This window comes from Roseibium sp. LAB1 (genome assembly GCF_054658235.1).
Map to the genome: position 1 here is coordinate 287,163 of NZ_BAAGIB010000004.1, position 423,473 is coordinate 710,635.

Genomic DNA, 423,473 nt, shown 5'->3' on the forward strand with positions numbered 1-423,473 from the left:
CTGGCCACTCCCGCGTGCGAGGTTGAGTGTTGCGGCAACCTCTTCTTCGAAACCGTTCCGGTTGAACAGTCCGGTGCCTGGATCGAACCGCGCAAGATAAGCAAGACGTTCCGCGGATTCCTTTTCCTCCGTCACGTCTCTGCATGTCAGGCAGGCTACGGCCTCCGTTTCCATATCCCGCAGTTTCTTCGTTTTCGCGACGGTGCGTTCCGAGCGCGTGACAACATATTCGATAAAGCGTCTTTTTCCATCGTCCCGGCGCATGTCCAGGATCCTGGTCACCGGCTGGCGGTTTCCCGGGTCGGCAAGTACCGACAGGGCTTCTTCTACCAGTTCCAGCGGCAGCACGTTCCTCGCTGCCTTGCCGACCAAGTTGTCGCTCTGGAACAACGTGCGGGCCATCTGGCTTGCAGCAGACACTCGGCCGTCACTCTGCAGAACGACGATGGCATCAAAGCTGTCATCGAAGACCAAGCCTAGCATTCGCTCACTGTTGCGGCGTCTGACAGTGGCGATGTGAGAGAGAAATTTGTGAAAGCCCAGTTCTCGCAACACGATGCTGGCGGCACCCAGCAGAAGGACAAGGTGCGCACTTGCCGTCGGCAACAGGATAGGTGCCGACTTCTGAATGGCCACAGCACCGATTTCGAACATGATTGCGCAGAGCGAAAGAATGCTGATCTTCAGCGCCCAACCTTCGATTTTGGTCAACAGAAGAACGAAGAAAACGAAGAGCGCGAGCAGGACCGCAAACCCCTCGCCCCTGATTTCCATGGCCCTGTTCTGCAAAAGCGTTTCAGCCCCAAGGGCCTGGATGACACTGCCAGGCAACACATCGTAGACAGGGACGGGAAAGAGGTCGCGAAGCTCTTGCGCGCTTGCGCCGACGATCACCTTCTTGTCCAGAAACAGGCCCGGTGCCGCGGCTTTATTCAGGACGTCGACAAGCGACACCCGCTCCACCTGTTCCAGGGCGATGCTGTAATCCAGGCCGAAACTGCCGGCCGTATTTCCTGTGTACTCACCCAGAAGAGCTGCTACGGAAATTTCCGAATTCCCGTTGATCTCGAAACCGTAAAGGTTTCGCCAGATACGGCTGTCGGTTTCCATCGGCACCATCACGACAACGGGCCAGGCAACATTCAGCAGCTGATTGATGGGCCGATTTACAACCTCACCGGAATTCTGTTCTGCCGAAGCGGCTTGCCGGAACATGGCAAGGCTGACGTTGCCGGCACGCTCGATGGCGGCCGCGAACAACGTGTCATCTTCGGAGGTTGAGGCAGAGCTGAAATCGATATCGAACACGATATCGCTTGCGCCCGCTTCCGCCAGTTGATCCGTGAGGTCGGCATAAAGGCGGCGGGGCAACGGCCATACGCCGAGTTCGGCCAGACTTCTGGCGTCGATATCAACAATGACGATATCACCGGTTACCGGTCTTTCGATGGTCTGAAAGCGAGATTCCCAGAGGAAGCGGTCAAAGGCCGTCGTCAGTGCAACCGCACGCAGAGCGGCAACGGCAGCAACCACGCCGATCACGATAAAGACCGCGCTCGCTATTCGTTTCCGCTGCTCCGAGCTCCCGATCAGCACACCCACCGCCCACTTTCTTATTCAGCACAACGGGCGCCTGCAGAACTGCGTCGCCTTCGTGTGTACTGAATACCGTCAGTTTCTGTTTTTTCCGTTTCCGTTTCCGGAATTCCCTTTGCCGTTCCCGCCAGCATTGTTGTTGCCATTACCCGAGTTGCCGTTTCCATTGCCACTCGAGTTGCCGCTACCGTTACCACCGGAACTTCCGTTGCCACCAGAGTTGCCGTTACCGTTACCACCGGAATTTCCGTTACCACCGGAATTTCCGTTGCCACCGGAATTTCCGTTGCCACCGGAATTCCCGTTGCCATTGCCACCCGAGCTGTCATTCCCGTTGCCACCGGAATTGCCGTTACCATTGCCGCCGGAATTGTTGTTTCCCTTGCCGGCATTGTGGTTGGCATTGCTGGATTTCGCTTCAGCTGCGCTGGACGGTACGTTTTTGACGGCCGGTGTATCAAAGGCTGGCGCGCGCCTTACACCGGTTTTCACGGTCGGCTTGGTACGGCCTTCAACAGCAAGGCCGACACGGTTCGACGGTGCGCTGGCAGCTGCCTGGCCTGCAGTCAGATCCACTCTGTCGCCCGAGGCGAAATCCTCGACCGCGACGACACCGCGTTGAACGGAAACGCGCGCCTGTTTCGCCTGGACATTGATTTCAAATCGAGTGCCTTTGACAACGGCAGCAAAGAAAGGGGTTTCTACAGTAAAATGCGGCTGCTGCCGTTTTTCAACGTCGACCTCGATCGTGCCTTTACGCTGCAGCAATGTGGTCTTTGCCCCTGCACTGCGGAACTTTGACATTGCAAAGGTCGTGTTCGGTCCGACAGTGATGGTTTCTCCACCTCTTGCAATCAAGGCGCGGGCACCGGCCCGCGTGCCGAGGGTATAACCCTTTTCAAAGACCATTCCCTTTTTGACACGAAAGGCTTCCACACCGGGTGCAACGAAGTAAACGATGCCGGAAACGCGTTTGACGACCCAGTCCGAAGCCATTGCAGATGCCGGGTGCAAGATCAGAACTGCGAGCAAAAGAGTGCGCAGCAATGAAACCGCACCTTCCTTCACCAAACACGTACCGTCTTTTTTCATCTCGCTCTTCATCACGCTACAACCGTCATTCAACGACGTACGCCGCCCCATGGACAGACGAACAAATCCCCTGGTTTTTGTTTAACACTGCAGCGCTTAACCCAAAGTGAAGACAGTCGGTTAATATTATCAACGCTCGTTGTTATTTGCGATAAACCTAATTGACCAAGCAGAATCCATCTACGTAATCTTGCTAGATTCTGGCAACTACGTAGCTCGCACTTGTGCGCCATTCATCCAGCCGGAAGGATTGCTTGTCGTCTCTGTGTCTGGAGCCCCTGCAGCGGCGCTCCAGGCAATAATCTGAATACGAAATCTCACGTCTGAGGCCGATCGACTCCGGGATGGACCGTTACCGGCCTTTCCCTTTCCCGTTGCCACCGGAATTACCGTTACCATTCCCGCCGGAATTGCCGTTCCCATTTCCATTACCACCGGCATTCCCGTTGCCATTGCCACCGGAATTGCCGTTACCGCCGGAATTGTCATTACCACCCGAATTGCCGTTTCCGTTTCCGCCGGAATTTCCGTTGCCACCGGCATTGTTGTTGCCATTACCGGAATTGCCATTGCCTGAGTTGCCGTTGCCACGGGAATTGCCCTTGCCTTCGGATCGGGAATTAAAAGAATTCCCACGGCTTTTGTTATTGGCAGTTCTAGCTTCGTCCCTGGTTGCAGGCACGTTCTTCACGACACGCGTTTCAAATGCGGGCGCCCTTTTCGGTCCGGACCGAACTTCGGGCTTGGTCTTGCCGCTGACAGACAGTCCAACTCGGCGGGAAGGGCTGGTTGCCGCCGCCTGACCTGCACCAACATCGGCGCGGTCACCGGAGGCGAAGTCGTGAACACCGACGACGCCGCGGCCTACCTTGATGGACGCGGCCCTGTTACCCACGCGGACGCTGAACCGGGTGCCTTTGACAACAGCGGCCAGAAACGGGGTTTCCACCTTGAAGTGCCGATACCACCGGCGCTTAACGTCAACATCCACCTGACCACGATCCTGGTAAATTACCATCCGTTTGATCAGAACACCCTTGGGTTCAAGCGTGACGACAGAATTCGGTGAAACGACAAAAGTTTCTTCGCCCCGATTGATAACCACACGGCCACCACCGGTCTTCAGCTTCCAGCCCTTGCGGACCGTCATGCCGCGTTTGACAGCGAACGTTTCACCCGTCCGCGTTTGCACCATGACCCGCCCGCTGACCCGCTCGACAGACCAGTTCCACGGCGTAGCACCTGTTTCAACGCTTTGAGAAACGGCTTGTTGCGAAAACCAGAAGATCAGGAGAGCAGCAAGCAATAGTGATGCTGCCAGGCGGACCTGAACGTCCCGGAAGTGTCCAGCGTAGCCAGACTTTGCAGTAATACAAATGGCCTGACTGGAGCGATTTACGATCATTTTGCTGGACATAACAGCCCCCTCATGGCCCGATTTCGAACCTCGGCAAGCTATTCCGCCCCCGTTAACAAGACTTGAATTATATTTCGAAATCTTGCTGCTTCATACTTTTAGTAAAAATTGTTCTATTTTCTAACGTTTCTGAACTTTTCAAATATTAGATAAAATTTTAATATTAAAACTATTCAAGATTGTGTTTGTGAGCATTTGTGGAAACCCCTCAATCATAGATACCTGTGCTGCTGCGTCAAAACGACGGCACCTGTTTGAAAAATTTATTTTCAGACACTGCAATAAACTTGGTCTGGCGCCCGAAGGCGTCGGGCGATGTCAGGCTCTGCCCGAGATCATTTGCCTTACTTCAAGCAGGCGCCAACAGTTCCTTTTCCACCGCCTTGAAGATTTCGACCTGGTCGATGTTCATCTGCTCGACCCCGCACCGAACGGCTTTTTCGAATATCTCTCGCTCAGAGCCAGCATAGAACATTTGGGTAATCAACCCGGCCTGCTTCGCCTCGTTGATCAACTTTTCTTCAAGATCGTCTTCATGGAATTCCAGAATATGCGCACCCTGGGCGACAGCGCGTTCCACCGACCCAACATGGGCGAAGAGAACCATGCGTCTAAGGTCAGGTACCTTTGCGCGTGCTTCGGCGCGGATTGCCTGGTCGAAAGAAAAGGTCCAGGCATCGTTCAGCATGCCGCGGATAGCCAGCATATCCCGAATTTCAGCGGGATCGCCTTCCTTGATTTCAACATAAGTGCCGATACGGCCCTTACAGGTATCCAGAAATACGTCGAGCCTTGGGACACCTTCGCCCTTGAAAGCCTCCTTGAACCAGCTCCCGGCATCAAGACGGTCGATTTCATCGGACGTCATATCGGAAATACGTCCGGTACCATCGGTCGTCCGCTCAACAGTCGCGTCATGCATCACGTATAGGATGCCATCCTTCGACGGTCGCACATCCAACTCGACAACCTCTGCTCCCAGTGCAATGGCTCCTTCGAGAGAGGCGATCGTGTTTTCCGGAGCATGAAGACTGGCTCCGCGGTGGCACACAACGACGGCTTGTTTCACGTTTATGTCTCCTGTGTCTCCAGACTGTTGTCCGGAGCTTCGATGGGGCTAGCAGAACACCATTTGAAAGGGAAGTGCTGCAAACATGTGCCTGAATTTCTTGATGAAACGATGACACTGCAACTTCCATCGCAAATTCATGCACTTGCCCGTTTCAGCAACCGGTAATTGAAAGAACTCATCATTCGCCTCTGATCTGGAATTCTATCCCGATTCTCAATGGGTGCGGCATGACGGCCGGGCTACGTGTTTCACCTATTGAAATTTTATACAAGATCACGAAATCAACGAGGGACGGATCGAGCCCGTCATTGTTCAACATTTACGAACAGTCAGTCAAATTGCACCGCACAATTTTGTTCCTATGTTCCAGCCTGCAGCGTTCATGAGCGAACGCTTCTGGTAACATCTATGAGGTTTGATCATGATCCGTCTCGCAGCTTCTGCGCTTGCCCTTTCCCTCGTCGCGGGCACAGCCCTCGCCGAACCGGTTGCCTACGACTTCGACAAGTCCCACGCCAACCTGGCTTTCTCCTATAACCACCTTGGCTATTCCACGACCGAAGGCCGCTTTGGTGATTGGGAAGGCACGCTGCTGATCGACAAGGATACGCCTGCCAATTCCTCCATCGAATTCACGATCGACGTTGGCAGCCTCGACACCTTCTGGGCAGAGCGGAACGCACACTTCCTGAGCGCGGACTTCTTTGACGCCGAAAAGTTCCCGAAGGCGACCTTCAAGAGCACCAAGGTCGAAAAGACCGGTGACAACCAGCTTGAAGTGACAGGCGACCTGACCATCAAGGACATCACCAAGCCGGTGACCCTGACCGTTGACGTAACCGCACTTGGTGAGCATCCGATGGCCAAGAAAGAAGCAGCTGGCTTCGCCGTTTCCACCGTTCTGAAGCGGTCCGACTATGGAATGGACATGTATGCTCCCTATGTAGGAGACGAAGTCACCGTCACCTTCCATTCCGAAGCTCTCAAGGCTGACGCGACCAACTGATCTGACACCCGCGGAGGCCGGGTCGCCCGGCCTCCGTTTTGCAGGAGCTGCCATGCTGCGCAACACTTCAACCGGGTACGGACGGATCGCCATCGCATTTCACTGGACGATGGCCGTGCTGATCATCGGCATGCTTGGCCTCGGCCTTTACATGCACCAGCTTCCCCAGACCGACCAGGCAACCTTTGAATTGTACCAGTTGCACAAGTCGTTTGGCTTTGTCGTGCTGACCCTTGCGGTCCTGCGTCTTGCCTGGCGCCTTCTCAATCCTTCGCCGAAACTGCCCGAGAACATGCACCCGCTGGAAAAGGCTGGGGCGCATCTGGGTCATGTCGGGCTCTACGCCCTCCTGTTCGCGCTGCCCCTGACCGGCTGGTTCATGGTGTCAGCATCGCCTTGGGGCATTCCGACAATTCTGTTCAACACCTGGCCGGTTCCACATCTTCCGGTACCGGGGATGCTGGGCACCCAGGAACAGGCCGAAAGCTTCTTCAAGCTGCTGCATGAATATGGCGCTTATCTGCTGATCGCGCTGATTGTGGTTCATGTCGCCGCAGCTTTGAAACACCATTTCATCGCCCGCGACGCCACCTTGAAACGCATGATTTCAACGTCTCCGGCCAAGGCCGACAGCTGACAACACGAACTGGAAATCCGCAGATGACATTGAAGCATTTCACCTATGCCGTGGCAGTCCTGTCGGCAACCACATTCACTGCGCCGGCCTTTGCCGACACCTGGAAGGTCGATCCGGACAAGAGCAAGCTCGGTTTCGAGGTCAAACAGGGCGGGAGTACACTGACGGGTGTCTTCGCGTCCTGGGAAGCAGACATCGAATTCGACCCGGCCTCTCCCGAGACCGCAAAGATCAGCGCCGACATCAAACCGATGAGCGCCACGACCGGCAATGCGCAGTTCGATGGAACCCTGCCGGGCAAGGACTGGTTCAACGCAGGCGACTTTCCGACTGCTGAATTCAAGTCCGACTCGGTCGAACTTGTCGAAGGCAACAGCTACCGGGCTGAAGGAACGCTCTCCATCAAAGGCATTTCCCAGCCGGTCGAGATGGATTTCACGCTCGACATCGCCGGCGACACAGCAACTGCCAAGGGCACGGCAATCGTCAACCGGCTGGATTATCAGCTCGGTAGCGGCGTTGGCACCGACACTGTCGGAGACATTGTCACGGTGACCCTGGACCTCACGGCGATCCGCTGACAGCCTACCGGCATTCAGGACTTCCGGCTCCGACCATTTGATCAGGCTGCGGTACTTGGCGTCCGCAGCCTTTTTGCCGTATGAGAACAGCACTCAACGTTCCAGCGCTTCCGGATGAAAAGGGAAGCAGCCAGATCAGGAAAGCCTCCTATGAACGCTCCGCTCACACCTCCTGCCTATCAGCACAGCGCTCTTTTTCCCCAGGGAGAAGACAAGACACCGTACCGGAAACTGACTTCGGACCACGTCAAGACAGCCGAGTTCAACGGCGAAGAGGTGCTGGTCGTAGAAGCTGAAGGCCTTCGGCTGCTTGCCGAAGAGGCTTTCAAGGACATCAACCATTTCCTGCGACCCGGTCACCTGGAACAGCTGAAGAAGATCCTCGACGATCCGGAAGCTACGGAGAACGACAAATTCGTCGCATTCGATCTTCTCAAGAATGCGAACATCGCCTCGCATGGCGTTCTGCCGATGTGCCAGGACACGGGCACCGCGATCATCATGGGCAAGAAGGGTCGCAGGGTCTGGACCGACGGTTCCGACGAGGCCGCGCTCGGCGAAGGCTCCCGTGACGCCTACTTCAAGAAGAACCTGCGTTATTCTCAGCTCGCGCCGATTTCCATGTTCGAGGAAAAGAACACCAGCAACAACATGCCGGCACAGATCGAGCTCTATGCCGAAGGTGAAGATGCCTACAAGTTCCTGTTCATGGCAAAGGGCGGCGGTTCGGCAAACAAGACCTTCCTGTTCCAGGGCACGCCCTCGCTGCTGACCCACGATCGGCTGGTGGAATTCCTGAAGGAAAAGATCCTCACGCTTGGCACCGCGGCCTGCCCACCCTATCACCTTGCGATCGTTATCGGCGGCACGTCCGCGGAAATGAACCTGAAGACGGCAAAGCTGGCGTCCGCACGTTATCTCGACGGTTTGCCGACGCATGGGTCGGAACTCGGCCATGCCTTCCGCGATCTTGAACTGGAAGCCGAGATCCACAAACTGACCCAGGCAACCGGTGTCGGCGCCCAGTTCGGCGGCAAGTATTTCTGCCACGACGTGCGCGTCATCCGCCTGCCCCGCCACGGTGCCTCTCTGCCGATTGGCCTCGCCGTCTCCTGCTCTGCGGACAGGCAAGCCGTCGGCAAGATCACCAAGGACGGGATTTTCCTGGAACAGCTCGAGATGCATCCGGAAAAATACCTTCCGGAGGTAACCGACGACCATCTGTCCGACAATGTGGTCAAGATCGACCTCACACGGCCGATGCCGGAAATTCTGGGTGAACTTTCCAAACACCCGATCAAGACAAGGCTTTCCCTGTCCGGCCCGTTGATTGTTGCCCGTGACCTTGCCCATTCCAAGCTGCGTGACCGGCTGGAAAGCGGCGAGCCTCTGCCTGACTATTTCAAGAACCACCCGATCTATTACGCAGGTCCTGCCAAAACACCGGAAGGGATGCCATCGGGTTCCTTCGGTCCGACCACGGCCGGGCGCATGGACGCCTATGTCGACCAGTTCCAGGCAGCCGGTGGCTCCATGGTCATGCTGGCCAAGGGCAACCGGTCCGCGCAGGTGCGCCGCGCCTGCCAGGCCCATGGTGGTTTCTATCTCGGTTCCATCGGCGGCCCGGCCGCACGTCTGGCGCAGGATTGCATCAAGAAGGTGGAAGTGGTCGAGTTCGAGGAACTCGGCATGGAAGCTGTCTGGCGGATCGAAGTCGAAGATTTTCCGGCCTTCATCGTCATCGACGACAAGGGCAACGACTTCTTCAAGGAACTGAACCTCGGCTGAGTGACGTCTCACACCGAGCGACGCAGACCCGCGACCACCGGCCGCGGGTTTCTTTTTGTTCACACCGTCCTGCCGCGCGTACCGCCAAGCACCGTCCGGGAACCCGGTGCACCGCAGTGAGCACCGGATCAAAATGATTCGTGTAATGGCGGGAAAGGCGTAAACACCGGCCTAGATGGCCATCGTTTTTTGCCAAATCCGGGAAATTCGGCAACTACAGCGAGTAGGCGTGCAGCCATCGCGTTTTTCACGAAAAATTCGTTGCAATTTCAGCACAGATGCCAGTCTTGGATCGCACTCACATCAACGTGAGATTTTCCCCAAGCCCGTTTTGAGACATACTTATTAAGAGAGCAGCAAGGACATTTTCGTAACGTAACTTTGATTGAGAATCGCATCGTTGAGGCACGAGCCCGGTGCTGATGGGGGATCGGAATGAAGAAACTACTTTTTGTAATGGTTGCGGTTCTGGCGGGCGCATTCGCGCTGACAGCCCAGGCTGCGCCGCGATATGGCTATTTTGACCATAGCACGAACACCTGGGTCACACCGAAATACCACCCGGGCGGACCGTCTCCGGTCAAGCGCAAGCGCGTTAAATACGATGGTCCCTACCCTGCGGGCACGATCATCATCGATACGTCCGAGCGCCGTCTGTATCATGTTTTGCCGGGTGGCAAGGCAATGAAATACGGCGTCGGCGTCGGCAAGGAAGGCTTCCAGTGGGCCGGTACGCACCGGATCACCCGCAAGGCGGAATGGCCGAGCTGGACTCCGCCCTCGCAGATGCGTGCTCGTGAGCGTGCGAAGGGCCGCATCCTTCCGGCTTACATGCCGGGCGGACCAAACAATCCAATGGGTGCACGGGCGATGTACATCGGCTCGACCCTTTACCGCATTCACGGCACAACCGAACCGTGGACCATCGGCTCCGCTGTTTCCTCGGGCTGCATCCGTCTGGCAAACGAAGACGTGATCCACCTTTACAACAGCGTCACGGTTGGTTCGAAGGTTATCGTGAAGCGCTAAACCCGCTTTACGATCTATCGACAGGAAAAGCCGGGCTCTGCCCGGCTTTTTTCGTTTTCAGCGTCATGACTTTAGCCGCTCAGGTGTCGGGGCAATGGGAGCTGATCAGCAGGGCTGCCGCATCCTTGGCCGCCATGGAAGGATCAGGATCAAACCCCATCTGTGCGGCAACAATCGCCCCCTCCTTCAGCAGAAGGAGCTGACGTGCGAGCAGTTCAGGCTGGCGCGCGTGCGCCCTCTCCGCAAGGTTCTTGAACGCCGCCAGAAGCATGCGTTTGTGCTCGGTAGACTGGCAATAGGCCGGATGACCAGGGTCCTGGAATTCTGCCGACGCCTTGATGAACATGCAGCCTCTGAAATCGGGTTCCTCGAACCATTCCTTCAGAATGTCGAACACTGCCAGCAGTTTGTCCTTCGGAGGCAGATCACATTCGTCCAGCTTGCGCAAAAACCAGTTCCGGAACGTTTCGTCCCGATACCTCAACACCGCCAGGATCAGATCATCCTTGGTCCTGAAGTGCTTGAACATCGTTGTCTTGGATATGCCCGTTTCGGCAACAAGTGCATCCATGCCAGTCGCATGAAAACCATCTCTATAAAAGACAGCCAGCGACTTGCGCACCAATTCATCGCGTTTGCTCGGTCGCATCAACTTCCTTTCTGTACTGAACAGTAAATAGACAAATTCAGGTCCACATTCAAGAGCGGGTCAAAAACTCCCTGTCTTTCGTCAGTTCATCCTTCCGATCACGGATTGATGATGCCATTTGAGAAAAATACGCCTTGCTTTTGTGAACAGATCAGTACACATAAGAAATCATAACTGAACAGATCGGTACACAAACATCTGTTTTCACACTGCGAGGCAGACCCCATGTTCTCTCCAAGACCTGCATATCCGCGTGGCACTTATCTCTTTGGTGCGTTCGTCGCCGGAGCTCTTCTGATCACCTCGGCCATGCGGCCGGCACCCCAGCTGGAAGATGCACGCCTTCATGCCGGGTTGGCCTCATCCCCTCAGATCCATACCCTGGAGCTTGCACGATGACCGAACAGCGCCCCCCGCTGCCCCCTTTTACGCTCGATACCGCCCGCCAGAAGGTTCGTGCCGCGGAAGACGGCTGGAACAGCCGGAACCCGGAAAAGGTCTCCCTTGCCTACACGCCGGACACCATCTGGCGGAACCGGTCCGACTTTCCGGTCGGACGGCAACAAGTGGTGGATTTTTTGACAAGCAAGTGGCAGCGAGAGCTTGAATACAGGTTGATCAAGGAACTCTGGACCTTTGCCGGCAACCGGATCGCCGTGCGTTTTGCCTATGAATGGCATAATGCCGAAGGACAATGGCATCGGTCCTACGGCAACGAGAATTGGGAATTTGCTCCCAATGGTCTGATGCATCGCCGCTTTGCCAGCATCAATGATCTCGCCATTTCGGCAAACGAACGAAAGATGCACTGGCCCCAGGGCCCGCGTCCGGCGGACCACCCCGGTCTCAGTGAACTCGGTCTCTAAACGTTCGCCGCTCAATTGAAGACATATGCCGCACCCAGTGACATCAGGGGCGATTAGAGCACCGGTTCCCGGCCAAAAGCCGGGCACCGGCTGCCAACTTCGGACTGACTTCAGTGTGCCGTCAGGACAATTTCGCCGTCATGCAGGAAACAGCCCTTGTTGAAGAGCGATAGATCGACAGGATTTGTTGACCGCACATCGGCAAATCCAGGCACGGCTTTGGTCTGGGGATCGAAGCTTCTGTGTACCTGCGACAGGAAGACGAGGGTCGCGCACTGCATGGTGGCGAACCGCCTCAAATCGTCGATCTGGTCACCAAGCGGAGGTTGCGAACGTTGCTGGTCCATGACCTGCAGATAGTCGATCACGGCGATGGTGCCAGGCGTCGCATTTGCGAGAGCTTCCCGGATGGTTCGTGCACATACGCTGTCGGTTAGTTCTATCCGGAACTTTCCCGTTTGTTCCAGCTCGTGATAGCCGCTGTCTGACAGTTTGGACCGGACGTCGCGATAAGAACATTCGGATGAAAAGAAGACGGAATACCGTCCGGTCCTTGCCGCTTCGGCAAGCAGTTCAAGCCCAAGTACGGTTTTGCCGTGACCGGGCCTTGCTCCGAGGATCACCATGTCGCCGGGCGCAAGCGCGGACAGCAGGCTGACCGACGGACCGGTCTCGCGACCGGCCGATGAAAGATGGCTCCAGCTTCTGAAGCCTTCCCGCGCAGCAATTTCGTCCAGCGACTGGCTCAGAGTGATGGACTTGCGCCTTGCCATCACTCGGGCTTCTCGCTTCAGACGGAAAATGGGTGCAGAGAATTTCATGGTGCGACCTCCAGATCGCGTGCAACTGCCGCAGTCCCTCCTTATGCGAATGCACGATCACCTGGTTGCCAACCTGAAGTGACCCTGCAGTTCGGCTGCTGCTCCAGTGGAGGGGGATGGCGCGGGTCGAGCCATGTTCTTTCTAGCAGATTCTATCAGGCTCAAGCCATCCCGGCCCTGCCTGCCCTCATCAACGATCCCGGCTCAAACCCTTGTCTGCAAGTTCCTGCAGGTAGACACCCCAATGCGCGTCCGGGTCTCTGCCAAGGTCGAGAAAATACGTCCAGGTGAATATCCCGGAATTATGCATGTCGTCGAAATGGATACGGACCGCATAGTTGCCGACGGGTTCGATCTTCATGATCTCCACATTGCGCTTGCCCGGCACAGTCTGCTTCTGAGACGGGTTGTGCCCCTTCACTTCCGCCGAAGGGGAACACACACGCAGATACTCGGCAGACAGGTCGTGCCGTTCGCCGGTGTTGAAGGCGACGGTCAGGCTCTTCCTGTCTTTGGCTACACGCAGTTCCGTCGGCCAGGGCGCGGTCGGGTCGGTCATGTCCGGGTCCTTTGATTCCACCCGGCCTCCTGTGCCGGGACTTGTGCGCGGACGATACCGGTGGCATGCCAGCCGTCAAGCGGCGTCTTGTCCCGCCTGCTTCACGGCCTCGTAGCCTTCCAGAGCCGCCTTGCGGGCATTGGCATGATCGACCAACGGCTTCGGATAGGTCTTGCCGAGCGTGATCCCGGCCTTTTTCAAGGCTTCGGCAGGCGCATCGAACGGCGCGAACAGATAATGCGTGTCCAGTTCGCGCAGTTCGGGAACCCACATGCGGATATAGGCGCCCTCGGGATCGAATTTCTCGCCCTGAGTGATCGGATTGAACACCCTGAAATAGGGAGCGGCATCGGCACCGGATCCTGCGACCCACTGCCAGCTTGCAGAATTGTTGGCAAGATCCGCGTCCACCAGCGTATCCCGAAACCAGGCTTCACCATGGTGCCAGTGGATGCGCAGATGCTTGATCAGGAAACTCGCCACGATCATGCGCACCCTGTTGTGCATGTAGCCCGTCTGCCAGAGTTCACGCATGCCGGCGTCGACAATCGGATAGCCTGTCTGTCCCTGCTGCCACTTCTCCAGGTCCTCCCCCGGTTCCTGCCAGGGATAGGCATCAAACGTGGGGCGCCAATTGTCGGATGGCAGTTTCGGGAAATGGTATAACAGGTGATAGGCAAACTCCCGCCAGGCTATCTCGGACAGGAATTTCATTCCGTCACCGGCAACCGACGACTTCCCGTCAATTGCTTTCTGCGTTGCATGCCAGATCTGACGTGGTGAAATTTCGCCGAAGTGGAGATGCGGCGACAGGCGTGACACGTTGGGCAGATCCGGTCTGTTGCGCAACGTGCCGTATCCCTTCAACCCTTCTTCGAAAAAATTGACGAGCCGCTCAGAAGCACCTTTTTCACCCGGCTGCCAGCAATCGCCCCAACCGGCTGCCCAGTTCGGCTTTTTGGGCAAAAGGTCAAAGCTGTCCAATTCCTCACCACCGTTGTAATCGGCAAATTCCAGTTCCTCCGGCGCCGGCAGAGCCGCAGCGATATCAAGCTGCTGCGCTGCCTTCCAGAACGGCGAATACACCTTGAACGGACCACCGGATTTCGTCTGCAATTCCCAGGGCTCGAACAGCAGCGACGCCTTGAAGCTTTTGACGTCTCGTCCGTCGTCTTTCAGCGCCGCCTTCAAATCGGTGTCTCTTTCGATCGCGTGCGGTTCGTAGCAGCGATTCCAGTAGACCGCATCGACGTCACACTCCTGCGCGAGCTTCGGAATCAGATGCCTCGCGCTGCCTCGCAGGAAAACCAGACCTGGCAGATCCCGTTTCAATGCCGCCAGGCTGTGATGAAGCCACCATCGGCTCGCTCCGCCCAGCGGGTGTGTTTCTCCAGTCTGGTCCGCCGCCTCGAGAATGAACACAGGAAGGACCGAACCGTTGCGAGCCGCCAAGTAAAGGGCCGGATTGTCCGTGACACGTAAGTCCTGTCGAAACCAAACAAGTGTTGTCATGCTGCTCCTGCCAATTGCTACAGCCCAGATACGCGGCATATCGCAATCGGATCAATGGCGTGAGAGATTTGGTGGCTCTATTGCGGCCGAAAGCGGCAACACGGCCCTGCTCTCCTGATTGTGACGGACCCTCACGCCCCGCAGGTCCAGACCGGCTGTGGAATTTCCTTCGACAGTTAGGCACCATGCAGCACTTTCCAAGGGAATTGACAAAAGTACACCGGTAAGTTTACCTGATGCCGTAAACCGGACATTTGCAGTCCGGTTTCAATTGATCTTGCCCGTATCAACGCCATATGATCTGGATAAGATAAAATCGAGGGAGAGCGAAACGTGACAGACGGCAAGATTGTGGTCCCGGCACAAGCGGCAACCGGACAGGCTGGTCCGCACGCACCGATGATTGATCCCTTCGGCCGCGCCGTCACCTATCTGCGCGTCTCCGTGACCGACCGTTGCGATTTCCGCTGTGTCTATTGCATGGCGGAAGACATGACCTTCCTGCCAAAACGTGAAGTGCTGAGCCTGGAAGAGCTCGACCGCCTGTGCACGGCCTTTATTGAAAAAGGCGTCCGGAAACTTCGCCTGACCGGCGGTGAACCGCTGGTGCGCAAGAATATCATGAGCCTGATCCGCAGCCTTGGGCGGCATCTGGACAGCGGTGCCCTGGAAGAACTGACACTCACCACCAACGGTTCGCAGCTCGCCCGTTACGCGCAGGAACTGTACGATTGCGGTGTGCGCCGGATCAATGTGTCGATCGATACGCTCGATCCGCAGAAATTCAAGACCGTCACCCGATGGGGGGACCTCGGCAAGGTCATGGACGGGATCCGCGCGGCAACTGCAGCGGGCCTCCAGATCAAGATCAACATGGTTGCGCTGAAGGACGTCAACGAGCACGAGATCGAAACCATGCTGAAGTGGTGTCACGATCACGGCCATGACCTGACACTGATCGAGACCATGCCCTTGGGCGAGATCGATGGCGACCGCACCGACCAGTATCTGCCGCTGTCCACCGTTCGAGCGCGTCTGTCCGAACAATTCACGCTCACGGACATCCCCTACAAGACCGGTGGTCCGGCCCGGTATGTGACGATCGAGGAGACCGGTGGCCGCCTCGGGTTCATTACGCCCATGACGCATAACTTCTGCGAAAGCTGCAATCGGGTGCGCGTCACCTGCACGGGCCAGCTTTACATGTGCCTTGGTCAGGAAGACATGTCGGATCTTCGCGCGCCGCTGCGTGCCTCGGAAGGCAACGACCTGCTGAACGATGCGATCGACGAAGCCATTGGCCGCAAGCCAAAAGGGCATGATTTCGTAATCGACCGGGACCGCAAGCAGCCTGCCGTTTCCCGGCACATGAGTGTTACCGGCGGTTAGACCTCCCGAGCCTTGGAATGCCGGGCAACAGCAAACTGGCGATTTTGAAAACCGGCGGCGCTTATTCTGCCGGAACGAGGTCGGAGCGTGTCGTGTAGAACCTGATGAAAACGGTTGCAATCAGGCTGCAACCGATGCCGAGCCCCATCATCAGGATCATGCCCCAGGGTGATGCTGCCAGTATGCCATCGGCGTAGAGTGAGGCGACGATGGATCCGGCCAGTGCGCCCATGGCGACCTGAAGAGAAGCGGTCAAACCGGAAGCGGCACCGGTCAACTCCGGCCGCACGCTGACCGCGCCGGACAATGCGCTTGGAAGGCAGATACCGTTGCCGAGCCCAAGCAGGAACATCGGCAGGAACAGGCTGGGCGCGCTCAACGCCCCGAAATAGGCAAACCCCGAAATAACCGCCACGCAAACGACGCCGATAAGGGTTCCGGTCAGTATCATCGGAAACAGGCCAACTCGTTCGGCGAACCTGCCGGAAATGAAGTTTCCGGCAATATAGCCAAGCGCTACGAACATGAAGTAGAACCCCATTTCCCGAGCGCTCAGGGACAGCAGATCGGCGGCAATAAAAGGCGCGCCTCCAAGGTAAGCAAAATAGGCAAGCGCGTTGGCCGCCGCAGTCAGGCTGTAGCTCCAGTAGAGCGGCTCACGGCACAGGGTTGCGTAGGATTTCAGGATCTGCCGCCCACCAACTGCATTCCTGTCTCGGTGCGTTTCCGGCAGCAGGGCGTAGCTTGCCCATAGAACGGCAATCCCGAACACCAGCAATAGCACGAACCCACCCTGCCAGCCGTAATATTGATCCAGCATCCCGCCGATTGCCGGTGCCACGGTTGGCATCACCGCCATGCCCATGGTGACATAACCGATCATGCTGGCTGCCTGCTTGGGGCTGTAGAGATCCCTGAGGATCGCGCGGCCAAGAACCATTCCAGTGCAACCACCGGCGGCCTGAAGCACCCGGGCTGCGATCAAGGCTTCGATAGTTTGTGCGAAAAGACACAACACACTGCCGATCACGAAAAGGACCATGCCGAGTATTATTACCGGGCGTCGGCCGAACTGGTCCGACAATGGGCCCCAGAACAGCTGGGATACCGCAACAGCGATGAAATAAGCGGACATCGATAACTGGATTTCACCCGCGGTTGCGGAAAAGACCAGCATCATTCCTGCCAGGGACGGCAGGTAGATCTGCATGGCGAGCGGACTGACCGATGAAATCGCGACGAGCACCGCCAAGGAAGGTTTGGCTTCAGTGCTGGAAATCTGAGTGCGGCTGGAGAGCATGCCCGGGCAGGAACCTTATGTATCTTCAACCCAAGCGGGCTATATATTCAGGATCGAATATATATTAGCTGCGTGATCCGGACGTGAAAATCTCAATTGTTACAGAAACTCACCCCTCGCCGAGTAAAATACCGCCCGTTTCCGGGAGCCGTGCATAGAATTGTACCACCTGGCCCCTCCTGCAAAGAACATCAGGTCGCGCGCTGTTCAGACGGTGTTTCACGCCCAGGTCATTCGCGTTCACGGTCTGTGAAGTGTGTCGGTGCCTGAGCCTGAACCTGAAAAAAAGGCCACGGCAAAAGCCGTGGCCTGAAATTGTTTTGCCTGAATGCTTTCTCCAGATCAGTCGAAGACGATCTTCGGAGCAGCCCTTGCAGGTTCGGCGCTCTCACGCTCGATGCTGGCGAGCACTTTGGCGGCGATGTCCTTGTAGACGCCGGCAACTGCCCCTTCCGGGTCGGACACGACGACTGGAGTACCGGCATCCGACGTCTCGCGGATCTTCATGGTCAACGGGACTTCGCCCAGGAAGGGAACACCCAGCCGGTCCGCTTCCGCTCGCGCGCCGCCGTGGCCGAAAATGTCATGACGACCGCCGCAATCCGGACACAGGAAATAGCTCATGTTCTCGACAATTCCCAGTACGGGAACGTCGACACGTTTGAACATGTTGAGCCCTTTGCGGGCATCGATCAGTGCAAGATCCTGCGGTGTCGACACGATAACCGCGCCTGCCAGCGGAACCTGCTGTGCCATCGTAAGCTGAGCGTCCCCCGTTCCCGGAGGCATGTCGACCACCAGAACATCAAGTTCGCCCCAGGCGACTTCGCGCAGCATCTGGGTGAGCGCGGAAATCACCATCGGCCCGCGCCAGATCATCGGGGTTTCCTCTTCCACCATGAAGCCCATGGACATCACCTTGATGCCATAACCTTCCAACGGCTTCAGCATTCTGCCCGAGAGAGCTTCCGGCCGGCCGGACACATTGAAAAGCCGCGGCACGGAGGGACCGTAGATATCGGCATCCAGAACGCCGACCTTTTTGCCGAGGGCTGCCATCGCAAGAGCGAGGTTCGCCGTCGTCGTGGACTTGCCAACGCCGCCCTTGCCTGATGCAACAGCAACAATGTGCTTGATGCCCGGCACACCGGGCTTTGCAGGAGCATGTTCTTCAGCAGACCGCCGGGGTTGCTGCGGTGCCGGTTTGGGGGCTGATTGAGGCGCTGTGTTTCGGGCGCTGCCTGCCGCACGTTCGGCCGTCAGAGCCACCATCGCGGTCTCCACGCCTTCCACTTCCTTGACCACCTTTTCCGCGGCCTGACGTAGAGGCTCAAGCTCCTGCGCGCGCTCTGCGGGAACGGTGATGGAGAAGACAACACGGCCATCGGACACGAAAACATCCGAAACGAGGCCTAACGAAACGATATCGCCTTCAAGGTCCGGTCCCTTGATCTGCCTCAGTCGTTCCATGACTGCGCTTTTTATGGTGTCGGTCATTCTTCGGTCCTGTTTCGTGCACCGGCCACTGCGCGCAACCGGTTCTTTCCCGGTGCGAACTCTAGTTCGCCGCATCATTCAGGCAACCTGCCAAAATGAAGCACGGCGCTTTCCGGCTTCTGACCGCAAGTCATAGAAGGGGTGAATTTCCGACACAAGCCCACCCGCTCACCTGAAGACAAACGTTTCGCATCAGATTCTGCCTCGCACCCCGAAAACCACCTTGAAGCGACCAGATCAGCCCTGCGGAGTTGGGGGCCACTGGCCCCAACGGCTTCATCGCACCACTTTGGCATCGAGCCGCGACCGGGACACGCGATTGTTACCTTGCTCCGATGGAGACAATGTTTTCGTTGAACCGGCCAACTGCCCGGTTAATTTGTACCCACCCTTCCCTTCGTCCTTTCCCAGGATATTCCAGCTTCAGGATACCGACATGCCAACCTGCCTCATCACCGCAGCCAACCGCGGGATCGGTTACGAACTGGCACGCGCCGCACTGGACGCCGGCTGGACCGTGTACGGGTCTGTTCGAACACGGCAGGCAGCTGACGCAACAGCGGACCGGCTCGGCAAGGAATTTCACCCGCTGTTTTTTGATGTAACCGATCATGCCGCTGTTCATTCTGCAGCCGACGGTCTCAACGGCCAGCTCGACCTCTTGATCAACAATGCGGGTATCATCACTCCGGAACGTCAAAGCGCTCTGGACATGGATTTCGAGGGCTTCGCTGAAACCCTCGCAGTCAACACTCTTGCCCCTCTGGCAGTGTCGCAAGCCTTCCTGCCACATTTGCGCCGATCTGGCTCGGGCCGGATCCTGACTATCTCCAGCCAGATGGCCTGGATGGGATACCGAAAGTCGGACACCCTCGCCTACCGTGCCTCCAAGGCGGCGGTGAACAAGGTGATGCAGGGACTTGCGACCGATCTGGAACCGGAAGGCATCCCGGTCGCATTGATCGATCCGGGCTGGGTGCGCACCGACATGGGCGGGATTCATGCAGATAATGACGCCGCGGATGTTGCCCGGGGTATTCTGAAGATCGCCAGTTCCCTGACCGTTGCCGACACTGGAAAGTTCTTCAAATGGAGCGGTGAAGAACGCCCGTTCTAACCCGACAAATCGACCGGAGACATATGATGGCCTGGCCACTTCCCGTATCCTTGAGAGGAACCACTGCCACGCTGGCGCCACTGAACGAGTCCCATGCTGCCGATCTGGCAGAATCAGCCGCTGACGGCGATTTATGGAAACTCTGGTACACGAGCGTGCCGAAGCCGGATGCGATACCGGCGGAAATTGCAAGACGGCTGTCCCTTCAGGAGGCTGGATCAATGCTTCCGTTCGCAGTGCTGACCCCGTCCGGCAAGGCCGTCGGCATGACCACCTACATGAATATCGATGCTGCCAACAAGCGTGTTGAAATCGGTTCCACCTGGTATCGCAAGGCAGTCCAGCGCACGCGTCTCAATACGGAATGCAAGCGCATGCTGCTGGCGCATGCGTTTGAAGAGCTGGACTGTATTGCGGTTGAATTCCGCACCCATTTCATGAACCGTCAGAGCCGCACCGCCATCGAACGGCTTGGCGCCAAACTGGACGGTGTGCTTCGGTCCCATCAAAGGTCGCCCAACGGCGCGCTCAGGGATACAGCGGTGTATTCGATTCTTCCTCATGAATGGCCGGCGGTGAAGGCCAGCCTCGATTTCAAGCTTGAAGAGGGAAGCTAACCTCCTTTTCCACACAAAGATAAGATCACGTTGTTTTGCACAGTTTTCTTGTTCTGTTCACCCCGCTGCAAAGCACACGTTTGCGCAGGACTTGGCGACGCTCCGTTAACACGAAGAGCTCTTCTTTCGAATTGATTCAAATTTTAAGCAAATGTGAGGAATTGAAGCGCAGGCTGGTTTCATCGGCAAAAGGATGGATACGCCATGGAACTTTATCGTGCCTGCTACCGAAGCAAGATCAACTGGGGCAACATGCGTTTGCCTCTGCCCGATGAAATCGACAAGACGCTGTTGCGCATTCGCCGGATCAACAGAAAGGCCGGTGTAACCGGAGCTCTTCTGCTGGTAGACCAGCACATCATTCAGGTACTGGAAGGCCTGACCGGCCCGGTGCTTGATACCGTCTATTGCGTGATGAACGATCCGCGTCTCGAGGCAATCGAGGGAATCATTCACGAACCGGCAGATTTCCGGCTGTTCCCGAATTCGCTGATGTTCTTCCGAGATCTGACCGACGGACTTGCCGCATCCAAACACGAAGTTCTGCGCCCGCTTCTCGACCATCCGGCGGATGTTACGCGGGAAGAAGCCTACCGGGCTTTCGGCCATTTCGCGCAAGAACTCCAGGAAGGCCGCCTGACCAACGACATGCTGATGATCTGAGCCGCTCCGGTTTGCTTGCCGAAGCGCCTCAACTCATCGCCGGTTCCGCAAAATAAATCTGTCCGCGGCCGAAAGGCCTTGGCGTTATTCGAGAATACCGATTTTGTACGCCTCTGTTCACGGGGGATTGTACATGTCAGGCAGTTTCTCCGATCGAAGCAACCAGCGGCCACGTAGCGCTGTCCAGTTCGACGGACCGAAGTGCAATTGCGGCCTCCCTGGCCACAAAAATACTGTCAGACCCGACTGATCGACACCGGAAGCCGCGCTTCTCGCGACTGCAGGTCCGTTCGACGGATGTTTCGCCGCGGCAACACCGACACGACTGACCGAAGCCGTCGAAGGCCTCGCCCCCGCCAGTGTGTTCGCCCTTTCCACCACAAGAGCTATCAAGGCTTTCGAAAACCGGGACAACGCCATTATCGCGTTCACGGTAACGGCCTTCAACGTCAGTTACCCAGGTGTCTCGCGGGCGTTCCGGGGGCATTGGGCCGGTGGAGCTGTCCTCGCACTTTCCCGAACCAGAGCGGCGAAGTAACACCTTGCCCACCGGCAATCGCGTCCCATAGTGTTGGGACAATCGAACCAAGTGGAGTCGTTTGCCTGTGTCAGGCCCTTATCTGCTGCAACCCGACCCGGAAGATGCGCGCCTGTCGACATCGGTTACCGGAATTGATCAGGACGGACAGCCCGTCGAAACGCGTGTCGTCACGGAAAAACCGCTGACGCTCTATCTGAATTCTCAGGAAGTGGTCACCATGATGACCATTGGAGACCATCCGGACCTTCTGGCTGTCGGCTATCTGAAAAACCAGAACATGCTGGCCGAAGACGATGTCATCACCGGCATCGACCATGACGACGATCTGGACGTTGTCGTGGTGCGCACCGAACGCGAAACCAACTTCGAGGAAAAACTCAAGAAGAAGGTTCGCACCTCCGGTTGCGCCCAGGGGACGGTTTTCGGTGACGTCATGGACGGCTTTGAAACTGTTCAACTTGCCAAAGATGCCCGCCTGAACACCTCCTGGCTCTACTCACTGACGAAGACAATAAACACAACGCCCTCGCTCTATCTCGAGGCCGGGGCAATCCACGGCTGCGTTCTGTGCCTGGAAGACCGGCCGCTGGTCTATATGGAAGACGTCGGTCGCCACAATGCGGTCGACAAGATCGCAGGCTGGATGGTCCTGAACGATATCCCCGCACACGACAAGATCTTCTACACCACCGGCCGGCTAACCTCCGAGATGGTCATCAAGACCGTGATGATGGGCATTCCTATCCTGGTGTCACGATCGGGTTTTACTGCCTGGGGTGTGGAGCTGGCGCGTCAGGCCGGCCTGACCCTGATCGGGCGCGCGCGCGGCAAGCGGTTCGTTGCGCTGTCCGGACACGACAGAATCGTGTTCGACATGTCCGCGAACGACATGGAAGACGAACCGGAAACAGCCCGCCGAAAAGGGAGCGTGCCGGCAGGATGACCAGACACCAGACTACACTCGGCATCAACAAGGTTCTCGGCTGTGTCCTGGCCGGCGGTCAGTCGCGCAGGATGGGTGGCGGCGACAAGAGCCTGATGGATCTGGGCGGAAAGACCATGCTCGACCTGATCCTTGCCAGGCTGAAACCACAACTTCACGATATTATCCTGAACGCCAATGGTGACCCGAACCGGTTTGCGCGCTTCCAGTTGCCCGTTGCAGCCGATCCCGTCGGTGACTTTGCCGGTCCGCTCGCAGGCGTTCTGGCCGGTATGACTTTCGCCCAGAGCGAAAGACCGGACATCAGCCATATCGTGTCGGTTGCCGGGGACACACCGTTCTTTCCCGCCAGCCTTGTGAGCCGCTTCTGCGCCGCCGTACCCGGCGACAGGCCGGTGATTGCGCTGGCCTCCTCCGCGGACAAGCTGCACCCTGTCTTTGGACTTTGGCCGGTCAGCCTCAAGGCGGATCTCGAAGACTGGCTGCGGTCCGGCAAAACCGGCAAGGTGCTTGCCTTCGTCGACTGTTACGACAGCGTCGAAGTCGCCTTCGATGCGGATCCGGCCAGCGGTCTGGATCCCTTTTTCAATGCCAACAAACCGGACGACCTGGCGACCGTCAGAGATGCGCTGAGCTCACCTTCCAGATGACCACCACACCCGTATTCGGCATTACCGGCTGGAAAAACTCCGGCAAGACACAACTTGTGGCCAGTCTCGTGGCCGAGTTTACCGCGCGAGGCCTAAAGGTCTCGACCGTGAAGCATGCCCATCATGGCTTCGATATCGACAAGCCCGGCACAGACAGCTTCCGGCACCGCGAAGCCGGTGCGGTGGAAGTCGCCCTGGTGTCTGGACGACGATGGGCGCTGATGCACGAATTGAAACAGGAAGATGAACCGCCGCTGGAAGATGTTCTGGATCGGCTCGCACCGTGCGACCTGATCCTGATCGAGGGTTACAAGAAGGAACCCCATCCAAAGATCGAGGCGCGCAGAACGGAGGCGAGCGAACGCGGCCCGCTGGCTGTCTCCGATCCCAACATCCTCGCCATCGCGACGGATCACGATTTGCCGGACGAGGTGTTGCCGGTGTTTCATCTGGATGACATTTCCGCCATGGCGGATTTCATCGGGACCCATCTCGGGCTGAAGAGGCCAACCGCATGACAGGCAAACAGCTTCTGGACGATTGCTTCCTGCACGACAAGGACCGATTGCGTCACCACGAAGCATTGGCAATCCTGAAAGAGCGGTTGCATTGCGTGGCAGAGAGCGAAACGGTGCGCCTGGAAGATGCCACCGAACGTATTCTGGCGGACACGGTGACGGCGCCGCGCAACGTGCCGCTGGCCGACAATTCGGCCGTCGACGGCTATGCCTTCCGCAATGCTGATTTTGAGGAAGCCGGTGGCTTTTTCCGTTTGGAACAGAGGATCGCCGCGGGACACGCAAGCAATGCAGAGATTGGTCCCTGGGCCGCTGCCCGGATCTTTACCGGTGCGGTGATGCCGCCGGGGGCGGATACGGTCGCCATGCAGGAAGATTGCGAAACTCACCTGCAGGACGGTCAGGACTTCGTGATTGTACCGCAGGGCCTGAAAACGGGAGCCAATCGGCGCAAGGCCGGAGAAGACGTCGCGGAGGGAACAACGCTTCTGACCCCGGGTCAAAGGCTACGCCCGCAGGATATTGCAGCCATTGCCTCCACAGGCCAGGCTGATGTTTCCGTGTATCGGAAGCTGAAGGTTGCCCTTGTGTCGACAGGCGACGAGTTGCGGCGTCCCGGTGACCTGATAAGCCTCGGCGACGTCTATGATTCCAACCACTTTCTTCTGCGCAGCCTGTGCGCGACATTGCCTGTTGAAATCGACGATCTGGGCATCTTGAAGGATGATGCCGGCACGCTGGAAGCAACACTGGAAACAGCTGCGGCCAGCCATGACGTGATCCTGACCACCGGCGGGGCAAGCCGCGGCGAGGAAGATCACATGCTCAATGTGCTGGACAAGCTCGGCAAACGCCACATGTGGCAGCTTGCAATCAAGCCTGGCCGGCCGATGATGTTTGGCAACATCGGTTCTTGCGTGGTTCTCGGACTGCCCGGAAATCCGGTCGCGGCCATGGTGTGTTTTCTGCTTTATGCGCGACCGGTCTTCAGCCTTCTGGGCGGAGGCCCGTTTCTGGAACCTCAGGCCTTTCAGGTTCCGGCGGCCTTTGAAGTGCCCAAGAAAAAACCCGACCGGCGAGAATTCTACCGCGCCTATCTGAAACCTCGCCCCGACGGTTCACTTGCCGCGCATAAATTCCTGCGCGACGGTTCCGGTCTCATCACGGGACTGCGCGAGGCGGACGGTCTTGTCGAAATACCCGAAGACGTCACCTCCATCCGGAAGGGAGAAATGGTGTCATTCCTGCCCTTCTCCGGCTTCGGATTGCGCTGACCCGACGCTATTACCGGGCCAGCATGACGGAGTTCCTCAGTAGGCGTAAGGCCAGTTGGCCGGGACAAAGCGGTAGCCCTCACCATCCTTGGCGACGCGGCCCATGCCCGGAAAGGGAATGTGGGCGCCTGCAAAGAACAGTTTGTCTGCCGAGGCTTGATCCAGGAATTTCTTGCGCGTCGCGACCGCCTGCGCCGGATCGATGTCGAACCCGATGCCCCAGTCCGGCCGGTTGAACTGATAGACAGCCATGTGGACGATATCACCCGCGATTACGAGGGTTTCGCCGTTGCTGTCGAACAGGTAGCCGGTGTGTCCCGGGGTATGTCCCGGCAGAGCCATCGGCCGGATGCCAGGCAGGACTTCCTTGTCGCCGGAAATCAGCGTCTGTCTGTCCTTGTAGGCATCGGCGGCCCTGCGTGCACCAATGAAGAACGGTTTGAACTGTTCAGGAGCGCCGTTCATTGCGGCATCGTCGAACCAGAAGGCCTTGTCGACTTCCGGCAAGATCAGTTCCGCATTCTTGAACACCTTGTTGCCATCACCATCGACGACGCCGAAGAGGTGGTCAGGGTGCATGTGGGTAATGAGCAGTGCATCGACCTGATCGGGCGTGACGCCTGCAGCAGCCAGGGCATCCGGTAGACGCCCCATGGTCGGCCCAAGAGCATCCGAAGTCCCCGCATCAACGAGGATGAGGCGATCTCCGGTGTTGACGAGATAGGCGTTGACGGGAATGCGCAACGCCTCGCCTTCCACCATGGCCGCATCCCTGAGACGTTTCCCCTCTGGTGCTTCGTAGCCGATAACCAGTTCCGGCGTGACGTCCAGATAGCCGTCGAGCAGTGCGGTGATTTCAAGATCGCCAACCTTGTAGCGAAGCGCTCCCGCCATCGGCTTTCCGGCCTGTGCAACAGCGGCTTCTGCAGGTGCTGACAAGAATGTGACACTCCCGGCAGCGGCAAGCGCCCCCGCCCCGGCAGTCGCGCCGAGCAATGTTCTTCTGGAAACGGAAATCTGTGAAGTGGTCATGTTGGGCCTCCCGGCTCGACCTGATGGAATACCTTATGTGCTCAAACCTGTGGGATTGGTTCGGCAGTCCTAAAAGTGTTTCATTCGTTTTCTTTTTGAAGCGGAGATTATCTTATATTACTCATAAATGATACTTATGTATAAGGCTCTTCAAGACCCTTCTCACCAGACCCGAGATCGACATGGACAAGCTTTCCTCTCTTTCCGGCTTCGTACAGGCCGTCAATCTCGGCAGTTTCTCCGCAGCTGCAAAGCACCTTGGTATTTCCCAGCCCGCCGTCAGCCAGCAGGTGAGAGGACTGGAGGACGAGTTGGGCATCAGATTGCTCAACCGGACAACGCGCCAACTCAGCCTGACGGAAGCCGGTGAGCGCTATTACGCCTACGCCCGGGATATTCTGGAAAGGCTCGATGAGGCGGACCGCTCGGTTCAAAGTGAAGACGCCCAGATGTCGGGGCCATTGTCGGTCGGCCTGCCACTCGGGTTCGCGGAAACCGTTCTTTCGGACTTCCTGATCCGCTTCAAGATGGATCACCCGGGTATTTTGCTGGATGTGTCGATGTCTGATCAGTTCGTCGATGTGATTCAGCAACGCCTCGATGTCGCGATCCGGATGGGCGAAATCGAAGATGACCGGCTGATCGTCCGACGGCTTGGTCTGGCGCAGCGTTGCCTGGTCGCCTCGCCAGATTATCTCGACAAACGCGGGCGGCCGGTTCATCCGGCAGAACTGCCCGATCACGACTATCTGCTCTACAAGAACATCTCGACCGGAGACCGGGTGCCATTTATCAGCACCATTGGCGAAAAACTGTCGATCAAGATCAAACCGACCATGCTGGTCAACAATTCCTCGACCCTGCGCCGGGCGGCGCTGGCAGGCCTCGGCATTGCGCTTTCCAACCGTTGGCTCATCGACCCCTATCTGCGCACGGGCGAACTGGAACTGGTGCTGCCACAATGGCAATACCCGCCGCATCCGGTGCATGCGGTCTATCCCTCCAACCGGTTCATACCGCTGAAAGTACGCCGCTTCGTCGACAGCCTCTTCACATTCTTCGAAAGCGAAGGTGCGTTCCAGCACGCAGGAGCGCCTGCCCCATCCGCACTCGATGTTCACCACAGAGACAACGCGGATCTGGTCAGGGTTTCAGCTGCGCCGTAGTTGCCGGCCTTGGTGGGCGAGCCGGTGAAAGGCTCACTCGGAGCCAACCACCCAGGTTTCTTGCAGCGCGGCTTCTTCCCATGCCTTCCAGGCCGGCGTCGCCGTCATCGCGTCGCTGTATTGCCGGACCACAGGGTCGCTGGAAAGCTGGTAGGTGTCGAACCGACTGACCACAGGCGCATACATGGCATCGGCAATCGTGAAGTCGCCAAACAGAAACGGACCGCCAGACACTTCCAGACATTCGTTCCAGATGGCCACGATCCGCGCCACATCCGCCTTCACTGCGTCACTGACTGCCTTTGACGCCACCGCACGTTTCATGTTCATCGAACATTCGGCGCGCAGAGCCGCAAATCCGGAATGCATCTCGGCCGAGATGGAGCGAGCCCACGCGCGTTGAGCTCTGTCCTGCGGCCACAGACCTTTGTCCGGAAAACACTCGGCGACATATTCCAGGATCGCAAGACTATCCCAAACGGTCAGGTTGCCGTCCTTGAGCACCGGCACTTTTCCACTTGGCGAGAAGGCATCGAATTCTGGATTGCCGTTCTCGAAATCGAAGGGAACCAGAGTTTCCCGAAAGGGAATAACCTTGTGTTCAAGAGCAATCCACGGCCTGAGCGACCAGGACGAATAGTTCTTGTTGCCGATGAAAAGTTCATAGTCCGACATTGCAGGGCCCTTTCCCGAAACCCGGCAGAAATGACCATATGTCACCGGGTCATCTTTACCTATGGACTTCGGCTTCCGGCTTCAAATTCAATAAGTTCATGAGATTCATCACTGTTTTTCATGCCTCCATCCGGCACAATTATTGCTTGCAAGTATCTTGATGTACTCACTTAAAAGAGGATCCGATGCCGTCTGCACCTGCTTCCGTGTCCCCCGCACCACCACTCTCTGCCAAGACGCCCCACAAACAGCAGAACGAGACAGAGAGCCAGTTCCTGCAATTCCGCAGCATTCTGGCCGAGCAATATGCAGATTGGAGGGAACTTCCCGAAGAGGAGCGAATTCGGCACAAATATCTTGAAGACCACGGCCTGACCGAACTCAGCCTGGACAACCTTTCACCCAGGAACCGGGCCGTCCACGAAGAAAAAATTGCCGAATTGACCAAGCAGCCAATGGTTTCGCCGACACCTTATCGAGGCGCTGATGCAGGGGACGCGCTTTCCCGCCCGGTCATCACCCTGCAATCAGTTCTCGATGTTCACGATGCTTCCCAGGAAGCTGAAACTGCTGATGCGACAGTCGACTCAAAAGCCTGATTGCCGCGCTTCACCCCGTATTCGCGAGTGGAACGGGCATCATTGAATACCGTCCAAATGGCCCACTGGCCTCGTCCGGTTTCCACATAGACTTGCCCCTTCCCCAACGACACGCGGAAAAAATTGAAAATTCGGCAAAATCACGCTGTGTTTTTTTCGTAGGCATGCTTGAAATTTGAACCGAAGTGTATGGAATAGAGCGTTCGGGCAAGAAGGCGGGAAGAACCCGTTTGCGCCGCGAAGAAGATATTAGGGGAACAAAATATGCGTGTTTTGCGTATGGCTGCGGCCGCAGTAGCAGTACTGGCTGCCGTGAGTGGCGCTGAGGCGAAAGACTGGTCCAAGGTGCGTATCGGTACCGAAGGCGCTTATCCTCCATTCAACTCCCTGACCGCAGACGGCCAGCTGGTTGGTTTCGACATCGATATTGCCAAGGCACTCTGCGAAGAAATGAAAGTCGAGTGCGAATTCGTCACTCAGGATTGGGACGGCATGATCCCTGCCCTGCAGGCCGGCAAATTCGATGCCGTGATCGCTTCCATGTCGATCACCGACGAGCGCAAGGAAAAGGTCGACTTCACCAACAAGTACTACAACACCCCGCCGGCAATCGCCGTGCCGAAGGATTCCGCTCTGACTGGTACGTCGGATGAAGATCTCAAGGGTGTGGCGCTTGGAGCCCAGTCCTCCACCACCCATTCCAACTATGCTGAAGAAAAGCTGCCGTCGGCAGACCTGAAGCTTTATCCGACCCCGGATGAATACAAGCTCGATGTTGCCAGCGGCCGCGTCGACGCCGTCATCGACGACGTTGTCGTTCTGTCCGATTGGCTGGCGACCGACGATGGCGCCTGCTGCAAGCTGCTCGGCACCCTGACGCCGGATCCGGTGATCAACGGCGAAGGCGCCGGCATTGCCATCCGCAAGGACGACGGCGACCTGAAGGAAATGTTCAACAAGGCCATCGAAGGCATCCTGGCGAACGGCAAGTACAAGGAAATCAACGACAAGTACTTCACGTTCGACGTCTACGGCGGCTGATTAGCTTCCAGTTGATCGACGATCGGTGCGGCGCGCCCTGCGCGCCGCTGCCACCTGCAGGGAAAAATCCCGCAGTACGGCCGGAGGGGCGGCCGGAATAACAACGACAAACAGAAAGAAGCGCCGGCTTATGAACGAAGCTTTGACGCTACTCTCCTTCGGACCAGAGGGTTGGGGAGATGAGATTGCTTGGGGCGTGGTTTTGACCGTTTCCCTTGCAATAGTAACCTTGCCGTTCGGGTTGTTTCTGGGATTTCTGATTGCACTTGCAAAAAAGTCGTCGGAACCCAGCCTGCGACTGGCAGCCAACATCTACACCACTCTTTTCCGGGGTTTGCCGGAACTGCTGACATTGTTCCTGGTCTATTTCGGCCTTCAAATCGCGATACAAGTCTTGCTCAAGACGGCCGGCTTCGACGTCTATTTCGAAGTCAATTCGTTTGTGGCCGGTGTCATCGCACTCTCGTTCGTGTTTTCTTCCTATGCGTCCGAGGCGTTTCTTTCCGCTTTTCGCGGAATCCCGCTGGGGCAGTACGAGGGCGGATATGCGCTTGGTCTGTCGAAGGGCAAAACGCTTCGGCTGGTGGTTCTGCCTCAATTGATCCGGCTCGCACTTCCCGCACTGGGGAACAGCTGGCTAGTGCTTTTAAAAGACACTTCCCTTGTTTCCGTGGTCGGGCTGTCGGACGTAATGAGACAGTCCGGGATCGCCGCGAGAGTGACCAAGGAACCATTCATGTTTTTTGGCATCGCCTGCCTGATCTATCTTGTGCTGGCAATGATATCGTCCACCGGCCTTGTGCGCATTGAGCGCTGGAGCAAACGTGGAGATTCCGCACGATGATTTCGGCGAACCCTGCCACCAGCCTGCAGCGCCCGCCTGCTCCGCCTCGCCGTTGGAACAAGACCAGGATCTTCGGGAACGTTCTGATGGCACTCTGGATCGTCTCGGGCGGTTCGTTGCTGTACTACCTGGCGATGAACATCGCCAGTCCGTTTGTGCTGAAGTATTGGCCTGCGTATCTCAGCGGTTTTTTCGTTACCCTTGAAATTGTCGGCCTGTCCTTGTTGATTGGCGCTCTTTTGAGCATTCCGATTGCAGCTGCCCGTGCTTCAAAATGGTGGGTCATATCAAAGCCTGCCTATTGCTTCGTCTACTTTTTCCGAGGCACGCCTTTGCTGGCACAGACCTTCCTCGTTTACTACGGTGCAGGTACGTTCCAGGAGCAGCTTGAGGCCATCGGCCTCTGGGGTCTTTTCCGGGAATCCTGGTTCTGCGTGATATTCGCGTTTTCACTGAACACCTCGGCCTATCAGGCTGAGATCCTACGAGGTGCTATCCAGAACGTATCGAGGGGTCAGTGGGAAGGTGCTGCGGCTCTGGGCCTCAGCAAGCAAGTTACCTTCTTCAAAATCATCCTGCCTCAGGCACTGATTGTTGCCCTGCGTCCTTACGGCAATGAGATCATCCTCATGCTCAAAGGGTCCGCTATTGCGGCAATCGTAACGGTGTTCGATCTGTTTGGCGAAACGAGACGAGCCTACTCGAGATCATACGATTTCCAGGCCTACATCTGGGCAGCCGTTATCTATCTGTTCCTTGTGGAGATGCTGCGCCGGCTTTGGGACAGGATCGAAGCCCGTCTGACGCGGCACTTGATACGCTGAACCGAGTAGACAAAATCACAGTCAATGGGCCGGGCATTTCAAGTTCCGGCCCGTTTTCTTGAAACCTGTTCGTCGTTTGCTTTTTCCATGTTCCGTCGTCAGAAAGAGGTGGCACCCGTCTTTTCCAAACGGTTTGAATTCATTTGATTATCCAGACGGACGGCGATAACTCGAAGGGAGACCCATTAACGGAGCCTTCCCATGCCGAAAACGCCCTCCATTGCCCATGGCCTACATCTCGATAGCCTGCTGGCCCATGGCGGCGGCGGGTTTGATGCGGCAACGGGCGCCATCGTGCCGCCCCTCCAGACAGCAACCACGTTCGTGCGTGACGAAGCCTATGAGCTGGTCAATCCGGGCCATATCTATAGCCGTGACGACAATGCGCTTTTCAAGAAGACCGAAAAACTGATTGCCGCCCTGGAAGGTGGTGAGGACAGCCGTCTGTTCGCGTCAGGCATGGCGGCAGTCGCTGCCGTCGCCCGCATTGTCAAACCGGGTGGTACACTGCTTGCCCAGTCAGGAATCTATTGGGGCACTACCTTGTTCCTTCGCAAGATGTGTGCGCGCAACAACATCGCCCTGGTGGAAGCCGATGCCAGTGATCTGCAAGCCTTTCAGGACGAGATATCCGTCACACGCCCTGACCTCGTCTGGCTGGAAGTCCCCAGCAATCCGTTCCTGAAAGTCGCTGACATCAAGAGCATCGCCAGCCAGTGCAAACACGCGGACGCACTGCTTGCCGTCGATGCCACGGCGGCGACACCGCTGATCCTCAAGCCGCTCTCGCTCGGCGCCGATCTGGTCATGCATTCGGCCACCAAGGCCCTGAACGGCCATTCCGACCTTCTGGGTGGCGTCGTAACAACCGACAATGCCGGCAGCGAAGCCTGGGCCTTTCTGACAGAAGAACGGAAACTGGCAGGTGCCGTACTCGGTTCCTTCGAAACCTGGCTGTTGCTCCGCGGGCTCAGAACACTTGCCCTGCGTGTTGAACGCATGAACAGGACGGCACAGGCCTTCGCGGAACACTTCGAAAAGCACCCGAAGGTGGAAGCAGTGCTCTATCCCGGCGTCAAAAGCCATCCGGATCACGACATTGCAAAGGCACAGATGACGGGCGGGTTCGGGTCACTGATGTCCATACTGGTCAAGGGCGGCAAGACGGAAGCGCTAAAGGTCACCGGCGCGCTCGACCTTTTCCAGCGGGCTACCTCCCTTGGTGGCACGGAAAGTCTCGTCGAGCATCGCTACACGATCGAGGGGGAAGGCTCCGGCATTCCGGAGAACCTGTTGCGGCTGTCCATAGGCATCGAGCATTGCGACGATGTGATTGCAGATATGGAGCAGGCCCTCACCGCGATCTGACCCGGTTCAATCTGCGACCTGTTCGGCACGCTTGGCCCGTAGCCAGCTCATGAAAGCCTTGAGAGGTGGACGGTTGACACCCGGACGGGTGACCAGATGATACCCCGTTCCGGGATAGACGCCGTCTTCGAACAGGACCTGCAGGTTGCCGGCCTCGATCTCCGGTTCGACAAAGGTTTTGGCGGTGGCTGAAATGCCATCGCCACGCCGGAGCCCTTCCAGCACCATGTAGCCAGGCAAGTGCGTGATGTTCAGCTTGCCTTTGGGCACGACACCCTGACGCTCAAGCCAGACGGTCAATTCGTTGGTGCCGTATTCCTGAAGCCATGGGAATTGCAGAAGGTCTTCGGGGCTTTCGATCTTCTTGTCACCAATCAGACAATTCGCACCGATAATCGCAAAATTCGTCGGGATAAAAAGTTCCGACTCAAAACCTGTCCAGTTGCCCTTGCCGAAGCGGATGGCAAGATCAACGCCGCCAGGTTTGAGGTCAACCACTTCAGCCGTCGGGTTGAGCATCAGCTCAATATCCGGATACCTGTGCCGGAAGTCGCTGATCCTCGGCATGAGCCAGCTTATGGCAAAGGACGGCGTCATGGTGATGTTGAGTGGGCGAACAAGGTCTTCCCGCGTCAGTTCATCGACCGTCTCGCGGATGATATCAAAGCCTTCGCTCAAGCCTTCGTACAGCTGCCTGCCTTCCGGCGTCAGCGCTATTCCCCTGCCCTCGCGGACTATCAGTTTCAACCCCAGGAACTGTTCCAGAGCCTTGACCTGCTGACTGACAGCCGCGTGCGTGACGTTCAACTCTCGTCCGGCGGCCGACAGGCTGCAGGTCTCGGCGACGGCAGTAAAGGTTCTCAGACTGTTCAGCGAAGGGAGTGACCGCCAATCCATATGTAACTTCACCTTACATTTCAGAAATCTTCCTGACTGGCACTTACCGCCTCAAACAGCCACATTACTCTCACACAACGCAGCGAGAGGATGTAAGCACATGTTTGATATTTATGCACGCAGCTTTCTGGAAGCAAGCCGGTTTACCAGCAACACCCGTCCCGATCCGCGCACCCAGCGGCACCTGGACGCCAAGTCGGAGAAGCGGGAACGTCATTTCTGGCTCTGGCAGCGTGCGCCTTACTGGATCTAGGCTGACAGCGCGCGGTAAATGACCTAAAACCATGAAGAACCATTTCAGTTAAAGGCCCGGCTCGTACCGGGCCTTCGCATGCGAAGGGAGCGTCGTCATGGCAAAGGTTGCATTCATCGGTCTGGGCGTCATGGGATATCCGATGGCGGGATACCTGAAAACCAAGGGTGGCCACGACGTCACGGTCTATAACCGGACAACCTCCAAGGCCGAAAAATGGGCTGCCGAATATGGCGGCACCTTCGCCAAGACCCCCAGGGAAGCAGCCGCAGGCTGTGATTTTGTCTTTGCCTGCGTCGGCAATGACGAAGATCTGCGCTCCGTCACCACCGGTACGGATGGCGCTTTTCATGGGCTGAAGGACGGTGCAATCTTCATCGACAACACCACCGCATCCGCTGAAGTTGCCCGCGAACTTTATGCCGCGGCCAAGGAAAAGGGATGTGGATTCATAGACGCGCCGGTTTCCGGCGGCCAGGCCGGCGCTGAGAATGGCGTTCTGACCGTGATGTGTGGCGGCGACCAGGATGTTTTCGACAAGGCCAAACCGGTCATTGAATGTTTCGCCAAATTCGCCGGCCTGATGGGCGAGAGTGGAGCAGGTCAGCTCACCAAGATGGTCAACCAAATCTGCATCGCCGGTCTGGTACAGGGCCTGTCCGAAGCCATTCACTTTGCCCAAAAAGCGGATCTCGACGTTGCTAAAGTCATCTCCGCAATCAAGGGCGGAGCAGCCCAGTCCTGGCAGATGGAAAACCGGTGGGAGACCATGAATGCCGGCAAGTTCGACTACGGCTTCGCGGTCGACTGGATGCGCAAGGATCTCGGCATCTGCCTGAAGACCGCCAATGAAACTGGCGCTCGCTTGCCCGTGACGGCGCTTGTAGACCAGTTCTATGCCGAAGTTCAGGCCATGGGTGGCAAGCGCTGGGATACGTCCAGCCTCATTGCCCGGCTGAACAACGCCGACAAGACGTAATCACGCTGACCGATGCCTCGCTGCGCGGACAAGACCTTCACGCTCGAGACAGTTCTGACCGAACTTCGTGAATCGGGAACGGAAGGGAATCGCGCCGGAATGGCGCGGTTCGGCATCGAGACCGACCAGGCCTTCGGCGTGCCTTTGTCCATTTTGCGCCCTCTCGCCCGATCAATCGGCCCCTCCCCGGAGCTTGCTCGGGACCTTTGGGCCAGCGGCTTTCACGAAGCACGCCTCTTGGCGATCCTGTTGACGCCACCCAAGCAGCTCGCGCCGGAACTGGCGCTCGAGTGGCTGAACGACATCGGCTCCTGGGACCTGTGCGATCAGCTCATGAACATTCTTGCCCGCCGGGCGGGATCGAATGAACTCGTGACTGCTCTGGCTGCCGATGAGCGCGAATTTGTCCGGCGGGCTGCCTTTGCGCTGATTGCCTGGCGCGCCGTCCATGCCAAGGCGGCTCCTGAAACGGAGTTTCTGGAATATCTGCCGTTGATCCGCACCGCAGCCACGGACGAGCGAAACTTCGTCTGGAAAGCGGTGCACTGGGCTCTCCGCCAGATCGGCAAGCGATCAATGCCCTTGCATAGCGCCGCCCTCGACCTTGCAAGGGATCTGGCAGCCTCCGGAGACCGGACAACGCGCAAGGTCGGCACTGCCGCAGTCCGGGAACTTGCGTCCGAAAAAGTGTTGATCCGGCTGAACAAGAGGCCGGAAGTCTGACCGGTTAGCGCCTTTGACGATATGGGCGCCTCAAATTACTGGCCGGCTGCTTCCTTGGCGATGGCATCCAGCAAAGCATTGACCTCGCCTATGGCCGCCTTGGAGGCGTCAGACCCGGTTTCGCCAAGATGACGATATCCGACGGTTACTGTACCGGGCTGGTCCGGGGTCTCGTAAACGAACACCGAATAGGGACAATAGGCGATATTTACAGCAGCGGCTTCCATCACCTTGCGGGACAGGTTGGCCGAGCAGAACAACATCGACTGCGCCTTGACGAAGATCTGCTTTTGACTGCCGACATCCTGCGCGGTGCGGTCCAGCATGTCGCCGATATGCGAGACGTAATCGATGACAAGGCCATGGTTGACGATGGCGTTTTCAAGATCGAAACGCACATCGTCAAAAGCTGCCGAAACCTGATAGGCGGTAACGCCTTCCGGCACGGTCTGCGCAGAGGTGGACACCGTGCCGCTGACCGCTATACCGGCTAAGGCGATTGCGACCAGAAACGGTTTCCTGAAATTCTCAAACATGCGACGTCCTCCCGAAAATGAAGGTCAGAATACTCTGGTCTTCACACTCGCGTCATTGATACATCGCAAATTTTGAATATTTCCTCGGCTACCTTCACCTCAAATGTCGACCTCGACCGTACCGATCGGATTTGAACAGCAAGCGAGAATGAAACCGGCCTCGATATCCTCGTCGCTGATGCCGCCCGAGTGGACCATGTGAACTTCGCCGGAGAGCTTCTTCACCTTGCAAGTGCCACAAACACCAAACGTGCAGCCAGAAGGAATGTTGAGCCCCGCATCCTTGGCAACCGCCAACACAGTGTCAGTTTCCGAACACCAGGAAGACACCTGGGAGTTGGCGAATACGATCTGAGCCTGCACATCATCCTGAGGCACAACGTCGTCAAACTCGGTGAGTTCCGCCTTGGTTTCGGCCGGCGCCTGGAAACTTTCCTGGAAATAGTTTTCCATGTTGAAGCCGAGTGAGTTCAGGATCTCGCGCACGGATTCCATGAAACCTTCCGGGCCGCAGCAATAGACTTCACGCTCCAGATAGTCGTTGCACATCAGGCCCAGCATCAGCTGGTTGAAGTGTCCGCGATAACCGGTCCACACGTCGTAGGGTTCGCTGTTGGTGACCACGAAATGCAGCTGCAGACCGTTGACGCGGCTCGCCATATATTCCAGCCGCTTGCGGAAGATCAGATCGACGGGCCGTTTTGCACACTGGATAAAGCAGATATCCGGGTCCTCGCCGCGTTCGAACAGCGTCGTCGCCATGGACATCATGGGCGTGACACCAGAACCGGCGGATATGAACAGGTACTTGCTGTCCGGATTGCGTGGCAAATGGAACAGACCGGCCGGTCCATAGGCCTTGATCTGCATCCCCGGAACCAGGTTTTCCAGCATCCACTTCGTGCCGATGCTGTCTTGCTGGACCTTTACGGTCACAGAGATATAGGCGTTGGTCACCGGCGAAGAGGAAATCGTGTAAGTGCGTTGAACGTTTCCGCCAGGCACCGGCAAATCCAGCGTGATGAACTGACCTGCCCGATAGAGGAAGGTTGCACCCGAAGGCGGACGGAAGGTGAAAGTCTTCACCCCCGGCGCTTCCGGCAGAACGCTGACGCATTCCAGAGCTTCACTGTCGGACCAGACCGGCGTATCGCGTCCGGGCATAGGGATCATGGTTCTACTCCGCCGCGACGCGGAAACGGCCCATCAGACCGTTTTCCAGGGTTCGGGCATACCAGTCGACGAACTGGATGACGCCGCTTTCCTGTGCCGGAGAATACGGTCCCGGTTCGTAGGCAGGAGACTTGATGCCGATCTGATTTTCCTCAACGATCTGCCGATCCTCGTCGTTTGTGTGCATCCAGACTTCGGTCAGACGCTTGAGGTCGTAGTCGACACCTTCCTGCGCATCCTTGTGCACCAACCAGGTGGTTGTCACTTCGGTTTCCATGGGGCTGATCGGCAGAACGCGGAACGTGAGCACCTGATCCGACAGGAAGTGGTTCCAGGTGTTCGGATAATGGAAGAACAGGCAGGAGCCGGCATTGTCGAAGGGCACAGACCCAATCCGCCTGGAAACGGCTGCCTTGCCGTCCATGGTATAGCTGACCGCATCGCCAAGGAACGGAATGCGCACGAAACGCCATTGCTCGGACGGCGAAATCAGGAACCTTGAGGGAAGCCCTGACCCTTCGCAGCGTTCCACATGGGCCTTGCCGACGTTTGACGAGGTCGAATCATCTCCGCCGACGAGGTTGGGATCGTCCGGGAACGTCCGGCACAGGGAGGGATGGGATCCCGAGCAGTGATAGCACTCGCGGTTGTTTTCCAGCACGAGCTTCCAGTTGCCCTGCTCGACGATAGTCGACTGATGGGCAACCTTGAGATTGGATAGATCGTGCGGACCGAGATAGCGTTCCGCCTGCTTTTCAAGCTCCGAGGTGTCGGGAGCAACCGCAGCGAGGCAGATGAACACCATTCCTGACACATTGACACAGTGCACGGTCTTCAGACCGTGGTTTTCCGGCTTGAATTCCGGCCCCATCTCGCGTGCCCACAGCAGCTTGCCGTCGAGCTCGTAGGTCCACTGGTGGTACGGGCAGACCAGCTTCGGAGCCGATCCCCTGGAGGCTGCGCAAATGCGGCTGCCACGGTGACGGCAGGAATTGTGGAATGCGCGAATGACGCCGTCGGCGCCACGTACGATGATGACGGAATAATCGCCGACCTGAAGCGTGACGTAGTTGCCGGATTTCGGCAACTCGGCTGACGGAATGGCGAAAATCCATTCCTTCTGCCAGATGTTCTTCAGGTCCGCCTGGTAGACGTCGGCATCGGTATAGAAGGCCTGGGGCAAAGAATACCCGGAACGGCGGCCCATCAAAAGTGACAGAATTTCTGCATCGCTGAACATGGTGACACATCCTTTATGGCCGAGTCTCCCGGCCTGTCGTTGCCCGGAACGTTAGGCCCTCCGCCCCCCACCGCCGTAGCGCAAAAGCGTCATTTGCTTATCCATGTAAGACGCTGCCCAAATTTTCCGCGTGCGGTGCAGCATCATATCAAATGTCCTTGACCAGGCGTAACGCATCGTAGATCGCCGCGTGGGTGTTGCGCGCTGACACCGCGTCACCAATGCGGAAGAGCGCGAAGGCGCCTTCCGGGTTGGCCTCGAGCGGTTGCGGACGGCCGAAAATCAACGCTTCCTGCTGAACGGCACCAAGGTTCTTCGACAACGGCTTCAGTTCGAAATAAAGTTCGTCCATCGGTATTGTACCGTGATTGACGACGATCTGGTCGAATTCCCGTTCTTCCGTGTGGCTTGAATAGTCCGTGCCGACGACCGCGGTGATCATGTTTCCGGATCGTTTTGCCGCCTTCAGACGGTAGGTCACGGTGAAGCGCACGTCCTTGTCCTGCAGGGACCGCATATACGGCACCAGATTCATGGCCATCACGTCCGGGGCAAAGGACCTGTCCGGCGTCATGATTTCCACGTGGGCCCCTGACTTTGCAATGATCTCGGCTGCCTGCAGGGCCGGATGGTCACCGGCATCGTCATACACGAGAACGCGTTTGCCCGGTTTGACATCGCCCGCAATGATATCCCAGGTGGAGACGACGAGGTCATTGCCTTCACTCAGAACATCGGTGTGCGGCAAGCCACCAGTTGCGATGATGACCACATCCGGATTTTCTTGCGTAACTTCTTCCACCTCTGCAAAAGTGTTGAAGTGAAACTTCACGTCTTTTGCGAGGCACTGATCCATGCGCCAGTCGATGATCGAAATCATTTCGCGCCTGCGTTCGGACTGCGCGGTCAGCCGGATCTGACCACCGGCGTCCGGCGCAGCTTCGAACACGGTCACATCGTGACCTCGTTCCCCGGCAACGCGCGCAGCTTCCATGCCGGCCGGCCCAGCTCCGACGACGACGACCTTCTTTTTTGTATCCGCAAGAGGGATCTCGTGGGGCATGGTCAGCTCCCGGCCAGTTGCCGGGTTGTGAATGCAGAGCGCATCGCCCGCCTGATAGATCCGGTCGAGGCAATAAGTTGCGCCCACACAGGGGCGAATATCCCCTTCCCGTTTCTCGGCAATTTTCCTGACGACCATCGGGTCGGCCATATGGGCTCGTGTCATGCCGACCATATCCAGCAGACCTTCGGCGATGGCATGACGCGCGGTGGCGACATCGGGGATCTTGGCAGCGTGGAAGGTCGGCATGTCGACCTCCTTCTTGATGCGGCCGGCAAAATCCAGATGCGGAGCGTTGCGCATGCCCTGAACCGGAATCACGTCCGTCAGGCCCGCATCGGTATCGATATGTCCGCGAATAACGTTCAGGAAGTCTATCTGCCCGGTTGCCTTGAGGCGCCGGGCGATTTCCAGGCCCTCGTCTTCCGAGATGCCACCATCAAGATCTTCGTCGGCCGTAAAACGGATGCCCAGAATGAAGTCGTCACCGACCCTGTGCCGAACGGCCTCGATCACTTCCAGCGAAAAGCGCATCCGGTTTTCCAGTGAACCGCCGTAAGGGCCATCCAGGCTGTTGGTGACTGGTGACCAGAACTGGTCCATCAGGTGACCGTAGGCCTGCAGCTCTATGCCATCCATACCGCCGGCTTTCATGCGCTCCGCCGCGTCGGCGTAGTCAGCGATGATCCGCGCGATGTCCCACTCTTCCACCTGCTTGGGAAAGGCCCGGTGCGCCGCTTCGCGTTCGTGGCTGGAAGATACAGCCGGCAACCAGTCGCCCTTGTTCCAGTGTGTGCGACGGCCAAGATGCGTCAGCTGGATCATCACCGCACAGTCGTGTTCGTGACAGGCATCCGTCAGACGCTTGATCCACGGCACCACCTCATCCTTGTAGGCAAGGATGTTGTTGAAGACGGGAGGAGAGTTGCGCGACACCGCTGCGGAGCCGGCTGTCATGGTCAGTGCGACACCGGCCTTCGCCCGAACCTCGTGATAGGCACGGTACCGATCCTTTGGCATACCGTCTTCGGGATAGGCAGGCTCGTGCGAGGTGATCATGATCCGGTTTTTCAGCGTCAAATGCTTCAGCTGATAGGGCTGCAACAACGGATCCTTCGACATCTCTTCCCTCTCCAGGCGTGCCACCGCATCGCGGGTTTCCTCAGGTTTGCAAAGAGTAATTCCCGCCGAACGTTTTTGAAAAGTCCGAAAAACGACATATGTGTCGTTTTTGTCGACATTGGTGTCAATTTCAATTGCCGCAAGCCTGGCGGTTTGTTATCGCAAGCATATGAGCGACCTTTTGATCGAAAAGACATCCGGTTGGCGCGGCACACGCGAGGTTTGGATCGAAGCTGCCTATCAGGCGCTGATCGAATACGGCATCGATGCCGTCAAGGTGATGCCTCTGGCAGACAGGCTGGGCCTGTCGCGCACCAGTTTTTATGGTCATTTTTCAGACCGGAAAGACCTGCTCGACGCTTTGATCACCCAGTGGCAAACGAAAAACACCGGCAATCTGGTCAAGCGAACCGAGGACTACGCGGAGACGATCACCGAAGCGATGCTGAACCTGTTCGATTTGTGGCTGTTGCCGGATCTGTTCGATTCCCGGCTGGAATTTGCCATGCGCAATTGGGCACATGCGGACACGGACCTCACGCCGATGCTGGAAGAGGCCGACCGGGTTCGGATCGAGGCCTTTACGGCGATGTTCGAACGTTTCGGCTATGAACATGCCTCGGCCGATGTGAGAGCCAACACCATGTATCTGACGCAGATCGGTTATATCTCGATCGTCAAGGATCGCCCGAGCGAACCGCTGGGCCCCAGGCTTCAACGTATGCCCCATTATATCGAGATCTTTACCGGGAAGACCGTTTCCGATGCCGAATTCGCCCGGTTCCGTGCGCGGCATCCGCTGTCACCCGGCCAATCTGATTGATTATGGGTGACCGCGGTAGAAGTTGACCCTATCCTGTCCTTACAAGGAAGGATCATGACAACCTCGCAAACCGCGGCACCAGCACCGCCTTCGTCCTCGGTTCCATCCGGCATTGATGCCGGGTTCTGGCGCCGTCTCGCACCGCCGGACTTGCGTAGCCTTTTCACCGACATCATCGGTTACGAGGAACGGCAACCGCAGACGAACAGGCAGATTGAAACCGCATCGCTGACCATTCCGCTTATCCTGAGTTTCGGCGATCCATTCGAAATCGCTCTTGGCCAGTTTCCAACTGCCGAAAATGCTCTTCCCAGCTTTCTCGCCGGGCTCAGCAGTGTGCCGGTCTATATTCAGTCCAACGGCCGTGCCAAATGCCTGCAAATCAATTTCACGCCTATCGGTGCGCGCCATTTTTTCCGGTTTCCCATGGACCTGCTGACTGACCAGATGCTGCCGTTTGCCGATATTGCCGAGGCCGATCTGGCCGTGTTTGTCCGGCAAATCGAAGACATGACAAACTGGGCAGCGCGGCTCGATCACGCCCTTGCCTTCGTTGCCAGACGTCTGCGTCAGGAACCTGTCCAGATGACACCCGCCGACCACGTTCTGGACCGGCTAGTCGAGACCGGCGGGCAAGCCCCGGTTCGGACATTGGCGGTTGAAATCGGCTGGAGCCGCAAACACCTGGCCCAAAAATTTCGCAAGGACATCGGCCTTCGACCCAAGACTGTCGCACGGGTCATTCGGTTCGGCCAGGTGCTGAACCATCTGAAAAGCGGCGATGAAATCGATTGGGCCGGCGTGGCTGTCGACTGCGGCTATGCAGACCAGGCGCATCTCATTCGGGATTTTTCCGAATTCTCCGGCAGGTCACCCGCAGCCTGGCGCGCGCGGGTTCTGAACGGTTCTGCCAGCGCCTGGTAGGTAACAAACCTTCAATCCAGCCTTATGGTGACGAGCTATCACCTTCTCCATCAAAGGAGGTGTGAAATGTCTCACGAAGCAAGCAGAGTTTACCCTGTTTTCCGATTTGGAAATGCGAATGCGATGATCACATGGCTTGGCGAAGCATTCGGGTTCGTCGAACATGAAGTGTACAGAGATGACCAGGGCGCAGTCGTGCATGCAGAACTGGCGTTCGGCTCGGCCATGATCATGATCGGTCAGGCCCGCGACGATGCCTTTGCAAAGATCATCGGGCATCCGAACGGCCCGTGTGGCAAGGCAATCTATCTGGCCGTGGAGAATGCCGACGCGCTGTTTAACCGTGCCAGAGCCGCGGGAGCAACAATCCTGGAAGGCCTGACGGAGCGGGACTACGGCAGCCGGGAGTTCATCTGTCAGGATCCCGAAGGAAACATCTGGAGCATCGGCACCTATTGGCCGAAGACAGAGACCTGAACCGGCAGAATTCACAGGCAGGAATGAATATCGTTGCCCGCCAGGTCACTTATCCCGGTCGGGCTTCGGTTTTTCCGGTGCCACATAACTGAGCGGCAAGGCCGTGGTGTTCTTGATCTGCTCCATTGCGAAGGTCGTCGACACATCGGAAATATCGATCTTGGCGATCAGCTTCTTGTAAAATGCGTCATAGGCTTCAATGTCCGGGACGGCGACACGCAAAAGATAGTCCACCTGCCCGGCCATCCGGTAGAATTCGACCACTTCCGGAAACTCACGGATGACATCGGCAAATTTCTTCAGCCAGTCTTCGGAGTGCTGACTTGTCGTAATGGCGACAAAGGCTGTCACCTTCGCGTTGACCTTTGCCGGATCCAGCAACGCAACACGGCCGGTGATGACACCGTCTTCTTCCATCTTCTGGATGCGACGCCAGCAAGGTGTGGTCGACAGGCCTACCCTGCGGCCGATTTCGGCCACCGGCACGGTGCAGTCTTCCTGAAGAATGGACAGGATGCGACGGTCGATACGATCAATCATGATTTCAAGATCCGGCCTGGAACGACAGACATTCCCGACCGCGCTGACTGCACAATGTTGGGAAATCATTTTCTTTGAAGATAAAAACTCGTAACGGAGTTTCAATGAAAATGTCAATTCTCACTGAAATGAGAATTATTTTCGAATTTCAGCAATTAAGCCCGCTTTACAAGACGCTGGACCTCGTCTCTGAGAACCGGCAACAGCTCGGTTTCAAACCAGGGGTTTTTCCGCAGCCAGGCATTGTTGCGCCAGGACGGGTGCGGCAACGGCAAGACTGCCGGTTTCCCATGCTCCTGCCTTTCGAAGTGCTGACGCCAGTTCGACACCGTCTCCGTCAGGGATTTCTGCCGGTTCGCACCCAGATGATAGGCCTGGGCGTATTGACCGATGACCAGAACCAGCTCGACCTGCGGCATGGCCGCAAACAGACGGTCATGCCAGGCCTTGCGGCATTCGGGGCGCGGCGGCAGGTCTCCACCTTTGGCATCCAGCCCCGGAAAGCAGAAACCCATCGGCACTATCGCCAGTCTGCCTGCGTCGTAGAAAATATCCTCGCCAATTCCCATCCAGCTCCGCAACCGGTCGCCTGACGGGTCGGTAAACGGCCTGCCGCTCTGATGAACCCTTGTTCCGGGCGCCTGTCCACACACGCAAAGTCTTGCTGTGCCAGACACTTGCAGGACGGGCCTGGGAGCATGCGGCAAAGCTGACTTTTCCGGTTTCTCGACACAGATCCGGCACGCCCGGACGTCAGTTGCAAGTATGTCGAGTGTTTCTGAATTCGTCTTTTCTGACAATGAGTTGCACCTTGGCACAGCCGGTTAACACTTCCCTTACCACGATCTTGAGGACGATCTTAAGGAATGGTGAGTCAGATTGAATAAACACGCGATAACGCGATTACAAAATCAAAACTTTGGGCGGCAAATGGGATCCGTTGCGTCAGAAACCGACGACGACAAAGTCACCATCAACGAACAGCGCGCCAAGCGCCGTCGGGAGATGGCGCGCTCGGTCAAGGATGTGCGCAGCCGTCTCGGTGCGCCCGACAACTGGTACACCACCTTCGATCTGGAACGGCAGCATCTGTTTGCCGACACGCGCATCAACGCCGCCTATGCGGTGCCGCTGCTGGCCCTAATCGTTGCGGCCATATCCGTTCTGTGGATCAATCCGGTCTTCATTGGTGCCTGGTTCACGGTCACTCTCTGCACCCACTTCATGATGGTTATCACCAGCCATTCCTATGAGAAGGCTCCATCCGACCAGAAGGCCCGGATCTACTGGCGGCGCAGGTTCACCTTTGGCGATTTCGTTTATGGCTGCAGCTGGGCGAGCTTTTTTCTGCTGCCCCAGACCAATGAATCCGGCGACGGTTTCGTGATCTTTCATTTCGCGACTCTGCTGATCGTGGTTGCCATGAACACCATGCAGTCAGCCACCTTGCCGAAATGTCTGCTTGCCAGCACCTTACCCATGACACTGATCGTCACTGTCAGCTTCCTGCAGCAGGTGAACCCGATCCATTACACGCTTGCCGCCATGGCAATCGGCGCGCAAGGCTTCTTCCTGATCCTGGGCAACCAGCTTCTGAAGAACGCGAACACGATGCTGGAGTACCGGGCGGACAAGGATCACCTGATCGCCGAGCTGGAAACCGCAAACGCGATGTCGGACGAAGCCCGCCGCCGCGCTGAAGCGGCCAACCTTGCCAAGTCCCGGTTCCTGGCCACGATGAGCCATGAACTGCGCACGCCGCTCAACGCCATCCTCGGGTTTTCCGAAATCATGAAGGATGAAGTGCTCGGCAAGATGCACAACAAGAACTATCAGTCTTACGCCGAGGACATTCACGGCTCCGGTCAGCACCTGCTCAACCTGATCAACGAAATCCTCGACTTGTCGCGGATCGAAGCCGGCCGGCACGAATTGCACGAGGAGCCGATCTTCCTGGACGATATTGTCGAGGAATGCGGAACCATGATGAAGGTTCGGGCAAAGGCCAAGACGATCTCGCTGCACCACACCCACGAGCCTGACCTGCCCCGTGTGTGGGCGGACGAGCGCGCCCTGCGTCAGGTGGTGCTCAACCTGTTGTCCAACGCGGTGAAGTTCACGCCGGTAAATGGCGAAGTCTGGATCAAGGTCGGACCGACGTCAGACGGCGGACAATATGTTTCGATCAAGGATACCGGTCCCGGCATTCCCGAAGACGAAATTCCGACCGTTCTGGAAGCTTTCGGCCAGGGGTCCCACGCCATCAAGACGGCGCAACCGGGCACAGGCCTTGGATTGTCCATCGTGCAAGCGCTCATCAACATGCACGACGGCAAGTTCTCGCTGAAGTCCAAACCCGGTGAAGGCACCGAAGTGATCGTGACCCTGCCGAGGGCGCGGATCATGAACTATTCACCCGATGTCATCTGGGTCGACCCCAACGACAAGGACAGCGGGACCCATTCCGGCAAGGCAAGATCGGCCTGATCCGCATATACAGTTTCAGGCCCCTCGGAACGATTTCAAGTCCTCAGTCGTCCTTTTCGGACACGCCAGCGTCGGCAAAGGTGGCCATGCCGGAATGCATTTCGGCAGCCGCCTTTGCAATGCCGGCGGCAAGCGCGGCACCGGAACCTTCGCCCAGACGCATGCCGAAATCGAACAGTGCGTCCTTGCCCATATGTTCGAGAACCTTTGCGTGCGCCTGTTCTGCCGAAACATGAGCGAACAGGCAGTGATCGAGACCTGCCGGATCCATTGCGTAGACAACCGCGGCAGCCGCCGTGGTGACGAAGCCATCGACAATCACGGGAACGCGCTGCAGGCGCGCAGCAATGATGAGCCCGGTCATTGCCGCAATCTCGCGGCCGCCGATGCGGCGCAGGATTTCCAGCGGATCGCGCTCGCCGTTAAGCCGGGCAACTGCCTTTTCGACCGCGTCCCGTTTGCGGGCAAGGCCTTCGTCATCGACACCGGTGCCACGGCCGATCCAGTCCTCGGCCTTGCCGCCGAAGAGCGCGTTGATGACCGCTGCTGCGACGGTGGTGTTGCCGATACCCATTTCGCCAAGGCAGATCAGGTCAATCCCGCCAGCAAGCGCTTCCATGCCGTAGGCCATGGTTGCGGCGCAATTGGCCTCGTCCATGGCGTCTTCCCGGGTAATGCTTGGGGTGGGCATGTCGACTGCCAGGTCAAAAACTTTCAGGCCGATGTCATAGGCCCGGCAAATCTGGTTGATCGCAGCGCCTCCGGCAGCGAAGTTCTCGACCATCTGCCGGTTGACCGCACTCGGAAACGCCGACACGCCTTCATCCGCCACGCCATGGGCGGTCGCGAAGATGCCAACCATCGGACGCGTGATTTTCGGCGGAGCCTTGCCGGACCAGGCAGCCAGCCATTCGGCGATTTCCTCAAGCCGTCCAAGAGAGCCAGCCGGTTTGGTAAGCTGCGCATCCCGCGTCTTCACCTTCGCGAGCGCCTCCTCATCCGGCCCCGGCATGGATTTCACCAGATTGCGGATATCGTCGAAAGGCAGCGCGGTCTCGGAGAGGGACATGTTCTTTTGGTTCCGGTTGTTCGCGGCCATTGAGCGGCCACTTGGTCTCGCTTAGCCGCTGTTCTATAACTTCGCCCGGTAAAAACTCAAGCACGGGACCGGCCTGATGAGCTCTGAAACCGACCAAGGGCCTGATTCACGGGTTGAATCGCGGTCCAAGAAAACCTGGGATCGAAACCAGGCCTGGCTGCGCGGGCTGACTTCGCTCACTGCCGACACGGCAGCCTGTGTGCGATTCTTCTCGCGGCTGTCTTTGCCGGCTGTGAACACCCGTGACGACCCGATGGCGCCTCCCGACTTTGTCCGGATTGCTCGGGCTGCGCCTCTGGCGGGCGCCGTCATCGCCCTGCCCGCAGCAGGCGTCGGCGTGGCGCTCGGTTTCACGCAACTGCCTTTTCTGGCTGTCGCGGTTCTCATTATCGCAGTCCTTGCCGCAACCACCGGCGCGCTTCACGAGGACGGTCTGAGCGACGTGGTCGACGGTTTCTTTGGCGGTGCAACGCGGGAAAGACGGCTGGACATCATGAAGGACAGCCGCATAGGGGCGTTCGGTGCCCTCGCCCTGATGGTCTCGGTTCTCCAGCGCGTCGTCCTGCTGGCGGCCCTGTGGCAGAAATTCGGGCCGGCCGATGCAGCGCTGCTGTTTCTGGCAGGAGAAGCCCTCAGCCGGATGCTGCTCGTCTGGCAGTGGCAATGCCTGCCGTCCGCCAGACCTGACGGCCTCGGAGCCCGCTTCGGCAAGCCGTCGCGCTCCACTGTGCAACAGGCGTTTCTGGTGACGCTGCCCCTGATGTTGCCAGCTGCGCTCCTGCTCTCTCTGCCCACCCTGCTGCTGGCGCTTTTGGTTGCTGTCGCGGCGGCCTACGGGACTGGCCGCCTTGCGCTTTTGAAGATTGGCGGAGCAACAGGCGATGTATTAGGTGCAGTTCAGCAACTCGCCGGACTTGGCTTTCTGACCGGGATGCTTATGGTGCCGTGAGAGACGGCTGAAAGCCGAAACGGCAGGAATGGCACACATGTCGGTATTGGGCAGTTCAAACAGACGCGACGGGTCAGGTCTGCGGGCAGCAGCCCTGCTGATCGTTCTTGCCATCCTGTCTGCCTGTTCAGGGCGGCCGGAGGTCGGAGCGCTTGCCCTCAACGAAGACCCCGCCGCAGGCGCGAAGGTGAGCGATATCCTGATCGTTACCACCCGTGCGCGGGACGACCGGCCCGACACCTATTTCAGCGGTGAGCGCTCAACTGCGATCAACTACGCGGAGGCCTCGATTTCCGTACCGCCGTCTCATCAACTTGGCCAGATCGAGTGGCCGGAAAGTCTGCCGGGCAACCCGAAGACCGATTTTGTGGCGCGCAAGGCCGACTACATTGCAGACAAGGCTGCCTTCCGGCGTTCCGTCAACGCCAGGCTCGCCGGCTTGCCGCGCGGCAAACGCGACATCATGCTGTTCATTCACGGCTACAACACGCGCTTTCCGGAAGGGCTTTACCGTTTCGCCCAGATCATCAACGACAGTCAGTTTCAAGGCGTGCCGGTTCTGTTTACCTGGGCGTCTCGCGGCAAACTTCAGGATTACGTCTACGATCTCAACAGCGCCGCCATTGCCCGCGGAGCTCTTGAAGAGACACTGGTCGAACTTGCCAAGACCAACGCCGACAACATCACAATTCTCGCCCACTCCATGGGCAACTGGCTGTTGATGGAAACCGCCGTACAGGCCCGTCCGGAAAACCGCCGCCTGGTCGCGAAACATGTCAACGACATCGTTCTGGCAGCGCCCGACATCGACATCGACCTTTTCAAGACCCAGCTCAAGCGGATCGGTCCGATGCCCCGGCCCTTTACCGTCATCGTTTCGCGTGACGACAAGGCCCTGCGCATTTCGCGGACCATTGCAGGCGGCAAGGAGCGTGTCGGGGCATATTCGAACGACCTGGAACTGGCGGAGCTCGGTGCGGTCGTGATCGATGTGACCGAGCTTGAATCGCTGGACAGCACGAACCACTCGAAGTTTGCGCAACTTGCACAGCTCAGACCGGAACTGCGCAAGGCACTTGGCAGCACTGCACTCGGCTCCGGTGCCGATCATAGCCGTGGCGCCAATCTCGGCGATGATCTGGGCTCCTTTGTCGGTACGACGGCGCAGGCAGCAGTCACCTTGCCGATCAAGGTCATCACCGCACCGTTCACCTATGCGTCAGGCGGATTCTGATCTGGTCACATTTCGCAGCTTTCCGCCTGTTTTAGTCTTGGCAACGCCACAATCTGCGGCCATATGCGCTTCATGAAGTCACCCTGCATCAACATCTGCCAGATCGACGCCAAATCAGGTCTTTGCACAGGTTGCCTGCGCAGCCTTGACGAGATCGCGTCCTGGGCGAGTTACAGCGACGCCAAGCGGAGCGAGATCCTTGCAGAGTTGGCGAGCCGGGTCCTGCCGACCGACCGGGCAGGAGAGCGCGGATGAACAATCCCAGACGCTACCGCGGCCTGATGGTCGTAATCCTGGTGCTGGTAATGGCTGCCGCAGCCTTCTATGCCTTTTTTGGTGATCCGACGGACCCGGCGAATGTCAATTTCGACGACAGCGGCCCGCGGATTGTTGCCCTGTCAGCACTTGCCTTCGTGTTTCTCGCCAGTTTCCTGTTCGGCCAACCGAAGGCGCGCGAAATTCTGCACGGCACTGTTTTCTGGGGCGGGTTCTGCGCCCTGCTTGTTGTCGGCTACGTCTACAAGGCAGAGCTGGTTCAGGCCGGTTACCGGGTCCTTGGCGCGCTTGCCCCGGGGCTTGCCGTAACCCAGCCTGACGGAACCATTCTGATCGTCCGGGATGCCGGCGGGCATTTCGTTCTGGATGGACGCGTAAACGGCTCGCGTGCAGAATTTCTGCTCGACACGGGGGCCAGCGCCGTTGTTCTGACCTATGAAGATGCGATCCGGGCGGGCTATCGCCCCCAGGACCTGACCTTTTCCGTGCCCGTTTCCACTGCCAACGGGCGCGCGCTCGTGGCACCGGTCAAGATCGACACGATCACCATTGGCGATCACACTCTACGCAATATCCGGGGTTTCGTCGGACGTGAGGGAACGCTCGATTCCAGTCTCTTCGGCATGACGGCCCTCGACCATCTGCGCAGTTGGCGCATCGAAGGCGACAAGCTGATCATGACCCCTTGAATGAATTGGAGCCACCGCTTCTTGCCAAGGCGGCAGGAGGTTGCCGCCCAATTCAACTCGCCAATCCGGGGGCGTCCTGCCCCCATGAGATCTGACAGTCGACGAGGCAGACGGCACTACTCGGCGGCAGCCAGTTCAGCGCCAGATGGACTGACAGCCGCAAGAGCCTTTTCAACCACTTCCAGTCCGGCTCCGGGCTTGATCGCCTCCACCGTCAGAATACGTCGCCACGACCTCGCGCCCGGGCGCCCGTGAAACAGGCCAAGCATGTGCCGTGTCATATGCGCCAGTTTCACACCCTTGGCCAGTTGTGCCTCCAGATATGCCATATGCGCCTTGACCGCATCCCAAGGCGAAACGTCCGGTCTGCTGTCACCATAGAGACGCCGGTCGACTTCGCCCATGATCTGCGGTGTGTGATAGGCCGCCCGGCCGAACATCAGGCCGTCCAGCGTTTCCAGAAACGGTTCCGCCTGATCCAGCGTCTGCAACCCACCGTTGAGGCCGATGAACCTGTCTGGCAAACGCTGTTTCAGCCGCAAGACCCGGTCATAGTCGAGTGGCGGAACGTCCCGGTTTTCCTTTGGGCTGAGGCCCTTCAGCCAGGCTTTGCGCGCATGCACCCACAAAGCGTCGGAGCCAGCAGCAAAAACGGCATCGGCCATGGCGTCAAGTGCCACTTCAGGGTCCTGATCGTCCACGCCGATCCGGCATTTCACGGTCACGGGAATATCGACAGCCGCCTTCATGGCCTCGACGCATGCAGCCACCAATGCCGGTTCTTCCATCAGGCATGCGCCAAAGCGGCCAGACTGTACCCGGTCGGATGGGCAGCCAACATTTATGTTGACCTCGTCATACCCAAAGTCGGCAACGATCCGTGCAGCTTCCGCCATATCCTCTGGATGGGATCCGCCCAACTGGCAGGCAACCGGGTGCTCAACATCGGAAAAGCCAAGCAGATGCGTCCGGTCGCCATGGATCACCGCGCCAGTTGTCACCATTTCCGTGTAGAGCAGTGCATGCCTCGTTAGTTGCCGGTGAAATGCGCGGCAATGACGATCGGTCCATTCCATCATGGGCGCGATTGCAAAGCGTGGCGCAATTGCATCGTTAGAAGCAGCCACATCAACGGAATAACTCAGCTTTTTCAATTCAGCCTTCTTGGTCATTACTTTGAAATTTGCCTGTCGGCCTCTTGTTCGCTCGCTACACCAAATGGTGCAACGGATTTATCGAGGGTGTAGCGGATTTCATCCCTCTCGCATATCCGTGAATTTTCGCGACCAAATTGCCTTTTGCGTCCCTGATACTCCGTGTTCGCAAGAATGCAAAGCCCGCTCCCATGCACAGTTTTCCGCAGACCTGATGTGCCAACATGTGAATGCGGACAATCAAGGGATTGGCCTGTCCCAGGAGACAGGACAGTGAAAGTTCACGTTTCCCTGATTGAGGTCAAAGGGCCCAACAGAGGTCAGCTGCTGACAGGCAAGCTCTGTGACGCAAATTCGCAAAAGCTCCAGTCTAGAAAAACAGTGCATCCAAACGTTCGAAGACCCAGAAAGTCGCCAGAGCACCAATAGCGTAAGACGCGATGATCGGTGCGCTATGTGGCAGCGGAGCAAGCCGGCGCAAAACCGCCTGGATGATCAAAATGACCACAATGAAAAGTAACTGCCCAAGTTCGACGCCGATGTTAAAAAACAGGAGCGCCAGCGGAATGTCGCCCTGCGGCAAACCGATCTCGCTCAGAGCACCGGCGAAGCCCATCCCGTGCAGCAGGCCAAAGGCAAACGCGATGCTCCACGGCCAACGGGTTGCAAGGCTCTGGTGGCCCCGGCGTAGGTGGATGGCCTCGGCTGCCACCAACACGATACTCAGCGCGATCAGAGTCTCCACGGGTGGCGGCGATAGCGTAATATAGCCGAAGGTTGCAAGTGTGAGCGTAAGCGAATGGGCCACCGTGAAAGCGGTCACGGTCTTTAGCAGCATTGGCCAGCCTCGGACGACCAGCATGAGCGCGGCGACGAAGGCCAAGTGATCCAGGCCTTCGAGGATGTGCTGAATACCGAGCCAGGTATATGTCTGCATCACGGTCCAGGGCGAGGCTATCTCGGGTATGGCGACACTGTTCTCACGCGGTCGCAGCAGAAAACTGTTCTGCGTTCCGTCAATGAGTGTGACATTGACCAGCGCGTCTATGGTGGTGCGGTCGAGATTGTCGATGCGCAGCGTGGTACCGGGCAGTCCGGTCGTACCGGTCAGGGAATAGCGGAAAATCACGAAGCCATCGATGATGGTTTCTCCAGGCCGCTGGGTAAGGGAAAAGCGCGGGTCGAAGGCCGGACGGATATCCTGAACCATGCCACTGCGGGTCGGTACCTTCCACAGCATCTCGTAGCGCTGCGGTGCAACCTCGTCGATCTGCAAGAAGGCCGGGCGAATTTCGTGGGCAGCCACCGGGCACAACGTCAACAGGCAGAGAGCGAGAGAGGCAAGCAGGCGCAGGATCATGGCCGGGTATATTCCTGCCGCACCTTCTCGGGTACGCCCTCGGCCTCAATCCGCACTTCGTAGCGGTCGAGAAGCTCGCGGAACATGTATTCCTGCGTATCGAGTACGGTGTAGTATTCGTACTGCCGTTCGACGAACTCGCGGACCTCCTCAAAGGGCGCGAGCTTTTCAGGCTGGCTTTCCGTAACCCTCACCAGGTGCAGGCCCAGCCCCGAGCGTACCGGTCCGGACCAGCTTCCGGCAGGCAGTTCGGACAGTGACGCAGCGAACCCTCCGCCGAAGGCGTTTTCCACCACCTGTGCCGGCGTCAGGTCCCAGTCCAGCGGAACAGACAGTTTGTTCAGCCTGTTCTCTGGCACAGCACCGCCATCGCGCAGCGAGGCAAGCGTGGCCTCCAGCACCGTGTCCTCCACCTCGGCCGGCAGATACAGAACCTGGCGGAAGGCGAAGGCCTGCGGCTGGGTGAAGAGGTCTGGTCGTTCGGCGTAGAAGGCACGCAGCTGGTCTTCGGTCGGCGGTCGCATGAGCGTGCCGAGATCACTGGCCACGGCCTCCATCTACTGGGCCAGTCGCGTACGTATTATCTGGTCGTCATGGTCGAGCCCTAGGCGCAGCGCCTCCCGGTAGAACACTTCCTGTCTCAGGTGCCGGTCAACAATTGCCGCGACGTCCAGCGGTGAGGGCTCACGCTTCCACTGAGCCTTCCAAAGCGTTTCCAGGTAGTCCATTTGCGTCTGGTCGAGGATAATCACCTCATCACCCGGCCCCGCCTTTTGCTGCGGGACCAACCACGACCATGCTGCAAAGAGTAGCCCGCCGAGCACCATGAAATGGACGAGCGGTTCCCTTGCGATCAGTCTCAGCATTCGCCCACTCAGTTTACCTCGTACCAGATCGGTGAGGCCCAGGCCCGTTCGACAATTTCGCGCTTCACATCCTCGGGGTAGCTGACCCCTTCACGCAATTCATCATAGAGTGTCCAGCGTGCCGTCGGTAATTGCAGGACGCGGGCGTAGTAGTAAGCCTCGATCTCCGGATTCCAGTCCGGGTCGATCCAGACCGCCATCAGTTCCGGATCACCCTTCGCGGTATTGAACTCCCCGGTTTCCATGTTGATCGGCGCATTGATCGGTACGACGCTTCCATCTGCCTGCAGCCGGTCGCCCGAAGCCACGACGTCGTAAACCGTGTCCTTCATCTCACCGTTTTCATACCAGCCCTTGATGATCTGGATGCGGTCAAGATTTGGCCCGATCGGATCCTTCATCGCCCAGACCAGGAATTGAGGAGCCTCTTTTCCGGTATAGTCGCCCCCCATCGGCACTCCCTTTTCATACCCGTCAGCGACCATCGCGTCATGGCTGTCGTAGTTCTCGGCAAAGCCTTGCCCGGCAAAGACGCGTACCTTCATGCGTGGCCCTGAGGTGGCGAAGGTCTCCTTGGCCATCATCGAATCCCAGATGGCGCTACGGGTGTTGGATTCCGCCCAGACGGCGGTCAGCGCACCGGGGTTCGAATCCGAAATCAGCATCTCGCCTTCCAGAACCGAGACTGCTCGCACATCAGCCGTCTTGTCGGCATAGCCGTGGCTACCCACCGTGTAATTGTCCTCCTCGACATTGCTGGGAGTACCGTTGTGGCTGTCGGTGCCACCAACGAAGCCGTACTTGAACGGGTTCTCACCGATATCAGCATTGTACTTGATGCCGCGCCCGAGCCCGTAGCGGACGAAATTCTCCTTCAGGAAACCGCGGCCGCTGAAGCGCTGGATCGAGACCGCGTTTTCGAAATCGGCGAACTCGTCACTGGGCCAGAAATTCGGCACCACCTCTGAATTGCCCTTGACCTGCATCATCTCGACCAGCGGCTCCATGCTGGCGCTGGTCGTGGCATAACCCGTGCCAATGGGCACACCCGAAAGCGTTGCCTCGGCGAAATGAAGTCCCTTGGATTCATTCGAGTTGTGTGGAATGGCGAAGACCCGCTTGCCGTCATCGCGCTGCGTCTGCATCCAGGCCCAGAGTTCCTCGGGATCGTCGCCCTCATTGGCCGAAAATGGAAGTTCCGGCACGTTGGCATCGCGGAAGAAGACGTTGCGGTGCTGGTTCGATCCACCCGGTGCCGAAGTCCATTCATAGGCGTGGATCGTGGTGAAGACACCCGGTTCGTAGTGCTTTTCGGTGGCTTCGAAATTCTTCTGCCAGGTTGACTTGATCGCCTCCTCGCCTTGGAAGAACTGCGGGTGAGGATCGCCGCCCCCAGCCAGCGGCACCAGAACGTATTGATTATAAAGCCCGAGCGCCGTCTTCAAATCTGGCGCCTCGCGAAAAGCCACCGCGACTTCGTGATCAAAGCCCGGTGCGCCATCGTTCCTCAAACTGAAGGCTTCTCCCATGAACTCGGAGTGGTCTGTGACTGCCACCCAGTCGAGCGGACGCTTGATCTTGTGCAAACTGCCATTGACCATCATCTCTTCGCCCTTGGCGAAACGATAGGCATCGTCTGGCGTCAGGCGGTTTCCGGCGATGAAGGCATCCATCGACACACCGGTATGAACGTGCTGTTCGCCAAAATAGGCCTCTTTCAGCGGATTGACCGGTGCGTCCGCTTCCGTTGACTGAGCCATGGCGCAAGGTGCGGTCACGGCCGAGGCAAGGCCGATGCAGAGAATACAGGCATGAGGCAAAGTTTTCATGGTCGGACATCCTGACTTGGCGAGTGAGACGGCCGGACGGTTCTGCGGGTGGCGGTCGTCGGAAACAACTCCAGCATGGTAGAAAGCGACCCCGCAATCCCTGTTATAGAACACCCATTACGCAGCGGTTTCAAGGGTTGCCTTTCGCTCGCGGCACAACGAACGGCTGCTTTGAGGGCAAGATCAAGCGCAGGCTAACGACCAAATCGGGGCAGCTTTACTGGCCGGCAGATAGCGCCAGGAACGGCCTCTAAGTTCCAGGCTCGAAAGCAACCATTCGAACCAAGTTCCAACTGTCAGATTTTCAGCACTTGCAAAAAGCAGTTTTGACGCGACCAGCACCAAAACTGCCAAGCCACAGCTACATCATTCGCCTTTTAACGGCAGAAAACCGAGTATTCATTCAGTCATCATTGAGACGGCGGCAGACGGATGACGAAAAGCTTTCGGGTGGTTTCCACGACTTCCCAGGTCCCGGAAAAGCCTGGTTGGAGGACAAAACTGTCGCCCGGTCCAATCTCGCGGGTTACACCGTCCTTGTCTGTCAGCAGGGACTTGCCGGACAGGATCGAGCAGAATTCCCATTCATCATAGGAGATCTTCCAGGCGCCTGGCGTTGCTTCCCACACTCCTGAAAACAGGGTTTCGTTGTCTGTCGTCTCAACCAGCCACGTGGTGAACTTGGGATCTCCTGCAATGACCTTTTCCGGCGCTGGTGCGTCTTGCTCAGGTACGATCTCGTCAAGATTGAAGGGAAGGAAGGCGTGCATTCGGGTCTCACTGTCGATGGAACGTCGGTACGGGAAGCCGGATGCTAGCGCCCACCGGGCAAGCTGACCAGAACGAGCTGACCGGATGTCAATGCTCCTCCCTTCCAGGATCACGCCCTAAGCAACCTGATGTTTCGCCGCATCTGTTCGATTTGCTCGAAACTCAACACGAAGGGAGTGGTCCGTGGCAGTGTCGCCAGGATATTCTGTTTGTGCCCTACATGCTCGCTGACACCACGCGGGCTGTCGATCAGATTGTGAGCGACCTCATGAGCCAGCGTGCTGGCATCCGCGTTCTTCTTGATACGGGTGACGGCCCCCGTGTGGTTGGCCTTGGAGAGCGCCAGATCGGTGTCGGGATTGAAGCGGCGGATATAGAACACCATGATTTCGTTCGGCCGCACCCTGACCGACGTGTGCGACTCCGCAAGTTCCTTCATCCGGGCAAACAAAAGACCATGCTGGGAAAATTCCGTCTCTTCGGCAGCAGTCAGTGCAAGTGACTGGATGGAAGCAATCTCGAAGTCGATACCGTAATGGCCGTAAAGCTCCTTGGCGGTGGACTCCGCTGTCGAGACCGGGGCATCCGGCGTCACTACAACAAAGATGTGCACGCGAACCTTGTGGGTGAAGGAGGCAAGCGCCCGGTCGAGCTTGGCCATGGTATCTCGACCGACGGCACCGTCGTCTTTGATCGCGGGACCGCCATGCGTGGAGCGCTGGAACTCTTTAACTTTCTGCACGGTTTCGCTGCCGTAAACCCCGTCCGGACTGAGCCCTGTTCCCCCTACGGACTTCGGCATCGGAAACCCCAGGTCTATCAACCCGAACTGGACCAAATGAACACCATGACCACTCGACCCGCTGCCGAGCCATGGACTGTTGGTGGATGCTGCGGTCAATTGAGGCACGTTTCGAAAATAGGGAGACGTCAATGCCATGTGACGGGGCCTCCGGCTGGTAGAGCGAGGAATGGCTCAAACAATCGATGATTGAAGTTTACCGCAAAACACACGCACGCCGAAAGGAATTACGTCACGGCATCAACCGATCCCGTATCTTGGCGCTTCGCGTCATCCGGACAGGTCGAATTTCGCTAAATCATGGCTTGTCGCCCTGCCCGCGCCGATGCTTCACTGCGCCAAAACAAGGGAGACGTTGGAATGGAAACGGCCATGGCCGGTGGTCGCAATCAGGTGACCACCGGAATAGTGATGATGTGCTCAGGTGTCGTGTGCCTTTGTCTCAACGACGCCATTGCCAAGACACTTACGGCTGAATACAGCCCCATCCAGATCCTGTTTCTGCGTAATTTGATCGCCCTGCCGATTGCAATCCTGATCGCGTTGAAAATGGGAGGGAGATCCGCATTGATCTCGCACCGCCCGGCAGCCCATCTCTTGCGCGGCGCGCTTTGGCTCGCCGCAGCCACGCTGTTTTTCACTGGTCTGAGCCTGTTGGGTCTGGCCGAAGCGACAGCATTGATCTTCGCCATGCCTGTTTTCGTCACGGCTCTATCCGCCCTGGTCTTGCGCGAACACGTTGGCTGGCGTCGATGGACGGCGGTGCTTGTGGGATTTCTCGGTGTTCTGGTGATTGTCCGCCCCGGGTCCGGCACTTTCCAGGCGGCTTCGCTTTTGCCTGTCGCAACAGCTTTCTTCTATGCGGCGTTGATGCTCAGCGCCCGACTGGTCGACCCGCGCGAGACCGTTTGGACCTTGATGCTTTATCTGGTGGGAGCTGGAGCCATCATGAGTGCCTTTGCAATGCCGTTCGTCTGGGTGCAGCCACGCGTGGAGGACGCCTGGCTGTTCCTTGGCATTGCCCTGTTCGGCACGGCTGGCATCACACTGATGACACAGGCTTTCCGCTTTGCACCTGCAGCTGTTGTCGCCCCGTTCGACTATACCGCTCTCTTGTGGGCGACCCTGCTCGGCTGGTTGCTATGGGATGAAATCCCTGACATCGCAACCTATGTCGGCGCGGCGATCATCATTGCAAGCGGCATCGCCATCGTGCTGCGCGAACGGCAACTTGAGACGTAGGAGATCAACCGGCAATCGTTCGACCGTCAACCCCGCCGGTCTGGCTCTGGCCTGTTGCCTGAGCCGCGGCATGGCCCAACGAACTACGCCGCCAACCCAAAGAAAACCGAGCATCCCACCAAGATAGACGTTCATCGCACCTCCGGGGGCGATGAAACCGCTGGTGCCGAACACGGTCACGGTCTCGATCAACTGCTCCAGTCCGAAAACGATGCTGAGGAAGGTCAGCCAGCGCGGAATGATCGGTTGCTTCGCCATTCCGAGCGCAACGAACGCTATGACCATCGTGGCCATCGACCCGTTGATCAATGGTCCCCAGAACGCAGGGATAAGGAAAAGCGTGCGTGCCGTGGAAGGATCAAGTCCCTCCGGATGGAACGCCAGGCCTGCCCAGAACCAGGCCTGAACCTGTGCCGTTATCAGGCAGCCGATCACACCGGAAAAGAAGATATAGCGATGTGGCTTCGGCATCACCCAGGCGACCAGCCCTGTAAAGATTGCCAGACCAAGGGATAGAAAGGCGGAAGTCCAAACGTAGATCCTGGCCTTGATACCGTTTTCGGTAAACCAGGCGATGATCTCTTCACCACTCATATCGACGGTTGGAAAGCCGCTGCCAAGCGCCACGAAGCCGCCGATGTAAAACACGGCCGTCAGGAGGATCGAAACCAGCAAAATTCTGGAAGCCATCATCGCGCGCGCCGGACCAAGCAACCTGCCTTGTCGCGGGTTCCGTCCCGCAGCAAGGCTTAAGGGTGTGGACTCATAAATGAAGTCGAAATGGCATGAGAAATGGCGAAACCACGTTAGGAAGAGCGCGCCGAACGGGCTTTATGCCTGGTCAAGCATGCTGACAACACGCGGTGAAGCCATTTTCACGTCCTTCGGATTTGTCCGGATTGGTCCTCCTAAAACCATTTCAGCTTCAAATATGGGTCCACACCCTAGTATCTCACGTCACATGCGCTGGGTGAAGGTTGTCGCCTTGACCAGTGCCGCGTAATCCTTGGCAAGTTCCAGGAACGCGTCGTAGCTCTTCTGCACTTCGGCAAATTTCGGATTGGCGGCTGCGTTTTCCGCCATCACTTCCGCTACAGCCGTCTTCAGTGCGGCCAGAACATCATCCGGGAAGGTGGTGAAGGTGACGCCGTCTTCCTTCAGCTTCTTCATAGCAACTGCGTTGTAATAGTCGAACTGCGCAGTCGTTTCGACGGAGGCAGCTTCGGCAGCGTAGGTGATGATCGCCTGAAGGTTCGCCGGCAGGCTGTCAAAGGCTTCCTTGTTGACGACGATTTCCAGGGCCGCGGACGGTTCATGGAAGGCAGGTACGTAGCAGTAACTGGCCACCTTTTGCAGACCGAAAGCCTGATCCAGCATCGGGCCGACCCACTCGGCCGCATCGATCGCGCCGGACTGGAACGCCGGGAAGATTTCCGGAGGCGGCAGCAGGACCGCGTTGACACCAAGCTTGCGCATGGCTTCACCGCCAAGGCCGGCTATACGCATATTGAGACCTGCAAGATCATTCAGGCTCTCCACCGGTTTCTTGAACCAGCCGGCGGCCTGAACTCCCGAGCTGCCCGAGTAGAACGGCTTGAGGCCACGCTCTGCATAAAGGCTGTCCCAAAGGTCCTGTCCACCACCATAACGCAACCAGGCGGTTGTCTCGACCGCCGTCATGCCGAAGGGAACGGCGGAGAAGAAGTGCAGGGCCGTGTTCTTGGACGCGGCATAATAAGGCGTCGAGTGGCCGATCTCGGCTGTGCCCTGTTCAACGGCATCCTCGACACCGAAAGGCGGTACGAGTTCGCCGCTGGAATAGACCTTGAAGGTAAGCTGGCCGTCCGACATGGCGGCGACACGGTCGGCAAATGCGGTCACGTTCGTGCCGACTCCCGGCGCCTTGGCAGGAAAGGACGTGGGCAACTTCCACTCGATCTTGCCCTGCGCAATTGCGGGTGCTGCCAGCAGGCTGGCAGGTGCAGCAACAGCGCCTGCCTTCAGAAAATCACGTCTTTTCATGCTTGTGTCTCCCTTGGTGTTCAAAACAGGACGTCCGGCAACAGTGTCGCCAGTACCGGAAAGGCGGCGACCAGACCGAGCGCCAGAAGCTGAATGGCGACAAACGGGATCACCGAAACATAAATGTCCGAGGTGCGGATGTCCGACGGCGCAACCGACCGGAAATAGAAAAGCGCAAACCCGAACGGCGGCGTCAAGAACGAAGTCTGCAGGTTGAGTGCAATCAGAACCGCGAACCAGACCGGGCTGATGTCGGATTGCAGGATGATCGGCCCGACAATGGGAACGACGATAAAGATGATCTCGACGAATTCGAGAATGAACCCGAGCAAAAAAATGACCAGCATGGTGAGCAGCAACATGCCATAGGCGCCACCCGGCAAGGCATGCAGCAATTCAGCGACATGCTCGTCGCCATTGAAGCCCCGGAACACAAGCGACAGGATGCTGGCGGCAATAACGATACCGAAAATCATGCCGGTGATGGTGACGGTTTCCCGCAGCGCGGGCCCAAGTACGCCTCTCCGGATCAGCGAGGCTGCGGAGATCGCCAGCATGACAAAGGCAGCGGCTGTCATCGCCACGGAGACAATCGTCAGCGCGGTCCAACTGATGCGCCCGCCTTCAAATTCCAGACCGAACAGGCCGAGCCGACGCAGGATCAATAGCACGATGGCAAAAGCCGCACAGGCCATGGCAACACGCGCCACCTTGCCGTCGTTTCCGGCTGCGGCTATCAGGATGGCACCTGCAACACCGACGCTTGCGGCCTCCGTGGGCGTTGCAATTCCTATCAGGATGCTGCCGAGCACGGCCACGATCAGACCAAGCGTGGGGGCGATATTCCGGAATAATTCGCGACCCGGCACACGCGGTTGGGATAACGGGGGTTCCCCCTCCTGCCCTTGCGGCGAAGCCCGGCGCAGGCGCAGCAGCACATAAGCTGCATAGAGAGCCACCAGCAACAGCCCCGGGATCAACGCCCCGGCGAACAAGTCGCCCACCGTGACCGGATCGGGTGCGAAATTTCCAGCTTCCTGCTGCGCCTCGAAGTAGGCATTGGACACCTGATCGCCCAGAAGAATGAGGACGATGGATGGCGGGATGATCTGGCCAAGGGTGCCGCTGGCGCAGATCAGTCCACTGCTCATGTGCTTGTTCACACCTGCCGCCAGAAGAGCAGGCAGTGTGATGGTGCCGAGCATGACGATGGTTGCACCAATAATCCCGGTTGAGGCGGCAATGAGGGCACTGACCAGAACGACGGAAAGCGCCAGTGCCGACTGCTGCCCCCCCATCGCGGCCGTCAGGCTCTGCAGCATGCGCTCCGCCTGGCGAGACTTTTCCAGCAGCAACCCCATGAGCACGAACAACGGCACCGCCAGAAGGAGCGGGTTGGTCATCACGCCATAAACGCGCTGGGGAACGGCCTGGAAGAACACGAGATCGAAATGCCCTGTTGCAGCTGCAACCAGCGCAACAAGCGTCGGTGCGCCGGCAATTGCCAGCAGGACAGGTACCCCGGAGAGGATGCAGGCAAAAACGGACAGTGCCAGGACGATGAGCCAGATGATATCGGCAGTCATGAGAATTTCCGCCGTATCGTGCCAAACAGCCTTTGAAGAAGGTAGATCACCACCAGTGCCGGGAGGATCACGAGACAGGTCTTCACCAGAAACAATCCCGGCAGACCACCGGTTTCAGGAGACCCCTCCAAAATCGCCCAGGAGCTGCGAACCAGGGGGAAAGCCGTCCACAGCATCAGAGCGAAGACCGGTAGCGCCAGAAGAAGATCTCCGAACCAATCGATGCGCCGGTTGGTCAGATCGCTCCAGTTCTGACGAAAGACATCGACACGCACGTGTTTGTCGGCGTCGAAGGAAACCGCGACCGACAAGGCGACAAGGGCTGCGAAGGCATAATTGACCGCGTCCTGGATCTCCAGAAATCCGAAGCCAAGCAGATAGCGCATCAGCACCATGGCCAATTGGCCCAGAAAGACGATTGCGGCAAACCCCATGCAAAGCATGTGCACCGCCTGAAAGACCCTACGCATTCAGTACTCTTGCAGCTGGAAGTCACATTTGCCCCGGCCACGGATGCAAGATCCGACCCTATGGAGCCCCACCTGAACCCCGCACCGAAGCAAAGGCGAACCATGCGGGACGATCCAACTTAATCACCGAAATTGAACGTGTATACAATGATTTGAGTGCTTTTTCCGGAAAACGCCCCCCGCCCACAAAAGCACCGCACCCACGGGTGGGGAAACGCCTACCCAGCGGCATATCGACCCGTCAGGCAGCTTCGCACAGGGTTCTAGCCTTTTGCAGGGCAAAATGGATTGCGGCAGCGCAGCAAATGCGTTAGGCCGAATTTCTCCTCCGCTTTCAGGGCGCCGGTGCCCTTCCCGATTCTCCTCCCTCGGGCAAGGTACGATTTTGACGCTCTGGGCAGTGTGCAACCATTCGATTTCTGGAGTTTGCGATGCTCGGCAAAAAAGTTCCGTTTGTTACCTTCCGCACTCGTGTCCGCGACGATTCCATCGAAGGACCGAATCCGTTCCGTTGGGAAGACAAGACGAGCGACGATTATTTCAAGGGCAAGAAGGTCGTTCTGTTTTCCCTTCCCGGTGCATTCACCCCGACATGCTCCACCTACCAGCTGCCGGACTTCGAAAAGCTGTTCGAAGAATTCAAGGCCGAAGGAGTGGATGAAATCTACTGCATCTCCGTGAACGATGCTTTCGTGATGAATGCCTGGGCAAAGGCTCAGGGCGTCGAGAACGTCAAGGTCATTCCGGATGGTTCCGGTGAGTTCACCCGCAAGATGGGCATGCTGGTCGCCAAGGACAATCTCGGCTTCGGCATGCGCTCCTGGCGCTACGGTGCTGTTGTCAACGACGGTATCGTCGAACAGTGGTTCGAAGAAGAAGGCTTCTCCGACAACTGCGAGAGCGACCCTTACGGCGTTTCCTCGCCGCAGAACATCCTGGAAAAACTGCGCGCCGCAAAGGTGCAGGCAGCCTGATCCGGCGATCAGGTCCAGCAAAAAGCCCCGGAGTGATCCGGGGCTTTTTTTATTGAACGGAATGCCTCTTCAAACGCCCGCCTACCTGCGACTTTCCAAGCGCCGGCGTTCGTCTTCCGACCTCAGTTCCAGCCACATCGCGTTCAGGATCGCCAAAGCGCAAGCCAATGGCATTCCGAGGACCCAGGCAAAATACCACATGAAGCAGTCTCCTCAGTAAGCGGTGTGGTTGTCGCGTTCGATGGTTTCTTCATCCACCTTGCCCCACAAGACCTTGTAGACCCAGGCGGTGTAGACAAGGATGAGCGGCAGGAAGATGAGTGTCGCCACCAGCATGTTGAACAGTGTCCGGTGGCTGGAGGATGCATCCCAAACGGTCAGGCTGGCATCGGGTTGAACCGATGACGGCAAAATGAATGGGAACATCGAAACACCGACCGTCGAAATAATCCCGAAAACCGCCAGCTTGGAAAAGATAAAGATCGGCATTTCCAGCCGTGTCTGCAACAGCACAAGGGTCCCGAACAGTCCCAAGAACCCAAGGCCTGGTGCCAGCCACAAAATGGGATGAACGGTGTAATTGTACATCCATGCACCGCCCTCTGCGATCGCCTGTTTCGCCAGCGGATTGGCCGCCATGTTCGGGTCGACTTCAGAGGTGATGCGGAACCCTTCCACATAGCCGCTGGCAACGAGATATCCACCAAGCGCGAACAGCGCGATGCTGAGACCGGCGGTCACGGTTCCGAACCGTCGTGCGCGCAGGGCGATTTCGCCTGACGCGCGCATCACCAGCCAGACAGAGCCGTGCGTGACCAGCATGGTAACGGACAACAGACCGCACAGCAGCGTGAACGGCGAGAACAGGCCGAAGAACGAACCTTCGTATGTCATGCGTAGATCGTTATCGAGCGAGAACGGCACCCCAAGCAACACGTTGCCAACGGCAACACCGAAGACCAGAGCCGGCACGAAAGACCCCGTGAACAGCGCCCAGTCCCAGGCGTTGCGCCAGGAAGGATCCGGTCGTTTGGACCGGTACTTGAAAGCGACCGGCCGCAGGATCATCGCGGCCAGCACCACGAACATCGCCAGGTAGAAACCTGAAAAGCTGATGGCATAGAGCGGTGGCCAGGCAGCGAAGATCGCCCCGCCCCCAAGGATGAACCAGACCTGGTTTCCTTCCCAGGTTGGTCCGATCGTGTTGATGACGACACGCCGTTCGATATCCGTTTCGGCAACGAAGGGCAGCATCGCGCCGACACCCATGTCGAAACCGTCCATGACCGCGAAGGCAATCAGCAAGACACCCAGCAGGAGCCACCAGATCATTTTCAGGACGGAGTAGTCGATCATTTCATAGAGGATCATTTCGCTTACTCCGCTGGAACAGTGGCTGCGGTCGGTGCCGGTTGCACTGGCGCAGCCGGAACTGCGTCCGGTTTCTCGCCATCTTCCGGACCGATCTTGATGTATTTGATCATCAGCATGATCTCGATCACCAGAAGCACACTGTAAAGCGCGACAAAACCGGCAAGCGTGAGCAGAACTTCGGTCACGCTCAGGTTCGAAACACCTGCGGCCGTCGGCAGCATACTTTCAATGATCCAGGGCTGACGCCCGTATTCCGCCACGAACCAGCCCATTTCGCAGGCAATCCACGGCAACGGAATAGACCAGACTGCGACGTGCAACAGCCACCGGCGTTTGTCCCTCAGACTGTCCAGTTTCCCGGACGAGGAATAGTAGAAGAATATCGCCGTCATAAGGATGAAGAAGAAGCCGCAAGCCACCATGATCCGGAAGGCATAGAACATCGGCATCACTTCAGGCACGGTCGACCAGGCCGCCGCATCCACCTGAGCGGTGGTCGCCTCCATGGGATTGTCCGTGAACGGCAGCAGCAGATAGGCGTAGCCGAGCGAGTTCTCGTTCTGCAGGAACGTCTCGCGGACATCCGGGCTGACATTGACCGGATCCTGGCGGATCTTCTGCAAAGCATCCCAGGCAATAGCGCCCTGCCGAATGCGGTCCTTGGTCCGCGACACCAGGTCCTTGATGCCGGGAATGACCGTATCGAGAGAGCGCGTTGCGATCAGCCCCATCACATAGGGCACTTCTATGGCAAAGACGTTTTCACGCTTTTCCATGTCTGCCCAAGCAACCACGTTGAACGAGGCCGGCGCGGGTTCGGTGTCCCACATGGCTTCGATCGTCGCCAGCTTCATCTTCTGGTTCAGGTTGGCCTCGTAGCCGCTTTCATCCCCCAGAACGACAACGGACAACGCAGAGGCAATACCGAAGGCAGACGCAATCGCCATGGAACGTTTGGCGATTGCAATATGACGTCCTTTCAGCATGTACCAGGCGGAAATGCCGAGCACGAACATGGACGCGGTCACATAACCGGCAGACACCGTGTGTACGAACTTGGCCTGCGCCACCGGATTGAACAACACTTCATAGAAACTAACGACTTCCATGCGCATGGTATCAGGATTGAATGCAGCCCCGACGGGGTGCTGCATCCAGCCGTTTGCGATCAGGATCCACAAGGCCGAAAAATTCGTTCCTATAGCAACGGCCCAGGTGGCCGCCAGGTGCTGACGTCTGGAAAGCTTATCCCAGCCGAAGAAGAACAACCCGACGAATGTTGCTTCCATGAAGAACGCCATCAGGCCTTCGATCGCCAGTGGCGCACCGAAGACGTCGCCGACATACTGACTGAAATAGGCCCAGTTCATGCCGAACTGGAATTCCATGGTCAGACCAGTGGCAACGCCGAGGACAAAGTTGATCCCGAACAGTGTGCCCCAGAATTTGACCATGCGCTTCCAGACCTCGCGGCCCGTCATCACATAGACCGTTTCCATGATCGCCAACAGGACGGACAGACCGATGGTCAAAGGCACAAACAGGAAATGGTAGAGCGCTGTCATGGCAAATTGCAGCCGGGACAGGTCAACGACGTTCAGTTCCATCGTATTCCCCCTTTACGGACCGGAGAGGCCCGAGCATTTTGGCCAAGGCATCCAACGTTCTGTCGAACGGCAAATGGCACTTCGGCACATCAGGACGATCGACGGTTGACTGCCCAGTCGGAGGAGACCGGGCCTGTGTCGATCTTGGTTGAAAACCCGATTTTCGTCCCGATCCGGCAACAGCAATCAGTTTCACAATGCTTGCAGATTGCAGCCGCCTATCCCGTCAAAGAACCGGCTTGGAAAACGAGTCTTCCTATGGGCTGATCGTGGCTCAGCGGCCTACCAAGGTCAATGCGACAGTTAGGACGCGACAACCTCAAGATGCGGAAAACCGCAGGAGAACTCATTGAAATTCGGAAAGAATTGTTTCCGGCGACCGATTGCCGCTGCCGCAGGGCGCTGTCAGGTCCAGCACATGGTCGGCCCGCTTCAGTTCCTGGCGTCGATGCGCAATCATCAATACGGCAGCGTCGCCGCGATAGGACAAAAAGCGGTCCAGAACGTCGCTGGCCGTCTCGGCATCCAGCCCCTCGGTCATTTCGTCCAGAATGAACAGGGCCGGCCGGGTCAGGAACGCCCGGGCCAGGGCCAGACGTCTCTGCTCACCGCCGGACAGGCCAAGGCCGCCTTCGCCAAGTATGGTTTGCAGTCCTTCCGGGTTTTCCGAAATACGCTCCGCAAGCGCGGCCTGTTCCAGCGCACGCCAGAGATCGGCATCACTCGCATCCGGATTTGCAACGCGAAGGTTCTCCGCGACCGTATCGTTGAAGAGATAGGCTCGCTGACCGATCACGGTGATCTTGTTGCGAAGCAGCTCCTCGGAAACTCGGCCGCTTTCCACTCCGCCCAGGAAAATCCGCCCCTGCCCCGGCTGTCGCAACCGTGCTGCCAACGCTGCCACTGTCGACTTGCCGCAACCGCTGCGCCCCGCCAGTGCGAGAATTTCCCCCCGCGCAATCTGAAAGGATAATCCCGCCAGAACCCGTCTCTCGGCGCCGGGATAGCCAAAACTGACATCTTCGAAGGCGAGCGCGGGTTGGTTGTCGGCCAGTTGAAGAGCGGTTCCGGTCTGATCATCAGACGATGTGGGCTCGCCGCTGGTCCCTATCAGACCCGTGATACGGGCTGCTGCCAAAGCAACGCGTGGCAGTCTGGCAAGGCCAGGAAGGCTCATCGAGAATATTTCCGGAAGGCCCATCACGACCAGGACGAGGCCAATACCGAAAGTTGCCGTCAGCGTGCCCTTGCCGACTTCATGGAGGCAGGCAAGAAGCATGGCGGCAAGAAAAATCTGCCCAACGAGTGTGGAGCCGGCCGTCAGCTTGGTGGTTCTACGGTCCTCGACCTCCTGAGCCTCTGCCAGCCTTTTGTCGGCTGCAAGCACAGTGTCTGCAGCAGCTTCCAGTCCGCCGTAGATCGCAAGATCCCGTCGCCCTGCAGCCAGATCAGCAGCCCGAAGCCGCATCGCGTCGAGTGCAGCATCCGAACGGCGGGCGTTTTTCGTGTCCGCCTTTGCGAAGGTCCACATCGCCAGACTGCCCCAGACGGACAGAAAAACAACACCGGTCGCCAGAAGAAGCGGAGAAACTGTGCTCCAGACCAGAAGCAGCGAGACCGCAACGACCAGTGCGAGCACGAGGGGAACAACGAGCCGCAGATAAACCGTGTCGAGCACCGCGACGTCGAGTGTCAGACGATTGAGCAGCAGACCCGATCTCTGACCGCTGGTGTCCTTCACCGCCATCGCGGCAAACAATCGGTTTCTGAACCCGGTCAGAAAACGGAATGTCGCATCATGTGTCAGAACCCGTTCCCCATACCGGCCTGCGGTACGGATGATCGCAAAGGCACGAATGAGCGCACTTGGTGCGAAAATGTTGAGGAATGCACCACTCAGGCCTGCAATGGCCGCTGCCGTGATGAACCAGCCGGAAACCCCGAGCAAAAGCAGCCCGGCTGCAGCAGGCAGCAGGGCTACAAAAATGCCGAGCCAGAAATGGAAGCAGTCGTACCGGTGCTGGGTGCGGATGATTTGCCAGACAGACCTCAAGCGAAGGCCTCCCCTTTGGCAACGGTGCCAGCGTTTTGCAAATCAATCCGCCTCGAAGCGATTTTTCGTAGCCCTGGGTCGTGGGTGGCAATGACGGCGGTTCGTCCAGTGCAAAGCTTCTCCAGACCATCGATGACATCGGCGGCGGTTTCTTCATCAAGCGAGGCTGTCGGTTCGTCTGCCAGCAACAGGATGGCATCCTTGCGCATCGCCGCCCGTGCCAGCGCCACCCGGCGGATCTCCCCTACCGACAAGCCAAACCCGTCTTCTCCCAGTGGCGTTTCCAGACCGCGCGGCAGGCGCTGGACGAGCGCTTCTGCCCCGGCAAGGCGAAGCGCTTGCCACAGATCGTCTTCGGTCACTGACGCAGGTGTTGCAACGGCCTTCAACAGATTTGCCCTGAGACTGCCGTGAAACAGTCTTGGCGACTGTCCAAGCCAGATAACCTTTCGGCGCAGGACCGATGAGAGCGACGTCGCAGGCACGCCATCTACCAGGATATCGCCGGAACTCGGCGCTTGAAATCCGAGTATCCCGTCGATCAGTGTCGTCTTTCCGCTGCCGCTAGGTCCCTCGATCAAAAGCGTTTCACCGGGAGCAATCGTCAGATTGAAATCCTTGAAGACGCTCCGCTCCTGATGGGAAATGCAGAAAGACTTGAACAGGAGTTCCGGAGGGCCGGAAAGCTTGTTGTCGCCGACTGTTTCCGACGGGCATTCGGTGTGATGGCCCGGCTGGGAGCTGTCTTGCGCCGGAAAGAGCGTTGCCAGCTTCTCACGTGCGGCAAGTCCGCCCGCCCGGTCATGGTAGGCTGCCGCGTAGGCGCGAAGCGGCGCGAAGAATTCTGGCGCCAGCAACAGAATGAACAGGCCCTGTGCAAAGGTCAGAGGCCCACCCCAGGTTCCAACCTCGATTTCCCCCAGAAGCGAGAAGCCGACATAGACCGCACAGAACGCTATGCCGAGCGCAGAAAAAAGCTCCAGAACGGTCGATGACAGGAACGCGATCTTCAGGACGCGCATGGTGCCGGTTCTGAAACGTTCGCCCGCTTCGCCGATTTGTCGTTGGGTTCTCTGGATTGCACCGAACAGGATCAGCGTTTCCAACCCCTTGATCCTGTCGAGCAGACGACCGCTCAACCGCACCAGTTCTTCCTGTTGCGTCTCGCTTGCAGCCTTGGCTCGCAGGCCGATGAGCGCCATGAAAACCGGTATGAGCGGCCCGCAGACGACCAGGATCAGCGCCCCAAGCCAACTGAACACGGCGGTGACGGCAACGATCCCGAGAGGCACAAGACGCAGCCGCAGCTTCTGCGGTTCGAAGTTCCTGTAATAAGGCCCGAGCAAATCCACCTGTTCGGTGACATGGGCCGCGAAGGCTCCGGAAGACGGAAATACCGTAGAGGGCGACAATGTAGCGGCAACTGCGAGCAATTCCGCGCGCGCCCGACTCTGGATCGCACGGGCCGTGCGGCGGGCGGCAGTTTCCGCCCGGTTCTGCAAAAACACCCTCAACACGGCAACCAGTGCAATTCCGGCCGCTGCCGGAATTGCCGGGCCAAGCAGATCCTGTCCGGCCAACTGACCGGCATCGGAATTCGAAAATACCGCGGGAAGCGATCCGAGCACCCAGGAAATCAGTCCCGCCTGGACGATCCACAACAGATCGGAAATGGCAAGCAGCCTGCCGGCCAGTTTCAAGCGGCGGCTTTCTGCTTCGTCCGGCCAGCCGAATGCAGTTGCAGTTCCGCTGCCCTGCCCCGCGTCCTCAGCCACCGTCCCGATCTTTTCCCTTTTCGTTGTCATCGGGCGTTTAGTGTCGCTCTCCCATTGCAAATGCAAGGGACAGATTGCCACGGCGCAGCCTGGTTTGCCATGACCGATCAACGCGTATGGTGATCGCTACACATCATTCCCGGGATTGAACCTGCTCTATCGCGGCAAACTCCGCCTCTATGGGCAAAAAGAATGAAGACGACGGCTTCCTCAAATCAAAGGACTTGCGTTTGGCGCCCCAAGGCAAGCAAGTTTCCCCTTCTTTTCGTTCGGCAGTCCTTGAGATGGGAACCGCGATGAGCAGCAAAGGCAACGGGCAGGCATTTCACCTCGTGCAGTCACCGCCAATTAGACAGGCTGGATTGGCTGGCCAATTGGTGCCGCAGTGTGCGCATTTCTTGTTCTTGCAGGCGCGTTTGTTCCAGCCCTGACAGCAGCGGCGCTTTCCCTGATTCTGGAAATGCCCGGGTTCTACCCTGGTCGTTGATCCGAAATTTCATCCGGCGAGCCCCACACACAAAAACGCTCCCGGCGGTGACCGGGAGCGCTTTGCCGAACATTCGTCCGTTTGTGTTTATTTCATCGTCGGAATGGAGAATTCAGCTCCATCCTTCAGGCCGGACGGCCAGCGGGACGTCACTGTCTTGGTGCGGGTGTAGAACTTGAACCCGTCCGGACCATGCTGATTGAGATCGCCGAAGCCGGACTTCTTCCAGCCACCGAATGTGTGGTAGGCGAGCGGCACGGGAATCGGCACGTTGATGCCGACCATGCCAATGTTGATGCGGGACGCAAAATCACGGGCCGTGTCGCCGTCACGGGTGAAGATGGCAGTTCCGTTGCCATATTCGTGGCTGAGCGGCAGGTCGAGGGCTTCTTCGTAGTTTTCGGCACGAACCACGGACAGGACCGGACCGAAGATCTCCGTCTTGTAGATATCCATGTCCTTGGTGACGTTGTCGAACAGGCAGCCCCCCATGAAGAAGCCATTCTCATAGCCCTGCATGGAGAAATTGCGGCCATCGACAACCAGCTTTGCGCCTTCCTTGACGCCATGGTCAACGAGACCCTTGACGCGGGCAAGTGCTTCCTTGGTCACCAGCGGACCGAAGTCGACGTCGTTACCGGCCGTGTACGGCCCGATCTTCAGTGCTTCCACCTTCGGTACAAGCTTCTCGATCAGCGCGTTTGCTGTGCTCTCGCCAACCGGCACAGCAACGGAAACGGCCATGCAACGCTCGCCGGCAGCTCCGTAACCGGCACCGATCAGAGCGTCGGCTGCCTGGTCGAGGTCAGCATCCGGCATGATGATCATGTGGTTCTTGGCACCGCCGAAGCACTGTGCACGTTTGCCGGACGCGGTTGCGCGGGAATATACATACTGGGCAATCGGCGTGGAACCGACGAAGCCGACTGCCTGAATGGTTTCATCGTCCAGGATCGCATCAACCGCGCCCTTGTCGCCGTTGACGACGTTCAGAACACCTGCCGGAAGACCGGCTTCGATCATCAGTTCGGCCAGCATGATCGGCACGGACGGATCACGTTCGGACGGCTTCAGGATGAAGGCATTGCCGCTGGCGATCGCCGGGCAGAACTTCCACATCGGGATCATGGCCGGGAAGTTGAACGGCGTGATGCCGGCAACAACACCGAGCGGCTGGCGCATGGAATACATGTCGATGCCCGGGCCGGCGCCTTCGGTGAATTCGCCCTTCAGGAGATGCGGTGCGCCGATGCAGAACTCGGCAACTTCAAGACCACGGATAACGTCGCCCTTGGCGTCCGGCAGCGTCTTGCCGTGTTCGCGGGAGAGAGCTTCAGCCAGCTTGTCCATGTCGCGGTTCAGAAGGTCGACGAACTTCATCATCACGCGGGCACGGCGCTGCGGGTTGGTGGCAGCCCAGGCCGGCTGTGCAGCGGCGGCGTTGGCGATTGCCGCGTCCATTTCGGCCTGGCTTGCAAGGGCGACCTGCGCCTCGACTTCACCGGTTGCCGGGTTAAAGACGTCTGCATAGCGGCCGGAGGTGCCCTCCACGTGTTTGCCGCCGATAAAATGACCGATCTTCCGCATGTCGCGTTTCTCCCAATATGTCCTGACACCAGCCAGAAAGGTTTTCTGGCCAGCGTCCGAGGTGAGTTCTTTCTGACTTTTATTTTTGCCACAAACAAGAACCAGAATTCCGGACCCGTTGTGCGTTTTTTAAAGTTATGACATTAAAACGCCCATGAGCGTTTGAGCCAAACGATAGGTCCAATACCCTTAAGTTGTCATCCCGGCCAAAGCGCGGCGAAGAACAGGGCTGAAGGAACACGCGGGCTCCCCATTAAAAATTCGGCGGGCTCGGTGCCTGGGATCCAAGCGTTGGCGGGGTGACAAACGGAGGAAGGTGGTCATTGCGGGAAGCAATCAACATGAACTGGGACGACATCCGCATTTTTCTCGCAATAGCGCGTACGGGTCAGATCCTGGCGGCGGCTCGCCGACTAGGCCTCAATCATGCAACAGTCGCCCGCAGGCTGACGAGCCTTGAGGACAGCGTGGGCACACGCCTGTTCGACAGGTCCACGTCCGGTTGCCTTCTGACGGAAGCAGGTAGCCGGTTCTTCGACAGAGCAGAACGGATCGAGGCGGAGGCGGTGGCAGCGGAAGCCGATCTGACAAACAACACGCCGGAAATAAACGGAACCGTGCGCATCGGCGCTCCCGATGGTTTCGGCGTCGCCTATCTTGCACCACGGCTTGGCAAACTGACTGAAAGGCATCCGGGTTTGACAGTGCAACTCGTTCCCGTGCCGCGGTCGTTTTCCCTGTCCCGCCGCGAAGCAGACATTGCCGTCACGATAGACAGGCCGGAAACTGGCCGGCTCGTCGCCGGCAAGCTTGTCGACTATTCCCTCGGCCTTTATGCGTCGAATACCTATCTGGAAAGCCGGGGAATGCCGGCGTCCGCGAACGATCTCGCCGCTCACGACCTGATTGGTTACGTGGAAGACCTGCTCTACTCGCCATCACTAAACTACGGAACGGAAATCCTGAAGGACTGGACCGCGCGTTTTGAGATTGCATCGGCACTCGGGCAGACCGAAGCAGTCCGGTCAGGCGCCGGCATCGGCATTCTGCACGACTTTATCGCGCGCGATGACAAAAACCTGATCGCCGTCCTTCCGGACATCAAGCTTCGCCGAGCCTACTGGATGGTCACGCATGAAAGCTCGCGCCCGCTTCGCCATGTCGCCGCGGCACAAGATTTTCTGCGCGATCAAGTCGCGCGCGACAAGGCAATGTTCGGGTAGCGGAAGCCATCAGAGACAGGTACTGCTACCGCCAGCGGGCAGTGGCCTTTATCCATTCCTGCGTGCGGGCTTCCGGATCGACATTGCGGGTGATGTCGGTGACGACGGCCGCGATATCTGCACCATTCTCGAACACACCCGGCAAGCGCTCCGGATTGAGACCGCCGATGGCCACCAGAGGCAGGCCACCGATTTGCTGCTTCCAGCGGCCAATCTTTTCGACACCTTGTGGCGCCCATTTCATCTCTTTCAGGATCGTCGGATAGACGGGACCAAGCGCGACATAGTCGGGCTCGACGGAAAGTGCTGTCTCCAGCTCTTCACCGTCATGTGTCGACACACCAAGCTTCAAATCCGCGTTGCGAATGGCCGCAACGTCGGCGTCGGCAAGGTCTTCCTGGCCAAGGTGGACAAAATCGCACCCCTGTTCGATCGCCAGTTGCCAATAGTCGTTTACGACAAGCTGGCAGCCGTATTTCTCGCAAACGATCTTTGATGCTGCGATTTCCTTGCGCAGGATGTCATCCGCCGCGTCCTTGATGCGCAACTGGACCAGTTTGACGCCGAGCGGTATCAACCGCGCGATCCAGTCTGAACTGTCAACAATGAGGTAAAAGGGATCAAGTTTCATTCGAAAACCGCCATTCCAAGAACCGGGGTAGAGGGAACCGCCATGTCGCGGGGTTCCAGGGGTTGTGCTTCATAGGCCAGCCGTCCGGCTTCAATTGCCTGGGCGAAAGCCCTTGCCATGGCGACAGGGTCTCCGGACTTTGCGACGGCCGTATTCAGCAGCACCGCATCGAACCCGAGTTCAAGAACCGTTGCGGCATGAGACGGACGGCCAAGGCCTGCATCCACCACCAGCGGAACTCCGCTGAAATGGCTGCGATAGGCTCTGAGGCCATCCGGATTGACCGGCCCCCTCGCCGAACCGATCGGGGCGCACCAGGGCATCAACACCTGGCAGCCCGCCTCAAGCAACCGTTCGCCGACGACAATATCGTCCGTCGTGTAGGGAAACACCTTGAAGCCGTCTTCAGTCAGAATACGGGCAGCTTCCACAAGGCCGAAGACATCCGGCTGAAGACTGTCGTGATGACCGATCACTTCCAGCTTGATCCAGTCTGTTGCGAAGAGATCCCGTGCCATCCTGGCCGTCGTCACGGCTTCTTTCACCGAGTGGCAACCAGCGGTGTTCGGCAACACCTTGACCTGAAGCTCTCGGATGAGGTCCCAGAACCGGCCACCGGCGCCGCTGCCAGCCGTCTCGCGCCGTAGGGACACTGTCAGAATTTGAGCGCCAGAGGCCTTCACAGCCTCGGCCAAAATCTGCGGAGACGGATATTGCGCTGTCCCGAGCAAGAACCTGGAGGCGACTGCTTCACCATAGAAATTCAGCAAGAGCGTTATCCTCCCTGCATCGGCGACAGGATCTCGATGCGGTCGCCAGCCTGCAGGACGCAATCGCCCCTCTCATCAGCGCTCACCAGATCGCCGTTGCGGGCTGTGGCAAGGAATTCATGGTCATAGGCCAGTTCCTCCAGAAGAGCTGCCAGCGTCGCACTGGCAACCTCCTGCGGTTCGCCGTTAATGGTTAGATTCAAGGCTCTTCTCCTGAAGATGTTGCATGATCCCGCTTGCTGCCTCGATGGCAAAATGCGGGGCAAGCAGAAAGCCGTGCCGGTAAAAGCCGTTCAAGGACAGCGTCTTGCCTGTCCAGGCGAGACGGGGAAGGTTGTCGGGATAGGCTGGGCGCAGGCCTGCACCGGTTTCGATGATCTTGGCTTCTGCAAAACCCGGATGCAGGCTATAGGCGGCGTTGAGAAGTTCCATGGTGGAGCGGACACTGACCGGGCCCCGGTCGCTGCTTTCGATCATCGTTGCTCCGACCATAAAAACCCCGTTGTCGCGAGGCACCACATAGACCGGGATACGGGGATGCAGAAAGCGCACGGGCCGCGAAAGTGTGACATCCGGTGCATGCAGGATCAGCATTTCACCTCGAACAGGACGAAGGTTCGGATCCGGAGAGGCCATTCCCGTACAATCGACGACAAGATCAGCTGCCGAGGTGAAATCCTGTGTCCCGAATCTGACCCGCGCGCCGCTTTCAGAGACCTTTGCCCGCAATGACTTGAGGGCCTGACGCGGATCGATATGGGCTTCTTCGGCGAAATAGAGCCCCTTCGCAAATCGACCTGCAAGATCCGGCTCAAGTGTGCCCAGCGCCTCACGGTCGAGCCAGGTAAAGCCACTGGTCCGGGAGGCAAATCGGCTCAGTTCGCCGGCATCACGCGGGGCAGCCACAACCAATGTTCCGTTACGCCGCACGTGCCCCGGCAGAACCTCACCCCACCAACTGATCGAGGACCGTCCGAACCGCAGGACATCTTCTTCGGCATTTTCCCTTTCACACCACGGGGCCAGCATGCCACCTGCGAGCCAGGACGCACTGGCTGACAGGTCCTGATGCTTTTCCAGCAGTTCGACCTGCGCACCGCGCGTGACAAGCTCATGCGCAAGCGCCAAACCAGCGACACCGGCCCCTTTGACGCCGATTTTCATTCCGCCCCCTCCCCCTGGGAGAACGTCAGTTGCTCGCTGCAGCGGGGGTTTGTGTGGACCGCCAGCATTCAACGCCTCTTCGCACGGACCGGTTCTGGTCCTGCTGTTCGGTCATTCAGTTCGGGAAGGTGGCCGTGGGTGACGCATTGCGGTAGCAACTGCACCTGGCCGAGAACACCTTCCCTTCGCCAGCATGACCTGGATCAGGTTCGTCGGGTCCCTGCACTGCGCGGTCGCGCCAGCAGTATCTCAGCCCCTTGTCGAGGCCCCCCGGGTGAGCCCCTGTTGTGCCGCTCGTCGGGTGCAACTGTCAAGAGACCGGACGGTCTTCAGCCCTGTTCCTGACAATCAGCCAGAAAGTCGTCGATCTCGGCAAGGGTCCGAAGACGATGGACTGTCAGATGGTGCGGAGGTTCGCGGTAGATGCGCTCCAGCTTGGCTCTGGCCGAGTGTCTGGTTCGCCATATGAAGCTCAGAAACTCGATGGTTTGCCAGTTGAACTGCTCGGGGCAACCTTCTGCCAGGTCCGGCCTGCTCTGTCCGTGGTATTTCACTGACCGCTTCAGCACCCGAAAAATGCGGCGCAGGACCGGAACGTCAAGCCAGATGAAGGTGTCGGCGCGTTCGACACGCTCCGCGTAAGTACTTGAATGGCCGCCTTCGAAGATCCAGGCATCCTTCAGATGGACCTCATGCGTCATCCGGTCTTTCTCTTCCCGCGTCCGTTCATTCCAACCGGAACGGTAGTGGATCTTATCCATATGATAGACCGGCAGTCCGGTTTTCTGGCCCAGGGCAACGGCAAGCGTGCTTTTGCCCGAGCCCGGGCCTCCAACAATCATCACGCGTTTCATGTCGCACCAAACAAAAACCAGGAAGGGCCGGTCGTTATACAGATTGCGCAGCGGATGAAAAACCGAAACAGACTGTTCAATGGACACCTCAGCTCCTCCAGCCCTATCTAGATTGCAAGACGGCATATTCTTTGATGGAGAGGCAGATGAGCTGGTTGAATACCCCTGATCCCGTGGCGGGAAATGCTGCAAGCTGTGACCCGATCGAGACGATCATCGTACCGCGAACTTCCGATCTCGGCGGTTTTTCCGTAAGGCGCGCCTTGCCATCCGCCAGGCGCCGGATGGTGGGTCCGTTCATTTTCTTCGACCAGATGGGTCCTGCCGAACTGCTGGTGGGTGGCGGCATTGATGTCCGCCCGCATCCTCACATCGGGTTGGCAACCGTGACCTATCTCTTCGAAGGAGAGATGTATCATCGTGACAGCCTCGGAACGGAGATTGCGATTGCCCCCGGTGCTCTGAACTGGATGAGCGCCGGCAAGGGCATCGTGCATTCCGAACGTGAGAGGCCGGAACGCCTGCAGGAAAAACGTCCCCTGTTCGGCCTGCAGAGCTGGGTGGCCTTGCCTAAACACCTGGAAGAGACCGACCCGACCTTCCAGCATCACGGCACCGAGGAACAGCCGGAGTTTTCCGACAAGGGCGCCACGGTCAAACTGATCGCCGGCGACCTCTACGGACACAAGGCCCCCGTCAAGACAGCCTCGGACATGTTCTATGCCGACATCTCGCTGGAACCGGGGGCGAAAATACCGCTGGATGCCGGATGGGAGGAACGCGGCCTTTATACGGTCGCGGGCCAGATCACCATCGCCGGCCAGACCTTCGATCCGGCCCAACTACTGGTGTTCAAACCGGGTGACCATCTGGTGATCGAAAACACCGCGCCTTTTCCAGCAAGGTTCGTTGTGCTTGGAGGTGAACCGATGGATGGCCGCCGCTATATCTGGTGGAACTTCGTGTCTTCATCAAAAGAGCGCATCGAGCAGGCCAAGGAAGACTGGCGGCTCGGCCGTTTTGACACCGTTCCCGGTGACGCGGAAGAGTTCATTCCCCTGCCTGAGCGTCCGGGGCCCTGACACTCCAGCCGCTTTCCAGAGGGGGCGCTTTTTCAAACCTGTCAGCGGGCCGGATCAGATCCGGCTCGCCAAAGTCCAGAATGATGTTGAGACGCTGGCTGGCCAGCGGATCACCCGTCAAATTGGGATCCTCCGGTGCAACCGATAGCCGTACACCTCGATGGGTTGTCTCAAGCTGCCTGAAACCGGAAACAGCCTCACGGAACACTTCCGGCACTGTCCAGCCATAGCGAACAGCCAGGGCGTCGATTACCAGCCAGACCGCATCCAGTCCGATCTGCATCTGGCGGGGATCTTCCACCACCAGCTTCAGTCGCAAATAGTCGATCCTGTTTTCCGAAGGTCCACGCAGCAGGAAGAAGAGAGTTGTCGAGCCATAGTCGACGCTCGGCGTGGTCAGGGGCACAAGATCGGAGGCACATTGCCAACGGTCCGCACTGAATGGTGCCCGGCGCCAACCGGGATTTCCCAATCCCAGTGATCTCAGCTCGTCACAGAGTTGGTCAGGCTGCCCCAAAAAGCTGCGCTTCAGCTCCGCGGACAGTTCCGGTTCCGGAGCCAGCAGCACTTCCTTGGCCGGAGCCTGCAGCGACGAAAGCGGGTCCGGCACCAATGGCGATGACTGGGCACTGTCTTCGTTACTCTGTTGGGCAACGTGCAGGATCAGCCCGCCACCAGCGAAACCGGCAGCCAGAAGCGCGAGAGTTCCCCAGATGTAGTACGGCGTCACGAACGGGCGGTTGCGAGACCTGGGGACATGTGGCGATTGGTCTGCCCTCTCGGTCTTGGCGCCTTCCGACAGCGTTTCCATGTCCGGTTCGGCCCAGCGCGGTCCCGTTGAACGACGCCCTGGCCTCGGCCTGGATTGCCTGCCCCTGCCCGTCCGGTCTGCCGACACTGCAGCCGATCCAAGCAAATGCCTGAGCTTGTCTGCTAAACCCGCCATTCAGTCCCTTAATACCGCGATCCTCGACCGTTTGGTCCAAGGCTCGGGTTTTATCAAACCAATACCTTGAAAAGGCAACCGGATACCTGTCATGTAAGCGCCGCTTCAACGGTCGCGCAGTGAAACGAAATACTCGCGCCCGAACCGAACCCGATGAGACCCTGAATGCCCACCTTTCCAGGCGACACACCCGACCTGCGCCGCGCGATTATAGAGACTGCCCGCGCCCTGCCCCGTCTCGGGTTGACGAAAGGCACATCCGGAAATGTCAGTGCACGCATCGAATCCGGTTTTTTGGTGACACCATCTGGAACGCCCTATGAAAATCTGACCGAAGACATGATCGTCGCGCTTGACATGAACGGCTGCTACCGCGGAGAGACGCTGCCGTCTTCCGAATGGCGGATGCATCTCGACTTCTATCTGGCGAAGCCGGACTGCGGTGCGGTGGTGCATTGCCACAGCCCCCGCGCAACCGCCCTGTCCTGCCATCGACGCGGCATACCCGCGTTTCACTATATGGTGGCGCTTGCCGGCGGTGACCGCATCGAATGCGCCCACTATGCCACCTTCGGAACCAAGGATTTGTCCGAAGCGATGATTGCCGCCCTGGGCGACAGGAACGCCTGCCTGCTTGCGAACCACGGACAGATTGCCGGCGGCGCAACCTTGCAAAAGGCACTTTCGACCGCGGAAGGCGTGGAAGATCTGGCGGACCAGTATCTATCGGCCCTTCTCCTTGGCGAGCCTGTGATACTGGACGGGGATGAAATGACCGCGATCTTGAAAAAATTCAAAACGTACGGAAAACAGACAAACGAACTTGAAGACGGCCAGACGGCTGCCTTCGAACTGCCAAGACGGATGGACTGAAAATGCGGCTGGGAATTGACTGGGGTGGAACCAAGATCGAAATCATCGCTCTTTCCAATGAGGGCGAGGAATTGTTCCGGCAACGGGTCGACACTCCCAGGAACGACTATGATGGCTGTCTGGAGGCCGTCCGTTTTCTGGTAGACGCCGCCGAGCAGGCAACCGGCCAGACGGGAACGCTTGGTCTCGGTATTCCAGGTTCGCTCTCCCCCAAGACAGGCCTCGTCAAGAACGCCAATTCCACCTGGATGAACGGCAAGCCCCTGGATCTGGATCTGCAAAAAGTGCTCGGCCGCCCGGTTCGCATCCAGAATGATGCCAACTGCCTGGCCGTATCGGAAGCGACCGACGGTGCTTGTGCGGGGGCACACATCGTTCACGCCATCATCATCGGCACGGGCAGCGGTTCAGGCATTGCCATTGACGCGAAAGCCCATCTGGGCGCCAACGGCATTGGCGGAGAATGGGGCGCCATCACCGTGCCGTGGCTGAAGCCGGAAGAGTATCCCGGTCCGGACAGCTGGATCGGCCACAAGGGCGCAATCGACCGCTGGTGTTCGGGAACCGGCTTTCAGCTTGATTACAAGGACCGGACCGGAACGCTGCTGAAAGGCCATGAGATCATGGCACTGAAACGCTCCGGAGATGACGTCGCGACTGCTGTCTACGAGGCCTACGTCAGCCGCCTCGCCCGTGCTCTTGCCATGTCCGCCAATTTGCTCGATCCGGATGTCTTCGTCCTGGGCGGCGGTATGTCGAATATCGACGAGCTTTATGCGGACCTTCCGCCTGCGATGGAGCCTTACATATTCTCCGATACGTTCGAAACACCGATCCGCAAGGCCATGCATGGCGACAGTTCGGGCGTGCGTGGAGCTGCCTGGCTCTGGGGTTAATGCGCCCTGGGGTTAATACGCTCTGGGGTCAATTTGCTCCGGCGCCAGTTCGACTTGGAGCTGAAAAGACACCGGGTGGCCTGCTTCCCGCGCGGTCATTCAGCGCACCCTGAAATCCGGAGCATCAGCACCTTTAGACTTCGAAAAACCGTCCAGGAACTTTCGACAAGACAAACCGGTCCTGCGAGCCGCAGGACCGGTTCTCATGAGCTGGCAAATCCTAGCTTGTCTTTTTGGTTCCTCCGGCACGCCCTTTGCTGACAAGCACAATCCCTGCCCCTACAGCGGCGACTGCTGCGAGCTTCGCTGCATTTGGCACTTCTCCGAAGGCGAGATACCCAAGGCCCAGGCCGATCACGGCGGCAACGGAACCGATCTGGCTGAGATAGACAGGCCCGGCCGTGTGTTGCAGGCGGAAATAGAGCCCATACTGAAATGCGAAGATTGCGATTTGCGCGGCAAGCAGTCCAGCTGCCTCCGGTGTCCAGACAGCTGGTGTCACGGGGACACCGGCAATTGCAGTAAACAGCCCGAGCGCCAGAAATCCGACCAGCATCATGCCCAGGGCAAGGTCGACCGGCCGCGCGCCTGATGGCCACTTCACCGTGCGGTAAATATTGCCCGAAGCCAGAAAAACCGGGATCGACAGCGCAAACATCGCCCACCACGAAGCATCAACGGAAAGCTGACGGCCAGATGCGGCAAGCAGAACGCCACCAGCAAGGCCGAAGAACACACCGGCCCCGCGCAGGATCTGGAATTTTTCCAGGCGCAGCAGAACGGCAAAAGCATAGGTGAGCACCAGCGGAAAAGCGAAGCTCAAGGAGACGAAGCCCGCGCCTACCTTCGGAGCGGCGACAACGGCAATCATGTTCGGTGCAATGAACAGGAGACCGCTGACCAGCAGATAGAAGGCGAACTGCCCCCGGCTGACACTTGTACCTCCAACCCCGGCCATGCTTGCCCCGGCCGCGATCCTGGTAATGGCAAACAGACCCGCGGCCCCGCCCAGGATGGACCATTGCAACAGTGCCAACGGGTGCCAGCCGACCATGGGTGCTGCCTTGGCGATCACGGTGGAGACGGCAAGAAAGCCGCCTACAATCATAAGCAGCACCAAAGGTTGATCCAGTGGGCTTCCGCGTCCGGAACCGGATAGTGATGCCTGTCGCTGCAGGGAGGCCGCACCGGCGGAGCCTCCTGATCTGGTCGTGTCCACCATGGGACTATCCTTCCTCACAAATTGGCGTCTGCTGGTTGCTGCGCCATTGCAGGAACAGATAACTCATTTTATCTCGATTTCAAGATACTTAATTTCAAGATTCTTGATACAAGTTGACACCCCACCCTAAAACCGACACTATCTCACAAGCAAAAATGTTCTAAATGTCAGCTATTTACGCAGCCTTGCGTGCGCTCACGCGACAGCGCTTCGTCTGGTTTCAAACCATCTGGAGTTTCCGGCGATGTCCACCCGCTCAAGTGCCCCCTTAAAACCTTCGGACCACCTGTTCGGAGATCCGGAGGACCTGCTCATCGACCGCGCCGAGCGCGCTCGCAGGCAGTGGCAAAGGGAAATTCCCGAAATTTCGGACCAGCTTTCACCGATGGTTCTGCTTGGGCGGTTGAATGAAGCCGCACAGGTGATGGGACGCGACTTTCTTGCGCCCGCTTATGCGAAAATCGGGCTGAAGACGGGTGAATTCGACGTTTTGGCCACACTCGTGCGGTCCGGCCCGCCCTACAAGCTCACCCCGACAGAACTTTACCGTACGACCATGATGAGTTCCGGCGGCATGACCGCGCGTGTGGACAAACTGGAAAAGGCCGGGCTTGTCGAACGTTGCCCCCATCCGGATGACCGGCGGGCGCTAACCGTTTGCCTGACCGAAAAGGGACTGAACCTGATCAAGACGCAGATGTCCGACTACATCGCAACCCAGCAACGGGCTGTCAGCGGATTGAGTGAAGAGGAACAAAAGCAACTGTCAGGCCTTCTGGAAAAGCTCATTCGCTCCGTCAACGATCCTCTCGGCAAGTCTTGACCGGACTGCGTGGCCGGGCCTGGCCGTTTTCCGGTCAGGCAGCCGCATGAGTATCGCCAGGCGTTGTGACTTTCCGTCACTGTGAACGAGACCTGGATTGTTTTCCTGACGCAGATGACCAATTCTTGTCCGTAACAACGCATCAGGGACCACACAACATGTTCAAATGGGTATCACGTATCCTCGCCATCATGCTTTTCGTCTTTCCGGCACATGCCCAGGAGGAACTGCAGATCCGGGATATCGAAAAAGGAACCGGCGAAGAGGCGAATGTCGGAGAGACGGTTGTGGTGCATTACACCGGCTGGCTGATGGATGGAACGAAGTTCGATTCCAGTGTCGACCGCGGTACACCGTTTTCGTTCACGCTTGGAGAACGCCGCGTTATTCCCGGCTGGGAAAAAGGTGTCGAGGGCATGCAGGTCGGCGGCAAGCGCGAGCTGATCATTCCGCCGGACATGGCTTACGGGTCTCAAGGGGCCGGCGGGATCATTCCGCCCGATGCAACCTTGAAATTCGAGATCGAACTGCTTGAGGTCAAGGGGAAGAAATTCTCCGATATCGACAACGGCACCCTGAAGGCGAAACTTGCGTCAGGCGTCACGGTCATCGACATCAGACGCCCAGACGAATGGCAGAAAACGGGCGTCATTCCCGGTAGCCACCTGGTGACGTTCTTCGACGGCAGCGGAAAAGTGAACCCCGCTTTCGGCAGCGAACTGCAGAAACTGGTTTCAGGCCCATCGGATGAAGTCGTTTTCCTCTGCCAGACAGGTCAGCGAAGCGAGGCCTTGTCGGAATATCTGGCCGGTCAGGCCGGCTTCACCAACGTGGTCAACGTCGAAAAAGGATTGGCTCACTGGATTGCGGACGGCGGTGAAGTCACCCAGGCAACCCTGCCGGAGAATTGCTGGCTCTGCTGACCCCGGCCCAAGTCTTTATACAGGCCAGTTCACTGGCCTCTCCTTTTGAACGGAACCGCCGCGCAGCCACTTGTTGGTACAAACTTTCGAGACTGATTCAGTGCTCAAGCGGCGGCATGCGGTTCCAGGCGTCGAGAGCAGCAATCTTGTAGGCTTCTGCCAGTGTCGGGTAATTGAACGTATTCTCCACGAAATACTCAAGCGTGCCGCGCAGGTTGAGCACGGCCTGACCGATGTGAACCAGTTCGGTCGCCCCTTCCCCGACAATATGACACCCCAGAAGCCGGCGGGTCTTGAGCGAGAAGATCATCTTCAGCATTCCGGTATCGAGACCCATGATGTGGCCACGCGAGGTTTCCCGGAAGCGTGCAACACCACATTCGTACGGAATGCCGCGTTCCTTGATCTCTTCCTCGGTCATGCCGACGGTGGAGATTTCCGGAACGGCATAGATGCCATAGGGAAAATACTCGGGCGGATCATAGGCCTTTTCCCCCAACGCCTGGCAGGCGGCGATGCGTCCCTGTTCCATGGACGTCGAGGCAAGGCTCGGAAAGCCGATGACATCGCCTGCCGCAAAGATATGCGGCACGTTGGTCTGAAAAGTCATCGGATCAACCTTCAGACGCCCGCGATGATCTACTTCCAGTCCGCAGCTTTGCAGATTCAGGTTAGGCGTTGCCCCCATGCGTCCGGCTGCAAACAGAATGACGTTCGACCGCACGCAGCGCCCGCCTTCCAGCGTGATTTCACAATCCGCCGGGCCGTGTTTTTCGATCTTCTCGACCTTTGCCCCGAAGCGCAGCGCAATCCCGCGGTCGCGCAACTGGTGCGTAAAATCCGCAACCAGTTCCTTGTCCAGGAAGTCGAGCATGGTGTCACGCGGCTCAACCAGGGTGACATGCACATCGAGGGCGGAAAAAATCGAGGCGTATTCAACCCCGATGACGCCTGCGCCGATGACGGAGATGGACCGAGGCAGTTCTGTCAGTTCGAGGATCTCGTCGCTATCGAGGACATATTGTCCGTCAAAAGGTACATAGTCCGGACGGAACGGCTTGGTGCCAACTGCGATGATGAATTTGTCCGACGTAACGTAGTGGACTTCTCCCGCATCGCCCTCCACTTCAATCTTGTGCGGCTCGACAAACTTCGCCTCGCCACGGATCGTATCGACCTTGTTTCTGGCGAACTGGTGCTCAAGAACCTCGACCTCGTGATTGAGGGTGATGTGGAGCCGCGCTCGCAGGTCAGCCGCGGTCAGGTCTTCCTTCACCCGGTAGGAGCGGCCATAAAAGCCTCTTTCGCGCCAGCCGGTCAGGTTGAGCACGGTTTCACGCAAGGTCTTGGAAGGGATGGTGCCGGTGTGGACCGAAACACCGCCGACCCGCCGACCGCGCTCCACCACCAGAACATTGTAGCCGAACTTTGCCGCCTGGATCGCCGCCCTGCGTCCGGCCGGCCCGCTGCCGATCACGATCAGATCGTAGTGTTCCATGTGCCCCTCACCGCCAGAATTCTGTCAGCCTGTCGGCACCCGTTTCTCCGGGTGCGCCTTTCAGGATCGCTGCACCGCAAAAACAGCATCTTGGCGGTAGGGTCAAGAAGGCAAGCGGAAATTGCAGGCATTCCGGGAGTGTTGGTGAAAAATTCGGCTCTTCTCACAACGTGTAAGCCGGTTGCAAGACAAACACGGCCCGTCCCGTGTATACTTGGCCGGAGGAGATTCTCAGTCCCCCACAGGGCCATTTTCCGTATGTCTTATGCGACCTGTTGCGAAGCTGAAGTCTGAGACCGGGACGTTTATTTGAAGCACCTGCGCGACAGCCAGGACTGAACTGGTTCCCAACACAGAAAGGGTCGACCACCGAGATGGGATTATCGGCTTCCCTCACGGCGCGCCGGGCGAAGGCATTGCTTGAGGGCACTACTACTGGGCTGACCCTTGCGCCTTTGTTCAGTGGCGTATTCCTGTTGCCAGCAACCGATTTCGCAATGGCAGAACAAACCGCTCAATGCCCGGTATCCGAAGAAATCGTCCTAGCAGCGGAAGATTCCTTCTTTCCCTATTCGGGCCTCCACCAGGGGGAGCTTCGTGGTTTTGCGGTGGACCTTGTCACCGCGGCTTTAAGCGCAGAGCACTGCTCCGTCACTCTCAATGTGATGCCATACAACAGGTGCATTCGAGAGGTAGCCCAAGGCCGACAGCTTGGATGCTTCGACACAACCGGGTCGGACGAAAACCGGCGTAACTACATCTTCCATGAGACGCCGCTGTTTTTCGGAAAAATCCTGATTTACAGCCATCCGGACAATACGGCGGCATTTCATCCCGGCTTCTTCAAGGACAAGACATTCTCGGTCGTCAGAGGCTTCACCTACACCGACGCATTTGATGCCGATGAAACGATCTCGAAGATTGAGGTGGATTCCGATCTGCAGACACTCACGCTGGTGGCGAAGAGGCGCTCCGACTATGCGGTCGTTTACGAAAGGGTTGCCGCGTATCACATCAGCAACAGCCAGAACCTCATTTCCCCTGCCCCCAAAGCCGTGCATGAACTTGCCCGGTTCGGTCTCTTTGTCTCGTTTTCAAAACAGACACCCGAGCGCTCAAATGCGGTGGCGGAACTTCTTGATCACGGGCTGAAGACGATACATGAAAACGGAACCTATGCTGAAATCGAAGCCACCTGGGACACATGGTTGACCAACGGCCTTAAAGAGGGACAGCCGGCGCCCCATTGGGAAAGCCTGAAAGACGCAAGGTAGTCTTTTTTCGTTGCCATCCAGATCCGTATAATCTATCCCTCATGCCATGAACATGAACCTGAAAGCAGCTTGGTGGTGGCGCGGCGCGATATAGGCGGCCAGCGATCAGTCATGCTCTGAAGGGATCGAGTATCAAACCAAGGCCGCCGCGGGACACCGCTGGCGGCCTTGGTTCTTTATAAGGCCGTCACGAAGGCAGCCACCAGAACGGGACCAGAAACATGCCGGTGCTGGCAGACCAGACCTATGAAACCGACTGCGGGATAACCATCCTGCGTACATCGCGCCCTTCCGACTATGAAACCGGAACGTCGGAATGGATCGACCGGCTGGATGCCGAAATGGGTGCGGTGCTTTCGTCCTCCTATGAATATCCCGGCAGGTACACACGCTGGGACATGGCTCTGGTGAACCCGCCCCTTGTGATGGAGGCCACTGGCAGAAACGTCGAAATACGCGCGTTGAACGACCGTGGCGGCTTGCTGCTGCCGGCAATTGCCGAGATGCTGAAAAAACATACCGATGTCGAAACCTTCGCGGAGGAAACCGGCAAGATCCAGCTCACGGTCAAGCGGCCTGACCGGCTGTTCAACGAGGAAGAGCGCTCCCGTCAGCCTTCGACGTTTTCGATCATCCGCGCCCTGAAAGACATGTTTGCGTGCGGCGACGACCAGCTCGGGCTTTATGGAGCCTTCGGATATGACGTTGCCTTCCAGTTCGAACCCATTGAGCAGAAGCTTGACCGGCCGGACGACCAGCGCGACGTCGTCCTGTTTCTGCCGGACGAAATCCTGATCGTCGACCACCACGGCAAACGCGCTTACGTGCTGGAGTATGATTTTGTCGTCGGTGGCCGAACCACCAAGGGCATGGAGCGAACGGGAACCAAGCAACAGTATACGCCGGCGAACCGCGATCCGGGCCGCGGCGATCACGAACCTGGCGAATATGCAAAGCTTGTCGAAAAGGCCAAGGACTACTTCCGCAGAGGCGATCTGTTCGAGACCGTGCCCGGCCAGACCTTCTACGAGCCCTGCGCCAATCCTCCATCGGCCGTTTCCCGTCGCCTCGCCCAGATCAACCCTTCCCCCTATTCGTTCTTCTTCAATCTCGGCAATCAGGAATATCTCGTCGGCGCATCGCCGGAGATGTATGTGCGGGTTACCGGTGGCCGTCGGGTCGAAACCTGCCCGATTTCCGGAACGATCCGGCGCGGCAAGAACGCCATTGAAGACGAAGCCCAAATCCGCAAGCTGCTGAACTCGGCCAAGGACGAAGCAGAACTGACCATGTGTTCCGACGTTGACCGGAACGACAAGAGCCGCGTGTGCGTGCCCGGATCCGTTCGAGTGATCGGACGGCGGCAGATCGAGATGTACTCCCGGCTGATCCATACCGTGGACCACATCGAGGGGATCCTGCGAGAGGACATGGATGCACTCGACGCATTCCTCTCCCACACATGGGCGGTGACCGTAACAGGTGCTCCCAAACGCTGGGCGATGCAATTCATCGAGGACCATGAAAAGTCCCCCCGCGCCTGGTATGGAGGCGCCATTGGTGCGGTTCTCTTCAATGGTGACATGAACACCGGCCTGACGTTGCGCACCGTGCGCATCAAGGACGGCATGGCACAGATCCGGGCCGGCGCGACCTTGTTGTATGACAGTGTTCCGGAAGACGAAGAAGCCGAAACCGAACTGAAAGCGGAGGCCATGCGAGCGGCTGTTCGCGAGGCTGGTCTTGCCATCAATGCCCAGGAGAAGAGCGAGGGCCGGAAACCCGGCAAGGGTCTGAAGATCCTGCTGGTCGACCACGAAGACAGTTTCGTGCACACCCTAGCCAATTATTTCCGGCAGACGGGAGCCGATGTCGTTACCTACCGGACCCCGGTTGCAGATCACGTCTTCCATGACGTCAATCCTGACCTGGTCGTGTTGTCTCCAGGCCCCGGTAATCCGCAGGACTTCGACTGTGCGGCAACCATTGGCCGTGCGCGCGCACGCGCCCTGCCGATCTTCGGTGTCTGCCTCGGGCTACAGGCTCTCTCTGAATATTTCGGAGCGGAACTCGGGCAGCTCGACGTTCCGATGCATGGCAAACCGTCACCGATTTCCGTTTCAGGTAATTCGTTGCTGTTTGACGGCCTCAACGCGCCGGTGGTCGTGGGCCGTTACCATTCGCTTTATGCCAAGCGGGAAACGGTACCAGCCGATATTCGGATCACCGCGGAAACCGAGGATGGTATTGTCATGGCGATCGAACACAAGAAAGAGGCTATTGCCGCGGTTCAGTTCCATCCGGAATCGATCATGTCCCTGGATCAGGATGCCGGCCACAAGATTATCGAAAACGTAGTCTCCCGCCTCGTTTCCTCAAAAGACCAACAGGTTGCAGCGGCCTCGTAACCGGTGAACTGCGGGGTAACCCCGCCCATTTCAAATCATTGAAATTCCGAACGGCGCCGTTGATGGCGCCGTTTCACTTTTTCCAATCAACATCTTGTTTTTCAACACGGTTCTTCCACGCACGCGCGAACAGAAACAATGCATTTTGTTCCTGAAACGAGTAGGCCCTGTGCTGAAAATTTCGTGACCAAAAAATCAGGAACGATTTCGGACGCGAATGCATTTTCTCCACGACAGCCACAACGGCACGGATCGCATATCCGGTCCTCGCCGATTGTAGAGGTCATAAAAGCAAAGGAGAAAACCAATGCTGACACTTAAGAAAACCATCATTCCCCTCATGAGCGCCTTCATTGCTTCCACGGCAATGGTCGGCTTCGCCCAGGCGGACGATCCCTGCGGCAGCGACGGCAGCGGTGACAAGCCGATTGTGGCATGCCCTGAAGCAAATGCCGCGGCTGCGGCTGATGCCCCTGTCGATGCGCCCAAGTCAATGGTTGGCGACCTCGATGGTGATGAGCCGCTGACCGCCGAACAGCAGGTTGAGGGACGGGTTGAGACCCACGCTTCAACCAAGATGGACCTGGACGGCAATCAGGCAACCAACCAGCCGCTTATGGACAAGACCGACGGCAACGATTCCTAAGCCGTTGAAAAACAGCCGCGCCATTTCGGCGCGGCTTTTTGCGCCGGTCTTCGGCGGAACGATATTTTTGTCACGATTTTTCCCGCAACCTGAGGTAAAGCTGACGCAGATATTTGAAGGAGATTTCCCTTGCACATTCTGCTTGCAGCGCTCGGCATTTTGGCCGCTGGTGCCTTCTGGATCTACCGAATTCGCAGGGTCGCCGACAACACCCGGGTGGTGCTAGATGCTGCTCAGGACGTCAAGGCCGCAGCGCGGCGCTTTGGTTTCAGGACGCGCGCCAATCAGCATCCGACCGAAGGCGTCGACGATCCCCGCGTCTCGGCCGCAGCCCTTCTGGTTCTTGTTGCGGAAACGGATGGAGGAATATCCAGAGCCGAGCAGGATGCAATTCTTGAACAGCTGCAGTTGGTCTTCGCGATGTCAGCCGCCGATGTGGAGGAACTGTTCCAATTCGCAAAATGGCTCGCCAACCAGAGCAGCAATCCGGACGACATGATCCGTCGCCTGATCAAGCGAACGGTAAATCTGGGAGGGCGTGACACCTTGCCGGACATGATCCGGATGGTGAGCGCTGTCGGCAAGGCCGACACCGGAACCTTGACGGACGACACATATCAGGTAATCGAGCGCCTAAAACAACTCAACGCCTGAAAACAAAACTTACCTAGCGTCATCTTATCATCAGACTCAGATTGGAAGCATCCTAGATTCATCAATGTCTAGGTGTGTTGAAGACTGCGTCACCAAAAGAAAGTTGATTAACAGATTACAACAGAGTTCTATAGATATACACAGTCAGGTTTATTCAGCCTTCACTGTTGAAAAGTATAAATACCAAAACAGGCTCAGGGAGACATGATGGCCAAAAGCGCACCAGGGACGAGGATGCACCGAGTCCGGTCGTGGGGTGCTGCACGTTGCCTCGTCGCGGCGGCCGGCTTTCTGACCTTGCCTTTTTATGCCAGCCCTTCGGCAGCCGACGACACCCCACCGCTAAGAAACAACATTCTCGCTCTTGGAACCTGCCCGCCCTGGAACCCGCAATCGGTCGAAATCTGCCGCCACAGCGTCGACAAGGTCATGACCTCGCTCGCCCCGAGGCTGGATGCCGGACCGGAGCGGCAACACCTGCTTGTCAATGAAGGTGCAAGTGCAGCGGCGCTCAAACTCAAGGCGACCGAACTTGCCAACCAACTGGGCCGCGAAGACAGGCTGATCATTTATGCCAATCTTCCGCTCGGCATTGTTGAAACAAGCGACGCCGGGGATGCAACATCATACGCCCTGGAACTTTGGGCAAATGCCAAACCCGAATCGACCCTTCAGGCAATCGGCGACGGCACCTGGATGTCTGCGTCCGCTTTTGCGGCCTTGATCCATGCCATTCCGGCAGGCGAAGTCATTCTCATTCTGGATACAAACATCCCTCAGTCGCTTGACCTCGCCCTTCTGGAACACCATTCGGTCGATGACAAGACCAGACCGGAAGCGCTGGTGATCTCGTCAGGGCCCGGCCAGTCGGCCAATTATTCCGCCGACCGCACGATTTCATTGTTCGGCAAGCATCTCGCAGTCGCGCTGCATTCCGGTGAAGGCTCGTTGCAGGACATCATGATCACTGCAGTGAACGGCACCCGTCAGGCCGCCATTCCCATCTGTGCGGAGCTGAAGGAAAAACGTGGCGAGACAACCGAACCGCATCCCGATTGCGTGCAGGTACCGGAGATTTTTGATCCGGACGCCTTGCTGAACAGGACCGTGCTGATGCCCCTGTCGGAATCCAGCGTGAACTGACCCCTGCTCAGCTCGCCAGGTTTTTCTGATTGGCTGCTTCAAACACCTGCAGCCCACCGAATTTCAGCCGGTCAAGCGCCTCACTCACGTCGCCCGGGATGGCGCGGACAAGCTTTGCCGTGGGCGCCGGCATGCCGATAAGATAGCCCTGCGCCTCATGACAACCGCGCTGTGCCAGCAGGCAAAGCTTCTCGGTATCTTCCACTCCTTCGGCGACGACACGCATCTTGAGCGCCTTGCCGAGCCGGACGACCGTTTCGATGATGGCAAGCGAGCCGTAGTTATGTTGCGCTTCGGAAACGAAAGACCGGTCGATCTTGATACAATCGAACGGGAAGCGGCTCAGGTAGCTGAGCGAGGAATAGCCGACGCCAAAATCATCCAGCGCTATCTTTACCCCGATTTCCTTCAGCCGCGTCAGTACGGCCAGTGCTCTGGTATCGTCCTCGATCAGCGTGTTTTCGGTGATCTCCAGTTCAATCCGCCCTGCCGGAACACCTGAAGTTTCGATGGCTCGCCGTACGTCGTCGACAAAATCCCGATCGCGAAACTGAACCGGACTGACGTTGATGCTGATGCTGGCGCTGGTGATCGTGGTGGCTGCGATCCTCAGGGCCTCGGCCAATACATACTTGCCGATCGGGACGATCTGGCCGGATGCCTCCGCAACCGGGATGAACTCGGCCGGGCTGACGAGCCCGCGTTCGGGATGGTTCCAGCGGATCAGAGCCTCGTAGCTGACAATCCGTGCGGTGGTTAGGCACATGCGCGGCTGGAAGAACAATTCAAACTCGCCCTCGGAGAGCGCCGTATTCATGTCCTTTTCCAACGCCCTGCGCTGACGAACCTCGTCCCCCATCCCAGGAAGGAAGACGCAGTAGGTGTGCCGCCCGCTATTCTTGGCGTTGTAAAGAGCAATGTCGGCGTTGGAGATGACCTGGTCCTCGGCGTCATAACCGGTCATCAACGCGACACCGATGCTGGCTCCCGGCTTCAGCACGAGCCCGTGTCCACAGTCGATCGGCTCGGACAGAGACTTGACCAGACGCATGGCCATGTCTTCTGCCTGGTTGGCGAACTGAATGCCATTCTGGATGATGGCGAATTCATCACCGCCAAGGCGCGAAACGGTATCCCCATGCCTGCACGACTGACGCAAGCGCTCGGCCGTGACCCGAATGACGATGTCTCCGACCGGATGACCGTGCAGATCGTTGATATCCTTGAAGCGGTCGAGATCTATGATCAGCAGGGCTGCGGACAGGCCATGCTGCTTGCATTTGCCGATCGCCTGTTTCAGTTCGGCGTTGAAGACGGCGCGGTTGGGCAAGTCCGTCAGAGGATCGTGCTGGGCCAGATGCAGGATCTGGGCTTCGGCCTTTTTCCGCTCCCTGAGGTCGACCAGAGCGGATACGCGAGTCGGAATGCCGCGGTAGGAGATCACGCGGGTACGGATCTCGACCGGCACCCGTTCGCCGGAGCGGCTGATCAGCGTCACCTCACGCGGTTCCTTTTCCGCCTTGACCAGATGCTCTTCCAGTGTGCCGGCCAGTTCGTTGTCGACGAACTCGTACAGGCCACGCATCTCAAGCTCGTCGATCGGGTAACCGATAAGGTCCTCGAAGGTCTTGTTGCCATCGAGTATCCGTCCGTCGACCGAGATCACGATGGCATCGAATGTGGCATTGGCCAGAGCGGACAAGCGCTCGGCTTCTTCGCGGGTACGCTTGGCGTCGGCAGCGCGGTTATGGGCCTGTTCCTCGTTCTGAACGGTATCCATGAGTGCATTGAACAGCCGTGTCAGGCGTTCTGAATCGTCGCCCTTGGCAACTTCAAGCCGCATGGAAAGGTCGGCCTTGCCGGCGATCAGACGGTCTAGAGCATCTTCCACATGTCCAATGCCGAGCCGTGTTCCGTGTTCCGCCTCGTTAAGACCGAGATCCTCGCTGGCGGGGTCTAGCCGGATCGCCTGGATCTTGTTCAGGACGGACAGCACAAGCCAGCCGGCCCCGAAACTCCAGACGAAACAGGCAAGCGCCCCTGTGAGCTGCACCAGAAATTGCGGCAGATGCGCCCCCAGTGGCAACTGGTCCGCAGGTGCCATAAGCGCCAGTCCCAGCGTGCCGGCCACGCCCGCAAAGCCATGAACGCTGATTGCACCGACAGGATCATCAATCTTCAGGGTGCGTTCCAGAAAGACCGCTCCCAGGATAGCGACAGCCCCACCGGCTGTCCCGATGGCAATGGCCCCAACCGGGGTCAGCACATGGCACCCGGCTGTAACGGCGACCAGACCGCCCAACAGGCCCGAGATCGAGTTTTCCGGCAGAATGACCTTGTCCTTGTGACGTCCCAGAAGATACCCCGCACCGGTTCCCGCCGCGGCGGCAAGAACTGTGTTGGCAAGGATCATCGGCACATGCCAGGACGCGGCCAGTGTGGAACCGCCATTGAAACCCATCCAGCCGACAAACAGGATAAGCGCGCCGGATGTTGCCAGAACGGAGCTGTGGCCCTGAATACGATAGGCGCGGCCGTCTGCTCCAAAGCGGCCGGATCGCGGCCCCAGGATCACGCAGGCGGCAAGTGCGATCCAGGCGCCTGTGCCGTGCACCACTGTCGACCCCGCGAAATCGACAAATCCGATGTCGGCAAGCATCGCCGTTGCGTCTGAAAACAGGGCCTCGCCCCACGCCCAATGCGCGAAGACCGGGTAAATCAGACCCGCAGTCAGCACGGAGCACCAGATGTAGGCCGACAGGCGCATGCGTTCGGCAACCGCACCGGAAATGATGGTTGCCGCCGTGCCGCAGAACATCACCTGGAATGCGAAGATGGTCAGCCCCCAGGGCTCGAGATCCGACAGACCGAACAACCGCAGATCGAACCCCGCAAACCAGTTGCCGTCTGCACCGAAGGCCAACGAGAAACCGAACACTGCAAAAATCAGAACGGAAACGGCCAGATCGAGGAGGTTTTTCTGGGCGACATTGATCGAGTTCTTGGACCGGACAAGGCCGGCCTCGAGCAACATGAAGCCAACCTGCATCAGAAGCACAAGTCCGGCTGCAAACAGCACCCAGACCATGTCGAGACTCTTCTGGAATGACGCCAGATCCAGTGCCTGTGCCGCCATTGCCGGCCCAGTCATCAGAATACCGGCGCCGCAGAAAACGGATCTGGTGTATGCCGCCCGGCTCATGATGTAATTGCCCCATCTCTTGAAAAGAGAGGCATGATTTCGCCGAGAAGTTAATTCTGTATTGCTAATTTTGTCAGGTCTTTTACTGAAAAATAAGTGCCCATTTCTTCATCACTTAAATCAAATACGCATGAAAAATCATCTTCACACCAACCCATTGAATTAACGCAGGTATTTTCTGAAAAATTTTCGAAACAGCCTTAAAATCCATCTCGTTTCCGATAGGAAACATGCTCAAAATTAGAGCAGCTAAAGAATTGTAAAAAAACAGAAATTCCGCCCTCAGGCCTGTCTGCCGGTTCCAATTCAGAACAGTTCGGCTCAAGCGCTGGCAACGCGGGAAATGACCTTTCCGACTCTACCTAGCCGGTCGCGCTCTCCAGGGCTGCGCAGGCCTGAGGTTCAAAGTCCTGAACGAGGCCTGAGATCCGGGTTTCCCGTGCGCGTGCCATCGGCAGCCCCTTAACCCGTGCGGCCAGCCAAGACCAGTCATCCGGGTCGATCCGGACAAGACCGATCGACCGTTCCGGCGAGATCGTCCTGACCAGTCCTTGCTGCGTGTCGGCGATTGCGAAACGGAAAGCATAATTCGGGGTCATCCCCATGCGCAAATCGGACAGAACGATCCTGCCGTCTTCAAGATCTGCCCGATAGTAGCCCCGGCTGAACCAGGCAAGTTTCTGAAAGGCGGCTGCACCTTCAAGACAGGAAAGCAGTTCCGGGTTGCGACGATGGCGATAAATCTCGTGCGTCCCTTTGCGGTCCAGCAGGGAGACATAGAGATTGGCGTACCGGTTTTCCTGCAGGCCGATAACCTTCCAGACGAGAATGTTGAAGGGGGCGGCGATCGCAAAAACCTTGTCCGGAAGAATGCCTTCCTGCCTGAAGATGCCTTGAGCCTGCTGCTCGACATGACGCTGAAGGACGACACTCAGACCAAGATATCCGGTCGAAACAACCAGGGCAGCCGTCATCCAGGCCTGGAGGCGCCGTGTCCAGTTTTTTCTGAACAGAGCCCAGATCACGACGGCCAGAAGAGGCAGGGTATAGAGCGGATCAATGATGAACACCGACCCGACACCGACAGGGTCCGGATAAAACGGCCAGAACAGCCGCGTGCCGTAGACCGTCATCGCGTCGATGCCCGCGTGGGTGGACAGGCACAGAAAGACAGTAAGCCAGGCTAGCCAGCGATGGTCTTTCAAGCCCTTGAACAGCCTTACCAATCCTTCACCCAGCAAGGGAGCTGCCAATGCATGCACAAAGACCGAATGCGTCCAGCCGCGGTGGTAGACGAAACTGTCGATCGGATCGTCATAGGGGATCAGGACATCAAGGTCCGGCAACGTCCCGAGCGCACCGCCGATAAGGGCGGCCTTTCTGGGACCAAGCTTTTTGCCAAGGAGTGCAGTGGAGACGGCAGCGCCGAGAACGAACTGGGTGAGAGAATCCATGGACTGCCTTGGACTGGAATAGACAAGTAAGCCGGTTATGTGCGGCGGCGGAGCCGGATTGGCAAGGGCAATGAACCAATTGACTTTCTTCGGGCCACAATTGGTCCTTCACTCGCGACAGCCCGGACAGCCCGCTGCCATTGTGAAATGACGAACGCCCTGCGGCCTTTCGGCCGCAGGGCGTCGCAGTTGTGTTTGTGTCTGAAGCGTCAAGCCGCCCCTTTGTCAGTCAACTACGCGGAAGGCTCCCTTGGAGGCGCTGGTGGTCAGCTTGGCGTAGGCGCGCAATGCGGTGGACACCTTGCGCTTGCGGACTTCAACCGGCTTCCAGGCCTTGTCGCCTTTTGCTTCCATCGCGGCTCGGCGCTCGGCAAAGACTGAATCCGGCAGATCCACCTTCAGAACGCGGTTCGGAATATCGATCACAATAGGATCGCCTTCCTCAACCAGCCCGATGGCGCCGCCTTCGGCAGCTTCCGGCGAGATGTGGCCGATGGAAAGGCCAGACGACCCACCCGAGAAACGGCCGTCGGTGATCAGCGCACAGGCCTTGCCGAGGCCCTTGGATTTCAGATAGCTGGTCGGATAGAGCATTTCCTGCATGCCCGGACCGCCACGCGGACCTTCGTACCGGATCAGCACCACATCGCCTTCCTTGACCTTGTTGGTCAGGATCGCGGAGACGGCGCTGTCCTGGCTTTCGAAAATGCGGGCCGGACCGGAGAACTTCAGGATGCTTTCGTCAACACCGGCGGTTTTCACCACGCAGCCGTCCTCGGCAATGTTGCCGTACAGCACGGCGAGACCGCCGTCCTTGCTGTAGGCATGCTCCGCCTCGCGGATGACACCGGTCTTGCGGTCAAGGTCCAGATCGTCCCAGCGGCGCTCCTGGCTGAAGGCAACCTGTGTCGGCACACCGCCCGGTGCTGCACTGAAGAACTTGTGCACGCTCTCCGAGTTCGTCTGGCGGATATCCCAACGCGAGAGTGCTTCCTTCATCGTGGCCGAATGAACTGTCGGAAGGTCGGTATGGAGCAGCCCTGCCCGGTCGAGTTCGCCGAGGATGCCCATGATGCCGCCTGCCCGGTGAACATCTTCCATGTGGATGTTCTCGACCGCAGGCGCAACCTTGCAGAGCACCGGCACCTGTTTCGACAGACGGTCGATGTCATCGATGGTGAAGCCGATTTCGCCTTCGTGAGAAGCCGCCAGAAGGTGCAGGATCGTGTTGGTGGATCCGCCCATCGAGATATCGAGGCTCATGGCGTTCTCGAACGCCTTGAAGTTTGCGATGTTGCGCGGCAGGACACTTTCGTCGTCCTGTTCGTAGTAGCGTTTGGCAAGATCGACGATCAGGTGTCCGGCTTCAACGAACAGCCGTTCGCGATCTGCATGGGTTGCCAGGGTCGAGCCGTTGCCCGGCAGAGCCAGTCCAAGGGCTTCCGTCAGACAGTTCATGGAGTTGGCAGTGAACATGCCCGAGCAGGACCCGCATGTCGGACAGGCGTTCTGTTCCATCGTCAGAACGTCGGCATCCGACATCCGGTCGTCGGCAGCGGCAATCATCGCGTCGATCAGATCAACCGACTTGGCAACGCCATTTTCCAGAACCACCTTGCCGGCTTCCATCGGCCCGCCGGACACGAACACGACCGGAATGTTGAGCCGCATGGCAGCGTTCAGCATGCCCGGGGTGATCTTGTCGCAGTTGGAAATGCAGACAAGCGCATCAGCGCAATGGCCGTTGACCATGTATTCGACCGCGTCGGAAATCACTTCGCGCGACGGCAGCGAATACAGCATGCCATCATGGCCCATGGCGATGCCGTCATCCACGGCGATGGTGTTGAATTCCTTCGCGACACCACCCGCCTTTTCCACTTCGCGAGCGACCAGCTGACCGAGGTCCTTCAGATGCACGTGCCCCGGCACGAACTGGGTGAAGGAGTTGGCAATGGCAATGATCGGCTTTCCGAAGTCATCGTCTTTCATGCCAGTCGCGCGCCAAAGGCCGCGTGCACCGGCCATGTTGCGGCCGTGGGTGGATGTTCTGGAACGATACGGGGGCATTTTCGTCTCTCCCTACATTTGCAGGCCGTTGTCCCTCCGGCGCGACGGCAGCCGGAGCGGATCAGGTTCCGCGCCCGATTTGGTTCTGACATGGGTTTGACAGGTTTTTTTGCCAAACGAAAGGCCGGATTGGGAAAAAAGTGTACGCTCCGGTACGGTTACGGGTCATGACCCGGGCCCACCCTCAATCGACCCCGTATTAGCGCCTGCGATAGGCCCCCGGAGGCGTTCCCACAATCCGCTTGAAGGCGCGCGCAAAAGCCGCCTCGGATTCGTATCCGAGCCCAATGGCGATCTCCGCCAATGTACGCTCGCCTTCCTGCAAATCCATTCTGGCCAGTTGCATGCGCCAGCGCAGGGCATATTGCATGACGCCTTCCCCGGTCAGTTGCTTGAAGCGCGCGGCAAAGGCGGACCGCGACATACCGGCCTTCACCGCAAGAGCAGCAATGGTCCAGCTTTCTTGCGGTGCCCGGTGAAAGGCTTGCAGCGCGCGGCCGATCCTGGGATCCCGCAAGGCTGCCAGCCAACCGGTTTCAAGCGCTTCGTCGGTCTGTAGCCAGGCGCGGATTGCCTGTACCACGAGAATGTCCGTCAGCCGTGTCAGCACCGTTTCGCCGCCCGGCTTCGGATTGCGTGCCTCCTCTGCCAGGTAATGCAGCGTGCTGTAGATCCATGGGCCTGCATGTTGACCGAAGGAGTCCAGCCGAATGACAGGTGGCAGCAGAGCCTGAAGACGTTCGGCCGCCGCATGATCGAGCTTCAACACGCCGCAGGTCATCCGCGTGATGGCCCCACCCCCGCCAAAAATCATGGTTTCATAGGACGGACTGTGCCGGATGGCAGGAATGTCGAAGAGCGGCGTTACCACGGCGTCGGCATCGCTTTTCAGGACAACCGGTTTGCCATGCGGCAAAAGCGCAAGCTGCCCGGCGGACAGGGAAAATTCCGCACCATCTTCCATCTGCAGGATACAACTTCCCTCGGTCACGACCAGCAGGACCATTTGTCCGCCCATGTCCGGCACATCAATGGCCCAGGGCGCGGAGAGCTCCGGATTGCAGTAGAACGTTCCGGTGAGACGCAATAGGTGCAGCACATCACCAAGCGGCTCAAACCCCCTTGAAGGAGCGGCTTGATCAAATGGCATGGTCTGGACAGGCAAGGTCATCCGTATCCCGATCTTGAAAACATAATCACAGATCCAGATTTTTGGACGATCTGCAATATTTTTTATTCATCATATCATAGACCATCCAACCCGTTTGATTGATTTTGACCTCAAGTTCAAACGCACCGGAGATAACCGATGACCAACCTGAGCAGAAAAACCGCTCTTGCCCTGTCCGCACTGACCTTTCTGGTGATCGGGACACTGATCGTCTTTGCACCCGCCGTTTTGTTTTCTTCAAGCGGCATCACACTCAGCCCCTCAGCTGCGATGATGAGCGAGGTACGCTCTCCCGGCGTGCTGATCCTGATGGCGTGTTTCGCCGCTTCGATGGGCCTGTTCTACCGTTCCTGGGAGGCGTTCGGTCTGCTTGTGTCGGCCGCGCTGCTGCTTGGCTATGGCGCAGGCCGGCTTGTCAGCCTGACCCTTGATGGTCTGCCGCCTGCCCCGCTCGTGGCAGCGGCCGCGGTCGAGCTGGGTCTCGGTTGCTGGTGTGCTGTCCACCTGCTTGCAGGCAAGAGAAAAGCCGTCTTGCAAGCGTGAGAAAAAAAGAAAGCCGGTGCGGGCCGAAACCCTGCACCGGCTATCCTTCAGACCGCCCCGGAGGGGGTGGATGTCGGGCGGCCTGAAATTCTGCGGACTACTCCGCCGCGACAGACGCTTCAGCCAGTGTCGGATAGTCCGTGTAGCCTTTTTCGGAGCCGCCATAGAGCGTATCGGTGTCCAGAGCGTTCAGCGGAGCATTCTTCTCCAGCCGTTCGACCAGATCCGGATTGGAAATGAACGGACGCCCAAACGCGACAAGATCGACCGCGCCGGTTTCCACAGCCTCGATCGCGGAGGCCCGGTCGTAACCGTTGTTGCCCATATGCGCCCCATCGAAGAGTGCATAGAGAGCTGCCAGGTCGCCGCCATTCGGGATATCGCGCGGACCGCCGGTCTGACCTTCCACCAGATGCAGATAGGCAAGGCCGTAACCGTTGAGCAATTTGATCGCGTGCGAGAAGGTCGCCTGCGGATTGCTGTCGGCAATGTCGTTGGCGTTGGAGAACGGGCTGAGCCTTACGCCGACCCGGTCACCACCCAACACACCAACAACTGCGTCCATCACTTCCTTCAGGAACCGGGTCCGGTTCTCGATGGATCCGCCATAGGCATCGTCACGCTTGTTGGCGCCATCGCGCAGGAACTGGTCGATCAGGTAACCGTTGGCCGCGTGAACCTCGACACCATCGAAGCCGGCTTTTTTCGCGTTTTCGGCGGCCTTTCGGTAATCCTCGATAATGCCCGGAATCTCGCTTGCATCCAGCGCACGCGGTGTCGGCGTATCGACGAACTGGGTGCCGTCGAAGGTCTTGGATTTGGCTGCAATTGCGGAAGGCGCGACGGGATCGGCTCCGCCCGGCTGAAGAACCGGATGCGAAATCCGGCCGACATGCCAGAGCTGGATGACAATCTTGCCACCCTTGGCGTGGACAGCGTCAGTGACTTTCTTCCAGCCAGCAACCTGGGCATCGGAATAGATGCCCGGTGTCCAGGCATAGCCCTTGCCCTGTGGGGAGATCTGGGAAGCTTCGGTGACGATCAGGCCCGCTCCAGCGCGCTGTTCGTAATATTTCACCGTCAGGTCATGCGGAGCGTCGTCTTCCGCCCGGGCCCGGTTCCGGGTCAACGGTGCCATCACGATACGGTTCTTGAGTTCGATTGCCCCTGCCTTGGCTGGCGAAAACAGTTTTGCATCCGACATGTTGAATGTTCCTTCCGAAGTTTGTTGCTTCACTATTTCTGGACTGAGCAGTCCAATATTATGCGCAAATCCATGTTTCTTCATGGATCTGCCGGAGTTGTCCGTCACTTGGGTATCAGGACGGACCGTGCCTGGTTGAGAGTTCTGGCAATCCGCTCGGCCGGCACACCGGCCTTGCGCAATGCCAGGGTGCCAATGGCAAGCGATGAATAGGCGCTCGCCCTGTCCCGGACCGCGTCCGGATTGACCGGGTCGATCGCCTTGGCGAAAAGATCTTCTATGTTTTCCAGATGGCGGCGGCCGATCTCGGCAACCTTTTCGTCGTGTGGTGCAAGTTCGGTGATGCAGTTGACCAGCAGACAGCCTCTTGGGCCGCCTTTCGGATCGGACAGAGCCTGCATCATGGCGTCCACCGCATCGCCTTCAGCGGTTTCGGCAACTTCCTTCAGGCCGCGGATTCCATTTCTGGAATAATGCTCCAGTGCCCGCAGGAACAGCGTCTGCTTGCAGTCGAATGTCGCATAGAAGCTGGACCGGCTGAGACCCATCGCCTTGGTAAGATCATCGAGAGAGGTTGCTTCGAAGCCCTTCTGCCAGAAGACATACATAGCCGCTTCCAGCGCCGCCGCTTCATCGAAGCTGCGCGGTCGTCCGGGACCTGCCGTACGTTTTTCCGAGCCGGAATTATGGACCTCTGCGTTTCTCATGCCCCTGATATGGACTACACAGTCCAGAATGCAAGAGGGGCCAGAATGATTTCTGGACCGATCGTTTCAGATCATCCGGACATCAGGCAAGCGAAGGTCCTGGCTACATTCGGCAAGAGCCTGCATAGGCATCGCCGACATCGTCGAAAACCCGGGCAACAGCTTCCATCTCATAGAGCTTGCTGGTCCGCCGGACCCCTTCCACGAGGTAGAAATCCTGAATGGGGAACTGATTGGAATTGAACCGGAAATCCCCCCGAACGCTTTCGAAGGGCGCCGCGCTGATGGCCGAGATCAACGCTTCCTGGTCCTTGATGCCGCCGGTCAGCTCCAGGGCAAAATGGATCAGCTTGGCTGCATCGTATCCCTGGGCCGCATAGACGGATGGCTCGTAGTTGAAGGCACGGCCGAATTCCCGCACGAACCGCTTGTTCGACGGGTTGTCGAGGTTGGGCGCCCAATGGGATGCGGAATAAAGCCCTTCGGCCATTTCTGCCGTGTAGGGAAGCGTGATTGCATTCACCGTGTCGGACGACAGGAACGGAACGATCCCCTTCAGCCCGGAGGTGTGAAACTGTTTCACCAGTTCCACCCCCATGCCCCCCGGCATGAAGGCGAAGATCGCGTCCGGCTCAATTTCCTCGATCTGCTTGAATTCGTCCGAAAAATTCGTCTGCCCCAGTTTCGGAAACAACTCGCGGGCGATCTGACCCTTGAAGTGGCGACGGAACGCTGCAACGGCATCGCGGGCAGCTTCATAGTCGGGCGCGATCGTGACGACGTTCTGGTACCCCTTCAGACTGGCATAACGCCCCATTGTCTCGTGCACCTGGTCGTCCTGCGATGCGGTGGAGAAGAAATAGCGGCTGCAGTTGCGACCGGCGATAGGTGCCGGACCGGAATGGGTGCCGATAAACAGGGTCTTGGACCGGACGATCGGATCGTGCACGGCAAGCATTATCTTGGAGAAGTTGACACCAACAATAAGATCGACGCCGTTTTCCTCGATCAGCTTTGTCGCCTGTTCTACCGCGTATTCCGGGTCCAGTTTGTCATCGACCACAATCACGTTGGTGGGCAAACCGCCCAGGGCACCATTGGATTGCTTGACTGCCAGCATGAAACCGTCACGCATATGTTCGCCGTATATGGCGGCCGGACCTGAAAGCGTCGCCATCAGGCCGATCTTCAGTTCCTGCACGTCCTGCGCTGCAACTGCCTGGCAGGCAAGTGCCAATCCGGCGGCCAAGCCTGTCGCCAGCCTGGCCGTGCGGGAGATGAGGTGTGAGATACAGCGCGTCATGATCATTGCCCGTTGTTTCTGGCCTTGCCTGCCGCCCTGCCCGGGCGAAAAGCCTGCGTTTCTTGCCTTTGGCAGGCTGTTTGCGGGAAGTGTCTCAGAGACAGGTTAGGCTTTTGCAAACGGAGCGATCAATCCGAACCGCAAGACCACAGACCCGTCACATTTCACGCAAAATTCCCCAGAGCCGCCGCAATCCGGCCCGCGTGAAGACGCATTAACAAAGATTAATGCTTGAGTACCCTGATCAGGCAACCGCTCCGAGCGTGCCCGAACCGCAAAACCAGGAGGGCCACATGTATTCTGTCACCGCGCCTGCCACCGCTTGCGACTTCCCAAAAGGCAACGATCCGGACAATGCATCCCAAAAGAACGAGCTGAAGCTCGTCGTTCCAGACACCCCTTCCCAGGATGATGAAGTTATCCTCGCCAGTCCGGAAGCAACCGCAAAGGCCTCAGACGACAGTTCTGACTCAGGCGACAGCTCCTCCCCTGGAAACAGTTCCGACCCCGACAAAAGTTCCAACCCAAGCACACTTGCAGCCAAGATCCTGCAGATGCACGCAACGGCCAACGACCTGAAACCGACAGCTTCCCGCCGCCCCACCCTGACAGATGCGCCGGAGGAAACCGCCTTCGACATGCCGGGCGTGTTGCGCGCACCGGTACGAGGTTCGCGGACAAACGGTCTCCCGCCCAAAGAGGTTCCTGCTCCCGCCGCGGTTTTGAAGGCCGCAGACAATTTCCGGCAGGGTCCGAGTTTCACAACGCTTCTGCTCAGTACCTTGCTGATTGTAGGCATCGGCACAGGCGCGGTCCTGTTGAGCCTGTCCGATCTGCTGGCAGGGAAGACCCCGGACAGCCGTTCGGTTCAGACCCAGCAAATCGATACCGAACCGACGATTGAGAGCCTCATTGCGGGTGCTGAACCCGAATTCCAGGGCAGAACCGACCTGACAGCAACACCGACTGCAAGCGCAGAACAGATGAAATCGGCCAAGGACCGTATCCGTGAGGTGTTTGCGTCGAGGTCGGTAGCTTCGCCAACGCCGGAAGATCACTCCAATCCGCTGGGACATGACACCAACCGGGTCGCCGACGACAAGATCCAGTCAAGGCTTGCTCCGGTTCAGCCTGCTCCCGACAAGATTGACGTTCAAGGGACGCGCGGTGCCGACACGATGGTTGCCAGCGCAGCTGACGGATTGACGGCAACGGACGCAAGTCCGGTTCCGGACCTGGCACCGTTGGAAGCCGACACAGCCGCCGCGACGACGTCAGCACCGGCCTCTGCTGCGGCACCAGCTCCGACACCAGCTCTGGCACCCGCAGAAGACAGTGCTGCCGGAACGGCCTTTCCGCTTGCTGGTACGATAAGGTCGTCCGTCAATCTGCGTGAAGCGCAGACCACGGATGCCACGGTCCTTGCCGTCATTCCGGCAGGTGCCAAAGTCCGTTTCAATGAGTGTGGCAATTGGTGGTGTGGCGTCGAATATGACGGCAAGACCGGTTATGTGGGTCAAAGTTACCTGGAACCGCTGCCGCAGCCATGACTAAAACCTGCACTTGCAAGGTAGAGCCTTGTTAAGCCTCGAGGCGTAACATCCCGTCGATTTGGAAATTGAACCTGCCGTGAGCAGGTGTGACCAGGTCGGCGGGCGCCGTTAATGACACCTGTTTCGACCGCTCTCGACACGTTGGAGCATTCAACCGGTAAATGCCGGCATGCGGAATGCTCCGGTTTCGCAGTGCATACGTCGCGCTGCCGACAGGAGACGGACCATGGCCAACCATGCAGCCACGAGCCTCAGCATTTCCATTCTCATCGGTTTTGGGGCGGTACTTTCACCGGCGTACGCGGATGGCACCAACTGCACGATCTATGCGACCGACTATGCAAATGCCCGCATGGGCAGCGGCGATCTAGTCGGTGATGCGGTTTCCGGCGGCATGGCCGGGGCGGTGGCAGGTGGTGCCTGGCGTGGCCCGTCAGGCGCCTATCGCGGTGCCCGCGCCGGCGCCGCGCTTGGCGTGCTTGACAACATGGGCTCGATGCCGGGCGGTTGGCAGGCGCTTTACGACATGGCCTACCAGATGTGCCAGCAGCAGACCTCGGGCGTCAACGCCCCCTATTACCAGTCACCGTCCGTCGGAACCTCGTCATCCGACTGCCGCTCGTCAGCCAGTGTCAACGCGCCGCTGAAAAGATCGCCGAACGGCGGCATCATGGTCGGCTCGGATTTCGGCAACTGCCGCTGAGACCTACGCTTTCCGCCAAAGACTTCGTGGAAGAGCCGTCACCCCGCCCTGGCAACGGGTTGACGTTACGGGCGAAGCACAGTCAACTGTGGCCGATTTTTCAAGGCTCCGGCCTGCCTTTGCGCTCAACAACAGGATTTTTCATGACACGCCGCCTTCGCTTCGCTCCGAAAATCGCCGCGACCGCTCTTGCCGGTTTATGGCTCGCCGCCGCACCCGCTCAGGCGCAGCAATGCGGCGGTGACTTCCGCCAGTTTCTGGCCGGAGTGAAGCAGGAAGCAGTTGCAAAGGGCCTTTCTGCGAACGCGGCAGACCAGACGCTGGCCGGTGCGCAGGTGGACAGCAAGGTGCTGTCGAGAGACCGTGCGCAAGGCGTCTTCAAGATGACCTTTCTGGATTTTTCCAAGCGGGTGATCTCCGGCTACCGGATGAAAAACGGCGCCGCCAACATGAAGAAATACGCGAGCATATTCCAGCGCACCGAATCCGAATATGGCGTTCCGGCACCTGTAATTACGGCCTTTTGGGCGCTTGAAACGGATTTCGGTGCGGTTCAGGGAGATTTCAACACAGTCAATGCACTGGCCACTCTTGCTCATGATTGCCGCCGTCCCGAATTGTTCCGGCCGCAGTTGATCGCCGCGATCGAGATGGTCCAGCACGGCGATCTTGACCCGCGCAACACCACCGGCGCCTGGGCGGGCGAGATCGGTATGGTTCAGATGCTGCCGGAAGACATCATCAAGTTCGGCCGTGACGGCAACGGCGACGGGCATGTGAAGCTGAAGGAAAGTGCAGCGGATGCCATTCTGACAGCTGGCGCCTTCATCCAGCATCTGGGCTGGCGCCGCGGCGAACCCTGGCTGCAGGAAGTCAAGGTTCCGCAAAATCTCAACTGGGCAGAGAGCGGCCTAGGCAAAACCAAGACAGGTGCCCAGTGGGCTGCTCTTGGCGTTCAGCCGCGCTGGGGCCAGATTTCCGGCAACCTGCCGGCGTCCCTGTTGCTGCCTCAGGGACGCAAGGGGCCGGCATTCCTGGCCTATCCGAACTACAACATCTATCTGGAATGGAACCAGTCGTTCGTTTACACGACGACCGCCGCCTATTTCGCGACCAGGCTTGCCGGAGCGCCCGTCTATACCCAGGGCAACCCGGACCCTGGACTGAACGATGCCCAGATGAAGCAACTCCAGACCAAGCTTTCCAGCATGGGATATGATGTCGGCAAGATCGACGGCATCCTCGGCTCAGGAACCCGCGATGCCGTGCAACAGGTGCAGCAGAAACTTGGCATGCCGGCCGACGCCTGGCCGACGCCTGAACTGCTGAGCCGTCTCTGAGGTCCAAAGTCAGAAGACCTCAAATTGCTGCGGTTCTGGACGACACATTGACAAATGAGCAAAAAGCCCGGGGCCTCGAAAAGCCCCGGGCTTTTTTTGATTGAGACGACCTTAACTCAGTTGCTGCCGCTCATGCCGGCTTTCAATTTTTCCTCGATCGCCGACAGATTGAAGGACCCTGGGGTCTGGCTCGGTGGATACTCCTGCATCGTCTGCAGGAATTGAGCCGCCAGGCTCTGGATCGGCACGATCACAAAAGCACGGTCGAGCAACCAGTCGAAATAGATGTTGGCATTGTGCTGCGCCTTCTCGAATGGATCCCGGCGCAGGTTGAAGATCGCAGGAACACGGAGTTCGGTGAACGGTTCCTGCCAGACACCAAACGCCTGTCCCCGGTTTTCCAGGAACACCACTTTCCAGTCGTCATACCGGGCTGCAACCACCTGCCCGTCATCGTTGACGTACCAGAACTCGTGACGCGGCGAAGTATCGGTCTCCCCCTTCAGATAGGCGTTCAGGTCATAGCCATCGATGTAGTTCCGGTATGTCCGGCCACCGATTTCAACCCCTTCCAGAAGCTGTTCCTTGATGTCAGGCGCCCCTGCAATGGCCGCGAATGTCGGCAGCCAGTCTTCATGGGCGACAATACCGTTCAAGGTCACGTTTTCCTGAAAGACACCAGGCCAGCGAACGAAGGTCGGCACACGGTAGGCCCCTTCCCAGTTGGAATTTTTTTCGCTGCGGAACGGCGTCGTGCCTGCATCCGGCCAGGTATTGAAGTGCGGTCCGTTGTCGGTTGAGTACATCACCACTGTGTTGTCAGCTATGCCAAGCTCGTCCAGGAGATCCAGAAGTTCGCCAACGTGCATGTCATGCTCGACCATGCCGTCGTGATAGGTATCTCCGCTCGGACCGGCAATCCCTGTGTGCTCCTCCTTCACATGTGTGCGGAAATGCATGCGGGTTCCGTTCCACCAGACAAAGAAGGGAACGCCCTCTTCCACCGCTTCGCGGATAAAACGCTTGGCTTCCGCAAGCGACTCATCATCGACGGTTTCCATGCGCTTCTTTGTAAGAGGACCGGTGTCCTCGATCTTCTGCGTTCCGTCTGAATTGGCCCAGGTATGGAGCACACCGCGCGGACCGAACTGTTCACGGAAGGTCTTGCCGTTCGCCAGAACCATGTCACCCGGGTAGTCCCGGTTTTCCGGCTCTTCTTCGGCGTTCAGATGATAGAGATTGCCGAAGAACTCATCGAAACCGTGGTTTGTCGGCAAATGTTCATCCAGGTCCCCCTGGTGATTCTTGCCGAACTGGCCGGTTTTGTAACCTTGCGACTTCAGGATAGTTGCCATGGTGACGTCGGTTTCCTGCCAGCCCTGTTCGGCACCCGGCAGCCCCACCTTTGTCATGCCAGTCCGAACAGGCACATTGCCGCCAATGAAGGCGGCGCGTCCGGCCGTACAGCTTTGCTGGGCGTAATAGTCGGTAAATGCGACGCCCTCTCGTGCAATCCGGTCGATGTTCGGAGTACGGTACCCCATCATGCCACGGTTGTTATGGCTGATATTCCAGGTTCCGATATCGTCGCCCCAGATCGCGAGGATGTTCGGCTTTTGCAGGTCTTGCGCAAAACTTGTTTGAGGCGCAACTGCGAACGCTGTTGCGAGACCCAAAACAACCGCGCTCATCCGCGGTAAAATGCGAAAGTAGGTCATGAAAACTCCCACCTGAATGGTTGTTTCGGCTGCTCTCTCTGATTGCGACCTCATTTTTGGCACCAGACCGACAGCCAAACATTACCCTAGGTAAGTTTTTCAGACAGGCAAGGAATTTTCGATATTTTTCAGAAAGTTCGCACTCTGGCGTCGTTGAAAATCAAAATCAATTTTAGCAATTAACGATTGTAATGTAACAAGAAACGGAAAATAGGCGCGAAGTTGCGCGCCTATTCCACCTTGTTCATGTTCGCGCCCGGATTGTCTTCGGCAACTGTTGCCACGCCGTCGTCACCCAGTAGAAACACGGCCAGGATCCTGGCTGGTCCATCACCTGTATTTTCCCCCCTGTGGGTGATGTCCATTGCTTCCAGAAGACCGTCGCCGGTACGGTAAACCTTCTTGCCCAGTTCCTCGTAGGTGACTGTGATCTCACCCTCGAGAATGTAGGCAAAGAGCGGTGCGTGATGTTGATGCCATTTGGTTTCCTCGCCCGGCTTCATGGTAATCTCGACGGCCTTTACCGAGGGATTGGTTTGCGGAAAGGCAACCTTTTCCCCCGCTACCGTCATGTCACCTGAAAAAACCTCTCGAACTGTGGCATAGGGCGTTTTGGAGGCAGCTTCTTCTTCTTGCGCCGCCTTGGACCCGGGCTTGGCATGCGGCTTGGAAGGTGCCGGCTTGCCATCCGGTGTAATGGACTTGTCGGCCGACAACGCTGGCGCACCTGCAAGAAGCGCCATCATGAATATGCCGACGGAAATTTTGGAAAGGGACATGCGTGTCATTTTCAGCTTCTGGTTCGAATAGTTGCGATCAGAGTTCAAGCACGGTGCCCGGCTTTATCTGCTGCACCTTGTCAGCACTGCTTCCCATTGCTTCGACAAACGTGTCCGCTGTCTGATCGATGATCGGGAACGAGCCGTAGTGGCAGGGGACGATTGTATCGAAGTTGAAGAAGCGGGTACAGGCAAGCGCTGCCGATTTACCGCCCATGGTGAAACGGTCGCCGATGGGAACGAGGCCGATCTTCGGCTTGTAGATCTCGTCGATGAGGGCCATGTCGGAGAAAATATCGGTATCGCCCAAATGATACAGGACCTTTTCTCCCGGTGCTTCGACAATGACCCCGTGAGGATTGCCGAGATAGATCGCTTCGCCTCCGGCCTGGAAGGACGACGAATGATCGGCGCGTGTCAGTGCGACGCTGAAGGGCCCCACATCCACCTTGCCGCCGGAATTCATGGGACTGATGTTCTCCACGCCCTGCCGGTTCGCCCACATGCAGATTTCGAAATTGGAAGTCAGCTGCGCGCCGGTCTTTTTCAGGATATCGACGGCGTCGCCGATGTGATCGTTGTGGCCGTGGGTCAGGATGACGTGCGTCACGCCTTCAGAAACCCGATCAACAGACAGGTTCTCTGGAAATGCCGGATTTCCGGTAAAAAACGGATCAAACAGGATCGACGCACCGGCAATCTCGATCTTGAAAGCGGAATGGCCATACCAGGTCAGTTTCATCGATGTCTCCCTATCGCAGATCAAGTTGGGCTGACCCTATCAGTCCCATGCTGCCTGCAACAAGCTGATTGCACTCACGACGCGTTGCAGGGCCTAGAACCGATATTGTGTATTTTACCAAGAGCATTGTGCAATTTTTGCAACGCCCACACAATTTTAACAACCGGAGCTAGCGCGCGCTTTTCCCTCCCTGCAAGATAACTTTGAAGATTCTGGGGACGCTGGAGCACTGCCTGTGCGGATTCAATTAAGACGCGCTCGTCTGGAAGTCATCTGCCCGGCCGTCCTGGTACTGGCCTGCTTCTCGACATCGGCATTTTCCGCCGATTGCAAGAACGATGGCGGGTTGCGTTTTCTGGGGACGAACAGGTCCGACGACCGTTCAATCTGGATTTCAGGAACTGTCGCCGGAGATTATCGTCTGGACGCAGCCCAGGGTAATCAGACTGTCGACACATGGTCCCGCAGCAGCACCGGTCTGCATTTGTCCACGTCTCCGGTTGTTTCGAACGGAAACGGCGGTACCCACAAGCTCTATGGCGTGGACGGCGGGTCTGACTGCCTGATCGACACGCAAAACCAGAAACGCGACTTCCAGCTTCCCGACAATATCAAGCCACCCAGCCTGGTGACGCCACCAATCGGCAGGCTGTTTCCAAACTTCGGACGTCCGGTTCCGCCGATAGCGGTCCTGCCACCGGGCGGGGTGTTGCCCGGCCTGCCCGGCCCAATCGGGCCGCCTGCAAGCGGGATCACGCCGCCGATAGGCACCTTGCCGCCATCGGGCGTCACTCCACCGATCGGCACACTGCCACCGGCAGGCTTGTCCCCCGGCCGTCCCGGCACGGACACACTGCCAGCGGTAACGTTACCGCCATCCGGTGTGTTGCCTGGAGGGCCTGGCACCGTGACGCCCCCAATTGGAACACTTCCTCCATCAGGCGGGCCGGGCACAATCACGCCTCCAATCGGAACCTTGCCCCCGGGAAGCCGCTCCCCCAATCAACCGGGACTGCCAGCCGGCTTCGTGCCAGTCAGACGGGCCGACGGTCTGGTAGTCAGCTATTGCATCGATCCCAGATCAGCGGACGAGACTCAGTCCGTCAACGAACAGGCATTCTGTACCCGAGACCAGCTTCTGGCAGCCGGACGCCTGCAACAGCAGGATGAGGTTCCGATCACGCCCGGCCGGGACCTGATCGAGCCGACACCCTGGAATGCCTGGAGCACGGTGACCGGTGTCTACAGCGACGACCGGCGTTTCGGCCGGGACTTTCAAACGCTCAGCGGAACGGCAGCGTTCGGCGCCGATCGCAAGCTGACCGAAGACATCGTCGGCGGCGTATCGGTGACCTTTGAAACCATCGACACCGACGGATTCAATTCCAACCTGACTATCGACACCCAGGGATTTGAAATAGGTCCCTATGTTGCTGCACGCCTTTCGCAGCATTGGGCGGTGGACGGGTCGCTCAGCTACGGGTTTTCAAACAGCCAGTCTGACATTTCGGTGTTGAGTGGCGAATACAATACCCACGAACTGGGCGCGACATTCAGTGTCCACGGACAATACGCCTTGAGCGATATCCAGGTGCGCCCCAAGGCAACCGTCACCTTCAACCGGGTGTTTTCGAACGGGTACGATCTGAACGGGACAATCCTCAACCGGCCTGTCAGCGTTCCAATCTCCGGCAATGCCGCCTCTCTCGGCACGGTCGAGCTTTCCACCGAATTCAGCCGGCAGTTCACGCTGCAGAACGGCCTTCTTATCCAACCCTATGTGGAGGCCGGGGCCGTCTACGAATACTTGCGGCCCAATGACGGCAAGATCCTTGATGACGAGTTGAATCTCGTCACTCCATCTGCCTGGAGCTTCACATTGCGTGGCGGTGCGACCGCTCTCCTTGCGGAAAACGTCACCCTCGACGCTAAAGGGGGATATCTCAGCCTCGGCCAGAACGGACTGGACGTTTGGGAAGGGCAACTTCGTGTTGCCATCGGGTTCTGAAACCGGGCTTTGCGGGTATAGTGGCAGCAACTTGTCGTGTCCGACGCCAACGAGCCCGGGGGCCCCATGTACCGAGATCTCAATTGCCGAATTTCCAACAGCCTTTGGCTTGAATTGCAGGCCGAAAGACAGCGGACCGGACACAGTCTCTCGCATGTCGTCCAGGAAAAACTCGCAAGCGCTTTCGACGTCGACCACCATACGGTGTTTCAGGTGTCTACCAGTACCGCAATCACCAAGGGTCTTTTCAAGGGATGTGCAACCATTGCGGAGATGAAGCGGCACGGAGATTTCGGGCTCGGCACCTTCGAGGATCTCGACGGTGAGATGATCCTGTTCGAAGGCCATGCCTATCAGGCGCGCGCTGGCGGCGTGGTGGTGGAAGCGCCCGACACGGCGCTGACGCCATTTGCGACAGTCACCAAGTTTACGCCGGAACACCAGGTCGAGCTGGACAATGTCCGCAGCCAGGCTGATCTGGAAGAGCGGTTGGACAGGTTGCGCCCGTCCGAGAATTTCTTCGTCGGCATCCGCATTGACGGTCGTTTCGACAGGATCGAATTGCGCGCTGCCTGCAAGGCTGCGCCCGGCGAAAATCTTGTCGCCGCGACAAGCCGCCAGAGCGAATTCGCCTTTGACGATATCGACGGTACCCTGGTCGGCTTCTGGTCACCCGGACATGCAAGGACAATGGCAATTTCCGGGTATCATCTTCATTTCATCTCGAAAGACCGGACGAAGGGTGGCCACCTGATCGATGTGGCTGCGCGGTGTCTCACCGCGCAGCTGCATCTGGAAACCGATTTCCACATCGCCGTGCCGGAAACGGCGCAGTTCCTGTCGGCGGATCTACGCGACGACCCGACCAGCGCGTTGGAGATTGCCGAACACGGTCATGCAGGCGAGCGTCATTAAAGGTGGTTACGGTTTTTCTGGCGAATTTTTGAAAGCCCTGCTAAAGCCGCACCATGGCAAACGATCCCGCGCTTTCTTTGGAAGACTTCATGGCTGCTGTGCCCGACCGCACGCGCCTGATCGGTCTTGATCTCGGCACCAAGACCATTGGTCTGGCTCTTTCCGATCTCGGTCGCGGCATCGCCTCTCCCATGGAAACGATCCGGCGCAAGAAGTTCACGCTGGATGCCGAACAGCTCCTTGCCATCTGCGCCAAGCAGGGCGTCGGTGGCATCGTGCTCGGTCTGCCGCTGAACATGGATGGCAGCGAGGGGCCGCGTGTCCAGGCGACCCGCGCCTTTGTCCGCAATCTTTCGCAGAAAACGGACCTGCCGATCACCTACTGGGACGAGCGCCTGTCGACTGCCGCGGTGACGCGAACCTTGCTGGAGGCCGATACCAGCCGGGCGAAACGGGCCGACGTGGTCGACAAGATGGCCGCTGCCTTTATCCTGCAGGGCTTTCTGGACCGACTCGGCTTTATGGGATTAGATAACGGCTAATCCCACCGCTGCCGGATATGGGCCATTTCCTCCAGGCCCGTCGAACGCGAAAGCCGAAAACATGCTCACCACGCTTGCCGCCCTGATGCCGGTCATCCTTGTGATTGCCTCCGGCTACCTGATCGCCCGAACCGGACTGATCACCGGCGAGCAATGGCGTGGCGTCGAACGACTTGCCTATTATGTTCTGTTCCCCGCGGTGCTGTTCCGCACCATATCGCAGGCGGATTTCGCCAGCTTTCCGACGCTCAACATGGGCGGTGCTCTGCTGGCTTGCATCCTGACCATGGCGCTGATTCTGCTGCTGGCGCGTACCACGCTGGAGCGATTCTGGGGAATTGCCGCACCACGTTTTACCTCCATCTTTCAGGGCACCTTGCGCTGGAATGCCATGATCGCACTTGCAATCGCCGATAATGTCGTCGGCGAAACCGGGCTGGCCATGCTGGCGGTCGCGATGGTGTTCATGATCCCCGTGCTCAATGTGGCCAGCATTCTGGTGCTGTCCCATTACGCCAGCGGGACAACCCCAAACGCTACTAAGATCCTGAAAGACCTTTTCACAAATCCTTTCATCCTGTCGATTGGCGCAGGCGGTATCATGAATGTAAGCGGGCTTGGCCTGCCCTTCGTGATCAACGATACACTGGAAATTTTTTCCAGAGCTGCTCTTCCTATCGGCATTATCTGCGTTGGTGCCGGGCTCGACCTCGGCTCGCTGCGCAGACCTGGACCAGCCCTCGCGCTCGGCACGTTTTTGAGGCCTGTGTTTATGCCTCTGATTGCCCTTGGCTTTGCCAGTCTCTTCGGCGTCACCGGCCCGGCACTGGTCGTGGTCATCATCGCAAGCTCGGTCCCCTGTGCAAGCAACTCGTATCTTCTGGCCCGCCAGATGGGCGGCGATGCCAAGCTGATGGCCGAAATCATTACGCTCCAGACCCTGGCTGCGACCTTGACGATTCCTCTGTCCCTGCTGATGGTCACCTGAGCGGAGTGCCCCGGCAGCAAAGGGCGATGCATGGTGTCAACACGCTAAAAACTGGCGACGACGTGCCCGCGCCGTGCGACGAATACGCCATAATTCCTGGAGGGTTCCGCTAGCAACCTCGCGCCGAATACGCTTGTTTCAACCTCCTTGAAGCGCTTTCGGAAGCCATTTTTGTCGGCCCTGCTGCCACCTGCCCTCCGAACGAGCAAATTTTGTCCAGCCGATCAAATATTTAGCTGGTATGTGGACAGCGGGCACGATGTGATTTCCTGTCTTGTCGAAGTCGGCGTTCACCCTTATAGGGATGGTCTCGATGACCGCGAGCAACACCCATCGAGACAGCCCTTTCCCCCATCGTCATTTGCTGGGCATAGAGGGACTTCACCCCCACGAAATTCTGGGCCTTCTGGACCGGGCGGAAGAAGCCGTCGAGGTTTCCCGCCAGATCAGCAAACGACGGCTGGTCCTGCAGGGTCGAACCCAGATCAATCTCTTTTTCGAAAATTCCACCCGCACCCAAAGTTCTTTCGAACTGGCCGGCAAACGGCTCGGGGCGGATGTGATGAACATGGCCGTGTCCCAGTCGTCGGTGAAAAAGGGCGAGACCCTGATCGACACCGCGGCAACGCTGAATGCAATGCATCCCGATCTGCTGGTGGTCCGACACCACGCCGCCGGCGCGGTGCATCTGCTGGCGCGCAAGGTCGGCTGTTCGGTGGTCAATGCCGGTGACGGTCCGCACGAGCATCCGACGCAGGCTCTGCTCGACGCACTGACCATCCGGCGGCACAAGGGCAAGATTGCACGATTGACCGTGGCGATCTGCGGCGACATCGCCCATTCGCGCGTGGCCCGGTCCAACATCATTCTGCTGAACGCGCTCGGTGCCCGCGTGCGTGTGGTTGCCCCCACCACCCTTCTGCCGTCCGGCATCGCCAAGATGGGAGTTGAGGTCTTCACCAGCATGAAGGAAGGCCTGGCAGGGGCCGACATCGTCATGATGCTGCGTCTGCAGCGTGAACGCATGAACGGCGCTTTCATCCCTTCGGTGCGCGAATATTATCGCTACTACGGCCTTGATGCGGAAAAGCTCGCCTTTGCAAAGGAAGATGCACTCGTCATGCACCCGGGGCCGATGAACCGCGGTGTCGAGATCGACGCTTCGATTGCCGACGGCCCGCAAAGCCTTATTCGCGAACAGGTGGAAATGGGCGTTGCCGTGCGCATGGCCGTCCTTGAGGCGCTTGCCGCCAATCTGCCGAACAACTGATCCAGGGGAATAGAAACGTGGCATACGACACACCCAAACCTCTGGTTCTCTCCAACGCCAGAGTGATCGACCCGGCACGCGGCCTGGACGCGCCCGGCTCGGTCATCATTGCGGACGGCACCATTCTCGCGGCCGGGCCGGAAGCTGCCAACCAGGGCTCGCCCTACGGGGCCGAGATCATCGACTGCAAGGGTGCAATCGCCTGCCCGGGCCTGATCGATTTCTGTGTCTCTGTCGGGGAACCGGGCGCCGAACACCGAGAAACGCTGGCAAGTGCGTCGCAGGCTGCCGCAAGTGGCGGCGTGACGACCATCTGTACCATGCCGGACACGGACCCGATCATCGACGATCCCGCGCTGGTCGACTTCATACTGCGCCGTGCACGCGACACCGCCATCGTCAACGTGCTGCCCCTGGCCGCCCTGACCAAGGGTTTGAAGGGTGAGGAAATGGCGGAGATCGGCCTGTTGCAGGAAGCCGGTGCGGTTGCTTTCACCAACGGCCACAAATCGGTCAAGAACGCCCAGGTCATGCGGCGGATGATGACCTATGCCCGCGATTTCGACGCGCTGGTGATCCACCATACTGAAGATCCGGATCTTGCCGGCGGGGTCATGAATGCTGGCCTCAATGCAAGCTGGAAAGGTCTTTCCGGGGTGCCACGCGAAGCGGAAATCATCATGCTGGAGCGGGATTTGCGCCTGGTTGCCATGTCGAAGGGCAAGTATCACGCAAACCTGATTTCCACCTCCGACAGCGCCGACGTCGTCCGGGCCGGCAAGGCAAGAGGTCTGGACATCACAGCCGGGGTGTCGATCAACCACCTGACCCACAATGAAAACGACATCGGTGCCTACCGGACCTTCTTCAAGATGGCGCCGCCGCTGCGCGACGAAGACGACCGGCAGGCGATGATCGCCGCTGTTGCCGATGGCACCATCGACATCATCTGTTCCAACCATGATCCGCAGGACGTGGAAACCAAGCGTCACCCCTGGGCCGAAGCGGAAGATGGCGCCATCGGCCTGGAAACCCTGCTGGCGGCCGCCCTGCGGCTCTATCATTCCGAACAGGTCGATCTTGTCACCCTGCTTGGCGCCATGACCTGCCGACCGGCAGACCGTTTGGGGCTGGAGACCGGCCGCCTTTCCAAAGGGGCCCCGGCCGATGTGACCGTGTTCGATCCCGAGCGCCCATGGGTTCTGGAGAAAAGCGCGATCAAATCACGCTCGAAGAATTCTCCCTTCGAAGACGCTCGTTTTTCCGGACGGGTGCTGCGGACGGTGGTCGGCGGCAAGACGGTTTTCAGTTACTCCTGAACAAATTCCTCGCCCCGTTCGCAAGATGATCCTGTTCGCGCCACAATTCTCCCTGAATCTGGCGCGAACGGAATGTCGAACGGATGAATTGTATGCGTCTGATTCCCCTCGTGTTTCTGATACAGGCGCTCTTCATTGGCAGCGCTTCGGCGTCAGATCTCTATCTGAAATACAAGCTCTATGCCCTGGGTCTGCCCATCGGCTCCGGCGTTTTGTCGCTGGATGTCGACAACAAGTCCTATTCGCTCAGCGCCAATGGACAGACCGCCGCGTTCGGACGACTGGTGTCCGACGGCAAGGGGAGCGTTGAAGCGGCCGGAGCCGCGCGCGACCTCGACCTTCAGCCTGCCCGCTACGAACTTGACCTGCAGAGCGAAGACGAAACCGGAACCGTTTCCATGCAGATGCGGAAAGGCAATGTCGACAAGGTCGATGTTCAACCGCCACAGGATCGGATGAAGGAACGGGTGAAGGTAACGGCAGAACACATGAAGAGTGTTCTCGACCCGCTGACTGCTGCCGTTCTGCCGGCGCCCCGGGGGCTTGCCGAGGAGAGCTGCAACAGGACCTTGCGCATTTTCGACGGCAAGGAACGCTATGACGTGCACTTGCGTTACAAGTCCCGCAAGGCCACCAGAACATCTGACGGCCGCTTCAAGGGCGATGTCATCGTCTGCAGTGTCCGCTATGAGCCGATTTCGGGTCACCGGCCGAAACGCAAGTCGATCCAGCAGCTGGCGTCGAACAAGTCCATGGAAGTCTGGCTCGCACCGGTTGGCAACAAGCCCTACCTTGTCCCGCTCAGGGCCAGTATCTCGCTTCCTTTCGGATCGCTGCTGGTGGAAGCGGAAAAATACAAGCTGTCGGAATAGGACCCGGTCTATTTCCCTGCAAAGACACTCTTTTCCCTGCCAGCGGACTTGATCCGGGCCGCCATGCCGCTACATTGCGGTGGCTATTTATTATGCACGTCATGGGAGTATCGCGTGCCTGAACCGATCAGCTGGGCCTTTGCCTGGCCCTACTATCTCGGCGCCCTCGCCTTCGGCTACCTACTCGGTTCGATCCCCTTCGGCCTGTTGTTCACGCGCATGGCCGGGCTTGGCGACATCCGCAATATTGGCTCGGGCAATATCGGCACCACCAACGTGCTGCGCACCGGCCGCAAGTCGCTGGCCGCCGCCACCCTGCTGGGGGACGGATTGAAGGGCACTGTTGCCGTTCTGATCGTCAATCATTTCTACGGCCAGGAAATGGCATTGATCGCCGGCCTCGGGGCATTTCTCGGGCACCTCTTCCCGGTCTGGCTGAAGTTCAAGGGTGGCAAGGGGGTTGCGACCTACCTTGGCATTCTCCTTGGCCTCTTCTGGCCGATGTTCCTGCTGGCAGCGGGCATCTGGATCGCCATGGCCTTTCTGTTCCGATATTCCTCCCTGTCCGCGCTGATGGCAACCTTGCTTACCCCGATCATTTTGTATTTCGTCTTCCATCAGGCCCAGATCGCGCAGATGTTCGTGCTGCTCTCGGTTCTGCTGTGGGCAAAGCATCATGAGAACATCGGGCGGCTTTTGCGCGGTGAGGAAAGCAGGATCGGCTCAAAATCCAAACCGGTGGCGGAGGCTTCCTCCGCGCCCGGTGACGGAAACGCGTGAACCGCGCTGCCGAAGATATTTCCGCCGACCTCTCCGAGGCGGAGCGTCTTGCGTGGCTGCGCCTAATACGGTCGGAAAACGTCGGCCCTGTCACGTTTGCGGAACTTCTGAAACACGCAGGCACTGCTCAAAGAGCGCTTGAGCTGCTTCCGGATCTTGCCCGGCGCGGCGGCAAGGCCAGCCGGATTTGTCCGATCGAAGACGCCGAGGCCGAGCTGGACGCCCACGCACGGCTCGGTGCCCGGCTGATTGGCCTTCATGAACCCGACTATCCTCAGCATCTTCGGCACATCGATGGACCACCGCCACTCCTGTCTGTCAGGGGCGGCACGTCCGCACTGACCCGCGAGCGCATGATTGCGATCGTCGGGGCCCGGAACGCGTCGCTCTCGGGCCGCAAACTGGCTACACGCTTTGCGCAGGGACTTGGAAACGAAGGGTTCACGGTTGTCTCCGGCCTAGCCCGCGGGATCGATGCGGCCGCCCACGAAGCCTCCCTGCAATCCGGCACCGTCGCGGTCTTTGCAGGAGGTATCAATGTGCTCTACCCGCCGGAACACGACCGGCTGCTTGCAGCCGTTCTCGAAACAGGTGGTGCAGTCATCAGCGAGATGCCTCTTGGCTGGAAGCCACGCAGCCGGGACTTTCCCCGGCGCAACCGTCTGATTTCCGGCCTGTCCCTCGGTGTCATCGTCATTGAAGCTGCCAAAGCCTCCGGCTCGCTTCATACTGCTCGTTATGCTCTTGAACAAAACAGAGACATTTTCGCAGTGCCCGGGTCTCCGCTCGATCCGCGCTCCGAAGGTGCCAACGGGCTGATCCGTCAGGGAGCAGCGCTTGTCGCAACCGTCGATGATGTTCTGGAAGGGCTCGATGGTCGGTTGGCACCAACCCTTCCCTTCGGCAAGCAGTTCCGTGAAGACGGCGAAAAAGCCCCTCTCCCGCGCTCCGAACCGGACGGGAAGTTACGCGATCGCGTGTTGTCCGCCCTCGGTCCAACCCCGGTCGACATGGACGAATTGATCCGCTTCGCCGACGGTGATGCCAGGTCGGTTCATGTCGTGCTTCTGGAACTGGAACTTGCCGGACGTCTTGAAAGACACCGCGGCAACAAAATCTCTGCTTTGATGTAAGGGTCCGTTTTTCCTTGAATCTCAGTGGATAACCCGTATCTGGACCGAAGCGCTTGACCCGGAAGGATCAAAGGTCCATTTGACAGGCGGCGCATGATCCTTGATCGTCTGCGCCACTGAATTAGCACTCAGATCACCTTCTCCACCGGACGGGGGCTCCGTTTCCGGCAAAAATATTTTGGGTAAGAATGAACGTCGTCATTGTGGAATCGCCGGCGAAAGCCAAGACGATCAACAAATATCTCGGTTCCGATTATACGGTCCTGGCTTCCTATGGCCATGTGCGAGATCTGCCGGCCAAGGATGGCTCGGTGCTGCCGGACGACAATTTCGCCATGAGCTGGCAAGTGGATGCGAAAGCGCAGAAGCGGCTCACCGAAATCGCCAATGCGGTCAAGGATGCCGACCGCCTCATTCTCGCGACTGACCCCGACCGCGAAGGGGAAGCGATTTCGTGGCACGTTCTGGAAGTGCTGCAAAAGAAGAAGGTGCTGAAGGACAAGCACGTTGAGCGCGTGGTGTTCAACGCGATCACCAAGAAGGCAATCCTCGAGGCGATGGACAATCCGCGCCAACTGGATACACCGCTGGTCGATGCCTATCTCGCGCGCCGTGCACTGGATTACCTGGTCGGCTTCACCCTGTCTCCCGTCCTGTGGCGCAAACTGCCCGGCGCTCGCTCCGCCGGCCGTGTTCAGTCGGTCGCACTGCGCCTGATCTGCGACCGGGAAATGGAGATCGAAACCTTCAAACCGCAGGAATACTGGTCGATCTTCGCCAACATGAAGACCCCGAACGGGGACATGTTCCAGGCGGGTGTGACCGGTTTCGACGGCAAGAAGATCGGCCGTCTCGACATCAACAACGAAGCGGACGCCACTACGATCAAGACCATGCTGGAAAGTGCCAGCTTCAAGGTCGACAGCGTGGCTTCCAAGCCAGCAAAGCGAAATCCGGCAGCTCCGTTCACCACCTCAACCCTGCAACAGGAAGCTTCGCGCAAGCTCGGGTTCTCCGCATCGCGCACCATGCAGGTGGCGCAGAAGCTATATGAGGGCATCTCAATCGGTGGTGAGACTTCCGGTCTCATCACCTATATGCGTACCGACGGGGTCCAGATTGCCGGCGAAGCGATAGCTGCTGCTCGCTCTGTCATCGCCAAGGATTTCGGCGACAACTACGTTCCCGAAAGCCCGCGCGTCTATACCTCCAAGGCAAAGAACGCCCAGGAAGCACACGAGGCCATCCGCCCGACAGATCTTGCGCGCCGTCCGAAAGATGTTGCCCGTTTCCTCGATCCGGACCAGGCCAAGCTCTATGAGCTGATCTGGAAGCGGACCATGGCCTCGCAGATGGAATCTGCCGTCCTGGAACGGACCACGATCGAGATCCTTGCCGACGGCTCCGGCAAACGCGCCAATCTGCGCGCGACGGGCTCTGTCGTCCGCTTCGACGGTTTCCTGGCACTTTATCAGGAAGGCCGCGACGACGAGGAAGACGAAAATTCCAAGCGCTTGCCGGCGGTCGATGAAGGGGCGCCCCTGACGGCTGCTTCGGTCGATGGAACCGCGCAAGCTATCGAAGCCTCGCAGCATTTTACCACACCGCCGCCGCGCTATACCGAAGCGAGCCTTGTGAAGAAGATGGAAGAGCTCGGCATCGGCCGGCCGTCCACCTATGCATCGACGCTCCAGACCCTGCGTGATCGCGACTATGTCGAACTCGACAAGAAGCAGCTTGTCCCGATGGACAAGGGCCGCATCGTTACGGCATTTCTGGAAAGCTTCTTCCATCGGTACGTCGAATTCGATTTCACCGCGAGCCTGGAAGAACAACTCGACAAGATTTCCGCCGGCGAGCTTTCCTGGCTCGATGTGCTGCGTGATTTCTGGACCGGATTTTCCGGCGCTGTCGACGATATCAAGGACCTGCGTGTCTCGCATGTGATCGACTCGCTGAACGAGTTGCTGGGTCCCCATATCTTCCCGCCGAAGGAAGACGGCTCCGATCCGCGCAAATGCCCGTCCTGTGACAGCGGCCAGTTGTCTCTGAAAGTCAGCCGCTGGGGCGCATTCATCGGCTGCTCCAACTATCCCGAATGTGGCTTCACACGTCAGCTCGGCAAGCCGAGCGGCGAGGATGGAGAAGGCGACGACGGGCCGAAGGTTCTCGGCACCGACCCGGCAACCGGCCTCGACGTGTCCCTGCGCAACGGCCGCTTCGGCCCCTATGTGCAACTGGGCGAGGAAGCCAAGCCGAAGCGGGCGTCCCTGCCCCGTGGCTGGTCCGCACCGGACATGGACCTGGACAAGGCCCTGCAGCTTCTGTCGCTGCCGCGTGAGGTTGGCCCGCATCCGGAAGACGGCAAGATGATCTCTGCCGGGATCGGTCGCTATGGTCCATTTGTTTTGCATGAAGGCACCTATGCGAACCTGTCTTCACCCGATGAAGTCTTCTCTGTCGGCATCAACCGTGCGGTCGATGCGCTGGCGCAGAAGCGCGCCAAGGGTGGAGGCCGTGGTGGTGCAGCCGCAACGCCGTTGAAGGAACTGGGTGAGCACCCGTCGGAGGGCGGACCGGTGAATGTCTTTGACGGTCGCTATGGTCCCTACGTCAAGCACGGCAAGATCAACGCCACACTGCCGAAGGACACCGACCCGAAGGCCGTCACACTGGAACAGGCACTTGAGCTGATCGCGGCGAAGGCACCCAAGGGTGGCGCCAAGAAGAAAGCCGCAGCCAAAAAACCCGCCGCCAAGAAACCGGCGGCCAAAAAGACAGCCACCAAGAAGGCAGCGGCAAAATCATCCGCCAAGACCAAGGTCGATGCGTCGTCTGAAGACGTTCCGTGGGATGATGCGAGTTGAGCGCAAAACGGGTTAACACGCGCAAGCACACCAAGCGTAAGCACGCCAAGGTTCCCGGTGAAATGCCCTCGCGCGAGGACATCCTCGCGTTTGTTGCCGACAACCCGGGACGTGCGGGCAAACGCGAGATCGCGCGCCATTTCGGCATAATCGGCGGTGCCCGCATTCATCTGAAAAAGATGCTGAAGGACCTGGCCGAGGACGGCCTGATGGAAAAGCGCAACAAGCGCATGATCCGTCCGGGCGACTTGCCGCCGGTCTTCGTGGTGAACCTTGTCGCACGGGACAGGGACGGAGAGCTCATCGCCGCCCCCGTCGACTGGGACGAGGACGTAGGCGTGCCACCGAAAATCCTGGTGCTGACCGGCAAGACCAAGGCCACACAGCCTGGTCTCGGTGACCGGGCCCTGGTTCGACTGACAGAGGCGGAGAGCGGCCCGGAGGCCGATCATGTCGCCCGTGTCATCAAGGTTCTGGAAAAACGCCAGGGCGCGATCCTTGGCATTTTGCGCAAACGCGACGGCGACCGGCTGCCTTATCTTGAACCGATCGACCGCAAGCAGCGGGAACTGGACGTCGACCCGTCCGACCTGAAGGAAGCCGAGGACGGCGATCTTGTCAGTGTGCAGGTCACCCGGTCCGGCCGCTACGGCCATCCGCGTGCGTCGGTTGTCGAACGTTTCGGCACGATGCATTCGGAAAAGGCCGTATCGGAAATTGCACTGCAGTCGCATGGCATTCCGCATGTGTTCCCGGCGGCCGTCGAAGCGCAGGCGGAAAGCGCGGTACCGGTTGAAAAACTTGGCAAGCGCGAGGACTGGCGGCAGATCCCCTTGATCACCATCGACCCGCCCGATGCGAAGGACCACGATGATGCCGTCTTCGCCGAAGCGGACGGAGACCCCGCCAATGAGGGCGGCTACATTTGCTATGTGGCGATCGCCGACGTCGCCCATTACGTTACGCCCGGTTCACCGATGGACAAGGAAGCGAACCTTCGGGGCAATTCGGTCTATTTCCCCGACCGGGTGATCCCGATGCTGCCGGAGCGGATCTCCAACCAACTCTGCTCGCTACGGGAAAAGGAAGACAAACCTGCGCTCGGCGTGCGGATGATCTTCGACAAGAATGGCCGGAAGACCGGTCACAGCTTTCACCGTGTCCTGATGCGGTCCGCCGCGAAGCTCTCCTATGTGCAGGCCCAGAAGGCGATAGACGGCACGACGGACGAGAAGACAGAAACCTTGCTCGATGGCGTCCTGAAGCCGCTCTGGGCGGCCTATGCGGTGCTGAAAAAGGGACGCGAGGCGCGAGAACCGCTGGAACTGGACCTGCCGGAACGCAAGATCAAGCTGAAGCCGGATGGAACGGTCGATCATGTCTATGTGCCGGAGCGTCTCGATGCGCACAAGCTGATCGAAGAATTCATGATCCAGGCGAACGTCGCTGCCGCGGAAACGCTGGAGCAGAAGAAAACGCCCCTGCTCTACCGGATCCACGATGCCTCGACGCCGGAAAAACTGGAAAACCTCAAGGACTTCCTGTCGACGCTCAATATCAAGCTGCCTTCTTCCGGTGGCCTTCGGCCATCCGCGTTCAATGGCATTCTGGCAAAGGTCAAGGACACGCCACAGGCAAACCTCGTCAACGAAGTGGTGTTGCGCAGCCAGGCCCAGGCGGAATACGCCCCGCAGAATATCGGCCATTTCGGCCTCAACCTGAGGCGTTACGCGCATTTCACGTCACCGATCCGCCGGTATGCCGATCTTGTCGTTCACCGTGGGCTGATATCCGCGCTCGGGCTCGGCAAGGACGGCTTGCCGGAAGGCATCGAAACGAAACTGGAAGCCATCGGTGCCGAGATCTCGGCAGCGGAACGGCGGGCCATGCTTGCCGAGCGTGACACCATCGACCGACTAATTGCACTGTGGATGAGCGACCAGATCGGCGCGACCTTCCAGGGCAGAATTGCCGGTGTGGTCAAGTCCGGCATGTTCGTTCGCCTGTCAGATACAGGTGCCGACGGCTTTGTGCCGGCCTCCACGATCGGCCTTGACTATTACCGCTATGACGAAGGGTCGCACGCCCTGATAGGTGACAAAACCGGCGAGACCTACCAACTTGGAGATCAAGTGGAGGTCCGGCTTGTGGAAGCCGCCCCCTTTGCCGGCGCATTGACATTCGAGCTGCAGAGCCATGGCAGCATTGCCGGCAAACAAATCCGGAAAGCCGCTCCCAAGGTGCGGCGCGGCCCGCCGAAAGGCGGACGCAGCAGGACCTCACCGAAGAAACAGGGTCGAAGGAGATCTTCGTGACGGTCCGTTATGAACTGCACGACAAGCTTGAAACGCCGGAAACAACATCCGAAAAGCCACGGCGCAAGGTTCTGCAGGCCATGCTGCGAGGAGCAGGCAATCGCTGCATGAACTGCGGTGAAGGCAAGCTGTTTGACGGTTTCCTGCAGCCTCACCATGCCTGCCCTGCGTGCGGTGAGGAATTTCATCACCATCGGGCGGACGACGCGCCGCCCTATTTCACGATTACCATTGTCGGCCACATCATCGTACCCGGTCTTCTGGCCGTGGAAGTGTTGTGGCATCCCGCGCTGTGGATCCATATGTCTCTCTGGGTGCCGCTGACACTGATCCTGTCGCTGTCGCTTCTGCGACCGATCAAAGGCGCGCTGATCGGCCTGCAATGGGCGCTGTACATGCATGGCTTTGACCCGGACGCGGAAGACGACACTCCCCCCATTCCGGTGCCTTCCGAAAGGATCTCATGACCGGGTCGTTCGAAAAGCAGCTGGCGAAAGACGAAAAAGCCGGAAATTACCCCTACATCCGTCCCAAGGACGCTGCGACGCTACTCATTCTGGACCGCGACGACCGCGGTTCCGTCAAGCTTCTGATGGGCCGCCGCCACATGCGCCATGCCTTCATGCCGGGCAAGTTCGTGTTCCCGGGTGGCCGGGTGGATGTGTCCGATTCCCGCATTACCGATGTCCTGCCGTATCATCCTGCCGTCGAAGCGAAGCTGAGCCGGGACCTGAAAAACGCCAAGTCGGCTGCGCGCGTCCGTGCGCTGGCTCTGGCGGCCATTCGGGAAACCTATGAAGAAGCCGGACTGTTCATTGGCCGGCAGGCGGACGGAAACAGCCTTCACCTCGGCGCCGGCTTCGAGGCCTTCGCACAGCGCGGCATACAGCCGGACCTGAGCGGCCTTCGCATGATCGCAAGGGCCATCACCCCACCGCAGCGCCCGCGGCGCTTCGACACCCGTTTTCTGGCCGTCTGGGCGGATGCCATTGCCGACAGGTTGCCGGACCGCACAGGCCCGTCCGGTGAACTGGAAGACTGCGCCTGGCTGACCTTCGAAGAAGCACGGCAGAAAGATCTGCCGATGATCACCAACAAGATCCTGACGGACCTGGAAGACAGACTGGCCAGGGATCCTGAACTTTCGCCTGCGACACCGGTGCCGTATTATTTCTTTCGCAAAGGCGGTTTCGTCAAACAGGAGCTCTAGTACATCCTGCAGTCTGCTGATCGCGTGAAAGCTCAGCACGACAAGGTTATGTGGGGAAATGCCCTGCCTGACTTCCCTTTCCGGTCTGCCCGGTGTCGGCAAGTCGACAGTTGCAAAGACGCTTTGCCAACGCCTTCCAGCGTTCCTCCTGCGCGTCGATTCTGTTGAAGCAGCGCTGAAACGCAGCGCCTTGAACATTCAATATGCCGAAGACGCCGGCTATCTTGTCATTGCCGCAATAGCCGCCGGCAACCTGAGCCTTGGCCACGACGTCGTTGCCGATACGGTCAATCCGGTCGCGGCATCCAGGAAATTGTGGATGGACACGGCACGATCGGCCGCCGCAACGCACTTGACTGTTGAAATCGTCTGTTCGGATGTGCGTGAACATCGCAGGCGTGTTGAAATGAGGGCCTGTGACGTGGACGGATTGACCCTGCCAGACTGGCAAAAGGTCAAGAATTGCGACTTCCTACCCTGGACGGAACCGCGTCTTCTGCTGGACAGCGCAGTTCAGACTGTGGACCAATCGGTCGATACGATAACTGAGGCTGTGATCGCACTGCGGCAGAATGGCTGACGAGCCTCGAAAAGGCGGCTGGACCGTAGCAAGTGCTTGACTTTCGCGCTGCGATGAGTAGGTTGCGCGCTGATTTCAGACATTGGGGCAGATTCATCGCCAGCCATCTGGCCGCAAGAACTCTTTGCCCGACAACAGAGAACAGGATCCAAGGCCATGGCCAAGGCGACAACAATCAAGATCAAGCTCCTCTCCACGGCTGACACCGGCTTCTTCTATGTCACCAAGAAGAATTCCCGTACGATGACCGAGAAGATGGTCAAAAAGAAATACGACCCGGTTGCGAAAAAGCACGTCGAGTTCAAGGAAGCCAAGATCAAGTAAGATCTGCTTCCAGATGACTTTTAAAGAACCCGCCGGAACCGGCGGGTTTTTTGTTGCCTGAATTTGTTGCCTGAACGGTGGGAAACGCGGGATGCTTCTCCCGTCCCCCCTCTGCCCAAAGCAGTAAACAGGCTGACGGCAGACACGGGAACACAGCTTCAGCATTGCTGCTGACGCTGTTTCACGTTTTTCGGCTGAAATATTAGTGGTCGGCGGGAACACGGCATTCGAGGAGGCCACTCTTCGGCCGGTTCCCTGCCGACCTACCCCACGGACCCAGGAGATGCGGCGGACCTGAGCACTCCGAGGGGAAACTTTATAGCCTGTTTTGACGCTACGGCACTCTTAACCACGTCATTGAGGCGATCAGGGAAAACCCTAATCTGCGGTCACACTACCTGAATGTTGCCTGATTGCAATATTTTCCGCAAAATATGCACAGAAACAATGCCGTTTTAGTAAATCCGTAACCTTAATATGAAGAGCGCGTGATCACGGGTCCTTATGATTCGCAGAACATAACCGCAAGTAGCAACGCCAATCGACCGTGAAACCTTGCGAAAAACTTTACCCGCCGCAGTACTTCAACGGGAGGTCCGTTACGCCTCGCCGAGATAAGCGCGAACAGTTTCCAAGAACTTCGCGACGGAGATCGGCTTGGAAATGTAGGCTTCGCAGCCGCCCTGACGGATACGCTCCTCGTCGCCCTTCATTGCAAAGGCGGTCACCGCGATCACGGGTATGGAAGCGATGTCCTCGTCTTCCTTGATCCATTTGGTGACTTCGAGTCCGGAAACCTCCGGAAGCTGAATATCCATCAGGATCAGGTCGGGATGATGCTCACGGGCCAACTGCAAGGCTTCGATGCCGGTCCGGGTCTGCAATGTATTATAGCCGTGCGCTTCGAGCAGATCATGAAACAGCTTCATGTTCAGCTCGTTGTCTTCGACGATCAACACGGATTTTGCCATATGTCCGGCCCTTTACCCGGCCTGTTGCCGGTCCCATTTTATCTTCGCAGCACTTTTTAGTCCGCGGTAGAACCCTTCCCCGGTCCGCATTAAATTTCTTCTAACCCGGAATCGTTTCAGAAAGGCAAAAAAACACAATGAAAAATATACAGAGCAAGTCATTGTCCGTTGAAGAAGCACAAGGAATTGCTACTGAAGCTCTTCTGCAACTGAGCAAAGACCCGGAACAGATCGGCAGATTTCTCGCTTTTTCCGGAATTGGACCTGAAATGATTCGAGAAGCTGCGGGCGAACCCGGCTTTCTGGCCGGAGTGCTTGAGTTCTACATGATGGACGAAGCTCTGCTGCTCGCCTTTTGTGAAAATGCCGGAATCCGGCCGACCATGATGGCGGCTGCACGCTACGCAATAGCCGGTGGAGACGAAGATCATGCCTGAACCGACGCAGGTTCTGCCAGAGGTTCTGGCTCAGATCCAGGCACTGCCGGTTTCAAGCCGACCGTTGATCGTCTGCGATGTCGATGAGGTCGTCCTGCATCTCATTGCGCATCTGGAAGACTATCTCCATGCGCGTGACCTGGCTTTCCTGAAGTACGACTACAGGCTGACCGGCAATATCGCTCGTCAGGATAACCGGCAACCGCTGTCTTCAGATGATGTTCGCAGGCTGCTCCTCGACTTCTTCGACGAGGTCAGCCACCATCAGGAAATGGTGCCTGGGGCGGGCGACGCTCTCAATGCGCTCTCACTGGACTGGGACGTAGTCCTTCTCACAAACCTGCCCGGAGGTCATAACAAACCGGTGCGGGAAAAATTGCTGAACACGCTCGGAATTTCCTTTCCCTTGCTGACCAATTCCGGACCCAAGGGTGGTGCTGTCGCGGCTTTGTCCTCGGGGCGTCCCGCGCCGGTCGTTTTCATTGATGACAGCCCCACCAACCACGCTTCCGTGCACGCGACGCTGCCGTCCGCGGTCCAGATCCAGTTCATTGCCGACGCCAGGTTTCTCAAAGCCGCTGAAAGGGCCGGCCATATCGACCTGCTGAGTGGCGATTGGCAGGAGACGGCTGCCTTCATCGGAGCTATCCTGCAAAGCTCCAGCCGAAACCAGCAGAGCGGCTGACACCCCGTCCCGCACCGCAGCCGATTGCCACCGCCGTGTCCCAACCCGTTCCGCCATTACGTGCCCTTTGCCGAGACTGCGGTGCCCGTCCCTCCCCGACTGCCGCCCGGTGTACGCGCTGCGGCAGCCCAAGGCTGGTCAAGCATCCCGAACTGGACACACTGGCCATTGCCCATATCGATTGCGATGCCTTTTACGCCTCGATTGAAAAGCGTGACAATCCGGAGCTACAGGACCAGCCGGTAATCGTCGGGGGCGGCCAGCGCGGCGTGGTTTCCACCTGCTGCTACATTGCGCGCATCTATGGGGTGCGTTCCGCAATGCCCATGTTCAAGGCGCTCGAGGCCTGCCCGCAGGCGATAGTGATCAAGCCAGACATGGCCAAATATGCAAGCGTAGGTAAAGAGATCCGCGAACGCATGCGGGCGCTCACGCCCCTGGTGGAGCCGCTGTCCATCGATGAAGCCTTTCTCGACCTGACCGGCACCGAACGTCTGCACAGGAAGTCTCCCGCCGAGACCCTCGCCGGCTTCATACGCGATATCGAAGCCGACATGGGCATATCGGCGTCGGTTGGCCTTGCGCCTAACAAGTTCCTGGCAAAACTGGCTTCCGAACTCGAAAAACCGCGCGGGTTTTCCGTCATCGGCGCGGCGGAAGCCGAAGACGTTCTGGCATCCATGCCCGTGGGCCGCATTTGGGGTGTCGGCAAGGTGTTCCAGCAGAAACTGGAAAGGGACGGCATCCGGACAATCGGACAGCTTCAGGAAATGGATGCGACCGATCTTGCCCGCCGCTACGGCACGATCGGACTGCGCCTTGCCCACCTGTCCCACGGCGACGACAGCCGAGAGGTCACACCCGAACGCGGGGCGAAAAGCATATCCGCGGAAACCACCTTTTTCACGGACATTTCAAGTTTCGACGCGCTGCGCCCCATCCTCCGAGACCTGGCGGAGAAGGTTTCGACACGGCTCAAGAAGGCGGAACTCTCCGGACGCGGAGTGACCTTGAAACTGAAAACCGCGGACTTCAAGACAATCACCCGCGCCCGGCATTTTACCGACCCGACCCAATTGGCCGACAAGATCTTTGCGGCTGGTGAAAGCTTGCTTCAAATCGAAACAGACGGCCGGCGTTTCCGGCTTATCGGCATCGGCGTCAGTGATCTGGAAAATGCCGACCGTGCCGATCCGCGGGATCTGCTCGATCAATCTGCGGAACGGCGAAAAAATGCGGAACTGGCCGTGGATCGCCTGCGCGACAAATTCGGCAAGTCAGCGGTGGAACTTGGCCTCACTCATGCAGCGCGAGCTGCAAGGGAAGCCAAGAAGACGGGCGACAAATAAACGATCTGCCGCCGACATTGTGAAGGAAACAGCCGGGCCCGTTTATTGACGTGGGCAATCGGTCTCGTCGTAAAGCTCCAGGGAAGCCATCTTGCCATGGATGGTGAAATCGCCGTAGTCGAGTTTCAGGTGACCGCTGATGCCGTTTTCATACAGCCAGAAAGACAGCTGGTAGACCGGCAGCAACTCCCCACTTGCGTCTTCCGCGCTCGGGTCGAAATAGGCAACGGTGACGGGCCAGTAGTTCATGCCTGACAGCGGGGCATCCACATGGTCGGCATCGGTCTTTGCGTCGTTGACCGCCTTGGCTCCGATTACGGTTGTTGTCGCGTAAACCTTTTCTCCGGTCTCCGCACCGTCGTAGATATCGGCTGCAACGAAATGCACTCCGGCTTCGGCCGCCTTCAGGATCGTCAGAAGATGCTCTGTCGGAAACAGGACTTCCCTGCCGATCTCAAGCGACTTTTCGGAAGGTTCCTTCAATTCCACGGTGCGCACTTCCTTGCCGTTGCGCGCGGTTCCGCGGGTCGCCTCGACCAGCTTCTGGTCGACAAAGGTCTTGGACAGGAACTGGTAGCTTTCGGCGCTTGGCTCTTCAAAGGACGTGGTCTGAAGATCGGTGATCTGGGATCCGCCTTCAGTATCCTGGAACTTGGTAACAAAACGGAAATTGACGCTGTAGCCTTCACAGGCACTGCCTGAGAAGTCATAGACCATTCTCCCGTTGAGGCTGGCGATTCCGGCCTGCTCCTCGCTGTCACCCAGGTTCATGTCGTAGACGGCACGATGAGGCACGAGTTTAAAGCCGGCAGCGCCGCCCGCATTTGCGTCGACCGCGCCCGGCACCGCGTAGGCGGACACGGCAAGAACGATCGCACCCACGGTCGAGGACACTGACTTCGGAACGCATTGCATCAAAAAAACCTCATTCTTGTCCCGGTAGAAACGTCACCAGGACCGGTTCCACCCATTATGCGGCAAACTGCACAAACCGCCACCGCGAATGCGTAGTCCCACCCAAGGCCTCGTTGGCCTGTTATTTCACAAATCGTCCGCCTAAGGTGGGTGCCACAGCACCCGAAACCAAGCTCCTCCACAATTTCCTTTTACCCTACACGTCCCATTTTGGCCTTGTCACCTTTGCCGAATTACGCCAAGACACGGCAAAAGTTCTCAAACTTGGAGACACCCATGAGCAGCGCTATCGAAGCCCGGCTGAACGACCTTGGCATCACCCTTCCGGAAGCAGCGGCACCGGCCGCCAACTACGTGCCCTTCCTGAAGACGGGCAATCAGCTGTTTGTTTCCGGGCAACTGCCCATGGCGGGCGGCAAGCTTCAGATTTCCGGCAAGCTGGGTGACGGTCTTGGTGTCGACGAAGGCAAGGCAGCGGCCAAGCTTTGTGCCATCAACCTGCTGGCCCAGGCAAAAGCCGCCACCGGCAATCTCGACAAGGTTACCCGCCTGGTGAAAATCGTGGGTTTCGTGAATTCGACCGCGGAGTTTGTCGACCAGCCGCAGGTCATCAACGGCGCGTCCGACTTCCTGGTTGAAGCCATGGGCGAAAAGGGCCGCCACGCGCGTTCCGCAGTCAGCGCCGCGTCCCTGCCCTTCGGTGCAGCAGTCGAGATCGAAGCGATATTCGAGATCAAAGACTGATCGCTTGCGGGGCCTCATGGGCCCCACTCTCCTCCCGATGCCATTCCGGCCGGTGAGGCCTACCCTTTCCAACCGAGCCCGCCGCCATGACACCGGAACTCGAAGCCATCTTCGCCCGCCCGATTGCCCACCGGGGCTATCACGATGCCGACAACGGCGTAATCGAAAACACGCCGACCGCAATCCAGCATGCGATCGACAAGAATTTCGCGATCGAGGTGGATGTTCAGGAAACGGCAGACGGCGAAGCCCTTGTCTTTCATGACTACACGCTCGAGCGGCTGGCAGAAGGAACCGGCAGGGTCATCGATCTTGCGGCCTCCGAGCTGACAAACATTCACATGAAGACCGGAACGGACAATCTCTGGCTGTTGAGCGACCTGTTCGACCTTGTGGACGGCCGCGTGCCGCTGGTGGTCGAGATCAAGTCGCTGATGCGCCGCGACGCGCAAATGGACTTCGTCCGCCATGTGACCGACCAGGTGGCGGCCTACAAGGGACCCGCCTGCATCAAGTCCTTCGATCCGGACATGTTGTCGATCGCAAAGGCACGCAACGCCTCGGTGCTGCGCGGTATCGTCGCCGACGGCGCTGAACCCGGCCCAGACTATGCCCGCTACAGCCGCGTCGACCGGTTCATCCTGCGCCATATTCTGCATGCACCACGCACACGTCCGCATTTCATTTCCTATGGCGTCAAGGACCTTCCCAAAGCCGGCCCCAGCCTGCTGCGGTCCCTGTTCAAGGTGCCGTTGATGTCCTGGACAGTGCGGACCACCGAACAGCGGGAAAAGGCCCGTCGCTTCGCGGACCAGATCGTTTTTGAAGGCTTTGATCCCGACAAGGGGGCAGCCGGCACCGTGCAGAAATAACCGTCGCACGGTCTCCGCCTCTTGCACTGCAAAATGCCAGCGCTACATCAAGGGGATGGTTTCAAACTTTGGTTTCTTCTGACGCATGACCTCTTCCCGGTCCACGGACAACTCCTCCCCGCCGGCAGATGACGGTGGACAGACAGCCACCCTGCGCATTCTGTCTTCTCTCAAGGATGTCTCCGCATCCAGGTGGGACCAGGTGGCCAATCCTGGCTGGCAGGTGTCAGGACGAGGGACCTTGCAGAAAGACCCGAGATGCGAAGCCCTGAACGAGCTGTCAGGGGCACTCGGCGGTGATGCGGCCCCCGTTACGGAAGATATCGAGTTCAACCCTTTCCTGTCGCACGCGTTTCTGGAGGCTCTGGAAGCCTCGGGATGCGCAACGGAAGCGACCGGCTGGTTACCCCGGCACATGCTGCTGGAGGATGGCAGCGGCCAAATTCTAGGTGCCGTGCCGGCCTATCTCAAAAGCCATTCGCAAGGTGAATATGTGTTCGACCACGGCTGGGCGGATGCCTTCTACCGTGCCGGTGGCGACTATTACCCGAAGCTCCAGATCAGTGTCCCCTTCACACCGGCAACCGGCCGCCGGTTCCTGACCGGTGCCGGTGTAAACCGCGAGGCGGGCCTGCAGGCACTTGCGGCGGGTCTGGTGCAGGTATGTCAGCGCTCTGGCGCTTCTTCTGTTCATTCGACATTCTTGACCAAAGCCGAATGGGAAAGCCTGGGTGAGCTTGGATACCTGCAACGAACCGACCAGCAGTTCCACTGGGAAAACCCCGGTTACGACAGCTTTGACGGCTTTCTGGCAGATCTCGCGTCCCGCAAGCGCAAGGCCGTCAAGAAAGAGCGGCGCGAGGCCCTGAGTGGAGATGGCATCGAGGTCGAATGGGTCACCGGATCCGATCTGACAGAGGCCCACTGGGACGCGTTCTACACGTTCTACATGGACACCGGTTCACGAAAATGGGGCCGCCCCTATCTGAACCGCAAATTCTATTCGCTAATCAATGAAAGACTGGCCGACCGCACCTTGCTGGTGATGGCCAAGCGACACGGGCAATACATTGCCGGTGCGCTCAATTTCATCGGCTCCCAGACGCTGTTCGGACGGCACTGGGGCTGCACCGAGCACCATCCGTTCCTGCATTTCGAGCTCTGCTATTATCAGGCGATCGACTTTGCCATTGCCCACAAACTGAAGCGTGTAGAAGCCGGCGCACAGGGAGCCCACAAGCTGGCCCGCGGCTACCTGCCGACCACCACCTATTCAGCGCACTGGATTGCCCACGAAGGACTGCATCAGGCTGTCGCCGACTTTCTGGAGCACGAGCGCCTCGCTGTCGAACGCGAGAACGAAGCGCTTGCCGAACATGCGCCGTTCCGCAAGAGCGATTGACACCAACGCCGCGCATCCTCGTTGCTACAGATCGAGCCGCATTTCATATTGCTGCAGCAGTTCTTCAGAACCTGCCCGACTCAGGAACGCATTTGCGCTTTCATTGGCGGTGTCGACGTTGACAAACCGCAGTTCGGCTTCGCTCACTGCTTCCATCACCGCCTGAAGCAGCGCACGGCCGATGCCCTGACGGCGATGGCTCTTGTGAACTGCAATCTGTGCAACTGCACCATCGGCGAAACTCGCCCCCCAACCCAGAAGCTCATCGTTCCGGCGGATGGCCAGCAGGTGAATGTCCGGGCTTAAGCCCTGGAGGGCATCGAAGCTGTTCTGCGGCGTCGGCAAGGTGTCGAAATAGGCGCTTGTATCGTCCGGCAGTTCCCCCAAACCGATCCGCTCGACAGTCCAGTTCCCGACCTTTGCTGAAAGAGCGTCTGTCTCGACGAGACGGAGCACGCCAAGCGTTCTCTCCCGACGAAATCCGAAAGCCTCATAGGCAGCAACCGCCTTTTCGTTGGTCGTGATGACTTCAAGCTGCAGGCCTTTCGATCCGGCCTCCACCTGTCTCTCGATGACCTTCGCCAGAAGCTGTCGCGACAAGCCGTTGCGGCGATGGGCCGGGCTTGTTCCGACCGACAAGGCATAGGCTCTCTTGCCATAGTGCGGGTTTGGCTCGCTGGAAAACCAGAAGGAGGCAATCTCGTCCCCCGCAAGAGCCACGAAGGAGTGCACTGCAGAAAATCCGCGTTGGCGCTGGAAGTCCCGAAAGTCCCTCTCGGTCAAATGCATCGGCGTAACGTAATCCGAAAACGCCAGGTTCAGGGCGTCGCGAAGCCGCGCGCTATCAAAGGAGCGGCAATCGGCAATCTGGTAAGACATGAAATTTATCCGGAAAAACAGGACGTCCTGACAAAGGGGAACAGCCCGGCAACGTTATACCCGGGCAACTTGCGGCACCAGCCCGGAAAAGGCCGGTGCCGTCTCGGCTTCGACAATGCTTGTCCGGTTAGTCAAACGCCTCCACGACGTCATACATCACGGGCTCGAAACTCTTGCACAGCGAACTGATACGCCGGTTGCGTTCACGCATTTCGGGAGCCCGCAACATCGCCAGGAAATCTTCACGCCGGCGCCACTGCGAATAATTGGCAATGCGGGTCTGAGCGTCGTTGACATGCAGTCCCGCCGCGATGAATCCCGGCTGATGGCGAATGAAATTTTCGTAGGCGTCCTTCAGCTCGTCCAGAAGATCGTAGCAAGTGCCCGGTGTCATCTCGAATGTGGTGATGACGGTCTGGCAGTCGCGGTCACTTGAAATATCGGGCATGGCTCTTCTCCTCCGCGGTTTGTGACGAGGCTGGCACGTTTTTGGCACACCGGCAATATGGGGAGGATTACGTGTGAAAGGTGTCTCGGCCTTCCAACACACGGCCATCGGTCACCCTGAATGACCTTTAAGCGACCGTGCAAGCCGGTTCGATCCCCTCCACCTTCATGGCGTCAACGGCCTGAAGTGCGAGGGACAACAGGTTCTCGAAATGCATTGTTCTGGACGAACCGCACCGCCAGACGAGATACATCGTCCGGCGCATCGGCAAGCCTTCGACCTTTTTCAACAGGAGATCCGGCTCCTTGCCGAATTCGGAGGCGATGTAGGCGGCAGGAAAGAGCGCCAGGCCCATGCCGATCGAGGCCATCTGGCGCAAGGCGTCGAGGCTTGTGCCTTCATAGTCCTGCCGGAAATCAGCCCCCGCGGCATGGGCCAGCGCCTGAACATCATTGTGAAGACGAAAGCCCTGACCGAGCGCAAGCAGCTTTTCACCACGCAACATCTCTACCGGGATCACGTCCACACCAGCCAGAGGGTGTGATTTCGGCACGGCAAGGGAAACGCTTTCCCGGCACAGCACCTGCGCCGTCCACTGATCCGAAGCGGCGAAATCCGGCGTCAGAATGCAATCGAGCGCGCCGGACATCAGCCCCTCTTCCAACAGATTAGGCCTGTCTTCTCGAATGTAGAGTTCAAGCAGCGGAAACTCTCGCTTCAGGATCGGCAAGAGGTAGGGCATGAAATAAGGCCCGAACGTGGGCGAGACCCCAAGGCGGATCAAACCGCCGAGATTGGATTGGCCAACCTGAGCCACTGTCACGATCTCGTCGAGATTTTCGAGTGTGCGCCGCGCAAGCGGCAGCAGTCGTTCACCTGATGCCGTCAGGCTGATACCTCCGCTGCCGCGCTCCAGCAATGTGCAGCCGAGCTGGTCTTCAAGCAGCTTGAACTGCGCTGAAAGCGTTGGTTGAGACACATGGCACCGAGCGGCAGCCTTGCCGAAATGCAAGGTTTCCGCGAGCGCAACAAAATAGTCCAGCTGCCGTGACGATGGCCGAAATCGCATCCCGCCTCCCTGCATGATAGGCAAAATCTATCAAATTAATCGAAACAATGTATTTCATCTATCCTTCCCTGATGACCATATCAAGGGTGTCACAGACACGCCCACGAAAGAGGAGGCAGGCGATGTACAACAGACTGAAGTCGCTGCGCAGCCAGCACAACACCCTGGATGCCCTGATCCGCAGGGAAGAAATGCATCCTTATCCGGACACGCAGCACATCCGGTCGCTGAAAAAATTCAAACTTCGTCTGCGGGATGAAATAGCCCGGATCGAAACCAACCTGAGCGCCCCGCACCTGGTCTACTGACCGGATTCTCCAAACCAATCGGGAGGTCCCGAATGAACCTGTTTCTGCCGTTCTTTTCACCTTTTGCAGCCTTGCATCGCGTCCCTTCAAGACAGTCTCGCCTGAAGGATATCGATGCCCGCATGGCCTCGTTCCTGCGCGAAAAACAGACGTCGGACACCACCTGCCCCAAGGTGCTCGACAACGTCAAAACCGCAAGGAGCACCGTCCAGCACGAGATGGCCACAGCACGTTAGGACTCCGTCTCGCAAAGAAGACGGGTTCTTGGCCCCACCCGGATTTCCGCCATCCGGACCGCGCAGCCCATCAAGCTGGACACCCCGCCCGCAGGCCTCGCGGGCGGGTTTTCTTTTTCGTTGCCTTGCCATAAGCCGCGTTTTTAAACTCAGCCTCAAGACACGCGCATCGGCAACGCCTCAGGGAAACCCCGCATGACCTCATCACCCTATTATGCTCCCAGCGGCGGCCACCCGCCGCAGACACAGCTGCTGACCGACCGGGCCGTCTTTACAGACGCCTATGCGGTGATCCCGAAAGGGACGATGCGCGACATTGTCACCAGCTATTTGCCGTTCTGGGACAAGACCCGCCTCTGGGTTCTGTCGCGCCCCCTGTCCGGTTTTGCCGAAACGTTCTCGCAATACATCATGGAGGTTCAACCCGGTGGCGGCAGCCAGAACCCCGAACCGGACAAAGGCGCCGAGGCTGTTCTCTTCGTGGTGGAGGGAAGCCTGACCTTGACGATCGAAGGGACTTTGCATGAGCTGGAAAACGGCGGATATGCCTATCTTCCTGCCGGTTGCGCATGGATGGTAAAGAATGCAGGGCATACTCCGGTGCGGTTCCACTGGATCCGCAAGGCCTATGATGCGGTGGACGGCCTCGACACCCCGGACGCATTTGTCACCAATGAAAAACTGATCAAGCCAACCGAAATGCCAGGGACAAACGGCAAATGGGCGACCACCCGCTTTGTCGACCCGGAAGACCTGCGCCATGACATGCACGTGACTATCGTTACTTTCGAACCGGGTGCCGTGATCCCGTTTGCTGAGACCCATGTGATGGAACACGGGCTATATGTGCTGGAAGGAAAGGCCGTGTACCGGCTCAATCAGGACTGGGTCGAGGTTGAGGCAGGTGATTACATGTGGCTGCGCGCCTTCTGCCCACAAGCCTGCTACGCTGGTGGGCCAGGCAAGTTCCGGTATCTGCTCTACAAGGATGTGAACCGGCACATGAAACTCAGTCGCGGCTGAAAGACAGACTCAGAAAATGAGTCCGGATACGTCGCCAAGACATTGAAATCGCGAGACTAGATGGCGCTGAGGGTTCTACAGACCTTGGCAAGAACGGGAACGGCATTTCCGCGTTTCCTGCACTCCTTGGCGCAATGGCTTGGGTCCCATGGTCAAGCCATGGGTTGACAATGGCGCTTGGAGTTTGGAAGTCGCTGGAGAGAACGACAAAAGGCGGCCCGAAGGCCGCCTTTCATGTTCGTGAGTGACTGCGTCCGGGGTTACTTGGCCGGTACAGCATCGGCCGGAACAGACGGCTCCGCCTTCGCCTTGTCTTTCTTTGGCGGGCGTACCCGGAAGAACAAGGCGTAGAGCACGGGTGCTGCGATCAGGGTCAGCACGGTGGCAAAAGCCAGGCCTCCCATGATCGTCACTGCCATGCCCCGGAAGAATGCATCCGACAGAAGCGGTGCCATGCCGAGGATCGTGGTAATCGCCGCCAGCATCACCGGGCGCATACGCGAGACACTCGCATCGACAATTGCCTCGTATTTGTCCCTGCCCTCGCCAATCAGAAGGTCGATCTCCTCCAGCAGCACAATGGCATTCTTGATCAGCATGCCGGACAGCGACAGGAAGCCTAGCAGGGACATGAAGCCGAAGGCCGTGTCTGTCGTGAGCAGCGCGATCGCAACACCGTTGATCGACATGGGCACCATCAGCCAGATGATCAGCGGCTGGCGAACGGAGCCGAACAGCAGGATCGAGATGATCAGCATGACCAGGAAGCCAAGCGGCAACTGTGCCCCCAGAGATGCCTGTGCATCATTGGTGCTTTCATATTCGCCACCCCACTCCAGCGCATACCCGGGAGGCAACTCGATGGCCTCGATTTGCGGACGAACCCTGGCGAGAGCCGCGGACGCAGTTTCGCCTGCCGTTGTTTCAGCCTTCACCGTAAGCGTGCGGACACGGTCACGGCGATGGATCAGCGTATCCTGCGGCTCCATCACGAATTCCCGCACCACCTGCTCGATGGGAACATACCGGCGAGCCGTGCTGCTCAAGACCAGCGTATCCGACACGCTCTCATTCACGGAGATCCCATTCTGGTCGGCCTTGCGGGCGACAATCGGGATGCTCTCGTCGACATCACGGTAGGACCCGACACGAATGCCCTCGGTCGCGAACTGCAGGGCCACTGACAATTCCTCGCGCGTCACGCCGGATATCCGGGCCCGATCCTCATCGAAGATCGGCCGCACCACGAGTTCCCGCTGACGCCAGTTGGTATTGACGTCGGCAAGCTTGTTGTCCGGCTTGTCGAAGATCGCCTGTGCCTCGTTTCCAAGCCGCTTGAGCACGTTTGCATCCGGACCGGAGAACCGTGCCTCAATCTTGGCGCCGCCACCGGGACCAAATACCAGCCGCTTGGTGATGATCTGCGCGGACGGGAAGCGCTCGACGAATTTCTCCCTCAGTTCCAGGGCCAGCATGTCGATTTCGTCGCGATCATGCGTTCGGATGATCATGTGGCCATAGGCCGGATTGGCGTCTTCAGGGGCATAGGTCAGCATGAAGCGCGTGGCACCGCCACCCGCGAAACTGGTGACCGTCGCCACGCGTTCGTCGGCAAGAACGATTTTCTCCATTTCCTTCAGGTCCGCTTCCGTCGACCGGATGTCGGTTCCCTGCGGAGACCAGTAATGGATATAGAAAATCGGTGTGTTGCTGTCCGGAAAGAAGGCTTGCTTCACATTGCCGAAGGCCATGACACAGACAACCGTGATCCCTACCAGAGCGGCAACGGTCAACAGGCGCACGTGCAAGGAGCCGATCAGGAACCCGCGATAGGCCTTGTAGAGAAAGCCCTTGTAAGGATCGTGATCGTCCAGATTGCCGGTTGCGGTTCTGAAGAAATATTTTCCGAAGAGCGGCGTGACCGTGATTGCGAACACCCAGGACAGCAACAGTGAAATGCCGATCACGGCAAACAGCGAGAACAGGAACTCGCCGGTCGCATCCGGTGACAGGCCAATGCCGGAAAACGCCATGATGCCGATGACCGTCGCCCCGAGCAGCGGCCACATGGTCTGGCCAACCACACGGCTGGCCGCCTCGATGGCCTTCTGGCCCCGCTGCATGTTGATCATCATGCCTTCGGCAACGACGATGGCGTTGTCGACCAGCATGCCCATGGCAATGATCAGTGCCCCAAGCGAAATGCGTTCCATCTCGATGGCGAAGATCCGCATGAACAGCACGGTTGCCATTACGGTCAACAGAAGCACCGTGCCGACGACGATCGCAGCGCGCCACCCCATGAACAGGGCCAACACTGCGATCACGATTACCACGGAGGCCGCGAGGTTCATGATGAAGCCGTTCACGGATTCATCGACCACGACATTCTGCTCGTAAATGGGATGGATCTGCATGCCGACCGGCAATTGCGCTTCGACATCAGCCAGCTTTGCGATCACGCGATCGCCGACTTCGACAATATTGGTTCCATCGACCTGGGACACGCCGATCGTCACTGCCGCGTGGCCGTCGTGGCGGATCAGCCTGTCCGGACGCTCCGGCTCACCAAGTTCCAGCGTCGCGATGTCTGAGAGGCGGATCATTGCAGTCGAGCCCGCGCGGCCGATGACGAGATCCTGAATCCCGCGGAAATCGTCGAAGGCGGACGCCGTCATGAGACGAATGCGTTTGTCCCCCGAAATGCCCGACCCGTTGGTCTGGATGCGGTTTTCGGCATCCAGAACACTGATCACGTCGGTGAAGGTGATCCCGAGGCCGGCCATCTTGTCCTGATTGACATTCAGATAGATGACGTCCTGCGGTTCGCCGGCAACTTCAACCTTGCCGACGCCGGGCACGGTCAGGAGTTCTCGGCGAATGCGCTTGACCGTTTCGCGGATGTCCCGGTTGGTATAGCCGTCGGCGGTGAAGGCATAGAACAGGCCGTAGACGTCGCCGAAATCGTCGTAGACCAGCGGCGTGCCCGCGCCTGCCGGCAGGTTCCGGACCTCGTCGTTGACCTTTCGCCGTAACTCGTCCCAGACCTGAGGCAATTCCTCGCCGTCGTAGGTCGGCTTGATCTCCACGCTGATGCGCGACAGGCCAGGTTCCGACACGGACGTGATCAGATCCAGTTGCGGCATCTGCTGGATGGACGTTTCCAGGTTCTCGGTGATTTCGTTTTCGACTTCAGCCGCTGTCGCGCCCGGATAACTGGTGATCACCTGGGCCTGCTTGATGGTGAAAGCGGGATCTTCCAGCCGCCCCACGGTGGACAGGCCCCAGAGCCCGCCCAGCAGCGACATGATCACGATCATCCAGGTGTTGACCGGCTTTTGAATGGAATAGCGTGCAATATCCAAGGTTTCTGATCCTCTTGCCTGTCCGGAACCGGATCAGTTCAAACGCCGTACGACCTGGCCGTCGCTGAGATAGGCAACGCCGGCGGAAACAATGTCATCGCCTTTTTCAAGACCGGACCGCACGGGAATGAAGTCGCCCATGACCGTGCCGATTTCGACCGCGTTCTTGGACACCGCACCGGTGTCCTTATCGAACTTCCAGACATAGGCATTGCCGTCACCATCGACGGCAATTGCGCTGGAGGGCACCAGGAACTGTTCGCCGAGTTCCAGGCCTTCAGGCAGAAACTTGACGGTGACCGACGCTGTCATGCCCGGCGAGAGCTGCTCGGCACCATCACGGGGCATCGCAAGGGTGATTCGATAGGTCTGGGTCACCTCATCAACCTGACTGGAATGTTCGCGGTAGGTCAGCGGAAACAGCTTGTCGCCATAGGCAGGAAATCTTGCCTCGATGGAGGCCACTTCGGATTCGGACACCCGCCCGAACAGGGCCTCGGCAACATTGATGTCCACCTGCACTTCGGACACATCGTGAAGGCTCACGACAGGTGTACCGACGCTGACCGTTGTAAAATTGTCAACCAGACGCACGGAGACGATCCCGTCAAAGGGCGCTTTCAACGTGGTGTATTCAAGGTTCTGCGTGGCTTCCTTCAACGTCTCGAGCGCCAGGTCGTGCTTGTTCTTCTGCTCGTCATAGGTGGACTGTGAGATCACCGAACGTTCGCGCAGAGTTTCCAGTCGGTCGAGTTCTCTTTTCGCCTGCTCGGCATTGATCGTCGCCTCGCGCACGGCCCGGTCGTAGTCGGTCGTATCCAGCTTGGCGATCAGGTCCCCCTCCTTGACGTGCTGGCTCTCCAGAACCGGCAGCGCAACGAGTTTACCCGGCACCTGGAAGGACAGGTCGACGGTTTTCACGGCAGCCACCCGGCCTGCGAACCGGCGTTCCAGCAGACCGATCTGGTCAGTCACCGTGAAGATTTTCGCAGGCCTTGGAGCTGCATGCAGCTTGGCTTCCGCGTCCGCCACGGGATCGACTGCGTCGTCCTGGCAGGACGCAAGCATTCCCGCAGTCAACAGAAGGGCGACCCAACGTCTGATTGGGGCTTTGTGAAGTGCCAGCATTTGGTCTTCCGTTCTAGTCTTTGAATTGGGTCAAACGCTTGCGGAGATCCTTGAAAACCGCCGCTCGTTCATCATCTGAAAAAATCGTGACGCAATGCGCCTCGGAGAAATGCAGACCTTCCAGACTGGCCCAGATAGCCCAGGCTTTGCCGCGGTCGGGAAGTTCGGCTTCGATTGCCGCCTTGAGACGCGATTTCACCCCCATGAATGGCTCGCTCAGGTCTGGCCGGTCTGCTTTCGTGGCAAGCATGGCCTGCGCAATATCGCGCTGCTCGCTCAACCAGCCTTCCGTGACATCGATCATCGCACTCAATGTCGGACTTTCAGAAGAAAGGTTCCCTTGCCTCGCGGCAGCCACCTCGGCTTCGAACTGACCGGCGAGGAACTGAACCATGCCCGTGATCAACGCGTCCTTGGAAGGAAAGTTATAAAGCACCCCGCCCTTGGAAAACCCGCTTTCCTCGGCCACGGCGTCAATGGTCAGGCTTTGCGCACCCGAGCGCCTGACGACATCGAGTGCGGCTTTCAAGATTTCCGATTTGGATTCCTGGGAGTTGCGTGTCGAACGCGCTGCCATTTCTAAACCGTCCGGTCAGTACAGTTGAGCGCTTTTATACCGTCCAGCCGGTACAGACAAGTGGCAAGCCAGGCATAAGTCCTGCGGCGTTTTCATCCTGCCGCATTCACTCTGAGGAGCGCAGTCAGGCCTCTAGCAGGCAAGGCCCGTACAGACGGACCTTTCGGCCAACAATCGAAACAGGTGGGAGATCAAATCGGGAAGAACTTCTGGCGCAGTCCGGAACAAGGGGATCAGGCTGCTGCGTTCTTCCGCATCGCGGCTTCGTTGGCCGCCTGCTCCGCGGCAGCCGCTTCCGCTGCAAGCCGCGCGCGTTCACGGGCTTCTTCCTCGGTACGTTCCGCAAAGGCGATGAATTCATCGGCCGGCATTGGAGCAGCGAAGTAATATCCCTGGGCCGCGGTCACGCCAAGTTCGAGCAACCGGTCGATCTGCTCTTCCATCTCCACGCCTTCGGCAATGATACCCATGCCGAGATTGTCGGCCAGTTCGACCATGGAATCGACGATGGTCGTGGAGTTGTCGTCCGACCCGATGGTGTCAATGAACATCTTGTCGATCTTGATGATGTCGACGCCCAGCTTCTGCAGATAGGCCATGCCGCCATGGCCCGTACCAACATCGTCCAGCGCCACACGCACGCCAAGGGCCTGCAATTCCGCGATGATCTTGCGGGCGAGTTCCATGTCTTCCAGCGGATGGCGCTCGGTCACTTCCACGACGATCTGCTGGAAGGAAATCCGCGACTTTTCGAAGATCGAACGGATATCGGAAATGATTTCGCGATCCAGGAAGTGCCCGGCGAAAAGGTTGATCGACAGTTTCAGATCCGGGTTGTCGCCGTAAAGATCGCCGATTTCCTCCGACGACACGCGCATCATATGGCGGGTCATGTCGAAGATATGTCCATTGTTTTCCGCATAGGCCATGAACTGACCCGGCGAGACGATCATGCCGTTCGGGCGGCGCCAGCGCATGAGGATCTCGCAGCCGCGCAGACGCCCGCTCTCAATGTCCATGACCGGCTGGTAATAGGGGATGAATTCGCCATTGCGGATCGCGGCGATGAATTCGTCGTCGGCCTCCCGCTCCGGCCGCCAGGACAACCAGACGCCGATGGCGACGAACAGTAGTGCGATGCCGGCACAAGCGGCAGCGGCGACGACTTTCAGGTCCTGCACAACCTTGCCGGCGGCGGAGATCGGTGCGGTGATCGTCGCAACGAGCGGATAGAGCTCGGAGGAGACCTCGACTGAGAGGATATCCGACGGATTGGTGGCTTCTGAATTATAGCCCCCGACGCTATACCAGAGCAGATTGTTGCCAAGCCGCAATTCGGCCCTGCGGTAGGAGCGCAGGTATTCCGGCCCTGGATCAATCGCGATCACCGCGGGGGTCACTTCCGCGAACAAACGGGTCTGATCCTTCAGATCCCAGCTGATCACCGCAGCGCGCGCGCCCAGATAGTTGCGGTCAAGCATGCCGATGCCAACCAGCGGGCCGTCTTCGCGCATTGGCGGCAGAACAACCTTTCCGGCCAGATCCCGATCGGGGATGATACACATGCGCTGGCCTGCGGCGTCGGCAAGGCCAATTGCATCGATCATGCCGTGTTCGACGATCAGTTTTTCGTAAACGACCCGGTCTTCGGCGTTACAGGTCTGTACGTCGTCCCGATCGAGACGCTGAAGCAGTGAAACGGTCGTGGAAATAGCCTCTTCGGCGCGATGGATAGCCACATTTCCCATGGCTTCCATTTCGACGACAGCGCGGCGCTCCGCATATTGGTTGAGGATGACATTGATCGCAAAAAGCGGAGCAGTCGCCAGCGCAAGGGCGATCAGCACCGTTTTTACGAAACCAACATAGCGGAAAGACAAGTCACAGGCCTGTTCGTGAATATACTCTTTCTGACCATGGCTGATCTGGGTAAACAAGGACTGAAGATTCAGCTGTTTCACTCAGATCAAAGTCACGCATCTCATTGCCGTGTTAGCTGCAAGACAGACCAGAAAAGCCGAACTTCGGGAGGGTTACATGCAGGCATTGTTTATTGGACAAGCCTATATCGACGTTACTTTTTTGACCGAGCAGCTGCCTACGGGCGACGAAAAGACGATTGCCGAGGATTACGCGATCAGTTTCGGCGGCAACGCGGTCACCGCGGCGTTCTGCTGCGCCAAGCTGGGCGGCAAGCCGGAGCTTCTGTGTTCGCAGGCGGACGATTGGCTGGCGCGCATGTTTCTGGACATGGCCGCGGCCTACGGCATTTCCATTCACGGGCGCAAGGTGCACGAGAGTTCCCTCTCCTTCATCATGCCCAAAGGCGGCAAGCGGGCCATCGTGCGTTGCCGTGACAACGACTTCCTGCATCCTTTCCCGCCCCTTACCCTGACCGGCATGAAGGCGCTGCATCTTGACGGGCATATGCCGGATGCCGCGCTTCACTATGCGACCACCTGCAAGAACCTCGGCATCCTGACCTCGCTTGATGGCGGTGCGGTGCGCGAAAACACCGACGAACTCCTCGACCAGATCGATATCGCCGTCGTTTCCGAACGCTTCTGCCAGCAACTGGGCATGTCGACCGGCGAAACCCTGACGTATTTGCGCAGCAAGAACTGCCCGGTTGGAGCCGTCACGCTCGGCGATGAAGGCATGGTCTGGTACGAAGCCGGCGGACCGGACAAGGTGATGCCAGCCCTGGCGGTGCCACTGTCGAAGGTGGTCGATTCCAACGGTGCCGGCGATGTCTTCCACGGTGCCTATATCGCGTCTTATCTGCAATGGCCGGAAAGGAGCTGGGATCAGCATTTCCGGTTTGCACGCGGAGCCTCGACCCACGCGATCCAGCATCTGGGCAACGAGGCCAGCCTGCCGACGCTGGAAGACATTGAGCGCGCCAACAACACCTTTCCGGAAAAGACCGCCGCCTGACCCGCTCAATCCCGCCGTAGCCCCGTCTGGGCCGTGCGTTGCGATTCAACCGGGTAAAATGTGATGCAGGACATATTTTGATCGAATAAGCCCGGCTATTGCTTCAACCGGCTTTCGCCTTGCCACACTGTGGAACTTACCTCAGAGTGGGATCACCTCTATTTCGTGGAGATTTTCAATGATGTTTTCCCGTTCGCCCCGGATCGCTGCCGGTCTGACGGCCGCTGTCAGCCTGCTCGCCCTTCAAGCCTCTCCGGCGCTTGCCTTCGATCCGTCCGGGAACGAGATTGCCGACGCGTTCCTGACATTGCTGGACGCTGAAAAAGGCACCGTCGAGAGCTATGGCTCGGTTGATGAAGCAGGCGGTGCTGTCACGCTCAGCGACATCGTCATCAGCAAGGAAGACGAAGAAGGCGCCAGCGTTACCATTGCCTCCACCGTTCTGACAGGCGGAGAAATCCAGTCCGACGGGCGGCTCAAGCTTTCAAGCCTCGACATGAGCAACCTTCAGCTGACGGCCAAGGATGGCGGCATGTCGCTGGCAGATCTCAAGGTCACCGAACTTCTTTTGCCCACTCCGGAAGAAGCTGCCTCCGATACGCCGCCGGTCGGCCCGGGTTACAAGACATTCGAGGCCAACAGCATTCAGATCCGCGACGAAGACAACCAGATCGCGGACATTGCCAAAATCTCCTCCTCGATCGACGCCATGGACGGCGACCTTCCGACAGCTGGCCAGTTTTCCGTGACCGGTGCGACCATTGACGTCAAGGAACTGGAAACGGAAGAAACGAAGTCCCTCACGGACCTCGGCTACGAGACACTGACGGTCGATGTTGCCGGATCGGGCACATGGGACCCGGAAGCCGCCACTCTCGTGATTCCGGAACTGAAGATCGACGCCAAGGAAGCGGCAAGCCTGTCGGTCTCCTTCTCGCTTGGCGGGGTTACCCGTGAGGTGGTCACCCAGCTCAACGAAAAGTCAGAGAAGCCGGAAGAAGCGATGGCGCTCCTGCAGAATGTGACTATCGAAAAAGCCAATATCCGTCTGGACGATGCTTCGCTGACGGGCCGGGTTCTGGATCAGGAGTCGCAAAAGGCAGGCGTCGACACGCCAACCTATGTAGCCGGCCTCACCGGCACACTGCCGATGATGCTCGGCATGCTGCAGAACAAGGAACTGGAAGGCCAGGTTGCCCAGGCCGTCACCCAGTTCCTGAATACACCCGGCTCGCTGGAGCTGACGGCAGCTCCCGGCGCACCGGTGCCCCTGTCGCAGATCATGGGTACGGCGATGTTCGCCCCCCAAATGATCCCGCAAATCCTGTCGGTTGGCATTACCGCCAACCAGTAAGCCTGCCACAAACAGCAAAAAGCCCGGACCAGGTCCGGGCTTTTTTTCGTTTCCACGCTACCGGGTCAGGCTTATTCGGCAGCTTCGGTCCGGTTCTGGAATTGCAACTCGCACAGACGGCGGTAGATGCCGTCATGCTCAAACAGTTCGTCGTGCGTACCGCTTTCCACGACACGTCCCCTGTCGAGAACGTGAATCTGGTGGGCATGGCGAACCGTGCTCAACCGGTGGGCAATCACCAGAGTGGTGCGGCCTTCCATCAATTTTTCGAGCGCCGACTGAATCTTGGCTTCTGATTCTGCATCAAGTGCCGACGTTGCCTCGTCCAGCAACAGGATCGGCGCATCCAGCAGCATTGCTCGCGCTATGGCGATCCGCTGGCGCTGGCCACCTGACAGTCTGCCCCCGCCATCACCTGCCAGCGAGTTGTAGCCTTCTGGCATTTCAAGAATGAAGTCATGGGCATTCGCCGCCCGTGCCACCGCCTCGATTTCTTCCTGCGTGGCATCCGGTCTGCCGATGGCGATGTTGTTGCGGATGCTAATGTTGAAGAGGTAGGAATCCTGGCTGACGTAGGCAATTTTCCGGCGCAGGGACACCATGGAGACCGACTTGGTCGACTGGCCGTCGATGCAGATCGTTCCTTCCTGCGGATCATAAAAACGCTCGATCAACGCAAAGACCGTGGACTTGCCTGCCCCCGACGCCCCGACCAGCGCTGTTGTCTGGCCTCCTGCCGCCGTCAGCGTCAGCCCATTGAGCGCAGCCCCTTCGCCGTAGGAGAACCTGACGTCCTTCACCTCGACCTGGCCGTCGCTGACCTTGAGGTCCGGTGCATTTTCGATCTGCTCCAGATCCGGTTGCTCATCGATCAGCTCGTACATCAGGCGCACGCCGACAAGCGATTTGCTGAGATTGACGTTCAGCCGTGCGAGGCGCCGTGCCGGATCGTAGGCAAGCAGCAGTGCGGTAATAAACGCAAAGAAACCACCCGGATCCTTGCCCAGCTCCACCACCGAATATCCCCCGTAGAAGATAACCAGCGCGATGGCAAAGCCGCCCAGGGACTCCATCAGAGGCGACGTGCGGGCCGTCAGCGAGGCAATCTTGTTGGATTGGCGCTCCACTTCGGCAACGGAGGTCGCCATCCGCTGCTGCATCGTCGGCTCCATCCTGAAAGCCTTGACGATGCGTATGCCCAGAACGGTTTCCTGCAAAGTCGACCCGATCTTGGCGTTTGAGACCACCTGCCGCTTGGCGTAGGTCTTCACCCGCTTGACCAGAAAGCTGACGCCGACAACGATCGGCGGCATGATCACCAATGCGAGCAGGCTCATCAGGGGATCCTGGACAATCATCACGCCGACCAGCCCGATAAGGGTCAGAATGTCCCGCCCGAGGCTGAGTACGATCATGTCGATCACCGATCGCGCGCTGCCGGCACCGGTGTTCACGCGAATGCCGAGTTCCGGCAGGGACATCCGGTCGAAATAGGCCTGGTCCTGTTTGGTCAGACGTTTGAACAGGCGGTTCTGCAGGTCGGCGACGATCGCGTTTCCGACCCGGGATAGGACAACCATCTGACCGTAGGTCGAAGCCCCCTTCAAGGTGAAGATACAGATGACCGCCCCGGCGATGACATAAATCATCGCCTTGTCGCGGTTGATGAAGACCTCGTTGATGACGTCCTTCATGATCCAGGCACTTGCGGCAGTCGTGGCTGCCACCATTCCCATGAAAACGAAGGCCACCATGTAGCGCGGAATATAGGCCCGGAGATTTTCGCTCAACAGGCGTTTTATGACTTGGACCGTGCCATCCGGATCTTGCCAGATCTCCCATTTTGCGGGGTTAAGCACTTTAAGCCGCCTTTCCAAAAACTCGCTAAGCTTAGCACGACAGAGGCCGGCATGGCCGGCCTCTCGCCTCTTTTGCAGAGGGGTATCCCTATTTAACGGTCACCCGCAAGTAGGAAGTTATCAAGCTTCCGGCAAGTTCAGCCGGAGATGCAGTTCGCGCAACTGGGCCGGTGTCGATTCACTCGGAGCCCCCATCATCAGGTCTTCCGCCTTCTGGTTCATCGGGAAGAGCATGACTTCCCGGATGTTGGCTTCGTCGGCCATCAGCATGACCATACGGTCGATACCGGCTGCACAACCGCCGTGCGGAGGAGCGCCATACTGGAACGCGTTGACCATGCCGCCAAAGCGCTTGTCGACTTCCTCTGCCGGATAACCCGCGATCTCGAAGGCCTTGTACATGATTTCCGGCTTGTGGTTCCGGATAGCACCAGAAATCAGTTCGTGGCCGTTGCAGGCCAGGTCGTACTGGTAACCGAGAACTTCCAGCGGATCACCATCCAGTGCTGCCATGCCGCCCTGAGGCATGGAGAACGGGTTGTGCGAGAAATCGATCTCACCGGTTTCCTCGTCGCGCTCATAGATCGGGAAGTCCACGATCCAGGCAAATTCGAACCGGTTCTTGTCGGTGTGGCCGAGCTCTTCGCCGATGATGACGCGGGCCTTGGCCGCAACCGGCTCGAACTGCTTCGGCTTGCCGCCGAGGAAGAATGCAGTGTCGCCGACATCCAGACCGAGCTGTATGCGGATCGCTTCGGTGCGCTCCGGACCGATGTTCTTGGCCAGCGGACCAGCCGCTTCCGTAGAACCGTCTTCGGCCTTGCGCCAGAAGATATAGCCCATACCCGGCAGGCCTTGCTCCTGAGCAAACTTGTTCATCCGGTCGCAGAACTTGCGGCTGCCACCCTTCGGTGCCGGAATGGCGCGGATCTCGGTGCCGGGCTGTTCCAGCAGCTTGGCAAAGATCGCGAAACCGGACCCGGCGAAATGCTCGGAGACGATCTGCATCTTGATCGGGTTTCTGAGGTCCGGCTTGTCCGTGCCGTACCAGAGCGCAGAATCCTTGTAGGAAATCTGCGGCCAGTCTCGGTTGACCGGGCGGCCGTTGCCGAAACGCTCAAAACAGCCGGCAATCACCGGCTCGATGGTGTCGAAAACGTCCTGCTGGGTGACGAAGGACATCTCCATGTCGAGCTGGTAAAAGTCGGTCGGCGAACGGTCTGCGCGCGGGTCTTCATCGCGGAAACACGGTGCGATCTGGAAGTACTTGTCGAAGCCGGACACCATCAGCAACTGCTTGAACTGCTGCGGCGCCTGCGGCAACGCGTAGAACTTGCCCGGATGCAGACGAGACGGCACCAGGAAATCACGCGCGCCTTCCGGAGAAGATGCCGTAATGATCGGGGTCTGGAATTCGTTGAAGCCGATGTTCCACATGCGGTCACGCAGATCGCGCACGACGTTCGAGCGCAGGATCATGTTCTGATGCAGCTTCTCGCGGCGCAGATCCAGGAAGCGGTATTTCAGGCGAACCTCTTCCGGATAATCTAGGTCGCCGAAAACCGGCAACGGCAATTCCTTCGCCGCACCCAGAATTTCCATTTCGCGGATGAACACTTCGATGTCACCGGTCGGAAGTTCCGAGTTGATGGTTTCTTCTGTCCGCTTCTTCACGTTGCCGTCGATACGGATACACCATTCCGACCGAACGGATTCGGCCAGTTTGAAGGCGGCGGAGTCCGGATCGACAACGCACTGGGTGACACCGTAATGATCGCGCAGATCGATGAACAGCACCCCGCCATGATCGCGGACCCTGTGGACCCAGCCGGAAAGACGGATAGTCTGGCCTTCGTCGGACAGACGGAGGTCACCGCATGTGTGACTACGGTAGGGGTGCATTCTAATTCCTCGACATTTTTCTTGGCATAGAAAATCGTTACGGCCCGCCGGAGGCAGGCCGAGTCCGGCTGCACAATCCATGTTGCGGGACGAAAGTCAAGGGAAAGGCTTGTGCGATGCTTGCCTCTCCCCTCTTTGAAGCGAAACGGTTCAGAAAATTCTCTCAGGCGTCGACTGCTTGCAACAGCGGATGCCACTGGCCGCGGATCTCGTGAGAACTGGCATCGGAGTAGTCGAACACACCCGATCCGGCCGCCGCATGGCGGGCATAGATCACCCGGTCGGATATCCGGGCAAGCAGCGGATAGCCCTTTTTGGAGAGCAACTGCTCCAGATCGCCAACCTGGTTGGACCGGCGATCGATGCGGTTTGCCACCACATGAATATCGGCCTTTCCCTTGCGCACGCGCTTGACGTCCGAAATGCCGTCGAGAAATTTCAAGGTGGCGTCCCAGTCGAAGGCCGAGGCAAGAACCGGAACAATGATATCGGACGCTTCGGCGATCAGGTTCTTGGCCAGTTCGGAGCGAAGGCCGCCGGGTCCGTCAATGACGATGGCGTCCAGATTCTTGGCCTTGTCACCGATGGAATCTTCCTTGGTCCAGTTGAGACCTTCTATCTGCGCGAGGTTCTTTGGCCGGCGTTTGACCCAGGAGAGGCTCGACTTTTGCCGGTCCGCGTCGGCAAGCGCAACATCGTCACCGCGGGCGGCAAGTGCGACGGCAAGATTCGTGGCGAGGGTCGTCTTGCCGCAACCACCCTTGGAATTCACCACCAGTATCTTGCGCATTTCCACTCCCCTTTGTGTTCTTTTACGGACGCTCGCCTAAGCTTCAACATAGGCGCACAGAATGCGCCTTTACAAGAGCCTCGGGCGCGAAAATTACCATTTCGTGGCGACAAAGCGGCAGAACTCAGGTATAGCTGTCCGTCACCATGCATGTGATTACAAAAACAAAAGATCTCGCCGCTGCGTGCCAGCGTCTTGCCGACCATGATTACGTGACCGTCGACACGGAATTTCTCCGTGAGACAACCTTTTGGCCCAAGCTCTGCGTCATCCAGATGGCAGGGCCGGACATGGCCTTTATTGTCGATGCCTTGTCAGAAGGGCTCGACCTTGAGCCCTTTTTCGAGCTTATGCGCGACGGTAGTGTGACAAAGGTATTTCACGCTGCCCGCCAGGACATCGAAATCATCTATCACCTGGGCGAGCTGATTCCTGCCCCCCTGTTCGACACCCAGGTGGCGGCCATGGTGTGCGGCTTTGGTGATTCCATTTCATACGACCAGCTGGTCTACAAGGTGACCGGTGCCCGGATCGACAAGTCGTCCCGGTTTACCGACTGGGCCCGCAGACCGTTGACCGCAAAGCAGCTGGATTATGCTCTGGCGGATGTCACGCATCTGCGCGACGCCTACCAGTTCCTGAAAGCGAACCTCGCCGAGCAGGATCGCAGCCATTGGGTCCAGGACGAAATGCAGGTTCTGACATCCGTCAACACCTATCGCACCGATCCCGAACAGGCCTGGAAGCGGCTGAAGCTCCGTGTTCGCAAGCCGGTCGAACTGGCCGTCATGATGGAAGTGGCCGCATGGCGCGAACGGGAAGCGCAAGCGCGCGATGTACCGCGCAGCCGCGTCGTCAAGGACGATGCCATATACGAGCTCGCAGCCCAGCAGCCCCAGGACGCAGAATCACTTGCACGCCTCAGAACCATTCCGCGCGGCTTCGAACGATCCAAGTCCGCTGACGAAATCCTGAAAGCCGTCAGGCGTGCCGTTTCGCTTCCCAAGAACGAAATGCCGAAACTCCCGAAGGGCCGACAGGCTCCGGATGGTTCGGCGGCAGCCGTCGATCTCCTGAAGGTTCTTCTGAAACTGGTCAGTGAAGCCCATGGCGTCGCCGCCAAGGTGATTGCCACCGTGGATGATCTTGAAAAGATTGCCGCGGACGACGCTGCAGATGTTGCGGCCATGAAGGGCTGGCGGCGCGAGCTTTTCGGAGAAACCGCCCTCAAGCTGAAGCGTGGCGAAGTCGCCCTCGCCTTCCAGGACCGGCAGATCGTCGCGATTGACCAACCGCAACAGGCAAATGTTGAATCGGAAGCGGCAGAGTAATCTGCCGCCTTTCACTCCAGCCCTCGCTTTCAGTCAGTCCTGAACTCAGTTGGCGTTTACCGCCACATCGACCTCGATGACCTTGCTGAGCTGGTTTGCGCGCTTGCGCAGACGTTCACCGTCGAGATCGGCAAGCTCCTTGCCGAGATCAAGCGAAAGTCCCTTGCCTGATCTGGTAATGCCTACCTTCGGCAACATGCCTGCGATGGAAGCGCTCAGCAGGGACGCAACCCGCATGGTCGCACCCAGAACCTTGGCGCGAATGCGCAGGCGGTCAGTAAACAGCGCCCGGATAACAGGCGAAAGATCGCCTTCGCGCAGGCCCTGGTGGCGATAGAAGACAGCCGCGGCAAGATATGCACGGCTGGCATGATCCAGCCCTACGAAAGACGCGTTCGAAATGATGTTGAGGCTCTGTTCGCCGCGATAGTCCGGATGGGCGCGCCAGCCGATATCGGAGAGGAGACATGCCGCATGGCGAAGCCGCGTCTCGTTGGCGGTTTCCTCGATACCGAGCTCCCTGAACAACTTGTCCGTCCAGATGATCAGCTCTTCCGCATGGGCGGGTGAACGGGCTCGCAGCGTGCACAGTTCACGGGCAGCTTCGATTACCGGGTCATGAGCCTGCATTTCCAGAGGCAGCTTTTCGTGCAGCAGGCCCTCGCGCACACCCGTTGCGGAAAAGACCAGGCGTTCCGCCTTCATCGACATCAGCACCTGCTCCAGCACGACGGCACCGATCGGCACCAGCGGACGGCGCTGCTTGGAGACGATCTCGGCCAGTTCGACCCCTTCGAGATTGGGAACGGCGATCCGTCTGCAAAAGGCGATCGCTTCTTCCGCACTGATTTCGTAGTTGTGCATGACATGCAGCGGGTATTTGTTCTGCATCAGATGCAAACGGCCCAGTGACCGCCAGGTGCCGCCTACAGCATAAAACGTCCGTTCGCCCGGCACGAGATCAGGCCATTGGAAATCCTTGAGCGCAGCTTCTGTGATTTTCTGCGCCTTGGCGATCTTGCCGTCGGCCTCTTCCGAAAGGCGAAGCCCGCCGAGAGGGAACGTCGCCCCGGTACCGGGCTTGTTGTCGGCAATTTCCACCAGTTCCAGGCTGCCGCCGCCCATGTCGCCGACAATGCCGCGAGGCTGCCAGAAACCCGCGATCACCCCAAGGGCCGAATAATAGGCTTCCTCGTTGCCGTCGAGAATGCGCACCGGCGCTTCCAGAAACCGTTCGACCTGGTGCACGAATTCCGGACCGTTTTCCGCGTCCCGCGCAGCAGCCGTCGCCACGATATAAATCTCCTGACAGCCGGTATGCTTGATCAACGTCTTGAAACGGGTCAGCTCACCGAGAGCCAGATTGACGGAATCGTCGGCCAGGCGCCCGGTGGCGGCGATGCCCTTGCCGAGGCCGGCCAGCAGTTTCTCGTTGAACAGCATCGTAGGCGTGCGGGCCTTGCGTTCGTAAATCACGAGACGCACGGAGTTGGACCCGATATCCACGACAGCGACCGGTCCGGACCCGTTGAGCCGGCCACGCGCCGGGTGAAACTCAGCAGTCATGCTAACCTCGTTTTTGCCGTTCCAGGAACGGCCTCGGCCGGTCACTCTTCAACGACTTGCCCCGGCCTGAAAGTGAGGGGTTCGTCATGAAATACTGATGCGCATTGAAGGGTTCCTCGTTTGCGTTCGGAACAATACGCTCGTGGCTGCCGTCGGACAGAATGCGCCAGCTTTGCTGGTTGTCCTTCAGGTTGGCAACCATGATCTGATCCAGAACCTGCTCGTGCACGGTTGGCGTCTTCAGTGGTGCCAGAACCTCGACGCGCCGGTCGATGTTGCGTGGCATGAGGTCCGCGGAGCCGATATAGACATGCGCCTCGGGCGACGGCAGCCCCTGGCCGTTGCCAAAGCAGTAGATGCGTGAGTGCTCCAGAAACCGTCCGACAATGGACTTCACCCGGATGTTGTCGGACAGGCCGGCAATGCCTGGACGCAGGCAGCAAATGCCGCGAATGATCAGGTCGATCTGTACGCCAGCCTGGCTCGCACGGTAAAGCGCGTCGATGATCTCCGGATCCACCAGCGAGTTCATCTTCCACCAGATCTGCGCGGGACGGCCGGCACGGGCATGCTCGATCTCGCCCTCGGTCATTTCCAGCATGCGCTGGCGCAGGTTGACGGGAGAAACCATCAAATAGTTCAGCTCAGCCGGCTGCGCGTAGCCGGTGATGAAGTTGAAGACGCGCGCGGCATCTTCGGCAATACCGGGGTCGTCGGTGAAGAAGGAGAGATCCTCATAGATCCGGGCCGTAATCGGGTGGTAGTTCCCCGTCCCGATATGGCAGTAGGTCTTGAGCTGGCCGTGCTCGCGCTTGATCACCATGGACAGCTTGGAGTGGGTCTTCAGCTCGATGAAGCCGAACACGACCTGCACCCCTGCCCGTTCCAGGTCACGCGCCCACTTGATATTGGCTTCCTCGTCGAAGCGGGCTTTCAGTTCCACCAGCGCCGTGACGGATTTTCCCGCTTCGGCGGCCTCGGCCAACGCCTTCACGATGGGGCTGTCATTGGACGTGCGATACAGCGTTTGCTTGATTGCCACCACATCCGGGTCGCGTGCCGCCTGCCGCAGATACTGAACCACCACGTCGAAGGATTCATACGGGTGGTGAACAATGATGTCCTTCTGGTGGATCGCCGCCAGGCAATCACCACCATGTTCGCGAATGCGCTCTGGAAAGCGGGCCGTGTAAGGCTGAAACTTCAGGTCCGGCCGCTCCAGATCGACAATCTGTGACAGGTTGTTGAGCGCAAGCAGGCCGTTTGCCAGGAAGATTTCGCTTTGCCCCACCTGGAGCGCCTCGCCCACGAATTCACGAAGGGCCGGTGGCGTGGTTTCCTGAATTTCCAGCCGTATCACCGAGCCCCGGCGGCGGCGGCGCAGCGCGCTTTCAAACAGGCGAACGAGGTCTTCGGCTTCTTCTTCAATTTCCAGGTCGCTGTCGCGGATGACGCGGAATGCCCCCTTGCCACGAATTTCATATCCGGGAAACAGGCGTCCGATGAAGAGGCTGACGACTTTCTCGATGGCGATGAAGCGGGCAGCACCATCCTCGCCGTTGGGCAATTGCACAAACCGGTCGACCTGGCTCGGAATTCTGAGCAGGGCAATCATGCCGCGTCCACCGGACGTCGGTGCGAGTTCGAAGACGATGGAAAAGCCGAGGTTCGGAATGAAGGGGAACGGATGTGCAGGATCGATGGCCAGCGGGGTCAGAACCGGGAAAACATATGCAAGGAAGTAATCCTGCAGCCAAGCCTTGTCTGCCTGGTCAAGCGTATCGCCTTCCGGGATCTCGATGCCCTTGTCGGCAATTTCGCGGCGCAGCTCCACCCAGATCTTCTGCTGGGAAGCCTGCAGGTCCCGCACGGCATCGCTGATCTTTTGGAGCTGTTCGGTCGGCGTCAGGCCGTCGTCGGAAAGATTGGTGACATCAGCCCGTTGCTGGCCGCGCAAACCGGCAACGCGCACCATGAAAAATTCGTCGAGGTTGTTGGCCGAGATCGAGAGGAACCGGACGCGCTCGAGCAGCGGGTGGTTCGGGTTCATGGCTTCTTCCAGAACCCTGAGATTGAACTGCAGCCAGGAAAGTTCGCGGTTCATGAACCGGGCCGGAGATGTAGCCAGCTCACCTTCCGGCGCCAGGTCCGGAACAACACCCTTTACTTCGGAAGAGACTGTGGAAGCAGGCAGAATGTCTGAAAGATCAGGGGCTTCGTTCATGTCATCATCCCTTGTTCTGTGCAGCTTCCGCTTCCACCCGGCAAAAGCGGGCCTGCCCATTCTGCCTTATCGCCGACGTGACTAACATGAACTTCTGAGCGGGCAAATGACAGCCCTGTGGCGGTACCGGTGATTATTGGCCTTTATGCACATTTTCCAAGACCCGACCGGCAAGTGGTTTTGTGATCTTGACCCGTCCTGCCAGAGCTTCCTGATCGATGGCCTCGACGGCACGCATGGCAACTTCGAGCGAACGTTCCATTCGCACCACAAGATAGTCGACCACGCCTTGATCGACCGCAATCTGCCGGTCGGCGAACAGTTTCACCAGAACCCTGCGCAAAAGGTCGTCGTCAGGCTCCAGGATTTCCACAGGGGTTGCCGCCCGCAGACGGGACTGCAGATCCGGCAGGGAGATTTTCCAGCTTGCCGGCCAGGTGCGACTGGTGATCAGCACGGTCTTGCCGGCCTGGCGTGCAGCATTGAGAAGGTGAAACAGGGCCGTGTCGTCGATCCCCAAATGGGCGTCCTCGATCACGGCAGCCGGCGCGGCGACAAGCGCTTCCAAGGATTGCGTATGAAGCTTGGAGGCCGGCAGAACGGCTGCGCCGGTTTCATCCTGAAAAGCCTGAACCAGATGCGTCTTGCCCGCCCCGACAGGGCCAGCGAGCACGACAACGGGCGATGGCCAGTCCGGCCAGCGTTCCAGAAGTTCGAATGCGGCACGATTGGAACTGCCAACCAGATAATCATCACGGCTCAAGGCCGCTTCATGCGGCAATTCCAATGGCAACTGGCGCGGTGTTTCGGCCATTTTCTACTCTGATACCTGTTCGTCTTGCCCCGATGCGGGAGAGCCGGTTCCCCGATAGACCGGGCTTGCCAGATACTGCTTCAGGGCAAAGCGTGCAAGCACGCCGATCATCGCGGCAGCCGGAACCGCGATCAACATCCCCACAAATCCAAAGAGATATCCAAAGGCAAACAGGGCAAACATCAGCGAGACCGGATGAAGGCCGGTGCTTTCCCCCACGAGCTTGGGCTGGAGGATATTGCCTTCCAGAAACTGGCCGACGCCGAAGACCGCGGCGACAGCGATGATCCATGGCCATTCGGGCCAGAATTGGACAAGTGCCACGCCGATGGACAGGACAAGGCCCAGCCCGGCCCCCACAAAGGGAATGAAGCTGACGAGTCCGGCCACCATGCCGATCAGAAGGCCGAAATTCAGCCCGACCAGCGCAAGTGAGACGGCGTAGAACGAGCCGAGGATGAGGCAGACCGACACCTGACCGCGCACGAAACCGGCCACGGCCTGGTCCATTTCCTTGGCAAGCCCGCGGATCTCCGCCAGATGATCACGCGGCAACCAGCTGTCTATGCGCGCAACCATGCGGTCCCAGTCAAGCAGCAGATAGAAGGCAACGACAGGCGTAATGACAAAGAGCGACAGGATCGACAGCAGGGCCTGCCCACCGCTCCACAGCGATTGCGCCAACTTGCCTATGAAGGACGCCCCCTGCCCGATGAGATTGGACATGGAGGACTGAAGATCATCCGCATTGATGCCTGCGACGGAGGCAAGATCTGCCGGAAAGTTTTCTGAAAGCAGTGATTGAAGTTTGTGGATCAGCTCCGGGAACTTTTCCAGGAACAACGCCAGCTGATTTCCCAGCAGAGGCAAAAGCAGAATGAAGAACATCACCAGAATGAGAACAAAGCCAAACAGGATGGTCAGCGTCGCCCACATCCTGCCCATACCCAGCTTTTCCAGCCGGTCGCAAACGGGATCGAGCAGATAGGCAACCGCCATGCCGGCGACAAAGGGAAGAAGCACACTGGAGAAGACATACAGAAACAGACATACGACAATGAGGGAGATCAGCCAGAACTGAACCTGACGGCGAAGGGTCATGAATGGCGCTCCTCGTTTGTGTCGGCGCGTGCAAATGGCTTTCTTCCGGACATGGGATTAAACCCCGCTTCGGGTCAAGTCCAGCACAGTTAACGCACCGGTCTCGTTCTCATGAAGCAGTCGAACAAGGCCCGGACACGGGCAGCCCCGCGAAGTTCCTCCGGTGTCAACAGCCAGATCCCAAGCGAAAAACAGGGTTCTTCCCTGAGCTGAACAAGATCCGGCTCCCCTTGAACGATTTCCAGCGGAAGTGCACCAATCCCCATACCGGCTCGCACTGCAGACATCATCATGAGCGGCGTCGGCACAAATGCCTTGCAGGCGGCATCCGGCATATTCCGGTTTTTCCAGTCCGCCGAACGCTCCCGGCAGTCCCGCGAACTGTACTCAAGCCAAGGCAGGTCGTTCAGCGAACCACGGCCGGAGACAAGATCCCTGCTGCCGAAAAGCGCAAAATTGAACCGGCCGATTTCGTGACCGAAAAGATATCCTTCCGGAGCATTGGTCAACCGCAGAGCCACTTCGGCCTCCCGCCGTGACAGGCTGACAACGCCGGTCTGGGTCGAGATCGTCAGTTCGATTTCCGGATACCGGCTTCGAAAGGCGGTCAGCACCGGCATGTAATGCCAGATCAATATGTCGACGCTCGTCAGAGAAATCTGCCCGGAAAGCTGCGTGTCGCGGTTCGTAATCCGCCGCTCCAGATCAGCGATCTCTTCCTCAATGCGGCCAGCACTGCGCAAAGCCTCTTCACCTGCTGCTGTCAGCAGGATGCCGTCCCCGACCCGCTCGGCAAGGCGTGCTCCGAAATAGGTTTCGAGCAGACGCAGCTTGCGGGCGACGGTGGTATGCGACGTGTTGAGCTGGCGGGCCGCAGCCGTGAAGGTTTTTGCCTCCGCCAAAGCACCCAGAAATTTCAGATCACTGGCATTCACGGTCTACCACCTCCCCATCTTGAACATTTTTGATCAGCGCTAGCACAATTTCATTTATTGTCTGAACTTTTTCGCACAACTACGCCTGTGGACGCCCAAATTCGCATTTTTCAAATCAGAGGTCCTTCCACCATGGAAATCATTGTTCTGATCGGCGTTGCCTGCCTGATCTTTTTGTCAGCCGCCGTCCAGCACGCCGGCACAGTCATTATGCGGGGTGTCGGCTTCGTCATGTCCGACCGCTCTGATCCCATGCCTGAAACCGGGTTTTCCGGACGAGCGCGGCGCACTTTGCAGAACAATCTGGAGTCGGCCGCAATGATGCTGCCGCTTGTCGTCGTCCTGCTTGTCACGGGTACCGGCAATTTGACGACACAGGCCGCCAGCGGCGTTTATCTTCTGGCCCGCTTTGGCTTTTCCCTTGCCTATTGGCTCGGCATCAGCACCGTTCGCTCTGTTAGTTGGGCAATCGGCATGGCGGCAATCGCCGTGACCTTTGCCTCGGTCCTATCTCAGGTCCCGGTTTATCCACCTGCCGGCAGCTGATAGTCCTGAGGTACATTGCGGGCAAATCCGTCCATCTTGCCTGTCTCGGTCATTCTTTTCGCCGGCAATCCAAATTTCGGGGCGCACGTCAGCCAGAACACGCTCGAAAATACAGAAGTTGCACCGGCATCTGTTCTTAAGCGCTCCGCAGAACGGCTCGCCTCTTGTGTTCCTTGGCGGCAGACTGTAATCCGCACTGGCACAGCCAACCGCACGCAGTCTCGGAGTGCCCCCATGAGTGAATCCTCTGGTCCCAACGGCCTGACCTATGCCGATGCAGGTGTCGACATCGACGCCGGAAACGAACTGGTGAACCGCATCAAGCCACTGGTCAAGGCGACGTCCCGACCCGGGGCCGACAGCGACATCGGCGGTTTCGGCGGATTGTTCGACCTCAAGGGCGCAGGGTTCCAGGATCCGATACTTGTTGCGGCCAATGACGGCGTTGGCACCAAGCTGAAGATTGCCATTGAAACCGGCCAGCACCGTACGGTCGGCATTGACCTTGTCGCCATGTGCGTCAACGATCTGGTGGTCCAGGGCGCCGAACCACTGTTCTTCCTCGACTATTTTGCAACCGGTGCACTGGATGTGACAACCGCAACCGATGTGGTCGCAGGCATTGCCGACGGCTGCAAGATGGCAGGCGCAGCCCTGATCGGCGGAGAAACAGCCGAAATGCCAGGCATGTATGTGGAAGGTGACTACGATCTCGCCGGCTTCTCCGTCGGTGCCGTAGAACGCGGTGCCATCCTGCCGCGCCCGGATGTTGCCGCGGGTGACGTACTGCTTGGCCTGGCCTCTTCCGGCGTCCATTCCAACGGCTATTCAATGGTGCGCAAGATCGTCGAGATGTCTGGCCTCAACTGGTCGGATGCGGCACCGTTTGCAGCCGGCAAGACGCTCGGCGAAGCGTTGATGGAGCCGACCCGGATTTATGTCAAATCGCTGCTTGCAGCTCTGAAGGAAACCTCCGGCATCAAGGCTCTCGCGCATATCACCGGGGGCGGTCTGCCGGAAAATCTGCCGCGTGTCCTGCCGAAGAACTGTTCCGCGCGCATCGATCTTTCGCAGATCAAGGTTCCGGCAGTCTTTGGCTGGCTTGCGAAAAGTGGCGGCGTTGCCGAGAAGGAAATGCTGCGGACCTTCAACTGCGGAACCGGCATGGTGATTGTCGTTTCCGCGGAAGAAGCCGACGCGGTTGCCGATGTCCTGCGCAAGGCCGGCGAAACAGTGTCCCGGATCGGCACCATCGAGGCTGAAGGCGCCGCACCGGTGCAGTTTGACGGCAGCTTGGACCTCGGCGCATGAGCCGCAAGAAGACAGCCATCCTGATTTCCGGACGCGGCTCCAACATGGGCGCTCTGATTTCCGCAGCGATGTCTCCCGACTACCCTGCCGAAATCTCGCTTGTTCTGTCCAATCGGCCGGATGCAAAGGGTCTGGAGCGAGCCGCCGAGCTGGGTATCCCAACGGCGGTTGTCGATCACACGAACTATGCGGGTAACCGCGAAGCGTTCGAAAAATCCGTCGATGCCGTCCTGAAGGAACATCGGATAGACTTGGTGGCCCTTGCCGGTTTCATGCGTATCCTGACCCCGTATCTGGTCAACGCCTGGGCAGGCCGGATGATCAACATTCACCCTGCTCTGCTGCCATCCTTCAGGGGGCTTGCAACACACGAGCGAGCCCTGCAGGAAGGTGTCAAGTTGCATGGCGCGACCGTGCACTATGTTTCGGCCGAAATGGACGATGGCCCCATTATCATCCAGGGGGCTGTTCCGGTTCTGGACGGCGATACCCCGGACAGTCTGGCGGCGCGGGTTCTGAACGTCGAACACGAGATCTATCCCAAGGCACTTTCCCTGGTTGCCAGTGGCAAGGCCAAGGTGTCCGGAGCCCGGGTGACCGGCAGCGGCGATGGTGCGCAGACAGATGCTCTCATCTGGCCATAGGCCGGTTTCAGGTTTCACGGGCCAATGTGCCCGAACTGCGGATGCGCGGCCACTGGACTAGTTTTGCTGGACAAGCTGCCTTAACGACAGGACCACGAATTCCGCCGGACGCGTGAGCGCGACCTTGACCACAACAATCATGTAGCCGGCCTCAACATCCGCGCTGGTCATTGTGGTACCAAGTCCCACGTCGACACTGTAGGCATCCGCAGGTGTTGCCCCCATCAGTGCGCCATCCTTCCAAAGAGAATTCAAGAACATCTCGATCGAGGATTTCACCGTGAGCCAAGTCGTTGCGGTGTTGGGGGAGAAGACGAAAGGTTCGAGACCTGCCCTGATCGACTGTTCAACCATGATCGACGTTCGGCGAATATTCACATAACGCCACTCCGCGCTGTTGCCGTCCAGCGTGCGCGCGCCCCACACCAGTGTCCCGCGCCCGGCAAACGACCGGATCGCGTTGACGGCCTTGCCGTCCAGCGGGGCATTCAGATCTTCCTGCTCCGCATCCGAGATAGCTACGCACGGCGACAGGACAGCAGCCAGACTGATATTTGCCGGAGCCTTCCAGACACCAACCTGGTTGTCTGTCATCGCATAGGCGCCCGCCAACGCACTCGACGGCGGCATGACACTCACCGCGGTAACGGCCTGCGCGCCGAGCGCATTATAGCGCCTCGAACAACCTAGCAAGATCTTGTGATCGCTGGCTTTCTCCGCATCAGACTTGTCTTCATCCATCAGCGAATTCAACAGTTTGTCGACTATGGTTTTCCTGGACTCATCTGCCTGAATGGAAGGTTCCTGGCCAACATGATCAAAGAAGGCCTGACGTGTTCCAGCCGAGACGTTGTCGAAGGTTATCGTGACCGCGTCATGAAGGGACGTGTTCACCCAGGGATAATAGGCAGCGGCGAAGCTCATGTCCTGCGCTGAAAGCAGGTTCCGCAGACCGGTTTGCCCCGAAATCACATCGACTTCGTCGTATGTCCTATGCCTGTCCCCTTTGAACACGTCGACAATGGCGACGCGATTTTGCATCTCGGCACAATGGGCAAGGCCGCGGTCCCAGACGGCCTTGTAGTCCGCTGCCGACGGCAGAAACACAGCATCGGGCATGACGACTATCGATGGTTCCTCCAACTTGGCAAGTTCCTGCCAGACAGCCTCCCCGAAATGATCCGCGGACTTGATGAAGGCGGACGCTTCCTTGCCGTAGCATCCAACCGACATGATCCAGCACGTGCTTCCGCCGTTGTCGAAGAAAAGTTTCAAGGCCGAGTGCATGTTGAACCGGCTCGCTTCGTCCAGTTCCAGGAGCGCTTCACCGTCCCTCAAGCTGAAGTCGAAACGAAACACCGGCTCCCCACCGAAGTGGGCTTCGAACTGAGCCAGTGACGAAATCCGGACCGGTACGCCGGTGACATTCTTGCCTTCCTCCACCGCTGTTTCCGTGTAGCCGATAAAGACCGGAACACCTGTCGGGACTTGTACGACCGGGACTGGAAAGGGATCCAACTCGTTGATGTAAACGCCTGGGGCATCATACTTCTTCATCGCACTCTTCCTCGTGGCGCAGCATCCGATGGGCCTTGTTGCCACCGGTCGTCACAAGCTCCCACAGTCACACCGGCGAACAAAGAATTTTCTGCCTGAAGTTGCATGTCCTGCTGGAAGCACCTTTTTGTTTGCCCCCGGCTTAAGCTGAATACAGACGGTGCGGATAGTATCTTGACTGATTGTGGGCGGTTATCCGGTCGGATAACGTGCCTCCATGTTTTTAGGTGTCATGTCCGCGCTTGGCGGCGTCGGGTTGTTTCTGATCGGCATGCTGCTTCTGACCGACGGGCTGAAAGCCCTCGCGGCGCAGCGCATGCGCGAGGTGTTGTCCAGGTTCACTTCCACCCCTTTGTCCGGCGCCGCGACGGGCGCGCTCACAACAGCCGTCATCCAGTCTTCCAGCGCGACAACTGTCGCAGCCGTCGGTTTCGTTGCCTCTGGCCTTCTCACCTTTCCCCAGGCGCTCGGGGTCATATTTGGCGCCAATGTCGGCACGACTCTGACCGGCTGGCTGGTCGCGGTCCTCGGCTTCAAGCTGGATCTCGGCCAGATCGCCCTGCCTTTCGTGTTTTTTGGCGCAATCGCCAGGCTGGCCTTTCACGGACGGATCGCGCTGATCGGCCAGGCACTCGCCGGTTTTTGCCTGATCTTTGTCGGCATCGAACACATGAAAGACGGGCTTGACGCCTTCAGCGGCGTGGTTACACCCACCGACTTTCCACCCGACACGCTCTTCGGCCGGCTGCAACTGGTGCTGATTGGCATGCTGATCACTGTCGTGACCCAATCCTCGAGCGCAGGTGTTGCAACCGCACTTGCGGCACTTGGCGCGGGTGCCGTCAACTTTCCGCAGGCAGCCGCAATGGTGATCGGCATGGATGTCGGCACCACGTTTACCGCGGTTCTGGCGACCATCGGCGGCGGAACCATGGCCCGGCGTACGGGCTACGCGCATATGATCTACAATGTCCTGACGGGCATCATGGCGTTTTTTCTTCTGGGTCCGTTTCAGATTGTGGCTGGGGCGCTGACGGGCAATGGCGATGGACAGGTCGCACTTGTCGCGTTTCACAGTTTTTTCAATGCGCTTGGTGTCATTCTGGTGCTGCCCTTTGCGCGGCCCTTCGCCAGGATGGTCGAAACAATGGTTCCCGAAAAAGGCCCCGATCTGACCAGCCGGATGGATCCGCTCGTGCTGCGGGAGCCGCATGCTGCCGCTTCGCTGGCAGGACAAACTGTTGCGGAGCTTGACGCTGCGATCATCGACCGGTTGCGTAACCGCCTGGGCGCAAGGCAGGTCTCTGACGCGGAACTGGACCGGGAGGACCTTGCCAAAGCCATCGCGGGAACGCGGACCTATTTGGACAGGATCATCGTTCCACCCGACGACATGGTGCTGCAGGAAGAGCTCAAGGGCCAGTTTCACATCCTCGACCACCTGAGCCGCCTGCTCTATCGCTGCGACCAGAGGCAGCGGATCGATGAGCTGGCGCTGGATCACCGGCTCAGGCGCCTGGCGGGCCTGCTTCTCGGCGTCACGAGCCCATCTGCCAGGCAGCAAGACGCCAAGACGCAAGAAAAGACGCTCGACCGGTTGCGATTGTTGATGCGCCGGCAACGCCGGCTCAACCGCGACCGATTGATCGCCATGGCAGCGGCCGATGCGGTGCCTGCGGAAACCGTCTGGCTGAAACTGGACGCCCTGCGCTGGCTGCACAGGGTTGCCTATCACCTGTGGCGGATCCGGTTGCACCAAAATGTTCTTCTGGACGCAAACCGGGATCTGGCGTCGACCGTTGAAGAAGCCCGGACAGACGTAGACCAGGATTGATCAACATCGGCCGGGCACAACCGTCAGGCAGCGGACCGGTCGATGATGATGTGATTTTCACCGCGCGAACAGGCTTCCACGCGCGCTTCCACCCGGTAGATGTCACGCAGCATCGACGAGGTGATGACGTCCTCGGACGGTCCGGCCGCCACCAGGCGTCCATTGGCGATCACCATCGTGTTTCGGCAGAACCGCAGGGCATGATTGAGATCGTGAAGGGCAATCAGCACCAGGGTCCCCTGCCTGCGCGCAAGGTCGCGCATGAAGTTCAGAACCTCGACCTGACGGTATAGGTCCAGCGCGGATGTCGGTTCATCCATCATCAGCACTTCGGGACGGCGCACCAATGCCTGCGCGATCGAAACCAGTTGGCGCTGCCCACCGGAAAGTTCGCCCAGGTTCCGGAACGCCAGGCCATCGATTTGCAGCGCTTTCAATATGCGGTCAATTTCGATGAGTTCAGCATCTTTCACGCGCCAGCCTTCACCTTGCTTGGCTGCCAGAAGAACGGATTCATAGACCGTGAGCACGGCGTTGGCGTGGGTGTCTTGCGGCATGTATCGAATTGCGTCCCGGGGCGACGTGCGGTTGCCTGCCAGCACGACATCGCCAGGTCCCTTCAACAGACCGGAGATCCGCTTGAACAAGGTTGACTTGCCTGCGGCGTTGGGGCCGATCAGCGCGGTGAGTTCACCACCGGAAAAGACCGGTGTCGTGACCCCTTCAACCGCAAGACTGGAGCCGTAGCGTGCGCCCACGCCCTTGAGCTGCAACGTTACCATGACTGCCTCCGGTCCGCGAAAATGAGCACGAAGAAGAACGGCACCCCGACAAGCGCGGTGATGACGCCGATGGGCAGGATCGCCCCCGGCAGAATGATCTTGGAAACGACGGATGTTGCCGACAGCATCAGCGCACCGCACAGGATGGCCGCCGGCAGGAAAAACCTCTGGTCCTCACCCACCAGCATGCGGGCGATATGTGGTCCGACCAGTCCTACAAACCCGATGGTACCGACAAAGGAAACCGGTATGGCGGCCAGGAGACTGACGCCAAGCAGCGTCTTCAGTCGGAGCGCCTTAATGTTCACGCCGAAACTGGCTGCCTTGACATCACCAAGCCGGAGGGCGGTCAACGCCCAGGAATGGCGCGCGAAAAACGGAACGCAAACGACAAGAATTGTGAAGGTTGCCAGAACCTTGCCCCACGTCGCCTTGGTCAGCGATCCCATGGTCCAGAACACGACGGCAGCGAGCGCCTGTTCGGAAGCAAGGTATTCCAAAAGGGACAGCAGTGCGTTGAACGTAAAGACCAACGCGATCCCCAGAAGCACGATGGTCTGAACCGTCACGCCCCGGACGGTCGACATCAGATAAATGAACAGCGAAGCCGCCATTGCCATCAGAAAGGCATTGATCGGAACCATGTAGTGAACCGCAGCCGGAAAAATCGCGACGCCGGCAACTAGGCCCAGGGCCGCGCCAAAGCTGGCCGCGGCGGAAATGCCGAGCGTGAACGGGCTGGCCAGCGGGTTGGCCAGGATCGTCTGCATCTGGGCACCCGCCAGCGACAGACATGCGCCAACGGTGATCGCCATCAGCGCGATCGGCATGCGGATGTCCCACAGGACGACCCGGGTTTGCAGATCCGCGCCGGACGGATTGACCAAGGCGGCAAACACTTCCGACAAGGGATAGCGGGCCGGACCAAGCGCCAGATCCAATGAAAAGCTGAATGCAAGTGCGGTTATCAGACCGCAAATGACCAGAACGCGCCTGAACGCAAGGGCGCGGTAAAGACCGCGCCCCTCTTCAGCCGGAATGAGTTCCGAAACCGCCATGTTACTTACTCGAATCCAGCGACACGAAGTAGCCCGGCCGGTACTCCACCGGCAGGAAGCGATCGTGCAGTTCCTTGAAGGTGGCATCGGGATCAAGATCCGCGAAGAGATCCGGATGCAGCCATTTGGCGATCTGCTGAACCGCGACGAACTGGTACGGGCTGTTGTAGAACTGGTGCCAGATGGCATGGACATTGTTGTTCCGGACCGCCTTGACGCCGGTAAATCCCGGACGCTCCATCAGACCTGCGAGCTTGTCTGCGGTGACCTCCGGATCAGCGCCTGCTCCAACGCCAACCCACTTGCCGCCAGGAACATACATTTCCCAGTTTGCGCCAGTCACGATGATCTGGTCCGGGTCGGAGGCGATGATCTGCTCCGGGTTGACCGTGCCGAAGGTGCCCGGAATGATGTCGGCAGCCATGTTGATGCCGCCAGCCATTTCGACCATCTTTCCGAAATTCTCGTTGCCGAATGACATGCAGCAATCGTCCGAGTAACCGCCGGCACGCTCCATGAACACCACCGGTTTCACGAGATCCGTCTGCGCTGCCAGCTTGTCTGTTACCCTGGCTATTTCCGCTGCACGGAACTCGATGAATTCCTCCGCCTTGTCTTCCTTGCCGTAGAGCTCGCCGATCAGGCGCATGGAGGGCTCGGTGTTTTCCATCGGCTTTTCGCGGAAGTCGACATAAACGACCGGAATGCCGACCTTGCCGAGTTTCTCGATATATCCGCCTTCCTCGGTGGCGACCTTGGCATCCAGGTTGAGGATGATCACGTCCGGCTGAAGCGCGATGGCCTGCTCGACATCGAACGTGCCATTCTTCATGCCGCCGAATGTCGGCAGGTCCGCCATTTGCGGATATTTCTCGAGATACTGGTGATAGCCGTCGTTATCGGCCTTTTCGAAATCGTCCCGCCAGCCCACGACACGCTTGAATGGGTCGTCACCATCAAGCGCCGCGGTAAAATAGATCTGGCGTCCCTCGCCCAGAATGACCTTCTCCACCGGCACTTCGACCTCGACCTCCCGGCCGGTTATATCGGTTACGGTTACGACGTCTCCAGCAAGAACCACCGTGGGAAGAAGAGTAGCCGTCACAAGCCAAGAGACTGCCAAGCTTTTGATTTTGCTCACATCCGCCTCGAATTTTCCAAAGGTTATAAGTTGAGTTTTATATTCTTGTTTTTCGTATTTTTCCTGAGTATATGAGTCAAGAATTATCTTTTGGAATGGTTCCAACCAATGGGAGCGACACCCCTGATGAGCGACGCGGACACACTTTCGAATTTCGATCTGCGTGAGGAAATCAAGGAATACTGGGGCAAGCGGGCCGAGACATTCGACACTCAGCCTGGTCACGAAATTTTTTCAGACGAAGAGCACACTGCCTGGAAAAACCTGTTCGAAAAGCATCTCGGCACCGGCAAGGCGCGGCGTGTTCTTGATCTCGCCTCAGGCACTGGCGTTATCTCACACCTGCTTGACGATCTAGACTTCGAGGTCACCGGGATGGACTGGGCAGAACCCATGCTGGCCAAGGCGCGCGAAAAGGCTCAAAAACGCGGTCGCTCAATCCGCTTCCTCATGGGCGACGCCGAGCGGACCATGGAGCCTTCCGGCAGCTATGATGCCATCACCTGCCGGCATCTGGTGTGGACACTGGTCGACCCGGCCGCGGCGTTTGCCGAATGGCACCGGGTGCTGAAACCGGAGGGGCGGCTGCTTGTCGTCGACGGTGATTTCGTCAATCCCGGCTGGTTCGCAAGAATGCTTGCCGCACTGTCCGGGACTGTGGCGCGTTTCGGGCTTCGCCCGCAAGCAGACACAAAGCCGGCAGACATGATGGAAACCCATCGCAGCATCTTGTCCCGCGTCCATTTTTCGAACGGCGCAAGGGCAGACGCGGTAGTTGAGCTGTTGCGTCAGGCCGGTTTCACACAAATTGCAGTCGACACGAACCTGAAAGCGGTTCACCGGGCACAGCGACGCCACCTGCCCTTCTTCAAGGGGCTGGAAAGAGCCACCCAGCACCGCTACGCGATCTGCGCGCGCAAATGACATTCCCCGAGATGAGGCAGCCGGTTCGAGGACTGGCAACCGGCCAGTTGAGATGGTGAATCTTCCCTTGTTTACAGCTCGTCAAAACAATAAAATCAACCCGAAACACCTAAGATTGCCGCAGTATAATCAACGATTGCAAGAGTTAATTCGACGTTTATTCTTCACGCTACGTTAAGCCACCTTCGATAAGAGTGCATTTCAACACAATTATCGAGTATTGCAGATGCATGCTGGCCGCGATGTTTACCAGTTCCTCTCCAAGAGCCTTGCGGCCGGACGCAAATCGCTGAACACCTTGGCGCCTCTGCTGGTCCTTGCACTGCTGATGACCCCTCTTTTCGGTGGGCTCTCAAAAGCCGTTGCGGCCGAATGGGTGATCACCCGTCTTTCAGGAACGGTTTATCTTGTCGCGCCAGGTATCAAGGCCCATCGCGCCCGCAAAGGTATGGCGCTTCACAAGGGCCACACGATCGCGACGCGCAGGGGCGCCCGCGCCGTGCTGCAACGGGGCAAGGACTCCATCATCGTCGGACCAAACACGGAGTTTGCGCTGTCGCAATATCGGAGCAATGACAGCAAGACAACTCTGCTACAGCGCAAGGGCACGATCGATGTTGATGTCGAAACCCGCGGCATGCCGTTTTTCAGGGTCGAAACGCCTTATCTGGCAGCAGTCGTCAAAGGCACCCGCTTTTCGGTGAGTGTGCACGGCAAAGAAAGCCAGGTCACCGTTCAACGTGGCGTCGTCGGTGTTCAGGATCTTGCCTCTGGCCAGCGAAGCGACCTGCGGTCCGGACAAAGCGTACAAAGCGCTCCGGACAAGTTCAGCGGTCTGAAATCCGTCGGCAACACCCGCGCAGCCATTCAGCAAGGCAAACCGGCAAAACCGACGTTCGGCAAAGTGCCGACTGGTCCCTCATCGACCGGCACAAATGTTCAGCAGAACAGCTCCGGCGGCATCTTCGGCAACAGTTCGTCCGCAAACTCCGGAGACCGCGGCTCATCAGGAAATACCAACGGGACTTCCGGCAGCAACTCGGGTGCTAATCGCAACTCGGGATCCGGAAATGCAGGTTCCGGAAACTCTTCCAATAGCGGGGGCGCAAGCGCCGGCGCTTCGGCAGGCGGCGCGAGTGCCAACACATCTGCCGGAAGCGGTGGCGCAAACGCAAATGTCTCGGCTGGTGGTGCGAATGCAAATGCTTCAGTCAATGGCAACGGGGTAAATGCAAATGTTGGCGGTGTCGGCGTCTCCGTGGGACGCTGACACTTCACCCGAAATCTGCCTCAGGCTCTCAGGAGCTGCCTAATGCCTCACCCAGAGTCCGACCGAGTGCCGACTTTTCGCGCAGATCCAGCCCGGAATGCAGATCAACGATATGACTTTTCTGGATTTCTTCCGCCGCTGCCCCATCGCGTTTTTCGAACGCATTCATCAGCGCATGGTGAGAGTGGCTCTCGCAAGCTGTGTCTGAACGTTTCCAGTAAAGGGCGATGATCAGCGACGAGCGTGAGATCAGCGAACGGATCATTCCGGCGAAGACCCTGTGGTCGGCGATATCCGCTATCTCGGTATGAAAGCTTCCGGACAGGAAAAGGGCCTTGCCCATATCGCCGGCATGAAGCGCCGCATGTTCGGCGTCCAGATGTGCATGCAGCAGTGCCAACTGCCTGTCGGTGATGACATCGGCCGCAAGGCGCGCAACGGCTGGTTCTACCAATGCGCGCGCCTGAAACACCTCGTGTGCCTCGCGGATCGAAGGCTTTGCAACGAAGGCGCCACGGTTCTTTTCCATGGCGACCAGTCCGGAATGCGCGAGAGCCTGCAATGCGGCGCGCACAACGGTACGACTGACACCATAGATCTCCCCCACTTCATCCTCGGACAGTTTCAACCCCGGTGTCAGCTTGTGCTCAAGAATGGCTGCCTGAAGCTTCAGGCAGATATCGAGTGCCCGGCCCTGCGGAAGGGCGAAGACTTCATGCAGCTTGCTGCGTTGATCGAGGTCGGCGGTGGTCACGGGTTTGGTCATTTTTCTTGAAGTGCCCAATGGGGGTTGAGCGATGCCTTGATCCTACCTCCCGCCATTCAAACCGGCAATCTAGGATCGTATACAATTTTTGGTCATATCGTATTTAATTTGCCAAAATATTGTGCACTTTTTCCGATGTGAATTTATGCACCGTCGTTACACGGCCTTATGTTTCCCGGATTTCTGCCAGTTTTCAACATTGGCACGGCACTTGCTGCTTCAGGACCCGAAAACGGTTTTCTGAAGGAGACGTCCGGTCATGGCGAAGTCCCTGGACCTTGAACTGGCAGCCACCACCAAGATCTACGGCGAGACCATCGCGGTCGATGCGATCAATCACAAGTTTGCCGCCGGCACCTACTCCTGCCTGCTCGGCCCGTCCGGCTGCGGCAAGTCCTCTACCCTGCGGATGATTGCCGGCCATGAAAGCGTCTCGATCGGCGACATCGTTCTGGGCGGCACCAACATCACCGATCTTCCGCCCGCCCGGCGCGGCACGGCGATGATGTTCCAGAACTATGCGCTGTTTCCGCATCTTTCCGTGGTCGATAACGTCGCCTTCTCCCAGAAGATGAAGGGCGTCGAAAGATCGGTCCGGCTCAACAAGGCTCGCCAGTTGCTGGAACTGGTCGACATGGCGGCCTATGCCGAACGACTGCCGTCGCAACTTTCCGGCGGTCAGCAGCAACGTGTCGCCCTTGCCCGTGCACTGATCACCGAACCTTCTGTTCTGCTGCTTGATGAACCTCTGTCGGCGCTCGATCCGTTCCTGCGCATCAAGATGCGGCTCGAGTTGAAGAAGCTGCAACGCGAACTCGGCATTTCCTTCATTCACGTCACCCACAGCCAGGACGAAGCCCTCGCGCTTGCCGACGATATCATTGTCATGAACGGCGGCAGGATCGAGCAGGCAGGTAGCCCCCGCGACGTGTTCAACGCGCCCACCACAGAATTTGTCGCGCGCTTCATCGGCGGTCACAACGTTCTGCAGCAGAAAGGCGCATCCGTCGCGCTGAGGGCAGACCGGCTGAAAGTGAAGAAAGCAGCCGGCGATGACGGGGCCGTGCTGACCGCCTTCGTCAAGGATGTCGAATATCTCGGCTCCACCGTAAATCTCGCGCTTGATGCAGGTGGTGCCGGCGATCTGACCGCCGCGCTCACCGACGACGTTTTCTTTCAAGACCCGATCGAGATCGGCGCAACCGTCTTCCTGACATGGAAGCCGGAAGACGCACACCAACTGGCTGCCTGAAGGCTGCCGATCGAAGGCCTTCTCCCGAGGCCGAACAAACTCCAGAGGGGAACAGGAGTAAGAACATGACAGATACAGTGGGAAAAACTGAACAGATGACCAAGAAAGGCGTCAGCCGCCGCAGCATCCTGAAAGGCGGCGCTGCTGCTGCAGGTGCGGCCCTGGGTTCCGGAGCCATCACCGGCTTCCCGACCATCTGGGCACAGAACATCAAGGACGTGACCCTGCGCCAGTTCGGCACCGGTGTGTCTAACCTCAACGAGGTGGCGCAAAAGGTGAAGGAAGACCTCGGCTTCACCCTGGAAATGACCGCACTCGACAGTGATGCCGTCACCCAGCGTGCAGCGACCCAGCCGGACAGCTTCGACATTGCAGACATCGAATACTGGATCTGCAAGAAGGTCTGGCCGACCGGCAACCTGCAGGCAATGGACACCTCCAAGATCAAGAACTACGACAAGATCGTCGGCATCTTCAAAAGCGGCAAGCTGACACCTGAATCCGTTATTGCCCAGGGTACCGCGCCGCATACGGTCGGCTTCGTCGACGGTCCGGACGGCAAGGCATTCGCCACCGAAGAAACCGGCTGGATGACACTCATCCCGACGATCTACAACGCCGACACGCTCGGCATCCGCCCGGACCTGATCGGTCGCCCGATCGAAAGCTGGACCGAGCTGTTGAACCCGGAATTCAAGGGCAAGGCCTCCATCCTCGACATCTCCTCCATCGGCATCATGGATGCGGCCATGGTTTGCGAAGCCATGGGCGAGATCCAGTATGGCGACAAGGGCAACATGACCCGCGAAGAGATCGACAAGACCATGGCGATCTTCACCGAAGCCAAGAAAAACGGCCAGTTCCGTGCCTTCTGGAAGACCTTCGATGAAAGCGTCAACCTGATGGCCTCCGGTGAAGTGGTGATCCAGTCCATGTGGTCGCCGGCGATCACCGCCGTGAAGTCGCGCGGCATCGAGTGCGTCTACCAGCCGCTGAAGGAAGGTTACCGGTCATGGGGCGGTGGCATCGGCCTCTCCAAGAGCCTGACAGGCCTCGAGCTGGAAGCAGCCTACGAATACATCAACTGGTATCTCGACGGCTGGGTCGGCGGCTTCCTGATGCGGCAGGGCTATTACTCGGCCGTGCCGGAAACCTCCAAGAACCACATGGACGAGAACGAGTGGGGTTACTGGTTCGAAGGTAAGGAAGCTACCGGTGACATCACCAACCCGTTCGGTGACGTTCTGGCGAAAGCCGGTGAAACCCGCGACGGCGGCTCTTTCTACGAGCGCATGGGCGCAGTTGCCTGCTGGAACGCTGTCATGGACGAGAACCAGTACATGGTTCGCAAGTGGAACGAGTTCATCGCCGCCTGAGGCTGAGCCGACACACTGGTGCCCGGGAGACCTCTCCCGGGCGCTTACAAAACCCGGTCGCGCTTTCGCCCGCCTTCACCATTAACCGGACCCGACCTTCATGACGGATCAGACACAGTCCATTTCCAACGTTGTTCCGCCTGCCAAAGCCCGCGCAAAGGCCCCGTTCAGCCTCAGCCGACTGCCTGGTTCGGTCACCGGCTGGTTGCTGTCGTTGCCATTGGCCCTGGTGCTGTTCTTCTTCCTGGTCCTGCCGATCGCAATGATCGTCGTGGTGAGCTTCTGGGGCGCGACGGAGTTTTCGATCTACCCGGCGTTCCTGTTCGACAATTACGAATTCCTGTTGACGTCGCCGGTGACCTATCAGGTATTCTTCAACACCGTGAAATACGCGCTCATCACCTGGGCGATCACGCTGGTGATCGGTTTCACCGTTGCCTATTTCCTTGCCTTTCACGTGCGGACGCTGACGTGGCAGATCGTCCTGTTCCTGCTGTGCACGATCCCGTTCTGGACATCCAACATCATCCGCATGATTTCCTGGATCCCGTTCCTGGGCCGCAACGGCATTGCCAATTCGACCCTGATCTCGATGGGTGTCATCGACGAGCCGCTGGAATGGCTGCTCTTTTCCGATTTCTCGGTGATCCTGGCCTTCGTCCATCTCTACACGCTGTTCATGGTGGTGCCGATCTTCAACACCATGATGCGCATCGACCGCTCCCTGATCGAGGCTGCCTATGACAATGGCGCCACCGGCCTGCAGACGCTCACAAACGTCATCATCCCGCTGACCAAACCGGGCATCATGATCGGTTCGATCTTTGTCGTTACGCTGGTGATGGGCGACTTCATCACCGTGCGCTTCATGTCCGGCAGCCAGAAAGCCAATGTCGGCAGGCTGATCTCCAACGACATCGCGCTCCTGCAATATCCCTCTGCCGCCGCGACGGCGGTCATCCTGCTCATCACGGTGCTTCTGGTGATCTCGATCCTGCTGCGCTTCGTCGACATTCGGAAGGAGCTTTGACCATGGAAAAACGTTCCCGGTCCTTCTATGTGCTCGCCGCCTTCTTCGCTTTGTTCCTGGTGTTTCTCTATGGTCCGACCATCACCATCTCGATCCTGAGTTTTCAGGGGCCGCAAGGCGGGTTGACCTTTCCGATGCGCGGTGTGTCGCTGCACTGGTTCCGTGACCTGTTCGAACAACAGGCTGTCGGCGATATCTGGGGCAGTTTCTCCCGTTCGCTCACACTCGGCCTGATGGTCATGGTGACGACAGTCGTCGTTTCCGTGATGGGTGGCCTCGCCTTCCGCAAGCGGTTTCCGGGTTCCGGAGCGATCTTCTATCTGATCATCACCTCGCTGGTGATCCCGTCGATCCTGGTTTCGCTCGGCGTCGGTCTGATCTTCTCGCAATCCGGCCTTCCCGTGCACTGGTCGACCTCGGGCTTCGGCGCGCAATTGACCTGGACCCTGCCCTTCGGCTTGCTGATCATGTTCGCGGTCTTCAACCGCTTCGACAAATCCTACGAGGAAGCTGCACGCGACCAGGGCGCCAGCCCATGGCAGACGATCCGTCATGTCGTGCTGCCGATAATCGCGCCCATGCTGATCGGTGTCGCCCTTTTCGGCTTTACGCTGTCGTACGACGAGTTCGCCCGCACGCTGCTGACAGCCGGCAGCTACAACACGCTGCCGCTGGAAATCTACGGCATGACAACAAACGTCACGACCCCGGTGATCTTCGCCCTCGGCACTCTGACAACCGCCTTTTCCTTCGGCATCATCGGTCTGTTCCTGGCCATCGTGGTGATCTTGAACAAACGCAGGTCACGGCACGGCTCGGATGCCGGAAAGGGCATGGTCTAGGGCCTTACATGCGCGACACACATATACTCGTCATCAATCCGAATTCCACGGCTTCAATGACGCAGAAGATTGCGGCGGCTGCTCGCGCCGCAGCCGGTCCATTCAGTCGGATTACGGCCATCAATCCACTGGAGGGACCGGCAGCCATTCAGGGGCCGGCAGACGGCCAGGCTGCGTTGCCCGGGCTGTTTGATCTCTTCGATCGATCCCTCAAGAACGATCCAAGCATCAGCGCCGTCATCATCGCCTGTTTCGACGATACCGGCTTGTGGGAGCTGAAGGCGAAGTCGCGCGTTCCCGTGGTGGGCATCGGAGAGGCCGCCTATCACGTTGCCTCCGTGGCGGCCGAAAGGTTCACCGTCGTCACCACCTTGTCCGTTTCCGTACCGGTGCTGGAAGACAACCTGCAACGCACAGGCCTTGCGGCCCGCTGTGCCAGGGTGCGCGCCTCGGACGTGCCGGTTCTGGAACTGGAAAACCCCGAAAGCGACGCCCGGCATAAAATCGAGGCGGAAATCGAAATGGCGCTCAGGCAGGACGGGGTCGGCGCAATCGCGCTCGGCTGTGCAGGCATGGCGGATCTGGCCGCGGACCTCACAGCGCATTTCAAGGTGCCTGTCATCGATGGTGTCGCGTCCGCGGTGCGGCTTGCCGAGGCAATTACCGGCTAGATGGACCACTTGCCTCCTGATGGTCAAGAATGACCTCAGCCTCTGACCCGAAGCTTTCGACAGCGGAAAAGAAAACGTCGAACAGCTTGCTGCGCTCGTCACCGGGTGAAAACACCACTTCCTCGTATTGGCTTTGAATGTCCGACGCTGAAACGACGGGGCATATCCTTACAGGATCCAGCACCGTTCCCGCAGGACACCACTGCTCTGGCGGCTCTGGCCTGAAGCGGCCCTGCCCCGATGTGGCCCTCCTCTTTTCCCGAAGATGGACGGAACAGCCAACTATTACTGTTCAGGAGGTGACGCGCTGATTGCGCCCATAGACCAGAAGCATGCCGATGATCACCGCGCCGTATATGATCTGCCGGCCCGCTTCCGGCATCTGCATGATTGACAGGACGGAATTGAGAAGCACGATCAGGATGACCCCGACAAGTGTACCGACATATCTGCCTTTGCCTCCGAGAATGTGTGTACCGCCGAGCACGACCGCCGCAATTGCCGGCAGCAGGAAGGCGTTGCCCATGCCCTGGTAGGCCTTGGCAGAGTATCCGGTCAGCAGCACCCCGGCTGTCGCGGCGCACACACCGGATATGACAAAGGCACCGATGATGACCAAACGTGTCCGGATACCCGAGAGATAGGCCGCCCCCTCACGTGAGCCTGTCGCATAAATGGATTTGCCGAAGGCCGTCCGGGTCAACAGCGTTGCGATGACGATCGACACGGCGCCCCAGACCAGAATGGCGGCTGGAATGCCGAAGATCCTGTCCTTGGCGAGAAACAGCATAACCGGCGTTGCCTTGTCTTGCGGCGCAAATCCTCCTGTCTGGGCGACCATCAACCCGCGCAGAACAGTATCGACACCCAGGGTGAAGATCATTGAGGGAATCCGGAGCCAGGCGACTCCGATGCCGTTGAGAAGGCCGACGCAAACGCCGACAGCAAGTGCCGTTGGAATGGCAAGGTCCCCGCCAACTGCTGTTGCCGTCATGGCCGCCGCTGTCAAGGTCCAGGGGATGGACAGGTCGATATGGCCCAGCAGTATGACCATCATCATTCCGGCGGCGCAAATTCCTAAAAACGATCCCGTCTGCAATTGCTGCAAGAGGTAGTTGACCGATAGGAGGGGTGCTGTCCCGGTTGTCGCCAACGTGTAGGCAGTCCCTGCAATCAGGATCACGCCCACAAACAGAGAGGCAACGACAATCGGCCGGTTTTCTTTGGAAAGGGAAATCTGCATGCCTGGTTACCTGAACAAGTCGAGCTGGTTTTTGACCCGAAGCGTGCGGAACGCACCGAAGGAAACGGCCGTCAGCAACACAAGGCCCTCGATCAGCGGCTGCAGCAGCGGGTCGATATCGAGGATGCGGAAGTAGAAGGAGATCACCCTGAGGATCATCGCGCCAACGAGGCTGGCGATGGCCCCACCCGTTCCCCCAAGCAACGACGTGCCCCCCAGAACCACCGCTGCAATGGAATTCAGCGTATAGGCGCCAGCCTGCTGGACGTCCGCGTTACCCGAAGAGGTCTGGATGGCAAGGTAGAGACCGCCGCACGCCGCCAGAAATCCGCCAAGTGTGAAGGCCGTGATCTTGGCCCGCTGGATAGGCAGTCCGGACATGTATGCCGCCCCCTCCGCCGAGCCTATGGCGTAGACGGTTCGTCCTGTGACAGTGCGGCGGAATGGCACCCAGACGATAACCGCGACAAGAACGACCAGCAGGAAAGGCACCGGGATATCGGCAAAGGGTCGCAGCCACCAGGCATTGCCCCCATCGGCAAAGCCATAGGTATCGGCGAGATCCCACACCGAGTTGGTGAGCGCCCAACTCAGGTCATCATCTACGTTACCACCCGGTTTCGGCCGGATCAGAAGGGCCAGCCCGATGGCGATCGCCCCTGTTGCCAGGGTCGCAATGATCGGTTGAATGCGGCCATAGACAACGATGCAGCCATTCATGAAACCGAACAGGGTTCCGGTGAGCAACGTCAGGACGACCCCCAGCAGAATTTGCAGCGGCGAGCCTGTCAGAAGCTCCGAAGCAACGCAATTGGTGAGCGTCATGACAGCGCCGACGGAAAGATCGAGGCCACCAATGAGCACAGGCAGGGTCTGCGCCATGGCAACGAATGCGATTGCGACAGTTTCATTGGCGTTCTGAATCGCTACCGCCGAAGAGAAACCCCGGGGATGCAGCGTGTTGTAGGTCAGGAAAAGGATCGCCAGCAGCAGCACTGCGGCGGCAAACCCTGTATTCTGAGACAACCAGCGCTTCAGGTCCGAGGACCATATCGAACTCTGTTTCATGCTGCCTCGACACCAATGTTCAAAGAGGCCGCAACGAGGCTTTCCTCGGTGATCGCATCACCTGACTGCTCGCTGACAACCTTGCCACCATAAAGAACGGATACCCTGTCGCAGCAGCCGATCAACTCCGCGTAGTCGGAAGAATAGAACAAGATGGCCTTGCCCTCATTCGCAAGCTCCCGCATGAGCCGGTAGATCTCCTGCTTGGTGCCAACATCGATACCCCGTGTCGGATCATTCAGCAGAATGATGTCCGGATCGATCATCAGCCACTTGGCAAGCACCACCTTCTGCTGGTTGCCGCCAGACAATGTCATGACCGGATCATTGACTGAGCCGATCTTGATCTGCAGTTTCGCGATGCCCTTGCCGATCTCGGTCTCCGCCCTGCCCGGGTCTATGAATGGCCCCCTGGAAATCTTTGTGAAGCTGGAGGCAAGCAGATTGTCGGCAATCGACATATCGAGCATCAGCCCCTCCGTCTTGCGGTCTTCCGGAACCAGCGCCATACGCGTCGCAGCGTTTTTTGCCGTGGCTGGCGATGACGGCAGTCCCTTTCGCCCGCCAATAGACACGTCGCCCTCGACATCCTTCAGAACACCGAAAAGGGCGAGCAGCAGTTCCTTCTGCCCCTGTCCGTCCAGTCCGCCGAGGCCAACAATTTCTCCGCGCCTCAAGGAGAGATCTATTCCGCTCAACCGGTTGCCCCACTTCAGTCCCTTCACCTCCAGGATGGGCTCCGGTGACGTCCCGCCGACCGCCTGGGCTGGTTTTGGCGGAAATTGAGCGTCGACCTCCCTGCCGATCATCAAGTGCACGATCTCCCGTTCTGACTTCGCTCCCTTTTCGAAGGTTTCGATATGCCGGCCGTTGCGGAATACCGAGAGCGTGTCGCACAGCGCCTCAACTTCATGCATCCGGTGAGAAATGAAGAGGCTCGCAACTCCGGCGTCCTTCAACTCGCCCAGAAGATCGTAGACCGTACGCACGTCGCGCGCGGTCAGGGCTGACGTCGCCTCGTCGAGAATAAGCACCTTGGGGTCCCGGCCGAGGGCTTTGGCAATCTCGACCATCTGCCGGCGGGACAGGGACAATTCGCGTACCAGCGCGTTCGGATCGACATCCTCGCAGCGCACCCGGGCAAGCAACTCCTCTGCACGGCGGATCTGCGCCCGTCGGTCGATCAGCCCGAAGCGGCGCGGTGGGCTGGAAATGGAAATATTGTCCGCGACCGAGAGATCGGGAATAAGCGACAGCTCCTGGAACATGCACACGATCCCGGCTTCGACCGCGGTCTGCGGGGTGGCGAAGGCAACCTGCTTGCCTTCCATCAGGAGGGTACCGGCATCCGGCTGCAACACGCCGGCCATGATCTTGATGAGTGTGGATTTGCCGGCACCGTTTTCGCCCAGGATGGCGTGTACGGAACCGGACCGACACTTGAAATCAACGCCTTCCAATGCGCGAATGCCGGCGAAGTATTTGGAAATACCTCTATATTCAACAATGGCTTCAGTCATACGTGTGCGCTCACCGGACTTGGGGGCCGGTCCATGGTGTGTGAATTCGGTCCCGGACGAAAGCCCGGGACCGTTTCAGTTGGCTCTTGAGGATTACTTCACGTCTGCTTCGGTTTGCGACATGATCGCCGGACCGGAGATGTTCACGCCGCAGGGCGGGAACTCGTTGACCGTGAAGAAATTGTCAGGAAGGTCCGACCAGTAGTTCTTCCCGTCTTCCAGCTGATCGTATGTTGCGACCGGCAAGGGAACGGAAATCAGCTGCGGCATGACATTACCTTCCAGCGCGGAGACCGCCGCCTTCATTGCAATGGCCACGAGACCAGGCGACTGGCCGATGGAAATGCCCTTCAGTCCTTCGCTGGAATGTTCCGCAATCGCCTTGCGGAAACCATTCTCCGATTCACCGGCAACAGGAACCCAGGGGTGCTTGGCATCCATCAAAGCCTGGACGACGCCGTTGGACCCGCCCTGACCGACAACAGCGACAAATTCGCCATGAACCGCAATCGCATCGGCAACGACTTTCTGTGTGGTGCCATCATCCCAGTTGCCGACGACCTGAACCACTTCCCAATCACCACCCGAAGCATCCAGTACTTCGTTGATGCCGATGGACCGGTCACGATCGACCGAGTTGCCGGGCAGTCCGCGCACCTCGAGGATCTTGCCGGAAGTGATCCCCTTTTTCTTCAGTTCGTTGACCGCAAATTCCGCCCACATGCGACCCATCTTGAGCTGGTCTTCGTTGACCTGCATGACCTTGTCGGTATCGAGAACATTGTCGAACGGAACGATGACGACGTTGTTCTTGTCTGCAAGGCGGATAACCCTGTCGAAGCCATCGGGAGACACCGCAATGGTCACGATGGCGTCATAGCCCTGGTTGATGAAATCCTCGATGGCGCCGAGCTGGGCCGGTGCGTCCGTACCTGTCGAGACAACCTTGAACTCAGAGATCTTCTCCTTCATGGACGGATCCTCGGCAAAGGCCTTTGCCGTCTTGATCATCTGGATGCGCCAGGTGTTGCCGACGAAGCCGTTGACAACCGCAACCCGGTACGGCCCCGGTTTTGCATCCCATTTGAAGAATTTGGTGTCCGCGGACCAGGGGGCGAAACATTCCGGATCCACACCGGGACCAGAAACCTCCGCCGGTCCGGCAAATGCCATTGCCGTGGACAGAACCAGCGCCGGCAGTGCCATCGTCAGCGCAGTCGTCAATTTCAATTTCTTATTCATCGCACTTCCTCCCTTGCTTGCGTCAAGTCGCGGCTCCTCTTGGCAGGTCGACGCGCCCTGCCACCGCTTGTTGTCGTTTGCCTTGCCGCCCCGCATCTCAAGCGGTTGCTTCCATCTCCTCGTTGAAGTGGCGAAAGCCCAGCATCAGATGCGTGCGCAAGCGATACTGAAAGGCCAGTCTGTCGCGGGCAGCGAGAGCATCGATGACGCCCTGATGCTCACTGAAGGTTTCGGTCATGAAGGTTCTGCGTGTTTTACCCATCTGCATGATCCGCAGAATCACCGGCTTCATGACCGCGTAGACGTCCAGCATGGCAGCGTTGTCCAGAATTGAGACCAGACGAACGTGAAAGGCATAGTCGATCTCGGAAGCCTCATTGAGATCGTGATTGGCCGCCAGCTCCGCATTGATGTCGTTGAGTTCGTTCAGATCGTTCCGATTGACTTTGTCGACCAGAATTTCGGCCGACCCGACTTCCAGCAGACCGCGCAGCGCCTGCACGTCGCTAAAGGTCTTGCGGGACAGCTCCATGGTGTTGAAGGAAAACAGCTCGAAGGCGCGTGACATGCGGTTGTCGATGATGGTGGCGCCGATTTTCGGGCGCACTTCCACCAGCCCATAGGCCTTCAGGATACGCATGGCCTCGCGCACAGTGTTCCGGCTGGCATTGAACTGGGCGCACAGCTCGCGCTCGGTCGGCAGGCTGTCCCCCACCTTCAACCTGGCACTCGCAATCAGGTCCCGGATCTGCTGCACAACGGAATCCACTGCGGATTCCCCCAGCTGGCCCGCACGCATCAAGGATCCACCTGTTTCCTCTTCCATCATGTTTTCCTGAATGTGTGACACGTCCGACAAGCTTTCTTATTTGTTGGACCAGAAAATACGTACTGAGAGAATAACGCGAAGTCAACGCTGTAGCGTGATTTTCGCTAATATAGATTTTTTGGCAATTTATTTCATATATTTAGTTGATGATAATATTACTAATTTTAGCACCACCTCCGGTGCATCCACTCAAAGAATGAAAATTTTCTTTCTATTTGTCATACCACAGAAATGCGTTGAGGACTGAATTCAGCAGCGGCGTATCCATGGAAAACACGCCTGAAGGAACCGGACTCAAGTCGAAAACAAAGGCGGCGAGACCGTTCTCCCGCCTCACCATCCCATCGATGTCAGCTCCACTATCTCAACACCCACTTCAGACCAGTGTTTTGGACAGGATGAAAGCTGGCAGCGCTGGCCGCAAAACCCTATAAGGTTTGCCCGGACTGACAGAGACCTGGAGTTGCCATGAGCGGATTGCTTGCCCTTCTCGATGACGTTGCCGCAATTGCAAAGATTGCAGCGGCTTCCGCAGATGACGTGATCGGCCAGGCGGCCAAGGCAGGGGCAAAGGCAGCAGGAGCCGTGATCGACGACGCTGCCGTGACCCCCAAGTATGTCTCCGGCTTTTCGCCTGCGCGTGAAATTCCGATTGTCTGGCGCATCGCAAAAGGATCGCTCAAGAACAAGCTGATCTTCCTGCTTCCAGCCGGCCTCTTCCTCAACGAATTCCTGCCTGGCATCATCACACCACTATTGATGCTCGGCGGGGCCTACCTGTGTTTTGAGGGGGCAGAAAAGGTCTACCACATCTTCAGGCCGCAACATCATGATGCGGACGAACCTGAAGGCTTCGTGGCCGATCCGACGCATCTGGAGGAGCAGAAGGTCTCCGGCGCCATCAAGACCGATTTCATCCTGTCAGCCGAAATCATGACGATCGCACTCGCCGAAATCCCGGACAGCACGATCTGGCTGGAAGCCGCGACGCTGGCGCTAGTCGCCATCGGCATCACCGTGCTCGTCTACGGCTCAGTTGCCTTGCTGGTGAAGGCGGACGACTTCGGATTGATGCTGACGCGCAGAGGCCGTCTGTCGGTAACCAGAGCCCTCGGCCATGGCATCGTGAAGGCCATGCCAGGTTTCATGAAGCTTCTGATGACCGTTGGCACCGCTGCCATGCTCTGGGTTGGTGGCTCCATCGTACTTCACGGCTTCGACGTTCTGGGGTTCGGGCTGGTTTACGGTATCATCCATGACATTGCCCATAACGTCGCTCACGCCACCCATGTCGCTCAAGGGTTTGTCACCTGGGCAGTCACCGCGACGCTGGACGGTCTCTTTGGTCTCGCGCTCGGCATTCTTCTGATCCCGGTCACCGAAAAGGTGATCCTGCCACTGTGGCGGCTTGTCAGAGGCCAGTCGGCGGCCAAAGGCCACTGACACCCGCAAGCGGTTTGGTACAAACACAAGAAAGGCAATTGGCCAGAGACCGTCTATTGCCTTTTTCCAAGGTGGACAAAACTTTGTCTGCCAATCGGCTTGCAGGATCAGGTCAAGCCGACCGCCTGTTCCCAGTCGACCAAGGTCAGGTCGTATAACGTGTTGAAGCCCGAGGCCGGAACTGCCCGTTGGGCGAGCGTGATATAGGGGGCGACGGTGAGTGCAGTGCCGACGAACCCCGGTTTCATGATGACAAAGGCATGGGCCATGAACGTGCGGTCGTAGAGAACGGACTGGTCCTTGCCGCAGGCAACGATGCTCCAGGCGACGGATTTCTGATGCTCTTCCAGAAACGCCTTCAGGTCGGCCTCACTGTCGTTCCTTGTCCAGGCGCCTGCATCCTCGATGAAGAGATCCGCCGAGTTGTACCGGTCGCGGGTGATCGACAGGGCGATGTAGCACCACACACCGAAGGCTTCGCCTTTGTCCGGATCCGGTGCACGATCTCGCGGACGCAGGTTCGTGGTGCTCTTGTTGGCGCAAATCACATGCGCGCCGGGTGCCGGTGGAAAGCGGCGATGCGGCTCGGTACCGAACAACGCGATACCGGCATCGATCAGCGGACCGGCATCATAGACCGGCAGGTCCGACCCATCATACTGCTTGGCGGAGAACATGGGTTTCAGCGTGTTGAGCGCGCTGTTGTAGGCAAGGTCGTACCCCCAGACATTGCCGGCAATCCCGCAGAAGGAAGACGCGGTTTCCATGTTGATCTGACCGATATAGGCATCGTTCGCCTCCGCCCTGTCGTAAGCGACAATACCGTCCAGAAGAAAATCGTCCGTCTTTTCAACGGTTCCAGTGGCCACCTTGACCACTGAAACATAGCCGTTGCCGAGATTGCCCGGACGGGCATAGCCGTCGCAATAGGTCGGATATCCGCTGATGGCGGTCCGGTCGACGGTGGAAATTGTCTTGCGCATGAAGCCCTCGAAAATGTCTGTGTTAAATGATGTGCGAACATAAATCCGCAACACCATTTAACACCCGCGCCCCGGGCCAATTCAATTTATTGATTAATTTCCGCGCCATTTCTACTTATGCGTCATCCGGTACCATAACCGGACGCGCGCCTCCTGCGCCAAAACTCAGGTGTTAAAGACAGCTGACCTCAACATGCCGAGATCCTCGCCCATCAGGAACCTGGAGAAAAGGCCTGCCATCTTGTCCGCATCGAGCGGCATCGTCTCGATCCGCTCCGGCAGGTCTGCAAGTTGCGCCTCGCTCAAAACGTGTCCACGCAGCTTCACGATGCCGGCAAGATAGTCCGGATCGATTTCCGGATGTGGCTGGCAGGTCAGAACCCGGCCGGGCAAATAAAGCCCGGCAACGGGACACCCCGCACTGCGCGCCACGACCTCCAGCCCTTTCGGGGCTGTGGTGACCTGGTCCTGATGCCAGGCGTTGAGAACCAGCTTTTCGTGACCGAACCCGCGATAGGTTTGCGGACCGGCGGTGAAGCCCTTTGGCGTGCGCTCCACCCGGCCACCAAGTGCCTGAGCGATGACCTGGTGACCGAAACATACACCGATCAGCCGGCGCTTGCTCTGGTGGATGGCCCGAATGAGATCTTCAAGCACCGGAAGCCAGAGATGGTCTTCGTACACCCCGTGACGGGACCCGGTAATGAGCCAGGCATCAGCCGCTTCCGGTCCCTCGGGAAACCGGCCTGCCTCGACATCATAGGTCGTGAAGGAAAAGCCCGGGCCCGCAAGCAACGTCCGGAAGCAGGCGTCATAGTCGCCCAGGTCTGCCGCCAGCTCATCTGGGGCATGCCCGGGCTGGAGGATGCCGATATGTCTGCAATTCATCGAAAGGTCTCGTCTGACGAATGCGGCCAACGCCGTCCAGTCACATTTGACTGCTTGCCACCGCTTCCGCAAGACACTCACCAAGCTTGCGCTTCTGCTCTCCGGACGGTTGGAAATTTTCCGGCGCCAGCCAGGCTTCGTAGCCTTTTTTCAGCGTCGGCCATTCCTTGTCGATGATCGAAAACCATGTGGTATCGCGGTTGAGCCCCTTGACTATCAGATGCTGACGGAACGCGCCCTCCTCACTGAAACCGAAGCGCAAAGCGGCTTTCCTGGAGGGCAGATTTTCGTTGTTGCACTTCCATTCGAAACGGCGATAGCCGAGATCGTCGAAGACATATTTCATGAAAAGATAGAGGGCTTCCGTCGCCCCGCGCCTGCGTGAGATCAGCGGGCCCCAATAGATGTTGCCGATTTCGATGACGCCGTTGGCCTCATCGATCCGCATAAGCGTCTGCCGCCCGGCCACCTTGCCGGTTTCGTTGTCGATGATGGCAAAGAAAAGCGGATCCTTGCTGTCAGCAACCTTTTCCACCCAACCGCGAAAGGCTTTTGCCGATTCGGGTGGGTACTCGGGCAGCCAGCGGAACTTCTGATCACCGTCAGGCACATCGGAGGCTTCAAAAAGGCCGTTCGTGTGACGGTCCGGTTCAAGCGGCTCCAGCGAGACATAACGGCCCTGCATCGGCTTGTGCTCAGGCCGCGGACGAACGGTCCAATGACGAAGGTCTTCAGGCATGGTCTTCTCCGGAAGGGCATGGGGTGCAGGCTTCGGCAGTCTCCACCGGCAATTTGCTTCTGTCTAGCGCCTCACTGGTGCTGCGAGAAGATCCAGTTGCGTGAGAGAGGCAGGACCAGTTGAAAGGATCCGCCAGCCCTTCCCCGAAGCCGCTCGCACCGCCCGATAAAGGAGCAAATCACCCCATCTGCAACCGACAGAACTCATGCTAAACTTCGGCCGGTTTCTGGAGGAGACAAACCATGACTTCGGGCGTGACGATACTTGTCGGGACCACCAAGGGCGCATTTCTGCTGGACGGCGGAACCGACCGGGACGGCTGGAAGGTGAAAGGCCCGTTCTGCGATGGATGGCCGATCAATCATATGGTCGGCGACGCTGACAACGGCACAATATGGGCTGGTGGAGGCGGCGAATGGTCCGGCGCGGGCATATGGCGTTCGGAAGACGGCGGCGAGACCTGGGAGGTTACCCGGTTGACCAAGGGGACAATCGACGACTGGGCCGCCAACGATCCAGAGACGGCCAAGTTTCTGAACTGGACACCGCAGGAATTGCCTTTCGGCGACGACTTCTCCCAGGTCTGGTCCCTCGGATATGCCCACGGAACGCTCTACGCCGGTACCAAGCCTGCCAGGCTCCTTGCCAGCCGGGATGGCGGAAAAAGCTTCACGCATCTGGAAGGCCTTGCCAACCACCCCTCCGCGGACAGCTGGAACCCCGGCGCGGCAGGCCTGGTGCTGCACACGATCGTTTCCGACCCGGACAAATCGAATAAGCTCTGGATCGGCATTTCTGCCGCCGGCGTCTTTGCCAGCGAGGATGGCGGCGTCACCTGGGAGCGGCGCAACCGGCTGTCCAACGCCGCCGCCTGTGAAGGACACGATCACCCTGCGGCCCCACGCGATGGCGAGACGGGTCATTGCGTACACAACATGATGCGCGCCCCTGGCGACGGTGACCTGCTCTACCAGCAGAACCACCACGGCGTCTGGCGTTCCACCGACGGTGGGCTCAACTGGGATAATATCACCGACGGGCTGCCTTCGACTTTCGGCTTTCCGATCCGGGTGCACCCGCGTGATCCCGACACCCTCTGGACACTGCCGCTGAACGGCGACACCGAGGGGCGGTTTCCACCTGGTGCGGCGGCCGCGGTCTGGAAATCCGAAGACGGCGGCAGAACCTGGCGTGACAAACGCAGCGGGCTTCCCCAGGAAGCCTGCTTCTTCACGGTCCTTCGCCAGGCGATGGGCGGCGACAGACGGGACCCCGCCGGACTTTACTTCGGCACAAATTCCGGCTCGGTTTTTGCGAGCCTCGACGAAGGAGAAAGCTGGCAGGAAATCGCACGCCATCTTCCGACCGTGCTTGCAGTGGAGGTGCTGGACCGGGGGTGAGAATTCCCGGCGCTCAGAAAGCCTTGCTCGCAGCCACCTGCCGCGAGACCGCCACCGCCTCTCTTTCGGGAAATGGGCGTTTCAGGCGGCGTGCTCTTCAGCGGCTTTCTTTCAGCGCGGGAACGCGCGAGCGACACACCTCGGCGCGAATGACTGATGACAATCTGACTTGCCATATGTATACAGTCATTATCCAGTCAATTTGAAAGCAATTCCTCATGACCGAATGGTGTCCGGACCTTTCCGCCAGCAATGCACCGCGTTACACCGCGATCGCTGACGCCATCGAGGCGGATATCCGCACCGGACGCCTTGCGCCGGGAGACAGATTGCCGGCGCAGCGCCAGTTGGCTGCCAGACTCGAACTCGATTTCACGACCGTCGCACGAGGTTACACCGAGGCACGACGGCGCGGCGTGATTTCCTCCATGGTGGGCAGCGGCACTTTCGTCACCAGTGCGGACGGTATGCTGGGCGGCGGTATTGCGGCCCGCGACGCCAAACGCCTGTCACCGCCGGACTTTTCCATGAACCTGCCACCGGACGTCAGCGATCCCGGCCTGATCGCCCGCATGCGCGACGGTGTCTCCACGCTTTCGGCTGACCTCATTCCTCTGCTGCGGTACCAGACCTTCGCCGACAAGGATCCCGACCGCCAGGCCGCTGCGCGCTGGCTCGCCGGGGTTGGCCTCAAGCCTGAACCGGAAGACATTCTGTTTGCACCCGGTGCCCAGGCCGCACTTGCCAGCATTCTGGCAACGCTCGGTGAACCTGGAGACAGGATCGCCTGCGAAGCCGTGACCTACCCGGGGATCCGCTCCATCTGCGGACAGCTTCGCCTGGAATTGCGCGGTTTGCCGATTGACGAAGAAGGCATTGATCCGCCTGCCTTCGAGGAAGCCTGTCTCGACGGACGACTGAAGGCGCTTTATGTCAATCCGACCCTTCACAATCCAACCACCCAGACCCTTTCCGACCAGCGACGGCGCGAGCTTGCCACTATCGCGCAGCGCCATGGTGTACCTATCCTGGAAGATGACGCATATGGACAGCTCTGCCGAAACCCGATCCAGCCGATAGCCGCTCTGGCTCCTGACATGACCTGGTATATCGGCTCTCTGTCAAAAAGCGTCGGGGCCGGCCTCCGGCTTGCCCATGTTCTAGCGCCGGACCGAAGTGCTGCCTGGCAGTTCGCCCGCTCACAGCGCACGTCCAGCATCATGATTTCACCGCTCACGACTGCCCTTGCCACGCGCTGGATCGAGGACGGCACCGCCAAGGCGTTGCTTCGGCACATTCGCGGTGAAAGCGCCGCCCGGCAGGAACTGGCAGCCCGGTATCTGAAGCACCTTCAGTTCCAAGCCGATCCGGACGGATTTCATCTCTGGCTAGCCTTGCCGGACGGATGGTCCCGTCCCGCTTTCGTCAGCCAGATGCGGAACCAGCCGATCGGCGTTGTGGAAAGCGATGCCTTCACGATCACAGGCAAGGCACAGGAAGCAGTGCGGCTTTGCCTGGGCGGGCCGCATAACCGCGCACAGATCGACAGCGCTCTCAGGGTTATCTCCGAGGCTCTGGCATCAACGCCGGACAAGACCTCCACCTATTTCTGATCACCAGCACAAAGCCCAAGCGCACCCCGGCCAATCTGCCGCAGGTGAACGGGTTGCCACGCCTGCAATTTGGTTTATCTTTGACTGCAGAAAATTCCATTCAATTGACTGGATATATGTCTCCGGCACAGACCGGCAGACCTCTCGCAGGAAAAGGTGCCTCATGACCACTCCACAAAGCTGGCCGCAAATTCCGCCGATCCGCACCGGCATCAAAGGCCGCTGCCCGCGCTGCGGCGAAGGCTCCATCTTCGACGGCTTCCTGAAGTTGAAGCCGAAATGCGATCATTGCGGACTGGACTACAGCTTCGCCGATCCTGCAGATGGTCCAGCGTTCTTCGTTATCTGCTTTGGCTGCATTCCCGCAGTCGCCTTTGCGATCTGGCTCGAAATCGCCTTCACTGCTCCCTACTGGGTGCATCTCGTAACGACGCTTCCCCTGATCCTCGTGACCTGCATCCCGATGCTGCGACCGCTCAAGGGCTGGCTGGTGTCCAGCCAGTACTTCTACAAGGCGGAAGAAGGCCGGCTGGCCACCCCCGTTCCCAAATCCTCGGAAAGCCAGGTCTGACGTCCGGACGCCCCAAGCCGGATCAGGATCTGACTTTCCAGAGGCAGGCGGTGTCATCGGACGGGCGATGCACCGCCTTTTTATGTTCCGGGATCGTGTACCCCGAGGGGTTACAAGGTCCACCCGGATGAGCGGCCAGGTCCCGAGCAACAAGTGGCCCATCCTTCACGGCAGCGCTTCGCGCTTCCTCACGATGAGGTTGAATTTGTGGGCCAGGGAGAAATTCGAACACGACCTCATCCTGAGGAGGCCGTCAGGCCGCCTCGAAGAATGGGCTGCACATTCGGATGCAAGTCGCACTGTCCCCGGGGACAATCCTACGCAGGTCGGCAACCTCAGACCGCCCTCACCCACACAGCCGTATCGTGAAACGCCGCGCCGCCATAAGGGGCCACCGGATCGGCGCCGGTAAGCGTGTTGATACCGCGACCGTCCTCGAATGCGTCGTTCGGCCAGATGCCCTCCGAGATCACTGTTCCCGGTGCGACGGTCGAGACATGCCGCGCATGCAGCGTGACGACGCCGCGCCTGTTGCCCATCTTCACCTTGGCACCGTCTTCAATGCCAAAGCGCTCCGCCTCATCCGGACGCAGCCAGACTTCCGGGCGACCTTCTTTCTTCTTCGAACTGTCGGTCTCGTTGAACGTGGAATTCAGGAACGAACGGGCCGGCGATGTCACCAGACGGAAGGGATGCACCTCGTCCGCAAGTTCGATGCTGTCCCACTGGTCCGGCAACTCGGGCATCGTCTGCCAGGGACCGAAAATCGTGCCATCTTCCGGCTTGTTGGGAGCGAAGGATCTGCCCCACGCGGCCTTGAAGTGGAACTTGCCGTCGGCATGACCGAAGCCGTTGAGATAATGCGCCGTCTCGAAGTCGGGTTGCAGATCGATCCATTTTCCTGCTTCAAGGTCCGCAAGCGTTCCATAGTTGGAGTTGCGCAGCAGCCAGTCGATATGGTCGCGCGCGCTCATATCGAAACCGGGGTGAGATTTTGAGTCAACGCGCCGAGCGATCTCATTGATAACAAATATGTTCTCGCGCGGCCCCTCCGGAGGCTCAACAGCTTTCGGCCCCAGCATCAGATACTGGTGCCCGCCGCCTTTATAAAGGTCGTCATGCTCCAGGAACTGGGTTGCCGGCAGTACGATGTCGGCCATCTGCGCGGTTTCGGTCAGGAAGTGTTCGTGGACAACGGTGAAGAGGTCCTCGCGGGCGAAGCCTTGCTTTATCAGGTCCTGTTCCGGTGCCACGGAGGCGGGGTTGGTATTCTGGATCAGCATCGCTTTCACGGGAGGGCCACCGAGCAGGGCCGCCTCTTCCCCGGTGAGAATGCGGCCAACCAGGCTCTGATCTAGGGCGCGAACCGCCGGATCCTTCAGCGAACCGGCCTCGATCATCTCCTTGTTGAGCTGATAGATGGCACCGTTGTTGTGGAAAGCACCGCCGCCCTCTTCCTTCCAGCAACCGGTGACTGCGGCGATGGAACTGGCCGCATGCATGCCGACGGCCCCGTTGCGGGATCGGGTAAAGCCATAACCAAGCCGGAAATATGTCTTCTTCACCGTGCCTATCAGGCGCGCCAGTTCCTCGATCCGGGAGGCGTCGAGACCGGTGATCGCTGCAGCCCATTCCGGCGTCTTCGGCTTCAGATGCGCTTCCAGTTCGGCCGGGCAGTCGGTGTAGGTTTCCAGGTAATCCCGGTCGGCATATCCATCGCGGAAGAGCACATGCATGACCGCGCAGGCAAGCGCTGCATCCGTGCCCGGTTTCAGGATAATACCCAAATCCGCCTGCTTCATTGTCTCGGTCTCGTAGACGTCCACGACAATGATGCGTGCTCCACGCTTCTTGCGGGCGGCAATTGCGTGGGTCATGACGTTGACCTGTGTCGCAACCGGATTGGTGCCCCAGATGACAATCTGGTCGGAAACCGCCATCTCACGCGGATCGGGACCCGCCAGCTTGCCGGTACCGGCAACATAGCCCGTCCAGGCCATGTTGGTGCAGAAACTGTCGAACTGGCGTGAATAGCCCTTGCTGTGACGCAGCCGGTGGATGCTGTCCCGCTGCACCATGCCCATCGTCCCGGCATAGTGATAAGGCCAGACGCTTTCTGCTCCGAATTCAGCTTCGGCAGCCAGGAACTTTTCGGCAATCAGGTCGAGCGCCGCCTCCCAGGAGACTTCCTCGAAACGGCCCTCACCTTTCCTGCCGGTGCGCCGCAACGGCTTCATAAGCCGGTCCGGATGGTAGAGGCGTTCGGGATAGCGGGCAACCTTGGCGCAGATCACGCCTGCAGTATAGTCGTTGTCCTTGGCTCCATTCAGCCGTCGCACGTCGCCATGCGGATAGAAATGCACCTCAAGCGCACAGGTCGACGGGCAATCGTGCGGACAGGCGGAAAAGGTGCTCTTGGGCGGCTGCTGGGTCATGATGCCTACTGAATATGCTGGGACTTGCGCCCGGCAAGGTTCCCCCAGCGCGGCCACCTGTCAAGTCAGGTGACCGCTTTTATCCCTCTTTCAGAAGATGACCATCAATTACGTGGACCGAAATCCGCCAAAGTGACCACACCGTCGCCATTGCGGTCGATCATTTCAACCCAGGCCGGTGCGTTATCGAGGAATTCGGCTTCGGAAACCTTGCCGTCGCCATCGGTATCATTGACCTCCAGGCGCATGCCGTTTGCCGGGTTTCTCACCCCTTTCCCCAATCCCTTGGGCTCATTCTCGGCCTGATCCTGCGCTCTTGCCTCATCGAACAGGACATATTCCCCGGCATCCAGAAAACCATCGTCATTGGCATCAAAACTGGCGAAGACGTTGCCACGCCGCTCACGCGCCTCGTCCGTCGTCACCGCGCCATCGCCGTTCAGGTCCCAGTTTTCGATAAAATGAGCGCCCGGGCCCTCACCCGCCAAACCTGCGCCAGCAGCTGCCAGAAACAGGACGGCTCCAAGAGTGATCGATTTCATTTGATTCTCCTTCTTTCTAACTTTCGAATTATTGAACATTTTTCTCCCAAAAAAAGTGCGTGGCTGTCACGCACTTTTTGTGTCCGGTCAGCTGCCGCTGCAGGGGGATCGTCCCATTCGACCGGCTCCCGGCCGTCCGTCGGGTGATGGGCCACCTTTCCGGGGACCGAGACCAGGACCCTGCCCCGGGGGTGGCGGGCGGCCACCAGGCAGAAACCGCGGCGGATGTCCACCCTGTGCCTGCACAAGCGTGACAGCAGCCTCGCTATTGTCTGAAAGCGCGGCAAAATCGACCGCGGGTTGGGCGCTTTCGTTCTGCAGGTCTCCGCGCATGCCACCGCGTTTCAGGCGCAGGAAGCTGTTGTCCGGATCGCCCATCCAGCAGCGGGGAATGAACGGAAAAACATCGGTCAGCACATAGTGATACGTGCCTTTGGGATATTCCGGCGTAACCGCGAAGCGGCCGTTGCACTGGTCGAGATCGCCGGCACCGGCAACATAGGCCCAGTCCTGCGTGAACTTGCCGTTATAGCGCCCGCCAGGTCCGCCCGGCCGGTTGCCCGACTTCACCCGGTAGCTGCTTTTCAGCTTTTTCAGGCCCGATTTCTGCTTCGGATCGGAATAGCCATATGGACCATAGATGGGAAAGCCGTCGGCAGCAAAGCCCAGCAGGGCGGGAACAGACCTGCCGTCTTCCGAGGCCAGGACCCCGGTCGGGATGCCGTGATAGTGGTAGGTGCCGTCCGGCTGGACATGGGCGTTGTAACGATCGAGGCCCAGTTTGCAAGCACCGCCCAGCGCCTCATAGTTCCATCCGGAACGCCGATCGTTTTGCCAGAACTCCGCCGTGCCGGGGTCCATGACGACGCCGTTGACCGCGATGCCGAATACAGCACCCTGTGCCTTTGTTGCACTGGCGTTCTTAAGTGGAACCAGCGGGACTTTCAGACTGTAATTCTTTTTTGAGATGGAATGCGGGTTGCCGCGGTTGGGAAATTGTCCGGGCGGTTTCACCGGATAGCCGTTGGCGTGGATATGGCGATACTTGCCTTCAACGGAAAAATCGGCCGAGGCTTCCGCTTCCGGTAAAATGAGGTTCCAGATTTCCTCGCCGATATGCGTCTCTTCGACTGCGGCTTCGCCTTCCAGCGGTGCCGTGCTGTCATGAGCGGCAACCGGTGTTGCCATTAGCACGCCGGCAAGCGCTACGGATATGCGCATCATTTTCTCCCGATCTGTTCGCCCACACCTTGAGTATGGGCTTTGACGGCGCAGAACGCTGTCAAACAAACGCATCAAAGTGTAACGCGATGTAACCGGGGGAGCGTCTGGGACAGAACCGAGACAGAATAAGAAAAGCCGGCCCCTGGGGACCGGCTTTAAAGTCAGCGGATTGTCCGCAGATTAACCGACGAGTTCGACGCCGGAGAACCAGAACGCGATTTCTTCAGCAGCGGTTTCGGCTGCATCGGAACCATGAACGGAGTTTTCGCCGATGGACAGGGCATATGCCTTGCGGATCGTACCTTCTGCTGCGTCGGCCGGGTTGGTCGCACCCATGACTTCGCGGTTCTTGGCAATGGCGTTTTCGCCTTCCAGAACCTGAACAACGGTCGGGCCGGAAGACATGAATTCGGTCAGTTCGCCGAAGAACGGACGTTCCTTGTGAACCGCATAGAAAGCTTCAGCTTCGCGCAGGGACATCCACACGCGCTTGGATGCAACAACGCGCAGACCGGCTTCTTCAAGCTTGGCGGTGATGGCACCGGTCAGGTTACGCTTGGTGGCGTCCGGCTTGATCATGGAAAACGTGCGTTCAATCGCCATGGTTTCATCTTTCTCGTTTCAGCAGCGGACCGGCGGAGTGCCGGTTCCGGATTTCTAAAATTTCGCGGCCTTAATACCGGGGCACCGTCATGCCCGCAAGGGGGCGTGGTCATGACATTTTGATGTCAGTAACCGGTTTGTGTCTGAATATGGTACTGGCAAACATTCCAGCGGCTACCTAGTCTGCTTTCAAAGGCAAAGGTCGAGCGGACGGTTTACGGCGCTCCTTTTCGGGAATGACACGATGGTCGAACTCTTCGCGCTCCTGCCGACGCTGCTCTACGCGGCAGTCGCATCGCTATGGCTCAGCCTTGCTGCCCCGTCAGCCCTGGCCAATGCAAAGGCAGTTGAAAGCCCGCAGGCTTTCCCTTCATTGGAGAGGCAACTTTCTTTCCTTACGCCCGAAGAACTGGAAGAACTTTTCGTCTTCGTGGCAGGCAATACGCTATTCACGCTCTACCACGAGAGCGGACATATGCTGATTTCGGAGCTGGAACTTCCTGTACTGGCACAGGAAGAAGACGCGGTCGACAATCTGGCCACCGTATCGATGCTCGGTGCAGATACCGACGACATGGATCTTTATCTCACACAGGCGATGATCGGCTGGTTCCTGATTGCCGAAGAAGATTACGACGATCTCGTGTTCTACGACGAGCACGATCTGGATCAGCAACGCGGCTACAAGATGCTGTGCCTGATGGTAGGCGCCGATGAAGATGCCTTTCTGGATCTCGCCAGGGATCTGGAGCTGTCAGAGGAGCGGATAGAAAGCTGTGCTTTCGACTATGACCAGGCATCTGTCTCCTGGGAGGCCGTCACGGATCCGCACCTCAGGGACGCCGACACGCCCGGCGGCAAGATCAAGGTCGTCCATGACCCCGCTTCCAAGGACCTGGAGGCCATGGCCGTGTTCCTGAAGGAAAGCGGCCTGATGGAACTGGTCGCCGAAGAATTCGATACGTTCTACGATTTGCCGGAGACCGTTACTTTCCGCTCCACCGCCTGCGGTGTGGAAAATGCCTTCTGGGATCCGGACCAGCGTGAAGTCATCCTGTGCCACGAGTTGCTCGCCGGCCTGGCGGAGATATTCTTGAGCGTTCCGGATGAGGATGAGAAGGCTCAAAGAGACGATTGAGCGTTCTTGCGGTAAACGCCGGGCGCTTCGCCATATGCCTTCTGGAATTCCCGGTAAAAGTTCGACCGTGTGAGAAACCCCGCCCGTTCCTGGACCCGGCCGACCGGGTCATCGGTCGAGGCAAGCAGCCGGGCGGCTTCCTCGAGGCGCACCAGATTGACGAACTGGCTGACATTGACACCTTCCACCGCGTTGACAGCCCTGGAAAGATCTCGGTCCGGAACACCGACCCGGCGGGCCAAGCGCGTGAGTGTCAGCGAAGGATCTCTGAAAAACTCCTGAGCGATCAGAACCCTTCTGGCAGCTTCAACCAGTTCCACCTGCTGCGCATCGCTTGAGGCAACCCCTTTCCCGGTATCCCTGGACTGTCCGAACCGAGTGCCCAGAAACCCGATGGCGGCTCCAACTGCGATCACCAGGAAAAACAGGCTTGCTCCGGAAATTGCCAGAGCTGCTGCCCCCTGTCTTTCTTGCGCAAACAGATACGCGACGAGAGCATCGATCAGGAGAGTGGCCACCATGACCAATATGGAGAAGAGAAGCAGCTTGTGCAGCAGACCGCCCATGTTGGTTGGCGCTTCGGCAAAGACGTCCTGCCCGTTGATCCAGACCCGTGCGAGAGCCAGCGTGTAGACCGCATAGCTCATTCCGATCACCCCATCGACATAACCGGTCACCGGCACCGGCAAATACAACGCTATCGTCACAATGGCCGCCGCCCCCAGGTTCCATACAATCAGTCGCCGGGTTCTTTCGACGGTAACCGTGAGGGATGTGAAGGCGAGATAAATGACCGGCGCTATCCACACGGGCAGAACCCGTTGAACCGCAAGAAATTCGAAATGCCCATAGGCAAAACGCATTCCGACCAAGGACGCCTCGACCGCCATCAGGCAGAACACGCCGGCAAACATTCCGCGTGCCTGTCCAGGTAGAGACCGCCAGGCCAGGGTCGCCAGGGCGAGCCCTCCGAACAGTGCGGCAAGCAGGAAAGACACCGGAATGCTGATCATCTTTGGTCCAACGCGCTCGGCTGTGGTGGAAGGTCTTGTCCTTTATCACGTTTGAGGACAGGACATCGCCTCCGAGGCAATTGTCAACAGGTCTGGCGCAGCGCATCTCAAGGACTTCCTGCTAACACCCCTGGAGGTTCCATGTATCCGTCACCCAACCGCCTTGTTCGGCCCATCCGGCTGCTCAGGTATGCTGTGTCACTTGCCGGTGCCGTAGGTCTCGCGACAGGCGCGCATGCCGAGGATACACTTCGCTACGGGCCGGGTGTCACCAAGATCACCGTCGAAGATGCGCGCAAGGACCGGCCCCTTGAAGGTGACATCTGGTATCCAACCGCAACGCCAGACATTCTGCCCCGGGCAGACACGAGCAAAGTCTGGCAAATGGCGCTGGCCGATCCTGACGGCAAAGCCGCCGAAGGCATTTTTCCGCTCGTGGTCGTATCGCACGGCATGTACGGCAACACGTTCAACCAGGCCTGGCTCGGCTCCGAACTTGCCCGACGCGGCTATTTCGTTGCCATGGTCAATCATCCGGGCACCAGTTCGTTTCTGCGCGATCCCGAGCAGACCCGCAAGCTCTGGGACAGGCCCGTCGACCTGTCTCGCCTTATCAGCTTCCTGACCGAGGACAGCCCCTACAAGGACAGGATCGACCCGGAACGGATCTATGCGGCCGGCCATTCCCTCGGCGGTTTCACAGTCCTGCTTCTAGCTGGCGCCGAATTCGAACCTGACCGGTATGAGCGTGAGTGTTCGGGTGAGGAACGGCCGGTTGCCTGCCAGGTGCTGACCGGTTGGTCCATCGCGAAAACGGAGGCTGACCGAAGCGAGATGGCAAAATCCCGAAAGGACCCGCGGCTGACCAAGGTCATCAGCCTGGATCTTGGCGGAACGCCGGTCCTTTCCCGCGACAGCCTGAGCGCCATCGACATCCCGGTTCTCGTTCTGGGGTCGCAGCGCGCCGACATGCTGAACCAGGAGGTCGAGTCGCGTGCGCTGGCCGCTGCCCTGCCTGCAGACAAGGTCCACCATGTGGAAATGGCTGATGCCGGACATTTCGATTTCATGGGCGTGTGCAAGCCGGAGGGGTTTGCCATCCTGGAAGAATATGAGCCGGGCGACGAAATCGTGTGCATCAAAGGCAGCAAGGAACGCGAAGAGCAACATCAACGTATCCTGACGGAAATTCTTGGCTTCCTGGAACCTTGAGACAGGGCGCGGCGGGCTCAAAAGTGCAGCAATGCCACAGCCCGCCGCCCGAACGAGTTTTTGCTCCGGTTTCCACTTGCATCCTTAAGGGCGCTCCGCCAAACATCCGCCTTATGTTGCAGATTACGGACCTTACATATCGGATCGGAGATCGCCTCCTGATCGACAGAGCCAGCGTTACACTTCCCGGCAAGGCCAAGACCGGTCTTGTCGGGCGAAATGGCGCCGGCAAATCAACGCTGTTCAAGATCATCACCGGAGATCTTTCCACCGAGACCGGCTTTGTGCAGATCCCGAAGCGCGCGCGCATCGGTCAGGTCGCCCAGGAAGCACCCGGCACGGAAGAAACCCTGATGGAAGTCGTGCTGGCCGCGGACAAGGAACGCAGCCAGTTGCTCGCGGAAGCAGAAACACAGACAGACCCGGCGCGGATTGCCGAGATCCACACCCGGCTTGCCGACATTGGAGCCCACACGGCCGAAGCCAGGGCCGGTGCGATCCTGTCCGGTCTCGGATTTGACGCTGCCGCACAGCAGCGGCCCTGTTCATCCTTTTCCGGCGGATGGCGCATGCGTGTCGCCCTGGCAGCTGTCCTGTTTTCCGAACCTGACCTTCTGCTACTCGACGAGCCGACCAACTATCTCGATCTGGAAGGCACGATGTGGCTGGAGAACTATGTTGCCCGCTACCCGCATCAGGTGCTTCTGATCTCCCACGACAGAGACCTTCTGAACAAGGCCGTCGACAGCATCGTCCATCTGGACCGGGGCAAGATGACCTACTATTCCGGCGGGTATGACAGTTTCGACCGACAACGGCGCGAGGCGATGATCCTGGCCGAAAAGGCCAAGGAAAAGCAGGACGCCCAGCGCAAGCACATGCAGGCATTTGTCGACCGGTTCCGCTACAAGGCCAGCAAGGCCCGGCAGGCTCAGTCCCGGCTGAAAATGCTGGAAAAGATGCAGCCCATAGCCGCCCTCACCGACGAGAGCAGCAAACCGATCCATTTCCCCGATCCGGAAAATCAGCTTGCCCCGCCCATCCTGAAACTGGAAGACGTGTCGACAGGCTATGGCGATACCAAGATCCTGTCTCGGTTGACGCTGAACATCGACACCGATGACCGGATTGCGCTGCTGGGGGCCAATGGCAACGGCAAATCGACATTCGCCAAGCTGATTTCCGGTCGCCTGGGCGCCATGGATGGCGAGATCACCAAGGCGTCGAAACTGAAGATCGCCTTTTTCGCCCAGCATCAGCTCGATGAGCTGAAACCGGCGGAAAATGCCGTCGCCCATGTACGCACCTTGATGCAAGATGCGCCGGAGGCAAAGGTGCGCGCCCGCGTTGCACGCATGGGCCTTCCGACCGACCGGATGGACACGCCTGCGAAAGACCTGTCCGGCGGAGAAAAGGCGCGTCTGCTTTTAGGACTGGCAACCTTCGACGGTCCGCACCTGCTGATCCTCGACGAACCGACAAACCACCTCGATATCGACAGCCGTGAGGCGCTGGTGATGGCCCTGAACGACTTTCAGGGAGCCGTTGTCCTGATCAGCCACGACAGGCATCTCGTCGAAGCCTGCGCAGACCGGCTTTGGCTGGTGGCCGACGGCAAGGTGGAGCCTTATGACGGCGACATGGAAGACTATCGCCGGCTGATCCTGCAGGGCCCCGAAGCGGTTCAGAAAGCCCGTGACAAGGCCGCTGCGGAAGCCGACAAGGCAAATGCGCAGGAAAAACGCCGCGATGCTGCCGTCAAACGCGGACTTCTGAAACCGTTGAAACAGAAGATTGATGCCGCCGAAAAGGAAATGAAGCGCCTGCAGGACAAGATCGGCAAGCTGGACGATGCGCTTGCCGATCCTGAGTTCTTTACCAAAGACCCAGAGCGGGCCGCCAAGTTCGCCAAGGAACGGGCCTTCTGCGAGAAAAAGCTGATCAAGACCGAAGAGGACTGGCTCGAACTTTCCGCCGAATTCGAGGAGGCAAGCTAAACGAAATTGATTTTACTTAAGGTTGTAAATTGGAGTATGTTGCAAGAATGCTAATTCTATTTTTGCCTAAGCATCCAAATATGTATGGAAAATTCAACAAAAAATGCAAGTGACTACGTACTTGAAACCGCTATTGCATTAGCACCAATAGCACTTGGATATTTTTCAGGTATTTCCTACCTCGATTCACTACTCTCCAACTTTGGCCTTTCTATCTATGAATTTGACGTTAGCATTGCGAACATAGCAGCACATTCATTTAACATTATAACAAACTATTTTTTTATTATTCCGTTACTTTGCATTTTCTTTTCTATTCTTTTAATATCAATACTGCTCTCGCTAAATGGTAAAAATCACAAAAATCAAAACAGAACCGTCACAACAACTTTTTCATTTCTAATATTTTTATTATTAATTTTCGCCATTCGAGTAGCCGCAGAAGACGCGGCCTCTAAAAAAACGGAAAAACTTTGGAATGGCGACACAACCAAAAGTTTTTTGTTAAAAGAATTCTCTGCTGATCTATTCAATTTAGGAAAGAGACAAAAATTAAGGCTGCAATCCTGCATTCAACAAAGAAATATTATAAGTTTATTTTCAACCAAAGAACGCGTGTATTCGGCCTGCATTAATGGCAATGAAGGATTTGTTTTCACACTCGACACAGTAAATAGAAAATATGTAAACGCCCAATATATTATCAAAATTAACGAATAAAGGAGTGAACCATGAAAATCGCAAATATTGCCAAAATCGCATCACTTCTTGTTTTGTTAAATACGGAAGCGAACTCTCAAGAAAAACTGCCTTCGCCCCAAAACGAAAAGGCTACTGAATTCTATTGGAATAGCGATAGTGCAGCCGATGCGATTGAGAGCATTCTGAAAAATGATGTTATAGCGCCTACAAAAAATAATACCCCGCCATCCATGGCTATTGTTTGGAGCGGATCCGCCAAGAATTATGGTTTTTTAAAGGATGGGGATAATCCACTTGGTACTTATAGAATTATTCCAAATAGTGCTGAAGTGCTTTTTACCTATTGCTCCGACAATCAAAGAGAAAAAATTTCGAAGGACAGGGTTGAAGACACTCAGGAAACCTGCAAATCAATCCCTGGAGAGCCTCCAAGGTCTATCACTGTTTCTTACTCCACAAAATGGAAATTTGAACAAGCCAATTCTGCCTTCTATGTCATCGATGAAGAAGATCCGATGGCAGAACCTTTCTACGTCCCCTGCTCTGAAACACCGTGGTCGTTGTTGGAGGCCGCTCGTCTGGCTGGTTCTGGAAAAACCGCTTTGATTGGCAACAAGGATGCGATCGCCGAATTGTTGATGGCAGAAAATCTTAAGCCAATAGAATTTGAAAATATGAAAACATCTGTTCCTAGTTTTGAAAGCTGCGAAACTGCTGGGGAATTTGTTTTAGATATCGAACCATATGCACCAAATCAGCCAACCTCCCTTATTCTTGACGTAAAAAAGTGAGGTTCATGATTTTCACAATGGAAGTAAAAAAATCTTCCGGGTAAGCATTTAAATAACTGATGTAAAATAGGCCTGTCTCTTAGGCGCATTTTCAACAACCTCACCGGTTGGACGGAACTCTATCTAATGGCCAAGATTACAACACTCGGTTTCGATGCCGACGATACGCTCTGGCACAACGAACGGGTGTTCAGGCTGACGGAAGAACGGTTCGCCTCGTTGCTCGCCGATTATACCGACAAGGCCCATCTCGCCGAACGGCTGCTGGCCGCGGAACGGCGAAATGTCCTGCATTACGGCTACGGTGTGAAAGGCTTCACGCTTTCCATGATCGAGACGGCAATTGAAGTTACCGACCGGCAGGTACCTGCGGATGTGATCGCCGAAATACTCGAAGCCGGTCGTGAAATGATGACACACCCCGTCGAACCGCTGCCTTATGTGGAAGAAACGCTGAAGACGGTAAAATCCTCTTTCAAGCTGGTCCTGATCACCAAGGGGGATCTTTTCGACCAGGAGCGCAAGGTGACGGCCTCCGGTCTGGACGTCTATTTTGACGCGATCGAGATCGTGTCGGAAAAAACGGACGAGACATATCGTTCACTGTTTTCCAGACACGGCAGCGGACCGGGCGAAGCTCTGATGATCGGTAATTCGCTCAAGTCGGACATCCTGCCGGCGCTGGAGGCAGGCGCTTTCGGCGCCCATGTTCCCTATGATCTTACCTGGGCCCTGGAAGAGGCGGACGAACCATGTGGCCATGACCGGTTTTACCGATTGGACCACATTGGCAAGGTTCCGCAGCTGCTCGCTCGCCTGAGCTGAATGGCAGCACTTTGGTCGAAAAATTCCTGCCGGAAGTGAAACCAATTAAAGTCTGACGGGTTGTCGTAAGTGAACATTCAGGCCCTTCGGGCAAGTTTGCGGCGTTACCGCAGACGTCGTTCGAAGGCTCGATTATTCGCACGCTTCAGATCAGGATTCGTAATGCCCCTCTCCAGAACCGTCACTCTCTTCCTCGGCGCAACAGCGCTCGTGATTGCCCCTTCCCTGTCCCCGGATGTGCCTTCACTTTCATTCCATGTCGACAAGGCCTTTGCCAAGAATGGCAATGGCAACGGTAATGGTGGTGGCGGCGGCGGAAACTCCGGCGGCAATGGCAATGGTGGCGGGAACAAGGGCAATTCCGGCAACAAGGGCAACTCCAACAGGGGTGGCAACTCCGCGTCCAACGGAAACGGCAACAAGGGCTTTGGGATCTTCAATCGTGGCAACGGTTCGAAGCAGGCCAAATCGAACAACGGCAATGGAAACGGAAAAGGCCTTGGAGGCTTTCTGAATTCCGTTTTCGGTACCGACAATGCAAGAAGCTCCGGCAAGCGGAATACGGCCTCGAGAGGCAAAAGCGGTACCGCGAGCCACCGCCTTCCCAAAGCCGAGCGTGCAACGCTGGCAAGTATTGCAGTGACCCCGCAGTCAAGCCCAGCCGGCAAACCGAAGAATTTCAACGCCAAGCTCGGCCGGCTTAATTCCCTGAACCGGAATTATCACGCCTATATCAATTCGAACGATCCGCATCTGGCCGCCATCCAGGCCTACATTAACGACAGCCTTGCCTTTGAGCGGCTATCCGCAGACCTGCAAGGCCTTGAAGAGGACTTGTTGGCGGCGCGTACCCTGTTCGACGGTCTGCTGCAGGATGTGGATAGCTATGACGGCTTTGCCTATGAAGGCCTGACGTCTCAACAGCTTGAAGACCGGCTTGCCGAGCTTGAAGGCCTTGATACAACCGAACTGACGCAAGACGAGCTGACTGCTCTCGAAACCGAAAGACTGGCACTTGAAAACGCTCTGCAGAGCGACGCCTATTCGGAGTTCAAGACAGCTGAAACCAGCTACGAAACGGAAAAGTTGTCGCTGGACGGTCTGGCAGGCGATGTCTCGGACGAGGCGCTGGAAGAAGCGCTGCTGGCAATGGCCAATGAAAACCGTGTCAGGGAATATGGCGACGACTACGTGGACGAGGAAATGCTCGACTGGGCCAAACAGGTTCTCGGCGTCGGCGACTATGACGGCAAGATCGATGAAATCCGCGAAGCGACCGAAGTCCCGGACGACGGCACGGACCCGCTCGATCCGGATGAAACCGCTGACGCCGGTGAAGGCTCCGACGGTTCAGACGGAAATCCGGACGATTTGCGCCTGATTTCCACGTCCAACTAGGGGCAATCAAGCCGGGCGGTCTACTTCAGTCCTTCTGTTCGACAGGACCGCCCTGCTTTACCCAATCTGAAAACCCGTCCGTGAGATGGGCTGCCTCAAAGCCCATGTCCTGAAGCGTTGCGACCGTCAGCGCTGAGCGCCACCCTGAGGCGCAATGAAAAATGAAGCGCTTGTCCTGAGCGAAGACATCCTTGTGATATGGGCTTTCCGGATCCACCCAGAATTCGATCATGCCGCGTGGACAGTGAACGCTGCCAGGAATGAAACCGAGCTTTTGACGTTCGCGCACATCTCTCAGATCAACGAAAACGACGTCTGGATCACCCACCATCGCAATGGCGGCATCTGTGTCGACCTCCTCGATCCGGGCCCTGGCTTTGGCAACCATGTCCGCCGCGGAAATATTCAGTTTCTTCATGAGGCGTTCCTCCCTTTCGGCAACGTGCACCGATGCTCGTCAGATCTTGGCTGAGTACAGTGTCGCAGACGCTTTCGGCGCAAACTAGGCCTTGCGTTCCCAGCCACCTGCTTCGGTCTGTTGCCAGTAGGCGATCTCAAAACCGTCCGCCTTGGCTTCCTTCCAGCGATGGCGTGCCTCCTGGACGGCGTCCGTGTCGTTTCCGTCAAACATGTAGATCGCCCGTTTGTAGGCAGTCAGCGGAGGCGGCGCGGCCCTGTCGACCATGAAGCGCACATCGGCCTCGTTCGGATTGTCCTGCTCGGCCGTAAGATAGATCGGCTGATGTTCGGGAAAACCGTCTGCCTTGGTGCCGTGCGGCAAAAATCCGTCATCGGTGAAAGTCCACAGATGTGCATCGAGGGCGCTGCATCGCTCCTCGGTTCCCGTCTGAACGACCACTTTCCAATCCCGTTCCAGGCACTTTTGCAAAAGCTGCGGCAGCGCCATTTCCAGCGGCTTGTGCAAAAGATGATAGAATACAACTTCAACGCTCATGCTTGACCCTGTTTCGCCGCTTCATTTGCACCCCGCTTCCCGTTATCCACTGGCCTACCGGAATGTGGTGCAGGCCTGCAACACCCGTGTGTCCAAATTCCCCCAAAGGGCAAACAGGACATGGACAGGCCATAAGACTCGTATCATTAACCCTTCGAAAATGTCGATTGGCTAGGTTCGTCTCCGGGGACGATCCAATGATCAATCGATTTGACCATGGATCATAAAATTTGGCTGGTGACCGGTTTTCCCGAGCCAGCACAAAAGGGGAATTGGTGAATGCTTGCGCGTGTAGTTGTGTTTTTTGCATTGGTTGCTGTCGTTGCAGGCGCGACACTGGGCATGGGTCTTCTGGTTGAACCGGCAACGGCCTGCCAGACCTACAAGACCTGCTGATCCCGGGTCGACAGTCTATTACGAAAAACCCGCCATCCGGCGGGTTTTTCTTTGGCTGGAAGGCCAACAAGCATCGGACGGGGCCGACCTGAAGCTGGCCGAGGCCGGCAAGCTTTGGTTCAGCCTTCGTAGTGGTCCGCGACAAGCTGGTTCAGCAGACGAACCCCGTAGCCGGATGCCCAGCTCTGGCAGATATCGTCCTTCGGGGCACCGAATGCCGTACCGGCGATATCCAGATGCGCCCAGGGCACGTCATTCGTGAAGCGCTGCAGGAACTGGGCCGCCGTAATGGACCCGGCCCATCGGCCACCGGTATTCTTGACGTCCGCATTGGGCGTATCGATGATCTTGTCGTATTCCTTCGACAATGGCAGGCGCCAAAGCGGCTCGCCACTTGCCTTGGCAGACGCCAGCAGCTTGTCCGCAAGAGTGTCGTTGTTGGAGAATAGCCCGGCGTTGAGATTGCCGAGAGCAACGAGAACCGCGCCGGTGAGCGTCGCCAGATCGATCATGATCGCGGGTTTGTATTTTTCCTGCGTGTACCAGAGAGCATCAGCAAGAACAAGGCGGCCTTCTGCGTCCGTATTCAGGATCTCGATGGTCGTTCCGGACATGGCCGTGACAATGTCGCCGGGCCGTTGAGCGTTGCCGTCCGGCATGTTTTCGACAAGGCCGATAACACCGATCACGTTGGCCTTCGCCTTGCGGCCCGCGATCGCATGCATGGCACCGACGACAGCCGCAGCACCACCCATATCGCCTTTCATTTCTTCCATGCCCGCTGCCGGCTTAATGGAGATACCACCGGTGTCGAACACCACGCCTTTGCCGACGAAAGCAACCGGGGCATCGCCTTTCTTGCCACCGTTCCAGCGCATCACGGCCAAATGCGGCGGGCGGGTCGAGCCCTGGGCAACCCCGAGCAAGGCAGCCATCTTCAGCTTCTTCATTTCCTTTTCGCCGAGAACCTCGACTTCAACGCCTAGGGCTTCCAGTTCCCTTGCCTTGGCAGCGAATTCCACCGGCCCAAGCACGTTTGCGGGCTCGTTCACAAGATCACGGGCCAGAATCACACCGTCTGCGATGGCCTCGGCAGTTGACCATGCCTTCTTTGACGCCTTCGGATCGGCAACACCCAGCGTGACCTTCACATTCTTTGGCTTGTCATCATCTTTCTTGGCGGTTTTGTAAGCGTCGAAGGCGTAGGCCCGGAGCTTTATGCCCATGGCAAATTCGGCTGCCGACGCGCCTGACGGATCTGCGTCGCCCGGGACGTCCAGAATCACTGTCGCCGCCTCGGCTTTGGTCTTCTGCAGCTCGGCAAACACCGCCCCACCGAACGCCCGCCAGTCGTCGCCGCTCAATTCGGCAGCATCGCCAATCCCGAACACGATCAGCCGGTCGAGACCGGATCCGGCTGGAGCGACCAGATCAAGACTCGTCTTTTTTTTCCCGGAAAAGCCTGCAATACCGGCCGGACGTTGCAAGCCGCCCTCAAGACCCGAGACAACCTCCCCCGCGACCTTCCCGAGACCCAGGTCGTTTGCAGCCAGAATTACGGCCACCCCGCCTTTCGGCGTCTCAGCCTTGGAGAAGTTCAGTTTTGCAAGCTTGGTCATGCTTCGGTCCCGTTGGTTTTTCTGGTTGGAACGATTGGGCGGTGGAAAGAAAAAGCGCCCTATCCCGTGGATTGTGGTTTTCCTGTCAAATCATGGGGTTTCAACAGCTTTTCGGCAAGGGCGGCAAAAATTAATGTATATTTACCATTCTTATTCATGGGCCATTCACCACATTCCGTGTTATTCGGTCTCAGGCCGATTATCGTCATTTTTGCAGGGACATGTACCGGCACTGTTATGAAAACGCTTGAACGTTACATCATCCGCCGGACTGTCTACGCTTTCACCCTCACGATTGCTGCGATGACGGGTGTGGTCTGGGCAACCCAAGCCTTGCGCCAGCTGGACCTGGTGACCTCAAAAGGTCAGACCATTGTCCAGTTCATCGGCATCACCATGCTTGCCCTGCCGTTCCTGATCGTGATCGTTGCGCCGTTCGCTTTAATGATCGCCCTCATACTCGTGCTCAACTCCTTGTCCGGCGACAGTGAGCTTATCGTCATCGACGCCAGCGGCGGTTCCAGGTTTCTGGTTCTGAAACCGGTCATGCTGTTTGCCTTCGTGGTGATGTTGCTGACCGCGAGCATGTCACTTTACGTCGCCCCGACAGGCCTGGCGCAGCTGCGAACAGAGATCACCCGTGTGCGCGCCGACCTGGTGGCCAATATCGTCAAGCCGGGCCGCTTCATTTCGGTTGAGGACGGACTGACGTTCCATATCCGCAACCGCTCCGGCAAGGGCACGCTTGACGGCCTTTTGATGCATGATACCCGCGACCCGGAAACAGCCTTCACCTATCAGGCAGATACCGGCCTGATCGTCGAAGCCGCCGACCGCACCCTTCTGGTGATGCAGAACGGGACCATTCAACGGCGACCGAAACAGCAGGGCGATATTTCGATCGTCCGGTTCCAGTCCTATGCCTTCGACCTGTCCAACCTCATTCCGGAAGCCGGCGAACCGGTGTTCAAGGCGAGCGAACGCACCACGCTGAACTTGATGTCGCCGGGCCGACACGACGAATATGCACTGAAGAACCCGGACAAGCTGGATCAGGAACTGCATGAACGCTTCAGTCAGCCGCTTTATTGCCTGGCTTTCGGGCTGATCGTGTTCGCATTTCTCGGCAAGGCCAGAACGACCCGTCAGGGCCGTGGCTTTGCCGTACTCGGCGCAATCTGCTCCTGTGTTCTTCTGAGGACAACCGGCTTCGGTGTCACCGCGATCTCGGGAGGGGCCACGGCGTTGCTCAGCCTTCTCTACATCGTTCCGGTGACCGGTGCGGTGCTTGCGCTCATTTCGATTTTCCGGGAACAAGGTGGAACGCAGCCCCGCTGGCTGACCGATCTGCAGCATTCCGTACAGGATCGAATTGACGCTCTCAGCGACCGATTGAACGGACGCAAACCGGGGGGCGTCGCATGATCCTCGGACGGACACTGTCGCTGTATTTCTCCGGACGTTTCCTGAAGGCAATCCTTGGCCTCTTCCTGTTCGCCGCAGTCCTGATCTATCTGTTCGACGTACTGGAGCTGGTTCGGCGCGGTGGCGACCGCGAGGGATTTTCGGTCATGCGCGTTGCTTTGATCTCTGCCCTGCGGGTGCCGCTGCTTCTGGAACAGGTCATTCCCTTCACTGTTCTGTTCGGAGCAATCGCTGCCTTCGTGACCTTGAGCCGCGCGCTTGAACTGGTCGTGGCGCGGGCATCGGGCATCTCGGTTTGGCAGTTTTCTCTTCCCGCGATCCTTGTCGGGATCGTCCTCGGTATCCTGTCCATTACGGTCTACAATCCCGCTGCCGTCTGGTTTCAGCAAAAATCGGACGAGGCAGCTGCCGGATTGTTCGGTTCGGAACAGAGCTTCCTGCTGCAGTCTTCAAACGACGTCTGGGTGCGCCAGGACGGTCTTGACGGGGAATCGGTACTGCTTGCCAAGCAATTGCTGGAAGGCGGAACGCTGCTGCGTGGCGTCACCGTTTTCACCTTCGACAAGGACGGCACCTTCCGTGAACGGATCGAGGCGGACGAAGCGCGGCTCGGGGACCAGATCTGGTATCTGGACGATGCCATCGTCTACACGACCGAACAGGATCCACAGCCTTACGGCCAGTATCAGGTCAGCACATTCCTGACAGCAACTGAAGTTCGCGAGAGCATCGGCTCCCCCGAATCGATTTCTTTCTGGAATTTGCCGCGATTTATCGAATTGGCCAGAAACGCAGGGTTACCTGCGTATCGGTACAATTTGCAGTATCAGACTCTCCTTGCCCGACCGCTTCTTTTGGTCGCTATGATTTTGATCGCAGCGGCGGTTTCCCTTAAAGTTTCGCGGTTTGGAGGATTGGGGAGTATGATTCTGGGTGGAATCCTGTCCGGGTTCGTGCTTTACGTTCTAACCGAACTTGCCAAGGACTTCGGGGGCGCGGGTATTGTCCCTCCCTTGGTGGCGGCCTGGGCGCCAGGAATATTTGGAGTACTCATGGGTTTGACAATTCTCTTGAATCAGGAAGACGGGTAAAGCGATGACTTTTCCGGTTTTTCTGACCACAGAGACTTGGGCCAAAAAAGGCAGATTGTTGGCTGCGGCGAGCGTATGCGCCATTGCAGCAACCCTTTGCCATGGGTACGGAACAACAGCCACCGCGCAGGACCTGACAAGCAGTCTGGCCGGTGAACTCGACCCCGATGCCGAGCTGCTGCTTGAATCCAGCGAAATCACCTATGACTTCGACCGCGACCTGATCCTCGCGACCGGGGATGTTCAGGTCTATTACGACGGAAGCACGGTGCAGGCGCATCAGGTCATATTCGACCGCAAGAGCCAGCAGCTCAAAGCGTCCGGCAATGTGATCTTCATCGAATCCAACGGCAATGTCGTTCGCACCGAGGAGATGGTGCTGTCCGAGGACTTCTCGGAAGGGTTCGCGCGTGCGCTCCAGATCGACACGACGCGTCGCACTCGCTTCCTGGCCGAGCAGGCCCGGCGCGAAGGCAACAACATCACGACCATCGATAACGGGGTCTATACGGTCTATACCAAACCGACCAACCCGCCGGACAAACCGCCGCTCTGGCGCGTGCGGGCCGAGAAGATCATCCACAATCAGCAGGAAAAGATCATCCGGTTCGAAAACGCAGCCTTCGAGGTTTACGGTCAGCCGATCGCCTACCTGCCCTATCTTTCGATGCCGGATCCGTCTGTTACCCGAAAATCCGGCTTCCTGATGCCGAGTGGCATCATATCCGATAAACTCGGTTACGGCGTAAGTGTTCCCTATTATTGGGCACTCAGCCCCTATTACGACGTCACCACGATCCTGACACCGCTCACAAAGCAGGGCGTGTTTGGTGATGTGGAATATCGTCACCGGTTTGCAGCAGGCGAAGTAAGCGTTTCTGCCGCGGGTCTTTTCCAGGCACAGCCCAGCAACTTCACGACAGATCGCGCTGACGATCGCTTGCGCGGCGCGGTCAATTCCACGGGCTCGTTCAGTATTGCACGCGACTGGACCCTTGGCTGGAACCTGACGTACAAGAGCGACCGCCAGTTCTTCAAGGACTACTCATTCACAAGTTTCGGCGACAATGGCGAAACCTCCACGATCTACCTGCAAGGCAAGACCGACCGCAACGCACTGTCGGTGAAGGCCTATGCCTATCAGATCTCCCAGGAGGACTATACGGACAGCCAGTTCAACGCCAACGGGTTCTCTCCGGTCGGAAGCTCCTTGCAGGACAAACAGCCACTCGTCCTGCCGGTAATCGACTATGATTACGTGTTCGCGGACCCGATCCTTGCAGGTGAACTTGCGCTGACGGCCAACTTCACCTCGCTGACGCGCGACGAAACCGACGCGTTTTCCATCGATGGCGGTACAACGCCGAAGTTCCGGGGTGTCGACGGAACTTTCTCGCGCGTGTCTCTCAAGGGCAACTGGCGCCGGACCTTCATCGATCCGCTCGGGCAGTCCTTCACGCCATTTGCCTATATGCGCGGCGACCTGTTCTTTCTGGCCTCGCCCGACTCCGACGTAACGGCCCTCACCGGTGAAAGCTTCGTTGGACGCGCGATGCCGGCAATCGGCCTGGAATATCGCTATCCGTTCATCGCGACGTTTGATGGCGGCAACCAGATCCTGGAGCCGGTGGCACAGATTGTCGCCCGTCCGAACGAACAACGGATCGGCGAGTTGCCGAATGACGACGCACAAAGCATTGTCTTCGATACGACGACCCTGTTCGACTATGACAAGTTTTCCGGTTTCGACCGTGCAGAAGGCGGCACGCGTCTTAACGTCGGTCTGAACTACAAGCTGCAGTTGGACAGCGGTTACTATGTCAGCGGTCTGTTCGGCCGGTCCTATCAACTTGCCGGCGACAATTCCTATGCCATTCCTGACATTCTCGGTGCGACACAGGATTCCGGTCTGGAGACAACCTTGTCCGATTACGTCGGCAGCCTCTATCTGGACACGCAATACGGCGTGAAGGTCGGTGCTCAGGCCCGGCTCGACAAGGAAGATTTCTCTGTGAACCGGATCCAGGCGCAGGCCAGCGGTATCTACGGCCCAGTGGTTTCGTCCCTTGCCTATGCATTCCTGAACGCGCAGCCGGATGTCGGTATTGATGATCCGCGTGAGGAGCTGCTTGGCTCCGCCAGCCTGCGTCTTGAAGAAAACTGGCGGATCTTCGGGTCCATGCGGTATGATCTGCAGAACAGCAACATTGTGCAGGACGGTCTTGGTATCGGCTATGATGACGAAGGCTTCTCGCTGTCTGTCACCTACGCCGAAGACCGCAGCCGCAACGACGGCGATGAAGTCAACCGGACGCTCTATTTCCGCATCGGTTTGAGGACCATCGGCACGACACAGGTTTCAAGCGGCGCTCTCAACTAGACTATCTGACTGACCGCGGGTCATCATGCCGCCACGAAAAAAGGCATGATGCGTGGAATCTTTGAAATTTCGGGCATGATATGCGAAACATCATGTCACAAAACAACGAACTGCGGTTTGGCCTCAAGCCAGCACGGATGGTTACTCAATGCGACTTCGTATCGTTCCGGTTTTCTTTGGACTAGCTTTGATCCTGGCAGCCCCGCTGGCAGCGCCTGCGCATGCTGCGATCAAGATCATCGTCAATGACGTGCCGATTACCGATTACGATATCAGCCAACGTGCCCGGCTGATAACGATGACCCAGCGCAAATCCGCGTCCATCGCGAAGAAGCAGGCGCAAGAGGAACTGGTCGACGATCAGGTCAAGCTCGCAGAAGCCGAACGGGTCGGTATCGACGTCAGCAAATCGGAAGTCGACAACGCGTTCAACAACATCGCCCGCAATGTGAAGATGTCACCGGCGCAACTGTCCAAGGCACTTCGCAGCGGCGGCGTACAGCCGGACACCTTGAAGGACCGGCTCAAGGCCCAGCTTGCCTGGAACCAGGTCCTGCGCTCCCGCTTCAGCGGCCGGATCGAGGTGAATGAATCCGACGTGATCGCCGCCTTGAAGAAGACCGACGAAGAGGATCGTCAGAAATCCATCGAATATGATCTCAAGAGGGTCATTGTCGTCGTTCCGAAGAACTCTTCCGGCGGCTTCAAGTCGAAGCGCAAGAACGAGAGCAACCAGATCCGGGCAGCCTTCAACGGCTGCGATGAATCCGGCGCCGTTCTCGGCAAATACAGCGAAGTGGTTGTTCAGCCCATCGGCCGCAGGCTTGAAACCGAGTTGCCGGAAAACATGCGCGCCGAAATCGAAAAGATGACCCCGGGCAAATTGACGAAACCGTCCGCTACACCAGTCGGCTATGAAATGATCGCCGTATGTGGAAAGCGTGAAATCGCATCTGACATCGCGGTGCGTACGGAACTTGAAAACGAGCTGCGGCAGAAGGAAGGCGAAAGCCAGTCCCGCCGCTACCTCTTGGAAATCCGTCGCCGCTCCACCATCATCTATCGCTGATCCTGCATGCGCTCCAACCAGAAGCCGATTGCCGTGAGTATGGGGGAGCCCGCCGGGATCGGCCCGGATTTGACCCTGATTGCCTGGGCCAATCGCAAGGCCCTCGGACTGCCTCCTTTCTACATCCGCGGTGATGAAACCCTGCTGCAGGAACGGGCTCGAAAAATAGGCCTGAATGCCCGGCTAAAGTCCGTGACACAGGACGAGGCCACCGCGACCTTCGCCAAGGCGCTCCCCATCGTGCAGACCGGGCCCGCGCTTTCCGACCAGCCGGGTGTGGAAACGCCTGAGACGGCAGCCTCGGTCGTAGCCTCGATCGAGGGTTGCGTCGAGGACATAAGATCGGGTCTTGCCTGCGCGCTTGTGACAAATCCGATCAACAAGGCTGCGCTGTACAGAACCGGCTTTGCCTTTCCCGGCCATACCGAATATCTGGGCTCGCTTGCCGTGACGCATTGGTCAGAAGAACCGGCAAAGCCCGTAATGATGATCGCCGGTCCCGAGCTGATGGTCGTGCCGGTCACCATTCATATTCCCCTTCGGGATGTTCCCGCCGCGCTGACGACAGAGCTCATTGTAGAGACCGCAGAGATCACTGCGAATGACCTCAAGACCAGGTTTGGCTACACCTCCCCCCGGCTGGCGCTTTGCGGGCTCAACCCTCACGCGGGCGAGAACGGTTCGATGGGCACGGAAGACCGGGATATCGTCGAGCCGGCTGTAGCGCGCTTGCGTGCGATGGGTATCGACGCCAGTGGCCCTCATCCCGCCGACACATTGTTTCACCCGGCTGCACGCGAGAACTACGACTGCGTGCTTGGCATGTATCACGATCAGGTGTTGATACCGGCAAAGACCATCGGCTTTGATGAAAGCGTCAATGTCACGCTTGGCCTGCCCTTTGTCCGCACATCTCCCGACCATGGTACCGCCTATGGCCTTGCGGGAACAGGCACCGCCCGGGTTGACAGTTTTGCTGCCTCATTGCGCATGGCGGATGTTCTTGCGAACCCCGATCGGTTCTAGGGCGGCAACGACAATGGCCCAGATAGATGACCTGCCCCCGCTGCGCGACGTCATCGCCGCACACGGTCTCAATGCCAAGAAGTCGCTTGGGCAGAACTTCCTTCTTGATCTCAACCTCACCTCCCGCATCGCACGATCGGCCGGCGACCTCGAAGATTGCACCGTGCTGGAAGTCGGTCCGGGACCGGGCGGGTTGACGCGCGCTCTGCTGGCTGCCGGAGCGAAGCGGGTGATTGCCATCGAGAAGGACAGCCGTTGTCTGCCGGCGCTCGCCGAGATCGCAGATCATTACCCTGGACGCCTTGACGTTATCGAAGGCGATGCCCTTGAAATCGACCCTGTGGCTCTGACCGGGGGCGATAAAGTCCGAATTGCTGCAAACCTGCCCTACAACGTCGGCACCCAATTGCTTATAAACTGGATCACGACGCCGCAATGGCCCCCCTTCTGGTCGTCGCTGACACTGATGTTCCAGAAGGAAGTTGGCGAGCGGATCAGCGCGCAACCTGGATCGAAGGCTTACGGCAGACTCGCGGTTCTGGCTGGCTGGCGCTGCAAGGGCGGCATCCTGTTCGACATCAGCCCGAAGGCTTTCACCCCGCCACCAAAGGTGACGTCGGCAGTTGTCCACCTGGAACCCAACGCCACGCCCCTGCCGTGTGGTCTGAAAGCCCTTGAAAAGATAACTGCTGCTGCCTTCGGCCAGAGACGCAAGATGCTGCGTGCCAGCCTCAAGGCGCTCACACCCGACGCGGAAGAGCTGATTACAAAGGCCGGCCTGAAGCCGACGGCCCGCGCCGAGGAAATCGATATTGCCGGGTTTGTCGAACTTGCAAATACATTCAGGACGGCCCGGGCAATTTAGCACCATGCCTCACGGCAAGGGCCTCCAGCTCGCGGCATTTGCCAACCTGGACGGCTTTCAGGTTTTCCGGATCATCCAAGCCAAGATCCCGTACCAGCCAGTCCGGCATGGTGCATGACCCGTTTTGCGAATCCGGACCGATGGACCATAGGTTCCGTTTTCTCGAAAAGATGAATTTCAGCAAGCTGACCATCGTCTGTTGTCCCGTTGATAACGGGGTGAAGATGTCAGACTTCATTCGCAATGTAATTGAATGATAATGCATGATATCATTCAATAATGAATAACAACGATTTTGACTGGGATGCTGTGCGCGTTTTCCTTGCCGTCGCCGAGCATCAAAGCCTCAGCAAGGCAGCCCAGGTCCTTCGCCTGTCCCAACCGACTGTCGGCCGCCATATCGCGCGACTGGAAGAACAGTTGGACGTGCAACTGTTCGATAGACGCCAGACCGGCTATGAGCTGACAGGCGGCGGCCGCAGGCTGATCAAGATTGCCAGATCGATGGCTCGTGGAGCGGCCGACTTCAGGCGCGCTGTCGACCTGGAAAAAGCAGACTCAACCGAACAGGTCTGCAGGATTACCCTTGGCGAATGGGGACAGCATTATCTGACACGACACGTCGATCAGATCACCGACGGGCTGGAAGGTGTCCGTGTCGAGTTTTTTGCAGATGACGCCTTTTGGGACCTCAGCCGGAATTCCGCAGACATTGCCATAGGCAACCGCCCGCCAAAGCATCCGCACCTGATTGTCCAGAAACTGGGTGAGATCAAGTTTCACGTCTATGCTTCGCAGGCCTATTGCCTGAAACGGCCGGATGCTGTTGACCCGTCGACATGGCAGGACCAGATCTGGGCAGGTTATTGTGGCAGTCGGGCTCGACTGAAATCCTCGCAACTGCTGAACGCCATTCTTCTGGGCAAGTCATGCCGCTACGCGGTCAACAATTCCGTTTCACTCTGCAATATCCTGACGGAAGGTCATGCCATGGGGATCCTGCCGGACTGGATTGCCGAAACAGAAGGCCTCACGCGCCTGTCGACGGCCCCTCTCGCCCACGGAGAATCCTGGATGAGTTTTCACGAGAGACTGCGCTTCCATCCCACGCTGTCGGAAGTCAAGGATCGCGTGGCCAAGCTGTACCGCCAGAGGATTTTTGAAACAGCATCACTGCCATAAGGGGCTGACGCCGCTCTCGGATCCTCGTGGGTCTTCCGTTTAACGACAGGGGCGGCTGTGACCGGATACTCTCGAGGCGGTCTGTGAGCGGTCAGGACTTCTCGGCAAGTTCGGTTTCGAGATCGTCGACCATTCCTTGAATAAGGGGCCCGATCTTCGGTGAGCGAAACTGCTTCAGTCGCTCTGCCTTCAGGATCGCGCGGACATTCTCATATGCACGTTCCAGATCGTCGTTGACGACCACATAGTCGTATTTCGACCAGTGCCGCATTTCTCCGACCGCGGTCTTCATGCGCTTCAGGATAACGGTATCTTCGTCTTCGGCGCGCCGCTTCAGACGGGATTTCATTTCCGCGATGGAGGGCGGCAGGATGAAGATGGAGACGACATCATCGCGCATCTTCTCGTAGAGCTGGAAGGTGCCCTGGATATCGATGTCGAACAGAATGTCCTTGCCGTTCTCGATGGCGTTTTCGACCGGTCCGCGTGGCGTGGCGTAGTAGTTTCCGTGTACCTCGGCCCATTCCAGCAGCTCGTCATGCTCGCGCATCTGCTCGAACCTGCCGGCATCGATGAAATGGTAATGCACACCGTCAACTTCGCTGGACCGGCGCGGCCGCGTGGTCACAGAAATAGACAGGGCCAGATTGTCTTCGTTCTGCAGCAACAGACGCGCGATGGTCGACTTCCCGGCACCGGACGGCGACGACAGCACCAGCATCAGGCCACGGCGCTGCTGCTCGGCCTGCTCCGCACTGACAGTGGTTCCCGTTGAGGTCCCGGCAGGTGCGTCGGACATGTGGCTCACTCCAGATTCTGTATCTGCTCACGCATTTGATCGATAACGGACTTCAAGTCCAGCCCAATGGCCGTCAGGTCCACGTCGTTGGACTTTGAACACAAAGTGTTGGCTTCCCGGTTAAATTCCTGAGCCAGAAAATCCAGGCGCCGGCCGATGGCCCCGCCAGTGTCCATCAACTCGCGCACGGCAGCCACGTGGGCATGCAGTCGGTCCAGCTCTTCGCGGATGTCGGCCTTGGTTGCCAGAAAGACTGCTTCCTGATGCAGACGCTGCGGCTCCAGCTGACCGTCTGAAGCATCCATCAGTTCGGCAACCTGACGCTTCAGCCGTGCCTTTATGGCTTCGGGCTTGCGCGCAGGCAGCTCTTCGGCAGCCTGGGTCAATTCGGCGATCATGTCGATCTGGTCACGGACCACCTTGCCGATCGCCAGGCCTTCGCTATGACGCATGTCGACGAGATCGATCAGGGCCGCATCCAGGGTCGTCAGCAATGTGTTGTGAAGCGCCGCCTGAACATCCTCGTCTTCTTCGGGCTCCTTGAGCTCGAACACCCCCTTCTGTGCCAGAATGGCGTCGAGTGAGGGTGGAGCAAGATCAGGCACACGGTTCTTGAGGAGTTCGATAGTCGCCAGAACAGCATCCAGGGCCAATTCATTGACCTGCAGTTGCTGTTCCGACTGGTCTCGCTGCATCGAAAGTCCAATGGAAACGTTCCCGCGCCGAAGAAGTTTGCCGCAGCGCTCGCGGATCTTCGGCTCCAGCGTTTCCAGGCCAGTCGGAATACGGATACGAAGGTCAAGCGACTTGCCGTTGACAGACCTCAGTTCCCAGGTCCAGCGCACCGGTCCGGATTCTCCCAAGGCTCGTGCAAAGCCTGTCATGCTGGCAAGTGCCATGTGCCCCCCTTCGCGAAAGCGCCGCCGCCGGCCCGCCGCAAAGGCGGGCTCCGGTCAATTGGATGTGGCCGGCTGCGTTTCCTGGTTCTGTTCCGTCTGCCGGCGTTCTCTTTCCACCTGACGCCACTTGCGCACGTTTGCCTGGTGCTGCTCGTAGGTTTCGGCAAAGATGTGTCCACCAGTCCCGTCGGCCACGAAATAGAGATCCTTCGTGCGCGATGGATTGGCAACCGCTTCCATGGCAGCCCGGCCCGGGTTGCCGATCGGTCCCGGCGGCAATCCGTCGATCTGGTAGGTGTTGTACTTGTTTTCCGCCTTGAGCTCGGATTGCTTGATCGCCGAGCGATCCTTGAGCCAGGCTTCGCCGCCGTAAAGACCGTAGAGAATGGTCGGGTCGGATTGCAGGCGCATGTTCTTGTTGAGGCGGTTGACGAACACACCGGCGACACGTGGACGCTCGTCGGCCAGGGCCGTTTCCTTTTCCACGATGGACGCAAGGATGACCAGTTCCTCCGGCGACTTCACCGGAAGGCCCTCGGTGCGACGTTCCCAGATTTCGTTCAGCAGCTTGGTCTGCGCTGCCTTCATCTGGTTCAGAACTTCCTGGCGCGACGCACCGCGTGCAAACGTATAGGTTTCAGGAAGCAGAGCGCCTTCGACCGGAACCTCTTTAATCTCGCCGACAAGAACGGGATGCTCACGCACGCGCTCGATTATCTGGGCTGTGGTCCAGCCTTCCGGGATCGTTACCGAATGGGTGACGGCATTGCCTTCCACCAGATCGGTCATGATCTCCTGCATGGAGACGCCGGGCGCAAAAGCGTATTCGCCGGCTTTCAGCTTGGTGGCGTTCTTGTAGAAGCGGATACCCAGATTGAAGATCCACTCGTCCAGCAGATTGTCACTGATGACGCCCTGCCCTGAAAGCCTGTCGGTAATTCCGGAAAGCCCTGCACCAGAGGAAATCACCACGGTGGCGTCCTTTTGCAGAGGGCCCTTTTCTTCGAATTTCTGTTTTCCGAAATAAAGCGCGCCCCCGAACGCGGCCAGTCCGAACACGGTCAGGGTGATGACCATGTTGATCAGAATGACGAAGGGGTTGCGTACGTGCCGGGAGCGTTGCGGAGGCGCAGGCGCCGGTTCCGGCTGCAAGGCTTCACGCGGGCTTTTGGGCTTAATGCGCATATTGGGTCGCACCTCCAAGATTGAGCCCCCAAATCCCTGACCAAGGCTCAAACGGACCAGTTGTCACAATCAAAGTTTCAGGCCGGCCCGTGAGATTCGGACCGGCCTGAAGAACTTGAATGGGTTATGCGGCAACTTTGCGGAAGACAAGCGAGGCATTTGTGCCGCCGAAGCCGAACGAATTCGAAAGGGCGATATTAATGTCCAGCTTCTTCGGCTTGTGCGGCACCAAATCGATGACCGTCTCGACCGACGGGTTATCGAGGTTGATTGTCGGCGGCGCCATGCCATCCCGAATGGCCAGGACCGAGAAAATGGCCTCGACCGCACCAGCGGCACCCAGAAGGTGGCCTATGGAAGACTTGGTCGACGACATTGTCAGATCACCGGCGTATTCGCCCGCTAGACGGGTGACCGCGCCAAGTTCGATCTCGTCGCCGAGCGGCGTCGAGGTTCCGTGAGCATTCACATAATCGATGTCGGCCGGCGTGACCTGGGCGCGCTTCAGCGCGGCTTCCATGCAGCGGTAGGCGCCATCACCATCAGAGGACGGAGCCGTGATGTGATAGGCATCGCCCGACAGACCGTAACCGATGATTTCACCGTAAATCTTTGCGCCACGACGAACCGCGTGCTCGTATTCCTCCAGCACAACGACACCGGCGCCCTCGCCCATCACAAAGCCGTCGCGTGCGACGTCATAGGGACGAGACCCTTTTTCCGGGGTGTCATTGAAAGCCGTGGAAAGCGCGCGGCAGGCAGCGAAGCCGGCAAGCGCAAGACGGCAGACCGGGGATTCCGTACCACCGGCAACCATCACGTCCGCGTCGCCGAAGGCGATCAGCCGGGAAGCATCGCCGATGGCGTGCGCACCGGTGGAACACGCTGTCACGACTGCGTGGTTCGGGCCCTTCAGGCTGTGACGGATCGAAACATACCCGCCGGCCAGGTTGATCAGGCGGCCGGGAATGAAAAACGGAGAAATGCGGCGCGGGCCTTTTTCGGCCAGCAGATGAGCGCCCTGCTCGATGCCCTGAAGGCCGCCGATGCCCGAGCCGATCAGAACGCCTGAACGGGCCTGCTGGTCGTAGGTCTCGGCCTTGTAACCGGAATCAGCCATTGCCTGGTCGGCAGCAGCCATCGCATAGACGATGAAATCATCGACCTTCCGCTGTTCCTTGACGTCCATCCAGTCATCCGGATTGAACGCGCCTTCTACGGAGGGGTCACGCGGGATCTGGCATGCGATCTGGCACGCCAGATCGTCAACTTTGAAGTTCGTGACCTTGTTGGCCCCGCTCTTACCTTCGAGGATCTTTTTCCAAGTGACATCGACACCACAGCCAAGCGGCGTCACCATGCCCAACCCAGTTACGACAACTCGCCTCATACACCCGCACTTACGTTGGAAGGGTCAGGCGGGGGTCTGCCCCGCCGGCCCGATCTTCAAACATTCACAAGAAGGGCTGCGCCCTTACTTGTTGGCTTCCAGGAATTTGACAGCGTCGCCAACGGTCAGGATGGTTTCTGCTGCGGTGTCCGGGATTTCTACGCCGAATTCTTCTTCGAAGGCCATGACCAGCTCGACCGTGTCGAGGCTGTCTGCGCCCAGGTCGTCGATGAAGCTTGCACCTTCAACAACTTTGTCCGCATCAACACCGAGGTGCTCAACGACGATTTTCTTTACCCGATCCGCGATATCGCTCATCTTTCACTTCCTTAGTTTTCATCTAATCGTCACTCGCGAAACTGCCCCCATCCGGTTTGCAAACAAGCGGTGGCGCGAACTCGCGGTCTTTAAGATGTCGCCGCACACTCAGGCCGGTTTATTTGGCCCGACTGTGCAATTCGAAACAATCGGCGGGTTGGTAACACACTTTGTTGACCTTTACCAGCCGATCCAGACCGCTTGTGAGCGGCCCGGATTCTTTTTGCCTGCTCGGCAAAAATTCCTTTTAAATCATAGCCATGCCACCATTGACGTGCAGGGTCTGCCCGGTCACGTAAGCGGCTTCATCGCTGGCCAGGTAAACGGCGGCTGCGGCAATCTCGGCGGAAGTGCCCAAACGCCCAGCAGGCACGCTCGTTAAAATCGATTCTTTTTGCTTGTCGTTCAGCGCATCGGTCATTGCCGTTTCGATAAAACCGGGGGCAATCGTGTTGACCGTGATGTTGCGGCTGGCGACTTCCCGCGCAAGCGATTTGTACATGCCGATCATGCCGGCCTTGGCAGCAGCGTAGTTGACCTGCCCCGGATTTCCGGTGACGCCAACCACGGAGGTGATGCCGACGATGCGGCCGGAGCGGCGCTTCATCATGCCCTTGATCGCGGCGCGGCACAGACGAAAGCCGGACGACAGGTTCACTTCCAGAACCTGATCCCACTCTTCGTCTTTCATTCGCATGAAGATGTTGTCGCGCGTGATCCCGGCATTATTGACGAGAATATCGACCGAGCCCATCTTTTCTTCGGCGGCGGGCAGCAAGGCGTCCACAGCCGCGCGGTCAGACAGATTCGCCGGTGTCACGAAAGCGCGCTCACCCAGATCAGCGGCAAGCGCTTCCAGTTTTTCAGCCCGCGTGCCGGACAAGGAGACGGTTGCGCCCTGTGCGTGGAGCGACCGGGCGATTGCCTCGCCGATCCCACCGGTAGCACCGGTGACAAGCGCGTTTTTCCCTTCCAAGCTGAACATTTGGGATCCTTCCATTGTTCCTGTTTCGGCCCGCGGCGGGCCAAATCGACGTCCCGGGCGATATAAGCCTTATCCGGAGATCTTTTCCATAAGGGCGTCGATATCTTCCGGAGAATTGACCGCCATGCCGGCGGCGTCCTTGGCGATCCGCTTGACCATGCCGGTCAGAACCTTGCCGGTGCCGATCTCGACAAAGGTGTCGACGCCGTTCTCGGCCAGCCAGGTGATGCTCTCGCGCCAGCGCACGGTACCTGTGACCTGCTGCACGAGACGATCGCGAATTTCGCCGGCGTCAGTGATCGGGCGCGCCAGAACGTTTGCGACCAGCGGCACGGCCGGAGACCGGACGTCCGCATTTGCCAGCGCTTCGGCCATCTTGTCGGCAGCTGGCGCCATCAAAGAACAATGGAACGGTGCGCTGACCGGCAGCATCACCGCACGGCGCGCGCCCTTGGCCTTGGCAATCTCGACGGCACGTTCAACGGCGGCCAGATGCCCGGAGACCACGACCTGGCCCGGTGCGTTGTCGTTAGCGGCCTGACAGACTTCCCCCTGGGCGGCGGCTTCCGCCACTTCAGCAACGACATCGAAATCCAGACCCAGCAGTGCGGCCATCGCACCCTGCCCGACCGGAACCGCATTTTGCATGGCATCGCCGCGCACGCGCAGCAGTTTTGCCGCGGTCGCAATGTCCAGGCTTCCGGCAGCCGCCAGCGCGGAATATTCACCGAGGGAGTGACCTGCGACATAGGAAACACTGTTGGCCAGATCCAGACCGCGGGCTTCCAGCACGCGCATGGTTGCAAGGCTCACCGCCATTAGTGCCGGCTGAGCATTTGCGGTCAGCGTCAACGTTTCTTCCGGACCGGTCCACATGACATCGGACAGTTTCTGGCCAAGTGCCTCATCGACTTCATCGAACACGGCTTTCGCCTCGGGAAATGCATCGGCAAGGGCTTTGCCCATTCCAACGCCCTGACTGCCCTGGCCGGGGAATGTAAATGCAATGGTCATCTGGAAACGCCTCCGTGACTCGTGAGCGGACCTTGTTCTTTTTATAGCGACAGGTCGACGGCTTTTTAGAAAGCGGAGAAGACAGCCTCATGCAGGCTGAAATCGAACTTGGCGCGAGGCTATGATACGGTCTTGACCAAACTGTCAAGGCCCAGAGGTCAATCATTTCCCGTTTTCGGGCGGTTTTGCCTGATTTCCTCTGGAATGAAGCCGAACCCTATTGCGCCTTCACAATCTCGACACCGGCCTTCCACCTGATCCCCTCCCGGGCTATGCAGTATATATGGTCCCAACGATTGTCCAAATCACGGGCTGTCGTGGCTTTGCATGTATTCCCTCGCTTTTGGGCGGATGCTGCTTGCAATTTCCTCAAAACAGAGTATAGAGCGCGCTTCATCCGGGGTTTGGCCGGGGGCTGAACGGAAGGGCATGACGCCAGGATCTTTGATCGGATCCGACTTCCCGTGTTCCCGCTCTCGTTAGAATTCTCGTGCCTTTCCGGGGCTACGAGGAGGCTCTGCGCCGACCCCGCGTTGTCAACACGAAGAAAGGCTATTTCCATGCCTCTTTACGAGCACATATTCCTGGCTCGCCAGGACGTTTCGGCCCAGCAGGTCGAACAACTCGTCGAACAGTACAAGGGCCTCATCGAAGGCGCCGGCGGAACTATCGGCAAGGTGGAAAACTGGGGTCTGCGTTCCCTCGCATACCGCATCAAGAAGAACCGCAAGGCTCACTACACTCTCATGAACATCAACGCACCGCACGCCGCGGTTGCCGAGATGGAGCGTCAGATGGGTCTGAGCGAAGACGTCCTGCGTTTCATGACCTTCAAGGTCGATGAACTGGACGAAGAGCCGTCCGCAATGATGCAGAAGCGTGACCGCGACGACCGCCGTGGTGGCGATCGTGGTGGACGCTTTGGTGGTGGCGATCGCGGCGGTGACCGCGGTGGACGCGGTGGCGACCGCGGTGAGCGCGCTCCGCGCCGCGCAGAAGGGGAGTAAGATTGATGGTTGATATTGCACAACTCCCGAGCCGCCGTCCGTTCTTCCGTCGCCGGAAGACCTGCCCGTTCTCAGGCACCAACGCGCCGAAGATCGATTACAAGGACATCCGTCTGCTGCAGCGCTACATTTCCGAGCGCGGCAAGATTGTCCCGAGCCGCATCACCGCGGTTTCCGCGAAGAAGCAGCGTGAACTGGCCCGTGCGATCAAGCGCGCCCGCCTGCTCGGCCTGCTGCCGTTCGTGATCAGCTAAGCGTTTCTCAAAAATCTTGAGACGTTTCTTTCGGGGGCTCCCCGGAAGACCCGAATTGGGGCCGCGGGCAAACGGCCTCTAACCACCCTCACCGGGTGGGACAGTAGGAGAAATGACATGCAAGTTATCCTTCTTGAGCGTATTGCCAAGCTCGGCCAGATGGGCGACACCGTTCGCGTTCGCGACGGCTATGCCCGTAACTTCCTGCTGCCGCAGGGCAAGGCGCTGCGCGCCAACAAGGCAAACCTTGAGCGTTTCGAACTCGAGCGCGTTCAGCTCGAAGCTCGTAACCTGGAGCGCAAGAACGAAGCCGAAGGCGTCGCTTCCAAGCTCGACGGCGAATCCCTGGTGATGATCCGTTCCGCTGGCGAAACCGGCCAGCTCTACGGTTCCGTTTCCACGCGCGATATCGCTGACGGCCTGACCAGCGCAGGCTTCTCCGTTTCCCGTAGCCAGGTTGAACTGCGCAACCCGATCAAGACGATCGGTCTGCACAGCGTTCTCATCCAGCTGCACCCGGAAGTCGAAGTCGCCATCAGCGTCAATGTCGCCCGTTCTGAAGACGAAGCAGTCCGTCAGGCAGCCGGTGAAGATCTCTCCACTCCGGAACTGGACGTCTTCGAATTCGAAGAAGATGAAGAAGCAGAAGGCACCGAAGAAGGTGCAGAAGCTTCCGACGAAGTAACGGAAGAAGAAGAAGCCTAAGCGCTTTCCTTCCTTTTCGGCTTGAAAAACGGCGCTGGCTTCAGCGCCGTTTTTTGTTTGCCGGCAATTGTTCCAGATGCAGGCGCACGATCCCTAAACCTGGCTTTTCAGTTTCGGTTGCAAGGCCTTGAAACTGCTCGAATATTCATTAACCAGCTATTAATCTTCTCAAAAATATCATTAAATTCAAAGACTAAGAGGTAGGTCCTTGAGTCTTCAATCGACTTCAGAGTCAAGCTGGATTCGATTCTTTCCCCGCTGATTTGCCCAAGCCGGTGGGAATCCGAAACAGCGGTTTTTGAACCTTGAGCCCTCCTTCGTCACAGAGTATTCCCAATGAACTTGGGTCAACGGGGGACGATATGAAGGGCACGCTGCAGAAGGTCGAGACGGAAGAAGACGTCCAGCGCCTGGCACCACACAATGCCGAAGCGGAGCGTCAGCTCCTGGGTGCGATTCTCGTCAACAACGAGACGTTTTACCGGGTCTCCGACTTTCTAGAACCACATCACTTTTTCGTACCGGCCCATCAGGACATCTACGAGAAGATCAGCCATCTGATCCGCGCGGGCAAAACCGCGTCGCCGATCACGCTCAAGACCTTCTATCCCGCCAACGCGAAGATTGCGGATCTGTCCGCGACCCAGTTTCTTCTGCGTCTGGCCGGCGATGCCGCCTCGATCATCAACGCCGAGGACTATGGCCGGACCATCTACGACCTGGCCATCCGGCGGAATCTGATCCGCATCGGCGAGGACATGGTCAACATCGCCTTTGATGCCCCGATTGACGTGCCGCCCACCCAGCAGATCGATGATGCGGAGCGACGCCTTTTCGAGCTGGCCGAAACCGGCCGCAGCGAAGGCGGTTTCGTCGCCTTTGGCGACGCCCTGACAGAAACCATTGAAATGGCGCATGCGGCCTATAACCGCGAAGGAGCCCTCTCCGGTATTTCCACTGGGCTTCGCGAACTCGACCGGCTTATGGGTGGTCTGCAGCACTCGGATCTGATCGTTCTTGCCGGCCGTCCCGCCATGGGCAAGACCTCTCTGGCAACCAACATTGCCTATAACATTGCTCAGTCCTACAAGGCCGAGGAACAGCCGGACGGCTCGATCAAGACGGTGAATGGCGGAGTGGTCGGCTTCTTCTCGCTGGAAATGTCCGCTGAACAGCTCGCCACACGTATCATTTCCGAACAGGCGGAAATCTCGTCCTCGAAAATCCGCCGCGGTGATATTACCGAAGCGGAATTCGAAAAGCTCGCCGCCTGCGCGCAGACCATGCAGGCCGTTCCGCTGCACGTCGACCAGACAGGTGGCATTTCCATTGCGTCGCTGGTGGCAAAGGCGCGGCGACTGAAACGCCAGCGCGGGCTCGACCTGCTCGTGGTCGACTATATCCAGCTCCTGTCGGGATCCAACAAGAACTCCGGCAACCGTGTCCAGGAAATTACCGAAATCACCACGGGCCTGAAGGCGCTCGCAAAAGAGCTGCATGTCCCGATCATCGCGCTTTCACAGCTTTCCCGTCAGGTGGAATCGCGAGACGACAAACGGCCAATGATGTCGGATCTGCGTGAATCAGGTTCCATCGAGCAGGACGCCGACGTGATCCTGTTCGTGTTCCGCGAAGAATATTATCTGTCCAAGACAGAGCCGGAGTTCGGCACCGTCGAACATGAAAACTGGCAACGGGACATGGAGCGGCTCAAAGGCAAGGCGGAAGTCATCATCGCCAAGCAGCGTCACGGCCCGACAGGCACTGCCAACCTGCACTTCGAAGGCCAGTACACCCGCTTTTCCGATCTTGCGGAAGAAGACCACCTGCCCGAGCGCTACGAATAGACCTTGCTATTCTTTTCCCAGAAGGGCCGTCTCCCGCGGACGGCCCGCATTGCTTATTTTCACTGCGCCAGCCATTTCCCTGCGGCAATTTACAAGCGGTCCGCACCTTCTCACGATTAAGCCACTGTTAAATCTCCTCACTTACTTTAAGTAGAAAGAATTGCCCTTAAATCTTTTTCAGGTGACCGGATCTTGTTTTCATCGGCACAAAAACTCCTCGAGGAAGCACGCATCTTTCCGCGTAAAAGATGCAAGTGGCCCGGCCTATTGAAACAGGAAACAACCCATCGCCCCTGTGTGGTGGAAGATATCAGCGTCGGTGGTTGCCGTGTTGCAACCAACACCAAGGGTCTGGAACGGAACCAGCGGATCACCATCGAAATCGAAAGCCGGAAGTTGCGCTTTTATGGCGAATTGCGCTGGGTGCGGTCCGGCGAAGCAGGCGTCGAATTTCTCTACATGGACTGAAATTCCTTCCGGACGAACGCCGTTTGCATGTTTTGCGGACAGGTCCCGGTGCTGCGCTTCATTTGGTCACGCATCCTGCTGTCTGGCCATTGGTGCAAAAACCACGTGATGCGCTAAGCTCCCTCTCGAATTTCAGACTTTGATTCTGACCGGAGAGATATCCGAACCGTGCCTGCGACTTCTGAAAACGCCTTCCCTTCCGACCTTTACGGTGGCCGCCTGACGATCGATCTCGATGCGATCGTTTCGAACTGGTCCTTGCTGAAAGGCAAGGTAGCCAGCCGCACCGACTGTGCTGCCGTGCTGAAGGCCGATGCTTATGGTACCGGGCAGGACAAGACAGCTGCCGCGCTCTACCAGGCTGGATGCAGGACGTTTTTCGTCGCGGTGCCAACCGAAGCGCTCATGCTGCGCGCCTGTCTTCCCGACGCGGTCATCTATGTGCTCGACGGATTGTTCCCAGACACGGCCGAGCATTTCCTGACCCATGACATCCGCCCGGTCCTCGGCAGCTTTGAGGAGCTTGAGGAATGGTCGGGGGTCTGCAAGGCGTCAGGCAAGAGTTTTGCGGCTGCGGTCCATCTCGATACCGGCATCCACCGTCTTGGTCTGTCACCGGCAGAATTTACCCGAGCTCTTGGGGACACCAACATACTGGGGCCGTTCCAGCCATCACTGGTGATGAGCCATCTTGCCTGTGGTTCGACGCCCGATCACGATATGAACCGGCGGCAGCTCATGCTGTTTCGCGAGGTGACCGCTCCCTTCCCCCACATTCCGCGGTCCCTGGCGAATTCGGCCGGTGTTCTGCTCGGACCGGACTACCATTTCGATCTTGTCCGTCCGGGAATTGCGCTTTACGGCGGCCTTGCCGTTGAAACGATGCCCAATCCGATGAAGCCGGTTGCCAAGGTGGAAGCACGCATCATGATCGTGCGCGACGTGCCAGAGGGCGACACAATCGGCTATGGCGCCAAACAAACAGCCAAGCGCCCCTTGCGCAATGCCGTTGTCGCTGCCGGATATGCCGACGGCATGATCCGGCGGGCTGGATCGACGGATGAACGCCCGGGGGGATTCGGGCTGATCGGCGGGCACAAGGCGCCAATCCTTGGCCGGATTTCCATGGACATGATCACGCTTGACGTGACGGATGTGCCGGAACATCTGCTACAGCGCGGCGCGTTTGTGGAAATGCTGGGACCGGGTGTTGCAGCATCCGACCTTGCCGCTTATGCGGAAACCATCGATTACGAATATCTGACAAGCCTCGGGCGGCGGTTTGAGCGCATCTACGCGCCACTCACCTGATCGGAGCCGAGAGCGAAAGGCGAAATTTCATGGCACGACGCTCCACCTCCTTCGTCTGCCAGTCCTGCGGCGCCGTTACCGCCAAATGGGTTGGCCGCTGCGAAAGCTGCGGTGAATGGAACACCATCGTGGAGGAGCAGACCGGTGGTGGCATCGGCGGCGGTCCTGGCCGCGCTGCCCGCACCAAGGGTCGCGTCATTCCACTGGTCGGTCTTTCGGGCGATGCCAAGGAAGCCCCGCGCATTCAGACGAAAGTACCTGAACTCGACCGGGTAACCGGTGGTGGGTTCGTGCGTGGCTCGGCGCTGCTCGTCGGCGGTGATCCCGGTATCGGCAAATCCACCCTGCTGATCCAGGCAGCGGCGCAACTTGCCAATCTCGGACACAAGACCGTCTATATTTCCGGCGAAGAAGCCATCGGCCAGGTGCGGCTTCGCGCCGAAAGGCTGGATCTCGCCCAGGCTCCTGTCGCGCTGGCGGCTGAAACGAGTGTGGAAGACATTCTGGCAACGCTGGAATCGGACACGGCTCCCGCCCTCTTGATCCTCGATTCCGTGCAGACCCTGTGGACAGACCAGGTGGAATCTCCTCCCGGTACGGTGACGCAGGTGCGGGCGTCAGCTCAGGCGATGGTGCGCTATGCCAAGAAAAACGGCACCACCCTCGTTCTGGTCGGGCATGTGACCAAGGACGGTCAGATTGCCGGTCCGCGCGTCGTTGAACATATGGTCGACGCCGTGCTCTATTTCGAGGGCGATGGGGCCCACCAGTACCGCATCCTGCGCTCGGTCAAGAACCGCTTCGGTGCAACCGACGAAATCGGCGTCTTCGAGATGACCGGAAAGGGCCTTCAGGAAGTGCCCAACCCGTCTGCGCTGTTTCTGGGAGACCGCAACACGTCCGCGCCCGGCGCTGCCGTCTTTGCCGGCCTGGAGGGCTCCAGACCGCTCCTGATCGAGATCCAGGCGCTGGTTGCGCAGTCGTCGCTCGGAACGCCGCGCAGGGCCGTGATCGGCTGGGACAGCGCACGTCTCTCGATGATCCTGGCGGTGCTGGAAGCGCGTTGCGGCGTCCGCTTTTCGCAGCACGATGTCTATCTGAATGTTGCCGGCGGGCTCAAGATCAACGAGCCTGGAGCCGATCTTGCCGTGGCTGCGGCATTAATCTCCTCACTCAGCGGACTTGCCCTTCCGGCCAATTGCGTCTATTTCGGCGAAGTCAGCCTGTCAGGGGCCATCCGGCCGGTCGCCCAGGCCCCTTCCAGGCTGAAAGAAGCTGAGAAACTCGGCTTCGACCAGGCTTACTGTCCGGAGGGCAATCTCAAGGATGGCACCGTGTCTTCGTTCAAGACGACCGGAGTGCCGGAACTTGGGGACTTTGTTGCCAAACTTTCGGCTGAGGCTAGTGCTACGGGGCGGACCTGACGCATGATGGTGACGGGTTTGGACGAAAGGTTTAAGCTCTTGAAAGAGCGCCAGACAGAGGATTTTTCAGGAACATGCCGATAACGCTGCTGGACGGACTGCTCTTGGTCATCATGTTCATTTCGGCGGTCCTTGCGATGATCCGCGGATTTGTCAGGGAAGTGCTTTCCATCGTTTCCTGGGTGGCTGCGGCAGCTGCGGCATTCCTGCTTTACGAACGGGTCCTTCCTTACACCAAGCAGTATATCAACCATGATCTGGTTGCCATGGGCGTATCTGCCGCGGCAGTCTTTCTGGTCACGCTGCTGGTTGTCAGCTATATCACCATGCGGATATCCGATTTCGTGCTCGACAGCCGGATCGGCGCGCTCGACCGGACCCTCGGGTTCGTCTTCGGCGCCGTGCGCGGTCTGCTGCTGGTGGTGGTTGCGATGATGTTCTTCAACTGGTTTGTCCAGCCGGAACAGCAGCCGAATTGGGTCAAGACCGCCAAGTCGCGTCCGATCCTGCTGTCCATCGGCGAGCGGCTGGTGGCCGTGCTGCCTGAAGATCCGGAGAAGGCGATCCTGGACAAGATCCGGCAGAACAACCAGGCCGGAGGGGGAGCGACCCCGACCGAAGAACCGGCCTATAGCGATTCAGAACGTCAGGGACTTGAACAGCTCACGACGGACAGTAACTAACAGGCCTTGGGCAAAAACCGGGGTTACGAACCGAGACAGGGCAGACACGGGCACCGGATGACGGTGCAGCGTTGAATGAGGCATCCCGCGCGAGAATATGTGCGGGACGATGTACCATTTGCAAAGCGGTCAACCTCTGGTCCGTCCCTGTGACGATGACAGGCATTTGACCGCAAGACCCGGCCGGGCCTCCTACCGGCCAGAACGAAGGAGTGTTCGCCATGGCTGGCGGAACCGACGTGCACGAACCGTTCGACATCAATGCAGATACCTTGCGCGAAGAATGCGGTGTTTTCGGCATTCTGGGTCATGAGGATGCCAGCGCGCTGACCGCGCTCGGGCTTCATGCGCTCCAGCACCGCGGGCAGGAAGCAGCGGGGATCGTCACTGTCGACAACGAGCAGTTCCGTGCGGAACGTCATCTCGGCCTCGTCGGTGATCATTTCTCCGATGCCGACACGATCGAACGGCTGAGCGGCATGGCCGCAGTTGGCCACGTTCGGTATTCAACGACCGGCGAGACCATCCTGAGGAACGTGCAGCCGCTGTTCGCCGAGCTGGACGGCGGCGGCATCGCCGTGTGCCACAACGGCAACTTCACCAATGCCCTCACGCTCCGCCGCCAGTTGATCCGCGATGGCGCGATCTGCCAGTCGACCTCCGATTCCGAAGTGGTCCTGCAGCTCGTTGCCCGCTCACGCAAGGGCAAGATCGTCGATCGTTTCATCGACGCGATCACCCAGATGGAAGGCGCCTACTCGCTGGTCGCGCTGACCTCGAAGAAACTGATCGGCGCACGCGACCCGCTTGGTATCCGCCCGCTGGTTCTGGGCGACCTGAACGGCGCGCCGATCCTGGCGTCCGAGACCTGCGCGCTCGACATCATCGGCGCAAAGTTCATTCGTGAAGTAGAAAACGGCGAGGTAATCGTCTGTACTGCCACGGGGATCGATTCCTTCTTCCCCTTCGGCAAACGCCCTGCCCGTCCCTGTATTTTCGAATACATCTACTTCTCCCGCCCCGACAGCGTCGTCGGCGGCCGCAGCGTCTATGACGTTCGCCGGGAAATGGGCCGCCAGCTTGCACGGGAATCCAATGTCGAGGCTGACGTGATCGTTCCGGTGCCCGACAGCGGTGTGCCCGCGGCGATCGGCTTCAGTCAGGAAAGCGGCGTGCCGTTCGAACTCGGCATCATCCGCAACCACTATGTCGGCCGGACCTTCATCGAACCAACGCAGCAGATCCGTGCGCTTGGCGTAAAGATGAAACACTCCGCGAACCGGGCCCAGATCGAAGGCAAGCGTGTTGTGCTCGTCGACGACAGCCTGGTGCGCGGTACGACCTCGGTCAAGATCGTGCAGATGATCCGTGAGGCAGGTGCCAAGGAAGTTCACTTCCGCCTTGCCAGCCCGCCGATCAAGTATTCCGACTATTACGGCATCGATACGCCGGTGCGCGAGAAACTGCTGGCCGCGAAATACGGCCTGGAGGAAATGCGCGCCTATATCGGAGCCGACAGCCTGGCTTTCCTGTCCGTGGACGGCATCTACAAGGCCATGGGCTACGAGGGACGTGACGACGCAAATCCGCAGTTCACGGACCATTGTTTCACCGGCGATTATCCGACACCGCTGACCGATCTTTCCGAAGATCAGGACTTCGTCAGCGCCCCTCGCCTGGTCGAGGTCGGATAAAGAGCCCGAAACCCTTTTGACTGCTCAAATTTATGCCTTTCGGCGGTACCGCCGGAAGGCAAATTGATCTAAGAGATCACGCATGAACAAAGACTTTGAAGGCCGGATTGCCCTCGTCACCGGCGCCTCCCGCGGTATTGGCTATCAGATTGCAAAGCAGCTCGGCGAACGTGGTGCGCATGTCATCGCGCTTGCCCGAACTGTCGGTGGCCTGGAAGACCTTGACGACGAGATCCGCTCCGCCGGTGGGGAAACGACACTCGTACCGCTGGATCTGACCGACTTCGACGCGCTCGACCGGCTCGGCGCCGCGATCTACGAACGCTGGAAGAAGCTCGACATCTTCGTTGCCAATGCGGGAATTCTGGGTGTTCTGTCTCCCATCGGCCATATCGGCCCGAAGGACTTCGAGAAAGTGACGGCGGTCAATGTCGTCGCCAACTGGCGGCTGATCCGGTCGCTGGACCCGCTGCTGCGCCAGTCTGATGCCGGCCGTGCACTGTTCCTCTCTTCCGTTCATGCAAGCACCTGCACGCCCTTCTGGGGCCTTCAGTCCATCAGCAAGGCTTCTGTGGAAGCCATGGCGCGGACCTGGGCAAACGAAAGCCTGCAGACGAAGATGAAGATCAATCTTGCCGACCCCGGCCCGACCCGCACAGGTTTGCGGGCCAAGGCAATGCCGGGTGAGCTTGCCGATAACCTGCCCTCCCCGGACGACGTTGCGGCCGATCTTCTGCCCCTGCTTATGCCTGACGTTCTGGAAACCGGCAGCCTTTACGACCGTGTCAGCGGAGAATGGGTCCACCAAGCCTAAGGGCCCAATCCACTTGAGGTGGATCTGCTGCTGGAAGGGCTCCTGGCAACGGTTGCAAACCCCATCGTTTGACTTTACGCCTTCCGGTTGACTGCCGGAGGGAAGCTTTGCCATGCGCACCGATATCAGCGTCATCGCCTGGGATTTCGATGGTGTTCTCAACCGCAATATCGTCGACGGACGCTTCATCTGGGCAGACACGCTGGAAAGCGATCTTGGTATTGCGCTTGAATCGTTCGAGGCCGGTGTTTTTGATGCCACTTTCTCGCAAGTCATCTCCGGTAAACGGGACATCAAGTGTCACCTGCAGGAGTGGCTGGATCGGTCCGGGCACAAGCTGGATGCAGGAGATCTTCTCGAGTACTGGTTCGCCAAGGACGATCTGAAGGATCCGTTCACCTGCGGCTTGCTTGAGCAGCTGGCCGGGCACGATGTCGTTCAGGTGATCGCGACAAACAATGAGGCGCGGCGAGCCCGATACATCGAACAACAGGCCGGCTTCGGTTCTCTTGTCAGCCGGGTTTTCTCCTCCGGCCGCATCAAGTCAGCCAAGCCGGACACCGAATTCTTTACCCATGTCAGCACCGCTCTCGACATTGCACCGGCGCAGATACTGTTGATCGACGACAGCGCAACGAACGTTCGTGCTGCCAAGGCGCCTGGCTGGAAGGGATTTCATTTTACCGAGGAAACCCGCCCGGAGCTTGTCTCTTTTCTCGGCCTCTGACAGCATGCAGGGCGCGCAGCAGCTGTCAGCGCATAGGAGCCAGGAAAATGAAACTCGGTGCGTTCTCGGTCAGTCTGGCCGTCAAGGATCTTAAAAAATCAAAGGCGTTCTACGAAGGCCTCGGTTTCGTGGATGTCGGCGTTTCAAACGCGGACAACTGGACCGTCCTGAAGAACGGAGACACGATCATCGGGCTGTTTCAGGGCATGTTCGACAAGAACATCCTCACCTTCAATCCCGGCTGGGACCAGGATGCCAGGACGCTTGAAGATTTCCAGGATGTGCGGGACATACAAAAGGCATTGAAAGCGAAGGGATACGCTTTCGAATCCGAAGCTGACGAGGCAGGCAGTGGCCGCGCCAGCTTCATGCTGATCGACCCGGATGGGAACCCGGTTCTTGTCGACCAGCATGTCTGAGGCTGTTTAGGCAGCTTCGAAGGGCGCAAAGGAACTTTCGGCGATTTCCTTCAGGTCGGCAAAGACGCCCGGTGCGCCAACAACGACGCGTGCGCCGTCATAAAGGGACTGGTTGATGTCCTGTTCCAGAACTTCGCCGCCTGCTTCCTTGGTGATCAGCATGCCTGCGAGGCAATCCCAGGCGTTCATGTGGGATTCCACATAACCGATAAGGCGACCGGAGGCAGCATAGGCGAGCATCAGACCACCCGAGGCATTGCGGAAGAACACGCCGCCTTTGGAGACCAGAGCACCGACAACATTGACCGCATCGGTGACGGCTGTACGGCCGTTGAAACCAACTCCAACGGAGCCGTGGGAGAGGCTTTCGCTGTCGGAAGCGCGGATGGGTTTGCCGTTCAGGAAAGCACCATGCCCGGCGGCTGCCTTGAACGTTTCCCTGGAGACAGGATCGTGGATCACGCCAACGATCACCTGTCCCTGATGGACGCAGGAAATGATGACGCACCACTGCGGAATGCCAGCAACGAAATTTGCCGTTCCATCAATCGGGTCGGTGACCCATGTATAGCCCGAGGAGCCTTCTTCCATGCCATGTTCTTCGCCCAGAATACCGTCTTCCGGATAGCTTTTCGCCAACTCCTGACGGATGAGCGTTTCCACGTTGCGGTCGGCTTCCGACACGAGGTCCTGGTGACCTTTTTGCGTGACGGTGAGCGTGTCCAGCTTGCGGAAATAATCGAGACCGAGCTCGCCAGCCTTTTCGGCAAGGGCAACTGCGAATTCCAGCCGGTCGATGGACATGGTTCAAACTCCCTTTAAGTGTCGATAGTGGCGGGAAGCAGCCGACCCGCCAGGAAAGAAGAATACTGGCCGGTACCCCGGCAAACGCCGGGTGCCCTCCCCGCTCAGCCCCGTTTTCTCTTGGGGGCGTAAGGATTTTCACCTTTGCGATAGGACAGGCGAATGGGGGTACCGTGAATGTTGAAGGTCTGGCGCAGCGAATTGACCAGATAGCGGGTGTAGCTTTCCGGCAATTGCTCCGGACGCGAACAAAAGACCACGAAATGCGGCGGCCGCGTCTTGGGCTGCGTCATGTAGCGCAGGCGAACCCGGCGCCCGGCGACGGCGGGGGGTGGATGGTTTGCGGTGACCTTGTCCAGCCAACGATTCAGCTTGGCCGTCGAGACACGCGAATTCCAGGCCTCGTAGGCGGTAAAGACACTTTCGATCAGTCGATCGATACCCTGGCCCTGCTGGCCGGACAGTGTTGCGATCTGAACACCGCGGATCTGGTTGAAATACCGCTCGTTGGCGTCCTTGATCTTTTTCCAGGCTTCTTCCCGGTCTTCGATCAGGTCCCACTTGTTGATCGCGACCACAAGGGCGCGGCCTTCACGTGCCACAAGATCGATGATCTGCAGGTCCTGCTTTTCGAAAGACATGGTTGCATCAAGCGTGATGACGACCACTTCGGCAAACTTGATCGCGCGCAGGGCGTCGGCAACAGAAAGCTTTTCGAGCTTCTCCTGCACGCGTGCCTTCTTTCGGATACCGGCCGTGTCGAACAGCTTGATATGCCTGTCACGCCAGACCCAGTCGACGGAAATGGAATCACGCGTGATGCCCGCTTCGGGCCCGGTCAGCATGCGGTCTTCACCCAGCATGCGGTTGATCAGCGTGGACTTGCCTGCATTCGGTCGGCCAACGATGGCAACGCGCAGTGGCCGTTCAACCGTGCCGACCGGCACTTCTTCCTCGACGAATTCACCGTCTTCGTCGACGTCCACATTGGTGATCGCTTCTTCGCGCTTGGCCTCTTCTTCTTCCGTGACCCGGTCGACATGAGGTTTGAGAGCGTCATAGAGATCGGCAAGACCTTCGCCGTGCTCGGCGGAGATGGCAATCGGATCACCCAGGCCGAGCGAATAGGATTCATAAAGTCCGCTCTCCCCGGCCCGGCCTTCTGCCTTGTTGGCAAGCAGGATCACCGGACGGGTGGTCTTGCGGGCAACTTCCGCGAAATGGGCATCGAGTGGCGTGACCCCGGCGCGGGCGTCAATCACGAACAGAACTGCGTCGGCGGTTTCAATCGCTTCTTCGGTCTGCCGGCGCATGCGGCCTTCAAGGGACGCCTTGTCCGCATCTTCGAGACCGGCGGTGTCGATGATCGTAAAGCGCAAGTCGCCCAGACGGGCATCGCCCGGCCGCCGGTCACGCGTCACACCAGGTGTGTCGTCTACCAGCGCCAGGCGTTTGCCGACCAGGCGATTGAACAGGGTGGACTTGCCGACATTCGGCCGTCCGATAATGGCGACAGTTGCGCCCACAGCAATTTCTCCTGATAGGCGGGCCTCTTCGGGCCCTGCCTCAAATGCTAGTTGAAGGCAGCGACGCCGTCATTGCCCGTCAGCACGATAATCCGGCCGCCGGCGACGATCGGTGTCACATAGACATCCGTATTGGTCCGCTGCGTCAACATGGTTTTTCCTGAAGCGGCATCCACGATTGCGATCTGGCCGTCGCTGGAAAAGGCAACCAGTGCCCCGTTTGCCAGGATCGGACCCGCCCAGTTGCGGCGCTTCTTCTTTTTCTCCGGACGCGGCAGAGGCGTTGACCAGAGGGTTTCCCCGTTTTTCAGATTGAGGGCGACCATACGGTCGTCGAGGTCAACCATGAACAACGCGCTGCCGGAGACAACCGGCGTATGCACGCTGCCGAGATTCTGTTCCCAGCGGCGCTGGCCTGTGCGGGCGTCGACCGCAACCGTGCGGCCGGCGACGCCGGTGGCATAGACTGTGCTGCCGGAGACGACCGGGCTCGCCGATACATCTGCCAGGCCGGACAATGCAAGCGTCCTGAAGCCGCGCGAAACACCATCGATCCACGCAGGTTCGCCGGACTTGATGTCGATGGCCATGATCTCACCGGAGGAGAAAGGCACAATGACACGGTTGCCGGAAATGGCAGGATTGGCTGCGGACAGCAGGCCTGCGGTTTCCTCGATACCGGCATAGGTCCAGGCAACGCTGCCGTCAGACTGCTTCAGCGCATAGACTTCGTTGGACTGGGACACGACAAAAACATGCCCGGCGCCTGCAACGGGGGCGCCGCGAGCCGGAGTGTCGATGTCGACCTTCCAGATCTCCCGGCCCGAGCCCGCTTCGAGTGCGGCAACCTGACGATAGCTTGTGGCGGCATAGACTACGCCGCCGTCGACCGCGACACCGCCGCCGGGACCGACGTCTCTTTCACCTTCAGGACGCAGGTTCTGCGTCCACTGGCGTCCGCCGCCCGTCGACAATGCGACGACTTCACCATTGGGCTTGTAAACGTAAATCCGGCTGCCGTCGCTAACCGGTCGGGATGAGACCCGAAGCGCTGAGGAGGTCAGCCCGCGGCCGGACGATCCGACCTGAGCGCGCCACGCGCGGTTTCCGGAGACGGAAATGGCAACGTTGCCCGGGTCGTTGGCCAGACCACCACCGGCCGTTGTCCAGGATTGGCCGCCTGTTGCCGAACCGATCTTGGCCGCCTGTCCAAGCGCTTCGGCTGCCGGATCGGCACCGTCAAACACAGGCTGGCGTTCCCCCGGGAGGATCTTCTCACTGGAAAAGGGATTGATGTTTTCTGTAAATTCACTGACCGACCCGCATCCTGTCAGGACGAGCGACAGTGCGATTGCGCCATAAACACCGCGTCTGCGGAAAGAAACGGTTACAAAACTCACTGGTTGTTTCCTTCACTGTCCGCCTTGGCGTCGCCGTTGCTGGACCGGATCACATCACCGAGGATCGACACACGACGGCTAACGTCTGCCGGCGTTTCCGCATCTTCTTCAAGAGCGGAAATCCACTGACGCGCCGTTTCGATATCGCCAGCCTTCCAAGCGCTTAGAGCAAGAAGCTCACGCGCTGCTGCACGAAACGGACTAGTGTCGCCAGTCAGTTTCTCGATCCGGTCGGCGATGTCGCCGTAGCCTTGTGTATCGACGGCAAGGTAAGCGGCGCGCAACGCCGCGACATCGCGCAGGGCTTCCATGATGCTGCTGTCGCGCGACAGGGCGTCGAATTCTGCAATGGCTTCGTCGGTCTTGCCGGAATTGGAAAGATCGGTTGCCTGGCGCAGTTTCGCGAGGGCGGGATATCCACCCAGTGCATTGTCCAGTTCTCCGTAGAGAGCGGCCGCTTCTTCGTAGTTCTGGGCCTCGGACAGCTTCACGGCTTCGAAAAACTTGTCACCAGCGCTCTGCGACTGCTGCTCCTGCCAGTAGATCCAGCCGCGATAGCCGCCGGTTCCGACAACGATCAAGACCGCAACGCCAAGCACCCACGGACCGAACCGGTCCCAAAGCCGACGGTATTTTTCCTGGCGGATATCTTCATCGACTTCACGAAAAATGTCAGACATGCGTGTCTTTTTCCTGCATTCACTTCTTCGGCCCGGCACGTCTGCCCGGGCGCGGCCCCTTCATGAGTGGCGCACATTATCCATTTGATCCGGCTCGGGCAATTCCCTGATGGGGCTTAAAACGGCCCTTCGTGGCGCAAGTGGGGCAATCCGGCACGAAATGCCGGATTTATAACGTAAATTGACACCTTCATGCCGCGATCAGGTGACCGTAACCCCGATCAACAAGGCGTGCAGCTTCCAGACGAACAGTCCGTAGAGAACAAGGCCCAGCAGAATCACGACAATATCGGAGTATTTTCCGGGCTTGGCGTCCAAGGCGCCAATCTGCCCTGCTCCCGGACCACGGCGTTTGACTGAAATCCGGTCCGCCACCGCCCAGGCAAGAAAACCGCCGAACAGAAGCACCGATGCCAGATCGCCATTTGCCAGCAGGTGAGCCAGTGCCCACAGCTTCACGGCAACCAGCATCGGGTGTTTCATGGTCGTCTTGATGCGGGATGGCACATAGGCAGCCACCAGAAATATAAACACCGGCACCATCAGCAGCATGGTGACATGGCGCAGCCAGAACGGCGGATCATACAGCAGCGGCGGTCCTTCGAACCGGGCAACGCCGTAGCCATAAACGATCAGGCCTAATCCGACGAAGGACAGGAGCGTGTAAAGGCCCTTGTATCCGGTGTCGCCGAGCTTCGAGACCAGCCCGTTACGTGTTGCCGGAAACATCGGCAGCGTGTGAATTCCCAAAAACAGCACAAGGCCGGCTATCAACAAGGCCATTCCCGCTCTCCCTCTTTTGCCCGCAAGCGGTCGGGGTCTCCCGAAACCGGGCGTCCCTTCGGGCGAACATAGGTGGCTGGAGAGGCTGCCGCAACCGGCTTCAGACGAGCAATTTGACTGCCTCTGCGGCAGCAAGAGCTTGTGGACGGCTGGCCTGGTGCTCGATATCGACGAACGTTGCTGTTTCGGCCGATTTCAGAATCGACACCATGACGTCTACAGCATGCAGAGACCGCTCGAGCGAACAGCGGAACTCGCCATCGTCTTCCGCCAGGATCGACTGAGCCATGTCGGCAAGCCCGGCTGCACGGTAGTTGGCGCGCTGTACGCCGTCGTCATCGACATTCGCCAGACTGAAGGGGTGTGTGGCACTGTCGAGAGGTTTTATCGTTCCATCTTCAGATGCGACACTCACGTCCCCACCGAAGAAATTGGGGTCTGCGAGAAAGAGAGCCCCCCTGGTTCCGTAAAGCTCCATCGGTTCGTGCCGGTGTGCCCAGACGTCCCAGCTCGCCGTCAGCGTCACCTTGGCGCCGGTTTCGAATTCCAGGATCGCATGGATTGTGGTCGGGGTGGTAACATCGATCCTTTCCCCTTTACGTGCACCGTTTCCGATTGTCCTGGTCCTGAAGGGCATGCCGGACATGGCGCAAACGCGCCTGACCGGCCCGATTAGATTGAGAAGCGCGGCGATGTAGTATGGCCCGAGGTCGAGAATGGGGCCACCTCCCGGCTTGTAGAAGAAATCCGGATTGGGATGCCAGTGCTCCATGCCATGGCTCATGACATGACAGGTTCCACCGAGGATCTCACCGATCAATCCCTCATCGACTGCCTTGCGGGCAATCTGATGCGCGCCGCCTAAAAACGTATCCGGTGCGCAGCCGACCTTCAGGTGTTTCTTGTGGGCGAAATCGGCAAGTGCCTGTCCGTCCCGGATCGACAAGGCCAGCGGCTTTTCCGAATAGACATGTTTGCCGTGGGCCAGGATTTCGTGTGACACCAGATAATGCGCATCGGGCACGGTGAGATTGACGATCAGATCGACATCTTCCGCCAGAAGCAGATCGTGCACGGTGAGCGCACGCACGCCGTACTCTGATCCTCGTGCTTCGGCCGCGTGCCGGTTGAGGTCGGCGCAGGCCCTGATTTCAAGGCCGTTAAACTTCGGCGCCAGATCAAAATAGGTTTTCGAGATAGTGCCGCATCCGATGATGCCGATGCCCAACCTGTCTGCCATGAACATCTCCCGGGATTCGATGCAGACATCCTAGAACAAAGACAGTGTATCGGAAATCAAATGGATGGCCGACGCCCTGTCAGATCACATCGGCAAAGTACACTGCCGGCAGGTGCCGCGCAGTTCGATGGTCGTCCGGGACAGTTGAAAGCCTTCGCCCTGCGTCCATTCCTTCAACAGCTCCATCGCCTTGTCCGGCGTGAACTCGCTGACGACACCGCATTTTTCACAGATCGCAAAGGCTGCCGTACCATGGCCTGAACAGCCCTTGTGGGAACAGGCGACGAAGGCATTCAGGCTTTCCAGGCGGTGGACCATTCCGTATTCCACCAGCTTGTCGAGCGCCCGGTAGACCTGGAGCGGCGCACGGAACCCGCTGTCACGCAAAAGATCGAGGATCGCATATGCCGTCAACGGGCCGCCCGCGTCCGACAACGAGCCGAACACCAGGGCCTGGTTCTTGGTCAGTTCGGGATGTGTCTCAACGCTCACGGACGATCTCCTTTCGTGCTCGACCTCACCCTTCTCACGATTTGCACACCGGGGACAAGGCTGACGACAAACAGGGCCATGGCCGCGACAACAATGGAGGGCCCCGACGGTGTGTCATAGGAAAGCGAACTGTAGAGCCCACCGACAACCGCAGCGGCACCGATCAATGCCGAGATCACCGCCATCTGTTCCGGTGACGCCGACAGACGCCGTGCAGCGGCGGCCGGAATGATCAGAAGCGCGGTGATCAGCAATGCTCCGATGATCTTGAGCGAAATCGCAATGACGATGGCTGTCAGCAGCATGAAGATCAGTTCGGTCCGCTCCGGCTTCAGGCCCTCACCCGCGGCAAGATCAGGACTGACGGTAGCTGCGAACAGTTGGCGCCAGATAAGCACCAGAACACCGAGTACCAGTGCACCGCCGCCGTAGATCATGGCAATGTCCAGCGGCGTCACGGCCAGGATGTCGCCGAAAAGCAGGCCCAACAGATCGACCCGTACCCAGGTCATGAAGGCAAGACACACCAGACCCAGGGCGAGTGCGGAATGGGACAACAGACCGAGCAACGCATCGGATGAAAGCGTGTCACTCCGCCTCAGAGCCATGAGCACGATCGCCAGGAGGATCGAGACAGCTCCAACTGCCAGCGTCGTATTGACATTGAGAAGCAGCGACAAGGCAACGCCCAGCAAGGCCGCATGCGACAGCGTATCACCGAAATAGGCCATGCGCCGCCAGATGATGAAACAGCCGAGCGGCCCGGCGACAAGCGCGACCCCGATACCGGCAATCAGGGCGCGGGTGAAAAAATCATCCAGCATTTCGAACGCCGTCCTCTTTTCCGGAAGCCGCTCCCTCATGTGGATGCCCGTCGTGCGAAAGCCCGTCATCTGAATGATGATGTTCGCCTGCGCAAGACGAACACACGGACCCGTCGGCGTGGCGCACCTTTCCGTCCGGCAGGTGCACATGATCATGGTGATGTTCGTAAACGGCGATCGCCGCATTGCCCCGGTTCCCGAACAAGGCGTGATACCGGTCGTCGCGGCTGACGTCCGAGGGCGTTCCCCGGCAGCAGACATGGCCGTTCAGGCAGATGACCTGGTCCGCAGCGGCCATCACCACGTGCAGATCGTGGGAGATCATCAGAATGCCGCAGCCAAGCGTATTGCGGATTTCGGAAATGAGGTCGTAGATCGCGATCTCGCCGGCATAGTCAACGCCCTGCACAGGTTCGTCCAGCACCAGCAGACCCGGGTTGCGGGCGATGGCGCGCGCCAGCATGACACGCTGCATTTCCCCGCCGGAGAGTGTGCGCATTTGCGAAGTCATGAGCCTTTCGGCGCCTGTGCGGGCCAGTGCGGTGCGGCACTCGGCGTCGGATAGCGGATTAGTCAGCCGCATGAACCGGGCGACGGTCAACGGCAGGGTCCAGTCAATGGCAAGTTTTTGCGGCACGTAGCCAATCTTCAGACCGAGTTTGCGGTCGGCACGGCCTTCGCTTGGCGTCAGGATACCGAGGGCCATCTTGGCCGTCGTCGATTTGCCAGATCCGTTTGGCCCGATCAGCGTCACGATTTCACCGGGTGATACCGACAGATCGACGCCCCGGACCAGCCAATCGCCCCCCTTGCGGATGCCTGCCCGGTCCAGCTTTACAAGCCTGGTATCCGAATTTGTCATAATCTTGAAAGCCTGTTGCGCTCTTGGGGAACCAACACCCCGGCGTTACGTTATTACGTATGTAGCGTTCAAGCCGCTTGCTTGCAACTTGTCCCGGGGCTGATTAACACTCGATGCACCCCCGGTGTGCCGGCAGCCTTGCGAAATGTGCCAGAAGAACAGGAACCAAAGCATGATTTTCCCTTGTATTTTGTCCGGTGGTGTCGGTTCGCGGTTGTGGCCGCTGTCACGCACCGACCGGCCAAAACAGTTTTTGCCACTCTTTGGCGGGGAAAGCCTGTTCCAGAAAACCTGCAAGCGCGTCAATCGTCCCGACTTTACCGCTCCTATCGTGATCGGCAGCAATGCCCATCGGTTCCTGATCGGCGAGCAACTCAACGAACTTGGGTTGGAGGCCCGGTCGATCCTGCTGGAGCCAGTGGGCCGCAACACCGCCCCCCCTGCCCTGATGGCGGCACTGATTGCCGCCGAAACCGACCCGAACGCCCTGATCCTGCTGTTGCCGTCAGATCATCTGATCCGCAAGGAAGATGTGTTCCTTGATGCCGTCCATCAGGCCGAGATCGCCGCTCGCGAAGGCAAGATCGTGACCTTCGGCATTCAGCCCAGCGAGGCAAATACCGGATACGGCTACATCAAGGTGGCGGGTGGCAGCGAGCCGGTGCGGCCGGTGGAAGCCTTTGTCGAAAAGCCTGACCAGGACCGTGCCGATGCCTTCCTGAAGGACGGCAGTTACGTCTGGAACGCCGGTATCTTCCTTTACGCTGCCAGCACCATGATCGACGCCTTCAAGCAGCACCAGCCGGGTCTTTACGAGAGCATCGTCGCGGTCATGAAGACACAGCACGGCGATCTCGATTTCACACGCCTTGACCAGGAAGCCTTCGAAGCACTGGATAATATTTCCATCGACTATGCGATCATGGAAAAGGCCAACAATGTTGTTTGCGCCCCGGTTTCGCCGGAATGGGACGACCTGGGGTCATGGTCGGCCATTTGGACGGTTCTGGACAAGGACGCAAACGGCAACTCCGGACTGGGTGATGCCCGTTTTCTCGACAGCGACAATTGCCTCGCCTACGCCGAACGCGGGCTTGTGTCCGTCATTGGCCTGGAGGACGTCATGGTGATCGCCACGACCGACAGCGTTCTGGTCGCCCACAAGGACAAGGCGCAGGACGTCAAGACCGTGGTGGAGCAGTTGAAAGCGGAAGGCAGGCACGAGGTTGATCGGCACCCGCGCTCCTACCGGCCCTGGGGCTACACGGAACGCATCAATTCAGGCGAGCGTTTTTCAGTTCAGTCCATGATGATCAAGCCGGGCAAGAGGCTCAGCCTGCAAAGCCACCTTCACCGGACGGAGCATTGGGTGGTGGTGTCCGGAACTCTCGAGATCACGATCAACGGCGAAACGCGGCTTCTGAGCGAAAATCAATCCGCCTATGTCCCTCTTGGAGCGCAACACACACTGCATAATCCAGGCAAGATCCCCGTGCGGATGATCGAGGTGCAGTCCGGAACCTATCTGCAGGAAGACGATATCCGGCGCCATTCGGAAACATCACAAAATTCTTGATCTGATAGATTTTTCCGTGACGCATTCTTGCCTTGGCAGGTGAATTCCGGCAAGACTTGACCACAATTCAGGCTCATATCGAAATTGCCTTTTCCAGCGCGACGGACGGGAACACCTCCATGCATCATGTCTTTATCTGTGATTATGTCCGCACTCCCATCGGGCGCTATGGCGGCATGCTTTCCTCGGTGCGCGCCGACGATCTGGGCGCGATTCCGATCAGTGCGCTCATGGAGCGCAATCCGGACACGGACTGGGCCGAGGTTGACGACGTCTTCTTTGGCTGTGCCAACCAGGCCGGTGAAGACAACCGGAACGTCGCGCGCATGTCGGCGCTGTTGGCGGGCCTGCCTGAAACAGTCCCCGGCCTGACGCTCAACCGGCTTTGCGGTTCCGGCATGGATGCCGTGATGACCGCCGCCCGGGCAATCAAGGCCGGCGAGATCGATCTGGCCATTGCCGGTGGCGTTGAAAGCATGTCCCGCGCACCGTTCGTCATGCCCAAGGCGGACGCCGCGTATTCCCGTACGGCAGAAATCTTCGACACGACAATCGGCTGGCGCTTCGTCAACCCGCTGCTCAAACGCCAGTACGGCATCGACTCCATGCCGGAAACGGCAGAGAACGTGGCCGAACAGTTTCAGATTTCGCGGCAGGACCAGGATGCCTTTGCGCTGCGCAGCCAACAGCGGGCTGCCGATGCTCAGCAGTCCGGCCGGTTCGCGGAAGAAATCGTGCCGGTGATGATCCCCCAGCGCAAGGGCGATCCGATCCTGGTGGACAGGGACGAACACCCGAGAAACACGACCCTCGATGCCCTCGCCGCACTGAAGACACCGTTCCGGGAAAACGGTTCCGTGACAGCGGGCAACGCGTCGGGCGTCAACGACGGCGCGGCCGCATTGCTGATCGCTTCGGAAGCTGCGGTGGAAAAGTACAATCTCACGCCGATAGCGCGGGTCGTTGGCGGCGCCACTTCAGGCGTACCACCGCGGATCATGGGCATAGGCCCGGCTCCGGCGACGCGCAAGCTTTGCGCACGGCTGGGCATCGCGCTGCCCGAGTTCGACGTGATCGAGCTCAACGAAGCCTTCGCGGCTCAGGGCATTGCCGTCATGCGCGACCTTGGCCTGCCGGAAGACAGCGAAATTCTCAATCCTAACGGCGGTGCAATTGCACTCGGCCATCCCCTTGGAATGTCAGGGGCCCGGATCACCGGTACAGCGGCACTGGAACTGAAGAAGCGGGGTGGAAAACTCGCGCTTGCGACCATGTGCATAGGCGTTGGCCAAGGCATCGCACTGGCACTGGCGTCGGCCTGAGCCGTCGCCCCTTCCAATTCAGATTGACAGGGGAGCGTAGCGGCCTGCGCCAAAGCGCCTGCTGCGGCGCACACCAACCCTGACCGAAGCCGGACGTCCATGAGCAACCGAGGCGTCTGATTGTGCTGCGGGGACTACCCGTACACTCTGCTCCATCTTGTCGTTGACCTCGCCGATCTCATCGGCCAGTCGATCGAACAGAAGGCTGGGCATGCGAAGCGCGGCGACGTAATGCCGAATCGCCTCATCAGCTGCTTTTTGCAGGTCCAATTGACGGACTTCCCGGTAAGCATTTTTGGCCATGACCTGAAGTTCGATTGCGTCTTCAACCAGTGGCCGTGCAAGGTCCTCCGCCTGATCCGCATTGCTTGCAACCCAAAAGGCGGCGGAAGCTGAAAGGCTCGCAAAAACAAATACGTGCAAATTTCGGAATAGAAACCGCATTACAACCCCAGCAATTGATTAACAAATCATTAAACCATCACAGGTCGTATAAGATAGGAGAAAGCGCCGCAACCTGGCCTTGCATGTGTCACGCGTTTTTCGCGTACCATAGTTAACGGTGGCACTTTGGCCATGACTCTGGCCCGGCCTCTGCCATTTGTGCTTTCAGGGTGGAAATCATGCCGCTGCGGGGCCGGAATCCGTGCCGCCGGACGGTGCCTGAGCTGCGGTCAAAAGACACCTGTCAAATCTGAGAGTAGGTATTTGCAGGTACGTAAAATTTTACAAGACGTATTACCGGGACTTTAGATCCTGTGGCTGTATAAGCGCTGCATCAAATTGGAGGATGTCATGATCGAAAGGACCGGTGAGATGAGGCTCTCATCCCTGGGATTGCTGCTTCTTCTCGCAGCTGCGGCCATGACCTTGTTTGCTGATCTGGGACCACAGCCCTCGACTGCCGCCAAGGCCAAGTCTGTTTACCAGCAACTCGCTTATTGACCGCTTAAAGCCTGGTGCCAAACCGCCCGTACGGGTTCAGCGATGCAGATCATCTCTGCGATTGGCCCTGACGGGCACTGGCACCGGCTTCAATTGCTCACCGAAGAAAACCGGCTGTCTGTGCTTCGAGACCCTGCCCCCACCATTGCCGCCGCGACCATTGTCGCCCAACAGCATGATGGCGGAGCCCATGACCACTGACCCGAGTGTGATGAACAGGCCGAATGCCAGCATGATCACCGGCAGCACCGGGTCTTCAGCCGACATTACAAGAACCCTCAGATTGCCGATGTTTCCAAGAAAAATGCCGCCAAGCACGAGGCCGGCAATTGCCGTACCCGCAAGGCCGTTGACCGCAAGCAGACGGAACAGCGGGTCTCGCGGAAGCTTCGGATGAAGCAGACCCTTAATGGACTTTGGCATACGGAACACTCCCCGTGCTGCGATTGCGATGCAAAGCACAATCAGCCTAGCGCCGATTGCTGCCTGCCAACAACCTGTCAAATAGACCGATTAAGATGATTTTGGAGGTCAGCTCATAGTTTGTTTATCTTCAGAGCAGGAATTGTGCAGCGCACCCTTGATTACAAACGCGTGAGCATATATTTGTTCGATATATCGAACCAACATATGACACTTCTTACGATGCCTTGCGCGTCATCCATATCGTAACCGGCCACGTAAGAAGACCGTCACGCCGGGAGGACGCTCCCAGGCACGGAGTTGTCAATGAGTGTACGCAGCCTTTGTCTCGCGATCCTGTCTTTCGGGGATGCCACCGGATATGAAATCCGGAAGGAATCGACCGAAGGCCGGTTCAGTTATTTCGATGATGCGAGCTTTGGCTCGATCTATCCGGCTCTCGCGCGTCTGGAATCGGAAGGGCTTGTGACCGTGCGCGAGGAACCACAGGCAGGCAAGCCTGCCCGCAAGGTCTATTCCATCACGGATGCCGGCCGGGAAGACTTCATACAGTCCCTGTGTGATCCCCAGGCGCCGGACACGTTCAAATCCCCTTTTCTGCTGATTGCCCTCAACGCCGCGCAACTGCCTCCCGAGGTGATCCGCCGCGCGGTCGAACGGCGAAAGGCACAGGTGCAGGCCGAGTTGCGCCTGCTGACTGACAGCGAAAAAGACCAGGAATGTTCGCATCCCGGATCCAACTGGACACGGGACTACGGCATTGCCTGCATGAATTTCACCCTCGCCTACCTGGAAGAACATGGCGAGGCACTGATCAAGATTGCCGAAGAAGCGGTACAGCCGGTTGCGGCGGCCGCAGAGTAAGCAAGACGTTTCGGAGCTTTAGACAATGCGAGTGAAATTTTCCTACTTCCTGGCGGCCGGCATAGCGGCCGGTATCGGTTTCTGGATGTACAGCGGTACGATGGTGATCGGCGGTGTCGGCGACAGCGAACACGCAACGCCGCCCCCGGCCCTGAGGGCCAGCCAGGCCTCCACCGAAACCTTCCGGGTTCAGGTCCAGCGTCTGGTGGCGCAGGACCGCCGGGCTGTTCTGGAAGTTCGAGGACGTACCGAGGCCGAAGCAACGGTCGCGGTTAGGTCCAAGACCACGGACGACGTTGTGGAACGTCCGGCACAGGAAGGCGCTCAGGTTGCCGCTGGTGATGTTCTCTGTGTTCTCGACAAGGGATCACGGCAATCGCGCATTCTGGAATCCAAGGCGGCCCTGGCGCAGGCGGAACTGGATCATGCGGCCGCAACGCAACTCAACAGCAAGGGCTTCACCGCGCAAACCCGTGTGGCTGCGCTCCAGGCCCAGCTTGATGCCGCCAAGGCTCGTCTGATTGAAGCCGAACAGGAACTGGAACACACGGTTATCCGCTCGCCGGTATCCGGCGTCATCCAGAGCCCGATGGCCGAGATTGGTGCACAGCTCGAACAGGGCGGCATCTGCGCGACCGTGGTCGACGCGGACCCGATGATTGCCATAGGCCAGGTTTCGGAACTGAATATCTCCGAAATTTCCCTGGGCATGCCGGCGACAGTCACTCTTGTGACCGGAGAAACACTTAACGGCAAGGTGCGCTACATCTCGCCGACGGCAAATCCCGACACGAAAACCTTCCGTATCGAAGTTGAGCTGCCCAATCCGGATGGCATTGCCAGGGACGGCGTGACAGCGGTCACCAAACTGGAGCTGGCGGCGGAGAAGGCACACAAGATCTCGCCGGCAATCCTGACGCTGAACGATGCGGGCCAGGTCGGCATTCGCGCAGTGGATGAAAACAACAAGACCATCTTCTATCCGGTCAATGTGCTGGGTGGAGAGCAGGATGGAATGTGGATCGGCGGTCTGCCCGACGAGGTCGTCGCCATCACCGTGGGGCAGGAATACGTCTCGGATGGAGAACTCGTGCAACCGGTCTTTGAGACGGCAGAGGTGAGCAAATGATAGACATGCTTGAAGGCGTCCTTCGGCGCCCCAAGACGGTATTCGTGATGATGCTGGCGCTGATCGTTGCCGGTGTCGCCACCTATATCGCGATCCCGAAGGAAGCCAGTCCGGATATCGATCTGCCGATCTTCTACATTTCGATCACCCAGCAAGGCATTTCACCGGAAGATTCCGAACGCCTGCTCGTGCGTCCAATGGAAACGGAATTGCGCGGTCTGGACGGGCTGAAGGAAATCACCGCGATCGCCTCGGAAAGCCACGCGGGGATCGTGCTGGAGTTCGACATCTCGTTCAACAAGGACGAAGCGCTGGCGGATGTTCGCGACAAGGTTGACCAGGCCAAAAGCAAGCTGCCGGACGAGGCTGAAGAGCCGACGATCACGGAGATGAACTTTGCTCTTGCGCCGACCATGATCATTGCCCTGTCAGGCAATGTTCCCGAGCGCACGCTCTACAAACATGCTCGTCGGCTCAAGGACCAGATCGAGGCCATCGACAGCGTGCGGTCAGCCGATCTGACCGGGCACCGCGAAGAGCTGCTTGAAGTTCTGATCGACACGCAGAAACTGGAATCCTATTCGATTACCCAGCAAGAGCTGCTCAATTCGCTGCGGCTCAACAACCAGCTCGTTCCCGCAGGCTTTATCGACGGTGGCAAGGGCCGCTTCAACGTAAAAGTCCCTGGTCTTGTCGAGACCGCCGAAGACGTCTACACGCTGCCGCTCAAACAAAGCGGCGAAGGTGTAGTGACCCTTGCAGATGTCGCCGAGATCCGGCGCACTTTCAAGGACCCCAACGCCTATACGCGCGTCAACGGCAACCGGGCTATCGCGCTGCAGGTCGTCAAACGCATCGGAACCAACATTATCGAGAACAACACGGCGGTCCGTGAAGTTGTCGAGGCTGCTTCCAAGGATTGGCCCGAAACCATTCGCGTCGACATGATGCTCGACCAGTCCAACAACATCTTCGAAGTGCTCGGCTCGCTGCAGTCGTCGATCCTGACCGCGATCTTCCTGGTGATGATTCTGGTTCTGGCAGCGCTCGGCATACGTTCCGCCCTGCTGGTGGGTCTGGCAATCCCGACCTCATTCATGGTCGGCTTCCTGATCCTTGGCGGCGTTGGCTATACCGTCAACAACATGGTGATGTTCGGCCTTGTTCTGACCGTGGGTCTGCTGGTCGACGGTGCCATTGTGATGACCGAATATGCCGACCGGAAAATCCATGAAGGCATGGAAGACCGCGAGGCTTATATCCGTGCCGCAAAGCTGATGTTCTGGCCGATTGTCTCGTCCACGGCAACCACTCTCGTGGCGTTCCTGCCCATGCTTCTGTGGCCGGGCGTGGCCGGGGAGTTCATGAGCTACTTGCCGATCATGGTGATCATCGTCCTGACCGCCTCGCTGTTCACCGCCATGGTGTTCCTGCCGGTAACGGGTGGCATCCTGGCGCAGGTCTCGCACTTCCTGAACCGGTATGCCGCCTTGCTTCTGGCGCTTACGTTTGCCGTGCTGGCTGGTGTCATCGTCGCGTTCGGTCCGTTCGTTCCCATGGCCCTGGAAGGTGTGGTGCCAGCCGCTGCTGCCACCGGCATTGCCATCCTGTGCGGTCTGGCGGTCCTCGCCCTTGTCGGCTTCGTCTCCTACAAGCTGCTGCGCCCGTTTGTCAGCTGGTCGCAGGCAAGGGCTGAAAAGCGGGCAGAAATGGACCGTGCGGAAGCTGCAACCCTTTCCGGCTCCGAAGCTTTTGACGTCAAGAAAGTACGCGGCTTTACCGGCATCTATGTACGCATCCTGAAGCTGTTTGCGGGCAACCCGATCGGCAATATCGCTGCCATCGTGCTGCTGATCGGCAGCTGCGCGGCGATTGTCGGCGCGTTCATGGCCAACCCTACCGGCGTTCAGTTCTTCATCGACGAGGAACCTGAGCAGGCAGTGGTGCTGGTTTCCGGTCGTGGCAATATGTCGGCGTCGGAAGCCCGCGATCTGGTCGTGCAGGTGGAAGACAGGATCATGTCCATTCCGGGCGTAGACAACGTCATCACCAACGCATTCACACCCGGCGGTTCGTCCGGCGGCCCTTCCGTGGGCGACGTTCAGGACAAGCCTGCCGACGTGATGGGCGAGATCAACATCGAGCTTGCCAATTTCTGCTGCCGCCGGGTGGCGAAGGAAATCTTCGCCGACATCCGCTCTGCGACCAAGGACATCCCGGGCATCAAGGTGGAAACTCGCAAGATCGAAGGCGGTCCGCCAACGGGCAAGGACGTCCAGCTGGAAATCAAGTCGACCGAATATGATGACATGGTTGCTGCGGTAGCCCGCGTTCGCGACCACATCAACGGCATGGACACGCTGATGAACCAGGAGGACGACCGTCCCCTGCCCGGCATCGAATGGCAGATTTCCATCGATCGTGAGCAGGCCGGCCGTTACCAGGCCAGTATCGCCTCTGTCGGCAACATGGTCCAGCTGGTCACCAACGGCGTTCTGATCGGAACCTATCGTCCCGGCGACAGCGAGGACGAGGTGGACATTCGCGTGCGCCTTCCGGAAAACGAGCGGACCATCGACCGCTTCGACCAGTTGCGCCTGCAGACCTCGCTGGGACTGGTTCCACTGGCGAACTTCGTCAGCCGCGAACCGGCACAGAAAGTGTCGGAGATCGTGCGCCGAGACGGGCTCTATTCCATGTTCGTGAAGGCGGCGGTCAATCCGGAAAGCGGATCCAATCCAACCGAACAGGTTGCAGCACTCCAGAAATGGCTGGATACGCAGGATTGGCCTGCCAACGTCTTCCTGAAGTTCCGCGGTGCGGATGAGGACCAGCAGGAGTCAGGCGAATTCCTGATGAAGGCGATGGTGGCGTCCCTGTTCCTGATGTTCCTGATCCTGCTGACCCAGTTCAACTCGTTCTACCAGACGTTCCTGACACTCTCGACGGTGGTTCTGTCGGTGTTCGGTGTTCTGCTCGGCATGCTGATAACCAATCAGCCGTTCTCGATCATCATGACCGGGACTGGGGTGGTGGCGCTTGCCGGGATCGTGGTGAACAACGCCATCGTCCTGATCGATACCTACAACAGGTTCCTTCATGATGGCCTCGCCCCGCTGGACGCGATCCTGAAAACCTCCGCCCAGCGCATCCGGCCGATCCTGCTGACCACCATCACGACGATTGCCGGCCTGGTGCCGATGGCCACGATGATCAACTTCGATTTCTTCAATCAGGTGATCACCTATGGCGGGATCACGGCGGTCTGGTGGGTGCAGCTGGCAACGGCGGTGATTTCAGGCCTTGCCTTCTCCACCCTGCTGACGCTGCTGATGATCCCGGTCATGATCGCGTTGCCGAGTGTGTGGGCAAGCAGCTTCTGGAAGAGTGTCTCCTACTTCCAGCGCAGGTCCGGACGCGGCACGGCGGAAGAAACTCCGGAACCGGTGGCTCTTGGCGACCAGCCCGAGCTACGCCCGGCGGCAAAGGTGGTTTCCATGCCGAAACCGTCGCAGCCGAAAGCCCCGCCGCAGGAGGAACTGCCGCACGCGGCAGAATGATCCAAAGACCTCCAACAAAAAAGGCCGCCGGTTTCCGGCGGCCTTTTTTGTTGACGGAAGATCCGGTCGCCAGCGCCTCCAGGGCACAACAATCGGCTTGTAATCCGTGCCGCCAATCAATATAGTTGCAATGTACAACTATATAGGTTTTTTGCATGTCTTTGCCCTCCCCCACCCTCGTCAACGATATCCGCGCCGCGTCCCGACAGTTGGTTCGGGAATTCGGTTTTCTGGACAAGACCATTGCCGGCACGGACCTGTCCGGCTCAGGCGTCCATGCGATGATGGAGATCGGTTTGAACCCGGGTATCACAGCAAAAGAGATCTCGACGAAACTGAAGCTGGAAAAATCGACCATCAGCCGCTTGATCAAGTCGCTGGAGGCACGCGGTGAAATCACCCAGACTCGGTCGCAGAGTGATGGCCGGTCGTTTGGGCTGACCCTGACGGAATCCGGCAAGGCAACCTTTGCAAAGATCGACAGCTATGGCGATGCGCTTGCCCGCAGGGCTCTCGACCGGATCGACGGGAACAAGGCCCAATCGATTTGCGACGCCATGTCAGCCTACGCGGACGCACTCGCCGTCCCGCAGGAAACACCGGCGAGTTACCAGCCGCAGTTCACCATCGCCGAGGGCTATCAAACTGGCATGATCGGTGACATTGCCGGCATGCATGCGCGCACGCATGGCCACATCATCGGCATGGGGCCAACCTTTGAAAGTGTCGTTGCTACCGCCATGGCGGAATTCATGCCGCGCATCGGCAAACCGATGAACAACAGCTGGAGCGTGCTCGAAAACGGAGCCGTTATTGGGTCGATCACAATCGACGGCGAAGATCTCGGCAACAACATCGCACATCTGCGCTGGTTCATTCTGTCCGAGCGTTTGCGCGGCAAGGGCCTGGGCAAAGCATTGCTCCAAAAAGCCCTGGACCACTCGGACAGTCTCGGGTTCGACGAAATCCACCTTTGGACGCTCAAAGGTCTGGACGCAGCACGCGTGCTCTACGAAAGAAACGGCTTCACCCTTGCGGAAGAGTATGTCGGCGACCAGTGGGGCAAGGCTGTCACGGAGCAGAAGTTCATCAGAAAGCGCCCTGTCTGAATTCTTCGCCCCCAGAGGTTCGTACCGACAGCACTCTCAAGCTTCCTGCCGCAGGCCTGTACGGGCAATATCCTGGATATTCTGACTTCAGACCGGCGCTGTGGGCCCTTCAATCAGGAAAGACCGGTTCGGGTACGTGCCCGAACCGTTTGCGGCACTGTGTCAGGCCCTGGAAATCGACTTCCCACCGTCACGCAGCATGGCGGCGACTGTTACGAAGGGGCTCGCGTCAGGCAGCAGAAACCCGATTTGCGGTCCGCCGGGCGTCAGCCGCCGTGGTCCTTGTCCCTGTCGGCAATATTGTCGAGATCGGTGTCGCATTCATCGCCGTCGTCATCAAGGCCGAGGGTGGCATCGGCCAGGACAAGTTTCCTGTGTGCACGCCAGGAGAACGGTATGGTCAGCAGGTAGAGAACAGCGCCCCCGGCCAACATCCGGAAGGGGTAAGACACGGTCAGCGCGACAACCAGCACGGCAACCAGGAACAACGGCAGCACAAAGTCGCGCCGGACCCTGGTTCCCAGTGTCTTGCCGGAGTAGGTCGGCAGGCGGCTGATCAGCAGGAAGGCGATGCCGATCGTGTAGGCAGCGACAAACGCTTCATCTGCGAACCAGTGCGGAAACAGGCCGAGGAAGTCCAGATAGAGTGGCAGAAGAACCGTGAGTGCGCCTGCAGGTGCAGGGACACCCGTAAAGAAACGGGACGCCCAGGCAGGCTTGTTCGGATCATCCAGCGCCACGTTGAAACGAGCCAGGCGGAGTGCTGCGGAAATCGCAAAGATCAGGCCCGCGATCCACCCCATGTTGCCGGCATCCTTGAGAATCCAGAGATAGAGCATCAAGGCCGGAGTGACGCCGAAGTTGACAAAATCCGACAGGGAATCCAGTTCCGCCCCAAAGCGCGACGTCCCTTTCATCATGCGGGCAACACGTCCGTCGAGACCGTCCAGAACAGCGGCCACGAGAATGGCACCAACCGCAAATTCCCACCGGCCCTCGAAGGCCATGCGGACCGCGGTCAAGCCGGAACACAGCGCCAGCAGTGTCACCATGTTCGGAATGATCAGGCGCAGAGGCACACGCCGGAAACGCGGTGTCCTGCGGGCGTCGGCCGGTCCTTGGTCAGGCGTTTCGTTCACAGCGGCCTCAGCTTACGCGGGTCAAGGTCTGTGCCGGGCTTTGCGGTGCCGACAGATCAGCCAGTACGGTCTCGCCGGCAATCATGGTTTGGCCAAGGGCGACCTTCGGCTGGGTTCCAACCGGGAAGTAGACATCGAGACGCGAACCGAAGCGGATCAGACCGAACCGCTCACCCGCCGACAGGTTTTCACCTTCGCGGACGAAACAGACGATGCGGCGGGCGACCAGACCGGCAATCTGCACGACGCCGATGCGGCCGTTACCGGTGTCGATAACCACACCGTTCCGTTCGTTGTCTTCGCTGGCCTTGTCCAGTTCCGCGTTCAGGAACTTGCCGGCGCGATAGGCCACCCGTTCGATCCGTCCCCCCACAGGGGCCCGGTTCACATGGCAATTGAAGACATTCATGAAGATGGAGACGCGCATCAGAGGTTCCGAGCCCAGCTCCAGTTCTGCTGGCGGACGCGCCAGGCCAACAAGGCTGACAACACCATCGGCCGGAGAAATCACCAGCCCGTCGCCCACCGGCGTCACCCGTTTGGGATCGCGGAAGAAGTAGCAGACCCATCCGGTGAGGAAGAGGCCGATCCAGAACAGCGGATCTATGAACCAGCCGATAACGAAAGTCGCCACCAGGGCAATCGCGATAAAGGGCCAGCCTTCGCGATGAATAGGAACCATGGCCTTGGAGACGGAATCGACTATCGACATCTTTTAATCTTCGCTTTCAATTTCTGCCTGCCGGCGGAGCGTGTTCGCGGTCCAAGACCGAACGCACCCTTTGCGCTTTAGCTTCTGCCCCGCTTCTAGTGGCTTTTCAAGGTAAAGAGAACCTGCTTTTCATGAAAATCACACGGTTTGAAGCCCGCTCTGACGGGCCGAAGCCGTCCTGTAGTCACTCTCCCAATAGGGCGGCCGGCCATATTTTGAAATCAGGAAATCGACAAAGGCCGTCACCTTGGGCGGGACGAACTGGCTTGGCGGATAAACGGCCCAGATCGCCCCTGTGCGGGCTATCGTATAGTCTTCCATGACGGCGACAAGCCGGCCGTCCCGCAGATCCTCCCAGACATGAGCCAGTGACTTCAGGCTGAGGCCCAGGCCGTGCAGCGCGGCATCATAGGTCAGGTCGCCGCTGTCCCCCTTGATGACCGGTTTCTGGATCTCGAAGGCGATCTCCCCTTCCGGTCCGTTGAAATACCAGAACGGCATGGAAGCCATGGCGATGCAGTCGTGGTTGGCGAGGTCTTCCGGTGTGTGCGGCACACCCTTGCGGGCAAGATATGCCGGAGAGGCGCACAAGGCGCGTGGGTTACCACCGAGCTTGCGGGCCAGCAGCGAGGAATCCGTCAACGGCGCTCCCCTCACCGCCATGTCATAGCCTTCCTCGATGACATCCACGATCCGGTCGGAAAAATCCATCTCCAGACGAATGTCCGGATAAAGGTCTCGAAACTCCACCAGGTAGGGCAGAATGTGTTTGCGCCCGAAGAATGTGTTGCAGGAGAAGCGGAGCGAGCCGCGCGGCGCTTCTGTGGAAGCTTCCAGTACAGAGCGGGCCTGCTCGATCTCGCTCACCGCCGTACGGGCGTGCTGCAACAACACACGGCCCGCTTCAGTAAGCATCGTGCGCCTGGTGGTGCGGGCAAAGAGCTGGGATCCGAAAGCTTTCTCCAGACCGGTCAAGCGGGTGCTGGCAGCTGACGGCGACAAGCCAATTTCCCGACCCGCCGCAGCCATGCTGCCCAGCTCCGCTATTCGGATGAAAAATTGCAGATCTTCGAATCTCATTATTCCATTCTTTCGAATAATTACTTCTACACTAGCCTCATTCTTCGAAAGTACGCAATATGAGACAAAAGCTCATCCCAAGCGATGGAGAGCACCATGACACATACAGGAGATATCTATGAAACCCGCGCCCGCGCTGCCCGGCACGCCGAGCTGCGTCGCCTGACCAGAGCAATCTCGAGGTTGCTTTTCCCTGACAGGACTGCCCGATCATCTTCAGGCAGACAACCGGCCACCGGCATTCTCTTTGCCAACGACAGTGGTCTCAACGCCTGTCACCGGGGAAAGAATTGCGCGGCCTGAGAGCCGCGCATTTTCTCTGATCTCTTGAGTATCCCGATCAACCGGATTGCGAACGCACCGATTTTTGGCTGAATGTATCCATCCCTGCCATCTGCGCGAAACGAGAGACACAGGGAACCTCATATCAGCCCTTAGCTTTCCGCCGCCGAAGACCAACTTTGCTGGGTCTCCGTCCGGTCACAGTTTCGTTGCGGCGGACGTGACAATGCGACGTAAGGCACGCCTTGAATGCGGACCATACTCACCAGTCTGCTGGACGTAGCACGCTGCAGCACTGTGTCATTGAACTGACCTACTTTGCCGGAACGTAATCTGCCCTCTGGCCACGCGTGACGATACCAAGCTCGTCGTTTTCCCGCGCTGCCCGCAGCCGTTCTTCAGCTTCATCGGCTTCACGCTGACGGGCCCACATAGACGCATAAAGACCGTCTTTGGACAACAGTTCCTGATGGGTGCCGCGCTCGGCAATCTCGCCGCCTTCCAGAACGATGATCTGGTCCGCGTTGACCACTGTCGACAGGCGGTGGGCGATCACAAGTGTCGTTCGATCCTTGGAAACCTGGTCCAGTGCAGACTGGATCTCGCGTTCCGTATGCGTATCAAGGGCAGACGTTGCCTCGTCGAGGATGAGGATCGGCGGCGATTTCAGGATGGTCCGGGCAATCGCGACACGCTGTTTTTCGCCCCCTGACAATTTCAAACCGCGCTCGCCGACTTCCGCGTCATAGCCCTGGGGCAAATTCTCGATGAAGTCGTGGATCTGCGCCATGCGCGCAGCCTCCCGAACTTCCTCATCGCTGGCTTCCGGGCGACCATAGCGGATGTTGTAGGCGATGGTGTCGTTGAAGAGCACCGTGTCCTGCGGAACCATGCCAATGGCCTGACGCACGCTCTCCTGCGTCACATTGCGCACATCCTGTTCATCGATCTCGACCGCACCGTCGGTAACGTCATAAAACCGGAACAGGAGACGGGAGATGGTCGACTTGCCAGCTCCGGACGGTCCGACGATCGCGACTGTCTTGCCGGCGGGAACCTCGAAATCGATCCCCTTGAGGATCGGCCGGTCGGGGTCGTAGTGAAAACGAACGTCCTTGAAAGCAATCTTGCCTTCAACCGCTTTCAGCGGGCCGGCGTCGGGCTTGTCCTCGATTTCGGCCGGCACCATCAACAGGTCGAACATGGATTCGATGTCCGCAAGGCCCTGACGGATTTCGCGGTAGAGGAAGCCGATGAAGTTCAGCGGAATGGAAATCTGCATCAGGAGCGCGTTGATCAGGACAAAATCGCCGATGTTCTGCTCGCCTGCCAGCACGGCCTGCGCCGACAGCCCCATGCAGGCGGCCATGCCAATACCCAGGATGACCGCCTGGCCGAAGTTGAGCCAGGACAGCGATGTCCAGGTCTTCGTGGCTGCGCTTTCGTATTTTGCCATGGAGACGTCGAAGCGGGCGGCCTCCATGTTCTCATTGCCAAAATACTTGACCGTTTCGAAGTTGAGCAGACTGTCGATGGCCTTGGAGTTGGCATCCGTGTCGCTGTCGTTCATTTCACGGCGAATGCCGATGCGCCAGTTCGAGGTTTTGATGGTGAACCAGACATAGGCAACGATCATCACAGCAACGATAACCACATAGAAAAAGCCGAACTGGTACCAGATCACCGCCGCCATGATGGCAAATTCCAGAACTGTCGGAATACCGTTCAAGATGGTGAAGCGGACGATCGACTCAATCCCCTTGACGCCGCGCTCGATCACCCGGCTGAGACCACCTGTCCGCCGGGCAAGGTGGAAACGCAGGGAAAGCTGGTGCAGATGTCGGAATGTCAGGATGGCAAGCTGGCGCACGGCATGTTGGCCGACCCGCGCAAACAGCGCATCGCGCAACTGGTTGAATGCCACTGCCATGACGCGAGCCGCATTATAGGCAAGCACCAGCATGACCGGCGCCACCAGGAAAGCAGGCAGGTTCGCCCCTTCACCCGTCAGCGCGTCCGTTGCCCAGGCGAAGAAATATGGCGACAGGACCGTAACGATCTTGGCGATGATCAGAGCAAAGATGGCCAGCAGAACGCGCTGCTTGAGATCCGGACGGTTGGACGGCCAGATGTAGGGCCACAGATTGGCCAGCGTCGTGAACGTGCTGCCTTCGTCTGCGTTGACGGGCTTGCGGATGTGAGCTTGAGCGGAATGGCTGCCGGAAGCCGCAGCCGAAGGCTTTTGCGGCGAGGTCGCTGTCTGATCGGTCACACAAAATCTCCAGGCCACAGAAAGCGACCGCTTGAGTTTAGTCTGAATTGGAAACCGGGCGTGTGCCGGATGGTTGCTCTGCCGGGGTTGACTGCACCGCGTTTAGGCGCTCCCAGAAATCCCTGGTACGGCACTCGGCCATGCTGAGCTTTTGCCAATTGAGCGCGTAGTGGCAATTTCTGCCCCGTGTGTCGCAGCACAACAGCCCTGCGTCCTTCAACACCTGCAGGTGCTGGGAGACTGTCGACTGAGCCAACGGCAGATGGTTGACGATCTCACCGCAGCAAGCTCCCTCCCGGCTCGCAAGCTGCTTGATGATTGCCAGCCGGGCCGGATGCCCAAGTGCGCGGAAAATCGCCGCGAGTTCCTCGCAGCTTGCCAGACAGTCCTTTGATGCCTTGCAGTTTCCAGCGTCCGGCAGATCCGTCCCGCTCATGGGGCGGTTTCCTCATTCACGAATGTTTGTTTCATCGTTGATATGCGATGAAATGGTCAAAAAACAAGGGGTAGAGGCAAAAAGGCAGAGGAACCTGTCCATCCCCCAGCCCTTGGAGACGATGGATTTTCGAGATTCGCTCCGGAACCCGCGCAAAGAATACCCGTATCGGCGCGCCCAAACGTCTCATTTCAAAAAAGACGAGGGAACGCAATCCGTTACGAGAATTTCCGGACACTCGGCCAGACCGGAAGGACGGTGAACACGCACGGGGAGCCGACGTCAGCGGCAGAAATCTATGACTGTTTCCTGCCGTGTCGGTCCCGCAGGCCTCTCCACAAACGATGGTGTCAGCTCAGCCGTTGTTTTCCTGCGGCTTCGGCCAATTCAGATCGCCTTCCGGCGTCAGGAACACCTGCCCGGGATAGATCAGGTCAGGATTGCGGATCTGTTCCTGGTTGGCCTTGTAGATCGTCGTATAGCGAACGCCATGTCCGTAAAGGCGGCGTGAGATGCGCCACAGGTTGTCTCCCTTGCGGATGATCACCACCGGAAGAGACTTTTTCACATCCGCGCCCTGGCCTTCGGCCCCGGAACCTTCTCCGCTGGCAACGACCTTGGTCAGCACAATCTGCTTGTCCTGCTCCTTCTCGAAGGTCACTGCAGCACGAGCATCGACAGAACTTCCATCCTCGCCAATCAGATCGGCACGAACCTCGACATTGCCCTCGGAAATATTCTTGCCGCCTTCGACAAGCCATTTGCCACCCGATCCGACCTTTGCCTCGCCCTGAAACTCATCGCCGACATAAACGCGGACCGATGAGCCGGGTTCACCGGTTCCGGCAACAAACACCTTGTCCTTTTCGGATTCCACCGCTTCCACGGTCACCGTCGGTGCATCAGAAGCGGCCTGGGGAACCGCTGCCGGTTCGGTCTCACCGGCCTGTGCAACCTTTGTACCACTGCCCTGTGACGCATCGGCTTCAGACGTGTTTGAAGCCGTCTGCTGTGTCGCTTCGTCTGCCGGAGCAGCATCAGTTGAAGTGGAGGCGACGTCTGTTTCGCTGGCAGGCGCATCTGCGCCAGGTTGTGCCGGTGCTTCGGCCGTGGAAACGGAAGCAGCACTGCCGGTCGCATCCGGCTGCGCTGTGTCTGTTCCAGACGAAGGTGCCTTTACGGACGCTGAAGCGGTCTCCTGGCCATCGGACGCGTTCGCGGCGGTTTCTGCCGGTGCTTGCGCAGCCGACGTATCAGTCTCGGTGGCTTGTTGTGTAGCCTGCGCCCCGGTGCTGTCTTCCGAATTGGCTGCGGCGGTTGCCTGCGAACTTTCTACGGCAGGCTCTGCTGTCGTTAGCGAGGCCACTTGTTGTTCGGTCTCAGGTTTCTGCAGCACGTCGGACGGGCCGTCCGGCGTATTCAGCACGACGAGAGGCTGTTCCTTGCCGCCTTCCGGCAGCGACACTGCAAGCCGTTCCTCGGATGTGGAGATCGCTTTACCGGTGTCGTCATGCACTTCGAGACCGACGTCATAATCGCCCGGTTTCAGCGGCTCATCCAGAATGATGGTCCATTCGCCGGCTTCGTTGGCAATGCTCTTGCCGACTACCTTGCCATTTGCGGTCAGGGCGACAATCGCGCCGGCGTCCGAGCGGCCTGCCACAACCGTTTCACCGGTCGGTTCCACTCCGACCACGTCGAAGCTCGGACCGGATTTCGCCACATTTGCCGCAGGTTCCCCGTTCACCGCATCCGCGGTTTGGGATGACTGGTTTTCGGCGCTCGTTTGCGTGCCGTCGGCCTGTTGCGAAGAGCCGCTATCACCGGACACGGACGGTGTTGCTGCGATGTCGGTGTCGCTCTGGAAAGGCAGGCGCCCAGTGTCGCGATAGATATAGCCCGTCACCAGGGCAGCCAGGCCAACGGGCACGGCTATGATCAAAGTCCAGATGAGTGTCTTGTTATTCATTGTTTGTCCTGCCGGGAAAGCAGCCAGGCGATGCGGCGCTCTCCAAATCCGTTCCCCTGTTTACACCCTGCTGCGGGTGCTGCCTGTCTCAGCCGATCTCCTGGCCTTTCTGGCCATGTTTGCTTTGCCGTCGGCCCTTCCTCAGATCCTGTTTCATGCATAGCCGTCTTTTCCGGGCGCGGCAAGAAAACGTGGTTCAGAACCAAGGCCTTTCAAACAGAATGCTTGACCTTATACCAAAGTGAATGCCACATCTTTGCGTCATGAATACGGTTTCACAAAATCAGCTTTCCAGCGTCTGTGTTTACTGCGGGTCCAGCTTCGGTTCGGACTCCACGCACGAGGCATCCGCCACCCGTCTTGGCCAACTCATCGCCGAGGCCGGCCTTCGCCTTGTCTATGGCGGTGGCTCGGTCGGGCTGATGGGCACGGTCGCGAACGCGGCTCTTGAGGCCGGAGGCAAGGTGACGGGAATCATTCCGCGTTTTCTGGAAAAACGTGAGGTGATGCTGGACACGCTGGAAGACCTGATCGTCACGCAGGACATGCATGAGCGCAAGCACCTGATGTTCGAGAAAGCCGACGCCTTCATCGCGTTGCCCGGTGGCATCGGCACGCTGGAGGAAGCTGTCGAAATGATGACCTGGGCCCAGCTCGGCCAGCACCGCAAACCGGTGGTTCTGGCCAATATCAATGGTTTCTGGTCACCCCTGCTGGAGCTTCTGGACCACATGCGGGCCCAGGGATACATCCGTCCCGACACAGAAGTTCCGTATCTCGTTGCACGGTCCGTGGACGATATCCTGCCCTTGCTGCGTCGCGCGATCAACGGTGATCCCCTGCCCGCACAAGAAGCATGCACCGCGGTAACAGATCTCTAAAACTCTACTGTGTATAGAGAGTGGGAATACGTTCCCATGACTGTGACTATTGGAACCAAATCAAATTGCAGTCATTGGAGTTGAAGAGTACCGTCGCGAAAGCACCGGAAGAACAGGCCACTAGATGCAAACCACCCTTCTTGTTGAAGATGCGGCGTTTTTCGAGAAGGCAATCGTCAAGAAACTGCATGAGGTCGGCCGCCACCAGATCATGGTCGCGCGGAGTTACGAGGAAGCCGAAAACTGCCTCAACCTGCCGATCGGTGAACCCGACCTTGCTCTTGTCGATCTGACCCTGCCGGACGCGCCGGACGGCGAAATCGTCGATCTGTGCGAGAAGTGGAATATTCCCACCATCGTTTTCACCAGCCGCTTCGACCCCAAAACCCGAAGCAAGTTTCTGGAAAAGGGCGTCATCGACTACGTCCTGAAGGATTCTCCCGGCAGCTTGAACTATGTCGCGGACCTGATCAGAAAGCTGGCCCAGAACCCCAAGATCGGCGTTCTGGTCCTGGACGATTCCGCGGTGGAGCGGGATGTGATCTCGAAGATCGTCGGCAAGCATCTTTACAAGATCTATCAGGCAGGCTCCACCGACGAGGCTCTTCAGACCTTGAAGGATCACAAGGACATCAAGCTTGTCCTGGCGGACTACTTCATGCCGGACAAGGATGGCTTTGCCTTTCTGAAGGCGGTGCGCAGGGTGCACGACCCGGAAAAGGTCGGCGTCATCGGCATGTCGTCCTATGCCAATCCGGACAACCGGGTCCGTTTCCTGAAATACGGTGCGGCGGATTTCGTCGACAAGAATTGCCCCCCGGAAGAACTGCTGCTGCGGGTGTCGCAGAACCTCGATTACATCTACAGGATCGAGGAACTCAACAACATGGCGATGCGGGACTCCCTCACCGGGCTCTACAACCGCCGCTATCTGCTGGAACAGGCCACCAAGGCAATCGCGACCTGGCCGGTTTCCGAAGGCCGCAAGCACTGGCTCGCACTGCTCGACCTCGATTCCTTCAAGGCAATCAACGATTCACTCGGGCATGATTTCGGCGATGCCGTACTGATCAGCTTCGCACGCCACATGATGAAGCTCGCCAAGGACGACGACATTGTCTCCCGGCTCGGCGGTGACGAATTCTGCATTGTCTTCCGCGACAAGGTAGAGAATGAGGTTGTCGAGGGCCTTCAAAACCTGCTGGACAATATTCTGGCATCGCCCGTCCGGCATGACGGTGAAGAGCATCTGATGAAAACCAGCGTCGGTGTTGCCCCACTCGAGAGCGGACGGTTCGGCGATGCCCTGAAGACCGCCGACCATAGGCTGTATGCCGCCAAGCGCAGCGGTCGCGGCCAGCTGATCGCCTCAGACTGACCTCACCTCCCACGTCAGCGAGAAAACCGCAGCGCGCCCTGCCGGCGGCAGGGCGCTGTCTCAGCGCCGGTAGCGACGCCAACTATCGTAGGAAAACACCACCAGCGCTGCCCAGATCATGCAGAAGGTCATCAGCCTGGTCTGATCGAGCGGTTCACCCCAGATGTAGATAGCCATCAGGAAGTGCATGGACGGTGCCATGTACTGCATCAATCCCAGCATGAAGAGTGGCAGGCGCCGGGCTGCGGAAGAAAAGCAGATCAGGGGCAAGGCCGTGACAATGCCCGTCCCAACGAGCGCGAGCAGAACCGGCGGATCGTTCAGCTCCAGTGCGTCGACGCCCCAACTCAGGCTCAGCAACATGTAGCCGGCGGCCAGCGGAAACAGTACGAGCGTTTCGACAAACAACCCCGGCGTTGCCTTCACGGGCGTAACCTTGCGCACATAGCCATACCCGGCAAAGGAAAACGCCAGCACCAGCGAGACCCATGGCAGCCCGCCGGCCAGGATTGCCTGCAGCACCACGGCAATAGCGGCAACACAAACGGCGATCCCCTGCCAGGTTGTCAGTTTTTCCCTCAGCACGAACAGGCCAACCAGAATGCTGACCAGCGGATTGATGAAATAGCCGAGCGAAATATCGAGCACATGATTGTTGGCAATGGCCCAGACGAAGGTCAGCCAGTTGACGGCAATGAAGCTGGCTGAGGCCGTCAGCCCCAGCAGCACCTTTGGCTGGCGCAAAACGTCGCGCACTTCCTGCCAGCGACCACGCAGATAGAGATACAGGCCGACAAACAGCACCGACCAGAGAATCCGGTGCGCCACCACCAGGTCCGCAGGCACGGTTTCCGTCAATTTGTAATAGGCCGGAAGGAAGCCCCACATGCCGTAAGCCGCCAGGCCAAACAGGAGGCCCTGGCGGAGTTCGGCGTTCGCTTCGGTGCTCGTCACCGTCTGCGACATGGCATTGCCTTTCTGGCGCTGGAAAGGCGCGTGAACCGTATCAGGCCACGTTTGCTTTCATCAGCGCAAATGTGATGGAGTCGACCAGGGCCTGGAAAGACGCGTCGACGATGTTGGAGGAAACCCCGATCGTAAACCAGCGCCGGTGCGTGGCAGTGTCCTGGCTCTCGATCAGTACGCGCGTGACAGCGCCGGTGCCACCATTGAGGATGCGGACCTTATAGTCAATGAGTTCCAGGCCGTCGATCGCCGACTGATATTTGCCCAGATCCTTTCGCAGCGCCATGTCGAGGGCGTTGACTGGTCCGTTGCCCTCGGCCACCGACATCCGGGTCTCGCCATCAACATCAACCTTGACCACGGCTTCCGACACGGTGACCAGATCCCCGATCGCGTTGAACCGCCGCTCCACCATCACGCGGAAGGAGTCGACCGCGAAGTAACGAGGCACCTCGCCGAGTTCCCGGCGGGCCAGCAGCTCGAAAGAGGCGTCGGCAGCTTCATAGGCATAGCCCTCGGCTTCGCGCTCCTTGACCTTCGCCAGCAGGAGGTCGAGCCGTGGATCGGCCTTGTCGACGTCGATGCCCACCCGGGCGAGCTCGCCGAGAAGATTGCTCTTGCCGGCCTGGTCGGACACCAGCACCCGGCGCTGGTTGCCGACGCTTTCCGGCGTGACATGTTCATAGGTCTGCGGATCCTTCAAGATCGCCGACGCATGAATGCCTGCCTTGGTGGCAAAGGCAGTCTCGCCGACATAGGGCGCCTGCCGGTCCGGCGACCGATTGAGGATTTCGTCGAATGCATGGGAAATCGCGGTGATCTCCCTGAGCTGCGCATCACTGACGCCGATCTCGAACCGGTCTGTAAAGGCCGGCTTGAGCTTGAGTGTCGGGATCAGGGTGATCAGGTTGGCGTTTCCGCAGCGCTCGCCCAGGCCATTCAATGTCCCCTGGATCTGCCGCACACCCGCATCCACCGCAGCCAGTGAGTTGGCCACCGCGTGTCCGGTGTCGTCATGCGTGTGGATGCCCAGATGCGTTCCGGGAACGACTTCCTGCACCTTGGTGACGATGTCGAAGATCTCGTCAGGCAACGTGCCGCCGTTGGTGTCGCACAGCACGATCCAGCGGGCACCGGCATGATAGGCGGTACGGGCGCAATCGAGTGCATATTCCGGATTGGCCTTGAAACCGTCGAAGAAATGCTCGCAATCGATCATCGCTTCCTTGCCGGCCGCGACCGCTGTGGTCACGGTTTCATAGATCGAATCGAGATTTTCCTCGTTACTGCAGCCTAGCGCGACCCGGACATGATAGTCCCACGCCTTGGCCACGAAACAACAGGCATCGGCGCTGGCGGACAGCACTTCCTGAAGTCCCGGATCGTTGGCGGCTGACCGCCCGGCGCGTTTGGTCATTCCGAAGGCGGTGAAGGTAGCCTTGCGCGTGCGCTTTTGACTGAAAAACTCGCTGTCTGTTGGGTTGGCTCCCGGATAGCCGCCCTCAATGTAATCGACGCCAAGACGCTCCAGCAGTTCGGCGACCACAACCTTCTCGTTGACGGAGAAGTCGACCCCGCTGGTCTGAGCGCCGTCGCGTAGCGTCGTATCGAAGAGAAAAAGCCGTTCCTTGGTCATATGCGTATCCTGAGCAGCGTCGAGGCTGTTTTTATTCGTTGTCGTTTGCCCCGGTGCGAACCGGCGGCCAGGTGTCCGTGTCGTGATCCGGGTGTTGGAACGAAACGAGCGATGCCAGAAAGGGCGCCGCCTCCATGTCGTCTTCGGTCACCCGTTCGGGAATTTGCGCCAAGCGGTCGGTGTAAGGCAGTTTCGCCTCGACACCGAACTGGATACTTGGCGAAATTTGCGAAGGATCATCGAACGTCCCGATAGCCAGGGCGATGCCGTCCGGCGCTTCGTAGGTGAGAGGCGTTCCGCACTCGGCGCAAAAGCCCCGGGACGCATGATTGGAACTTTGAAAGTGCTTCAGCGATCCGCGTGTCCAGACAAGTCTGGAAGCCTCCGGCACACTGACCAGTGGCGCGTAAAACCCGCCAAAAGCTTTCTGGCACATGCGGCAATGACAGATGGATGCCTCGCCCAGAGGCCCTTCGACCTTGAACCGCACGGCACCGCATTGGCAGCCGCCGGAATGGATCTCCGTCATGAGCTCCTCACCTCCCATTGATCCGTGTCATGGTCCGGATGCTGATTGTTGGTGGCCGTGACATCATCGATCCCGCCTGGCAGATCATCCCGGTTTGACTGCGTTTCGTTCAGTTCGAACAGATGCCCGTAAAACGGCACCCGTCCCTCAACACCGGACTGTTCGACCGGTGTGACCGCTGCAACATCGTCCAGGCTGCCATGGGTAAAGGCAATGTGTTCGTCGCCAATCGTCTCGAAGGCCAGCGGCGTGCCGCAAGTCCCGCAAAAACCCCGCCGGACAGGTTTGGAAGAGTGAAACCAGGACGGTTCACCGCGCGTCCATTCGAAATCCGCCTTCGCGGCGCCGATCAATGGCAGAAAGAAATTTCCGGATGCCTTCTGACACATGCGGCAATGACACAGATGCGGATAACCGACCTCTCCAGTCACCCGGTAACGCACCGCGCCGCACTGGCAACCGCCGCTCAGCTTTTGAACATTATCACCCATCAGAAATTCTCCCTGCCGTGTGATCGGAGAAAGCTGCTTCAGCACCGCCGCGCCGAGCCGCGGAAAAAAGCCTGGTAACTTGCGCCTTACTCTCCTTTTGCGAGGAAGATGTCCGCGCTAGCAGACAGAGGAGGGTATCCCGTTTTTCCGCCCGGCTCGGTCTCACCGCTTGACTTCCCAGGTTGTCACGCGGGCGCCGGTTTCTGAGTCTTTTGAATCCTTTAGAAGAATTCCCTGAGACGTCAGTTCATCGCGGATCGCGTCAGCTTCGGCCCAGTTCTTGGCATTGAGGGCCTCCAGGCGTTTTTCGATGGCTGCCAAAATGCCGGCCTCATCAACGCCAGACAAATCCGCCTTGACCGGATGAACGCCGAGGAGCGCGGCAGATGCCGAGTAAACATCCAGCTTGGCAGGGTCCTTGGAGGCCTCGACGGCGAGCGCGTGGAGCGCCTGAATGGCGCCTGCGGTGTTCAGGTCGTCCAAAAGGGCATCAAGCACCTCGGCGGCAGGAGCTGCATCCGTTTCGACCGGATCCGGCCAACGGGCGAGAAGGTTTTCCGCTTCTTCAAGCTTGCGTTTGGAGAAATCGATTGGCTCTCGATAGTTGGTCATCAACATGGCAAGGCGCAGCACTTCGCCCGGCCACATGCGGCCGCCGAAACTGTCCGTTTCCAGAAGCTCCTGAATGGTGAAGAAGTTGCCCTCGGACTTGGACATCTTCCGGCCTTCCACCTGCAGGAAGCCGTTGTGCATCCAGTAGTTGGCCATGACCTTGGTGCCATGAGCGCAGCGGGACTGGGCGATTTCGTTTTCGTGGTGCGGGAAGATAAGGTCCAACCCGCCGCCGTGAATGTCGAACACTTCACCCAGATGGTGCGCACTCATGACAGAGCATTCGATATGCCAGCCCGGGCGCCCCCTGCCCCACGGGCTGTCCCAACCGGGTTCTTCGTCGGAAGACAGTTTCCAGAGCACGAAGTCACCGGGGTTTTTCTTGTGTGCGTCAACCGCGATGCGCGCCCCGGCCAGTTGTTCGTCCAGTTTGCGTTTTGAAAGGCCGCCATAATCGGGCATGGACTGCGTGTCGAACAGCACCTCCCCGCCGGCCTGATAGGCATGACCCTTCTCGATCAGCGCCGCAATCATCTCGACCATCCCGCCGATATGCTGCGTCGCCCGCGGTTCGATGCTCGGCTCCAGCACCCCGAGAGACGTGATGTCCTTGTGGAACTGGTCCGCCGTCTTTTGCGTCACCCGGGCAATGGCTTCGTTGAGCGGCAAATCGGGAAAGTCGCGCAGGGCGCGCGCGTTGATCTTGTCGTCGACGTCAGTGATGTTGCGCGCATAGGTAACGTGCTCGGCACCATAGAGATGACGCAGAAGCCGGAAGAGCACGTCGAAGACAATGACCGGACGCGCGTTGCCGATATGGGCAAAATCATAGACGGTCGGTCCGCAGACATAGAGACGCACATTTCCGTCATCGATCGCCCGGAAGTCCTCCTTCTGGCGGGTCAATGTGTTGGTGAGCTTCAAGCCCTTGAAACTGCCGGATGTCTCTGTCTCAGCGGCGCTCATGTCAAACGGTCTCCTGGCCGGCTGGCCGGGCGGTCCGTCTCAAAGGAAATTTTGCCAAGAGGGAACGGCCACAGCCAGCGGTGTCGCTAGCTGCAAATAATGGTGATCGAAATGATGTTCCGTGTGGCCGTCATCATGGAGCGCTTTATGGACCGGAAAACAGAAGCCGGTCAAGGCTGCAGTTGCCGCCAAAACGCCAATTCCCTTGCCTCGTGGCCCAGGTGCGTCACCCGGACGGACAATTTGCGGAACCTCGCACCCTTTCCCCCGGTGCCCACGAATGTAATCGACTTTGAATTGGCGAAGAAACTAAACGGAGTTCAATTGCCGGCAAGATGCACTAGACTTTGCCCGTTGGGAATCAGAGGGGGTATTTCCGATGGGAATGATTTGCACGTGCCGTAATAAACATCTTGGTCTTGTTTTCGCCCTGGCGGCGTTTTTGTCCGGACCACTTGCGGCACCGTTTGCCCAGGCGCAAACCGCAGCACCGGCGACCAGCGAGACCCAGGTCGTCCCGCCGCCTGTCTTCAAGGAACCGCAGACGCCGGTCGCGAAGGCCCTCCAGGCGCAAATATCGTCGGATCTGCCCGACGGTCTGGCACTTTACTATGGCGAACGCGCATTCGCCCCAGTCTGGTTCAACGAAAACGGCCTGACGGAAAATGCACATCTTGTGATTGCCGCTATGGCAGCGGCGAACGACCACGCCCTCAATCCCAACAACTACGATCCACTGGGCTTCATCAAGCGCTCGGAAACCTCTCAGAGCGAGCAGGAATGGGCCCGGTTCGATCTGGATCTTTCCGTTCAGTTCCTGCGCTATGCGACCCACCTCTCCTCCGGTCGCGTCCAGCCGAACAAGGTCAACAAGGCCCTCAACGTGTTTCCGGACAAGCCTGATCCGAAAACCCTGTTTGAAAACGCGCAACAGGCGGTGGATTTCGGCGCCTTCCTGGAGAGCCTTGCACCTCAGACCGATAACTACGCCCGCCTGAAGCGGCGCCTTGCCCAATATCGGGAAAAGGCCGCAGCCGGCGGCTTCACCCCGGTTCCGGACGGTGAGGTCCTGAAACCGGGCATGAGCGACCCACGCCTGGACGTCCTGCGAACCAGGCTGATGGAAGAAGATATTACCGTAGCAGCGGACCATACAGGCGACGTCTATGACGGAGACCTGGTGGAAGCCGTCAAGGTGTTTCAGGAGTATCACGGCCTTGAAACCGATGGTGTCATCGGCAAGGCGACGATTGCCCAGCTCAACATTCCCATCCAGGAAAAACTCATCCAGATGGAACTGAACATGGAGCGGCGGCGCTGGATGCCGGACGATCCGGGGCAGTTCTACATCTTCGTCAATCTGGCCGACCAGAACCTGAAGGTGGTGCGGGACGGCAAGACCATTCACACGACACGGGTTGTCGTTGGCAAGCCCTACCATGCGACACCGGTCTTTTCCGACCGGCTGGAATATGTGGAAATCAATCCCTACTGGAACGTGCCCTACTCCATTGCCACCAAGGAATATCTGCCGAAACTCAAGCAGAACCCAACGGCGCTCAGCAGCAAAAGCATCCGGATCTTCCAGGAAGGCAATGAGGTGGCGCCGACACAGGTCGCCTGGAACAGCTATTCCGGCGGCAACTTCCCGTTCCGCCTGCGACAGGACCCGGGTAAGGATAATGCACTCGGGCGCATCAAGTTCATGTTCCCCAACCAGTTTAACATCTACATTCACGACACCCCGTCGAAGTCCCTCTTCTCCCGGGCAGAACGCGCTTTCAGTCACGGCTGTATCCGCGTTTCCGATCCTTTCGCCCTGGCGGACATTCTTCTGGTCGATTCCGATGCAACACCCGGCCGCTGGGAAGCCATCCGTGACAGTGGCGAGCGCACAGTCGTCAAACCCAAGGTCGAGATCGACGTACACCTCACCTATCTGACCGCCTGGATGAACAAGGACGGGTCGACACATTTCAGAAAAGACATATACGGCCGGGACAAGGTGCTTCTGGAAGCACTTCGCACGGCGATGACGCAGAACCTTTGAAGGATTAAAACACTGTTTTCATTGCTCTTTACTTCCGTTTAGATATCTGAACGGTAGCTGAATGCGGCACTCAGCATGGGTTCAAGCCGGCCCTTCTAATCTCCAGTCAATCGAAACGGATTGCCATCTGGAGTTACCCATGTTGAACCGCCTCTTCGTTCTCTTCTTCCTGGCCCTCATTCTGGGCGGCCCGTTCGCAGCCATCATCGCGATCACCGACGGCACCAAGGCTTTCGGCCAGGAAGCACAGCAAAAAGGCATGTGCCTGACCACCGGCACCGGCTGCGGCAACGGGAATATCATTGTCACGGTGGCCGGTCGGATATAAAAGCGCGCTGGCGAGCATTGCGGGGATCGGTGAACCATCCACGGGAAACAAGTGACCGCTCAAAGTTGATCCCCCTTGAAAAGAGTGGGTTTCTTGTCTGAGAACGTCACACACAGGAAGTTCCAGCCTCTTTGCTTGCAGTTTACTCCGATGTTTGGCAAGGTTGTCCCATGGACTACAAAGCACTTGAAGATAAAGCAGAATCTGCGGCGGAATTCTTGAAGATGATGGCGTCCGCGCCGCGATTGCTGTTGATGTGCCTGGTCCTCGACAACGAACGCAGTGTCGGCGAACTTGCGGAAAAGACCGGCATGCGCATGCCGACCGTTTCGCAGCAGCTCGCGCTTCTGCGTGCACAAGGCCTCGTCATGACCCGCCGCGAGGGCACGACCATCTATTACCGGCTCGCGAGTGAACCGGTGCGGGACATCATGTCCGTGCTTTACAAGAACTTTTGCGCGGATGCCGAACTGCCCGGCCCCAAGCAGCTGGAAGCGCTGGACGCGGACTGACCTGCCAGTTCAAATTTCCTTCAGCTCAAGCAACTCACGAACACTTTCCCGAAAACTGGCAGCCTGTTCGATCGTCCAGTCGCAGAACCGCCTTTGTTGAGGGCGCATCACGCGGCCGCTTAGCGACAGTAGCCGGTAACGATAACCCGTCTGAACATGTTTGGCGGGACCAAAGGGCATAATCAGTTGCCCTCCCACCAGTGCATCAAACGCTTCCGTGACACCGCACAAAACCAGCCCCTGCCCGGACAGAGCCGCTTGCATTCCTGAACTGATCCTTGAAAAGCGCACCCCCGAGACCTTCTTCTCCGTTGTGACCCCGTAGGCAACAGACCAGTCCTGCCAGCTTGCCCACTTGGGATCAGGGGTCCTGTTTTCCAGATGCACAAGGGGCACACCGGCAAGGCTCCTCAATTCTTCCGAAACGCCGAACCGGTCCGAGAAGTCCGGGGTACAGACCGGAACCACATAATCGCCGAACAGATCAATCGCATCCAGGCCGGACTCCGGAGGCGGACTGTAGCGAATGGCGAAATCGAAGCCCTCGGCAGCAAGATCGATCCGCTTGTTCGAAGCGTTGAGCCTGAGATCAACCGTCGGATAGAGACGATAGAAATCCGAAATGCGCCGTGTAAACCAGTTTTCCGCAAAGGATTCCGGAAGTGTTACAGAGACCTGGTTGGCTGTACGCTCGCGCCTCAGTTCCATCAGAACGTCGTCAATTACGGCAAAGCCGCCTGTCAGTCGGTCCTTGACGCGCAAAGCTTCGTCCGTCGGCCTGGCCCCTGTCGAACTTCGCAGGAACAGGGCCCTGTCAAGATAGGCCTCAAGCCCCCTGATCTGCTGCCCGACGGCAGCAGTTGTGACGCCAAGTTCCTCCGCGGCTGACCGGAAAGATCCTGTCCTCAGGACAGCCTCGAAGGCACGAAGTGCGTTCAGATGCGATACCCTCATGCGCCACCATTAAAGATTTTCTTTTCATGTCGCGAGACAAAATGAGCTGACCTTACCGAAAAACCCGGCGATCCTGTCCTCCGCAGACTTTTTGGCTTTGTGATGAGGGAAGAAAAAGTTTTTCCCAACGTTCCACGGAAGGACAAGCACGATGAAGAAATACGTCATAGAGCGCGACATTCCAGGTGCCGGCAGCATGAGCACACAGGAACTCGCGGCAGCCTCCCGGAAATCCAATGAAGCGCTTGCAGCAATGGCGCCGTCCATTCAGTGGCAGCATTCCTATGTTGCCGGGGACAAGACCTTCTGCATCTATCTGGCAGAGGACGAAACCATGATCCTCGAACATGCCCGTCGCAGCGGATTTCCGGCCAACTGCATCACCGAAGTGGCATGCGAAATCGATCCGACCACTGCAAACAACAAGGGGGCGTGACCATGCCCGCTCTCTACACCCTTTTCTGGGAACGCCTGTCCGGTGCCATCGCACCGCAAGTCATGCTTGAAGAACTGGGTGTCAGCCATCGCCTTGTCCACGTGGACATGGCAGCCGGCAATCACAGGCTGGAGGCCTACCGGTCGATAAACCCCGTCATGCGCGTTCCTGCACTCCGGTTGCCGAATGGCCAGGTCATTGGCGAAAGCTCCGCAATCATCCTTGTTCTCGGCGAAGCCCATGCCGGTTCCTCTCTGGTGCCAGCACCGGGCGATCCCGACCGGCCGGACTTTCTGTTCTGGCTGACGTCCATGGCCACGAACGGTTACCCGATTTTTTCGCGCGCCTGGCATCCGGAACAATTCACGACAGACGAGCAGGCCAACGAAAGTGTCCGGCGGCGCGCGGAAAGCCATCTGGCAGAGTTTTTCGCTGTTCTGGATGGTGCTATTGCGGGCAGTCCGTTTTTCCTGCCGCGTGGTTTCACCGCGCTGGACATCTATCTGACCATGTTGACCGAATGGTCTGCGGACCGTCAGGCCCTGTTTGAGGCCAACCCGCACATAGGTGACCTTTGCAGGGCCGTGCTGGACAGACCGGCCTACAGAAAGGTGTTGGAATTGCATGCTTCTCCAATAGCCGCATGACGCCCAAACAGCGAAATCCTGCCATTCATTCGCGCGGCTACCCTGCTTTCCGCCGCTCTGCTCAATCCTTGACGAAATCCCCGCAGCGCGGCGGTACCTGGTCGCCCCAGGGCATCAACGGCACGGTTGAGGTCGAGTTTTTCGGGCTGCCCTCGATCAGCTTGTCGGAATAGACCAGATAGACAAGAACGTTCCGCTTCGCGTCGCATCCGCGCACGATACGCATTTTCTTGAACATGAACGATCTGCGTTGGCGAAACATTTCCTCGCCCTGCTCAAAGTTCTCCTTGATCGTGACCGGGCCAACCTGGCGGCAGGCCAACGAGACATCGGAGACTTCTTCCGCAACACCAAGCCAGCCGGAAACACCACCCTTCTCCGGAACAGTAAAGTGGCAGGCGACACCGTCGACGATAGGGTCGTCGATCGCGTAGGTCGCCAGTTTGTGGTCCGGTGTCAGAAGCTTCCAGACAGTCGATTTCTTGAAGATCAGATCGGGCTCGTCCGCTGCAAGAGCAGTGCCCAACCCTTGCAGCAGCAACGATGCGCCAAGGGCAGCGGCGACCAGAAAACGCATTAGAAATCCTCCAGATTTTCAATCGACCAACATGTGGGGTTCACAGATACGCGATCAAGCGGCAGGCTCAAAACAAAGCGCGCGCCGATATGGCGCGCGCATGATGTCCTGGTGTCATCGAATATCCTGAAGCCCTAGCGGGCGTCTTCGAGAACCTTGTCTGCGGCTGCTTTTTCCGGCGTGTCAGGTGTGTCCGACTGCTCATCGTCATCGATGATGTCTTCAGCAGACAGATCCACTTCTTCACCGCCTTCCAGAAGCTCGTCTTCAGGGCCGAGCGCAAGCGAGGCTGCGAAATCGCTGTCCGACACAAGATCGGCTGCCTCTGCTTCGCCACTCGCTGCCGGCGCCTCTTTTGGCGACGTTTCAGTGGTTGCCACGACGTCCTCAGATTGCTCCTGAGCAGCTTCTGCAGCCGCGACGGTTGCCCCCAGCGCATCGTAAAGATCGGAGATCCGTTCCCGGGTCCACACCTGGGGCTGGTCAAGGCCAAGCGCCTCGTCATAGGCCCGGGCGACGCCAATGGGCAGATGGAACTCAAAGTCGGCCTTTGACCCGAAGCGGCCTGCCAATGCCTCACGAACAGCCTGGAAAGTATCCTTGAGGCCAAGGCTCTGCTCAACACACGCTGCCGCCGCATCCCGAAGGGTGACGACAAAATCGCGGGTGGTTTCGACAGCGGTCGCAACGGCCTGAGCGCCGACTGCGGACTTCCCGCGCCCCGGCATCAGCGCGGTGGGACGAAAGGCCGTGATGCGATCGAGCGCGCGCGGCCAGTCGGCCAGATGGGCGTCACCGCAATAGGGAACGGCCGCTTTCTGAACGAGGTCGCCTGCGAAAATCACACCGCTTTGCGGAACCCAGACCACAAGGTCGCCCATCGTGTGCGCCCGGCCCAGATGCATCAGCCGGACGTCGAGCCCACCGAGATCGATGGACATCGAAGACGCAATCGTCATGGACGGCGTGCTCACGCCTGCGTTTCCCGGCAGACCGGCGAACAAAGCCGTATCGCGCTCCCGCGCCACCCGGATTTCTTCAACACCGCGCATTTCCATCATGCGCTTGGTCAGATCGGAAGCAATCATCTCACCCGGCTCGAACGCCTGGGCGCCAAGTGTGTTGTCTGCATGGAAGTGTGTCAGAACGACTTGTTTGATCGGCTTGTCCGTAAGCTCTCGGACTTTCTGGAGAACCTTCTCCGCAAGGGCGGGAGTTGCCTGGCCATCGACAATCAAAACACCTTTTTCACCGATCACCACGCCCGTGTTGGAGCAGCCATCCGCGCTATAGGCATAACAGCCGCGTCCAAGCTCCTCGAACCGTTCGTTTTCACCCGGAACGGCTTCGGACCTGTTTGTCATCTCTACCATAACGGTCTCGCTTTCCTGCCAGCTGCCTGACTGCCTGTTTCGGCCTGCGCAAACTTTTCCGCGCTTTTTCCTGTTGACTGAAGCGTCTCAGTTTCGGTGTCTGATTCGCAATTTTTCACGTGCCAATTCCTTAACTATTCCTTCTTTATCAACAGATAGGTCAGCTCTTTCGCCCTATTTCGACTGGACCTGACAAAGCTCTCCGCCACGCTTGCTTTAAATCCTGTTACTTTTTCGTAGCTGGCCGAAGTGTGTTTCCCGGGATCTTCAATCGGATATACTTGCTAGTCACAGAAAATGGCCGGATAACGGCAATGTTCATCTGCCTGTGCGATCAGGCTTAACGATTCTCCAAGGCGTCGACTTATTCATGTCCGATCAGCAAGTGTCCAAATCCGCTGTCTCTCCGAAGAGCGTAGCTTCCAAACCTGTCCTGAAGCTGAGCTCGTTCCTGCCGTACAGGCTCAACCATCTGGCAGAGACGGTCAGCAGATCCTTTTCCCGGATCTATGCGGACACATATGGCATCGGCATTCCCGAATGGCGGGTGCTTGCGACCCTTGGCGAATTCAAGGCCATGACAGCCCGGGACATCAGCCAGGCAACGTCCATGCACAAGACCAAGGTCAGCCGGGCGGTCGCGGCACTGGAAAAGCGCGATCTTCTCGAGCGCGACAAGAACAGGGACGATCAGCGGGAACAGACCCTGAGGCTGTCCGCACAAGGCAACGCCATGTACGAAGAGATCGTTCCCAAGGCCCTTGCCTATTCCAAAAGCCTTGAGGACGCGCTGACAGAAGAACAGAAGACTGTGTTGAACGATGTTTTCGAACGTCTTCACCAGGCCGCCCTGTCCCGGGAAAACGGCTGAAACCCAAGAGAGATCGCCATTTCGTCATTAACCTAACGTGAGAGCTTTCGTTGCTATTGATAGGACCAGCAGCGATAGTGCCGGGATCGGTCGGAAGCCGATACGGCGTGGAAAAAGCGCTGTAGGGGTTGGGAAATGAGACGTTGCTGGTCTGCCAGGTCGAAGGTTTTGGCACGCGCTGTCGTTTTCAGCGCGGGACTGGTGTTGGGCGCGCACACGGCTGGCGCGGCCTCCTGTTCCAGCCTGAAAGCCGAGCTGCAACGGCTGGAATCGCGTTCCGGTGCACAGTCTCCCGCGGCCCAGAAATGGAGCACCGCGAAATCCCAACAACAAAAAGCCATCAACGCGGCAGAACGGGACGCCGGCTATTTCGGCTGTTCCTCAAACGCATCGCCCAAATGCAACGGTCTCAACGACAAGATCAAACGCATGAAGGCCAATCTCGCCGCCATTGAACGTCAACTGGCGAAATCCGGTGGCGGGTCATCGAAGAACGCAAAACGCGTGCGGCAGGTCAGGGCGACGCTCGCCAGACAGAAATGCGACGCGCCGCCCCGCGAAGCCCGGCACCAGAATGCCGACGGCCAGGACAAGCCGAAGTCCCTTCTGGCCCGCCTGTTCAATCCGCAACCACGTGTCGAACTTGCTTCCGTAAAAACGGGAGACCGGGAAATCGCTTCCGTGCGCCGACAGGCCCGTAGCGAAACCAAGCGTTATTCGCTGCCCTCCGGCGGCGCTTTCCGGACCGTTTGCGTCCGAACATGCGACGGCTATTTCTTCCCCGTGAGTTTTTCGACAGGCAAGAGCCAGTTTGCCAACGACGAGGCAAGGTGTTCGGAAATCTGTCCTGCTGCGGAAACCGAATTATACGTCTATCGCAATCCGGGTGGCGACCAGGCCCAGATGATGTCCCTTGCCGGCAATCTCTACTCCGAACAACCCTTTGCCTACCGTTACAAGAGTGAGTTCGTTGAAGGTTGCAGCTGCCGCGCGACCCGGCAATCGAAGGCACGGTCGGCGTGGACGGATCTCAGTGCCGGTTCTGGAAACAGGGTGTTCTTCACCGACATCAGTGCCGGGCTGCCCAGGCGGACACTTCAACCGAGCCGTGGTGGAACCTACGAGCACGAAGAGGACATTCCCTCGCCGCTCGCAAGAACACCTCTTACCAGAACGCAGCTGCCGCGGTTCGAGGATCCCGACACGTTGATGAACATGGAAAAGGGTTTCGACGTGGCGGCGCGGCTTGATCTCGCCACAGCACGTCTTGAGCACGGCGAGGACAAGGTTGCCTCGAGTTCCGGATTCAAGGACGGCTTTCCGGTCCTGTCGATCCATTCCCGCCAAGAAACGGATGACGAGGAACTTGCGGCCTTTTCACCGGTGTTCAAGGCCGATGACGACGGTTACGAGGAAGCTCCGGACCGGAAGCTCCCTGTCAGGGTAGTCGGTCCAGAATATTTTGTCGCCCAATAAGCGGCAGCAAGGCTTTCATGTCCGGACCGTGATCCATGCCTGTGAGCACCCGGCGCAGAGGCATGAACAGACCGCGGCCCTTGCGGCCGGTTTCTGCCTTCAGAGCGGACGTCCACTGCCCCCACGTTTCTTCGGTAACCTCGCCGTCAGGCAGAAAAGCCCTGGCTTCTGAAACGAAGTCCCGGTCTTCGTCCTCGATCCGGCTTTCGACCGGCCCAGTGACGACCTGCCAATAGGTGGCTGCATCGCCGACAGTCTCGCAATTACCCCTTACGGTCTCCCAGAAACCGGCGCTTGGCTGAATACCAAGCTCCGCGAGGCGTGCCTCGACAGCCTCGAAAGGCAGCTCGTGCACAAGACGGGCATTGAGGGACTTCAGTTCCTCCGGATCGAACTTCGCGGAAGATCGCGAGACGCTGGTGAGGTCGAATTTCTCGATCAGCGCCTCCATGGTCGGCACCGGCTCCACCGCCTGGCTGGTTCCGGTCAGAACGGCCAGGGAAGCGACCGCCATCGGCTCCAGCCCGGCCTCGCGCAGCGAGCCGATGGACAATGCTCCCTTGCGCTTGGACAGGCCCTCGCCATCGATTGTCGTCAGCAGGTTGTGATGGCCGAATACTGGCGGTTTCGCGCCCATCGCCTCGAAGATGGCAATCTGAACACCGGTGTTTGAGACGTGGTCTTCGCCTCGGATGATATGGGTCACATCCATGTCGATATCGTCAACAATGGAAGTGAAGGTATAGAGGTACGACCCATCCGCGCGGATCAGGACCGGATCCGACATGGAAGCCAGGTCGATTGTCTGGTCCCCCCGGCACAGATCCGACCAGGCGACATCGGTGCGTCTGGTTTCAAAGGGGTTGCCGTCATGGTTGGGCAGAACGAACCGCCAGTGCGGCTTGCGCCCATCTGCTTCAAAGGCGGCACGCTCTTCCGCTGTCTGTTTCAGGCCCGCCCGGTCATACACCGGCGGTCTGCCGAGTGCGCGCTGGCGCGACCGGCGCCGCTCCAGTTCGTCCGGGGTTTCGTAACACGGATAAAGCAGGCCCGCGTCTTTCAGCTTCTGGGCCGCCGCATCGTAGTTGGCGATCCGGTCCGACTGCCGCTCCGTCTGATCAGGATCTATCCCGAGCCAGCGCAGGTCGGCCTCGATGGAATCGACATATTCCTGCTTCGACCGGACGAGGTCCGTATCATCGAATCGCAGGATGAACCGGCCGCCCATCTTTTTGGCAAAAAGCCAGTTGTAGAGTGCGGGACGGATGTTGCCGATGTGGATGTGGCCGGTCGGCGACGGCGCGAAGCGTACAGTGACAGTCATGGCGATGAGTTAGCCGGGGTTGAACCGGACGGCAACCCCAAACTATCGGCGGTTACGAAGAATGTTCGCCAGATCGGTATGTCCGTGACACGAAGCCGAGAACACCGCAATAAACGAGACAGTAGAGCCCCATCACCATGACTTGCAGATCGAAGGAGACGCCCTTGTCGATCAGCCAGCCGACGATACCTGGCCCGGCGGCCGAGGCAAACACCATCACGGAAAAGGCGACGGACCGAATGGCGCCCATATGCCGGGTTCCGTAGACCTCCGGCCAGAGCGCACCGACCAGCGTGCTGTTGAAGCCGTTCGAGATGCCGACAAGCAGCATGAAGACGAAAGCGGCTGCCGGTGCGTGAAAATTGGCAAGTACGAAACAGGCAAGCGTCAGTGGAACGAGCGCAAAGGGCAGCAATTGTCGGGCGGAAAACCGGTCGATCAGCGGACCTATCACCAGCGAGGCACAGACCACGCCGGAGGCCATCAGCAGAAACGCACTCGCAAAGAGCTCCAGCGTCCAGCCTCTGAGTTCGACCAGATAAACCTGGTGGAAAAAGATCGCCGTGCCGATGAAGGCCGGTGCGTTGACACCGAAATTGACCAGCCAGAAGCGGACGTCGCGCAGAGCTTCTCCGCGGGTCCACTGACGGCCTTCCGGCTTGGCCGAGGCCGTTTCCAGCGCAGAGGGAATGCGGTCTTTCGCCAGCAGGGTCAACAGGACCGGCATGGCCAGAACAGCCAGAACGATTGCCGAAACCGTCCAGGCTCCCCGCCAGCCGAAGGCGTTGGCCAGGACAACGAAGCAAAGCGGAAACAAGGCTTCAGCCGTTGGAAAGCCGAGAACAGCGATCGACACCGCTCGCCCGCGTTGCGCCGTGAACCAGCGGCCGGCTGCCGTCACCGACGTGTGGGTCATCATCCCCTGGCCGCACAGTCGCAGGCCGTAAAAGGCAAGTCCGACCATCCAGACGGAAAACGTGTTGGCCATAGCAAGGCAGAACAGGGCCAGCCCTGTCATGACAACGGCTGCGATCTTCTGCACCGGGAAGTGATCGAGACTGCGGCCGACATAGGGCAAGGTCAACGCGCTGCCGAGCGTCGCGACCATGTAAAGAAGGCCGATATCGCCATGACTGAGGCCGAACTCGGCCCTGAGATCGCCTGCCGACAGCGAGATGAAAAACGTCTGCCCGAAGCCGGAAAAAACCGCCAGCAGATAACTGGCCGCGAGCCAGCGGGCGTTTTCACGCAGGAAGGAAAAATAGGGCATTGAGGCAAAAGCCTTTCAGAGGCAGGCAGTTAATAAAGCGATGAGCGGCAGCGGAGTTCGTCCTCACCCTGAGGAGGACCGTCAGGTCCGTCTCGTGGGATGGGCGGCAGTCGCTTGAGCAAGCAGCCCATCCCTCGAGACAGCGCTTGCGCGCTTCCTCTGGATTAGGGCCATTGTTCTTGCGACGCCCATTCAACGTAAGCGTTCAGTTTCTGCGAACCGTCCGTTGGGGGAAACGCCTATCAAGGCCACCTCAGGAACGGTCACGGAACCTGTTGGTGATGGGATACCGCCGATCCTTGCCGAAATTGCGCTCGGTGATCTTCACCCCCGGAGGTGCCTGCCGTCGTTTGTATTCGGCGATATAGAGAAGATGTTCGATCCGGTGAATAAGCGCCCTGTCATGGCCGCGTTTTTCAATGTCGCCCACCGACATCTCGTCTTCCACCAGACACTCCAGAATGTCGTCGAGAACATCGTAGGGCGGCAGGGAATCCTGATCGGTCTGATTTTCGCGCAGTTCGGCGGTCGGCACCTTTGTGATGATATTGGTCGGGATCACCTCGCCGCCCGGACCCAGCAGACCTTCCGGCTGGTTGGCGTTGCGCCACGCAGCCAGATGGTAGACCTGGGTCTTGTAGAGATCCTTGATCGGATTGTAACCGCCGTTCATATCGCCATAAAGCGTGGCATAGCCGACCGACATTTCCGACTTGTTGCCCGTGGTCATCACCATGCGGCCGAACTTGTTGGACACCGCCATCAGGATTACGCCGCGGGCGCGCGACTGAAGGTTTTCTTCCGTCGTATCTTCGTTCGTGCCGGCAAAAAGCTCGCTGAGCGCAGAGCGGAACCCTTCGACCGGTTCGGATATGGGAACGGTGTCGTAGCGAATACCGAGCGCCTTGGCGCAGGCGGCCGCATCGGCGATGCTTTCTTCCGAGGTATAGCGATACGGCAGCATGATCGCATGAACCTTGTCGGCCCCCAGCGCATCAACGGCCATGGCCGCGCAAATGGCGGAATCAATGCCACCGGACAACCCAAGCACCACCCCCGGAAAACCGTTCTTAGTGACGTAATCACCCAGCCCCAGAACGCAGGCCCGCCAATTGGCCTCGTCGATATCCGGAAGCTTCGCCACAGTGCCGTTCTCGCAGACCCAGGTCTCGTCCTCGCGCTTCCAGTCGCTGATGCCGAGCGCCGTTTCGAACTGGGGCATCTGGAAGGCAAGCGAGCGGTCCGCGTGGAGCGCGAATGATCCGCCATCAAAGACAAGCTCGTCCTGCCCACCCAGCTGGTTGCAGTAGACCAGCGGCAAGCCGGTCTGGACCACCCGCGAGACGACCACCTGCAGGCGATGTTCGGCCCTGTGTTCCCAGTAGGGAGAACCGTTTGGAACCAGAAGCAGCTCCGCACCGGTTTCCTCCAGACACTCGCAGACTTCGTCGTTCCAGATATCCTCGCAGATAGGCAGGCCTATGCGAACACCGCGGAAGTCGACGGGGCCGGGCAAGGGCCCTGCCGCAAAAACCCGCTTTTCATCGAAAACGCTATAGTTGGGCAGGTCGTATTTGTAGCGGACAGCTTTGATCTCGCCCTGGTCCAGCAGCAAGGCAGCGTTATAGACCTTGCCCTCTTCGCTCCGCCACGGAGACCCGAGGATGAGACCTGGGCCACCGTCGGCAGTTTCCCTGGCCAGCGCCTCGGCTGCTTCCATGCAGCGCCTGACGAAGGCCGGCTTCAACACGAGATCTTCCGGCAGATACCCTGCGAGCATCAATTCGGAGGTCAACACAAGGTCGGCGCCTTGAGAAGCGGCTTCCTGACGGGCCTTGCGAACCAGCTCGGCATTACCGGCCACATCGCCAACGGTCGGGTTTAGCTGCGCAACAGCCAGTCTGAAACGGTCTGAAATCATCGGAGAATTACCAGGAAGTGACATTGCTTTCTGGTGTAGCCGCTAGATCGGTGAACGTCCAATCGGAATTTACGCGCGTCCAAAAGTTGCTTTGCCAACCGCTACCCAAACGTCCAGCCGGATCAGGCTGCGCCCGGCAGCAGCTTCAGAGCAAGGCAAGACCGGCTAGCTCGGCCGAAGGTTCAGACGTTCCCATGGGCGAAATATCGGTGACCGCAAGTTTGCGCGATGGCTGCTGGTGCCCGGGGCCGAGAATGCCCTTCGAGCGGCCATACATGTCCTGCCGTTCAAGGATTTCACCGATGTGGCGATACAAAATGGCGGGAGCAATAGGTTTCGCAACAAAGCCGTGGATGCCGATCTCGATGCCTTCCAGGATCGTTGCGCGCTTGGCGTGGGCGGTCACGACCAGAACCGGCGTGGTGTTGATCACCAGATCCCTGTCGCTGCGCAAGATGCGAAGAAATTCGTTGCCACCAAACGGGTTCATAACCCAATCGCACAAGACGATGTCTGGCTTGCGGTCCACAACCAGTTCCAGGGCTTCTGCTCCGTCGCTGGCCTCATAGACCGAACGGATACCGAAACCGGCCAGGACTGACCGGATAATGGTGCGCATATGGGGATTGTCTTCCGCAATAAGGCAGGAAATCTTCGTCAGATCCCACTTCTCACGCAAAACTCGATCTCCCCTTTTCAGTTGTTTCCCTGACTAGAAGGTATGCGCGCCGAGCGTTAAGCGAGGCTTACCTGAAGGCATGTTCGCTTGGAAAATTTCCGGAAAAATGCAAAAGGGCGGCAAATGCCGCCCTTTCAGATAACGCAGCGTAAGAGATTGCTCCCTTACGCGCTCGCTGCCAGCGGCTCAACCTGCCGGCCGTCGCGTTCCTTCTTCAGATTTTCCGCGATCAGGAACGCCAGTTCCAGCGCCTGATCCGCATTGAGGCGCGGATCGCAATGGGTATGATACCGGTCGCCGAGCTGATCTTCGGTCAGTGCGCGGGCACCCCCCGTGCACTCGGTCACATTCCGGCCGGTCATTTCGATATGAACACCGCCGGCGTGTGTACCTTCGGCCCTATGAACGGCGAAGAAGGCTTCCACTTCTTTCAGGATCCTGTCGAATGGACGGGTCTTGTAGCCGCCTGCGGAAATCGTGTTGCCGTGCATCGGGTCGCAGGACCAGACAACCGTCTTGCCTTCCCGTTCGACAGCGCGAACGAGCTGCGGCAGATGGTCGAATACCTTGTCGGCACCGAAACGGGCGATCAGCGTCAACCTGCCCGGTTCGTTTTCCGGGTTCAGGATGTCGATCAGTTCCAGCAGGCCATCCGGCGAGAGCGACGGACCGCACTTGAGGCCAATCGGGTTCTTGATGCCGCGGAAAAACTCCACATGCGCGTGGTCCGGCTGACGGGTCCGGTCGCCGATCCAGATCATGTGGCCGGAGGTCGCGTACCAGTCACCCGATGTGGAATCGACGCGCGTCAGGGCTTCTTCATAGCCGAGAAGCAGAGCTTCGTGACTCGTGAAGAAATCGGTCGAGCGAAGTTGCGGCACGCTTTCGGCGTTGATGCCGCAGGCCTTCATGAAATTCAGGGATTCTGAAATCCGGTCAGCCAGTTCTTTGTATCGGTGACCCTGGGGGCTGTCGGAAATGAACCCGAGCATCCAGCGGTGAACCTGGTCAAGGTTCGCAAAACCACCCTGTGCAAAAGCCCGAAGAAGGTTCAGCGTTGCAGCGGACTGACGGTAGGACATCGCCATACGGCCCGGATCCGGGATACGGCTTTCCGGGGTGAAATTGATGTCGTTGATGATGTCGCCGCGGTAGCTCGGCAGTTCGACATCGCCCTTCTTCTCGAAATTGGAAGAACGAGGCTTGGCGAACTGACCGGCGATCCGGCCGACTTTCACAACCGGCTGGCTGGCGGCGTAGGTCAGCACGACCGCCATCTGCAGGAAGACACGGAAGAAGTCACGGATATGATCGGGATGGTGCTCGGCAAAGCTTTCCGCACAGTCACCGCCCTGAAGCAGAAAACCGTTGCCCTGCGCGACATTTGCCAGCTGGCTCTTCAGCGCACGTGCTTCACCTGCAAAAACCAGCGGCGGATAAGTCGACAGGCGCTGTTCAACATCCGCCAAAGCCTCTTGATCCGGGTATTCCGGCACCTGCAAGATCGGCTTCGATCTCCAGCTGTCCGGGCTCCACTTCTCCGCCATACTTCCTACTCCTCACTGGACCCGCAAGTTCGTTTCGAACCTACATCGCGCGGTCCGCGACATTTTCGTTCGTTTGCGCCCGCCTTATCAAGGCAAACGTGCGGCCTTATACACTTCATGCGCCCTCAAGGCCACAGGTCAATCCTCCAAATTATACCCTGTTTGCAGGATCATTTTCGCCGCATGTGCCGGGATGAGAAAACCGCACCTTTGAGGCGGATCATTGCCGGTACGGAAATTGGGCTCCATCGTCAGCAAAACCACACAGGACAGCCTCATGCCAACACCTCGTCTGGAGCACAGCCACAGGCCCGATGACATCGCGAACCGGCTCGCATCGGGTCCGGATGCAAGTTACCTCAGAGACTGGGTCTATGGCGGTATCGACGGCGCCGTGACCACATTTGCCATTGTCGCAGGCTCCGTCGGTGCGAACCTTTCCTCGACGGTTATTCTGATCCTGGGAGCCGCCAACCTGTTCGCAGACGGCTTTTCCATGGCGGCTGCCAACTACACCGGCTCCAAATCCGAAATCGAGGATTACGCACGCCTCAGGGCAGTGGAAGAAAAGCACATTGCGGTGACACCCGATGGCGAACGGGAGGAAATCCGGCAGATATTCCGTGCCAAAGGGTATCAGGGGGCTGATCTGGAAAGCCTGGTCGACCTGGTTTCGTCCAACAAATCCATCTGGATCGAAACCATGATGCAGGCCGAATACGGCTTGTCGGACACAGCCCGGTCTCCGCTCAAGGCAGCTCTCTACACCTTCGCGGCGTTTATTCTCTTCGGCTCGATCCCGCTGCTACCATTCGTCTTTCCGGTGTCCGCCAGTGCCGAAACAGCCACGGCTCTGACAGTTCTCGCCTTCTTTACCATCGGTTCGCTGAGGGCGCGCTGGTCGCAGCGGCATTGGATTTCCTGCGGACTGGAAACGACTGCCATTGGCACACTTGCCGCGGGCATTGCCTTTGCGGTCGGATATGGTCTCCAGGCTTTGATCGGCTGACGGCTTCAGGACCTCTAGACGATGGGCGGGAGAAAGCTTGCTCCAAAGGCCTTCAGCTTGGCGTCGATCAGATCCGCCAGCTCCGGTTCGAGCACGATCTTGCGCGGATATCTGGGCTCTGCCCGGTCCGGCAGAACAGGCACATGCCAGCCGTCGGTCGTCTCCAGGAAATGATCAATCCCCTCCTCACCCCAGAAACGGAAAAACCCGGCAAGGACGCAGTCGAGATAACTTTGAAGGATCGGATGCGTGTCCGCACCCCATCTGCAGTGTTCCGGTGCAGCGCGAAAAAGGAACAGTTCGCTGGGACCCGGCCGCATTTCCGCTTCACAGCGAAACGCACCGCCGACCGCTTCGACTTTCAGATACCGTTTTTCCCGAAGCTCAAGCTCAGCAAGGCGCGACTTGGGCTCACGCGCCATCACGCCCCTGATATGCGATCCGTCCTTCTCCCGGACTGTCAGCGCGCAGCGTCCCTGGCCGTCCGGCCCCTCCCCGCACACTCTCCATTCCCGCACCCACCCATGCAGGATGCCGGGGGTGACTTCAACGCCAGCCGGGATGGTGTCAATATTGACTAGGGATCCATAACCAAAATAAGTGATCGTCATCTGATGCTTGTCTAGTGCTTGTATGTTTGTTCTTACGCGTTTCCCGGGGGTGCCATGATCGTTCCGTCTCTTTCCCAGCAGGATGTCGACCTCTTGAGGGCCGATACTCCGGGTGTACGGCAGCTCATTCACTTTAACAATGCGGGAACAGGACTGGCTCCTACTCCGGTTCTGGAAGCAGTCAAGCAGCATCTCGACGATGAAGCCACCCTTGGCGGATATGAGGCAGCTGCGGCCGCCAAGACCGCCATGGATACGTTTTATACGTCTCTTGCGGCTTTGATCGGCAGCAAACCGCACGAAATCGCCTATGTCGAAAATGCCACCCGCGCCTGGGACATGGCTTTTTACGGCATCGACTTCCGCGAGGGCGACCGCGTCGTTACCGGCCGCGCCGAATATGTTTCCAACTATGTCGCCCTGCTGCAGATGAAACGCCACAAGGGTATCGAGATCGATATTGTGGAGGATGATGCTTGCGGGCAAATCGACCTGAAAGCGCTCAAGAACGCAATCGGTCCGAAGACGCGGCTGATCGCGCTCACCCACATCCCTACATTTTCCGGGCTGATCAATCCCGCTGAAGATGTCGGAGAGATCGCCCGCGAGGCGGGTGTGCTCTATCTGCTCGACGCCTGCCAGTCCGCGGGCCAGATTCCGCTGAACGTGACCGACATCGGTTGCCATATGCTATCGGGAACCGGGCGCAAATATCTGCGTGGTCCGCGCGGTACCGGCTTTCTCTATGTCAGCGACATGGTGCTCGACCAGGTGGAGCCGCCATTCGTTGATCTTCAGGCTGCGGAATGGATCGACGAGGACCATTATCAACTCGTCCCTCACGCCCGACGGTTTGAGACCTGGGAGCGCTACGTTGCCGGCCAGATCGGCCTGGGCGTCGCAGTGAGCTACGCTATCGGCTTCGGCATGGCGCGGATGGGCAACCGGATTTGCGGGCTCGGTGCGCAACTGAGGTCCGAGCTTTCCGCGCTTTCCGAGGTGACCCTGCACGACAAGGGCCAGCGCAAGGGAGGCATCGTCACGTTCACGTTTGCCGGCGAAAGACCGGAGCAGACCAAGCTGAGACTGGCGCAGGCGGGCATCAACGTTTCCGTGAGCCAAGCCAGTTCAGCGCGGATCGATTTGCCGCTGCGAGGGCTTGAGGGCGTGGTGCGCGCGTCCGTCCATGCATTCAATTGCGAAGATGAAATTGAACGCTTTGTTAAGTGTCTCCGTAATTTTCGCTAGGCTGGAGCCCTGAAAAGCCATTCTCCCACCCGGTGTTAAATTTCTTCGGCTAAACAGCTATCGCATCCGGGAAAGAGGGGATGGCCGTTTTTGTTCCGTTCGAAGAAAAAAACATCAGACGCGACACATCCCGGGCTGGACGCTCCTGCGGCCGGCCGGCGGATTACCGTGTGGATCTACAGCCTTGCCGCTCTCCTGATTGTCCTGTCGACAGCGTCTCTCACCTTCATCGCACACATGGCCTGGCGCGAGGCTGACAGGCGCGCCCTTGAAGCCGAACAACTGCGCCTGACCAACACCTTGAAGGACATCCACCGGCAGATGGCGCGCGACCAGGTGACGATGGCGCAATGGGACAAAACCTTCAATGCGCTGCAAGCCCCGCTCAATCGCACCTACATTGAAGACGAGCTGATCGGAGACCTGTGGGAAGATTTCAATCTCGACAGAACCTTCATCGTCAACCCGGACGGGACGCTGATCGCCCAGGCGATCAAGGACGAGGTCCTGTTCGAAAACAGGCAATTGCCGGAAAACAATCTGGTCCGGCAACTTGCCGAACAGACCACCGCGGTCTTCCGGCAGCGGCAGGACAGTTCAAACTCTGTTTTTGCCGAATGGTACATGTCGCAGTCTGCGCTGCTGGAGACGTCTCAATCCGCCTTCGCGGTGCTCGACGGTTCCCGGGCTTTCATCAGCGCTATCCCGGTTCTTCCCGACGAAGGTCATGTCCGGCTTGACGGCGACTATCCGGTTATCCTGGTCAACGCCGTCTACCTGGATCAAGACTGGCTGACAGCGCTGAACGCACAACTCGGGTACAGGGATTTCAGGTTTTATCCAGGCGAGCCTGAACGCAGGCACCCGACCAACTATCTGGTTGAGGCGGCGGACGGTTCCATTTTCGGATATTTCAGATGGGATCATTCCAAACCCGGACGCGAGATCTGGATCATGGCCATGCCGTTGATCGTTCTGCTGGCGTCCATGATTGCGATCGTCGCCTTTGCGCTCGCCACGAAAATCAGCCGTCTTTCCGCATCGTTGGAGGAAAGCGAGCGGAAAAACCGGCACTTTGCGCGACACGATGCACTAACGGGTCTGCCGAACCGACACCATTTTTCAGACTGCCTGTCCTTTTCTCTGGACGGACTGCCCGATCGCGGCTTTGCGATTTTCGCCTGCGATCTCGACCGCTTCAAACCGGTGAACGACACCTATGGGCATGAAGCCGGTGACAGGGTCATCTGCGCCGTCGCCGAGCGGCTTCGGCTGCTAGTCGACAAGGAAGGAGTCGTCAGCCGGATCGGTGGGGACGAATTCATCGTTCTCCTCACCCAGCATGCAGACAGGGACAGACTTGCCGCGCTGGCCGAGGACATTCGCAGTTCGATTGCCGATCCGATCGATATCGGCAGCGGCCAGCAGGTCGCCATCGGTATCAGCATCGGCATAGCCAGCGCACCGGAATCGGGAACGACCGAGAAGGATCTGATCCGCATGGCCGACATGGCGCTCTACCGTGCCAAGGAAAAAGGCCGTAACGCCTATGAATTCGCGGGGCCGTACAGTCTCGAGGCAGCGAAGTCCCGCAAGCAGATGGACCTGCAGGCGTCTCCGGTGTCGCGTTGACCGGCATCGGTACAAGACTCAATTTACATTGTCATTAATACTGTAAAATTGGCGCCAATTGAGAATTTACATTACGCTCACGCTCAAGTTTTTTAATACTCCCACCTCTTATTAAGGTATTCGCCACTACAATCACTTTACTCCTTGGTGGCAAGAATTCAGAATAATACCCAAAGACCCAACCGGGATCGCAACTTGACCGAGTTTCGGCGTAGATATAGCGACCAGACCGCGAAAATTCCCCGGCAGCAAATTTCCCGGCTGGCATTTCTGCTTGCCGGCTTGCTGATTGCCGTCACTTCCGTTTCGCTGCTCTTTGTCGGTTTCGTCGCCTCTCAAGCATCCAGGCAACAGGCTATCGCCAACGAGGAACGTCTGTTCCGCGGTACTCTTGCCGACCATCTGCGGACAATCGTCCGCGAGCAGATCGGCATCGCGTCATCCGACGAGTCCGTCCTGAAGCTGGTCCGCAACTTCGATCCCGACTATGTCCGCAACAGCTTCGATACGCTGTGGTCGACCTATCGCCACAGCAAGGTGATGCTGATCTCCGGAGATGGCAACGTACTGGCAGAATCCTTTGCCGACTACACACACATCATCCGGCGGCCGATTTCCGAGACGCCGGAGCTTGAGGTCATTCATGAAAAGCTGAAGGGACTTTACCTGCAAAACCGCGTGCGGGTGCCTGGCGGTTTCGGTCACAGATCCCTGCAAGGGGTCGATCCCGGCGAGTACGCCATCATGGGCTTTGTCCATATTGACGGCAAACCAGCCATTTTTGGTGCTATGCCGATCATTCCGGACGATTATGAAACGACATTGCCCGATGGGCCGCCCACCGTGCTGCTGTCGGCTCATTACGTCGACGCTTTCCTGCTCGGTCAGCTCAATGCCCAACTCAACTTCTCGAATTTCGGGTTCGAAGCAGCAACCGGCGCCCCCGGCAAAGGCCCACATCATCGTGTGACGGATCAAAACGGGGATCCGGTTGGAACATTCCGGTGGGACAGCCAGACTGTCGGTGAATCCATTTGGCCAACCATCGTTCCTGTCATCGTGGTCTTGAGTATCGCTCTGGGCACCCTTGCCTTCGGGATTGCCTGGCGTATCGGCCAGCTCACCACGTCACTTCAGGCAAGCGAACACCAGAACAGGTATCTGGCCCTGCACGACACGCTGACGGGGCTGGCGAACAGGCTGCAGTTCAACAGGGTACTGGAATCGTCGGTAAAGACCATGCGCGACAAACCCTTTGCCGTCATCCACTGCGATCTCGACAAGTTCAAGGCGGTCAACGACACCTTTGGTCATGCCGCTGGTGATATCGTTATCAAGACAATGGCCGAGCGCCTCACCAAAGCCATCGGCAAACCGGGCCTCGTCTGCCGTATTGGTGGCGACGAGTTCATGGTGATCTATCGCGGCAGCGTCGCCCGGGAAACCTTGAGCGATCTGTGCAGAGCCCTGGTCGCAGCGGGTGAACTGCCCGTTCCGATTTCCAGCGGCGAAATTGCCCAGATCGGATTAAGTGTCGGCGTGGCTATCGCACCGCACGACGGTTCAACGTCCGAAATGCTGGTGACACGTTCGGATGCTGCGCTCTACCAGGCGAAGAAACTGGGCCGCGGCCAATACTCGTACTACGCAGATACATTCGGAACGGAAGTCGGACCGGACGGCGTTCTGTCCCATCCCGACGAAGACCGGCAACCGCGTGCGGCAACTGGCCCGGCTGAGTGAAGCCGCCACGGGAAACGATACCCCGCGGCGACTCCGACATTTTCGGGAGCCAGCCGGACTAACCGCGCAGTTGCTCTGTAGGCTCACGCATGGTGACAAGTTCTTCCGCCGCTGTCGGGTGAACGGCGATCGTCCGGTCGAAGTCGGCCTTGGTCGCGCCCATTTGCAGTGTAACACCGAGGATCTGTGCAAGTTCGCCGGCATCGGGGCCCATGACGTGCACGCCGAGCACTTTCTGCGTATCGGCATCGACAATCATCTTCATGAGCATCTTTTCATCCCGGCCGGACAAGGTGTGCTTCATCGGACGGAAGCTGGACTTGTAAATGTCGAGGTTCGGCGTCCGCTGCAGGGCCTCTTCCTGGGTCAGGCCAACTGTGCCCAGTTCCGGCTGTGAAAACACGGCGGTGGCAATCAGGCTGTGATCGACGGTCCAGGGTTTGTTGCCAAAGACGGTGTCGGCAAAGGCATGACCTTCGCGGATCGCAACCGGCGTCAGGTTGGCACGGTTGGTCACATCGCCGACGGCATAGATGGAGGCCACATTCGTGCTGGAATCCGCTCCCACCTTGATGGCACCCGAAGCATCCATTTCGACACCCGCCTTTTCGAGCCCCAAATCACGGGTATGCGGATTGCGGCCGATGGCGAACATGATCTGGCCCACCTCGAGCGAAAGCCCACCCTTGGTGTGGCCTGTCAGGGAGCCGTCGGCCCCCTTCTCGATCTTCGAGAACGTATCATTGAGCACCACCTTGATGCCCTTTTTCTCCATTTCCTGCCGGACTGCAGTGCGAAGCTCTCCGTCGAACCCGCGCAGAATTTCCTCGCCGCGATAGATCAGCGTCGTGTCGACACCGAGGCCGTTGAAGATGCCGGCAAACTCGACAGCGATATAACCACCACCGGCTACAACGATCTTGCTCGGCAGTTCTGCAAGGTGAAAAGCTTCGTTGGACGTGATCACGTGCTCACCACCCGGCAGACCATCGTCCACATTGGGAGACGCACCAACGGCCACAAGAATGTATTTCGCGGTCAAGGTCTGTCCGGTGGACAGGAGTCGAACGGTGTGAGGATCTTCGATCACCGCGCGGCTGTCGTGGACTTCCACGTCGGTCCGTTCCAGATTGCGCCGGTAGATGCCTTCGAGACGGGTGATTTCCTGATCTTTCGCGGCAACAAGCTTTTCCCAGGAAAAGGCGCGTTCGCCGATCGTCCAGCCGAAGCCTTCCGCGTCTTCGAACTCCTCGGAGAACTTCGAGGCGTAGACAAACAGCTTCTTGGGTACGCAGCCGCGAATGACACAGGTGCCGCCGTAGCGGTATTCCTCGGCGATACCGACCCGGGCACCGTGTGTCGCAGCGATCCTGGCAGCGCGAACGCCGCCGGAGCCACCGCCAATTACAAAAAGATCGTAGTCGTAGTCGGTCATCAATGCCTCATCGTGATCAGAAACCCGCCTGCTGCCCTCCGGCAGGGCCTTGCCAGCCTCGCAGATAGGCAACGGAAGCTGCGGTACAAGCCCACATGCCCCGTTGGAAGGGGCGTTGGGACAGGAGGTCAGGCCCGCCAGGTGCGGGCCCTGCAAAAGAATTGGGCCGCTTGCGCGGCCCGAAAGCCGGACATGACACCGGCCTCACTTATTCGTGTGAAAAGCGTGTTTCCTGCCATCGGCGTCGCCGGAGCGGAAACCCTGCCCTCACTGAGCTTCGTTAAGCTTGGCCAGTTGTTCCTGAACCAAGGTCACCATCTCGGTGGAAATCTTGTCCTGCCACTCGCGAGCAGCACCAACGGAATACTGCGTGATGGTCGGGATCTTTTCGGTCAGCTTCTGGCCAAGGGCCGTGCTGTAGAATTCAGCAAGCTGGTTCAGCTCTTCTTCAGTGAAGTTGTCGGCCCAGGCCTTGTAGACCAGATTGTTGAGCTCGGTCCGCTTCGGAGCCAGCGTCAGCGCAACATTCTGCACGACTTCGGCAATTTCTTCCGCACGGGTCGGGTCGGACTGAATGAAAGCGGTCCGGGTCTGCTCGGCAAGGATCGGAAGGATATCGTCGAACGGTTCCAGAACCTTGGTAACGACGGCAACCTGCTTGGCTGCGGCAAGGTGGCTTTCCGAAACGGCATCCTGTGCGGCAGCGCCGGAGGCGACAAAACCTGCGGCCATCATGGCTGCGCCCAATACAGCTGCCCGCGGGAAAGATTTGATAAGCTTCATTTTTCTACTCCTAGGCGGCTTTCATCTTAAGTCTGGAAAGCCAAATCCACACCACTTAGATGGGCAAGACGGTCTTTACCCCATCTGTGCCAGCCACGTAAGCTTTTGTTGCAAGTTCAATGAAGAGGCCGTGTTCGACAACCCCCGGAATGGCAACCAGCCGGTCGCCCAGGCGCTGGACCTCAGGTATTCTTTCCAGTTGCGCATCCAGGATGAAGTGTCCTCCATCCGTAACGAAAGGCTGGGCCGATCCGCCGCGCAAAGCCAGGTTCAACGGCAGGCCGAGATCCTCAAACACTTTCAGAATCGCACGCCGCGTTGCTTCCAGACCAAAGGGCACGACCTCTATCGGCAAGGGGAAGCGGCCAAGCGTCGCAACTTCCTTACTGCCGTCAGCAATGACAATCATGCTGGCCGAAGCCGACGCGACGATCTTCTCGCGCAGCAACGCTCCCCCACCGCCCTTGATGAGCGACAGATGGGGGTCCAGCTCATCTGCACCGTCGACGGTCAGATCCAGTTCCGGCAGTTCATCGAGCGTGGTCAGGCGAATGCCGAGGCTCGACGCCAGTTCCCTCGTACGTTCCGAAGTCGGCACCCCGATTACGTCCAGTCCGTCGTTCACCCGGCGTGCGAGCGCATGGACGAAAAACTCGGCAGTAGAGCCGGTTCCAATCCCAAGGCGCATTCCGGATGTAACGTCGTCGGCAGCGCGTTCCGCCGCCAGTTTCTTGTACTGGTCGCTCATATACCGTTCCCTGGGCCATACAGAAGGCAGAGAAGACTATCCAATCATCTCCATCCGGCCGCCGGGTGCTTAACATGGCCCGTAACCGCCGGTCCAGTGACATTCCCCCTCTTCAACGGGGAAACACCGTCATAACGCCCCTATCCTCGATTTATTAACCATCATTTTAGACGAACAATAGATAATTCTTTCAATTGTCTAGGGTCTGGAAAGCACAGAATCAAATGAACATCCTTCGACTTAAACCAAGGCAGACAGAAGAAAAGAATAATTTAAACAACAAGATACCTGCCCCTGAGGAAATTGACAATACTTCCGAAACGGTGCCCGAGGCTCAGTTGGCGGCCAGCCAGATGAGTTTCGTTCTCGACAGTCTGGAAGATGATCTGCAGGTTGCGGCCAAGACAATCAATGCCGCGGCGGAGAAAGTGCAGGACCGGCTTGTCAGTCAGATGGACAAGCTGGAAACCATCCGCGGTGACAGCCAGTCGCTTGCGGACCAGTCGGCCGTTGCAAACGAAAACGCGTCGGGTCTCGCGGCTTCCATCCAGGAGCTGACCAGCTCCAGCAGCGAGATCGGTTCGCAGGTCGGTGTGTCCAACCAGTTGGCACAAGAGGCACGCGATGTCGCCGCCCAGGTCAACGACGGCGTCCTGGAACTCAAGCAAGCCATCGACGACATCGCCAACGTTGTCAGTCTGATTTCGGATATCGCCAAGCAAACAAACCTTCTGGCCCTGAACGCAACCATCGAGGCAGCCCGCGCAGGCGAGGCCGGCCGCGGGTTTTCCGTTGTTGCCAGCGAAGTGAAGGCGCTGTCGGTGGAAACCCAATCGGCGACCGAACAGATCGTCTCCAATATCGACCGCCTGAACCAATCAGCCGAACTGAGCCTCGGATCGGTCAACCAGATCATCGAGGTTATCGGCAAGATCCGTCCCAGCTTTGCTGCCGTCGAGGATGCGGTTCAGACACAGGTCGAGACCACAAACCGGATCGGTGATCAGGCACAGCAGACGGCAGATTTTGTTCAGGAGGTGCTTCGCACCGCGCGCACCATCAACGAGTCTGCTGCTGCGGCGGAGGAAGGCGGCATGCTGGCGCGCGAAACCGGCGCCGAAATGAGCACCGCTTCCAAAGCGCTGCAGTCCCGCTTCACCATGATGATCCGGCAGACCGAAATCGGCGACCGGCGCCAGCACGACAGGCTGCCGATCAAGCTTTCGGGAACAGTGACGGCGGGCGGGACATCAGCACGGGTCGAAACCCACGACATCTCGGAAGGCGGCACGCTGTTCCGGCCTGAAGGCGGCACGAACCTGAAACAGGGCATGAATGCACGCCTGGACATCACAGGCATAGGACAGGTGGACGTGCGCATCGTCGCTGTTTCAGAACATGGCTGCCATGGTTGCTTCCTCAACAAGGACGCTGGCTTCCAGGCTGCTCTGGAGCGCAAGATTGCCGACATTCATGCCAGCCACGCCGTGGAAGTGGAACGTGTGCAAACAGGCGCTTCGCGGATTGCCGCGGCCATGGAAGATCTGATCGCCCGGAACCAGTTGAGCATGGACGACCTGTTCGACACCAACTACCAGCACATTGCCGGGACCAACCCGCCGCAGGTATCCACTCGCGCACTCGGCCATCTTGAAAAGATCCTTCCCACGATCCAGGAAGAGATCCTGGGCAAATCCCAGGGCATGGCCTTTTGCGCTTCGGTCGACCGCAACGGCTATCTGCCCGTGCACAATCTGATCTACTCGAAGCCTCAGAAACCGGACGACGTTGCCTGGAACACCGCCAACTGCCGCAACAAGCGGATCTTTGACGACCGCGCCGGCCTCAGCGCAGCGCGCAACACCCGCCCCTTCCTGATCCAGTCCTATGCCAGAGACATGGGCGGCGGCAATATCGTCTGGATGAAGGAGATCGACGCCCCGATTATCGTTCAGGGCCGTCATTGGGGCGGATTCCGGACAGCCTACAAACTGTAGGACAGGCAGGTGTAGCGACCTGCCCCCTTGCAGCGGATCGGTGATCCGGCTAGGCATTGAAGGCGGCCTGCATTCGGGCGAATGCAGGCCGTCCCCACATTCCGCGGCCGGTTTTCCTGTCCGCAGTCGTGCCTGTGCGCATGACTGTCCGCATGATCTCCGGCTCTTTCTGCTTAGAGGGTCACATGTCCGTTCTGGTATTCGATCTGGATGGCACGCTGGTGTCGTCCATGGAAGATCTCGTCGCGACATTGAACGTTGTCATGACGTCTGCCGGACATACCGCCATCCCGCAGGAGAACGTCGCCAACATGGTTGGCCTGGGGGCAAAGGTGCTGATCCAGCGCGGCCTCGAGTTCAACGGCATCCCCTGGACGGATGAAATTGTCGCTCCGCTCTACGCACATTTTCTGGAACACTATGCCGCCAACATCGCGGTTCACACACGGCCGTTCGACGGCGTTGTCACGGCGCTTGAAACTTTCCGGAATGACGGTTGGAAACTGGCGGTCTGCACCAACAAGGCAGAACGCCTGACGCATCCGCTCCTGGCAACTCTCGATCTCGCCAGGCATTTCGACGCGGTTGTCGGCGGCGATACGTTCTCCGTTGCCAAACCGCATGCCGAACCCGTACATGGTGCCATTCATCGCGCAGGTGGAGAAATCGGCGGGTCCATCATGATCGGTGACAGCGGAACCGATATTGATGCTGCCCGCAATGCTGGAATTCCGGTAATCGCGGTCGATTTCGGCTACACGGTCGTACCGGTCCGGGATCTTTCTCCGGACCGGGTGATTTCGCATTTCGACGACCTGGCAGAGGCCGTGGCATCGCTGAAGTCCTGAGCCGCTGAATGCACGGGCTCAGAACGTCCTGATGGCGTCGCCCAGGGTTTCGCGGATCTCTTCCCGGCGCACAGACAATTCCGCGATTTCCGTGTCGACATCCTCGATCCGGGTTTCGCTTTCCTCCAGCTTGCGTGCGGCACGCTTGTAGAGATCGGCCCCCGCCTGCAGGGCTGCAAGGTTGGCCCGATGACGCTCCTGATCCCGGCTTTCCTCGTCCTTTTCCAGCCGCAGTCGCTGGATCTGACGCTCGATCTGCGAAATCTCGTTCTGCAGCTCTGACAGTTCCTGCAACTTCTCGGCGGTTTTCTTGTCCGGCGACCGCCCGGCGAGGTAAAGCAGTTGGTTCGCATCCGTGGCAATCAGCGAATAGGTTTCCGACAAGGTCCGTTCCTGCAGCGCCGCGACCGTTTCCGTCGTGCCGGCAGGCACTTCGACCTTCAAACGGTGATGGGTTGCCGTACTGTCCATTTCCTGAGGAGAGGAAAATGCCCAGCCGGAACGTTTGGCGTGCTCGATCACGATCGTGCGGTCGCCATCCGGAGCGCCCTTGATCGCGTATTGCGTCGAGGATCGCTCACGCACCGAGGCGGTCAGAACGCCATCGGTGACCTTGATCGAAACGATCTGGCTATCGGCTGACGTGGACTGCGCGATCCTGACCTTCTTGTCGGTTGCGAAGCTTGCCATGCGGCTCTCGCCCGAGGGCATGCCGCTGATCTGCGCATCGCCGACGTATCCTTCCTTCTCGTCATAGACGGTCAGAATGCCCTGGGGCAGGCTGGTTTCCGTCTCGTTCTTGATCAGGATCGCAGCGACCGGATGCTGCAGGCCGCTTGCCGGCTGAAAGACTGATACCGTTTCGGCGGACACAACCTTGTCGACGATCGGCGCCGACAGGGTTTCACCACTTTCGAGGTCGACAGGCCATGGAATGGTGAAAGAAGCCGTCACCGCGCCCTCGCTCACCTCTCCGACATTCGCGGCCGCCATGTTGATAACCATTTCGGGTGCTGCCGCAGACGCGATGAAACTGGACCTTGGCGCACCTGGCATACGGGCCTCGCTCTCGGCAACATCGAATTGCGGTTCTGCACCCATGTCGACAGGCGGAACATAACCGCTGGACACATCCACCGGCACTTCTTTCCGCTGCTTCCAGTAAAGGTCGTGCAGACGTTGTTTCAATGTCACCGGTGCGCCGGACGACAATGTGATCCTGACATCATCCCAGTCTTCGCCGCTGGCGTTTTCAAGCACCGCCCAGGCCTGAAGCCGGGCCTTGTCGTCCGCCATCGTCACGACACGATAGGCCGTCTTCCAGATGGGAGCCGGCACCACGTAGGACACCGCCACTTCGCGCGCGCCTTCGCCCGCCACCTTCAATGCGACCGTTCGCGCGCCATCCGACTTTCCGTTGCCAACCGCCGACAGGGCCTTGGCCACCTTCAACTGAATGTCTTCATCGAGAAATGTTATTTCCGTATCGGCTGACAGACCGACACCGGTGATGCGGCCATCGCTGAGAACCGAAATGACGTGCGACTGTCCCTTGTTGCCATCATCCTGCACCGAGACGCCCAAAACGAGCCCCTCGACTGTCGTGCCGGCCTTTTCCAGCCGCACGCGCGTGCCTTGCAGCTTCGACAGCAGCATTGCAGGCGACTGCAGATCCTCCACAGTAAACGGCAGGTTCTTGAAGGTTTCCGCCAGCGGATTGGGGCCAGGCAGTGTAATCCCCTCGACAACACCTGCCTCATCGAACACGACAATGCTCTTCAGAACGTCGTTCACCTGGTCGAGCGGTACGGTCATGTTGATGAGGCCGCTGCTGTCGATATCCGCCTTGCGCACCACTTCGGCGAGCCCGCCGGAGGAAAGCGTGATGCTGGTAATGGGGCCATTGTCCGCAGCAAAGGCCTGTGCGGGTAGAAAGAGGCACACAAGCGCGAGGGAAGAAACGCGTGTAATCATTTAAAAACACTCCAAAAAACACTCAGCAGAAGCAATCGTCCGCTTTAATTGCGGCCTTTTCGGGAAGGCAGAAAATTGCTCCTGACAAAGTCTTTCATGCCGGGCACAGTCATCGGGATCCACTATTTCCGGTTTCCTTCGTATATTCAAAACGTCACCGGACCACAGACCACTTCGCCATCCATTTTCATGGCACGCCATTCTTCCAGACAGCTCCCGTCCACGCACCAGCGCCCCTCCTGCGAACCACGCCTCGTCTTTATCAGTGGCGCAGGTGTGAAATGCACCCGGCCATTGACCGGCTTGTGACACCGGGAGGCGTTGGAGACAGAAGTCGGGTCGAAAAAAGGGTGTTGCGCAAGCCGCTGATTTGCCCTAGATACGCGCCACCAGCCACCAAGGCATGGGCGATTAGCTCAGCGGGAGAGCACTCCCTTCACACGGGAGGGGTCACTGGTTCAATCCCAGTATCGCCCACCATTTTCCATCGCGTACATTCAAATCCGGCTTTGGCAATTTTCACTATTTTGCCGTGATCCGATTTACCAAAGTTACAACTCCTGCCAGAAATCTGGGCAAATTTCACTGAAAACAAGCCCTGCAAAAGGTGAGCGTGTATACTGCTCCGGTCCGTTCCATTGAGCGGATTGTGATGATCGGGTGCACCGGATGTCGGCCGGTTTCGTACTGCCCACCAACGAAGCCCCTGCTCCGGCACATGGGCATGGATGACATGTTTCGCTCCGCGACCAAAAAAGCTGCGGCACTTTTGCTTCTGTATGCGGCTTTCGCGCCAGCAACGGCCGTACGCGCCCAGACTTTGCAGGACAGCCAACTGCCATCAGTTCCCTTGCTGACCGACGAGCAGCAACAGCTCAACCAGTCGCTGTTGCAGCAGCAGATGCTCATACTGGAACTCGAGCGTCAGCGTCTTGCTCAGGAAAGACAGGAGCTGGAAGAAGCTCAGCGTATCCAGCAGCTGCGAGAGGAAAGAGTTCGTCTGCTGCAAATTGAAAGACAGCGCCGCCTGGGCCTGCCCCAAAACCGGTCTTACTACCAGCGTCAGCAATACCGGCGTGAGGACTACAGACCTCAGCGGGGACAGCCGCAACAATACCGGCGTCAGCAATTCCAGTCGCAACAGTTCCGACGGCAGTAGATGCATTCGTGCAAGACCTCAGACCTCAATCCCCAAGGTAATCCGGACTGTTTGGCCCGCCAGCCTGCCTTTCTGAACCCTTCCTGCTATTGTTCTCAAGTGATTCACAAAGAGCAGATAGAAGATGGCCACGCAAACAGCTCAAAATCCTTTACGTGAGAAGCTCGTCAAGGGGCTGTCCTATCATCAGTCCGGAGAAATCGAAAAGGCGCAGCGGTGCTACAAGCTGGTACTGAAAAAAGCACCGACCAATCCTGATGCGCTCAATCTGCTCGGCGTGACCTACCGGCAACTGGGGTCACCCGCGAAAGCTGTCGAATACATCCAGAAGGCGATTGCCCAGAACCCGAACCAGGCGTCGTTCTATGCCAACCTCGCCCGGGCGATGATGGACATCGGCACGGATTCGGAAAGCATGCTCGCCGTTTCGGAGAAGGCCTTGTCGCTCAATCCAATGGAGCGCGAGGCGCTGAACATCAAGGCAATCGCCCTGACCGGACTGCAGCAGGTCGACGAAGCGGAGGCTATCTTCAAAAGCCTGCTCGTTTCCAATCCAAACCACAGTGAAGTCTACACCAATTACGGCCTGTTGCTGCGCAAGAACAACCGGTATGAAGAAGCGCTCACCTTCTTCCGACGGGCCGAAGCGCTGGCACCGGACAACGTAGAGAATTGCATTGAACAGGCACGCTGCCGCCTGGAACTGAAACAATTCGACGACTCGCTCGAGGCGATCGACAAGGCCCTGGAACGCTTCAAGGACAATCCGCTACTGGTCCATGAAAAAGCCCGTGTCCTGTTTTCTATCTCCAAAGCGCACGAAGGCTTGAAATACGCCGAAGAGGCAGTGAAAGGCACACCGGGCAACTATCATTGCAAGGTCACGCTCGGGGTACACTATCTCATGCTCGGCCGTAGCCAGGACAGTATCGACATCCTGAACAAGGCCAAGGAGGAAGCGCCCGGCGGTGTGATTTCCGGCCTCGACTGGAACCTCTCGCTTGCCTATCTGTCGAAGGGAGATCTGGAAACAGGCTGGGACATTCACGCCGCGCGCTTTGAAGACAAGAAAGCCACTTCCCAACGACGGGAGTTTCCCAAGCCCGAATGGCAAGGTGAAGATATCTCGGACAAGACCGTCCTTCTTTGGGGCGACCAGGGCCTTGGCGACGCACTCAAATGCGGCACGATGTTCCTCGACATCCAGGCAAAGGCGAAGAAGCTCATACTCGAGGTGTCAGCGAAGTCCGTTCCCTTCTTCCAGAATTCGTTTCCGGAGATTCTTGTCAGGCCCGGCACGCCGAAGGAAGGCCAGGCTCCTGAAGATGCTGACTACGACATCACGGCCAACATGGTCGACCTTGCGCGCTATTTCAGGCGGGACCTGGAAAGCTTTGAAAAGGCCCCCTACCCCGTTTATAAATTCAGCCAGAAAAGGGCCCGGGAGTATCTCAGCCTGTTGCCGGATGCCGACAAGAAACCGGTGATCGGCGTCTCCTGGCGCTCGCGCAATCTGGAGAAATACCGGGCGCGCTATTACCTGTCCGCGCCGGATTTTGCGCCGATCCTTGATGCTGAAGACGCGATTTACATCAATCTTCAGTATTTGGCCCTGCAAAAGGAACTCGATTTTCTGGTGGCCCGTTCCGAGGGACGGTTCACCTTTTTCCGGGATATCGATCTGTTCAACGACCTGATAGCGGCAGCAGACCTGACCGCCATTTGCGATGTCGTCGTCTCGGCCAATACCAGCGTTGCGGACATGGCAGGTGTTCTTGGCGTTCCGTGTGTCCGGTTCGGTCCGGTTGAGCCCGCCCTGCTGCTCGGCCAGGCCAATCCACCCTGGTATCCAAGCATGAAGTACCTCCACATCGATGAAACGAAGCCAACGGCTGACATGGTGCCGCAAATCATCCAGGTCATGCGCGAGGAACTGGCGGCCGGCTATCCTGATAAGCGCAAGGAGCGGCTGGGGCTGTAACCGTTCAAGTGGTCAAACGCTTGTCTGTCTAAGCAAGCCGAGCAACGCGCTGTCCGCGCAGGGTGATTCCAACGACTTTTGACGCGGCCCGTTACCGGGCCTTTGTGGCAATAGCAACAAGCGTATCGGTCGCGTCGATCTTGCGGAGCGCAGCCTCGTAAGCCGATCTGAGTTCCGGTGTGTCCAGCGCAGAGAGGGTCGACTTGTGTCCGCCGGGTTTGCCGTTGGCAAGCCAGCCAAGATGATTGGAAAGCGGGTACCGCTGCACACCTTCAATCACTATGTCCCCAAAACCGGCCGCCGCCAGCATGCGCTTCAGGCTTTCGCGCGTGTGAAGAATGAGATGCTGGCTCCACAGCGTGAAATTCTTGAACGCTTGGTTCTGAAGACTGGACAACAGGAAATCGGAGGCATGCGGAACCTCGACGACAATTGTTCCGGTGTCTGTCAGAAGTTCCCGCAAGTCCCGCAAGGTCGATAGCGGATCGGGCAGATGCTCCAGAACATGAAAGGCAAAGACGGCATCCTGTGTTCCGGATGGGATCAGGTTTGCATTGTCCACGCAGCGATAGCCATCTGCGACGAGGGCCTCAATATAGCCTCTGTGCAATTCGATGCCGGTAACGTCAGCCCCCTTGTTGGCGGCCTCTCTCAGGAACAGACCTTTCCAGCATCCGAATTCGGTAATCTTCTTGCCGGTGTAAAACTGCGCATAAGCATCAAGCCTGCGATACTGGTCTTCCTGATATTCATAGTCCCAGTCGATCCGCCTGTAGAAATCGTCCTTGCGATGTTCGGCACCTTCGTAGGTCTGGTCGCCGACATAATAGTCATCGATGTAGACGACGCCGGAAACCGTATCGCGATAGACGGTCAGCCCCTCTTTGTCGCGGGTCTGCGGTGCAAAGATGCTTTGGGTTTCAACGGAAGCAAGGCCGAGCCGCTGCAATGTATCGAACACAGAAACGTTCTGGTACAGGGTTTCAACGGCCATAGGTCACCTGTTTTCTTTCAGTCACGAGCGGCCCCGGAAGCTGTCGCGTCTGCGAATTTGCATATAGCGCGACTACCCGGCCTTGTTTCGTTCATAAGCACGACGACAACGGACGTCAGCTGGCGATCATGCCGCGTGCGATCAGCAATTCCGCGACTTCGTTCAACACTCCGGCACCGCCGGCACTTTCCAGCACAACGGTGGCCGTCGCCTTCACCTCAGCCGGAGCATTGCGTGGCGCGATACTGAGGCCACAGGCCTTCATGCAATCCAGATCCGCAATGTCCGCGCCGATATAGGCGATCTCCGTCCAGTCCAGCCCCTTCTTCTGGCGCCACTCGGACAATACTTCCATCTTGTCGAACAGATGATGCTTGTAGTCCATCGCCAGCTTTCGCGCTCGCTGGACGGCCAGGCTATCTTCCTCGCGGTCCAGCATCAGCAGCATCATGCCCCGGCCAAGCAGGCGGTCGAGACCGATCTCGTCGTACCGGTTACAGACGATGGACTCGGTACCATCCCGGCTGACGAACACGGTATTGTCGGTGTGAACGCCGGCGAAGGCCGTCACCACGGCCCGCAAGGGCTGGGTTTCGGTGTCCGTCATGAACCCCGTGAAAGGTTCTGAACGGATAAAGGCCTCCGCCATGTCCCAGTCCTGCGAGGTATCGATTTCGATCCAGGTCGAATCCAATGGCACCAGGATCGTTTTGCCGCAATAGCGGTTTCCCGCGTCCAGAAACTCCGGTACACGCATGGCATAAACCGCGCCGTTTTCCCGGTATCTTGCGGAGATATCCTGCCGCCGCACACGTTGCTTGCTGGGGTCATGGTTCAGGCCGACACCTTCGCCATCAGGACCGACTTCCCAATAAAACCCATGGTCGTCGACAACCGAGATGGCACTGGTTGCTTCCTTTGCCAGCAGGGCCTCCACCACATGATCAACGTGGTGTGCCTGCGTAAAAGGCGCGGTGCACTGTAGGAAGACCAGAATATCCGGCGGTTCACTGACCAGGCTCGGCTCGTTCTGCAGCAGATGGATCAGCGCGGATTCCGAACTCGCGGTCGGCCCGGAAAGCTCTGCCGGGCGCAAAACGGATTTCGCACCATACTTTTCGCCGACCGTGAGAATTTCCGCTGAATCGCTCGAGACGAACACTTCGGACACGAAACGCGATCCTCGCGCGGCACGCACGGTCCGGCCGACAAGCGGAATACCGTTCAAGGGACGGATGTTTTTACCCGGAAGACCGACAGAACCGCCTCTGGCAGGAATGGCCGCTACAATTTTCATCTTATGCTGAACCACCTTGGGAAAGCTTTGGTCTTTCGGGTTTGCGCGCGAACACGGTCACGAAGGATCCCCAAAATGCCGGCGACACGTCCGCGTCGGCCCGGACCATGCTGTCGAACGTTTCGCGCGTGGCAAACCGTGTTCCGAAATAGGGGTACTCGACCATTTCGATGCGGAATCCCTTGTCCCGCAGCAGCCTGACAAGAGAATCGTCCGAGAACAGGCTCACATGAGTTGGATCGTGCAGCAACCTGAAACGGTCACCATAGACGCGTGCGGCGGCGCAGGCGAAGTTCGGCGTGCCGCAGATGAAGTCCCCACCCGGTTTGAGGATCTCGAAAATGGTTTCGACAAAAGGGATCGGCTCGTCGACATGCTCGATCACATGATTGGCGGTGACGACATCGAACATGCCGGCTGGAAAGGTGCCTTTTTCCAGAACCCCGTGGCGAAGGTTGGCGGAACACCACTGCCGGGCAACTTCGACCGCCTTTTCGGAAGGGTCCAGGCCGAAACACTCGTTCTTGCCAGTCAGTTGTTCGAGCAATTCGCCCAGGCCGAAGCCGATATCGAGCACACGGCCGGGTGCTCTCGCATTGACGTAGTCCGCGATGTAGCGGACGTCTTCCTTGCGCTGGTCGCGCTCGGCTTCGATGTCCCTGACCTTGCCGTCCGGATCCTTCTTCGCTTCCCAATAGTCCTGTGGCAGCGGCCGGGCCGGATAGGCCACGTAATAACTTTCCCCCCGATACAGATCCAGGCAGCTGTCAATGATGGACATATAAAGCTCTTGAACAAAAAAGGGCCAACCGCTTCCGGTCAGCCCACCAATACCTCAATCGTCTCACGCCGCCTGCAGCGTGACCTTCCGGCGCAGCTTTTCCGCAATCGGCTTTTCATCTTCATAGAAGCGCAGAACGCCGTCGCCACGCACGATCTCAACCCGGCGAACCTGCGCAACCATGTCGGCAACTTCAGCCATTTCGAGCGATGCTTTCTGGTCGGACCCCCAATCGGCACGGTCCAGCGTGACATGCCGCTCGATAGAGCAGGCACCGAGCGCCGCCGCGCAGACACTCGGCAGAATGCCCTCCTCATGACCGGAGAACCCGATCTTCAGATGAGGAAAAGCGTCCTTCAGGGTCGAAATGCCGAGCAGATTGATCTCGTCATCGCGTGTCGGATAGGTGGAAGTGCAGTGGTAAAGGCATGCAATCTCGCCGCCGGAGCGTTCGATCACATCGACAAAGCTCTTGACCATCGCCATGTCGCTCATGCCGGTGGAGACCAGCAAGGGGCGGCCACTGCGGGCGCAGTATTCCAGGAAGTCGCGATCCGTCACCATGGCGGAAGCGACCTTGATATAAGGCGTATCGTACTCGAGCAGGAAGTCGACAGAGGCTTCGTCCCAGGGGGACGCGAACCAGTCGATGCCCAGTTCCTTCGACAGTTTATCGATACGGTCGTAGTCAGCCTTGCCGAATTCCAGCCCGCGCTTCAGATCGCCGTTCGTCGCACCGAAGACATTTTCGCGCGGACGTGCCAGCTCTTCAGCCGAATAGACGACATCGATCGTGCGCTTTTGAAACTTGACTGCGTCGCACCCTGCCTCCTTCGACTTGCGGATCATTTCGAGGGCCTGGTCGATATCGCCATTATGGTTGATACCGATTTCGGCAATCACGTAGGTTCGACTGTCGGAGATCATGGCTCAGTACCTTGATGTTTGGCCTGCAGCGTTCAAGTGGCCCTGCTGACTTGCCATTTTTAAGACAGATTCTTGCCACCACGGGCTAGGTCTGTCCACCCGCGAACCCGATATTAGGGGCTATCGACCCTGCTTTCTTTGGAAAACCCAAAATAGATCATTAATAAAGCGACGGGGGCACGTGTTAAACACGCACCCCCGGGCAAGAATCTAAGCATTAATAACAGATTAAGGTACTGCCGACTCAGCCGACAAACGCACGTTCGACAACGAACTCTGCCGGCTTGTTGTTGGCCCCTTCGGTCAAGCCTGCTTCTTCAAGTAGCGCCTTGGTGTCCTTCAGCATGTCCATGGAACCGCAGATCATGCCGCGGTCGACAGCCGGGTCGAGCGGCGGTACGCCGAGATCTTCGAACAATTTGCCGGATTTGATCAGATCGGTGATGCGGCCCTGGCGCGGAAAGTCTTCGCGGGTCACCGAGGTGTAATGCACCAGCTTGTCCTTGGCGAACTCACCGATCAGCGGATCGTTGATGGTTTCCTGCACCAGGTCTTCACCGTACTTCAGCTCGGAAACTTCGCGGCATGTATGGGTCAGGATGACCTGGTCGAACTTTTCATAAGTGTCCGGGTCACGGATCAGGCTGGCGAAGGGCGCGATACCGGTGCCGGTGGAGAACATGTAGACGCGCTTGCCGGGAATGAGCGCATCATTCACCAGCGTGCCGGTCGGCTTCTTCTTCATCAGAACGGCATCGCCGGGCTGGATCTTCTGAAGATGCGAGGTCAACGGACCGTCCGGAACCTTGATCGAGAAGAACTCGAGCTCTTCGTCCCAGGCCGGGCTGGCGATCGAATAGGCGCGGTAAAGCGGCTTGCCATCGATCATCAGGCCGATCATCACGAACTCGCCGGACCGGAAGCGGAAGCTCGCCGGACGGGTCATGCGAAAGCGGAACAGGCGGTCCGTGTAATGCTGGACGGATTTCACTTCCTCGACGAAAGCGCCAGCCGGGGCGGCAGCTTCGAGATCGGCGGGTTTGGCAAGTACGTTCATGTCAATCGGGGTCCGTAAGTCAGCGCTCGAATTAGATTGTGCCTCATGTAGCACTAGTCCAGCCTTGACTTGAAGCAACTCCGATCCACTAAACGCACTTAGTTCAAAAAAATCATTCTAAAAATGCTCAAGATTCCGCCGTGAAGCCGCCGTGGGCCATCCAACCAGCGTGCCGGATGGCCATCCATCCAGGTGAAAGATCAGGAACTTTCCTCGATTGTCGTCACGGTTTCCCGGAAAAAGTCGAGCTTGCCGTCGCTTTCGTGGCTGAGGATATAGGTGATGCTTTCGCACTCGCAGTCCTTCACCGGATAGAAGAACCTTTGCTCGAACCGGGTGAAAAACCAGCCCTGGCCCAGTGCCTGGGAAGCCAAGCCGAGGACATGTGTCCCCTTTGGAAACACTTCCTGTGCCAGGCGCTGCAGGACAACGGCCATTTCTTCAAGTCCCGAAGCCGTCTGCCAGGAAATGTCGGTTTCGTCACGGTAGTGGTCGATACGGAAATCAAGCTGGTCCGAAAGCTCACCGAACAATTCGGGAGAGCCCTTTTCAAACAGATCAAGCACACGATGAATGGCGATCCGTTCGGAGCGTAGCAAAGGAAATGTATCTGACTGAGACAATGGCAGCGCGGAATTCATGCTGAGGCTCCTTCGGTACAGGACGTCGTGATTGACCTGCCGAGTTGTGCATCGCCTCACTTGAACAGTATACTCCTATGCATTCTATTTTTTATATAGGCTTACCCTATGCTTGAAGTGACCCCGCTCCGCTATTTCGTCAGCGCCTTTGAACTGGGAACAATCAGCGCGGCTGCCACCGGAAACGGCATTTCCCAACCATCTCTGTCTCAGGCTCTGCAGAAACTCGAGGACACGCTCGGAACATCGCTGTTTGTACGCTCCCGCGTGGGGTTACGCCCGACACCGGCCGGTCGGGAGCTTTATCACCATGCCCAATCCATTCTTCGGGCAGTCGCGAACGCCGAGCGCCGCTTTCTGAATGAAGCGCCCGTGCGGCTGAGCCTCTTTACCGCTCCCGATGTTTTGCTTTCTGCATTTCAAAGTGCCTTCCATGCCCTGCGTACAACCTATCCCACGCTGGAAATGCAGTTTGAAAAGTCTGCAGAGGATGCGGAACTGGCGCTGGTCGACAGGAACTGCGCCCCCATGAGCCACAGGTACCGCGAACTTTATACCGAGCCTTATGTCCTCGCCGTTGCACAGTCCCATCCGCTGGCCGGAAAAAACAGGATTTCACTGGAAGATCTCCGCTCGGTCCCCCTGATCTCCCGCAGATATTGCCCCAACTACGATGCGATGCTGAGAGAGTTCACCCTCGCCGGATTGCCACTGAGCATTTGCGCAGAAGCGGTAAACGATCAGCAGGTGCTTGAACTGACCGCATTGGGCTTCGGGGCTGCCATTCTGCCTGCCGGTCATCTGAAAATGAAAGACACTTTGTGCGGCATTCCGCTCGACCATGAAGGCCTGGAACGGCGCAGTGTCGGGGTCGCGATGAAAAAGACCGCATTTGCCGATGAAATGTTCCGCACCTGGATGACAGGCTGGGCAACGCCGCCAATTCGTTTGTGACAATTACGATAATATCAGGACTGTAAGCGTTTTTTATTTGACAGATAAATACAAACTGCAAAACTTATTGAAAGCCAAAGACAAGTGGCAATAATACCTTCCACAGAGGCACAGTAAATGTCCGGACGCGCGCACGATGATTCAGGCCAGAAGATAGCATTCGTGCTCATGGAGCGATTTTCCATGAACGCTTTCGCGAGCGTTATCGAACCTGTGAGAATAGCAAACCGCCTTTTGGGAAGAGAGTACTACCAATGGACAACTTATTCAGTTGACGGGAATCCCGTCACGGCGAGCAATGGCTGCGAAGTCGCGGTCAAAAAATCTATTCGCGATCTGCATGATGCCGACATTACACTTCTGTGCACCGGCATTGATGTTGAGCGCCTGCCGTTGGACACCGAACTCGGCAACAAGCTGCGCCGCCTGAATGCCATGGGCCGCACCTTTGGTGCCATCTGCACAGGCGCCTATCTGCTTGCCAGATATCATCTTCTGGACGGACGCCGTTGCACCATCCATTGGGAAAACCTGAGGTCCTTGCGGGAAGAATTTCCGGATGTGGAAGTGACGTCCGACATCTTTGCGATCGACCGCAACTGCATCACCTGTGCCGGCGGCATGGCATCACTCGACATGATGCTGCGACTGATCGCGATCCAGCATGGTGCCTATCTTGCCCATGAAGTCGCCGAAGTGGCGCTCTACCAGAACATGCGCTCAGGCGAATCCGCTCAGCGTCACGACATCGAAGCGCGGACCGGGATTTCGAATGCCAAGATCCTTGATGCGATCCGGATCATGGATCTGCATATCGAGGACCCGCTGAGCTGCCAGCAGCTTGCGATGACAGTCAACCTGTCGCCGCGACAGTTGGAGCGCCTGTTCCGCCGTCATTTCAACTGCACACCCGGCCAGTATTATCTGCGTCTTCGCCTGGAAACCGCGCGTGATCTGTTACGCCGGACAAGCCGGCCGGTGTTGGATGTTGCCCTCGCCTGCGGTTTCGCGTCCACATCGCATTTCACCAAATGCTATCGCGAGCGTTTCCTGTGCACGCCGACGGAAGAGCGGCAGTCATACCAGTGGGCCAACACCAAGACGACGTCCGGTGTCGGCACTGCTACGCCGATGCGGCTGATCGCAAAGTAAGGCGACCTCCTAGAAATCTCTGTTTTCAAACGTCGCGGTCTCCGCGGCGTTTTTATTTGTTCCATTGCTGGTGGTCCCGAACGTAGCGTCGCGAAGATCCGGGATCCCGACAGGAAGCGAAGATTTCCGAAGCGTTTTCCGTTCGAAAAGTTAAAGCAAGCGCCAGAGCCCCAGCGGGATGAGGTAAAGCCCGAGCGCCAGGATTGCGGCCAGCACGAGCCGCCGGAAGCCAGCTTCCGACACCTTCCGGCGCGCGCGTTGTCCAGCCCACACACCGGACAAGGCCGGGATGATCAGCGCTGCCGAGGCCAGGGCCTCCTGACCACCCATCAACCCGAAACCACCAAGCGATATTCCAAGTGCAGTCGTCGACAGCAGGAACAAGAGCCCCATGGCCTGGATCAGTTCGTCCCGCTTGAGCCCCAGTGCCTGCAGATACATGACGCCTGGAACCGTGTAGGACCCCGTGAGCCCCGACAGGACACCATTGACCAGGCCTACGGCCACTCCCACCGGAACGACCCGTTTTTCCGGGATGTGAAGCACCATGCCCGCAAGCATCGGCACGGCATAAGACACCATGAGTATCCCCAGCAGAAGATCTGCTGCACCTTCCGGCAATTGGGTCAGAATGAAAGTGCCTGCGGCGAGCGTCACGACAGCGGAAACCAGAAACGGCCAGAGACGGGGCAAGAGAACCCGCAGGTGACCACCGTACAGGCTTTGCCAGAGGTTGGTCAGAAACGCCGGCCAGAGAATCAGGACCATTGCCTTTTCAACGCCGACAAACACGGTCATCAGACCGAGCCCGATCGTCGGCAGACCGAACCCGACAAGACCCTTGATGAACCCCGCGCACAAGAATGCCAGGACAGCCACGAGCACCAGTCCCGGACCGGCTGCGCCAATATCCGTCACGCGTTCACCTGAGTCTGCATGGGGGTCTCTTGGTTCTTCTATCCGTCGCCAACGGGCAGGCTGTAGTCTGCTATCAGCCCATTCAGCTGGCCGGACTCGCGGCGGCGCTGCAGTTCTTCGTCAAACGTCTTCAGCAACTTTATACACGGTGTCGCCCTGGAGAACAGGAAATGTAGCGTATTGACCGCAGCAGGCCACGGCAAGACTTCCACCTTTCCTTCGACCCCGGCCTCCCTGATCATCATTTCACCTTCCTGGCGGGCAATTATCAGATAGTCCGCTTTTTCCTCCACGAGCAGATACATGTACGTCTTGACGTCATCGAACGGTTGTCTGTCAATGGACAGCGCGGCGGCCGCATAGCTTTCCAACTCCTCGCCGAATGACGACCCGAACGGAGCAACGCCCCGCAAACCGGCAAGATCTTCAAGCGACGTTGGACGGAATTCCAAGCTGGAACGGATAAAGACACCGACATCCTCCTTCATGACCGGATGACTGACGCCGAATTTTGCCTGTCTCTCATCTGTCAGATATGCCCCCGCCAGAACGTCGATCTGCCCATGTTCAAGCAAGGTCAAAAGGCGCTTCCACGGCAGATCCGGTCCGGTGATCAACGGCACATTCAAGGTGGAAAAAACATCCTTGGCGAGGTCGGGAAACACACCGCTGAGACCGCCGTCGGCTTTCTGCCGCATGGAAACCGGGTACCAGACACTTGATCCGTTCAAGTTGACCCTGGAGCACCCGTCCGTGTCCGCATGGCTTGCCGGCGTGAGCGAAAGAGCTGCGAATACCAGCCCTGTTATCAGCATTCTCTTTCTGAAACGATTGAAAACACTCATTTAATACCGCTCAAACAACGCTTGGCTGATGCCAGACATTCAAGTGAAACTTCTTTTGACAAATCGGTCAATCAAAAAACACGTTCTGCGTGTATATGCGTTGTATTTACGGATTCCTCGTAAAAACCGTCATCTTCTGCCTCGCAAAAAATTACAATATGCCATCCGGCAAGCATTTTTTTAGAGTGAGGAAAATGCTAGCGTCGCTTCATGAGTGCCCCTTCCCTGCCCCGGTTGCCGAATCGTACTGCTCGGCACCTTTTTCTTCAAAGACACGGCCTAGCCTCCGCCCCCAAGGGAAGCGGAAAAGGTGAAGATTTGGCCGCCGTCATAGACCAGCTCGGCTTCGTCCAGATCGACAGCATCAACACCGTCGCCCGTGCGCACCACATGATCCTGGCTGCCCGACGGCCCGCCTATAAGGAGAAGAACCTCAAGCTTCTCGCAGAGCGCGACAGGCACCTGTTCGAGCATTGGACTCACGATGCAGCCGTCATACCGACCGAGTTCTTCCGGCATTGGCGCTTGCGTTTCAGCCGGGACAGGGAAACCCTCATAAACAGGTGGCGTAATTGGCATCAGAATGAGTTCGAAGGGAAATTCGACGAGATACTCAAACGGATCAGCGACCATGGTCCGGTCACATCGGCTACTGTCGGCGAGGACGAAAAACGCAGCAACGGCGGCTGGTGGGAATGGCATCCGTCGAAGGCTGCGCTTGAGTTCCTGTGGCGCACCGGTGAGCTGTCGGTATCCGGCCGGACCGGATTTCAGAAAGTCTACGACCTGACGGAGCGGGTCATTCCGGCGGAACACCGCAATGCGGCGCATGATCTCGATGAAACGATTGATTGGGCGGCACGGTCTGCCCTCGACCGGCTAGGCTTTGCGACCTCCGGCGAGATAGCTGCCTTCTGGGACCTGATCACGCCCCAGGAAGCCAAGGACTGGTGCGCAGCGGCAAAGGCCGCCGGTACGATTGCCGAAATTGAAGTGGAATGTGTCGACGGGTCCTGGCGAAAGGTCTTCGCCTATCCGGATACGCTGAACACCCTTGCCGATGTTCCCGAGCCCCCGTCGCGCGTGCGTATCCTGTCGCCGTTCGACCCGGCACTTCGTGACCGCAAACGGGCAGAACGCCTGTTCGGCTTCTTCTACCGGATCGAGATCTTCGTGCCGGAACCAAAGCGTCAATACGGCTATTATGTCTTTCCTGTCATGGAAGGCGACAGGTTGATCGGCCGGATCGACATGAAGGCACTCAGAAGCGAAAACAGGCTTCATGTGCGGGCCTATTGGCCTGAACAGGACGTCAGAGCATCGAAAGGCCGGCTAGCAAAACTTCAGGCGGAACTCGAGCGCATGGCGCGGTTTGCTGGTGTTTCCAACATCACCTACGAGCCGGATTGGCAACGGACGGCCCTCTAGGACCGTCCGCCGCTTTGCTTGACGGGGTGGCCGAAGTGCACCCGGCCATTGCCCTTGGGCCGTCACGTGGTCAACCGGCGACCCTTTCCAGCAGATGCTGACGAGCCCGCCCGCGAACCTCCTCAAAGGTCCAGTCTTTCAGCAACGCACCATTGCGGTAGACAGTCTGCAGTTGATCGGCCCCGTCGCCAACCGCCTCCAGCCGAGCTGCAGTCAGCTTTCCGCCCTGAAGGATTGCAGCCTGCCGTCCGGCCTTGGACGCCTTGCCGGGATCGGTGACCGGGTTCTTGGAGACATCGCGCCAGGTGCCGTCCGCGGTTTTCATGGCATTTGCCTTCATGGCAAAGCGCATCGTGTCCCGGTTGACCTGTTGCAACAGACCACCGCCCATGCCGACGGCAATGTTGTCGACAGACCATTTGCGACGCACCAGCTCTTCCACCAGTTGCCTGATGGTATCGAGCTTCATGCCATCCCCCTGAATGACACGAACCGACGGATGCAATACACGTGAGCCCTTGCTGTTTTTCGAGCCGCCATAGTGCTGCCAAAGGGTCTCCATGACCTTCAGCGGCATTTCGACGGGATCTCCGGAATCCGGGCGGATGACGACCGTTGCTCCCGAGGCAAGCACCTCGTCCTTCAACCGGCCGCACCACAGGTTCTCGACAGCGTTGCCGAGATCATAGCTGTCGGAAACCACAGCCACCAGCGCGTCCGGCCGGGCGAATTGCACCAGCATGTTCCGGTACGCGTCGACTTCCCGCTCCTGCCCCCAACTGGTCATTGTCGAGTGCTCCGCTGCGGGGATCGAAAAACCCGCAACATCTGCGCCGTACCAGGTCATGGCCGCTTCCAGCGCTTCCATGGTGTCGGTGCCTGCAAAATTGACCAGATGGGCCATGCCGCCAAGTGCGGCGCTTTCGGCAGACGAAACGCCACGTGCACCGAAATCGTGCAGCTTGAACGGGACCTGACCGTCAGGATCGTCGGAGGTTTCCAGAAGCCCGCGATACAGGATCTCCTTGCACTTGAATGAAAGTGTCGCGACCGTCGACGGATACCAGACCGACCGCAGCAAAGCGGTTTCCACCCAGGTCGTCAGCCAGGGCATGCGCTCATCGGTGTTTTCCACCTGTACAAGCGGCACACCACTCGGCGCCAGCGTCCCCTCCGGCAGAGCCTTTATTTCCAGCGGAAACAGGCCACTGTGGTCCGTCAGGATCTGGTTCCAGCCGTCCCGGTTGAAAGGAACACCATGGGCGGCGCAGATGCGCGCAGCTGCTTCGATGTCCGATGCCGTGATCGGCTTCAGAAGGACGTCCTTCAGGTAGGTCTGCAGCCCGAAGAACAGAACGCTGTCCGAAAACGGATTGGGCCGTGCTTCCAGATAGGCGGAAATCCTGCGGGCCTCGGGCGGGTATTGCTTGAAATGCGACTGCTTGTAGCTGTCGGTCGCCAGAAGTGGGTTTGTCATTGTGAACTCCTCACGTGACAGGTGTGATTGCCTGCGGGCCTCCCCCGCGGGCGCTGTTACAGATCGGCCATCATTTCGATAATGGACCAGTGATCCTCGAAGAACTGCTCGGGCCTCAGGTCGCCCAACCGGTGCCAATTGGCCGCCCTTGCATCGTCACCGCCGGTAACTGAAAACAGTTCCCGCCTTTCAGGCAGGCGGAACAGAAACGCGTGAGTGACGATGCGGCCGCGCAAGGACCGGTCAGGATGGTCGAAAACCCGTGTCTTGGTGCCGTCGATGAATGACGCCAGCATCGCCGGTGGGATTTCACCCTTGTGATCGCTGATGGCGGTTTCTTCCTTCAACTCACGGATTGCCGCATCCTTGATGCTTTCACTGGGATCCAGAAACCCGCCAGGCAGCGCCAACAATCCCTTGCCGGGTGCCTGGCCGCGCTCGACCAGAAGAATGTTGCCGGACTGGATGACAACGGCATCCACCGTCACGAACGGGCCCTTGCCCCATTGCCTGGGATAGGACTCCAGATACTCGGCCTCTTCCAGAAGCGCGCGAAAGGTTTCCGTCAGGGCGAAGGCTTCCAGCCAGTCCGCCACCCCTGCGGACAGAACCGACCGGGAGATGACCGGAATACGCTGGAACAACTGCCTGCGTACGTCTGTCGACGAGAAGGTGCCATGCTGGCTTGCAAGCTGCACATTGCCCCATTCGGGAAACAGCTTCAGATAGTAGCTCGAGCGATCCTTGCCGTAGCCTGCAAGTGCAATCCTGATGTCCTGCAGGCCGTGCAGAACGACACCGCCCTTGTTGTAATGGGCAAGCACGGTTTCATTCACCGCCCTCTGGACTTCAGCGCACCAGGCCGCATCCGAATAGGGATGATCCGAAACAGGTTTCAGGATCAGGCGACCGGTGGTCAGCTCGTGCCTGAACACCTTGGCGAACATTTCTTCGCGCTCGGTGTAGGTGAAAGGGTTTCGCGGGGTACGCGCCTGACCGGAAGACCCGATCAGCACGATCAGCGTATCGACTTTCTCCAGCGCGGATCTGATAACGGCCTCATGACCGGTATGCAGCGGCTGAAACCGACCGACAAAAACGCCGTAGTGATATTTGGACATTCGAGACTCCCTCGAATTTTCTGGAATGCAGCCAAACTCCTCGGCTGACATCTATCTAATACTCATTTTGAGCATTAGCAAGAGGTATAATGCTCAAAATGAGTATTATGCGATTTCAAGACCCAGCCGAAGTTGCTTCCGAACCGGCGGATCTTCCGCAAAGCCGGAACGAAGAACTGTTCAAGTGTGGGAAAAGAGCGCATAATTTCGCAGTTTCGAATGAAGAAACATAGGAGAGACCCATGACCGTCGAACGTGCCATTCTTCTCGTCGTCGGACTGCTTATCGTCGCGTCCGTTCTTCTGGCTGTCTACGTCAACCTCAACTGGCTCTGGCTCACCGGAATTCTCGGTGCCCACCTCATCCAGGCGTCCTTTACCGGTCTTTGCCCGGTGGTGATGATGCTGAAAAAGCTCGGCTTGCCGCAAAAATCCGGGTTTGCCTGACGTTCGCAACGCGTGAGGCCAATTGCATCGCACGCAAAAAGATCGCCTCCGACCTGATCGAGGGCGACCTTCAACTGCAGCACTTGAGAACGCCAGCCCCCTACTGATCCGGCCTGCCAGCTCAGGTCCAGCTGAGCACAACCTTGCCGGCTTCACCGGACTTCATGGCGGCGAAACCCTGTTCGAAGTCGTCCACCCCAAAGCGGTGCGTGATGACATTGCGGACATCCAGGCCGTTCTGCAGCATGGCGATCATCTTGTACCAGGTCTCGAAGATCTCGCGGCCGTAGACACCCTTGATCGTGATTGCCTTGAAGACAATTCGCGACCAGTCCACCGGAGACTTGCCCGGTGGAATGCCGAGCAGCGCGATCCGCCCACCCATCACCAGGTTTTCGACCATCTGATCAAGCGCCACCTGACTGCCCGACATTTCCAGGCCGACATCAAAGCCTTCCTTCATGCCGAGCTTCTTTTCGATACCTTTCAGGTCTTCCCTCGCGACATTGACCGGCACGACGTCGGCCACCCTCGTCGCCAGGTCGAGACGGGCCTGATTGATGTCGGTAATGACGACATTGCGCGCCCCGACATGACGAGCGACGGCAGCCGCCATGATGCCGATCGGACCGGCACCGGTAATGAGCACGTCCTCCCCCACCAGGTCGAAACTGAGAGCGGTATGAACCGCATTCCCCAGAGGGTCCAGAATGGCCCCAATCTCGTCGTCAATCTCGTCCGGCAGCAACACGACATTGAAAGCCGGCAGGCGCAGATATTCGGCAAATGCCCCCCGCTCGTTGACGCCTATGCCGCGGGTTTCCGGATCCAGATGAAACTTGCCCGCGCGAGACTGCCGGGAGTGCCGTCCGATCAGGTGGCCTTCGCCAGAGCAGCGCTGGCCAATTTCCAGATCGGTGACGTTCTTGCCGATCTCGACGATTTCGCCCGCGAATTCGTGACCGGTGATCATCGGCACGGGCACGGTCTTCGCCGCCCAGTCGTCCCAGTTCCAGATATGAATGTCCGTGCCGCAGATGCCTGTCTTGTGGATCTTGATCAAAACGTCGTCCGGGCCGATTTCCGGCACCGGCGCGCGGGTCATCCAGAGGCCTTCCTTCGGCTCGGACTTGCACAGCGCCTTCATTTCGTTGCTGCTCATGACAGCACTCCCGTCGCCTTGCCGGCCCTTTCAAAGGCCTCCAGCGCACGATCCAGATCGGACCGGGTCAATGCCGCATTCATCTGTGTGCGGATGCGGGCCTGACCGCGCGGCACGACAGGAAAGAAGAAACCGGAGACATAGACACCTTCTTCGAACAGCTTTGCCGCCATGTCCTGCGCCAGCTGGGCTTCCCCCAGCATCACCGGAATGATGGGATGTTCGCCCGGCAGAAGCGTGAAGCCGAGCGCTTCCAGACCGGCGCGCCAATAGCTGGCGTTTTCGAAGAGGTTCTTGCGCAGATCGTCGCCCTCCTCCACCAGACGGATGGCTTCAAGTCCGCTCATGACCACAGCCGGCGGGAGAGAGTTGGAAAAGAGATAGGGCCGCGCCCGCTGGCGCAGCAGGTCTATGACCGGCTGAGGTCCGGCAATATAGCCGCCTATGCCGCCGCCCAGCGCCTTGCCGAGCGTTCCTGTCAGGATATCGACATCGACGCCAAAATGCGCCGGTGTGCCTCTACCCTTCGGCCCCATGAAGCCGGTCGCATGGCAATCGTCGACCATCACAACGGCATCATACTGCCTTGCCAGTTCGGTCACACCGGGCAGGTTAGCGAGGTAACCGTCCATCGAGAAAACGCCGTCGGTGGCAATCATGATGTGACGAGCCCCGGCAGCCCGGGCTTCTTTCAGTTTCGCCTCCAGATCCGCCATATCGGAATTGGCGTAGCGATAGCGCTGGGCCTTGCACAGGCGAATGCCGTCGATGATGGACGCATGATTGAGCGCGTCCGATATGATCGCGTCCTCCGGTCCGAGCAACGGCTCGAACAGGCCGCCGTTGGCGTCGAAACAGGCCGCGAACAGAATGGAGTCATCCTTGCCGAGAAATTTCGCCAGACGTTGCTCAAGCTGGCGGTGAATGTCCTGCGTCCCGCAGATAAAGCGCACCGAAGCCATGCCGTAGCCCTTGGGTTCCAAGGCCTTGCGGGCGGCTTCCTCAAGAGCCGGATGATCGGCCAGTCCCAGGTAATTATTGGCACACAGATTGATGACTTCGCGCCCGCCAACCGTGATCAGGCCACCCTGCGGCGAGGTGATCAACCGCTCGCGCTTGTAGAGCCCTTCGGCCTCGATTTCTTTGAGCGTCTCGGAAATATGCGACAGAAATGCATCGGACACGGGGCTTCCTCCGGCAAGATGGATATTTCCTCCACTATGCCGGATTTTCGTTCGCAATAAAAGATACGATTTCCAGTATGACGGATATTTGCAACCAAATGTCCTTCAGGACCCGTGTTGATCGCATCAGCCTATCCGGGCAGGAAACATCCATAAATACTAACGCACAACGGTGACGCTCGCCATCCGGAAACCGGCATAGAGCAAGGCGGCCCCAGCACATTTGTTGACGAGACTTACAACCCAGTTCTTCACTTCGCCCCTGGTCAAACGATCGCCGAGAAAGGCGTAAGCGGAGTAGGAGGTCAGATCGATCAGGAAGGTCGTTACACCCATGATCAGGATTTGCGACAAGATGGCGTCGTCGATGTTCAGGAATTGGGGCAGGATCGCCGCGAAATAGAGCAGCGCCTTCGGATTGGCGAATTCGATGACAAACCCCTGGGCGAACAATGCCTTCAGGCTGGATCGACGCCCTGCATGCTTGACCCTGATTGCGCCTGCTGGGGTGAACAGCGCGGTGAGCCCCAGCCAGACCAGATACCCGACACCCGCCCACTTGATTGCCGAAAACACCAGATTGGACGCGATGATCAAGGAGGCAATGCCGGTTGCCGAAAGCGCGAAATAGACAGCATTGGCAGACGCTATGCCAAAGACGCCTGCAAGAGCGCGGCGACCTCCGTTCACAGCGCCCTGGGACGCTACGGCGACAGCGGCGGCTCCCGGCGAAAAGACCACGACGGTGGTCGTGACAAGGAAGACCAGATAGGTATCGAACTGCATGACATTCTCCTGTCGTCATCGGACCCGGCGGATGGACATTGCCGGTCCTAAGCCGCCGCGATGATTTCGATTTCGATCAGCCAGTCGGGTGTCAGTGTCTGAACCACGATGGCCGTGGTTGGCACACGCCGTTTGCCCAGCGCTTTCAGGCGTGCGGTCTGGTTCTTTTCGGCAAAATCCGGATCAGTCAGATAACTTGTGACGCGGACGATATTGTCGCTTGTCATATCCGCCTCGTTCAGGATCCGGCGCAGGTTTGCCCAGACCAGATCAAGTTGCTCGTCCAAGGTGTCCGGAGCCTTGCCGGAAACCTGCAGTCCCATGGTGCCGCTGACGAAGAGCTGCCGCTTTGCACTGGACACTTCAAGAGCATGCACATAGTCCGCAGTGGCTGGATAAACGCCCTCGTTCGGGTTGATTGTTCGCACTATCAAGATGAAGATCCTTTTGCCGAATTCCGTTTCGGGAACGACAGTTCAGATGAACGCTGTTCATCGCAATGAGGATCTGACCGAATGAAATCAAATAAAGAGACCATTCAGAAAAACAGCTCTCCCGGCCGTCCCGTGGATACGTTCGACCGAAGAATATTAGGCGAGCTGGTGCGCAATGCCCGGCAGACCTATGCAGATATCGGAAGCAAGGTCGGGCTGTCCGCTCCGGCAGTGCATGACCGGGTAAAACGGATGATCGCCTCCGGCACCATTTCATCCACGAATGCCGCTATCGATCCGACGGCCGTCGGCAAGCCGTTTCTGGCATTCGTGCATGTGGACGCCAGCGGTTGGGGCAAGAGTGAGCGCATGATGAAGCTGCGCGATTTTCCGGAAGTGGAGGAGCTTCATTCGGTTACAGGCGACTGCTGTGTCATCCTGAAAGTGCGGACCGCCAACGCCGATGCCATGGAACGGTTCCTCTCCCAGGTCTATGCGCTGCCTGGGGTTCGGGCGACACGTAGCTATGTCGTCCTGACGACCTATCTGGACCGTCCAGTTCAGGCCGAAATCACGGAATCCTGGCCGGAAGTCCCATTGCCGACAATCTGACACTCCGCCTTTGTCAGGTGGTGCAGCCGATTAAGGAGAAGAAGATAACCACCGTCTTCAGAACTTCACCACCAACAGGATTGCCCGCGCCGGACCGCCGACCGCCGAGATCCGGTGAGGCACATCGGCAGCGTATCTGGCCGTATCCCCCTTGCCGATAATGCCTTTGGCAACGCCAGACGTGACTTCCAGCTGACCGTCCTCGGCAATCAGCTGTTCGCGGGTACCGCGCTCATGCGGCTTGCTGTCGAGCATGCCGCCTTCCGCGAAAATCAGCTCATAAACTTCGAAACGGCCAGTGTCCTGTGGTGGCGACAGGATGCGGATCTTGCAACCGTCCCCTGCCCTGTCCAGTGCCGGGGTCTGATGTTCATGCACGATTTCCACTCGGTCCTCGGCAGTTTCCTCACCCAGCAGACCGGCAAAGTCGACATTCAGAGCTCTCGTCAGATTGAGAAGGGTCGCGACAGTCGGGTTGGATTCACCACGCTCGATCTGACTGACCATGGAACGGGAAACGCCCGAAAGCTTTTCAACTGCCTCAAGCGAGAGCCCCTGGGCGCGGCGCGCCTTTTTGAGGCGGGCCGGCAAACGGGAAAGAATATCTGTTTCTGTCATTGCGGAACTAAAATCCGTTTCGCCAGAAATTGCAATTTTCTTTTCCTGTGATCCGGCTGTCACAAACCATGCTAGCGTGTCTGCGGACCAATCATGAAAACGATAAATGGTCTAAGTATTCCGGGGGGAAACACATGAAAGCGATACCACGTCTTTACTTTGCAACTGCCGCGCTCTTCGTCCTGATCGGCATGGGTTGGGGCATCCACATGTCAGCCTCCACTGACCACACCCTTGCTCCCGCCCATGGACATCTCAACCTGATCGGTTTCGTGATGATGTCGGTGTTCGGTACGTATTACGCTCTTGTTCCCAAGGCAGCGGCCGCGCGCCTTGCGCTCATTCATTACGGATTGTCTGTTCTCACCGTGATCGTCCTGGTGCCGGGGATCGTGTTTGCGATCAACGCGGAGGGAGAAATCATGGCCAAGACAGGCTCTGTTCTGGCGGTGCTGACCATGCTCGTGTTTCTCGTGACAGTGCTGCGCAACCGCGCCGATTGAACCGCCGTCGCTTCCGGGGCGCATCCTGTCGCTTTCGGAACATTTGCTGCACCGCCCTCTCCCCTAGCGTTCCGGCACAAGTCGGGGCGGTGCATAACCGCATCCGGAAAACAAGAAATCGGAAACGCTTCGGAGAGAGAACCCCATGGCCAGCGATATTGAAATTGCCCGTGCAGCCAAGATGAAACCCATTCAGGAAATCGGCACTCGGCTGAACATTCCGGAAGATTCTCTCCTGCCCTATGGCCGCACCAAGGCCAAGATCGCTGCCGAGTACATCGCCAATCTGAATGGACGCAAGAACGGCAAACTGATTCTGGTGACGGCGATCAACCCGACCCCAGCAGGCGAAGGCAAGACAACCACGACGGTCGGCCTCGGTGACGGTCTCAACCGGATCGGCAAGAACGCGATGATCTGCCTGCGTGAGCCCTCACTTGGCCCCTGCTTCGGCATGAAGGGCGGCGCTGCCGGTGGCGGCTATGCGCAGGTCGTGCCGATGGAAGACATCAACCTGCATTTCACTGGCGACTTCCACGCGATCACCTCCGCGCACAACCTGCTCGCCGCCTTGATCGAGAACCACATCTACTGGGGCAACGAACTGGGCATCGACATTCGCCGGGTCGCCTGGCGCCGTGTCATCGACATGAACGACCGGGCCCTGCGTTCTGTCGTCTGCTCGCTTGGCGGCATCGCAAACGGCTTCCCGCGCGAGTCCGGGTTCGATATTACCGTCGCTTCCGAGATCATGGCGATCCTCTGCCTTGCGACGGATCTCGACGATCTTCAGAAGCGGCTCGGAGACATCATCGTTGCCTACCGGCGTGACCGTACGGCGATCACCGCCCGGGAACTGGAAGCCGACGGTGCCATGACCGTGCTGCTGAAAGAAGCAATGCAGCCGAACCTGGTTCAGACACTGGAAAACAATCCGGCCTTCATCCATGGCGGCCCGTTCGCCAACATCGCTCACGGCTGCAACTCCGTGGTCGCGACCCAGACGGCCTTGAAGCTGGTGGACTTTGTTGTAACGGAAGCAGGCTTTGGCGCCGATCTGGGTGCCGAGAAGTTCTTCGACATCAAATGTCGCAAGGCAGGTCTGCATCCTGACGCCGTGGTGGTCGTCGCAACGATCAAGGCTTTGAAGATGAACGGCGGCATTGCCAAGGAAGACCTGGGCACGGAAAACGTTCAGGCTGTCAAAAAGGGCTGCGCGAACCTTGGCCGGCACATCGAGAACGTCAAGCAGTTCGGCGTTCCGGCAGTCGTTGCGATCAACCACTTCACTGCGGATACTGAAGCCGAGATCCAGGCCGTGAAGGATTACTGCGCCGAATTCGGCGTGGACGCGATCCTGGCAACCCATTGGGCGAACGGCTCTGCCGGCACAGAGGAACTTGCCACCCGCGTGGCGGCCCTAGCGGAAAGCGGCGGTGCGCAGTTCGCACCGCTCTACGACGACAGCCTGTCCCTGTTTGAAAAGATCGAAACCATCGCAAAGCGGATCTACCGGGCAGACGAAGTGCTGGCCGACAAGTCGGTGCGCGACCAGCTCAAGCGCTGGGAAGCGGACGGCTTCGGTCACCTTCCGGTCTGCATGGCCAAAACCCAGTATTCCTTCACCACAGACCCACAGCTTCGCGGTGCACCGACCGGACACAGCCTGCCGGTGCGCGAAGTACGCCTCTCGGCAGGTGCCGGTTTCATCGTGGTGATCTGCGGAGAAATCATGACGATGCCGGGTCTGCCGCGTGTGCCGTCAGCCAACCACATCAAGCTGGATGAAAAAGGTCAGATCGAAGGTCTGTTCTGATCATTCGCGATTAATGCCGAATACCAGAAAAAGGCGGGTCTCAGGACCTGCCTTTTTTTGTGTGTCGCGCGGGCCACGGTTTCTCAGCCTGCGGCGGAGTGACATCGCCTCGAACGAACGCTGCACAAGCGGAACTGAAACGGCATGGATGCCATGGTCAAGCCATGCCATGACGAAGATAAGGCAAAGATGGAGCGGTTTGCCTGCCAACAAATTGCATACACCATCAAAGAAAGTACCAATCCGTAACTTCCTCCGTCACTGTAGGGCTCGACCCTGCAATCCATACCGAAACATCGCCTCGAACGAAGGCCGCGCTTGCGTAAGTCGAACAGCGTGGATGCCATGGTTGAGCCACGCATGAAGAAAGTTGAGATTTTGGCTAGGCAGCGCGGTGTGGATGTCGGCCGAGCAGAACGAGACCGATTGCAGCCAACAACAGGGAAAGGCCCGAGAAGACGGTCCGTGTCTGGTTCCACACCTGCCAAAGCTCGGAATAGGACCGCCAGAGCATCGCCGCTTCATTCAGGTTTTCCGGGATCGCTGCCTCAGCAAGCTCGACGTTCATCGGCACGTTGACCAGGAACGTCAGCATGATGCCGCCCAGCGCATAGACGATTGCTCCACCTACAAAGGCGACCCCAGCTGCGCGCCGGCCAGACAGCAGGCTGAAGACCCCGGCAAGAGCATGAACGAAAGGCGTGCCGAAGAAAGCGGGGGCAAAAACGGCGTTGCGGACAGACGCGTTCATGGCCTGCATGGCTGCTATCGCAATGCGAGGGTCAGTGGCATCCAGGCCCCACATGGTTGAGCAGACCCAGGCATAGAAGAAACCGAAGATGGCCCCGGCAAAAACAAGCGCCAGGAGACCGGTTCCAAGTGCAAGTCGATACATCCCAAACCCCAAAACCGTAATTAAGTGTACGGATTGTAATTTCCGTAACATCGATTACGGTTTTGAGCAAGTGACGGAGAGAACGACATGCGGGCGGAAGCCAGGGAACGACGGAAAGCAGCCATAGAAGCGGCGGCGATCGAATTGCTGCTGGATCAGGGCTATGACAACCTGTCGATGCTGGCAGTCGCAAAAAAAGCAAAGGCCTCCAACGAAACGCTCTATCGTTGGTATGGAGACAAGACCGGGTTGTTCAGCGCCCTGGTGGATCGCAATGCAGAAAACATTCGCCAGTCACTTCGAGAGTGTATCGAAAACACACCGTCTCCCACCCAGGCACTGCGGAACTTCGGCCGACGTCTCCTGGGCGTTCTTTCGAACCCGGCCGCAATCGCTCTCAACCGTGCAGCTGCCGCCGACACGACCGGCACGCTTGGAACTGCCCTCGCGCAAAGCGGTCGCGACGCGATCAGGCCGCTCGTAACCGACCTTGTCGCGAAGGTTCAGGGCGACGGACTGCTGACAGGCCTTGAGACGGAAACCGCGGCGGAAATCTATCTGTCCCTGCTGATCGGCGATCTTCAAATCCGGCTGGTGACACGCGCCGTGACTGAATGGTCGGAAAACGACATCGACGCCCGTGCGGAAACCGCCTGGCAGGGCGTGAAGCTTCTTTCGGCAGGCAGCGCCACTGCCCTCTCGTAAGTTTAGACAGCTACAAACATTTCCCGTCAGCGCACAAAATTGACGTTGAACGGCCCGGGTTGATTTCCCTGTCGCGTAAACGACTAGCCGTGTCGCTTTGGAGATATCGGCGAATCCGGCTTGAGGCATAAGGTTTTACACTAAGTTGATGGCCTGTTGCGCCTGGTTGGAGCTGCCCATGTCTGACGAAGACGATATCGATCTCGCCTCCCTGTCTGACGACGAACTTGTCGAACAGATGCATGACGACCTTTACGATGGTCTTCAGGAAGAAATCGTAGATGCCGTGAATATCCTTCTGGAACGCGGCTGGGTGCCCTACGACATCCTCACCAAGGCCCTTGTGGAAGGCATGCGCATCGTCGGTGTCGACTTCCGCGATGGCATCCTGTTCGTTCCCGAAGTGCTGCTGTCCGCCAACGCCATGAAAGCCGGCATGGGCATCCTGCGTCCGCTGCTTGCGGAAACCGGGGCACCGAAGGTCGGCAAGATGGTGATCGGCACCGTGAAGGGCGACATCCACGACATCGGCAAGAACCTTGTTTCCATGATGATGGAAGGCGCCGGCTTTGAAGTCATCGACATCGGCATCAACAACCCTGTCGAAAACTATCTGGCGGCCATCGAAGAGCATCAGCCGGACATTCTCGGCATGTCGGCTCTTCTGACCACCACCATGCCTTACATGAAGGTCGTGATCGACGAGATGAAGGCCAAGGGCATCCGGGACGATTATATCGTGCTCGTCGGCGGCGCACCGCTGAACGAGGAATTCGGTGAGGCCGTTGGTGCCGATGGTTATTGCCGCGATGCGGCAGTCGCTGTGGAAATGGCGAAAGATCTGATCGCACGCCGGCACAACATGCTGGCAAACAAGGGCTAAAGGTAATGTTCAAGGAGGCTGCCGAAATGCTGGTGGGCGAGCCTCTCTTTCCGGTCGAAACCGATGGGAGCGCGGACGACAAGGCCGGCCGCGTTCTTGTTATTGCCTGCGGCGCTCTCGCGCGAGAAATCGTCGCCATTCGCGAGAAGAACCACCTCGACCATGTCGACATCACCTGTCTTCCGGCGAAGTTGCACAACTCGCCGGAAAAGATCCCTGATGAAGTCCGCCGAACCATCCTGAAGAACGCGGACACCTACTCCGACATTCTGGTCGCTTATGGCGATTGTGGCACAGGCGGCCTGCTCGACAGAGTGCTGGAAGAAACCGGCGCCCGGCGCATTGAAGGTGCGCACTGCTATGCCTTCTTTACGGGGATCGACGAATTCGACCAGATGGAAGACGACCAGCTCGGCACATTCTATCTGACCGACTTCCTCGCCCGGCACTTCCAGACAATGGTCATCGAACCTCTCGGCCTCGACTGGCACCCGCATTTGCGGGACATGTATTTCGCTCACTACACCCGCGTTCTCTACCTTGCGCAGACCGACGACCCGGCCCTTGAGGATGCGGCGCGACGTGCTGCGGACCGGCTGGGTCTGCCATTTGAAATGCGCCGGACAGGGTATGGATTGCTTCAGCCGTTCCTGGGCAAGGACCCGGCGGACTGAGCGTCGCAAAATAGCATCCGGACAAGTCGGTTTTTCACGTGATGATGCCGCTATCAGGCGTCCCGGATCAGCAAGCTTCCGGCAAACATGTTTCTCAGGAGGAAGTTCCGAGAATGGCGCAGAAAATCATCGTTTATTGGCGGGACATCCCGGCACAGATCCTGGTGAAACAGGGGCGTAAATCCGCCCGACGGGAGCTGCCGGCGATGTTCATGGAAGCCATCGATGCCTGCGCGATGCGGATCGGCGCGAAGGACAGCGACGCCTACATGGCGGAGTGGCGCCGGACCGACCCCGTGTCCGTCTCGGACGACCTGGAAACGGAAGCGGACACGGCCCTGACCGACCTGGTCTCGGCCTATCCGAAAGAGAGACTGAAAACCCTGCTCGCAAATGGAGGCTCGGAACATGACTGATCAGCGCCTGTTGGCCAATGGGCGGCTTCCCGCCTCTACCGAAATGTCTCCGAAGCAGGTGGTCGAAAAGACCGAGCTTCTGGAATTCATCCCTGCGGGCACGCAGGTCTACGTCACGGATCTGGGCAACTGCTCGGAAGACATGATCGTCGACGCCGCGCGCATCCTGCGCGACAACAAGCTGACCGCCGTTCCGCACATGGCGGCCCGCCGCTATGCCAGCCGCGATGATTTCGAGCGCCGCATCACGCGCCTCACCCAGGAAGCGGGCGCCACCGAAGTTCTGGCCATTGCCGGTGAAGCCGAAAAAGCCGGCCCCCTCACCTCTTCCGTCGCTCTTCTGGAGACCGGTCTGTTCGACAAGTTTGGCATCAAGAAGATCGCCGTTGCCGGACATCCCGAAGGCGCACCGGATATCAAGCCGGACGTCATAAGGTCGTTCCTGCAGCGCAAGCATGAGCTTGCCCGCGAAAGCGATGCCGAATTCCGCATCGTCACACAGTTCGGTTTCGATCCGCACCGGGTCAGCCTGTGGCTGGACGAGTTGCGCGAATGGGGCAACGAATTCCCGGTTCATGTCGGTGTTGCCGGCCCGGCCAAGATGACGACGCTGCTGAAATATGCCGCCTTTGCCGGCGTGGAAAACTCCTTCAACTTCCTGAAGAAGCGCGGCGGCGCCGTCGTTTCCATGCTGTCGGGCTATGATCCCGACACGATGGTCGACCCGCTGGAGACCCGTGTCACCAGCCAGCCCAACACCCAATTGGCCCAGATTCACGCCTACCCCTTCGGTGGCATCCAGAAGACCGCTGAATGGCTGCACAGCCGTGGGAGCTGGTCTTTTCAAGCCTCGTCTTCAATCCTGACTGCCAATGAGAGCGCATAAATGACCCGCACTGTTGTGGCGTCCGCCACCAAGGAAATCATCATCGGCTTCGACCAGCCTTTCTGCGTGATCGGTGAGCGGATCAACCCGACCGGCCGCAAGAAGCTGGCAGCCGAAATGGCCGAAGGCAACTTCGAAACCGTCAAGGCCGATGCCCTGGCGCAGGTGGCCGCGGGTGCGACCATGCTCGATGTCAACGCCGGCGTGACCGCAGTCAATCCGAACGAGACAGAGCCGCCACTCCTCGTCAAAACTATTCAGATTGTTCAAGAGCTTGTCGACGTTCCCTTGTCCATCGATTCATCCGTGACCGCCGCCATCGAGGCCGGTCTCGCGGTTGCCAAGGGCCGTCCGCTGGTCAACTCCGTGACCGGTGAGGAAGAGAAGCTGGAAGCAATCCTGCCGCTCATCAAGAAATACAACGTTCCGGTGGTGGCAATCTCGAATGACGAGACCGGTATCTCGGAAGATCCGGACGTACGCTTTGAAGTAGCCAGGAAGATTGTCCAGCACGCAGCCGACTACGGCATTCCCGCGCACGACATCGTCGTGGACCCGCTGGTCATGCCGATCGGTGCCATGGGCACGGCCGGACAGCAGGTGTTCCGCCTGCTGCGCCGTCTGCGTGAAGAGCTGAAGGTGAACACCACCTGTGGTCTTTCCAACATTTCCTTTGGCCTGCCGCATCGCCACGGCATCAATGCCGGCTTCATTCCGATGGTGATCGGCGCCGGCATGACATCCGCGATCATGAACCCGTGCCGTCCGCAGGAAATGGAAGCCGTGCGTGCTGCCAATGTTCTCAATGGCAACGACCCGAACTGCCAGGAGTGGATCATGACCTACCGTGACTATCAGCCGGCAGCCCCCGGTGCAGTGTCGTCACCGTCCGAAGGCGGAGCGTCCGCTGGCGGTCGGCGTCGCGGAGGCCGCGCAGCCCGCCTCTCGGCAGGCTGAGCTCCCAGACATAAAAGTTTGCGGTTCTCTCCCCTCCGCAAACGGGGTGGCTTTTCACCAAATTCAGGATGGGACCCCCACCCCAATCCCCTCCCCACAAAGGGGAGGGGTTTTGCGTGTCCAGGGGCACGTCTCAAACCGCGAGACCCGAAGTCGTCGTTAGGATGACTTCGTTACGGCAGGTACAGCCCAAATCCTCCTCCCTTTTACCGAGAGGGGTTACGGGTCGGGGGATATCCCCGCAGAGTTTACAAAACTGATAGCGCAAGAACCGCAGCCATGACCGAAACAGTCAAACACGCAAAAGTCGTTTTCCAACCCAGCGGTCGCCGGGGAACCTTTCCCGTCGGAACCCCCCTGCTCGACGCAGCCCGCTCGCTCGGGGTCTATGTGGAATCGGTATGCGGCGGACGCGGCATTTGCGGGCGCTGCCAGATTTCGGTTTCCGAAGGCACTTTCGCCAAGGAAAACCTGACCAGCTTAGCGCAGCACCTGGAAGGTGCCACCGAAGCCGAAACCCGATACGCCACCTTGCGCAAACTGCCCGTCGACCGGCGCCTTTCGTGTCAGGCGAAGATCCTGGGCGACCTCGTCGTGGATGTCCCAACCGACGCCCAGACCAACCGCCAGGTCGTGCGCAAACGCGCAGAAGCCCGGAATATCGAAGCCGACAGCCCGATTTCTCTGGTGTCCGTCACGATAGCCGAACCGGACATGGAAACGCCGCGTGGCGACATCGATCGGCTGCGTGAGGCTCTGATTGCCGCAACCGGCACAGCCGATCTCACCATTGACCCGGTTCTGCTGCCTACGGTCCAGACAACCCTGCGCAAGGGCAATTGGCAGGTGACAGCGGCAATCCACGAAGACAGAGGTGTGTTGCCGACGCTGGTTGCACTCTGGCCAGGCGAAAAACCTGCGGTCTACGGTCTTGCCGTGGACATTGGCTCCACCACCATCGCAGCCCATCTGTGCAACCTGCAGAACGGCCGCACGGTTTCCTCCGCCGGTACATCCAACCCACAGATCCGCTTCGGCGAAGACCTTATGTCACGCGTGTCCTATGTACAGATGGACCCGGCCAAACTGCCGGATCTGACGAAGGCCGTGCGCGATGCCATCAATGCACTGATCGGCAAACTGGTTGGCGATGTCGGCGCCGAGCGTTCCGATGTGCTTGACGCGACCTTCGTCGGCAACCCGGTCATGCATCACCTGTTCCTCGGTATCGATCCGGTCGAACTTGGCGGCGCTCCCTTCGCACTTGCGGCCTCCGACGCCATGGTGCTGAACGCACGCGATCTGGACCTGGAGCTGAACCCGGGAGCCCGTGTCTACATGCTGCCCTGCATCGCCGGACATGTCGGCGCCGATGCCGCGGCTGCCACGCTCGCAGAAAGCCCCTACAAGCTCGACGAAATAACGCTTCTCGTGGATGTCGGCACCAATGCGGAAATCGTGCTCGGCAACAGGAACAGGCTGCTGGCAGCTTCCTCGCCCACCGGCCCGGCGTTCGAGGGCGCGGAAATCTCCTCCGGCCAGCGCGCCGCGCCCGGAGCCATCGAGCGCATCCGCATCGACAAGGATACGCTTGAGCCACGCTTCAAGGTGATCGGCGTCGACGAATGGTCGGACGAAGAAGGCTTTGCCGAAAAGGTCGACACTGTCGGCGTCACCGGAATCTGTGGGTCGGGCATCATCGAGGCAGTTGCCGAAATGTATCTGGCCGGTCTCATCACCGAGGACGGCGTGATCGACGGTGCGATGGCGCAGCGTACTGCGCGCATCAAGTCCACCGGCCGGACCTTCTCCTATCTGATCGCCGACGACGGGGTCGAAATCTCGATCCTGCAAACGGACATCCGCGCAATCCAGCTTGCCAAGGGTGCGCTGTATGCCGGTGTCAAATTGCTGCAGGACAAGCTCGGCACCTACGATCTGGACCGCATTCGTCTGGCCGGAGCCTTCGGCAGCTATATCGACCCCAAATATGCGATGATCCTTGGGCTCATTCCCGATTGCCCGCTGGAGGGTGTCTCCGGTGTCGGCAACGCGGCAGGCACCGGCGCCCGCATGGCGTTGCTCAACCGGGGCTACAGGCGCGAAATCGAACAGACAGTGCGGGATATCGAAAAGATTGAAACTGCCCTGGAGCCGAAGTTCCAGGAGCATTTCGTCAATGCCATGGCATTGCCCAACAAGGTTGATCCGTTCCCCAATCTCCGGGCTGCCATCGAAATGCCGGCGCGAAAGGACACCGACGCCGGTTCGGATGCGGCCGGCGGTGAACGCAGGCGGCGAAGGCGTCGGGGCTGACTGCCCTTATTCTGCCGATTTATAGGCATGACGGCGCGGCAGGCCGCATGTGCCGCTATTGATCCCAGAAATATTGCTCTCGCATGCGACGCCAGATCTTTTCGCCGACGAGACAATCATACGGTTCCTCGAAGGTGAGTTGCGCCGGAATGACCTTCGGCTCGGGCGGTTTGACACCTCCGATCTCAAGAATGAGCTTGCGGCGGACAGCTTCGGGAAACTGTTCCCAGTCATTGACCGGAATGACGAAACTGGCAGGTCCGCCGATGACGCAACGCTGATAATAGACGTCCAGATCCGGGATATTGAACTGGAAGCCCATGCCTCCCGTGGTCATCAGCGGCAATCCGTTGATCACCAGCCCGGCCTCTACCGCGGCATCGCGGGCCTGCATCACCGGGGCCCCCTGATTGTTGGGACCATCCCCGGAAATGTCGATCACCCGCCGGTCTGCCTTGTAGGGCGCTTCGGCAAGCAAGGCAGAGGCATGCCAGATCGCACCGGAAATCGAGGTTCGCCGTTGTCCATAGGTACTGTCGGCCAGTACCTTGTCTGCAAATGCCTGAGCGTCCTCGACACCTTCGATCACCGACCATCCGACGATCTCGCGCGCATGACTTTCATTGGCCCATTCGAACATCATGAGAGCGATCCGGCCATGGGCACCATAGCCGATTGCCCGGACCACCTCCGGGCTGGCAATTGCGGCGGCATAGCCGCGCCGCTGGATCTGAAGTTCTTCCGGGGACATGGAGCGTGATACGTCGACCGCCAGCACCAGAGCAACGTCAACCTGTTCCTGCGCAAGCGCGGGACCGAGAGACGTCAGCAGGAGAGAGACTGCGCCTGCAAGCGAGCGGACTAGAGAAAGCCTCCACATGCCGAAAGGATAGCCGAAACCGGAGGAACCGCCAGCAACTTGACGCGTCGTCAGATAAACCATCTGTGATCGGCGGCCACCACCAGCCGTTCGGACACTTTCGCCGCCCTGCCCCGGTCGGCTATAACATCAACAAAGCAAATCTTCAGGGAGCGTTCCATGTCCGAATCCGCAGCCAATGACGAGTTCCAGAAACCGATGCTCGCAACGCTTCTTCATGAAGGTGTCTACCGGATCGTCATGCAGCGGCCGGAGCGGATGAATGCGCTGTCGAGCGAGATGATGACCGCCCTTGCAGGCGAATTGAGGAAAGCCGGCGAAGACCCTGCCGTGCGTGTTGTCTTGCTCGGTGCGGAAGGCAAGGTGTTCTGCGCAGGGCACGACCTGAAGGAATTGACCGCCGCCCGCGGCGATACAGACGGTGGCAAGGCCACCTATGAGCGGATCATGCGCCAGTGTTCGGATCTGATGCAGCAGATCGTGCGCCTGCCGAAGCCGGTAATCGCTGTGGTGACCGGCGTTGCGACGGCAGCCGGATGCCAACTTGTTGCCTCCTGCGACCTTGCCATTGCCACCGACACAGCCACGTTCTGCACGCCGGGCGTCAATATCGGCCTGTTCTGCTCAACGCCCATGGTTGCACTGTCGCGCAACGTCGCTCCGAAACAGGCCATGGAAATGCTTTTGACCGGCGAAAGCATCGACGCCTCAACCGCAAAGGATTTCGGCCTGATCAACCGCATCGTCCCGCGCGACTACCTGGAGCAGGTCGTTCAGAAATACGCGGAATCGATCGCCTCCAAGTCCGCCAAGACACTGAAGATCGGCAAGGAAGCATTCTACCGTCAACTGGAGATGCCGCTTTCGGATGCCTATGATTTCGCGGCGCAAACCATGGTCGAGAACATGATGGCCCGGGACGCGGAAGAAGGCATCAATGCCTTTCTGCAAAAACGCAAACCCGAATGGACAGACAGCTGAAGCTGCCCGCCATCACAACCGTCTGAGGTTGCATCATGCCGCAGGCCGGATATTCCGGACGACCGCTTGCCGCAAAGCTCGGGCTGAAACCCGGCATGGCCTGGTGGCGTCACGAGATGCCGGAGGCCATCGCAGCGTTGTTGCAGGCACAGGTGCCGGACACGCATGTCATCGGCACACCTGAACCCGGCCTCTTCTTTGCCCATGTCTTCCTTGTCGAAAAGGGGGACCTTGGCCTTCAACTGGTCCCCCTTCGCAACCTCCTTGCACCTGACGGCATGATCTGGGTGTCCTGGCCGAAAAAAGCCAGCAAGGTTCCAACGACCATCACCGAAGACGTGATCCGTGAGGTCTGCCTGCCCATGGGGCTGGTTGACGTGAAGGTTTGCGCGGTTGATGAGGTCTGGTCCGGCCTGAAACTGGTGATCCGAAAAGAGCTCAGGAAAGATCAGGCGGCAAGGCTGGCGGAAGCTAGCGATCACAGTTGAGGACCTGTCGCGGACAGGGGCACCTTGCATGTGAAAGAATTGGCTCTCCCGCCAGACGCCCCTCCCTCACCGTCCACCAGAACCACCCTCCATTCGACGTGTCATTCAAGAGGCAGATAAATCTCGGTCACCGCTTCATGCTCGGCGACATCGGGAAAGAAGCTCAGCCTTTGAACGAAAAGCGGAAAGTCGCGCAGTTCCTCGCCACTCTGCGGTAACCAGTCGCGATAAAGTGACCGGATGGCATCTTCTGCAAAGTCGAGCGGGCCCATGTGCCGGAAGACCGCGCAGCGGCCAGCCGGCAGCGTTGCCTGAACCACTCCCTCGGCATTGTTTTCAACCGGCCCTGGCACGGCGCAGCAGATGCCAAAGCGGTATTCCCGAGGCGGGGTCGTTTTCGGATCGTCATAGAGGATGTTGAACGTCGCGCTTCTGGATGGAGGCGTTCCATGCGCTTTCCGCCATGCGATAAAGCGGCAGACTGAAGCCGAAACATCCTGAGGCGGACCGCGATGTTCAAGAAGGGCGACAGGAGTTTCAGGAAACTCGACGATCCGAACCGCTGCGAAATCAAGTTTCTGGTCTGGCATGAACTGTCCTTTCAAGTCCAAAATCGGGTCATATGTTCTGTGCCAGAGAGCCCAATCGGGCGTGGACCGGAAAGACGACGGGCTTTGCCCGAAGACGCGCTTGAAAGCTCGCGAAAAGCTTTCGAGATTCTCGTATCCTGCGTCATATGCGATCGCCGTCACCGGCTGTTCGCTCCGGAAAGCAAGTTGCTGTCCAGCGCGTTTCAGCTTCAACAGACGCCGGTAATCGGCGACACTCAAACCGAAAAACGCCGAGAACTGACGCTGAAAGTGGAACTTCGAAAAGGCTGCTACATCTGCAAGTGCATCGATGTTCAAAGGGGTCTCAAGGGTCTGGTCGATATACGCCAACACATTCTGAAACCGCTTTTCCAGTCCGTCCATTCATGCGCCTTTCGTTTGGCCTGTCTGACCTCTTCCGTTTAACGGTGCGCCGGAAACACCGCCTGACCGTGCCTGCGCAGTTTCACAATTGTTCGAGGAAGGCCGGGATGCGGCAGAAGGCCCCTTGCGGCCCAGCGGCAATTCGCATTGGATAGCGCTTCAAATCTGAGGACCTCCATTTCATGAACCACGACACTTATCCGGACCCCTATATCAAGGGTATTCTCGACGAGGTGAAAACCGTCGCCATGATCGGCGCGAGTGCCAACAACGTCCGGCCGTCCTATTTTGTGCTGAAATACCTTTTGTCCAAGGGATACGAGGTGTGGCCGATCAATCCCGGTCAGGCCGGCAAGGAGATCCTGGGACAAAAGGTCTATTCATCCCTGGACGAATTGCCAGCGGTCCCTGACATGATCGATATCTTCCGCAACTCCGAAGCTGCCGGCGCGATCGTCGACGATGTCATTGCCAGCGGCAAGCTGCCCAAGGTTATCTGGATGCAGTTGACCGTTCGCCATGACGAAGCTGCGGCCCGAGCGGAAGCCGCCGGTATCAAAATGGTGATGAACCGCTGCCCGAAGATCGAATATGGCCGGCTGTCCGGTGAAATCGGCTGGGCCGGGGTGAATTCCCGTACCCTTTCCTCAAAGCGCCCTGCTCTGAAAGCGGGGTTTCAGCATCGCGGGCTTTCTAGGGAAAAAGACAGCTAATTTTCCTCAAGGCATCAGCTTCGCACAATGCTCGCCGGATAGCTCGTTTATCGAGACCCCAGCGACCGGTTGGCCACCCGGATGTTCCAAGTAGCGTGAGGCAGCATGACCCAGGACCCGACCCTGTTTACCGCATTTGAGTGGGTACTCATGGCCATGGCTGGCCTCGTTGCCCTGCTGCTGTTTGCATTCGTGCACAAGGCTGAACACGGCTCTCCATTTGCCAGTCGCGACGAGACCTGGGCCCGCGAGCAAGTTCGGTCCGGCGAGCGGGAGCAGAACGGCGGCTGAGCTGCAATCAATGTATACACTCCCACTTCTGCCCCTGCGTGTTTCTGCTATACTTCGGTTGCTAAGGGATAGGGTTTTGGTCTGCGGCAAGGCGAAATCGCGCCTTTGACCTCAGGCGCATGGGGGCATGGCAAATGATTTTCGGGATCGCGACCGTCGCGTTCGTCTTCTGTATCGCGATACTCATCCACTACCAGAAACCGGTTGCGAATAGCTCCCGCCCGGTCAAACGCAAGAACGATGATACAACCGGCGAAAGCTGACAATTTTAAGTTCTTTTTATGAGAGCTTTCACTCAATTTGCTCCGAATGCCGCCGAATTTCTTTCCACTTTCTCCACAAGGGTTCGTTAACCTTTTGCTTCGCGTCCGCATTTTCAAATCGGAAGGGAGGCCGTTTTGTTTGCAATCATCGGAGACACGGCCTTTCTGGCCTGGAGCCTGCCGCTTCTGGCTGCCACACTGCTGTTCGGTGTCTATTTCGGAGTAAAGCTGGAGAGCCGCAAGGACCCGTCCGACCACTAGGGTTCTCCTCCCGCTCCTGGCAGATGGAAAAAGCCGTCGATCCAGCCTAACGCTTTGACATACATAATTTCCTTTAGATCACAAAACCGCAAAATCGTTCTTTGACCTACCCTTGTCCTTCGGTCAAACTGGCCGCCAATCCAACAGGGAGGTCATTCATGAGCGACAATATTCCGGGTTTTTCCACTCTTGCGATTCACGCTGGCGCTGCGCCGGATCCATCAACAGGCGCGCGGGCGACACCAATTTACCAAACGACGTCGTTCGTCTTTGACGATGTCGATCACGCCGCCTCCCTTTTTGGTCTGCAGGCATTCGGCAACATCTACACCCGGATTACCAACCCGACTACGGCTGTTCTGGAAGAGCGCGTTGCAGCGCTTGAAGGCGGCACCGCCGCGCTTGCGACAGCTTCCGGCCATTCGGCACAGCTCCTGTGTTTCCACACACTGATGCAGCCGGGCGACAACATCGTGGCGGCCAACAAACTCTATGGCGGCTCCATCAACCAGTTGAACCACTCGTTCAAGAGCTTCGGTTGGGGTGTCAAGTGGGCGGATCCCGCGGACATGTCATCCTTCGAAGCTGCAATTGACGATCGCACTCGGGCCATTTTCATCGAGAGCCTTGCCAATCCGGGCGGCATCGTTGTCGACATCGAGGCGATCGCAAAAATCGCAAAGGCCAAGGGTGTGCCGCTGGTGGTCGACAACACCATGGCAACGCCTTACCTGTGCCGTCCGATCGAACATGGTGCCGATATCGTCCTGCACTCGCTGACCAAATTCATGGGCGGTCACGGCAATTCCATGGGTGGCATCATTGTCGATGGCGGCAGCTTTGACTGGTCGGCCAGTGGCAACTACCCGCTGCTGACCCAGCCCCGTCCGGAGTATCAGGGCATCGTTCTGCACGAAACCTTCGGAAACTTCGCTTTCGCCATCGCCTGCCGTGTGCTTGGCCTGCGCGATCTGGGACCGGCTATCTCACCCTTCAACGCGTTCATGATTCTGACCGGGATCGAAACCCTGCCACTGCGCATGCAGCGTCATTCCGACAACGCCAAGAAAGTCGCGCTGCATCTTGCGGCGCATGACAAGGTCAAGTGGGTGTCCTATGCGGCACTGCCGGAAGACAAGCACCATGCCCTGCAGCAGAAATACATGCCCAAGGGAGCCGGTGCGGTATTCACATTCGGCGTGGAAGGCGGTTACGACACAGGTGTTGCCCTGGTGAGCAAGGTGGAACTGTTCTCCCACCTGGCCAATATCGGCGACACGCGCAGCCTGATCATCCATCCGGCCTCCACCACGCACAGACAGCTGTCGGACGAACAGAAGACCGCCGCCGGCGCCGGACCGGATGTGGTGCGCATTTCGGTCGGCCTGGAAGATGTCGACGACATCATTGCCGATCTGGATCAGGCGCTTTCCGGCTAAGATCAAAAATCACACAGGCGAAAAGCCCGCCAACCGGCGGGCTTTTAACGTCTTAGCCACGGATGGCGAAAGGCCCTTTCAGAACGGCCACGTAATCGACCGCAGCAGCCAGGACGACCACCGCGAAGCCCTGATGCACCAGGGCGATAGACAACGGGACGTGCCACAGCAGCGTCAGGATGCCGAAGATCGCCTGCAGCAGTACAAACCCGCCGACGTGCGCCCCCGCCCTGCGCAATTCCTTGCGCCGGCTCACACGGAACGTACTCCAGGCCAGTGCCACACCAGTGAACACCAGCACATACGCCGTCATTCGGTGCTGGAACTGAACCGTCATCACGTTTTCAAAAAAGTTCAGCCAGATGGGCTGCACGGCAAGCATGCCACGCGGGATGAACTGACCGTCCATGAGCGGCCAGGTATTGAAGGTCAGCCCCGCGTTCAGCCCGGCAACGAGACCTCCCAGGAATATCTGGACAAAGACCAGGCCGAGGACCAGCTTTCCAAGCCCTCCGAGGCGCTCTTGCTCCAGGGCCTCGGGTGCAGGCAGGGGCATCAGCCGCCGCGCGATCCAGAACAGATAGGCGAAAATGAATAGTGCGAGCGTGAGATGGGTCGCCAGCCGATACTGGCTGACATCCACCCGATCGACGAGCCCGGACGCCACCATCCACCAGCCAACAAATCCTTGCAGACCGCCGAGCCCCAGACCGACAAGCAATCTGGGCTTCAGCCACGGTTCGATCCGCCCTGTTGCCCAGAAGGCCACCATGGGAATGAAGAAAACAACCCCGATGAAACGGCCAAGCAGGCGATGCGCCCATTCCCACCAGAAGATGAACTTGAATTCCTCCAGGCTCATGCCCTTGTTGATCAGCTGGTATTCCGGAATCTGCCGGTATTTTTCCAGTTCCTCTTCCCACTCGGCTTCGCTGAGCGGGGGAATGACGCCGTGGATGGGTTTCCATTCGGTGATCGACAGGCCGGATTCGGTCAACCGCGTTGCTCCACCGACCACGACCATGGCCAGGATCAGCGCGCATACGCAGTAAAGCCACCACCGGATAAGGGTCCGGTTCTGTCGCAACTTTTGCAATTTGGCCGGAAGCATCTGTTCGTTCTTCACACCTTCTGCAATTGCAATCATGAGCCGCTTCCGGAAATGTTTATCGTGAGTTTGACCTTTGGCTTGCGGAGATATAGGTGCAGGAGCAAGACGGCAAGCGGTCCGGGACGTTTTGCGGCAAAAGGTCCCTCATCGCGCGACTTCACACACGGTCAACGGACACGCCTGACAATGGTTCCCTCGTTTCGCAAATTCATCGGCATGGTGCTGCTGGTTATCTTCGTGGTGGTCTACGCCCTCACCGCGATGGTGATCGGTGACCTGACAATGCAGCAGGCCTCGAACACGGTCCGCTTCATCTATTTCGGCATAGCCGGCTTGGTCTGGGTGATCCCGGCTGGCGCGATTATCTGGTGGATGGAAAGAGGCGGGAAAAACCGGACCTGACGCCAAATCCATTGGCAGCCCAACGGGCAACCCGGTACAGCGCGAACGGTGCACCTGTCAGATATTGATCCACGACTGCCGGATCCTGGAAACGGCCGTTGAGCGAGACGCGCGGCAGCATCATGGGGTCGCGCGCATTTACCGATTGAAGCACGCCTGGAAGCGTCGTCACCGACGAGGCAAAGCCGATCTCCTTCAGGATATCCGCGTCTCGCTGAGTGACCGCGTGTGACTTTCCATACGGATAGGCAAAATGCTTCGGACGGCGGCCAAGCTCTTGCTCCAGCCGTTTCAGCCCCCTGGTCACGTCTTCACGAGCGGCATTTGCATCCAGTCGCGCCATGGCGAAGTGATCATGGGTATGGGCGCCGATGGTAACCAGCGTGTCGTCCGCCAGCTTGCGGGTCTCGTCCCAGGTCATCACCTGTTCGTCCGCAAGGCTCTTCAGATCAACACCGTATCTGTCGGAAAGGGCTCGGACGATCGTGCGTTGATCCTGTTCACCTACCTCCAGTGTCAGGTGGTCCACGATCTTCTCGAAACAGGCGTTCTTTTCTGCAAGGGTCCGGCACGCGATGCCAGCCGTGTTGCCCGTCTCGGTGAAGACGACTTCATCGTTTTCCGCGATGATGCGTTCCAGTGCGAGCCACCAAAGTTCACTGGTCCGATCGACCAGTCCGGAGGTGACGAACACCGTGAACGGTGCCTCCAGTTCCTTCAGGATCGGATAGGCTACAGTCAGGTTATCCCGGTAGCCGTCATCGAAGGTTAGAACCGCATACCGACGATGGCCATAACCTGATTTGAGCAGGTCTACGGCTTCGTCCATCGAAATGATTTCATAGCCGTTGGCCCGGATACGCTCGATCGCAAGTTTCAGGAACTCGGGCGTGATTTCCAGGTGCCGATTTGGCTGGAAGGTGTCGGAACGGGCTGGACGCACGTGGTGCATCATAAACACGGCGCCGCAGCCCTGGGTAAACGGTGCCAGCATCCGGCCAAGCCCCGTTCCCTTCAGTACACTGAATGCGCGTGTTACCGTCTTGTGCCGCATGCCCATGTGGCCGAAATGCCCACCTTGCTAGAATGTGCCAGTTAGGCACGGTTTCTTTAACAATTATTGCTAAATCTATCGAGACTTAGCTCGATCTGCCAGCGCGACGTCCAGTCTGTCCTTCATGTTCATACAAAATGGTTTATCCAATTTTCAAAAGCCGTCTCAGCCTGCCCGTCAAGCACCTAGGTGCGATGTGAGCACCATGGCCACCGCCGACCTTGAACTGTCTATATTCAGGAGGCTTAGCGAAGCCCAGACCGACTGGCAACAACTAACGGATGTGCTACACAGTAATCCTTACCAATCGCTTTCCTGGCTCCGGAGCTGGTTTGAAACAATAGGTCGGGACCTGAATTGCACCCCGGAAATCGTCGTTGGCCGGCGTGATGGACAGACCGTTTTCATTCTGCCCCTGCAACTTGAACGTTCCGCCGGAACATCCACGTTGACCTTTCTCGGCCACCAGAACGGCAACCAGAACACCGGGATGTGGGATGCAGATTTCTACCGGCATGTCACGGCTACCGAGATGAAGGACCAGCTCCTTTCGGTCTGCAAACAAACCGGTGCCGATCTTCTGAAACTGGAAAACGTGCCGGAGACCTGGCATGGACGCTGCCATCCACTTGTATTCGAGGGAGCTGCGCCAAGTCCAAGCCCTGTATTCGCCCGCTCCCTTCCCGCTGATTTCGGGCAACTGTTCAACGAGACGCACAGCAAATCGGCCCGCAAGAACCTTTTGCGCAAGGAGCGGCATCTTCAGAGTGCTGGTGGTTACAGTGTCGCCAAAGCTGTCGACAAGGCCGACAAGCAACGGGCCTTCGACGCGTTTCTCCAGCAACGTGCCGTGAGGGCGAAGGCTGCGGGCATCCCCAATGTCTTTTCGCAAGCACCTGCCCGGGAATTCCTCTCCGGCGTGCTAGGCCTAGGTGAGAGCGAAGATACACAGGTTCGGGACCTCCATCCGCTCGAGCTTTGGTACCTGGAAGCAGATGGCCAGATCCGCGCCACCTATCTGTGTGCTGAACATGGCAAGACGCTTTATGCCTACAGCAACAGCGTCGCGCATGACGACATGCTGCCCAACAGCCCCGGCCTGGTCCTGATCAAGGAAATTATCGAGCGTGCATGTGCAGCGCCTGATATCTCTGTTCTGGACCTCGGCCTTGGCGAAGAGCGCTACAAGACCGATTGGGCGGAACCGGTTCTGCTGATGGACAATCTGGTCGCGATTACCTGGAAAGGCGCACTCAGGCTGCGTCTGGAAGCCGGACGGCTGAAGGCCAAAACCCATGTCAGAAATTCGGCGACCCTCTGGCCACTGATCCGGCGCTTGCGAAAGTGGAAGGCGGGCATCGGCCGACACGGCTGAACACCCTGCGTTACCCTCTGTTATCAGCCCCGCCCTCAGGCGGCGTGGCCATCGCCGTTGCGGCGCGGCCCCGGGCCGGCTCCACCAGAAATGACGACTTCCACCTTGGCGCCGGTGTTATGTGCCAGAAGATTTGCCGCGCTTTGCAGCTCATGGCCGTGATCGGGTGCGGAGGCCGCAATCAGAACCCTGTCCGCGAAACTCAACATGCGGGCACTCGCCAGAGATCCATCGATGGCACCAAGATCGACAACAACAGTTTCGTAGGTCGACTTGATCGCTTCCAGGGCAAGCTTGAAGCGCTCCGAGTTCACCATCTCATCCGTGATCTCGACCCGGCCTGCCTCGATGATATGCGCCTTGGATCCCGCATCACGATAGACCACTTTCGCAAAGGGTGCTGTGCCGGCGACGATGTCCGAAAATCCTTCAGCCCCCTTCAGATTGGACTGGTCCGGAAAGACCTCCATGATGAGTGCGGACTTGCCGCTTTGGGCCGCCTTCCGGATCAGATCGAAGGCGAGTTCGTGAGACAGGCTCTCGTCATCGACACTGAGCACAACGACACGTCCTGCTGCTTCGACATCGGCCGCATGCCTCGTCTTGAGCTGTTCTTCACGCTGCGGACGGCCAGCAGGCTTGGCCACGGAGGCGACCGATGCACCAGCGGATTCCTCCTCCTGTATATCCGTATCGGCCTCTTTCGTGCCACGTATTTCCCCACCCCTGTCCGGACTGACATCGTGGTCGTACCGCGTTTGTGTCTTGCGGCCGAGAAGCTTGCCGGCGAGGATCCCCGTACGTCCCTTCGGACGCGCCTGTGTTTCTTCGGCAGGCTTTTCCTCGGTTTGCGTTTGCTCTGTCGGCGTCTGCTCGGCAACCGATTCTTCTGCAGCGTCTTGAACGCCGTCATCAGGCTCGGGCAAATCCGGGTCGGCCGGTGCAGTTGCGTCATTCCCGCGCCACTCGCCGGGCTCTATCCTGTAACTGGCGACAGTCTGACCGTAGCCGCCTCCCCAGGCGGGATTTCCCTCTCGCACCGGATCCTGACGGACTTCCTGTGTCCGGTAGAGCGCGTTTCCATTGAGGAATTCGCGCATGAGGACGAAGGCACAGCCGAGAATAAAGGTCACGAGTGCGGCAATGATTGTGCTGGCGATGATCTTGGGTGAATCCGGTTCCACCGGCACACTGGCACGGGAAATGATCCTGGCATCGGCTGGTAGCACCTGAGCCCTCAAGCGGGAATCGGCTTCCTGAAAACTCAGAAGAAGCTGGTCCAGTTGAGCCGCCTTGGCATTGGCTTCACGCTCCAGCTCCGTAAGCCTGGCCTGGTCGGCGTTGGATTTCGCTGCAGCGGTTTTCAATTCGTCAAGGCGGGCCCCGAGCGCCTTCGCGCGCTGGTCTGCCACCTTGGCGTCGTTTTCCAGTCCCTGCAGGATCTTGCGCGCTTCGGATCGGAGTTGACGGTCATAATCGCCAAGCTGCGACTGCAGGGCTTTCAACTGCGGATGGTTGGGCAGCAGCGTGATGGAGAGTTCGGCAATGTTGGATTGAATCTCGACCTGACGCTCGCGCAGACGCTGGATCAGTGCGGAATTCAACACATCGCTGGCTGTCTCTAGTGATCCGCCAGAATTCAGAAGTTCGCGGATGAGGTCGGCTTTTGCCCGGGCTTCGGCCTTGGCAGACTGGGCATCGGAATAAGCGGTGCTGGTTTCGGCAAGCTGCTGCTGGTTCAGCGGAATATTGTCGGCACCAATCAGAAGATCCGCACGAGCGCGGAAATCCGAGACCGCCTGCCGGGCAGCCTGAACTTCCCGGCGCAACTCGACGATCTGAGGCTCGAGCGCAGCAGAGGCCTGTTCGGTGGTCTGCCGTTTCGCACTGGATTGGACAGCCAGATACTCGTCAACAATCGTATTGGCGACCTTGGCCGCGAGGACCGGGCTTTCAGCGGAATAATCGACCGCGATAACGCGGGATCCCTCCAGCCGGTAGATCTCCAGGTTCTTGTAGTAATGCTTGAGAACCCGCTCCTCCTCGCTGTTGCCTTCCGACTCGGAGCCAAACCCGACCAGCGACAGCATAAGGTTCACCAGACTGCCATTGTCATTGGCGTCGAATTCGGGAATCGCCGCGAGGTTGAGCTTGTTGGCGACACGGCGCGCCAGGTCCGCAGACTTCAGAAGCTGCACCTGACTGACAACGCCTTCGCTGTCGAGCAGTGCGCGCTCCTCTTCCTGTCCTCGCGAGGCACCGGGCAGATTGTCCGTGCTCTCGATGATGATGCGCGCTTCGCCCTTGTATTTGGGCGCCACAAACTGAAGCCCCAGAAAGACGGCAACGGTGACGAAAAGCGTAAGTGGCAAAAGCCAGCCCAGAGATCGGCCGATCGTCCGCAACAGACCACCCAGATCCAGCGCCATATCGTCTTCGGAATGTGTCTGCCGTTCAGCATTCATCGTTTGAAACTCCAAAATACCGGCAAACTATGTCGAATTATGGTAAGCGTTAGGTTAAGGTGGTCACAACCTCACAGGCTGCCCTGTTAATTAATGCATGCGCAAATTTGACAGGGTGCCAAACGGGTCTTTTTTTCTCTTCACCCTCAATTAACCATAAAGCGCGATCCTGTCTCCGAATTGTAGGAGAGTCGTTGATGCGAACGAGAGCGCTTGTTGTCCTGGGTCTTTGCCTGGGCCTTGCTGCATGCAGCGGGTACAGACAGCCGCCGACAGCGTTTCACGAAACACTGACCCAGCCATATCGCTTGGACTCGAGCGATAAGCTGCGCATTATCGTGTTTGGCCAGGATGACCTGTCCAATACTTATGTCGTTGATCAGGCAGGATATATTTCCTTCCCACTGGTCGGTAGCGTCGCCGCGCGCGGGAAGACCCAGCAAGGCCTGGCGGCGGAAATCTCAGCCAAGCTGCGCCAGGGATATATCCGCGATCCGGACGTTTCGGTGGAAGTCGATACCTATCGTCCGATCTTCGTCATGGGCGAAGTGCAAAATGCAGGCCAATATAATTACGTCGCCGGCATGACCGTCCAAAACGCCATTGCAACGGCGGGCGGTTTCAGCTCTCGAGCCCTGCAGTCGGATGTGGATATCACCCGTCAGCTCAACGGTGAAATTCTAAACGGCCGTGTGCCTATTTCGGATCCGGTGCGTCCCGGTGACACAATTTATGTTCGCGAGCGTTATTTTTAGGGTCCCGGCGAATTAACCGTGGACTCACCTCCCTTTGTTAGGGTGCAGTTTCAGGGCCCCACAGGTTCAATAAGAAGCCTGGGGGTGGAAACAGGGATACTGCATCATGACAACGACCCCCATGCGGATCGTGCATTGTGTGCGCTCGCCCATTGGCGGCATTTTCCGCCACATCCGGGATCTGGCCATCTGCCAGTCGGAAGCGGGACACGATGTCGGCCTCGTATGCGACAGCAACACGGGCAGTGCTTTTGACAATCAGCTTCTTGAAAAGCTGAAACCGAAGCTTGCTCTCGGCCTTGCACGCTTTCCCATGCAACGTCAGCTGACCGTTCAGGATCTGACGGCAACCGTTTCCCTTTACAAGCACATTCGGGATCTCAAACCGGACATCCTGCACGGGCATGGAGCCAAGGGCGGCGCCTATGTGCGCATGATCGGCAGCGTTCTGCGGCTTCGCGGCCAGAAACCTGCCCGGGTCTACTGCCCTCACGGCGGCAGCCTTCATTACGACCCCAATCGTTTCGAAGGCCGCGTCTATCATACGCTGGAACGTCTGCTGGGCCGTCTGACTGACGGGCTGATCTTCGTATCCGACTATGAAGCTGCCGCATATGAAAGCAAGGTGGGGCAACCCAGAGCACGATCGCGCATCGTCTACAACGGGCTGACGGCAGAAGAATTCACACCTGTTCCGGCAAATGAAGATGCCGCCGACTTTCTTTACATCGGCATGCTGCGGGATCTGAAGGGCCCGGACCTCTTTATCGAAGCGCTTTACAACATTCGCCTGAAAACCGGCACAGCCCCCAAGGCTCACATCGTCGGAGAAGGCCCGGATGAAGAGCGCTATCGCAACATGGTCACGAAACTGGGGCTGGATGGTGCCATCACTTTCCGGGGAGCTCTGCCCGCCCGCGAGGCATTCAAACTTGCAAGAAATGTTGTGGTGCCCTCGCGTGCGGAAGCCATGCCCTATATCATTCTGGAAACCGTGGCGGCTGAACGGCCACTGATCGCGACCCGGGTTGGCGGTATTCCGGAAATTTTCGGCCGCTATGCCAATCGTCTGGTCGAACCGGGACATATCGGCAAACTGACCACGGCAATGGAAGAGGCACTCGCAGATCCGGCTGGCATGGCACAGCAGGCGAAAAGCCTGCGTAGCTGTCTTGCCGAAACATTTTCGGTGGACCTGATGAACGATAGAATAACCACGCTTTATCAGGAAATTCAGGGCATCGCCCCGACCGATAACCCGACATCCGTCCAGGTCGAGACTGTCTCAGCCGTACCCCGTGCGCAGACTGTTTTTGCCAGATCGAGCAACCAGCAATGAATACCCCTGTTTTAAAACCCACAAATCCGGTCGACCCGAAGCCGATATCGAGCGGATCGACTGGTTTGGGGCACAGATTGGAAAAACATTTCAGGCATACTGTTCATAGCGTAAATGGACAGAGCAACGTCGAGGTTCTGTCCGCCGCCAATACCAGCCTTTCAGCCGAAGCCTTTGAAATCGCACAAGCTCTCGGTGGCAAAGGCATTTCTATTACCGTTCTGACTGGCATGGTTCGCTTGACGGACGTGCTGCTGATTGCCTGCACCGCCCTTTTTGCAGGCTTTGCCAGCCCGGAGGCTGCGGGTTTCGGACTTGGCAATCTGTTCTTCACAGGCGCAGCCGTGCTGTTCGCGCTTGCCTTTTTCCAGGCCGCCGATGTCTATCAGGTTCCGGTCATGCGCCAGGGTCTGTCGCAGCTCGGCCGCGTCGCAGCCGGCTGGACTCTGGTTTTTGCCATGTTTGCGCTTCTGCGGACCACGACAGGTCTCGGCACGGAGCTATCGGACGCATGGATTGGTACCTGGTTTGCCATCAGCCTGACCGGTCTTTGCCTGTCTCGGTTCGTCGTTTATCGACTGGTGCGCCACTGGATGAAATCCGGCCGCCTGGAACGGCGCGCGATCATTGTCGGCGGAGGCACCGCTGCGCAGGAACTGATCCACGATCTGGAAGCTCAGCCGGACAATGACATCCGCATTTGCGGCATTTTCGACGACCGGAACAACGACCGGTCACCGCCTGTCGTTGCCGGTTATCCGAAGCTCGGCAACATCAGCGCACTTGTGGAATTTGCCCGTCTGGCTCGCATTGACATGCTTATTGTCTGCATTCCCCTGCGCGCGGAGCAAAGGGTTCTCGAACTCCTGAAAAAATTATGGGTCCTGCCGGTCGATATCCGTCTTTCTGCCCACACGGACAAAGTCCGGTTTCGCAACCGCGGCGCGAGCTTCATCGGCACGGTTCCGTTTGTCGATGTGGTCGAAAAACCGATCGCCGACTGGGACATGGTCGCCAAGCGCATCTTCGACCTGGTCTTTGCCTCACTTGCCATCATCACACTGCTGCCGGTCATGATTGCGGCCGCCATCGCTGTGAAGCTGGACAGCAAGGGGCCGGTCCTGTTCAAGCAGAAACGCTATGGCTTCAATAATGAGATCATCGAAATTCTGAAATTCCGGTCGATGTATTCGGAAATGGCGGATCCGGACGCCAAGAAGGTTGTGACCAAGGGCGATCCCCGCGTCACCAAGGTCGGGCGCTTCATCCGCAAGACCTCCATCGATGAACTGCCGCAGCTCTTCAACGTTCTTGGCGGCAGCCTGTCCCTTGTCGGCCCTCGCCCGCATGCGGTCAATGCCCATACCAACAACAAGACCTGGGACGATGTCGTCGACGGATATTTTGCCCGCCACAAGGTCAAGCCGGGTGTTACCGGCTACGCCCAGATCAATGGTTGGCGGGGCGAAGTCGACACGCCGGAGAAAATCCAGAAGCGCGTGGAATGTGACGTCTACTACATTGAGAACTGGTCGATCCTGTTCGACCTGAAGATCCTGTTCCAGACCCCATTCCGCCTGCTCAATACGGAGAACGCTTATTGAGCCTGGCGACCGAACCATTCGGCGGCACGCCCCATGCGCGCGCGCCAATTGGTCTTCAGGCCAGAAGTCTGGGCAACGGCGCCCTGTGGCTTGCCGCCTTCCTGTCCGGGTTCGTGATCGAGGAACCGGCTCCTTACGAACTATACATGGCGCTTCTTTCGGTCGTCTGGCTTGCCTGCGGCCTGAAACTTCGCCGGGAATTCGGTCCCCTGATCATCTGCCTGATGCTGTACATCGCCGGCGGCGTCGCTTCCATTCCGATGGCCAAGGAGATGGGCGATGCAATCATGTATATCGCCGTTTCCGGCTTTCTGGCGGTCACCGCGATCTTTTATGCCGCCATTATCGCGGAAGACCCGGCGCGGTTCCGGGTGATCCAGAGCGGCTACATCGCCAGCGCGGTTCTGGTGGCAGCCATTGGTGTTGCCGGCTACTTTCAACTCTTCCCAGGCGCATCCTATTTCACGCTCTATGAACGGGCTCGCGGCACCTTCCAGGATCCCAACGTCTTCGGCCCGTTCCTGGTTCTGCCTGCGGTGCTCCTGATCCAGACGCTGCTCCGGCAATCGGTGCTGCGCAACCTGCATCTGCTGGTGCCTCTTGCCATCCTTCTGCTGGGCGTGTTCCTGAGCTTCTCGCGCGGTGCCTGGGGTGTTCTGTCCGCATCGGTGCTGCTTGTTTATTTCCTTGCGCTCGTCACGGAAAAGGCCGGGCCACGCCGGGCTCGTCTGGTCCTGCTCGGTGCACTTGGCGTTCTCGCCATCTTCGCGCTGATCGGCGCCGCCCTATCGGTAGACACGGTCGCCGACATGTTCGCCGAACGCGCAAAGCTCGTGCAATCCTACGACGGTGCCCGCCTTGGCCGTTTCGCCCGCTATTCGCTTGGCTTTCAGCTGGTGATGGAACACCCGCTTGGGCTCGGCCCTCTGGAGTTCAACAAATACTTCCCTGAAGACGAGCACAACGTTTACCTGAAGGGCTACACCACCTATGGCTGGCTCGGCGGGTCGATCTATATTCTGATGGCGCTTTGGACATTCTGCGCCCTTGTGCCACTTCTGTTCAAATCGCGCCCCTGGACCGCCTTCACACAATGCGTCTTCGCGGTGTTTACCGCGCATCTTATCCTGTCGGTGATCATCGACACCGACCACTGGCGGCACATGTACATGTTGTACGGCCTCGCCTGGGGACTGATTGCAGCCGAAAAACTCGGCCACGGCCGACCAGCACGACAGATTCCCGCCCTGTTTCGCCGTAAGTGAGAGAAGTCTGAAAAAGCCTCTGCCGAACCGCAACAACCTGCTTGCGCTTGTCATGCGAACAAGTTAGGTAGGGTCCGTTCGGGCAGTAGCGCAGCCTGGTAGCGCACTTCACTGGGGGTGAAGGGGTCGTCGGTTCAAATCCGGCCTGCCCGACCAACACCAACTTCCCCAAAAACCTTTTGTTTTGTTTTGCACAGAGTACCCGGCAATTTTGGATTGCATCGGGAAACCGTGCTTTTTGGCTGCCCTTGCAAACTCTCACGCAATGGTATTGCAGGCTGCTGCTTTCACTTCTCCGGGTTGCTTGCCGATGAATGCACACTATGCGTAAACTTACCTATCGTTACGAAGTGTGGCATCTTGTTTCAGCGGCGCGAAATTGGCACCTGATTGCAACCAGCTCAATAATTTAGGCTGCCAGTTTTTATTCCAATATTTCCGAGAACATTTTTGGATGAGAATAACCACCAGCCTTTCGAAAAAATCATCTGACGATTTATATTATTACTATAGTGTCTTTGCACGTAATCTGTTCTGTTCTTTTAAAACCATTCCTACTACTGACATCTATTTTCGAAACGCCAATCGCGATCGCGGATTGAGCCGTGAAGGGATCAACTCCTTTTCGACGCGTGAAGCTGTTGTCGTTTGCCGACGGGACCATCCGAACGTTGTCCAGCGCCTTCTGGGTGACAAGACCAAACGGCTCTACTATGTGATCGACGATAATCTTTGGGCTGCCGACCACGATCCTTCTCTTCCCGAAATCTACCGGCAGAGGCTCCTCAACCTTCGCAACGGGCAGCACAACATGCTTGCAGGAGCAGCCGACACCATTGTTGTGCCCTCGCCTGCGCTGTCCGAGATGTACGAGCAGTTGGGTTTTCGTGTCAAAATGCTCGATCCATATTGGTCTGAAACGTTGTCCGAGGACTGGAGTTTTAAGAGCCTGCCAACCGAAGCCCCGCTCAGGATCGGTTATCTGGGCACAGCAAGTCACGCTTCGGATCGAAAATTCGTTCTGGAGATATTTGAGAAGCTGCTGGTGGCGGGTGCCAATGTTGAACTGACAATCGTCGGAGAGGAAAACGTTCCGCCGCAGCTGATTGGGCATCCACAACTAAGCATTCTGAGGCATCTCAACTGGCACTTCTACCGTAGACGGCTTTTCAAACACCGGTTTGACATCCTTCTCTACCCGGTTATGCCTTCCAGCTTCAACGACGCCCGATCCGCCAACAAACTGACAGAACATGCCGTTTGTGGAGGTGTCGGTGTTTACAGCGACAGCTGGACTTACGCTGATTTCGTCCGTAGCAATCGCGTTGGCCTGGTCTGGAAAAACGACATTCGAATCTGGACGGAGAACCTGCTGTCACTGTCGATCGAACGGAACTTTCGGGACCTCGTCGGTTCACTCAAACCCGTCCACGAGCGAAACGCCCTTGCCGGGAAGGCCCAGCAGACTTTTTGGTCGGAGTGCCTGGATGCTGCCAGCAGCTATTGAATACAAAGCAAACAATCGCTTCTTATCCAGCACTATCCATCGGAAGTTTCTTATAGCCTGGAGTCGCCAACTCTTTAGCCAGTTGCAGCCTGACGTCATCTGAAAAGTTGACACCAATTTCTTCAAGCCAACTGACAAACCGGTCTGATTGCGCTTTCATCTTTTCGAAAGAAATGAGGTAGATCGGCTGTTCAATCTCACCGACAACGTTGGCCATTGCGGAGTAAAAACGAAATGCATGCAGAATGCCAATACGCAAATCTGATGTATTGAGGCTATGTGATGGACTTCTCGTCATAATAGTAGTTGATACATCCAATGGATTTCGTAGAATATATAGATAAATTGAATCTGGATACTGATCTGTGAGCCATTTTAGGTGAAATGAAAAATTTGGAAGTTTCGCTCCAGCAATGTTTTGTTCATTTAACAAATTGTCGATTGCCGATCGAATTTTCTCTTCAGTCAAGTCAGGAGACATCAACTCCGGCAACTCGTGATTGTTAGCATCAACATTACCAAAGTGTACGGATGCACGCCTCAACGCATAAGCCAGCGCTGAAGTTCCCCCGCGGCTCGAACCAGAAACAAAGTACAATCTCTTTTCTTTTGAGTTTATACTATCAATTTTTTCACTGTTAATAGAAATTCCAAATTCAAATATTTTCATATTGCCTCACCAAGTAATTTAATCGGCACCACGACTCTAAATCTTATTTACGCATGACGAATTCGTTCACAACACTATTATTTTACACTACGAACTGCTGACTTCAATCACACTGATGTTAAATACTGCTGCGCTAACGGCAACCAAGATTAACACGATTTTTCTTCGCCAAGTTGCCGTGCAAAATATTGTAGAATATCTTTGCGAATGCGAATTAAAGCACCATTATTAAATATTTAAAACCCGCTTTATTTTCAATTACACATCTTTATGTTAAAATTTACCAATATTCTCAAGAATAAATTTTCACCTAAGTTCTATTAAATCTAAAGCATCCATTTTCATTCGAGAAATTCACGCTATAATATTTATCGAACATAATCTGAACACCCCAACGCTCTCGCATCACATTGCCTTCACGTTCCAATCTCGCCGCTTTTTCAACAGAGGTATCCTTGCCCCGTGAGATCGACTCGTGGTGAATGAGAGTTGCATAAGGCGTGTATACATTGTGCAGACCTGAGGCTGAAAGTTTCAGGCAAAGATCCACGTCATTATAGGCGACCTTGAGGTCCTGTTCATCGAGACCGCCGACCGCCAGATATTTCTTCTTGGCGACTACCAGACATGCCCCTGTCACCGCGGAAACATATTGCGGAAGCTGAAGCCGGGCCTGGTAGCCACTATCTGTTGCGTGATAGCCGTGAAAGGCATGATTGGCGATGCCGCCCGCGCCAAGAATGATACCAGCATGCTGCACCAAGCCGTTTGCGTAAAGCAGCTTCGCTCCAACAGCACCAATGCGTGGCATCGCCGCATAGCAAACCATCTCGCGAAGCCATTCTGAGGAAATCACCTCAACATCATTGTTCAGCAGCGCAACAATGTCTCCTTGTGCCTGAGCAACCGCGATGTTGTTCAGAGCTGAATAATTGAACTCTCCCGGCGCTGAAATGACAGAAACCGGATGCCGCTCAGATATGTCTTCTAAGAAAGTGAGCGTTTCTTTTTCGGCACTTTCGTTGTCGACGATGAGCACGTCAAAGGAAGGATAGGCTGTTTTGCCGAAAATGGTTTCAAGACACCGTTTCAGATAAGAAAGCCGATCACGAGTAGGTATTATCAGCGTGACGTGCGGAGCGGGATCAGGCAGTTCACGGTGAAGCCTGTTGCATCCGTATGGCCCCTCGACAACTGAGGTCCTGTCTTCCGGATAATTCGTCGCCAGATAGTCACGAACAGCACGTTGGCGCGCATCGATTGCTTGCGCCAGCGCTCGATCCGAGAATGTCCCCGACCCTCGAAATGCACGCCAGTGGTACAATACTCTGGGAATGTGGCGTATCCGGTCAACACTCGTTTTAGCGACGATCCGCAGCGCAAGATCATGATCCTGACTGCCTTCGAAACCTTCACGTAAACCGCCAACTTGCCGCAGCAATGACGTTCTATAGACACTGAGATGGTTGAGATAGTTCTGGGCGAGAAACAGTTCCTCGTTCCAATCCGGTTTGAAATGAGGGCCGTCGAGCCTCCCGTCTTCTCTGATCTTGTCCTCGTCCGTGTAGATCAAATCCACATCAGGATGCTGGATAATTTCTTTCGCGATGTGAAAAAGAGCATGGATTGGCAGAACGTCGTCATGATCCATGAAGGCAACAAATGAGCCCGTCGCAAGGTCAAGAGCGGAGTTCGATGCTGCGCAGATGTGCCCGTTTTTGTCTCTGAAGACGAGTTTGATGCGCTTGTCATCAGCCGCAAGAGCTTCAAGGATCGCGCGGACATGAGGCACGGTCGAACAGTCGTCCGCTATGCAGAGTTCCCAATCCTGATAGATCTGCTGTCTGACGGATTGAATTGCTGCTCCAAGCTGCTCTCCGTCAGTATTATAGACCGGCATGACGATGGAAATCAGAGGCTTTTCGTCCCAACCCTCAATCTCCTTCCGAAAGCCCGCAATTTCTTCGTCAGTCAGCTTTGCCTGAGCCTCGCAGACGGCATTCGCAATGCGATCATTGTATGCCTGGACGAAATTGCTGCTGAAGACTGCACGAAATCTGTTCTGTGCACGTACCCTCTTGCCCAAAAGATACCACCAGCAAGCAGCCCCGAAAGTATAAGGAGATACGAAAACCTGGCTAACCCGGGGAAGGACTTTCATAAATATTTATCCTTCAAATTCCGCAAAAAACTAATCTAATTGGTGCACCGAGAAGGCAAAAGAAGAAACCGGATCTGGTGCCACTATGTTGCCTGCGCGATCTTCAGCAAATAACTGCCATATCCGCTGTTGGAATAGTCCGCGCTCAGCCGTTCCAGGTCGTTCACAGTAATCCAGCCGTTCTTGAATGCAATTTCTTCCGGAACGGCGATGCGGTGCCCCTGTCTTTTTTCGATGGCCTGTACGAAGGTTGCGGACTCTATGAGGCTGTCGTGCGTTCCCATATCGAACCAGGCAAATCCGCGCCCCAGCTGTTCGACATGAAGGTCTCCACGTTCCAGATACCGCGCGTTCACGTCCGTGATTTCGAGTTCACCACGCGCACTTGGCCGGATGTCGGAAGCAATAGCGACAACGTCCTTGTCGTAGAAGTATAGCCCTGTCACAGCCCAGGAAGACCGGGGAGACTTCGGCTTTTCTTCCACTGTTGCCGGTTTTCCGGAAGCGTCGAACGCAATGACACCATACCGCTCGGGTTCAGCAACCTCATATCCAAAAAGAGTTGCTCCGGCCTTTCGTTCTGACGCTCGCCTAAGCATTTCCGTCAAGCCGTGGCCGTAATAGAGGTTGTCTCCCAGGATGAGAGCACATTCCTGTCCGGCAAGAAATTCTTCGCCGATCAGAAAGGCCTGCGCGATGCCGGCCGGTTCTGGTTGAACAGCGTAGCTGATGTTGATGCCCCAGCGGGCACCGTCTTCCAGAAGGCTTTGAAAGGCGACCGCGTCACGCGGCGTCGTGATGACCAGCAGATCGCGGATCCCTGCAAGCATCAGGACACTCAACGGATAATAGATCATCGGTTTGTCGTAGACAGGCAGCAACTGTTTGGAAAAGCATCTTGTGACCGGGAACAGACGTGTTCCACTTCCGCCTGCCAGCACGATGCCTTTCATGTTCCAACTCCAGTTCCATTTGCTTGCCCGCAGAAAATCAGGCGTTCAGATCCAGGCAGTTCAGCATGTCGGCCAAGGAGTCCTGCCAGTTTCTTGCAGAAAGTCCATGGATTTCTGCCAGTTTTGAGCAGTCAAGCGCCGAGTTCGCCGGCCGCTTGGCAAGTGACGGAAATTCTGATCCTGGAATGCCAATCAGTTTGGGCCGAGGACCGAAACGCTCCCCAGCCAGTTCGAATATCTTGCAGGCAAAATCATACCAGGTCACCTGGCCTTGCCCGGCACAGTGAAATGTTCCGTATCCATCCGCTGGAATTCGGCCGTTCAGGAACCGTCCGGCAAGCAGTAAAGCGATACCCGCCAGGTCTGCTGCGTAAGTGGGACAGCCAGACTGATCGGTGACAACGCGGATTTCGTCCCTTTCCCGTGCGAGCGTCAGCATCGTCCTGACGAAATTGGCACCATGTACGCCGTAAACCCAGGAGGTGCGGATGATCAGGTGGCGGTCGGTGATTGCGCGGATGACAGCCTCACCAGCCTCCTTGCTTTGACCGTAAGCACCAAGAGGGTGGACTTCGTCCTGTTCAACATAGGCCTGCGGTTTGGTACCGTCGAAAACGTAGTCCGTGGAAAAATGCATCAACACGGCTCCACGCTTTCCCGCTGCTTCCGCAAGATTGCGCGGGCCGTCCCGGTTGACCGCAAAGGCAGAGTTCCGGTCAGTCTCCGCGCGATCCACGGCAGTGTATGCGGCAGCATTGATTATCAGGTCAGGCGCAAGCGACTGGACGATATCCGTGACGGCCGTCCGATCGGTGATATCCAATTGCGACCTGTCGAGTGCAACAAGATCGAGATCCAGTGCTTTGGCTTGCCTGACGACTTCAGATCCGAGTTGACCGTTCGCTCCGGTAAGCAGGATGCGCTTCATTTCACAGCCGCTGGTGCATTTGAAAAACGATTGCCGCCAAGCCCCAGCCTGTCGCCTGCGTAGCGGCCGGTGCGAACAGCTTCCCACCAACCTCGATTGGTCAGGTACCAGTCAACCGTCTGCCGCAACCCGCTTTCAAAAGAGTGCCTTGGTCGCCAGCCGAGTTCGGCGGAGATCTTGGAAATGTCCATGGCATAACGCGCATCATGACCGGGCCGGTCCGTGACAAACTCGATCAATTCGTGTCGGGGCACTTCAGATGGTACCAGCTCATCGAGCATATCGCAGATTACGCGAACAACGTCGATGTTGCGCCGTTCGGCGTCACCGCCAATGTTGTAGACCTGCCCCGGCCTGCCGCGCGTCAGGACCTGCCACAAAGCGTCTGCATGATCTTCGACATGCAACCAGTCACGGATATTGGCGCCCGCGCCGTAAACCGGCAGGGGTTTGTCCTCCAACCCGTTCAGGATCATCAGCGGGATCAGTTTTTCTGGAAATTGATAAGGCCCGTAATTATTGGAACAATTGGTGGTGATCACAGGCAGACCGTATGTGTGGTGCCACGCCCTGACCAGATGATCCGACGCTGCCTTGGAGGCGGAATAAGGTGAATTCGGCGCGTATGCGGTTGTCTCCTGAAAGGCTCCTGTTGAACCCAGGCTGCCGTAAACCTCATCCGTGGAGACATGATGAAACCGGAAAGCATCCTTGCGCGGCAGTGGCAAGCCGGACCAATGGTTTCGCACCGCTTCCAGCAAGGTGTAGGTGCCCACGATGTTTGTATCGATAAAGTCAGCCGGGCCGTCGATCGACCGGTCGACATGGCTTTCGGCGGCCAGATGCATCACCGCATCAGGCGTTTCCGTCTCCAGGAGACCAGCCATTGCTTCAGCGTCGCGTATGTCAGCCTGCACGAAGCGGTGCTGGGGCGCATCCATAATCGGTGCGAGAGATGCCATGTTACCGGCATATGTCAGGGCATCAACCGTAACGACGTCCGCAAGCTCCTGAGACACCAGCTTTCGTACGACCGCGGATCCGATGAAGCCGGCGCCCCCCGTGACCAGAACCTTCATCCCTCCGCTGCCTCCAGATGAGAGAAACAGGCTGTGATTTGGCCAAACCGCGGCAGTTCCCGATCCTTTGCCGAGAGGATGGCATCGGTTTCGGCAAGGCCCCAGTCAATGGCAAGGTCGGGATCGTTCCATACAATACCCCGGTCATGATCCGGAGCGTAGTATTGCGAAACCTTGTAGAGAACCTCAGTGTGCGGCTCCAGTGTCACCAATCCATGCGCAAACCCGACCGGGATCAGGATCTGGTTGCCGATGTCGGCGGAAATGACGGATGAAACGTGTTTGCCGTAAGTTGGAGAGCCCTGTCTCAGGTCGACAGCGATATCCAGTATCGCGCCTCGCACCACACGCACCAGCTTGTCCTGGGCGAAGGGCGGCAACTGGAAATGCAGCCCGCGGACAGTTCCCTTTTCCGCAGAATAAGCATGATTGTCCTGGACGAAATCGATATCTATTCCGGCGTCACGCAGCGACGATTTGTTATAGGTTTCAGAAAAGAAACCGCGACTGTCGCCGTGCCTCTTCGGGCAAAGAATCTTGATCTCGGGAATGTCCAGTTCAACAATTTCAATCATGAATCCGTTTCGGGTTTCGCGGTCGCGGTTCGCGGAAAGTGCCACTTCAAGACAGTTCTTCCCGTGAATCTGTATAAGATTTTGACGTTCCTTCAAGTGCGAAGGAACGCCAATACGACCCCGTTTCCCGAAACGGCTCTGTTCTCGTCTACTGGCGTGCCCTCACCTCACCACCGCCGTGCGCGGCAGATCGGAGAGGATTTCCGGTCCATCGGCCCGAAGGATGACGATTTCCTCAAGACGCAGGCCAAATTGACCAGACAAATAGATGCCGGGTTCGATTGAAAACACCATGCCCTCGTCCAGCACAGTTTCCGAAGTCGCCGTCAGATATGGGGGCTCATGTATGTCTATTCCGAGGCCATGGCCGGTCCGATGAGTAAAAAACTCGCCATAGCCCGCCGCTGAAATGACATCACGGGCGGCCTTGTCGATTGTCTTTGCCTCAACGCCCGGTTTTGCCGCTGCAAGGGCTGCTTCGACGGCCTGATCGACAATCGCGTGCACCTTCTCGAATTCTTCGGTCGGCTCGCCGAAGAAACCGACACGGGTCATGTCGGATGGGTAACCGCCCAGACGGCCGCCGGTGTCGATCAGGACGGCATCACCTGCCTTCAGTTTCGTTTCGCCGGTATGATGATGCGGAAATGCGCCATTGCCGCCGAAACAGACAGACGTGAACTCAGGTGCGGCGCCGGCCTGTTTGTACACCTCGCGGATCGCGGCCGCGATCTCGAGTTCCGTTACCCCCGTCGCCATGGCATCGAAACCTGCCATGGCAGCCTTGTCGTTCAGAACCGCGCTTGCCTTCAGGCGCCGATATTCATCGTCATCCTTGCGAGACCGCAGGAAACCGACCGTGTTGCCGGTGAACCGGCGCGTTGCACCCGGAAGCGCATCCAGCAACAGCAACGCGAAATCTGCGCGCATGGTCTCGTCGATGACGACACTTGGTGCAGCCGAAAGGCCGGAGGCTTCCAGCAAGGTGGCAAGTGCTGCATCCGGACCATCGTCGTCGCGCCAGGGGAAAAAGGGCAGGTGCGTCTTCTGGCGGGAACTGTCGACATTCAGCGCCGGCATCAGAAAACCGGCGTGGCTTCTTGAAACCAGCAGCATAACCGGCCGTTCATCGCCATGGGGATCCAGACCGGTCAGATACATCATGTGACTGGATGGACCGATGGCCACAAGGTCGGTCCCGGTCGCGGACATGCGCTCGCGGAGGGCGGCGATGCGCTGATCGGAAAGGGAAGACATTTCAGGAAACTCCGGAAGGATTGGTCAATCAGAAAACGGCTGTCAGCAATTAAAAAAGGCCGCCCCGGGAACCGGGACGGCCTGGTTTCTGGTGTCAGTTCTTCGTCACAAGACGGTAGTAGACGAAGTCCGACGTTGCGCCGTTGACGTAGCCTTCGACCTTCTGGTCCATGGCGACCTGATAGGCCGCCTGGAACATGATGACGATCGGCGACTTGGCCTGAACTTCCTTCTGCAGCTCGACATACATCTCGTTGCGTTTTTCCGGATCGCTCTCGGCCAGCGCGGCCTTGGTCATGTCGTTCATTTCCGCCGGTACAGCCCAGGCATTCCGCCACGTGGTGGTTGCCTGATAATTGTCGTCGGAGTTGTCGCTGTTGTAGGCAAAGGCCTTGGCGTTGGAATGCGGATCCATGAAGTCCGGCCCCCAGTACAGCAACATCGCCTCGTGGCTGCGTTCACGGTACTTGGTGATGACCTGCGACCCGGTGCCCGGGATAATGTCGAAGTTGATCCCGGCTTCGGCAAAGCTTGCCTGCAGCGACTGGGCCATGTCCGTGAACGGCGTCGAGTTGATGACGTCGAGGGTTACGGTGATCGGCGTTTCGATGCCGGCATCAGTCAGGATCTGCTTGGCTTTTTCCGGATCGTAGGTGTAAGGCGTTTCGTCATAGGACCCCGGAAACCCCTTAGGCCAGAACGCCTGGTGGATTTCCATCTGCCCCTTCAGGAAGCTGTCGGTCATGCCCTTGTAGTTGACGAGGTAACGAGCAGCGTCCCAAACCGCTTCAGGCTGCAGCACGTCCTTTTTCTGGTTGAATGACAGGAAGTGCACGGCGGCCTGCGGATAGGTTTCCACCTTGATGGTGTCACCTTCCATGCCGGCAATCTGGTCCGGCGTCAGGTTGCGGGCCATGTCGACATCACCGGACTGCAGAAGCAACTGCTGGGTGGCAGCTTCGGCGACGTGACGAATGATGACACCTTCAACCTTCGGTGCGCCCTTGAAGTAATCGGCGTTGGACTTGTAACGCACCAGTTCGCCGGCGCGGTAGGTCTGCAGTTCGAACGGACCGGAACCGGCAGAGTTGGCGTTGAGCCACTTGTTGCCCATGTCGCCGTCTTCTTCGTGCTCCATCACCGTCTTTTCGTCGACGATGGACGCCGGGCGTGCAGCAAGAACGTTCAGGGCGAAGGCCGGCGAGAAATCACCTTCGTATTTGACGATGACCTTGTTGCCGTCAGCGGTGACCATGTCCTCGACATTCTCTGCCGTCCAGCCGAGCTGGGCCAGGATGAAGGCCGGGGTCAGGTTCAACTTGATGACACGCGCAAAGGAAAACACCACGTCTTCCGCCCGAACCGGATTGCCGGAATGGAATGTCGCACCGTCGCGCAGGGTGAAGGTGATGGTCTTTGCGTCCGCGTCAGCCTGCCATTCGGCTGCAAGGCCGGGTGCAAGCACCGTCGGGTCTTCAGCGTCATATTGCACAAGGCGGTCGTAAACATTGGTCACGAGCTCGCCGGAGGAAAACTCGTAAGCCTGCGCCGGATCAATCGCGACAATGTCGTCGATGTTCTGCGCCACGACCAGGATGTTGTCAGGTGTTGCGGCACTGACCGGCTGCGCAATCGGCATTGCCAGGGCGGCCGCCAGAAGTGCGGTCCTTAAAAGCTTCATTCCTTCGTCTCCGTCTGTCAGGGGTTAGGGTTTGTTCTTGTTTTTGGTGCGGTCAGCTGTTGCCACCGCCGCACTCTTGTCCGGCGACACCAGCTCGATACGGCTGGTTTTCTCGTCACCGGCGTTGAATATTGTCAGAGTGCCGGTCCACAGGATCTTTGCCGGCGCGTCGTTGGGGTTCGACCAGGCATGAAGGGTGTTTCCCCGGTAGTGCAGGCTGTCGCCAGCGGTCATCACCATCGCCTCGCCGTCGAGATACTGTGTGATGGACCCTTCCAGGATGTAGATCAGCTCCTCGCCTTCATGGCTCACCGTTTCGGAGGAATATCCCGGTGGCACCGTGAGGATGAAGGACGACAGCTGGTTGCCCGGAAATTCGGCCGCCAGACGCTCGTAGCTGACCGTGGAACCGGAGATGGAGAATTTCGGGCGTGTGGCCGCGCGGGTCAACGCGTCCTGGGCACGCGGCTGCGCCACGAAATAGTCCAGACCAACGCCGAGTGCCCGGGCGATTCCCGCCAGAGATCCAAGCGTCGGCGTCGCGTGGTCGCGTTCGACCTGGCTGAGATATCCGACCGACAGGTTCGAGGCATCGCCCAACTGTTGCAGGGTGAACCCCAATTGCCGTCGCCGCGCCCGGATCAGCGCACCAACCTTTGTCTCGGCGTCGGAGGCGGCACGTGCCGACGAACTACTCAAAGATTTTTACTCCCATCAAAATTTTTTTGATGTAAGCAGATTTTTTTGTATGCTCCAAGAACTTTTTTAGACAGCCATGAAGAAATTTCGTCTACGGCCTTATCTGAAAGCTGTTTAAAAACAACAACCTGAACACTCAATTTCAGAAATTGAGTCACATGAGCGTGGAGAGCCGTCTTGAAGAAACCGGTTGAACAGGGAACGGCGATGAGCCGTAACCGGCATGTCTTTTGAGCCTTCCGAGAGCGTGACAGACGCGCGCGAGGGCCAGTTGACGAGCCAGCTTTTGGGAAGTGCCGCAGCGCTGTTGCGCTTCTGTCTTGTGACCGCCGGAACGTTCCTTGGACTGCTTGCGATCACGTTTTTCATCGGCCGCGTCGTGCCGATCGATCCGGTGCTGGCGGTTGTCGGCGACAGAGCTTCAAACGAGGTCTATGAAGCCGCCCGGCAGGCAATGGGTCTCGATCGGCCGCTTATCGTCCAGTTTTTCTCCTATGTGGGCGATGTCTTTACCGGCAATCTCGGCATGTCGATTTCCACCGGCCGGCCAGTCGCGGAGGATCTCGGACGCTTCTTCCCCGCAACCCTGGAGATGGCGACGATCGGCATCCTGATCGGCGTCCTGCTTGGTGTGCCGATGGGTGTGCTCGCCGCCACCCGTCAGGGAAGCTGGGTCGACCAGGTGATCCGTGTGCTCGGGCTTCTGGGTTATTCTGTCCCGGCCTTCTGGCTCGGTCTGGTCGGTCTGGCGGTGTTTTACGCAGGCCTCGGCTGGGTGGCCGGTCCAGGCCGCATCGACATCTTCTACGACGGTGTCGTTGATCCGGTGACCGGGCTCTACCTGATCGACAGCCTTGTTGCCGGCGAATGGGACATCTTCTGGAACGCACTCGATCACCTGATGCTGCCGGCATCGATCCTGGGTTTCTTCAGCCTCGCATATATCGCCCGCATGACCCGGTCCTTCATGCTCGACCAGCTCGGCCATGAATACGTGACCACGGCGCGCGTGAAAGGCGTGCCCGAACGCCGGGTCATCTGGCGCCACGCGTTCTACCCGATCCGCATCCAGTTGATCACCGTCATCGGCCTGTCCTACGCCGCTCTTCTGGAAGGCTCGGTTATGATCGAGACCGTTTTCTCCTGGCCCGGCATCGGCAATTACCTGACCAGTGCACTCCTCAACGCCGACATGAACGCCGTGCTGGGCGCGACGCTCGTCATCGGTGCCGTCTTCATCCTCATCAACAAGATATCCGACGTGCTCTACCGCATTCTTGATCCGAGGGCCCGCAAATGATCGACTGGCTTCTCGATGACAGTCCCGCTTCGCGCCTGCAGGCCAACCTTGGCCGTGCCTGGCGTGTCTGGACCGCGCTGCTGCGCAATCCACTTGCCGTGGTGGGTGGTTTCATCATCCTGGTGCTGATCGTGATGGCGGTCTTCGCACCGTTGATCGCGCCCTACTCTCCCATCGGTCAGGATCTCGCCAACCGCTTGATGCCACCGACCGCAGCCCACTGGATGGGCACAGACGAGCTTGGCCGGGATATCTATTCCCGTGTTGTCTACGGCGCGCGCATCACGCTCATGATCGTGACCATGGTGGCCGTCATCGCAGCTCCCATCGGGCTCATCGTTGGTGCGGTGTCCGGATATTTCGGCGGCTGGACCGACCGGATCCTGATGGGGGTGACGGATATCTTCCTGTCCATGCCGAAGCTGATCCTGGCACTTGCCTTCGTCGCAGCACTCGGACCGGGCATCGAGAATGCCATCATCGCCATTGCGATCACCGCCTGGCCTGCCTATGCGCGTATCGCCCGTGCGGAGACGATCACGTTCCGCGATGCGGAGTTCATTGCCGCCGTACGCCTGCAAGGGGCTTCATCCGCGCGCGTGATCCTCCGTCATGTCCTGCCGCTATGCGCCTCCTCCACAATCGTGCGTGTGACGCTGGATATGGCGGGTATCATCCTGACGGCTGCCGGTCTCGGCTTTCTCGGGCTTGGCGCACAGCCGCCCCTGCCTGAATGGGGCGCGATGATCTCGCGCGGGCGCAATTTCATCCTCGACCAATGGTGGGTCGCCACCATGCCGGGCTTTGCCATCATTCTGGTGAGCCTCGGGTTCTGTTTCCTCGGTGACGGCCTGCGTGACGTGCTCGATCCCAAGCAGGGAGACAAGCAATGAGCGCTCCTCTTCTTGACGTCGACGGCCTGACCGTCACCTTTCCAACGGCTCGTGGCCCGGTCGATGTCGTCAAGGGCATCTCGTTCACGCTCGGCCGTGAACGGCTCGGGATCGTCGGTGAATCCGGTTCCGGTAAATCCATGACCGGAAGGGCGATCCTCCGTCTCATCCGCAAACCGGGCAAGGTCACCGCCCGGCATATGCGCTTTGACGGTATCGACCTGCTCGGACGCAGCGAAAGGCAGATGCGCGATCTGCGCGGCGCCCGTATTTCCATGGTCATGCAGGACCCGAAATTCTCGCTGAACCCGGTCATGACTGTCGGCGAGCAGATCGCCGAAGCTCTTGTCACGCACAAGAAGCTGCCGCGTCGGGAGCTCAAGGAGCGTGTCATGGCCATGCTGGAAGCCGTGCGGATCAACGATCCCGCACGCGTTGCAGGCCTTTATCCGCATGAAGTGTCCGGCGGCATGGGGCAGCGCATCATGATTGCCATGATGCTGATCCCCGAACCGGATCTTCTGATCGCCGACGAACCGACCTCCGCTCTCGACGTTTCCGTCCAGGCCCAGGTGCTGGACATCATCGACGATCTGGTCACCGGCAAGGGCATGGGGTTGATCCTCATCAGTCACGACCTCAATCTGGTCTCACGTTATTGCGACCGCATCCTGGTGATGAACAGTGGCGAGGTCGTCGAGCAATGCAAGGCGAGCGACCTGCACAGCGCGCAGCACCCCTACACACGCGGCCTGATTGCCGCGATGCCGCGCATGAATGAAGACCGCGATGAGCTGCCTGTTCTCGACCGCAGCACCTGGACCACAGGAGCCGGAACATGACCGACGCCGCCGCCATCCACCTTGAAAACCTGACCATCAGCTACGGCGACACAGCCGTGGTTCATGACGTCTCCTTTGATGTGGCCGAAGGTGAAAGCTTTGCACTTGTCGGAGAATCCGGCTCCGGCAAATCAACGATCCTGAAAGCGATATCCGGTTTGGCGCCGGACTGGACAGGTGCAATCTCCGTTGAAGGAAAACCGCGAGGCCATGCTCCGGACCGCGCCTTTGCAGAAACCTGCCAGATGGTGTTTCAGGATCCCTATGGCTCTCTCCATCCACGCAAGACGGTCGATACCTGTCTTGCCGAACCGCTGGCCATCCACGGCATCGGCGGGCGGGACGGCAGGGTCAAGGACATGCTCGCGGCCGTCGGCCTGGACCAGCGGTTCCGCTTTCGCTTTCCGCACCAGCTTTCCGGCGGCCAGCGCCAGCGCGTGGCCATTGCACGCGCACTGATGCTGGAACCGCGCGTCCTTCTGCTGGACGAGCCAACATCCGCGCTTGATGTTTCCGTACAGGCGGAAATCCTGAACCTTCTGAAAAAGCTGCGGCGAGAACAGGGGCTGACCTATCTGATGGTCACCCATAATCTTCCGGTGGTCTCGTTCCTGTGCGACCGGCTGGCTGTCATGCGCTATGGCCGCGTGGTGGAAATTGCCGGTGTCGACGCTCTCAAGTCAGGCCGGCTTTCCGAGCCATATTCCCGCGAACTCTATGCCGCCAGTGGCGGCACCCTGCACCCCGCCTAACTTCAACCAGATTTGCTCGAGATTTCGATAGATGACCGATTTCACCGGCCCCTTGGCCACGTTTGACCATGCCCTTTCCATCGCCAGCACTTCGGACGCCCCGTTTGACGCGCTCTTGAGGCTGACCCGGGAAACCATCGGCGTGAAGCTGTTCACCTTCATGACTGCGGACATGAAAACCGAGCTGGCGCAGCGCTCCTATACATCGCACCCGGAAGACTACCCGGTCTCCGGAACCAAGCCGATCACCTATGACCGCTGGTTCGAGACCGTTCACAAGGACAGGCAAAGCTTCGTTGCAAACACACTTGCCGACATTGCAACGGTCTTTCCCGATTACGAGTTGATCGGCCGGCTCGGCTGCGGCTCGGTGATCAATCTGCCCGTGGTCCTCGGCGATACCCTCGTGGGCACGGTCAACATGCTTCACGAAGAACATCACTATACACCCGAGCGCGTCGCGCATGCACAGGCCTGGCTTTCCGTTCCTGCCAAGGCCGCCTTTCTCGCAAGCCAGCGCATCGCGCAGGCCGACCATAACGGCCAGAACCAGTCCTGAAGATAGTCAGGTCCTGCCGTTCTGCGGGGCCTGAACATCTTGCGCTGACGCCTCCATTCCAGCCGGCCACCAGGCAATGATCCTGGCAACAGGTTTCCCGATCAATCGTCCTGGATCGTGTCAGCAGACGGTGCGACTTCGATTGTTTCGGTAGCGAGATCCAATAGCCAGGCAATTCGCGTCTGGTATCGCACGATGACCTTATAGTCATCTCCCAGAACCTCGCGGGCAGCATCCCGGAAAGGATGCTCCTTCATTGCCGCGGGCAGAAAATCGTGCAGGGACGCAATCTTGTATTGGGCATCCGAGGGCAGATCCAGCAGCACCCAGATCTCCGCAATCTTTGTGCGTGCGTGGACATCGACACGGATGATCTCGACCGGAACGTCACCGGCCCATTCTTTCGTGCGCTGCGCAAGAATGGCCTCCGTCCCGGTTTCGATGTAGCGCAGGTACGTCGCTGCCAGAAGCTGCACCAGAACGACGGTCAGGAAAGCCAGGGTCACGGTCATGCCAAGAGTGAACTTCACACCCCTGCCGGTTTTCTTGAACAGGCGCACTTTCGGCCCGAGGAAAAGATAGACGAGGCATGCGGAAAAGATGATGGCACCGAAATTGGTGGCAAACAGAAGCGTAGCCTCATAGGCGGCTTCGTGCTCTCCAAAGTAAAGAAGAATGCCTGCTGCCGCGAGCGGCGGCACCAGAGAGACCCCGATGGCGGCCCCAGGCAAAAGGCTGATTTCGGATTTCTTTATCTGGACGTAAGCCCCGGCTATGCCTGCGGCGAGCGCAACGACCATGTCCTCGGCACCCGGGTTGCTCCGGCTGAGCACCTCATCGGGCAACAGCAATGTCGACGGGGCGTCCGCGATCCAGACAATCAGCCACGAAATCAGGATGCTGCATCCGGCCGCAAGCCACACTGTCAGCATCAGGATAAGCGCCCTGCCGACCCATCCCATGACGATCGACGAGGCGATGCCGAGGATAGGTGTCATGAGGGGGGCAACCAGCATGGCCGCAATCACGACGGCGCCCGAGTTTCGCAGCAGACCCATCGTTGCGATGATCACGGCAAGCGCCAGGAGCAGCGCGAACTTGCGCCAATAGGCCGCCTTGTCGGCGCCCTCGAATTTGAGGATTTCCTTGGTGGTGGAGAACTGACTGATAGACATGAAACAGCTGCTCCGGACGATACACCGTTTGAGTATGCTTCATGACGTTGCGTTCGTCATCTGAATTGCGTCAGAACAACTTACAATCGACGATAGGCAGTTGGTGATTTTTTGCGGAAACAGGTCATTCGCCGGCAGTGACATAATTCATTCAGTGACTTAGCGTCAGGCAGCTGCCTTCTTCGCCTGCTCGATTTTGCCGATAAATTCGGACAGCCAGGCGATTTCCTTCAGGTAGACTTCCATGGAGAGCGAGGCAAGTTCCATAAGAAGGGCCTGCGGATTGGGGTTGTCCAACCCTGTTTGCCGCAAGAAGGTCTGGTATTCGTCACTGAAAGCCTTTGGCACACGCATTTCGGCCTCACGCACTCACTGTTCTGCTGGTTTGTGCAAGCAGGCCTACCGACCCGCGTTCAGGAATTGTTAAGGTTTCTGAACCTCTGCAGATATCGTCAGAAATATCATTTCCTCACTATCCCCAAGAGCTGAAGGCCAGGCTTGGGATAACTCACCCAAACACGACAAAAGTGGCGCATAGCTCCCGCTTTTCGCTTGCACTTGGCCAGCCAAATCTTCGACCCTGCCAAGAATCACAATTCTACCCCATCCAACCCGACCTCAAGAGCCCTTCATGAGCCCGTCCACAGACCTTTCCTTCGCGCCTTTGTCCGATGCCTTTGCACAAGACCCCTACCCCTTCTACGCCGCGCTGCGGGATCGCACGGGTCTGACTTACTTTGAGGATTTCGATATCTGGCTGGCGGCGAAATTCGACGACGTCTCGGAAATCGTTCAGAGCGGCAAGATGGTTCGGTCCATGGACCACATCGCCAGCGCGGAAGAAATCGAGATCATGAAACGTGCCCAGAACTGGCACGACATGCCTCATCATTCGCGTTTCGTGCAGTTCTCGCTGCTGGACAGCGACGGCGAAGTGCATGACCGGCTGCGCAAGCAAGTATTCAAGCTGTTTACACCGGTGATGGTCGGCAAGCTGCGCGATGATATCCAGGCCTATGTCGACCGCCTGTTCGACAGTCTGGCGGAACGGACCGAGATCGACTTTATCGAAGACCTGGCAGCTCACGTTCCCGGCCACATCATCGGCCGCGTTCTTGGCGTTCCCGACGAGGATTGCCCGCAACTGCGCGTCTGGTCGGAAAACATCGTCCAGTATTTCGATATCGACCGGACTGACGAGCGCAAGCAACTGGCCGAACGCAACACGACCGAGTTCTATCACTATCTGCTGACGTTGAAGGCAGAACGTGAACGTGCACCGAAGGACGACCTCCTGTCACTGATGATCGAGGCCGAACGGGCCGGTCAGATGAACGAGGACGAATTCATTTCTACCGCCATGCTGATCCTGATGGCCGGTCACGGTTCGACCATCGACGTTCTGGGCAGCGGCATGCACGCACTGTTGAAGTTTCCGCATGAAATGCAGCGTTTGCGTGATGATCCATCGCTGATGAAGACCGCCGTGCAGGAAATGTTCCGCTATGAATCACCCCTGCCATTCTTCCACCGCTACTCCACCGAAGACATGACTGTTTGCGGTGACGAATACCCTCGCGGCACAAAGTTTGGTGTTCTCTACGGGGCCGCCAACCGCGACCCGGGTCAGTTTCCCGACGCCGACCGTTTCGATGTCGGCAGGACACCCAACTGGCACATTGCCTTTGGCCGGGGTGCGCATTTCTGCCTCGGCAACCACCTTGCACGCCTGGATATGGACATCATATTTTCGACGCTGCTGAGAAGGTTCAAGTCTGTTGAGCTGGTCGATGACACCGTCACCTACAAGCGCGGACTGTCCGTGAGAGGCCCGGAAGCACTCAGACTTGCCTGGCATCCCGCCTAGTTGCAACCACCACCCTTGCACCCGGCATGGGTGCCTCTAGTTAATTCCCTTCTTGCCACAAAAGCCATTGGATACCCTATGCGTCTCAGACCAGTTGTTCTTTGCCTGACAGGGCTGTGTACCGTGTTGCCTGCGCAAGCAGCCACTGTCGAGCTTGGCCCCCGCCCCGCCTACCTTGTTTCCCAGATGGAGGATGGCGCACTGAAAGACACGCTGGAAGCCTGCATCGGCGAACCGGCAAAAAGCACAGGGTTTTCCATCAGCCACCGTGGCGCGCCCCTTCAATTTCCGGAACACACAGAAGAAGGCTATCGGGCCGCTGCGCTCATGGGCGCAGGCATCCTGGAATGCGACGTTACCTTTACCAAGGACAAGGAACTGGTCTGCCGGCATTCTCAGAATGATCTGCACACGACCACTAATATCCTGACGACCGATCTTGCCGGCAAATGCACCAAGGGCTTCAGCCCGGCGTCAGGCGATACGCCAGCTTCGGCAGAATGCCGGACCAGCGATCTGACCCTCGCCGAATTCTCGTCCTTGCAGGGAAAGATGGACAGCGCGGACAAGACAGCGACGACACCCGAAGCTTATCAGAATGGCACCGCTCCCTGGCGCACGGAGCTTTATGCGGGAACAGGCACTCTGCTGACCCACGAGGCCTCGATCCGGCTCTTCAAGGATCTTGGCGTGAAGTTCACACCGGAACTCAAGGCACCTGAAGTCGAGATGCCGTTTGAAGGTTTCACCCAGGCTGACTACGCCCAGAAACTGATCGACGAATACAAGGCGGCAGGCATCCCACCGGAAGATGTCTACCCACAGTCCTTCAGCCTTGAGGATGTTCTCTACTGGATCGAAAACGAACCGGACTACGGAAAGCAGGCGGTTTTTCTGGAAAGCCGACGCGATATCGATCCGACGGACCCAGACACCTTTTCCCCCTCCATGGCCGAGTTGAAGGCCATGGGCGTCAACTATCTCGCACCGCCACTCTTTGTCCTTCTCACTTTGGAAGACGGCAAGATCGTTCCCTCGGCCTATGCCAAGGCAGCAAAAGACGCCGGCATCGACCTGATTGCCTGGACGCTGGAACGGTCCGGTCCGCTGTCGTCCGGCGGTGGCTGGTACTATCAGACCGTCAATGATGCCATCGACGGTGACGGCAAGCTTTACGAGGTTGTCGACGTTCTGGCGCGTCAGGTCGGGGTGAAGGGCATCTTCTCCGATTGGCCTGCGACCACCAGTTTTTACGCGTCCTGCCTCGGGCTGAACTGAATGCAGGACCTGGTTACAGCAAGCGACATGCACGGCGATAATGCCTTTTTCATCAAACTTGCCTAACCTTCTTTTGTTTTGTGCCAATCAGTGTGGTCTATCCGTTGAAAACGCATCCGCTTCCAAGCGTGGATTCCCAGATCCTCTACAAGCACTACCGGCCACTTGACGGTGAAGAGGTGGCGGCGGTGATTGTGGCGGTCGCGGAGAAGGTCGGTGTGCCGCGGAGTGCCTGCCAGCTTCTGAACACCTCCGACGACCTCGACAAGCGCTTTCTGTGCGGCAAGTTCCACATCCTTGTCACCCAGTCCGCTCCCTTTGAACACAACCTGCACATCGACGCCTCTCTTGAGACGTTCTATGCTCAATCAACCTTTCCGGAAGCTGCGGCCCTGATGGACGAAGTCGCGGCCTGCACCCAGGTTTCGGTAAAGAAAAGCCTGCTTCCAACCGATGCCTTACCCGATAACCTGGAGGCATTTTCCGGAGCGGAGACCCTTGCCTTCTGCGACGTCGAGGAAACCTTGCAGGCGATGGAAATCGCTAGGTTGATCACGGCGGTCATCGTCGAAAGATCGCAGCCAGATGCCGTGCTCTGGGTGCCGAGCAGCTTCCTTCTGAAACCGGACGCCTTCTCAGCCCTCGCCCGTGCTTCTAACTTCGACGATCTGTACCTGCTGCCCAATCCCTACTGGCAACAGGATCGGGAAACCGGAGAGCAATTGATCGGCATCGTGGGGATGGGCACCCAGTGGCTGACCGGGTATCAGGTGGAAGTCCTGCCCTGCAGGTTGCCCCCCAACTATCTTGCCGAAGTCATCGTCGCCTTTTCGAAGCTCACCAGGAAAAACGATCGCCTGACTGCTGACGGGGACCTGTTCGGCCGCGACGAAAACGAAAAGATCCAGGTGATCTACCACGATCAAGGCGATGACCGACTGAGCAAGATCGAACTCAAGGTCGTCCATAATCCCCAGTACGGCATCATTCGTGAAGATGAGCCAACGGTGTACGTACGCAAAGACAACGGCGGTGCTGAGACCAGCCAACACGATGACAGTGAAGCCAATCTGGATCCGCACGATCCGGTGGATGCCGCTATCCTGGAGCGGCTGCAGAAACTGAATGAAAAGAACCTTCTGCCTGAAACGGACGAAGCCTGGGACATGAAGGAGCTGGAGCAAGAGGCCTCAGCGCAGCAATTGCCAGAGATGCCAGAGCCGCGAGAGCTACCTGAGCTAGCAGATACGTCCGCGAAGCAAGTCTACACGGAACAGCCTCAAACCGCCCCGATCCCGGTCGACCCACCAGTTGAAAAGGTCTACGCGGTGCCAAGCTCCAGATCGACGGAAACCGGAGGTTCCAGACCGGTTTTGCCGTCCTCGAAACGGATGTCGGTTGCCGAGTTGCGCGATTTCGTCAAGCAGGTCCAGGTTTCGACCGACCCCGCGGAAGGAGCCGGCAAGAAGGGTGGCTTCCTGGCAAAACTTTTCAAACGCAAGGCCGGCAAGTAAGACGGAACGCCGCGGTCAGCGAGCCTGATCCAGGGTACGCTTGCATTCCAGCAATTCGAAGAGTGTCGCCTGCAGACGGCGAATGTCTTCCTTGGTCACTGACGAGTGAGCCCCCGCGCCCTGTGACGGTTTTTCACCGCGCAAGCGGCCGAGGATGCTGAAATGACCATGACCATGAGCGGCAGCTGGATCCGGCGCATCGTCGGCCAGAACACCACTTGGCAATGGTCCGTTGTGGCTTTCGTGCTGACCGTTGTGAGAGATCGCGGCAGGAGCAGGTGATGCTTCCGCAGGTGCCGGTTCAGCGGCGGCTACGGCCTGCAAGGCCGACATGTCCTCATGCCGGATCTGCATGACAAACCGCGGCCCTTGCTCCTTCAGGATACGCTGCACGCCCTTGATCGTGTAGCCCTCGCCGTAGAGCAGATGACGAATGCCCTTCAGAAGCTCGACGTCGTCCGGACGGTAGTACCGCCGGCCGCCACCCCGCTTCAGCGGCTTGATCTGCGAGAACCGTGTTTCCCAGAAGCGCAGCACGTGCTGCGGCAGATCCAGGTCTTCTGCGACTTCGCTGATGGTACGAAAGGCGTCGGGGCTTTTTTCCTGCGAGCTCATCCGGTCTTATTGTTTTCTGGTTATTTGCTGGCCTGTCCTGTCAGCGCATCATTGATCCGCTGTTTCAATACGTTGGACGGTTTGAACACCATCACGCGGCGTGGTGAAATAGGTACTTCCTCGCCGGTCTTCGGATTGCGGCCGATACGCTCCCCTTTGGAGCGAACCACAAACGACCCGAAGCTTGATAATTTTACTGATTCTCCGGTCACAAGACAGTCGGAAATTTCAGAAAGAACGCGTTCGACCAATTCAGAAGACTCGGTCCGGGACAGACCCACTTTCTGATAAACGGCCTCACACAGATCAGCGCGGGTAATAGTCCGATTGCCCATAACCCCTCCTCAACGTCGCCATCATCTGGCTGATTTTGCACAAGAACTCAGCTGCAGGGCCATACGGTACGGCCTTGCGGCGAGCCGGTCAACCGGAACTCTTGGTCGAAATCAGATTTGTCGTAGGAAGTTTGGCAGGGCTTACCAGCGCAACAGGACAGAGCCCCAGGTAAATCCGCCGCCCATCGCCTCGAGCATCACAAGATCGTTCTTTTTGACACGTCCGTCCCTGACGGCGGTGTCCAGTGCAAGCGGAATGGACGCTGCCGAGGTATTGCCGTGAAGCTGGACGGTCGTCACGACCTTCTCCGGTGCAATACCAAGCTTCTTGGCGCTGGCATCGATGATGCGCTTGTTGGCCTGGTGCGGAATGAACCAGTCAAGGTCTTCCGATGTCGTGCCCGTGGCCTTGTAGGCGTCTTCGATCACGTCGGTGATCATGCCGACCGCGTGCTTGTAGACTTCGCGGCCTTCCATCCGAAGGTGGCCAACAGTCTGGGTCGAGGACGGGCCGCCATCAACGAACAGTTTTTCCTTATGGCGTCCGTCGGAGCGCAGGTGCGACGTGAGAACGCCCCGGTCCGCCGTCGTGCCCTCACCTTCCGCGGCCTCCACGATAACGGCACCCGCGCCGTCACCAAAGAGAACGCAGGTCGTCCGGTCGGTCCAGTCGAGAATGCGAGAGAAGGTTTCCGCACCGATAACCAGGCATCGCTTCGACAGCCCGGCGCGAATGTAGGCATCAGCTGTTGTCAGGGCGTAGACAAAACCGGAGCAAACCGCATGCACATCGAATGCGGCTCCGTGATAAATGCCCAGATTGGCCTGTACAGTAACAGCGGTTGCCGGAAAGGTATTGTCCGGGGTGGCGGTCGCCAGAATGATGGTGTCGATTTCCTGGGCGTCCCGGCCGGCGCTCTCCAGGGCCCGCCTGGCAGCTGCCAGGGCAAGGTCCGAGGTCATCTGGCCTTCGGCGGCAACATGGCGCTGCTTGATGCCGGTGCGCTGAACGATCCATTCGTCAGATGTGTCGACCATCTTGGAGAGATCGTCGTTGGTCAGGATTTTTTCCGGCAGGTAGCTTCCGCAGCCGGTTACGGTGGAACGGATTACGCTCACAAATCACCTTCCGATGTCGGCGCGGCTTCAGCGAAGCGGCCTCGATGATAATGCACAAGATCCTGGGCGATCTTGTGTGTCAGTTCGTTTTTGACCATGTCATAGGCGAGGTCGATGGCCGAGGCATAGCCCTCGGCATCCGTCCCGCCGTGACTTTTGATCACGATGCCATTCAATCCCAGGAATACGCCGCCGTTGACCTTGCGCGGATCCATTTTCTCGCGCAGCAGATCAAAGGCGCCTTTGGCGAAGAGATAGCCGATTTTGGACATAAAGGTCCGATTCATGGCCGAACGCAAGTAACTGCCGATTTGCTTGGCTGTTCCTTCAGCAGTTTTGAGCGCAATGTTACCGGCAAAGCCTTCTGTCACGACCACATCGACCGTGCCCTTGCCCAGATCGTCGCCTTCGACGAATCCGGCATAATGCAGCGAACGCAGCGGCGTTTCGCGCAGGAGCCGGCCGGCCGTGCGGACCTCTTCCAGGCCCTTGACCTCTTCCACGCCGATATTCAGCAGGCCGACACTCGGCTTCTGGACGCCGAAAAGCGCACGCGCCATGGCGCCGCCGAGAATGGCGAAGTCGATGAGCTGCTGCGCATCGGCGCCAATCGTTGCGCCAACATCGAGCACGACGGATTCGCCGCGCATCGTCGGCCAGATGGCAGCGATCGCCGGGCGCTCGATATTGGCCATCGTGCGCAGGCAGAATTTCGACATGGCCATGAGGGCGCCGGTGTTGCCGGCAGAAACGGCAACGGAGGCATCGCCGGTCTTTACGGCTTCGATGGACCGCCACATGGATGACCGCCAGCGGCCCTGGCGCAGCGCCTGGCTTGGCTTGGTGTCCATCGCAATGGAGACGTCGCAATGATGAAAGGTCGAAGCGTCGCGCACCCTTGGATATTTTTCCAGAAGGGGAAGCACGACCTTTTCATTGCCGAACAGCAGGAAACGGATATCGGGATGACGGACGAGCGCGATTTCCGCCCCGGGAATGACGACGTCAGCCCCATGATCGCCACCCATGGCATCCAGAGAAATCGGAATAGTTTTCGCCATCTAGAAGGTCTTTTGACGTTTCGCTACCAAGAACAGCACCGAGCGGTGCTTCCAGACAAAGTCCTGTAGGTCCGGCAAGGGCCTAGAACGGGCGCGAACATAACGGTTTTGGCAAGACTGACAACCGTTTTCCTGATCGCGAAGTGTTCTGACGTTGAAAACCTGCATGAAGACCCAGTCCTTACCGTTCCGGCAACCGTGAATACAATGGATATCAGTTATCCGGCTGATCCTTGAGCGCCTGCAGCGCGGCAAAGGGAGAAGGTTTTGCCTCGGGCTCGTCCTCGACGCTCTCGTCTTCGCCGTCTCTCCCCTGGAATTCGACACCAGGCTTGCGCGGAAAAGGGTCAAGCGTAAGTGCAAGTTCTTCGCAGATCACGGCGCCAAGGTCGAGAACGCCGTCGAGGATGACGTCCGGCGGGTCGAGCGTTTCCAGGTCTATTTCAATCTCGCCGTCATCATTGAGATCGCTTACCTTGCGCGGGCGGCTGGACTGGGGTTCGAAGGTGCGGTCCACGTCAATTCTGAGCCGACTTTCGAAGGGCTCGAGCGATGCGACACAGGTCTGTTCCAGCATTGCGGTCAATGGCCCGACAACACGCAGGCCCGCCTTGCGATAGGGCTTAAGGGTGAAGTCCGCCTTGAGGTCGCGAATGCCGTCGAGCTCATAGGTCTTCGCGATGGCCTTCAGAGCAGCTTCATCCGGACTGACCGTGACTCGCTCGTCCTTGTCGACAACGCGGGCGGCGTTGACCTTGTAGGAGTAGGGAAAAGTCTCTTTTGTCATTCTTGTTCTTACCTTGGCACCTTCATCGCGGCCACGTCACCGCCGGCTTGGCTCTCAGACCGGCAATGCCTTGAATTTATCAGGATCGGGCCAGACGATCGTCCCGTTCTTCAGCTCTTCCACCGTTTGTCCGTCGAGGCTTTCGGCTGCCTCGAGCATATAGTACGCCAAACGCTTTTGCGCGACCGGCTCCGGTGTATCCGGATAGATGTTGCGGCCGAGCGCTTCTGCCAGCTCATCGACGTTTTTGGTTTCGATGGCAGGAATATACGCATCGGCACGTCCATAGAAAGCCTCGCCCATGACTTTCACTTTCTTCGGCACACGCGTGTCGCTGACGCCCATTTCACGCAAGGAGGCATCCATGTCCAGGAAGAACAGGTCGAAGACGTTCTGCGTGAACTCGGCTACCGACTTCCCCTCCCCGCGCATACGGCGGAAATACAGCACCGCATGGGCCACGATCATGTCAAACCGGCCGTCGACACTATCGGGCACATGAAAGTCGGTGTAAAAGACCGGCTGCCGTGCTTGAGCCACGATTTCACAATAAACCTTGTGCTCGGCATCGCGGTTTCGACGGCGGAACAGGCCAAACAGCATGGCATCTCCTTTTAAGTCAGGTGTTGCCTTGTGCCCTATCCCACGATAGTGAATTTGCCAAGCAACGAAATTCAAGAGCAGCCAGACCGGTCTGGCGAAACGGGAATTCTTAGATGAACTTCAAGGCAAGCGCCCTGATCCTTCCGCTTCTGGTCACCTTACCGCTCGGCGGCTGTTTCACCTCCACCTATACGCATGGACACGTCATCACCAGCGACATGCTCAACCAGGTCCAGGTCGGCTCCAGCCGAGAACAGGTTGAGCTCGTCCTGGGAACCCCGTCGACGACGTCCAGTCTCAACGGCGACGCCTATTACTACATCTCCCAAAAAACGGCCACGACCGCCTTCATGGCTCCGGATATCGTCGAGCAGCGCGTGGTCGCGGTTTACTTCGACAAGGACGGTTACGTCCAGGATCTCGGCAACTACTCGCTTGAAGACGGCAAGATTGTCGACATCGTTACCCGCAAGACCCGCACGGGCGGCGCCGACTACGGCTTCCTGACGCAGATCCTGCGCGGGGCTGCCAACCCGAGCCTCGGCCTCTGAGGTCAGAGAGACGGTCTAATGGAAAAAGCCCCGGCCATCGGCCGGGGCTTTCTTTTTTCGCAAGTGTCAGTGCGCCAGGATCGCCAGCAGCAGCAAGGCCACGATGTTGGTGATCTTGATCATCGGGTTCACCGCCGGGCCGGCTGTGTCCTTGTAGGGATCGCCGACCGTATCGCCTGTCACAGATGCCTTGTGCGCTTCGCTGCCCTTCTGGTGGGTCACGCCGTCCTTGTCGGTAAAACCGTCTTCGAAGGACTTCTTGGCGTTGTCCCAGGCACCGCCACCGGCGGTCATGGAAATTGCCACGAAGAGACCGGTCACGATCACACCGAGAAGCATCGCCCCGAGCGCTGCGAAGGCGTCCGCCGGTGTCGCAACGGCCTTGACCAGAAAGAACACCACGATAGGCGACAGCACCGGCAGCAGCGAGGGAATGATCATTTCCCGGATCGCCGCCTTTGTGAGCATGTCGACCGCCCGACCGTAATCCGGCCGCTCGGTGCCCTGCATGATGCCGGGCTTTTCCTTGAACTGGCGGCGGACTTCCTCCACCACCGCGCCTGCGGCCCTGCCGACGGCGGTCATCGAGATGCCACCGAAGAGATAGGGCAGCAAACCGCCGAACAGCAAACCGGCCACCACATACGGGTTGGACAAGGTGAAAAGCGTGCTCACGTCGATGCCGTGGAAGATCGAGCCTTCTTCAGCTTTGCTGGAGAAGAATTTCAGATCCTCCGTATAAGCCGCAAAGAGCACCAGCGCCCCGAGGCCCGCGGAGCCGATGGCATAGCCCTTGGTGACCGCCTTGGTGGTGTTGCCGACCGCATCGAGTGCGTCCGTTGTCGTGCGCACTTCAGCGGGCAGGTCTGCCATTTCGGCAATCCCACCGGCGTTGTCCGTCACTGGCCCGAACGCATCCAGAGCAACGACCATGCCTGCCAGCGCCAGCATCGTCGTCACCGCGATCGCGATGCCGAACAATCCAGCGAAGGCGTGCGTCACCAGAATACCGGCAATGATGATCAATGCCGGCAAGGCCGTTGCCTCAAGTGAGACGGCAAGGCCCTGGATCACGTTGGTGCCATGGCCGGTGACCGACGCCTGGGCAATGGACCTGACCGGACGGTACTCGGTACCCGTATAATATTCGGTCACCCAGATGATCAGCCCCGTCACCACCAGCCCCACGAGACCGCAGACGAACAGGTCGAACCCGGTGAAGGTCGTTCCGCCTGACGTGGTGAATTCGGTACCTGCCCCGATCCAGCCGAAGATGATGATCGCCAATGCAACCGCGGACAGGACCGCCGTGGCGATGAAACCCTTGTAGAGTGCCCCCATGATCGAGTTGTTGCTGCCGAGCTTGACGAAGAACGTGCCGATGATGGACGTCACCACGCAACTTGCGCCGATCAACAGCGGCAGATGCATAAGGTCGATGGCCTGGCTGCTCGTGAAGAATATCGACGCCAGAACCATAGTGGCGACAACCGTCACCGCGTAGGTTTCGAACAGGTCGGCAGCCATGCCTGCACAGTCGCCGACATTGTCACCGACGTTGTCGGCAATCGTGGCCGGGTTACGTGGATCGTCCTCCGGAATTCCGGCTTCGACCTTGCCGACCAGATCACCCCCAACATCGGCACCCTTGGTAAAGATACCGCCGCCGAGACGGGCAAAGATGGATATGAGAGACGCACCGAAGCCAAGCGCGACAAGTGCGTCGATCACGGTACGGTCGGTCGGGTCGTAGCCCATCATGCCGGTCAGAATGGCAAAATAGACGGCAACACCAAGAAGCGCGAGGCCGGCAACCAAAAGGCCGGTGACTGCACCGGCCTTGAACGCAATTTCCAGCCCTGCCCCGAGGCTTTGGCTGGCCGCCTGAGCGGTGCGGACATTGGCCCGGACGGAAACCATCATGCCGATGTATCCGGCAGCTCCCGAGAGGATGGCGCCGATGGCAAATCCGATTGCCGCGGTGCCGGACAGCAAAAGCCAGGCGAGCACGAAAACAACGGCCCCCACGATGGCAATAGTCGTATATTGACGATTGAGATAAGCGCTAGCCCCTTCCTGGATCGCCTCGGCGATCTCCTGCATACGCGCGTTCCCGGCATCCGCTGCCATAACGGACTGGATGGCCCACGCCCCATAGGCAATGGACAAGAGGCCACAAATGATGACGACAAGCTCGATCATACTTCCTCCCAAAGCTGCGGCGGACTGATTTTCTTGTCGTTTTTTGCCGCCTGACGGCCCTTCACACCAATTCCTCGACGTGAGGGACCAACACGATAGCAGCAAAGCGGAGCGCTTCGTCAAGCTCTTACATTGTTTAATTTACCACTTCCGTTACGGTATTGTTTGGTGCAGCGCAGTATTTATGCTGCGCTGACGAAATGGAAATTCGAAGGTACTTTAAACGGTTGTATCCGCTCTTCTTTCCGCAACTGTGAGCCATACAAGCAAGCCGATGCACAGCACCACAAATGGAAATACCAGCGTTGTGACCGTGTTCCAGCCATAGACGTTCAACAACGCTCCGGAGGAGAACGAGGCCGCAGCAACGAAGCCGAAAACGAGAAAATCGTTCACCGCCTGTACCAGGTTCCTCTCTTCGGGCCGGTAGGTATCGGTCAGCATGGCTGTGGCGCCGATAAAGCCGAAATTCCAGCCGAGGCCGAGCAGGATCAGCGCGATCCAGAAATTGGCAAGGTCGACACCCATGAGTGCGACGATCGAACATCCGGCCAGCAGCAAGAGGCCAATGGACACGATCCGCTCCTTGCCGAACCGGCCGATGAGATTGCCCGTGAAGAAACTCGGGCCGAACATGGCAAGCACATGCCACTGGATGCCAAGCGTGGCATCGTTTTCCGAAAGGCCACAGCCAATCATTGCCAGCGGTGTTGCTGTCATCACCAGACTCATGAGCGCGTAGGAGCAGATACCGCAGGCAGCCGCGACGACAAAACGGCGCTGCGTCATGATCTGCAGCAACGGGCGTCCGCCTGCCTGGGCATGGCTCTGCCGAGGGGGCTTAGGGATTTGAAGGAAGGACACCAGGAAAAAGGCGACCAGAGACAACCCTGCCTGTGCCAGATAGGTTCCGGCAAACAGGATCGGCGAAAACAGATCCTTGGTGGCGATAACCGTTTGCGGACCGACCACCCCTGCCAGAACGCCCCCTGCAAGCACCCAGGAGATAGCCTTTGGCTTGAAGGCATCACTTGCCGTATCGGCTGCCGCGAAGCGGTACTGCTGGACGAATGCACCGGCAAATCCGCTAATGCAGCACCCAAGGGCAAACAGCAGAAATTCGTCCTGGAAAACCGCGAAGGCCGCCAGAAGTCCCGATATGGTGCCAAGCAGAGCCGCCCCCATGAAACCGGTTCGTCGGCCGTAACGGCGCATGATCATACCGGCAGGAATGGTTCCGAAAGCGGTTCCCAAAACCATGGCCGACACCGGCAAGGTTGCCAGCGACTTGTCCGTTTCAAGCATCGCATAGCCGACCAGGGGGGCGGTTGCGATCACGATTGACGCGGAAGCGCCGCCAATCGCCTGTGCCAGAGCCAAAAGCAGCGCGTTTCGTTTTGCCAGACTGTCGTCGACAAAGCTATCGGGGGTCGTCACGGTCATTTGGATACTTTCAGGAAGGCAAAAGTTTGCATGCCACATAGCATGCCGACGACTGGACGCGAAAGACCGAAGGTTTCATTCGCAACTTGCCAACATCCGGAACGCGTCGGTGTTCTCAGGGCTCACGCAGCGCCCTGCCATTCTCAAAAACGTGATGTGCATCATCGAATCTCTTCAATTTTAGCGATAGTCATTCTTGAGGAAAACCCTCGCCTGGAACGTTGACGATGACAATCCAAACGGCTTCAGACAACCCTTGATCGCATCGCCTGAACTTTGGCGACGACCACAGGCATCCATTTTTCGGCCCGTTGGGGTCAGGAATTTTATTTTGAATACAAGCACTTATTCCTGATTACACTCCAAGGAGTACTTATCATGGGACGTATTATTGCCCAGTACGGCAGCAAAGGCAGCCATGTAGAAAGAATACAAAAAGAGCTCAATAAATTTTTCAAAGACGAAGGAAGGAAGCCACTCGTTCCAGACGGCGATTTCGGAAAAAACACCAAAGACGCCGTGATTCAACTTCAAAAGGACTTCTTTCTTTATGTCGATGGTGTCGTCGGCGAGTTTACAAATGCGGTCCTGTTCAAACGGGAAATCGCGACCTTGACACCTCGGCCACGCGATGTCGGCCAAAACCTTTCGATGAGGTGCTGGGCTGCATCATCGGAAAGCTGGCTCGAAACGAGACCAACTCTCAGGAACCGGAACCAGATCGACATCCTGAACCGGATCGTCGCATTGGGAGGGGCGACACCTCCGACAACACAGAAGTTTGGCTTCAACCTACCCAACCCATTCGGCGGCGGACTTCGGATCCCCCTGGGCCAGACCCAATGGCAAGACCGTCTTGGCCTGACACCGATAGAAGAACCCTTTGAGAATTTCTACGCCGAGTTCTGCGCAAGCAGGCTGCAGGAGCATGGGCCGCTGCTTCTCGGCGTGTTTAGCGATCGCCGCCATGTCGGACATGTCGTGGTGATGTGGGGCGCGGGGGTAACCGGATCGGAGCCCGGCATCCAGGTCATGGATCCAGCCAGGATCCCGCATTCCAGGTTTCTCAGGATTGCGGGTATTCAGGCCGGAGAATTCGTGGACGGTGAACACGTGGGGGGAAGGGCCATCACCTGGATCCCGGATCGAACACCGGCGGCCTGGTAACCTTCCAAGGATTGACCTGGAAAGGATCAGAAGTGGCTGAAACCCGCAAAACGGCCGTAGTCCACTGGCTGGCCGGCCTCCATGAGCTGAAGAGTTCCCTCACCGGAGCGTGCGTAGCCGATCTGCGTGACAGGACACCCGGCCAGTTGAGCTACGCGGCTCAACGTTCCGGCCAGTTCTTCAGGCACTGCCATCAGGATCTCGTAATCGTCGCCACCATTCAGGCAACGGACAAATTCCTCGGGCGTCTTGACCTTGAGGTGGGCGAGTGCCTGTGAAAGCGGAACCAGGTCCAGTTCGATTATCAGATCCAGACCCGAAGCCCTGGCCATATGCGCACAATCGGCCAACAAGCCGTCAGACACATCCATGGATGCCGACGCGTAACCAACTACGGCATCAGCAAGTCGTGTGCGCGGTCTCGGCAGCAGATAGCGGTCCAGAATGTGCGCTTCTTCGCTCTCGGTCAGATCGTGCTCGCGGCAGAAGGCAGGGTTGAGGCGGGCCTGAAGACCGGCTGCAGCATCACCGATGGTTCCGGTGACAAACAGGAGATCCCCTGCCCGCGCGCCGGAACGGCGAACTGCCCGTCCGGTTTCGACCTCGCCAATCGCGGTGATGGACACCTGCAGCCCGTTGCCGGACCGGACGGTGTCGCCGCCGAGCAACTGAAAATCATAGGCAGCCTGATCGGCAGCCAGTCCGTTGCAGAACCGTTCCAGCCAATCGACCGTCCAGTCGGAAGGCAGAGACAATCCCATCAGATAGCCACGCGGATGCGCGCCTTTCGCCGCAAGGTCGGAGAGGTTGACCCTCAAGGCCTTGGCGGCGATCGCCTCCGGTGCATCTTCAGCGAAGAAATGAATATCGGCTGTCAGCACGTCCTTGGTCAGAACGAGATCATATCCCGGCTGCGGTGTCAGTACCGCGGCATCGTCGGTCAGACCGAGGCTGCCCGGGTCATTTGCCAAAGGGGCAAAGAAACGCCGGATCAGCTCGAACTCGCCTGGCCGGTCAGCGCCCATGATCAGGAGGCGCCGTCCGTTTTCTTTTCCTCAAGTTCACCGTTGCGCAGTTCGTGTGCGAGACGGTCGAGGACACCGTTGACGAGACCGGGCTCATCGTCTTCGAAGAAGGCTTTGGTGACGTCGATATATTCGGAAATGATCACCTTGGCCGGGACGTCCTTGCGGCGCAGCAGCTCGTAGGAACCGGACCGAAGGATCGCCCGCAGCAGGCTGTCGATCCGCTTCAGAGGCCAGTCTTCAACCAGCGCGGTGTGGATGTAGGGATCCAGAAACTTCTGGTCTTCCACCACACCGGCAAGGATCTGCTTGAACCATTGCTCGTCGGCTTCGCGGTACTGCTCGCCGTCGATTTCCTTGCCGAGACGAAAGGCGGTGAATTCGCTGACCACACTGGTCAGCGGTGCACCACCCACGTCCATCTGATAAAGGGCCTGCACGGCGGCAAGACGAGCCACGCCGCGTTTGTTGGCCGGTCGCACACTTTTACCAGCCGGTTTTTCCGGGTCGGCCTTTCCGGTCATTCTTCTTATACTCCAAGACGCTCGCGCAGGGCGATCATGTCGAGGGCAGCACGGGCAGCCGCACCGCCTTTGTCCTTGTCGTCCACCTTCGCGCGAGCCCAAGCCTGCTCATCGTTTTCAACGGTCAGGATACCATTTCCGACAGCCAGATCCGCATCCACGATCAGATCCATGATCACGCGGTTCGATTCATTGGCGACAATGTCGTAATGCGTGGTCTCGCCGCGGATGACAACACCCAGCAGAACGAAGCCGTCATAGAGCTCACCGTCGTTTTCCATCGCCGTCAGGGCCATGGACAGAGCCGCCGGAATTTCCAGCACGCCCGGAACGGCAATCCTGTCATAACTTGCGCCGGCAGCTTCCAGGGTCTTGATCGCTCCCTCGGCGAGAGCATCGGCCAGATCCGCGTAGAAACGGGCTTCGATGATCAGAAGTTTCGGTGCAGCGCTCATGGGTTTTCGTTCCTATGTAAGGCCGCGACAGGAACCACGTCTGCCCCGGTTTGTCCAGTCTCATTCGTAAAGGACCACGATATCCCGGCGACGATGTCGTCCCGTGGTTAAGGCGGCAAACGATATTAGCTCTTTTCGAAGGTGTTGGGACCGTCCCCTACCCGGTCTTGGAGAATTCCGCAAGGCGGGCAGCGTAGCGAGCCATCATATCCACTTCCAGGTTGATCTTGTCGCCGACGTGCCGGTCCGACCAGGTGGTGACTTCGAGTGTGTGCGGGATCAGGAAGACGGAAAAAAGCAGACCGTCAACCTCATTGACCGTCAGGGATGTGCCGTCGAGCGCGACCGATCCCTTCTTGGCAATGAAGGGAGCCGCCTCCTCGGGGGCCTCGAACTGAAAATAGACCGAATCCGGATGGTCTTCACGCCTGGTCACCGTCGCCAGTCCGTCGACATGGCCAAGGACAAGATGGCCGCCCAGTTCGGCGCCCATCGTCAGGGAGCGTTCCAGATTGAGTTTCTGGCCGGTCTTCCAGGAAGCAACGTTGGTCAGTGCAAGGGTTTCGGCTGCCGATTCCACCTCGAACCAGTTGCCGTTGGAGCCATTGTCCTTGGCCGTCACGGTGTGGCAGACCCCGGCGCAGGATATCGAAGCGCCGATGTCGAAACTCTCCGTGTCATAGGCAGTGCGGATTCTGGTCCGCATTCCGGCAGGGATCTTGTCGATAGCGAGAATCTCGCCCAGGTCGGTCACAATTCCGGTGAACATGTCAGGCTCCGCGCCGTCTGAGGTAAACAAAACTGTCGGGACCGAAGCGGCCGGCGTCGACCCGCTCGAATTTGGGGTCTTTCAGAACATCTGCAAGGTCGAGTCCGTGCAGAGCCGGTATGCCGCCATCGCCGATCACGATATCGCCGGTGACGACGCACAGGTCATCCACCAGCTCTGCCGCCAGGAAAGAGGACGCCAGGCGGGAGCCGCCTTCCACCATCACACGCGTTATGCCGCGTGTAGCCAGTGCGCTGAGGATAACCGAGGGTTTGATGCCGGTCTCTTCCGCCGGTACCCGGATCACGTTGACGCCTGCCGCCGCCAGGTCCGCGACCTTGTCGGCATCCGCCGTATTGCTGCAGACAAGCCAGACAGGCACGTCCACGCAGGTCTGCACCAGTTTGGACGTCAGCGGCAGCCGGGCGCACCGGTCAATGATGACGCGCACGGGCGAGCGGTCCGCCAATCCCGGCAGTCTGCAGGTCAGTTGAGGATCATCGGCGAGTGCCGTACCGGAGCCGACCAGGATGGCATCGCATTCTGCGCGAAATCCGTGAACCTTGCGCATCGACAGGGGGCCGGAAATCTTGATCTGCCCTTCGCCTGCCCTGCCGATGAATCCGTCGCGGGAAACCGCAAGCTTCAGGAAGACCACCGGGCGCTGCTTCAATTGCCGATACGTGAAGCCGCGATAGAGCGCAAGCATGGCCTTCTGGCGAACACCCACTTCCACCTCTATGCCAGCATCACGCAGCATGGCGACACCACGCCCGGCGACGCGCGGGTTCGGGTCCAGCATTCCGACGACAACGCGTTTCACGCCAGCTTCGATCAGCGCCTTTGCGCAGGGCGGTGTCCGACCGTAATGGGAACATGGCTCCAGGGTGACGTAGCAGGTCGCCCCTTGCGCCTTTTCGGCCGCCTGGTTCAGAGCATTGACTTCCGCGTGCGCCATGCCCGGACGCGACGTTACGCCCCTGCCCACAACAACGGAGGCACCATCTTCAAAACGGACGATCAGCGCGGCAACGGAAGGATTTGGCCACACCCGGCCCAGCCCGCGACGGGCAAGACGTTCGGCTGCCGCCATGAAACGGGCATCAAGATTTGAAAGCTCGGACATGAAGAACCGGAATTTGCAGGTCAGGTGTTTTTCAGCGGGTGTCCGTCCGGATCGCTCAGCTCATCCAGAAGAGCTTCGAAATCCTTTGCCTCGCGGAAGTTCTTGTAAACGGAGGCGAAACGGACGTAGGCGACATCATCGATGGCCTTGAGGCCTTCCATGACGTGATTGCCAATGGTTTCCGCAGTGATTTCCGTCTCACCGGAACTTTCCAGCTGGCGGACGATACCGGAAACCATTCGTTCGATCTTGTCCGGATCGACGGGCCGTTTGCGCACCGCGATCTGCACAGACCGCATCAGCTTTTCCCTGTCGAAAGGAACACGGCGCCCGGAGCGTTTGAGAACCAAGAGCTCGCGCAGCTGCACGCGCTCAAAAGTCGTAAACCGGCCGCCGCAGGTGTTGCAGATCCTGCGGCGACGGATGGCGGTATTGTCCTCGGTTGGGCGGGAATCCTTGACCTGGGTTTCCTCGCCGCCGCAAAACGGACATCTCATGTTCTAAAGCTCCTGACCGAGCCCGCGATTAGCCCCCGTAGATCGGGAACCGGGCCGTCAGTGCTTCTACCTTGGCTTTGACTGCCGCTTCAACTGCCGCGTTGCCCTCTTCACTGTTTGCGGCCTTCAAACCGTCCAACACTTCCGTGATCAGCATGCCGACTTCGCGGAATTCCGCAACGCCGAAGCCACGGGTCGTCGCAGCCGGTGTGCCGAGACGTACGCCGGAGGTGACGAACGGCTTTTCCGGATCAAACGGAATGCCGTTCTTGTTGCAGGTGATGTTGGCGCGGCCGAGAGACTTTTCGGCAACCTTGCCGGTGGCGTTTTTCGGACGCAGATCCACCAGCATCAGGTGGTTGTCGGTACCGCCTGAGACGATGTCGAGGCCCTGTTCCTTGAGAACTTCGGCCAGCACCTTGGCATTTTCCGTAACCGCACGGGCATACGCCTTGAATTCCGGCTGCAGCGCTTCCTTGAAAGCCACAGCCTTGGCGGCAATCACATGCATCAGCGGGCCGCCCTGGAGGCCAGGGAAAACAGCCGAATTGATCTTCTTGGCGATCGCTTCGTCGTTGCTGAGGATCATGCCGCCACGCGGACCGCGCAGGGATTTGTGGGTGGTGGTGGTGACGACGTGGGCGTGCGGCACCGGCGACGGGTGGACACCACCAGCCACGAGACCGGCGATATGCGCCATGTCGACCATCAGATAGGCGCCGATGCTGTCGGCGATTTCGCGGAAACGCTTCCAGTCCCAGATACGGGAATAGGCGGTGCCACCAGCCAGGATCAGCTTGGGCTTGTGTTCGTTGGCAAGACGCTCGACTTCATCCATGTCCAGCAGGTGGTCGTCTTCGCGCACACCGTAGGAGATAACGTTGAACCATTTTCCGGACATGTTGACCGGAGAACCGTGGGTCAGGTGACCGCCGGAGTTCAGATCCAGGCCCATGAAGGTGTCGCCCGGCTGCAGCAGGGCCAGGAACACGGCCTGGTTCATCTGGCTGCCGGAATTCGGCTGAACGTTGGCAAACTGGCAGCCGAACAGTTCTTTCGCCCGCTCGATTGCCAGCGTTTCTGCAATATCCGCGAACTCGCAACCGCCGTAGTAGCGCTTGCCCGGATAGCCTTCGGCGTATTTGTTGGTGAAGATCGAGCCCTGTGCTTCCAGCACTGCGCGGGAAACGATGTTTTCCGAAGCGATCAGCTCGATTTCATGCTGCTGACGGCCGAGTTCCTTGCCGATCGTGTCGAAGATATCCGGATCGGCCTCGGCGAGGCTGCGGGTGAAGAAACCGGACTGCAGGGACTGATCGGAGCTTTCCATCAAAGACATAGCGCCATCCTTGTGTTCTTTTGATAGATCAGGAGCATCGGCGGCCAATATCCAGAAGGACGCTTTCGACCGTCATGCCTGTGTGAGGCGAGGAATTAACACACCCCCCGGTCAGAACCAAGGGGCATACCGACGCGTCCAGTTTGGAAAACGACACAGCTGCCAGATCTTGAAGAAATCAAGTTCTCCCTACCTGGAACCGGTACTCCACTTACAAGCAAACAAGTTTCACTTGTAACAGAGCCTGCCTTTAGCGCCGTTCATTTGTCCGGAACCAAAATAATACGCGGGAGCCATCTGGAAATTCTCTTGGAGAGATTTCTGTCGCGCTGTTTTTCTCAAAACGATTTAAATGGATAGTTGTTTTGTCGGATTCTCTTGCTGAGGCAGAGACTTAAAGCAGACCGTCAATAAAGGGTTGGGTCAGGCCTGTTCTGCGCGATCAAGGCTTCCTGCTCAAGGCGGCGGCGAAGTTTTCGAACTGCAATCCGCTTCAGATCTTCCTGAGCCGCTGAAGCCGGCCCGAAGACGGACACTTCAAAGCCGGTAGCCGCGTCAATGGCAGTGACCTTGACCTGCTGACCGATGGGCCGGAATTCAAGATAGATTTCACCAGGCCGCTCGTCGCGACTCATTGCCGTTCTCCCGATTCAGCACCCTGTCTTCGAACAGGTCTGCGAATGGAGCTAGAATCCATGAAACGCCGGCCCGATCAAGGCCGACGTTTCAAGACAAGAAACAATTACTTGACGAAGATATAGTTTTACAGGCGAGCCTGGTCGCCCGTCCCGTAGAGATCGTCACGATCGTAGATATCATCGCGGAAGTGCACCACACCGTCGGCATTCGCCCAGGCGGTGATGTAGGTGAGATAGAGCGGAATCTGCGATTTCAGCTTCACGTCTTCCCGTTCACCGGTGCGGATGACGCCATCGACACGGCCGCGATCCCAGTCCGGGGTTGTCGACTGCAGCAGCCAGGTCACCAGCTCACGCACGTTCTGTACGCGCACGCAGCCCGAAGAGTGGAACCTGTTCGCTTCACCGAACAGGGTCTTGGACGGCGTATCGTGCAGATAGACCTGGTGCTTGTTATGGAAGTTGATACGCACCGACCCGAGGGAGTTTTCCGAGCCCGGATCCTGGGTGAAGCGGTACTGTGTCGCTTCATCCGTGTTCCAGTCGATCTGTTGCCAGTTCAGCTCGTTGTTGCTCCAGTCGAAAATGCGGATGTTGTTCTTCGCAAGGTACTGCGGATCCTCTTTCATCTTCGGGATCAGGTCCTTGCGGATGATCGACTTCGGCACCGTCCAGTACGGGTTGAAGTTCAACTCGTAGATCTTGCTGTTGAGGATCGGCGTCTGGCGATCGATCTTGCCCACGACAGCCGTATGGCGCGAACGGACCATGCCGTTTTCAACGGCCTCGATCTCCGCCGCCGGAATGTTGACCATCACGTAGCGATCACCGAGGAAACCGGACATGGACCGCATGCGGATCATGTTGGTTTCGAGCTGGCGCAGGCGCACGTCGGCCGGAATGTTCAACGCGGTCACGGTGCTGTCGCCCATCACGCCGTCCGGGATCAGGCCGTGACGAAGCTGGAAGCGCCGCAGACCTGCGTCCACGTAGGAATCGAAGGTGTCGGACAGGCCGGCCTGCTGCTCAAGATCACCTGAAACGATCAGGCGGCGGCGCAATTCGACAACACGCGGGTCCTTGGCACCGATGCGCAAGGCCTTGCCACCGGAAGACACCGTTCCCCAGCCACCGGCCTGGACGATGCGCTGATAGCGGTCGATGGCCGCGGCAATGTAATCGGCAGTTTGCGGCGACAACGTCGGCGCGGAAGACTTCACCTCGGTGATGTGCTCCGTTGCGATGTCGAAATTATCTGCCCATTCAACCTGCTGGTTCTGGGCGAATGTCATCGGGACCGTCTGTGCCTGAGCACCAGTCGCGACCATGGCCGGCGTCACGACCCCGAGCATGATCAAGCTCTTGAGCGTTTTTCCAGCAGTCCACTTCCAGTGACACTTTATCCCGAACGGTCCGGATAAAAGGTTCATCGCCGACCCCATGTTGCTGCACCATTAAGCGCAATTTTTTTTCATGTACGCGGGGTTTAGCCAATGCAATAGGGCGACCCCGGCGGTTCCTGCTCCCAGTCCTAGCGGAAGGGAGTTAACAAATCGCTTGATTTTTTAACCATCTCGGATTCAGGAGACCTGCACAAAGCCATTCCAATGTGACCACAAGATGTCAACGGCATCTGAACAGACGAAACTGGCGACACCATAGCTTTGGTTCTCGCCGCACGGACTTTTGACCGTGCAAATTTGCGTGAACTCCGCAGCCTGGGGGCTCAAAAAGAGAAAGCACCGCCCGATGGGCGGTGCCTTGTCATCTGAAAGTACCGCGAACGTCTTACAGACGGTAGAGGATCTGGTCGGTCCAGAACCGCTCCAGGCGGCGCAGGGACTTGTTCAGTGCCACAAAGTCCTGCGGACCGATTTCGCCGACCTGTTCCACGGACAGCATGTGACGCTCGTAGAGATCGTTCACGATCTTGGCGACTTCCCGTCCCTTTTCCGTCAGGCTGACGCGGACGGACCGACGGTCCATGCGCGAACGCTGATGGTGGATGTAACCGGTCTCGACCAGCTTCTTCAGGTTGTAGGAGACATTCGACCCCAGGTAGTAGCCGCGTGTGCGCAGCTCACCGGCCGTCAGTTCACTGTCGCCGATGTTGAACAGCAACAGAGCCTGTACACTGTTCACGTCGGAACGGCCCATGCGGTCGAATTCGTCCTTGATGACGTCGAGCAGACGCCGATGCAGTCTCTCAACGAGTGTCAGAGCCTCCAGGTAAAGCGGCTTGATCTCAAGCTCTTCCCCTTCACTCTGTGCAACAGCGTCTACTGCCCTACTTGCGGTGATCATGTGATTGCGCCTCTTATAGTACCTGTCTTTCGACGGATATTTTCCCGCCTTGTTTCGCAATCTAACCGAGCGATTCTAAAATCCGCTTAAGAGACACGCTGAATCATCCGTTAACTTCTCAGGGCCGTTTTAGACTTCCCTTTAATCTGTTGTTCATGATGTTCCGCGCAGGAACTTCACAATCCCAGAGAAATCCTGGGTTTCGCCACCCGCATTACAGAAAAGTGAGTAGAGCGCCGCGGCCTCCGCGCCCAAAGGCGTCGCCGCGCCGGCCGAATTTGCTGCTTCCTGAGCAAGTTTTAGATCCTTGAGCATCATCGCGGCTGCAAACCCAGGTTGATAATCCCGGTTCGCCGGCGAAGACGGCAACGGACCCGGCACCGGGCAGTAGGATGTCAGGGACCAGCACTGGCCCGACGCCGTCGAGGAGATGTCGAACAACTTCTGCTTGTCCAGGCCGAGTTTCTCGGCGAGCACGAATGCCTCCGAAACGGCGATCATGGAAATGCCGAGGATCATGTTGTTGCAGATCTTCGCTGCCTGACCGGTTCCCGCATCACCGGCATGAACAATGGTCTTGCCCATGATGTCGAGATACGGCTTGGCAGCCTCGAACGCCTCATCTGCGCCGCCGACCATGAAGGTCAGCGTGCCGCCGGCTGCACCGGCAACACCGCCGGAGACCGGAGCGTCGACCATCTTCATGCCCTTGGCCTCGGCAGCGGCGCTGACCGCGCGGGCACTGTCGACGTCGATGGTGGAGGAATCGATCATCAATGTGCCAGGTTTGGCATTGTCCAGAATGCCGCCCTCGCCTTCATAGATCTGGCGGACGTGCTTGCCGGCGGGCAGCATGGTCACGATCACATCGGCGGCAGCAGCCAGTTCGGCGACACCGGTAGCCTTTTCACCGCCCTCTTTCTCGTGCGCCGCCATGGCCGTATCAGACAGATCGAAGCCGAGGACTTTGTGTCCGGCTTTCACAAGATTGATCGCCATCGGGCCACCCATGTTGCCGAGGCCGATGAATCCGATAGTGCTCATGATGGTTTCCTCCCAAAAAGATTTCGTGTTGGTTTTGAATCTGTTGGCTGGCCGTCTTGAAGCGCTGGCCCAGCCTCTTCAAAAACTGATTCAACTGGCATCAATTTGAATTGGCCTTGTTTTCCCTGTCCATCAGGAAGGCCAGTCCGGCGTAGATCGCAATTGTCAGCAGATAGAATGCGATCTCGTATGGACGGCGGCCATAGAGATCGGAAAAGGCGGTGTGCATGACGATCTGGCAGAAACAGCGGAATATCCACATGACCGTGCCCCAGGACACGGTCAGCCAGAGGCCGGTCGCAGCCACAAGATCCAGAACGGCGAAAAAGACGATGGCACCCTGCATGGCTACGGGCATGTCCCAGAACCACAGGCCGCGCCATTCCACGATGCCAATGATGCGGGCCCAATAGATGACGCCGCCAGCGATGAGGATGATCGCGATGCCGCGCAGATACCAGATCAGCAACGTGCTCCAGGGTGGGCGGGATTCGATCAGGTCCTGAAAGCTGGTAATCATGTGCTGTCCGGGTCAGGTTGAACTCAGCTGAGCGGCAGGTCTCCGTCAGCGGGTTCCTCGAAATACGACGCCAGCTCGGCTCTGTCCACTTGGCTAAACTGGGAAGGCGACCATTTTGGTGTCTGGTCCTTGTCGACCAGCACGGCGCGAATGCCCTCGTAGAATTCCGTGCCCTGCAGAATGCGCGAGACGATACGATACTCAAGCTTCATGCATTCATTGAAGGAAAGCTGACCGCCCCGCTTCATTTGCTCGAACGCGATCAGAACACTCGTGGGGGATTTTTGACGGATGGTGGCAGCCGTCTTTGCGGCGAATTCCTTGTCCGAGGCATCCAGGCGCGACAGAATGTCTTCCACCGAAGACGCCGAAAAGGCGTCGGCGATCAGGTTGAGATTTTCCGAAACAGGACCTTTGTCCGGCGAGACAAGGTGCGGAGCAAGGGCAGCGCCAATGTCGTCCGCAGTTTCCAGGTCCTGCTCCAGATCCGCCAGGCTTGCCTCCGAAACGGCGTGGGTCAGGACACCCGTTGCCAGGGCATCGCCCTGCTTCAGGCGGCCGGAGCTGAGTGCACAGTAAACACCGCTGTTTTTGGGCATGCGTGGAAGGAAGAATGTTCCACCGACATCGGGGAAAAACCCGATCCCGGTCTCAGGCATGGCAAACAGCGTCTTTTCCGTCCCGATACGATAGCTCCCGTGAACCGACACCCCGACCCCGCCACCCATGACGATCCCGTTGACCAGGGCAACGTAGGGCTTGGGATAAGCCTTGATCTGTGCATTGAGAACATACTCGTCGCGGAAGAAGGCACTCAATCCGTCCGTCTGACCACTCATGCGGGCATCGTAGATGCTGCGAATGTCGCCACCTGCGCAAAAGGCCTTGTCGCCCGCCCCCGTGACGACGATGTGAGCGACTTCCGGATCATTCGCCCAGCGCGACAATTGCTCGGCCATCGCCAGAACCATGGCATGGTTGATCGCATTCAGCGCCTTCGGCCGGTTCAATATGACAAACCCGGCCTTGCCGCGCTTTTGGAAAAGAATCTCGTCGCTCACGGGCGCCTCGCAAAAAGAAGAGTCGTTTCAAAGGAGTGGATCGGAAAACTCGATCAGTCCTTCAGAAGTTGCCGCGCAATGATAAGCCGCATGATCTCGTTGGTGCCTTCCAGAATCTGGTGCACCCGCACATCGCGGAAATAGCGTTCGATCGGATAGTCGCGCAGATAGCCGTAGCCACCGTGAAGCTGAAGCGCTTCATTGACCACCTTGAAACCGGTGTCGGTGGCCAGACGCTTGGCCATGGCCGCGAGTTTGGTGGCATCATGGGATTTGGCATCCACCGCAGAGGCCGCCTTGTGCAACAGCAGGCGGGCAGCTTCCAGTTCGGTTGCCATATCCGCGAGACGGAACTGAAGTGCCTGGAAGTCGGCAATCGGCCGGCCAAACTGCTTGCGTTCCTGAACATAGGCCAAGGCATGGTCGAGACAGGCCTGCGCTGCGCCCATTGAGCAGGCGCCGATATTGAGCCGGCCGCCGTCGAGCGCCGCCATGGCAATCTTGAAACCCTGCCCTTCCGAACCGATCAGGTTAGACTTCGGTACCCGGCAGTCCTGAAAGTTGACCTGAGCCGTCGGCTGGCTTTTCCAGCCGAGTTTCACCTCGTTGGCGCCGAAGCTGAGACCGGGTGTGCCTTTCTCGACCAGAAGACAGGTAACACCAGACGGGCCCTCGCCGCCCGTGCGGACCATCACCGCATACAGATCACTGACACCGCCGCCGGAGATAAACGCCTTGGAGCCGTTGAGAACATAGTGATCGCCATCATCCCTGGCGCTGGTGCGCAGGCTTGCTGCGTCCGATCCGGACCCCGGCTCGGTCAGGCAGTAACTTGTAAGCAGCTCCATGGTGCAGAGCCGCGACAGATACTTCTGACGCAGGTCTTCCGACCCGTAGGTGTCGATGATCCAGGCCACCATATTATGAATGGAGATATAGGCCGCCGTCGAAGTGCAGCCCCTGGACAGTTCTTCGAAGATAAGTGTCGCGTCCAGACGGGTCAGTGCCGAGCCGCCAACATCCTCTCTCACATAGATGCCACCAAATCCGAGTTCGGCCGCCTTGCGCAGGGTGGGAATCGGGAAATGACTTTCTTCGTCCCACTCCTTGGCAAAAGGTGCCAGTTCATCCCGCGAGAAACTTGCCGCCATGTCCTGAAAGGCGCGCTGATCTTCGTTCAGTGAAAAGTCCACGGGTTATCCTCCCTCAAGCGGTGGCGGCGCGCTCCCTCCTCCCGAAAGGTCTGCGCCCTATCTTCGCGGCAGCACTAAAGCACATTTGACGCGAACGTCAAACAATCTCTTTTTCTTTATTAAATTCAGTTATTTTACAGAATGTTGGATTGCGTCAATCTGCGTGATAGATTGGCGGCGCACTTCGATCAGAATAAGCCTCCCAAAGTCGACTAGCGAACAGACAGGGCCGATGCCGTCAAAATCTCCCCTCCCGCCGATCACCTCCGAACACATGGACACGCTCCTGGCCGGCACACGCATGCGCCGCAACCGCCAGAGCGACTGGTCGCGCCGTCTGGTGCGCGAAAATAATCTTACGGTCGATGACCTGATCTGGCCGATCTTCCTCGTGGACGGCGAGAATGTCCGTCAGTCCGTACCGTCCATGCCTGATGTCGTCCGCCTGTCGGTGGACGAGGCCGTGCGCGACGCTGAAAAAGCAGCGAAGCTGAACATTCCGGCGCTTGCACTGTTTCCCTACACCGATCCTGGTCTGCGTGATGAAACCGGTTCCGAAGCACTCAATCCGGACAACCTGACCTGCCGCGCCTTGCGCGCCATCAAGGCGGAAGGGCTCAACCTTGGTCTGATGACCGACGTCGCCCTGGATCCCTATACCAGCCACGGCCATGACGGGCTGATGGAGGGAGAAACGATTCTGAACGACGAAACCGTGGATCAGCTCTGCCGTCAGGCCCTGGTGCAGGCGGAAGCGGGTTCGGACGTGATCGCCCCGTCCGACATGATGGACGGCCGCATTGGCGCTATCCGTCAGGCGCTCGATTCCCAAGGCTTTCGCGGAACGCAGATCATGGCCTATTCGGCCAAATACGCCTCTGCCTTCTACGGCCCGTTCCGCGATGCGGTCGGCTCGTCCGGCACCTTGATAGGCGACAAGCGCACCTACCAGATGGACCCGGCCAACACGGACGAAGCCCTGCGCGAAACCGAACTGGACATCGCCGAAGGCGCCGACATGGTGATGGTGAAGCCCGGTATGCCCTATCTCGACATCGTCCGGCGGCTCAAGGACGAGTTCCAGGTTCCGACCTACGCCTATCAGGTGTCCGGTGAATACGCGATGATAAAGGCCGCGGCTGCAAATGGCTGGCTGGACGGCGACAAGGCAATGCTGGAAAGCCTGCTTGCCTTCAAGCGCGCCGGCGCCGACGGCATCCTCACCTATTTCGCACCCAAGGTGGCCGAAATGCTGGCAGGCGGGAAATGACCTCCGCCGGGACCAATCCCGCAGACGACGTCACATTCGGGAAGGTTGAGGAAGCTGCTGCCCTTTTGAAGGGTGCAGTGATAGAAACCCCGTGCCTGCCTGCGCCGCGGCTCTCGCAGCTCACCGGAGCCGATGTCTTCGTGAAATACGAAAACATGCAGGTTACCGGCGCCTTCAAGGAACGCGGTGCGCTGGTAAAGCTCTCGAGCCTGACGGCGGATGAAAAGAAACGCGGCGTGATCGCGGTCTCCGCAGGCAACCATGCGCAGGGTGTTGCCTATCACGCTGGACGCCTCGGCATACCGGCAACCATCGTCATGCCGGTCCTGACGCCATTCGTGAAAATCTCGGCAACCCGTAACCACGGGGCAGAAGTCGTTCTGGCCGGCAACACGCTGGCCGAGGCAAAAGAAGAAGCCGACAGGCTGGCTGAGCTGAAAAATCTCGTCTGGGTGCACCCTTATGACGATGCCCATGTCATTCATGGCCAGGGAACAATTGGTATCGAAATGCTCGCCCAGCAGCCGGATCTCGATGTCCTGGTCGTGCCTGTGGGCGGCGGCGGGCTGATCGCAGGCATTGCCACTGCAGCCAAGGCCATCAAGCCGTCCGTTGAAGTGGTCGGCGTCGAGACCACGCTTTATCCCGGCATGTGGGGAGCCTTCTACGGCAAGGACGTGCGCTGCGAGGGCGCGACCATTGCCGAAGGCATCGCGGTGCGCGATATCGGCGTTCTGACAACCGAAGTCATCAAGAAGACCGTCGATGATATTCTGCTCGTTCCGGAAAGCAGCATCGAGCGTGCGATCAACGCCTACCTGACCTTGCAGCGGACCATTGCCGAAGGCGCCGGTGCCGCCGGCCTTGCGGCATTGCTGACAGATCCGGAGCGCTTTGCCGGCAAGAGGGTTGGTCTGGTTCTGTGCGGCGGCAACATTGATCCGCGGCTGCTGTCAAAGATCGTGGTTCGCGAACTCGCTCGTGACGGCAAACTCGTTTCAATCCGGATCGATACCCCGGATCGGCCGGGCGTACTCGGTGAAATCGCGACCGTGATCGGCGACATGCAGGGCAACGTGGTCGATGTCGAACACCACCGCCTGTTCCTGAACGTCCCCGCCAAGGGTGCGACGCTGGATGTCACTTTCGAAGCCTTCGACCGCCCGCATGGCGAGCGTATCGTCGCCGCTTTGCGTGAACGTGCCTTTGTGGTGCGTTACCTGGAAATCGGCGAGCGGATGGATTGAGCGGCCGCCGCACACTTCCCTCCAATTCAAGCCAACCACACGCCGACATCATCCTGACGAGGTCAATTGAACCGTCTGAAAGGATGAAGTTGAGGTGTGGCTGCCTGCGAAACAGGACCGAACTGCCTGGCATATGTTTGCGAAAACCGCCAACAATCCCCACATGTTGATCATCGAACACCAAGGGAGCCGCACCATGTCCGCTGAAACCACCTCCGACTATGCCCGTCAGGATGTCTTTGATCCTGTGAGCAATCCGGAGCTGTTTTCCGGTGTGCGCAGCCGGCGTATCTTCGCCTTCTTCATCGACCTGATCGTGATCACGCTGCTCACCTTCGGCGCCGGTGTCGTTGTGTTCTTTTTGGGCGTGTTCACCCTGGGCCTCGGCTTTTTGCTCTATGGCATCCTGCCGACCGCGGTTGCCTTGCTCTATGTCGCCTTCACGCTTGGCGGTCCTCAGGCCTCAACTTTGGGCATGCGCGCCATGGGGCTGGAGATGCGGCTCTGGTACGGCGCCAAGCCCTACCCTCTTCTGGCAGCCGTCCATGTCATTCTGTTCTGGTTTTCGGTCTCTCTGCTGACGCCACTCGTTCTGCTGGTGTCGCTGTTCTCCGATCGCAAACGCCTGTTGCACGACCTCGTGCTGGGAACCGTGGTGATAAACTCTGCGTATCATCAGGCTCACGTGCGCGGTCAAATGTAACGTCAGTTCAACAGAGCCAGCGACAGGTTCAGCAGCCCTGCAAAACCTGTCCAGAGCGCATAGGGAATGAAAAGCAGCGCGGACAGTCTGTCCGCGCGCCAGCTCCCGCCAATAAAATTCAGGATCAGGTAAAGCATCACCGCAATCACGGCAAAGGCTGTCCACATAAAGTGCAGCGTGAAGAAAAGCGGCGACCAGATCCAGTTCAGAACCATCTGCCCGTACCAGATTTGCATCACACGGCCATCATGCGCCCGCAGAAATGTTCTCCAGCCAGCGGTCGCTGTTCTCCGATCGCAAACGCCTGTTGCACGACCTCGTGCTGGGAACCGTGGTGATAAACTCTGCGTATCATCAGGCTCACGTGCGCGGTCAAATGTAACGTCAGTTCAACAGAGCCAGCGACAGGTTCAGCAGCCCTGCAAAACCTGTCCAGAGCGCATAGGGAATGAAAAGCAGCGCGGACAGTCTGTCCGCGCGCCAGCTCCCGCCAATAAAATTCAGGATCAGGTAAAGCATCACCGCAATCACGGCAAAGGCTGTCCACATAAAGTGCAGCGTGAAGAAAAGCGGCGACCAGATCCAGTTCAGAACCATCTGCCCGTACCAGATTTGCATCACACGGCCATCATGCGCCCGCAGAAATGTTCTCCAGCCAGCGATGGCAATCAGGATGTAGAGAACGGTCCATACAGGCGCGAATATCCAATTGGGCGGATTGAATGGCGGCTTGAGCAAAGCCTCATACCAACTGCCGGGTGTGTTCAAGATGCCAATAGTTATGCCGACACCCAGAACAACCGCCAGAAACAAGACCAGCAGGAAAAGTTTTTTTGGAAAAGACGGCGAACCTTGATTTTCTGATTTCATGACTTCTTCAACGCGGTTTGCCACCGCAGGTTCCCATAAATCGGATCAAATTGCAGTCACGACCGATGAACTTGTGAAGTGTCATTCCGTCAAAAGAATATATCAACGGCAATATTATCTTAAGGCTCTTCCATTGCCGGGACCGCCTGCTTTAAAGTGTTGGTCCGTGAAATTGGCCAAGGTGGCTTTGGGCAGGTGAATGCACTCAGTTGATATTGCAATGGCGCTGACCTTCGTGGTGATCGCGTCCACTGTCGTCCTGTACGCCCTTGAGCGGTACGCGATTGAAACAATCGCACTTGGGTCCGTTTCCGCTTTCATTGTCATCTTTTCGGTTTTTCCGGTCGAAAAGCAGGACGGCTCGTTCATTGCCGCCGGTGACTTCCTGGCCGGCTTCGCCAATCCGGCGCTGATCACTGTCATTTGTCTTTTGATCATCGGACAGGGCCTGTTCCAGACCGACGCGCTGGAGGCGCCGGCTAAAGCCATCGTCAAGATGACGCGCGGACGGTCGCTGCGGGCTGCGATACCGGTCCTGTTGACCGTGGCCGCTCTCAGCGCATTCCTGAACAACACACCAGTCGTGGTGATGTTCCTGCCGATTCTGACTGCCGTTGCCGCGACGGTCGGCCAGTCTCCGGCGCGTGTTCTGATGCCCCTGTCCTTCCTTGCGATCCTAGGCGGCATGACGACGCTGATCGGGTCATCCACCAACCTGCTGGTGGCGAATTTCGCAGCGCAAAGCTCCGATCTCCGTCTGACCTTTTTCAGCTTCACGCCAATCGGGCTGATCATGGCGGGTGTCGGCTCGATCTACGTGCTGTTCATCATGCCGAAGCTGCTTCCGGTGCGTAAAACCATGGCGGAAGAATTCCAGAGCTCATCCGGAAAGCAGTTCATCGCGCAGATCGAAATCACCTATGGCCACCCGCTGGTAGGGGTGGAATCCGTGTCCGGCATGTTCCCGCAGTTGAAGGACATGACCGTAAGACTGGTTCAGCGCGGCCAGAAGCCGATCCTGCCGCCGTTCGAAAACGTGGTGCTGTCCCCAGGTGACACGGTGATCGTGGCGGCAACGCGCGCCGCCCTTGCCAACGCACTGGCCCGCCGTCAGCCGCTGATGGAAGCCGATTCCGATACCAACGGCTCCGGCCGCGAGACGCAGGCTCCCGCTGGAACGATCAGTCTGGCGGAAGTGGTTGTTGCTCCTGCCTCCCGTCTTATGGGACGCACCCTGCCCCAGTCGGGCTTCTACACCGACACCGGTTGCCTGGTGATGGGCATCCAGCGCCGAAGCCGCATGCCACGCATGGCAATGAACGACATTCGCCTGGAAGCGGGCGACGTGCTGCTTGTGGCCGGCAGCGAAGAGGCAATCGCCCGCCTGCGTGGCAACCGCGACGTCCTGCTGCTGGACTGGTCGATGGCCGAAGTGCCGCGCAAACGCTACGCGCCTCGAGCCCTCGTCATCTTTGCCTTTGTCGTCGCCCTGGCGGCCAGCGGCCTGGTACCGATCGTCACCACAGCCGTGGCCGGCACCTTCGCCATGATCGTGTCCGGCTGCCTCAACATTCGCCAGGCCATGCGCGCCATCGACAGCCGCATCTTCATGCTGGTGGGGGCCTCGCTGGCTGCGGCCGTTGCGCTGGAGGGAACCGGCGGCGCAAATGCGATTGCCACCGGGCTTGTCCATATGCTGGCCGGGGCTTCGCCAACCGTGATGCTGTCGGCCCTGTTCTTTATCGTGATGATCCTGACGAATTTCCTGTCGAACAACGCGGCAGCTGTTCTCTTCACACCGATTGCGATCAATCTGGCAAATCAGATCGGAGCGAGCCCGGAAGCCTTTGTCGTCTGCCTGATCATTGCCGCCAACTCGTCCTTCGCGACGCCGATCGGCTATCAAACCAACCTGATCGTCATGGGCCCAGGTCACTACAAGTTCAACGACTTTGTGCGGGCTGGCACCCCGCTTGCGCTTATTTTATGGTTGACCTTCTCTCTCGTCGCGCCATGGTATTACGGACTATAGGACCGGGAATAGAGAACAAATCAAAAGGTTTCGCGGGACAACACGGTGACACGGCACCCCACAGATCATCCGCAGTTCTACCTTACGGCGCCAGCGCCTTGCCCTTATCTTGAGGGAAAACAGGAGCGCAAGGTCTTTACCCATCTTGTTGGCCATGGCGCTCCCGCTCTCAACGAAGTGCTGACGCAGGGCGGTTTCCGGCGCAGCCAGAACATTGCCTATCGCCCGGCATGCGAGCGTTGCCAGGCCTGCATCTCGGTTCGTGTGCGGGTCGACGATTTCAAGTGGAGCAAATCCTTCAAGCGGGTCTGGAAATCCGGTTCCGACATCGTCGGCGCTCGATTGCCACCCAGCCCGTCAGCCGAACAATACGATCTCTTCCGCGATTATCTGCAAGCGCGCCACGAAAACGGCGGCATGACGGAAATGAGTGTTCTCGATTACGCCATGATGGTCGAAGACACTCATGTCGAAACGCTGGTGCTGGAATACCGGCAACGCGGTCCGAACAGCTTTATCACCGGCACGGGTGAAGGCCCGTTGCTGGGCGTCGCCCTTTCGGATCAGCTCTCGGACGGATTGTCGATGGTGTATTCCTTCTACGATCCCGACTATACCAAGACCGCTCTCGGCACTTACATGATCCTCGATCACATCGAACGGGCCCGGAAGATGAACCTGCCCTACGTCTATCTGGGATATTGGGTCAACGGGTCTCAGAAGATGGCCTACAAGGCACGCTTCAAACCTCAGGAGCATCTTGGCCCCAACGGCTGGCTCGTTGTCGACGCCGAGGCCTATCAAACGGAACCGCATTCGGAAGAATGACGGCGGACGGTATGGTTTGCTTAACGGGGGCGTTCTGGTGATCCACAGCCAATGACTTTATCCTGAGAAGAACCTGAAGGTCTGTCTCTCACGACGAGGCAGAATATGCGGCGATTTCCCGCGACCAGTTGTGTCTTTGCCGAGACGTTGACCGCCAGCAAAACCAATCGGCCAGAACGTCACCAAAGGCCCTGCCCCACTCAGGGAATAAAGGTGCGGATCTGCCTGAAGACCGAGTGGAACATTTCCTCGGTCAGGCGGCCGGTGTTGGTGTTGTAGCGAGAGCAGTGATAGCTGTCGAAAAGCGTCAGCCCCGTGCCCGGCAACTCATGCTGAGCGCCATGAGCAAAAGCGAAGGACGCCCTGCGTTGCTCCAGCGCAGTCAGAAAGGTTTCATGCGCAATCCGGCCGAGAGCGAGCACGGCCTTGATCGACGGATTGGCATCAAGCGTCGACAGCAGATAAGGGCGACAGGTCTTGATTTCCGCGCCAGTCGGCTTGTTCTGCGGCGGCAGACAGCGCACCGCATTGGTGATGATCGCATCTTTCAGACGCAGGCCGTCGTCCGGCCGCGCCAGGTAGGTTCCTTCGGCAAAGCCGAATTCGATCATGGTCTGATATAGAAGGTCGCCGGCGTAGTCGCCCGTGAAGGGCCGGCCGGTACAATTCGCCCCCTTCATGCCCGGCGCAAGGCCGATGATCAGAAGGCGGGGAGACGTGTCTCCGAACGATGGAACCGGTGCGTTGTGCCACTCGGGATGAACGGCCTTCAGTTCCTCCCGCAGGGCGACAAGACGGGGACAGGCCGGGCAATCCAGTGGAGGATCGACCGGTCCATGGTCTGTAGTAAATTCGGACATTGCCCGGATAGGCCTCAGTAGTCGTCGTCCTCGTCGTCTTCATCGACGGGCGCAGGTGTCTGCGGGCGGGCGGGACGTTCGGACGGATCCCGGCCGATCTTGTTGGCAAGGCTGGCCAGATCGATGAAGTGGTCGGCCTGGCGGCGCAGGTCGTCGGCAATCATCGGCGGCTGAGTCTTGAGCGTGGAAACAACGCTCACCTTGCGGCCCTTGCGTTGCAAGGCTTCAACGAGAGAGCGGAAGTCGCCGTCACCGGAGAACAGGACCACGTGATCGACGGACTCGACCAGTTCCATGGCGTCCACGGCAAGTTCGATGTCCATGTTGCCCTTCACCTTGCGGCGGCCGGCGCTATCGACGAATTCCTTCACCGGTTTGGTGATGACCTTGTAGCCATTGTAATCAAGCCAATCGATCAGCGGACGGATGGAGGAATACTCCTGATCTTCGATCAGCGCGGTGTAATAGTACGCGCGCAGGAGATATGCCTGTCCCTGGAACTCTTTCAGCAAGCGTTTGTAGTCGATGTCGAAACCAATAGCCTTGGCCGTTGAGTACAAGTTGGCTCCATCAATGAACAAAGCAACTTTTTCTCTAGCGTCAAACATCTTATTTGAAACCTTTCCGAGTCATACACGTCGCTCTTGCAATATTGCATAGAAGGAACCGGCTTCCCGCGACCAGTTCCAAGCGCACTTTATCAGGCGACGTATATTGTGCCGTAAGTTTACCGCGTATTCCGTGGCGTCAGACAGCTTATCGTTTTGTTTTGTCAACGGCCTTCTGATTCTGGAAAGGGCCGTTACTAGTGGCCTACACCATTATATTGGAGCGCCGCAATGCAAAAGCGAGTATCCTGCGCCAAATCAGGCAAAAAAACCGCGGATTTTTTGCCTGTGCGTTCCGATAAATGAGCTGCTCCTCCGAAAACTGACAAGGGGTTGCTTTTTGGAAACGTGAACACTATACGCTGGTTCTTCAAGTTCCTTAAGCCTATGGAGACGTCGAATGGCGCGCGTGACCGTCGAGGACTGCATCGACAAGGTCGAAAACCGGTTTGAGCTGGTGCTGCTTGCTGCGCATCGCGCTCGCATGATCTCGAGCGGTTCGCCGCTGACCATTGACCGTGACAACGACAAGAACCCCGTTGTTGCGCTGCGCGAGATTGCCGAGCAGACCGTCAGCCCGGAAGACATGAAAGAGGACCTGATCCACTCTCTGCAGAAATATGTGGAAGTGGATGAGCCCGAGGCCGATGCCGTGCCGATGGTTCCGTCCGCCAATCAGCATCAGATGACGCAGGTCAACAATGTCGACGACAGCGCTGTCGAGTTCGACCGCATGTCTGAAGAAGACCTTCTGCGTGGCCTCGAAGGCCTCGTTCCGCCGGAGCGGACCGACGACGTCTGATTTGAGTTCACAAGTTCGTCTGAAGCGCGACGGGGATGCCCCGGCGCTTCGGGCGATTTTTGTCTGTCCCGCTGATGTCTCAGCCGTTTGCCAGGGTCGGTTGCGGCCATGATGCGTCAATACGAACTCGTTGAACGGGTTACGCGTTACAATCCGGAAGCAGACGAAGCCTTGCTCAACAAGGCTTACGTCTATGCCATGCAGAAGCACGGCTCCCAAACGCGTGCGTCTGGCGATCCCTATTTTTCCCATCCGCTTGAAGTTGCTGCAATCCTCACGGACTTGCGCCTGGACGACGCCACCATTGCCGTCGCCCTGCTGCATGACACCATCGAGGACACCGATGCAACGCGTGCTGAAATCGACTCCCTGTTCGGCGAGGAAATCGGCAAGCTGGTCGAGGGACTGACCAAGATCAAACGCCTGGACCTGGTCTCCCAGAAAGCCAAGCAGGCCGAAAACTTCCGCAAACTCCTGCTCGCCATCGCCGATGACGTCCGCGTGCTGCTGGTCAAACTGGCCGACCGCCTGCACAACATGCGCACGCTGCACCATATGCCGGAGCACAAGCGCGGGCGGATCGCCGAAGAAACGATGGAGATCTATGCGCCGCTGGCCGGGCGCATGGGCATGCACGACATGCGCGAGGAGCTGGAAGACATCGCCTTCCACACGCTCAACCCCGAAGCTTATGAAACCATCACCGACCGTCTGGTCGATCTGCGTGAACGCAATCGCGACCTGATCCTGGACATCGAGACAACGCTGACCGAGCGCCTCAGCGAACGGGGCATGGCGGCGCTGGTGAAGGGGCGCGAGAAACGCCCCTATTCGATCTTCCGCAAGATGCAGCGCAAGGCCATCGGCTTTGAACAGTTGTCCGATATCTACGGATTTCGCGTTACCGTCGGCACAGTGGAAGCCTGCTACCGCGTGCTCGGCGTCATTCATACGACCTGGCCGACCGTTCCCGGACGGTTCAAGGACTATATCTCCACGCCCAAGCAGAACGATTACAAGTCGATCCACACCACGATTGTCGGGCCGTCCCGCCAACGTGTGGAACTGCAGATCCGTACCATCTCCATGGACCGGGTTGCCGAATATGGCATCGCCGCACATGCGCTTTACAAGGATGGCGAATTCGGTGGGCGCAATATTGCCCGGCATACGGAAGACTGCCGCGCCTTCGAATGGCTGCGCCGGACGACCGAGCTGCTGGCCCAGGGCGACACGCCGGAAGAATTCCTGGAAAACACCAAGTTGGAACTCTTCCACGACCAGGTCTTCTGCTTCTCGCCCAAGGGACGGCTGATCGCCCTGCCCCGCGGGGCGACGCCGATCGATTTTGCCTATGCAGTTCACACCGGCATCGGCAACACCTGTGTCGGTTGCAAGATCAACGGCAAGATCATGCCGCTCGTGACCGAACTGCATAATGGCGACGAGGTCGAAATCATCCGTTCTCCCGCACAGACGCCGCCTCCCGCCTGGGAAGCGATTGCCGTTACCGGCAAGGCCCGTGCTGCAATACGCCGCGCGACAAGGGAATCCGTGCGCAAGCAGTATGGCGCCCTCGGCGAACATATTCTCAAGCGTGCATTCGCCAGGGCGGAAAAAGCCTATTCGGAAGACCTTCTGGAAGCCGTTCTCGATATTCTTCACCAGGCCAGCGTGGCCGACCTGCTGGCGGCTGTCGGGCGCGGCGACCTGTCCGCACAGCTGGTGCTGAAATCCGCTCATCCCGACTATCAGGACGAGCGCGTGGCCATCTCCGGCCCGCCTCTGGAAGAAGGCTGGTTCGGACTGAAGCAAGGCCATGGTCTGAAATTCCGCATTCCGCCGGGCGAGCTGGATGCAGACAAGGCTGCCGCAAACGGCAATGGTGACGCCGAAGAAGGGCCTGCCCTGCCAATCCGTGGCTTGTCCGGCGACATCCCGGTCACCTTCGCTCCAGATGGTGGTGCTGTTCCGGGCGACCGCATCGTCGGCATCTTGACCCCGTCCGAGGGACTGACCATCTATCCCATACAATCGCCGTCCCTGAAGGAATTCGACGACCAGACAGAGCGCTGGGTCGACGTTCGCTGGGACATCGATGTGAACAATCCGGAACGGTTCCCTGCGCGCCTGGACATTTCCGCTGCCAACGAACCCGGATCCCTGGCGACCATCGCGCAGGTGATCGGCGAGAACAGCGGCAACATCGACAACGTCAAGATGATGCAGCGGGCCTCGGACTTCCACCAGATGATCATCGATCTGGAAGTCTGGGACCTCAAACACCTGAACAGGATCATAAATCAGCTGCGAACCAAGCCGAATGTTTCCAGCGTCAGCCGTGTGAATGGCTAAGGTATTAGCGAGCGCCGCTTGTGCAAGGACAGGCGGCTTTCGGGTGGACGGCCACGCCGATTGACCGGCGATGGGTACGGCGCCGCCAAAAACTTGAGGGGATCTGACAATGACACGCGATGAAGTTCTGGCCGTTTTCCGCGAGGCCGGCGCCTTTCTGGAAGGTCACTTCATTCTGACCTCCGGGTTGCGCAGCCCGGTGTTCCTGCAGAAGGCACGCGTGTTCATGTATCCGGACAAGACGGAAATTCTCTGCAAGGCGCTTGCTGAAAAGATACGCACGTCAGGCCTTGGCAAGATCGATTATATCGTGTCTCCGGCGCTCGGCGGTCTCATTCCGGGGTACGAAACCGCCCGCCATCTCGGTGTTCCGGCCATGTGGGTGGAACGCGAGGACGGAGAGTTTCGCCTACGCCGCTTCGAATTGCCGCAAGGTGCCCGGGTCATTGTTGTAGAGGATATCGTCACAACCGGCCTATCCAGCCGGGAGACGGTAACCTCGTTGAAAGCTCTTGGTGCTGAAGTCCTGGGTGTTGCCTGCCTGATCGACCGCTCCGGTGGCGAGGCTGATGCCTCGGTTCCGGTAATTGCTCTGGCGGAATACAAGGTTCCGGCCTATGAACCGGACAACCTGCCGCCAGAACTGGCCGCCCTGCCTGCAGTCAAGCCCGGCAGCCGCGGCTTGAGCTGAACGAAAAAAGACGGGATCGAACCTTAGACCATGCTGTTTCGCCGGAGAAATAGGCCAACACGGATTGAGCGGCTGCGCGTCGCCGTCTGGCCCCGGAACAGCTGGTCGCGCTCGACCCGCTATTTCGGCAAGCGCGTCCTGCGCCTCACGGCGACACCTCACGCGATCGCCCTGGGCTTCGCGGCGGGCGCCTTCGCCTCTTGCACACCCCTGGTCGGCTTTCATTTTCTGACAGCGTTCGGCCTAGCCTATCTGGTGCGTGGCAATCTGATTGCCGCCGCGCTTGGCACGTCAGTCGGCAACCCTTTGACGTTCCCGTTCATCTGGGCCTTCACCTTCAAGCTGGGCCAATGGATCCTCTACGGCCGAGCGCCCAAAGCGGACCCGCATCAGGTCCACCAGCAATTCCAGCAGGGTCTGTTCGAAAAGTCGCTCGACGCACTCTGGCCGATGCTCAAACCGATGTTCATCGGTGCGGTTCCCCTCGGACTCGTCATAGGAACGGTTTCCTACGTGGTCGTTTACAAGAGTGTTGAAGTCTATCAACGCCGCCGCAGAAACAAGCTTGCGGACAAAGGGGCCACCAAACACGGCCGGTTGTTTCCCGCCCCGGGCAACACCGCTGAAGAAGACGGCAGCGCTTGATTTTCGTGGTCCACCGGTCCAACCAGGGTCGGGACCCAGTCTCCATCCCGCCGCAATCCGGAAAGCAAGGTAATGATCCTTGGAATTGGCAGCGATCTGATCGACATCCGCCTGCTCGAGAAAACACTCGAAAGGTTCGCAGATCACATCACCAACCGGGTCTTTACCGAGATTGAACGGCCCAGGTCGGACAAGCACGCTGAACGCGCTGCTTCCGACGCCGAACGTTTCGCGGGTTGGAAGTTGTGTTCGAAGGCGCCTGGAAGCCACTATCGCATTGTCGACGCCCGGCGGGAAATGGAGGCCGTGAACCTTCCCTCCGGCAAACCCATCAGTACGATGAACAGAGATTCAGCTGAGCGGTCACAGGCAATGGTTCTCGCCAGTTTCTGGAACGTTCAAGCTGCCCCGTACGGACCATTATCCACTGGCACAGGCCTTAGTCGCCATTTATGCTTGGCCGGCCGAGTGGCCCGAGCCACCGAAGGCGGATTCCCCCCGAAAGCCCAGTCTCAGGGCCTTCCACTCATTGCGTCGGCAAGCGCTAGCGGATAAGAGTCCCGCTGTACGCGGCGGAGCCGAACTGAACGCCGGACAACTTTGTATCAAGGGATAAGATGAGCGTGACGGAAAACAAGAAGGATAAGGACGGTGGCCTCGTTGAATTAATCAAGGTCATTGCCCAGGCGTTGTTGCTTGCCCTGATCGTGCGAACGTTCCTGTTCCAGCCGTTCAACATCCCGTCCGGATCCATGAAGGACACGCTGCTGATCGGCGACTATCTGTTCGTTTCCAAGTACAGCTACGGATATTCGCGCTTTTCCTTCCCTTTCGGCCTGGGGCCCTTTAGCGGCCGAATCTGGTCTTCCGAGCCGGAGCGGGGGGATGTCGCCGTCTTCAAGCTGCCGATCGATACGTCCATTGACTACATCAAGCGCGTCATTGGTCTTCCAGGCGACACCATCCAGGTGATCGACGGCGTGGTGCATATAAACGGCGAACCGGTCAAGCGCGAGAAAATCGATGACTACATCGAACAGTCGCCTTCCGGCGTCGTGCGCCGGGTTCCGCGCTACCGTGAAACCCTGCCGAACGGCGTCTCCTATGAAACGCTGGACCTGACGACACGCGGAGAAGTGGACAACACCCGCGAGTACAAGGTGCCTGAAGGCCATTACTTCATGATGGGTGACAACCGCGACAACTCCGTCGACAGCCGTTTTCTGACAAAGGTTGGCTACGTTCCCTTTGAAAACTTCATGGGCCGCGCCGAAATCCTTTTCTTCTCCATCAAGGACGGAACTCCTGCCTGGCATATCTGGTCCTGGCCATGGAGCGTTCGCTGGGAACGGATTGGCCGGACACTCTAACCGGGGCTTTGGCGGATCGTCGCCGAAGCAGGCTGCATGAAAAGACAACTCAATCAACCAGGGCCGATTTCGGCCCTGAAACTGGCTCTACAGTATGAGTTTCAGGACCTGGAACTCCTGCGGGTTGCGCTGACCCATGCCAGTGCCCTTGCCCCTTCCGAAACGGTCGCGGGAAGCTATCAGCGCCTGGAATTCCTTGGCGACCGTGTCCTCGGCCTGGTGATTGCATCCATGCTGCACAAGCATTTTCCCAGAGCGGACGAAGGTGAGCTGGCCAGGCGTTTCAATCATATGGTCAAGCGTGAAACCTGCGCGGAAATCGCGCAGGAGCTTGGCGTCGGCGATGCGATGCGCATCGGGCTTGCCGAAGCGCAGACCGGGGGCCGCAAGAAAACCGCCCTGCTCGCCGATATCTGCGAATCGGTCATTGCCGCGATCTATCTGGATGGCGGGTTCGAGGCAGCCGAAAGCTTCATTACGCGCCTTTGGGAGCCGCGTATGCTATCGTGGTCGGGACCGCTGCGCGATGCCAAGACAACGCTGCAGGAATGGGCACAGTCCAAGAGCCTGCCAACGCCACGATACGATGTAACAGGCCGGGACGGACCGGACCACGCACCTAACTTCACCGTATCGGTTACCGTTCAGGGCCTCCCTCCGGGCGAAGGCAAGGGTGGGTCCAAACGGATTGCAGAACAGAATGCGGCAGAGGTCGTATTGCGCCGGGAAGGCGTCTGGAAGGAATAGAACAGCTTGAGCGACGACACGACCAATAACGGTCCCATGGATGAGGACGACGACAACGGCTTTCAGGCCCCGACCGGCCGTTTCGACATGCCGCTGCCTGAACCGTTGCCGGCGATGCCAGCCGATACCAAAGCGGGTTTCATTGCGCTGATCGGCGCGCCAAATGCCGGTAAGTCGACGCTGATCAATCAGCTTGTCGGCACCAAGGTCTCCATTGTCACGCACAAGGTGCAGACCACACGCACGATCGTGCGTGGCGTGGCCATGCATGGCACGGCGCAGCTCGTTTTCATCGATACACCCGGCATCTTCAAACCCAAGCGCCGGCTTGACCGGGCCATGGTCGATACCGCCTGGGGCGGGGCGCGCGATGCGGATCTGATCGCCCTTCTGGTCGATGCCCGAAAGGGTTTGACCGAGGAGGTGGAAAACATCCTCAAGCGCCTGTCCAGCCAACAGGCGCCCAAGGTTCTGATCCTGAACAAGACTGATGTCGCCAAGCGCGAGAAACTGTTGCAGCTGGCGCAGAAGATCAACGAATTCGTCAGGTTCGAAGAAACCTTCATGGTCTCCGCTCTGACCGGCGACGGGACCCAGACCATTCTGGACTATTTCGCGTCCAAGGTTCCGGACGGTCCCTGGCTCTTTCCGGAGGATCAACCTTCGGATCTGCCTCTTCGTATTCTTGCCGCCGAGATCACCCGCGAAAAGCTGTTCGAGCGCCTGCACGAGGAACTGCCCTATATCTCCACCGTGGAGACGGAACAATGGCAGGCCCGCAAGGATGGGTCGGCCCGGATCGAGCAGACAATCTACGTGGAACGGGACAGCCAGAAATCCATCGTACTCGGCAAGCGAGGCCAGACCATCAAGGCGATTTCGCAGGCGGCCCGCGAAGAGCTTTCGGACATCATCGAAGCTCCTGTCCACCTGTTCCTGTTCGTGAAGGTTCGGGAAAACTGGGCGGACGATCCGGAACGCTACCGGGAAATGGGACTGGAATTTCCGAAATAATTTGCGCGGATCTCCGAATCCGCCAAACTCACGGCCAGACGTGAAACGGGAAACGGCCCTTGGAATGGAGCGGACGCGGCGTGGTGCTGACCACCCGCAAACACGGTGAGAACGATGTCATTCTGGAGGCCCTGACGCTGGATCATGGCCGCCACCTCGGCCTTGTCCGCGGTGGCCGTTCCCGGCGGAACCGGCCTGTCCTGCAGCCGGGCAACGAGCTCACCCTCACCTGGAAGGCCCGTCTTTCCGACCATCTCGGCCAGTTTCAGATAGAGCCGGAAACGCTGCGGGCGGGTGACCTCATGACCAGCAGTCTCGGTCTGGCAGCGCTTCAGCATCTTGCCTTTCTGCTCCGCCTCCTGCCCGAGCGCCATGCCTACCCGAGATTGTTCAATGCACTGACCGTGGTTCTGGACCATCTGGAGGCTTCGGACGCGGCCGCGGCACTTTTAATCCGCTTCGAGCTTGAGCTGCTGCGCGACCTCGGTATCGGTCTAGACCTTTCATCCTGCGCTGCCACCGGCAGCAATGAAGACCTTGCTTACGTTTCGCCGAAGTCCGCCCGTGCCGTCTGCCGGGAAGCCGGCATGCCCTATCATGACCGCCTGCTCCCTCTGCCCGGCTTTCTTCTTGAAGGGCAACGACAGGCCGGCAGTGAGCTGACCTGGGCCGATGTCACCCAGGGCTTCGACCTAACGAGCTTTTTTCTGAACAGATACCTACAGGAACATGACACCAGGGACGGAGGCACGCGCGCCCAGGTGCTGACCGCCCTTGAAAAGCGTTACCGAACCGAATTTCCCTGGAATTTCTGACCCTTCAGGGGCACATGCTAGTTTGACTCCCGCTGCAGCGGCTGCCACAGCGAACTGCCCTCGCCTTTCGGAAGAAGGATCATCTCAACGACACCGGTGACCCCGCTCAGCGGTACATACCCGATGTAGTCTGTAAGACGACTGTCGAGGGAGTTGTCCCGATTGTCGCCCAGGACGAACAGATGACCGTCGGGCACGACATATTCTCTTGTCGTGTCCATTTCTCCCCGCGGATCGAGATCCAGCACTTCGTAACTTCTGCCGTTCGGCAAAGTTTCCCTGTATCGCGGAGCAGAGACCTCCGAGCCGTCTGGATCCTCGTAGCGGTAGTCTGCAAGGGCCTGACGCGGAACAGGCACATCATTGATCAGCACCACGCCGTCCTGAAGCCGTACATGTTCTCCCGGAAGCCCGATGACCCTTTTCAGATAATCGTTTGCTCCTTTGGCAGGGATATTGAAAACGATGACGTCTCCGCGAACCGGCTGATATTGCTCCCCCATCGACGGGAAGGTTTTTCTTGCAACCACAACTTCACCGACTTCCAACGTCGGACGCATGCTGCTTGCAGGAATGGAATAAGTCTTCAGGCGCAGCAGGTAAAAATCGTTCCAGGAAATCAGTACTGCGGCAAGAACAAGACCCGCCAAACCAACTAAAAACCAACGACATGATTTGCGTTTGGAAGCCATGCCCCCCCGGAAAGGAGCCACACGATTGGCAGTGCGGCTGAATAAACCTTTCAACGGTCTAAGGGACGGTGCTGATTCCTACAATCAGTTCCTGCAACCAAGGGTATTAAAACGATGCCCTTCATCCAGCCTGGGCCGCTTCCAAAGCAACCGGAGGATTATCCGGTTGCATAGTGCCACTGGAAAGGGTCATGCCTTTGGCGAACAGATTGCCCAGATCGGCTTCTGAAAGCGGCCTGGAAAACAGGTACCCCTGCACTTCACTTGTGCCGAGGCTTTTGAGAACCGCCAATTCCTCTTCGGTTTCAACGCCTTCGACAACGCAGGCGATGCCCATGTCGCGGCTGAGGGCCAAAAGCGACTTGACGATGCCATATCCCGCTGTGTCCGGCCGAATACCGTGTACGAAGCTTCGATCGACCTTGATGCAGTCGAGAGGTAGCTTGTGAACATGAGAAAGGCTCGAATATCCGGTGCCGAAATCATCGAGTGACAGACGGATGCCGGTTTCCTTCAAGGCAAGGATCGCAAGGCTTGCTTCCTTGAAATCCCACATCACGGAGGTTTCCGTCACCTCGCAATGCAGTCGCCCGGGGTCAAATCCGAAGTTGGCTAACAGGTCAAGTATCTCATGCACAAAGCCACGGGACGACAGGTTGCTTGCCGACAGGTTGAAAGACAGCTTCAGTTCGGCCGGCCAGTGACGAGCTGCTTCAAGCGCCTTGCGCAACAAGACCAGCGTCAGCTTGTTGATCACTCCGCAACGTTCGGCAATGGGGATGAACTCGCCTGGCGGCACGTTGCCCAGCAGCGGACTGTTCCAGCGAGCCAGGCACTCGACACCCGTGATCCGGTTGTTCCCCACGTCGACGATGGGCTGGAAGGCAACCGACACTTCAGTTTCGATGTCCGCTGCCTGCAGCGCCTGGGTAACCCTGGCATGAAACATCATCTGTTCACCGTGCCGCGGGCCGAAGTCGGCAACCGGATTGTTCCGGTTCTGCTTCGCCTCCTGCAGAACATAGACGGCATGCTCCAGCAGATCCGTTGGCGACAGAACGGTCTTGTCCAGATGGGCTATTCCGGCGGCATAGTTCAGCTTCATGCTGCCTTCTGGCAAATGACACGTTTCGGCAAATAGTTCATCAAAGAAACTGTCGACGTCCGAAAACGCCGCCTCGTCTCCCTCGGCAAGAAGAGCGAATTCGTCACCGGCGATCCGGGCGACAAACATTTGCGGCGCGAGCTTCGATTTCAGTCTTCGCACAACCTCAAGAAGGATCTGATCGCCGGTGTGAAGACCGTAGATGTTGTTGATGGCCCTAAGGCCGCCCAGGTCGAACACGCAAAGTGATAGCGGCTCACCCGACTGGCGAGCCACCTTGAACCTTTTGTCCAGTTCGAGAAGAAAACAGCGGCGGTTCGGCAGACCGGTCATGTGGTCGTGGTTGGCGATATAGTAGTTCAGGTCACTCAGCTTCTGGGTTTCATCCTGCTTGTGTTCCAGTTCTTCGGCATGACGTTTCAGGTCCCTTCCGGTGCGGATCAGCTTGATGAAACCGCGATAGTGGTTGTTCAGGATGAAGAAAGCGCCAATGGAGGCTGCAATTCCATAGAGCGCGAAATACGTGAAGATACGCTCCCCCGCGACGGCGAAGTATAGAAAATACAAGGTGTTGGCACAAAACGCATTGATGAGTGCAACTGCACGAAAGTGGATAAGACAGAAAAGCAGCACAAGGTTGGCAACGGCTATTGTGAAGACCACCTGAACCTGCAGATATGCACCGCCATAGGGGAAAAGCGAGAGAACCCAGATCGAGAAGATCGCCGGAGAAACCACCGCCAGAACTTTCGCCTGTTTCTGCCAGACAAGGATTTCGGCGTAGTCCGGCGTCAACTTCTGGCGTCGGCGAACCGTTACGATCCGTTGAACGGCAAAGACTGTCACCAGCATCGGAACGACAAGGGTCTGTGCAATCGGGGCGACCGACCAATGTGTCACCGACAGCCCCCAACCGCCGGCAAGGCTCATTATATAGAGGAACGGCGTCTGACGCTGAATGAACTGATATTGAGCGCGCGCGACATCCGGATCACCACTGTCTCCGGCAACCCATGTCTTGAATGTCGTCCAGGCCGACTTCAACCGGTTTGTCCCCATTCGGGTATGGTCCAACGTTATACGCGGCATCGTTATAATCCGCAGTCTCCATGAGCTAATACGCCAGCCTCCTTGACATGACATTAAGGAAGCTTCGCAATTTTCGTTATTTTACTTCCCGATAGTCTTCGTGACGACTTCCTAGCTTCTTCCCGTCACCCGGTTCCCCCGCCATCCCATGGCGGGGGGAATTCGCCCACAGACGTGTGAAATCCGTTGAAAATCCGCCATCCACGGCCATTCAGGGCAGTTAGCGAATTGCACCGGCGGCCTGAAACAGCTAGCAAGCAAGTATGGGAAAAGAGACGACACCGCCGCCAAGCGGCATTGAGAGCATCAATCTCAAGAATGCGCTGGAAGAGCGCTATCTGGCCTATGCCTTGTCGACCATCATGCACAGGGCCTTGCCGGATGTGCGCGACGGTTTGAAACCGGTGCACAGGCGCCTGCTTTACGCGATGCGCCTTTTGAAACTGGACCCAGGGTCCGGTTTCAAGAAATGTGCCCGCGTTGTTGGTGACGTTATCGGTAAGTACCACCCGCATGGCGACCAGGCGGTTTACGATGCTCTTGTCCGTCTTGCCCAGGACTTTGCGCAGCGCTATCCGCTGATCGACGGCCAGGGCAACTTCGGCAACGTTGACGGCGATAACGCGGCGGCGATGCGTTACACCGAAGCGCGCATGACCGACACCGCCAAGCGGCTGCTGGATGGCTTGGACGAAAATGCCGTCGATTTTCGCGAGACATATGACGGTGAGGACAAGGAGCCCATCGTTCTGCCGGGCGGTTTCCCGAACCTTCTCGGCAACGGCTCGTCGGGCATTGCCGTTGGCATGGCGACCTCCATTCCGCCGCATAATGCGTTCGAGCTTTGCGAGGCGTGCCAGCACCTGATCAAGAACCCGAATGCGGAAACCGGCGAATTGCTGGAATACATCAAGGGCCCGGATTTCCCGACCGGCGGTCTTCTGGTGTCGGATCAGGGGTCCATCCGCGAAGCCTATGAAACCGGACGCGGCAGTTTCCGCGTTCGTGCCCGCTGGGAAGTGGAAGACCTCGGCCGTGGGCAGTGGACGATTGTCGTCACCGAGATCCCCTATCAGGTGCAGAAGTCGCGGCTGATCGAGAAGATCGCCGAACTGCTGACAGCGCGCAAACTGCCGCTTCTGGACGATGTCCGCGATGAATCGGCAGAAGACATCCGCATCGTTCTGGTGCCGCGTTCGCGCAACGTCGACGCCAATATCCTGATGGAGTCCCTGTTCAAGCTGACGGATCTGGAAAACAGGTTCTCCTTGAACATGAACGTCCTGTCCATGGGCAAGGTGCCTATGGTGATGGGCCTGAAGCAGGTCCTGCGCGAGTGGCTGGATCACCGCAAGGAAGTGTTGATCCGCCGGTCCGAATACCGGCTCGGCCAGATCAACCACCGTCTGGAAGTTCTGGAAGGCTATCTCGTCGCCTATCTGAACCTGGACGAGGTCATCCGCATCATCCGTGAAGAGGACGAACCCAAAGCCGAACTGATGCGGACTTTCGAACTGTCGGACGTCCAGGCGGAAGCCATCCTCAACATGCGCCTGCGGTCCTTGCGCAAGCTGGAAGAGATGGAAATCCGCAAGGAACACGACAAGCTGTCAGCGGAAAAAGACGATCTGACCAAGCTGCTCGGTTCTGATGCGCGTCAGTGGACCAAGATCTCCAAGGAGATTGCGGAAATCTCCAAGGTCTACGGCCCTGAAACCGAAATCGGCAAGCGCCGGACCGACAAGTCCGAAGCTCCGGAAACGGATCTGATCGATATCCAGCAGGCGATGATCGAAAAGGAACCCATCACCGTCATCATCTCCGAAAAAGGCTGGATCCGGGCGATGAAAGGTCACCAGACGGACCTTTCCGGTGTCGCCTTCAAGCAGGGCGACAAGCTGAAGCTGTCGCTGCATGCGGAGACAACAGACAAGATTCTCCTGTTCTCCACTGGCGGCAAGTTCTTCACCCTGGGGGCGGACCGCTTGCCAGGTGGACGAGGCCATGGTGAGCCGATCCGTCTGATGGTGGAAATGGATGAGTCGCAGGATGTTGTGAACGCCTTTGTTCACAAACCCGGGCGCAATCTGCTGCTGGCGACCACCGAGGCGCGTGGATTTGTCGTCAGCGAGGACGACGTCGTTGCCAACACACGTAAGGGCAAACAGGTTCTCAACCTCAGCGCTCCGGCAGAAGCCTCGATCTGCGTAGAGGCAACGGGTGATCAAGTGGCGATCATCGGCGAAAACCGGAAGCTGCTGGTGTTCCCGATGGCACAGATCCCGCAAATGGGCCGGGGCCGCGGCGTTCGCCTGCAGCGCTACCGCGATGGCAACATCTCGGATATCCGCGTCTTCAAGGGTGAAGACGGCCTGACCTGGACCGACAGTTCCGGCCGGAGTTTCACCCGTTCGCTGGAAGAACTCGCCGATTGGCGCGGCGAGCGAGGTCAGGCAGGCCGCCTACCTCCGACGGGTTTCCCGCGGTCGAACAAGTTCGGACCGAGCAAGCTTTAAGGTAAGTTATCGGTCGTGTTGGCGACCGACTTGAGCCATGCTGGCGACGCAGAGCCGCCGCCAGTGACCGGGCGTCATACCGAACGTCCGCTTGAAGTGACGGGTCAGATGGCTCTGATCTGCAAACCCACTGGCGAAGGCCGCATCTGCAAGCGATGCACCCAGGTGAAGCTCAGTCTTGGCCCTTTCGAGACGCCGCATGACGAGATAGCGGTGCGGGCTCGTTCCGAAAACAATGCGGAACTGCCGGGACAGGGTGAACCTGTCCATCTGCCCCAGATCTTCCAGCTCTTCCATGCGTATCGGGTCGGTGCAGCATTCTTTCAGGTACTCGGCGCAAGCCTTCAGGGAAAGCCAGTTCAGTGAGGCTCCGCCTCCCTTGCGGGCATCGGCATGACGGGACAGACACGCCGCCAGATCCGTGACCAGGCAATCGCGCCGGAAGGTTCCCATTTCGTGATCGATGTCGGACAAGGCATCCGCCAGATCTTTCCGGAACCCGGCATCGGAGATCACTGGCGAGCGGATGAACGGAAGGTGCGTATTGCCTGAAGCCGCAAGGGTTTCGCAGATCAGCTCCGGCGGAATGTAGATCATGCGATAGCGGAGCCCGCTCTCCGTTCCCGCCCCGCCGTCGTGCAATTCGTCCGGATGAATGACAATCACCTGACCCGGCAAGGACGCGCGCTTTTCACCGCGATAGCTGAAGGTCTGGACGCCGCTGATCGTCAACCCGATGGCATAGGTGTCGTGCCGGTGCGGGGCAAAGCCGTTGCCATGAAACCGGGCTTCGATGCGTTCGATCCCCTCTTCCGCCGGCGCAACCCGGATCCTGTCCATTTCAACCTCGCACAAACGTTCAAGACCATCTGGCTTCGGCTCCGCTAGATCCTGATCTTTCCGTTCAAGATGAAATCCAAGCGTGGAGTTGAAATTCATGTTCGAAACCAAATTCGTCGTTGTCGTCCGAGAAGACCTTGCCGTCTGGCAGAAGCTGAATGTAACAGCTTTCCTGGCAACCGGCGTTGCCGCAGCAAAGCCCGACATAATCGGCGAACCCTATAGCGATGCGGCCGCCAATGTCTATCACCCCATGAGCGTTCAGCCGATTATCGTCCTGAGCGCGAACGAGGAAACGATTGGCAAGATCCACAGACGGTCGCTGGACCGTTTGGTTCCAACCAGCCTCTATATCGAAGAAATGTTCACCACAGGTCATGATGCCGCCAACAGGGACGTCTTTTCTCGCTTTGCACCCGACGATGCAAAGGTTGTCGGCCTCGCGTTTCATGCGGACAGGAAAGTGGCAGACAAGATCTCGAAAGGGGCGAAGATGCACCCATAAGGCTCAGCGGTCTTAGTTCAGAGCCCTGTGGCAAGAAGGCCTCGTGCCAAAGTCTGATCAATCTCCTCTCGACTGAGGACACATTTTCCGGGCACTCTGAGGCAAAGCGAACCCGGGGGGATCTATGATTGGGGCGTTTACGTTCAACACCAGCCAGCACATCGTCTTTGAGAACGGAGCGGTGGAGAAACTTCCCAGCCATGCCGCTTCCTTTCTGGGGCCCCGGCCCTTTCTCGTAACCGATCCCGGGATCGTATCCCTGGGCCTGCAAGCCCCTTGCGAAGCGGCACTTGCCGGTGCCGGATACCAGTTGGCCCGGTTCAGCGACGTCGTCGCCGATCCTCCACGGTCACTCGTCGACGCAGCCGTGGAAGCTGCCCGTGCGCACGGCTCAACGTCCGTCGTCGGTTTCGGCGGCGGCTCATCGCTGGATGTCGCCAAGCTGGTCGCGCTGCTGCTGGGCAGCAATGAAGACCTGGACGAAGCATGGGGCATAGGTAACGCCAAGGGGCCACGTCTGCCGCTGATCCTGGTTCCCACAACCGCAGGAACGGGATCGGAAGTTACTCCGATCTCGATAATCACGGTTGGGGAGGAGGAAAAGCGCGGCGTGGTCTCGCCCTTCCTCTTACCCGATCTTGCGATCCTCGATCCACTGCTGACACTTGGCCTTCCCGGCTCCGTGACCGCGGCAACCGGCATTGATGCCATGGTGCATGCCATCGAGGGCTACGCATCGAAATCCGCTAACAACAACCCGGTGTCCAGAACTCTGGCCCTCGAAGCACTGCGACTGCTGGGAGCCAATATCGAAAAGGTGGTATTCACCCCGCGCGACGAAGACGCACGAGGTGCAATGCTGTTGGGGTCCATGCTCGCCGGCATGGCCTTTGCCAACTCGCCGGTGGCTGCGGTCCATGCCCTCGCCTATCCCATCGGCGGCACTTTTCACGTGCCGCACGGCCTGTCCAACGCGCTGGTTCTGCCGCATGTGCTGAAGTTCAACAACACTGTCGCCGCAGCCACTTATGCCGAGATTGCGCCGGTCGTGTTTCCGGAGCTTGCCGCTGTAGAGGATGCCAGAGAACGTTCCGATCTGTTCGCAAGCCAGCTGGCGAACCTTGCCGTGAAACTTGGCCTCCAGACGCGTTTGCGCGATGTCGGTATCAGTGGCTCTGACCTGCCCAAACTGGCAAGCGACGCCATGAAACAGACCCGCCTCCTCGTCAATAATCCACGGGATCTTGACGAAGCCGATGCGCTTGAAATCTACAAGGCGGCGCTATGAATTTCACAGCTCATCCACAAACTTCCAGGCCGGAACCTTTAAATCGGTCCGAATTCAAAGCCTTTCAACATATCCCCACAAGGTGGATGGATGTGGACATCTATGGTCACGTCAACAACGTGCAGTATTTGAGCTTTTTCGATACGGCAGTTAACAGCTGGTACGTCGAAAAAGAACTGCTCGACCCATTGAGAAGCCAAGAGATCTTTCTGGTGGTGGAAACCGGCTGTCATTACTTTGCCGAACTCACCTTTCCATCGGTCGTTTCCGCAGGGCTGAAAGTCGATAAACTCGGCTCAAGTTCTGTGGTTTTCAGGGTCGGTTTGTTTGCCGGCGAAAACCAGCTCACTGCTGCTCACGGTCGTTTTGTGCATGTCCATGTGGACCGTGAAACGCGCCGTCCTTGCGCCATTCCAGACTGGAAACGCAACCTTCTGAAAAGTTTGACAGCCTAGATCCCGAAGAGATCGCTGCAGGGACGTTTTGTAGCGGTCAATCACAGGCAATCCACGGGAAAAGGCAGGGAGAGATATCTTCTCTACCCACAGCCACTGCACAACTACTCCACACGTTATGCGCAAGTCTTCAACAACTTACGCACAGTCATGGAATCGTCATGCACAGCGGCAGTGGAAAGCTTGGTCAGCTGAGGTTCTTCATCAGACGGGACTTTTCGCGCTGCCAGTCGCGCTTCTTTTCGGTCTCGCGCTTGTCGTGCAGCTTTTTCCCGCGTGCAAGGGCCAATTCCAGCTTCGCCCGGCCTTGCTCGTTGAAATAGAGCTTGAGCGGGACAATCGTCTTGCCGTCCTTCTGGACGGCACCAGCCAACTTGCCGATCTCGCGCTTGTGCAACAGCAATTTTCGCGGACGGCGCGGCTCGTGGTTGAACCGATTGGCCTGAAGGTATTCCGGAATGTAGACGTTGTAGATCCAGATCTCGCCCTTATGTTCGGCGGCGTAGGATTCTGCAATATTCGCCTTGCCGTTGCGCAGCGATTTGACCTCGGTGCCCTTCAGCTCAATCCCTGCTTCCAGGGTGTCTTCGATCTCGTAATTGAACCGGGCTTTCCGGTTGTCGGAAATGATGGTCCGTCCCGGAACGCCCCCTTTTTTCGGAGCCATTTCTATCCTTCCGGCGCCAGTGCCACGGGGACAAGTTTGTTTCGAACATGCAAACTGTCGAAACGAACGTCAGTTCCAGTGCGCTGGCGCTATTTCTTTTCCGGTCAGTTGATCAGCCCGGCATGCGCCATCGCGGCGCGGATCTCAACCTGTGCAGCCTCGGTTACCGGCAAGAGCGGCAGCCGAAGCTCTTCGTCCACCTTGCCAAGCAGGGACAGCGCATATTTTGCGCCGCCCGGGCTTGGCTCCAGGAACATGGCACGGTGCAGCGGTGCCAGGCGATCCTGATATTCCAGTGCCTTCTTGTAGTCGCCGGCAAGCGTGGCTGCCTGGAATTCGGCACACAGGCGCGGGGCAACATTCGCGGTTACCGAGATACAGCCGACACCACCATGAGCGTTGAAGGCGAGCGCGGAGATATCCTCGCCGGAGAGCTGAATGAAGTCCGGTCCGCACAAGTGGCGCTGACGGCTGGCCTTTGCCATGTCTGCCGTTGCATCCTTGACACCCTTGATGTTCTCGCAGGTTTCAAACAGTTCCGCCATCGTTTCCGGCAACATGTCGACGATCGACCGGCCTGGAATGTTGTAGATGAAAATCGGAATGCCGACCGCGTCGTTGATGGCCTTGAAATGAGCCTTCATGCCCGCCTGATTGGGCTTGTTGTAGTAGGGCGTCACGACCAGCACGGCATCTGCGCCGGCCTTTTCGGCGTGTTGCGCGAAGTCGATGGCCTCGATCGTGTTGTTGGAACCCGCGCCGGCCATGACCGGAACACGGCCGGCTGCTGCTTCCACGCAAAGCTCGATCACCCGCTTGTGTTCGTCATGGGTCAGCGTCGGGCTTTCGCCGGTCGTTCCCACCGGCACAAGGCCGGAGGAACCTTCGCTGATCTGCCAGTCGACAAACTCCTGAAACCGTTTCTCATCAAGCGCTCCGTCCTTGAACGGGGTAATAAGCGCTGGAATTGAACCTTTGAACATCTCGGTTTCCTCTTGGATGACTGTCGCGGTTCCGACGGGCGGAAGGGTATCTGTTTCAGATGGAGGCGCAACATACTCATCTGCCGAACAAGGAGCAATGGTTTCAACGCTATAGAACGGCTGCTTTTCGACTTTTCTTGCCACGACTGCGCTCTTCGAGCGACACACGTCCCGTTCATTTCATGCATGGATACGAAGTCTCCCTATTGGCACCCGTCTGCAAACCACTCTATCCTTCGCCAAAACAACTTTTGGATGGAAACGTTACGGGAGACACTCATGGCTTCTGCGCCGAAAGAAGCGCTTGTCAGCTCCAGCCCTGCCTCACTTCCTTCAGTGGACGAGTTTACCTGGAAAAGTCCGGATGGTCTCACCCTTGCCGGGCGCGTGTGGTCTCCGGCAAAGCTTTCCGCCCATGAGTCGAGACCGCCGATTCCTGTCCTTTGCCTGCCGGGTCTTTCCAGAAATACGCGCGATTTCAATGAGATCGCAGCTTTTCTCCAATCTCGCGGCCACAGGGTCATCGCCCTCGACTACAGGGGACGCGGCAAAAGCGACTGGGATCCGGACTGGCGCAATTATGCGATGACCGTTGAAGACAAGGACATCGACGCAGCTATCGAACACTTGGGCCTGGAGAGATTTGCCGTCCTTGGAACCTCACGAGGCGGTTTGCACGCTCTGGCCATGGGCCTGCGCTTTCCTGCGTCGCGGATGGCAGCCGTGATTTTCAACGATGTTGGTCCGCATATCGAGATGCGAGCAATTCACCGGATCGCCGCCACACTTGGCCACCATATGAAAAACGCCTCTCATGAAGAAGTCGCGGCCAATCTTGAACATGCGCTCGGATATCAGTTCCCGGCTTTCGGGAAAGAGGACTGGCTCAGACTGGCCCGCCAACTTGCATCGGAACAGGACGGCCAGGTGGTCATGGACTACGATCCTGCCCTCGCCCGCCAACTTGCAAGTCTCGATGATGCCGCCCCCACGCCTGACCTGTGGCCACTTTATGAAAAACTGACTGACCGGCCCGTTCTGGTACTTCGCGGCGAACATTCGGACCTATTAAGCCCCCAGACATGCCGATGTATGACCGATAAACACCCGAATGCTGCCGTCAGAACCATTCCCGGACAAGGACATGCTCCGGTCCTTTGGGATAGTGAGACGCATGAAGCAATCGCGGATTTTCTAAAAACCATCTGAAATTGGCCACTTGGCCTTCAGTCTTTGAGCCTTTGAGCCTTTGAGCCTTTGAGCTGTAGCAACATCGCGCGTGCAGCCCTGGAAAGCTTTTGCGCCTCGACAAGACAAAAGAAAACCCGGCGTTTCCGCCGGGTTTTCCATCAAACCTCGATTGAGGGTTGATTAGAAGGTGCGCTGCATACGAACACCGAAGAGGAGTTCGTCAACGTCAGACGCAGAGCTCGGGTCGGTGTTGGCGTAACCAACGTCAGCACCCATTACGAAGCCAGAGACCGGCTCCCACTGAACGGAACCGTCGATTGCCCAACGGGTCAGATCGGTTGCGCCGTTCGGCTGGTCGATGTCCATGTAGGAACCGTCGAGTGCCAGACCGATCGTGGAAGTTGCCTGGATGTAAGCACCAGCCGACAGGGAGTAGCCGGTGGAGGTGCCGCTGGTCGGGCCGTAATCGGAGACTGCTACGCCGCCAACGGTGCTGCTTGCGCCGATGTAGGACAGAGCGCCGTCTGCGTAGAAGCCCTGGAAGAAGATGTTGGAGCCCGGGGAAGCCATCGGGATGTTGATGGCTACGCCACCGCCGATTGCCCAACCGAAGGAATCGTCAGCACCGTTGTTGGTTGCGCCGGTCTGGTGTGCGTTTGCACGATCCGGGTAAACCTGGTGCAGAGCACCGGACAGCTGTGCAGAACCCCAACCCTGGGAAACGCCGAGAGCAGCGACCAGGTCCGGTGCACGAGTGCCGCCGTAGGTGCCAACTTCACGATGCGAACGATCTTCCAGAGCGATCGTAGCGGAGAAGCCGTTGCCGAAAGCTGCGGTGTAAGCGATCTGGTTGACCGTCTGGTCGGACCAGTTACGGCTAACAACACCCATGAAGGTCTGACCGGTGAAGATGTCGAAGTTCGACGTCAGAAGACCAGCTGTCAGGCCGCCCCACTGGATGTAAGCGTTGTCGAGCGTTGCGGAGCCGACAGCGTTCGTAACGGTGGAGTACATGGAGACGTATGCACGCAGGGTACCGAATTCGGTTGCGGTGCGAGCGTCCAGGTACAGGTAGCCGCGAGACAGCCAGGAGTAGCCGTCAGAATCACGGTTGCCCCATGCACCGTCGTCCAGAGTGTTGTTGACAACAACCTGGGTACGAACACGGCCGCCAACGCGGAGGCAGGTTTCGGTGCCCGGGATGTAGTAGAAGCGTGCGCCGTAAGCGTCGCAGACGCGAACGTAATCAACCGGCTCCGGAGCAACCGGAAGATCGGCTGCCTGTGCGGTGGTGGCAGCAGCAGCAGCTGCAGCGCCGAGCATCAAGCTCTTGAGTTTCATATCTGACCTCCAATCAGTCATTTCAATTGGCACCAAAGAAAAGCGCCATTGTCCCCGCGAATTATTTCTGAGTTTGCCACCGACCGGAGGTTGGACGTCCGAGGCAGACAAATCAGTGCGGCCCGAAGCCGCTCGCAAGGATGACCATACGCATCCAATTTCCCGGTTCAACACAGAATACGGTTTGCACCTACCGCAGCGGCTGTTTTCAAAAACCGGTGTTGCGCGAATGTCACAAAAACAGATCGGAAATTTAGAAACTGTTAGGATTCTCGGCAAAAACGCCGATTTGACCGGCTCTTGACCGGGAGGCTCCGAGCCTCAACCCACGCAGATTTTCGGGGAATCAAAATGGGGACGGCCCGGCAGATTGAAGCCTGCCGGGCCGCTTGACTGACTGGAGTTCAGAGGATCACAGCCAGAAATCTAATCAGATGATTAGAAAGTGCGCTGCATACGAACACCGAAGAGGAGTTCGTCAACGTCAGATGCGTTGTCCGGGCTGGTGTTGGCGTAACCAACGTCAGCACCCATTACGAAGCCAGAGACCGGCTCCCACTGAACGGAACCGTCGATTGCCCAACGGGACAGGTCGGTTGCGCCGTTCGGCTGGTCGATGTCCATGTAGGAACCGTCGAGTGCCAGACCGATCGTGGAAGTTGCCTGGATGTAAGCACCAGCCGACAGGGAGTAGCCGGTGGAGGTGCCGCTGGTCGGGCCGTAATCGGAGACTGCTACGCCGCCAACGGTGCTGCCTGCGCCGATGTAGGACAGAGCGCCGTCTGCGTAGAAGCCCTGGAAGAAGATGTTCGAACCAGAGTTCAGCATCGGCAGGTTGACGGCTACGCCACCGCCGATTGCCCAACCGAGGGAATCGTCAGCACCGTTGTTGGTTGCGCCGGTCTGGTGTGCGTTTGCACGATCCGGGTAAACCTGGTGCAGAGCAC

395 protein-coding genes, 2 tRNA genes, 1 pseudogene and 1 riboswitch (1 of these 399 only partly in view) are annotated in these 423,473 nt (G+C 58.3%); of the genes and pseudogenes, 197 read left to right on the plus strand and 201 right to left on the minus strand.

The genetic code is table 11. From position 1 onward, the window contains the following. The 4 genes from ACYQ54_RS22720 to ACYQ54_RS22735 form a co-directional block, all read right to left on the minus strand. On the minus strand, positions 1 to 1,596 hold the 5' portion of the coding sequence (locus ACYQ54_RS22720; protein ID WP_460086548.1) for an EAL domain-containing protein. The gene continues 1,170 nt to the left of window position 1, outside the view; 1,596 of the gene's 2,766 nt are visible here — the first part of the coding sequence; its start codon is at positions 1,594 to 1,596; its stop codon lies beyond the left edge, outside the window. A 75-nt stretch (positions 1,597 to 1,671) separates the two neighbouring features. Continuing rightward, positions 1,672 to 2,688 carry a FecR domain-containing protein gene (locus tag ACYQ54_RS22725; protein ID WP_460086550.1) on the minus strand — a complete coding sequence of 339 codons (1,017 nt, stop codon included), beginning with the start codon at positions 2,686 to 2,688 and terminating at the stop codon, positions 1,672 to 1,674. A 352-nt stretch (positions 2,689 to 3,040) separates the two neighbouring features. Beyond that, the gene (locus tag ACYQ54_RS22730) at positions 3,041 to 4,105 is read right to left on the minus strand and encodes a FecR domain-containing protein (RefSeq protein WP_460086552.1); all 1,065 of its coding nucleotides are present in this window, start codon (positions 4,103 to 4,105) and stop codon (positions 3,041 to 3,043) included. Positions 4,106 to 4,454: 349 nt separating this feature from the next. Further along, positions 4,455 to 5,174, minus strand: coding sequence for a glycerophosphodiester phosphodiesterase family protein (locus ACYQ54_RS22735; RefSeq protein WP_460086553.1), 720 nt, complete (start codon positions 5,172 to 5,174; stop codon positions 4,455 to 4,457). A 424-nt stretch (positions 5,175 to 5,598) separates the two neighbouring features. On the opposite strand from ACYQ54_RS22735, the gene ACYQ54_RS22740 reads away from it, so the two are divergent. The 5 genes from ACYQ54_RS22740 (at position 5,599) to ACYQ54_RS22760 (ending at position 10,218) form a co-directional block, all read left to right on the plus strand. Continuing rightward, positions 5,599 to 6,183 (plus strand): YceI family protein, encoded by a 585-nt coding sequence (locus tag ACYQ54_RS22740; RefSeq protein WP_460086554.1) that lies wholly within the window; start codon positions 5,599 to 5,601, stop codon positions 6,181 to 6,183. Between the two features lie 52 nt (positions 6,184 to 6,235). Continuing rightward, on the plus strand, positions 6,236 to 6,820 hold the full coding sequence (locus ACYQ54_RS22745; RefSeq protein ID WP_460086556.1) for a cytochrome b: 585 nt from the start codon (positions 6,236 to 6,238) through the stop codon (positions 6,818 to 6,820). 23 nt (positions 6,821 to 6,843) lie between these two features. Next, on the plus strand, positions 6,844 to 7,401 hold the full coding sequence (locus tag ACYQ54_RS22750) for a YceI family protein (RefSeq protein WP_460086558.1): 558 nt from the start codon (positions 6,844 to 6,846) through the stop codon (positions 7,399 to 7,401). A gap of 150 nt (positions 7,402 to 7,551) precedes the next feature. Next, positions 7,552 to 9,189: a fumarate hydratase gene (locus ACYQ54_RS22755; protein ID WP_460086560.1), complete on the plus strand. Its 1,638-nt coding sequence runs from the start codon at positions 7,552 to 7,554 to the stop codon at positions 9,187 to 9,189. A gap of 435 nt (positions 9,190 to 9,624) precedes the next feature. After that, on the plus strand, positions 9,625 to 10,218 hold the full coding sequence (locus tag ACYQ54_RS22760) for a L,D-transpeptidase (RefSeq protein ID WP_460086562.1): 594 nt from the start codon (positions 9,625 to 9,627) through the stop codon (positions 10,216 to 10,218). Positions 10,219 to 10,297: 79 nt separating this feature from the next. Here the strand turns inward: ACYQ54_RS22760 and ACYQ54_RS22765 are convergent, their stop codons facing one another. After that, positions 10,298 to 10,867 (minus strand): TetR/AcrR family transcriptional regulator, encoded by a 570-nt coding sequence (locus tag ACYQ54_RS22765; RefSeq protein ID WP_460086564.1) that lies wholly within the window; start codon positions 10,865 to 10,867, stop codon positions 10,298 to 10,300. Between the two features lie 225 nt (positions 10,868 to 11,092). On the opposite strand from ACYQ54_RS22765, the gene ACYQ54_RS22770 reads away from it, so the two are divergent. Next, the gene (locus ACYQ54_RS22770; protein ID WP_460086566.1) at positions 11,093 to 11,266 is read left to right on the plus strand and encodes a hypothetical protein; all 174 of its coding nucleotides are present in this window, start codon (positions 11,093 to 11,095) and stop codon (positions 11,264 to 11,266) included. After that, the gene (locus tag ACYQ54_RS22775) at positions 11,263 to 11,733 is read left to right on the plus strand and encodes a nuclear transport factor 2 family protein (RefSeq protein ID WP_460086567.1); all 471 of its coding nucleotides are present in this window, start codon (positions 11,263 to 11,265) and stop codon (positions 11,731 to 11,733) included. Before ACYQ54_RS22770 ends, ACYQ54_RS22775 begins: the two co-directional genes overlap by 4 nt. Positions 11,734 to 11,843: 110 nt before the next feature. Here ACYQ54_RS22775 and ACYQ54_RS22780 read toward each other — a convergent pair whose 3' ends face one another. From ACYQ54_RS22780 to ACYQ54_RS22790, 3 genes are all read right to left on the minus strand, one after another. After that, positions 11,844 to 12,554, minus strand: a complete 711-nt coding sequence (locus tag ACYQ54_RS22780) for a DNA helicase (RefSeq protein WP_460086570.1) — start codon at positions 12,552 to 12,554, stop codon at positions 11,844 to 11,846. A 190-nt stretch (positions 12,555 to 12,744) separates the two neighbouring features. Beyond that, positions 12,745 to 13,113, minus strand: a complete 369-nt coding sequence (locus ACYQ54_RS22785; RefSeq protein ID WP_460086572.1) for a gamma-butyrobetaine hydroxylase family protein — start codon at positions 13,111 to 13,113, stop codon at positions 12,745 to 12,747. A 75-nt stretch (positions 13,114 to 13,188) separates the two neighbouring features. Next, complete coding sequence (locus tag ACYQ54_RS22790) at positions 13,189 to 14,625, minus strand: cryptochrome/photolyase family protein (RefSeq protein WP_460086574.1); 1,437 nt, start codon at positions 14,623 to 14,625, stop codon at positions 13,189 to 13,191. Between the two features lie 399 nt (positions 14,626 to 15,024). Between ACYQ54_RS22790 and moaA the strand changes: the two genes are divergently transcribed. Next, on the plus strand, positions 15,025 to 16,014 hold the full coding sequence (gene moaA / locus ACYQ54_RS22795) for a GTP 3',8-cyclase MoaA (protein WP_460087248.1): 990 nt from the start codon (positions 15,025 to 15,027) through the stop codon (positions 16,012 to 16,014). A 61-nt stretch (positions 16,015 to 16,075) separates the two neighbouring features. Here moaA and ACYQ54_RS22800 read toward each other — a convergent pair whose 3' ends face one another. Together ACYQ54_RS22800 and ACYQ54_RS22805 are read right to left on the minus strand one after the other, a co-directional pair. After that, on the minus strand, positions 16,076 to 17,314 hold the full coding sequence (locus ACYQ54_RS22800) for a multidrug effflux MFS transporter (protein ID WP_460086575.1): 1,239 nt from the start codon (positions 17,312 to 17,314) through the stop codon (positions 16,076 to 16,078). Between the two features lie 342 nt (positions 17,315 to 17,656). After that, positions 17,657 to 18,811 (minus strand): Mrp/NBP35 family ATP-binding protein, encoded by a 1,155-nt coding sequence (locus ACYQ54_RS22805; protein ID WP_460086578.1) that lies wholly within the window; start codon positions 18,809 to 18,811, stop codon positions 17,657 to 17,659. Between the two features lie 436 nt (positions 18,812 to 19,247). Between ACYQ54_RS22805 and ACYQ54_RS22810 the strand changes: the two genes are divergently transcribed. The 7 genes from ACYQ54_RS22810 (at position 19,248) to ACYQ54_RS22840 (ending at position 25,134) form a co-directional block, all read left to right on the plus strand. Further along, positions 19,248 to 19,928, plus strand: a complete 681-nt coding sequence (locus ACYQ54_RS22810) for an SDR family oxidoreductase (RefSeq protein ID WP_460086581.1) — start codon at positions 19,248 to 19,250, stop codon at positions 19,926 to 19,928. A gap of 26 nt (positions 19,929 to 19,954) precedes the next feature. Then, the gene (locus tag ACYQ54_RS22815) at positions 19,955 to 20,545 is read left to right on the plus strand and encodes a GNAT family N-acetyltransferase (RefSeq protein ID WP_460086583.1); all 591 of its coding nucleotides are present in this window, start codon (positions 19,955 to 19,957) and stop codon (positions 20,543 to 20,545) included. 204 nt (positions 20,546 to 20,749) lie between these two features. Further along, positions 20,750 to 21,208 (plus strand): BLUF domain-containing protein, encoded by a 459-nt coding sequence (locus ACYQ54_RS22820; RefSeq protein WP_417709580.1) that lies wholly within the window; start codon positions 20,750 to 20,752, stop codon positions 21,206 to 21,208. 605 nt (positions 21,209 to 21,813) lie between these two features. After that, the gene (fdhD, locus tag ACYQ54_RS22825; protein WP_460086584.1) at positions 21,814 to 22,692 is read left to right on the plus strand and encodes a formate dehydrogenase accessory sulfurtransferase FdhD; all 879 of its coding nucleotides are present in this window, start codon (positions 21,814 to 21,816) and stop codon (positions 22,690 to 22,692) included. After that, on the plus strand, positions 22,689 to 23,342 hold the full coding sequence (gene mobA / locus ACYQ54_RS22830) for a molybdenum cofactor guanylyltransferase MobA (protein WP_460086586.1): 654 nt from the start codon (positions 22,689 to 22,691) through the stop codon (positions 23,340 to 23,342). The genes fdhD and mobA overlap by 4 nt, the downstream gene beginning before the upstream one ends. Further along, positions 23,339 to 23,860 (plus strand): molybdopterin-guanine dinucleotide biosynthesis protein B, encoded by a 522-nt coding sequence (gene mobB / locus ACYQ54_RS22835; RefSeq protein ID WP_460086589.1) that lies wholly within the window; start codon positions 23,339 to 23,341, stop codon positions 23,858 to 23,860. Before mobA ends, mobB begins: the two co-directional genes overlap by 4 nt. Continuing rightward, a complete protein-coding gene (locus tag ACYQ54_RS22840; protein WP_460086592.1) occupies positions 23,857 to 25,134 on the plus strand; it encodes a molybdopterin molybdotransferase MoeA in 1,278 nt (425 codons plus the stop codon). The genes mobB and ACYQ54_RS22840 overlap by 4 nt, the downstream gene beginning before the upstream one ends. Positions 25,135 to 25,170: 36 nt before the next feature. Here the strand turns inward: ACYQ54_RS22840 and ACYQ54_RS22845 are convergent, their stop codons facing one another. Then, on the minus strand, positions 25,171 to 26,166 hold the full coding sequence (locus ACYQ54_RS22845; RefSeq protein WP_460086594.1) for an MBL fold metallo-hydrolase: 996 nt from the start codon (positions 26,164 to 26,166) through the stop codon (positions 25,171 to 25,173). Between the two features lie 182 nt (positions 26,167 to 26,348). Between ACYQ54_RS22845 and ACYQ54_RS22850 the strand changes: the two genes are divergently transcribed. Continuing rightward, complete coding sequence (locus tag ACYQ54_RS22850) at positions 26,349 to 27,332, plus strand: LysR family transcriptional regulator (protein ID WP_460086596.1); 984 nt, start codon at positions 26,349 to 26,351, stop codon at positions 27,330 to 27,332. Between the two features lie 33 nt (positions 27,333 to 27,365). Here ACYQ54_RS22850 and ACYQ54_RS22855 read toward each other — a convergent pair whose 3' ends face one another. Further along, positions 27,366 to 28,007 carry a glutathione S-transferase family protein gene (locus tag ACYQ54_RS22855; protein WP_460086598.1) on the minus strand — a complete coding sequence of 214 codons (642 nt, stop codon included), beginning with the start codon at positions 28,005 to 28,007 and terminating at the stop codon, positions 27,366 to 27,368. A gap of 185 nt (positions 28,008 to 28,192) precedes the next feature. Between ACYQ54_RS22855 and ACYQ54_RS22860 the strand changes: the two genes are divergently transcribed. The 5 genes from ACYQ54_RS22860 (at position 28,193) to ACYQ54_RS22880 (ending at position 32,683) form a co-directional block, all read left to right on the plus strand. Further along, the gene (locus ACYQ54_RS22860) at positions 28,193 to 28,606 is read left to right on the plus strand and encodes a hypothetical protein (protein WP_460086600.1); all 414 of its coding nucleotides are present in this window, start codon (positions 28,193 to 28,195) and stop codon (positions 28,604 to 28,606) included. Between the two features lie 264 nt (positions 28,607 to 28,870). Continuing rightward, entirely contained in the window at positions 28,871 to 29,647 is a 777-nt protein-coding gene (locus tag ACYQ54_RS22865; protein ID WP_460086602.1) for an ABC transporter substrate-binding protein, read from the plus strand. Between the two features lie 130 nt (positions 29,648 to 29,777). After that, positions 29,778 to 30,491 carry an ABC transporter permease gene (locus ACYQ54_RS22870; protein WP_460086603.1) on the plus strand — a complete coding sequence of 238 codons (714 nt, stop codon included), beginning with the start codon at positions 29,778 to 29,780 and terminating at the stop codon, positions 30,489 to 30,491. Continuing rightward, positions 30,488 to 31,315 carry an ABC transporter permease gene (locus tag ACYQ54_RS22875; protein ID WP_460086604.1) on the plus strand — a complete coding sequence of 276 codons (828 nt, stop codon included), beginning with the start codon at positions 30,488 to 30,490 and terminating at the stop codon, positions 31,313 to 31,315. The genes ACYQ54_RS22870 and ACYQ54_RS22875 overlap by 4 nt, the downstream gene beginning before the upstream one ends. A gap of 201 nt (positions 31,316 to 31,516) precedes the next feature. Then, complete coding sequence (locus ACYQ54_RS22880) at positions 31,517 to 32,683, plus strand: trans-sulfuration enzyme family protein (protein ID WP_460086606.1); 1,167 nt, start codon at positions 31,517 to 31,519, stop codon at positions 32,681 to 32,683. A 6-nt stretch (positions 32,684 to 32,689) separates the two neighbouring features. Here ACYQ54_RS22880 and ACYQ54_RS22885 read toward each other — a convergent pair whose 3' ends face one another. Continuing rightward, on the minus strand, positions 32,690 to 33,580 hold the full coding sequence (locus ACYQ54_RS22885; protein ID WP_460086608.1) for a LysR substrate-binding domain-containing protein: 891 nt from the start codon (positions 33,578 to 33,580) through the stop codon (positions 32,690 to 32,692). Between the two features lie 100 nt (positions 33,581 to 33,680). Between ACYQ54_RS22885 and ACYQ54_RS22890 the strand changes: the two genes are divergently transcribed. The 3 genes from ACYQ54_RS22890 to ACYQ54_RS22900 all read left to right on the plus strand — a co-directional run bounded on the left by ACYQ54_RS22890 (position 33,681) and on the right by ACYQ54_RS22900 (position 35,535). Beyond that, the gene (locus ACYQ54_RS22890; protein WP_460086611.1) at positions 33,681 to 33,833 is read left to right on the plus strand and encodes a hypothetical protein; all 153 of its coding nucleotides are present in this window, start codon (positions 33,681 to 33,683) and stop codon (positions 33,831 to 33,833) included. A gap of 97 nt (positions 33,834 to 33,930) precedes the next feature. Next, positions 33,931 to 34,812: an NAD(P)-dependent oxidoreductase gene (locus ACYQ54_RS22895; RefSeq protein WP_460086612.1), complete on the plus strand. Its 882-nt coding sequence runs from the start codon at positions 33,931 to 33,933 to the stop codon at positions 34,810 to 34,812. A 12-nt stretch (positions 34,813 to 34,824) separates the two neighbouring features. After that, positions 34,825 to 35,535, plus strand: coding sequence for a DNA alkylation repair protein (locus tag ACYQ54_RS22900; protein WP_460086614.1), 711 nt, complete (start codon positions 34,825 to 34,827; stop codon positions 35,533 to 35,535). 35 nt (positions 35,536 to 35,570) lie between these two features. Here the strand turns inward: ACYQ54_RS22900 and ACYQ54_RS22905 are convergent, their stop codons facing one another. The 4 genes from ACYQ54_RS22905 to ACYQ54_RS22920 form a co-directional block, all read right to left on the minus strand. Further along, positions 35,571 to 36,071 carry a DUF302 domain-containing protein gene (locus tag ACYQ54_RS22905; protein ID WP_460086616.1) on the minus strand — a complete coding sequence of 167 codons (501 nt, stop codon included), beginning with the start codon at positions 36,069 to 36,071 and terminating at the stop codon, positions 35,571 to 35,573. Between the two features lie 99 nt (positions 36,072 to 36,170). Then, positions 36,171 to 37,244: an FAD-binding oxidoreductase gene (locus tag ACYQ54_RS22910; RefSeq protein ID WP_460086618.1), complete on the minus strand. Its 1,074-nt coding sequence runs from the start codon at positions 37,242 to 37,244 to the stop codon at positions 36,171 to 36,173. Between the two features lie 4 nt (positions 37,245 to 37,248). Continuing rightward, positions 37,249 to 38,484 carry an aromatic ring-hydroxylating oxygenase subunit alpha gene (locus tag ACYQ54_RS22915; RefSeq protein ID WP_460086620.1) on the minus strand — a complete coding sequence of 412 codons (1,236 nt, stop codon included), beginning with the start codon at positions 38,482 to 38,484 and terminating at the stop codon, positions 37,249 to 37,251. Positions 38,485 to 38,632: 148 nt separating this feature from the next. Then, positions 38,633 to 40,669: an oxidoreductase gene (locus ACYQ54_RS22920; RefSeq protein ID WP_460086621.1), complete on the minus strand. Its 2,037-nt coding sequence runs from the start codon at positions 40,667 to 40,669 to the stop codon at positions 38,633 to 38,635. A gap of 169 nt (positions 40,670 to 40,838) precedes the next feature. Here ACYQ54_RS22920 and ACYQ54_RS22925 point away from each other — a divergent pair, with 169 nt between their 5' ends. From ACYQ54_RS22925 to ACYQ54_RS22935, 3 genes are all read left to right on the plus strand, one after another. After that, on the plus strand, positions 40,839 to 41,492 hold the full coding sequence (locus ACYQ54_RS22925) for a TetR/AcrR family transcriptional regulator (RefSeq protein WP_460086623.1): 654 nt from the start codon (positions 40,839 to 40,841) through the stop codon (positions 41,490 to 41,492). A 54-nt stretch (positions 41,493 to 41,546) separates the two neighbouring features. Beyond that, complete coding sequence (locus ACYQ54_RS22930; protein WP_460086624.1) at positions 41,547 to 42,416, plus strand: helix-turn-helix domain-containing protein; 870 nt, start codon at positions 41,547 to 41,549, stop codon at positions 42,414 to 42,416. 66 nt (positions 42,417 to 42,482) lie between these two features. Further along, positions 42,483 to 42,893, plus strand: coding sequence for a VOC family protein (locus ACYQ54_RS22935; RefSeq protein WP_460086627.1), 411 nt, complete (start codon positions 42,483 to 42,485; stop codon positions 42,891 to 42,893). A gap of 45 nt (positions 42,894 to 42,938) precedes the next feature. Here ACYQ54_RS22935 and ACYQ54_RS22940 read toward each other — a convergent pair whose 3' ends face one another. Together ACYQ54_RS22940 and ACYQ54_RS22945 are read right to left on the minus strand one after the other, a co-directional pair. Continuing rightward, positions 42,939 to 43,430 carry an Lrp/AsnC family transcriptional regulator gene (locus ACYQ54_RS22940; RefSeq protein WP_460087249.1) on the minus strand — a complete coding sequence of 164 codons (492 nt, stop codon included), beginning with the start codon at positions 43,428 to 43,430 and terminating at the stop codon, positions 42,939 to 42,941. A gap of 158 nt (positions 43,431 to 43,588) precedes the next feature. Continuing rightward, on the minus strand, positions 43,589 to 44,233 hold the full coding sequence (locus ACYQ54_RS22945) for a uracil-DNA glycosylase family protein (RefSeq protein ID WP_460086629.1): 645 nt from the start codon (positions 44,231 to 44,233) through the stop codon (positions 43,589 to 43,591). Positions 44,234 to 44,363: 130 nt separating this feature from the next. On the opposite strand from ACYQ54_RS22945, the gene ACYQ54_RS22950 reads away from it, so the two are divergent. After that, entirely contained in the window at positions 44,364 to 45,920 is a 1,557-nt protein-coding gene (locus ACYQ54_RS22950) for a sensor histidine kinase (RefSeq protein WP_460086631.1), read from the plus strand. 43 nt (positions 45,921 to 45,963) lie between these two features. Here ACYQ54_RS22950 and cobT read toward each other — a convergent pair whose 3' ends face one another. After that, positions 45,964 to 46,989: a nicotinate-nucleotide--dimethylbenzimidazole phosphoribosyltransferase gene (cobT, locus tag ACYQ54_RS22955; RefSeq protein WP_460086633.1), complete on the minus strand. Its 1,026-nt coding sequence runs from the start codon at positions 46,987 to 46,989 to the stop codon at positions 45,964 to 45,966. A gap of 106 nt (positions 46,990 to 47,095) precedes the next feature. Between cobT and ACYQ54_RS22960 the strand changes: the two genes are divergently transcribed. The 4 genes from ACYQ54_RS22960 (at position 47,096) to ACYQ54_RS22975 (ending at position 50,167) form a co-directional block, all read left to right on the plus strand. After that, positions 47,096 to 47,968: an adenosylcobinamide-GDP ribazoletransferase gene (locus ACYQ54_RS22960; RefSeq protein ID WP_460086635.1), complete on the plus strand. Its 873-nt coding sequence runs from the start codon at positions 47,096 to 47,098 to the stop codon at positions 47,966 to 47,968. 37 nt (positions 47,969 to 48,005) lie between these two features. After that, positions 48,006 to 49,202: an alpha/beta hydrolase gene (locus tag ACYQ54_RS22965; protein ID WP_460086636.1), complete on the plus strand. Its 1,197-nt coding sequence runs from the start codon at positions 48,006 to 48,008 to the stop codon at positions 49,200 to 49,202. A gap of 72 nt (positions 49,203 to 49,274) precedes the next feature. Continuing rightward, positions 49,275 to 49,457, plus strand: a complete 183-nt coding sequence (locus tag ACYQ54_RS22970) for a DUF1289 domain-containing protein (protein WP_460086639.1) — start codon at positions 49,275 to 49,277, stop codon at positions 49,455 to 49,457. Further along, a complete protein-coding gene (locus ACYQ54_RS22975; RefSeq protein ID WP_460086641.1) occupies positions 49,454 to 50,167 on the plus strand; it encodes a retropepsin-like aspartic protease family protein in 714 nt (237 codons plus the stop codon). The genes ACYQ54_RS22970 and ACYQ54_RS22975 overlap by 4 nt, the downstream gene beginning before the upstream one ends. Positions 50,168 to 50,283: 116 nt before the next feature. Here the strand turns inward: ACYQ54_RS22975 and dusA are convergent, their stop codons facing one another. The 7 genes from dusA to ACYQ54_RS23010 form a co-directional block, all read right to left on the minus strand. Continuing rightward, on the minus strand, positions 50,284 to 51,246 hold the full coding sequence (gene dusA / locus ACYQ54_RS22980) for a tRNA dihydrouridine(20/20a) synthase DusA (protein ID WP_460087250.1): 963 nt from the start codon (positions 51,244 to 51,246) through the stop codon (positions 50,284 to 50,286). Between the two features lie 445 nt (positions 51,247 to 51,691). After that, positions 51,692 to 52,681: a HupE/UreJ family protein gene (locus ACYQ54_RS22985; RefSeq protein WP_460086643.1), complete on the minus strand. Its 990-nt coding sequence runs from the start codon at positions 52,679 to 52,681 to the stop codon at positions 51,692 to 51,694. After that, complete coding sequence (locus ACYQ54_RS22990) at positions 52,678 to 53,229, minus strand: peptidyl-prolyl cis-trans isomerase (protein WP_460086644.1); 552 nt, start codon at positions 53,227 to 53,229, stop codon at positions 52,678 to 52,680. Before ACYQ54_RS22990 ends, ACYQ54_RS22985 begins: the two co-directional genes overlap by 4 nt. A 9-nt stretch (positions 53,230 to 53,238) precedes the next feature. Beyond that, complete coding sequence (locus ACYQ54_RS22995) at positions 53,239 to 53,547, minus strand: hypothetical protein (protein ID WP_460086646.1); 309 nt, start codon at positions 53,545 to 53,547, stop codon at positions 53,239 to 53,241. Positions 53,548 to 53,555: 8 nt separating this feature from the next. After that, a complete protein-coding gene (locus tag ACYQ54_RS23000) occupies positions 53,556 to 55,376 on the minus strand; it encodes a DUF3604 domain-containing protein (protein ID WP_460086648.1) in 1,821 nt (606 codons plus the stop codon). A 410-nt stretch (positions 55,377 to 55,786) separates the two neighbouring features. Next, the gene (locus tag ACYQ54_RS23005; RefSeq protein ID WP_460086650.1) at positions 55,787 to 56,146 is read right to left on the minus strand and encodes a cupin domain-containing protein; all 360 of its coding nucleotides are present in this window, start codon (positions 56,144 to 56,146) and stop codon (positions 55,787 to 55,789) included. A 110-nt stretch (positions 56,147 to 56,256) separates the two neighbouring features. After that, positions 56,257 to 57,087 (minus strand): peptidoglycan-binding domain-containing protein, encoded by an 831-nt coding sequence (locus tag ACYQ54_RS23010; protein ID WP_460086652.1) that lies wholly within the window; start codon positions 57,085 to 57,087, stop codon positions 56,257 to 56,259. 222 nt (positions 57,088 to 57,309) lie between these two features. On the opposite strand from ACYQ54_RS23010, the gene ACYQ54_RS23015 reads away from it, so the two are divergent. Next, positions 57,310 to 58,191, plus strand: a complete 882-nt coding sequence (locus ACYQ54_RS23015; RefSeq protein ID WP_460086654.1) for a DMT family transporter — start codon at positions 57,310 to 57,312, stop codon at positions 58,189 to 58,191. On the opposite strand, the gene ACYQ54_RS23020 is transcribed toward ACYQ54_RS23015, so the two are convergent. The 4 genes from ACYQ54_RS23020 to ACYQ54_RS23035 all read right to left on the minus strand — a co-directional run bounded on the left by ACYQ54_RS23020 (position 58,090) and on the right by ACYQ54_RS23035 (position 62,269). Next, the gene (locus ACYQ54_RS23020; protein ID WP_460086656.1) at positions 58,090 to 58,881 is read right to left on the minus strand and encodes a hypothetical protein; all 792 of its coding nucleotides are present in this window, start codon (positions 58,879 to 58,881) and stop codon (positions 58,090 to 58,092) included. The genes ACYQ54_RS23015 and ACYQ54_RS23020 overlap by 102 nt on opposite strands. 267 nt (positions 58,882 to 59,148) lie before the next feature. Then, complete coding sequence (locus tag ACYQ54_RS23025; protein ID WP_460086659.1) at positions 59,149 to 60,213, minus strand: TRAP transporter substrate-binding protein; 1,065 nt, start codon at positions 60,211 to 60,213, stop codon at positions 59,149 to 59,151. Positions 60,214 to 60,233: 20 nt separating this feature from the next. Next, entirely contained in the window at positions 60,234 to 61,799 is a 1,566-nt protein-coding gene (locus ACYQ54_RS23030) for a TRAP transporter large permease (RefSeq protein WP_460086661.1), read from the minus strand. Further along, positions 61,796 to 62,269 carry a TRAP transporter small permease subunit gene (locus ACYQ54_RS23035; RefSeq protein ID WP_460086664.1) on the minus strand — a complete coding sequence of 158 codons (474 nt, stop codon included), beginning with the start codon at positions 62,267 to 62,269 and terminating at the stop codon, positions 61,796 to 61,798. The genes ACYQ54_RS23030 and ACYQ54_RS23035 overlap by 4 nt, the downstream gene beginning before the upstream one ends. Positions 62,270 to 62,700: 431 nt before the next feature. On the opposite strand from ACYQ54_RS23035, the gene ACYQ54_RS23040 reads away from it, so the two are divergent. After that, positions 62,701 to 63,243: a redoxin family protein gene (locus ACYQ54_RS23040; RefSeq protein WP_460086666.1), complete on the plus strand. Its 543-nt coding sequence runs from the start codon at positions 62,701 to 62,703 to the stop codon at positions 63,241 to 63,243. 81 nt (positions 63,244 to 63,324) lie between these two features. Here the strand turns inward: ACYQ54_RS23040 and cydX are convergent, their stop codons facing one another. The 6 genes from cydX to ACYQ54_RS23070 all read right to left on the minus strand — a co-directional run bounded on the left by cydX (position 63,325) and on the right by ACYQ54_RS23070 (position 72,126). Beyond that, positions 63,325 to 63,444: a cytochrome bd-I oxidase subunit CydX gene (cydX, locus tag ACYQ54_RS23045; RefSeq protein ID WP_460086667.1), complete on the minus strand. Its 120-nt coding sequence runs from the start codon at positions 63,442 to 63,444 to the stop codon at positions 63,325 to 63,327. A gap of 12 nt (positions 63,445 to 63,456) precedes the next feature. Further along, complete coding sequence (gene cydB, locus ACYQ54_RS23050) at positions 63,457 to 64,614, minus strand: cytochrome d ubiquinol oxidase subunit II (RefSeq protein WP_460086668.1); 1,158 nt, start codon at positions 64,612 to 64,614, stop codon at positions 63,457 to 63,459. 5 nt (positions 64,615 to 64,619) lie between these two features. Beyond that, positions 64,620 to 66,224 carry a cytochrome ubiquinol oxidase subunit I gene (locus ACYQ54_RS23055; protein ID WP_460086669.1) on the minus strand — a complete coding sequence of 535 codons (1,605 nt, stop codon included), beginning with the start codon at positions 66,222 to 66,224 and terminating at the stop codon, positions 64,620 to 64,622. Positions 66,225 to 66,570: 346 nt separating this feature from the next. Next, entirely contained in the window at positions 66,571 to 68,277 is a 1,707-nt protein-coding gene (gene cydC / locus ACYQ54_RS23060) for a thiol reductant ABC exporter subunit CydC (protein WP_460086670.1), read from the minus strand. Next, entirely contained in the window at positions 68,274 to 70,082 is a 1,809-nt protein-coding gene (gene cydD, locus ACYQ54_RS23065; RefSeq protein ID WP_460086672.1) for a thiol reductant ABC exporter subunit CydD, read from the minus strand. The genes cydC and cydD overlap by 4 nt, the downstream gene beginning before the upstream one ends. Positions 70,083 to 70,626: 544 nt before the next feature. Then, entirely contained in the window at positions 70,627 to 72,126 is a 1,500-nt protein-coding gene (locus ACYQ54_RS23070) for a CoA-acylating methylmalonate-semialdehyde dehydrogenase (RefSeq protein ID WP_460086674.1), read from the minus strand. Between the two features lie 341 nt (positions 72,127 to 72,467). Here ACYQ54_RS23070 and ACYQ54_RS23075 point away from each other — a divergent pair, with 341 nt between their 5' ends. After that, positions 72,468 to 73,349 carry a LysR family transcriptional regulator gene (locus ACYQ54_RS23075; protein WP_460086677.1) on the plus strand — a complete coding sequence of 294 codons (882 nt, stop codon included), beginning with the start codon at positions 72,468 to 72,470 and terminating at the stop codon, positions 73,347 to 73,349. Between the two features lie 25 nt (positions 73,350 to 73,374). Here ACYQ54_RS23075 and ACYQ54_RS23080 read toward each other — a convergent pair whose 3' ends face one another. The 5 genes from ACYQ54_RS23080 to ACYQ54_RS23100 all read right to left on the minus strand — a co-directional run bounded on the left by ACYQ54_RS23080 (position 73,375) and on the right by ACYQ54_RS23100 (position 76,756). Next, the gene (locus ACYQ54_RS23080; RefSeq protein ID WP_460086678.1) at positions 73,375 to 73,980 is read right to left on the minus strand and encodes a thiamine phosphate synthase; all 606 of its coding nucleotides are present in this window, start codon (positions 73,978 to 73,980) and stop codon (positions 73,375 to 73,377) included. After that, positions 73,977 to 74,750, minus strand: a complete 774-nt coding sequence (locus tag ACYQ54_RS23085) for a thiazole synthase (protein ID WP_460086681.1) — start codon at positions 74,748 to 74,750, stop codon at positions 73,977 to 73,979. Before ACYQ54_RS23085 ends, ACYQ54_RS23080 begins: the two co-directional genes overlap by 4 nt. 5 nt (positions 74,751 to 74,755) lie before the next feature. Next, the gene (thiS, locus tag ACYQ54_RS23090) at positions 74,756 to 74,953 is read right to left on the minus strand and encodes a sulfur carrier protein ThiS (RefSeq protein WP_460086682.1); all 198 of its coding nucleotides are present in this window, start codon (positions 74,951 to 74,953) and stop codon (positions 74,756 to 74,758) included. Beyond that, positions 74,937 to 75,914 (minus strand): glycine oxidase ThiO, encoded by a 978-nt coding sequence (gene thiO / locus ACYQ54_RS23095; RefSeq protein WP_460086685.1) that lies wholly within the window; start codon positions 75,912 to 75,914, stop codon positions 74,937 to 74,939. Before thiO ends, thiS begins: the two co-directional genes overlap by 17 nt. Before the next feature lie 162 nt (positions 75,915 to 76,076). Further along, a riboswitch (TPP riboswitch) is annotated at positions 76,077 to 76,197 on the minus strand. 46 nt (positions 76,198 to 76,243) lie between these two features. Then, a complete protein-coding gene (locus tag ACYQ54_RS23100) occupies positions 76,244 to 76,756 on the minus strand; it encodes a P-loop NTPase family protein (protein WP_460086687.1) in 513 nt (170 codons plus the stop codon). Between the two features lie 158 nt (positions 76,757 to 76,914). Here ACYQ54_RS23100 and ACYQ54_RS23105 point away from each other — a divergent pair, with 158 nt between their 5' ends. Further along, positions 76,915 to 77,850: a pirin family protein gene (locus ACYQ54_RS23105; protein ID WP_460086689.1), complete on the plus strand. Its 936-nt coding sequence runs from the start codon at positions 76,915 to 76,917 to the stop codon at positions 77,848 to 77,850. On the opposite strand, the gene ACYQ54_RS23110 is transcribed toward ACYQ54_RS23105, so the two are convergent. Then, complete coding sequence (locus ACYQ54_RS23110) at positions 77,819 to 78,661, minus strand: DUF6030 family protein (RefSeq protein ID WP_460086692.1); 843 nt, start codon at positions 78,659 to 78,661, stop codon at positions 77,819 to 77,821. The genes ACYQ54_RS23105 and ACYQ54_RS23110 overlap by 32 nt on opposite strands. A 300-nt stretch (positions 78,662 to 78,961) precedes the next feature. On the opposite strand from ACYQ54_RS23110, the gene ACYQ54_RS23115 reads away from it, so the two are divergent. Both ACYQ54_RS23115 and ACYQ54_RS23120 read left to right on the plus strand, forming a co-directional pair. Then, positions 78,962 to 79,669, plus strand: a complete 708-nt coding sequence (locus tag ACYQ54_RS23115) for a class II aldolase/adducin family protein (RefSeq protein WP_460086693.1) — start codon at positions 78,962 to 78,964, stop codon at positions 79,667 to 79,669. 2 nt (positions 79,670 to 79,671) lie between these two features. Next, entirely contained in the window at positions 79,672 to 80,565 is an 894-nt protein-coding gene (locus tag ACYQ54_RS23120) for an ROK family protein (RefSeq protein WP_460086695.1), read from the plus strand. Positions 80,566 to 80,785: 220 nt separating this feature from the next. Here the strand turns inward: ACYQ54_RS23120 and ACYQ54_RS23125 are convergent, their stop codons facing one another. Beyond that, complete coding sequence (locus ACYQ54_RS23125; RefSeq protein WP_460086697.1) at positions 80,786 to 81,787, minus strand: DMT family transporter; 1,002 nt, start codon at positions 81,785 to 81,787, stop codon at positions 80,786 to 80,788. Between the two features lie 244 nt (positions 81,788 to 82,031). Between ACYQ54_RS23125 and ACYQ54_RS23130 the strand changes: the two genes are divergently transcribed. Then, positions 82,032 to 82,610: a MarR family winged helix-turn-helix transcriptional regulator gene (locus tag ACYQ54_RS23130; protein ID WP_460086699.1), complete on the plus strand. Its 579-nt coding sequence runs from the start codon at positions 82,032 to 82,034 to the stop codon at positions 82,608 to 82,610. Between the two features lie 158 nt (positions 82,611 to 82,768). Beyond that, a complete protein-coding gene (locus ACYQ54_RS23135; protein WP_460086701.1) occupies positions 82,769 to 83,533 on the plus strand; it encodes an FKBP-type peptidyl-prolyl cis-trans isomerase in 765 nt (254 codons plus the stop codon). A 97-nt stretch (positions 83,534 to 83,630) separates the two neighbouring features. Here the strand turns inward: ACYQ54_RS23135 and sthA are convergent, their stop codons facing one another. Next, entirely contained in the window at positions 83,631 to 85,031 is a 1,401-nt protein-coding gene (gene sthA, locus ACYQ54_RS23140; protein WP_460086703.1) for a Si-specific NAD(P)(+) transhydrogenase, read from the minus strand. A 497-nt stretch (positions 85,032 to 85,528) separates the two neighbouring features. Here sthA and ACYQ54_RS23145 point away from each other — a divergent pair, with 497 nt between their 5' ends. The 5 genes from ACYQ54_RS23145 to ACYQ54_RS23165 all read left to right on the plus strand — a co-directional run bounded on the left by ACYQ54_RS23145 (position 85,529) and on the right by ACYQ54_RS23165 (position 91,156). Further along, a complete protein-coding gene (locus ACYQ54_RS23145; RefSeq protein ID WP_460086705.1) occupies positions 85,529 to 86,305 on the plus strand; it encodes a substrate-binding periplasmic protein in 777 nt (258 codons plus the stop codon). Between the two features lie 221 nt (positions 86,306 to 86,526). Further along, on the plus strand, positions 86,527 to 88,713 hold the full coding sequence (locus ACYQ54_RS23150) for an anthranilate synthase component I (RefSeq protein ID WP_460086706.1): 2,187 nt from the start codon (positions 86,527 to 86,529) through the stop codon (positions 88,711 to 88,713). Between the two features lie 307 nt (positions 88,714 to 89,020). After that, positions 89,021 to 89,359: a hypothetical protein gene (locus ACYQ54_RS23155; RefSeq protein ID WP_460086707.1), complete on the plus strand. Its 339-nt coding sequence runs from the start codon at positions 89,021 to 89,023 to the stop codon at positions 89,357 to 89,359. A 129-nt stretch (positions 89,360 to 89,488) separates the two neighbouring features. After that, positions 89,489 to 90,013: a TerB family tellurite resistance protein gene (locus tag ACYQ54_RS23160; protein ID WP_460086709.1), complete on the plus strand. Its 525-nt coding sequence runs from the start codon at positions 89,489 to 89,491 to the stop codon at positions 90,011 to 90,013. Positions 90,014 to 90,220: 207 nt separating this feature from the next. Then, on the plus strand, positions 90,221 to 91,156 hold the full coding sequence (locus tag ACYQ54_RS23165) for a hypothetical protein (protein ID WP_460086711.1): 936 nt from the start codon (positions 90,221 to 90,223) through the stop codon (positions 91,154 to 91,156). A gap of 7 nt (positions 91,157 to 91,163) precedes the next feature. On the opposite strand, the gene amt is transcribed toward ACYQ54_RS23165, so the two are convergent. The 4 genes from amt to ACYQ54_RS23185 form a co-directional block, all read right to left on the minus strand. After that, complete coding sequence (gene amt / locus ACYQ54_RS23170) at positions 91,164 to 94,358, minus strand: ammonium transporter (RefSeq protein ID WP_460086713.1); 3,195 nt, start codon at positions 94,356 to 94,358, stop codon at positions 91,164 to 91,166. Between the two features lie 362 nt (positions 94,359 to 94,720). After that, positions 94,721 to 95,812 (minus strand): metal-dependent hydrolase, encoded by a 1,092-nt coding sequence (locus tag ACYQ54_RS23175; RefSeq protein WP_460086714.1) that lies wholly within the window; start codon positions 95,810 to 95,812, stop codon positions 94,721 to 94,723. 225 nt (positions 95,813 to 96,037) lie between these two features. After that, positions 96,038 to 97,882 (minus strand): dihydroxy-acid dehydratase, encoded by a 1,845-nt coding sequence (gene ilvD / locus ACYQ54_RS23180; protein ID WP_460086716.1) that lies wholly within the window; start codon positions 97,880 to 97,882, stop codon positions 96,038 to 96,040. Between the two features lie 199 nt (positions 97,883 to 98,081). Then, complete coding sequence (locus tag ACYQ54_RS23185; protein ID WP_460086718.1) at positions 98,082 to 99,053, minus strand: AraC family transcriptional regulator; 972 nt, start codon at positions 99,051 to 99,053, stop codon at positions 98,082 to 98,084. Positions 99,054 to 99,191: 138 nt separating this feature from the next. Between ACYQ54_RS23185 and ACYQ54_RS23190 the strand changes: the two genes are divergently transcribed. Then, positions 99,192 to 99,596 (plus strand): DUF4345 domain-containing protein, encoded by a 405-nt coding sequence (locus ACYQ54_RS23190; RefSeq protein WP_460086719.1) that lies wholly within the window; start codon positions 99,192 to 99,194, stop codon positions 99,594 to 99,596. 97 nt (positions 99,597 to 99,693) lie between these two features. Here ACYQ54_RS23190 and ACYQ54_RS23195 read toward each other — a convergent pair whose 3' ends face one another. From ACYQ54_RS23195 to ACYQ54_RS23205, 3 genes are all read right to left on the minus strand, one after another. After that, positions 99,694 to 100,800, minus strand: coding sequence for an alkene reductase (locus tag ACYQ54_RS23195; RefSeq protein WP_460086721.1), 1,107 nt, complete (start codon positions 100,798 to 100,800; stop codon positions 99,694 to 99,696). Between the two features lie 104 nt (positions 100,801 to 100,904). Next, a complete protein-coding gene (locus ACYQ54_RS23200; protein ID WP_460086724.1) occupies positions 100,905 to 101,507 on the minus strand; it encodes a TetR/AcrR family transcriptional regulator in 603 nt (200 codons plus the stop codon). Positions 101,508 to 101,610: 103 nt separating this feature from the next. Next, positions 101,611 to 102,810 (minus strand): ABC transporter substrate-binding protein, encoded by a 1,200-nt coding sequence (locus tag ACYQ54_RS23205; RefSeq protein WP_460086726.1) that lies wholly within the window; start codon positions 102,808 to 102,810, stop codon positions 101,611 to 101,613. Between the two features lie 293 nt (positions 102,811 to 103,103). Between ACYQ54_RS23205 and ACYQ54_RS23210 the strand changes: the two genes are divergently transcribed. From ACYQ54_RS23210 to ACYQ54_RS23220, 3 genes are all read left to right on the plus strand, one after another. Continuing rightward, on the plus strand, positions 103,104 to 104,360 hold the full coding sequence (locus ACYQ54_RS23210) for an SH3 domain-containing protein (RefSeq protein WP_460086729.1): 1,257 nt from the start codon (positions 103,104 to 103,106) through the stop codon (positions 104,358 to 104,360). Between the two features lie 229 nt (positions 104,361 to 104,589). Beyond that, a complete protein-coding gene (locus tag ACYQ54_RS23215) occupies positions 104,590 to 105,066 on the plus strand; it encodes a hypothetical protein (protein WP_460086732.1) in 477 nt (158 codons plus the stop codon). A 143-nt stretch (positions 105,067 to 105,209) separates the two neighbouring features. Next, entirely contained in the window at positions 105,210 to 106,406 is a 1,197-nt protein-coding gene (locus ACYQ54_RS23220) for a lytic murein transglycosylase (protein WP_460086735.1), read from the plus strand. Positions 106,407 to 106,522: 116 nt separating this feature from the next. Here ACYQ54_RS23220 and ACYQ54_RS23225 read toward each other — a convergent pair whose 3' ends face one another. The 3 genes from ACYQ54_RS23225 to ACYQ54_RS23235 all read right to left on the minus strand — a co-directional run bounded on the left by ACYQ54_RS23225 (position 106,523) and on the right by ACYQ54_RS23235 (position 109,645). After that, a complete protein-coding gene (locus ACYQ54_RS23225; protein WP_460086737.1) occupies positions 106,523 to 108,124 on the minus strand; it encodes an arylsulfatase in 1,602 nt (533 codons plus the stop codon). A gap of 230 nt (positions 108,125 to 108,354) precedes the next feature. After that, positions 108,355 to 108,903: a cupin domain-containing protein gene (locus ACYQ54_RS23230; RefSeq protein ID WP_460086738.1), complete on the minus strand. Its 549-nt coding sequence runs from the start codon at positions 108,901 to 108,903 to the stop codon at positions 108,355 to 108,357. Positions 108,904 to 108,940: 37 nt separating this feature from the next. Further along, complete coding sequence (locus tag ACYQ54_RS23235; protein WP_460086740.1) at positions 108,941 to 109,645, minus strand: metal-dependent hydrolase; 705 nt, start codon at positions 109,643 to 109,645, stop codon at positions 108,941 to 108,943. Between the two features lie 235 nt (positions 109,646 to 109,880). Between ACYQ54_RS23235 and ACYQ54_RS23240 the strand changes: the two genes are divergently transcribed. From ACYQ54_RS23240 to rpmG, 15 genes are all read left to right on the plus strand, one after another. Continuing rightward, the gene (locus tag ACYQ54_RS23240) at positions 109,881 to 111,653 is read left to right on the plus strand and encodes an autotransporter outer membrane beta-barrel domain-containing protein (RefSeq protein WP_460086743.1); all 1,773 of its coding nucleotides are present in this window, start codon (positions 109,881 to 109,883) and stop codon (positions 111,651 to 111,653) included. Positions 111,654 to 111,719: 66 nt separating this feature from the next. After that, positions 111,720 to 112,568 (plus strand): acetolactate decarboxylase, encoded by an 849-nt coding sequence (gene budA, locus ACYQ54_RS23245; RefSeq protein ID WP_460086744.1) that lies wholly within the window; start codon positions 111,720 to 111,722, stop codon positions 112,566 to 112,568. A gap of 53 nt (positions 112,569 to 112,621) precedes the next feature. Continuing rightward, positions 112,622 to 113,110: a Holliday junction resolvase RuvX gene (gene ruvX, locus ACYQ54_RS23250; protein ID WP_460086746.1), complete on the plus strand. Its 489-nt coding sequence runs from the start codon at positions 112,622 to 112,624 to the stop codon at positions 113,108 to 113,110. A gap of 61 nt (positions 113,111 to 113,171) precedes the next feature. Beyond that, a complete protein-coding gene (locus ACYQ54_RS23255; protein WP_460086747.1) occupies positions 113,172 to 114,098 on the plus strand; it encodes an AEC family transporter in 927 nt (308 codons plus the stop codon). Between the two features lie 313 nt (positions 114,099 to 114,411). Further along, on the plus strand, positions 114,412 to 115,368 hold the full coding sequence (locus ACYQ54_RS23260) for an aspartate carbamoyltransferase catalytic subunit (RefSeq protein WP_460086749.1): 957 nt from the start codon (positions 114,412 to 114,414) through the stop codon (positions 115,366 to 115,368). Positions 115,369 to 115,385: 17 nt separating this feature from the next. Next, complete coding sequence (locus tag ACYQ54_RS23265; protein ID WP_460086750.1) at positions 115,386 to 116,687, plus strand: dihydroorotase; 1,302 nt, start codon at positions 115,386 to 115,388, stop codon at positions 116,685 to 116,687. 92 nt (positions 116,688 to 116,779) lie between these two features. After that, a complete protein-coding gene (locus tag ACYQ54_RS23270) occupies positions 116,780 to 117,559 on the plus strand; it encodes a DUF3108 domain-containing protein (protein ID WP_460086753.1) in 780 nt (259 codons plus the stop codon). A 114-nt stretch (positions 117,560 to 117,673) separates the two neighbouring features. Further along, positions 117,674 to 118,339, plus strand: coding sequence for a glycerol-3-phosphate 1-O-acyltransferase PlsY (gene plsY, locus ACYQ54_RS23275; protein WP_460086756.1), 666 nt, complete (start codon positions 117,674 to 117,676; stop codon positions 118,337 to 118,339). Then, positions 118,336 to 119,472, plus strand: a complete 1,137-nt coding sequence (gene dprA, locus ACYQ54_RS23280) for a DNA-processing protein DprA (protein ID WP_460086758.1) — start codon at positions 118,336 to 118,338, stop codon at positions 119,470 to 119,472. Before plsY ends, dprA begins: the two co-directional genes overlap by 4 nt. Positions 119,473 to 119,660: 188 nt before the next feature. Continuing rightward, the gene (gene topA / locus ACYQ54_RS23285; protein ID WP_460086760.1) at positions 119,661 to 122,339 is read left to right on the plus strand and encodes a type I DNA topoisomerase; all 2,679 of its coding nucleotides are present in this window, start codon (positions 119,661 to 119,663) and stop codon (positions 122,337 to 122,339) included. 62 nt (positions 122,340 to 122,401) lie between these two features. Beyond that, positions 122,402 to 124,654 carry a ribonuclease R gene (gene rnr, locus ACYQ54_RS23290; RefSeq protein WP_460087252.1) on the plus strand — a complete coding sequence of 751 codons (2,253 nt, stop codon included), beginning with the start codon at positions 122,402 to 122,404 and terminating at the stop codon, positions 124,652 to 124,654. Then, positions 124,651 to 125,121 (plus strand): DUF983 domain-containing protein, encoded by a 471-nt coding sequence (locus tag ACYQ54_RS23295; protein WP_460086762.1) that lies wholly within the window; start codon positions 124,651 to 124,653, stop codon positions 125,119 to 125,121. Before rnr ends, ACYQ54_RS23295 begins: the two co-directional genes overlap by 4 nt. Further along, entirely contained in the window at positions 125,118 to 125,864 is a 747-nt protein-coding gene (locus tag ACYQ54_RS23300; RefSeq protein ID WP_460086763.1) for an NUDIX hydrolase, read from the plus strand. Before ACYQ54_RS23295 ends, ACYQ54_RS23300 begins: the two co-directional genes overlap by 4 nt. 58 nt (positions 125,865 to 125,922) lie before the next feature. Further along, a complete protein-coding gene (locus tag ACYQ54_RS23305) occupies positions 125,923 to 126,444 on the plus strand; it encodes an AAA family ATPase (RefSeq protein WP_460086766.1) in 522 nt (173 codons plus the stop codon). Positions 126,445 to 126,600: 156 nt separating this feature from the next. Beyond that, on the plus strand, positions 126,601 to 126,768 hold the full coding sequence (rpmG, locus tag ACYQ54_RS23310; RefSeq protein ID WP_055676652.1) for a 50S ribosomal protein L33: 168 nt from the start codon (positions 126,601 to 126,603) through the stop codon (positions 126,766 to 126,768). Positions 126,769 to 127,367: 599 nt separating this feature from the next. On the opposite strand, the gene ACYQ54_RS23315 is transcribed toward rpmG, so the two are convergent. Beyond that, positions 127,368 to 127,739, minus strand: coding sequence for a response regulator (locus ACYQ54_RS23315; RefSeq protein WP_006934912.1), 372 nt, complete (start codon positions 127,737 to 127,739; stop codon positions 127,368 to 127,370). Between the two features lie 161 nt (positions 127,740 to 127,900). On the opposite strand from ACYQ54_RS23315, the gene ACYQ54_RS23320 reads away from it, so the two are divergent. From ACYQ54_RS23320 to ACYQ54_RS23330, 3 genes are read left to right on the plus strand one after another with little or no spacing between them, the layout of a single operon-like run. After that, complete coding sequence (locus ACYQ54_RS23320) at positions 127,901 to 128,176, plus strand: DUF3572 domain-containing protein (protein ID WP_460086768.1); 276 nt, start codon at positions 127,901 to 127,903, stop codon at positions 128,174 to 128,176. Then, the gene (locus ACYQ54_RS23325) at positions 128,169 to 128,861 is read left to right on the plus strand and encodes a hypothetical protein (RefSeq protein WP_460086769.1); all 693 of its coding nucleotides are present in this window, start codon (positions 128,169 to 128,171) and stop codon (positions 128,859 to 128,861) included. Before ACYQ54_RS23320 ends, ACYQ54_RS23325 begins: the two co-directional genes overlap by 8 nt. Positions 128,862 to 128,896: 35 nt before the next feature. After that, positions 128,897 to 130,210: a DNA polymerase IV gene (locus tag ACYQ54_RS23330; RefSeq protein WP_460086772.1), complete on the plus strand. Its 1,314-nt coding sequence runs from the start codon at positions 128,897 to 128,899 to the stop codon at positions 130,208 to 130,210. 42 nt (positions 130,211 to 130,252) lie between these two features. Here the strand turns inward: ACYQ54_RS23330 and ACYQ54_RS23335 are convergent, their stop codons facing one another. Beyond that, positions 130,253 to 131,125, minus strand: a complete 873-nt coding sequence (locus tag ACYQ54_RS23335; protein WP_460086774.1) for a cell envelope integrity EipB family protein — start codon at positions 131,123 to 131,125, stop codon at positions 130,253 to 130,255. 276 nt (positions 131,126 to 131,401) lie between these two features. On the opposite strand from ACYQ54_RS23335, the gene ACYQ54_RS23340 reads away from it, so the two are divergent. The 3 genes from ACYQ54_RS23340 (at position 131,402) to ACYQ54_RS23350 (ending at position 134,143) form a co-directional block, all read left to right on the plus strand. Further along, complete coding sequence (locus ACYQ54_RS23340) at positions 131,402 to 131,869, plus strand: RidA family protein (protein WP_460086775.1); 468 nt, start codon at positions 131,402 to 131,404, stop codon at positions 131,867 to 131,869. 86 nt (positions 131,870 to 131,955) lie between these two features. Next, a complete protein-coding gene (locus ACYQ54_RS23345) occupies positions 131,956 to 132,741 on the plus strand; it encodes a glycerophosphodiester phosphodiesterase family protein (RefSeq protein WP_460086778.1) in 786 nt (261 codons plus the stop codon). A gap of 85 nt (positions 132,742 to 132,826) precedes the next feature. Further along, positions 132,827 to 134,143 (plus strand): GNAT family N-acetyltransferase, encoded by a 1,317-nt coding sequence (locus ACYQ54_RS23350; RefSeq protein ID WP_460086780.1) that lies wholly within the window; start codon positions 132,827 to 132,829, stop codon positions 134,141 to 134,143. Between the two features lie 24 nt (positions 134,144 to 134,167). Here the strand turns inward: ACYQ54_RS23350 and ACYQ54_RS23355 are convergent, their stop codons facing one another. The 3 genes from ACYQ54_RS23355 to ACYQ54_RS23365 form a co-directional block, all read right to left on the minus strand. Beyond that, positions 134,168 to 135,022 (minus strand): GNAT family N-acetyltransferase, encoded by an 855-nt coding sequence (locus ACYQ54_RS23355; protein ID WP_460086782.1) that lies wholly within the window; start codon positions 135,020 to 135,022, stop codon positions 134,168 to 134,170. 127 nt (positions 135,023 to 135,149) lie between these two features. Beyond that, positions 135,150 to 135,470: an antibiotic biosynthesis monooxygenase family protein gene (locus ACYQ54_RS23360; protein ID WP_460086785.1), complete on the minus strand. Its 321-nt coding sequence runs from the start codon at positions 135,468 to 135,470 to the stop codon at positions 135,150 to 135,152. Between the two features lie 127 nt (positions 135,471 to 135,597). Continuing rightward, entirely contained in the window at positions 135,598 to 136,539 is a 942-nt protein-coding gene (locus ACYQ54_RS23365) for a LysR substrate-binding domain-containing protein (RefSeq protein ID WP_460086786.1), read from the minus strand. Between the two features lie 122 nt (positions 136,540 to 136,661). Between ACYQ54_RS23365 and ACYQ54_RS23370 the strand changes: the two genes are divergently transcribed. The 3 genes from ACYQ54_RS23370 (at position 136,662) to ACYQ54_RS23380 (ending at position 138,106) form a co-directional block, all read left to right on the plus strand. Further along, positions 136,662 to 136,847, plus strand: a complete 186-nt coding sequence (locus ACYQ54_RS23370) for a YdcH family protein (RefSeq protein ID WP_460086788.1) — start codon at positions 136,662 to 136,664, stop codon at positions 136,845 to 136,847. 32 nt (positions 136,848 to 136,879) lie between these two features. Then, complete coding sequence (locus ACYQ54_RS23375) at positions 136,880 to 137,083, plus strand: hypothetical protein (RefSeq protein ID WP_460086790.1); 204 nt, start codon at positions 136,880 to 136,882, stop codon at positions 137,081 to 137,083. Positions 137,084 to 137,278: 195 nt separating this feature from the next. Then, positions 137,279 to 138,106, plus strand: coding sequence for a bifunctional allantoicase/(S)-ureidoglycine aminohydrolase (locus ACYQ54_RS23380; protein ID WP_460086791.1), 828 nt, complete (start codon positions 137,279 to 137,281; stop codon positions 138,104 to 138,106). A 260-nt stretch (positions 138,107 to 138,366) separates the two neighbouring features. Here ACYQ54_RS23380 and ACYQ54_RS23385 read toward each other — a convergent pair whose 3' ends face one another. The 4 genes from ACYQ54_RS23385 to ACYQ54_RS23400 form a co-directional block, all read right to left on the minus strand. Further along, positions 138,367 to 141,471: an efflux RND transporter permease subunit gene (locus tag ACYQ54_RS23385; protein ID WP_460086794.1), complete on the minus strand. Its 3,105-nt coding sequence runs from the start codon at positions 141,469 to 141,471 to the stop codon at positions 138,367 to 138,369. 33 nt (positions 141,472 to 141,504) lie between these two features. Continuing rightward, positions 141,505 to 142,599 carry an efflux RND transporter periplasmic adaptor subunit gene (locus ACYQ54_RS23390; RefSeq protein WP_460086796.1) on the minus strand — a complete coding sequence of 365 codons (1,095 nt, stop codon included), beginning with the start codon at positions 142,597 to 142,599 and terminating at the stop codon, positions 141,505 to 141,507. Between the two features lie 13 nt (positions 142,600 to 142,612). Next, complete coding sequence (locus ACYQ54_RS23395) at positions 142,613 to 143,176, minus strand: TetR/AcrR family transcriptional regulator (protein ID WP_460086799.1); 564 nt, start codon at positions 143,174 to 143,176, stop codon at positions 142,613 to 142,615. Positions 143,177 to 143,409: 233 nt separating this feature from the next. Next, positions 143,410 to 145,137: an EAL domain-containing protein gene (locus tag ACYQ54_RS23400; RefSeq protein WP_460086800.1), complete on the minus strand. Its 1,728-nt coding sequence runs from the start codon at positions 145,135 to 145,137 to the stop codon at positions 143,410 to 143,412. A gap of 76 nt (positions 145,138 to 145,213) precedes the next feature. Between ACYQ54_RS23400 and ACYQ54_RS23405 the strand changes: the two genes are divergently transcribed. Next, the gene (locus tag ACYQ54_RS23405) at positions 145,214 to 146,113 is read left to right on the plus strand and encodes a sugar kinase (RefSeq protein WP_460086802.1); all 900 of its coding nucleotides are present in this window, start codon (positions 145,214 to 145,216) and stop codon (positions 146,111 to 146,113) included. A gap of 178 nt (positions 146,114 to 146,291) precedes the next feature. Continuing rightward, positions 146,292 to 147,467, plus strand: coding sequence for a hypothetical protein (locus ACYQ54_RS23410; protein ID WP_460086804.1), 1,176 nt, complete (start codon positions 146,292 to 146,294; stop codon positions 147,465 to 147,467). A 71-nt stretch (positions 147,468 to 147,538) separates the two neighbouring features. Here ACYQ54_RS23410 and ACYQ54_RS23415 read toward each other — a convergent pair whose 3' ends face one another. From ACYQ54_RS23415 to ACYQ54_RS23425, 3 genes are all read right to left on the minus strand, one after another. Further along, positions 147,539 to 149,257 carry an ABC transporter ATP-binding protein gene (locus ACYQ54_RS23415; protein WP_460086805.1) on the minus strand — a complete coding sequence of 573 codons (1,719 nt, stop codon included), beginning with the start codon at positions 149,255 to 149,257 and terminating at the stop codon, positions 147,539 to 147,541. A 189-nt stretch (positions 149,258 to 149,446) separates the two neighbouring features. Beyond that, entirely contained in the window at positions 149,447 to 151,228 is a 1,782-nt protein-coding gene (gene aspS, locus ACYQ54_RS23420) for an aspartate--tRNA ligase (protein ID WP_460086807.1), read from the minus strand. A gap of 163 nt (positions 151,229 to 151,391) precedes the next feature. Beyond that, positions 151,392 to 152,018 (minus strand): nucleotide-binding protein, encoded by a 627-nt coding sequence (locus ACYQ54_RS23425; protein WP_460086808.1) that lies wholly within the window; start codon positions 152,016 to 152,018, stop codon positions 151,392 to 151,394. A 146-nt stretch (positions 152,019 to 152,164) separates the two neighbouring features. Between ACYQ54_RS23425 and rnd the strand changes: the two genes are divergently transcribed. Next, positions 152,165 to 153,349, plus strand: coding sequence for a ribonuclease D (gene rnd, locus ACYQ54_RS23430; protein WP_460086810.1), 1,185 nt, complete (start codon positions 152,165 to 152,167; stop codon positions 153,347 to 153,349). Between the two features lie 45 nt (positions 153,350 to 153,394). Here the strand turns inward: rnd and ACYQ54_RS23435 are convergent, their stop codons facing one another. The 5 genes from ACYQ54_RS23435 to ACYQ54_RS23455 all read right to left on the minus strand — a co-directional run bounded on the left by ACYQ54_RS23435 (position 153,395) and on the right by ACYQ54_RS23455 (position 159,989). Then, a complete protein-coding gene (locus tag ACYQ54_RS23435; RefSeq protein ID WP_460086811.1) occupies positions 153,395 to 154,915 on the minus strand; it encodes a Ppx/GppA phosphatase family protein in 1,521 nt (506 codons plus the stop codon). 1 nt (position 154,916) lies between these two features. Then, complete coding sequence (locus tag ACYQ54_RS23440; RefSeq protein WP_460086813.1) at positions 154,917 to 157,139, minus strand: RNA degradosome polyphosphate kinase; 2,223 nt, start codon at positions 157,137 to 157,139, stop codon at positions 154,917 to 154,919. Positions 157,140 to 157,272: 133 nt separating this feature from the next. Next, complete coding sequence (locus ACYQ54_RS23445; protein WP_460086815.1) at positions 157,273 to 157,953, minus strand: P-loop NTPase family protein; 681 nt, start codon at positions 157,951 to 157,953, stop codon at positions 157,273 to 157,275. 3 nt (positions 157,954 to 157,956) lie between these two features. Then, the gene (locus tag ACYQ54_RS23450; protein WP_460086816.1) at positions 157,957 to 159,054 is read right to left on the minus strand and encodes an AI-2E family transporter; all 1,098 of its coding nucleotides are present in this window, start codon (positions 159,052 to 159,054) and stop codon (positions 157,957 to 157,959) included. Positions 159,055 to 159,143: 89 nt separating this feature from the next. Continuing rightward, positions 159,144 to 159,989 carry a LysR family transcriptional regulator gene (locus ACYQ54_RS23455; protein ID WP_460086818.1) on the minus strand — a complete coding sequence of 282 codons (846 nt, stop codon included), beginning with the start codon at positions 159,987 to 159,989 and terminating at the stop codon, positions 159,144 to 159,146. A gap of 132 nt (positions 159,990 to 160,121) precedes the next feature. On the opposite strand from ACYQ54_RS23455, the gene ACYQ54_RS23460 reads away from it, so the two are divergent. The 3 genes from ACYQ54_RS23460 to purN all read left to right on the plus strand — a co-directional run bounded on the left by ACYQ54_RS23460 (position 160,122) and on the right by purN (position 162,490). After that, complete coding sequence (locus ACYQ54_RS23460; RefSeq protein WP_460086819.1) at positions 160,122 to 160,535, plus strand: MAPEG family protein; 414 nt, start codon at positions 160,122 to 160,124, stop codon at positions 160,533 to 160,535. Positions 160,536 to 160,769: 234 nt separating this feature from the next. Further along, entirely contained in the window at positions 160,770 to 161,846 is a 1,077-nt protein-coding gene (gene purM / locus ACYQ54_RS23465) for a phosphoribosylformylglycinamidine cyclo-ligase (RefSeq protein ID WP_460086821.1), read from the plus strand. Then, positions 161,843 to 162,490 carry a phosphoribosylglycinamide formyltransferase gene (gene purN / locus ACYQ54_RS23470; RefSeq protein ID WP_460086823.1) on the plus strand — a complete coding sequence of 216 codons (648 nt, stop codon included), beginning with the start codon at positions 161,843 to 161,845 and terminating at the stop codon, positions 162,488 to 162,490. Before purM ends, purN begins: the two co-directional genes overlap by 4 nt. A 57-nt stretch (positions 162,491 to 162,547) precedes the next feature. Here the strand turns inward: purN and ACYQ54_RS23475 are convergent, their stop codons facing one another. Next, positions 162,548 to 164,047 (minus strand): phage tail sheath family protein, encoded by a 1,500-nt coding sequence (locus ACYQ54_RS23475; protein WP_460086824.1) that lies wholly within the window; start codon positions 164,045 to 164,047, stop codon positions 162,548 to 162,550. Between the two features lie 217 nt (positions 164,048 to 164,264). Between ACYQ54_RS23475 and ACYQ54_RS23480 the strand changes: the two genes are divergently transcribed. Then, the gene (locus ACYQ54_RS23480; protein WP_460086826.1) at positions 164,265 to 165,881 is read left to right on the plus strand and encodes a Na/Pi cotransporter family protein; all 1,617 of its coding nucleotides are present in this window, start codon (positions 164,265 to 164,267) and stop codon (positions 165,879 to 165,881) included. Positions 165,882 to 165,904: 23 nt separating this feature from the next. On the opposite strand, the gene ACYQ54_RS23485 is transcribed toward ACYQ54_RS23480, so the two are convergent. The 3 genes from ACYQ54_RS23485 to ACYQ54_RS23495 are packed head-to-tail and all read right to left on the minus strand — an operon-like array spanning position 165,905 to position 168,826. Then, positions 165,905 to 166,663, minus strand: a complete 759-nt coding sequence (locus tag ACYQ54_RS23485; protein ID WP_460086828.1) for an ABC transporter ATP-binding protein — start codon at positions 166,661 to 166,663, stop codon at positions 165,905 to 165,907. Then, the gene (locus tag ACYQ54_RS23490) at positions 166,657 to 167,721 is read right to left on the minus strand and encodes a FecCD family ABC transporter permease (protein WP_460086830.1); all 1,065 of its coding nucleotides are present in this window, start codon (positions 167,719 to 167,721) and stop codon (positions 166,657 to 166,659) included. Before ACYQ54_RS23490 ends, ACYQ54_RS23485 begins: the two co-directional genes overlap by 7 nt. A 1-nt stretch (position 167,722) precedes the next feature. Then, positions 167,723 to 168,826, minus strand: coding sequence for an ABC transporter substrate-binding protein (locus tag ACYQ54_RS23495; RefSeq protein WP_460086831.1), 1,104 nt, complete (start codon positions 168,824 to 168,826; stop codon positions 167,723 to 167,725). Between the two features lie 162 nt (positions 168,827 to 168,988). Between ACYQ54_RS23495 and ACYQ54_RS23500 the strand changes: the two genes are divergently transcribed. Both ACYQ54_RS23500 and ACYQ54_RS23505 read left to right on the plus strand, forming a co-directional pair. Next, positions 168,989 to 169,786 carry a class I SAM-dependent methyltransferase gene (locus tag ACYQ54_RS23500; RefSeq protein WP_460086833.1) on the plus strand — a complete coding sequence of 266 codons (798 nt, stop codon included), beginning with the start codon at positions 168,989 to 168,991 and terminating at the stop codon, positions 169,784 to 169,786. 226 nt (positions 169,787 to 170,012) lie between these two features. Continuing rightward, positions 170,013 to 171,056 (plus strand): FecR family protein, encoded by a 1,044-nt coding sequence (locus tag ACYQ54_RS23505; RefSeq protein WP_460086834.1) that lies wholly within the window; start codon positions 170,013 to 170,015, stop codon positions 171,054 to 171,056. A gap of 28 nt (positions 171,057 to 171,084) precedes the next feature. On the opposite strand, the gene ACYQ54_RS23510 is transcribed toward ACYQ54_RS23505, so the two are convergent. Further along, on the minus strand, positions 171,085 to 171,822 hold the full coding sequence (locus ACYQ54_RS23510) for a GntR family transcriptional regulator (RefSeq protein ID WP_460086837.1): 738 nt from the start codon (positions 171,820 to 171,822) through the stop codon (positions 171,085 to 171,087). A 259-nt stretch (positions 171,823 to 172,081) separates the two neighbouring features. On the opposite strand from ACYQ54_RS23510, the gene ACYQ54_RS23515 reads away from it, so the two are divergent. The 5 genes from ACYQ54_RS23515 (at position 172,082) to ACYQ54_RS23535 (ending at position 176,993) form a co-directional block, all read left to right on the plus strand. After that, positions 172,082 to 173,074 (plus strand): ABC transporter ATP-binding protein, encoded by a 993-nt coding sequence (locus ACYQ54_RS23515; RefSeq protein ID WP_460086839.1) that lies wholly within the window; start codon positions 172,082 to 172,084, stop codon positions 173,072 to 173,074. 65 nt (positions 173,075 to 173,139) lie between these two features. After that, complete coding sequence (locus tag ACYQ54_RS23520; RefSeq protein WP_460086841.1) at positions 173,140 to 174,450, plus strand: ABC transporter substrate-binding protein; 1,311 nt, start codon at positions 173,140 to 173,142, stop codon at positions 174,448 to 174,450. A 100-nt stretch (positions 174,451 to 174,550) separates the two neighbouring features. Then, positions 174,551 to 175,480, plus strand: a complete 930-nt coding sequence (locus tag ACYQ54_RS23525) for an ABC transporter permease (RefSeq protein WP_460086842.1) — start codon at positions 174,551 to 174,553, stop codon at positions 175,478 to 175,480. Positions 175,481 to 175,482: 2 nt separating this feature from the next. Continuing rightward, a complete protein-coding gene (locus ACYQ54_RS23530; protein WP_460086844.1) occupies positions 175,483 to 176,322 on the plus strand; it encodes an ABC transporter permease in 840 nt (279 codons plus the stop codon). 8 nt (positions 176,323 to 176,330) lie between these two features. Continuing rightward, positions 176,331 to 176,993 carry an aspartate/glutamate racemase family protein gene (locus ACYQ54_RS23535; RefSeq protein ID WP_460086846.1) on the plus strand — a complete coding sequence of 221 codons (663 nt, stop codon included), beginning with the start codon at positions 176,331 to 176,333 and terminating at the stop codon, positions 176,991 to 176,993. Positions 176,994 to 177,285: 292 nt separating this feature from the next. Here ACYQ54_RS23535 and ACYQ54_RS23540 read toward each other — a convergent pair whose 3' ends face one another. The 5 genes from ACYQ54_RS23540 to ACYQ54_RS23560 all read right to left on the minus strand — a co-directional run bounded on the left by ACYQ54_RS23540 (position 177,286) and on the right by ACYQ54_RS23560 (position 182,892). Next, complete coding sequence (locus ACYQ54_RS23540; RefSeq protein WP_460086849.1) at positions 177,286 to 178,236, minus strand: ABC transporter permease; 951 nt, start codon at positions 178,234 to 178,236, stop codon at positions 177,286 to 177,288. A gap of 6 nt (positions 178,237 to 178,242) precedes the next feature. Further along, the gene (locus ACYQ54_RS23545) at positions 178,243 to 179,304 is read right to left on the minus strand and encodes an ABC transporter permease (protein ID WP_460086852.1); all 1,062 of its coding nucleotides are present in this window, start codon (positions 179,302 to 179,304) and stop codon (positions 178,243 to 178,245) included. Continuing rightward, positions 179,301 to 180,824 carry a sugar ABC transporter ATP-binding protein gene (locus tag ACYQ54_RS23550; RefSeq protein WP_460086854.1) on the minus strand — a complete coding sequence of 508 codons (1,524 nt, stop codon included), beginning with the start codon at positions 180,822 to 180,824 and terminating at the stop codon, positions 179,301 to 179,303. Before ACYQ54_RS23550 ends, ACYQ54_RS23545 begins: the two co-directional genes overlap by 4 nt. Positions 180,825 to 180,917: 93 nt before the next feature. Then, on the minus strand, positions 180,918 to 182,066 hold the full coding sequence (locus ACYQ54_RS23555; RefSeq protein ID WP_460086857.1) for a sugar ABC transporter substrate-binding protein: 1,149 nt from the start codon (positions 182,064 to 182,066) through the stop codon (positions 180,918 to 180,920). Positions 182,067 to 182,163: 97 nt separating this feature from the next. Beyond that, on the minus strand, positions 182,164 to 182,892 hold the full coding sequence (locus ACYQ54_RS23560; RefSeq protein WP_460086858.1) for a FadR/GntR family transcriptional regulator: 729 nt from the start codon (positions 182,890 to 182,892) through the stop codon (positions 182,164 to 182,166). 471 nt (positions 182,893 to 183,363) lie between these two features. Between ACYQ54_RS23560 and ACYQ54_RS23565 the strand changes: the two genes are divergently transcribed. After that, entirely contained in the window at positions 183,364 to 184,338 is a 975-nt protein-coding gene (locus ACYQ54_RS23565; protein WP_460086859.1) for a DUF808 domain-containing protein, read from the plus strand. 107 nt (positions 184,339 to 184,445) lie between these two features. Here the strand turns inward: ACYQ54_RS23565 and hdcA are convergent, their stop codons facing one another. The 3 genes from hdcA to ACYQ54_RS23580 all read right to left on the minus strand — a co-directional run bounded on the left by hdcA (position 184,446) and on the right by ACYQ54_RS23580 (position 186,948). After that, a complete protein-coding gene (gene hdcA, locus ACYQ54_RS23570; RefSeq protein WP_460086860.1) occupies positions 184,446 to 185,321 on the minus strand; it encodes a histidine decarboxylase, pyruvoyl type in 876 nt (291 codons plus the stop codon). Positions 185,322 to 185,486: 165 nt separating this feature from the next. Continuing rightward, positions 185,487 to 186,209 (minus strand): type 1 glutamine amidotransferase, encoded by a 723-nt coding sequence (locus ACYQ54_RS23575; RefSeq protein ID WP_460086862.1) that lies wholly within the window; start codon positions 186,207 to 186,209, stop codon positions 185,487 to 185,489. 40 nt (positions 186,210 to 186,249) lie between these two features. Then, positions 186,250 to 186,948 (minus strand): GNAT family N-acetyltransferase, encoded by a 699-nt coding sequence (locus ACYQ54_RS23580; RefSeq protein WP_460086864.1) that lies wholly within the window; start codon positions 186,946 to 186,948, stop codon positions 186,250 to 186,252. Between the two features lie 242 nt (positions 186,949 to 187,190). Between ACYQ54_RS23580 and ACYQ54_RS23585 the strand changes: the two genes are divergently transcribed. The 3 genes from ACYQ54_RS23585 to ACYQ54_RS23595 all read left to right on the plus strand — a co-directional run bounded on the left by ACYQ54_RS23585 (position 187,191) and on the right by ACYQ54_RS23595 (position 190,532). Next, positions 187,191 to 188,348, plus strand: coding sequence for a WD40/YVTN/BNR-like repeat-containing protein (locus ACYQ54_RS23585; protein ID WP_460086867.1), 1,158 nt, complete (start codon positions 187,191 to 187,193; stop codon positions 188,346 to 188,348). A gap of 218 nt (positions 188,349 to 188,566) precedes the next feature. Continuing rightward, positions 188,567 to 189,961, plus strand: a complete 1,395-nt coding sequence (locus ACYQ54_RS23590) for an aminotransferase-like domain-containing protein (RefSeq protein WP_460086868.1) — start codon at positions 188,567 to 188,569, stop codon at positions 189,959 to 189,961. 163 nt (positions 189,962 to 190,124) lie between these two features. After that, positions 190,125 to 190,532 (plus strand): DUF983 domain-containing protein, encoded by a 408-nt coding sequence (locus ACYQ54_RS23595; protein WP_460086870.1) that lies wholly within the window; start codon positions 190,125 to 190,127, stop codon positions 190,530 to 190,532. Positions 190,533 to 190,867: 335 nt separating this feature from the next. On the opposite strand, the gene ACYQ54_RS23600 is transcribed toward ACYQ54_RS23595, so the two are convergent. From ACYQ54_RS23600 to ndk, 4 genes are all read right to left on the minus strand, one after another. Then, on the minus strand, positions 190,868 to 192,967 hold the full coding sequence (locus tag ACYQ54_RS23600; RefSeq protein ID WP_460086873.1) for a molybdopterin-containing oxidoreductase family protein: 2,100 nt from the start codon (positions 192,965 to 192,967) through the stop codon (positions 190,868 to 190,870). A 104-nt stretch (positions 192,968 to 193,071) separates the two neighbouring features. Then, positions 193,072 to 193,509 carry an EF-hand domain-containing protein gene (locus ACYQ54_RS23605; protein ID WP_460086876.1) on the minus strand — a complete coding sequence of 146 codons (438 nt, stop codon included), beginning with the start codon at positions 193,507 to 193,509 and terminating at the stop codon, positions 193,072 to 193,074. Positions 193,510 to 193,596: 87 nt separating this feature from the next. Further along, positions 193,597 to 194,730, minus strand: a complete 1,134-nt coding sequence (locus tag ACYQ54_RS23610) for a YHYH protein (RefSeq protein WP_460086878.1) — start codon at positions 194,728 to 194,730, stop codon at positions 193,597 to 193,599. Between the two features lie 183 nt (positions 194,731 to 194,913). Continuing rightward, entirely contained in the window at positions 194,914 to 195,336 is a 423-nt protein-coding gene (gene ndk, locus ACYQ54_RS23615) for a nucleoside-diphosphate kinase (RefSeq protein ID WP_299814931.1), read from the minus strand. A 244-nt stretch (positions 195,337 to 195,580) separates the two neighbouring features. Here ndk and ACYQ54_RS23620 point away from each other — a divergent pair, with 244 nt between their 5' ends. Further along, positions 195,581 to 196,474: a DUF4344 domain-containing metallopeptidase gene (locus ACYQ54_RS23620; RefSeq protein WP_460086880.1), complete on the plus strand. Its 894-nt coding sequence runs from the start codon at positions 195,581 to 195,583 to the stop codon at positions 196,472 to 196,474. Here ACYQ54_RS23620 and ACYQ54_RS23625 read toward each other — a convergent pair. Further along, positions 196,459 to 197,487: a helix-turn-helix transcriptional regulator gene (locus ACYQ54_RS23625; RefSeq protein WP_460086882.1), complete on the minus strand. Its 1,029-nt coding sequence runs from the start codon at positions 197,485 to 197,487 to the stop codon at positions 196,459 to 196,461. The genes ACYQ54_RS23620 and ACYQ54_RS23625 overlap by 16 nt on opposite strands. A gap of 141 nt (positions 197,488 to 197,628) precedes the next feature. Between ACYQ54_RS23625 and ACYQ54_RS23630 the strand changes: the two genes are divergently transcribed. From ACYQ54_RS23630 to ACYQ54_RS23655, 6 genes are all read left to right on the plus strand, one after another. Beyond that, on the plus strand, positions 197,629 to 198,699 hold the full coding sequence (locus tag ACYQ54_RS23630; protein ID WP_460086884.1) for an alpha/beta hydrolase family protein: 1,071 nt from the start codon (positions 197,629 to 197,631) through the stop codon (positions 198,697 to 198,699). A 113-nt stretch (positions 198,700 to 198,812) separates the two neighbouring features. Continuing rightward, positions 198,813 to 200,696: an ABC-F family ATP-binding cassette domain-containing protein gene (locus tag ACYQ54_RS23635; RefSeq protein WP_460086886.1), complete on the plus strand. Its 1,884-nt coding sequence runs from the start codon at positions 198,813 to 198,815 to the stop codon at positions 200,694 to 200,696. An 84-nt stretch (positions 200,697 to 200,780) separates the two neighbouring features. Then, positions 200,781 to 201,416 (plus strand): hypothetical protein, encoded by a 636-nt coding sequence (locus ACYQ54_RS23640; RefSeq protein WP_460086888.1) that lies wholly within the window; start codon positions 200,781 to 200,783, stop codon positions 201,414 to 201,416. Between the two features lie 11 nt (positions 201,417 to 201,427). Continuing rightward, complete coding sequence (locus ACYQ54_RS23645) at positions 201,428 to 202,189, plus strand: hypothetical protein (protein WP_460086889.1); 762 nt, start codon at positions 201,428 to 201,430, stop codon at positions 202,187 to 202,189. 126 nt (positions 202,190 to 202,315) lie between these two features. Beyond that, positions 202,316 to 203,014 carry an HAD family hydrolase gene (locus tag ACYQ54_RS23650; RefSeq protein WP_460086892.1) on the plus strand — a complete coding sequence of 233 codons (699 nt, stop codon included), beginning with the start codon at positions 202,316 to 202,318 and terminating at the stop codon, positions 203,012 to 203,014. 162 nt (positions 203,015 to 203,176) lie between these two features. Then, positions 203,177 to 204,412, plus strand: a complete 1,236-nt coding sequence (locus tag ACYQ54_RS23655) for a hypothetical protein (RefSeq protein ID WP_460086894.1) — start codon at positions 203,177 to 203,179, stop codon at positions 204,410 to 204,412. 25 nt (positions 204,413 to 204,437) lie between these two features. On the opposite strand, the gene ACYQ54_RS23660 is transcribed toward ACYQ54_RS23655, so the two are convergent. From ACYQ54_RS23660 to ACYQ54_RS23670, 3 genes are all read right to left on the minus strand, one after another. Continuing rightward, positions 204,438 to 204,830, minus strand: a complete 393-nt coding sequence (locus ACYQ54_RS23660) for a rhodanese-like domain-containing protein (protein WP_460086896.1) — start codon at positions 204,828 to 204,830, stop codon at positions 204,438 to 204,440. A gap of 84 nt (positions 204,831 to 204,914) precedes the next feature. After that, entirely contained in the window at positions 204,915 to 205,367 is a 453-nt protein-coding gene (locus tag ACYQ54_RS23665; RefSeq protein WP_460086897.1) for a DNA polymerase III subunit chi, read from the minus strand. A gap of 515 nt (positions 205,368 to 205,882) precedes the next feature. After that, positions 205,883 to 207,382 carry a leucyl aminopeptidase gene (locus ACYQ54_RS23670; protein WP_460086899.1) on the minus strand — a complete coding sequence of 500 codons (1,500 nt, stop codon included), beginning with the start codon at positions 207,380 to 207,382 and terminating at the stop codon, positions 205,883 to 205,885. A gap of 237 nt (positions 207,383 to 207,619) precedes the next feature. On the opposite strand from ACYQ54_RS23670, the gene lptF reads away from it, so the two are divergent. The 7 genes from lptF (at position 207,620) to ACYQ54_RS23705 (ending at position 216,420) form a co-directional block, all read left to right on the plus strand. After that, positions 207,620 to 208,807 carry an LPS export ABC transporter permease LptF gene (gene lptF / locus ACYQ54_RS23675; RefSeq protein ID WP_460086902.1) on the plus strand — a complete coding sequence of 396 codons (1,188 nt, stop codon included), beginning with the start codon at positions 207,620 to 207,622 and terminating at the stop codon, positions 208,805 to 208,807. Continuing rightward, positions 208,804 to 209,898, plus strand: coding sequence for an LPS export ABC transporter permease LptG (lptG, locus tag ACYQ54_RS23680; RefSeq protein ID WP_460086905.1), 1,095 nt, complete (start codon positions 208,804 to 208,806; stop codon positions 209,896 to 209,898). The genes lptF and lptG overlap by 4 nt, the downstream gene beginning before the upstream one ends. A 58-nt stretch (positions 209,899 to 209,956) precedes the next feature. Further along, the gene (locus tag ACYQ54_RS23685; RefSeq protein ID WP_460086907.1) at positions 209,957 to 212,278 is read left to right on the plus strand and encodes an LPS-assembly protein LptD; all 2,322 of its coding nucleotides are present in this window, start codon (positions 209,957 to 209,959) and stop codon (positions 212,276 to 212,278) included. Between the two features lie 148 nt (positions 212,279 to 212,426). Next, the gene (locus ACYQ54_RS23690; RefSeq protein WP_460086909.1) at positions 212,427 to 213,347 is read left to right on the plus strand and encodes a SurA N-terminal domain-containing protein; all 921 of its coding nucleotides are present in this window, start codon (positions 212,427 to 212,429) and stop codon (positions 213,345 to 213,347) included. 6 nt (positions 213,348 to 213,353) lie between these two features. Next, a complete protein-coding gene (gene pdxA / locus ACYQ54_RS23695; protein WP_460086911.1) occupies positions 213,354 to 214,373 on the plus strand; it encodes a 4-hydroxythreonine-4-phosphate dehydrogenase PdxA in 1,020 nt (339 codons plus the stop codon). Between the two features lie 13 nt (positions 214,374 to 214,386). Next, positions 214,387 to 215,238 carry a 16S rRNA (adenine(1518)-N(6)/adenine(1519)-N(6))-dimethyltransferase RsmA gene (rsmA, locus tag ACYQ54_RS23700; protein ID WP_460086913.1) on the plus strand — a complete coding sequence of 284 codons (852 nt, stop codon included), beginning with the start codon at positions 214,387 to 214,389 and terminating at the stop codon, positions 215,236 to 215,238. A 279-nt stretch (positions 215,239 to 215,517) separates the two neighbouring features. Continuing rightward, the gene (locus ACYQ54_RS23705) at positions 215,518 to 216,420 is read left to right on the plus strand and encodes a LysR family transcriptional regulator (RefSeq protein WP_460086914.1); all 903 of its coding nucleotides are present in this window, start codon (positions 215,518 to 215,520) and stop codon (positions 216,418 to 216,420) included. A 91-nt stretch (positions 216,421 to 216,511) separates the two neighbouring features. On the opposite strand, the gene gmk is transcribed toward ACYQ54_RS23705, so the two are convergent. The 7 genes from gmk to fabD all read right to left on the minus strand — a co-directional run bounded on the left by gmk (position 216,512) and on the right by fabD (position 223,010). Then, positions 216,512 to 217,219, minus strand: coding sequence for a guanylate kinase (gmk, locus tag ACYQ54_RS23710; protein WP_460086916.1), 708 nt, complete (start codon positions 217,217 to 217,219; stop codon positions 216,512 to 216,514). 5 nt (positions 217,220 to 217,224) lie between these two features. After that, positions 217,225 to 218,118, minus strand: coding sequence for a YicC/YloC family endoribonuclease (locus ACYQ54_RS23715; protein WP_460086917.1), 894 nt, complete (start codon positions 218,116 to 218,118; stop codon positions 217,225 to 217,227). A gap of 54 nt (positions 218,119 to 218,172) precedes the next feature. After that, the gene (mltG, locus tag ACYQ54_RS23720) at positions 218,173 to 219,303 is read right to left on the minus strand and encodes an endolytic transglycosylase MltG (protein ID WP_460086919.1); all 1,131 of its coding nucleotides are present in this window, start codon (positions 219,301 to 219,303) and stop codon (positions 218,173 to 218,175) included. A gap of 124 nt (positions 219,304 to 219,427) precedes the next feature. After that, positions 219,428 to 220,693: a beta-ketoacyl-ACP synthase II gene (gene fabF, locus ACYQ54_RS23725; RefSeq protein ID WP_460086921.1), complete on the minus strand. Its 1,266-nt coding sequence runs from the start codon at positions 220,691 to 220,693 to the stop codon at positions 219,428 to 219,430. A gap of 84 nt (positions 220,694 to 220,777) precedes the next feature. Further along, the gene (locus ACYQ54_RS23730; RefSeq protein ID WP_006931822.1) at positions 220,778 to 221,011 is read right to left on the minus strand and encodes an acyl carrier protein; all 234 of its coding nucleotides are present in this window, start codon (positions 221,009 to 221,011) and stop codon (positions 220,778 to 220,780) included. A gap of 247 nt (positions 221,012 to 221,258) precedes the next feature. Then, the gene (fabG, locus tag ACYQ54_RS23735; RefSeq protein WP_330560570.1) at positions 221,259 to 221,996 is read right to left on the minus strand and encodes a 3-oxoacyl-[acyl-carrier-protein] reductase; all 738 of its coding nucleotides are present in this window, start codon (positions 221,994 to 221,996) and stop codon (positions 221,259 to 221,261) included. A 69-nt stretch (positions 221,997 to 222,065) separates the two neighbouring features. Next, positions 222,066 to 223,010, minus strand: a complete 945-nt coding sequence (gene fabD, locus ACYQ54_RS23740) for an ACP S-malonyltransferase (RefSeq protein WP_460086923.1) — start codon at positions 223,008 to 223,010, stop codon at positions 222,066 to 222,068. Between the two features lie 560 nt (positions 223,011 to 223,570). Here fabD and rpsF point away from each other — a divergent pair. The 12 genes from rpsF (at position 223,571) to ACYQ54_RS23800 (ending at position 234,363) form a co-directional block, all read left to right on the plus strand. Continuing rightward, positions 223,571 to 224,017 (plus strand): 30S ribosomal protein S6, encoded by a 447-nt coding sequence (rpsF, locus tag ACYQ54_RS23745; RefSeq protein ID WP_460086925.1) that lies wholly within the window; start codon positions 223,571 to 223,573, stop codon positions 224,015 to 224,017. A gap of 5 nt (positions 224,018 to 224,022) precedes the next feature. Further along, on the plus strand, positions 224,023 to 224,271 hold the full coding sequence (gene rpsR / locus ACYQ54_RS23750; RefSeq protein WP_023003964.1) for a 30S ribosomal protein S18: 249 nt from the start codon (positions 224,023 to 224,025) through the stop codon (positions 224,269 to 224,271). Positions 224,272 to 224,388: 117 nt separating this feature from the next. Next, on the plus strand, positions 224,389 to 224,976 hold the full coding sequence (rplI, locus tag ACYQ54_RS23755) for a 50S ribosomal protein L9 (RefSeq protein WP_460086927.1): 588 nt from the start codon (positions 224,389 to 224,391) through the stop codon (positions 224,974 to 224,976). A gap of 362 nt (positions 224,977 to 225,338) precedes the next feature. Continuing rightward, positions 225,339 to 226,823: a replicative DNA helicase gene (locus tag ACYQ54_RS23760; RefSeq protein WP_460086929.1), complete on the plus strand. Its 1,485-nt coding sequence runs from the start codon at positions 225,339 to 225,341 to the stop codon at positions 226,821 to 226,823. 192 nt (positions 226,824 to 227,015) lie between these two features. After that, positions 227,016 to 227,291, plus strand: coding sequence for a PilZ domain-containing protein (locus tag ACYQ54_RS23765; protein WP_460086930.1), 276 nt, complete (start codon positions 227,016 to 227,018; stop codon positions 227,289 to 227,291). Between the two features lie 168 nt (positions 227,292 to 227,459). Then, on the plus strand, positions 227,460 to 228,602 hold the full coding sequence (alr, locus tag ACYQ54_RS23770; protein ID WP_460086932.1) for an alanine racemase: 1,143 nt from the start codon (positions 227,460 to 227,462) through the stop codon (positions 228,600 to 228,602). A gap of 29 nt (positions 228,603 to 228,631) precedes the next feature. Continuing rightward, complete coding sequence (gene radA, locus ACYQ54_RS23775; RefSeq protein ID WP_460086933.1) at positions 228,632 to 230,026, plus strand: DNA repair protein RadA; 1,395 nt, start codon at positions 228,632 to 228,634, stop codon at positions 230,024 to 230,026. A 74-nt stretch (positions 230,027 to 230,100) separates the two neighbouring features. Further along, positions 230,101 to 230,709 (plus strand): CvpA family protein, encoded by a 609-nt coding sequence (locus ACYQ54_RS23780; protein ID WP_460086935.1) that lies wholly within the window; start codon positions 230,101 to 230,103, stop codon positions 230,707 to 230,709. Positions 230,710 to 230,930: 221 nt separating this feature from the next. After that, positions 230,931 to 232,403, plus strand: coding sequence for an amidophosphoribosyltransferase (gene purF, locus ACYQ54_RS23785; protein WP_460086937.1), 1,473 nt, complete (start codon positions 230,931 to 230,933; stop codon positions 232,401 to 232,403). Between the two features lie 82 nt (positions 232,404 to 232,485). Then, positions 232,486 to 233,217: an SDR family NAD(P)-dependent oxidoreductase gene (locus tag ACYQ54_RS23790; RefSeq protein ID WP_460086940.1), complete on the plus strand. Its 732-nt coding sequence runs from the start codon at positions 232,486 to 232,488 to the stop codon at positions 233,215 to 233,217. Between the two features lie 112 nt (positions 233,218 to 233,329). Next, complete coding sequence (locus ACYQ54_RS23795; protein WP_460086941.1) at positions 233,330 to 233,944, plus strand: HAD family hydrolase; 615 nt, start codon at positions 233,330 to 233,332, stop codon at positions 233,942 to 233,944. 47 nt (positions 233,945 to 233,991) lie between these two features. Beyond that, a complete protein-coding gene (locus ACYQ54_RS23800; RefSeq protein WP_460086944.1) occupies positions 233,992 to 234,363 on the plus strand; it encodes a VOC family protein in 372 nt (123 codons plus the stop codon). A 6-nt stretch (positions 234,364 to 234,369) separates the two neighbouring features. Here the strand turns inward: ACYQ54_RS23800 and ACYQ54_RS23805 are convergent, their stop codons facing one another. The 9 genes from ACYQ54_RS23805 to ACYQ54_RS23845 all read right to left on the minus strand — a co-directional run bounded on the left by ACYQ54_RS23805 (position 234,370) and on the right by ACYQ54_RS23845 (position 242,974). Continuing rightward, a complete protein-coding gene (locus ACYQ54_RS23805; protein WP_460086946.1) occupies positions 234,370 to 235,167 on the minus strand; it encodes an inositol monophosphatase family protein in 798 nt (265 codons plus the stop codon). 104 nt (positions 235,168 to 235,271) lie between these two features. After that, a complete protein-coding gene (gene der / locus ACYQ54_RS23810; RefSeq protein WP_460086949.1) occupies positions 235,272 to 236,693 on the minus strand; it encodes a ribosome biogenesis GTPase Der in 1,422 nt (473 codons plus the stop codon). 47 nt (positions 236,694 to 236,740) lie between these two features. Further along, positions 236,741 to 238,093 (minus strand): outer membrane protein assembly factor BamB family protein, encoded by a 1,353-nt coding sequence (locus ACYQ54_RS23815; RefSeq protein WP_460086951.1) that lies wholly within the window; start codon positions 238,091 to 238,093, stop codon positions 236,741 to 236,743. Next, positions 238,090 to 238,773: a tetratricopeptide repeat protein gene (locus ACYQ54_RS23820; protein ID WP_460086953.1), complete on the minus strand. Its 684-nt coding sequence runs from the start codon at positions 238,771 to 238,773 to the stop codon at positions 238,090 to 238,092. Before ACYQ54_RS23820 ends, ACYQ54_RS23815 begins: the two co-directional genes overlap by 4 nt. A gap of 201 nt (positions 238,774 to 238,974) precedes the next feature. Further along, a complete protein-coding gene (locus ACYQ54_RS23825; RefSeq protein WP_460086955.1) occupies positions 238,975 to 239,556 on the minus strand; it encodes an NnrU family protein in 582 nt (193 codons plus the stop codon). Positions 239,557 to 239,656: 100 nt separating this feature from the next. Then, positions 239,657 to 240,796, minus strand: coding sequence for a Gfo/Idh/MocA family protein (locus ACYQ54_RS23830; RefSeq protein WP_460086957.1), 1,140 nt, complete (start codon positions 240,794 to 240,796; stop codon positions 239,657 to 239,659). A gap of 84 nt (positions 240,797 to 240,880) precedes the next feature. Then, positions 240,881 to 241,288, minus strand: coding sequence for a Fur family transcriptional regulator (locus ACYQ54_RS23835; protein WP_460086960.1), 408 nt, complete (start codon positions 241,286 to 241,288; stop codon positions 240,881 to 240,883). After that, the gene (locus ACYQ54_RS23840; RefSeq protein WP_460086962.1) at positions 241,285 to 242,112 is read right to left on the minus strand and encodes a metal ABC transporter permease; all 828 of its coding nucleotides are present in this window, start codon (positions 242,110 to 242,112) and stop codon (positions 241,285 to 241,287) included. The genes ACYQ54_RS23835 and ACYQ54_RS23840 overlap by 4 nt, the downstream gene beginning before the upstream one ends. After that, positions 242,102 to 242,974: an ATP-binding cassette domain-containing protein gene (locus ACYQ54_RS23845; RefSeq protein ID WP_460086963.1), complete on the minus strand. Its 873-nt coding sequence runs from the start codon at positions 242,972 to 242,974 to the stop codon at positions 242,102 to 242,104. The genes ACYQ54_RS23840 and ACYQ54_RS23845 overlap by 11 nt, the downstream gene beginning before the upstream one ends. Positions 242,975 to 243,146: 172 nt before the next feature. On the opposite strand from ACYQ54_RS23845, the gene ACYQ54_RS23850 reads away from it, so the two are divergent. Next, entirely contained in the window at positions 243,147 to 244,550 is a 1,404-nt protein-coding gene (locus ACYQ54_RS23850; protein WP_460086965.1) for a mannose-1-phosphate guanylyltransferase/mannose-6-phosphate isomerase, read from the plus strand. A gap of 119 nt (positions 244,551 to 244,669) precedes the next feature. Then, positions 244,670 to 245,872 carry a 3-oxoadipyl-CoA thiolase gene (pcaF, locus tag ACYQ54_RS23855; RefSeq protein WP_460087253.1) on the plus strand — a complete coding sequence of 401 codons (1,203 nt, stop codon included), beginning with the start codon at positions 244,670 to 244,672 and terminating at the stop codon, positions 245,870 to 245,872. 18 nt (positions 245,873 to 245,890) lie between these two features. Here pcaF and ACYQ54_RS23860 read toward each other — a convergent pair whose 3' ends face one another. Then, on the minus strand, positions 245,891 to 246,316 hold the full coding sequence (locus ACYQ54_RS23860) for a hypothetical protein (protein ID WP_460086966.1): 426 nt from the start codon (positions 246,314 to 246,316) through the stop codon (positions 245,891 to 245,893). A gap of 351 nt (positions 246,317 to 246,667) precedes the next feature. On the opposite strand from ACYQ54_RS23860, the gene ACYQ54_RS23865 reads away from it, so the two are divergent. Further along, the gene (locus ACYQ54_RS23865) at positions 246,668 to 246,817 is read left to right on the plus strand and encodes a hypothetical protein (protein ID WP_460086968.1); all 150 of its coding nucleotides are present in this window, start codon (positions 246,668 to 246,670) and stop codon (positions 246,815 to 246,817) included. Positions 246,818 to 246,853: 36 nt separating this feature from the next. On the opposite strand, the gene ACYQ54_RS23870 is transcribed toward ACYQ54_RS23865, so the two are convergent. After that, positions 246,854 to 247,240 (minus strand): hypothetical protein, encoded by a 387-nt coding sequence (locus tag ACYQ54_RS23870; protein WP_460086969.1) that lies wholly within the window; start codon positions 247,238 to 247,240, stop codon positions 246,854 to 246,856. 306 nt (positions 247,241 to 247,546) lie between these two features. Between ACYQ54_RS23870 and ACYQ54_RS23875 the strand changes: the two genes are divergently transcribed. The 4 genes from ACYQ54_RS23875 to ACYQ54_RS23890 all read left to right on the plus strand — a co-directional run bounded on the left by ACYQ54_RS23875 (position 247,547) and on the right by ACYQ54_RS23890 (position 253,902). Next, positions 247,547 to 248,104 (plus strand): helix-turn-helix transcriptional regulator, encoded by a 558-nt coding sequence (locus tag ACYQ54_RS23875; RefSeq protein ID WP_460086970.1) that lies wholly within the window; start codon positions 247,547 to 247,549, stop codon positions 248,102 to 248,104. A 25-nt stretch (positions 248,105 to 248,129) separates the two neighbouring features. Further along, a complete protein-coding gene (locus ACYQ54_RS23880; protein WP_460086973.1) occupies positions 248,130 to 249,233 on the plus strand; it encodes an efflux RND transporter periplasmic adaptor subunit in 1,104 nt (367 codons plus the stop codon). After that, complete coding sequence (locus ACYQ54_RS23885) at positions 249,230 to 252,793, plus strand: efflux RND transporter permease subunit (protein ID WP_460086974.1); 3,564 nt, start codon at positions 249,230 to 249,232, stop codon at positions 252,791 to 252,793. The genes ACYQ54_RS23880 and ACYQ54_RS23885 overlap by 4 nt, the downstream gene beginning before the upstream one ends. Before the next feature lie 155 nt (positions 252,794 to 252,948). Next, positions 252,949 to 253,902 carry a bifunctional helix-turn-helix transcriptional regulator/GNAT family N-acetyltransferase gene (locus ACYQ54_RS23890; protein WP_460086976.1) on the plus strand — a complete coding sequence of 318 codons (954 nt, stop codon included), beginning with the start codon at positions 252,949 to 252,951 and terminating at the stop codon, positions 253,900 to 253,902. 266 nt (positions 253,903 to 254,168) lie between these two features. Here ACYQ54_RS23890 and ACYQ54_RS23895 read toward each other — a convergent pair whose 3' ends face one another. The 6 genes from ACYQ54_RS23895 to ACYQ54_RS23920 all read right to left on the minus strand — a co-directional run bounded on the left by ACYQ54_RS23895 (position 254,169) and on the right by ACYQ54_RS23920 (position 261,792). Then, positions 254,169 to 254,981 (minus strand): CDP-alcohol phosphatidyltransferase family protein, encoded by an 813-nt coding sequence (locus tag ACYQ54_RS23895; protein WP_460087255.1) that lies wholly within the window; start codon positions 254,979 to 254,981, stop codon positions 254,169 to 254,171. Between the two features lie 67 nt (positions 254,982 to 255,048). Continuing rightward, on the minus strand, positions 255,049 to 255,753 hold the full coding sequence (locus ACYQ54_RS23900; RefSeq protein WP_460086977.1) for a phosphatidylserine decarboxylase: 705 nt from the start codon (positions 255,751 to 255,753) through the stop codon (positions 255,049 to 255,051). Between the two features lie 138 nt (positions 255,754 to 255,891). After that, a complete protein-coding gene (locus ACYQ54_RS23905; protein WP_460086979.1) occupies positions 255,892 to 256,833 on the minus strand; it encodes a LysR family transcriptional regulator in 942 nt (313 codons plus the stop codon). A 595-nt stretch (positions 256,834 to 257,428) separates the two neighbouring features. Next, positions 257,429 to 259,312: an ABCB family ABC transporter ATP-binding protein/permease gene (locus ACYQ54_RS23910; RefSeq protein ID WP_460087257.1), complete on the minus strand. Its 1,884-nt coding sequence runs from the start codon at positions 259,310 to 259,312 to the stop codon at positions 257,429 to 257,431. A 112-nt stretch (positions 259,313 to 259,424) separates the two neighbouring features. Then, positions 259,425 to 259,823, minus strand: coding sequence for an ArsR/SmtB family transcription factor (locus ACYQ54_RS23915; RefSeq protein WP_460086980.1), 399 nt, complete (start codon positions 259,821 to 259,823; stop codon positions 259,425 to 259,427). Between the two features lie 355 nt (positions 259,824 to 260,178). Beyond that, positions 260,179 to 261,792: a LysM peptidoglycan-binding domain-containing protein gene (locus ACYQ54_RS23920; RefSeq protein ID WP_460086982.1), complete on the minus strand. Its 1,614-nt coding sequence runs from the start codon at positions 261,790 to 261,792 to the stop codon at positions 260,179 to 260,181. Positions 261,793 to 262,055: 263 nt separating this feature from the next. On the opposite strand from ACYQ54_RS23920, the gene ACYQ54_RS23925 reads away from it, so the two are divergent. Next, positions 262,056 to 262,673, plus strand: coding sequence for an LOG family protein (locus ACYQ54_RS23925; RefSeq protein ID WP_460086983.1), 618 nt, complete (start codon positions 262,056 to 262,058; stop codon positions 262,671 to 262,673). Between the two features lie 124 nt (positions 262,674 to 262,797). After that, entirely contained in the window at positions 262,798 to 264,051 is a 1,254-nt protein-coding gene (locus ACYQ54_RS23930; RefSeq protein ID WP_460086985.1) for a GGDEF domain-containing response regulator, read from the plus strand. Positions 264,052 to 264,111: 60 nt separating this feature from the next. Here the strand turns inward: ACYQ54_RS23930 and rarD are convergent, their stop codons facing one another. The 5 genes from rarD to cysS form a co-directional block, all read right to left on the minus strand. Then, entirely contained in the window at positions 264,112 to 265,017 is a 906-nt protein-coding gene (rarD, locus tag ACYQ54_RS23935; RefSeq protein ID WP_460086986.1) for an EamA family transporter RarD, read from the minus strand. A gap of 40 nt (positions 265,018 to 265,057) precedes the next feature. Next, a complete protein-coding gene (gene cimA, locus ACYQ54_RS23940; RefSeq protein ID WP_460086988.1) occupies positions 265,058 to 266,653 on the minus strand; it encodes a citramalate synthase in 1,596 nt (531 codons plus the stop codon). A gap of 31 nt (positions 266,654 to 266,684) precedes the next feature. After that, positions 266,685 to 267,182, minus strand: a complete 498-nt coding sequence (locus ACYQ54_RS23945) for a GFA family protein (protein WP_460086989.1) — start codon at positions 267,180 to 267,182, stop codon at positions 266,685 to 266,687. Further along, positions 267,179 to 267,673, minus strand: coding sequence for a GFA family protein (locus ACYQ54_RS23950; protein WP_460086990.1), 495 nt, complete (start codon positions 267,671 to 267,673; stop codon positions 267,179 to 267,181). The genes ACYQ54_RS23945 and ACYQ54_RS23950 overlap by 4 nt, the downstream gene beginning before the upstream one ends. Positions 267,674 to 267,835: 162 nt before the next feature. Continuing rightward, positions 267,836 to 269,251, minus strand: coding sequence for a cysteine--tRNA ligase (gene cysS / locus ACYQ54_RS23955; protein ID WP_460086992.1), 1,416 nt, complete (start codon positions 269,249 to 269,251; stop codon positions 267,836 to 267,838). 442 nt (positions 269,252 to 269,693) lie between these two features. Between cysS and ACYQ54_RS23960 the strand changes: the two genes are divergently transcribed. The 3 genes from ACYQ54_RS23960 to ACYQ54_RS23970 all read left to right on the plus strand — a co-directional run bounded on the left by ACYQ54_RS23960 (position 269,694) and on the right by ACYQ54_RS23970 (position 272,141). Next, positions 269,694 to 271,301 (plus strand): L,D-transpeptidase family protein, encoded by a 1,608-nt coding sequence (locus ACYQ54_RS23960; RefSeq protein ID WP_460086994.1) that lies wholly within the window; start codon positions 269,694 to 269,696, stop codon positions 271,299 to 271,301. 139 nt (positions 271,302 to 271,440) lie between these two features. Beyond that, on the plus strand, positions 271,441 to 271,629 hold the full coding sequence (locus ACYQ54_RS23965; protein ID WP_460086995.1) for a sugar transporter: 189 nt from the start codon (positions 271,441 to 271,443) through the stop codon (positions 271,627 to 271,629). A 170-nt stretch (positions 271,630 to 271,799) separates the two neighbouring features. Then, on the plus strand, positions 271,800 to 272,141 hold the full coding sequence (locus ACYQ54_RS23970) for an ArsR/SmtB family transcription factor (RefSeq protein WP_460086997.1): 342 nt from the start codon (positions 271,800 to 271,802) through the stop codon (positions 272,139 to 272,141). Between the two features lie 9 nt (positions 272,142 to 272,150). Here the strand turns inward: ACYQ54_RS23970 and ACYQ54_RS23975 are convergent, their stop codons facing one another. Continuing rightward, the gene (locus tag ACYQ54_RS23975) at positions 272,151 to 273,095 is read right to left on the minus strand and encodes a LysR substrate-binding domain-containing protein (protein WP_460086998.1); all 945 of its coding nucleotides are present in this window, start codon (positions 273,093 to 273,095) and stop codon (positions 272,151 to 272,153) included. A 151-nt stretch (positions 273,096 to 273,246) separates the two neighbouring features. Between ACYQ54_RS23975 and ACYQ54_RS23980 the strand changes: the two genes are divergently transcribed. Both ACYQ54_RS23980 and ACYQ54_RS23985 read left to right on the plus strand, forming a co-directional pair. Further along, positions 273,247 to 273,531: a DUF4242 domain-containing protein gene (locus ACYQ54_RS23980; protein ID WP_460087001.1), complete on the plus strand. Its 285-nt coding sequence runs from the start codon at positions 273,247 to 273,249 to the stop codon at positions 273,529 to 273,531. Between the two features lie 2 nt (positions 273,532 to 273,533). After that, positions 273,534 to 274,178: a glutathione S-transferase family protein gene (locus ACYQ54_RS23985; RefSeq protein ID WP_460087004.1), complete on the plus strand. Its 645-nt coding sequence runs from the start codon at positions 273,534 to 273,536 to the stop codon at positions 274,176 to 274,178. A 61-nt stretch (positions 274,179 to 274,239) separates the two neighbouring features. Here ACYQ54_RS23985 and ACYQ54_RS23990 read toward each other — a convergent pair whose 3' ends face one another. Then, positions 274,240 to 274,755, minus strand: a complete 516-nt coding sequence (locus ACYQ54_RS23990; RefSeq protein ID WP_460087006.1) for a CreA family protein — start codon at positions 274,753 to 274,755, stop codon at positions 274,240 to 274,242. A gap of 134 nt (positions 274,756 to 274,889) precedes the next feature. Beyond that, the gene (locus ACYQ54_RS23995) at positions 274,890 to 276,128 is read right to left on the minus strand and encodes an MBL fold metallo-hydrolase (protein WP_460087009.1); all 1,239 of its coding nucleotides are present in this window, start codon (positions 276,126 to 276,128) and stop codon (positions 274,890 to 274,892) included. Positions 276,129 to 276,498: 370 nt separating this feature from the next. Here ACYQ54_RS23995 and ACYQ54_RS24000 point away from each other — a divergent pair, with 370 nt between their 5' ends. Together ACYQ54_RS24000 and ACYQ54_RS24005 are read left to right on the plus strand one after the other, a co-directional pair. Next, positions 276,499 to 276,999, plus strand: a complete 501-nt coding sequence (locus ACYQ54_RS24000) for a MarR family winged helix-turn-helix transcriptional regulator (RefSeq protein WP_460087012.1) — start codon at positions 276,499 to 276,501, stop codon at positions 276,997 to 276,999. 135 nt (positions 277,000 to 277,134) lie between these two features. Further along, positions 277,135 to 278,475 (plus strand): DUF2865 domain-containing protein, encoded by a 1,341-nt coding sequence (locus ACYQ54_RS24005; protein ID WP_460087015.1) that lies wholly within the window; start codon positions 277,135 to 277,137, stop codon positions 278,473 to 278,475. Here the strand turns inward: ACYQ54_RS24005 and gltX are convergent. The 5 genes from gltX to ACYQ54_RS24030 form a co-directional block, all read right to left on the minus strand. Further along, on the minus strand, positions 278,438 to 279,799 hold the full coding sequence (gene gltX, locus ACYQ54_RS24010) for a glutamate--tRNA ligase (RefSeq protein WP_460087018.1): 1,362 nt from the start codon (positions 279,797 to 279,799) through the stop codon (positions 278,438 to 278,440). The genes ACYQ54_RS24005 and gltX overlap by 38 nt on opposite strands. A gap of 52 nt (positions 279,800 to 279,851) precedes the next feature. Continuing rightward, on the minus strand, positions 279,852 to 281,069 hold the full coding sequence (locus ACYQ54_RS24015; RefSeq protein ID WP_460087021.1) for an MFS transporter: 1,218 nt from the start codon (positions 281,067 to 281,069) through the stop codon (positions 279,852 to 279,854). Positions 281,070 to 281,322: 253 nt separating this feature from the next. Then, positions 281,323 to 282,990, minus strand: a complete 1,668-nt coding sequence (locus ACYQ54_RS24020) for an NAD+ synthase (protein ID WP_460087023.1) — start codon at positions 282,988 to 282,990, stop codon at positions 281,323 to 281,325. A gap of 145 nt (positions 282,991 to 283,135) precedes the next feature. Further along, positions 283,136 to 283,669 (minus strand): response regulator, encoded by a 534-nt coding sequence (locus ACYQ54_RS24025; RefSeq protein ID WP_460087025.1) that lies wholly within the window; start codon positions 283,667 to 283,669, stop codon positions 283,136 to 283,138. Between the two features lie 164 nt (positions 283,670 to 283,833). Further along, positions 283,834 to 285,216: a class II 3-deoxy-7-phosphoheptulonate synthase gene (locus tag ACYQ54_RS24030; protein ID WP_460087026.1), complete on the minus strand. Its 1,383-nt coding sequence runs from the start codon at positions 285,214 to 285,216 to the stop codon at positions 283,834 to 283,836. Between the two features lie 277 nt (positions 285,217 to 285,493). On the opposite strand from ACYQ54_RS24030, the gene ACYQ54_RS24035 reads away from it, so the two are divergent. Continuing rightward, complete coding sequence (locus tag ACYQ54_RS24035; RefSeq protein ID WP_460087029.1) at positions 285,494 to 286,225, plus strand: VIT1/CCC1 transporter family protein; 732 nt, start codon at positions 285,494 to 285,496, stop codon at positions 286,223 to 286,225. Positions 286,226 to 286,239: 14 nt separating this feature from the next. Here ACYQ54_RS24035 and ACYQ54_RS24040 read toward each other — a convergent pair whose 3' ends face one another. Beyond that, a complete protein-coding gene (locus tag ACYQ54_RS24040; protein ID WP_460087030.1) occupies positions 286,240 to 286,836 on the minus strand; it encodes a gamma-glutamylcyclotransferase family protein in 597 nt (198 codons plus the stop codon). A 54-nt stretch (positions 286,837 to 286,890) separates the two neighbouring features. Between ACYQ54_RS24040 and ACYQ54_RS24045 the strand changes: the two genes are divergently transcribed. The 3 genes from ACYQ54_RS24045 (at position 286,891) to ACYQ54_RS24055 (ending at position 291,459) form a co-directional block, all read left to right on the plus strand. Then, positions 286,891 to 288,084 (plus strand): aminotransferase class V-fold PLP-dependent enzyme, encoded by a 1,194-nt coding sequence (locus ACYQ54_RS24045; protein WP_460087031.1) that lies wholly within the window; start codon positions 286,891 to 286,893, stop codon positions 288,082 to 288,084. Between the two features lie 168 nt (positions 288,085 to 288,252). After that, complete coding sequence (locus tag ACYQ54_RS24050) at positions 288,253 to 289,716, plus strand: sensor domain-containing diguanylate cyclase (RefSeq protein ID WP_460087033.1); 1,464 nt, start codon at positions 288,253 to 288,255, stop codon at positions 289,714 to 289,716. A 195-nt stretch (positions 289,717 to 289,911) separates the two neighbouring features. After that, on the plus strand, positions 289,912 to 291,459 hold the full coding sequence (locus tag ACYQ54_RS24055) for a diguanylate cyclase (protein WP_460087035.1): 1,548 nt from the start codon (positions 289,912 to 289,914) through the stop codon (positions 291,457 to 291,459). 58 nt (positions 291,460 to 291,517) lie between these two features. Here ACYQ54_RS24055 and gor read toward each other — a convergent pair whose 3' ends face one another. From gor to rpiA, 3 genes are all read right to left on the minus strand, one after another. Continuing rightward, a complete protein-coding gene (gene gor, locus ACYQ54_RS24060; protein ID WP_460087036.1) occupies positions 291,518 to 292,894 on the minus strand; it encodes a glutathione-disulfide reductase in 1,377 nt (458 codons plus the stop codon). A 267-nt stretch (positions 292,895 to 293,161) separates the two neighbouring features. Beyond that, positions 293,162 to 293,677 (minus strand): DUF2059 domain-containing protein, encoded by a 516-nt coding sequence (locus ACYQ54_RS24065; protein ID WP_460087038.1) that lies wholly within the window; start codon positions 293,675 to 293,677, stop codon positions 293,162 to 293,164. A 55-nt stretch (positions 293,678 to 293,732) separates the two neighbouring features. Further along, positions 293,733 to 294,425, minus strand: coding sequence for a ribose-5-phosphate isomerase RpiA (gene rpiA, locus ACYQ54_RS24070; protein WP_460087039.1), 693 nt, complete (start codon positions 294,423 to 294,425; stop codon positions 293,733 to 293,735). Positions 294,426 to 294,778: 353 nt separating this feature from the next. On the opposite strand from rpiA, the gene ACYQ54_RS24075 reads away from it, so the two are divergent. Together ACYQ54_RS24075 and ACYQ54_RS24080 are read left to right on the plus strand one after the other, a co-directional pair. Continuing rightward, positions 294,779 to 296,422, plus strand: a complete 1,644-nt coding sequence (locus ACYQ54_RS24075) for a methyl-accepting chemotaxis protein (RefSeq protein WP_460087040.1) — start codon at positions 294,779 to 294,781, stop codon at positions 296,420 to 296,422. A 185-nt stretch (positions 296,423 to 296,607) separates the two neighbouring features. Continuing rightward, positions 296,608 to 297,270, plus strand: a complete 663-nt coding sequence (locus ACYQ54_RS24080; protein ID WP_460087042.1) for an HAD hydrolase-like protein — start codon at positions 296,608 to 296,610, stop codon at positions 297,268 to 297,270. 18 nt (positions 297,271 to 297,288) lie between these two features. On the opposite strand, the gene ACYQ54_RS24085 is transcribed toward ACYQ54_RS24080, so the two are convergent. Beyond that, positions 297,289 to 299,244 carry a DUF4139 domain-containing protein gene (locus ACYQ54_RS24085; RefSeq protein ID WP_460087044.1) on the minus strand — a complete coding sequence of 652 codons (1,956 nt, stop codon included), beginning with the start codon at positions 299,242 to 299,244 and terminating at the stop codon, positions 297,289 to 297,291. A gap of 405 nt (positions 299,245 to 299,649) precedes the next feature. Here ACYQ54_RS24085 and ACYQ54_RS24090 point away from each other — a divergent pair. Then, positions 299,650 to 299,724 (plus strand) — tRNA-Val (locus ACYQ54_RS24090). Between the two features lie 361 nt (positions 299,725 to 300,085). On the opposite strand, the gene ACYQ54_RS24095 is transcribed toward ACYQ54_RS24090, so the two are convergent. After that, entirely contained in the window at positions 300,086 to 300,409 is a 324-nt protein-coding gene (locus tag ACYQ54_RS24095) for a hypothetical protein (RefSeq protein ID WP_460087045.1), read from the minus strand. A 118-nt stretch (positions 300,410 to 300,527) separates the two neighbouring features. Here ACYQ54_RS24095 and ACYQ54_RS24100 point away from each other — a divergent pair, with 118 nt between their 5' ends. Next, positions 300,528 to 302,384 (plus strand): tetratricopeptide repeat protein, encoded by a 1,857-nt coding sequence (locus tag ACYQ54_RS24100; RefSeq protein WP_460087047.1) that lies wholly within the window; start codon positions 300,528 to 300,530, stop codon positions 302,382 to 302,384. 91 nt (positions 302,385 to 302,475) lie between these two features. On the opposite strand, the gene ACYQ54_RS24105 is transcribed toward ACYQ54_RS24100, so the two are convergent. From ACYQ54_RS24105 to ACYQ54_RS24130, 6 genes are all read right to left on the minus strand, one after another. Continuing rightward, positions 302,476 to 303,378 carry a class I SAM-dependent methyltransferase gene (locus tag ACYQ54_RS24105; RefSeq protein ID WP_460087048.1) on the minus strand — a complete coding sequence of 301 codons (903 nt, stop codon included), beginning with the start codon at positions 303,376 to 303,378 and terminating at the stop codon, positions 302,476 to 302,478. Positions 303,379 to 303,493: 115 nt separating this feature from the next. Next, complete coding sequence (locus ACYQ54_RS24110; protein WP_460087049.1) at positions 303,494 to 304,675, minus strand: cytidylyltransferase domain-containing protein; 1,182 nt, start codon at positions 304,673 to 304,675, stop codon at positions 303,494 to 303,496. 1 nt (position 304,676) lies between these two features. Then, positions 304,677 to 305,456 (minus strand): class I SAM-dependent methyltransferase, encoded by a 780-nt coding sequence (locus tag ACYQ54_RS24115; RefSeq protein WP_460087051.1) that lies wholly within the window; start codon positions 305,454 to 305,456, stop codon positions 304,677 to 304,679. Positions 305,457 to 305,519: 63 nt separating this feature from the next. Further along, positions 305,520 to 306,383, minus strand: coding sequence for an N-acetylneuraminate synthase family protein (locus ACYQ54_RS24120; protein WP_460087052.1), 864 nt, complete (start codon positions 306,381 to 306,383; stop codon positions 305,520 to 305,522). A 244-nt stretch (positions 306,384 to 306,627) separates the two neighbouring features. Further along, positions 306,628 to 307,440: a ferredoxin--NADP reductase gene (locus tag ACYQ54_RS24125; protein ID WP_023003885.1), complete on the minus strand. Its 813-nt coding sequence runs from the start codon at positions 307,438 to 307,440 to the stop codon at positions 306,628 to 306,630. A gap of 200 nt (positions 307,441 to 307,640) precedes the next feature. After that, positions 307,641 to 308,081: a hypothetical protein gene (locus ACYQ54_RS24130; protein ID WP_460087054.1), complete on the minus strand. Its 441-nt coding sequence runs from the start codon at positions 308,079 to 308,081 to the stop codon at positions 307,641 to 307,643. A gap of 108 nt (positions 308,082 to 308,189) precedes the next feature. On the opposite strand from ACYQ54_RS24130, the gene ACYQ54_RS24135 reads away from it, so the two are divergent. Next, on the plus strand, positions 308,190 to 309,035 hold the full coding sequence (locus ACYQ54_RS24135) for a LysR family transcriptional regulator (protein WP_460087056.1): 846 nt from the start codon (positions 308,190 to 308,192) through the stop codon (positions 309,033 to 309,035). A 183-nt stretch (positions 309,036 to 309,218) separates the two neighbouring features. Continuing rightward, positions 309,219 to 310,187: a GlxA family transcriptional regulator gene (locus ACYQ54_RS24140; RefSeq protein ID WP_460087057.1), complete on the plus strand. Its 969-nt coding sequence runs from the start codon at positions 309,219 to 309,221 to the stop codon at positions 310,185 to 310,187. A gap of 150 nt (positions 310,188 to 310,337) precedes the next feature. Here the strand turns inward: ACYQ54_RS24140 and ACYQ54_RS24145 are convergent, their stop codons facing one another. Together ACYQ54_RS24145 and ACYQ54_RS24150 are read right to left on the minus strand one after the other, a co-directional pair. Beyond that, positions 310,338 to 311,105 carry a sulfite exporter TauE/SafE family protein gene (locus ACYQ54_RS24145; RefSeq protein ID WP_460087058.1) on the minus strand — a complete coding sequence of 256 codons (768 nt, stop codon included), beginning with the start codon at positions 311,103 to 311,105 and terminating at the stop codon, positions 310,338 to 310,340. A 38-nt stretch (positions 311,106 to 311,143) separates the two neighbouring features. Continuing rightward, entirely contained in the window at positions 311,144 to 311,920 is a 777-nt protein-coding gene (locus ACYQ54_RS24150) for a substrate-binding periplasmic protein (protein ID WP_460087059.1), read from the minus strand. 240 nt (positions 311,921 to 312,160) lie between these two features. Here ACYQ54_RS24150 and ACYQ54_RS24155 point away from each other — a divergent pair, with 240 nt between their 5' ends. Beyond that, positions 312,161 to 313,378, plus strand: a complete 1,218-nt coding sequence (locus ACYQ54_RS24155; RefSeq protein ID WP_460087060.1) for a winged helix-turn-helix domain-containing protein — start codon at positions 312,161 to 312,163, stop codon at positions 313,376 to 313,378. A gap of 70 nt (positions 313,379 to 313,448) precedes the next feature. On the opposite strand, the gene ACYQ54_RS24160 is transcribed toward ACYQ54_RS24155, so the two are convergent. Both ACYQ54_RS24160 and ACYQ54_RS24165 read right to left on the minus strand, forming a co-directional pair. Continuing rightward, positions 313,449 to 314,855 (minus strand): nicotinate phosphoribosyltransferase, encoded by a 1,407-nt coding sequence (locus ACYQ54_RS24160; protein WP_460087063.1) that lies wholly within the window; start codon positions 314,853 to 314,855, stop codon positions 313,449 to 313,451. 56 nt (positions 314,856 to 314,911) lie between these two features. Beyond that, positions 314,912 to 315,976, minus strand: coding sequence for a bifunctional nicotinamide-nucleotide adenylyltransferase/Nudix hydroxylase (locus ACYQ54_RS24165; protein ID WP_460087066.1), 1,065 nt, complete (start codon positions 315,974 to 315,976; stop codon positions 314,912 to 314,914). A gap of 242 nt (positions 315,977 to 316,218) precedes the next feature. Here ACYQ54_RS24165 and ACYQ54_RS24170 point away from each other — a divergent pair, with 242 nt between their 5' ends. Then, the gene (locus ACYQ54_RS24170) at positions 316,219 to 316,422 is read left to right on the plus strand and encodes a YgaP family membrane protein (protein ID WP_460087068.1); all 204 of its coding nucleotides are present in this window, start codon (positions 316,219 to 316,221) and stop codon (positions 316,420 to 316,422) included. A 121-nt stretch (positions 316,423 to 316,543) separates the two neighbouring features. Here ACYQ54_RS24170 and tdh read toward each other — a convergent pair whose 3' ends face one another. The 4 genes from tdh to ACYQ54_RS24190 all read right to left on the minus strand — a co-directional run bounded on the left by tdh (position 316,544) and on the right by ACYQ54_RS24190 (position 319,988). Then, positions 316,544 to 317,584, minus strand: coding sequence for an L-threonine 3-dehydrogenase (gene tdh, locus ACYQ54_RS24175; RefSeq protein ID WP_460087070.1), 1,041 nt, complete (start codon positions 317,582 to 317,584; stop codon positions 316,544 to 316,546). Continuing rightward, positions 317,581 to 318,768 (minus strand): glycine C-acetyltransferase, encoded by a 1,188-nt coding sequence (locus tag ACYQ54_RS24180; RefSeq protein ID WP_460087072.1) that lies wholly within the window; start codon positions 318,766 to 318,768, stop codon positions 317,581 to 317,583. Before ACYQ54_RS24180 ends, tdh begins: the two co-directional genes overlap by 4 nt. Positions 318,769 to 318,927: 159 nt before the next feature. Further along, positions 318,928 to 319,554, minus strand: a complete 627-nt coding sequence (locus ACYQ54_RS24185) for a LysE family translocator (protein ID WP_460087074.1) — start codon at positions 319,552 to 319,554, stop codon at positions 318,928 to 318,930. Between the two features lie 47 nt (positions 319,555 to 319,601). After that, positions 319,602 to 319,988, minus strand: coding sequence for a RidA family protein (locus tag ACYQ54_RS24190; RefSeq protein WP_460087076.1), 387 nt, complete (start codon positions 319,986 to 319,988; stop codon positions 319,602 to 319,604). 81 nt (positions 319,989 to 320,069) lie between these two features. On the opposite strand from ACYQ54_RS24190, the gene ACYQ54_RS24195 reads away from it, so the two are divergent. Beyond that, a complete protein-coding gene (locus ACYQ54_RS24195; RefSeq protein WP_460087079.1) occupies positions 320,070 to 320,600 on the plus strand; it encodes an Lrp/AsnC family transcriptional regulator in 531 nt (176 codons plus the stop codon). Between the two features lie 57 nt (positions 320,601 to 320,657). Here the strand turns inward: ACYQ54_RS24195 and ACYQ54_RS24200 are convergent, their stop codons facing one another. Continuing rightward, the gene (locus ACYQ54_RS24200) at positions 320,658 to 321,218 is read right to left on the minus strand and encodes a helix-turn-helix domain-containing protein (RefSeq protein WP_460087081.1); all 561 of its coding nucleotides are present in this window, start codon (positions 321,216 to 321,218) and stop codon (positions 320,658 to 320,660) included. A 134-nt stretch (positions 321,219 to 321,352) separates the two neighbouring features. Between ACYQ54_RS24200 and ACYQ54_RS24205 the strand changes: the two genes are divergently transcribed. Continuing rightward, positions 321,353 to 321,721 (plus strand): hypothetical protein, encoded by a 369-nt coding sequence (locus tag ACYQ54_RS24205; protein ID WP_460087083.1) that lies wholly within the window; start codon positions 321,353 to 321,355, stop codon positions 321,719 to 321,721. Between the two features lie 145 nt (positions 321,722 to 321,866). Beyond that, positions 321,867 to 323,537 carry a formate--tetrahydrofolate ligase gene (locus tag ACYQ54_RS24210; RefSeq protein ID WP_460087086.1) on the plus strand — a complete coding sequence of 557 codons (1,671 nt, stop codon included), beginning with the start codon at positions 321,867 to 321,869 and terminating at the stop codon, positions 323,535 to 323,537. Positions 323,538 to 323,919: 382 nt separating this feature from the next. Here ACYQ54_RS24210 and ACYQ54_RS24215 read toward each other — a convergent pair whose 3' ends face one another. Then, a complete protein-coding gene (locus ACYQ54_RS24215; RefSeq protein WP_460087088.1) occupies positions 323,920 to 324,432 on the minus strand; it encodes an anthrone oxygenase family protein in 513 nt (170 codons plus the stop codon). An 87-nt stretch (positions 324,433 to 324,519) separates the two neighbouring features. On the opposite strand from ACYQ54_RS24215, the gene ACYQ54_RS24220 reads away from it, so the two are divergent. From ACYQ54_RS24220 to ACYQ54_RS24250, 7 genes are all read left to right on the plus strand, one after another. Further along, on the plus strand, positions 324,520 to 325,137 hold the full coding sequence (locus ACYQ54_RS24220; RefSeq protein ID WP_460087090.1) for a TetR/AcrR family transcriptional regulator: 618 nt from the start codon (positions 324,520 to 324,522) through the stop codon (positions 325,135 to 325,137). Positions 325,138 to 325,315: 178 nt separating this feature from the next. Further along, the gene (locus ACYQ54_RS24225) at positions 325,316 to 326,020 is read left to right on the plus strand and encodes a corrinoid protein (protein ID WP_460087092.1); all 705 of its coding nucleotides are present in this window, start codon (positions 325,316 to 325,318) and stop codon (positions 326,018 to 326,020) included. Between the two features lie 5 nt (positions 326,021 to 326,025). After that, positions 326,026 to 326,694: a DUF1638 domain-containing protein gene (locus tag ACYQ54_RS24230; RefSeq protein WP_460087094.1), complete on the plus strand. Its 669-nt coding sequence runs from the start codon at positions 326,026 to 326,028 to the stop codon at positions 326,692 to 326,694. A gap of 113 nt (positions 326,695 to 326,807) precedes the next feature. After that, positions 326,808 to 327,110: a virulence factor gene (locus ACYQ54_RS24235; protein WP_460087096.1), complete on the plus strand. Its 303-nt coding sequence runs from the start codon at positions 326,808 to 326,810 to the stop codon at positions 327,108 to 327,110. Beyond that, a complete protein-coding gene (locus tag ACYQ54_RS24240; protein ID WP_460087099.1) occupies positions 327,103 to 327,996 on the plus strand; it encodes a methylenetetrahydrofolate reductase in 894 nt (297 codons plus the stop codon). Before ACYQ54_RS24235 ends, ACYQ54_RS24240 begins: the two co-directional genes overlap by 8 nt. After that, positions 327,997 to 328,953, plus strand: coding sequence for a methyltetrahydrofolate cobalamin methyltransferase (locus ACYQ54_RS24245; RefSeq protein WP_460087101.1), 957 nt, complete (start codon positions 327,997 to 327,999; stop codon positions 328,951 to 328,953). 279 nt (positions 328,954 to 329,232) lie between these two features. Next, entirely contained in the window at positions 329,233 to 331,269 is a 2,037-nt protein-coding gene (locus tag ACYQ54_RS24250) for an ASKHA domain-containing protein (protein ID WP_460087103.1), read from the plus strand. Positions 331,270 to 331,324: 55 nt separating this feature from the next. On the opposite strand, the gene ACYQ54_RS24255 is transcribed toward ACYQ54_RS24250, so the two are convergent. After that, positions 331,325 to 332,212 carry a DUF1194 domain-containing protein gene (locus ACYQ54_RS24255; protein ID WP_460087105.1) on the minus strand — a complete coding sequence of 296 codons (888 nt, stop codon included), beginning with the start codon at positions 332,210 to 332,212 and terminating at the stop codon, positions 331,325 to 331,327. Between the two features lie 96 nt (positions 332,213 to 332,308). Here ACYQ54_RS24255 and ACYQ54_RS24260 point away from each other — a divergent pair, with 96 nt between their 5' ends. Next, the gene (locus ACYQ54_RS24260; RefSeq protein WP_460087107.1) at positions 332,309 to 333,130 is read left to right on the plus strand and encodes an enoyl-CoA hydratase; all 822 of its coding nucleotides are present in this window, start codon (positions 332,309 to 332,311) and stop codon (positions 333,128 to 333,130) included. A gap of 35 nt (positions 333,131 to 333,165) precedes the next feature. After that, on the plus strand, positions 333,166 to 333,618 hold the full coding sequence (locus ACYQ54_RS24265; protein WP_460087108.1) for a DUF3052 family protein: 453 nt from the start codon (positions 333,166 to 333,168) through the stop codon (positions 333,616 to 333,618). A gap of 101 nt (positions 333,619 to 333,719) precedes the next feature. Here the strand turns inward: ACYQ54_RS24265 and ACYQ54_RS24270 are convergent, their stop codons facing one another. Beyond that, positions 333,720 to 334,592, minus strand: a complete 873-nt coding sequence (locus ACYQ54_RS24270) for an AraC family transcriptional regulator (protein ID WP_460087110.1) — start codon at positions 334,590 to 334,592, stop codon at positions 333,720 to 333,722. 182 nt (positions 334,593 to 334,774) lie between these two features. Between ACYQ54_RS24270 and ACYQ54_RS24275 the strand changes: the two genes are divergently transcribed. The 4 genes from ACYQ54_RS24275 to ACYQ54_RS24290 all read left to right on the plus strand — a co-directional run bounded on the left by ACYQ54_RS24275 (position 334,775) and on the right by ACYQ54_RS24290 (position 337,559). Continuing rightward, on the plus strand, positions 334,775 to 335,305 hold the full coding sequence (locus ACYQ54_RS24275; RefSeq protein ID WP_460087112.1) for a CoA-binding protein: 531 nt from the start codon (positions 334,775 to 334,777) through the stop codon (positions 335,303 to 335,305). 105 nt (positions 335,306 to 335,410) lie between these two features. Next, positions 335,411 to 335,596 (plus strand): hypothetical protein, encoded by a 186-nt coding sequence (locus tag ACYQ54_RS24280; protein ID WP_460087114.1) that lies wholly within the window; start codon positions 335,411 to 335,413, stop codon positions 335,594 to 335,596. Positions 335,597 to 335,994: 398 nt separating this feature from the next. Further along, on the plus strand, positions 335,995 to 336,120 hold the full coding sequence (locus tag ACYQ54_RS24285) for a hypothetical protein (RefSeq protein WP_460087117.1): 126 nt from the start codon (positions 335,995 to 335,997) through the stop codon (positions 336,118 to 336,120). Between the two features lie 158 nt (positions 336,121 to 336,278). Beyond that, positions 336,279 to 337,559 carry an O-acetylhomoserine aminocarboxypropyltransferase gene (locus ACYQ54_RS24290; protein ID WP_460087119.1) on the plus strand — a complete coding sequence of 427 codons (1,281 nt, stop codon included), beginning with the start codon at positions 336,279 to 336,281 and terminating at the stop codon, positions 337,557 to 337,559. A gap of 52 nt (positions 337,560 to 337,611) precedes the next feature. Here ACYQ54_RS24290 and ACYQ54_RS24295 read toward each other — a convergent pair whose 3' ends face one another. Continuing rightward, on the minus strand, positions 337,612 to 338,706 hold the full coding sequence (locus ACYQ54_RS24295) for a COX15/CtaA family protein (RefSeq protein ID WP_460087121.1): 1,095 nt from the start codon (positions 338,704 to 338,706) through the stop codon (positions 337,612 to 337,614). Between the two features lie 150 nt (positions 338,707 to 338,856). Here ACYQ54_RS24295 and ACYQ54_RS24300 point away from each other — a divergent pair, with 150 nt between their 5' ends. Further along, the gene (locus ACYQ54_RS24300; protein WP_460087124.1) at positions 338,857 to 339,072 is read left to right on the plus strand and encodes a DUF2842 domain-containing protein; all 216 of its coding nucleotides are present in this window, start codon (positions 338,857 to 338,859) and stop codon (positions 339,070 to 339,072) included. Here ACYQ54_RS24300 and ACYQ54_RS24305 read toward each other — a convergent pair. Further along, entirely contained in the window at positions 339,032 to 340,126 is a 1,095-nt protein-coding gene (locus tag ACYQ54_RS24305) for a polysaccharide deacetylase family protein (protein ID WP_460087126.1), read from the minus strand. The genes ACYQ54_RS24300 and ACYQ54_RS24305 overlap by 41 nt on opposite strands. Positions 340,127 to 340,574: 448 nt before the next feature. Between ACYQ54_RS24305 and ACYQ54_RS24310 the strand changes: the two genes are divergently transcribed. Then, positions 340,575 to 341,501: a GNAT family N-acetyltransferase gene (locus tag ACYQ54_RS24310; RefSeq protein ID WP_460087128.1), complete on the plus strand. Its 927-nt coding sequence runs from the start codon at positions 340,575 to 340,577 to the stop codon at positions 341,499 to 341,501. Between the two features lie 35 nt (positions 341,502 to 341,536). On the opposite strand, the gene ACYQ54_RS24315 is transcribed toward ACYQ54_RS24310, so the two are convergent. Then, complete coding sequence (locus ACYQ54_RS24315) at positions 341,537 to 343,966, minus strand: exopolysaccharide transport family protein (protein ID WP_460087131.1); 2,430 nt, start codon at positions 343,964 to 343,966, stop codon at positions 341,537 to 341,539. A gap of 197 nt (positions 343,967 to 344,163) precedes the next feature. On the opposite strand from ACYQ54_RS24315, the gene ACYQ54_RS24320 reads away from it, so the two are divergent. The 6 genes from ACYQ54_RS24320 (at position 344,164) to ACYQ54_RS24345 (ending at position 350,436) form a co-directional block, all read left to right on the plus strand. Further along, on the plus strand, positions 344,164 to 344,721 hold the full coding sequence (locus ACYQ54_RS24320) for a polysaccharide biosynthesis/export family protein (RefSeq protein WP_460087133.1): 558 nt from the start codon (positions 344,164 to 344,166) through the stop codon (positions 344,719 to 344,721). A gap of 106 nt (positions 344,722 to 344,827) precedes the next feature. Beyond that, positions 344,828 to 346,060: a glycosyltransferase family 4 protein gene (locus tag ACYQ54_RS24325; protein ID WP_460087135.1), complete on the plus strand. Its 1,233-nt coding sequence runs from the start codon at positions 344,828 to 344,830 to the stop codon at positions 346,058 to 346,060. Further along, positions 346,057 to 347,664: an undecaprenyl-phosphate glucose phosphotransferase gene (locus ACYQ54_RS24330; RefSeq protein WP_460087137.1), complete on the plus strand. Its 1,608-nt coding sequence runs from the start codon at positions 346,057 to 346,059 to the stop codon at positions 347,662 to 347,664. Before ACYQ54_RS24325 ends, ACYQ54_RS24330 begins: the two co-directional genes overlap by 4 nt. Then, complete coding sequence (locus tag ACYQ54_RS24335; protein WP_460087140.1) at positions 347,661 to 348,929, plus strand: O-antigen ligase family protein; 1,269 nt, start codon at positions 347,661 to 347,663, stop codon at positions 348,927 to 348,929. The genes ACYQ54_RS24330 and ACYQ54_RS24335 overlap by 4 nt, the downstream gene beginning before the upstream one ends. 79 nt (positions 348,930 to 349,008) lie before the next feature. Next, a tRNA-Pro gene (locus ACYQ54_RS24340) sits at positions 349,009 to 349,085 on the plus strand. Between the two features lie 298 nt (positions 349,086 to 349,383). Further along, on the plus strand, positions 349,384 to 350,436 hold the full coding sequence (locus tag ACYQ54_RS24345; protein ID WP_460087142.1) for a glycosyltransferase family protein: 1,053 nt from the start codon (positions 349,384 to 349,386) through the stop codon (positions 350,434 to 350,436). Between the two features lie 22 nt (positions 350,437 to 350,458). On the opposite strand, the gene ACYQ54_RS24350 is transcribed toward ACYQ54_RS24345, so the two are convergent. The 9 genes from ACYQ54_RS24350 to ACYQ54_RS24390 form a co-directional block, all read right to left on the minus strand. Beyond that, positions 350,459 to 351,106 carry a hypothetical protein gene (locus ACYQ54_RS24350; protein ID WP_460087143.1) on the minus strand — a complete coding sequence of 216 codons (648 nt, stop codon included), beginning with the start codon at positions 351,104 to 351,106 and terminating at the stop codon, positions 350,459 to 350,461. A 310-nt stretch (positions 351,107 to 351,416) separates the two neighbouring features. Beyond that, positions 351,417 to 353,267: a glycosyltransferase family 2 protein gene (locus ACYQ54_RS24355; RefSeq protein WP_460087146.1), complete on the minus strand. Its 1,851-nt coding sequence runs from the start codon at positions 353,265 to 353,267 to the stop codon at positions 351,417 to 351,419. An 83-nt stretch (positions 353,268 to 353,350) separates the two neighbouring features. After that, complete coding sequence (gene rfbA / locus ACYQ54_RS24360) at positions 353,351 to 354,220, minus strand: glucose-1-phosphate thymidylyltransferase RfbA (RefSeq protein ID WP_460087148.1); 870 nt, start codon at positions 354,218 to 354,220, stop codon at positions 353,351 to 353,353. A 37-nt stretch (positions 354,221 to 354,257) separates the two neighbouring features. Beyond that, positions 354,258 to 355,148 (minus strand): dTDP-4-dehydrorhamnose reductase, encoded by an 891-nt coding sequence (gene rfbD / locus ACYQ54_RS24365; RefSeq protein WP_460087149.1) that lies wholly within the window; start codon positions 355,146 to 355,148, stop codon positions 354,258 to 354,260. Continuing rightward, positions 355,145 to 356,227 (minus strand): dTDP-glucose 4,6-dehydratase, encoded by a 1,083-nt coding sequence (gene rfbB, locus ACYQ54_RS24370; protein WP_460087152.1) that lies wholly within the window; start codon positions 356,225 to 356,227, stop codon positions 355,145 to 355,147. Before rfbB ends, rfbD begins: the two co-directional genes overlap by 4 nt. After that, positions 356,224 to 356,802 carry a dTDP-4-dehydrorhamnose 3,5-epimerase gene (gene rfbC, locus ACYQ54_RS24375; RefSeq protein ID WP_460087153.1) on the minus strand — a complete coding sequence of 193 codons (579 nt, stop codon included), beginning with the start codon at positions 356,800 to 356,802 and terminating at the stop codon, positions 356,224 to 356,226. Before rfbC ends, rfbB begins: the two co-directional genes overlap by 4 nt. Before the next feature lie 162 nt (positions 356,803 to 356,964). Beyond that, positions 356,965 to 358,059, minus strand: coding sequence for a M24 family metallopeptidase (locus ACYQ54_RS24380; protein WP_460087155.1), 1,095 nt, complete (start codon positions 358,057 to 358,059; stop codon positions 356,965 to 356,967). A 94-nt stretch (positions 358,060 to 358,153) separates the two neighbouring features. Beyond that, positions 358,154 to 359,740, minus strand: a complete 1,587-nt coding sequence (locus tag ACYQ54_RS24385; RefSeq protein ID WP_460087156.1) for an ABC transporter substrate-binding protein — start codon at positions 359,738 to 359,740, stop codon at positions 358,154 to 358,156. A gap of 24 nt (positions 359,741 to 359,764) precedes the next feature. Then, positions 359,765 to 360,439, minus strand: a complete 675-nt coding sequence (locus ACYQ54_RS24390) for a helix-turn-helix domain-containing protein (RefSeq protein ID WP_460087158.1) — start codon at positions 360,437 to 360,439, stop codon at positions 359,765 to 359,767. A gap of 223 nt (positions 360,440 to 360,662) precedes the next feature. Here ACYQ54_RS24390 and ACYQ54_RS24395 point away from each other — a divergent pair, with 223 nt between their 5' ends. From ACYQ54_RS24395 to ACYQ54_RS24415, 5 genes are read left to right on the plus strand one after another with little or no spacing between them, the layout of a single operon-like run. Next, the gene (locus ACYQ54_RS24395) at positions 360,663 to 361,739 is read left to right on the plus strand and encodes an ABC transporter permease (RefSeq protein ID WP_460087161.1); all 1,077 of its coding nucleotides are present in this window, start codon (positions 360,663 to 360,665) and stop codon (positions 361,737 to 361,739) included. After that, the gene (locus tag ACYQ54_RS24400) at positions 361,736 to 362,632 is read left to right on the plus strand and encodes an ABC transporter permease (RefSeq protein WP_460087163.1); all 897 of its coding nucleotides are present in this window, start codon (positions 361,736 to 361,738) and stop codon (positions 362,630 to 362,632) included. Before ACYQ54_RS24395 ends, ACYQ54_RS24400 begins: the two co-directional genes overlap by 4 nt. Continuing rightward, entirely contained in the window at positions 362,629 to 363,474 is an 846-nt protein-coding gene (locus tag ACYQ54_RS24405; RefSeq protein ID WP_460087165.1) for an ABC transporter ATP-binding protein, read from the plus strand. Before ACYQ54_RS24400 ends, ACYQ54_RS24405 begins: the two co-directional genes overlap by 4 nt. After that, a complete protein-coding gene (locus ACYQ54_RS24410) occupies positions 363,471 to 364,226 on the plus strand; it encodes an ABC transporter ATP-binding protein (protein WP_460087166.1) in 756 nt (251 codons plus the stop codon). The genes ACYQ54_RS24405 and ACYQ54_RS24410 overlap by 4 nt, the downstream gene beginning before the upstream one ends. 31 nt (positions 364,227 to 364,257) lie before the next feature. Beyond that, positions 364,258 to 364,785 (plus strand): GAF domain-containing protein, encoded by a 528-nt coding sequence (locus ACYQ54_RS24415; RefSeq protein WP_460087169.1) that lies wholly within the window; start codon positions 364,258 to 364,260, stop codon positions 364,783 to 364,785. Positions 364,786 to 364,886: 101 nt separating this feature from the next. Here the strand turns inward: ACYQ54_RS24415 and ACYQ54_RS24420 are convergent, their stop codons facing one another. Further along, positions 364,887 to 365,960: a DUF389 domain-containing protein gene (locus ACYQ54_RS24420; RefSeq protein ID WP_460087170.1), complete on the minus strand. Its 1,074-nt coding sequence runs from the start codon at positions 365,958 to 365,960 to the stop codon at positions 364,887 to 364,889. Positions 365,961 to 366,125: 165 nt separating this feature from the next. Further along, entirely contained in the window at positions 366,126 to 366,314 is a 189-nt protein-coding gene (locus tag ACYQ54_RS24425; protein WP_460087173.1) for a hypothetical protein, read from the minus strand. 277 nt (positions 366,315 to 366,591) lie between these two features. Between ACYQ54_RS24425 and ACYQ54_RS24430 the strand changes: the two genes are divergently transcribed. The 3 genes from ACYQ54_RS24430 to ACYQ54_RS24440 all read left to right on the plus strand — a co-directional run bounded on the left by ACYQ54_RS24430 (position 366,592) and on the right by ACYQ54_RS24440 (position 370,619). Next, positions 366,592 to 367,827: a cytochrome P450 gene (locus ACYQ54_RS24430; protein WP_460087176.1), complete on the plus strand. Its 1,236-nt coding sequence runs from the start codon at positions 366,592 to 366,594 to the stop codon at positions 367,825 to 367,827. 78 nt (positions 367,828 to 367,905) lie between these two features. After that, a complete protein-coding gene (locus ACYQ54_RS24435; protein ID WP_460087177.1) occupies positions 367,906 to 369,105 on the plus strand; it encodes a glycerophosphodiester phosphodiesterase family protein in 1,200 nt (399 codons plus the stop codon). A gap of 104 nt (positions 369,106 to 369,209) precedes the next feature. Next, positions 369,210 to 370,619 carry a hypothetical protein gene (locus tag ACYQ54_RS24440; RefSeq protein ID WP_460087178.1) on the plus strand — a complete coding sequence of 470 codons (1,410 nt, stop codon included), beginning with the start codon at positions 369,210 to 369,212 and terminating at the stop codon, positions 370,617 to 370,619. A 15-nt stretch (positions 370,620 to 370,634) separates the two neighbouring features. Here the strand turns inward: ACYQ54_RS24440 and ACYQ54_RS24445 are convergent, their stop codons facing one another. From ACYQ54_RS24445 to ACYQ54_RS24470, 6 genes are all read right to left on the minus strand, one after another. Further along, positions 370,635 to 371,234, minus strand: coding sequence for a MerR family transcriptional regulator (locus tag ACYQ54_RS24445; RefSeq protein ID WP_460087180.1), 600 nt, complete (start codon positions 371,232 to 371,234; stop codon positions 370,635 to 370,637). A gap of 20 nt (positions 371,235 to 371,254) precedes the next feature. Beyond that, positions 371,255 to 371,569, minus strand: coding sequence for an integration host factor subunit alpha (locus ACYQ54_RS24450; protein ID WP_023003819.1), 315 nt, complete (start codon positions 371,567 to 371,569; stop codon positions 371,255 to 371,257). 141 nt (positions 371,570 to 371,710) lie between these two features. After that, positions 371,711 to 372,688 carry a beta-ketoacyl-ACP synthase III gene (locus ACYQ54_RS24455; protein ID WP_460087181.1) on the minus strand — a complete coding sequence of 326 codons (978 nt, stop codon included), beginning with the start codon at positions 372,686 to 372,688 and terminating at the stop codon, positions 371,711 to 371,713. After that, positions 372,685 to 373,749: a phosphate acyltransferase PlsX gene (gene plsX / locus ACYQ54_RS24460; RefSeq protein WP_023003817.1), complete on the minus strand. Its 1,065-nt coding sequence runs from the start codon at positions 373,747 to 373,749 to the stop codon at positions 372,685 to 372,687. Before plsX ends, ACYQ54_RS24455 begins: the two co-directional genes overlap by 4 nt. 214 nt (positions 373,750 to 373,963) lie before the next feature. After that, positions 373,964 to 374,536 carry a YceD family protein gene (locus ACYQ54_RS24465; protein ID WP_460087184.1) on the minus strand — a complete coding sequence of 191 codons (573 nt, stop codon included), beginning with the start codon at positions 374,534 to 374,536 and terminating at the stop codon, positions 373,964 to 373,966. 54 nt (positions 374,537 to 374,590) lie between these two features. Further along, on the minus strand, positions 374,591 to 375,214 hold the full coding sequence (locus ACYQ54_RS24470) for a ubiquinol-cytochrome C chaperone family protein (RefSeq protein WP_460087185.1): 624 nt from the start codon (positions 375,212 to 375,214) through the stop codon (positions 374,591 to 374,593). Between the two features lie 38 nt (positions 375,215 to 375,252). Between ACYQ54_RS24470 and ACYQ54_RS24475 the strand changes: the two genes are divergently transcribed. Continuing rightward, the gene (locus ACYQ54_RS24475; RefSeq protein ID WP_460087187.1) at positions 375,253 to 375,690 is read left to right on the plus strand and encodes an outer membrane protein assembly factor BamE; all 438 of its coding nucleotides are present in this window, start codon (positions 375,253 to 375,255) and stop codon (positions 375,688 to 375,690) included. A gap of 66 nt (positions 375,691 to 375,756) precedes the next feature. Here the strand turns inward: ACYQ54_RS24475 and ACYQ54_RS24480 are convergent, their stop codons facing one another. Next, positions 375,757 to 377,892 (minus strand): sodium-translocating pyrophosphatase, encoded by a 2,136-nt coding sequence (locus tag ACYQ54_RS24480; protein WP_460087189.1) that lies wholly within the window; start codon positions 377,890 to 377,892, stop codon positions 375,757 to 375,759. Positions 377,893 to 378,111: 219 nt separating this feature from the next. Further along, complete coding sequence (locus ACYQ54_RS24485) at positions 378,112 to 379,335, minus strand: MFS transporter (protein ID WP_460087190.1); 1,224 nt, start codon at positions 379,333 to 379,335, stop codon at positions 378,112 to 378,114. 378 nt (positions 379,336 to 379,713) lie between these two features. Between ACYQ54_RS24485 and ACYQ54_RS24490 the strand changes: the two genes are divergently transcribed. Continuing rightward, entirely contained in the window at positions 379,714 to 380,502 is a 789-nt protein-coding gene (locus ACYQ54_RS24490) for a peptidoglycan-binding protein (protein ID WP_460087191.1), read from the plus strand. Between the two features lie 26 nt (positions 380,503 to 380,528). Here the strand turns inward: ACYQ54_RS24490 and thiL are convergent, their stop codons facing one another. The 14 genes from thiL to ACYQ54_RS24560 all read right to left on the minus strand — a co-directional run bounded on the left by thiL (position 380,529) and on the right by ACYQ54_RS24560 (position 392,997). Next, complete coding sequence (thiL, locus tag ACYQ54_RS24495; protein WP_460087193.1) at positions 380,529 to 381,527, minus strand: thiamine-phosphate kinase; 999 nt, start codon at positions 381,525 to 381,527, stop codon at positions 380,529 to 380,531. Between the two features lie 2 nt (positions 381,528 to 381,529). Continuing rightward, the gene (nusB, locus tag ACYQ54_RS24500) at positions 381,530 to 382,051 is read right to left on the minus strand and encodes a transcription antitermination factor NusB (RefSeq protein ID WP_460087194.1); all 522 of its coding nucleotides are present in this window, start codon (positions 382,049 to 382,051) and stop codon (positions 381,530 to 381,532) included. A 5-nt stretch (positions 382,052 to 382,056) separates the two neighbouring features. Beyond that, a complete protein-coding gene (ribH, locus tag ACYQ54_RS24505; protein ID WP_460087195.1) occupies positions 382,057 to 382,506 on the minus strand; it encodes a 6,7-dimethyl-8-ribityllumazine synthase in 450 nt (149 codons plus the stop codon). Between the two features lie 157 nt (positions 382,507 to 382,663). Continuing rightward, positions 382,664 to 383,275, minus strand: a complete 612-nt coding sequence (locus tag ACYQ54_RS24510) for a riboflavin synthase (RefSeq protein ID WP_460087197.1) — start codon at positions 383,273 to 383,275, stop codon at positions 382,664 to 382,666. 1 nt (position 383,276) lies between these two features. After that, a complete protein-coding gene (ribD, locus tag ACYQ54_RS24515) occupies positions 383,277 to 384,401 on the minus strand; it encodes a bifunctional diaminohydroxyphosphoribosylaminopyrimidine deaminase/5-amino-6-(5-phosphoribosylamino)uracil reductase RibD (protein WP_460087198.1) in 1,125 nt (374 codons plus the stop codon). Between the two features lie 20 nt (positions 384,402 to 384,421). Then, positions 384,422 to 384,898 carry a transcriptional regulator NrdR gene (gene nrdR / locus ACYQ54_RS24520; protein ID WP_460087200.1) on the minus strand — a complete coding sequence of 159 codons (477 nt, stop codon included), beginning with the start codon at positions 384,896 to 384,898 and terminating at the stop codon, positions 384,422 to 384,424. A gap of 28 nt (positions 384,899 to 384,926) precedes the next feature. After that, entirely contained in the window at positions 384,927 to 386,237 is a 1,311-nt protein-coding gene (glyA, locus tag ACYQ54_RS24525; protein WP_460087201.1) for a serine hydroxymethyltransferase, read from the minus strand. 407 nt (positions 386,238 to 386,644) lie between these two features. Beyond that, on the minus strand, positions 386,645 to 386,872 hold the full coding sequence (locus ACYQ54_RS24530; protein WP_460087204.1) for a DUF6898 family protein: 228 nt from the start codon (positions 386,870 to 386,872) through the stop codon (positions 386,645 to 386,647). Positions 386,873 to 387,000: 128 nt separating this feature from the next. After that, entirely contained in the window at positions 387,001 to 388,227 is a 1,227-nt protein-coding gene (locus ACYQ54_RS24535; protein WP_460087205.1) for a L,D-transpeptidase family protein, read from the minus strand. A 436-nt stretch (positions 388,228 to 388,663) separates the two neighbouring features. Continuing rightward, on the minus strand, positions 388,664 to 389,179 hold the full coding sequence (gene ldtR, locus ACYQ54_RS24540; RefSeq protein WP_023003802.1) for a transcriptional regulator LdtR: 516 nt from the start codon (positions 389,177 to 389,179) through the stop codon (positions 388,664 to 388,666). 153 nt (positions 389,180 to 389,332) lie between these two features. Then, entirely contained in the window at positions 389,333 to 390,223 is an 891-nt protein-coding gene (gene mmsB, locus ACYQ54_RS24545; RefSeq protein ID WP_460087207.1) for a 3-hydroxyisobutyrate dehydrogenase, read from the minus strand. Between the two features lie 100 nt (positions 390,224 to 390,323). Beyond that, on the minus strand, positions 390,324 to 390,743 hold the full coding sequence (locus tag ACYQ54_RS24550; RefSeq protein ID WP_460087209.1) for a DUF6163 family protein: 420 nt from the start codon (positions 390,741 to 390,743) through the stop codon (positions 390,324 to 390,326). Between the two features lie 23 nt (positions 390,744 to 390,766). Beyond that, positions 390,767 to 391,804, minus strand: a complete 1,038-nt coding sequence (locus ACYQ54_RS24555; protein WP_460087210.1) for an enoyl-CoA hydratase/isomerase family protein — start codon at positions 391,802 to 391,804, stop codon at positions 390,767 to 390,769. Positions 391,805 to 391,857: 53 nt separating this feature from the next. Further along, positions 391,858 to 392,997, minus strand: a complete 1,140-nt coding sequence (locus ACYQ54_RS24560; protein ID WP_460087211.1) for an isobutyryl-CoA dehydrogenase — start codon at positions 392,995 to 392,997, stop codon at positions 391,858 to 391,860. 274 nt (positions 392,998 to 393,271) lie between these two features. Between ACYQ54_RS24560 and hemB the strand changes: the two genes are divergently transcribed. The 3 genes from hemB (at position 393,272) to ACYQ54_RS24575 (ending at position 396,217) form a co-directional block, all read left to right on the plus strand. Further along, positions 393,272 to 394,267 carry a porphobilinogen synthase gene (hemB, locus tag ACYQ54_RS24565; protein ID WP_460087259.1) on the plus strand — a complete coding sequence of 332 codons (996 nt, stop codon included), beginning with the start codon at positions 393,272 to 393,274 and terminating at the stop codon, positions 394,265 to 394,267. Then, entirely contained in the window at positions 394,264 to 395,514 is a 1,251-nt protein-coding gene (locus tag ACYQ54_RS24570; protein WP_460087213.1) for a threonine ammonia-lyase, read from the plus strand. The genes hemB and ACYQ54_RS24570 overlap by 4 nt, the downstream gene beginning before the upstream one ends. Positions 395,515 to 395,710: 196 nt before the next feature. Next, positions 395,711 to 396,217: an RDD family protein gene (locus ACYQ54_RS24575; RefSeq protein WP_460087214.1), complete on the plus strand. Its 507-nt coding sequence runs from the start codon at positions 395,711 to 395,713 to the stop codon at positions 396,215 to 396,217. A gap of 2 nt (positions 396,218 to 396,219) precedes the next feature. Here ACYQ54_RS24575 and ACYQ54_RS24580 read toward each other — a convergent pair. Both ACYQ54_RS24580 and ACYQ54_RS24585 read right to left on the minus strand, forming a co-directional pair. Then, positions 396,220 to 396,483: pseudogene (locus ACYQ54_RS24580) on the minus strand (TspO/MBR family protein); the annotation flags it as partial. 118 nt (positions 396,484 to 396,601) lie between these two features. Further along, positions 396,602 to 397,087 carry a TspO/MBR family protein gene (locus ACYQ54_RS24585; protein WP_460087216.1) on the minus strand — a complete coding sequence of 162 codons (486 nt, stop codon included), beginning with the start codon at positions 397,085 to 397,087 and terminating at the stop codon, positions 396,602 to 396,604. A gap of 199 nt (positions 397,088 to 397,286) precedes the next feature. Between ACYQ54_RS24585 and ACYQ54_RS24590 the strand changes: the two genes are divergently transcribed. After that, entirely contained in the window at positions 397,287 to 399,119 is a 1,833-nt protein-coding gene (locus ACYQ54_RS24590) for an SLC13 family permease (protein ID WP_460087217.1), read from the plus strand. Positions 399,120 to 399,164: 45 nt separating this feature from the next. Then, the gene (locus ACYQ54_RS24595) at positions 399,165 to 399,947 is read left to right on the plus strand and encodes an arginyltransferase (protein WP_460087219.1); all 783 of its coding nucleotides are present in this window, start codon (positions 399,165 to 399,167) and stop codon (positions 399,945 to 399,947) included. A gap of 200 nt (positions 399,948 to 400,147) precedes the next feature. On the opposite strand, the gene ACYQ54_RS24600 is transcribed toward ACYQ54_RS24595, so the two are convergent. Then, positions 400,148 to 400,807, minus strand: a complete 660-nt coding sequence (locus ACYQ54_RS24600) for a uracil-DNA glycosylase (RefSeq protein ID WP_460087220.1) — start codon at positions 400,805 to 400,807, stop codon at positions 400,148 to 400,150. A gap of 14 nt (positions 400,808 to 400,821) precedes the next feature. Continuing rightward, positions 400,822 to 401,415, minus strand: a complete 594-nt coding sequence (locus tag ACYQ54_RS24605) for a LabA-like NYN domain-containing protein (RefSeq protein WP_460087221.1) — start codon at positions 401,413 to 401,415, stop codon at positions 400,822 to 400,824. A gap of 400 nt (positions 401,416 to 401,815) precedes the next feature. Between ACYQ54_RS24605 and rpoZ the strand changes: the two genes are divergently transcribed. The 8 genes from rpoZ (at position 401,816) to recO (ending at position 409,854) form a co-directional block, all read left to right on the plus strand. Further along, positions 401,816 to 402,217 carry a DNA-directed RNA polymerase subunit omega gene (rpoZ, locus tag ACYQ54_RS24610; protein ID WP_460087223.1) on the plus strand — a complete coding sequence of 134 codons (402 nt, stop codon included), beginning with the start codon at positions 401,816 to 401,818 and terminating at the stop codon, positions 402,215 to 402,217. A 108-nt stretch (positions 402,218 to 402,325) separates the two neighbouring features. Beyond that, positions 402,326 to 404,572, plus strand: coding sequence for a RelA/SpoT family protein (locus tag ACYQ54_RS24615; protein ID WP_460087224.1), 2,247 nt, complete (start codon positions 402,326 to 402,328; stop codon positions 404,570 to 404,572). Between the two features lie 109 nt (positions 404,573 to 404,681). Further along, entirely contained in the window at positions 404,682 to 405,263 is a 582-nt protein-coding gene (gene pyrE, locus ACYQ54_RS24620) for an orotate phosphoribosyltransferase (protein ID WP_460087225.1), read from the plus strand. A gap of 30 nt (positions 405,264 to 405,293) precedes the next feature. Next, positions 405,294 to 405,908 carry a DUF2062 domain-containing protein gene (locus ACYQ54_RS24625; protein ID WP_460087226.1) on the plus strand — a complete coding sequence of 205 codons (615 nt, stop codon included), beginning with the start codon at positions 405,294 to 405,296 and terminating at the stop codon, positions 405,906 to 405,908. Positions 405,909 to 406,525: 617 nt separating this feature from the next. Then, entirely contained in the window at positions 406,526 to 407,278 is a 753-nt protein-coding gene (gene lepB, locus ACYQ54_RS24630; protein WP_460087227.1) for a signal peptidase I, read from the plus strand. Between the two features lie 36 nt (positions 407,279 to 407,314). Next, the gene (rnc, locus tag ACYQ54_RS24635; protein ID WP_460087229.1) at positions 407,315 to 408,025 is read left to right on the plus strand and encodes a ribonuclease III; all 711 of its coding nucleotides are present in this window, start codon (positions 407,315 to 407,317) and stop codon (positions 408,023 to 408,025) included. An 87-nt stretch (positions 408,026 to 408,112) separates the two neighbouring features. Further along, positions 408,113 to 409,039, plus strand: a complete 927-nt coding sequence (era, locus tag ACYQ54_RS24640) for a GTPase Era (protein ID WP_460087261.1) — start codon at positions 408,113 to 408,115, stop codon at positions 409,037 to 409,039. Positions 409,040 to 409,098: 59 nt separating this feature from the next. Further along, positions 409,099 to 409,854, plus strand: coding sequence for a DNA repair protein RecO (recO, locus tag ACYQ54_RS24645; RefSeq protein ID WP_460087230.1), 756 nt, complete (start codon positions 409,099 to 409,101; stop codon positions 409,852 to 409,854). Between the two features lie 17 nt (positions 409,855 to 409,871). Here recO and lepB (ACYQ54_RS24650) read toward each other — a convergent pair whose 3' ends face one another. After that, complete coding sequence (lepB, locus tag ACYQ54_RS24650; protein ID WP_460087231.1) at positions 409,872 to 410,546, minus strand: signal peptidase I; 675 nt, start codon at positions 410,544 to 410,546, stop codon at positions 409,872 to 409,874. Positions 410,547 to 410,667: 121 nt separating this feature from the next. Then, the gene (locus ACYQ54_RS24655) at positions 410,668 to 412,740 is read right to left on the minus strand and encodes a putative bifunctional diguanylate cyclase/phosphodiesterase (RefSeq protein WP_460087233.1); all 2,073 of its coding nucleotides are present in this window, start codon (positions 412,738 to 412,740) and stop codon (positions 410,668 to 410,670) included. A 263-nt stretch (positions 412,741 to 413,003) separates the two neighbouring features. Here ACYQ54_RS24655 and parC point away from each other — a divergent pair, with 263 nt between their 5' ends. Then, a complete protein-coding gene (parC, locus tag ACYQ54_RS24660; RefSeq protein ID WP_460087234.1) occupies positions 413,004 to 415,256 on the plus strand; it encodes a DNA topoisomerase IV subunit A in 2,253 nt (750 codons plus the stop codon). Positions 415,257 to 415,262: 6 nt separating this feature from the next. Here parC and ACYQ54_RS24665 read toward each other — a convergent pair whose 3' ends face one another. Next, positions 415,263 to 416,096 carry an AraC family transcriptional regulator gene (locus tag ACYQ54_RS24665; RefSeq protein WP_460087235.1) on the minus strand — a complete coding sequence of 278 codons (834 nt, stop codon included), beginning with the start codon at positions 416,094 to 416,096 and terminating at the stop codon, positions 415,263 to 415,265. A 97-nt stretch (positions 416,097 to 416,193) separates the two neighbouring features. Between ACYQ54_RS24665 and ACYQ54_RS24670 the strand changes: the two genes are divergently transcribed. The 3 genes from ACYQ54_RS24670 (at position 416,194) to ACYQ54_RS24680 (ending at position 418,344) form a co-directional block, all read left to right on the plus strand. Further along, positions 416,194 to 416,601, plus strand: coding sequence for a DUF2000 family protein (locus ACYQ54_RS24670; protein WP_460087236.1), 408 nt, complete (start codon positions 416,194 to 416,196; stop codon positions 416,599 to 416,601). A 124-nt stretch (positions 416,602 to 416,725) separates the two neighbouring features. Further along, a complete protein-coding gene (locus tag ACYQ54_RS24675) occupies positions 416,726 to 417,889 on the plus strand; it encodes an iron-containing alcohol dehydrogenase (protein WP_460087238.1) in 1,164 nt (387 codons plus the stop codon). Further along, the gene (locus ACYQ54_RS24680; RefSeq protein ID WP_460087239.1) at positions 417,886 to 418,344 is read left to right on the plus strand and encodes an acyl-CoA thioesterase; all 459 of its coding nucleotides are present in this window, start codon (positions 417,886 to 417,888) and stop codon (positions 418,342 to 418,344) included. Before ACYQ54_RS24675 ends, ACYQ54_RS24680 begins: the two co-directional genes overlap by 4 nt. Positions 418,345 to 418,531: 187 nt before the next feature. On the opposite strand, the gene smpB is transcribed toward ACYQ54_RS24680, so the two are convergent. Both smpB and dapA read right to left on the minus strand, forming a co-directional pair. Next, complete coding sequence (gene smpB, locus ACYQ54_RS24685) at positions 418,532 to 419,011, minus strand: SsrA-binding protein SmpB (RefSeq protein WP_460087240.1); 480 nt, start codon at positions 419,009 to 419,011, stop codon at positions 418,532 to 418,534. 104 nt (positions 419,012 to 419,115) lie between these two features. Continuing rightward, positions 419,116 to 419,994: a 4-hydroxy-tetrahydrodipicolinate synthase gene (gene dapA / locus ACYQ54_RS24690; RefSeq protein WP_460087241.1), complete on the minus strand. Its 879-nt coding sequence runs from the start codon at positions 419,992 to 419,994 to the stop codon at positions 419,116 to 419,118. A 186-nt stretch (positions 419,995 to 420,180) separates the two neighbouring features. On the opposite strand from dapA, the gene ACYQ54_RS24695 reads away from it, so the two are divergent. Continuing rightward, on the plus strand, positions 420,181 to 421,203 hold the full coding sequence (locus tag ACYQ54_RS24695; protein WP_460087242.1) for an alpha/beta fold hydrolase: 1,023 nt from the start codon (positions 420,181 to 420,183) through the stop codon (positions 421,201 to 421,203). A gap of 162 nt (positions 421,204 to 421,365) precedes the next feature. Here the strand turns inward: ACYQ54_RS24695 and ACYQ54_RS24700 are convergent, their stop codons facing one another. Beyond that, positions 421,366 to 422,526, minus strand: a complete 1,161-nt coding sequence (locus tag ACYQ54_RS24700) for a porin (protein WP_460087244.1) — start codon at positions 422,524 to 422,526, stop codon at positions 421,366 to 421,368. A gap of 438 nt (positions 422,527 to 422,964) precedes the next feature. After that, positions 422,965 to 423,473, minus strand: a 509-nt coding sequence (locus ACYQ54_RS24705; protein WP_460087245.1) for a porin, incomplete at its 5' end; no start/stop codon positions are given.

Bases quoted from the DNA above. Each gene is read 5' to 3' on its own strand.
- ACYQ54_RS22725 (WP_460086550.1), bottom strand. From the start codon at position 2,688: ATGAAAAAAGACGGTACGTGTTTGGTGAAGGAAGGTGCGGTTTCATTG.
- ACYQ54_RS22730 (WP_460086552.1), bottom strand. From the start codon at position 4,105: ATGTCCAGCAAAATGATCGTAAATCGCTCCAGTCAGGCCATTTGTATT.
- ACYQ54_RS22740 (WP_460086554.1), top strand. From the start codon at position 5,599: ATGATCCGTCTCGCAGCTTCTGCGCTTGCCCTTTCCCTCGTCGCGGGC.
- ACYQ54_RS22745 (WP_460086556.1), top strand. From the start codon at position 6,236: ATGCTGCGCAACACTTCAACCGGGTACGGACGGATCGCCATCGCATTT.
- ACYQ54_RS22750 (WP_460086558.1), top strand. From the start codon at position 6,844: ATGACATTGAAGCATTTCACCTATGCCGTGGCAGTCCTGTCGGCAACC.
- ACYQ54_RS22755 (WP_460086560.1), top strand. From the start codon at position 7,552: ATGAACGCTCCGCTCACACCTCCTGCCTATCAGCACAGCGCTCTTTTT.
- ACYQ54_RS22760 (WP_460086562.1), top strand. From the start codon at position 9,625: ATGAAGAAACTACTTTTTGTAATGGTTGCGGTTCTGGCGGGCGCATTC.
- ACYQ54_RS22765 (WP_460086564.1), bottom strand. From the start codon at position 10,867: ATGCGACCGAGCAAACGCGATGAATTGGTGCGCAAGTCGCTGGCTGTC.
- ACYQ54_RS22770 (WP_460086566.1), top strand. From the start codon at position 11,093: ATGTTCTCTCCAAGACCTGCATATCCGCGTGGCACTTATCTCTTTGGT.
- ACYQ54_RS22775 (WP_460086567.1), top strand. From the start codon at position 11,263: ATGACCGAACAGCGCCCCCCGCTGCCCCCTTTTACGCTCGATACCGCC.
- ACYQ54_RS22780 (WP_460086570.1), bottom strand. From the start codon at position 12,554: ATGAAATTCTCTGCACCCATTTTCCGTCTGAAGCGAGAAGCCCGAGTG.
- ACYQ54_RS22785 (WP_460086572.1), bottom strand. From the start codon at position 13,113: ATGACCGACCCGACCGCGCCCTGGCCGACGGAACTGCGTGTAGCCAAA.
- ACYQ54_RS22790 (WP_460086574.1), bottom strand. From the start codon at position 14,625: ATGACAACACTTGTTTGGTTTCGACAGGACTTACGTGTCACGGACAAT.
- moaA (WP_460087248.1), top strand. From the start codon at position 15,025: ATGATTGATCCCTTCGGCCGCGCCGTCACCTATCTGCGCGTCTCCGTG.
- ACYQ54_RS22800 (WP_460086575.1), bottom strand. From the start codon at position 17,314: ATGCTCTCCAGCCGCACTCAGATTTCCAGCACTGAAGCCAAACCTTCC.
- ACYQ54_RS22805 (WP_460086578.1), bottom strand. From the start codon at position 18,811: ATGACCGACACCATAAAAAGCGCAGTCATGGAACGACTGAGGCAGATC.
- ACYQ54_RS22810 (WP_460086581.1), top strand. From the start codon at position 19,248: ATGCCAACCTGCCTCATCACCGCAGCCAACCGCGGGATCGGTTACGAA.
- ACYQ54_RS22815 (WP_460086583.1), top strand. From the start codon at position 19,955: ATGGCCTGGCCACTTCCCGTATCCTTGAGAGGAACCACTGCCACGCTG.
- ACYQ54_RS22820 (WP_417709580.1), top strand. From the start codon at position 20,750: ATGGAACTTTATCGTGCCTGCTACCGAAGCAAGATCAACTGGGGCAAC.
- mobA (WP_460086586.1), top strand. From the start codon at position 22,689: ATGACCAGACACCAGACTACACTCGGCATCAACAAGGTTCTCGGCTGT.
- mobB (WP_460086589.1), top strand. From the start codon at position 23,339: ATGACCACCACACCCGTATTCGGCATTACCGGCTGGAAAAACTCCGGC.
- ACYQ54_RS22840 (WP_460086592.1), top strand. From the start codon at position 23,857: ATGACAGGCAAACAGCTTCTGGACGATTGCTTCCTGCACGACAAGGAC.
- ACYQ54_RS22845 (WP_460086594.1), bottom strand. From the start codon at position 26,166: ATGACCACTTCACAGATTTCCGTTTCCAGAAGAACATTGCTCGGCGCG.
- ACYQ54_RS22850 (WP_460086596.1), top strand. From the start codon at position 26,349: ATGGACAAGCTTTCCTCTCTTTCCGGCTTCGTACAGGCCGTCAATCTC.
- ACYQ54_RS22855 (WP_460086598.1), bottom strand. From the start codon at position 28,007: ATGTCGGACTATGAACTTTTCATCGGCAACAAGAACTATTCGTCCTGG.
- ACYQ54_RS22860 (WP_460086600.1), top strand. From the start codon at position 28,193: ATGCCGTCTGCACCTGCTTCCGTGTCCCCCGCACCACCACTCTCTGCC.
- ACYQ54_RS22865 (WP_460086602.1), top strand. From the start codon at position 28,871: ATGCGTGTTTTGCGTATGGCTGCGGCCGCAGTAGCAGTACTGGCTGCC.
- ACYQ54_RS22870 (WP_460086603.1), top strand. From the start codon at position 29,778: ATGAACGAAGCTTTGACGCTACTCTCCTTCGGACCAGAGGGTTGGGGA.
- ACYQ54_RS22875 (WP_460086604.1), top strand. From the start codon at position 30,488: ATGATTTCGGCGAACCCTGCCACCAGCCTGCAGCGCCCGCCTGCTCCG.
- ACYQ54_RS22880 (WP_460086606.1), top strand. From the start codon at position 31,517: ATGCCGAAAACGCCCTCCATTGCCCATGGCCTACATCTCGATAGCCTG.
- ACYQ54_RS22885 (WP_460086608.1), bottom strand. From the start codon at position 33,580: ATGGATTGGCGGTCACTCCCTTCGCTGAACAGTCTGAGAACCTTTACT.
- ACYQ54_RS22890 (WP_460086611.1), top strand. From the start codon at position 33,681: ATGTTTGATATTTATGCACGCAGCTTTCTGGAAGCAAGCCGGTTTACC.
- ACYQ54_RS22895 (WP_460086612.1), top strand. From the start codon at position 33,931: ATGGCAAAGGTTGCATTCATCGGTCTGGGCGTCATGGGATATCCGATG.
- ACYQ54_RS22900 (WP_460086614.1), top strand. From the start codon at position 34,825: ATGCCTCGCTGCGCGGACAAGACCTTCACGCTCGAGACAGTTCTGACC.
- ACYQ54_RS22905 (WP_460086616.1), bottom strand. From the start codon at position 36,071: ATGTTTGAGAATTTCAGGAAACCGTTTCTGGTCGCAATCGCCTTAGCC.
- ACYQ54_RS22910 (WP_460086618.1), bottom strand. From the start codon at position 37,244: ATGATCCCTATGCCCGGACGCGATACGCCGGTCTGGTCCGACAGTGAA.
- ACYQ54_RS22915 (WP_460086620.1), bottom strand. From the start codon at position 38,484: ATGTTCAGCGATGCAGAAATTCTGTCACTTTTGATGGGCCGCCGTTCC.
- ACYQ54_RS22920 (WP_460086621.1), bottom strand. From the start codon at position 40,669: ATGTCGAAGGATCCGTTGTTGCAGCCCTATCAGCTGAAGCATTTGACG.
- ACYQ54_RS22925 (WP_460086623.1), top strand. From the start codon at position 40,839: ATGAGCGACCTTTTGATCGAAAAGACATCCGGTTGGCGCGGCACACGC.
- ACYQ54_RS22930 (WP_460086624.1), top strand. From the start codon at position 41,547: ATGACAACCTCGCAAACCGCGGCACCAGCACCGCCTTCGTCCTCGGTT.
- ACYQ54_RS22935 (WP_460086627.1), top strand. From the start codon at position 42,483: ATGTCTCACGAAGCAAGCAGAGTTTACCCTGTTTTCCGATTTGGAAAT.
- ACYQ54_RS22950 (WP_460086631.1), top strand. From the start codon at position 44,364: ATGGGATCCGTTGCGTCAGAAACCGACGACGACAAAGTCACCATCAAC.
- cobT (WP_460086633.1), bottom strand. From the start codon at position 46,989: ATGTCCCTCTCCGAGACCGCGCTGCCTTTCGACGATATCCGCAATCTG.
- ACYQ54_RS22960 (WP_460086635.1), top strand. From the start codon at position 47,096: ATGAGCTCTGAAACCGACCAAGGGCCTGATTCACGGGTTGAATCGCGG.
- ACYQ54_RS22965 (WP_460086636.1), top strand. From the start codon at position 48,006: ATGTCGGTATTGGGCAGTTCAAACAGACGCGACGGGTCAGGTCTGCGG.
- ACYQ54_RS22970 (WP_460086639.1), top strand. From the start codon at position 49,275: ATGAAGTCACCCTGCATCAACATCTGCCAGATCGACGCCAAATCAGGT.
- ACYQ54_RS22975 (WP_460086641.1), top strand. From the start codon at position 49,454: ATGAACAATCCCAGACGCTACCGCGGCCTGATGGTCGTAATCCTGGTG.
- dusA (WP_460087250.1), bottom strand. From the start codon at position 51,246: ATGATGGAATGGACCGATCGTCATTGCCGCGCATTTCACCGGCAACTA.
- ACYQ54_RS22985 (WP_460086643.1), bottom strand. From the start codon at position 52,681: ATGATCCTGCGCCTGCTTGCCTCTCTCGCTCTCTGCCTGTTGACGTTG.
- ACYQ54_RS22995 (WP_460086646.1), bottom strand. From the start codon at position 53,547: ATGCTGAGACTGATCGCAAGGGAACCGCTCGTCCATTTCATGGTGCTC.
- ACYQ54_RS23000 (WP_460086648.1), bottom strand. From the start codon at position 55,376: ATGAAAACTTTGCCTCATGCCTGTATTCTCTGCATCGGCCTTGCCTCG.
- ACYQ54_RS23005 (WP_460086650.1), bottom strand. From the start codon at position 56,146: ATGCACGCCTTCCTTCCCTTCAATCTTGACGAGATCGTACCTGAGCAA.
- ACYQ54_RS23010 (WP_460086652.1), bottom strand. From the start codon at position 57,087: ATGGCATTGACGTCTCCCTATTTTCGAAACGTGCCTCAATTGACCGCA.
- ACYQ54_RS23015 (WP_460086654.1), top strand. From the start codon at position 57,310: ATGGAAACGGCCATGGCCGGTGGTCGCAATCAGGTGACCACCGGAATA.
- ACYQ54_RS23020 (WP_460086656.1), bottom strand. From the start codon at position 58,881: ATGGCTTCCAGAATTTTGCTGGTTTCGATCCTCCTGACGGCCGTGTTT.
- ACYQ54_RS23025 (WP_460086659.1), bottom strand. From the start codon at position 60,213: ATGAAAAGACGTGATTTTCTGAAGGCAGGCGCTGTTGCTGCACCTGCC.
- ACYQ54_RS23030 (WP_460086661.1), bottom strand. From the start codon at position 61,799: ATGACTGCCGATATCATCTGGCTCATCGTCCTGGCACTGTCCGTTTTT.
- ACYQ54_RS23035 (WP_460086664.1), bottom strand. From the start codon at position 62,269: ATGCGTAGGGTCTTTCAGGCGGTGCACATGCTTTGCATGGGGTTTGCC.
- ACYQ54_RS23040 (WP_460086666.1), top strand. From the start codon at position 62,701: ATGCTCGGCAAAAAAGTTCCGTTTGTTACCTTCCGCACTCGTGTCCGC.
- cydX (WP_460086667.1), bottom strand. From the start codon at position 63,444: ATGTGGTATTTTGCCTGGGTCCTCGGAATGCCATTGGCTTGCGCTTTG.
- cydB (WP_460086668.1), bottom strand. From the start codon at position 64,614: ATGATCCTCTATGAAATGATCGACTACTCCGTCCTGAAAATGATCTGG.
- ACYQ54_RS23055 (WP_460086669.1), bottom strand. From the start codon at position 66,224: ATGGAACTGAACGTCGTTGACCTGTCCCGGCTGCAATTTGCCATGACA.
- cydD (WP_460086672.1), bottom strand. From the start codon at position 70,082: ATGACAACGAAAAGGGAAAAGATCGGGACGGTGGCTGAGGACGCGGGG.
- ACYQ54_RS23070 (WP_460086674.1), bottom strand. From the start codon at position 72,126: ATGCGGAAGATCGGTCATTTTATCGGCGGCAAACACGTGGAGGGCACC.
- ACYQ54_RS23075 (WP_460086677.1), top strand. From the start codon at position 72,468: ATGAACTGGGACGACATCCGCATTTTTCTCGCAATAGCGCGTACGGGT.
- ACYQ54_RS23080 (WP_460086678.1), bottom strand. From the start codon at position 73,980: ATGAAACTTGATCCCTTTTACCTCATTGTTGACAGTTCAGACTGGATC.
- thiO (WP_460086685.1), bottom strand. From the start codon at position 75,914: ATGAAAATCGGCGTCAAAGGGGCCGGTGTCGCTGGTTTGGCGCTTGCG.
- ACYQ54_RS23100 (WP_460086687.1), bottom strand. From the start codon at position 76,756: ATGATTGTTGGAGGCCCGGGCTCGGGCAAAAGCACGCTTGCCGTTGCC.
- ACYQ54_RS23105 (WP_460086689.1), top strand. From the start codon at position 76,915: ATGAGCTGGTTGAATACCCCTGATCCCGTGGCGGGAAATGCTGCAAGC.
- ACYQ54_RS23110 (WP_460086692.1), bottom strand. From the start codon at position 78,661: ATGGAAACGCTGTCGGAAGGCGCCAAGACCGAGAGGGCAGACCAATCG.
- ACYQ54_RS23115 (WP_460086693.1), top strand. From the start codon at position 78,962: ATGCCCACCTTTCCAGGCGACACACCCGACCTGCGCCGCGCGATTATA.
- ACYQ54_RS23120 (WP_460086695.1), top strand. From the start codon at position 79,672: ATGCGGCTGGGAATTGACTGGGGTGGAACCAAGATCGAAATCATCGCT.
- ACYQ54_RS23125 (WP_460086697.1), bottom strand. From the start codon at position 81,787: ATGGTGGACACGACCAGATCAGGAGGCTCCGCCGGTGCGGCCTCCCTG.
- ACYQ54_RS23130 (WP_460086699.1), top strand. From the start codon at position 82,032: ATGTCCACCCGCTCAAGTGCCCCCTTAAAACCTTCGGACCACCTGTTC.
- ACYQ54_RS23135 (WP_460086701.1), top strand. From the start codon at position 82,769: ATGTTCAAATGGGTATCACGTATCCTCGCCATCATGCTTTTCGTCTTT.
- sthA (WP_460086703.1), bottom strand. From the start codon at position 85,031: ATGGAACACTACGATCTGATCGTGATCGGCAGCGGGCCGGCCGGACGC.
- ACYQ54_RS23145 (WP_460086705.1), top strand. From the start codon at position 85,529: ATGGCAGAACAAACCGCTCAATGCCCGGTATCCGAAGAAATCGTCCTA.
- ACYQ54_RS23150 (WP_460086706.1), top strand. From the start codon at position 86,527: ATGCCGGTGCTGGCAGACCAGACCTATGAAACCGACTGCGGGATAACC.
- ACYQ54_RS23155 (WP_460086707.1), top strand. From the start codon at position 89,021: ATGCTGACACTTAAGAAAACCATCATTCCCCTCATGAGCGCCTTCATT.
- ACYQ54_RS23165 (WP_460086711.1), top strand. From the start codon at position 90,221: ATGGCCAAAAGCGCACCAGGGACGAGGATGCACCGAGTCCGGTCGTGG.
- amt (WP_460086713.1), bottom strand. From the start codon at position 94,358: ATGAGCCGGGCGGCATACACCAGATCCGTTTTCTGCGGCGCCGGTATT.
- ACYQ54_RS23175 (WP_460086714.1), bottom strand. From the start codon at position 95,812: ATGGATTCTCTCACCCAGTTCGTTCTCGGCGCTGCCGTCTCCACTGCA.
- ilvD (WP_460086716.1), bottom strand. From the start codon at position 97,882: ATGCCCCCGTATCGTTCCAGAACATCCACCCACGGCCGCAACATGGCC.
- ACYQ54_RS23185 (WP_460086718.1), bottom strand. From the start codon at position 99,053: ATGACCTTGCCTGTCCAGACCATGCCATTTGATCAAGCCGCTCCTTCA.
- ACYQ54_RS23190 (WP_460086719.1), top strand. From the start codon at position 99,192: ATGACCAACCTGAGCAGAAAAACCGCTCTTGCCCTGTCCGCACTGACC.
- ACYQ54_RS23195 (WP_460086721.1), bottom strand. From the start codon at position 100,800: ATGTCGGATGCAAAACTGTTTTCGCCAGCCAAGGCAGGGGCAATCGAA.
- ACYQ54_RS23200 (WP_460086724.1), bottom strand. From the start codon at position 101,507: ATGAGAAACGCAGAGGTCCATAATTCCGGCTCGGAAAAACGTACGGCA.
- ACYQ54_RS23205 (WP_460086726.1), bottom strand. From the start codon at position 102,810: ATGACGCGCTGTATCTCACACCTCATCTCCCGCACGGCCAGGCTGGCG.
- ACYQ54_RS23210 (WP_460086729.1), top strand. From the start codon at position 103,104: ATGTATTCTGTCACCGCGCCTGCCACCGCTTGCGACTTCCCAAAAGGC.
- ACYQ54_RS23215 (WP_460086732.1), top strand. From the start codon at position 104,590: ATGGCCAACCATGCAGCCACGAGCCTCAGCATTTCCATTCTCATCGGT.
- ACYQ54_RS23220 (WP_460086735.1), top strand. From the start codon at position 105,210: ATGACACGCCGCCTTCGCTTCGCTCCGAAAATCGCCGCGACCGCTCTT.
- ACYQ54_RS23225 (WP_460086737.1), bottom strand. From the start codon at position 108,124: ATGACCTACTTTCGCATTTTACCGCGGATGAGCGCGGTTGTTTTGGGT.
- ACYQ54_RS23230 (WP_460086738.1), bottom strand. From the start codon at position 108,903: ATGTCCCTTTCCAAAATTTCCGTCGGCATATTCATGATGGCGCTTCTT.
- ACYQ54_RS23235 (WP_460086740.1), bottom strand. From the start codon at position 109,645: ATGAAACTGACCTGGTATGGCCATTCCGCTTTCAAGATCGAGATTGCC.
- budA (WP_460086744.1), top strand. From the start codon at position 111,720: ATGTACCGAGATCTCAATTGCCGAATTTCCAACAGCCTTTGGCTTGAA.
- ruvX (WP_460086746.1), top strand. From the start codon at position 112,622: ATGGCAAACGATCCCGCGCTTTCTTTGGAAGACTTCATGGCTGCTGTG.
- ACYQ54_RS23255 (WP_460086747.1), top strand. From the start codon at position 113,172: ATGCTCACCACGCTTGCCGCCCTGATGCCGGTCATCCTTGTGATTGCC.
- ACYQ54_RS23260 (WP_460086749.1), top strand. From the start codon at position 114,412: ATGACCGCGAGCAACACCCATCGAGACAGCCCTTTCCCCCATCGTCAT.
- ACYQ54_RS23270 (WP_460086753.1), top strand. From the start codon at position 116,780: ATGCGTCTGATTCCCCTCGTGTTTCTGATACAGGCGCTCTTCATTGGC.
- topA (WP_460086760.1), top strand. From the start codon at position 119,661: ATGAACGTCGTCATTGTGGAATCGCCGGCGAAAGCCAAGACGATCAAC.
- rnr (WP_460087252.1), top strand. From the start codon at position 122,402: ATGCCCTCGCGCGAGGACATCCTCGCGTTTGTTGCCGACAACCCGGGA.
- ACYQ54_RS23300 (WP_460086763.1), top strand. From the start codon at position 125,118: ATGACCGGGTCGTTCGAAAAGCAGCTGGCGAAAGACGAAAAAGCCGGA.
- ACYQ54_RS23305 (WP_460086766.1), top strand. From the start codon at position 125,923: ATGCCCTGCCTGACTTCCCTTTCCGGTCTGCCCGGTGTCGGCAAGTCG.
- rpmG (WP_055676652.1), top strand. From the start codon at position 126,601: ATGGCCAAGGCGACAACAATCAAGATCAAGCTCCTCTCCACGGCTGAC.
- ACYQ54_RS23315 (WP_006934912.1), bottom strand. From the start codon at position 127,739: ATGGCAAAATCCGTGTTGATCGTCGAAGACAACGAGCTGAACATGAAG.
- ACYQ54_RS23325 (WP_460086769.1), top strand. From the start codon at position 128,169: ATGCCTGAACCGACGCAGGTTCTGCCAGAGGTTCTGGCTCAGATCCAG.
- ACYQ54_RS23335 (WP_460086774.1), bottom strand. From the start codon at position 131,125: ATGCAATGCGTTCCGAAGTCAGTGTCCTCGACCGTGGGTGCGATCGTT.
- ACYQ54_RS23340 (WP_460086775.1), top strand. From the start codon at position 131,402: ATGAGCAGCGCTATCGAAGCCCGGCTGAACGACCTTGGCATCACCCTT.
- ACYQ54_RS23345 (WP_460086778.1), top strand. From the start codon at position 131,956: ATGACACCGGAACTCGAAGCCATCTTCGCCCGCCCGATTGCCCACCGG.
- ACYQ54_RS23350 (WP_460086780.1), top strand. From the start codon at position 132,827: ATGACCTCTTCCCGGTCCACGGACAACTCCTCCCCGCCGGCAGATGAC.
- ACYQ54_RS23355 (WP_460086782.1), bottom strand. From the start codon at position 135,022: ATGTCTTACCAGATTGCCGATTGCCGCTCCTTTGATAGCGCGCGGCTT.
- ACYQ54_RS23360 (WP_460086785.1), bottom strand. From the start codon at position 135,470: ATGCCCGATATTTCAAGTGACCGCGACTGCCAGACCGTCATCACCACA.
- ACYQ54_RS23365 (WP_460086786.1), bottom strand. From the start codon at position 136,539: ATGCGATTTCGGCCATCGTCACGGCAGCTGGACTATTTTGTTGCGCTC.
- ACYQ54_RS23370 (WP_460086788.1), top strand. From the start codon at position 136,662: ATGTACAACAGACTGAAGTCGCTGCGCAGCCAGCACAACACCCTGGAT.
- ACYQ54_RS23375 (WP_460086790.1), top strand. From the start codon at position 136,880: ATGAACCTGTTTCTGCCGTTCTTTTCACCTTTTGCAGCCTTGCATCGC.
- ACYQ54_RS23380 (WP_460086791.1), top strand. From the start codon at position 137,279: ATGACCTCATCACCCTATTATGCTCCCAGCGGCGGCCACCCGCCGCAG.
- ACYQ54_RS23390 (WP_460086796.1), bottom strand. From the start codon at position 142,599: ATGCTGGCACTTCACAAAGCCCCAATCAGACGTTGGGTCGCCCTTCTG.
- ACYQ54_RS23395 (WP_460086799.1), bottom strand. From the start codon at position 143,176: ATGGCAGCGCGTTCGACACGCAACTCCCAGGAATCCAAATCGGAAATC.
- ACYQ54_RS23405 (WP_460086802.1), top strand. From the start codon at position 145,214: ATGCAGGCATTGTTTATTGGACAAGCCTATATCGACGTTACTTTTTTG.
- ACYQ54_RS23410 (WP_460086804.1), top strand. From the start codon at position 146,292: ATGATGTTTTCCCGTTCGCCCCGGATCGCTGCCGGTCTGACGGCCGCT.
- aspS (WP_460086807.1), bottom strand. From the start codon at position 151,228: ATGCACCCCTACCGTAGTCACACATGCGGTGACCTCCGTCTGTCCGAC.
- ACYQ54_RS23425 (WP_460086808.1), bottom strand. From the start codon at position 152,018: ATGCGCAAGATACTGGTGGTGAATTCCAAGGGTGGTTGCGGCAAGACG.
- rnd (WP_460086810.1), top strand. From the start codon at position 152,165: ATGCATGTGATTACAAAAACAAAAGATCTCGCCGCTGCGTGCCAGCGT.
- ACYQ54_RS23435 (WP_460086811.1), bottom strand. From the start codon at position 154,915: ATGACTGCTGAGTTTCACCCGGCGCGTGGCCGGCTCAACGGGTCCGGA.
- ACYQ54_RS23440 (WP_460086813.1), bottom strand. From the start codon at position 157,139: ATGAACGAAGCCCCTGATCTTTCAGACATTCTGCCTGCTTCCACAGTC.
- ACYQ54_RS23445 (WP_460086815.1), bottom strand. From the start codon at position 157,953: ATGGCCGAAACACCGCGCCAGTTGCCATTGGAATTGCCGCATGAAGCG.
- ACYQ54_RS23450 (WP_460086816.1), bottom strand. From the start codon at position 159,054: ATGACCCTTCGCCGTCAGGTTCAGTTCTGGCTGATCTCCCTCATTGTC.
- ACYQ54_RS23460 (WP_460086819.1), top strand. From the start codon at position 160,122: ATGGAAATCATTGTTCTGATCGGCGTTGCCTGCCTGATCTTTTTGTCA.
- purM (WP_460086821.1), top strand. From the start codon at position 160,770: ATGAGTGAATCCTCTGGTCCCAACGGCCTGACCTATGCCGATGCAGGT.
- purN (WP_460086823.1), top strand. From the start codon at position 161,843: ATGAGCCGCAAGAAGACAGCCATCCTGATTTCCGGACGCGGCTCCAAC.
- ACYQ54_RS23475 (WP_460086824.1), bottom strand. From the start codon at position 164,047: ATGAAGAAGTATGATGCCCCAGGCGTTTACATCAACGAGTTGGATCCC.
- ACYQ54_RS23480 (WP_460086826.1), top strand. From the start codon at position 164,265: ATGTTTTTAGGTGTCATGTCCGCGCTTGGCGGCGTCGGGTTGTTTCTG.
- ACYQ54_RS23485 (WP_460086828.1), bottom strand. From the start codon at position 166,663: ATGGTAACGTTGCAGCTCAAGGGCGTGGGCGCACGCTACGGCTCCAGT.
- ACYQ54_RS23490 (WP_460086830.1), bottom strand. From the start codon at position 167,721: ATGGCGGTTTCGGAACTCATTCCGGCTGAAGAGGGGCGCGGTCTTTAC.
- ACYQ54_RS23500 (WP_460086833.1), top strand. From the start codon at position 168,989: ATGAGCGACGCGGACACACTTTCGAATTTCGATCTGCGTGAGGAAATC.
- ACYQ54_RS23505 (WP_460086834.1), top strand. From the start codon at position 170,013: ATGCATGCTGGCCGCGATGTTTACCAGTTCCTCTCCAAGAGCCTTGCG.
- ACYQ54_RS23510 (WP_460086837.1), bottom strand. From the start codon at position 171,822: ATGACCAAACCCGTGACCACCGCCGACCTCGATCAACGCAGCAAGCTG.
- ACYQ54_RS23515 (WP_460086839.1), top strand. From the start codon at position 172,082: ATGGCGAAGTCCCTGGACCTTGAACTGGCAGCCACCACCAAGATCTAC.
- ACYQ54_RS23520 (WP_460086841.1), top strand. From the start codon at position 173,140: ATGACAGATACAGTGGGAAAAACTGAACAGATGACCAAGAAAGGCGTC.
- ACYQ54_RS23525 (WP_460086842.1), top strand. From the start codon at position 174,551: ATGACGGATCAGACACAGTCCATTTCCAACGTTGTTCCGCCTGCCAAA.
- ACYQ54_RS23530 (WP_460086844.1), top strand. From the start codon at position 175,483: ATGGAAAAACGTTCCCGGTCCTTCTATGTGCTCGCCGCCTTCTTCGCT.
- ACYQ54_RS23535 (WP_460086846.1), top strand. From the start codon at position 176,331: ATGCGCGACACACATATACTCGTCATCAATCCGAATTCCACGGCTTCA.
- ACYQ54_RS23540 (WP_460086849.1), bottom strand. From the start codon at position 178,236: ATGCAGATTTCCCTTTCCAAAGAAAACCGGCCGATTGTCGTTGCCTCT.
- ACYQ54_RS23545 (WP_460086852.1), bottom strand. From the start codon at position 179,304: ATGAAACAGAGTTCGATATGGTCCTCGGACCTGAAGCGCTGGTTGTCT.
- ACYQ54_RS23550 (WP_460086854.1), bottom strand. From the start codon at position 180,824: ATGACTGAAGCCATTGTTGAATATAGAGGTATTTCCAAATACTTCGCC.
- ACYQ54_RS23555 (WP_460086857.1), bottom strand. From the start codon at position 182,066: ATGAATAAGAAATTGAAATTGACGACTGCGCTGACGATGGCACTGCCG.
- ACYQ54_RS23560 (WP_460086858.1), bottom strand. From the start codon at position 182,892: ATGGAAGAGGAAACAGGTGGATCCTTGATGCGTGCGGGCCAGCTGGGG.
- ACYQ54_RS23565 (WP_460086859.1), top strand. From the start codon at position 183,364: ATGAGCGGATTGCTTGCCCTTCTCGATGACGTTGCCGCAATTGCAAAG.
- hdcA (WP_460086860.1), bottom strand. From the start codon at position 185,321: ATGCGCAAGACAATTTCCACCGTCGACCGGACCGCCATCAGCGGATAT.
- ACYQ54_RS23575 (WP_460086862.1), bottom strand. From the start codon at position 186,209: ATGAATTGCAGACATATCGGCATCCTCCAGCCCGGGCATGCCCCAGAT.
- ACYQ54_RS23580 (WP_460086864.1), bottom strand. From the start codon at position 186,948: ATGCCTGAAGACCTTCGTCATTGGACCGTTCGTCCGCGGCCTGAGCAC.
- ACYQ54_RS23585 (WP_460086867.1), top strand. From the start codon at position 187,191: ATGACTTCGGGCGTGACGATACTTGTCGGGACCACCAAGGGCGCATTT.
- ACYQ54_RS23590 (WP_460086868.1), top strand. From the start codon at position 188,567: ATGACCGAATGGTGTCCGGACCTTTCCGCCAGCAATGCACCGCGTTAC.
- ACYQ54_RS23595 (WP_460086870.1), top strand. From the start codon at position 190,125: ATGACCACTCCACAAAGCTGGCCGCAAATTCCGCCGATCCGCACCGGC.
- ACYQ54_RS23600 (WP_460086873.1), bottom strand. From the start codon at position 192,967: ATGACCCAGCAGCCGCCCAAGAGCACCTTTTCCGCCTGTCCGCACGAT.
- ACYQ54_RS23605 (WP_460086876.1), bottom strand. From the start codon at position 193,509: ATGAAATCGATCACTCTTGGAGCCGTCCTGTTTCTGGCAGCTGCTGGC.
- ACYQ54_RS23610 (WP_460086878.1), bottom strand. From the start codon at position 194,730: ATGCGCATATCCGTAGCGCTTGCCGGCGTGCTAATGGCAACACCGGTT.
- ndk (WP_299814931.1), bottom strand. From the start codon at position 195,336: ATGGCGATTGAACGCACGTTTTCCATGATCAAGCCGGACGCCACCAAG.
- ACYQ54_RS23620 (WP_460086880.1), top strand. From the start codon at position 195,581: ATGGTCGAACTCTTCGCGCTCCTGCCGACGCTGCTCTACGCGGCAGTC.
- ACYQ54_RS23625 (WP_460086882.1), bottom strand. From the start codon at position 197,487: ATGATCAGCATTCCGGTGTCTTTCCTGCTTGCCGCACTGTTCGGAGGG.
- ACYQ54_RS23630 (WP_460086884.1), top strand. From the start codon at position 197,629: ATGTATCCGTCACCCAACCGCCTTGTTCGGCCCATCCGGCTGCTCAGG.
- ACYQ54_RS23635 (WP_460086886.1), top strand. From the start codon at position 198,813: ATGTTGCAGATTACGGACCTTACATATCGGATCGGAGATCGCCTCCTG.
- ACYQ54_RS23640 (WP_460086888.1), top strand. From the start codon at position 200,781: ATGGAAAATTCAACAAAAAATGCAAGTGACTACGTACTTGAAACCGCT.
- ACYQ54_RS23645 (WP_460086889.1), top strand. From the start codon at position 201,428: ATGAAAATCGCAAATATTGCCAAAATCGCATCACTTCTTGTTTTGTTA.
- ACYQ54_RS23650 (WP_460086892.1), top strand. From the start codon at position 202,316: ATGGCCAAGATTACAACACTCGGTTTCGATGCCGACGATACGCTCTGG.
- ACYQ54_RS23655 (WP_460086894.1), top strand. From the start codon at position 203,177: ATGCCCCTCTCCAGAACCGTCACTCTCTTCCTCGGCGCAACAGCGCTC.
- ACYQ54_RS23660 (WP_460086896.1), bottom strand. From the start codon at position 204,830: ATGAAGAAACTGAATATTTCCGCGGCGGACATGGTTGCCAAAGCCAGG.
- ACYQ54_RS23665 (WP_460086897.1), bottom strand. From the start codon at position 205,367: ATGAGCGTTGAAGTTGTATTCTATCATCTTTTGCACAAGCCGCTGGAA.
- ACYQ54_RS23670 (WP_460086899.1), bottom strand. From the start codon at position 207,382: ATGACCAAGCTTGCAAAACTGAACTTCTCCAAGGCTGAGACGCCGAAA.
- lptF (WP_460086902.1), top strand. From the start codon at position 207,620: ATGAAAACGCTTGAACGTTACATCATCCGCCGGACTGTCTACGCTTTC.
- lptG (WP_460086905.1), top strand. From the start codon at position 208,804: ATGATCCTCGGACGGACACTGTCGCTGTATTTCTCCGGACGTTTCCTG.
- ACYQ54_RS23690 (WP_460086909.1), top strand. From the start codon at position 212,427: ATGCGACTTCGTATCGTTCCGGTTTTCTTTGGACTAGCTTTGATCCTG.
- pdxA (WP_460086911.1), top strand. From the start codon at position 213,354: ATGCGCTCCAACCAGAAGCCGATTGCCGTGAGTATGGGGGAGCCCGCC.
- rsmA (WP_460086913.1), top strand. From the start codon at position 214,387: ATGGCCCAGATAGATGACCTGCCCCCGCTGCGCGACGTCATCGCCGCA.
- ACYQ54_RS23705 (WP_460086914.1), top strand. From the start codon at position 215,518: ATGAATAACAACGATTTTGACTGGGATGCTGTGCGCGTTTTCCTTGCC.
- gmk (WP_460086916.1), bottom strand. From the start codon at position 217,219: ATGTCCGACGCACCTGCCGGGACCTCAACGGGAACCACTGTCAGTGCG.
- ACYQ54_RS23715 (WP_460086917.1), bottom strand. From the start codon at position 218,118: ATGGCACTTGCCAGCATGACAGGCTTTGCACGAGCCTTGGGAGAATCC.
- mltG (WP_460086919.1), bottom strand. From the start codon at position 219,303: ATGCGCATTAAGCCCAAAAGCCCGCGTGAAGCCTTGCAGCCGGAACCG.
- fabF (WP_460086921.1), bottom strand. From the start codon at position 220,693: ATGAGGCGAGTTGTCGTAACTGGGTTGGGCATGGTGACGCCGCTTGGC.
- ACYQ54_RS23730 (WP_006931822.1), bottom strand. From the start codon at position 221,011: ATGAGCGATATCGCGGATCGGGTAAAGAAAATCGTCGTTGAGCACCTC.
- fabG (WP_330560570.1), bottom strand. From the start codon at position 221,996: ATGTTCAGCTTGGAAGGGAAAAACGCGCTTGTCACCGGTGCTACCGGT.
- fabD (WP_460086923.1), bottom strand. From the start codon at position 223,010: ATGACCATTGCATTTACATTCCCCGGCCAGGGCAGTCAGGGCGTTGGA.
- rpsF (WP_460086925.1), top strand. From the start codon at position 223,571: ATGCCTCTTTACGAGCACATATTCCTGGCTCGCCAGGACGTTTCGGCC.
- rpsR (WP_023003964.1), top strand. From the start codon at position 224,023: ATGGTTGATATTGCACAACTCCCGAGCCGCCGTCCGTTCTTCCGTCGC.
- rplI (WP_460086927.1), top strand. From the start codon at position 224,389: ATGCAAGTTATCCTTCTTGAGCGTATTGCCAAGCTCGGCCAGATGGGC.
- ACYQ54_RS23760 (WP_460086929.1), top strand. From the start codon at position 225,339: ATGAAGGGCACGCTGCAGAAGGTCGAGACGGAAGAAGACGTCCAGCGC.
- radA (WP_460086933.1), top strand. From the start codon at position 228,632: ATGGCACGACGCTCCACCTCCTTCGTCTGCCAGTCCTGCGGCGCCGTT.
- ACYQ54_RS23780 (WP_460086935.1), top strand. From the start codon at position 230,101: ATGCCGATAACGCTGCTGGACGGACTGCTCTTGGTCATCATGTTCATT.
- purF (WP_460086937.1), top strand. From the start codon at position 230,931: ATGGCTGGCGGAACCGACGTGCACGAACCGTTCGACATCAATGCAGAT.
- ACYQ54_RS23790 (WP_460086940.1), top strand. From the start codon at position 232,486: ATGAACAAAGACTTTGAAGGCCGGATTGCCCTCGTCACCGGCGCCTCC.
- ACYQ54_RS23795 (WP_460086941.1), top strand. From the start codon at position 233,330: ATGCGCACCGATATCAGCGTCATCGCCTGGGATTTCGATGGTGTTCTC.
- ACYQ54_RS23800 (WP_460086944.1), top strand. From the start codon at position 233,992: ATGAAACTCGGTGCGTTCTCGGTCAGTCTGGCCGTCAAGGATCTTAAA.
- ACYQ54_RS23805 (WP_460086946.1), bottom strand. From the start codon at position 235,167: ATGTCCATCGACCGGCTGGAATTCGCAGTTGCCCTTGCCGAAAAGGCT.
- ACYQ54_RS23820 (WP_460086953.1), bottom strand. From the start codon at position 238,773: ATGTCTGACATTTTTCGTGAAGTCGATGAAGATATCCGCCAGGAAAAA.
- ACYQ54_RS23825 (WP_460086955.1), bottom strand. From the start codon at position 239,556: ATGGCCTTGTTGATAGCCGGCCTTGTGCTGTTTTTGGGAATTCACACG.
- ACYQ54_RS23830 (WP_460086957.1), bottom strand. From the start codon at position 240,796: ATGGCAGACAGGTTGGGCATCGGCATCATCGGATGCGGCACTATCTCG.
- ACYQ54_RS23840 (WP_460086962.1), bottom strand. From the start codon at position 242,112: ATGCTGGATGATTTTTTCACCCGCGCCCTGATTGCCGGTATCGGGGTC.
- ACYQ54_RS23845 (WP_460086963.1), bottom strand. From the start codon at position 242,974: ATGACAAATTCGGATACCAGGCTTGTAAAGCTGGACCGGGCAGGCATC.
- ACYQ54_RS23850 (WP_460086965.1), top strand. From the start codon at position 243,147: ATGATTTTCCCTTGTATTTTGTCCGGTGGTGTCGGTTCGCGGTTGTGG.
- pcaF (WP_460087253.1), top strand. From the start codon at position 244,670: ATGCATCATGTCTTTATCTGTGATTATGTCCGCACTCCCATCGGGCGC.
- ACYQ54_RS23860 (WP_460086966.1), bottom strand. From the start codon at position 246,316: ATGCGGTTTCTATTCCGAAATTTGCACGTATTTGTTTTTGCGAGCCTT.
- ACYQ54_RS23865 (WP_460086968.1), top strand. From the start codon at position 246,668: ATGATCGAAAGGACCGGTGAGATGAGGCTCTCATCCCTGGGATTGCTG.
- ACYQ54_RS23870 (WP_460086969.1), bottom strand. From the start codon at position 247,240: ATGCCAAAGTCCATTAAGGGTCTGCTTCATCCGAAGCTTCCGCGAGAC.
- ACYQ54_RS23875 (WP_460086970.1), top strand. From the start codon at position 247,547: ATGAGTGTACGCAGCCTTTGTCTCGCGATCCTGTCTTTCGGGGATGCC.
- ACYQ54_RS23880 (WP_460086973.1), top strand. From the start codon at position 248,130: ATGCGAGTGAAATTTTCCTACTTCCTGGCGGCCGGCATAGCGGCCGGT.
- ACYQ54_RS23885 (WP_460086974.1), top strand. From the start codon at position 249,230: ATGATAGACATGCTTGAAGGCGTCCTTCGGCGCCCCAAGACGGTATTC.
- ACYQ54_RS23890 (WP_460086976.1), top strand. From the start codon at position 252,949: ATGTCTTTGCCCTCCCCCACCCTCGTCAACGATATCCGCGCCGCGTCC.
- ACYQ54_RS23900 (WP_460086977.1), bottom strand. From the start codon at position 255,753: ATGTCGATAGTCGATTCCGTCTCCAAGGCCATGGTTCCTATTCATCGC.
- ACYQ54_RS23905 (WP_460086979.1), bottom strand. From the start codon at position 256,833: ATGAGATTCGAAGATCTGCAATTTTTCATCCGAATAGCGGAGCTGGGC.
- ACYQ54_RS23915 (WP_460086980.1), bottom strand. From the start codon at position 259,823: ATGAGCGGGACGGATCTGCCGGACGCTGGAAACTGCAAGGCATCAAAG.
- ACYQ54_RS23920 (WP_460086982.1), bottom strand. From the start codon at position 261,792: ATGAATAACAAGACACTCATCTGGACTTTGATCATAGCCGTGCCCGTT.
- ACYQ54_RS23925 (WP_460086983.1), top strand. From the start codon at position 262,056: ATGAATACGGTTTCACAAAATCAGCTTTCCAGCGTCTGTGTTTACTGC.
- ACYQ54_RS23930 (WP_460086985.1), top strand. From the start codon at position 262,798: ATGCAAACCACCCTTCTTGTTGAAGATGCGGCGTTTTTCGAGAAGGCA.
- rarD (WP_460086986.1), bottom strand. From the start codon at position 265,017: ATGTCGCAGACGGTGACGAGCACCGAAGCGAACGCCGAACTCCGCCAG.
- cimA (WP_460086988.1), bottom strand. From the start codon at position 266,653: ATGACCAAGGAACGGCTTTTTCTCTTCGATACGACGCTACGCGACGGC.
- ACYQ54_RS23945 (WP_460086989.1), bottom strand. From the start codon at position 267,182: ATGACGGAGATCCATTCCGGCGGCTGCCAATGCGGTGCCGTGCGGTTC.
- ACYQ54_RS23950 (WP_460086990.1), bottom strand. From the start codon at position 267,673: ATGGGTGATAATGTTCAAAAGCTGAGCGGCGGTTGCCAGTGCGGCGCG.
- cysS (WP_460086992.1), bottom strand. From the start codon at position 269,251: ATGAGCGCCGCTGAGACAGAGACATCCGGCAGTTTCAAGGGCTTGAAG.
- ACYQ54_RS23965 (WP_460086995.1), top strand. From the start codon at position 271,441: ATGTTGAACCGCCTCTTCGTTCTCTTCTTCCTGGCCCTCATTCTGGGC.
- ACYQ54_RS23970 (WP_460086997.1), top strand. From the start codon at position 271,800: ATGGACTACAAAGCACTTGAAGATAAAGCAGAATCTGCGGCGGAATTC.
- ACYQ54_RS23975 (WP_460086998.1), bottom strand. From the start codon at position 273,095: ATGAGGGTATCGCATCTGAACGCACTTCGTGCCTTCGAGGCTGTCCTG.
- ACYQ54_RS23980 (WP_460087001.1), top strand. From the start codon at position 273,247: ATGAAGAAATACGTCATAGAGCGCGACATTCCAGGTGCCGGCAGCATG.
- ACYQ54_RS23985 (WP_460087004.1), top strand. From the start codon at position 273,534: ATGCCCGCTCTCTACACCCTTTTCTGGGAACGCCTGTCCGGTGCCATC.
- ACYQ54_RS23990 (WP_460087006.1), bottom strand. From the start codon at position 274,755: ATGCGTTTTCTGGTCGCCGCTGCCCTTGGCGCATCGTTGCTGCTGCAA.
- ACYQ54_RS23995 (WP_460087009.1), bottom strand. From the start codon at position 276,128: ATGGTAGAGATGACAAACAGGTCCGAAGCCGTTCCGGGTGAAAACGAA.
- ACYQ54_RS24000 (WP_460087012.1), top strand. From the start codon at position 276,499: ATGTCCGATCAGCAAGTGTCCAAATCCGCTGTCTCTCCGAAGAGCGTA.
- ACYQ54_RS24005 (WP_460087015.1), top strand. From the start codon at position 277,135: ATGAGACGTTGCTGGTCTGCCAGGTCGAAGGTTTTGGCACGCGCTGTC.
- gltX (WP_460087018.1), bottom strand. From the start codon at position 279,799: ATGACTGTCACTGTACGCTTCGCGCCGTCGCCGACCGGCCACATCCAC.
- ACYQ54_RS24015 (WP_460087021.1), bottom strand. From the start codon at position 281,069: ATGCCCTATTTTTCCTTCCTGCGTGAAAACGCCCGCTGGCTCGCGGCC.
- ACYQ54_RS24020 (WP_460087023.1), bottom strand. From the start codon at position 282,990: ATGATTTCAGACCGTTTCAGACTGGCTGTTGCGCAGCTAAACCCGACC.
- ACYQ54_RS24030 (WP_460087026.1), bottom strand. From the start codon at position 285,216: ATGGCGGAGAAGTGGAGCCCGGACAGCTGGAGATCGAAGCCGATCTTG.
- ACYQ54_RS24035 (WP_460087029.1), top strand. From the start codon at position 285,494: ATGCCAACACCTCGTCTGGAGCACAGCCACAGGCCCGATGACATCGCG.
- ACYQ54_RS24040 (WP_460087030.1), bottom strand. From the start codon at position 286,836: ATGACGATCACTTATTTTGGTTATGGATCCCTAGTCAATATTGACACC.
- ACYQ54_RS24045 (WP_460087031.1), top strand. From the start codon at position 286,891: ATGATCGTTCCGTCTCTTTCCCAGCAGGATGTCGACCTCTTGAGGGCC.
- gor (WP_460087036.1), bottom strand. From the start codon at position 292,894: ATGACCGACTACGACTACGATCTTTTTGTAATTGGCGGTGGCTCCGGC.
- ACYQ54_RS24065 (WP_460087038.1), bottom strand. From the start codon at position 293,677: ATGAAGCTTATCAAATCTTTCCCGCGGGCAGCTGTATTGGGCGCAGCC.
- rpiA (WP_460087039.1), bottom strand. From the start codon at position 294,425: ATGAGCGACCAGTACAAGAAACTGGCGGCGGAACGCGCTGCCGACGAC.
- ACYQ54_RS24075 (WP_460087040.1), top strand. From the start codon at position 294,779: ATGAGTTTCGTTCTCGACAGTCTGGAAGATGATCTGCAGGTTGCGGCC.
- ACYQ54_RS24080 (WP_460087042.1), top strand. From the start codon at position 296,608: ATGTCCGTTCTGGTATTCGATCTGGATGGCACGCTGGTGTCGTCCATG.
- ACYQ54_RS24085 (WP_460087044.1), bottom strand. From the start codon at position 299,244: ATGATTACACGCGTTTCTTCCCTCGCGCTTGTGTGCCTCTTTCTACCC.
- ACYQ54_RS24095 (WP_460087045.1), bottom strand. From the start codon at position 300,409: ATGCATCTACTGCCGTCGGAACTGTTGCGACTGGAATTGCTGACGCCG.
- ACYQ54_RS24100 (WP_460087047.1), top strand. From the start codon at position 300,528: ATGGCCACGCAAACAGCTCAAAATCCTTTACGTGAGAAGCTCGTCAAG.
- ACYQ54_RS24105 (WP_460087048.1), bottom strand. From the start codon at position 303,378: ATGGCCGTTGAAACCCTGTACCAGAACGTTTCTGTGTTCGATACATTG.
- ACYQ54_RS24110 (WP_460087049.1), bottom strand. From the start codon at position 304,675: ATGAAAATTGTAGCGGCCATTCCTGCCAGAGGCGGTTCTGTCGGTCTT.
- ACYQ54_RS24115 (WP_460087051.1), bottom strand. From the start codon at position 305,456: ATGTCCATCATTGACAGCTGCCTGGATCTGTATCGGGGGGAAAGTTAT.
- ACYQ54_RS24120 (WP_460087052.1), bottom strand. From the start codon at position 306,383: ATGATCTCCGACAGTCGAACCTACGTGATTGCCGAAATCGGTATCAAC.
- ACYQ54_RS24125 (WP_023003885.1), bottom strand. From the start codon at position 307,440: ATGAACGTACTTGCCAAACCCGCCGATCTCGAAGCTGCCGCCCCGGCT.
- ACYQ54_RS24130 (WP_460087054.1), bottom strand. From the start codon at position 308,081: ATGAATTCCGCGCTGCCATTGTCTCAGTCAGATACATTTCCTTTGCTA.
- ACYQ54_RS24135 (WP_460087056.1), top strand. From the start codon at position 308,190: ATGCTTGAAGTGACCCCGCTCCGCTATTTCGTCAGCGCCTTTGAACTG.
- ACYQ54_RS24140 (WP_460087057.1), top strand. From the start codon at position 309,219: ATGAACGCTTTCGCGAGCGTTATCGAACCTGTGAGAATAGCAAACCGC.
- ACYQ54_RS24150 (WP_460087059.1), bottom strand. From the start codon at position 311,920: ATGCTGATAACAGGGCTGGTATTCGCAGCTCTTTCGCTCACGCCGGCA.
- ACYQ54_RS24155 (WP_460087060.1), top strand. From the start codon at position 312,161: ATGAGTGCCCCTTCCCTGCCCCGGTTGCCGAATCGTACTGCTCGGCAC.
- ACYQ54_RS24160 (WP_460087063.1), bottom strand. From the start codon at position 314,855: ATGACAAACCCACTTCTGGCGACCGACAGCTACAAGCAGTCGCATTTC.
- ACYQ54_RS24165 (WP_460087066.1), bottom strand. From the start codon at position 315,976: ATGTCCAAATATCACTACGGCGTTTTTGTCGGTCGGTTTCAGCCGCTG.
- ACYQ54_RS24170 (WP_460087068.1), top strand. From the start codon at position 316,219: ATGACCGTCGAACGTGCCATTCTTCTCGTCGTCGGACTGCTTATCGTC.
- tdh (WP_460087070.1), bottom strand. From the start codon at position 317,584: ATGAGCAGCAACGAAATGAAGGCGCTGTGCAAGTCCGAGCCGAAGGAA.
- ACYQ54_RS24185 (WP_460087074.1), bottom strand. From the start codon at position 319,554: ATGCAGTTCGATACCTATCTGGTCTTCCTTGTCACGACCACCGTCGTG.
- ACYQ54_RS24195 (WP_460087079.1), top strand. From the start codon at position 320,070: ATGAAATCAAATAAAGAGACCATTCAGAAAAACAGCTCTCCCGGCCGT.
- ACYQ54_RS24200 (WP_460087081.1), bottom strand. From the start codon at position 321,218: ATGACAGAAACAGATATTCTTTCCCGTTTGCCGGCCCGCCTCAAAAAG.
- ACYQ54_RS24205 (WP_460087083.1), top strand. From the start codon at position 321,353: ATGAAAGCGATACCACGTCTTTACTTTGCAACTGCCGCGCTCTTCGTC.
- ACYQ54_RS24210 (WP_460087086.1), top strand. From the start codon at position 321,867: ATGGCCAGCGATATTGAAATTGCCCGTGCAGCCAAGATGAAACCCATT.
- ACYQ54_RS24215 (WP_460087088.1), bottom strand. From the start codon at position 324,432: ATGTATCGACTTGCACTTGGAACCGGTCTCCTGGCGCTTGTTTTTGCC.
- ACYQ54_RS24220 (WP_460087090.1), top strand. From the start codon at position 324,520: ATGCGGGCGGAAGCCAGGGAACGACGGAAAGCAGCCATAGAAGCGGCG.
- ACYQ54_RS24225 (WP_460087092.1), top strand. From the start codon at position 325,316: ATGTCTGACGAAGACGATATCGATCTCGCCTCCCTGTCTGACGACGAA.
- ACYQ54_RS24230 (WP_460087094.1), top strand. From the start codon at position 326,026: ATGTTCAAGGAGGCTGCCGAAATGCTGGTGGGCGAGCCTCTCTTTCCG.
- ACYQ54_RS24235 (WP_460087096.1), top strand. From the start codon at position 326,808: ATGGCGCAGAAAATCATCGTTTATTGGCGGGACATCCCGGCACAGATC.
- ACYQ54_RS24240 (WP_460087099.1), top strand. From the start codon at position 327,103: ATGACTGATCAGCGCCTGTTGGCCAATGGGCGGCTTCCCGCCTCTACC.
- ACYQ54_RS24245 (WP_460087101.1), top strand. From the start codon at position 327,997: ATGACCCGCACTGTTGTGGCGTCCGCCACCAAGGAAATCATCATCGGC.
- ACYQ54_RS24250 (WP_460087103.1), top strand. From the start codon at position 329,233: ATGACCGAAACAGTCAAACACGCAAAAGTCGTTTTCCAACCCAGCGGT.
- ACYQ54_RS24255 (WP_460087105.1), bottom strand. From the start codon at position 332,212: ATGGTTTATCTGACGACGCGTCAAGTTGCTGGCGGTTCCTCCGGTTTC.
- ACYQ54_RS24260 (WP_460087107.1), top strand. From the start codon at position 332,309: ATGTCCGAATCCGCAGCCAATGACGAGTTCCAGAAACCGATGCTCGCA.
- ACYQ54_RS24265 (WP_460087108.1), top strand. From the start codon at position 333,166: ATGCCGCAGGCCGGATATTCCGGACGACCGCTTGCCGCAAAGCTCGGG.
- ACYQ54_RS24270 (WP_460087110.1), bottom strand. From the start codon at position 334,592: ATGGACGGACTGGAAAAGCGGTTTCAGAATGTGTTGGCGTATATCGAC.
- ACYQ54_RS24275 (WP_460087112.1), top strand. From the start codon at position 334,775: ATGAACCACGACACTTATCCGGACCCCTATATCAAGGGTATTCTCGAC.
- ACYQ54_RS24280 (WP_460087114.1), top strand. From the start codon at position 335,411: ATGACCCAGGACCCGACCCTGTTTACCGCATTTGAGTGGGTACTCATG.
- ACYQ54_RS24290 (WP_460087119.1), top strand. From the start codon at position 336,279: ATGAGCGACAATATTCCGGGTTTTTCCACTCTTGCGATTCACGCTGGC.
- ACYQ54_RS24295 (WP_460087121.1), bottom strand. From the start codon at position 338,706: ATGATTGCAATTGCAGAAGGTGTGAAGAACGAACAGATGCTTCCGGCC.
- ACYQ54_RS24300 (WP_460087124.1), top strand. From the start codon at position 338,857: ATGGTTCCCTCGTTTCGCAAATTCATCGGCATGGTGCTGCTGGTTATC.
- ACYQ54_RS24305 (WP_460087126.1), bottom strand. From the start codon at position 340,126: ATGCGGCACAAGACGGTAACACGCGCATTCAGTGTACTGAAGGGAACG.
- ACYQ54_RS24315 (WP_460087131.1), bottom strand. From the start codon at position 343,966: ATGAATGCTGAACGGCAGACACATTCCGAAGACGATATGGCGCTGGAT.
- ACYQ54_RS24320 (WP_460087133.1), top strand. From the start codon at position 344,164: ATGCGAACGAGAGCGCTTGTTGTCCTGGGTCTTTGCCTGGGCCTTGCT.
- ACYQ54_RS24325 (WP_460087135.1), top strand. From the start codon at position 344,828: ATGACAACGACCCCCATGCGGATCGTGCATTGTGTGCGCTCGCCCATT.
- ACYQ54_RS24330 (WP_460087137.1), top strand. From the start codon at position 346,057: ATGAATACCCCTGTTTTAAAACCCACAAATCCGGTCGACCCGAAGCCG.
- ACYQ54_RS24345 (WP_460087142.1), top strand. From the start codon at position 349,384: ATGAGAATAACCACCAGCCTTTCGAAAAAATCATCTGACGATTTATAT.
- ACYQ54_RS24350 (WP_460087143.1), bottom strand. From the start codon at position 351,106: ATGAAAATATTTGAATTTGGAATTTCTATTAACAGTGAAAAAATTGAT.
- ACYQ54_RS24355 (WP_460087146.1), bottom strand. From the start codon at position 353,267: ATGAAAGTCCTTCCCCGGGTTAGCCAGGTTTTCGTATCTCCTTATACT.
- rfbA (WP_460087148.1), bottom strand. From the start codon at position 354,220: ATGAAAGGCATCGTGCTGGCAGGCGGAAGTGGAACACGTCTGTTCCCG.
- rfbD (WP_460087149.1), bottom strand. From the start codon at position 355,148: ATGAAGCGCATCCTGCTTACCGGAGCGAACGGTCAACTCGGATCTGAA.
- rfbB (WP_460087152.1), bottom strand. From the start codon at position 356,227: ATGAAGGTTCTGGTCACGGGGGGCGCCGGCTTCATCGGATCCGCGGTC.
- rfbC (WP_460087153.1), bottom strand. From the start codon at position 356,802: ATGATTGAAATTGTTGAACTGGACATTCCCGAGATCAAGATTCTTTGC.
- ACYQ54_RS24380 (WP_460087155.1), bottom strand. From the start codon at position 358,059: ATGTCTTCCCTTTCCGATCAGCGCATCGCCGCCCTCCGCGAGCGCATG.
- ACYQ54_RS24385 (WP_460087156.1), bottom strand. From the start codon at position 359,740: ATGAAGCTTTTAAGGACCGCACTTCTGGCGGCCGCCCTGGCAATGCCG.
- ACYQ54_RS24395 (WP_460087161.1), top strand. From the start codon at position 360,663: ATGTCTTTTGAGCCTTCCGAGAGCGTGACAGACGCGCGCGAGGGCCAG.
- ACYQ54_RS24400 (WP_460087163.1), top strand. From the start codon at position 361,736: ATGATCGACTGGCTTCTCGATGACAGTCCCGCTTCGCGCCTGCAGGCC.
- ACYQ54_RS24405 (WP_460087165.1), top strand. From the start codon at position 362,629: ATGAGCGCTCCTCTTCTTGACGTCGACGGCCTGACCGTCACCTTTCCA.
- ACYQ54_RS24410 (WP_460087166.1), top strand. From the start codon at position 363,471: ATGACCGACGCCGCCGCCATCCACCTTGAAAACCTGACCATCAGCTAC.
- ACYQ54_RS24415 (WP_460087169.1), top strand. From the start codon at position 364,258: ATGACCGATTTCACCGGCCCCTTGGCCACGTTTGACCATGCCCTTTCC.
- ACYQ54_RS24420 (WP_460087170.1), bottom strand. From the start codon at position 365,960: ATGTCTATCAGTCAGTTCTCCACCACCAAGGAAATCCTCAAATTCGAG.
- ACYQ54_RS24425 (WP_460087173.1), bottom strand. From the start codon at position 366,314: ATGCGTGTGCCAAAGGCTTTCAGTGACGAATACCAGACCTTCTTGCGG.
- ACYQ54_RS24430 (WP_460087176.1), top strand. From the start codon at position 366,592: ATGAGCCCGTCCACAGACCTTTCCTTCGCGCCTTTGTCCGATGCCTTT.
- ACYQ54_RS24435 (WP_460087177.1), top strand. From the start codon at position 367,906: ATGCGTCTCAGACCAGTTGTTCTTTGCCTGACAGGGCTGTGTACCGTG.
- ACYQ54_RS24445 (WP_460087180.1), bottom strand. From the start codon at position 371,234: ATGAGCTCGCAGGAAAAAAGCCCCGACGCCTTTCGTACCATCAGCGAA.
- ACYQ54_RS24450 (WP_023003819.1), bottom strand. From the start codon at position 371,569: ATGGGCAATCGGACTATTACCCGCGCTGATCTGTGTGAGGCCGTTTAT.
- plsX (WP_023003817.1), bottom strand. From the start codon at position 373,749: ATGGCGAAAACTATTCCGATTTCTCTGGATGCCATGGGTGGCGATCAT.
- ACYQ54_RS24465 (WP_460087184.1), bottom strand. From the start codon at position 374,536: ATGACAAAAGAGACTTTTCCCTACTCCTACAAGGTCAACGCCGCCCGC.
- ACYQ54_RS24475 (WP_460087187.1), top strand. From the start codon at position 375,253: ATGAACTTCAAGGCAAGCGCCCTGATCCTTCCGCTTCTGGTCACCTTA.
- ACYQ54_RS24480 (WP_460087189.1), bottom strand. From the start codon at position 377,892: ATGATCGAGCTTGTCGTCATCATTTGTGGCCTCTTGTCCATTGCCTAT.
- ACYQ54_RS24485 (WP_460087190.1), bottom strand. From the start codon at position 379,335: ATGACCGTGACGACCCCCGATAGCTTTGTCGACGACAGTCTGGCAAAA.
- ACYQ54_RS24490 (WP_460087191.1), top strand. From the start codon at position 379,714: ATGGGACGTATTATTGCCCAGTACGGCAGCAAAGGCAGCCATGTAGAA.
- thiL (WP_460087193.1), bottom strand. From the start codon at position 381,527: ATGGGCGCTGACCGGCCAGGCGAGTTCGAGCTGATCCGGCGTTTCTTT.
- nusB (WP_460087194.1), bottom strand. From the start codon at position 382,051: ATGACCGGAAAGGCCGACCCGGAAAAACCGGCTGGTAAAAGTGTGCGA.
- ribH (WP_460087195.1), bottom strand. From the start codon at position 382,506: ATGAGCGCTGCACCGAAACTTCTGATCATCGAAGCCCGTTTCTACGCG.
- ACYQ54_RS24510 (WP_460087197.1), bottom strand. From the start codon at position 383,275: ATGTTCACCGGAATTGTGACCGACCTGGGCGAGATTCTCGCTATCGAC.
- ribD (WP_460087198.1), bottom strand. From the start codon at position 384,401: ATGTCCGAGCTTTCAAATCTTGATGCCCGTTTCATGGCGGCAGCCGAA.
- nrdR (WP_460087200.1), bottom strand. From the start codon at position 384,898: ATGAGATGTCCGTTTTGCGGCGGCGAGGAAACCCAGGTCAAGGATTCC.
- glyA (WP_460087201.1), bottom strand. From the start codon at position 386,237: ATGTCTTTGATGGAAAGCTCCGATCAGTCCCTGCAGTCCGGTTTCTTC.
- ACYQ54_RS24530 (WP_460087204.1), bottom strand. From the start codon at position 386,872: ATGAGTCGCGACGAGCGGCCTGGTGAAATCTATCTTGAATTCCGGCCC.
- ACYQ54_RS24535 (WP_460087205.1), bottom strand. From the start codon at position 388,227: ATGCTCGGGGTCGTGACGCCGGCCATGGTCGCGACTGGTGCTCAGGCA.
- ldtR (WP_023003802.1), bottom strand. From the start codon at position 389,179: ATGATCACCGCAAGTAGGGCAGTAGACGCTGTTGCACAGAGTGAAGGG.
- mmsB (WP_460087207.1), bottom strand. From the start codon at position 390,223: ATGAGCACTATCGGATTCATCGGCCTCGGCAACATGGGTGGCCCGATG.
- ACYQ54_RS24550 (WP_460087209.1), bottom strand. From the start codon at position 390,743: ATGATTACCAGCTTTCAGGACCTGATCGAATCCCGCCCACCCTGGAGC.
- hemB (WP_460087259.1), top strand. From the start codon at position 393,272: ATGGACACGCTCCTGGCCGGCACACGCATGCGCCGCAACCGCCAGAGC.
- ACYQ54_RS24570 (WP_460087213.1), top strand. From the start codon at position 394,264: ATGACCTCCGCCGGGACCAATCCCGCAGACGACGTCACATTCGGGAAG.
- ACYQ54_RS24575 (WP_460087214.1), top strand. From the start codon at position 395,711: ATGTCCGCTGAAACCACCTCCGACTATGCCCGTCAGGATGTCTTTGAT.
- ACYQ54_RS24585 (WP_460087216.1), bottom strand. From the start codon at position 397,087: ATGAAATCAGAAAATCAAGGTTCGCCGTCTTTTCCAAAAAAACTTTTC.
- ACYQ54_RS24590 (WP_460087217.1), top strand. From the start codon at position 397,287: ATGCACTCAGTTGATATTGCAATGGCGCTGACCTTCGTGGTGATCGCG.
- ACYQ54_RS24600 (WP_460087220.1), bottom strand. From the start codon at position 400,807: ATGTCCGAATTTACTACAGACCATGGACCGGTCGATCCTCCACTGGAT.
- ACYQ54_RS24605 (WP_460087221.1), bottom strand. From the start codon at position 401,415: ATGTTTGACGCTAGAGAAAAAGTTGCTTTGTTCATTGATGGAGCCAAC.
- rpoZ (WP_460087223.1), top strand. From the start codon at position 401,816: ATGGCGCGCGTGACCGTCGAGGACTGCATCGACAAGGTCGAAAACCGG.
- ACYQ54_RS24615 (WP_460087224.1), top strand. From the start codon at position 402,326: ATGATGCGTCAATACGAACTCGTTGAACGGGTTACGCGTTACAATCCG.
- pyrE (WP_460087225.1), top strand. From the start codon at position 404,682: ATGACACGCGATGAAGTTCTGGCCGTTTTCCGCGAGGCCGGCGCCTTT.
- ACYQ54_RS24625 (WP_460087226.1), top strand. From the start codon at position 405,294: ATGCTGTTTCGCCGGAGAAATAGGCCAACACGGATTGAGCGGCTGCGC.
- lepB (WP_460087227.1), top strand. From the start codon at position 406,526: ATGAGCGTGACGGAAAACAAGAAGGATAAGGACGGTGGCCTCGTTGAA.
- rnc (WP_460087229.1), top strand. From the start codon at position 407,315: ATGAAAAGACAACTCAATCAACCAGGGCCGATTTCGGCCCTGAAACTG.
- era (WP_460087261.1), top strand. From the start codon at position 408,113: ATGCCGCTGCCTGAACCGTTGCCGGCGATGCCAGCCGATACCAAAGCG.
- lepB (WP_460087231.1), bottom strand. From the start codon at position 410,546: ATGGCTTCCAAACGCAAATCATGTCGTTGGTTTTTAGTTGGTTTGGCG.
- ACYQ54_RS24655 (WP_460087233.1), bottom strand. From the start codon at position 412,740: ATGCCGCGTATAACGTTGGACCATACCCGAATGGGGACAAACCGGTTG.
- parC (WP_460087234.1), top strand. From the start codon at position 413,004: ATGGGAAAAGAGACGACACCGCCGCCAAGCGGCATTGAGAGCATCAAT.
- ACYQ54_RS24665 (WP_460087235.1), bottom strand. From the start codon at position 416,096: ATGGACAGGATCCGGGTTGCGCCGGCGGAAGAGGGGATCGAACGCATC.
- ACYQ54_RS24670 (WP_460087236.1), top strand. From the start codon at position 416,194: ATGTTCGAAACCAAATTCGTCGTTGTCGTCCGAGAAGACCTTGCCGTC.
- ACYQ54_RS24675 (WP_460087238.1), top strand. From the start codon at position 416,726: ATGATTGGGGCGTTTACGTTCAACACCAGCCAGCACATCGTCTTTGAG.
- ACYQ54_RS24680 (WP_460087239.1), top strand. From the start codon at position 417,886: ATGAATTTCACAGCTCATCCACAAACTTCCAGGCCGGAACCTTTAAAT.
- smpB (WP_460087240.1), bottom strand. From the start codon at position 419,011: ATGGCTCCGAAAAAAGGGGGCGTTCCGGGACGGACCATCATTTCCGAC.
- dapA (WP_460087241.1), bottom strand. From the start codon at position 419,994: ATGTTCAAAGGTTCAATTCCAGCGCTTATTACCCCGTTCAAGGACGGA.
- ACYQ54_RS24695 (WP_460087242.1), top strand. From the start codon at position 420,181: ATGGATACGAAGTCTCCCTATTGGCACCCGTCTGCAAACCACTCTATC.
- ACYQ54_RS24700 (WP_460087244.1), bottom strand. From the start codon at position 422,526: ATGAAACTCAAGAGCTTGATGCTCGGCGCTGCAGCTGCTGCTGCTGCC.